The following is a 453,437-nucleotide window of genomic DNA, read 5'->3' on the forward strand; positions in this document are numbered from 1 at the left end:
CGCGGGGCGGAAAAAAAAGAATCTACGGGCCTCCGCCTCAGCCAACCATGCCAGCCGTACGTCACGCCATCGTCGATCTCATCCTTCGGCCGCCGTCTCAGCATTGCCCATATTGCCGAAGGCAAATCCGTGAAAAACAGCGGCGAAAACACAATCTGCCAAAGTAGTGCTAGTGCGTCACCAGCGGGCATGCGCTGTCCGAGAGTTTACCAAAGGCCTGATCACCTGACATCGTGTGGACGAGCCGGTAATAATCCCACGGGTACTTAGATTCCTCAGGCTTTTTGACCTGCATGATGTACATGTCGTGCTCCATCAGGCCGTCGGGCCGGATCACGCCGTTGGCAGTGAACATATCATTGATCTTTGCTTTACGAAGCTGGGCCATGACTTTGTCAGAATCGGTCGATCCAACCGATTTAACGGCGTTGAGATAAGTCAACGTGGCCGAGTAATAGCGGCTTGTGTCATGGTTGGCTCACGGCCAGTGCGTTCGAGGAACCGCTTGGCGAAGGCGCGGGTCTTTTCATTCAGATCCCAGTACCAGCCGGTTGTAAGATATAGTCCTTGTGCTGTGTTCAGTCCAAGCGCGTGAATGTCTGTGATGAAGGCCAGGAGAGCCGCGGGCTTCATTGTTCTGGCAATTCCGAACTCATTGGCAGCCTTGATAGAGTTAGTAAAATCGTCGCCCGCATTGGCCAGACCGAGGACCTGTGCTCCCGAACTCTGCGCCTGGAGCAAGTAGCTCGAGAAATCCGAGGTCGCCAAGGGCACCCGGACCGACCCGATCACTTTTCCTCCGCTTGCCTCAACCACCTTCGAGGCTGCGTCCTGGAGCTGCGTGCCAAAAGCATAATCGGCCGTGACAAAGAACCAAGATTTGCCGCCCTGCTTGACGACTGTGCTGGCCGTCCCGTTCGCCAGCGCGGTGGTGTCGTAGGCGTAATGTACCGTGTATGGTGTGCAGTCCTTTCCAGTAAGAGAAGCACCAGCCGCTCCGATTGAGAAGAAAGGTGTCTTCTTCTCCTTGGCAATGTTCGCCATAGCCAAATTTACGCCGGTGTTTGACCCGCCAAGCACCATCGTAACGTTCTCTCTATCAACGAACTCACGGAATTTCTGTGATCCGAGGTCGGGCTTGTTTTGATGATCGGAGACAAGCAGATCCACCTTCTTGCCCAGTACACTGCCTCCGAAGTCGTCGATCGCCAACCTAGCCGCGGTCTCTCCGCCCGGCCCAATGATGTCAGCATAAACGCCTGACATGTCGTCTATGTCACCGATGACGACTTTGTCGGTTGCAGCGCCAGCCATGCCCGGCGCCATAAACAGTATCAGGGTTGCACAGACAGTGACGGTATGACCGCGCATCATTTCGCGTCTCCTTTGTCGGGCGTGCCTCCTAACGCCGAACTTTAGGATCTCGATTTTGCGGCACCATTGGCATTTCGGCTAACATTACCGCTGACGGTACGAAAACGTACGTGCGCTTTAGCGAGCCGAGCTGCACAGTGGCGCGTCCCGAGCCTGGTCGGAACGTGGCTTCCATCCAACCGGATCCAGCGGCCGCCCCTGGCGCTTTCAATCCACAGGATGCATCAGCGTCTCTGCCGGCGTTTTGCTGCAGCTCATGAAGTTGATGGAACGACCTCGGAAGCGACGTGGGCCAGTCGTCAAGCAGCGAGAAGCGTTTAGCAATCTTTCTGAGCGGGCAAGAGCGAGGCTGCGGGCGGCTCTATGTACGCGAACGTACGAGCTTTTGCTTCTTGCCGCGCCGAACATTCGCCTAATGACCAATCCACTTTCGTTTCCAGCGAATTATTACTCAGATCAAGACATCGCCTTGTCGGCGCTGACTTTTGGCCAGGTGGTCGTCGGCTCACCCCGATGGGACGTCCTCTGACGGCTAATACGGCCGAAACAACGCAGCGATCTTGGCCATTGGAGCACCGTCCAGAACGACGATAGCACTGTTCGGCTGCTCTCTCAAATTCCCTATTCGAATTCGAGGAAGAGCCCAAATGAATAGGAACAACAGAATGCGTATTGGAAGGCGCCGCTTTCTAAAGCAGGCAGGTCTTACCCTCATTGCGGCTGGGTCGGCCCCGATGCTTTCTACTCCATTCGTGTCCCGCGCAATGGCGGACACGAAGACACTGTCGATCGTCCAATGGAGCCATTTCGTTCCAGAGTACGACAAATGGTTCGATCAGTTCGCAAAGGACTGGGGCACAAAAAACAACGTCGAAGTCGCCGTCGACCACATCCCGGTCGCCAACGTCGCTGCGCGGGCGGCCGCGGAAGCCTCGGCCCAATCAGGTCACGATCTGTTCGGCTGGAATGGCGCAGGCGGGGCGCATCTTTACCGCAGATTCCTCGTCGACGTGACGAGCCTCGTCGAGGCGACCGAGAAGAAATACGGCAAGGTCAGCACGATCGGCCGGCAGATCGGCTATAACCAAGACGACAAGACCTGGTCTGCATTTCCCGATTTCTACATCAGTTTCCCGGCCATGTATCGCAAGAGCATGTGGGACGAGATCGGGATGAAGCCGGACACGTGGGACAATGTTCGCGTCGGCGGCGCCAAGCTGAAAGCCAAAGGCCACCCGGTTGGCATTTCACTTGGACACAGCAACGACCCCAACACGACCTGGCGCGGGCTGCTGTGGAGCTTTGGCGGTGCCCTTCAGGACGCCGAAGGCAAGAACGTCGTGCTCAACAGCAAGGAAACGGTCGAAGCCGTTAAATACGTAACTGCGCTGTACAAGGAGGCGATGACGTCGGAAGTGCTGTCGTGGGACGACTCCAGCAATAATCGCTACCTTGTTTCGGGCATCGGCTCTCTGATCGTCAATCCGATCTCCGCTTATAGGACGTTCCAGAAGGCAAACACGAAGGGGGCCGACGACACGTTCGTGATTGCTCCGCCAAAGGGACCGGTCCGCCAGATCATGGGTGGGGCTTCCGAATTCTACGGCATCTGGAAGTTCGCCAAGAACAAGGAGGGCGCGATCGAGTTCCTCAAATATTACGCTGATCATTGGCCGGAGGCATTCAAGGCTAGCGAAGGTTACAATAACCCCTGCTTCGCAAACCTCGTGCCGAAGCCGATGCCGATCCTCTCGAACGATCCGACTTCGACACCATCAGACAAACTTACGGTGCTGCAGGATTCGGAGCAATGGTCGGCCTCCCCGGGATATCCCGGCCCATCCTGGCCTGCCGTCGACGAGGTCTACAACGACTTCGTCATCTGCGACATGATGGCTAAGGCGGCGAGCGGCCAGATGTCCGCGGAGGACTCGGTGAAATGGGCACACCAACAGTCTGACGCCATCTTCAAGAAATGGCACGAGAAGGCCTGAGACGGCGTCCGGACGGAGCCTCACTTTGCGCTCCGGGACCCGGCCGCTGTTGCAGTTCATTGGCAAACACGACTGACGCGCCCTGTCCCAGCGACGGATCGCGGGGCGCAATGCATGAACTTCGGGAGGATCGATGGCAGCCGTACTGACCAGGGATATCGTCAAGACCTTCGACGAAATCAACGCCGTCAACGGCATCTCGCTGAGGGTGCCGGACGGCGAGTTCATGGTGTTGCTCGGCCCCTCGGGCTGCGGCAAGACGACGCTCTTGCGCATCATCTGCGGCCTCGAGCAACAGACCAGCGGCGATCTTCTGATCGGCGGCAATATCGTCAACGACATCCCGCCCCGCGCCCGCGGCATTGCGATGATGTTCCAAAGCTACGGCCTCTATCCGCACTATACAGTCCGCAACAACATTGCCTTCCCGCTGCGCACGCAGCGCATGCCCTCCCAGGACATCCAGAAGAAGGTCGGGTGGGCCGCGCAGTTGCTCGGCATCGGCCATCTTCTCGACCGGCGGCCACGCCAGCTTTCCGGCGGCGAGCGTCAGCGAGTGGCGCTCGCGCGCGCGCTCGTTCGCGAACCGACCGCGCTTCTGCTCGACGAGCCACTGTCCAATCTCGACGCCAAACTGCGCACCTCGGCTCGCCAGGAGATCAAGAATTTTCAGCAGCGCGTCGGCCTCACCACCATTTACGTGACCCACGACCAGGTCGAAGCGATGGGTATGGGCGACCGCATCGCGGTCATCGACCATGGAAGGGTTCGGCAGGTTGGAACGCCAATCGAGATCTATCAGGATCCCGCCGATCTTTTTGTCGCAACCTTTTTCGGCGCACCGCCGATGAACATCGTCACCTGCAATGGCGGCGGCTATCTAGGCTTCCGGCCGGAGAATTTCCTGCCCAGGGACATGATCGGAGACGACGGGGTGACCGAGTTTTCCTTTCGGGTCGACCGCTCCGAATATCTCGGGTCCGAGCGCATCGTTTACGGCGTGATGGATGGTTTCGATTCGAAGCAGCCGATCACGGCGAAGTTGCCGCCGGCCCACGTCGCCGAAGGAAGCGTTCGCCCCGGCGAGTGGCATCGCTTTGCCGTGAAAAACAGCGAGCTGCGCCGCTTCGAGGCCAGCGGCAATCGTAGCACTCGTCACTGAGGGCCGGAAGTCACTGATGGCTGTCATCGCAGAACCTGTTGCCAAGCCGATCTCACGATTTCGCTTTGTCCTGGATCGACGCGATGTGCTCGAAACGGTCATGGTCGCGCCGGCGATCCTCTACGTCCTGCTATTGGTCGGGCTGCCGCTCCTCCTCGCGGTCTTTTACTCGCTCAGCGCCTACACGATTTACAACCCAACCTGGAAGTTTGTCGGCCTGGCCAATTTCGAGCAGATCCTGCAGAATCCAACTTTCCTCGACACGCTGCGCAACACCTTCGTCTTTACGTTCGGCTCGCAGCTGCTCGGCCTCGTGCTCGGAAAGTTCGGGGCCTTCCTGCTGTTGCAACCCTTCCCCGGCCGCAAGATCGTGCGAGCGCTGATCATCCTGCCTTTTGCGGTGCCGGTCGCGCTGGCTACCATTGCCTGGCAATGGATGTTCGATTCGCTTTACAGCGTGATCAACTGGACCATGATTGCGGCCGGTCTCGTGACGCGCGAGGAGGCGCCGAACTGGCTCGGCAATCCATACCTCGCGATGTTGTGCATTATCATCATCAACGCCTGGCGCTTCTTTCCCTTCGCCATCGTGATCTTTCTCGCCGGCATCACCGCGGTTCCGCAGGACGTGATCGACGCCGCCACAGTCGACGGTGCGGGTTTCTGGCGTCGCAACTACCAGATCATCCTGCCGATGATCCTGCCGATGGTGGCCATCGGCCTGATCTTCGGCATCGTATTCACCTTCACTGACCTTTCCATCGTCTTCCTGCTGACCATGGGCGGCCCCGGCGGCGCGACCTCGGTGCTGGGCTTTGAAGGTTTTCAGACCGGTATCGTTTCCGGCGACGTGGCGCACGGCGCGGCGATTTCGCTGTTCATGCTGCCGGTGCTGCTGGTCGTGGTGATCTTCACGCTGCGTTTTATCCGTCGCCGGGAGATCTGACATGCCCGAGCCTCTTGCCCGCTCGCTCCGCGTAACCGGGTTTTCTCTCGGCGTCGCGTTCTTCGTGATCCTGGCCGCGTTTCCGTTCTACTGGATGGCGATCACGGCGTTCAAACAGAACAGCGACCTTTACGACATCACCAACATTCCGTTCTGGTTTAATGAGCCACCGACGCTCGAACACATCCGGTACTTGTTCAAGGAGACCCTGTTCGCGCGCTGGCTGTCAAATTCGCTAATCATCGGCGTCTGCGTCACCGCAATCACGCTCGTGACCGCGGTTCCGGCCGGTTACAGCCTGGCCCGCATGACCAGCCGCAAGGGCGAAGCGCTCGGGATCGCGATCTTCCTGACCTACCTGGTGCCGCCGACGCTGTTGTTCCTGCCACTGTCCCGGATCGTCACGGAGCTCGGCCTGCAAAACTCGATGTGGTCGCTGGTGCTGGTCTACCCGACCTTCACTATCCCATTCTGCTCCTGGCTGCTGATGGGCTTCTTCAAGGCGCTGCCGATCGAGATCGAGGAAGCCGCCATTGTCGACGGCTGCAGCGTGTTTGGCGCTTTCATCAAGATGGCGGTCCCCCTGTCGCTCCCCGCGATCCTGACGGTGGTGATCTTCACGTTCACCCTGACCCTGCAGGAGTTCGTTTACGCCCTGACATTCATCTCGTCGTCCGACCAAAAGCCGATCACGCTGGGCGTATCGACCGACCTGATCCGCGGCGACGTGTTCTTCTGGGGTGAGATCATGGCCGGAGCCTTGATCGCGGCCGTTCCAGTGGCGATCGCCTATAATCTCTTCCTTGATCGCTTCATCGCTGGCATCACCGGAGGCGCCGTCAAATAGCTAAACCACGTGATTGCAGGGCGGCTTCCACCGATGCCTTGCGCTACCGGCCTTAGATCGCAGCCGCCGCCAACCCTCCTCCTTATGGACAAGGGGCAATGCATCCGGAACAGCGAGTTGAAAAGGCCCTGCAGGGCGCTTGAGCATCCTGGCCCGATGCGCCGGTGCCCGGCTGCACATTTGCGAGATCAAACTTTGACTTAAGGACCGACGACGAACCGGTCGCCGAGAATAGGCGCTATGGAGAGGCCGCTTAAGCGGTTGTAATACCCTCATCCGGATTCAACTGTCTTCGATATTCCCTCGCGATCGTGTCAAAACACGTGCAGGAGACTTGCCGCAGCGCGTGAAAGTTGAGGATGCACACAAGCCCGCGCGAACTGCGGATCAACCCATCTTTCTCGAGCGCCTCAAGGCACTCCGTCACGCTGGCCCGTCGAACCCCAAGAAGATGACCTAAGACTTCGTGGGTGAGCGGCAACTTGTCTTCCTCGAGAGCGCTGCTGGCCACAAGAAGCCATCGCGCCAACCGCTGCTTGACGGGGTGCACGGCATTGCAAACGCCCGATTGCGAGGTCTGCAGCAACACCACGTCAATATATCTGAGAAGAACCCTCCTTAGGGTGGGGAGCTGTGGCAAAATGGAAAGAAATTCACGTGCCGACATCCGTATGGCGGTTCCGGCAACTTGCACGACTCTGCGGTGGGGAGGGGTTTGATCAATCTCGGTCAAAACCAGAGGGGCGCCGATCATCCCCTCCGAGCCGATCAGCCAAGCCTCGATGAAACGATCCTGATCTACCCGTGCGGAAACCGAGACCAATCCGTGCTCTACAAAATAGACGTAATCCATCGGCAACCGCCAATGATGCAGGATCTGGCGGGGCAAGATCCGCACCGAGTCTGATCTGGTCAGCACTTCCGACAGCTCGTGATTTGGAATGAGCCGTAGAAGCCGATTGCGGACCGCGCCCCCCCGAATTGAACTTTGAGTATCGCCAATCATCTCCCCTGTTCCACGACCAGGTCGGGAATCCAAACAGAACGGGATGCAGCAAGTTCCAATGTCGGCCGAGATAGCACGCGTCGGCCGGTGCTCCCGGCGAGAGGTGAAGGAGCCATAGGGTGAAGCTTGGTCGATTAAGTTTGGTCGGTGTCCTGCTGGGCTTGTTATCCCGCCGCTCCCTGATGGGCCGTAGCCGCGATGTCGTGCCCCTCTCCCCGATCGGAGGCTTGTTCGTCGAAGCGGAGGGCCGTACGCACGAGCGCGAGATGGCTGAGCCCCTGGGGGAAGTTGCCGGCAAGCCGTCCCGCATGCACATCGTATTCCTCTGACAGCAAGCCGAGATCGTTCGCTGCATCGAGAAGGCGTTGAAAAGTCCTCTCGGCCTCGGCCCTCCTGCCCTGCATCAGTTGGCAATCGGCGAGCCAGCCACTGCAAGCGAGGAAGGCGGCTTCCCTAACCTCGTCCTTCGGCCCCCAGCGGTGCACATAGCCGTCCTGAACCAGCTCGCGCTCGATCGTCGCGATGGTCTCGCGGACGCGTTCATCCGTCACCGGCAGAAAGCCGACAAGGGGAAGATTCAGTAGGCTCGCGTCGACCTTCTCGCTGCCGTAGAACGCGACAAACGTGCCGAGTGAGGGGTCGAAGGCCCGATCGCAGATATCCCGATGCATTCTGTCCCTCAGCGCGCGCATCCGATCGAGCTGACCTGCGTCCAAAAGAGAATGGAGGTCTGGCCGCCTAACGAAGCGATCGACGGCGGCCCATGCGGAGACCTTCGAATAGGTGTAGTGACGCGGTCTTCCCCTGAGCTCCCATAGCCCGTGGTCCGGAAGCTCCCAAACCCGCTCCACGTGTTCGACGACAGAAGTGATCAGCGCGACCTCCCGCTCGGACGGGCTGATCCCTGCCTTCGCAGCCGCGGAAACGGAATCCACCAGCTCTCCATAGACGTCGACCTGGAACTGAGAGGCGGCAGCGTTGCCAATACGGACCGGTTCAGCCCAGTTGCATCCCGGCAGCCACGATGCAACCCATTCTTCGAGGCGTCTTGAACCGTCGACGCGATACATGATCCGCATCTTGTCCGGCTCGCCGCCGACCGCTCTGAGAAGCCAATCCCGAAAGGATTTGGCTTCCTCATGATAGCCGGCGTCCAGAAGCGCACTCAAAGTGAAGGTCGCGTCGCGAAGCCAGCAATAGCGGTAGTCCCAATTCATATCGCCAGCCAGGGCCTCCGGAAGAGAAGTCGTCGGCGCGGCGATGATGCCCCCCGACCGGCGAAAGATCATAGCCTTCAAGGTCAGCAGAGATCGGCGGACTGCATCCGGCCATTTCGTCTGAACCCGGAATTGCTGGATCCAGGAGCGCCAGTATTGCTGAGTTGACGACAAGCTGCTTTTCGCCCCCAATGGGGGCGGCGGATCAGTCCTGGAGGGACCATATCTCAGGCAAAAATCGACCTGCTGTCCCTCGTTCACCTCCAGCTCGGTCACAACGCTGGAGTTCTCGCGTCGGAGCGGGGTCGGTGAATGCAGGACGACCAGGTCCGGTCCGACGAACGCGACCGCTCGCGCGTCTTCGACCTCGAGCGCGGGCCGCAACGATCCGTAGTCGAAGCGAAGATCCAGCTCGCTTCGGACTTGCACCTTCCCTCGAAGGCCCTGCACCACTCTTATGACGGCGCAAGCCCCATCGTGGACAGGCATGAAGTCCACCAGCCTGATGCATCCCGAAGACGTATCGAGTTCGGTCTCAAGGATGAGGGTATCGGCCTGATAGCGGCGACAGCTACAGCGATACGACGTGCATGGCGCCACCTTCCAGCGACCATTCGCGGAGGTACCCAACAGTGAAGCAAAACAAGCATCGGAATCGAATCGAGGCCAGCACAACCAATCTATCGAACCTTTGCGATCGACGAGCGCGGCGGTCTGGCCATCTCCGATCATCCCGTAGTCTTCGATCAATCTGGGCACGATCAGCGCGCCTCCAGCCCGTTGCTGCGCCGCTGTTGCAAACGAGCTGCGCTCGGGCCGCTGAGCTTCGTTCTCCAGACCAACAGCCCCCCAAGCAGTGTTCCTGCCAACAACGTGGCCGCGTACGGCACCCATCGATCGAGCGTGCCGAAGGACATTGTGGCAGAGGACGCGGATTCAGCGCTGAAGCTTCCGCGCGTGCGGTGAAGCGAATGCACTGGCTCGTAGAGATTGTCGGCGCGATCGGGACCGATAGGATCGTCGGTTTGCTGGCCATCGACACAAACCTTGGCCAGATATCGATCCAGCAACCCCGGCACGAGCATATTGCCGAGAATGACCTTCAGGGTGCTCAAGCCGATCCAATACTCGCGGGCCGGCTTGCAAGCCGCCCGGAAGACGGCCTCCGCGATGGTTTCCGGCTCGATCACCGGGGCGACAGGCCTTGGAGCTCGCGCTATGTGCGCTCTCGCCCAGTCGAACTGGGGGGTGTTGACGGCGGGGAGCTGCAGCATTGTGAGCGTGATCCGGCTTCGTTCGTGGATCAGTTCGGCACGAAGCGAATCCGTGAAGCCTCTGATTGCATGCTTTGCTCCACAGTAAGCGGACTGCAGCGGGATGCCGCGATACGACAGCGCCGATCCGATCTGGATGATCGATCCTCGATTGGCCGGCCGCATGTGGCGGAGCGCCGCCATCGTGCCGTGAACGAAGCCGAGGTAAGTGACCTCCGTCACTCGTCGGAATTCTTCCGGCGTCATCTTCCACGTCGGCGAAAAGACGGTCACCATTGCGTCGTTCACCCACACGTCGATATGTCCGAAAATCCCGGCCACGCGGTCGGCAGCGGCAAACACCGAACACGCATCGGCCACATCAAGGGCGAGTACGATTGCCGTCCCTCCGAGCTTTTCGACCTCGTCTCGCACCTCCTCGAGAGCCCCCGCGTCGCGGGCGATGAGCCCCATGGAGAAGCCTGCCTGCGCGAATCGATGGGCGACCGCACGGCCAACACCTGCGGACGCTCCGGTGATCACGACCACCTTGGTCGGCTTGACCGGCAAGTCATTCATGCCTGGGCTCCCTCTGTGCTGGTCGATGTCTGGGCGGCAGGAAATGCGATGGTCGTAAGCAGCGCCATCGCGGGCTGGCGGGAATCGAGCCTCGTATGTTGAACGACCACGGGCGCGCTCGCCTCGATGAGGGAAGCATAGCTCGTGTCGCGCGGCACTGGCGCCGGATCAGTCAGATCGTTGAAACGCATGTGGAGAGTGCGTTTGGCAGGTACCGTGACCAGATATGGACCGACCGGCTCGCGCGCCTCGAAGAACAAGGTGATCTTCACCTCGACGTCCCGGTCCCCCGGGTTCAGGAAGCACGCCGCTTCGTGGGAGACGAGATCATGCGCGTCGCTGACGCTGCTGCCGGGAATGTAGCCTTCCGGGATGGCCCAGACCGTGCAGCCAATCTTTCGCATCTTACTTCTCCAGCCTGATCAGGGCTAATCCGCTCTCTAGATCGTGCCTCTTTCGCAGATGTGTCGGACTTTCCTCCATGATGATCTCGAGCGTCGGGCGCACCACGCCCGACCCCAAATGTCCGGCAAGTGCAGTCCCGTCACGCCTGCCGACCACCAGATGAACGTGAACGGAAGGCTCGCCCGAGGGATCAAGGGCGACATCGCCGATTAGAGAAGCGACCTCAACCTGTTCGCCCACACGGTTGTCCAAGTACTCCTTCCTTTCCCAGTCGAAGTACTTCAGGACGACCTCGCTGAAGGCTCCGATTCCGGTGATCTGTGCCGCCGCTATCCGTTGCTCCATCGCGAAGGACGACAGGCAGCTCATCGCTTCTTCGCCGGTCTCGAGCACCAAGGCCAAGGTCCGCTGGGCTCCGTTCTTGCTCAGAACTTTGTGTCTCATTTTCATCCTCTTTGCATTGAAAGGATATTCGCACGCCGCATCGATCCTTGACGCGCGAGCGCACGGATGCGATCAGCCGTGCGGCAGGCGATCGCCTGGATCGTCAACGAGGGGTTGGCGCCCCCCACGGTTGGAAAGACCGAGCCATCGCAGATCCATAAGTTTGGAATATCCCAGCTGCGGCAGTCCACATCGACGACGCTGGTGTGGGCATCGCTGCCCATGCGCGCGGTGCCGTTGAGATGACAGGTGTCATCGTCTTGGATCCAGATATCGGTTGCGTCCACCGCCTCGAGCGCACGCCTCATGAATTTGAGGGAGTGATCGATCAGACGTTTGTCGTTGTCGCACCAGGAATAGGTAACCCGTGGAATCCGCAGTCCATATTGGTCGACCTCGTCAGCCAGGGTCACCCGGTTGGATTCCTGCGGCAGCATCTCGCCGACGATCTTGAGACCGACGACGTGATTGTAGTCTTTCATGGCTTCGACGAGTCTGTCGCCCCACAGGCCGCGAGCGCTGAACAGCGTATTCGCCCAGAGCTGCGGCAACGGACCCTGGCTCATGTAGGAATAGCCGCCGAAGAAATCCTTGCCTTTGTCTTCGTAGTTCCAATGCTCGGTGATGGCGAGCGACGGCGGCCCCTTGTAGGAGCGCACCTCGTGCTCCAGCCGGCCCCACACCGCCTGATTGGACTGCGCCATCAGGTTCTTCCCGACCAAGCCCGAGCTGTTGGCGAGGCCGTCCGGAAAGCGAGGTGTCGCGGAGTTCAGGAGAAGTCGGGGCGTTTCGATGGCATAGCCCGCGACGACGACGTTACGCGCCCGCTGAAAGCGCCATGCGCCGTCCCGATGATAATGAACCCCCGATACCAGCCCCGACGGCTCAACCTCGATGCGACCGACCATCGCGAGATCGCGGATCTCCGCACCTGCGGCGATCGCGCGCGGAATCCAGGTAACCAGCGCGCTCTGCTTGGCGTTGGTCGAACAGCCGGTGACGCAGAAACCGCGATAGACGCAAGGATGGGCCAGACCTCGGGGCGCCGATAGGGTCGCAAGCGGCGTCTCGGTCCATTTGATCCCCAACGCCTCGCAACCTTTCGCCAGCGCTCGCGCCGCGCCATTCAAAGGATGGGCGCGATACGGGTATCGCGGACGCGGCGGGCCCCAGGGATAGATCACCGGACCCGATATCTTCAGAGCCTGCTCGACTTCGGTGTAATAGTCCCACATCTCGCGCCAATCGAGCGGCCAGTCGGCGCCATAACCGAGCATGGTGCGCGACTTGAACCATTCGGGACGGAAGCGCAGCGAGACCATTGCGAAGTGCACCGTCGAGCCGCCCACGGCCTTGCCGCTGTTGTTGCTGCCGAGTTGCAGCGGATTGGCGCCGTCGACGATACGGTCGTCGGTCCAATAGAGCTTGGTCTGCTCGGATTCATCGGAGGCGAAATCCTCCAGCGGCCTGAAATAGGGGCCCGCATCGAACGCAACGATCGAAAAGCCGTATTCGGCGAGCTTGCAGGCGAGCGTGCCGCCGCCCGCGCCCGTCCCGACGATGGCGAAATCGACCGGCTCGTTCTCGCGATATTGCCGCATCTGGACCCAGCCGCCCGGACGGAACACGTCCGGCGCCCGGCCGTCACACGCTCGCGGCACATGGAGGGGATCATCGGACACGGCGATTGCTCCGACGCGCTGCAGCATCATGGCCGTCCTTCGTCTCGGCCGCCTCCCAGGGATCGCGCTCGTCGAGATCGAGACGCACATAGCCGCGCGGACTTGCCGGACCGCCCCAGCCGATCTCGCTCCACGCTGTCGGGTGTGCGTAATAGGCGAGCACGATGTCCCGTCCCATGCGATGTTTGAAGAAGTCCTTGCAGCGCAACTCGCCCCATTCGGCCGCTTTCAATTCGCCATGCTCGGCGGCACGAAGCAGCTTGTCCTGCAAGCCCTCCGGCAACGCTGCAAAGCGCTGGCCGTACGCGGCCGAGGCCTCGGCATTCAGCGCCTTAAGCCCCAGCCGCCAGGCATCCGCATCTCGGGGCACGCCCGGCCTGCGAAAGCCGTCCATGATCAGATCGTCCAGCTTGCGATCGACCAGCGCGGCGATCGGCACCGGCGGACGGTCCCGCGGTTGCGGAACGATGCGGTTCGCGATCGCCACGACGGTCTCGTATTCCTCCCGCGTGAAGTAACGCGGCTCGGGCGCTATCGACAGCCGCCGTGCGATGACCTCGCGCGTTTTGTCGTTCCAGGATGGACCCGACCATTTGGCGAGAACGTCATATTCGGGATAGCGGTCGCGACTTTCATGCATCGGGATGCGCCCTCATGAGACCGAGTGCAGCAAGGCCGGCAAGTGCGAGGCCGGCAAAGCTGGGCGGCGCGGGGATCGGCGGTCCATTCAGGATGTTCTGGCTCCAGTTGCGCCAGCCACCCATGTTTCGCGATACGCCGTAGGCGTGGAAGCCGACACCGGCCAGACCCATGGCCGTCAGCAGACGCATCCACGAGCGGGCGACGCGATGCGTCCTGCCGGAACGGTGCCCGGCTGCCGAGAGCAGCAGCGCTGCGCCGATCGGTGGCAGCGTCACCGGCAGAAGCATGAAGGGATTATGATAGGCGCCGCGGAAATGCAGCAGGCCCGCCTCGCCGGTCGTGCCGAGCAGACCTGCGCCCGCGACCGCGGCGATCGCACGTCCCGCCGGGAGACCGAAGATGCGCGGACGCGTTCGCCCCGCTTCACGCACCCGTTCCGAACAGAAGCCGAGCAGGCCCGACAGCAGGATCGCCATCGGCGCTCCGAGCGGCGCTCCGTAGAATAGATTTTGCCAGCTGAAGCCACCCACGCGCTTGCCGACGTTGTAGAGATGGAATCCCGAACCGACCAGGCCCGTCGCCGCGGCCAGCAGGTAAGTGGCATCGCGCGCTTTGTGCGCGAACGGGCGCATGTCAGCGGTCCCATGCAGGCTCGTCGCCATCGTCAGCGCAGAAACAAGCAGCGGCGTGTACATGGCCTTGTTCTTGAACGAGCCGCGGTAATGCTCGACGCTGGAGTCGGCGAGCACCGAGGCTGCGAGCATTCCTGCAGCCCGGTTGAGCTTTCGCGCCGTTTCGACGGTTTGCGCTTGGCTGGAGCGATTGCGACGGGGCGCGAGACGGGTGTCGGATCTGGCAGCCGGCGCGGATGCGGCCGATAACATTGAGACAAGGGCCATGCTGAATCCCGCGATTCCGGCCATCACGATCAGGTCGCGTTCTCCCGGCAGCCTCATGCGGCCTCCGATACGGCGTAAGCAGCGGCATCGGCGCGCTTGAAGATCAGCCCGTTCCCCGGCACCGTCAGATCGGGGCTAATTCGGCCGTCACGGGGCTGCGGCGCGCCATCGAAAAGCATGTGCTCGATGCGGACGTGATCGTGAAACCATTCGAGATGACGGATGCGGGGCGCGGCACAGGCGACAGCCATATGCAGCGCCGGCGCACAGTGAGCAGAAAGGTCGACGTGAAAGGCATTGCACAACGCCGCGATTTCGAGAAAGCCGGTGAAACCGCCGCATCGCGTCGCATCCGCCTGCTGCACATCCACCGCGCCACTGGCAAGCATGGTGCGCACATAGTCGACGGTGTAGGCGTACTCGCCGGCGGCCACGTCCATTCCGCAAGGTGCATGTTGCCGCACCATCACCAGTCCAGGCAGGTCGTCGGACGATACCGGCTCCTCGAACCATCTGACGTCCCGCTCGGCGAAGATGTTCGCCAACCGGATCGCCTGCCTAGGGGTGCAGGCGCCGTTGGCGTCCACGAACAACAGCGCATCGCCAATCGCGCGCTTAGCCACCGCAACGCGATGGGGATCCCGCCCAGGCTCAGACCCGATCTTCATCTTGACGAATGCGCAGCCGTCCTTCGCAACCCAACCTCCGAGCTGCTGCTCCAGCTCGGCGTCGGAATAAGTGGTGAAGCCGCCGCTACCATAGATCGGTATAGAGGTGCGGCGCGCACCGAGAAGCACGACGAGCGGCTGATCGAACAGACGCGCCTTGAGGTCATGCAGCGCGGTATCGACCGCGGAGATCGCGGTTGCCGCGAGGCCCTCGCGGCCAAGGTTGCGGACCGCCCTCTGCATGGCCCCAAAACAGGACGCGGGTGCCAGGGCATCCTGACCCGCGATCACAGCAGCGAGCTTGTCCCGAATCAACCCGACGATACAGGCGCTTGCATAGGTGTAACCGAGGCCGACCCGTCCTCCACCCTCGACCTCGACGAGCACGATGGTGGTGGAGTTCCAGGAGATGGTGCCGTCCGCTTCAGGACGATCGGTCGGCACCCTATAGGCCTCGGCGCGCACGCTACGGATTGGGACCTCGGACCGCATCAGTCTGTTCCGGGTAGAACACTCGTCAGCAATTCCTTCGCGCTGTTCTTGAGCACGCTTCCCAGCTCCGGCTCCGAGGGGATCATGCTGACGAAATTCTTGGCATCCTTCAGCGTGATGTGCGGCGGCAGCGGCGGCACGTTGGCATCGGTATAGGCCTCGAGGAGGACAGGGCGATCCGCTGCAAGCGCCTCGTCCCATGCCGCGCCGACCCGATCAGGATTGTCGACGAAGATGCCCTGCAGGCCGAGCAGCTCGGCGTAGCGATGATAGGAGAAATCCGGAATGCTTTGAGTCGACTCGGTCTTCCCGGCGCCGAGCATGATGCGCTCTTCCCAGGTCACCTGATTGAGATCGCGGTTGTTGAGCACCAGCACAACGAGTCGCGGGTTCGACCAGCGCTTCCAGTACTTGGAAATGGTGATCATGACGTTGAGACCATTCATCTGCATCGCGCCGTCGCCCATGCAGGCGATGACGGTGCGATCGGGATAGGCCATCTTGCCTGCAAGCGCGTAAGGCGTCCCGGCGCCGAGCGACGCAAGACCACCCGAGAGCGACGCCTTCATGCCGCGCCGCATCCGGAGATCGCGCGCGTACCAATTGGCTACCGAGCCGGAATCCGCGGTGATGATGGCGTTGTCTGGCAGACGAGGCGACAACTCCCAGAACACCCGCTGCGGATTGAGCGGTTCGGCGGAATTCATCGCTCGTTCCTTCAGCGTGTCCCACCAATCGGCCATGCCTTTCTTGATGTCGCGGCGCCAGGACGACTCCTTCTTCTGCGAGAGCAGCGGCAAGAGGGCGCGCAGCGTCGTCGCGCTGTCTCCAACCATATTGACTTCCATAGGATAGCGCAGGCTCAGTCGGCTGCCGTCGATGTCGATTTGCACGCCGCGCGCGTCCCCTGGCTTCGGCAGAAACTCACTGTAGGGAAACGCGGAGCCTACCATCAGGAACGTGTCGCAGTTCTTCATGAGATCCCAGCTTGGCCGCGTCCCCAACAGCCCGATCGAACCGGTGACGAACGGCAGGTCGTCCGGCACCGCCGCTTTGCCGAGCAGGGCCTTGGCGACTCCGGCCTGCAGGCGCTGGGCGACTTCGATTACCTCGTCCGTTGCCTCCAACGCGCCGGCGCCAACGAGTATGGCGACCTTGCTGCCTGCGTTGAGAACTTCGGCGGCGTCACGAAGCAAGGCCTCATCCGGCAGTTTGGCTGGACCGGCATACCCGACGCCGGTGTGGGTGGCGCCATGCGCCACGGGGGGGTCCTGATAGTCGAGCTCCTGGACGTCCTTTGGCAGGATCACGCAAGTGACGGCGCGCTTGGTGTGCGCGATACGCACCGCGCGGTCGACGAGATGACGGACCTGTTCGGGAACGCTCGCCATCGCGACATATTCGGTCACGCCCTGGAACAGGGTCTGGAGATCGACCTCCTGCTGATAGCTCGCACCGATCGCGGTGCGTGCCTGCTGACCGACGAGAGCCAGGACCGGGACATGGTCCATCTTGGCGTCGTACAGACCGTTGAGAAGATGGATGGCTCCCGGTCCGGAGGTGGCGTAGCAAAGACCGACCTCGCCGGTGAACTTGGCATGCGCAGAGGCCATGAAAGCGGCCATCTCCTCGTGGCGGACCTGGACGTACTCGATCACGTCTTTGGCGTTCTCAAGCGCCACGTCGAGGCCGCCCACTCCGTCGCCGGGATAACCGTAGACGCGCTTCAAACCCCATTCGGACAGGCGATGCCAAACGAATTCGCTGATGTTCATTGGATTGATCTCGATGACGGGGCGACGAAACTCGCACGAGAAGCCAACGTGCACTCTCCGCAAACGTTGCACCGTTACGACTTATTTAGCTCGCTCAGAGCCAGGAAAACCCGCTGCATTGTACGTTAGCGGACAGAACCAATCGTTCGTAGCGCTAGGACAACTTCGCGCGTCTGGAGAAATCGGACATGCGACGGTCTGACGCTCGTGCTGCGCAACGCGCAATCGGAACGCAACTCCATGACTGCCCGTTTCACCGGCACACCATAGGAGCCATGCATGAGCTTGCGAAGTTCGATTCTGATTCTCACCTCCGTCGCGGCTATCTCGGTCACGTCGGGCTCGGCCGTGCTTGCTGTGCCGATCGTTCCTTCCCCGATCCGCCAGGTCGGCGCATCCGTGCAAACCGTGCAGTACAGGCATTGGCATCACGGGTGGCACCGACCTTACTGGCACCGGGAGTACGCACCGGGCGCCGCAGTCGTCGGCGGTCTAGCCGCTGGAGCTCTCATCGGAAGCGCGATCGCGAACAGTGAGGCAAGGGCAGACGCGGGTGCATACTGCGCGCAGCGCTACAAGTCCTATGACCCCGCATCCGGTACGTATCTCGGCTACGACGGCGTCCGTCATCCCTGTCCATAGGCTGTTCCGCCACTCCCATCCGCGCTTCCGGTGCGCGGCTACACCGAGCCGAGTGGAGGCGCGCGAATGGACAGGGTCGAATTCATGAAGCGGGTCGCGATCGCGGTGGCGATCGCGACCATTCCGTTTTTGTTGTGGTACTTTCGGTCGGTGGTCCTGGTCGCAGTGGGCGCGATGCTGCTGTCGGTGGTGCTGGATTTGATGAGCCAGCCGTTGCGCTGGTGCAGACTTCCCAGGGCAGCCTCCGTCGCTTTAACCCTGGTCCTTCTTTTCGCGTTGATGGGGGCGGCCGGCTACGTATTCGGTACTACACTGTCGAACGAGATGCAGGACGTGGTCGATCGCGCGGATCTCGCTGCCAGGACGATCGCGGGCGACCTGCAAGGATCACGATGGGGTGCCGCCGTCCTGAAGCGCATCGATGCGAGCCAGCTTTCGCTGGCGAGCTGGGCCGGAAACATCGTCAGTGTGAGCAGCAGTCTGTTCGCCTCGATAGTGGTCATGATCGGAATGGGCGGCTATATCGTGGCTCAGCCGGCGCTGTATCGGGCGGAATTCCGCAAGCTGTTGCCAAGGAGAAGTGCCGAGTGGGTGGAGATGACCGCCGGCCACATCGCGGCGTCGCTCAAGCTATGGTGCATCGGACAAGCCATCCAGATGCTGCTCGTCGGCGCGCTTACCACGCTTGCGGTCTGGCTGATCGGCTTGCCATCGCCGGTTGCCCTAGGCGTCATCGCCGGTCTTGCCGAATTCATCCCCTACGTCGGTCCTTTGATAGCGGCACTGCCCGCGCTTCTGGTGGCTACGTCGCAAGGGTGGTCACTCCTGGCTTGGACCGTCGTGGCCTACGTTGCAATCCAGCAGATCGAAGGAAATCTGCTGCTTCCGGTCATCCAGCGGCGGCTGGTCGCCATCCCTCCGGCGACCATGCTGTTCGGAATCCTGGTCGTCGGTGCCTTCTTCGGGTTGCAAGGGGTCGTGTTCGCGGCACCGATCACCGTGATGGTCTATGCCACTATGGAGAACCAAGCGCGTAGCAAAGCAAGAGGTCCTTGCACCTGCGAATGAAGGTATCTCGCCGCACATCTTCTTCCATGCGCGGCGCGCCGGAGAGAGCCTCGATGTCAAGTAGCGCGAATACGATCGAGACCGAGAAACCGTCGATGGTCTTCACGTCCTTACTCGTCCTGATCCCGATCTCGATGGGTCTTAGATACATGCAAGCGCCCGTCCTGACGACATTCGTTGCCAGTGCCGGCTCCATTGCGGTGCTCGCGGAGTGGATCCGCCGTGGAACGGAGCAGCTGGCGAGACACGCGGGTCCGACCATCCGCGGGCTCGTCATGGTGAGCTTCGGTAGCGTGGCCGAACTCGTACTGGCCCTGTTCGTCCTTGCGAATGGTCAGGCTTCCGTCGTCCAGGCGCAGATCACGGGCTCGATTATCGGAACAAGCCTTCTGGGCCTAGGGATCGCCATTCTGGCGGGTGGGCTGTCGCGACGGCGCCAGACGTTCAGCTCCAGCAAGGCCGGCCTTCAGTCGACGCTTTTGATCTTGGCAGTGATCGCGCTGCTTCTACCTGCAATATTCGACTACACTGCCCGGCAAGATCATCTGCATAACGTCCGTCTGACCGACGAAGAGCTGAGCCTTGGCGCATCAATCGTGCTGCTTGTACTCTACGGCGGAAACCTCGCCTATACTCTGATCACCCACCGCGATGCCTTCGCTGACGAGGAGGCTAACGGCGATCGCTCGTGGAGCCTGGGCCTCTCGATCGGCGTCGTCGTGGGCTGCACCGCGGTCATTGCCCTCGAAGCGGAGATCGTCTCGGAGGTGCTGACGCAGACGGCCGAGACCCTGAGAATTTCGACTGTGTTTCTGGGAGTCGTTGTGCTGGCGCTCGTCGGTACATCCGCCGACCTGTTCGCGGCAAGCTGGTTCGCACGCAGCGATCGGATGACGCTGGCATTGAGCATCTGCATCGGATCGGCGATCCAGCTGGTCCTGGTCGTGACCCCGGTTCTGGTCCTGATCTCAGCCTTTATGGATAGTCCGATGAGCCTGGTGTTCGGCAACCCACTCTATCTGTTCGCCATTGCGAGCACGGCATTTATCGTCAGCGCGGTCGCGCGCGACGGCGAGACGACCTGGTTCGAGGGCCTGCTTCTCGTGGGAGTGTACGTTCTGTTCGCGCTCGGCTTCTTCTTCATCGGCCCGGGCTGACGGCCGCACCGCGCCGCGCGTCACGTCCCTTCGGCTTCCGGACAGGGTTGTGGATTCATCGGGTATGGACCGCTTCCGAGCTCCGCTTCTTGTGCTCACTCCGGAGACTCTGTCGGCTGATCTTGCGGTCCCGCTTGAAAGCGCCTTGCGTCGCCTGATAGGCGGCAATCCCGGGCGTCTCCTTCGACTTGTCCGTCGTCCCGTGAGCTGCCGGAGCGAGCACGAAGGCCGCCGCGCATGTCTGCAGTACAAGGCGTTCGAAACGGATCATCTCGTCTCTCCTCTTTCCTGAGCGGAGTCGGCTGCCGTCGAGTGCCGCACGTCGCCAACTTTCGACGCCGAGACCGGAGGCGCCGAATTTCCCCATGCATTCCTGATGTAGGTGGCGAGGTCGGCAATCTGCTGGTCCGAGAGCTTCCATTTGAACGCGGGCATGGAGACCTGCGTAGGCCTTGCATCGGTCGTTGCCGCATGAGCTCCGTTCAGGATCAACCGCACGATGGTGGTTGGATCCCGGTCCTGGACGGCGCTGTCACCCTGGAGGCGGGGAAACATAGCAGGCACGCCCTGACCTTCAGCCTGATGGCAGCCCGAGCAATTGTCCACGTAGAGCGCTTTCCCGACGGTCAGGACCTTGGAATCGGGCTGCGTCTGATCGTCTTTGTGTTCTCCGGCACCTGAAGGCACGTCCTTGAGGTAGGTCGCTATCGCTTTCAGATCGTCGTCTTTCAGCTTCGAAGTCGAGAAGGTGATGACCTCCGACATCGGGCCGTATGCGACCGTGCGGGAATTGCGCCCCGTCTTGAGAAACGCCACGATATCGTCCACTGACCAGTTTCCCAAACCGGACCGCACGTCGGCCGTCAGATTTGGGGCGTACCAATCCTGGAGCTTCCCGCCGCGCAGCGCGGACTGCTTCTCGGAAGCCCCCAGCACGTTGGTGGGCGTGTGGCAGGCTCCGCAATGTCCGAGGCCTTCGACCAAATAGGCCCCCCGATTCCATTCGGGTGATTTCTGATCGTCGGGCTTGAAGGTGCCTTCATGGAAGAACAGCTCGTTCCACCCCTTCATGACGACGCGTTCGTTCAGGGGCCACGCGAGTTGGTTCGGCGGAGGGGAGTTGGCGACGGGATCTAGCGAGCTCAGAAAGGCCTCGAGAGCGTCGGCATCTTCGCGGGTGACTTTGGTATACCAGGGGTAGGGAAACGCAGGATAGAGATAGCTGCCATCGGCCGATATGCCCTGGTGCAGGGCGCGGTAGAACTGATCGTCGGACCAGGCGCCGATCCCGGTCGTTCGGTCGGGCGTGATATTGGCAGAGTAGATTGTTCCGAAGGGCGTCGGAATCGCGCGGCCGCCGGCGAACGGCTTGCCTCCAGGCGCGGTATGGCAGGCCTCGCAGTCGCCGGCAGCCGCGAGATAGCGGCCTCGCTCGACCTGAGCAAAGGACAGTTGCTCGCCCCGGGCGGGGAAAACGCAGAATGTTGCGGCACAGGCGCAGGCCAACGACAACCTGACGAGAGCAAACAACATTGCGCCTCTCCTACGCTTGAACCAGCGGCCCGGGACTTTTCAGATATTGCGTTCTGATGGCGTGAGCGGACCAGAGCGCCAGCGCGGCGACGGTACCTGTCGGGTTGTAGCCCGGGTTCTGCGGGAACGCCGAGGATCCCATCACGAACAGGTTCGAGACGTCCCAGTGCTGCAGATAGCGGTTGATGACGCTTTCTCCCGGATTGGAGCCCATGATCGCGCCGCCGGTGTTATGGGTCGTCTGGTACGGCGTGATGTCATAGTGCCCCTTTCGGGGATTGCTCCTGATCTCACGTGGCTTCATCGCGCGGGCGATCTCTTCGGCCTTTCCCGTCAGGAAATCCGACATCTTGTGCTCGTTGTCGGTGTAGTCGAACGTCATGCGCATCAGCGGGCGACCGAGAAAGTCGCGGTAGGTCGGATCCAAATCAAGGTGGTTTCCCCGGTGGCTCATGACCGCCCCATGCGTAGAGATCGACATCGAGCGCAGATAGTTTTGCACAACCGCTTTCTTCCACTTAGAGCCCCATTTGGGCGTTCCATCCGGAACGAGATGGGTCTCGATCGGACGACCGTTGGTATTCCAGCAGGCTATGTAACCGCCTCCGACGAAGCCCAGATTGGTGTGGTCGAAATTATCTCCGTTGAACTCGTCGACCACGGTCCCTAGCGCGCCGGCGCCGATGAACGGGTTCAGGATCTTGTCGTCGTAGAACACGTCGACGCTCGAGACGATTTGATAGGCATAGTTCTTGCCAAGCGTCCCGGCTCCTGTGTTGGGGTCGTACGGAGTGCCGATTCCTGACAGGAGCAGAAGGTGGACATTGTGCAAAACGAACGCGCTGAGAACGATCAGGTCGGCCGGCTGCTCGTACTCTTCGCCTTGAGTGTCGACGTAGGTGACGCTGACCGCCCTCTTCCCGTCGCTGTCCAGGTTGATCTTGATGACCTCACACTCGGTCTTCAACGTGAAGTTCTTCTTGCGAAGCAGGACCGGGAGGATGGTCGTCTGCGGACTTGCCTTGGAATAGTTACCGCAACCGAATTTCTCGCAGAAGCCGCAATAGGTGCACGGTCCGAGCTGCACGCCGAGCGGGTTGGTGTAAGCGCGAGACATGTTCGCTGATGGCGCGGGGAACGGCTTCAACCCGATATCCCGTGCCGCTTCTGCGAAGAGTGTCGGACCATAGGTCATCGCCATGGGCGGGTTCGGATAGTCTCTGTCTCGGGGACCTTCGAACGGATTTCCTCCGGGTTGGATCTGTCCCCTGATATTGCCGGCCTTGCCCGATATCCCGCAGAGGTATTCCCACTTGTCGTAATAAGGTTCCAGATCGTCATTTGTGATGCCCCAATCCTGGATGGCCATGTCTTGGGGTATCGCCGCTGCGCCATAGCGGTCGCTGTTGTGGCTGCGCGCGACGAAGTCGCTCGGCAGGAAACGCCAGTTCTGTCCATTCCAATGGATTCCCGCTCCGCCGACGCCTGTCCCGGGGAGGAAGGAGCCGAGTTGACGCATCGGCAGAGCGGTTTCGTTTGCGGAGTTTCGGAAGGTCAGCGTCTCGCGTGCGGGCTCCTGGAAGAGCTCATGGCGGTAGTAGTAGCGGAGCTCGTCCTGGATGAACGTGGTGGCGAAATCCGTGGTGGTGTCGCGCCATCCTCCCCGCTCGAGCGCCAGGACATTCAGCCCGGCATCGGTCAGCTCCTGACCCATCAAGGCGCCGGTCCAGCCGAAGCCCACGAGAAGCGCATCGACCGCCGGCAACTTGGTGGCCATATCGATCTCCTATGCCTTCGAGCTCCAGTCGGGCCGACCATAGATCGCGACGGGCGGCAACGGGTAGCGCTTGCCGTGCTGACCGACGAAGTCCCGATAGTCGTACCTCGCACCGGGAAAACCGATCATCTTCCAAGCCGCCATATCCTTGTTGCCGCCGTACATGGGATCGGCGAAGTAGCCTTCCTGGGTGTTGAGGAGGAATTGCTTGAAGAATGCCTTGGCATCCACGTTCTGAAGCTTGGCTTTACCTTCTTCGAGCTCTCCGAGGACCGTGTCCTGCTGCTCGGTGCTGAGTTCAACAAAGGGCTTCCCGCCGAATTTGCCGCGACAATAGACGTCAATCGCCTTGATCGCGGCGCGGTACATCTGCGCCGGCGTCATCCGGGACTGGTAGCCTTGACTATCCGAGCCCTTCGACCATGGTCCCGCCATATACCAGCGCTCAGCTCTGCCGTAGGCTCCAGCGAGCTGGCGATCGATGAACAGTGTGACGCCGAGTTCTCGCGCGCCGGGCCCCATATCATCCTGTGGTATCAGACGCGACACGGCGGCATCGAGCCAAGCCGCTTCGTCCGCTGACAAAAACCGGTAATCGCTCCCGGCGACCGGAGATGGTTTGTTCGCCTCGCCCGGAGCCCAAGGGACTTGCTGCGCGATTGTATCTGCCGCTGCAGGGGCGGTGGGAAGGGCCAAGGATGTACCAGCAGCAAGCCCCGCGGTAAGCAGGTCGCGTCGACTGACTTCCCGCTTCGTCCCTCTCGATGTCGACATGATCGGAACCCCTGTGTGGCCGCATCAACACTCTGGAAAGGCCGACGTTCGCTCGGCTGCCGCGGGTTCTGGGGAAATTCGGTACGCTTCCGGACCGATCCGGCAGCTTATGCTGTCAGTTGCGGCGCACGTCGGCCTCAAGCAGGCCTACGAACTCAAAAACGTTCTGTGCTTGCGCCGCCTTGAGGAGGCAGCGATCCCGTTCTTTGCCAGGGGGCAGCTCTTGCGCTTCCTGCTTGGCTCTTTCGGCGAGTTGCTTCAGCCGCTCGGGAAGCGGCAGCAAGGCTTCGGTGCGGCGGCGACGCCGCCGTTTTGTCCCCTTCCGGCGACCTCGCCATGCCAACCGCTTCATGCCGCTTCCCGATTTGACCAGGCCATCAAAGCACGACGCCTTACTTGGAATTGCCCTGGTGAGGTGAGGTAGAGCCGGTGGTGTTCTGGGATGAGCTACCCGATTGACCACCTTTGCTGTCGACGTTCATGGCTTCGAAGACCGACATCCCGTGGGGACCGATGGTCATCACCACTGGATTTCCATCCTTGCTCTTGGCCTGAACCACGAAGGACTCGGCAACGACATTGACGTCCGTGAAGCCTGCCTTCTGGAGATCTTGCTTTATCTGCTGCGCGGCTGCGAGATTTTGGTTCGAAGTGCCGGGCTGCTGCTGAGAGGAGGTGCTGGGCTGTTGTGATGCGGCTTGAGACCCTTTCGAAGCGTTCTGTGCGAGCGCGGGGCTTGCGAGAGCAAGTACGGCCACGGCCGAGGCAGTCATGAGTGTGCGTGTCATTTGGGCGCCTTTCTAGTGGGAGAACAGATGCCTGAAATAGTGATCGACCTGGCGTTACGTTCCGGCAGCAGGGCTCGGTCGCACGTGATGGTCGGTACGTCAGCGAACAGTGGCGCCCTCGCCGGCGGGCATAACAGAATTGTACGGTAGCGCGCCAAGATTCTGATGCTCGGACCGGGGGCGGTAGGCACGGAGCAGTTTCGAAATCGTTGAGCGTCACCTCGGCTGCGGGGCGCCGCGGCCATCACCCTGGGGTCACCTCATGCCGCTTAAAAGAGCCGTCGTCCAACATCGTCGGCGCAAATGCCATTTCGGCACCATTTGCGCGCAAGGGTCACGGATGCATGCTTCGCCGGTTCGACCTCCCACACCAGCACCTTTCGGCGGCCGAAGATGGACGGACGGGCGTAAGCGACGTTGAGATGTTCCCAGCCGGGCCAGGTGCATGCAGATTTTCCGCCCAGGCGCTGACACGATCGCGAAAGTTCTCCTGGCCTCGTGCGGTGCAGTCCCAATCCTTCTAGTCGGACTCGCCTACAGCATAATGAGTTCGCCCTACGCCACTGGAGAAGATGTGACGCGAAACCAGCCCGTTCCCTTCAGCCATGAACATCATGTTGGCGGTCTAGGTCTCGACTGCAGATATTGCCATACCTCGGTGGAGAAGGCGCGGTTTGCGGGCCTGCCCCCGACCGAGACCTGCATGACCTGTCATTCGCAGCTTTGGACGAACGCCGAGATGCTGGCGCCCGTAAGGGCGAGCCTCGCGCGCAACACCCCGATTGCCTGGCAACGGGTCAACAGACTGCCGGATTACGTCTACTTCGATCACTCGATCCATGTGGCCAAGGGCGTCGGGTGCACCACGTGCCATGGTCCAATCGACCAGATGAGACTGACGCGCCAGGCGGCACCGTTGACGATGCAGTGGTGCATCGATTGTCACCGCTCACCGCAGAAGGCACTGAGGCCGCGAGACGCGGTGTTCGATCCAAAATGGTCACCGCCGCAAAACCAGGAGGCGCTCGGTCGGAAGCTGATGGCAGAGTATCACGTTCGCGTCGATCACCTCACGGACTGCTCGATATGCCACAGGTAGACGAGCTGCCCATAAAAACCGCCTCCTTTTGCAGCCCGAGGATCGACCGTCGGCGCGCCTTGAGCCTCTTGGCTGCCGGGATCGCGGGAGGTCTGAGCGCTTGCAGCCGGCCGGATGAAGAGATCGTGCCCTATGTGACGATGCCGGATCGCCTGGTACCCGGAGAGCCGATGAAGTTCGCGACCACGCTGGCGCTGTCAGGCTACGGCCGCGGCGCGCTGGTCACCTCGGTGGACGGACGGCCGATCAAGATCGAGGGCAACCCGAAGCATCCAGCTAGTCTCGGTGCAACGGACATCTTCATGGAGGCAGCCGTACTCTCTCTTTACGATCCAGATCGGTCGCGGGCTGTACTACACGAGGGGGCCATCGCTGCGGCAGAGGCATTTCGCAGAGCTCTGCTCGAACAGAACCAATTGATGAAGCAGCGCCAGGGCAAGGGACTTCGAATCCTCACAGGTAAGGTCACTTCCCCTACCCTGCTGCGGCAGATCGACGATCTGTTCGCTAGATTTCCCGAGGCTTCTTGGCACGCCTATGATCCGATCGACGGTGCCGGGGCGAGCGCCGGAACCCTCTTCGCTTACGGGCGAGAGCTGGACCTCGTGCCGCATTTGGAGCGCGCGAACATCGTGGTCGCTCTCGATTCGGATCCGATCGGCCATGGTCCCGATCAACTGAGAAACGCCAGGGCTTTCGCGAACGGCCGCAAGCAGCCGGCAGGCGGCTTCTCGCGTTGGTACTGTGTGGAGTCTGCTCCGACGTTGACCGGGGCGAAGGCCGATCATCGGCTTGCCCTTCAGCCTGCCATCATCGAGGAAGTTGCGATCGCGATCGCCGGCGCGCTCGGCTCCCGGGCGCGAGCGCCCGCGATGCCGGAAAACGTGCAGCGCCTCGTGCGGCAAATCAGCTCGGACCTCAGCTCAGCGTCCGGCGGATCCATTGTTATCGCCGGCCGATCCCTTTCAGCCGAAACTCACGCGCTCGTCCATTGGATCAACGCCCGTCTCAAGGCGCCTCTCGATCTCATCGAGCGGATCGATCGCACGCCCTCGGGGCGTCAAGGGAGGACGCTCGCCGAACTTGTTCGCGATCTGGACGACGGCCAGGTCGACCAGCTCGTCATCCTCGGCGTTAACCCGGCTTATGATGCTCCCGCCGACCTTGATTTCGCTCGTGCGGCTCGCAACGCGCCGTTTCGCCTGCACATGGGCTGCTATGCCGACGAGACGGCCGCGATCTCGAACTGGCACCTTCCGCAAACTCATCCGCTCGAAGCCTGGTCGGACCTGCGCAGCCCAGACGGAACTGCCAGTCTCGTCCAGCCGCTGATCCGGCCGCTCTATCATACTAGAACGGATCACGAGCTCCTCGCGCTCCTCGCGGACGGGATCGACGCGAGCCCGCGCGATCTAGTACGTCAGACCTGGCAGCCAAACGCCGGAGCCGATTTCGAGGGCTGGTGGACGCGCGCGCTGCACGACGGAGTGATTTCCGGCAGCGCCAGCCCGCCTGTGACGCCGCATGAGCCCAAAATACCCGAGCTGCCGAGAGCGAGCGCGCCGCCGGGCTTCTCATTGGTGCTGCAGCCCGATCCGGCCGTCTGGGACGGCTCATTCGCGAACAATGCCTGGTTGCAGGAATGTCCGAGACCGCTCACGAAGCAGGTCTGGGGCAACGCTCTGACGATCAATCCTCGCGACGCCGAGCCTTTTGGCGTGTCAGGAGGCGACGTCGTCTCGATCCGGTCCGAGCACGGCACAGTGGAGGCGCCGGTGCTCATCGATCCGGCCGCCGCTGCCGGGGTCGGTAGCCTCACGCTCGGGTATGGCCGGACGCGAGCGGGTGCGATCGGCGACGGAATTGGCGCCGATGCGAACCGGCTGCGCGCCGTCAAAACCCCGTGGCTGTTGGCGGCTGCCTCCATCAGCAAGACGGCTCGAAAACAGGACCCGCTCACCACCCAGAATATCGTGCGCGCCGCGGACTACGTCGCCGAACTCTATCCAATGCGCAAGCTTGCGGAAGCCGCGCGCCCCGTCGGATCTCCGGATCCGGAGAACACTTCCAGCCTGCTGCCTGCGGCTCCGCCCCGAAGCGGCGATGAATATGCATGGGCCATGGTCATCGACACGTCACTGTGCATCGGCTGCAACGCATGCGTCGTTGCCTGCCAGGCCGAGAACAACGTGCCCGTCGTCGGCCCGGAAGAAGTTGCCCGGGGCCGGGACATGCATTGGTTGCGGGTCGATGTCTATGATCACGGAACGGCGCACAGTCCAGCACTCGGTTTCCAGCCTGTCCCGTGCATGCATTGCGAGCACGCCCCCTGCGAACCGGTCTGCCCCGTGGCAGCCTCCGTGCATGATAGCGAAGGCCTGAACGCGCAGGTGTACAACAGATGCATCGGCACGCGCTTCTGCCAGGCCAATTGCCCGTACAAGGTCCGTCGTTTCAATTTCCGCGGTTACGCCGACGGGCAGGAATACGCCAACCTTGGTCTGGAATCCTACCGCGCTCAGAAGAATCCGGAGGTGACGGTCCGCGCCCGCGGCGTAATGGAAAAATGCACCTACTGCGTCCAGCGGATCAGCGGAGCCAGGCGAGCGGCCGAACGTGAGGATCGCCGCATCGGCACCGACGAAGTGCGGACTGCCTGTCAGAGCGCTTGTCCGACGAACGCGATCGAATTCGGCGACCTCAATCAGAGCGGCTCGAAGGTGAATCGAAGTAGGTCTGATCCACGACATTATGCGCTGCTTGCTCATCTCGACACGCGCCCACGCACAACCTACCTCGCCGATGTCCGGAATCCCTCTTCGCGTTCCGACGGAGACGCTGAATGACCGCCGTCCTGGAGCCCGATGAGGCCGCGACCGCGCCTTGGATCTCCGCCTATCGCGCAAGCGACGTGGAGATCACCCAGGCAGTGACTACTCCCCTCTTCAGGAATCCGGGGAAGGTCTGGTGGCTCGCCCTCCTTCTCAGTGCGCCCTTTATGGCTTGGTTCGTGGCGGCCCTCGGCTGGGTCTTTTACCGCGGTATCGGCGTTTGGGGCGTCAACTCGACCATCGTGTGGGGTGTCGCCATCGCTGATTACGTATGGTGGATCGGCATCGGTAACGCCGGGACGCTGATCTCCGCCATGCTGCTGCTCACGCGGCAAAGGTGGCGCGCTTCCATCAATCGCTTCGCGGAGGCGATGACGTTGTTCGCCGTGGCCATCGCTGGGTTGATGCCGATCGTGCATCTAGGCCGTCCCATTTACGCCTACTGGCTCGCTCCTTACCCGAACACCATGTCGCTCTGGCCGCAGTGGCGGAGCGCGCTGGTGTGGGATTTCTGGGCGATCATCAGCTATCTGCTGTTCTCGTTGCTGTTCTGGTACGTCAGCCTCATTCCCGATCTCGCAACGATGCGGGACAGAACGAAATCGCGGACCGGGCAGTTGTTGTACGGCGCGTTCGCGCTCGGCTGGTGCGGCTCGGTGCGGCAGTGGCGCGCCATGAAGATTCTCCATACGACAATGGCCGCTCTCGGCGTGCCCCTTGTCTGCTCGGTGCATTCGATCGTCGGCCTGGACTTTGCGGCCAGCCTCATGCCGGGTTGGCAGGAAAGTATCTTTCCGCCCTACTTCGTGGTCGGCGCCATGTACTCCGGATTCGCAATGGTCGTCGTGCTGGCTCTAGCGATCCGCTGGGGCTTTGACCTTCAGGCGATCATCACACGCGAGCATCTGGACGTGATCGCGCGTGTCCTGCTGATGTCCTCGATCGTGATGGGCTATTCCTACGCCAGCGAATGGTTCATGGGGTGGTACGGTGGGGCGCGCAGCGATCGGAGCCTTGTGGCGTTCGAGTTTGCCGGCACATACGCTCCGCTGTTCTGGGCATTGCTCGGCTGCAATGTCGTCCTGCCCCAGGCGCTCTGGTTGCCGCGCGTACGTGGGTCTCTTGTCGCTTTGTTCGCGATCTCTGTCGCGATCAACGTCGGAATGTGGCTCGAGCGCATCCTGATCGTCTGGAATACGCTTTCGCATGGCTATATGCCGAGCTTGTGGCGAGCCTTTCACTTCACGATCTGGGACTTGGCCTTTGTCATTGCGCCGCTCGGCTTCTTCGCCTTCCTGTTCCTGATGTTCGTGCGGCTCATCCCTGCGGTCTCCATGTTCGACATGCGCGAGCTCGCGCACCGGGAGGATATGGCATGACGTGGCCTCTCCTCGCGGAATTCCAGGATCCGGCCACCCTGATTGCCGCTGCCCGGAGGCTGAAAGGCAGTCCGCGCTTCACCGTGCTCGATGCCTTTACCCCGTTCCCGGTGGACGAACTCCATGAGCTCATCGACGTCGGCCCTCCAAGAATCCGGGTCGCTATGTTCCTGGCGGGTTTCTCTACCGCGGCGTTCGCCTTCGGCCTGCAATGGTACAGCGCGGTGATCGACTATCCGATCAATAGCGGCGGCCGACCTCTGAACTCGTGGCCGGTTTTCCTCCTTGTTCCCTTCGAGGTCGGCATATTCGCCGCGGCGCTCGCCGGATTTATCGCCCTGCTCTGGACGACCGGTCTGCCACAATTGCACCAGCCGCTGTTCGACGTGCCGAGCTTCGAGCGTTCGACACAGGACCACTATTTCCTGCTCGCAAAAGGAGAGAACGAGGAGAGGACGCACGCCCTTCGGCAGCTTCTTCGAACTGCCGGCGCGCTGAGAGTTACCGAGGTACGAGCGCCATGATCGAGCGGCTCGCGATCCCGATCTGCGCCGCATTGCTGCTGTCCGCGTGCGATGACGTCTCGATGACCCAGCAGAACCGCTACCGAACCTTCACGCGTGCCGCGCTGTTCGACAACGGCACTGAAGCACAACTCTTGCCGGATGGGGTGGTCGCCCAAGGCGACCTGATGCGGCAAAGCAGGTCTGTGCAAAGACCGCAGGTCAATGCCGAGCTGCTCAAGCGCGGGCGCGAGCGTTACGACATCTACTGCTCTCCCTGTCATGGTTTGTCAGGGAGCGGTGACGGAGTGGTCGTCCAGCGAGGCTTCCCGGCGCCACCTTCGTATCACGGCAGCCGCCTACGGGCCGCATCCGCCCAACACTTCTTTGATGTGATCACCAACGGTCACGGTGTGATGTTCTCGTATGCCGCTCGCGTTGACCCGAGTGATCGATGGGGCATTGTCGCCTACATCCGGGCGCTCCAGGAGTCTCAGAGAGCAAATGTAGCAGACACTCCCGAACTGCGGACGAGATTGCCATGACGGCGCATGCGAGCGCCTTTCGTTTGCAGAATTTGCGACGGTGGCCGGCGGTGTGCGGAATTCTGCTGCTGGGCGGCGCGGTGATCGCGGCAGCAGCTTGGCAAGGTCCAGCTCTCTCCCGCGCCTGGCTCGTTGCGTTCGGCGTCTGGAGCTGCGTGCCGGTGGGGAGCATGATGCTGCTGCTCATACATTCCCTGACCGGAGGCCGATGGGGCGAGGAGAGCGCAACCATCTTGAGAGCTTCGGCGGCGCTCACATCGGTTGTCGCCATCGCGTTTCTTCCCATACTCGTGAACTTCGGTCAGCTTTACCCATGGGCACATGCCGCCTCATCGCTCGCGCAGGACGTCGCCCAGAGATATCTGAATGGGCAAGGCTATGCCTTCCGCGCCGCCCTCGCGCTGTGCGGATGGTGGATCCTGGGGACGACATTCGCGCTGGGCAAGATGCGTCCCCTGCTGGCCGGCCTGGGGCTTGCCTTCTATGGCGCGATGATCAGTCTCGTGGCCGTCGACTGGTACCTTTCTTTGGAGCCGCGCTATGTCGCCAGCGCATTTCCGGCGACGATTGCCATCCAGCAGCTTGCGGCGGCTCTTGCTTTCGTCGCGGTCTTTGCGGCGCCATCGCTAGACGAATCCGTCGCATCCGACATCGGGGCGCTTCTCCTCGCGGCACTGCTCGGTGTCGTCTACCTGGAATTCATGACTTATCTGGTCGCATGGTATGGGGACCTGCCCGACAAAGCGGCCTGGTATTTGAAGCGGAGCTCATTCGTCTGGACAGCGATCATCGTCCTCGCATTCGTGCTAGGTGCGGTTTTGCCGTTCTGCATCCTTTTGCTGCGCAAAGGACGGCGGAGCCGCCACGGTCTCCAGTCGGCCGGAGCGCTCGTGCTGTTCGGCTCGACCCTCCACTTCGACTGGCTTCTCGTACCCGCATTTGAAGATCAGGTGAACGTTGTGGTGGTGGGCACCGGTGCTCTCGCCATCTTGAGCGTCGGTTCGATGCTCGTCGGGAGCGCCCTGATCCCGGAGGCGAGTCATGTCCGATCGTGAGATGGCGGACCGCGCGCTGCCGCAATCGCCGGACGTTGCCACACGGCGCATTCTCGTCGCCGTCGGAGGCTACCTCGGCTTCGTCGCGCTCGGCATGATCGCCATGTTTTTCTACATCAAGGCGGACGCGCCGACAGCTTTCATGCCTCCAGTCGAACATCGATTTCCGCAACCCTCACTGCAGACATCCCCGCAACAGGATCTGGCCGAGATATTGCTGAAAAAGAGACAGTCTCTGTCGCAGTACGGGTGGATCGACAAAAGCAAGGGCCTCGCGAGAATTCCTATCGACAGGGCGATAGACATCGTGATCGCTCGAGGCGAGCGGGGCTACGACCCTCTCGAAGCTCCTCCCGCACCGGCGGCCCAAACTACTCCGGGAGCGCAACAATGAAGCTTCTTGCGCTCGTTTTTCTTCTGACCACCTGGTCGTCGGCCGCTCTAGCCGGACTGACCGAACAGCAACTCGGCGAGTTGGCACTTGCCCCGGCTCCTCGAGCCCAGGTGCCGATGGAGCTCGGATTCAAGGACATTGAAGGTAACAGTAGGTCGATTGGCGAGGCTGTAGGCGGGAGGCCCGCCTTGTTGCTGCCGGTCGACTTCGCCTGCTCGCAGATCTGCGGGCCTGCGCTAACTATTGTTACGGGCGCACTCCAAGAGACCGGATTGACCGCCGGTCGGGACTATAGCCTGGTGGTGTTCGGGATCGATCCGCGGGATGACGCGATCGCGGCGCGGCGATTCATCGCCGGCCAGGTCAGCGGACCTGGAGTATCCGTTCTGATCGGTAACGAAGCTGCCATCGGCCAACTCACGAGATCCATCGGTTATCACTTTCAGACTGATGGGCAGAACGATGCGATCGCCCATCCCGCAGCGTTCGTCACCCTCACGCGTGACGGTCACGTCTCGCGCGCCTTCTCCAGCCTGGGCCTGCAACCCTTCGATCTCAGGCTGGGTTTGTTGGAAGCTGGACGTGGCACGATTGGGGGCCTTGCGGGGCGCATCGCCCTGCTCTGCTACGGATTCGACGCGGTGCACGGTGTCTATAGCGCGCAGGTAGGGTTCGCGCTGAAGCTCGGTTGCGCCGTCACTCTCGTGTTTTTGGTCGCGGCGATAGCCATGATGTGCCGCCGGTCGGGCAGCGGGGTGGCCCCATGAACGCGATATTCGCGCTACCGGAGGCCAGTACGCAGGCGGTTCGAGTGGATGGCATTCTCGCCGCTCTCGTGATCGTCTCGGCACTCACGCTTGCGCTCGTCTTTGGCCTGCTCGTCTCCTTCGCAATCCGGTACCGGCGCGGCTCGAAGGCCAAACGGGGCCGATTGCCGGAGATCGTCAATCGCGAATTCGAAGTGGGTTGGACGGCCGCGACATTCTTCCTCTTCGCATTCCTGTTCTGGTGGGCCGCCTCGGCCGACGTCGGCGCGTTGACGGCGCCGGCAAACGCGCTGGAAGTGCATGTGCTCGCGAAGCAATGGATGTGGAAGACGCAACACGCGAACGGCGCCCGTGAAATCGACGAACTGCACGTTCCGGTCGGACGGCCCGTTCGGCTCGTCATGACCTCCCAGGACGTCATTCACTCGTTCTTCGTCCCCGCTTTCCGGATCAAGCAGGACGTCCTGCCGGGACGCAACACCGAGACCTGGTTCCAAGCGACCAAGCTCGGGGTCTTCCACCTGCTCTGCGCCGAGTATTGCGGCACCAACCATTCGGCCATGCGCGGTCGGATCACAGTGATGCGCGAGGAAGACTATGCCCGCTGGCTGAGCGCACAGCCGGAAGGCGATGACCTCGCGCATGTCGGCGCGAAACTGTTCGTCTCCCAGGGTTGCTCCGGTTGCCACGCCTCATCTTCAGCCGTGCATGCTCCCAAGCTGGAGGGTCTCTACGGCCGGACCGTGCAGCTGTCGGACGGGCGGCAGGTTAGGGCCGACGACGCCTATATCCGAGATTCAATGCTGCAACCTAAGCGCGACATCGTCGCCGGGTTCGACCCGATCATGCCCAGCTTCGCCGGACTGCTGGATGACGGCGACATACAAAGCCTGACCGCATTCATCCGCTCTCTTGGACAGGAGCACGGCCATGACTGATGCGGCTCTCGCAGGCGAACTGCCGTTTCCGCCCCGCCCCGACTATCTCCGCGCCGGGAGCACCCTTCTGTCCTGGTTGGCCAGCACGGATCACAAGCGCATCGCCATTCTGTATGCGCTGACCATCACGGTGTTCTTCTTCATGGGAGGCGCCGCGATCACGGCTGTCCGCGTTGAGCTGTTCGTTCCGAACGGCTGGTTCCTGACTTCAGATACCTACAATCGGCTGTTCTCGTTCCACGGCATCATCATGGTCTGGTTCTTCCTGGTGCCTTCGATCCCGAATACTTTCGGAAATTTCCTGTTACCTCTGATGATCGGAGCGCCCGATGTGGCGTTTCCGCGGCTCAACCTGTTCAGCTGGTACCTGACCCTGGTCGGCGGGATCTTCGCCGTTTACACGCTCGTCGCCGGAGGCGTGGATACGGGCTGGACGTTCTACACGCCATTCTCAACCATGTTCTCCAACACGCATGTTCTGACCGCCGCCGCGGCCGTCTTTGTCGTCGGTTTCGCGAGCATCGCGACTGGCGTGAACTTCATCGCAACCACGCATATGTTGCGCGCGCCTGGGATGACCTGGTTCAGGCTGCCGATGTTCGTGTGGTCGATCTACGCCACCTCCATTGTGATGGTGCTCTCGACGCCGGTGCTGGCGATCTCCCTGATGCTCGTCATAGCCGAGCGTTGGCTGGGGCTGCCCATCTTCGATCCCGTGCGCGGGGGGGATCCTATCCTGTTCCAGCACCTGTTCTGGTTCTACTCCCATCCCGCAGTATACATCATGGTGCTGCCGGCCATGGGCGTGGTTTCGGAGATCATTCCTTGTTTCGCCCGGCGTCGGCTGTTCGGCTACGACTTCATGGTCTATGCTATCATCGCGATCGCCGGCATCGGCTTTTTCGTCTGGGGACACCATATGTTCGTGTCCGGACAGTCGCCCTACGCTAGTTTAATCTTCTCGTTTCTGTCGTTTGTCATCGCGGTGCCGTCCGCGATCAAGGTGTTCAACTGGACGGCCTCGCTCTACCGCGGACAGATCAGCTTCAACTCGCCTATGATCTACGCCCTTGGCTTCGTCGGATTGTTCACTACCGGTGGGCTCTCCGGTCTGTTTCTGGCGTCCATACCGGTCGACGTGCACGTGACCGACACCTACTTCGTGGTGGCTCATTTCCACTACATCATGGTCGGCGGTTCGGTGTCCGCGTTCTTCGGCGCGCTACACTTCTGGTGGCCGAAGATCACCGGGAAAATGTACCCGGAGTCATGGGCGCAGTTTGCGGCCATCACGATGTATTTCGGTTTCAACATGACCTTTCTGCCGCAGTTCGTGGCCGGCTACCTGGGCATGCCGCGGCGCTACCACACCTATCCGGCCGAGTTCCAGGTTTACAACGTGATGTCGTCGGCCGGTGCGGCCGTGCTCGCAGCTGCGTATCTCCTTCCCCTCGTGTATCTCATGTGGTCGCTTTTTCACGGCGCGCGTGCCTCCAACAATCCTTGGGGCGCGACCGGGTTGGAGTGGACGACGACCTCGCCGCCACCTCCGCACAATTTCGATCTCCAGCCGCTGGTCGACCGAGCTCCTTATCAATACCACGCTGAGGGCGAGTCGGCGGGGAGCGACGCGCCGGAAGTACAGAACGCGAGGTCGCTCCGATGAGTGACGCAACCGCACTGCTTCGAGAACCATGGCAACGCTTGGAGCGCCAGCGGCAGGCCGGGAAGTTCGGAATCTGGATCTTTCTCGCGAGCGAGACCCTGTTCTTCGGCGCGCTTTTGCTCACCTATGCGGTCTGCCGCATCGAGCATCCCGACGCCTTCGCCGCCGCGGGGCGGGAGACCAACATCTGGTTCGGCACGATCAACACCGCGATCCTCCTCACGAGCAGCCTTACCATGGCCGTAGCCTCGCAAGCTGCGGCTCAGAAGGGACGCGTTAGGCAGCTGGTTCTCGCCTGCCTCGGTGCCACGGCTGCGCTGGGCGTGGCTTTCATGATCGTGAAGGGCTTCGAGTACAAGGAAGACATCGAGAAGCATCTCGTGCCCGGAACAGGCTTCGCGCTGTCGCAGCCGTCGGCACAGTTGTTCTACGGCTTGTATTGGCTCGTTACCGGCGTCCACGCCATCCATCTCACGATCGGGATCGCGCTGGTCGTCAGGCTAGTTCTGCTTGGAGCCGCCAGGCGAATTCGACTGCGGGGCAGTCCCGAACTGGAGGTGACGGCTCTCTATTGGCATCTCGTCGACGTGGTCTGGATCTTCCTGTACCCCCTCATCTATCTGCCCGGGAGGGCCTCATGAGCGCGGACCGCGGTCGTCAGGAGGGGTGGCTATTGAGATTGTGGCTCAGGAACGCTTTGGTCTGGGCTGCCCTGCTCGGTTTGCTCGTTCTCAGCATGTTTCTTGCGTACATCCCGATGGGACCGGTTACAGTTACTTCAGGCGTGGCCATCGCCGTCATTAAATCCTCTCTGGTGCTCGTCTTCTTCATGGAGCTGATCCGATCACGTGCGTTGATCAGGCTCGCCGCCCTCGCCGGACTGGTCTTCGTGGGGGTGATGTTCGCGCTTACTCTAGCGGACGTGCTGACCAGAAGCGGGAAGATTTAGGCAAAGGTCGTATGTTCGGTCCTGCACCGTACAAACCGTGCGAACGACCCGTCACCAGCCGCGTTGTGCACGCTAAGGGCTGCTCTCCGACGAAGGGATCGAGCATGAACCTGCGATGGGTGAATGATGCACAATCGCCCGATGCGACGCTCCGGGAGCTCGCCACATTGGGCCAGCTTCGAGGTGCCCTGACCATCGGGGACATTCGGGAGGCGCTTCCGATCGATCGGATGACCCACGATGAAGTTGCGCGGGCGGTCGCTTACCTCGAGGAAAGAGGCATCGAAGTCTTGGTCGACCCGAGCTTGATGGTCGGGCCTGCATCAACGCGGGAGGAGTTGCTCCATCGAACCACTTCCGGCGGTGCTCCGACGACAGCCTTGCCGAGGCCAGAGCTGTCCCACCAGGCCGGAAGCAGAGGGCCCGCGGGCGCGACGCGATTTCCTAGCGAAGACGTCGGCGGCTCGGCGACGGCGACGCTTAGCGTTCTTCTTGCGGGGCTCGTGGTCTGCGCATTGGCTGCGATCCTGTTCTGGACGATTTGGTGAACGTGCCGCGGACGGGCTCGCCGAAGCATTTGGACGATGACGGAGCAGGCAAGTGATGCCGGTGTGGGTAAGTGCTGGCCTCTGGGGTCTGCTTGGAGCTTCCTCGTTGGTGGTCGGGCCGCCGTAGCCTATCTCCCAACGTTGCCCAGGTGGTTGACCGCCAGCATCATGTCGTTCGGCTGCGGCGTTTTGATCTCGGCGGTGGCCTATGGAGGACGGTTACCAAGAAGGGGGAATATTGCCGATAGCCGCCGGCGCTCTCGTCGGCTCGGTCGCCTATGCCTTCACGGATCACGTCGTTTCGAAACGTGGCGCGCATCACCGCAAGCAGTCCGGCAACCGACAGCGCCAGGCGGGCAAGGGCGGAGGAATGGCCATTGCGATCGGATCGCTCTTGGATGGCATACCCGAAAGCGTTGTGCTCGGTCTCTCGTTATTGAGTGGAAAAGGGGTAAGCGTCGCGATGCTCGGCGCGATCTTCCTTTCCAACTTTCCCGAGGGCCTATCTAGTGCGGTCGGCATGCGCAACGCCGGACGGAGTGCGTCCTATGTGTTCGCGCTGTGGATCACGATCGCCGTTCTGTCGGGGCTGAGCTCTCTTTGCGGCGCAGCATTCCTGCAAGGCGCCTCGCCGCAGCTGACTGCGACGGTAAACGCGGTGGCGGCCGGCGCGCTTCTTACGATGGTGGTGAATACGATGATCCCAGAAGCAACCGAGGTGGAGCAAAAGATCACGGGCGTGCTTGTGGTGATCGGGCTTTTGGTTGCTTTTTCGCTTTCCAATCTGGGCCAGTGAAACCGCACATCGACGATCTTTTCGTTGGCGAGGTGGAGAAAGGGCTGATCCGAAAGTTTTCTGGCCTTAAGCGAAGCGGCCGCGACCGAACAGGGTTGGGCGCCGCCGCAGCATCAGGGACTGCTCGGCATCGAAGGCTTTGTCCGTCCCGGCCCCACCAGCGTCGTTGTGGCGCGATTCCTTCTGGTCCGGCATCATTCCGCTGTCGATCGATTAGACCAGATGACCGGCCGCACCTTGCCGCTCAGACGAGAGCCCTAGGCTGAGTCCTTTAGTGAATCGAGACGCTTGCGGAGAAATGCCAGTACCATGATCTCGTCGGAGGTGAGCTTGGCATACTGCCGCTTGAACTTCTGCGCGATTTTGGCTTCGATCATCCTCACCAGGTCGCCGGACATGTAGGCGTTCAAGACTTCAGGGTGCACGTAGCACTTGCGGCAGATTGCGGGCGTGTTGCCGAGCTGCTTGGAGACGCGCTCGATCGCGGCGACGACGTTGCGCTTCGCCTCGGCCTGGCTGTCGTACTTCATGAACTCGGTCAGCGCCAACGCCGCCAGAACCGTCCCGGCCCAAGTCCGGAAATCCTTTGCGCTGAAGTCCTGGCCTGTGATGTCCTTGATGTAGGCATTGACATCGCCTGAATCCACAGTGCGCGGCTGCCCGTCGTCGTCCAGGTACTTGAAGAGCTCATGTCCTGGTATCTCCGCGCAGCGCTTCACGATGGCGGCAATCCGCTTGTCCTCGACGCGGAGTTTCCACTGTTTGCCCGACTTGCCGGTGAAGTCGAACCGAAGGACGCCGCGGCCCACCGCAACGTGCTTTCGTCTCATCGTGGTGAGCCCGTAGGACTTGTTTTTCTCGGCATACTCGGCATTGCCGACCCGGATCAAAGTCTTCTCCAGAAGACTGACGATCGTGGCCAGCACCTTCTCGCGAGGTAGCCCTTCCAGCCTCATGTCGGCCGCGACACGGTCGCGCAGCGCGGGCAGCGCGGGCAGCGCGGCTGCGAACTGGACGATGTGTTCGTACTTGTTCTGGTCGCGCAGCTCACGCCATTTTGCGTGGTAGCGGTACTGCTTGCGCCCCCGAGCATCGAGCCCAGTCGCCTGGATGTGGCCATTCGCCAAAGGGCAGATCCAGACGGATTCATAGGCCGGCGGGATACCGATGGACTTGATGCGCCGGATGACGGCGGCATCGGTAATGCGCTTGCCGTCCTTGTCGTAGTAACTGAAGGTAGTCCCCGTCCGCTTGCGGGTGTAACCGGGCGTGGAGTCGCTGACGTAACGAAGGCCTTCTTCCGCAATGGTCGCCGCGACCTCGGCGGTGCGGTCCAGGATCTGGTCTTCGTTGCTGGTCTGTCGGAGCATGGGCCGGTCCCCTCGGAAGCACTCCGGCATCGAGGCTCCGCTCTTTCACAAGGGATGACGACGCCGGTTGGTTCCGTTTTAGGTCGGTGGAGCGACGTGTAACTCGGTGTCAGCGACGGAAGGCCGGTTCCTTCGGTAAAGCACCCGGTCGGTGAGAGATGGCATGGCTCGACTTCAGACAATCGCCACAAACTTCACCGACATGCGGTCTCAGTCAGTGTGTGCGAGGCCGCTATGTCCCAATATTCGCTCGATGCATTGCGTCAGCGCTATGTCATCGAGAGAAGACCGCTGGAGGCCAACGTCGAGCAGATCTTACGGGCCGACACCCGCGCGGGAGCTCGCGCCATCCTTGCCGCAATCGATAAACGCCGCTTTGAAAATCGCTCCGAAGGGCAGCGCCTCCGCAAGATGCTCCGCTTCGAGACCGCTCTCTGGGAAAGCGGTCATTATGCCGTGGCAGGCGTGGACGAGGCCGGAATGAGCCCTCTCGCCGGGCCGGTCTCCGCCGGTGCCGTGATCCTGAAACCAGGCACACGGATAGTCGGCATCGACGACTCGAAAAAACTCGACGCTGCGGCTCGCGATGAACTCGCCAAGGAGATCAAGGAAAAAGCAGAGAGTTGGTCTGTGGCGTTTGTCGAAGTCGAGGAGATCGACGCGATCAATATCTATTGGGCGGGGATCCAAGCTATGCAGCGTGCGGTCTGGGGACTGGGGTTGACGCCGCAGCACTTGCTGATCGATGCGAAGCGGTTGAAGGAAATCGACATCCCTCAGCAGGCCATCATCAAAGGCGACGCCAAGTCCGCCAGCATCGCCGCCGCCTCTATCCTGGCGAAGGTCGAGCGGGACAGAGTCATGCGGACGCTCGACCTGCGTTACCCCGGCTATGGCTTCGCCGATCACAAGGGCTACCCGGTGCCGGCTCATTACGACGCACTCGCCAGGCTCGGCGCATGCGCCGCTCACCGGCGATCGTTCGGACCTGTACGTAAGGCTCTCGGGCTACCGTCACTGCCGCCGTGGCCTTCGGCATCCGAGCGCACCGCCGGCTGAACTCTCAGTCGTACGCTTCGTCTGGGCGGCATTAATTTCGCGACCGGCTCCTTTCGCGAACGACGTCCTTCGGGTTCTTGTCGGAGCGCAGGACGAGATAGACAGGCTGGCGCAGTTCGCCCTTGCTGGTCCACTCCGCGAACTTCACTTCTGCGACCAACGAAGGACGCACCCAGGTCGTGACCCGCTCGTCCTTTACCTTTGCAGTGAAGGGCGACTTGGCTGTCTGGAGCTTCATGAGTTTGCCGTGAAGCTCTTCGAGAACCTGGTGGCTGAAGCCGGTGCCGACATGGCCGATGTACCGCCATGCATCCCCTTCGCGTACTGCCAGCACGAGCGCGCCGAAGAAAGGCCGGGCTCGCCTCGGGGCGGTGAAGCCGGCGATCACGACCTCCTGCCGCTGCGCGGTCTTTACCTTCAGCCAATCGGCGGTCCGGCGTCCGGACGCGTACGGGCTGTCGGCGCGCTTGGCCATGATGCCTTCGAGATGTCTCTGCTCGGCTTCTGCGAAGAACTTTGTTCCCTTACCTTGCGGTGGTTGCTGAACGCGATCAGCTTGTGGCGCGGCAAGATGGTCTTGAGCCGCTTCTTGCGCTCGAGGAGCGGCAGCGCGCGCAGGTCCTCACCATTTGCGAACATCAGGTCGAACGCGCAGTACAAAAGCTTAGCCTCGTGGCGCAGGGCATTTTGAAGCAACTGGAAATGGGATACGCCGTCCTTCCCGATCGCGACGAGCTCGCCGTCGATCACGGCATCCGCCGTCACGCCCTCAAGGGCTTTCGCGACCTCGACATAGGAGTGGCTGATGATTTTCCCGTTGCGGTTGTAGAGCGCGACCCCGCCACGCCGGATTTCCGCGACCATGCGGAAACCATCGTATTTGTCCTCGAAGACCCCGTTGGGATCGTCGAACGGTGAATCGGTCAGCGTGGCCAGCATGGGCTGCAGGCGGTGAGGCAGGGTCGATTTTCGGGGCATGACCGGATCTTTCTAAAGAGCTGGCAAGGCCCGAAACGAGGAGAGCGGAAGGCGAACCCGCGCGGCATCGCCAGCCACGACCGTCCCGCCGGTCCGTACCACGCCCAACACACCGGATTTGTATGGAGGGCCCCTTTCCGCCGACGAGAGCACCTGCCGCTTAAGGCCGGCTCGGAAGCGGTCGATGAGGACGCAGGGCGTCCGGAGGCCGGTTAGCTCAACGACCGCGGCCGGCCCGAGCTCGATTAGCGTCCCGAGCGGCATCCGTTCTAGGTCCAAGCCGGCGGTGGTGATGTTCTCACCGAGCTCTCCCGCTGCAACTGAGAAGCCGGCACCCGAGAGCGTCGCAAAGAGCTCGGATGGGATCAGGTGAACCTGCCGCAGATTGGGAAGGTGCGGCTGACGACGGGCGAGAGAGCGGTGCCTGACCAACGCGCCGGCGTGGGCGTCCCCTTCGACGCCATAGCCTTCCACCAGAGCTATGCGGTCCTGGATCGGTTTGCTGAAATGGTGCCCACGGTCGGCGGCGACCGCCACGACTGTCCCCTCGAGCGCCATATCGTGCCCGAGCGGCATCAGGCGGCGCGGGCGAGCGAGCGCCGCTTCTGGCGCAGATAGCGCGTGATCTCCGCAAGCGGCATCGCGTTCAGGACCCGTTCGGCAGGGACACCGCCCTTGCGGGCCATCACGACGCCCCAGTGCATGTGGTCGAGCTCGGAGATCGAGTGCGCGTCCGGATTGATGCTCAGCATGCAGCCGAGTTCGAGGGCGGCCTGGTGCCAGCGCCAATCCAGGTCGAGACGCCATGGGTGCGCGTTGATCTCCACGACGACGTCATGCTTGGCGCAGGCCCGCAGCACCTTCTCCACGTCGATTTCGTAGCCCGGCCGTCGCTGCAGCTGTCGCCCGGTCATATGGCCGATGATGGTTGTGTGGGGATTGGAAACGGCCCGAAGCAGTCGCTGCGTCTGGGCCTTCCGATCCAGCTTGAAGCGGCCGTGGATGCTGGCGACGACGAAGTCAAAACGTTCAAGCACCTCGTCTTCGTAGTCGAGCGAGCCGTCCGCCAGAATGTCGGACTCGATGCCTTTCAGGATCCGGAAATCCTTGCCGAACCGCTTGTTCAGGCGGTCGGCTTCCCGGTGCTGCTGCGCGATGCCCTCGACGGAGAGGCCGCCGGCATAGTGGGCGGACTTGGAATGGTCGGCCACGCCGAAATACTCAAAGCCCCGCTGGCGCGTGGCCTTAGCCATGGTCTCGAGCGTCTCGGTGCCGTCGGAGGCATCGGTGTGGCAGTGAAGGATGCCGTGCAGGTCCTTGTCGGTGACGAGCTTCAGCAGCTTGCCCTTCAGAGCCAGCTCGACCTCGCCGCGGCCCTCCCGGAGCTCGGGATCGATGAAGGGCAGTCCGAGAGCCTGGTAGATGTCGGCCTCCTCGCCGGCGACCAGCGTGCGGCCCTTGTGCAGACCGTTAGCGTCCAAGCGAAGGTCCCTCTCTGCTGCCAACGCTTGTAGCTGCTTGATGTGGGCGGGGGAGCCGGTGGCGAAGAGAAGGGTGGCGCCGAAATGCTTGCGGTCGGACACTCGGACTTGCAGCCCTTCGGCCGATGGCATCGCGGTCCTGTCTGACTTGGCAGCCTCCGCAACGATCGCGAGGTCGCCGACGAGCTCGCAGCCCCGACGGAAATCGCCGGCGATCGTCACCCGCTTGAGCTCGGGCCGGGCCTTCCGGATGGATTCCTTCGCGTGTGCCAGCAGGGCTGCGGCACGATGCAGATGCAGGCGGCTTTCTCCGCTTTTGGCGATCGCCAAGTTCTGCAGGATCTTGGTCTGGAGCGCGGCACCGAGTCCTTTGGCCTTTTTGATGCGATCGTCCTTGGCGGCGGCCTCCAAATCCGCGAGCGAGCCGATGCCGAGATCCTTGTACAGGCGCAGCACCTTCTCCGGACGAAGGCCGGGCACGGCGAGCATCTCGAGCACGCCCGCGGGAATCTCCTTCCGCAGCTTTTCGAGGCTGGGATGACTGCCCGTCTTGTGAACCTTGGTGATGATGTCGGCAATAGCATCGCCGACGCCTGGGATCTCAGTAAGTCGATCTTCGGCGACGAGCACGTCAAGAGGAACGGCTAGGGCCGCCAAGCTGTCGGCGGCCCGAGAGTAGGCTTTTGCACGGTAGGGGTTGCCGCCACCCAAGGCGGTGCGCTGCGCATATTCCCGCAGGAGACTTGCTACGGCGCGAGCGTCGAGGGAGGCCACTCAATGAACCTCCTGCTCTGCGCGATGAGGACTCGTTGTGGCAAAGCGAGTTCGAGGGGCCGGCTCATTCGGGCGACCATCCAGAGATCTTTCTAGTTTCTGCGCTGCCCGGAAGTCTTCCAGGTGCTGCGTGTTCGGGCCATACGCCGCCTCCTTCTTGAGGAGGTTATAGATTCGTGCCGCCACCAGTTGCAGGCGCTTCAATTTACCTCGCGGCATCGATCGGGCCTTGCAAAGAGCTCGGATGGCGTAGGCTCGGAAATAGTCGAATGCGTCTGACATGATGTCGGTAAACGCTTGTTCCCGCCGATAGTTCAGCCGCACGGGGCCACCTCAAAGGTCTTCGCGCAGTCCCTTGAACAACGGGTGCCGGACCTTGCCTTCGGCAGACTTCGCCCGGTACTCGATCTCGGCGAGGAGCTTTGGCTCGACCCAGATTCCCTTGTGCGCGATCCGCTTGGCATAGGGCTGCGTCTTCCGGATCAAGGGCTTCAGTCGCTTCTGCAGGTCGGCGGCGGAGACCTTGTCGAAGCCGTGGTCAACCTTGCCCGCGTAGACCAGATCGCCGCCCTTGCGCCGGCCCAGGTAGATGCCGTCCCACTTGCCCTCGTCGAGGGCGAAGCCGGCGATCGCCAGCGTCTCCCGCTGCGTGCACGTCTTCTTGACCCAGGCGTTGCCGCGCCCGCTCGCATAGGCGCTGTCGCGCACCTTCGAGACCACACCTTCGAGGCCGAGCTTGCAGGCGTGCGCGAACATCGCCTTCCCGTCGATTTCAAAGCTTTCGCTGAATTGCACGTCGCTGCCGGCGATGATCTTCCTGAGCTCGGCCTTACGGCGAAGCAGCGGCTCCTTCCGGATGTCGCGGCCGTTCAGGTAGAGAAGATCGAAAGCCACCAGGACGATGCTCTTCGAGGAGCCCTTGAGCTCGTTCTGCAACACGGAGAAGTCGGTGCTGCCGTCCGCCGCCGGCACGACGATCTCGCCGTCGATGATGGCCGATCCGGCCTTGATGTGCCAGGCGTCGTCCGCCGCTTTGCGGAAGCGCTTCGTCCAGTCGTGCCCGCGCCGGGTGAAGATCGTGATCGCCTGATTCGCCAGGTGGACCTGGACGCGGTAGCCGTCGAATTTGATCTCGTGAATCCACCGCGCTCCGGACGGCACCTTCTCGATCGAGGATGCCAAGGCCGGTTCGACGAAGCCGGGGAACGGCGCCTTGACGCCGATCGCCGGTTTTCCTCGCGGCAACGCCACTCACGAGCTCCACACAATACCAACGGTGATTCAAACTGGCACAGAAGCATTCGTTCCGGAACCCGTGAATCCAATGGCGCGTTGGACCTTCATCGATCTACAACGGGAGCATCAGATGGCGACGGCGAAGAAGAAGACGGCGCGCGGGCGCAATCAGGACCGGGCTCGGGTGGCCGGCGGGCAGGATTACGAGGTGCGGTACGAAGCCAAGAAGACGGGTCGCTCCGCTTCGGCGGTGAAGAAGGCCGTAAAGAAGGTCGGAAGCTCCAGGAAGCGCGTCGAGAAGCGTCTGGGTCGCTGAGGTCTATTCAGGCGGGCATTCGGGACAAGTATCGCCAATCGAGTCCAGAACGTCGCGCACCTCCACTAGCACTTCGTCCGGGGAGCCCAGGCGGCGGATCCCGGCGGGCGAGATCGAGCGCGCGCTCGCGGGCGTGCGGGTCTGCGCGGTCCTGCATCCAGCCGTGCTCCGCGCACTCGCAGATCGCGCCGGCCTCCTGCAGCACGGAGATGGCCCAGCGGCGCAGCGTCCGGATCGGCGGTCTCCGCTCCTTGAACATCAGCATCGAATTCTCTCCTGGTGCCCTCGACGAATCCTTGAGGGCGTCGGTGCGTTCCGCGCTGCTACCACAGCCCTGGGATTCGATATCGTGGGGACGCCGCTTTTCCACGTGTTCCCCGCTGTACGGCTTCGGAACAAGCCGCCTGCGCCTTGATTGAATCGAGAAGTGTCAGTTGCGTGGAGTGGGTTTGATGAGCGCCGAGAAGCAGGTACTGGAAGCCGTCGAGCGGGCTCAGGCGATCCTCGGGCGCTACGTGGAACCGGGGGAGCGGGACTGCGAGCGGACCATCAACGATCTTCTGGACGTGCTCGATCGCGACCAGGTGGTCGCCGCGGTCGAGGAGCTCGCGAGAGGCGGAGAGGCTGTCGACGAACTGCGGCGCCTGCTCAAGAGCAGCGCGCCTTCGTGGAGCTCTCCGCCCCGGAATTCGGTCGAACCGGACTTACCGCCGATGCCTCGCGACAAGCGACCGCAGGATCCCGCGATGGACGGAAGCGACATGCGCTTCGAGGGCTATCGTGTCGAGACCCGCGAACACGCCGGCGAATACCCCGACACCATGCCGCAAGTGATCGAGGTGACAGATGTCGAAGGGCGCAAGGCGGCGTACGTGCCGCTTAGCCGCGATGGCAAGGTGGTGGATAGCTCGGCGGTGGTGGAGAAGCTGAAGGACTGCATGACAGCGGCTGAAGCTCAGGCGGCGAGCGCCTTGTCTTCCTTCTCGCCGGTGGCGACGATCTTCAGCGCCGCGTCCGGAAGCGGCCGCTGCAGCGCCTTGGCTTCGTCCCAAGGGGCGCGCATCCAGACGTCGTATTCCTCGGTGGTGGTGAGGATCACCGGCATGGCCTTGGGATGCACACGCTTCACCTCGGCATTGGGCTCGCAGGTCAGGAAGCCGAACGCGTCGCAGGTCACCTCGCCCTCTTTAGCCTTCCGAACGCAGGTCCAGTTGGTCCAGAGCCCTGCGAACGCGAGCAGGGGGCGGCTCTCGTCCGGCGCGAACCAGACCGGCACTTTCTTGCCGTCGATCGTGTCGTACTCGGAAAATGACGTGAATGGCACCAGGCAACGATGCTCCAGCCCGAGCCATCGCTTCCAGTGAGCGCTGCTGACATTCCTGATGTTCGTCGTGCCACCGTCCGGCTCCATCCGGAGCAATTCATTGAAATCGACGGACTTGCCCTTGGCCTGCAATTTCTCAGCCCGCTTCTTCGTCGCGTCCATCAGGGCACGCTGCGAGCTCGGCATGCCCCAGCGTGCCATGACGATCTCGCGTCCCTCGGAACCATTGCGCACGATCGGTGCGGGGTAGTCGGGAAAAATGCCTGGCATCGATGGCAGGTTGCCGACGTGGTTGTTGAGGGCACCGAAAAGACGACGGATCGCGTCGACGTTTTTTGTCATCGAGTAGAGATTGCACACGATCAACTCTCCGGAGCAGCCAGACGGGGGCGCGATATCAATTGCAGCAGCGTCGCAGACGGCCGACGCCCGGCCTTAGCACATTTGCTGCAGCGGAGCCGGCTGGCCAAGTCGTGGACAAATGTGGTCGGCGGATGACGCAGTGCCGCCAAGTCGACGTCCCGTCGGGTCTTACATCGCGGGCATTCGATCTCGAGCGAGGCGAAGCCCCCGTTAATGGCTTGGTCTACCGTCGGTGATGGGTCGATGGGGCCGCCATCGGCCCACATGCGCTCATTCCAGGATTCGCAGAGCAACTTGTCGGCTTGACGGATGAGAGCTTCGCCTTTGGCCCGGGCTTCAGCTGCCTGTCCTGCGAGGATCGTGGTCATCGCACGTGCCCGGCCGAGCTCTTTGGTGAGCGCCTTGCGGTCGCCGCCGCTGACGGGAGTCGGGTGATGTTTCGGTGCCATGGCAGCATCCAGTTCCGGACGCACCGGTGATGACTACTCGAACGCAGGCCAACAGCCGTCTTCCTCATGGCGCCCCGTCCGCTGGGTGCAGGTATTGTCCAACAGCCGCTGTCCGACGTTTTTCCAGAGCGCGTCAGGACCGTAGAGACGGGCGGCATCTGCCTTCTGGATCTCGACGACCCTGGCGCAGCGGCGGCAGCCCACCCTCAGAATATGTTGAGGAATTTGGCTCAAGCGCAGCGTCCCTCCTGAGGGGCTCGCCGGCTTGGCATCGCCGCGGGGGTCAGCCAGAAGGGCCTCCCAGTATTCCGGCGGCAGATCATCGCCCGGAGCCAATCCTCGCTCCCGGGACACGTTTTTGCGGACGAGAGCTGCCATCTTTTCCATTTGCTTGGGGGTCGGCATGCGCCAGCTCGCGGGTCGATCGGTCATGTCCAATTAGAACATAACAAGAACAAAGGAGTCGAGTCCCGGACCGAAAAATTGGGCCTTATGGCGAAGCAGCCGTTGTCGGAACCATGGTCCGCCGTTCGTCTTGAATCCAGGCCGTCTCGAACCGGAGTTCTGCGTACATGGCGCCCCGTGCCAACTGGAAAGGCTTCCTGCGTTTGTCGCTCGTGACGTGCCCGGTGGCGCTCTATCCGGCCACCTCTGAGTCAGAGAAGATCAGCTTCAACCAGCTCAACCGCCAGACCGGCCACCGCATTAAGTACCTGAAGGTCGACGCCGACACCGGCGACGAGGTGCCGAACGAGGACATCGTCAAGGGATACGAATTGGACAAGGGCCAGTACATCGAGGTCACCAAAGATGAGCTCGAGGAGATCGCTCTTGAGTCCACGCGCACCATCGAAATCGACGAGTTCGTCGACAAGCCCGACATCGACCCGCGCTACCTGATCCGCCCGTACTACCTGCGTCCGGACGGAAAGGTGGGTCACGACGCCTTCGCCGTGATTCGCGAGACCATCCGCGAGATGGACAAGGTCGCAATCGGCCGGGTGGTGCTGACCAACCGCGAGCACATCATCGCGCTCGAGCCGCTCGACAAGGGTCTTGTCGGCACGCTGCTGCGCTATCCCTATGAGGTGCGCAGCGAGCAGGAATATTTCGACGAGATCCAGGACGTGAAGGTCACCAAAGACATGCTCGATCTGGCCAGGCACATCGTCAATCAGAAGGCGGGGCGGTTCGAGCCCGAAAAGTTCGAGGACCACTACGAGACCGCGCTGATCGACCTCATCAATCAGAAGCGCGCGGGCAAGCCAATCACGCCGAAAGAGCGCCCCGCATCGACCAACGTCGTTGACCTGATGGAAGCGCTCCGTCGATCCGTCGGCAAAGAGGCCGCGCCGACTAAAGCGGCGGCAAAATCAGGCAAGAAGCCGCGCAAGGCGTCGAGCGGCCAAAAGGAGATGCTGATGCCGATCGAGGGCAAGAAGCCCAAGGAGGCGGCGGCGAAGAAGCCCGCGGCCAAGCCGCAGCGGAAGTCAGCCTGAGGTCGGAATAGGAGGACCGCATGGAGATGAAAGAAGGTTCAGCGATGACAGCATCTGGCTTGGTCGATGATTAGGACGCCATTGGCGCACCGCGGCCGACCGGCCAGACCGAGTCAGCCGAGACCCTAGGTCGCTGCGTCGGCTCTCAAATGATGCGGCGCCGCGCTGGGCCGAACGGCTGCGCAAGGTGACGGTGCAGGCCCCGTTGTCTTCGCTCTTCGTCGCGTTCCTACTCGGCACCTGGGTTGCGCGCTGGCGCTAGGACCAAACCGAGGGGTGCCGACGTCCATGGCGAGGAAGCTCTCACTGGAATTCTACAATCACGCGATTGCGGCGCCGTCGCTGAAGGTGACGCTCGAGGCTTGCGACGTCCAATCGGGATGGATGATTAGCGACCGGGCGCCAGACGCAAGCAAAGGGCTCGTTGCTCGTGTGATCGGAAGTATGGGCCAGGGTATGGGCCGCCAAACAGCTACTTTCGTGAGGTGATGAAATTTAAGGACTTTTCGGGCTGTATGGCGGAGAGTGTCCGCAGAACTATGCCTCGCCGACGTTCGCCTCTCGCCGCCACTGCTTCAAGTTAGGCCGCGAAATAAGGCTCCTCCTCTCACCATTGATCGCAAGTGACCGTACCTGTTCGTCCCAAGCCGTGCTAGGTTTGGGGACCGGTTTGGGGACCACGGGAGGCGGCGATGGCAGGCAATCTGACAGCGCGGAAGGTCGAAACGGCGAAGGCGGGCAAATACAGCGATGGGGGAAACCTCTATCTGATCGTCGGGCCTACGGGCGCTCGCAAATGGGTTCTGCGCTTCACTTGGCGTGGTCGAGCGAAGGAGATGGGGCTTGGCAGCGCCGTGAATGTCCCGCTTGTGGATGCCCGCGAGAAGGCTGCTGATGCGAGAAGGCTGATCGCCAGGGGACTTAACCCGATCGATGAGCGAAAGCGCTCGGATGGCGTCCCCACGTTCGGGGAAATGGCGGATAGCGTCCGCGGGTCGCTGTCGGCGGGCTTCCGCAATGAGAAGCACAAGGCGCAATGGAAGTCGACGCTCGAAACCTACGCGGCATCCTTGCGCGCCAAGCCGGTGGACACCATCAGCACCGACGACGTGCTGGCGGCGTTGAAGCCGATCTGGACCACCAAGGCCGAAACCGCCTCACGAGTGCGGGGTCGCATCGAGAAGGTACTGGATGCGGCCAAAGCAAAGGGCTTCCGCGAAGGTGAGAACCCGGCTCGCTGGCGGGGCCATCTGGACCACCTGTTGCCCAAGCCTTCTAAGCTGGCGCGCGGCCATCACCCGGCAATGGCCTATGAGCAGTTGCCTGCCTTCATCGCCGATCTGAGGCTCCGAGAGGCCACCGCAGCGCTCGCATTGGAATTTTGCATCCTCACTGCTGCCCGTTCGGGCGAGGTCTTGGGAATGCTGTGGTCGGAAATCGACTTCGACAAGAAGACCTGGACGGTGCCGGCGAAACGAATGAAGGCTGGCAGGCAGCATCGCGTCCCCCTTTCCTCGCGCGCCGTGGCAATCCTCCGCCAGCTTGAAAAACTAAAGACCAGCGACTTCGTCTTTGCTGGGCAGAAGCGCAACAGGCCTCTGTCCAACATGGCTATGGACATGATGTTGCGCCGGACGAAGGTCGGGGACGTCACCGTTCACGGTTTCCGTTCGAGCTTTCGGGATTGGGCCGGCAACGTTTCGAGCTTCCCCCGCGAAATCGTGGAAACGGCGCTGGCGCACGTCATCGGCGACAAAGCAGAGCAGGCTTACAGGCGCAGCGACGCTTTGGACAAGCGCCGGAAGCTTATGGAGGCCTGGGCGGCGTATTGTGAGCCAAAAACAGCAGCCAATGCTGTGCCGATACGCAGGCGGAAATCTCATTGAGGCGCTACGTAGGGTACGCACCGATGGACCCGATAACACGACGATGTCCGCTTCGCCCCAAACAGCGGCGCAAAAGCGGACATTGCTGGACTTCCGAGTTGGGCCAATAAGAGACTCATGCACCGCAGCATACGGCGCCTTTATTCGATTACCTCGTCGGCGCGGGCAAGCAGTCCGAGGGGCACCGTGATTCCCAGTGCTTTGGCGGTCTTGAGATTGATGACCAGATCGAACTTGGTCGGCTGTTCGACTGGCAGGTCGGCTGGCTTTGCTCCGCGCAAAATCTTATCAACATAGTCAGCTGCGCGCCGCCATAGATCAGAGAAGCGCGGCGCATAGGACATGAGGCCGCCAACCCGGACGTTCGCATCATTCCCGTACATCGTCGGAAGCCGCGCGGCCTGGGCCAAGGCTCCGATTTGAGGGCCGTTGCTGGTCGTGAGCGGCTCCGGCTGCACATAGAGTGCACTCACGTCGTCCTTGAGACTCGCAAGCACTTGTTGGATATCCTCGGCTCGCCGGATTTCGAGCTTGTCGATCTCTAGGCCGAGCTTTCTGGCAGCGGCTTGAACCTCAGAAACCTCTGCCGGTGTCGAGGGATTATTAACATTGACCATGAACGCAAAGCGCCGAAGGCCAGGTAGAAGCTCGAGCAAAAGTTCGAGCCGCTTACCTGCAAGTTCGGGTGATTGGATCGACAGGCCGGTAGCGTTGCCACCCGGCCGTGCCAGGCTCGCGACGAGGCCATTGGCAACCGGATCGCCCGCCGTGGCGAAGATGATTGGAATGTCTGAGGTTGATCGCTTAGCCGCAAGCACCGCTGAACCCCCGGATGTAACGATGACAGCAACCTTCATCCGAACGAACTCTGCCGCTATTTCGACATAGCGCTCGCTTCGTCCTTCCGCCCAACGAGCTTCGATTGCGACGGTACTTCCCGCGATCCAGCCAAGTTCATGCAGCCGCTCCACGAACGCTTCTGTCCATGAGGCTTGCGTCGATGAACTATTGGCACCGAGCAGCCCGATGATAGGCAGTTCCTGCGCGCGCACAGCAACAGGCCACGTGACCGACGCGCCGCCGATCAATCCGATGAACTCGCGTCGCTTCATGACTATCCCTACTGGGCCGGAGCCGACACCCCAGCGGAAGTCGGCTGGCTCATTCGATCATCTCGTCGGCGCGCAGTAGTACGGCCGGCGATATCTCGAAACCGAGCATCTTCGCGGTCTTCAGGTTGACGACCGTCTTGAGCTTTGTCGGTTGCTCGATCGGGATATCGGCCGGATTAGCGCCTTTCAATATCTTGTCGACGAAAACAGCGCTGCGGCGAAACATTGCGGTGAAGTCCACCCCGTAACCCACCGGGACGGCCCCCCGAGACGCGAGAATTGGCGCGGCAATCGATGGCACACGGCATTTGTCAACGACCGCGGCGACTAAGGAAGAGTTGGTTACAAACACATTGGCTTCCGTAATCAGGAGGCCGTCCATGGAAGTGGAGCCGACGGCCGACAGCGCGCTTTCCAGGGTGCCGGGAACGTCGACCTCGATCGGTCGCAGTTCAACCTTCAACGCCTGCGCTGCAGCCGCAACGGCGCTCATTGCACTATGGTTGAGGGGGTTCCCTCGTTGCAGGAGCACCCCTGCCCGGGTCATCGAGGGGGCCAGACTCGCGAGAATCTCTAAACGTTTGGCAGCTATTTCTGTAACGAATTGAGTTTGTCCCGTTATGTTGCCACCCGGATGAGCCATGCTGGCTGCAAGTCCCAAGGTCACCAGATCTGGACCCACGATCATTACGGTCGGAATCCTTGTGGTCGCCCGGTGAGCAGCAAGAATCCCCGGAGTTGTAGCCGTCACGAGAACGTCGACATCGAGGGCGACCAGTTCAGTCGCCAGCGCGGGCAGCCGGTCGTTATCGCCGTCGGCATCCCGATATTCGACATGAACGTTCTCGCCCTCAACCCAGCCGAGATCGCGAAGCCCCGCGAGGAAAGCTTCTACCTCCAAATTTCGCAGCGGTGGGAGGAAGAGGCCGATCCGAGCGATTCGCTTACCTTGCTGAGCGCGTGCCACCAAAGGCCACGCCAATGCCCCACCAACCAGAATAATGAGTTCCCGTCGTTTCATTGCCAATCTCAATCGCATATCCTCGGGTGGAGAATAGGCAATTTTCGACATAGGTCCAAGGCAGCCATGGCCGTTCCGGGTGACGTGCCGTCCTCCCGGATCGGCTAGCGCCACTGGTGTACCCCCGACAACTGCCCGTTTGCTGCATCATCGCATTTCGGCAGCACCGGGTCAAAACGCGAAGAGCTCAAGTTGAGCAAATCTAGTCCGCCCTGCCGCGATGAGCGGACTTCCGTCGAACGCGGTTTAACTTCGCAGATGGGCCAACAAGAGGCGCTTGAGCTGGGCAAAGCGTCTCTACTCAATTACCTCGTCGGCGCGGGCGAGTAGCGTTGGCGGCAGCGTAAGGCCCATCCTCTTTGCAGTCTTGAGATTAAATACAAGTTGATAGCGCGTCACGAGCTGGACTGGCAGGTCTCCGGCCTTTTCGCCTCGCAGGATACGGTCGACGTAGGTAGCGGACCTGAAGAACAGGTCCGACACATCGTAGCTATACGAGCACAATCCGCCTGAATCTACGTAGGCTCGATAAGGATAGATCGCCGATACGCCAAGACGCGCAGCGGTATCGACAATCGCTTCGCGATGGATCGATGTGAATGGATCAGGAAGCAAGACCAAGCCTCCGCCCGGACGCTCGCCAAACTTGCCAAGGATCTGATTGATTTCCCCTCTATCGCGCACCTCAACCTGCGTTAGAGGGATCCCAAGAGCGTCGGCCGCCGCCTTCCCGTGCACGACATACTGATCATATGGCGTGGTTGTAGGATTGTAGAGGATCCCGATCCTATCGACGTTCGGCGATAGCTCCTTAAGCAATTCGACCCATTTTCCCGCGACCGAAAACTCGAACGCGGCGAACCCGGTTACATTGCCTCCGGGTCGCGTTAGATTTTTCACGAACCCTTGTCCCACCGGATCAGAGACCTGAACAAAAACGATTGGAATGTCTTGCGTTAAGCGCAAAAGAGGAGGGACCGAAGGCGAGCTATGGGCCAGAATGAGATCGGGTCGAGAGTTGACCAAGACGTTCGCGATCTCCGCGATCCGCTGCTTGCTGCCATCTGCCCAATGATACTCGATTTCGAGGTTCTCCCCGTCTGTCCATCCGCGTACGCGTAGCCCTCTATTCAATGCAGCAATCCGATCCTGTGCCTCCGAGCCAATCGTAATCAGAGCGCCGAGACGTGGCCTTCTTTTGCGCTGCTGTGCCTTGGCAAGCGTGGGCAAAATAACTGACGTTGAAAGTCCCAGAACAAACCGCCGCCGCTTCATTGCTCATCCGCGCCTAATGCGTCGATCCAAGCATACGGATTTCTCGGCTCAGCTCCAAGGCGCGCGATGTCCTCTCCGGGCCTAAATCAGAAGTAGAGTTGATCGAATGCCTGCGGTCAGCTAAGCTTTATATGATTTATCTTTGATTGCCATGACAACAAGACGGATTGCAGACCTGCCAAATTTTGCGGATATGTGGGAGGCCCGGATGGACCGCCGAACTTTGCTCATTTCTTCACTCGGGGTTTTGGTTGCTTCCCGTGCGACTGCAGAGCAGCTTTCGCTACGCTCTCGACTGATCGGAATGTGGTCACTCACCGAGGCGGTAACGGTGAAGGGAAACGAGACTGTTCCTTGGTTTGGCAGGCATCCTCCCATCAAGGGGATGATCAATTACAACGAAAACGGCTGGATGAGCGTGCAGATAGCAGGTGCGCCAGCGGGTGAGATTTCTCACGCCGACTTCTATAAGCTTTCGGCCGCAGATCGTGCGGTTTGGTTTGATGAATACTATGCCTATTATGGCACGTTTGAAGTAGACGAAGCAGCACGTGTCGTCACACATCGCGTTGTCAATTCGCTCCTCCCCTACGAAACGGGGACCATTCTCAAGCGAGATGTCTCTATAAATGAAGACACGTTGTCACTGGTGACTCCGCCTAGAGACGATGGCAGCGGCAAAACAACTTTCAACCGATTGGTTTGGAAAAAGGCGATCTGAGACAAAAGATTCAATTCAGCTCGGAAAGACGAAGTCCGCTCTGGGTCTTGGTCGGGCATGCACTGGGCCTTGATTGAACAGTTATTACAGGCGTTGGTCCAGTAGCGCCGCAGCATCTTGTCGGCTTCTTCGTTTGTGTAGCGATACGGCAATCGCTCCCCGGCTGGACAAAGATAGATGTCTTCCTCAGGCAAATAGCCGAATCCTGCTTGCCGAAGCGTCCTCCGACTTGGCGCCCGAAGTCATTGGCTCGGGCAGAGTTACCGTGACGCCTGGTGGCAGGCCAGGATGTCCGGGCTGCTGAAGTAGCCGCGATCGGCGACGGCCTTGAGCGTCTCAGTTTTCAGAACAGCCTCGCCTGCATAGCCATATTGGCAAGTTGTGCCCGATCTGAGCCGCTGTTCGTCACCTCATCGTCCTTGCGAAGTCGCAATCGTCTTGTGGTCGCGAGCAAGCCGACCCAGCAGCCCTCGACATGGCGCCCGGCCTCGCGTTCCAGCCGCCGGCTCGACTGCACTCGGTTCAGATAGCCTGAAATGTAAAGCTTAAGGAGAACCGAGGGATGGTACGATGGCCGACCGGTCGCCGCCGGCTCCGCACCGGCAAAGCCCATCTCAGCCAAACTGAGCGCATCGACAAATACGTCGATCACGCAAACTTGGTTACTCGCCAATGAAGTCATCGAGGCATTAAGGCAACAGCGTCCGCTGCCCACGATCCGCCTCTTCAACGAAGCGCCAAATCAATTCCTCCAAAAAGAAGAACAGGGAATCATAACAGCCGCTCGCCGTTTCACACAGCGAGGGTCAATTGCTGCCGTGAGTGGGGACTATTCGATCACCTCATCGGCGCGGGCAAGAAATTGTGGAGGAAACTCGATCTCGAGCGTCTTCGCGGTTTTGAGATTTAGAAGGAGCTTGAATTTTTCTGGCTGCTGGACGGGTAAGTCGCCTGGTTTGGCGCCACGCAGTATCCGGTCCACGTACTCGGCGCCGTTCCGATAGACCTCATTGAAGTCGGGCCCATAGGACATGAGGCCGCCGCTATTTGCGTACCCGGCCGATTGAGAAACCAACGGCAGCTTCAAGCCCAACGCAATCTGGACCACCGCTTCTACGCGGCTCTGCATTACCGGATCATCAATAACTACGACGGCGGCCGCGTGCGTGCTGACCGCTTTGCGTAGAGCACCGTCAATTTCCGAAGCGCTATCAATACCGATGTCCTGAATTTCGATGCCCAACTGAACGCCTGCTGTGAAAATCTCGTCACGGACCAATACAGCACCCTTGCTCGGCTTGTTCCAAAGGACCGACAAAAGCTTGGTGCTGGGGAGTGCCTCCTTGATCAACGCCAGCCGCTTGCCGGCGATGTCAGGAGCGAAAACGCTCATTCCGGTTACGTTGGCATCGGGACGCGCCAAATTGGTGACAATGCGAGATTGCACCGGATCCGCTACCTGCAAAAACACGATAGGGATATTTGAAGTCGCTTGTTTGGCCGCAAGCGTGGGTTCGGTCGGCGCTGTCACGATCAATTCGACAGGAGTTTCCACAAGTTCACGAGCAAGGCGCGGCAAGGGCTCAGTACTTCCTTCGGAGAATCGCCACTCGATGCTCAGATTGCGACCCACTTCCCAGCCTTTTTGCTGCAGTCTCTCGAGAAACGCTCGAAACGGCGGAGTTGGATGGGTATGGGCTGATCCTTGTGAGAGCACACCAATCAGGCGCTGTTGCGCGCTCTGCTGCGCACGCGTCGTGATCGGCCAAATGGCCGCACCGCCCAAAATCCCCAGCAGATGGCGTCGTCTCATGTCCTTCATCCTAAGGCCTCATCGTACTGGAGAAGCCCTACTAAACGGTAGGGGCCTCGAAGGCGCTGGATATCCGCCTCCCGCGTGGCGTTCCTCGGATAAACGACCGTCCTGCCCCAAATGGCATCTTCTGTGTCTTGCGCTTCGTGCTTTGACGACATTACTCGAACACTTCGTTGGCCAGCGCCAGCACGCTTGGTGGAATGGTGAGATTCAAGACCTTGGCTGTCGCTAAATTCAAAACCAGCTCAATTTTGGTCGGCTGCTCGACTGGAATATCTGCCGGCTTGGTGCCCTTGAGTATCTTGTCGACATAGTCGCCAGCCCGGCGGAACAAGTCGGCCTCGTCTGCGCCGTAGGAAATGAACCCGTCTGCCTTGCAGAATGCCCTCGCACCCCACATCGTAGCTATTCCAGACTCCCGCGCCAGGCCGTTGATGCGGACCAGATTGGCAACGACGAAAGAGTCCTGGCAAACGTAGAGCGCCTTGGTCTTGTCCCTCATCGCTTCAATCGCTGGAGCAAGATCACCTGCGGATCTGATATCTAGGATATCAACTTCGAGTCCAAGCTGGCGCGCAGCCGCTTCAGCCGTAGCAGTCTCATGCGCTGCACTGAGGTATCCCCCATTGGCCAGCCGCAAGAGAAGGGATGATCTCACGAAGGAGCCCAACACGCTTGGAAACCATCTCATTTGACTGTAGCGACAATCCCGTAACATTTCCTCCAGGTCGTGACAGACTCGCAACAAAGCCGCTTGCCAAGGGATCCACGGCAACTGCAAATACGATCGGGATCTTCGAGGTCGTCTGCTTGAGCGCCGGAATAGCGCTTCCCGCGGTCAAGATAACGTCAACATTTGCCTGGGCGAACTCGGCCGCGATCTCCGCGTACCGATCACTTCTTCCCTCGGCCCACCTTATGACGATGGTCACCGTGCGGCCGTCGATCCAGCCCAACTCGCCGAGGCGCTGACGGAACGCGGACATCGAAGCCGCCCAGGATTTCTCGGCGCCAGCGCCCAAAACCCCAATGACGGGCAACTTGGCCTGCTCTGCATGCGCATCGAGGGCACGCGACAGTGCCGCGCCGACAAAGGCGATGAAATCGCGTCGCTTCATGGCAAGCCTCATTCCACTAACTCGTCTGCGGTCGCGAGCAACGTCGGCGGCACTTCCAGGCCGATTGTCTTGGCGGTCCTGAGGTTGATGACCAGTTCGAACTTGACCGGCTGCACGACCGGAAGCTCGGCGGGCTTGGCTCCTTTGAGGATCTTGCCGACATACAGGCCACCATTGCGATAGCCATCGGCAAAATCAGGACCATAGCTGATCAGGCCACCGCCGAGAATATATTCACGCTGCGGATAGATCGTGGGAATTGAATGTTGTGCAGCGAGCGCAACTAGCCGTCCGCTATGACTGTTGAAGAAGGGATCTGATGCGACCAGAATCGCGCCCGCGCCTTGCTGTTTGGCGCTGGCAAACGCGGCGGCAAGTTCATCTTCGTCGCTTGCGGAAAGCAGAATGGCTTTCAGTCCGAGACTGCTGCCAGTCTCCTGGATTTCTTCAATCTGGCCTTTAACGCCGGGATATTTCGGGTTGGTCAGTCCGGCAATCACCGACGCCTTGGGCACCAGTTCGTGCAGAAGCCCGAGCTTCTTCGCGTCGAGCGCTGAGGCGATCAGGCTAACGCCGGTCACGTTGGCGCCCGGACGGTTGAGGCTGGCAACGAGACCGGTCTGCACCGGATCAGCCGCACTAACAAAGACAATTGGAATCGTCGATGTGGCCGCCCTAGCCGCACGCGCCGGATCGGTTCCCCCCATCGCCATGATCACCGCCACCTGACGGTTGACCAGATCCGCCGCCAACGCCGATAATCGATCATAATGCCCTTCCGCCCAGCGATATTCGATCGCCACGTTCTGTCCCTCGACAAATCCTGCTTCGCCTAAGCCTGCGCGAAGCGCATCGAGAAATTGTTCGAGGTAGCTGCGCGACGCTCCGTGGAGAAACCCGACCACCGGCATTGCTGGCTGCTGCGCGCCGGTTGCAGACGACCATGCCAACATCCCACCACTGACAACACCGACGAAGTCGCGTCGCCTCATTTCGTTCCCCTATGCCTATCTTCTGATAGACTAACATCCCGCCGCATCATTCGATCACCTCGTCGGCACGAGCGAGAAGCGTCGGTAGCAGCGTAACGCCGAGTGCCCTGGCGGTCTTTATGTTGACGACGAGTTGGAACTTGGTTGGAAATTCAACCGGCAGGTCGGAGGGCTTGCCGCCCTTTACGATTTTGTGGACGAAGATCGCGGCCTTGCGATAGACGGACATGATATCGGCCGAATAGGACAAGAGGCCGCCGGCGCGCGTAAATTCATCGCTCGGTGCGAACAGCGGCAGGTGGCTCTTGAGCGCCGCCTCGGCGGCCGGCTGGCGCGGCAAGCTTGGCTGAACGATCAACGCTCCAGCGCCGCTCGTCACCATTTGTCCAAAAGCTGTTGCGAATTCGTCGCTGCCTCGCACCAGAACAGGCTTGATCTCGAACTGAAGTGCCCGCGCGGCCAACGCGATGCTTTCCAGGAATGGCTGGTGAAATGGATCGATGGCATTGCCGAGCACGGCAACCTTGCGCACCGTCGGCAATATCTCGCGGATAAAATCCAGATTCTTGCCGGCTACCTCGCCTGTCGCGGATGCCACGCCGGTGATGTTGCCGCCCGGGCGCGAAAAACTGGCGACAAAACCGGTCGCGATCGGATCGGCCGCGGGGCTCATGACGATCGGGATTTTGGTAGTGGCCTGCTTTGCTGCCGCAACGGATGGGGTTTGATAGCCAACAATCACATCCACGTTCAGGTCCACCAATTCGCGGGCAAGCGAAGGGAGACGCTCGGGGAAGCCACCCGCAGATCGAGACTCCAACGTCAGGTTCTGGCCTTCGAGATAGCCCAGCTTCTGCAGCTCTTCACGGAATGTACCCAGAAAGAATGCTGGATCGGGATTACCGAGCATCAGCACGCCGACGCGCGGTGACTTCGCTTGTTGCGCTCGTGCTGTCGGAGGCCAAGCAGCCGTAGCGCCCAAAAGCGCGATGAATTTCCGCCGCTTCATTCGATCACCTCGTCGGCGCGCGCGAGGAGCGTCGGCGGCAGTTCAATACCAAGCGCCTTGGCGGTCTTGAGATTGACGACCAAATCGAACTTTGTCGGCTGTTCGACCGGCAGGTCGCCGGGCTTCGCCCCCCGCAAGATCTTATTGACATAATCGGCCGCACGCCGCCACAGATCCGAGAAGCGCGGCGCATACGACATGAGGCCGCCAACCCGAATGTTCGCCTCATTGCCGAACATCGTCGGCAGTCGGGCGGCACGCGACAACGCCGCGATCTGGCTGCCGTTGCTGGTCGTCAATGGCTCCGCCAAGACATACAGCGCGCCAACATCGTCCTTGAGCGACGCAAATGCCAGGGCAATATCCTCAGGGCGCCGAATCTCCAACCTGTCAACTTCAAGACCAAGCGCGCTGGCCGCAGCTTTGACTCCGCCATCCTCCGGCAATGCGACGGGACTATCGACATTGATCATGAACGCCAACCTGCGGAGACCAGGGATAACCTCCCGCAACAGTTCGAGCCGCTTGCCAGCGAGTTCCGGCGACTGAATCGAAAGGCCCGTGGCGTTGCCGCCGGGCCGCGCCAGGCTCGCGACGAGACCGTTGACGACCGGATCTCCCGCCGTGGCAAAGACGATCGGTATATCCGTGGTCGACCGCTTGGCCGCCATCACCGCCGAGCCTCCCGACGTCACGATGATACTGACCTTCATTCGGACGAACTCTGCGGCAATCTCGGCATAGCGCTCGCTTTGGCCTTCCGCCCAACGCGCATGGATTGCGACGGTGCTTCCCTCAATCCATCCTACTTCGCGCAGCCGCTGCACGAACGCTTCGGTCCATTTGCCCTGCGACGATGAACTGTTGGCGCCGAGCAGGCCGATGATCGGCACCTGCTGCGCATGCGCGGCCAGAGGCCGGACAAGAGGCCAAGTGACCGACGCACCGCCAATCAAACCAATGAACTCGCGCCTCTTCATTCGATCACCTGGTCAGCACGGGCGAGCAGCGAGATCGGAACGTCGATACCCAGCGCTTTGGCGGTTCTGAGGTTCACGATCAACTCGACTTTGGTGCCCTGAATCACCGGCAGCTCGCCGGGCTTCTCGCCTTTCAATATCCGTCCCACATAACCGCCTGCGAGATAGTGTGTTTCGATGATGGTCCCGCTATAGCTCATTAACCCGCCGAGTGCGGTAAATTGCGGGTTCACGAAGATCGACGGCAGGGCGGCTTTCAGCGCCTGGTCCGCGATATCCTTGATACGGCTGTTGGCAAAAGGATCGGCCGCAATGACCAAGGCGCTAACGCGCATCTCCTTTGCTTTCACGAATGCCGCTTCGAGTTCGCGATCATTACTCGCCCGCAGAATGACAAGTTGAAGTCCGAGTTGAAGAGCGGTTGCCTGCAAGTCCTTAACCTGCCTTCCAACCACCTCGCCCGCAGCCGGATTCACCAGCACGGCAATCAGTTCGGCCGACGGCAGCAACTCATGAAGGATCGCGAGCCGCTTGGGACCGGTCTCAAACGTCAGGGCCGCAACGCCGGTAATATTGCCGCCGGGGTGCCTCAGGTTTGTCACGATACCGGCTTCGACCGGATCAGCACCTGTCTCAAAGACGATGGGGATCGTTGTGGTCGCCGCCTTGGCGGCAAGTGCGGCTGGCGCACTGCCCGGCGTGACAAGTACCGCGACGTTGCGCCCAACGAGTTCGTTCGCAAGTTGCGGCAATCGATCGATATTGCCCTCTGCCCACCGATATTCGACTGCAATATTGCGTCCGTCGTCGAAGCCGGCTTCGCTCAGTCCTTGATTGAAGGCCTTCAGCCGTGCCGCCCAAGCCATTGGTGATGCGCTGCCGAGATAGCCCACCACCAGCACCGGCTGTTGCGCCCGCGCCTTCGGCGGCCATGCAGCCGCCGTCGCCCCAAAAAGCGCGATGAACGCCCGCCGCCTCATTCGATCACCTCGTCGGCGCGCAGCAACACCGCCGGCGGGATCTCGAAGCCGAGCGACTTCGCGGTCTTCAGGTTGATGACGGTCTTGAGCGCCGTCGGTTGCTCGATCGGGATGTCGGCCGGATTTTCGCCCTTCAATATCTTGTTGACGAAAACAGCGCTGCGGCGAAACATGGCGGTGAAGTCCACACCGTAGCCCACCGGCACGGCGCCGCGGGTGGCTAGAACGGGTGCGCCAATCGACGGCACGCGGCATTTGTCGACAATCGCAGCAATCAGGGAAGCGTTGGTGACAAACGCATTGGCCTCCGTGATCGCGAGGCCGTCTATAGGAGTGGAGCTCACGGCTGACAACGCGCTTTCGATGTCGCCGGGGATGGCAACCTCGATCGGTCGCAGCTCTATCTTCATCGCCTGCGCTGCGGTTGTCATCGCGCTCATTGTACTTTCGTTCAGGGGGTTCCCTCGTTGCAAAAGCACCCCTGCGCGGGTCATCGAGGGCGCAAGGCTCGCAAGAATCTCCAAACGCTTGGCAGCCAGTTCTGTCACGAAGAAGGTTTGTCCCGTTATGTTGCCCCCGGGATGAGCCATGCTAGCTGCAAGGCCCAAGGTCACCAGATCGGGGCCCGTGATCATCACAGTGGGAATCTTTGCCGTCGCACGGTGAGCGGCAAGAATCCCCTGAAAGGTAGCTGTCACGAGAACGTCGACATCGAGGGCGACCAGTTCAGCCGCCAGCGCCGGCAGACGGTCGTTATCACCGCCGGCATCTCGATATTCGACATGAATGTTATCGCCCTCAACCCAACCGAGATCACGAAGTCCGGCGAGAAAGGCTTCTACCTCCAAATTTCGCGGCGGGACGAGGAAAAGGCCGATGCGGGCGATTCGCTTCGCTGGCTGCGCGCGTGCCGCCAAAGGCCACGCCAATGCCCCACCGGCCAGAGAAAGGAATTCGCGTCGCTTCATTGCCACTCTCCATTTCCGTCTTGCATCCACGTCAGCTTCGATTGTCGTGTCGGCCGCTAGTTTTTTCGGGCGCTTGTAAGGTTGCCCGCCCGCGGCAGCACAATCGTGAACTCGGTGAATTGTCCAGGCTGCGTATCCACCTCGATCCGTCCGCCGTGTTGTTTCACGATGATGTCGTGGCTCATCGATAGACCAAGTCCGGTGCCCTCCCCAGCCGGCTTGGTCGTGAAGAACGGATTGAACATTTTTTCCTTCACCTCCGGCGGAATGCCGGTGCCATTGTCGCGGATGCGTATCTCGATGTGGTTGCCTAGATTTCTGGTGCCAGCACTGAGCACAGGCTCGAAATTCGCATCGCCAATATCGGCCCGACGCTTGCTCGCGGCATAAAACCCGTTCGAGATCAGGTTGAGTAAAGCGCGGGTGATTTCCTGCGGGAACAGCTCGATCACGCCGGCGTCCGGATCGAGGTCGCGCTGCAACGTGATATTGAAATCCGGTTTCTCGGCGCGTGCGCCGTGATAGGCGAGATTGAGGCTCTCGTCCAACAGCGCGTTTATATCCACCATCCGCTGCTCGCCCGAACCTTCCCGGGAATGCTGCAGCATGTTCTTGAGGATTGAATCGGCGCGCTTGCCGTGCTGAACGACCTTTTCCAGGTTGCTCTTCAGCAGTTCGCGGATCTCATCCAGCTCCTTCCACCTGCCGGCCTCGTCGAGCGTCGGGTTCTCGAACACGTCGTTCATCTCTTCGATGAGCTCGGCCGACAACGCCGAGAAGTTATTGATGAAATTGAGCGGATTCTTGATCTCGTGCGCGATACCGGCGGTGAGCTGACCGAGCGAGGCCAGCTTCTCGGTCTGCACCAGGCGGTCCTGCGCGGTGCGAAGCTCGTCGAGCGAAGCGGCGAGCTCCTTAGTGCGCTGCTGCACCTCGTCGAACAGGCGGGCATTCTCGATCGCGATCACAGCCTGGTCGGCAAACGTTTCGATCAGTTTGATCTGTCGTGGCGTGAACGGTCCGGCGACAGGGCGGGCGAGATCGAGAACGCCGAGCACTTCGCCATCGCGAAGCAGCGGGACGCCGATGATCGACCGCCAGCCGCCAAGCTTGATCGACTGGGGAAGCCCGTATTCGGTATCCGCGCCGATGTCGGGGATGTGGACCGTACGGCGCTCGACCGCGGTACGTCCGGCGACCGTTGTGCGATCGAGACGATGCGGATGGGTCGACAGGTATTCGACAAATTCCGGCGTGCCGCCGTAACTCGCGCCGACATGGAGGAGATCCCCCTGCGACTGGAACAGAATGCAGATCGAGGCATCGCAGAGACCGGCGGCGGATTCGAGCAACGTCCGCAGCACTGTCTTCAGATCGAAGACCGACCGGCTAATCACCTGCAGAACCTCCGACGTCGCGGTCTGCTGTTGCAGCGACTCTTCGAGGTCGCGGGTCCGCTCCTGCACCTGTTTGAACAAGTTCACATTGGAAATGGCAATCACCGCTTGGTCGGCGAAGGTTTGCAGCAAGGTGACCTGCTTGTCGCTGAACGGATTCACTTCTGTACGGCGCAACAGGATTGTTCCGATGCTCTCGCCCTCGCGCAACAACGGCACACCCAACATGGTTCGAACGCCGATACGGCGAGCCGCCCGTTGTCCTTCCGGAAACTGGTTACCCTCCTCAGAAAGCATATCGTGGATATGCACTGGCGCCCGGTCTAGGAAGGTCCGCCCGGCGACGGTCGCACGATCGATCGGCCACTTCTCGACCGTGAACTCGAGCGGACCGTGCTGGGCGTTGAAGCGAAGATCGTTGCCGTCCCGCAAATAGACAATTGCATCCTTGGCTTCGCAAAGCTCGCAGGCGCTCTCGACAATGGCTTGGAGAACGGGCGCCACATCGGTCGGCGACGATGCGATGACCCTCAGGATGTTGCTGCTGCCGGTCTGATAGGTCAGCGCTTCCGTCAACTCGCGCGTTCGCGCCTGCACCTCGTCGAACAGGCGGACATTTTCGATCGCGATCAGGGCCTGATCGCAAAAGGACTCGGCCAGAGCGACCTCACGTTCGCCGAGGAAATTGCTGCGCTTGCCCGCCAGCACTAGCAGGCCGATGCACTCGCCCGCCCGCAATAGCGGCACGTAGAGCGACGATACGATACCGAAGGTCTCGTGGATCCAAAGCTCGAACTTGGGCAGGTCGATCAACGACCAGTCCGGCAGGTGCAGCGTTTTCTTGCCGATGATGGCGCGTGACGGGAAATTGCCATCGGGATCGATTTGCTCGGGAGGCCTGGTGACGGTAGTCAGTCCTTCCGGCGTGGCCCTCGCCACCTGCACGTAGCTGGCGCCGTCGCAGCGCAGGAAGAACCCGAGGTCACATCGCGTCAGCCGTACCGCGGTCTGGACGATGCTGTCGAACACCGGCTGGGCGTCGGTCGGCGATTGACTGATAACGCGCAGGATTTCCGACGTCGCGGTCTGGCGTTCCAGCGCCTGTTGGGTGTCGTTGAACAGTTGTGCATTCTGGATCGCGATCATTGCCTGGTCGGCGAAGCTTTGCAGCAGCGCCAGTTCATCAACGGTGAACGGCAGGAGCCTGTCACGGAAAACGATCAGGGCGCCGACGGCCTTGTCGTTGCGTCGCAATGGCGTGCCGCAAACGGTACGCGCGCCACCGGCCCGCGCATGGGGCAGACCGGGAAAGTCGGACATCGAGGGATCCAGGTGGTCGAGGTCCGGAATGTGGATCTGCCTGGACTCGGCCACCACCGTGCCGGGCAGGTTTCGGCCGCCGACCTTGATATTGGACCGCGGATAGGCCGAGCCGACGCGCTTGGCGATGGTTCCAACGCGGTACTCTTGCGTGAACTCGCGCCCTTCGGCGAGTTGAAGCGAGACGCTGGATGCCTTGAACAGACGCGCGGTCGTCTCGGTGATCAACTGCAACGGGCCCGCCGCATCCCCCGATGCGTTGGCGATCGCGCGCAGGATTTCGGCGCCGGCCTCCTCTCGCATCCGCGCAGCTTTCAACTGGCGTTTCAGCAGTGCGGTCTCGGGATGGAGGGATGGCTTGGCCTTGCGGGCATCGGTCTTGGTGAGAGGCTTTCCAGCCTTCTTCCGTGTCCCGGCATCGCTGGTCTGTTTCTTGCCGGACTTGGCACGAGCAGACTTGGCACCGGACTTTGCTCGAGACCTGGCATCGCGCGCCCTCATTCGATCACCTCGTCGGCCACCGTCAGCAGGCGGTCGGCCGCCGCTAAGCCGAGCGATTTCGCTGTCTTGAGGTTGAGCACAAGCACGAACTTGCTGGCTTGTTCAATGGGCAGGTCCGCCGGTTTTTCGCCACCGAGAATCTTGGCGGCGTAGATGCCGGCGCGGCGGAAGTCGTCGATCAGATCGGCCGAATAGGACATCAGAAGGCCCGCCCGGCCCCAGTCCGGATAGGTGCCAACCGTCGGCTTTCCCGGCGCCATGACCAAGGGCAAGACCCGGGGCATGTTGTTGTAGAGAAGCGGCTCGCCGGAGACGTAAAGAGCGCCAACGCCATCGCGGATGCTCGCCGAAACCGCGCCCTCTATCTCGTCGAGCCGCCCAAGCGGATGACGCACGACAACAAAGCCGAACTGACCGGCGACGCTTTGCAATGCGTTGAGCTCGGCTGTGGCAAGCAGTGAGGATGTACCGATGAAGCCGATCGCCTTCAGGTCAGGCACCAGCTCCTTGAACAAGTTCATGCGCTTTTGGGTCAGCGCCTCCTCGCCCCCAACCGCATTCATCACGTTGCCGGTCGCATGGCCGCCCGGATGGATATAGCTTTCCGCAAACCCTGCCTTGATGGGATCGGCGGCATAGGACGTGAAGACCAACGGCAACTCGGGCAGGACTTTGTGCGCGACCGGTGCCGCCGCGGCCGAAGCAATGATGACGCGGGGCTTGAGAGCAGCGAGTTCAAGGGCCAGCGCGGGCAATCGATCGAAAAAACCGTCGGCATAACGCAAAGCGAACGTAAAGTTCACGCCCTCGGTAAGGCCCGCCTCCCGCATGCCTTGGCGAATCGCCGCCAGTCGATTCTCGGCATTTTTTGCCGGCCCCGGCACCAGCACGGCAACAACGGGCAGATCTTTCTCGGCGCGCGCAGCAACAGGTACAGCTGCCGCGCCAGCTAAAATACCGAGAAGTTCGCGCCGCCGCAGGTCCCGGAGCTTCATTCGATCACCTGATCGGTCTGCACCAGGACGGTCGGAGGGATCGTCAACCCGAGCGCCCGCGCGGTCTTGAGATTGACGACCATTTCGAACTTGGTCGGCAACTGGATCGGCATCTCCGACGGCTTTTGACCCTTGATGATCTGGTCGGCATAGCCTGCGGCACGGCGCGAGAGGTCGACGATGTCGGCGCCATAACTAAATAAAGCGCCGGCTTGCGCAAACTCAGCCTGCTCGCCGACCACGGCTACCTGCATTTCAACTCCAATGCGGCAGATGTCCTTGATCGCCGCGGCGGTCATGTAGTCGCGAATAACGATCATGGCCGTACCACCGGCCTCGGCAAGCTTCCCGATCTGCTCCGTCACCTGCGATGGCGTCGGCGCCGTGAGGCCGGCACGAATCGGCTCGATGCCGAGCTTGCCGGTATCCGCCATGGTCTGCGCGCCCCACGCGCTGAAGGTCGGGTCGGTTGCGTTGTGCATCACGCCGAGCTTAATCAGGCCCGGCAAAATTTCCTTCAGCACCGCGATACGCTTGGCCGACATCTCCTCGCCGAACGCCGAGAAGCCGGTCACGGTGCCACCGGGCCGGGCGAGGCTCTGGAACAGTTCGGGGTCGCTCTGCACGGCCGGCAGCGCGATCGCGACGACCGGGATTTTCGTCTTGCGCGCCGCGGCCCGCGCGGCGGCGGGGCCAGGTGCGAACAGCACGTCCACTTGCATCGCGACAAACTCGTCGATGATCGCGTGCCCGCGTTCGACATCTCCGTCGGCGTTGCGGATTTCGACGGTGATATTGCGCCCTTCGACATATCCGATTTCGGCCAGAGTCTTGCGGAACGGCTGCACAATCGTGACGTCGGCGGCGGCGCTGGCAAATCCGATAAAGCCGATGGTCGGCATGCGATGAGACCCATCCTGCTGCGCCAGTGCTGCAAGCGGCCAGCTCGCCGCGCCTCCCACCGCCAAACCAATAAACTCACGCCTTCGCACGGTCGCCCCCAAGGCTGGAATGTGGCAGTGTAACTGTTCAAACCCAACATCTGAAAGGTGCCCTTGACCGATCCGACAAAATCTTCTTGGGGTTGTGCTCCCCCTCCAAGAACCTCCGGGCCCGCAGCAATCTGCGCAAAGTTTTCCGTAAATCACCCCGCTGTCGCAGCCCGCTGGGTGATAACTTGACGCATTCAATCTCGCGAATTTACGCAGGCTTGGAGCTTCGCTTGCTCTTACTGGTTGCACCGCACCACGGCATCCCGGCGGCTAAGATCGGCGCCGGAAGGGGCAGAAACTGATATCGAGAGCACCGCAGTCGGCAACGCCCATGTCTCAGTTGGTCATCCACAGGGAGACAGCGCCAAGTCTTCTTGATAACTTGGCCGGGATGAGCATTTCCCTGCATTCGGACACGTCCCAAGGACGACCGCTGGCGGCGTCGTCTGCGGCGGATGCACCGGCCGTGCAGGCCGCCCCGGCGCCGAAGGTCCGGGCCCGTTTGTTTGCCAAATATGTCGCGCTGTTCGTGGCCGTGGTGAGCGTGGCGCTGCTTTCCAACGGGATTTTCGAGGTTTTCTTCTATTATCGCGAGCATAAGGCGTCCCTGATCCGGATTCAGCGCGAACAGGCCGAAGCCGCCGCCGCCAAGATCAGCCAGTTCATCAAAGAAATCGAGAGTCAGCTCGGCTGGACCACCCAATTGCCGTGGTCGGCCGGCTCGTTGCAGGACCGCCGTTTCGATGCGCTCCGGCTGCTGCGGCAGGTGCCGGCCATCACCGAGCTGTCCCAGATCGATTCGACCGGCAAGGAGCGGCTGCGGGTATCGCGGCTGGCTATGGACGTGGTCGATTCGGGTCTCGACCTTTCCAAGGACTCGAAATTCAGCGAGGCGGTCGCCAACAAGGTCTATTACGGTCCGGTCTATTTCCGCCGCGAGTCCGAGCCCTACATGACGCTGTCGCTAGCCGGGACCCGCAAGGACGCCGGCGTCAGCATCGCCGAGGTCAATCTGAAGCTGATCTGGGACGTGGTCTCGCAGATCAAGGTCGGCGAGCGTGGCCATGCCTATGTGGTCGGTTCGGGCGGCCGGCTGATCGCTCATCCCGACATCAGCCTCGTGCTGCGCAACACCGACATGTCCAAGCTAGTGCAGGTGCAGGCCGCGCGCGCCGGCAACGCCAACGACGCCAACGCGCTGCAAGGCTCTCTCAACATTCAGGGCCAGAAAGTGCTGACGGCTTCCGCACCGATCTCCCCGCTCGGCTGGACCATGTTCGTCGAACTGCCGGAAACGGAGGCTTATGCGTCGCTGTATCAGGCGTTGCAGCGCCTTTCGATCGTGCTGCTGGCGGCCTCGATCTTCGCCGTCCTCGCGGGAATCTTCCTCGCCCGGCGCATGGTCGGCCCGATCCGGGCGCTGAGCGCCGGCGCCGCGCGGCTCGGCGGCGGCGATTTCACCCAGCGCATCTCGATCAAGACGGGCGACGAGCTCGAAGGGCTTGCCAACCAGTTCAACGACATGGGTGCACGGCTGCAGGAGTCATATGCCGACCTCGAGAACAAGGTCGAGCAGCGTACAGCCGAACTGAGTGAATCGCTACAGCAGCAGACGGCGACCGCGGACGTACTCAAGGTGATCAGCCGCTCGACATTCGACTTGCAGACCGTGCTGGACACGCTCGTGGAGTCGGCGGGTCGTCTGTGCGAAGCGGACGAGGGGATCATTCTCCAGCCCAGGGATGGCGCCTATCGGCTGGCCGCCAGTTTCGGGCTCTCTCCCAAAAAACAGCAATTTCTCAGGGATTTTATCTTCAAGCCGGGAGGGACGACAGCGGTTGGACGCGCCTTGTCCGAAGGCAGGTCGATCATCCTCGTCGATGGTCAGTCGCCTCTGCCGGGAGATCCGAATCCGGCGCAGAGCAGGATCGCAATTCCCTTGTTGCGCGAGGGTGTGCCGATGGGCGTATTCGTGTTGACTCGCAGGGAAAGGCGAGCTTTTAGCGACAAGCAGATTGAGCTGGTCACCACCTTCGCCGACCAAGCAGTCATCGCCATCGAGAACCTCCGCCTCTTTGATGAAGTTCAGGCACGGACCAAGGAACTTGCGACTTCATTGGAAGAGCTGCGCACCGCACAGGATCGCCTAGTACAGACCGAAAAACTGGCCTCGCTCGGCCAGCTCACTGCCGGCATCGCCCACGAAATCAAGAACCCGCTCAACTTCGTCAACAATTTCTCGTCGTTGTCGGCCGAATTGATCGACGAACTCAACGACGTGCTGAGACCGGCGGCGCTGGACGCCAAGACCCGCGAAGAGATAGACGAGCTCACCCACATGCTGAAGGGCAACCTCGAAAAGGTCGTACAGCACGGCAAGCGGGCGGATTCGATCGTCAAGAACATGCTGCTGCATTCGCGCGAGGGCGCGGGCGAGCACCGGCCAGCCGACATCAACGCCATCGTCGAGGAAAGCCTCAACCTCGCCTATCACGGCGCGCGGGCTGAAAAGCCCGGCTTCAACATCACTCTGAAGCGCGACTTCGATCCGGCCGCGGGACAGGTCAGCTTGTATCCGCAAGAGATCACCCGCGTCTTCCTCAACCTGATCTCGAACGGGTTCTATGCCGCGGCCAAGCGCAAGGAGGCCGGCGACGAGGACTTTGAACCGATCCTGAGCGCGGCCACCAGGAGCCTGGGCAACAAGGTGGAAATCCGGATCCGCGATAACGGCACCGGGATTCCGCCCGAGGTGAAGGAGAAGATGTTCAATCCCTTCTTCACTACCAAGCCGGCGGGCGAAGGGACGGGTCTTGGATTGTCGATGAGCCACGACATCATCGTGAAGCAACACGCCGGTACGATTGACGTCGTGACCGAGCCCGGCGCTTTTACCGAATTCATCATTACGCTGCCCAGAACCGGGGCGGCACAGTCGATTACCGGAGGCAGGAATTGAGCGTTTACATACTCGTGGTGGATGACGAGCCCGATGTCGAAGCCTTGTTTCGTCAGCAGTTTCGCCGCGACCTGAAATCAGGCCGCTTCATGATGGAATTCGCCCCATCGGCGCCGGCGGCGCTTCAGCGTGCGGCGGATATCAAGGATCCTTCGCTGATCCTGATCCTCTCCGACATCAACATGCCAGGGATGACCGGGCTCGAAATGCTGCCGAAGGTGCGCGCCGAGCGCCCCGACGTTCCCGTGATCATGATTACGGCCTATGGCGATGCCGAAACGCGTCGTAAGGCGATCGAGAACGGGGCCGTCGGCCTTTTGACCAAACCGATCGATTTCGCGCTGCTACGTCTCGAGATCGATAACCGCCTCGGTCAGGCCGCATGACCGCGACCATCCTTGTCGTCGATGATGAGCCCGATCTCGAGGCGCTCGTGCTGCAGAAATTCCGGCGGAAAATCCGCGACGGCACGGTAGCGTTCGTATTCGCCCATGACGGTATCGAGGCGCTCGCTTCGATCGAGCAGCACCCCCATGTCGACATGGTCGTATCAGACATCAACATGCCCCGGATGGACGGGCTGTCGCTGCTCGCCAAGCTGCAGGAAGCCGAGGACAAGAAGTCGACCGTCATCGTCTCGGCCTATGGCGACATGAGCAACATCCGCACCGCCATGAACCGTGGCGCGTTCGATTTCCTGACCAAGCCGATCGATTTCGGCGATCTCGAAATGACGATCGACAAGACCATCCGCCACGTCGAGGCAATGCGGGAGGCCCGACGCCGCCAGCTTGAGGCCGAGCGCGCGCACGCCTCGCTGTCGCGGTATTTTTCGCCGCAGATTGCCAGCCGCCTCGCCGCGGTCGGCGACAGCGACGGCATGCAGGTACATTGGCGCGAGATCGCGACGATCTTCACCGACATCAGTAGCTTTACGTCCCTGGTGGAAACGGTAGCGCCCGATGTGCTCGGCGCACTGCTCAACGAATACGTGGGCGGCATGACCGACGTCGTATTTGCCCATGAGGGTACGGTCGCCAAGATCATCGGCGATGCGATTCAGGTGCTGTTCAACGCGCCTGGCGACCAGCCGGACTATGCCAGACGCGCCATTGCCTGCTCCCATAACCTCGACATCTGGGCCCAGGCGTTCCGCGACCGGTGGAAGGACAAAGGCGTCAGTTTCGGTGCGACGCGGATCGGCGTTCATGCCGGGCCGGCGCTGGTCGGCAATTTCGGCGGCAGCCGTTTCTTCGACTACACCGCATACGGCGACACCATCAACACGGCTGCGCGGCTCGAGGCCGCCAACAAGCATCTCGGCACCCGCATCTGCGTCAGCGCCGCGGCAGCCGACCGCGCCGGCAATTTTCAGGGGCGACCCGTCGGCGATATCCTGCTTCGCGGCCGCAGCGAACCGCTTCGCGCGTTCGAACCACTGCAAGACGTTCCGTTCAAGGCGACGGCCAACGCGCAATATGGGGAAGCGTTCGCCAAGCTCGAGGCTGGCGACGTCGGAGCAATGCCAGCTTTCGCGGCGCTGGTCGGCGCCCACGCCGACGACGCGCTGGCTGGATTTCACCTGAAGCGGTTGCTCAATGGTGCCAAAGGCGCCCGAATTCAATTAGACTAGGCCGCCGGCAGTCTAGCCACATGCCTGATTAGTTTTCATCCTCTGAAATCTCTTAGGAATGTTGGCCAAGTTGCCGGTTTGCGCCTCGGAGACTTTCTGGCCTTTTCGTAATCCAAATCCAGCGCCGGGAGACGCGTATTTTCCACAGAGACGGTCGTAGCACGCGATAGAAGGCACAGGCGTCAGTCTGCTTCCGCATCAAAGCTGCCATGCTCGCTATTCAAAACTTGATCACGCGCGCAAGAAACGCGGCTTGCACTTGCAAGCCCGCGCAGTTTTCATCGTCACATCGGCGGACTGAAGCGACTGAATTAATAAGGTCGTATGGCTACCGTTGAGAGCGTCCCCGATATCCGTTGCGGGTCAAAAACGTTCCTCGCGGCGCCGGCGCGCGACTTCCGGTCTGCCCCGAATATCGTTATCAACGAACCAGCCCGATTGGTCCGTTTAGGGCCAATGTCTGTGGTGAGCAGCTGCAACAAGCTGATAACTATTCGATCACCTCGTCCGCAAGCGCAAGCAAAGTTGGGGCTATGGCGAGCCCTAATGCTTTGGCGGCTTTAAGATTGACGATCAGATTGAATCGTGTCGGTTGCTCGACAGGAATTTCCGCTGGTTTCTCACCCTTCAAAATCTTGTCGGCAAGCTCCGCTGCGCGTCGATAAAGCTGTCGGGCATCGGGGCCGTACGAAAGAAAGCCGCCCATGTCGACAAAGTCGCGAACACTATAGATGGCTGGCATCCTAAGCGCAGCCGCAGCGTCAACGATCAGCTCACGTAAACCAATCAACACTGGAGTTTCCAGAACTACGAGGCCCCCGGCGCCCGCGTTGGCTGCTGCCGCGAGGCTGCTTTCAACGTCAGCTGCGCTTCTAATGTCACAAAGTGCAAGCTGCTGGCCTTTCGCCTTGGCAGCCTCCCGTAGCCGCGGCAGGGCGGCGATCGTGAATGGTGCAGCTGGCTCCTCAAGCACCGCTACGGTGCTGATGTTCGGAACGAACTGGCTCAGCAATTCTAATCTTTTGCCGCCGAGCTCGGCGGCTTGCCCTGCCAGTCCTGTAAGGTTAGCGCCAGGGCGGCTTAAACTTTGGACCACATTAGATCCAATTGGATCCCCGACATTGCTGAACACGACGGGAATAGTTGAAGTGGCAGCTTGGGCTGCTTTGGCAGTCGCCGTTCCAAAACCGGTAATTATCACATCCGGATCGGCCTTGATCAGCTCGGATGCCTGAGTGCCGAGCGTTTCGAGTATTCCGTTGGCGGAGCGAATGTCGAAAATGAGGTTTTTGCCTTCGGCGTATCCAAGTTGTTTAAGTCGTTCCTTTACGAAGATTGCATCGTCTGCACCCGCCAAAGCCAAGTAACCGACGCGGAACGTTCGCGACGCCTGCTGCGCCGTCGCTGCGAGCGGCCACGCCGCCGCAGCGCCCCCCAAAACACCTAGAAACTCGCGCCGCCGCATGTCCGACCCCAAGCTCAATGGGTGATATCTTAGCGAACCAATCAAGCATCCCGAAAGCGTCAATTTGGCTCGCGCTCGCGCGGGCGTCCATGTCCGAGTTGGGTCAACACCGGAAGTCTGGCAAACTATTCAATCACTTCGTCGGCTAGGGCGAGCATGGTCGGCGGAATCTGCAGGCCCATGCTGCCGGCTGTTTTAAGATTTAAAAAAAAGGGATACCGGGTAGGCTGCTCGAAGGGCAAATCGGCCGGCTTTGCACCTTCGAAGACTCGGGCAACCAGGGCAGCTGTACGTTCGAATGATTCTGTCAGATCTGGCCCGTATGACATCAGGCCGCCATCACGAACAATGAAGTCGTATTCATAAATAGCCGGCAATTTCATGGCGATCGCGAACTCAAAGACACGCTTGCGGTTCAGATTGGTCAACGCGTCGGCGACCATTAATATCGCATCCGGCATATCGCTGTTCATGAGCTCGAACGCATCCTTGAAATCATCCCGTTCGCGGACACCCACAGGCTGCACTGAAATTCCAAGCGACAGCGCAACTTTGGCAGAGGCCCCGTAGCGCAGCGTCATGCCAAGATCGTCCTTGTTCCAGAGCATCGCTACTTTTCGGAGATTTGGCGACAGTTCCTTTAACAAGGATAGGCGCTTGGTCGTGAGTGCCGAGGCCACGTCGGAGATACCGGTAATATTGCCGCCAGGATGAGCCAGACTATCGATCAATCTCGTTTCGACCGGATCACCGAGACCCAGCGCGCCGATTATCGGGACGCCTAACGACTTCGCAGCCAGTGCCGAGGGGAAACCAACAACAACGATTGCATCGACGCCACTGGCTTTCAATTCTCGTAGTAATTCGGGAATTCTAGTGTTGTCGCCCATCGAACTACGCGCGAGGTAGGTCAGGTTTTGTCCTACGACATAACCGCGTTGGGCCAGTCCTCTCAGCAGGATCTTTCCAAGACCACTGGTATCGGTCATCGGCGCTACTGGATGAAGTGTAGCGAAACAGTAATTCCTACCAGACGTCTGCGCGCGAGCGGATCGCGAATATATCAGTGCTGCGGAGCCGAGCGTTGCCAAAAACTTGCGACGTTCCATGTAAGAACACTTCGAGTCATCTTAGCTGGCGCAAGATGGCGCGCGTTGCTTTGGAGCGGCAGGGTATCCCATGTATGTTATAGAGCAAAATCCGGTTGTCGACTGCGCCCGCGCCGCCATCGGCCGCGCTGCCGTGCCACCAAGAGCTCCCAGAACGTCGCGCAGCCGCAAACCGCCCCAAGCTCTTTGCGGGGACAGCTACCGAATTACCGACGACTTGATCCGCTCTAGAGCCCACATCCGTTGTGGGTCATCGGCAGCCCTAGCGGCCCGGAAATGCGACTTCCAGTCTTCCTCGAACAACGGACATAGTCAGACTGAGCTGGCATATTCAGACTGGCAGTAGCGAAAATCCCCCGACGTCATTCGATCGTCTCGTCCGCCGTCGCCGCGATCGACGGCGGCACCTCGATCCCAAGCTGCCCGGCGGTCTTTAGGTTGATAACGAGTTCGTAGCGGTCTGGCCCCTCGATCGGTATATCACCTGGTCTGGTACCCTTGAGGATTGTATCGGCCATTGTCATGGCGCGAGGGAAATAGGGCCCTAGCACGGGGCCGTAGGTGAGAAGGCCACCTGCTTTTGCGTTAGGCTTCCAGATTGAGATGCTGGGCAATCTGAATTCAAGAGCGGCAGCGGCAAAAAGGCCGGGGTTTGCCGTCAACGTCGGAGAAATCAAAAGCAATACGCCGCTCGTGCTTTCCAGCTTTGCGAAGGCGTCGCGAAATTCCTCCGGCTTGCTCAACGTCAGCGTCTGGGTCTCGAGGCCGGCAGCACCGGCCGCGATTCTGGCTGCTTCCAATTGGTCCGGCCGTGTGCTCGGATCCCAAACAATGGCAAGCTTCCTCAAGCCGGGCACCACTTCCCCCATCAGGGTGACTAACTTGCCCGTCAAGCTGGTCTGATCGAGGAACAGTCCGGTCAAATTGCGCCCGGGCTTTGCCCAACTGTCGATGAAGCCTGCCTTGATCGGATCCGTCTCAAGATCAATTGCCACGACCGGTAAGTCGGGAGCCGCGGAGAGTGCGGCTGTTGTTGCCGGCAGACCGACCACGATGAGCACCCCGACGCCAAGATCAACGAGTTCTCGAGCGAGGTCCGGCAGCCGTGAAAGGTCCCCTTGCGCAGATCGTAACAGGATCGTCTCACCCTCTATATAGCCTAGCTCACGGCCGCGCTTCAGCAACCCCGTCAAAATCACAAGACGCGGGTCGATCGTAAAGGGATGCAGGTAACCGATCTTTCGCGGTTGGCCCGTGGCTTGAGATCTGGCTAATCGTGCTGCCCAAGCAGCAACCGAGATGCCTGCCAAGCCAATGAATTTGCGCCGTCTCATACTCTGACGCCCCTGCCCAGATGAAAACATATTATCCGGTTGAATCGGTAAAGCGGAAGCTATCTGGCAGACTTTCCCGTAGTCCGCTGTGGGTCAAAGGCTGCCCTCGGTAGCCAGCATGCCCTTGGTCGGGTCATCTGTTGTCAGCCACGGGCCTTGGCTGTGTGAACCCGCCACACCAATGTGGTAGCTCTGCGCAAGAGCTAAGCCTTATGCATACATGAGTGGGACGATTTCGCCTGCGAAATCGTCCGGTGTCTTAGCGTTTCAAGCTCTTCACCACTTGAGCGAGAACGCTTCTGCCTCACCATTCGTGCAGTCGCGCGATGACAGCTCGCTTCGAAGAAACGGGTGCTACTCTAGCTGACCCCGCTGCCGCGCCGGGATGCCTTGGACAATCGATGCGGGCTCTTGGAGGCGCGATCGGGGCAATGTTGTGCAAATCCACAAGCGCTATGAGGCTAATCGTCGCCGTTCGGCTATGTTCGTGCCGGTTCACTGTCGATTTCAGGAACGGGCGATGCCAAAAAAGCCGGAGACTCCCTCCTCCCGTTTGGCCCATTGGAAAAAAGTCAGCCAAACACCATTTCCTTTTCGACGCGATTACAGCAATCAGGCCGACTGGTTGGCTGCAGCGCAGGATGCACTTGATTTAGAGTCTCCCTTCATCAGCAGCTGGGATAGATCGCCGCGAGGCGCGTTCAAAGCTTTCAATCTGGATCCTCGCGACCCCTTCAGTTGGCGAATATTGCTTGGCTATTACACACAATCTCATATCGGTCGTGGTCGACCAGCAAAGTGGGATGGCGAGAGCCTTTGCAACCTACTGCGCCATATCAGTAAAGCTCGCCAGAATAAGCCATCTGCAAAGCAAAGTGAAATCTACCAATCTCTTATCAAGCGAAAAGCCCCGTACCATGGAAAGACTGAGAGCTATCTAAAGCACGGTCACCGCTTAGCTCTCGATTTGGACCGAAATGACATTCTGCGCGCGCGTCGAGACCTCGTAGCACAGGGGTATCTGGAAGCTGTGCGTGTGGGTTACGTAGAAAGAGGATCGGAGCTAACCGCCTCTGACGAGCGGCGGATCAAGAATTCAACTTTGGTATTGGATGAGGCCCTGGAATTGATAGGGGCGCCTAACAGCCGTTGGGCAAAAAAGAACAGGTAATTACGGCCGAATAGTTTAATCGCCGCCTTTTTTCGCCGAGGGTGGTCGCTAGGTTGGTCGTCATGAACCTGCATGGACGCAGGTGCGGTCGCTGGGACCGTCCCGGCTGTGATGGCGAGACAACAATGCAGACCCCATTGGTCCTAAAAATAAGTGAGGCGTGCGCCGCTTCGCGTATCGGAAGAACCAAACTTTACGATGCGATCAAACGCGGCGAACTGCGCGCTCGCAAGAACGGCAAGTCCACCTTAATTCTGCAGGCCGACTTGGTTGAATGGCTCAATGGGCTGCCGCCCGCTTTACCGAAATCAACACAAGCGAAATGAAAGCGCCTCGGCAGCAGTCTTGACCACCGCGCCGAGGCATTTGTTCACCCACATTTCCATGAAGTTGAACAAGATGAAATTACACCATCCGAAACCACGATACCAGCATCCTGATCTATTCGATTGGGCATCCGACCAAGAACGTCGCGGTGCCGATCCTCGCGTTCGTTGGATTGCGCGTCGCTGCCGTGTGTCACTCGCCACAGCCGCAACTCTGCTGGTTAATGCAGGGTTCTCGCGCAGGGAGGACCGCTAGTGAGCGAAGTCCTTTCGATTAAAGCAGTCATCAATGGCGTGGATATCGTGACGATTCGCGGTCGGGCTGCATGGGCACTCTTGAAGCTGATTGAAAGCGGCGAAGGCGGCTGCTCCTACGTTGACTGTCCCGCCCCGCATTGGGGTGGATACATCCACAAACTGCGCAAGCTTGGCATCCGAATCGACACCACCCGGGAGGCTCACGGACGCCCCTTTGCGGGTCGTCACGCTCGATATTTTCTGCGGGGCAGGATTTTGCTCGTCGATATGATCGGCACCAACGGCGAACCGGTAGACGCCCCTTACGCATCCCGCGCCAGCGTACCTCAGTTTTGATGCGCCCGGTCGTTGGTGCCGATGGAGCGCCGGTATCAGCCAAACCGGGAGGCTTTCATGCAGCCAAAGAGCAGTGGCTAATGATCCTTGCCTCCTATCCCATCCTTTCGGCCGCTGATTACGCCGTGGCAATTGTTAAATGCAGTCGCGGCATAGAACATGGAAGCCGTTCATGTCGCCGGAAGCGCGGCACTCTACAGCGCCTGCGAGAGCGCAGGCCTCCGCCGCGTGATCCTGTTCTCGGCCATCGGCAGCAATGTCGATGCCCCTAGCGATTTTTCGCGTACCAAGCGGGAGGGCGAAGCCGCCTTGATGGCGCGCGACCTCGATTGGGTCATCCTGCGACCCTCCGTCGTGATCGGCCGCGCCGCCTATGGCGGCAGCGCGCTGCTGCGAGGGCTGGCGGCCCTGCCGGTTCTGCCGGTCATGCCCGACACGGCGGCTATTCAACCGGTGCATCTCGACGACGTCGTTGAGACCGTGCTGTTCTTCCTGCAGCCGGGCGCGCCTTCCCGCATCGCCATCGATCTGGCCGGCCCACGGCAAATCGCGTTCAGCGACGCGGTCGCGCTGTTTCGGGGCTGGCTGCGCTGGAGGCCGGCCTACCGCCTGCAGCTGCCATCCTGGGTGGCTTCGGTTGCTTACCGCGCGGGAGACGTCGCGCAGATGCTGGGATGGCGGACGCCCATCAACACGACGGCACAGGCGGAAATGCGCCGCGGAGCGACCGGCGATCCCGAGCCCTGGCGCCAGTTGACCGGCACTGCACCGCGCGATCTCGAAGCCGCACTCGCCGGCGAGCCTGCCTCGGTGCAGGAACGCTGGTTTGCACGGCTGTATGCGCTCAAGCCGCTGATCTTCGACGTCTTCGGCCTGTTCTGGATCGCCACAGGCATCATCTCGCTGAGTGCGGGCTGGAACATCGGGATGTCGTTGCTGCTTGAAGGCGGGTTGCAAGGGAACGTCGCGGCGCTCGTCGTCACCGCCGGCGCGCTCGCCGACATCGTCATTGGCCTTGCCATTCTCTGGCGGCCGTTGTGCCGCTACGGACTCTGGGCAGCACTGATCATCTCGCTCACCTATGCCGTGATCGGCACCGTCCTGGTGCCGCGACTGTGGGCCGACCCGCTCGGACCAATGCTGAAGATATGGCCGGTGATCATGCTCAACCTGGTCGCGATGGCGATCCGGGAGGATCGCTGATGCTCTACTTCCTCGTGAAGATGGCGCACATCATTGGCGCTGCGGTGCTGCTCGGCACCGGGGCCGGCATCGCCTTCTTCATGCTGGTGGCACATCTGCGCGGCGACCCGCGCGAAATCGCCGGCGTTGCGCGGACGGTCGTGCTGGCCGACTTCCTGTTCACGGCGAGTGCCGTGATCCTACAGCCGATCACCGGCACATGGCTCGCCTGGTCGAGCGGGTATTCCCTCGGCGACGGCTGGGTGGCGGCGTCCATCGCACTCTACGTGGTGACAGGCGCCTTCTGGCTCCCGGTGGTGTGGATGCAAATGCGAATGCGCAACCTTGCCGTTCGCGCCATCGAGACCGACTCCAAGCTGCCTGCCGAGTATTACCGTCTCTTCTGGTGGTGGTTCACCTTCGGATTTCCGGCGTTCGCAGCCGTGCTGGCTATCTTCTGGCTGATGATCGCCCGCCCGGCTATCCCGTACTGGGACTAACATGAAGTCGTTTGGCGGATCGTCCCGGCTCTAAGAGACGCCGCCCTGCCCTGACGCCCACTTCGCGTCGCAAGGACCACTGCGTCTACGGGTTCCCGCCTGTGTCTTTGTCAATAGGAACTCAGAAATTGACAGCACGTTTCAAACAGAGGACATCTGAGATGACCAACTATTTGAAGCTGCCTACCTGGGCCGACAAAGAGAATATTTTGACAGTGGTTGAAACTCCTCGCGGGAGTTGCTGCAAATTGGAATTCGATCGCGAGCTGCGGGTGTTTACGCTTTCGAAGGCGTTGATGGCTGGCCTAACTTATCCTTACGATTGGGGATTTATCCCGTCGACTCTGGCAGATGATGGTGATCCCTTGGACGTGTTGGTGATGCACGATGGCGCCACGTACCGAGGTACCGTCCTTCGGTGCAGGCCCATTGGCGTTCTCAAGGTCCTTCAGGTGACCGAACGCAAAAGAAAAAGAAACGACCGAGTTGTTGCGGTGCCTCAGCACTCCTTCTTTGCTGCTGATTTGCCTGACGTTCGTAACCTACCGGCGACAGCGACCGAAGCAATTGGAAAAGTTCTTCGATGCTACGAACGCTCTCAAAAGCAAAAAGCTCGAATTTCTTGGCTGGTGCGGCCCGGGCCGAGCCATCAAGCTCATAAATCGGTGTCGCCTATAGCGCAGGGTTTCTCTTAGGACCTCAATTTCTCACTTGCCGACGTCACCAGATCAAGCAGCAGTGGTGGGGTTGGGCCAATGCTGACTTTGGCCCACATCGACAGCCGAGAGCCTTACCGCGGAGGCTCCGCCGGTGATGGTCGGCGCATTTGCAGAGAATAGTGTTCAGAAACTACTCAATTTGATACTTACGGCGTACTCCCTGGGAGAAGGCTGATCTCTGCCTGAGACTGGATGGCGCCTAGAGGAGCCGATCAAGGGTTCGGAGTTCCGAAGTTATCAGCGGGCATGAATGCGATGATCACGCCTTCGTTGCCCCGGAGCAGGATGGACGCATCCGGCACCGGCTCGGCCGGCCGATCCAAATGCGTCGACATCAACAGGCTGCCGCGTCCTTGCCAGTGGAATTTCCGCGGGTCAGCCGCGATGTTGAGCGCGACCAGAATCTCGTGATGGCCAGCCTTCCGCTTGTAGGCCAGAACGTCGTTCTGCGACCGCAGCGGTTCGTATTCGCCGCGTTGCAGGCCGGCATGCTCGCGCCGCAGTGTCATCAGCGCACGAAACAGCGCCAGGATCGAACGCTCGTCGCGCTGCTGCCCGGCGACGTTGGCCGCTCCATCGGGCGGCTCCAGCGGCAGCCATGGACGGCCCGTGGTGAAGCCGCCGTCGGGACTGTCGTCCCAGCGCATCGGTGCGCGTTCGGGATCGCGGCACAAACCGTACCCGGACACGAGCTTCTCGAAGGGATCGTGAACGCAGTCGGGCGGGATCGGCACGCGCTTGCGGCCGATCTCGTCGCCCATGAAGAAGAACGGCGTTCCCCGCAGCGTCATCAGCAGCATCGCGAGCACGCGCATCTGCGCCTCGCCGATCTTGCTCGCGATCCGCTGCTTGTCATGGCCGCCGATGACCCACACCGGCCACCCATCGTCGGGGATGGCATTGAAATAGGCGTCGATCGTGGCCTGCAGCGAGAGGGCGTCCCATTTGGAATCGAGCAGGGCGAAGTTGAGCGGCAGATGCAGACGCGGCCGGTCATTGCCGTAGAAATGGCCGATGCGATCGGTCTTGCCCTGGACCTCGCCGCACAGCATCCGCCCGGGATAAGTATCGATCACCTCCCGGATGAACTCGATGCAATCCATGGTCTCGGGCCGGTCGTCGGTAAACACAGTCGTGTGCCGCTGCGGCGGCGGCTTGCCCTCGGCGTTGGGATTCGGCGGGTTGTCGCGCAACAGCTGGTCCTTGATCAGGACCGCGCTGGCGTCGACGCGAAAGCCGTCGACGCCGCGGTCGAGCCAGAACCGCATGGAATCGGCGATCGCGGCGCGCACTTGCGGGTTGCGCCAGTTCAGGTCGGGCTGCTCCACCAGGAAGGAGTGATAGTAATATTGCCGCCGCGCCTCGCACCATTCCCAGCCGCTGCCGCCGAACCGGCTCAGCCAGTTGTTGGGCGGCCCGCCGTTCTCGGCCGCGTCGGCCCAGATGTACCAGTCGGCCTTGGCGCTGTTGCGCGAACTCGCGCTCTCGACGAACCAAGCATGATCGTTCGCGGTGTGATTGGGGACGAGGTCGAGAATGAGGCGGATGTCCGCGGCGTGCAGTGCCTCGAGCAGGCGATCGAACTCCTCGAGGCTGCCGAAGGCGGGATCGATCGAGCAATAGTCGGAGATGTCATAGCCGAGGTCGCGGAAGGGGCTCTTGTAGATCGGCGTCAGCCACACTGCGTCGACGCCGAGCCACTTCAGATAATCAATGCGCGACATCAAACCGGCAAGGTCGCCCTTGCCGTCGCCGTTCGAGTCCTGAAAGGAGATCAGCGCGATCTCGTAGATGACGGCGGATTTCCACCATGAATGTTCGCGATAGCGGTCGACCGTCATTGCCTCTGTTGACCTCTACTCTAAAGTTTTCGTCGGCCGTCTGAGCCGTTCCAAAGGATTTCTCGGTTTCAAAGCGTATGAAGCGATTGCTAATGCTGCCGTAGCTCTTCGTCTGTTATCGGTAGGGGTTCTCCATCCGAAAGGATATGGAGGCAGGTACCCGTTCGAGACAACTGCCGAAATTGGACGGGGTGCTGAAAGTCATCTCCGTGCAGTGGGATGGACAATGCAGCGGGTGAGATCTGCTGCTGAGGCGGGGCGGAGATGACGAGATCTCGATCGGCGCAAGGTAAACGGGCGATCTCACCGCTGCCGTGCTGCTATGCGGCCTGCCGCTGATGCGCCAGAAACTCCATCGTCACCTTTTCGACGTTTGAGTCGATCCAAGCAGCCATACGCTGCTCTTCCTTCAAAGATGCCTCCAGTTCCGCCTTGGCCTCGGTGACTCCGGCGGCGCCGCACAGCGCAATGAGCGACTTGTAAGCCGCGATCTCGAAGTTCTCGAATGCATTGTTGGCGAAGGTGTTCTTGAGGATCTCGTCATTGGCGGCCGAGTGCGCCATCGCTTGCATGTTGGCCATGACGGACTGCGCGGTGTCCTTGAGGCTGGAGGTGCTCTCGCCACAGGATTGGAGGCACCGCTCGAGCCGTTTCAGCTGCTCGTTGGTCTCCTGAAGGTGAGCTGCAACCTTCGCCTTGACCTCCGGATACTCGTCCAGCCGCTCCGACTGCCGTTCCATCAGCTCCCTCGCCTGCACCTCCATCGCATGTGCATTGCGTAGTCCAACCACGAATGTGTCGCGTGCGGCGTTCGCCATGGGCAATCCTCCTTTTGACTGGCTTCCTTGCCGCAACCGCGGCCCGCAGCGATCGTTCCAAAGCCGCATTCGCTCCCTGATCTGCCCGTTAGCCTCCGCGTTCTGAAGCAGGACCCGGCGGTTAACCTGCGATAGCCGAACATCAAACACATTGGCGGATGCAGGAACCCCCCTGCGGAACGCCTGTTTTCCGCAGCGTGACTTGCGTTTGGCGCCGACTGCCTGCCGAGGGCCCAATGAGTGACACTCCTCCGCAGACCGATATTCGCCACGATCTGAGGCGACCTGGCGACGGGTCGCCAGCGAACGCGTCCGATCCGTACTTCATGCAAATTCGTGACGATCTCGCCGACAAGGGTTTTTTCACGGCCACAGCAGAGGAACTGATTACTTGGGCCCGCACGGGTTCGCTGATGTGGATGACGTTCGGACTCGCCTGCTGCGCCGTTGAGATGATGCAGATGTCGATGCCGCGATATGACGCGGAACGATTTGGCTTCGCGCCACGCGCCTCGCCGCGACAATCGGACGTGATCATCGTCGCCGGCACATTGACCAACAAGATGGCCCCGGCGTTCCGCAAGATCTATGACCAGATGCCGGAGCCTCGCTACGTGATCTCGATGGGGTCCTGCGCCAATGGCGGCGGCTACTACCATTACTCCTATTCCGTCGTACGCGGCTGTGACCGCGTCGTTCCCGTCGACATCTACGTCCCCGGCTGCCCGCCGACGGCCGAAGCACTGCTCTATGGCGTCCTGCTGCTTCAGAAGAAAATCCGGCGGATGGGTACCATCGAGCGATAAAACGATCCACAGCAGGTTGGCAAGAAATGACGCAAATTCCCTTACCGTCCGAGGCAAGCGCCGAGCACCCAAAATTCGATCTGGACCGCGACGACAATACGCGTCAGATCGTCGCCGACATCGCCTACAAACAGCTTGCCATCGTCAATGTGATTTTCGTCGGCTGTGAAAATGCCGGGGACGGCAAATGGGTGCTGGTGGATGCGGGTATCCGGGGCTCGGCCCAGGCGATCCGCTCCGCGGCAAGCGCACGTTTTGGTGGCAGCGGCAGGCCCGCCTGCATCGTCATGACGCATGGTCACTTCGACCACGTCGGCGCGCTCGAGACGCTTGCGAGCGAATGGGACGTGCCGGTCTACGCGCATGGAGCCGAACATCCCTATCTCGATGGCAGTCGCTCGCATCCGCGGGCAAATCCGGGTGTCGGTGGCGGGTTGCTCGCGCTGATCTCGCCGCTGTTTCCGACCAGGCCAGTCAACGTCGCATCGCACCTGTATGATCTTCCCGGCGATCAAAGCGTGCCATTCATGCAAGGCTGGCGATGGATCCACACGCCCGGCCATACGCCGGGACACGTCTCGCTCTGGCGAGATCGCGATCGTGTGCTAATCGCGGGCGACGCGTTCATCACCACGCGCCAGGAGTCCGTTTACTCGGCGGTGACGCAAGCGCCGGAGATGCACGGGCCTCCTATGTATTTCACGCCGGATTGGACCAGCGCGAAGGCCTCGGTGTGTAAACTGGCCGCGCTCGCGCCGGACATCGTCATCACGGGACATGGCGCTGCGATGCAGGGGCCTGAGATGCGGGGCGCGCTGGAGACGCTTGCCGCGCGTTTTGACGATGTCGCCGTTCCCCACAACATTGCCGCTGATGATGCAACCGCGAGGAAGGGTGAAGGCCACAGGTAATTGGTCCGAGCCGAACCTCGGGAGAGCGACATGCGTAAGACAAGTCTGGTAGTCCTCATGGCGAAAACGGCCCCACCATAGAATGGCAACCTCCCGCGGCACTAAAGACGTCAACGCGCGCCTCGGGCCGTTTCCTTCCAGACGTGCGCGCGAGCGGCCCCGGCGAGACCCTCCCTTGCGCCGGGGCCGCATTCGTTTCTGCAAAATGCTTCTCCGCAAATTAGAATGCATCTACGCCAGCGACAATCTTGTGGTCGACATGTACGGCAACGTCGCACTCGAATCCACCGGACGCACGGTATCCGTACGTCTCTACAACTCGACGAGAGACCGGGCATGCAGGACATGCTCAGCTACCTTATCGCACGCGACACCATGGCATCAGCAGCAATGGCTCGCCGTGATTGAGGAGCTGCGAGCCGAGGCGTCGCTGCCGATCCCGAACAGCTTCGATCGCAGCAAGGAAGCGACCGAGTTCAGCTAACATTGTTTATGGCGGCCTCTCGCTGCAGACGGGTCGCTACTGCGAAGGACCTTCCCTCGACGGCAAGGGGACGTTCACGCTCCGCGGCGGGTTCGAGCCGCTGGGCCAGGAGCCGGTGCTTGGACCCGCACGGCCAGACAGCGGCGCTCAGGTGGAGCAGATGAACGAGCCGCCCGTGACGAATGCGCTGAGCTGAAGTCCAATAGCGGGCCGCTGATCTGCTTCAACTTAAACACTAGCAAAAGGCCTCCGGGCTCGGACCGGAGGCCTTCTGGCTCACTGGCGTACATCCGCCCGAGTGAACTTCAGTGCGGCTGCCGGAGCTGCCGCTCTATGTCCAAAGCCTGCTCTGCGTTGCGGACCTTCTTGAGAAGTTCGTTCTTCTCAGCGCCGATCGGCTTGTCGTCGGCTCGCTTCCTCATGTGCTCCGCGAATTGAGCCAAGCGATCTTCCAGAGAGGTTGTGTGCTTGATCCGCCTGCGCTTCAATCCCATCGCGTTTTCCTTTTCTTGATCAGATGAAAATATGCAATTGGGCAGGAGGCGCCCACAACAAAGGTTAATCTCGCACGATTGATGAATCGGCAGACGACTCGCGAGGACTGTCGGTCATCTTGGGCGTGTTCAGTTGCTTACTCAGCCTGCTCCGACGAGCTGGCCCCGTCTTTGGAGTCCTTGAGCGTACCTCGGCTTTGCCCGAACATCCGCTTCATAACAAAAGTTAACGTCGTGACAGAGCAATAGACTTGAGCAGAGCAACCATTCTGCCCAATTGCTGTTTTATCAAGCACAGACACACGAATAGAAGCAGCCGAAGCAATTGCACGAGCCCCGCTCCAGAATTGATCCGTACGATCCCGTTGCCTGCAGCCGCTGGGCACTTCGATTAGGGACAAACGTCAAAGAGCTCAAGGCGGCGATTCATCAATTCGGCAGCGCGGCGGATGCCGTGGCGTACGGCCTGCAGCAGTGGCGGCGCAGCGCCTCGCGCGGGCAGTGGCAAGGCCGCAGCGGCGCACCGCAGGTAGGCATTCTCTCCGATTCCATGGTCGCGCGCGGCGAGCAGCTCGCCTCGGTCTCGATGGTCTGCGTCAACGCGATCGGCCTCGTCGCCGGCGCCGTGCCGCGCATCCTGCCCGCAGCGCCCGAGGCTGATATCGATGCCTACCTGGACGGGCTCGACGGCCTCTTTGTCGGCGGCGGACAGACCAACGTCCATCCGTCCCGCTATGGACAAACGGTCGACGAGAAGCGCGATGGCCCGTTCGATGAATTCCGCGACGAGGTCGCGCTGCGCCTGATCCCGCCGGCGCTGGCGCGCGGCATCCCCGCTCTTTTCGTCTGCCGCGGCTTCCAGGAGCTGAACGTCGCTTTCGGTGGCACGCTGGCGAAGGAGCCGGATGATTTGCCGGAGGACCGGCGCCATGGCACGCCCAAGGCAGACAACGAGGACGCCCGCTACCGTCTGCGGCAGAAGGTGACCTTGCGCAAGGGCGGCGTGCTGCAACAGATCTGCGGCGCGGACTCCATCACCGTGAATTCGCTGCACAGCTTCCTGATCGCCGATCTCGCGCCGGGGCTGATCGCCGAAGCCGTGGCCGAGGACGGCTCGATCGAGGCCGCCAGCGTCGAGGGCGCGAGCGCGTTTGCGCTCGGCACGCTTTTTCATCCGGACTATTGGGCAAGCTCCGACCACGCATCGGCGCGGATTTTGTCGGCCTTTGGCGACGCGGTTCGCCACCACGCCAAGGCGCAACGGGCGGCATAGGCATGCATCGCTACCGCTTCGGGATCGAAGAAGAATATTTTCTGGTCAACCGCCAGTCCGCGGCGCCGCGATCCGAGCTGCCCAAGCCCTACATGGCGGCGGCGCAGAAGCGGCTCGGCGAACGCCTGACCACCGAGATCCTGCAATCGCAGATCGAGGTGGCAACCCCGCCGCTGACGTCTTCAGCCGATGCGCTGGCCGAGCTCGCGCGCTACCGTTCGGTTCTCACCGAGGTCGGCAGGGACCACGGCGTCGGCATCATCGCGGCCGGCACACACCCGCTGGCGCAGCCGCAGCAGCAGCGCATGACGCGCAAGCGCCGCTACAGCAAGGTCATCAGCGACCTCGGCATGGTCGGCCTCGGCAATCCGATCAGCGGACTGCACGTCCATGTCGAGGTGCCCGAGCCCGATTTGCGCGTCGAGATCATGCACCGCCTGGTGCCGTTCCTGCCGCTGCTGCTGGCGCTCTCGACCTCGTCGCCGTTCTGGTGCGGCTACCCGACGGGATTGCTCGGCTACCGCAATGCCGCCAACGACGCCCTGCCCCGAACGGGCTTTCCCGAAATGTTTCGGAACCTTTCCGAATACGAGACCTATGTGAAGACGTTGGTCGATGCCGGAATTGTCCCCAACGCCACCTATGTCTGGTGGGCGCTGCGGCCCTCGCTACAGCATCCGACGCTCGAGCTGCGCATCACCGATTGCTGCACGGCGATTGCGGATTCGGTGGCGATCGCGGCGCTGTTCCGCGCGCTGGTCCGCCACGCCATCCACCATCCTGAGCTGAACGCCACCTATTCGGCCGTGCACCGCGCCCTGGTCGAGGAGAACCGCTGGCGCGCCCAGCGCTACGGAACCGACGGCACCTATATCGATCTGGTGTCGTTCGAGCCGGTCTCATTCAGAAGCTGGCTCGATTCGGTGATCGCCATGGTGGCACCCCACGTCGATCATCTCGGCATCGAGGACGACATCCAGCATCTGATGTCGATCCCCAAGCGCGGCACGTCGGCACACCTTCAGCTCGAATATTTCCGCGGCTTGCGCAAGTTCGGCCGCTCGCCGCGGGAAGCGATCGGCGACGTGACGAAATGGCTAAGGACTTCGACAGAGACCGGCGACTTCACTGCTCGGAACAACGAGCCGAAGAAGGTTCGGGAGCCTTTCGCAACACGAGAATCCTTTGGATCGGAATTGGCTCAAAGTGATGTCGTATCCAAGTGAAGGCCAAAGCGATATCTATTCGACAAGGCACTGGCTCAAGACGTTCGTTCTAATGCAACACGATCTCTTAACGATCTACCTCGCCAACACGATGTCCAAGGAGCCCAGAATGGCCGAGACGTCCGCCAGCAAATGTCCTTTGCAGAGGAAATCCATCGCTTGCAGATGGGCGAAACCGGGCGACCTGATCTTGCACTTGTAGGCCGTGTTGGTCCCATCTGCGACGAGAAACACGCCGAATTCACCCTTCGGCGCCTCGACCGCGACGTAGATCTCGCCGGCAGGAACATGGAAGCCCTCGGTGTAGAGCTTGAAGTGATGGATCAGCGCTTCCATCGAGCGCTTCATCTCACCACGCCGAGGCGGCGCGACCTTGTTGTCCTGTACGAGCACCGGGCCTCCGCCGTCAGGCGCCTTCAGCTTGTCGATGCACTGCCTCATGATCCGGACGGACTGTCTCATCTCTTCCATGCGAATGAGATAACGGTCGTAGCAGTCGCCGTTCTTGCCGATGGGAATGTCGAAGTCCATTTCCGCATAGCAATCATAGCGCTGCGCCTTGCGCAAATCCCAGGCGGCCCCCGAGCCGCGCACCATCACGCCCGAAAATCCCCAGGCCCAGGCCTGCTCGAGCGTCACCCTGCCGATGTCCACGTTACGCGCCTTGAAGATCCGGTTGAGAGAGAGCAAACGGTCGAGATCGTCAACGACTTTCAGAAACGGTTCGCACCAGGCTTCGATGTCATCGATCAGCTTGGGTGGCAGATCCTGGTGCACGCCGCCGGGCCGGAAGTAATTGGCATGCATCCGGCTGCCCGAGGCACGCTCATAGAACACCATGAGCTTCTCGCGCTCTTCGAAGCCCCACAGGGGCGGGGTCAAGGCGCCGACATCCATGGCCTGAGTGGTGACGTTTAGAAGGTGCGAGAGGATGCGGCTGATCTCGTGATAGAGCACCCTGATGAGTTGGCCGCGCCGTGGCACCTCGATTCCCATGAGACGTTCGATGGCGAGGCAGAAGGCATGTTCCTGCGTCAGCGGGGCGACGTAGTCGAGCCGGTCAAAATAGGGAATGGCCTGGAGATAGGTCTTGGCCTCGATCAGCTTCTCGGTGCCGCGGTGCAGAAGGCCGATATGCGGATCGACGCGCTCGACGACCTCGCCGTCCAGCTCAAGCACCAGCCGCAGCACGCCGTGCGCGGCGGGATGTTGAGGACCGAAATTGATGGTGAAGTTTCTGAGGCTCGGAATTGTTCTGGCATCCTGCTTCCGATCGAAGATGGCGCAGCCCTCAGCTTAGCCGCGATGCGCGGCAGCCGGCTTCACACAGGTTAACGGCTCGCCGCAAAGGCGAAAATGCGTGCCGCCTCAGCCCTTGGAACACCCGCATTGAGAGCCGATTTCAATGTCGAAATTGGAGATTTAAGAGGAGATATCGATTGCTCACAGCTACCGCCGCTCTCGTGGTCAATCTCCGCTGCCGCTATGCACACCAACACAGGGATTACCGGTGCACCCGGACCTCCAGACTGGCAACCGGCGCCCATCTTGGCTGACCGTGCAGTTGGACCGGGCGGCACGAGCGCAGCCGACCGCCCTCTCACCGCTATCGCGTTCTCCGGCGGTGTTGGCCTCGGCCTATCATGGCGGTGTTCGAAGCACTCACCTCTCTTCTGCTGCCGATCGACTGGGTGACCGGTTCGTCGAGGAGCCATCACCGCCGCGCTGATCGCGGGGGAGCCCGCGTGACGATCGTGTGGAATCTGCGCAGCTATTGGCATGCGCCAAGCAATCCCGCCGACGTGCCGCACGCGGGCGGCCATGCGTTCGCCTTTCGACGTGCAATATGCCGCAAGCCTCACACCAGACCCGAACGACATCTACAGCGTGGCGATTAGAATGAGTCGTCATCGCGCTTTAGGTATTGTTTCAGCATGATCTTTTCGGAAAACCGCTACACACTTTTCCGGATCATGCTCTGGCAACGTCTCTTGGTGTCAGGACCCGAGCTGCGCGTTGTCCTGCCGCCGAGCCGCTCGCGAATGTCGCGCAGCAGCCGCCTGAGACCGTCATCGGCAGCCATGACGTCAGGCGGGGCGATGGTCGTGATGCCCCAGTTCGCGAGTACGGCCTCCTGCACCGGGTTGCGCTGCGCGACGAACACGAAGGATCTCGGCCGGTCCTGGCTGTGCCCGGACTCGTCCCAGATCTGCCAGATCCGGTGCAGCAGCAGCCGGATGTTCGGATCGGACATGCTGTATCCGACGAACAGGAGCGTGCTTCCCAGCGCATCGGCGCGAAACCGGATGTCGAGCGGGGAATTGAAGGCGAGCCGGTTGAGAAAGTCGGTCTCGGTCAGAACCAGCGAGGCATCGTCGTCGAAGTCGCCGTGGAATTTGATGATGTGGGTGACACCGGCACGCGCACTCGCGATCTCCTTCGCGTTGCTGATCTTCGCAAAAGGCTTTTTCAGCACGTCGAACGCGGTTTCCAGGTTGCGGTCGTAATTGGTGGTGTAGATGACCGGAAAATCCAGCTCGACGATCATCCGGTGCAGCTCTGAAGCGGCGATCTTCTCGGGGTCGACACGCCAATTTCGGTCGAGCCAGCTGCGCAGCGGGCCGATTCCGCCGCGCTTGATCCGATAATATTCCGCGAGCATCTGATAGCCGCCGTGCATTCCGTCGATGACGTTGCGTTCGAGGCCGAGATCGTCCAGGAGATGATCGATCAGGGACTGCCAGGACGGCAAGCCGACCGCCATCGAGACGCCGGCGCCCACGAAAAGGACCGCGCGGCGTCGCTCGATCGCCGCTGCGAGGACTTCATGAGGCGGCCGCTCCTCGGATATGAGCCCTGTCGTTTGTTGGTCCATCAGGCTTGAATGACCGGGCGCGCGAGGCGTTCCTAAAGCTGGGCCGCCCGCTCACCTGCCCAGCGGGGAGGATGCGTCTCGCACCGCCTGCGCCGCGAAGCGGGCGATCAGGCGCCGGAGCTGCGCCTTGTGCACCAGGCGCGCCGCCGTCTTGGGCGAGACCCAGATGGCTTCGCGCTCTCCCTTCTCGGGCCACCAGCGCTCGCGCCCGTGCACCTTCATGGGGAAGACGGCAACGTTCATGGTCCGCTTGCGATCGCCTTTTCGCTTGCGGTGCTTGAAGCTGCCCAAGGCGCGCGTTGCCACGACACCGACCAAGGCCGCCTCCTCATAGGCCTCGAGCGCTGCCGTCAAATGCGGCTCCCTGTTGCGCATCGGCGATCCCTTGGGGACGCTCCACCTGCGCTTGCGCCTGGTCGTGATCAGCATCACCCGCAGCTCGGACTTGTCCAGACGAAACGGCAGAGCGGCAAATTGCTTCTTTCCCATCAAACGCCTCCAACGCGCGTTTGATAAGCGAGCGCCGCAGCCATGGTTCCTGTTTGCGACTTGGCGCCTTACCCACGATCAGAACTTCCGCTGGACCATCTTGAGCCGCAGGGCCGAAATGGCTTCTCCGGGATTGAGGCCTTTTGGACATGCCTTCGCGCAATTCAGAATGGTGTGGCAGCGATAGATCCTGAAGGGATCCTCCAGCATGTCGAGGCGTTCGCCCGTGGCTTCGTCCCGGCTGTCATTGATCCAGCGAGCCGCCTGGATCAGAGCTGCCGGCCCGAGGAAACGCTCGGAATTCCACCAATAGCTCGGGCACGACGTCGAGCAGCACGCGCAGAGGATACACTCGTACAATCCGTCGAGCTTGGCCCGGTCCTCGTGACTTTGCCGCCATTCCGTCTGCGGCGTGGGCGACGTGGTCTGCAGCCACGGCTCGATCAGCGCGAGCTGCGCGTAGAAGTTCGTCAGATCCGGCACCAAATCCTTCACCACCGGCTGATGCGGCAAGGGAAGCACGCGCAGCGGCTCGCCTTCCGGAACGTCCTCGTTCATCGACTTGGTGCAGGCCAGCGTGTTCTGGCCGGCGATGTTCATCGAGCAGGAGCCGCAAACGCCTTCCCGGCAGGACCGCCTGAAGGTCAGGGTTGAGTCGACGTTGTTCTTGATCCAGATCAGCCCGTCCAGCACCATTGGCCCGCAATTGTTCTGGTCCACGAAATAGGTGTCCAGCCTGGGATTGCGGCCATCCTCAGGATTCCAGCGATATACCTGAAATTCGCGCAAGCTCTCGCCGGTCGGCTTTGGCCAGACGGTCCCCTGCTCGATGCGGGAGTTTATTGGAAGCCTGAACTCGACCATGATTACCTCTGCTGTCGGACCGGCGAAAAGCAGCGCAGCTGCAAAAGATCATCGACCGAGACGCCGAAAAGGACTGGTCGAAACGCCGGTGCCGTCGCGAGCACGAGCAGCAGCAGAAAGATCGCGTAGACCAGAGGCGGCGGCGTCTTTCTAACGAACCTGTAGACTGCCTTTCGCATGCACTCCCTCCTGCGCGCCCGCCCGTGCCATGGCAACGCCCATGACGATCATCGCTGCTCCCCACAGCAGGAAGCCGATATCCCAGAAGATGCGCTGGCTGTCGGGCACGGTCTCGTTCACCTGATGCAATCTCAGGATCTGGTGATCGACCACGCCTTCGACGAGATTGAAGATGCCCCATCCGATCAGGATGGTCCCGAGACACTGCGAGCGAGACCATCGCATCTCGCTTCGGCGCGCCCACTGCCACAACACATAAAACCCGGCGAGCACGAGGACGTAGGCGACGCTGTGAAAGATGCCGTCCCAGGTCGTGTTGAGGGTGATGTTGTCGATGGAATTGAGGGGATACCAGCCGCTTAACATATGATGCCATTGCAGCAGCTGATGAAAGACGATGCCATCGAAGAACGCGCCGAGGCCAAGCCCGAGAAGGACGCCTGCGGATGTGGGAAAGTTGGCGGGTCTGCTTTGTAGCATCTGAACTCGTGTGTGGCGCGATATGAAAACGAGACAAGGCGTTTTGCAGTCCGCCGTTCCTATGGCGAGCCACTTGCGTCCCGCAGACGATTGGATGCGTTTAATTGAGGGGTGTTCCGCGCTCAGGGCCAACGCCGCGCCTTCAACTTGATCGATCGATAGGAACGTTCAACGCAGCGAAGCGTCGGTCGCTCACAGTTGGAGATGCACATGCTGAGAAGATCATTCTTGCTTGCCCTCGGAGGGCTTGGGCTTTCGACCTTAGCCGTTCAGGCCCGGACAAATTCGCAGAGGGATTTCAGGACGGCCGACCTCATGGGCGGCGCATTCGCGATGCGGACCAGTCAGCTCGCGCTCACCCGCACCGGCAATCCTGACGTGGTAAATTTCGCGAACGCCGAGATCGCCGAACAGGTGCAGGTGGCAAGTGCGCTCGGTGCCGCTCCAGGCTCGGTACCCCTGCGGCCAGACCATGCGACGATGCTGCAACGGCTTCAGGTCACGCCCTCGGGCCCCTTCGACAGGATGTATGTGCAAGGACAGATTCGGGGCCATCGCGAATTGCTGGCGCTAAACAATTCCTACCTGCGGACGGGCGGTAACCCGCAGGAGCAGCAGGTCGCGCAGATGTCTCTTCCGGTCATCCAGCGACATCTCGCCATCCTGAGCAATCTCAGGGAAATGGCGTAACGGGCACGTACAACCGAGGCGCAACTTCACCGACGCGCCAGTGGTCTGATGGCCGACCGGTCGCCGCCGGTTCCATCGTTCAAAGTTCAGCCAAATCGAGCGCATCGACAAACACGTCGATCACGCGAACAGGGTTGCTCTCGTTAATAGAATCGTCGAGGCATTCGGGCAATAACGGTCGACTGTCCACGATCCGCCTCCGTAACGGAGCGCTTCATCCAAGCCCCCCGCAAATCGTGCGGGAATCATATCGCGCGAATCACATCGGGCGCAGCGTTTTCACACAGCCAGGGAAAAGCGTTAGTCCGACCCCATCAAACCGGCGTCCGGCTTGCCCCTCATTGTCGAGGTCAAGGCACTGGACCAGATTTGTCCGGATGGGTCACTAGGAGACATCCCAAAGTAAGACAGCTTGCGGTCAGCAAATCAAACCAGCCGCAGCGCCAAGCTCCAGGTTTAGCGGATCGCGTTCGCCACGCAGTTTCAAATAAAACAGGTTGCGAGCGACCTGGAGCCGATTTCGATGCGTGCGCATTGGGATTGGAAGCGAATCCACGACGAGATCGTAAATCGCTCCTAGCAGCGACAGGTCCTCAGGTGAAAATACCTTTGATCCGAGCATCTCGTTTCCATGCGTTTGAAGTGATGCCCTTCTTTCAATCACACCGCCGGAATGTGCGCCTTATCCTTTGCAAAGATTCGTCAGCATTTCGCACATCTCACTCCAGCCCGCACAGGAGCGAGAGCACTCTTGGGAAGGCATGCGCCATCTGACATCGCCCAACATCGGCACGCCCGCGCATCCACGTATGTTGGGTACATGACCGACAGCAGCTCGGTTTGCCGATAACTAATCGCGCATGAACCACTTTCTTTACTGGTGCCGAAAATTCGCACGGCTGATCAAGCCTGAAGACCAATTGCAGCTTGAACCGGCGGAAGAGCGATCATCTTGGATTGAGCGGGAGAAAGCATGGATCAATTCGGACCTAGAGCCGCCGAAAGAGTCCTAAATGAAACGCCACGGCTTCGCCGTTTGCAAATGCATTGCATCATGGCCGCAGAGCGAAACGGGGATCCGTTGCCGAAGTCATCATGGCTCGCCGCGGCAACGGCTTACGACGTCCTGCGATCGTCGCTCGAGCACCTCAAGTCGGCTCCAGCAAGCGTGCGTATTGGTCCGTGATGAGGCGGTAGCAGGGGCATGCCGCAGCTTCGAGACCGGGCCGGTCGATGACTTCGATATGGTCCCGACTATACCGGATGAGGCCGGCCTGCTGGAGCATGCGCGCAGCGATCGTTACAGTTGGACGGTGCACTCCCAGCATCTGGCTCAGGAACTCTTGCGTCGGCATGAAGCTCTCGCCATTGACCTGTCGTGAGTGTGCAGGAGCCACCGGGCGCAAGGCTCCTGCACTTCGTGCAGGCGATTGCATGAGGTCCCCTGCGCGATCTGGTTGAGCAACGCCATGACGTAGCGCATCAGCCGGCCATGGAACGTCGGTGTCTGTCTCAGGACTTCGAGCATGTCTTTCGCAGCAGCGCGGAAACCCGCACCTTCGACCTGGACGAAAACGCGGCTTGGCATAGTCAACGCGCCAAGCAGAAGGGGAACGCCAACCATTCCCTCATTCCCAACCGTGGCAAACTCGACGATGTCCCCGTCTTCCGGCTCATTCACCATCGAGAGCACCCCTCCGGTGGGGAAATACATGTGGGTGATAGGCTCGTCGGGCTCCGCCAGTACCTGCGTGTAACGCAACTCGACGGCTTGCAGATGAGGCTGAACGAGCTTCAGTTCCCGGGCGGGCAGCTTCGCGAGGAGCCTGTTATCCATTGCGAACTCCTCGGGCTCGGGACTAAAGGTAGGTCATCTGTGACATATGGTCTCTGTCCCAATCAGCGCAGTCGGTGGTGGTTCCTGTCTCGGAGCGGTCGCCATCGTGGCCTCCGCAGGGGGCATTCCGGCACTCATTGACATCGTTCGGAGGCTGGAACCGGATTTTCCATTTCCGATATTCGTCGCGCAGCACCTGCCGCGCATCCCGCTTTCCCTCGACCAAACTCTGTCTTGGCACGGCAGACTTCCCGTGAGAGGTGCGCTACCGCCCTTACCCACACCAACCAAACCTACGAGCTTGCACATAGGGCATTTCGTGAGGCTTGGGCGAGCGGAGCTTTACGCTCGCACATGGGTATGTTGAAAGACTCGCGCTACAGGTCGAGCGAAAGCGACTTCTGTCGCAGAAAATCGAAAGCGAGCGCAATTATTCGGTGCCGCCGTCCCGGGTTGAGGGCCATGTCCGTGGTCAGAAGCTGCCCAACCTATGCCGTTTTGCTGCTTCGCGTCACGATTGGCGGGCTTTTCATTGCTCGGGACGCTCCTTCGGCAGGCAAGCGAGACCTCGTCCCCGACATCCACGTCTTCGATATCCTCAGGCAATTCAGCGCCTCCTTCGTCGGCAAAGGTCCTGGAATACACCAGATCGAAATGATAGCGCGGCACGTCCATTCCTCAAGTTTCTGCTTGGGAACGCGCGGTTGAGAAGCTTCGTTCCGTTGCGCGGAGGTCGCTCGGCCCGCCATGCAGGAACATCCCGTTGGCGGAAACATTGCAGGCATAAGTGTTCATCTCGGAGCCAGACATGCACGAAGACCTGCGTGCGATTGCCCAGCCCGGAGCGATCGTGGCCGTCCTCATCGTCCTGCTGCTGATGGCTGCCGGGGATGTCGCGATCCTGATCGCCACCAAGGGCTGGCCGTTCTAGTCGCCGTCCATGGTCGACGTCGGACATATCATCTTCCAGGGTTGGGCGCCGCTGCTCCGCACCGCGATCGGCACCACCATCACCTATATCGCGCTGGTCGTCCTGCTCCGCCTCGCAGGTCCTCGAACCCTCGCAAAGTGGTACGCCTTCGACCTGATCGTCACCGTCGCCCTCGGCTCGACCTTCGCCAACAGCGTCCTGTCGGGCGACATCAGCGTGGCACAGTCCCTGGTGGGCTTCGTGATCCTGATCGGGCTACAATTCATCATCGCCTTTGCCGTGGCGCACTGGAGCCCGCTCCGCATCATCGTCAATCCGCAGCCGACGCTGTTGGTTCATCAGGGCAAACTCGTTCGCGACGCGATGCGCAGCCAGAGGGTCGCCGAGGCGGATGTCCGCGCCGCCGTGCGCCAGCACGGTATCGATCGTCTGGAGGATGTCGGCGCCGTGGTCCTCGAGGCCGACGGTACCTTCAGCGTCATCAGGCAGCTTGGATCCGAGGCTTCGGCGCTCGCCGACATCCCGGAGCTTGGCGGATCGAACGCGGCCAACCGCTCCGATTAGCGGATAGGAACCTTTGTAGAATTGGCCGGTTCCGCCTTTGAAGGGGAGCACGGCGAAGCGTCATGCCAGTCTGGGTTCGAAGAGTTCTGGTGCTGTGCACGAGCTGGCTGTTGACCGCGTGCGCCGGCCGTCAATCGGTGCTCGATCCGCAGGGCCTTCAGTCCGAGCAGATCCGCTGGACGCTGTTCGTCTTCCTCGCTGTCGCCGCCATCGTCTGGATCGCCGTCGTCCTCGTGCTCGGCATCGGAATGTTGCGCTCAAAACGCGCGGCCGACCGGCCGCTCGACCTGCATGACGGGTTCGAAGACCGCAGCGGGCGCGTCATCCTCATCCTGGGCATCGCGACCACGATCATCGTGCTCGGGCTCTCCCTCGTCAGCTATGCCGGACAGCGCACCGTCTTCGCCAAGGACGAGCACGCCCTCACGCTGAAGATCATCGGACATCAATGGTGGTGGGAGGTGCGTTATGAGGCGGACAGCCCCGACCAGAGCTTCGTGACGGCGAACGAGATCCGCATTCCGACCGGCCAGCCGGTGAAGCTCGAGCTGGAATCCGCCGATGTGATCCACAGCTTCTGGGTGCCGAGCCTGACCGGCAAGATGGACCTCATCACCGGACAGAAGAACGAGCTGCAATTCACGGCGAAGAATGCCGGGATCTATCGCGGGCAATGCGCCGAGTTCTGCGGGCTCCAGCACGCCCACATGGCCTTCGCGGTAATCGCGCTGGCGCCGGACGAATTCGGCCGCTGGCGCGACCATGAAAACCAGAGCGCAGCGAGCCCGACCGATCCGCTCGGCAAGCAAGGCGAGGCGCTGTTCCGCTCGCGCGGCTGCGCCCTGTGCCACAACATCAGCGGCACACTCGCCGGCGGACAGCTCGGCCCGGATCTGACCCATATCGGCAGCCGCACCATGATCGCGGCCGGAACGTTGCCGAACACACCGGCAACGCTAGGCGCCTGGATCTCCGATCCCCAGCACATCAAGCCCGGCAATCTGATGCCGAAGATGCCGCTGCAATCGGACGAGATGATCGCGATCCTTCATTACCTGGAGCAGCTCAAGTGAGCCTGGCCGCGGAACAGCGCGAATTGCGCGACGACGTCCTCAATGGCTTTCAGCTGTCCAGGCAGCTTGAGAGCGTCTGGCGCACACCCTCCGGTTTCCTCGGCGCGCTGATGTCGGTCGACCACAAGATCATCGGCCGCCGTTACATCATCACCGCATTCGCCTTCCTGCTGCTCGGCGGCGTTCTTGCGGTGCTGATGCGCATTCAGCTTGCGCAGCCCGAGAGCACGTTCCTCTCGGCAGACAAGTACAACCAGATCTTCACGATGCACGGCTCGACCATGATGTTCCTGTTCGCCGTGCCGGTGATGGAGGCGTTCGCGGTCTACCTCGTGCCGCTAATGGTCGGCACGCGCAACATCGCCTTCCCGCGCCTGAACGCCTTCAGCTATTGGATGTTTCTGTTCGGCGGCTGCTTCCTCTGGATCTCATTCGCCGTCAATGTGGGGCCTGACGTCGGCTGGTTCGCCTATGTGCCGCTGTCCTCGCTGCAATACACGCCGACCAAACGCCCCGATGTCTGGGCGCAGATGATCACCTTCACCGAGGTCGCCGCCCTCGCCGTATCGGTGGAGGTCGTCGTGACCGTGTTCAAGTTGCGCGCGCCGGGCATGACGCTCGATCGCATTCCGCTGTTCGTCTGGGCGATGCTGGTCACGAGCTTCCTCGTCATGTTCGCGATGCCCTCGATCATGGTGGCCTCGACCTCGCTGATCCTGGACCGGCTCGTCAACACGCGCTTCTACGACCCGTCGTCGGGCGGACATCCCCTGCTCTGGCAGCACCTGTTCTGGTTCTTCGGCCATCCCGAGGTCTACATCATCTTCATTCCCGGCACCGGCATGGTCTCGGCGATCCTCGGCACGTTCGCGCGGCGGCCGGTGATCGGCTATCCCATCGTCATCCTCTCGCTGATCGCGACGGGGCTGCTGTCGTTCGGCCTCTGGGTCCACCACATGTTCGTCACCGGCCTGCCGCAGCTCGGCGCCGGCCTGTTCACGGCCTCCAGCATGCTGATCGCGGTGCCGAGCGGACTGCAGATCTTCTGCTGGATCGCGACGCTGTGGGACGGGCGGCCGGTGTACCGCACGCCGCTGTTGTTCGTGATCGGCTTCATCGTGATCTTCGTGATCGGCGGCCTCTCCGGCGTCATGGTGGCCTCGGTGCCGATCGACACCCAGGTGCACGACACCTATTTCGTCGTCGCGCACTTCCACTACGTGCTGATCGGCGGCGCGGTTTTCCCGCTGATCGGCGCCGTCTATTACTGGTTTCCCAAGATCACGGGGCGCATGCTGAGCGAAAAGCTGGGGCGCTGGAATTTCTGGCTCGCCTTCATCGGCTTCAACGTCGCGTTCTTCCCGATGCATATCCTCGGGCTGATCGGCATGCCGCGGCGGGTCTACACCTACACTGCCGACATGGACTGGGCGCATCTGAATCTGCTGTCCAGCGCCGGCGCGCTGGTGTTCGCGCTCAGCTTCGCGCTGCTCCTGGTCAATGCGATCTATAGCCTGCGCAAGGGCGCACTCGCCGGGGACAATCCCTGGGACGCCTCGACGCTGGAATGGGCGACCACTTCTCCGCCGCCGCCGCAGAACTTCGACCGTATTCCCGTCGTCAAGCACCGCGATCCGCTGTGGGCCGACAACGAGAGCCTGCCCGTCGTCGGCGGCCTCAGCGCTGACAAGCGCGAGGTGCTGCTGACCTCGCTGGCCGAGGCCGAGCCGCAAATCCGCGAGGCTTCGCCCGAGCCTAGCCTCTGGCCGCTGCTCACCGCGATCGCGACCACAATCTTCTTCATCGGCTCGATCTTTACGCCCTGGGCGGTGCTCTGGGGCACGCCGCCGATGGCAGTGACCCTGATCGGCTGGTTCTGGCCCTCCGGCGCCAAGGAGGACGAAGAGTGAGACAGACCATCGTCCGCGACGTCTCGGACCTGCCGACCTACGGCTATGGTCCGCGCAGCGGCCCCTGGTGGGGCGCCATGGGATTCATGGCGCTGGAAGGCATGGGCTTTGCCATCGCCATCGGCGCCTATCTCTATCTCTATGCCGTCAACCCGACCTGGCCGATCAGCGCGGCGCCACCCGATCTCTGGCCCGGCACGGTCGAGACCGTGCTCTATCTGCTCAGCGTCATCCCGAATGAATATACCAGCCGCGTGGCGCACCGGCAGGACCTCCGGAAGACCCGCCTCATGCTGATCGTAATGGCGTTGATCGGCATCGCTCTGTTGATCTTGCGCGGCTTCGAGTTCGCTCATCTCAACACGCGCTGGGACAATTCCGCCTACGGCTCGATCGTATGGCTGATCCTCGGGCTCCACACCACCCACCTTGCCACCGATGTCGGCGACACCGTCGTGCTGGCGGTGTTGATGTTCACGCGCCATGCCAAGCCGCGGCGTTTCAGCGACGTCACCGACAACGTGTTCTATTGGAATTTCGTCGTGCTGGCCTGGCTGCCGCTCTATGTCCTGCTCGATTGGGTGCCACGGCTATGACCGAAGCTGCCGAACGTTCACGACTCCTGTATTGGGCCGGTGTCGCGCTCGGTCCAATCGCGTGGGGCCTCAATTTGCAAGGCGTGTACGTGCTCGCGCATTTCTCCTGCGAAGGGACCAGGATGAGCGGGGCGATCCTGAGCGGCGTCCTGGCAATAGTCGCCCTCGTCGGCACCTTCATCTCGGCGCGCGCGGTGCGGCGCAGCGCCGGGGCGGAATGGAGCGACGCCCGAGGCGGCGGGCCCCGCTCCTTCATGGCCTGGATAGGCGTCCGCATGGGCGTGCTGTTCGCGCTCGTGATCGCCAACCAGCTTGCCGCCTCGCTGTTAATCAGCCCATGCCTGCGCTGAGCTTCGCAGCGCTTCTCCTTGTGCTGCTGACGCAGCCTGCCTTCGCGCACGGGCTTTCCGATGTCGATGCCCGATCGCTCTGGAGCTACGATCCCTGGCTGCTGACCCCGCTCTATCTCGTCGGTATCGGCTTCTATATCGGCACACAGCGGCTGTGGCGGCACGCCGGCGGTGGCCGCGGCGTCAGCTTCGGCCAGGTCGCGGCGTTCTGGACCGGCTGGCTGATCACGGCGCTGGCGGTGACATCGCCGCTGCACTGGCTCGGCGAGCGGCTGTTCACCGCGCATATGACCGAGCACGAGCTGCTGATGGTGGTCGCCGCGCCACTGATGGCCTATGCGCGGATCAACGGTCCGATGCTGTGGAGCCTGCCGGCGTCGCTGCGCCCGGCGGCCGGACGCTTGCTCAATCTGCCGCCGGTGGCGGGCGCCTGGGGCTTCATCAGCCATCCCGTGAGCGCGACCGCGCTGCATGGCGCAGCGCTCTGGGCCTGGCACGCGCCGCCGCTCTATGCATGGGCGCTGGCGAACCCTGCGGTGCACCGGCTCCAGCACATCAGCTTCTTCGCGACCGCCCTTTTGTTCTGGTGGGTGCTGCTGCATGGCCGCGGACAGGGCCGCAGCAGCCGCGTGCGCGACGGCATCGCCATTGCGTGCCTGTTCATCACGATCCTGCATTCCGGCGTGCTCGGCGCGCTGCTGACGATATCGCCGCGGCTTTGGATTCCCGGCCAGGGCGCGCTCGCCGGCGAACTCGGCCTCACTCCGCTCGAAGACCAGCAGCTCGCGGGCGTCTTGATGTGGGTGCCTATGGGCATCCTCTATACCGGCGCGGCGCTGGTCTTCGCGCATCGCTGGCTGACCGTGAACGAAAGCGAGGCGCCGCTCGCGCCGGTCAGGCATCCGGGATGAGCGCCTTCGCATAGGAACTGCAACTTCCGTTCGAACGTTCGCCTGCAGGCGCGAGACCGAAGGGAGATCACATGGGCGAGCGAATTGTCATCGTGACAGCTGCGATCCTGGCTGCACTGTCAATGCCTCAGGCGCTGAACGCGCAGGACCGGCCGCGTCCCGCGATGTCATGTCCGGTCGACCATGATCAGCTTGCCGATATCCTGAAGAAGAGCGTCAAGCCGGGCGGCGGCCCGAGCAATGGCGGGCTCGACAACAATGAATGGGCCGCGGTCGTGAACCGACAAGGCGTCGTCTGCGCCGTCGCCTACAGCGGCAGCAAGGCAGACGATCAATGGCCGGGCAGCCGGGCGATCGCGGCGGAGAAGGCCAACACCGCGAACGCGTTCAGCCTGAAGGACAAGGCGATGGCGTCAGCCAATCTCTACGCGGGCGCGCAGCCCGGCGGATTCCTGTTCGGCGCGGCGCTCAGCAATCCGCCCTCGCCCGAAACGCTCTACGCCGGCAGCCCCGACGATTTCGGCACGTCTCATGATCCGATGGTCGGCAAGCCCGTCGGCGGCGTGATCGTGTTCGGCGGCGGACTGGCGCTCTACGATGGCAACGGCATTGCGGGTGCGCTCGGCGTCAGCGGCGACAGCTCCTGCGCCGATCACAATGTTGCCTGGCGCGTGCGCCACCAGCTCGGGCTCGATCGCGTGCCCGCCGGCGTCAGCCCCAACATGAAGGACGCGATCATCTACGACATCGGTCCCGACGGCAAAAGCCCGTCCGGTTTCGGCCATCCCAAGTGCAACGGCAAGGAGGACCAGATCGCGGTCGATCTCGGCGCCGGCGTGTCCGGGAACGTCGTGAGATAGCTCGGCAATCGGTTTTGGAACCAAGCCGAAGCGCAAGGTTTGTACGTGCACGTTCCGGCCTGCAACGCGGCACGGCCTCGTCATCGCCATGGAGATCTTGATCTATGTTAGTGCGTGGTTTCACGCTGGTAGCGAGCGTGCTTTGTGCGGTCGTTGCGCCGCTCGCAACCGCTTCGGCACAGATCGATCTCGCCAGCCGCATGAAGGACCCCGGCCAATGGCCGATGGCAGCGCGCGATTACGCCAACACGCGCTATAGCGAGCTCGACCAGATCAACGCCGGCAATGCCTCGCGCCTGCAGCTGGCATGGACGTTCTCGATCGGCGCCGATCGCGGCCAGGAGGCGGCGCCGCTGGTGGTAGACGGCACCATGTATGTGGTCGGTCCCTATGCCGGCCCCTACCCCAACCGCGTGTTCGCGCTCGATGCGACCAGCGGCGAACTGAAATGGTCCTACGCGCCAAAGCCGGAGCCGGCGGCCGCCGGCGTCGCCTGCTGCGACGTCGTCAACCGCGGCCTCGGCTTCGACAACGGCAAGGTCTTCCTCAACACGCTCGACAATCACACCGTCGCGCTCGATGCCAAGACCGGCAAGGAGCTCTGGCACACAAAACTCGGCGAGATCAACAAGGGCGAGACCATCACCATGGCGCCAGTCGTGGTGAAGGGCAAGATTCTGGTCGGCAACAGCGGCGGCGAGATGGGCGTGCGCGGCTGGGTCACCGCGCTGGACGAGAACACCGGCGCGATCGCCTGGCGCGCATATTCGACCGGGCCCGACAAGGACGTCTTGATCGGTGACGACTTCAAGCCGTTCTACGACAGTCTGAAAGGCAAGGATCTCGGCGTGAAGACCTGGCCGGCCGACCGCTGGCAGGTCGGCGGCGCCACCATGTGGGGCTGGATCTCCTACGATCCCGACCTCAACCTGATCTATTACGGCACCGCCAATCCCAGTCCGTGGAATGCGAACCAGCGCAGCGGCGATAATCTCTGGAGCACCACGATCTTCGCGCGCGACCCCGACACCGGTCGCGCCAAATGGGCCTACCAAGTCAATCCGCACGACCTGTTCGACCATGACGAGATCAACGAGAACTTGCTGGTCGATCTCGAGCTCAATGGTCAGACGCGCAAGGTGCTGATCCATCCCGGCCGCAACGGCTACATGTACGTGATGGACCGCGCCACCGGCGAGGTGATCTCGGCGGACGCCTATGAGTTCGTGAACAGCTACAAGGGCGTCGATCTCAAGACCGGCAAGATCATCCCGAACGAGGAGAAGACGCCGCTGGTCGGCAAGACCGTGGAGAATATCTGCCCGAGCGCGCCCGGCGCCAAGGACTGGCAACCGAGCGCGTGGTCACCGCGCACCAAGCTGCTCTACGTGCCGCATCAGCATCTCTGCATGGACTTCAAGGCCTCGCAGGTCGGCTATGTCGCCGGCACGCCTTACGTTGGCGCCGATGTCGACATGTATGCCGGCCCCGGCGGCCATCGCGGCGAGTTCATGGCCTGGGATCCGGTCGCGCGCAAGAAGGTGTGGGAGATCCACGAGAAGCTGCCGGTCTGGAGCGGTGCGCTGGTCACCGCCGGGGACGTCGCGTTCTACGGCACCATGGATCGCCTGTTCAAGGCGGTCGACGCCAAGGACGGACGTGTGCTCTGGCAATTCCGCGCCGGCTCCGGCTTCATCGGCCAGCCGGTCTCCTATGGCGGCGCCGATGGACAGCAATACATCGCGATCCTCTCGGGCGTCGGCGGCTGGCCCGGCGTCGTCGCCAATGCCGAGGTCGATCAACGCGTACGCAATGCCGCGCTCGGCTTTACCGGCGCGACGCAGGATCTGCCGTTCTATACGGCCGGCGGAAGCGAGCTGCTGGTGTTCAAGCTCGGCGGAGCCAATGGTGAGGACACCAGCCATGCGCCTTCGAAATAGCGCAATCGCGGTTGCCCTCGTGATCGGGCTCGCGTCCACCGCAGCGGCCGCATCGGACGGCGCGCTGCGCGTCTGCGCCGATCCGAACAACCTGCCGTTCTCGAACAGCGCCGAAGCCGGATTCGAGAACAGGCTCGCCGCCATGGTCGCCGAGCATTTCGGCGAGACCATCGCCTACACCTGGTGGGCGCAGCGCCGCGGCTTCATCCGGAGCACGCTGAAAGCAGGCCAATGCGATGTGGTGATGGGCGTGCCCAAAGGCTATGATCTCGTCGAGACCACAAAGCCCTATTACCGCTCGACCTACGTTTTCGTCAGCCGGCAGGACCGCAAGCTCGATTTGTCGTCGCTGCGCGATCCGCGCCTGCATCATCTTGCGATCGGCGTGCATCTGATCGGCGATGACGGCAACAATCCGCCGCCGGCCCAGGCGCTTGGCGAGGAGGGCATCGTCGACAACGTCCGTGGCTATTCGATCTACGGTGATTATCGCCAGGCCAATCCACCGGCCCGCCTGATCGAGGCGGTCGCGAGCGGCGAGATCGACGTTGCCGCCGCGTGGGGACCGCTGGCCGGCTATTTCGCCCAGCGCTCGGCGGTGCCGCTGACGGTCACGTCGATCACGGACACCGAGGCCTTCGCGCCCCAGCAATTCCAATTCGCCATCGCGATGGGCGTGCGCAAGGGTGACCACGCCTTGCGCGACCGGCTGAACGCGTTCATCGACGGGCATCGATCCGAAATAGGGTCACTGCTGCGCAGCTATGGCGTGCCGCTGGTCGAGCAGCCCGTCACCGCATCGGGAGGACATGAGTGATGTCAGCTCCAATATTGCGCGCGAGCGCCCTATCATTGCTACTGGCGATAGCGCCGCAAAGTGCCGTGCTTGCCCAGCAGAGCCTGCCGCAATCGCAGGAGGCACAGATGCCGACGCTGTCGCCGCGGCCGAATTTCGGCGGCAGCGTCGGCAACGGCCGGCCCGGCGTGTTCATGCAGGTTCCAGTCAGTCCTCTGCACCCGGGCGCGCAGCCCGACCCGCCGCAGATCAAGAATCCCGTGCAGGGCGATCCCAACGCGGAGCAGCGGGGGATGACGTATTACGTCAATTTCAACTGCGTCGGCTGTCACGCGCCGAATGGTGGCGGCGGCATGGGACCGGCGCTGAGCAACAGCACCTTCATCTACGGCTCGCAGCCCGAGAACATCTTCCTCTCGATCTACCAGGGACGGCCGAACGGCATGCCGGCCTGGGGCGGCGTGCTGCCCGACAGCGTGATCTGGGACCTCGTCACCTATATCGGCAAGATCAGCAACGAGCCGAGCCACCAATGGGGCCGCACCTTCTCGGCGAACCCGCTGTCGCCGGAGGTCGAGCAGGTCCCGACCGAGCAAGTGTCGACCACCGATCCGTGGTCGGCGACCAAAAAATTCAATTTTGGCCAGAAGCCTTGAGCGGAGCGGCGAATGGACGCCCATCCTGCCGCACGGTTGCTGATCGCCTCGTTGTTGGGGTTGGCTGTGATTGGCTGCAGCGACGCAAACGCTGCGGGCCCCGACAATTTCAACGGCGACGCCACGCGGGGCGCCGACCTCGTCAAAAACTACCATTGCGGCGGCTGTCACGACATTCCCGGCATCGCCGGCGCCGAAGGCAATGTCGGACCGCCCCTGCATCGGATCGGCACGCGCACCTACATCGCCGGCTACATCCAAAATTCGCCCGACAATATGGCGGCGTGGATCGAAGATCCACAGAAGGCGTTACCGGGTAACGCCATGCCCACAATAGGCATCCCGCAGAAGGACGCGCGCGACATCGCGGCGTTTCTCTATACGCTGAAGTAATCCCATGAGACCGATATCTAGCCTGGGGACCTTGTTCCGCGCCGCGCCGCTGCTGGTCATCACCATCCTGATTGTTGCCATCATGGGATTGGGCCTCACCGCCGGAGGCATCTGGCTCGCTGTGCTCGGCGGGTCCTTCTATTACCTGATTTCCGGCCTCGCGCTGCTGCTCACCAGCTGGCTCCTGGCACGACGCCGCGCCGAGGCACTGTGGATCTACGCTGCGCTGCTGCTCGGCACGATGATTTGGGCGGTCTGGGAAGTCGGGCTCGATTTCTGGTCGCTGGCGCCGCGCGGCGACGTGCTCGTTCCGCTGGGCGTCTGGCTGTTGCTGCCGTTCATCGCATCGCGCCTCGTGCCGGGCTTGCGGGCCGCACGATGGGCGCTGGGGCTCGTGCTTGCCATCGCCGCCGGCGTGCTCGCCGTCTCGCTGTCGCGCGATCGCCACGACCTCGCCGGCACGCTGCCGGAGAGCGGGACGACGCGCGCCGCCGCGGCTGCCGCATCGATGGTGCCTGGGGCCGGAGAGGACTGGACCGCGTATGGCGGCAGCGGCTTCGGCACGCGCTATTCCTCGCTCAACCAGATCACCCCGGACAATGTGAAGGATCTCAAGCTCGCGTGGGAATTCCGCACGGGCGACCACAAGGGCCCTGACGATCCCGACGAGATCACCAACCAGGCGACGCCGCTCAAGGTCGGCGACCTGCTCTACACCTGTTCGCAGCACCAGATCGTGTTCGCGCTGGAGGCCCCAACGGGTAAACTGCGCTGGAAATTCGACCCGCAGGTCCAGCACAACAAGAACTTCCAGCACATGACCTGCCGCGGCGTAGCCTATCACGTCACCAAGCCTGGTGGCGTGACCGCCGACGGCGCGCGCGCTCCCGCTGAGTGTCCGGCACGCGTCTTCATCCCGACCAATGACGGACGCATGTTTGCGCTGGATGCGCAGAGCGGCACCCCCTGCGAAGGCTTTGGCGATCACGGCCAGATCGACCTCAAGCAAGGCACCGAGATCCAAACGCCCGGTTTCTACGAGGGCACCTCGCCGCCGGTCGTGACCGAGAAGATCCTGATCGTTGGCGGCGCGGTGATCGACAATTACTCCGATCGCGTGCCCTCGGGCGTGATCCGCGGCTTCGACATCTACTCCGGCAAATTGATCTGGGCGTTCGATGCCGGCAATCCCGATCCGAACGAGATGCCCTCGGCCTCGCATCATTTCACTGCGGGCTCGCCCAATTCCTGGAGCATCTCCGCGGTCGACGAGAATCTCGGGCTCGTCTATGTCCCGCTCGGATCGAGCTCTCCCGATATCTGGGGCGGTGGCCGCTCGTCCGAGAAGGAGCGCTACGATTCCGCGCTGGTCGCGCTCGACATCAACACCGGGAAGCTGCGCTGGTCCTTCCAGAACGTGCATCACGACCTCTGGGACATGGACATGCCCTCGCAGCCCAGCCTTGTCGACCTGCGCACGAATGACGGCGTAACGCCGGCGATCTACATCCCCGCCAAAACCGGCGACATCTTCGTGCTCGACCGCCGCGACGGGCATCAGCTGGTGCCCGCGCCGGAGAAGCCGGTGCCGCAAGGGCCTGCGCCCGGCGACCGCCTCTCCGCGACCCAGCCCTTCTCGCAACTGAGCTTCCGGCCGCCGGGCATGCTGACGGGTGCGCAGATGTGGGGCAGCACGATGTTCGACCAGCTCGCCTGCCGCATCAAGTTCAAGCGCCTGCGCTATGAGGGGCCGTTCACGCCGCCTTCGGAACAGGGCACGCTGGTGTTTCCCGGCGATTTCGGCATGTTTGAGTGGGGCGGCATCGCCGTCGATCCTAAGCGCCAGATCGCGATTGCGAATCCGCAATCGATTCCGTTCGTCTCGCGCCTGGTGCCGCGCGGCAAGGACAATCCGGCAGCGCCGAACGCGGCGCATCCGCCCGGCACCGAGCTCGGCGTGCAGCCGATGTACGGCGCCCCCTACGGCGTCGATCTCGGCATTTTCCTGTCGCCGCTCGGCATTCCCTGCCTGGCCCCACCCTGGGGCAACATCGCAGCGATTGATCTCAAGTCTCACAAGATTGTCTGGCAGCATCGCATCGGCACGATCCGCGACGAGGCCCCGATCCCGCTGCCGTTCAAGCTGGGCGTGCCCATGCTGGGCGGACCGATCGTCACGGCAGGCGGCGTCGCCTTCATTACGGGAACGATGGATTATTACATCAGGGCTTTCGACGTGCGCGACGGCAAAGAGCTCTGGCAGAACCGGCTTCCGGCTGGCGGTCAATCGACACCAATGACCTATGAGGTCGGAGGCAAGCAATATGTGGTCACGGTCGACGGCGGCCACGGCTCGTTCGGCACCAAGCTCGGCGACTACGTCCGCGCCTACGCCCTGCCGGAGCGGCGGTCGTAGCGTAGCCGGCGCGCAGGCGGTCGTGATGCGCCGGCGGTGGAGACGACGAGCGCCACACAAGTCGCGATGCCGAGCAGCCCCTGCTGGTCAGGCCGGCCGACGGAGCATCTACTCGTCCTGCCGACCGAACCAGTTGAGGACGCGCGGTGGGGCGAAGCAGCTTTCAAAAAGCCGAACAGCACCTTGCGCCGGCTCGGGGTCTCTCGCCTGGTCCTTTGAGCCTGCCTGCATGGTCCGCCAACAACATCAGCACCAGGGCACGCGACAGCTCAAACGAAGCGGCGCATAAGTCCTCAAGGAATGCAAGCGCGCCTTCGAACGGGTCGCGGTGGATTTCGAAGGATTTTTTCGCTCCCAAAGATAGGTGGCGGAGAGAGTGTCCGCCAATTTGATCAATTTTTACGACAAAAAATAGGGGATTCTAGAAGCGTATCGGTTTTACATACACTCCTACATACACCGTACCGGCCGTACTATTCTTGAGTTAGCCGATCATTGAAGCGCGGCAGCCCAGCGGAGTTTGCGACCATCCGCGACCTAGGGACCGCGACCATCGTGCATGCGAGCCCGAGCCACCGAGCGGGGCCGGAACCAAGGCCAATGCCGAGGATGCGAAACGCTAATCCTTCCGTCTGGGCTTGTGTAGTTCTCGCAGCGGGACAGTGGGAATCACGCAATCCCCTTCCGGCGTCGGGACTTCATCGTTAGCATAGTCCTGAGGGCTGCTAAGGATCGGCACCGGATCACCGACCCAACCGCATTTATCGCAGGTCGGCCGCTCCCATTCCAGTTCGGGAGCACTAGAGTGATAACCGCGTTGCGGCGAGAGCCGATAAGAGCCGCAAGCAGGGCAGCTTTCAGGTGCGGCCCGGATGTGTCGAATGACCTGAGACGCCGCTAAGCCAAGCGCGTGCTCAACCGTCGTAGTCGCGGCTTCTGCATCGTACCATGTGGAGGCTTTGGCGTGTGTAAGCCAGTTGGCAAAACGCCACGCTTCATCAAGCAGCGTCTTGAGCAGATGGCGACGGTGCTCATGCGTGTGACCGGCAAGACTCGTGAGACATACATGATCCACCCAAGCCTTGAAGTCGGCCTGCTTCGGCTTGTTCGCCAGGTCCACTGCCCACGGCATCACGGTCTGCGCTGCGCTGGTGAAGGCGAGTAGCGCCTCACGGCAGCGGACGCCGACCGTTTGGAAGTCGCTGACCTCCTGCGCGCTCGCCAACGCGTCCGAGGCATCGGACATATGGCGAAAGCAAGCGGCAAGCGGCTCCACCGGAAGTTCTGACAGCCTTGCTCTCTGGCCACGCGGCACACGAAGGCACAGACCGACGTGAAAGGTGACTGCCAAATCCATGTTTGGGAATTGGACCTGGGAGTACAGGTTGGTCGGATTAGTTATCACCCACCAACGGTCAACGTTGGTGTGAACGTCCCACACGACATGCTGCTGGTTCAGGATGGTTTCGGCATAGACTTTCTGCAAGAACTCGACGGTTAGGTCGGGTGCTTGCCAGTTCATGTAGTCCACAATCGCCTGTGTCTCTTCGGGTGTGGATGGCAGCATGGCACCCGCTAAATGTTCGGATTGATCTTGGCTTGGTGACTGGGCTTGATGATCCCCAGGTCTTAGGCGTAGGGGTTGGGGCTGGTCATCCAGTAGTTCTATGACATCAATACATCTTGCGCGTGCTCCCGGCTTCGGTTTCAATGGCTGCCCTGCGGGGCCACGTGAAACTCGTTTCCCTTGGGCATTTCGGGGCTTGGGCCTGCTCGGTAGGCTGCTAGAGCGCAGTCGCTTGGCGGCGGCCTGAAGCGATGATCGAGCGGCATAGGGCGGGCAGGCTTCTCGCAGATGAAAAGGTTAGCAGAGTTATGGCTTTTGCGGAATTGCAAGAACTGGTGGACACCCCGAACGAAACGCTTGGGGTCGAATATAAGTCTTGGCTGGACCTGAATAGTCATGAGGCGCGAGCGGACATAGCACGGCATATTGCTGCTATCGCAAACCACGGCGGTGGCTGTATCGTGTTTGGGTTTGACGACACGACCCTTCAATACGTCCCCAGTCCATATGCCGATAAGATCGACCGAGATGTCATCTCGTCAATCGTGAAAAAATACTTGGAGCCTACATTTCAATGTGATGTTTCATTCGTCCGGTCCAGCGCTGGGAATGAACACCCTATTGTAATCGTTCCTGCTCATGGAGCTTCACCTATCTGCGCCAAAGTAAACGGGCCAATGGATGGCAAAAAAATTCAAGGGATAGTTCAAGGTCAGTACTACCTGCGTAAGACGGGTCCAGAAAGCGCGTCCATCCTGACAGCAGCCGAATGGGCTCCGGTTATACGACGATGTGCCATGCACGAAAGGGCATCTATTCTTGGTGCATTGGACGCCGCACTACGTGGCGCGCAACCCGCTCCATCTAACACCCAAGATGCAATAAGAAGGTGGCACGACGCTGCCCACGTTGCGTTTCTCAAAGAGATTTCTAATCGTGACGGCTGCGAGGAAGTCGCTCAATCGCATTGGCAATTGAGCTATTCAATTGATCGCTCCGACGAGCAGCAACTGTCGCGCCAAAATCTGTTGCAGACATTGCGTGAAATCAATTCCGAGGTCCGTGATCTCGTCAAAACGGGATGGAGCATGTTTTATATTTTCGACGTGCCAGAGATTAGGCCTTCGTGGCACACGGATGCAGCGAGCGGATTGGAGGAGAACGATTTCCTCGAATGCACGTTACTGAGAGATACGCGAGATCGTGATTTTAGACCGTTGTTTCCAGACCTTTGGCGGGAAACGCAACCCTCATCCGCAACTATTGGGAAGATGGTGCTGATTGGAATAAGTCCTTGGGACGGCAAAGCGGAACGTGGCTCAGTCCGAATTTGCTTACCAGGGCTCTAGCCGAATTCGTGCGCCACGCACGTGGAATGGCCGAGCGGTTTGACAGTCCAACCACTGTAACCTTTCGCGTCGAGTGGCATGGTCTAAAGGATCGAACTGTTCGAGACCCCTTTGGGCTTTGGATGAATAATTGGACTTCACACAGCAGTCACCGGGTTGCGACTGGATCATGGCCAGTGACAAGCCTGACCGATGCATGGCCAGAGATTGTTGCAGAACTAGCCGCGCCGGTTATGCGGTCATTTACGACAGAGTTTGTTTTGTCAGCCGATTGGATCCGCGGACAGGCACCAAAGTGGCTCCGAGCATGAGACATACCTGCGTGGCTTCCACTTGAAGGCCGCCCTATCCATACAAGCGCAGCCATCTGGTTGCGCTGCGGCCGACGAAGATTTCGGCGAGCGATCCGCCATCAACGTGGTGGCCGGGGGAGCGATAACGAATGCGAGTAATGTTACGGGCGGCTAAAATCGCACTGGAAAGTCTCGAGACAGCCAAGGCAGCTATCGAAGGGCTGGGCGGCACCATCGTCTACCAACGCCAGGATTCTCTAACGGGAGGCGGCGTGATCGCCCACCTCGTTGTTGAAGGTGAGCGCGCGGCGATCGTCGGGATGTTAGAACTCACTGAAGTTGGTCCCGTCGCCACAATGGCGATTGGAAATATGGCCTATCGAGTTGCTGCTCCTGGCGATGAGGTCGGCATTCTCTTGGTTTTCGCGGAGGTCGCACCTGAGGTCCCAACAAGAGTTTATCCCGAAACCTTGGGAAGGATAGAAGGCTCAGTCGCGACGGGTCTGTCTTGGGTAGCGGTAGATGCTGACGACCAGATCGTGGGCTACGCGCTCGCTTATGGCCACGACAGCACGATCTATCTAGACTATCTGGGCGTTTCCAAAACGGCGCGGAATCAGCACATCTCTAGAGTTCTTGTCTCGAAGCTAAAAGAAAGCGGCATGCCGATTGAGACGAACGTCCGGCCAGACAACAAAAGTTCGAAGGCTGAGCGTTTTGCATGTTTCGGCTTTGTCGAAATACCCAATCACTTCGATGGCAAGAAGCTGCGCTGGGAACCTGAGGGGAGATGACGTAATCCGCACGAAACCCCAAAAAGCGGCTGCACAAATTCAATTGTCTGGTCGTGCTGCGACAGACGAAGATTTCGGCGGCTTTGCCGAGTACGCGCCGGAGCCGAACCCGGAGACGAAGAAGAAGGACGTGGTCTGGTTTGCCCTCAACGATGAGAGGCCGCTGATAGCGTTCGCTGGCATCTGGACAACGTTCAACGGGGATCGCGGCACAAAGTCCAAGCCGGTGCCGGGACCGCATCAGGTCTATGGCTTTCTGACGACCACACCGAATGCCGTGGTCGAGCCGATCCACCCCGAAGGCAATGCCCGTGATCCTGCTGACCGACGAAGAGCGGGACGTGTGGATGCGTGCGCCGTGGGACGAGGCCAAGGCGTTGCAACGACCGTTGGCAGACGATGCCCTACAGATAGTTGCGCGCGGGGCGGACAAAGAGGACCGGATCGCCGCCTGATCGGTCGCTGGTCCGGCTCCCGGAGCCCCATCTCAAGTTTGCGTCCAGTAATCCGACGGAAGGGGTTGACCAACAGTTCTCTGTTGCAGTTGATGCAACCAACAGGACATGCGCCGATCAATTTCACAGCGATTGGTGTGGGCGGGGTATGAATGAGAACCGAAGCATCTGTGGAGGATCGAGTAATTTCTCTCGGTCCAGGTTTGGCGGCAATTCCAGAAAGGCTAATGCTGGCGCACGCGCGTGGGGAAGTACTGTTTGTTTGCGGCGCTGGCATCTCGCGGCCCGCAAACCTGCCGGACTTTCGAGAACTAGTGATCGACGTCTATAAAGTCCTCGATGCAGCGGTTCATGCTGTTCTAAAGGATTTGCCTTCATCGGCGTGCAATCAATGGGCGGCTGACTGCAAGGAGTTGAGCGAGCGGCAGGCTGCGGAAGTAAAGCGGTTTATCGCAGGTGACTACGACCTCGTTCTCGGAATGCTTGAACGACGTTTGGACAATCAGACCCGAGGCGATAGCCACGTTCGACGAGAAGTCGCCAAGCGCCTGCGCCAAGGGGATAGTCGTCCGGCATCTATTCATCGTACGCTAATGCGTCTCGCAGATCGAGGTGGAATGACCACGATCGTCACCACCAATTTCGATCTGCTCCTTGAAATGGCTGTCAAGAAACTACGTCCTAGCACCTACTCGCTCGGGTCGATCCCTCGGCCAAGTAGACAAAGTGAATTTTCGGGTGTCCTGCACATTCATGGAGCGCTCGACCGCAGCCCGGAACGCTTTTCCGAACTTGTCTTATCGGGTCGAGACTTTGGCGAATACTATCTTAGGCGGCGCGTGGTACCCGATTTCATTTATGATGCGGCTCGCTTGTTTCACTTGGTGCTAGTCGGTTACAGCGCGAATGATCCGCCAATGCGATATCTCTTGAACGCAGTAGCGGCCGACGGCTCGCGTTTCGATGATCTAAAGGAGCGGTTCACATTCTTCGGCACCAACGCGCCCGATCCGGTGGCGTTGGAAGATTGGAACGCCCGTGGGATCACTCCTATTCACTACGATGCGAATGGAGGACATAGTGCGCTGCGAATGACGCTAGAGAGATGGGCGGATCTCTCGGCAATCAATGGCAATAGAAAAACGATTGATGCGGCGATCCGGCGGATCGTAAAGAGAGGGAGAGCCGTAGCCTCGGATGAGGATCGCGATTTATTTGACCATTTGATCAGAAGGAGCAACGCCAGCGAACGCGTCCGGCTTGCTGGGCTGGCTTCTGCTGCAAGCGCCGACCTCGGTTGGCTAGACGCGATAATGAAGATTGGCACCGAAAGAGAACGGGTCCACCGCACATGATCCCCTCATGGGCATATCTCGACGAGAACGATCGATCGGTGTTCCGAGCGGCTCTCGCATTCCTAGACAATCGTCTCGCAGAGCCAAGCACTATCGACTGGGCTGTGCGGTTGGGGCGCGATAGGCGGATCGAGCGTGCTGTGATCGAGAACCTGTTGAGTAGTCAACGTGCCGACGTGGCTAATGAACCGTGGGCGACGACCTGGCGTTTGATTGAAGAGAGTTGGTCGGAGAGACCTGTTGAGAGCGGTGCTTCAACCGCAATCTACGAAATCCAGAGACGACTGCGCTCCGGCGATCGCTCCGGCGCAATCGTTTCGGCGATTGTCGATTTGGTTGCTCCACGCCTGAAAGTTGAGGCCCTAACTTCCTCCTTCAGGCAGTTCGCCAAGGTGCCCCGACGACCAAAGACTTTCCGGCAATTGGTTTCAGCAGGATTGACGAGCGGCGAGGTTGTGGACTTGGACGTTCTCGAGCTAGAAAAACTCGACGATGTTCCATTTCTAACAGCGTTGGCCAATGCTTTAGACCGGGCAGTTGATCATGGTCTTGATATCGGACGTCGCATCGGTTGGGACGGACAACATCGCCTCTGGCAATTGGGCGATTTGAGCCGTGTCAATTACGTTGTTCGCAGCCGAAGAACGGTCGATGGACAGGACGACCCCGATGCTTACCATCATGGCATCGCACCTGCAGTCAAGCTCCTATACGAGGTCGTCACTAGGATTGGTGAACTGATCCGCGAGCAGGAGTTGTCTTTTGTTCGACGGTGGAAGTTGACGAACACGCCGGTTCACATTCGACTTTGGGCCGCCGCCGCACGCAATCCTAAGGTGGCATCTGCTGCGGAATTTAGTGCGTTCATGCTTGCGCTTGATGATAGCAGATTTTGGGATTTGCATGGGTACCCTGAAATCGCCGAGCTTAGAGCAGCGCGATTTGGCGAACTCGGTGCGGAGGCGCAAGCAACACTAACTGCTCGTCTCCGGAAAGGTCCACCCCGGAGTTTTTGGCCAAAGAAGGCAGAACCGGAAAAGGTCAAGATTGGCCGGCTGTATTGGGCGCTTCGAGAATTGAAGCGCATTGATCTGGCCAATGGCAACCTGCCACAAAATGTTAAGGCATGGCTTGATGCTGAGATCGGAAAATTCCCTGACTTGATAGGTATGAGTGCCGACGAGGGCCTTCCGGAGGGAGTGACGGTCAAAGATGTCGTTTCTAGCCCAGATGATCGATATGACGCTCTGGAAGGCCTAGCGCGGCTGCGAGCGCTCGAAACTGCTCTTGCAAGTGCTGGCGAGAGATGGAGCGACGATCCCGCAGGACGTGCGGATGATTGGCTTAGGCAGCCCACGAAGGTCGCGCTGATACTAAATGACCTGGAGCAGGCGGAACGTGGCGGAGACGAATTCCCAAGAGTATGGAACCGTTTCGGATGGGCACACTCGCCCACGCGGCCGGAACCGGTAGATGCTTCCGCACAGGACTTTCAAAATGAAGCCGATCGCGTATTGGCGCTGCTTGCGCAGCTATCCGAGAGGACCCTATCGATCGCCATTGAGGGCATTAGCAGTTGGTTAGACCATTGGCGAAAGCATGTGGTGGTCTCCGCAGATGGGCTTGCTGTATGGCTGAAGGTTTGGCCGTTGGCTGTAACGGCCACAAACAACCAGGCCGAGAGTGAAGACGGTGCCAATCTTAGCGTGGCAGCTACGATTGTGGACAATGATCGAGAGCCAACGGACATTGATACGCTCAACACGCCAGTCGGCAAACTCGTCGGTGTTTTCCTCGCTGCTTGTCCTTCACTCAACCAAGTTCCGAGTCCGTTCGAGGCTGGAGCAGCCGCACGCCAGATGAGGGATGTCCTTATCACCGCTGATGGCCTTAGCGGATTGATCACCCGGCACCGTCTTATCGAAGGGCTACCCTACTTCCTGCGTGCAGATCGCGCTTGGACGGAGGAGAACCTCGTCACGCCTCTCCAAAAGGGAGATGGAGCCTCGCTCACCCTTTGGCGCGCTGTTGCGCGGGCAACTCGTTTCACCGATGTGCTCAAGTTCATCGGCAACGCGATGGCAGAAAAAGCAACAGATCGAAGGTTAGGAAGAGAAGTGCGCGGACGTTTGGTGTTTAGCCTCATTGTTGAAGCACTCCACGCGCTTCGCGAGAACCGCGAACCTGCTGTTCCAAATGCGCGCGTTCAGCAGATGGTGCGAACTTTGGACGACGAAGTCCGGGCAACCGCTGCAAACGCCGTTCAGCAGTTTGTCAAAGACCTTTCCTCACAGGCCCCACGGGGTGGTGAGCCGCCTTCTGCTGCTGCTCTGTTCCGAACCGCCGCAATGCCATTTTTTCGCGGTGTGTGGCCGCAGGAGCGTTCGCTCGCGACGCCCGGCGTGAGCAAGGCTCTCGCCGATCTTCCAGCTACGTCACGTGAGGCGTTCGCCGACGCAGTTGAAGTGATTGAACGATTTTTGGTGCCCTTCGAATGTTGGTCGATGCTCGACTACGGCCTTTATGGTGATGAGGGGGAAAGTAAGAAGCTTTCAATGATCGATGATGAGGTCAAGGCAAACGCTTTGCTGCGGTTGCTGGACCATACTATTGGAACGTCGGAGGGCGCAGTCATTCCCTACGACTTGACGGATGCTCTGGATCAAATTCGAACGGTCGCACCGCATCTCGTGGACAGTGTCGGTTATCGTCGTCTGTCAACGGCGGCGCGGCGCGTTTGATGCGGCAAACAAAAGTTCGATACCTCCGAGGTCGACGCCGACATGTCACAAAAACAGATCAAGGAGGCCCTTGCTCTTATCTTTTCGAGGCACGTCGGCGATATCGCTTTGTCATTGTGACCAGAATAAGCATTTGTAATGTTCACGCGCTGGAACACTTAACCGTGCGGTCTGAAGCTCACCGTTCACGGCCATGGCGGGATGTCGCTCGGCTTGATCGTCAAGGACGCTCCAGCATCGACAGCATCGATGCCATCCTTCCAAAATTGAATGAAAGGCGCCGCGTGTTCGGTGAGGAAATGGCCGAGGATAGCGTGTTCGTGTTCGTCTTGTTCAGTCCTGAACTCGGGCGGCAGCACGTCACCGCCCAACTTGCCGAGCAACACTCCGCACCGGCTGAATGCCCGGTCGAGCGCGATCAGCTTGCACCGCATGAGCTTCCACTTGCCGGGTGATCCAGCGCGCGTGCCCGTCGTGTACTGAGTCACCGCCTGCGTAAACTCGCGATGGGCCGCCATAAGGTGAACCCAATTGCGCGTGTATTCCGCGCTGAACGTGCGTTGCTCGACAGGAGTGTTGAGCGGTATTTTCATCTGTTTGAGAGCGCGAGCGTGCTCCAGCTTGGTCACCATCGTCGTCCTCCCGCGTTGCGAACAATCTTCTTATCCTGACCTCTTCAGATGCAATGCGCGCCCCGCAAACATTGCGGGGCGCGCATTCGGTTGACGCTCGCTTTACACTGGCCTTGCAGACGCTGGCCGTTATGGACGAGCGTGACGCCCGTCAAGTGATGGCACTGGTCTATATCGGCGCTGGATGGTGCGAGAAACCCACTCGATCAACCTGAGCGAATGATAGGCTCAAAGCACCGCACTCGTCGATCAATCGAAGAGCGAGCTACCCTGCGAACGCCGCGTGTAAGTAGGGCTTTACCGATGCAACCGATTGATCTCGGCGACTAAAAGTTTTTGAAAGAGGATCGACTGCTACGCTCACTAAACATCAACTCAGATCGATTACGTTGCCAACCAACGTCAGATTGATGTTTCCTGTTGCTAGGCAACCGTTGGCTGATGTTGGTTAGCCGGCAACGAACTGACAGCTCAAGTTTGTTGGTAGGCAAGCATTGATGATTTCGACTTGCGCGGAGCCGGCCTCAACAGCGCGCTGCCACCGCTTCCGGCGTGCGCGCTCCATCGTTAACGCCTTGTGTGTCTCCACGCCCAAGATAATCTGATCGATCTCTGCGACCATCCAGGGTACGCTTAAATGCGCGACACGGTGGACAGCGTCATGGCGACATCGTAGTACACGGCATCGATATATCGCGTGAAGGGCCGGAGAACATCACGTGGCAAAAAAGACGAAGAGCAAGCGCAAAGAGTACACCAAAGACGACGTGAAGCTGCTCAAGGCGCATTCCAAGGCCCGCACCCCCGTTGCCAAACTCTCGAAGCTGATGAAGCGCTCCGAGGGCTCGTTGAGGCAGAAGGCTCTCAGCCTTGGAATTGGTTTGGGCCATCAGCGCTAGGCGGGAGCCGCGCGCCCATAGACTGTCAAAAGAAATGCCCCGGCGTGCTCACTCCGCCGGGGCCTTTCAAGATCATCAGGCCGGTTACATCCCCCGTGCCTTACGATCGTTGACGTCGTCGATTACCGTAGAGCCATGATCGGCGAGTTAGTGCAAGATCGCGGACGGCCGCTCCATCATCGCCCAAGCTTTGCTCCAACTCGCCGGCGTATCTCGCCTGGCGCGCGCGGTGTTCCCGCATGCGCTGGGCGGCGGCCAATCGGTGAAAGCCCCTTCGCCGCGGTTTCCATGGTGGACCTCCTGGGCTAAACGTCGTCAAAATGCGCAACCCCCTTTTAGGAATTTAATCCCATTGCGTACGACCGGCCGGTGCGGTCGCGGGGGCCGCCGCGGCGCAACATTTTTGCTCCCCCCCCGCGTGCGGCTTGCGCTCCGCCATTGCGGCGTCGGTTGGCTTGGCGTGCGGCGTGTGCGCTCCGCCCTTGTCGCGTCGGTTTCCTTTCCGTTTGGGTCATTGGGTATTAGGGATCGGCCAGACATCAGACCTGTTCTGATGACTGCGCGGAGCGAGTTTGGCCCGATCACCCGACTTCTTACGCAGAACCGCCACGCAGTTCCCGTCCCCCAAGACCGGGCTGATTGACCTGATTAACAAGAGGCGAGCACCGAACGCACCCGGATCGAGGGACGCCTGGGCGAGATCGAGCGCGAGATCAAGCGCATCGTGGATTTCATCGTGAAAGGGATGGCTACCGACGCGCTCATCCCGCGAATGAATGAACTGGAGGCCGATCGCAAGGCGCTCGCCGCGCAACTTGAGGAGACCAACGAAGCCGACAACGTCATCACGCTTCATCCTAAGGCTCTCGACCGCTACAAACGCGCAGTCCGGGAGTTGGCCGAAGAGTTCAAGCGTGGCAGCGCAACCGAGTTTGCAACGATCCGTGAACTGGTGACCGCGATCATCGTGCATGCCAGTCCGAGCCGGCCGGGGGGCGCAGGGTCCAAGGCCAGCGTTGAGGATGATCGTCGCGTTCGCATCGACGTCAAGGGCCGACTGGCCGCTCTGTGCGACAATCCGGCCCTGTTTCCGAATATGGCTATGTCGGGGGTGAGCGGCCCGAGACATAGGTGACAGAACGTACCGGGCACATGGGTTACACTTTCCGCTTTTGTTCTGCGGGAGGTGTGGATGCCGTGGAAAGCGAGTTCGGTAATGGAGGAGCGCCTTCGCTTTGTCGCCCGCCTGTTGGACGGGGAAGCCATGACGGATGTCTGCCGGGAGTTCGGCATCTCCCGTAAGACCGGCTACAAGATTTTCGATCGCTACAAGGAACATGGCCTGGAGGCGCTGAGCGACCGCTCCAGGCGGCCGGTTCGCTACGCCAATCAACTGCCGGCCCAGATCGAGACGCTGATTGTCCAGCTCAAGGCCGAGAAGCCGCATTGGGGGGCCCGCAAGATCCGCGAACTCCTGGTGCGACGGCTCGACGGCGATGTCCGGGTGCCGGCCAAAAGCACCATTCATGCGGTGCTCGATCGCCACGGCCTGGTCAGGCGGGGCGGCGGGCCGCGCCATCGCGCGCGCGGCACGTCGCTATCGCAAGGGACTGCCCCGAACGATGTCTGGTGCGCCGACTTCAAAGGCGAGTTCAAGCTTGGCAACAGCCATTACTGCTTCCCGCTGACCGTCAGCGATCATGCCGCGCGCTTCCTGCTGCTGTGCGAGGCGCTCGACTCCACGCGCGAGGAGCCTGCCATGACCGCCTTCGAGCGCCTGTTCCGCGAGCGCGGCCTGCCGCTTGCCATTCGGTCCGACAATGGCGTGCCGTTTGCCAGTCCCAATGCCTTGTTCAATCTTTCCAAGCTCTCGGTATGGTGGCTCCGCCTCGGTATCGCCATCGAGCGCATCAAGCCAGGTCATCCGCAACAAAATGGCCGGCACGAGCGCATGCACCTCACCCTCAAGAAGGAGGCCACCAGGCCGCCTGGCTTCAACAGCCTGCAACAGCAGGAGCGCTTCGATGCCTTCGTGCACGAGTTCAATACCGAGCGCCCCCACGAGGCGCTCGGCATGAAGTGCCCTGCCGAGGTCTACACGGCCTCAGCGCGGGCCTATGCCGGCCTGCCGGAGTTGAGCTATCCCTTCCACGACCGCGACGTCGTCGTCACTGCCTGCGGCCGCCTCTGCCTGCATCGCAAGAGGATCAACATCTCAACCGTCCTGGCTGGCCAGAAGCTCGGCATCAAGGAGGTCGACGAGGGCATCTGGCTCGTCAGCTTCATGCATTACGATCTCGGCTATTTCGATCTCGAACAGAAGACCTTGCAACCTCTCGACAACCCGTTCGGTCCGAGGCCCATCACCGATGTCCCCGCCACGACCACGGCGCCCTGACGGAGACGCGCTCTTGTGCATTCTTGGCATGGAAGGCCACTTGCTTGGCTCCGCTGTCGCGGTCAACCCCCGAAGCCCGAAGGGGCGCGGCACGTGCGGGGTTGACGGCGATAGCGCGAGCCGAGCAAAAATAGCCGTGCCATGAATGCGTCACGCTGAAATGCAGCAGATTGCAGGCCATCTCAATTTGAAGCGAACTTGGAGCAGATGACTTTGAAACCCCGCGACAACCCGATCGGCACGAGGTTGTCACCCATCTCTTAGGTACGTTTCGTTACCCATGTCTCCGGGCCGGACACGGTTTTCTTGGTAGCGGGGGAGGGACTCGAACCCCCGACCCCAGGATTATGATCCCCGTGCTCTAACCAGCGGCTTTTTAGCACGCGATGGCTGGGAGAACGGCGCGACCTGCATGCTTTCGACCCACGGTATCAAGTTCACGGCCTGCGGTTCGAGATGGTCGGTGACCACGTCGAGTTTCATGATGAACTCGAACAGGGTGTCGAGCTCATGGGGCTCGCAGTAGCGCTCGCTGGTCTCGCTGTCGCCGCCATGCCCGAGAAGGTCCGCGCGGTCCTCCTTTGACAGCAGCTTCTTCTTCAGCTGCGCGCCGAAGAGATGGCGCACGGCATGCGCGCCCAGCCCCTCTTCGGTGATTTTAGCTGCCGTGAGGATCGGCTTGAACAGCTTGTAGAAGCGATTGCCGAGTGGCGACCGGGTGCTGGGAGAGTATAGATCGGGGAAGAGGAGCTTGTATCCGAGCGCCCTGATCTTCCTGACATAATCGAGGAAGCCCAACCGGATCAGCTCCGGATGGAGGGGGATGTTTCGCTTCGATTGGGCGTTCTTGATGCGCCGCTGCTCATTGGCCCCGATGTGGATGTACGGTATGCACCCCTCGCGATCGAAGATGATGTCGTCCACCATCGCACCGCAAAGCTCCTCGCGCCGCGCACCGGAGTAGTAGATGAGGATCGGAACGAAGTAGAGCGCGCAATGGAAGATCAGAGCCCCACCCTGCTCGCCCCACTTCCCGAGATCGTCCCAGCCGGCGCAGTTGATGAACGGCGGCGTCTGAAAGATCGCCTTCGCGCTGTCGATGGGGAGCTTGCGCCTCTCGTCGCGGGCGCGCTTGTTCTTGCTGCGGCTCTTTGCGCGCAGTTTGGTCAGATCGATGCTTTCCAGGCTCTTCACACCGCGCGCGATGGCGTGGTCGAAGATCTGGCCGAGGAAGGTCGCATGGCGATTGAGCGTGCCGCCACCGATCCCACGCTTGGCCTGCACGACGGATCGCCCCTTCTCGCGAAGCTGCTCGATCGTCAGTTGCTCGTCCCGCGTCGACTTGCCGTAGTGCTTGTAGATGTCGAAACGCAAGAAATCGACGAACTTGCCGACGTGTTGCTGACGCAGCAGGCCGAGATCGAGAATGCGCTGATCCTGGACCATGAACTTGACGAACAGGTTTGCGATGCTCTTCGCCTGCCGCTGGGTTTTTTCGTCCCAGTGCTCGTCCGCGTCATTCTGCTGGACGACGCGGTCAGCAAATTGGGCAAAGTCGGCCATCGGAATGAACTGCGGGATCGTGGGAGCGTCGACCTTCGGTGGATCGGCGGGGCGATCCACCGAACGATTCACAATCGATGAAGCCGGCTTCGGTGGATCGCTCTCGGCGAGCATCATGCGATCCACCAGCCCGTCGTCCTCGATCCTCGCTCCACCGTAGCGCCGGTCGGACTGGGCCAGCGCCAGCTTCATCCCGCGAAGATAGGTCCCCTGGGCCACGGCGAGATTCATGGCGGTCGGCTTTGCCGCGACGCCCTCGATCATGCCCCGCAGGATGTAGTGCTTCGTCGGGACGAGTTCGTTGACGCGGAGCATGGCCAGGTGGTCCTGGACCGCCTCGATGTCGAGCTCGGAGAGCCCGTCGGCGGCCATGCGCTCGCGATCCTCGTCGCGTACGACGGCCGTGACGCCCTGGGCGTCCAACAGCGCATAAGCCCAATAAGCCCTTTTGTCGTAGGCTTTCGCCTGGGCGACGTCGAAGCCGGGCCCGCTCTTGGCTGCAAGGGCCACCCGGTCGAGCTTGGCCAGATGCCGGTCGACGACGGCATGGAGCATTGTCTCGATTTGAGATCGCGTCAGATGCGGGTCGGCGCCGTCGGCAAACATCGCGATGTCGTCCAAGGTCAGGTTGAGTTGGGTGGCCAGGCGACGGGCGGCAAGGCGGCTCGTCGTCCGAAGGCTCATGGAAACATGCGGGCGGCCGAAGCGAATGGCAAGCGCACGAGGGGTCCGGCGCCGCCAGTAGTAGACCGCTTCGCGGCGAAAGATGTGGAAAGCCATGGTTCGAGCGACACCCTGTGCAGCAGGAATGTGTCGCAGAGCTGTGCCTCAGCTCCCCAGCCAGGCCGAATTCATCAGGATTTTCAGGCGCGGAGGGCTCTCTGGCTGGGGCGGGAGGGATCGAACCTCCGAATGGCGGAATCAAAATCCGCTGCCTTACCGCTTGGCTACGCCCCAACAGACGGCGAACGGGGTAGAACCGGCTACCGCAGATTCCCGTCGGTCGCAGCCGGTCTATAGGGAGCGGCGCGTCATTTCAACCGTCTGGAGGGGCAAAATACCCCTGGCCCAGTCCGCTGGCGGCCCACACACTATTCCGAGCCCAACGGCCGCCCCGTTCCGGCCCAGCCATCCCGACGTCCACCCAGTTGAGACCGCCCCCGTTTCATGGGAATACGGCGCCAACAATTGTCCTCGGGAGTGAGCCATGACCTACCGCGCGCCGATTTCTGACATGCTGCTGTCGCTCAACCATGGCGCGGGCCTCAAGGCCGCCGTGGAGGCCGGCCATTATGGCGATTTCGACGCCGACCTCGCGGCCGCCGTGCTTGAGGAAGCCGGCAAGTTCGCATCCGACGTCCTGGCGCCGCTCAACAAGGTCGGCGACGAGCACGGCATCAAGCTCGAGGGCGGCAAGGTGACGACCGCGCCGGGCTGGCCTGACGCCTACAAGCGCTGGACCGAGGGCCGCTGGAACGCGGTGTCCGGCCCCGAAGATTTCGGCGGCCAGGGCCTGCCGCTCGCGATCAACGCCGCCTGCACCGAGATCTGGAGCGCGGCCAATGTCGCCTTCGGGCTCTGCCCGCTGCTGACGGCATCGGCGATCGAGGCGCTGGACGCGCATGGCAGCGACGAGCTGAAGAAGATCTATCTCGAAAAGCTCGTCTCCGGCGAATGGACCGGCACGATGCAGCTGACCGAGCCGCAGGCCGGCTCCGACGTCGGCGCGCTGCGCACCCGCGCCGAAAAGCAGCCCGACGGCACCTATCGCATCAAGGGGACGAAGATCTTCATCACCTATGGCGAGCACGACATGACCGACAACATCGTGCATTTCGTGCTGGCGCGTCTGCCCGATGCGCCCGCCGGCACCAAGGGCATCTCGCTGTTCCTCGTGCCCAAGTTCATGGTCAACAAGGACGGCTCGCTCGGGCAGCGCAACGACATCTATGCGAGCGGTGTCGAGCACAAGCTGGGCATGCATGCTTCGCCGACCTGCACCATGACCATGGGCGATCATGGCGGCGCCATCGGCTTCCTGATCGGCGAAGAGAACCAGGGCATGCGCTGCATGTTCACGATGATGAACCAGGCCCGCCTCGGCGTCGGCCTGGAAGGCGTCGGCGTTGCCGACCGCGCTTACCAGCAGGCGTTGTCGTATGCGCAGGAGCGCAAGCAGGGCCGCGCGGTCGGCAAGACGGGCGACGGCTCTGATGCGATCTTCGTGCATCCCGACGTCAAACGCATGCTGATGCGGATGCGGGCGCAGACTGCGGCCGCGCGCACCATCTGCTATGCGACCGCAGTCGCCATCGACGTCTCGACGCGCGCCGAGGACGCGAAGGTGCGCGCCGATGCGGCGGCACGCGCGGCGCTGCTGACGCCGATGGCCAAGGCCTATTCCACCGATATCGGCAACGAGGTCGCCTATCTCGGCGTGCAGGTGCATGGCGGCATGGGCTTCATCGAGGAGACCGGCGCGGCCCAGCACTACCGCGATGCCCGGATCACCGCGATCTACGAGGGCACCAACGGCATCCAGGCGATCGATCTCGTCACGCGCAAGCTCGCGGCCAATGGCGGCGCGGCGGTGTGGGCGCTGCTCGACGAGCTCTCCGCGACCGTCAAGCAGGTCGAGGCCTCCAACGATCCCGGTTTCGGCACCACGGGTGCGAAGCTGCGCGAGGCGCTGGAGGCAGTCACGCGCACCAGCAAATGGCTGCTGGAGCGCGTTGCCTCCGCACCAAACGAGGCGCTTGCGGGTGCGACGCCCTACTTGCAACAGTTCGGCGCGACACTCGGCGGCTGCCTGCTCGCCTCCGAGGCGCTCGCCGCCAAGGCCGAAGCCAATACGGACGCTGCGCGCTACGTCGCGCTCGCGCGCTTCTTTGCCGAGAACATCGCGGTGCAGGCGGGAGCGCTCGAGCGCACCGTGACGGAGAGCGCGGAGTCGGTCGCAGCGGCGGACGCGGTGCTGCTGGGGTAAGTGGGCGCGTCGCTCTTGATCCTTCATCCTGAGGTGCGAGGCTCGGGATGCGAACGCATCGCGAGCCTCGAAGGATGAACGGCCGGGATGCAGCCGGGCATCGCCCTTCGAGGGCCGCAAGAAGCGGCCACCTCAGGGCGACGTTGATAAATTTGGCGTTTCCTCCACCCTTCTCCCCGGCCGCCACAGCACGACTCCGGCCGCCACGAGATCGAGCACGACGCACATCGCAAACGCCGTCGTGTAATTGCCCGTGAGGCTGCGCACGAGACCGATGATGCCAGGGCCGAAGGCGCTGACGATGCCGCTGATCGAGGTGCCCAGTCCCATTGCGGCGGCGAAGGCGGCAGCGCCGATCTCGCGCTGGATGATCAAGGGCGGGAACGTGATCATGTTGCCGATTGAAAAGCCGTAAACGGCACAGCAGGCCAGCAGAACGGTCGGACTCGTGCTTTGGAGAAGCACGAACAGTGCCGCCGCCTGGCTCGTCATCGACGCCGCACAGGCGAGCCGCGGATCGAGCCGGTCGACGAACAGGCAAGCGACAGGCGGCCGACGATCGCCATCGCCGCCATGATGGTCACGGCAAGGCCGGCACTGGCGCGCCCGATCAACGGCTCCAGAAAGGTCACCTGGTGGATGATGAATCCCATCTGCGCCAGCAGCGCGATCGCGATCGGCAGCACCATGGTCCAGAACGCCGCATTGGCGAGCAACGCTTTGCGGGGATGGCTTGGTGCGGCCGCACCGCCGGCGCGCGGACGCCCGCCCGATGCCAGCGACATCCCGGTGGGCCAGCCGATGCAGGTCACGACCACCGGCAGCACCAGCACCATCATCGCGAGCGTGGCCGCCAGCATCGCGGAACGGAAGCCGATGCTGCCGGTCAGCGACAGCAGCAGCGGCGCGAGGATGATGCCGCCGCAGGTCGCGCCGTTGAAGGCGAGGCTGAGCGCGAGCCCGCGGCGGCGCTCGAACCAGGAATTCAGCAGGATCGCAATCACAACGGTGCCCATACCGGTCCAACCGACCGACATCAGCGCATAAGCGAGATAGAGCTGCCATGGCGTCTGCATCAGCGCCAGCAGCACCGTCGAGGCGCCGAGCGCCACCAGGCCGCACAGGATCAGCGAGCGCAACCCGATTCGCTCGAGCAGACCATCGGTGAAGACGACCAGCACGGAGGTCAGGAGAAACGAGAAGGTGCTGGCCGCGGAAACCAGCGTGCCCGGCCAGCCATGGGCACGCTGCAGCTCGGCGAGATAGACCCCCTGGCCGTAGAGCCCGAAACCGAACATGAAGAAGGCCATCAGGAAGCAGGCCAGCACGACGCGCCAGCCGCGGTAGTGCAGCGAGGATTCGTCAATATGGGTTGCCGCAATCGTCAAATCGGGCAGTCCATCGAATGGAACGGGCGCCGGATCGTGCCCCACAACCACCGGTTTTTCAAATGAAACATTGTAGCCAATTGTTGCGAGACGCGACGGCGGCAGGTGCCATGCATCAAACTTATGGGAATTCGCCGCCGAAAGATTGAGCGAGCGCATTGGCACGCCTGTGAGATGATGTAGGCTGTTGCTTCGCGACACTCGCGAGCGGCAAGCGCCGCGGCGCGCAGGGGGGCTCTCATGCCGAATGGCAACATCATCGTCACCGAAGAGCGCGGAACGCGCGTGATCACCCTGCGCCGTCCGGGCAAGAAGAACGCGATCACCCAGGACATGTACCGGGAGATGAGCCGCGCGATCGACACCGCCCAGAACAATCCGGACATCCGCTGCATGATCATCACCGGCGGCTCCGGCGTCTTCACCGCCGGGGACGACATCGACGATTTTCTCCACGCCGACGCATCGCGCCCCGAGATGCTGTCGAACGGCGCCAAATTCCTCTATTCCCTCGCCCTCAATGCCAAGCCGATCATCGCAGCCGTCGACGGCGCCTCGATCGGGATGGGCACCGTGATGTTGTTCCACTGCGACTATGTGCTGGCCTCGAACGCTGCGACCTTCTCCGCACCTTACATCCATCTCGGGCTCGTGCCGGTCGGTGCCGCCAGCCTCGTGATGCCGAGCACGATGGGCTACCAGCGCGCCTTCGCGCTGCTGGTGATGGGCCGGACCTTCACCGCCGCGGAGGCGCAGGCCGCAGGCTTCGTCAACACCGTGGTCTCGCCGGGACACACCGAGGTCGAGGCGCGCAAGGTGGCGCGCGAGATCTGCCGGCTGCCGGCCGAGGCCGTCGCAACCTCGCGCAAGCTGCTGCGCGCCCCGCCAGAGGAGTTGACCCGCCGCATCGACCAGGAAGGTCATCTGTTCGGCGAGCGACTGAAGTCGGATGAGGCGATTGCCGCGTTCAACGCATTCGCGAACAGGAAGAAGCGGTAGGCCCCTCCTCCCTCTCTCCTTGTGGGCTAGCGGCGAGACGGGTGAGCGAACGATGCCGCATCGAGGGCTCGGAGGAGGCCCCTCATCCGTCGCGGACTTCGTCCGCGCCACCTTTTCCCACAAGGGGAGAAGGAAGAAAGTGCGGCACGTTCACGACAATGCTTCGTGAAATCTTCGCGCGGACCGACTAGTGTCGGTTCCATGCGATACCGATCCATTCTCGCCGCACTCGCGCTGACCTGCGTCCTTCCCGCCTCTGCCCAGACCGCGGCCCCCGTCGAGCTGCGCATTCTCGCGATCAACGATTTCCACGGCAATCTGCGGCCGCCGCCGGGCGGCATCCGCATCAATGACCCTGAGGACAAGACCAAGAAAGTGATGGTGGCGGCCGGCGGCGCCGAGTACATGGCGACACTGGTGAAGCAGCTGCGCGAAGGGCGCAAGAACACCATCTTCGTCGCGGCCGGCGATCTGATCGGCGCGAGCCCGTTCCTGTCGGCGATGTTCCACGACGAGCCCTCGATCGAGTCGCTCTCGATGATGGGCCTTGCGATCAGCTCGGTCGGCAATCACGAATTCGACGAGGGCAAGGCCGAACTCTTGCGGATGCAGAACGGCGGCTGCCATCCGGTCGACGGCTGCCAGGGACCGCATCCCTTCACGGGCGCCAGATTCCGTTACCTCGCGGCGTCCACCGTCGAGACCGCGACCGGCAAGAGCGTGCTGCCGCCCTACGAGATCAGGGAGTTCGACGGCATCCCCGTCGCCTTCATCGGGCTGACGTTGAAGGAAACCGCCGGCATCGTCTCGCCAGCGGGCATTGCCGGGCTCGAATTCCGCGACGAGGCCGAGACGGTGAACGCGCTCGTGCCGCAGCTGAAGGCGCGCGGCGTCGAAGCGATCGTGGTGCTGATCCATCAGGGCGGCGAACCCGCCGGCGACTACAATGAATGCCCTGCCATCACGGGTCCGATCGTCGATATCGTCAAGAAGTTCGACCGCGCCGTCGACGTCGTCGTCAGCGGCCACACCCACCGCGCCTATGTCTGCGATATCGACGGACGGCTCGTCACCAGCGGCGACAAATTCGGCACGCTGGTCACCGCGATCGACCTCAAGCTCGATCCCACAACGCGCGACATCGTCGGCGCCAGGGCCGAGAATGTCATCGTCGCCAACGCTTCGCTGGCCAAGGATCCCGAGCAGACCGCATTGATCGACGCCTACGACAAGCTCTCTGCGCCGATCGCCAACCGGCCGGCTGGTTCGGCGACGCAGACGCTGTCGCGCGTGCCGAACGAGGCCGGCGAAAGCGCGCTTGGCGATATCATTGCCGACGCGCAATTGCTCGCAACTCGCGATGCGAAGGATGGCAGCGCTGTCATCGCGCTCACCAATCCCGGCGGCATCCGCACCGACATCGTTCCGAAGGAGAATGGCGCGATCACGTTCGGCGATGTCTTTGCCAGCCAGCCGTTCCGCAACCGCCTCGTTACCATGACGCTGACGGGCAGCCAGCTCAAGGACATGCTCGAGCAGCAATGGCTGGACCCGAAGCGGCCGCGGATTCTCCAGGTGTCGAACGGGTTCAGCTATACCTGGGATGCATCAAAGCCATTCGGCGAGCGCGTCAGCCTCGAGAACATGACGCTCAACGGCAGGCCGATCGAAGCTGGAAGCGGCTACCGCGTCACGCTCAACGATTACCTCGCCGTCGGCGGAGACGGGTTTACCGTCGCCAAGCAGGGCACGGCGCCGCAATATGGCGGCTACGACGCGGACGCGCTGTTCGCGTTTTTCCGGGCGCACGGGCCGATCGGCCCGCTACCGCCCACCCGCATCCTGCGCGTGAATTGATCCGGATCAAACGGGCGGCCCTTTGCCATTCCCGGCCAAGCGCTTAGATTGGGTTTTGCATTGCGTTTTGGCGCCCGATGCGCCAACCACGTCAAAAGCCCGCATCCCATGAGGCCGACCTGATGAGCACGCTTCTCCTTTCCCACAAGGCCTGCCTCGACCATGTCACGCCGCCGGGACACCCCGAGAGGCCGGATCGTCTGCGCGCGGTGGAAGAAGCTTTGTCGCACGAGCGCTTCCAGTTCCTGGCGCGCGAGGAAGCGCCGGAGGGCGATCTCGATCTCGTCACGCTCTGCCACAACGAGCATTACGTCACCGAGCTGCGCCACATCGCCCCGACGAGCGGGCAGGTCTATATCGACGGCGACACCTCGATGTCGCCGGGCACCTGGGAGGCGGTGATGCGCGGCGTCGGCGGTGCGGTGGCGGCGACCGAAGCGGTGATGGCGGGCCAGCATCGCAACGCATTCGTCGCGGTGCGCCCGCCCGGCCATCATGCCGAGATCGGCAAGCCGATGGGCTTCTGCTTCTTCGACAACGTCGCCATCGCCGCGCGCCATGCCCAGCGCAAATACGGCATCAAGCGGGCGGCCATCGTCGATTTCGACGTGCATCACGGCAACGGCACGCAGGACATCTTCTGGTCGGACCCGACCGTGATGTACTGCTCGACGCACCAGATGCCGCTGTTTCCAGGGACCGGCGCGAAGAGCGAGCGCGGCGACCACGACACCATCGTCAATGCGCCGCTCGCCTCCGAGGACGGCGGCCCGGAATTCCGCTCCGCGTTCGAGAATCTGATCCTGCCGCACCTCGAAAAATTCAGCCCCGAGCTCCTGATCATCTCCGCGGGCTTCGACGCACACTATCGCGATCCGCTGGCTTCGCTGAACCTGCGCGCGGAGGATTATGCCTGGGTGACGCGCAAGCTGATGGATCTCGCCGACAAGACCGCCGGAGGCCGCATTGTTTCGGTGCTCGAGGGCGGCTATGACCTGCAAGGACTGAAAGAATCTGTTACGGCGCATGTCGGCGCCCTGATGGGCGCTTGACGCACCCGCCACATTACGCCCGCAAAACTCTGCTTTCTCCAAGGTGAAGGCGAATCGGGCAATCGGAAACGGATATGGCCGAAAATACTCAAATCGACGTCTCCAGGCTCACCTTCGAGCGCGCGATCGAGGAACTCGAAACGATCGTGAAGCGGCTCGAAGAGGGCAAGGTGCCGCTTGAGGAATCCGTGACGATCTACGAGCGCGGCGAGGCCCTGAAGCGGCGCTGCGAGGAATTGCTGCGCCAAGCCGAGGCGCGCGTCGACAAGATCACCACCGATGCCAGCGGCCAGGCCACGGGCACTGCTCCGCTCGACGTCCAGTAATCGTCCGGAGTGAAGCCTAGACTTTCCCGCTCAGTCGCCTGACGACGCAGGCCCCCCCCCGCGAGACGCCTTCACGGGCGCGTGGACGCCGCTTCGTTTTCAGGATTGCACGGCGCCGTTCTCGAAAAGCATCGCGGTTTCCGTGCCGGCGGATCGATGCCGTCCCCCTTCTAGAATCGGCCGTTGAGGGCGAAAAAGCTCTCATTCAGGCCAAAAAAGCCTGCCAGGGAACGAGCAGGGCCGGAGCCACTTATCCCGGGCTACGGTTAACCAATGTGGCCCGCCAGTTACACCTGCATACCCACAATCGGTCCGGCGGGTTGGCTTTGGCCCAAGCTTTGGTGTAAAGCTGCGCGGAGTGTGGCTTTTTGCAAGCCTTGCGTGGGCACCGATCACCGACGGCAAGCGCTTCAAATTGCTAATGAAATTGGCTTGGGACGGACGAAGCCGATCTGAGTGACAGGGATCACAGAGACTGAACCGGAGCGCACCTAAGCTTACCTAAGCTTGAAGACGGGGCATTCCCCGTGCAGGTGGCTCCGACGGTTTGAGGACTCGCGCTGCGCCGATATTGTGCAAACCCATCGCGCACCGGAATGACCTTCCGGCGCTGACAAATTGGAAATCGCCGTGAACGCATACAGTAAGACGCCGCTTCTCGACACCATCCGGACGCCGGAAGACCTGCGCAAGCTCAAGGTCGAGCAGATTCGCCAGGTGGCCGACGAGCTGCGGCAGGAGACCATCGATGCAGTCTCGGTGACCGGCGGTCACTTCGGCGCAGGCCTCGGCGTGGTCGAGCTCACAACGGCGATCCACTACGTCTTTGACACGCCGCGCGATCGGCTGATCTGGGACGTCGGCCACCAGGCCTATCCGCACAAGATCCTCACCGGCCGGCGCGACCGCATTCGCACGCTGCGCACCGGCGGCGGCCTGTCCGGCTTCACCAAGCGCAGCGAGAGCGACTACGATCCGTTCGGCGCGGCGCATTCCTCGACCTCGATCTCCGCCGGCCTCGGCATGGCCGTGGCGCGCGACCTCTCCGGCGGCAAGAACAACGTCATCGCCGTGATCGGTGACGGCGCGATGTCGGCCGGCATGGCCTATGAGGCCATGAACAATGCCGGTGCGATGAACTCGCGCCTGATCGTCATCCTCAACGACAACGACATGTCGATCGCGCCGCCGGTCGGCGCCATGAGCGCCTATCTGTCGCGGCTCTACTCGGGCAAGACCTATCGCACGCTGCGCGATGCCGCCAAGCAGATCAACAAGCGCCTGCCCAAGATACTCGCCAACCGCGCCAATCGCGTCGAAGAATATTCCCGCGGCTTCATGATGGACGGCGGCACGCTGTTCGAGGAGCTCGGCTTCTACTATGTCGGCCCGATCGATGGCCACAATCTCGACCATCTGCTGCCCGTGCTGAAGAACGTCCGCGACATGGAGACCGGCCCGATCCTGGTCCATGTCGTGACGCAGAAGGGCAAGGGCTACGGCCCGGCGGAAGCGTCCGCGGACAAGTACCATGCCGTCGTCAAGTTCGACGTTGCGACCGGCACCCAGGCCAAGGCCAAGCCGAACGCGCCGGCCTATCAGAACGTATTCGGCCAGAGCCTCGTCAAGGAAGCGCAGAAGGACGACAAGATCGTCGCCATCACCGCGGCGATGCCGTCGGGCACCGGCGTCGACATCTTCAACAAGGCCTTCCCCGACCGCACCTTCGACGTCGGCATCGCCGAGCAGCACGCGGTGACGTTCGCCGCCGGTCTTGCGACCGAAGGCTACAAGCCGTTCTGCGCGATCTACTCGACCTTCCTGCAGCGCGGCTACGATCAGATCGTGCATGACGTCGCGATCCAGAGTCTGCCTGTCCGCTTCGCGATCGACCGCGCGGGCCTCGTCGGCGCCGACGGCGCGACCCATGCCGGCTCGTTCGACAACGCCTATCTCGGCTGCCTGCCGAACATGGTGATCATGGCGGCGGCGGATGAGGCCGAGCTCGTGCACATGGTGGCGACCCAGGTCGCGATCAACGACCGTCCGAGCTCGCTGCGCTATCCGCGCGGCGAAGGTCGCGGCGTCGAGATGCCCGAGGTCGGCATTCCGCTCGAGATCGGCAAGGGCCGCATGATCCGCCAGGGCAGCAAGATCGCCCTGCTCTCCTTCGGCACCCGCCTCGCCGAATGCGAGAAGGCCGCTGATGAGCTTGCCGCCCACGGCCTGTCGACCACGATCGCCGATGCGCGCTTCATGAAGCCGCTCGACACCGAGCTGGTGCTCAAGCTCGCGCGCGACCACGAGATCCTGATCACGATCGAAGAAGGCTCGATCGGCGGCTTCGGCTCGCATGTCGCGCAGTTCCTGACGGACCAGGGCGTGCTCGATACGGGCATGGTCAAGTTCCGCTCGATGGTGCTGCCCGACGTGTTCCAGGACCACGACACGCCGGCGGCGATGTACGCCCGCGCCGGCCTCGACGCCAAGGGCATCGTCGCCAAGGTGTTCGAGGCGCTCGGCAAGGATGTGAAGACCGAGACGGTCAAGCTGGCCTGATGGTTTCACCTCTTTCGCTTTTCTTGCGGGAGAGGTGACGCTCAGCTTCGGGTGGGGCTTTCTCCTGTAGAAAGTTCTTCCTCGCGGAGACACCCTCTCCCTGAGCCTTCCCCGCAAGCGAGGGAGGGAGCAGAGCATGCGCCGTGGCGCAGATCTCGATCCCAGCACTTCTCGCTTCATGAAAATGTCGGCCGTGTCAGCCAACCGCTGGTGGTGCCGGTCATGATGCGTCCATCGATGTCCAGCACGATCTGCCGAGTTCGAGGCTTGAGTCCGGATGGCGGCCGCGCGATTGATCGCTACATTAAAGCGCGATGAGATTTGGATGAATCGTCATCGCGCTTTAGCTTGTTGTTTACGCATGATCTTTCCGGAAAACCGCTTCGCACTTTTCCGGATCATGCTTTAGCGTTTCACCGCCCCGGAGATCCGATGCCCCGTCCCCGCAAGCGCGCTGATACATTGCTGGTCGAGCGCGGCCTGTTCGAGAGCCGGGCGCGTGCACGCGCGGCGATCGAAGCCGGGCTCGTCACGGCTGACGACAAGCAGGTTTCGAAACCGTCGGAGACGATCGCTGAGGACGCGGTGATCCAGGCCGAGCCCGCGCACCCCTACGTCTCCCGCGGCGGCCTCAAGCTCGCCGGAGCGCTGGAGCGCTACCCGATTGATATCGAGGACCACGTCTGCCTCGACGTCGGCGCCTCCACCGGAGGCTTCACCGAGGTGCTGCTGGCGAACGGCGCCAGCCTGGTGTTCGCAATCGATGTCGGCAGCAGCCAGCTGCATCCCTCGCTGCGCGATCATCCCAAGATCGTCTCGATGGAGGAGACCGACATCCGCAGTTACGAGGGCAAGCGCCTGCCGGCGCGGCCCGATGTGGTCGTCATCGATGTCAGCTTCATCTCGCTGAAGGCGGTGCTGCCGGTGGCACTGTCGCTGGCGGCCGCGCCGATGAGCCTGTTGGCGCTGATCAAGCCGCAATTCGAGGCGGACCGGAAGCACAACAAGAAGGGCATCATCCGCAACGCCGCCGTGCACCAGGAGATCTGCGACGACATCGCGGCCTTTGCCGCTTCGCTCGGCTGCACAGACATCGAGGTGTTCCCCTCCTCGATCACCGGCGGTGACGGCAATATCGAATTCTTTCTGGGCGCGCGCCGTGGTTGAACGGCTGACCATCGATCATGTCGGCCATCGCGGCGACGGCGTCTGCCTCGATGCCGGCGAAGCAATCTACGTGCCCTACACGCTCGGCGGTGAGACTGTCGAAGTCGATCACGTCGTGGGCCACCATCCCGACCGCCGCAAGCTGCTCGCGGTGGAGATCGCAAGTCCCGAACGCATTGCGCCATTCTGTCCGCATTTCGGAGTCTGTGGCGGCTGCGCCATCCAGCATTGGGCGGCCGAGCCGTATCGCGCTTGGAAACGCGATATCGTGGTGGACACGCTGGCGCAGGCCGGCGTCGATTGCGAGGTGGCGCCGCTGGTCGATGCCCACGGCGCCGGACGCCGCCGCATCACGCTGCACGGCCGGTTCGGCACGCATGACATCCTCAAGGTCGGCTTCTCCGCAACGAGCTCGCATGACGTCATTCCGATTCATCGCTGTCCCATCCTCGATCCCACACTCGAGGGCGCGCTCGATGCCGCCTGGGCACTGGCCGAGCCGCTGACCTCCAAGATGCCGGTGACGAAGCCGCTCGACATCCAGGTCACTGCGACCGCCAACGGCCTCGACGTCGACGTGCGCGGCTCCGGCCCGCTGCCGACGCCGCTGGTCGCGGCGCTGTCGCGTGTCGCCGAGCAGCATCGCCTGGCGCGACTGACGCGGCACGGCGAGCTGGTGCTGCAGCGCCTGCCACCGACGGTGAAGATGGGCCGCGCGGAGGTGACGCTGCCGCCAGGTTCATTCCTGCAGGCGACGGTGGCGGGCGAGGAGACGCTTGCGGCGCTCGTCACTGAGCGCATCGGCAAAGCCAAGGAGGTCGCCGATCTCTTCTGCGGCGTCGGCCCGTTCGCTCTGCGGCTCGCCGAGAAGGCCCGCGTCACCGCCTATGACAGCGACGCCGGTGCCATCGCGGCCCTCACGAAAGCCGCGCGCACACCGGGCCTGAAGCCGATCAGGTGCGAGCCGCGCGATCTGTTCCGCCGCCCCCTGGTGCCGCAGGAGCTGCGCGACTTCGACGCCGTGGTGTTCGACCCGCCGCGCCAGGGCGCGCAGGCGCAGGCGCTCAAGCTCGCCGCGAGCAAGGTGCGCGTCGTGGTCGCGGTGTCCTGCAACGCCGCAACCTTTGCCCGCGACGCGCGGCTGCTGATGGACGGAGGCTATCGGCTGGAAACGGTGGTGCCGGTCGATCAGTTCCGCCACACGCCGCACGTGGAGCTGGTGGCACGGTTCAGCCGATGACGCCGGACTCTACTGTTCGAGTATGATCTTTCCGGAAAACCGCTGCGCACTTTTCGGGACCGTGCTCTACGCCGACGGCTCGAATTGCGGCTGCCATCGCAACAGGTAGGACTGCAGCGAGCGCACCGCAATCGCCAACAGGATCCCGACGAACATCATGACGAAGATGGCGACCATCATCTCGCTGGCATTGGCGCGGGCCTCGGCCTCGATGATGAGCTTGCCGAGCCCGCGTTCGGCGCCGATGAATTCTCCGACGATGACGCCGATCAGCGCAAACGACACCGCCGGCAGCAGCGACGCAAACACCCAGGCGAGCGCGGAGGGAATCACGACCGTGCGCAGCACCGTGAATTCGCTGGCGCCGAGCAGACGGGCGGCGGCGATCTGATCGCGGTCGACCCCACGCGTTCCCTCGAAGGTGTTGAAGAACACCACGAAGAACACGACGAGCCATGCCGTCGCGATCTTGGAGAGATCGCCGAGGCCGAAGATCAGGATGACGAGGGGCACCAGCGCGATGCGCGGTATCGAGTTGAGCGCCACGATGTAGGGTCCGAACACGCGGGCAAGGAAGTCCGAACGGCCGAGGACCAGGCCGGCTGCGATGCCGCTCGCCGAGCCGAACAGAAAGCCCCACCAGGTGTTCTTCAGGGTGACGAGCGTCGCAAGCCACAGATTGTTGTCGCTGCCCGTGATGCAGGCGGAAAAGCCGGCCGCGTCGGAGAAGCAGCCAAGCCGCAGAAAACTTTGCCAGATCAGCGATGGCCTGGCGACGAAATAGGGATCGAGGATCTTCGGCACGTAGGCTTTCGGCAGCAGCGCCCTGCTCCATTCGAAGCCCCACTGCCAGATGACGAGAATGGCTGCGAGAATGGCCAGTTGCCAGAGCAGGATGACGGTGCGGCTGTTGGACATGATCAGTCGGCCCTGGTGCGGCGGAATTCTTCGCCGAGGGAATGCCAGATGTGGGAATAGAGGCGGCCGAACTCGGCGGTCTCGCGCACGGCCACGGGATCGCGCGGGCGCGGGATGGCGACGTCGAAATCTTCCTTGAGACGCCCGGGCCGCGCCGACAGCAGGATGATGCGGCTCGCCAGCGTCAACGCTTCGCCGAGATCGTGCGTCACGAACAGCACGGTCTGCCGCTCGCGCTCCCAGATCTCCAGCAGCGTCTTGTGCATCTCGAGCTTGGTGTGGGTATCGAGCGCACCGAACGGCTCGTCCATGAGCAGGATCTCGGGCTCCAGGATCAGCGTGCGCATCAAGGCGACGCGCTGGCGCATGCCGCCGGACAGCATGCGCGGAAAGCTCTGCGCAAAGCCCGAGAGGCCGGCCTTCTCGACGGCCGAAGCAACGCGGCCCGCGCGCTCGGTCTTCGGCAATCCCGCGATCTCCAGCCCATAGCCGATGTTCTGCTCCACGGTTCGCCACGGGAACAGCGTATCGCGCTGGAAGACATAACCCACCCTGGGGTTGACCTTGCCGGTCTCCACCGTGTCCTCGTCGATCAGGATGCGCCCGCCCGAGCGCGGCAGCAGCCCCGCGACCATGTTGAGCATGGTGCTCTTGCCGCAGCCGGATGGACCGAGCAGCGCGACGAATTCGCCCTGCTTGACCTCGAAGGACACGTCATCCACCGCGACGAACTCGCGTCCGGACGCGTTGAAGCGCTTGGCAAGCCCCTGCACGGCAATGCGCGTGCGCGCCGCCGCTGCTGGAACGTCGCCGCGCGCGAGCGCGAGGCCCTGGCCTGGCGGGGCGATCATTTGTATTTCGCCCTGGCCGTCTGAAGGAAGCTCATGTCGACGACATCCTCGTATCTGGTCTCGGGAATGTCGGTCCCCTTGCGGTACCAGGGCTTGGCGCCGCGTTCGAACGAAGCCCTGTCGATGACGCCGTCATAGGCCCAGGTCGACTTGTCGAATCCGAGCTCGGCGCTGACCGCGTCCGGATCTATCCCTGAGAAATATTTCGGCGTGACCAGCGCCTGCACCTCCGCGAGCGGCGTTGCCTTCACAAAGGCCATGGCGCGATAGATCGCGTTGACATAGGCCTGCACCATCGCCTTGTCCTGCTCGACCGTGTCCTGGAGCGTGTAGATCACCAGCACGGGCAGCGTCCCGCCGAAATCCTTTTCAAACACACCCAGCTTGGACGTGTCGTAGATCGTTTTGCCAAGGCCCTTTTTCTCGACCTCGACGATCCAGCTCGGCGGCGCCATGATGGCGTCGAACTGCTTGGTCTGCAGCGAAGGGAACATCGTGTTGGGCCCGCCGCCTGCGACCCAGTTCACCTTGCTGCTCAGCCCGCGCGCCTCGAACACATAAGTGCCGAACACCCAGGTGCCGGATCCGATGGCGGTCGCGGCGACGATCGGCTTGGCGCCATCCGCGCGCTTATAGTCCGCGAGCTTCTCGACCGAATTGATGCCGCTGTCATAGAGGTCCTGCCGGACCATGATGTTGGCGTAGGAGCATACCATCTCGGTCGCGAGCAGGATCTTGCACGGCTTCCCGCGCGCACCGAGCTGAAGTGGATGGCTGGCGTCACCGTGGGCGAACAGCGCCTGCCCTGCCGCCAACGTCTGGCGGCCGAATGTGCCGGCATTGCCGGTAACGAGCTTGGAATCGAGCCCTTCGTCCTTGAAGTACCCCTTCAGCTCCGCGATCATGCCGATGGCGTAGACCGGCGACACCGGCCCGAAGGCGAGCGAGACCTGCTTGGCCTCGGCGCGCAGCTGCCCCGGCAGCAGCGATGCGCCGGCCCATGCTGAGCCCGCGATCAGCGCCTGGCGCCTTGTCATGTTCATGTGCTCCTCCTCCCTTGGTTCTGCTCGATCGCGCCGATCGGTCAGGGCGGCGCGACCTTGACCGTCCCTGCTTGTCGCAGTGCTTCGATCTCATTCGGCGACATGCCGATCTCGCTCAGGATCTCACCGCTATGTTCGCCGATCCCGGGAGGATCGTAGCGGTTGGGCAGGCGCCTTCCATCCATGGAAATCGGCAATAGCGGCGTCTTGGCCTCGCGACCGTCGGGAAGCCGAATGTCGGTCAGGCCACCCGAACGGTTGAGATGCGGATCCTCGAAGAGATCGCCGGGCTTGTTCACCGGTGCATAAGGCAGATCGAGCTGCTCGAGGCGCGTGGCGAGATCGGCCTTGTCCCATTGCTCGAAAATCTTCGCGATCTCGGGGATCAGCCAGCTGCGATGATCGACGCGGTCGTTGCTCGTCGCAAAGCGCGGATCAGCGAGCCAGGCTTCGCGATCGAAGGCGCGGCAGAACGCTTCCCATTGCTCTTCACCGACGATGGTGACGAACAGTTTAGAGCCGTCCCGGGTGTCGAAGAGATCGTAGACCGGCCACGGGCTATCCTTGATCGAATACGGGATCGAGGGCTGACCGCTGACCACCTCGCACATCATGGCCTGCGCCATCAGGAACACGTTGTTCTCGTACAGCGCACTCTGGATGTAGCGGCCGCGGCCGGTGCGCTGCCGCTCGGCCAGCGCGGCCTGGATCGCGATCACGCCGAACATTCCGCCCATGACATCGTTGACCGAGGCGCCGGCGCGCATGGGACGGTCGGGCAAGCCGGTCATATAGGCGAGGCCGCCCATCATCTGCACGACTTCGTCGAGCGCCAGGCGGTTCTCGTACGGGCCGGGCAGATAGCCCTTGAGCGAGCAATAGATCAGGCGTGGTGCAAAGGCCGCGACACTCTCGTAGTCGAGGCCGATCCGCTTCAACAGGCCCGGCCGGAAGTTCTCGATCAGGACGTCGCTGTTCTCGATCAGCCTGCGCGCCACGTCCTGACCTTCCGCAGTCGACGTATCCAGCGCGATGCTGCGCTTGTTGCGGCTGTAGGTTGCAAAGAAGCCGGCGGCGGGCCCTTTGAAGGTGCGGGTGCGGTCCCCCTTGGGCGGCTCGACCTTGATCACGTCGGCGCCGAGATCGGCGAGGATCAGGCCGCAGCTCGGCCCCATCACCATCTGGCTGAACTCGATCACCCGAATGCCCGCCAGCGGACGAAGCTCCGATGCGGTCTCACGCGCAGCCATGGTCATGCCGCGCTCCGCAGAACCTTGGGAACACCGGCCTCGTGCAGATGCCCGGTCAAATGTTTTGCCGGGATATGGCGGGCGAGAATCTCGCGCGTCTGCATCAGGCGATCGATGTCGATGCCGGTCGAAAGTCCCATGCGCTCCAGCATGAACACCAGATCCTCGGTGACGATGTTGCCGCGCGCGCCGGGAGCAAAGGGACAGCCACCGAGGCCGGACACTGCGGCATCGAAGCGGCGAATGCCCGCTTCGAGGCCGGCGACGGCATTGGCAAGGCCGGCCCCGAGCGTATCGTGCAGATGCAGCCGCAGCGTCATTTGTGACCCGACCTCGCGCTGCACGCCAGCAACGATCTGCCGGACCGATTTCGGCGTCGCATAGCCGACTGTGTCGGCAAGCCCGATCTCATCGGCTTGGGCTTCAGCAAAACCGCGTGCCACACGGCATACGGCCGATTCGCTCACCTCACCTTCCAGCGAGCAACCGAAGGAGGTGGAGATCGCGCCCATCAAGAACGGCCGCTGATCCGCTGGCCGGGCGTCGATCGCGGCGCGGACCGCGCGAAATCCCTCGATCTGCTCTTCTATCGTGCGGCGCACGTTGGCGCGATTGTGCGTTTCGCTCGCCGAGATGACGAAATAGACGGCGTTGACGCCGGCCGCGATGGCGCGCTCGGCGCCCTTCTGGTTCGGCACCAGCGCGCCGATGGTCGCCGATTTGTGCGTGAGCGCATGCGCCATCACCACGTCGACGTCGGCGAATTGCGGCACGACCTTCGCCGGGACAAAGGAGCCGGCATCGATCTCGCGTACGCCCGCAGCGGCGATCGTGTCGATCAGCGCGCATTTGGCTTCGGTCGGAACGAAGGTGTCCAGGTTCTGGAGACCATCGCGGGGAGCGACCTCGCAAATGTGGACATCGGGCGTGCTCGCCATCTGAGCTCTCCCCTGACAGATTGTATATTATTGCATAAAAGAACAATCTGTGAGACAGTCTGTCAAGCCCTAAAGCTTGCGTGCACTGCAATGATCGCATCCGACAGTTCCCGACAGCGCAACGAGAAGAACGGTTCCGAGCGCGCCGAACATCTCGCCGGCCTGATCATGGCGCTCGCCCGCCGCGAGGGCATGAAAGCCGGCGACCGCCTGATCGAACAACGGCTTGCGGACGCGCTGGACCTTTCACGCGCGCCGATCCGGCTCGGCCTGAAGGCCCTGGAAGCGGCGGGGCTGGCGCGCGGCGAACCGCATCGCGGCTTCGTGCTGGCCAAGAATCCCACCAGCGGCGCCGCCCAACCGGCGCTCGCGGCCGTCAGGCGCAACGAGCAGGTATATGCGACCATTGCAGGCGATGTGCTCGCGAGCCGGCTCACAGCCAACGTCACGGAGGCTGAGCTGATGCGCCGCTACGGTCTGAGCCGGGCCGAGCTGCAGCGGCTGCTCGACCGAATCGCCGTCGAGGGCTGGATCGCACGCCTGCCCGGCTACGGCTGGCGCTTCGCGGAGACGGTCTCGAGTCCCGAAGCTCAAGCGCAGGCCAAGGCCTTTCGCGCGGTGATCGAGCCGGCGGCGATCTTGCAGCCCGGCTTTGCGCTGCCGCAGGAGGTGATCATTCGCTTGCGCGAACGCCAACAGCGCGTCTTCGACGGCGAACTCGAGAAGATGACGATCGGCGAGATCTTTCACTCCGGCTGCGAATTCCATGAAGAGATCGTCCGTGGCGCCGGCAATCCATTCTTCCTCGAAGCGCTCAAGCGCGTGAACTCGATCAGGCGCCTGTTCGCCTATCGCAGCTTCGCCGATCGCGACGGCATGCGGCGCCATGTGCGCGAGCATCTGCGCCTGCTCGACGTTCTGGAAACCCGACGCTACGCCGAGGCGGCGGACCTGATGGCCAGGCACTTGCAACGCCCGCTGGTGGCGGGCGTGTCGTGATGCTCAAACCGAAATTGCCCGGCACGCTGTCATGAGCCGAACGTCGCGGCGATCCTGACAACCGAACGCGCCGCGATCGCTGGGGTCGCCAACTATGTGCTCGAAGGCAACTCGGCGCAAATGCGCGACAAAGCATTCATGCGCGAGCTCGTCAGCTGGATCCGCTTCAACGAGGCGGAGGCGCTCGCGCGCGCTCTAGTTCTTTTTCGGAGCACGACCTTTTTGGAAAACTGTTTCACACTTTCCGGATCATGCTCTAGCGCCGCAAGCCGCCCAGCGCCGGAGACTCGCCGGGCAGCATCGAGGAGTTGATGTCGCTGTCCATGCGGCCCGATTGCTGCTGGGTATAGCCGACCCCGAACGACAGGCTGAGGTTGGAGGTCGGCTTGAATTCGACACCCGCAAAGCCGCCATAGCCGGGCGAAGCGCTGGAGGTGAGCGGCGCCAGTGAGCTGCCGATGCCGTTGCCGAACTTCAGTGTCTCGAAACCGGCGAAGAACGTGACGGGCATGCCGCCGGCCGTCTTGATGTTGTAGCCGAACTGCGTGCTGTCATAGGACAGCGCGCTGAAATTGCCGGCCGAACCGGCCTGATTGAAGCCGCTCGAGCCAAAATTGCCGCGCTCGCTGCCGACGAAGAAACCGTTCGCATAGCTGGTACGCCAAGCCGCATCGCCGGCGTTGAAGCTCGGAAAATTGCCGTAGTGGAAATCGGAGCTCTGGCCGGCGCCTCCACCGAGGCCGAAGGGCCCGCCGGGTATCCAATATCTCAGCGGCGCGACTTGCGCATGAACCGGCTCTCCGCCGAGACAGAGCACCGCGAGAGCTGCAAGGAGAGATGAACGTGCAAGGTTGAACATTCAGATAACCGTCGAGAATTTCGCAAATTATACTCCTCGACCATCATCAAAGCCAGCAGAGTGACCGTGCCGGCGTCGCAGCCGCAGGTCTTCCGGGGAACCGCATCTGATGCCGCCTGATCCCTTGCTCACCCGCCTGACATTCGCTCTTGCCGACGTACCGGGCGTTCAGGCTGTCGTGCTCGGCGGCTCGCGCGCGCGGGGCAGTGCACACGCGGCGTCGGACTACGATATCGGCCTCTATTTCAAGACGGCGATTCCGCTGGACACCGAACGGGTGCTGGCCGCCGCGAAGGACATTGCTGACGATCCCGCCACTACGACCGTGACGCCGGTCGGAGAATGGGGTCAGTGGATCGTCGGCGGCGCCTGGCTTTCGGTGGAGGGCCGCAAGGTCGACCTGCTCTACCGTGACGCCGACGCGGTCGAGGCCGTCATGGAATCCTGCTGCGCCGGGGTGGTCACCATGGACTACCAGCCCGGCCATCCGCACGGCTTCTGCTCGGCGATCTGGATGGGCGAGATCGCGTATTGTCAGCCTCTGCACGATCCGAACGGCGTGATCGCTCGGCTCAAATCAATCGCGCTGCCCTATCCGCCGGCGCTGCGTGCGGCGTTGATCCGGCGCTTCCAGTGGGAAATCTCGTTCGGTGTCGAGAATGCGGAGCTTGCGGCGGCGCGCGGCGAGCAGACTCATGTCGTGGGATGCCTCTACAGGTCGCTCGCCTGCATCGCACAGGTCCTGTTCGCACTAAACCAACGCTATCTCATCAACGAAAAGGGCGCGCTTCAGGAGGCCGCCCGCCTGCCGTTGACGATCCCGCATCTGGCACAGCAGACCAACGAGGTCTGGCGGCTGATCGGCACCGGCGCCTTGGCGCCGGCCTGCGAGATCTTGCGCAGGATCGACCGGCAGTTGAAGCTGCTGACATCTTGAAAGCATGGAGAACCCGGCGACATCCGATAGTCCCCGTCACTTACGAGTGCGCAGGCAACATCGCCCGCGTCATCCCGGCGATCCACTATGCGCATCTGCCCCGCATCGTCGGACGTCACCGCGCCTTCGAGCTGCTGTTCACCGGCCGCGTCTTCAGCGCCATGGAAGCGCGCGAGCTCGGCGTGGTGAACCGCGTCGTCGGCGATGCGGAGCTCGAGCCCGAGGTGGTGAAGCTCGCCGCACAGTTCGCAGAAAAATCGGCCGCCGTGCTGCGGATGGGCCGGGCCGCCTTCATGCGCCAGATCGATCTCGATTACCGGCGCAGCATTGCAAGCGCGGTGGATGATTTCTGCAATGTCGCGACGTCGGACGAGGCGCAGGAGGGCCTGAAGGCGTTCGTGGAGAAGCGGCCGCCGAAATGGTGAGGACGGCAGCCTCAGGCGGTCTTGTCGACGGAGGACGACGAATCCGCCGGCGGATATTTCGTCACCGGGACCATGAATGATTTCGAGCCGACCTGATAGATGACCTTGCCGTTCTGTCCGTCGTCGGTCGCGATCTGCGTCTGCCCGAACATGATGACGTTCTTGTAGACGATGCCGGTGCCCTGGCGGGTGACACCGTCGGTGGTGACGCTGACCTGCGCTTCCTTGCCGTTGACCGAGAGCACCTTGAAGCTGGCGCTCTTGCCGTTGTCGGGGGAATAGCCGCCCCAGCTTCCCATGAGGCGGCTGTCAGAAGCCGGCGGGTCCTGCTTCTCGAGATTGGCGGCCTGCTTGCCAGCGCCCCCGAACGAGAACAGCAGCACCATGTTCTTGCCGTCCTTGGTGCCGACCGTGACCCCGCCAAAGGTGATGAGCGTCCCCTTGACCTCGCCAAAGCCGCGTTCGGTGTGGCCGTTATGGGTGTACTCGACCTGCGCCCGGGACCCGCGGATGTTCACGACCTTGAAGCCGACGGGCTGGTTGTTGCCCACCCAATTGCCCTTCCAGTCACCGATCAGCGCGCTCTGGTGATACAGCCGCTCGTTGGCGGGAGAAATCTGGCTGGTGCTCGACGTGACGATGGCCATTGGATTGCTCGGTGGACGGGTGCGATGACCCCGCTCTCATTCGCGCGTCCGACAGCAAAGTCAAAACAGCGATCGGAAACGAACTGAATCGACCGGATTAGGGCCATGTACCGGTTAACGAGCGGTTAAATTCAACCGCCGGGCGAGATGAGGCGAAACGTCCCAACGGGTTGCGCTAACGTCCCCAGCGATCCGACCAGATCTTCTCGCCAATCAGGCAGTTGACGCGCGGCTCCTTGTCGGCAACGCGCATCACGGGACGCTCCGGCGTGCGGCCGGCGACTTCCATCAGCAGCTTGGTGCGGATCGCTTCCTTGAACTTGTCGCGGTCCTTGATCGGGATGACAAAGGAGCCGGGACCTCCGATGACGCAGTCTTCGTAATAGAAATCGAGATTGTCGATATCCATCGTCGAATAGGACGGTTCCTTGACCATGATCGGCAGGCCGTTGATGATAATGCCCTTCTCGAGCGCGGCATCGCGCGCCACGGTGACCGGACCGCCATTGTTGTTGGGACCGTCGCCGGAAATGTCGATGACACGGCGCAAGCCCCGATAGGGATCTTCGTCGAAGAGCGGCATCGCGAAGGTGATTGCGCCGGAGATCGAGGTGCGCGAAGCGCGCCGGATCGGCGTCTTCATGATCTCGGCGGCGACCGCATCCGCCGTCTCAGGTCCGTCGATCAGCCGCCAGGGAATGATGACTTTCTGGTCGCTGGAGGCGGCCCACTCGAAATAGGTCACCGCGATGCGGCCGTTCGGGCCGAGCTTCAGCGCCTGCAGGAACTCCTTCGACTGGATTGCCTGCGCATAGCCCTCGCGCTGGATCGCGAGCTCGTCCATGTCCATGGAGTAGGACACATCGACCGCGAGGATCAGCTCGATATCGACCGTCTGCGCGTCCTTGTCAGCCGCAAGCCGCTGCGGTTGATTCTTGGACGATTCGAATTTGGGTCCTGGTGCCGCGATGCCCGCGACGTCCCCCCCGGCTATGATGCCGGCCACCAGCACAGCCCCGATCGAGAACAGCAAACGCATCGCAGTCTCCCGTCGTATGACGCGATGGTGACATGCAATCGGCTTGCCGCAAAGGCCGAAGATCGCTTCCGCTTCACATTCGAGTTAAGGAATTGGCGCGACGTCACGCAAAGCTGCCGCCATGTTGCCGCGCTTGCGTCACCGGAACACGCGCGATCTCGCGGGCTGTCATTCCTGGACTCGCAAAGCGAGAACCCGCAATGACGGTGCCAGTGGAGACACGCACCCCGCCCACTTGTCCGGCACGATTTCCATGCTAGGGTTGGCTGCACAGATGGGGATGGAGTCCCCCGACAACCGCCCGGCGGTCGATGACCTCGTGGGCTGATGACTCCTGCTTGAGGAGAGGTAATCTTTGGGCCTCTGCCTTTGGCGGGAGCATGGACATACCCGCCGATGGCGGGTTTTTTGTTGCCTGGTGGCGAGGGCCAGGAGAGGGAGAAGGCAAAGACGTGACGATGACGACATCGAAGGCTGCACGCGCCACGCTGCCCAGGGGGATTTGGGTGCTCGGCTTCGTCTCGATGCTGATGGACATCTCCTCCGAGATGATCCACGCGCTGCTGCCGGTCTATCTCGTCACCGTGCTTGGTGCTTCCACGCTCACCGTCGGCTTCATCGAGGGCATCGCGGAGGCGACCGCCTCGATCACGAAAATCTTCTCCGGTGCATTGTCGGACTGGCTCGGACGCCGCAAGCTGCTCGCCGCGCTCGGCTATGGGCTTGCCGCCTTCACCAAGCCGCTGTTCCCACTCGCGCCCAGCGTCGGATGGCTGGTCGCGGCGCGCTTCATCGATCGTGTCGGCAAGGGCATTCGCGGCGCGCCGCGCGATGCGCTGATCGCCGATATCGCCCCCGTCGGCCTGCGCGGCGCGAGCTTTGGCCTTCGGCAATCGCTCGACACCATCGGCGCGTTCGTCGGACCGCTCGTGGCGATCAGCCTGATGTGGTGGACGGCTGACAATTTTGCCCTCGTGTTCTGGGTGGCGGTGCTGCCGGCATTCCTGTCCTTTGGCTTGATCGCGTTCGCGGTGGACGAGCCGGAGCCGGATCCGAGCCGGAAACCTGCAGAAAACCCGCTCAATCTCGCCGCGATGCAGCAGCTCGGAGGGGTCTATTGGCGTGTCGTGGCGGTCGGAATCGTCTTCACGCTCGCACGCTTCAGCGAGGCCTTCTTGATCCTGCGCGCACAGAACATCGGGCTCAATGCGATGTGGGTCCCGGCGGTACTGGTGCTGATGAACATCGTCTATGCCCTGTCGGCTTATCCGGCCGGCGTGCTGTCGGACCGGATCAACCGGACCGGCCTGCTCGCGTTCGGCCTCGTTTTCCTCGCCGGCGCCGACCTTGCGCTGGCGCTGCTGCCGAATTTGGCTGGCCTTGCGCTCGGCATCGTGCTGTGGGGCCTGCATATGGGATTGACGCAAGGGCTGCTCTCCGCCCTCGTCGCGGATGCGGCACCGCCGGATCTGCGCGGCACCGCGTTCGGCTATTTCAACCTGTTCACCGGGCTCGCCTTGCTGGCCGCGAGCGTGATCGCAGGCGCCTTGTGGGACGCCTATGGTCCGGTAGGAACGTTCCTTGCGGGGCTCGGCTTCGCGCTGGTCTCGCTGGTGGGGCTGCTCGCCGTCGGCAAGGATCTGGCAGTAGGGGAGAAGTGATGACGGGGGGCTGTTCATCTTGCTGAGCGGAGCAATTGCGATCGTGATCGGCAGCGCGCTGGGCGGCTGCGCGCGCTATTTCGTCTCCGGTGCGATCGCGCGGCGGCTGGGCGAAACGTTTCCGTGGGGCACCATGACCATCAACGTCACCGGCGCCTTCCTGATCGGTATTTTTGGCGCACTGGCGGCGCATCCGGGCTCGGTCTTCGCATCACCCACACCATGGCTGTTCGCGGTAACAGGGTTTCTCGGCTGCTACACCACGGTGTCCTCGTTCAGCTTGCAAACGCTGACGCTCGCGCGTGGCGGCGAGCCGCTCTCGGCGCTCGGCAATGTCGCCGCCTCGGTGGGGCTGTGCCTCGCCGCCGTCAGCTGCGGCTTCCTCCTTGCGGATCGTCTGGGAGGCTAGAGGCTGATGAGCCCCCCTTCCCCTTTTGCCGAACGCTGGCGCAGCTTCGTGCTCTATGCCTGGGTTGCTGCCGGCAGCATCGTCGGCGGGGTGACGCGCTATCTTGTGGGGCTCGCGCTCGATACCGGCCCCGGCTTTCCCTTCGCGACGCTCTTCATCAACGCGACGGGATCACTGATCATCGGCTTCTACGCCACGCTGACCGGCCCCGACGGACGCGTGCTGGCGCGGCCTGAGCACCGGCAGTTCGTCATGACCGGCTTTTGCGGCGGCTACACCACGTTTTCGACCTTCAGCCTGGAAACTTTCCGCCTGTTTCACGCCGGCATGAAATGGACGGCGCTCTCTTACATCACGGCGTCCGTCATCTGCTGGCTGGTATCGGTCTGGGCAGGCCATATGATGGCAAGACGCTATAGCCGCTTGGCAAGGAGCTGACCATGCAAATCCCCGATCAGGCTGTTTTATTGCGCATCTTCATCGGCGAGAGCGATCATTTCGACGGCAAGCCGCTGCATGAAGCGATCGTGATGACCGCGCGCGAACGGCACCTCGCCGGCGCCACCGTGCTGCGTGGTCCCATGGGCTTCGGCAAGTCCAGCCGGCTGCACACCTCGAAGATCCTGCGGCTGTCGGAAGACCTGCCGCTGTTGATCGAGATCGTCGACAGCGAGGATAACATCAACGCATTCCTGCCCATCCTGGACGGCATGATGTCGAGCGGGCTGATCACCTTGGAGAAGGTGCAGGTCCTGCAATATGGTGCGAAAGCCGCCGGCTGATCGCCCGGCAGGGAACCCAAGCCGCCGTGTCCAGGAGGCGGAATGAACGACGCCGTCACCAAGCCGAAAACCAGGACGAAGACCAAGGTCGAGCGGCCGCGGCTGCACAAGGTCATCCTGATCAACGACGACTACACCCCGCGCGAATTCGTCACCATGGTGTTGAAGGCCGAATTCCGCATGACCGAGGATCAGGCCTACAAGGTGATGATTACCGCCCACAAGCTTGGCGCCTGCGTCGTCGCCGTGTTCACCAAGGACGTCGCCGAGACCAAGGCCACGCGCGCCACCGACGCCGGCCGCGCCAAGGGCTATCCGCTGCTGTTCACGACGGAGCCGGAAGAGTAGCGCTTCGTCTTGCGACAATGAACGACATTCAGCTCATTGCACGTCACGCCATCACCACCGGCGTTTCCTCGGCGAGCCCATAAACGCGCTGCGCCTTGGAAAATCCCGCGATCGGAAATTCGCCGAGCTCGCGCCAGTCGTGGCGGCAGACATTGGCAAAACCTTCCGAGGCGACGACAGTCCGCCCCAGGCGACCCGTGATCTTCTCCAGCCGTGCCGCGAGATTGACGGCGGGGCCGATGCAGGTGAAATCGAGACGGTTGCCGCCGCCGATATTGCCATAGAGAATGTTGCCGACATGCAGTGCGACGCCGAAGCGGAAGCGCTCGACGACCTCGCCGACAGGAAAGGCGAGCGCCTCGACGCTGGCGCGGGACTCGCGCGCTGCCTCCAGCACCCGCGCGCAGACATGCGCGGCATCGCCGACATATTCGTCGATCGGAAACACCGCGAGCAGGCCGTCGCCCATGAATTTCAGCACCTCACCGCCATGGCCGCGGATCGCGGTGACCTGGCAATCGAAATATTGGTTGAGGATCTCGACCACGGTCTCGGCCGGCAGCCGGTCCGACAGTGCGGTGAAGCCGCGCAGATCCGAAAGCCAGATCACCGCCTGCATGGTGTCAGTGTGACCGCGGCGGATCTGGCCGCCGAGAATGCGCGCGCCGGCGCGGTTGCCGACATAGGTGTCGAGCAGCATCTCGGCGGTACGGCGCAGGCTGATGATCTCGCTGACGCGCGCGAGCGGCGCTATGATGCTTCGGATCGCCGCGATGTCATCGTCGCTGAATCCGCCGGGATCCTGCGTGACCCAGCTCGTCGCGTGGATGGAGCCATCGAGAAAAGGCACCGGCACGGCAACATAGTCAGTCGCGCCTTCGGCGCGCATGTCCTCGATGAACGGGAATCGCTTGCTGTCGGGATCGTTCACCCGTCCCCTGACCTCCAGCCCCTGCTGAAACACGATGCGGAGCGGACTGCGGGCGAATTCGGGGGCATCCAGAATGTCGAAATCGACACTGCCGATTTCGACCTCCTCACCCTGCCGCCAGATGAAGTTGCGGCCGAAGATCTCCGGATGCAGCGTGCGGATGAAGATGCCGAACCGCCACAGCGGCAGGCCGGCGGCGACCATACGTTCGCAGAAATCTGCGATCATCGCGGCCGGCTCCACCGACGACCGGGCGCCGTCGATCAGCCACTTGGAGATGCGCTGGAGCTCGGAACTTTCCATGAGCCCATTTGCCGACGGACGACGGGCCGCGTCAAGCCGATCTCGCCGCGCGGCTGTCCGTGCCGATGCGAGTGATGACAAGCCATGCGAACAGCAGCACGCTCAATCCAACGACAATGGATGCGGCGCCGAGTACGGGCTCGGCGGCCTTGATGCCCCAGAGTTTGAGCAGCAGCGCGCCGAGCATCACGGGAACACCGACATTGTGCATCCAGAATTGCGCGCCGGCGGCGCGTCCCGTCGCGACCGAGGGATAGGCCTTGGCTGTCAGCCCGAATAACGCCATCGAGACCCACCCGAGCAGGTTGATATGGGCGTGGAGCGGGAACAGCGAATGGTCGCCGGACGCGCCCATCACGACGCCGAGGATGACCCCGGCGGCGAAATAGATGGCCGCCAGCCGGAGCCAGGCGCGGGCACACGGATTGTCGGTCATGATGTCCTCCTCGATGATCGATCTCCTGCTCATGCGGCCTGCGGTGCGTTGAGCTGGTTGAGGATCGCCGCGAAGTCTAGCCAGACGTTTTCGCGCTTGATCTGCCCGTCGGGCGCCATGTCGAACACGTGCAGCAGGCGAAAGCTCAGCTTGCGTCCGTGGCCAGGAATCCCGAACGGCGCGCCGGGCGCCGTTCCTTCCCACAGGCTCTCGTCGACCACGAAATCCGGCCCGTAGTAACGTCGCAGCGTGGTGACCTTTTCGCCGGAAAGGTCGGCGAACAAAGCGTCGTAGAAGCCGCGCGCCGCGGTCTTTCCGTGGACCGGGCCGGTGGGATATCCGACGACGTCATGCTCGACGTCATCGACCATCGTGCTCAACACGCCATCAACGTCGTCTTCGGCCTCAAAATGAAAGTGGCGGTCGATCATGCGATCAAAGGTTTTCTTCAATTCGTCGTTCATCGGTTTCCCTTTGCTGGGACAATTCGCTATAGTGAGACAAAGTCCCTTAATAAGACACGTGTCTCACATATGCCCGACAGGAAGTCAAGCCGGAGCGCGCATCGGACTCAGATCGAGACCGATAGCCGCGCAAACCAGAAGCGCCGCACGCGCCAGGCCCTGATCGACGCCGCGATGGCGTTTCGCGACGAAGGACGCAACCCGACATTTGCCGAAGTGGCAGAGCGCGCGCTGGTCTCGCGCGCCACCGCCTATCGTTATTTCTCTTCGCTCGAAGCCCTGATCAGCGAGACGGCAACAGAACGCGGGCTTGTGGCCCTGGAGCGCATCTGGCGGCCCGGCGATGATCCGATTGACGGCATCTCGCGTGCATCACGCGAGATGATGAAGCTGATGTTGAGCGACGAAGTCGGTCTGCATGTGATGGAGCGCTCGTTCATGGCCGTGTGGCTCGACAACGATCCGGGCGCACGGCCGCCACGGCCCGGCCGGCGGATGAAATTCATCCTGCCAATCGTCGAGTCGCTGAAGGGGGAACTGTCATCCGCCGCACGCCGAAGCCTCGCCCACGCGCTATCGATGGTGATGGGCAGCGAGGCCGCTCTGGCGATACGCGACATCGGCGGCGCCAGCGTCGAAGAGGCACTCGCTGCCGCCGCCTGGGCGGCACAGGCGCTTGTCAATCAGGCCCGGATCGATGCTGCGGAAGCGCGACGCAAATAGGAGCGCGTATTTCCAGGGAGCGCTCTAGATCAGCGCCCGACCTGCCCGCGGTCGCGCAGGAAATGATCCGCCAGCACGCAGGCCATCATGGCTTCACCGACGGGGACGGCACGGATGCCGACGCAGGGGTCATGGCGGCCCTTGGTGAAGATTTCGGTATCGGTGCCCTGCCGATCGACGGTGAGACGCGGCTGCAGGATCGACGAGGTCGGCTTCACCGCGAAACGCACCACCACCGGCTGTCCGGTGGAGATACCGCCAAGGACTCCGCCGGCATGGTTGGACAGAAAGCGCGTGCCGTCATTGCCGGTGCGCATCTCGTCGGCGTTCTCCTCGCCGGTGAGCTCGGCGGCGCCGAAGCCGGCGCCGATCTCGACGCCCTTGACGGCGTTGATGGTCATCATCGCAGCCGCGAGATCGGAATCGAGCTTGGCGTAGATCGGCGCGCCAAGACCTGCCGGCACGCCTTCGGCGACGACCTCGATCACGGCACCGATCGAGGAGCCGCTCTTGCGGATGCCGTCGAGATACGTCTCGAAGAACGCGGCCTTGTCCTTGTCGGGACAGAAGAACGGATTCTTGGCGATCTCGTCCCAGTCCCACTTGTCGCGGTCGATCTTGTGCGGGCCGATCTGCACCAGCGCGCCCCGCACCTTCACGTCGGGCAGCACTTTTCGCGCGATCGCGCCGGCGGCAACGCGCATCGCGGTCTCGCGCGCGGAGGAGCGCCCGCCGCCGCGATAGTCGCGCAGGCCGTATTTGGCCTCATAGGTGAAGTCGGCATGACCGGGACGAAACTTGTCCTTGATCTCGGAATAGTCCTTCGAGCGCTGGTCGGTGTTCTCGATCAGGAGCCCGATCGGGGTCCCCGTCGTCACCTGCACGCCGGTCTCCGGATGCGCCATGACGCCGGACAGGATTTTCACCTGGTCCGGCTCCTGGCGCTGGGTGGTGAAGCGCGACTGTCCGGGCCGGCGGCGGTCGAGGTCCTTCTGGATGTCGGCCTCGGTGAGCGGAATCATGGGCGGGCAGCCGTCGACCACGCAGCCGATCGCCACCCCGTGGCTCTCGCCGAAGGTGGTGACGCGGAACATATGGCCGAAGGTGTTGAAGGACATTCGAACTGCCGCCTCGCGTTGACGTTTTAAATAAACGTTGCTTGTCGACGTTCGTAGCCCTGAGGGGCATGGCGTTCAACCCCGTTCCCGTCATTCCGGGGCGCCCGAAGGGCGAACCCGGAATGACGAAAAACTCAGGCTTAACTAAACTTCTCCAGCCTCCGGTCGCGGAACACGTAGACGGCGCCCTGCTCGATATAGAGCTCGGCGGCGCTGGCGGGGGTCTCGATGCCCAAGGCCACCATCAGGGCGCGGCAGGTACCGCCATGGGCGACCGCGACGGTATCGACCAGAAGCGAGTCGTACCAGTCGAGCATGCGGAGCTGCACGGCCGCATAGGTCTCGCCGCCGCTTGGCGCCACCGTCCACTTGTCAGCAAGGCGCCTTGCATAGACATCGGGATCTGAGGCCTCGCTTTCCGCCAGCGTCAGCCCCTCCCAGACACCATAACCGATCTCGCGCAGGCGGTCGTCGAGGGAATAATCGGCGGCCGGTAGCGCGAGCTTTCCGCGCAAAAGCTCCATGGTCTGACGCGCACGTCCGAGCGGGCTCGACACATAGGGCAGGGCCGCTCTATCCTTGCCCTCGCGCTTGAACAGATCGGCCAGAACGCCGGCAGCATGCACCGCCTGACCGCGGCCGCGTGCGTTCAGCGGGACGTCCCTGGTGCCCTGGAGCCGGCCGAGCGCGTTCCATTCGGTCTCGCCGTGGCGAAGGAAGTAGATCGTGGGCACCGGCATGTCGGCTGAACGTTAATCCTTGCCACCCAGCGCGATATCGGGTGCGTCCGGGCGCTTCATGCCCAGCACATGATAGCCGGAATCGACATGATGCACCTCGCCGGTGACGCCGCGCGAGAGGTCGGAGAGGAAATACAGCGCGCTGCCGCCGACGTCCTCGGTCGAGACGTTGCGCCGCATCGGCGCGTTATATTCGTTCCACTTCAGGATGTAGCGGAAATCGCCGATGCCGGAGGCGGCGAGCGTCTTGATGGGGCCTGCCGAGATCGCGTTGACGCGGATGTTCTTCTCGCCGAGATCGGCGGCGAGATAACGCACGCTGGCTTCCAGCGCCGCCTTGGCCACGCCCATCACGTTGTAATGCGGCATCCATTTCTCGGCGCCGTAATAGGAGAGCGTGATCAGCGAGCCGCCATCCGTCATCAGCTTCTCGGCGCGCTGCGCCACGGCGGTGAACGAATAGCAGGAGATCAGCATCGACTTCGAAAAGTTCTCCTGAGTGGTGTCGACGTAGCGGCCGTCGAGCTGCTCGCCATAGGCGATCGCATGCACCAGGAAATCGATCTTGCCCCACTTCTCCTTCAGCACCGCGAAGGCGGCATCGATGGTCGCGGCATCCGTGACGTCGCAATGGCCGAGCACGAGACCACCGATCTCGGCGGCAAGCGGCTCGACGCGCTTCTTCAGCGCATCGCCCTGATAGGTGAAGGCGAGTTCGGCACCGGCGGCGTGGCATGCCTTGGCGATGCCCCAGGCGATCGAGCGGTTGTTGGCAACGCCGAGGATCACCCCGCGCTTGCCTTGCATCAGACCTGAATTCTGCGCCATTTTTGAACGTCCCGTCGAGCTCTCGTTGAGGTCTGGAGGTACACCAGCCCTCCCCTGCGGTACAGCCCTAATCCGCGGCGTTAACGCTGTTTCGAGTGCCGGAATAGCCGTTCCGCTCGGGTGTTATGATGGTTGAGGCGCTCGCGCCGAACGCCAGGAACGTCAAGACCTCAATGAATGCGTTTCGCCAGAGTGTGGAAGCCATGATCCCGGCGTTGCGCCGCTATGCCCGTGCGCTGACGCGCGATGCGGATGCGGCCGACGATCTGGTGCAGGACACATTGGTACGGGCGCTGCGTTCCGAGCGGCTGTTTCTCGGGGGCGACGTCAGGAGCTGGCTCTATACGATCCTGACCAACCTCAACAAGAACCGGCGGCGCTCGCTGGCAAGGCGCCCGCAATTCATGCCGCTGACGGAGAACAATCCGGATGCCAGCGGGACCGAGGCCGAAGGACGCGACATCGAGAAGGCGCTGGCGACGCTCGTCGAGGAACAGCGTTCGGTGCTGCTGCTGGTGATGCTGGAAGGCATGAGCTATCGCGAGGTCGCCGACATCCAGGGCGTGCCGATCGGCACCGTGATGTCGCGCCTGGCGCGCGCCAGGGCCCACGTCAAAGCCTCGCTGGAGGGCGAGCGCCCGGCGCTCAGGCGGGTGAAATGAGGACAGGGTGATGCATCGCGTTTCGCGCGCCCGCAGACTGCAGAGGACGCGAGCGAAGTTGAGCCACGAACGATTTTTTGGGCCGCAGAGCCAGAGACGACCGATATGAACGACCGCAAAATCCCAGTGACCGAGGACGAACTGCACGCCTATGTCGATGGCGAGCTGCCGGCCGAGCGCCGCGCCGACGTCGAGGCCTTTCTTGCCGCCCATCCCGACGAGGCCGAGCGCGTGCAGTCCTGGCGTGCCATGGCTGAGATGCTGCACGCCCGCTACGATTCCGTCGCCCAGGAACCAGTGCCGGCGCGGCTGGAATTGGAGCGGCTGGAGCGCCGCCCGCGGCAATGGCTCTATGGCGCCGCCGCGGCCGTGCTGGTTGCTTTCGTCGCCGGCGGCACGGCCGGGTGGGTCGCGCATGGTGCTGCCAATGCGCCCTCAACCTTCCAGAGCTTTACGGCGGACGCGCTCGACGCCCATCGGCTCTATGTCGTCGAGGTCCGCCACCCCGTCGAGGTCGGCGGCAACGAGCGCGACCACTTGCAGGCCTGGCTGACCCGGCGTTGCGGCTGGACCGTGTTCGCTCCGAATTTGGAGGCGAGCGGGCTGAAGCTGGTTGGCGGCCGGCTCTTGCCGGGACCGAACGGCCCGGCGTCGTTCCTGATGTATGAGGGTGCCTCGGGCGAGCGGTACACGATCTACTCCGCCAAGACCGAGAATGGTGCAACGCAAATGCGCTACGCCAAAACGGACAAGGACGGCGCGCTGTTCTGGGCCGACCGCGGCGTCGGCTACGTCGTCAGCGGCAGCAGTGACCGCGACCGGCTGACCAGGGTGGCGCAGGCCGTCTACGACCAGGCGGAGAAAAACGGCACCTGAGCAACCGCATGAGCATGGTGCCCAGATTCCGTCATCGAAAATTTGGAATCAGGACATCGACGCGTCTCATTATCGCACCGGGTGTTCACGCGATTATGAGTGGCGTTCGATCCGCCGATCGACGCAGGCGGCCTCGATTGGGGTTTTTGGTACCGCGCTGGTCCCCCTCTCGAGGCCGCACCTTTGTCGGCTGCCCCGCCGGACAGCCGACACGTCTCAAATGTCCGCGTCGAAGCGCAATGCGCGCTTCAGCCGTATGTTGAGCATCATCCTTTAAGAGAATGCTCCGATCGTCGAGGTGGCCTCGGAATGGCGCCTTCTTGTTGTTTGCGCATGACCTCTTCGGAAGACCGCTGCGCACTTTCGCGCTAGCGCGGCCCTCCGGGTCCGGATCATGCTTAGCCGAGCCCACTCCGCGGATTGTAGGGATGTTGGTCCCGCCACCTCTCCATCAATGCCTCGAGCTCGGCGTCGTTCCCGTCTGGTAGCATAATCCTGATGGTCACCAAGAGATCCCCGGTTCCACCGGCTTTCGGCAGGCCCTTGCCCTTGAGGCGAAAGGTCCGGCCGCTGGAGGTGTTCTTGGGGACCGAGAGCTCGACGGCATTGCCGAGGGTGGGCACGCGGACCTTGCCGCCGAGCACCGCCTCGTAAAGCGTGACCGGCAGGTCGATCTTGAGGTCGGCACCCTCGACCTTGAAGAACGGGTGCGGCGCGATGTTGATCGTGATCAGGAGATCGCCGGGCGGATGGCCTGGCGCGCTCTCGCCCTGTCCCCGGAGCCGAATCTGCTGGCCTTCGGCGACGCCAGCGGGAATCTTGACGTTGAGCTCCTTGCCCGTCGGCAACCGGATGCGCTTCTCGCCACCCTTGGCCGACTCCTCCAACGAGACGGACATGGCCACGTTGACATCGAGATCGAGCCCGATGCCGCCGGTGTCGAACTCGAACTGTGCGCCGCCGCCGGCCCCCGGCCGCGCGCCCCGCATCCCGCCGCCGAACATGCTGTTGAGAATATCCTCGAACGCGCCGCCGCCCGGGCCGCCCGCACCGCCGCTCCGGAACGTATAGCTCTCGAACCCGCCGGGGCCCGCGCGGCCGCGTGGGCCGCCGCCACCCGGAAAGCCCTGGAAGCGCGGCTTGCCCTCGGCGTCGATTTCACCGCGATCGAACTGCTTGCGCTTGTCCTCGTCGCCGAGGATCTCGTTGGCCGAGTTGATCTCGGCAAAGCGCTCGGCGGCCTTCGGGTCACCCTTGTTGCTGTCGGGATGGTGCTTCTTGGCCAGCTTGCGATAGGCGCTCTTGATGGCGGCAGCGTTGGCGCTCCGCGGCACCCCCAAGACCTCGTAGGGGTCGCGCATTCGTCACGTCTCCTTCAAGAAATCGAATTGTTAAGGGCTCCCCACCCCACCTGCCGTTCATGTGGGAAGAGAGTGGCATTTTTGCAACTAGGAGCTTGCGCTGAACCTAGTTCCGCCACGGCTTTAGCGTACGAATCTCCCAACGGCCACGGCTGCTTTGGCAACCGGCGCCCTGGAGCCAGCTTTCAGTGCGGCCATTGACGTAGCTTGCCAGGAAATCGCGGCATTTGCGGCCGTCCTCGGCGGCATAGGACTGCGCGATCGGTGTCACCGAGCCGCGGGCGCCGGTCTCCGGATTCTCCCAGTGCTGGCTGGAATCCTTGTCGCCCTTGCTCAGGACGTCGGAGGCTGCGTTGCGGGTGAAGGCGAGATCGGTCTCGGTCGGCGGGGCATCCTTCGCCGGCCGCGCGATCGAGCCGGTGAGATCGCCGTCATCGGCTTTGGCATAGGCGCTGCTGTCGTTGCGGGAAAAGCTGCAGCCGCCGGTGCCAACCCCGATCAGAATCATCGTCATGACGAAGCCGGACGGCCGGATCGCCGATAGGCCAACGCGTCCCCATGCCCTATATAGGGCGGTAGCGGACAACAACGCGTTTTGGGCCGCGGGACGCAACTCGGACTCCAGACATGACCGACACGACCTCGATGAAACACCAGACACCCTTAACATCCGGTGATTTCACCGCTGCCGATGAGCCATTTGCGCTGTTCGAGGCTTGGCTGAACGAGGCGATCAAGAGCGAGCCGAACGATCCGAACGCCATGGCGCTCGCAACCGTCGACCCTGACGGACTGCCTGATGTGCGCATGGTGCTGATGAAGGGCTTCGATGCCGATGGTTTCGTCTTCTACAGCCACATCGCCAGCCAGAAGGGCCGCGAGCTCGCCGCAAATCCTAAGGCAGCATTACTTTTTCACTGGAAGTCGCTGCGCCGTCAGGTCCGCATCCGCGGCAACGTGACGCCGGTGACCGACGCGGAGGCCGACGCCTATTTCGCGACGCGCCCCAAGCAGGCGCAGATCGGCGCCTGGGCGAGCAAGCAGTCGCAAGAGCTGGAGAGCCGCTTCGCCTTCGAACAAGCCATCGCCAAGGTTGCGGCCAAATACGTCATCGGCGAAGTGCCGCGGCCGCCGGGCTGGAGCGGCTGGCGCATCACGCCCTTGCGTATCGAGTTCTGGCACGACCGCCCGTTTCGGCTCCACGACCGCATCGAATTTCGCCGTGACGCCGCCGGTCAGAAATGGTCCAAGACGCGGATGTATCCTTGAGCCTCATCTTGAATCTTGTCTCGAGCTTTGGGCCAACCTGAAAGATGTCCATGCCGCATTCGTCCAATGCACCGCGTCGTACGCTGCTTCTGACCGGAGCCAGCCGCGGCATCGGCCACGCCACGGTGATCCGCTTTTCCTCGGCGGGCTGGCGCGTCATCACCTGCTCGCGGCATCCTTTCCCGGAGGACTGTCCGTGGGACGCCGGCCCTGAGGACCACATCCAGGTCGACCTCGGCGACCCCGCGGACACCTTGCGCGCAATCAGCGAAATCCGCCGCCGGCTCGAAGGTGGCACGCTGCATGCGCTGGTCAATAACGCCGCGATCTCGCCCAAGGGCCCCGGTGGCTCCCGACTCGGCTCGGTCGACACCGATCTCGACACCTGGACGCATGTCTTCCACGTCAACTTCTTCGCGCCGATCATGATGGCGCGCGGGCTGATCGAGGAATTGAAGGCGGCAAAGGGCTCGGTGGTGAACGTCACCTCGATCGCGGGCTCGCGCGTGCACCCCTTCGCCGGCGCCGCCTATGCCACCTCGAAGGCGGCACTCGCCGCGCTGACGCGCGAGATGGCCTCCGACTTCGGCCGCGTCGGCGTGCGTGTCAACGCGATCGCGCCGGGCGAGATCGACACCTCGATCCTGTCGCCGGGCACCGAGAAGATCGTCGAGCAGCAGATCCCGATGCACCGCCTCGGCACGCCCGACGAGGTCGCAAAAATCATCTACGTGCTGTGCACGGATACTTCGTCCTACGTCAACGGCGCCGAGATCCACATCAACGGCGGCCAGCACGTGTGACGGTGAGCGTCGTTCCGGGGCAGTGCGAAGCATCGAACCCGGAATGACGGATGAATTGATCAACTGATTTCGCCGTAGCTTGAATTGGGAAGCAAGGCGATCCAGACAACGCCGCCGCAAGATCTGGATCGCCTGCCCTTGTCTTCCGTTCCTCAATCGATTCGAATCCGACGTGACCGATCGCGCAGCCTGGGAGCTGCGGCATTGAATGCAGTCGAGCAGTCGTCGTCGTTCTCACCATCGAGCAGCGGAGCACCACAGTGCCGGCACATGCGTGCCGACATCGACGGCGCCTTGCCGCTCGCCAGGACCTGACGATAGTTCGCCAGATCGATGACGTTGCGGGGCGACGTTATGTGTTTTTCAACCATGGCTGTTCCTCGCGGCTACGCACTGCTTATCGCAGACAAGTTTCGCGCAAACGTTCAGCCCACCGCTCAAATTTTACCGGAGGAATTGCGGCACGACGCACACATCACCGCGTCGCCGCAATCCCGATCTATTCTGCGACACGATTCACCGTGTCTCAGCGAGCGGCGTAAGGTCTCGGTAGGTATCTTTGCTCGAGCCCGGCAACCTACAGCCACTTCTTCCACTTGAAGATCCAGTACGGAACGATGGCGGCGAGCAGCATCATCACCAGCGCCATCGGATAGCCGTGCACCCATTCGAGTTCCGGCATCACCTTGAAATTCATGCCGTAGATCGAGGCGATCAGCGTCGGCGGCATCAGGACAACTGCCATGACCGAAAACAGCTTGATGATGTTGTTCTGCTCGAGATTGACGACGCCGAGCATGGCATCGAGCACGAAGGTGATCTTGTTGGACAGATAGGAGGCGTGGTCGGTCAGCGAGGCGACGTCGCGCTGCATGGTCTTGAGCTGCTCGCGCATGTCCTTCGACCATTTCACGCCCTCGACGACCGCGGACAGGAACGTCACGACGCGGCCGATCGACACCAGACTCTCGCGAACCTTCGAGGTCAAGTCGCCCTTGCGGCCGATCGAGATCAAGATCTGGGAATATCGCTTTGCCTGCCCATGGCGCTCGCTCTCGGGCTCGAAGATGTCGTGCGAGACCTGATCGATCTCGGTGCCGCAACGCTCCAGAATGTCGGCGCAGCGGTCGATCACGGCGTCCAGCAGTTCCATCAGCACCATCTCGCCGGTGATGGAAGGCGTGCAGGAGCGAGCCAGCTTGGCCTCGACCAGGGCGAACGGCTTCGGCAGGTCGTAGCGCACCGTCACCAGGCGGTGGTCGCCGAGGATGAAGGTCACCGCCGTGGTCCGGGGCATGTCGGTATCGGAGTGGCACATCAGGGTCGCTGTCATGTAGCGCGCGCCGTTCTCCATATAGAGGCGGCTGGAGATCTCGATCTCCTGCATGTCTTCCCGGGTCGGGATGGCGATGCCCGCGAGCCGCTCCACCGCCTTGTCCTCGGCCGCGCTCGGATTGACGAGGTCGATCCAGACGGCGTTCTCCGGCACCGCCGCAAGATCCTCGATGACAGCCTTCTTGAGGGCGGACTCGGAGGGAACAAACACCGCAAACATCAAAAGCTCCAGAGAACCTGCGACAGAATGACAGCCCTTAGCGCGATTCTGACAGGTTCACGATGACAACAACATTAACGGAGCGTTTGCATTTGTGGCGACCCCGGGGCTCAACTGTGGCACGGAATCGACAGCCTGGCGCGTCTGGCCAAAAAACCTTCACAACACCCCCAAATTTGCGGCAGAAAAGCCACAGCTGAGGTCTTGCAGCGCGGGAAAAAGGCTTCAGCGCTGGAATTGTGGCAGATTTCGACGATAATGAGATTAACGGAGTCGAGGAACTTGGGCGCTAAGCTCAGGCCTTCCGCACGGTATTGTTTTGATCGGAACCAAACCATGTCGTCGCTGAAAGTTAAGTTGGGGATTTTGGCCGCTGGCCTGATGCTGTCGGGCTGCATGCAGGCCACGCACTATGAAGCGACCGACACCAAGGCCTTTAAGCCAAAGGACAAGGAACTCCTGGCCAAGGTCCGGTACGAAAACACCCCCGTCGCAGAGCCGTTCCGCCGCGCCATCGTAGAATACCACCGCAAGGAAGCCCCGGGCTCGATCGTGGTCGATTCCGACAATCACTACCTCTATTACGTGCTGGAGGGCGGCAAAGCGATCCGTTACGGCATCACGGTCGGCGAAGAGGCCATGGCTTGGTCAGGCATCGCCAAGGTTGGCAGCATGACCGAATGGCCGGCCTGGCATCCGACGCCCGGTGAGATTGCACGCTTGGGCGTGCCGACCTATGTCGCCCCGGGTCCGGACAATCCGATGGGGTCCCGCGCGATGTATCTCTATTCGGGCGGCAAGGACACGCTGTTCCGCATCCACGGCACCAACCAGCCGGAATACATCGGCGCCTCGATCTCGTCAGGCTGCATCCGCCTGACCAATGAGGACGCAATCGACCTCTATAACCGGGTCAAGGTCGGCACCATCGTCGTGGTGCTCGAGCCCAAGCATGGCGACTCGCCGTACAACTCGCGGCTGGCGCTCGGCACCAGCCAAACCGGCCAAGCGGGCAGCTACTGATCGCCTCCGAGCCCTAAAGCATGATCCGGAAAAGTGCGAAGCGGTTTTCCGGAAAGATCATGCGTAAACAACAAGCTAAAGCGCGATGACGATTCATCCAAATCTCATCGCGCTTTAGACATCCAGAGCGCCGGTTTCACCGGCGCTTTTTTGTTGCCGGCTTGTTTGCTGCCGGCTTGTTTGTTGCCGATTTGGACGATTGAGCCTTCTGCTTGGGCGCCGGCTTGTCCTCAGGCGGAGAGGATCTCTCCGCCGCCTCATCATCAGCACCTTCCTTTGCCTCGGGCTTCGCCGCCACCTCGCGCGGCGGCGCCTCCTCAGGGCGCTCCGCCGGCAAGAGCGGAGCAACCTGTGGCAGCGGGTCCCACACGTTCCACTGACAGATCCGGTAGTCGTTGCGGCGCTGCGCCAGGTCGAGATGGATGTGGTCCTCGTGGTACCAGTCCGAGCCCGGGCCGAGTACGGTGGAGAAGCGCGCGCACACCGAGTGCAGCACGCGCTCACGCACCTCGCGCGATATGGCCCGGTCGGTGAGGCCGATCGACTGCCCATTGGCGAGCTTGATGGCGCGGATGTCGATGGCATTGGCCTTGCCGTGCTCGGACAGCATCGCGCCAGCGACGCGGTTGCGGCCGCGGCATTCGAAGGAATCGAAATTGTCGAGGTCGCTGATGGGCGAGCCGAAGCTCGCGGCCAGCGGCACCATGTCCTTGCGCACCCAGTCGGCGATTGCGGATGCCATGGTGCAGCGCAGGATCGCCGCCGGCTTGACCGTCACCTTGTGCTTGTCCGGCAGCACGATGGCTTCCAGCCGCACCAGATCCTCGCCGCCGCAGCCGCCGGGGCCGCGGATATCCGGAATTGAGGGCGCGATCGCAATCTCCTCGGTCAGCGCGAGGCGGCAGGCTGAGGCTTGTTTCTTGGGTGGCGAGGCTGCCTCGGCAGGCTTATCGGCGCTCGGCTGGTCGGACGGCTTTCCCTCCGCTTCCGGTGGGGCCTCGTCCGGTGCCCCTTCCAGCGCCTTGGGAGCCTCCGCGGGGCGCGGTTTTGGCAGCGGAATCCTGGCGGCATGAACGGCCGCGCGCGGCCGTGGTGTGCCAAGGCCGAAGACATCGAGTGGTACAGGATATTTCCGCGCCTCTGCCCTCTCGGCAGGCACGAGCAACAGCCCGAGCGCAGCGGTAACCATTGCCGCGCCAGCGGACATATAGCCGCGACAAGACCATTTGCGGCGAAAGTCCGGCAGGCTAAAAGTCATGACAATTCTTTGGCCCAACGCTGAGAGCGACAAAGCGCCCAGCGACTTCTCGGAGGAACGTCGGAATGCTTGGTTTGATGCAAGATTGGCCCCTGCTCTGCCACCGGATCATCGAACACGCCGCCAGGATTCATGGCAAGCAGGAGGTGGTCACACGCTCGGTCGAGGGACCGATCCATCGCACCAACTACGCCGAGATCCACAAGCGCGCGCTCAAGGTTTCCCAGATGCTGGAGCGCGACGGCATCAAGCTCGGCGACCGCGTCGCAACGATCGCCTGGAACACCTGGCGCCATCTCGAGGCGTGGTACGGCATCATGGGGATCGGCGCCATCTGCCATACCGTCAATCCCCGGCTTTTCCCCGAGCAGATCGCCTGGATCATCAACCATGCACAGGACCGCATCGTGATGACCGACATCACTTTCGTTCCGATCCTGGAGAAGATCGCCGACAAGCTGGCAAGCGTGGAGCGCTACATCGTGCTCACCGATAAGGCGCATATGCCCGAGACCACGCTGAAGAATGCGGTCGCCTACGAGGACTGGATTGCGCAGGCCGACGGCAAATTCAAATGGAAGGACTTTGACGAGAACACGGCGGCCGCGATGTGCTACACGTCGGGCACCACGGGCGACCCGAAGGGCGTGCTGTACTCGCATCGCTCCAACGTGCTGCACGCGCTGATGGCCAACAATGTCGACGCGCTCGGCACCAGCGCCGCCGAGACGATGCTGCCGGTGGTTCCGCTGTTCCACGCCAACAGCTGGGGCATTGCCTTCTCCGCGCCCTCGCAGGGCACCAAGCTGGTGATGCCCGGCGCCAAGCTCGACGGCGCCTCGGTCTATGAGCTGCTCTCGACCGAGAAGGTGACGCACACCGCCGGCGTGCCCACGGTTTGGCTGATGCTGCTGCAGCACATGGCCGCCAACAATCTCAAGCTGCCGGATCTGAAGATGGTGATCTGCGGCGGCTCAGCGATGCCGCGCTCGATGATCAAGGCCTTCCTCGACATGGGCTCGAACGTGCGTCACGCCTGGGGCATGACCGAAATGAGCCCGATCGGCAGCGTCGCGGCGCTGAAGCCGCCGTTCCAGAATGCAACGGGCGATGCCAAACTCGACGTACTCCAGATGCAGGGCTATGCGCCCTTCGGCGTGCAGATGAAGATCACCGACGACGCCGGCAAGGAACTGCCCTGGGACGGCAAGACCTTCGGCCGCCTCAAGGTCTCCGGGCCCGCCGTCGCCAAGGCCTATTACCACGTCGACACCAACATCCTCGACGAGGAAGGCTTCTTCGACACCGGCGATGTCTCGACCATCGACGAGGACGGCTACATGCGGATCACCGACCGCTCCAAGGACGTGATCAAGTCCGGCGGCGAGTGGATATCCTCGATCGACCTCGAAAACCTCGCGGTCGGTCATCCGGCCGTCGCGGAAGCCGCCGTGATCGGCGTGTTCCACCCCAAATGGGATGAGAGGCCGCTGCTGATCGTACAACTCAAGCAGGGCCAGCAGGCCAGCCGCGAGGACATCCTCAAATACATGGATGGCAAGATCGCCAAATGGTGGATGCCCGACGATGTCGTCTTCGTCGACGGCATCCCGCATACCGCGACGGGCAAGATCCTGAAGACGGCACTGCGCGACCAATTCAAGGATTATCGCTTCCCGAACGCGGCGGCGTAGCGCACGAGGGCACGCACTGTCATTCCGGATGGTCCGAAGGACCAGACCCGGAATCTCGAGATTCCCAGGTGCGCAAGGGCGCACCGGGGTTCGATACCATTGGCATCGCCCCGGAATGACGGTCCAGAGTCCGCCCTCCCTTGAATTTGCCTCCGGGCCGTGGTCTCAACGGCGCATCGTCGCGCCAGATCGGCCGGCGCCGCCCTCAACATCCGGCAGAGCTCACCCGATGGTCCGCAGGTTTTCCGCTCCCTACCAGTCGGAGCCCGTGTCCAGCCTCGCGAGCTGGGCGCGCAATCTGGCCGTGTTCGCGGTCGCGGCGGTGGTGGTGTCGATCATCATCGTGCGCTTCGATTTCCTGGAGCCGAAGCCGGCGCTTGTGACTTTCTTCGGCGGGCTCGCGATCGCCGGCCTCTCGATCTTGTTCGGGCTCGCCGGCTTTGCTGCGATCTGGCAGAACGGCTCGCGTGGCATGGCGCGCATCCTGCTCGCCTTCCTGATCGACGGGGCGATCCTCGCCTACCCCGCCTATCTGGCCTTTCAATATCGCAAGCTGCCGCCGATCTACGACATCACCACCGACCCGATCGATCCGCCGCGCTTCGACGCGCTGGCGCGCCTGCGCACCGGCGAGGGCACCAACACCGCGGTCTACGCCGGCCTCTATTCGGCGGAGCAGCAGCGCCACTTCTATCCCGACATCGAGCCCGTCGAGCTGGAGATTTCGGCCGACCGCGCCTATGCAATCGCGCTCCAGCTCGTGCACAAGCGCAAATGGATCGTGATCGATGAGCGCGCACCGCAGCCACCGCGCCGCATCGGCCGCATTGAAGCGGTCGCGCGCACGCCGATCATGGGTTTTCGCGAGGACGTTTCGATAAGGGTCGTGCCGGACGGCGATGATTCCCGCGTCGATATCCGTTCTGCTTCGCGCAACTTCGACAGTGATCTCGGCAGCAACGCCGCGCGCGTCAAAAAATTCATCGACGATCTCAACACCGCCGCCGATGCCGACGCGCTCAAGCCGGTGAAGAAGACGCCGGTCGCGCCGCCCAAGGCGCCGGCGAAGACGGTGAAGAAATAGTCTCATTCCGGGGCGCGCGATAGCGCGAGCCCGGAACCCATCGAGCTGCAGATTTGGTGGATGAATGGATTCCGGGCTCGATGCCTCGCATCGCCCCGGAATGACGAGGGATTAGCTCGCCATCCTGTAGGTCCCGCCAATTACGGGGTCGCCATCGGTTGCCACCACGCCGCGGGCGACGAGGTCTTCCAGATGCGCCAGCACGGAATAGCCGGCGGCCGTCGTCAGCCTCGGATCGATACCGATATAGATCGCGCGGACCATCGTCGGGATGTCGGTCTCGCCCTTGGCAAGGCGGTGCAGGATCGAGGCCTCACGCGCCTTGCGGTGACGGATCAGGAACCGCGCAAAGCGCGGCCCCTCGGGGATCTCGGGGCCGTGGCCTGAGAAATAGAGATCCTCCTCACGTGCCGCGAGCCGGTCCAGCGAGTCCATGTAGTCGGTCATCGAGCCGTCGGGCGGCGCCACGATCGAGGTCGACCAGCCCATCACGTGATCGCCGACGAAGTTGAACTTTCGTTCGGGCCAGGCGAATGCCAGATGATTGGCCGTGTGGCCGGGCGTCGCCACGGCCTCGAGCCGCCAACCGCCGCCTTCCACGACGTCGCCGTGTGCGAGGTTGACATCCGGCGCAAAATCGCGGTCGGCGCCGGACTCCGGATTGTGCTTCTCGCTCTCGAAACGCGGGCGGGAGGCGCGATGCGGGCCTTCGGCGTAAACCGGCGCACCCGTCGCCTGCTTGATCCGCGCGGTGTTCGGCGAATGGTCACGATGGGTGTGGGTGACGAAAATGTGCGTCACCGTCTCGCCGTGCACGGCATCGAGCAGCGCTGCCGCATGCGCCTCGTCATCCGGGCCGGGATCGATGATAGCGACATTGCCGCGGCCCACGATGTAGCTGACGGTGCCGGTGAAGGTGAACGGGCTCGGATTGTTGCAGAGCACGCGCCGCACGCCGGGGCGGACCTCCTCGACGATTCCCGGCTTCAGCGGAAAGTTGCGGTTGAACGGGATGTCGTCATTGTCGGACATGGCTGCTCGTACCTTACTGACTTCGTCATGCCCGGCCTCTGCCGGCATCCACGTTCTTCTCGCGGCCTGAGACGTGGATGGCCGGGACAAGTAGCGCGAAGACGCGCTTTGCGCTTTTGCCCGGCCGTGACGGAGAAGAGTTTCCTCGCCTCGCCCCTCAGACGCTCAGAAAAACGCCTGAATGCCCGTGATCGCGCGACCGAGGATCAGGGCGTGGACGTCGTGGGTGCCCTCGTAGGTGTTGACCGTCTCCAGATTATGGACGTGGCGCATTACGTGATACTCGATCGAGATGCCGTTGCCGCCGTGCATGTCGCGGGCGGTGCGGGCGATATCGAGGGCCTTGCCGCAATTGTTGCGCTTGACGATCGAGATCATCTCGGGCGCGAACTTGCCCTCGTCCATCAGGCGGCCGACGCGCAACGAGGCTTGCAAGCCCAGCGCGATCTCGGTTTCCATGTCCGCGAGCTTCTTCTGCACCAGCTGGGTCGCGGCGAGAGGCTTGCCGAACTGCTTGCGGTCGAGCGTGTACTGGCGGGCGCGATGCATGCAGTCCTCGGCGGCCCCGAGCGCACCCCAGGAGATGCCGTAACGGGCGCGGTTGAGGCAGCCGAACGGACCCTTGAGGCCGGAGACGTTGGGCAGCAGGGCGTCTTCCGGAACCACGACGCCGTCCATCACGACCTCACCGGTGATGGAGGCGCGAAGCGAGAGCTTGCCGCCGATCTTCGGCGCGGAGAGGCCCTTCATGCCCTTCTCCAGCACGAAGCCGCGGATCTGGTTGTCGTGCGCGGCCGACTTGGCCCAGACCACGAACACGTCGGCGATCGGCGCGTTCGAGATCCACATCTTGCTGCCGGTGAGGCGATAGCCGTCCGAGACCTTCTCGGCACGGGTCTTCATGCCGGCCGGGTCGGAGCCGGCGTCGGGCTCCGTCAGGCCGAAGCAGCCGACCCACTCGCCGCTGGCGAGCTTCGGCAGGTACTTCTTGCGCTGGTTCTCGTCGCCATAGGCGTAAATCGGGTACATCACCAGCGAGGACTGCACCGAATTCATCGAGCGATAGCCGGAATCGACCCGCTCGATCTCGCGCGCGACGAGGCCATAGGCGACGTAGCTCGCATTGGCACAGCCATACTCTTCCGGCAGCGTGATGCCGATCAGGCCGAGCTCGCCCATCTCGTTGAAGATCTCGCGGTCCGTCTTCTCTTCGAGATAGGCCTTGGAGACGCGCGGCAGCAGCTTGTCCTGGGCGTAGGCGCGCGCAGTGTCGCGCACCATGCGCTCGTCTTCGGTGAGCTGCTCGTCGAGCAGGAACGGATCGTCCCATTGGAAAGAAGCCGCAGCCGGCTTGTCCTTGGCCTGAGGGCGCACGCTCATGAAACGTCCTTTCGCGTCTGGTTCCGTCGATAATTGCCCGACAAATTAAAGCGCCGCGGCAACAAGTTCAATTGCATCCTGGTTTCGATCGTTCCGGGGCGGCGCAGCGGCGCGCACCTCGTAGCGGTGGTCAGCTTTCGAGCTGCTCGTTGGCGACGATCTCGATGCCGAAGCCCGACAGACCCTTGTAGTCATGCACCGAGGAGGTGAGATGCCGGATCGAGGTGACGCCGAGATCGCGCAGGATCTGCGCGCCGACGCCGACCTCGCGCCACTGCCGGTTGCGGTCGGCCTCGGTCGACGACTCGTCCGGCAGCGGGGCCACGGGGACGCCGGCCGCGCCGTCGCGCAAGTAAACCAGCACGCCACGGCCTGCTTTCTTGAAATGCTCGAGCACGACCGCCATGCGCTTGTGGCCGGTGAAGGTGTCCTTGACGATGTTCGGCTTGTGGAAGCGCGTCAGCACGTTCTTGCCGTCGCCGACACCATTATAGACGAAGGCAACGTGGGCGATGGAATCGAACGGCGAGCGGTAGGCATAGCCCTGCAAGGGACCGATCGGGCTCTCGGTGACGAAGGTCGAAACCCGCTCGATCAGTTTCTCGCGCGCCTGGCGGTAGGCGATCATGTCCGCGATGGTGACGTGCTTGAGCCTGTGCTCGGCGGCGAAGCGGGCCACCTGCTCACCCTTCATCACGCTTCCGTCGTCGTTCATCAACTCGCTGATGACGCCGACCGGCGGCAGGCCGGAGAGCTTGCAGAGATCGACGGCCGCTTCGGTGTGACCGGAGCGCAAGAGCACGCCGCCGTCCTTGGCGATCAGGGGGAAGATGTGGCCCGGCCGGGCGAAATCGTGGGCGCCGACATTGGGATTGGCGAGCGCGCGGCAGCACGAAGCTCGCTCCTCGGCGGAGATGCCGGTGCCGCCATCGGGCTTGTAGTCGATCGAGACCGTGAACGCGGTGGTGTGCGCGGAATCGTTGTGGGCGACCATCGGATCGAGCCGCAGGCGGCGCGCGTCCTCGGTGGTCACGGGCGCGCAGACGATGCCGGAGGTGTGGCGGATGATGAACGCCATCTTCTCGGCGGTGCAGAGCGAGGCGGCAACGATCAGATCGCCCTCGCCCTCACGGTCCTCGTCGTCGGTGACGACCACGAGCTCACCCCGGGCAAAGGCCTGCAAGACTTCCTGAACGCTATCGGGCATTTCCCAATCTCTATCGGTTATGGCCGGGAGGCTTAGCCGGACTTGGGTCGGGGCGCTAGTCTCCCCAGCGCAACCACATATGCCAGACGGCAGGCCTGCCGATGGGTTTCAGGCTTGCACCGGGCATACCAGCGATATAGGCGCAGATTGCCCGCAAGGAAGCCGGCCGGACGCCGTCAGGGCAGCACCTCGCGGCGCTCGCCGAGCCGCTGGTCGAGTTCGGCGCGCTTGTCCTCGAGCAAACCGGCCTGGGCGGCTTCGATCACGGTAAACAGCTCATGTGCATCGCTGAGCCGGCTCACCGTGACGTAGCTGGCGCCGGCCTCGTAGAGAGCACCGACGTCGGCCAACAGGTCGGCCGTAGCCACGATCAGGGCGGTCGGATTGAGCGCGCGGACGTGGCGGACCAGCTTCTCGTTGGTAGCGCCCTTCAGCAGCGAATCCGGCACGCTGAGGATGATCATCTCGGACTTGCCAATGCCGGCGTGAATCAGCGTATCGACATTGCTGATGTCGCCATAGATCACGTGCAAACCGCGCGAGAGCAGGGTCTGGTACACATTGGGGTTGAAATCGACGACGGTGATCTGCTCGAGCAGCACCGGCGTCTGCCGTTCTATCTCGGCTAGAAGCGCGCTCGCCGCACGGAAAAAGCCGAGGATGACGATGCGGCGAGCCTCGCCGTGGCCGCCCCCGTGTCCCTCCTCGGCATGGCCGTTGCCATGATCGAGATCGCGCAGGCCGACCCGCTTCAAGGGCCCGATCGCCCAACGGGTGATCTCGTCGCTGCGGGTCATCACGAAGGTCGAGAGCACCGCCAGCACCACGAAGGCGAAGGAGGCGGCATTCGCCGTCTCGGCTGCGATGTGATGGTCGGTGACGCCGGTCTGGATCACCACCAGCGAGAATTCCGAGATCTGCGCGAGGTTGAGCGCGGGCAACAGGCTGGCGCGCAGGCCCTGCTTCATCAGGTAGAGCGGCGTGAACGTCGTGACGAGGCGGCTCGCCACCGTGAACGCCGCGATCATCAAGGCAAGGCCGATCACCGAGAGGCCGGGCACGGGAATGGTCATGCCGAGCGCGACGAAGAACAGCGTGATGAAGAAGTCGCGCAGTGTGGTGACCTTGGCGGTGACGTCGAGCGCGTAAGGGAAGGTCGAGAGCGAGACGCCGGCGATCAGCGCGCCCATCTCGCGGGACAGCGAGAGCCGCTCGGCGGTCTCGGCGACGAGGAAGCACCACGCGAGCGCACCGAGCAGGATCAGCTCGGGCCGCCGGGCAATCTGATGGAACAGGCGCGGCAGCACATAGCGGCTGACCAGCAGCGCGGCCGCGACCAGCACCGCGACGCGGCCGATCGAGAGCAGGATGACGCTGACCTGCAGATTGGCCAGGCTCGGCTGCACCGCCAGGAACAGGATGGCGAAGATGTCCTGGAGCACCAGGATGCCGAGGGTGATCCGACCCGGCAGCGTATCGAGCTCGCGCTTTTCGTAGAGCACCTTGACGATGATGACGGTGCTCGAGAGCGCGCAGGCGACGCAGAGATAGACCGCATCGAAATGCCCGCCGCCGAGCGACAGGCCGATGCCGACGAAGAACAGAACCCCGAGCAAACAGCCGCCGAGGAGCTGCCCGCCCGCCGCGAACAGGATCACCTTGCCCGCCCGCACGATCTTCTTCAGGTCGATCTCGAGCCCAATCATGAACAGCATGAAGATCAGGCCAAGCTCGGAGATGACGCTGATCGATTCCTGCGACTTGACCCAGCCGGCGCCGAATGGACCTATGCAAAAGCCGGCGATAAGGTAGGCCAGGATCAAGGGTTGTCGGGAGAAATGGGCGAGCAGACCCAGCATCCAGGCAAACAGGATACAGAGAGTGATGTCGCGAATGAGCTCGTGCATGCCAAATTGGTCCGTTTTGCCGCACCCTAGAGACGGGTTGCGGCGCGACAAGCGAGCAATTCGTCACATGCGGAATGGGATCGTCGCAGCCATGCTGCTAGCTCCCCTCGCCTTTGCCGTGCCCGCCGCCGCGCAATCCAAGGTCAATATCGAACAAAACTTTGCCGATTCGCTCATCCCGCTGCCGAAGGAGGACCTCGCCGTCTCCGGCGGATTCTACGTGCCCGCCTATTCCAGCGTCGCGATGAGCCAGGGCAAGCTGCGCGTCGACTTCTCGGTGACATTGAGCGTGCACAACGCCTCCGAGACCCAGCCGCTGGTCATCAAACGCATCGCCTATTTCGACACCGCAGGCAAGCAGGTCGAGAGCTATCTGAAGACGCCGGTGGCGTTGAGGCCGCTCGCCACCGTCTCGATCTTCATTCCGACCGACGACGTGCGCGGCGGGACCGGAGCCAATTTTCTCGTCGACTGGGCCGCCACGGGCGAGATCGCCGAGCCGGTGGTCGAAGCGCTGATGGTTGGCGGCATCGCCAACGCGCATTACGCTTTCATCAGCCAAGGCCGTCCGACCAGGACGGCCACAAAGAAGTGAGGCCGCCCGACCAGGACGGCCGGCAAGAAGTAAGGCGGCCGGTGCAAAGCCCGACGCTCAACAACAACAAAACGAGGAATGCTCCCATGACGTCCAGCTTCGATTTCGCGCCCCTGTTTCCCGCAGGGCTGCCGGCCCCTTCTGCGCGCTGGACGGGCCTTGCCAAATACAACTTCGTCGGCGGCAACAACGATTCCGAGCAGGTGCCGCTCGACGAGCTGATCGAGGCGACCAACACGGTGCTGCGACGCGAGGGCCGCTCGCTCGCCACTTACGGGCTGGCGCATGGCCCGCAGGGCTACCTGCCCTTGCGCGAATTCCTGGTGACGAAGCTCGGGCGCGATGCCGGCATCAGCTGTACCGTCGACGATCTCCTGATCGTATCCGGCTCGCTCCAGGCACTCGATCTCGTCAACGCGACGCTGCTGGCGCGCGGCGATACCGTGATTTTCGAGCAGGAGAGCTATCAGGGCTCACTGACCCGCCTGGCGCGGCTCGGTGTCAAAGTGGTCGGCATTCCCCTCGACAAGGACGGCATGCGCATGGACGTGCTGGCGACGACGCTGGCCGACCTAAGGAGCCGCGGCATCCGCCCAAAATACATCTACACCATTCCGACGGTGCAGAACCCGACCGGCAGCATCATGCCCGAGAGCCGGCGCGCCGAACTGGTGCGGCTCGCGACCGAATACGGGGTGCCCATCTTCGAGGACGATTGTTATGCCGACCTCGTCTGGTCGGGGCAGCGGCCGCCCGCCATCTACGCGATGAGCCCGAATGGCGGCGTGATCCATATCGGCTCGTTCTCCAAGTCGATCGCGCCGGCCCTGCGCGTCGGCTTCGTCGTGGCGCCCTGGGAGGTGATGTCGCGGATGCTGGCGCTGAAGACAGATGCGGGCTCCGGTGCACTGGAGCAGATGGTGCTCGCGACCTATTGCAAGCCGCATTTCGCAAGCCATGTCCCGGCCCTGACCAAGGCGCTGCGCACCAAGCTCGACACGCTGATGGAAGCGCTCGACGAACAGTTCGGGACGGCTGCCGAATTCGATGAGCCGAAGGGCGGCATCTTCCTCTGGGTGAAGCTACCCGATCAGGTCGATACGCTGAGACTCTATCAGGCCGCGCTCGCCGCCGGCGTCTCGATCAATCCGGGGCCGGAATGGTCGACCAGCAAGGAACATTCCAGCTCGCGGCTGCGGCTGTGCTTTGCCAGCCTCACGCATCAGCAGATCCGCGAAGGCGTCGCGGTGCTGGCCGAAGTCTGCCGCAAGGAATTCGGCGTGCCCGCCCGGAGCGCCAATGTGGAGACGCGAGCCTGATATCAGGCCGCCTGGGGCTGGCTGCCGTGGATCGCGGAGGCCAGCCGCAGCAACAAGACGATGGAGACGTTGCCCTTACCGGCCTCGATCTGGGCGATGTAGCGCTCGGAAATCCCGGAGCGGCGGGCAAGCTCCCGGCGCGACAGGTCGCAGCGCATGCGCGAGGACCGTAAACGATCGCCCAGCTCGGTCAGAAACGCGGCCTCGGAATAAGGCGGTACGGCGCAGCTCCCCGGCAGCACTTCGCCCGCAAAATCCATCACTTGATTCAGCATTGGTCTATCCACGTTCGCCTTCGGGAAATGCAATCTTACCCTCGAAACGCCCAGCTTCATTGATGCGGATCAAATTCGCGAGCGATCGGCGGCTGACGTTGGAACGGCCGCGAGCGTGATGCTACACTTTGGAATTCTTCGAGGCGGGGTCTTTCAGGACATGATGCGTCGTTTTGGCTGCTGGATCGCGGCTGCGGTGCTGTGGGTCGCGTTCACCTCCCTGGCCGGCGCCGAGACGCTGGCTGCGACCGTGGAGCAATGGGGCCTGTTCGGCTCGTGGGCGGTCGACTGCGCGGCCCAGCCCGACCGCGACAGGGGCGCGTTCCTGACTTACGAAATCCGGAAAGACGGCCGGGTGATGTACCGCCGCGATTTCGGCGAGGCCAGGGACGAAAACGAAGTGGTGTCCGCCACAGTGAACGCCGAGGGCCTGCTCAATGTGATGGTGTACTTCCCATCGTTGCACCAGACGCGTGAATTCGGACTCCTGTTGCAGAAGGACGGCAGCCTGCGCGCGATCTACAATCGCAGCGAGCGCGGCGAGTACACGATCAGGGACGGCAAGTACGTCACCACCGGCGCACCAACGCCGGCGCAGCAGCGCTGCGATTAGCTGTCATTCCCTTTCCCACAAGGGGAAGGGAGAACGCCGGCCTAATCCCATGCCGGCGCGAAGCCGGGATTGACGCAGCGCTTGTCCTTCGCCAGCCCAGCGATCTTCTTGCGATCGGCATCGTCGAGCGTGATCTTCAACGCATCGAGATTGGCCTGCTGGCTCTCGCGGCGCGAGGCCTTCGGGATCGCGGCAACGCCGTCCTGGTCGAGCAGCCATTTCAACGCGACCTGCGCGGCGGTCGCGTCGTGCCTGGCGCCGATTTCGGCCAGCACCGGATCGGTCGCGAAACGTCCTTGCGCCAGCGGACAATAGGCAACCAGCGGGATCGACTTGGCCCGGAGATAGGCCAGCAGCTTCGATTGATCGAGCATGGCGTGATATTCGACCTGATTGCAGGCGATCGGTGCCTTGATCTCCTCGACCGCGACCTTGAGCAGCGCAGTGGTGAAATTGGCAACGCCGATGGCCCGCGTGCGTCCCTCCTCCTTCAGCTTCATCAGGGTCTCGAACACCGCGCCCCAGTTCGCAGCCCCCGACGGCCAATGCACGAGATAGAGATCGACATGATCGAGCCGGAGCTTTTGCAGGCTGGCGTCGAAAGCGCGGCGGATCGCGTCCGGGGCGAGGTTCTCATGCCAGACTTTTGTGGTGACGTGCAGCTCGCCGCGCGGCACGCGGGACGATGCGATGGCAGAGCCGATCGGCTCCTCATTGGCATACATCTCGGCCGTATCGATGTGGCGATAGCCGAGCGCAAGCGCGCTCTCGACCGCGGCGCGGCAGGCATCGCCCTGCATGCGGAAGGTGCCGAGGCCGAGCTTGGGCATGCTGATGCCCTGTGTTTTCAGATGATCCATGAAACAGGCTCCTGGTATTTCAGCCCACCGGATGCGCGCGGCGACGCCGCGTGAGCAGACTTTTCGGTGATGGAAGAGAAGTGGCGGGAAGCCTCACCCTAGCGCGGGAGGAGCGCGGCGGCCAATCAAGATCGGGTTAACAGCCTACGAATGCTGCGCCACTACGGACCGAGGCACCTGCGGCTGCGGCACGATGTCGACCGACCAGAGGTCGCGGTTGTCGACGTCCTTTAGGGTCACCCTCATCACACCGGTCGCACCATCGATGCCGACACGGCCGAAGAACTGCAGGCCGAAGCACGGGGCCAGATTGTCGCCCTGCGCGGGGTTACAGCCACGCTGGTACATCGCGACCGGGCCAAAGGTGTCGTCGAGTTCGCCAGGCCCCCAGGTGCCGGCATGCAGCGGGCCGGAGACGAATTCCCAGAATGGGTCGAAATCCTGAAATTGCGCCTTGTTCGGATCGTAGTAGTGCGCGGCGGTGTAGTGCATGTCGGCAGTGAGCCAGACGATGTTGCGGATACCGGCGCGCTTGATGGAGGAGAGCAGATCGGCGATCTCGTGCTCGCGCCGGTCGGGCGGCCCATCGCCGAGCGCAATGGCATCCAGGCTGATCAGGCCGATCGGCAGATCGGCCGCGATCACTTTCCAGGTCGCGCGCGAGGCAGCGAGCTCGCGCTTCAGCCAGGCGAGCTGCTCGGCGCCGAGGATCCAGCCGCGGTGATCATCGCTCTTGTTCCAGCTCTCATCGCGGTAGCTGCGCATGTCGATCATGAAGACATCCAGCAGCGGGCCGTAGGCGATCTTGCGATAGACGCGTCCTTTTCGCGCGCCGATGTCCCGGATCGGTATGAAGTCGAAAAAGGCGCGACGCGCACGCGCGACCAGGCGGGGCGTGCCGTCATTCTCATAGCCGGCCTCGTCATAACTACCGATCGGTGACCAGTCATTGGTCACCTCGTGATCGTCCCATTGCGCGAACATCGGCACCTCCGCGTGAAAGGCGCGGAAGTGCTCGTCGAGATGGTTGTATCTGTAGTTGCCGCGGAACTGCGCCAGCGTGTGCGCGACCTCGGATTTCTCCTCGGTGACGATGTTGCGCCATGTCTCGCCGTTCGGCAGCTTTTGTTCGGCGGGAATCGCGCAATCTGCGTAGATGTGATCGCCGGAGTGAATGAAGAAATCTGGACGGTTATCGAGCATGGTCCGATAGCTGCGATAGCCCCCGCGGGAGACGTCGATGCCCCAGCCCTGCCCCGCCGTGTCGCCGGACCACAGGAACGAGATCGACTGGCCAGCTGCCGGCGCGGTACGGAAATGACCGACGCGGCTTTCGCCGGCAAGACCGGTGGCAATGTCGTCGAAGCGGACACGGTAGAAGATGTCCTGCCCGAGAGGCAGATCGTTCAGCAGTAGTTTTGAGGTGAGATCGGCGTCGGGCAGTGCATCGCCCGACGCTGACGCGATGATCGTTTTGAAACTTTCGACGGTCGAGCATTCCACCTGCATCCGAGCAGGCCGGTCGGCGCGCGCCCAAATCACGGCGGAGCCGTCGGAGATGTCGCCGGACTGGATGCCGCCTGCGATCTGCGGGCGATCGGCGGCGCGGCTCAGGTGGGGCTTCGCAAGGGAGGCGATGGTGAGGCTGGAGACGGAGCGGACCAGGAACTGCCGCCGGGTCCATGCGCGCGAGCCGCGGAGCGTTGCCATTCAGGAGACCTTCGTCGAATCGCGACGGAAGGTGCCTGCGCTCCTTGACTCCCAGCTTACGGTTTCTTGACGCCGCGCCTACGGTTTTAAGACACGGGGGTGACGCCTGTGAGCTAGCGCTTCCAGTTGCAGATGCCACCGGAGCGACAGGGCCAGGTCTGAATGCGCGTGTCCATCGCCTGTGCATCGAGCGGATTGCCACGGCGATGCGACAGCCTGGTGCGTGCTGCGCCACGCGGCTGGTTGCTCTTCGCGTGCGCGACCTCCGGCGCGGCCACACGGACCCGTTCAGCGGCGACCTTCTTCGGCACGTCGATGGGCTCGGCGCGCGCCTGCGCCTCGTTGCCGCCGCGCGCTTCGAGCGCGACGGGTGCGAAGTGCGTCTCCGGCCCAAGACGCTTCGGCGACAGCACGGACTTGGAGAGATCGAGGCCGAGATATTCGTCGGGCTTGTAGTCGTCAGCGCGCGCGATACCGCTCCCTGCGACCCCGAGGGCAAAGGCAATTGCGAAGGGAACGCTTTTCAGGACCACGGACGCCTCCTGAAATTGATTCATTAAAGGGGTAATTTACCCCTTATTTAGGAGGCGTCGCGGGCAATTCCAGCGGCCAAATGCGGCCGTGGTTAAGAAGTTTGACGTGTCAGGCGACCTTTCGCGTCGCTTCCGTTCCGTCCAGGAACCCCATCAGGCGGCTGCGGATGATGGTTTCCGCCTCGCCCATGATGCGATCAACGAGCTCCTTGCAGGATGGGATGTCGTGGATCAGGCCCGCGACCATGCCGCAGCTCCAGGCACCGGCATCCATCTGGCCGTCCAGCATGATCCTGGGATACACGCCCGCGACCTGCTCGTGGATATCGCCGATCGTGAGCTTGTCGCCCTTCTCGCGCTCGATCTCGAGCAGGCGGTCGACATTGGCGTTCTTGAGAACGCGCTCGGTATTGCGCAGCGCCCGCATGATCAGGCGGGTGTCGAGCTCGGTGGCAGCGACCAGCGCGTTCTTGACGTTCTGGTGCACCGGCGCCTCCTTGGTGGCGATGAAGCGCGTGCCCATGTTCATGCCCGCCGCACCCAGCGACAGCGCCGCGACCAGGCTGCGTCCATCGGCCATGCCGCCGGAGGCGACGAAGGGGATCTTCAACTCCTCGGCCGCGCGCGGCAGCAGGATCATGTTGGGAATGTCGTCCTCGCCCGGATGTCCGCCACATTCAAAACCGTCCACGCTGACGGCGTCGCAGCCGATGCGCTCCGCCTTCAACGAGTGGCGCACCGACGTGCATTTGTGAATGACCTTGATGCCGGCGGCCTTCAGCGCCGGCATGTAGGCTTCCGGGCTGCGGCCTGCTGTCTCCACCGCCTTGATGCCACCTTCGACGATGGCGGCAATGTATTCGGGATAGGGCGGCGCCGAGAAGGTCGGCAGGAAGGTGAGGTTCACACCAAACGGCTTGTCGGTCATGTCGCGGCAGCGCGCGATCTCCTTCGCGAGCAATTCCGGCGTCTTCTGCGTGAGACCGGTGATGATGCCGAGCCCGCCGGCATTGGAGACGGCAGCAGCCAGCTCGGCAAAGCCGACGAAATGCATGCCGCCCTGAATGATGGGGTGCTCGATGCCGTATAGTTCGGTGATCGCGGTCTTCACTTAGCTACCTCCCGGAAATTTGCTTGATGTTGAGATCAGTCTAGCCGGACTTTTGCGCCGCGGTCACTATTTCTCTCCGAACGGGCGGATCTCCATCTCGAAGGTCCAGGCACTCTTCGGCTGCTGATAAAGCTGCCAATAGGCATTGGCGACCGACGACGGCGGCATCAGCAGATCGGGATTATCAAGCGCATTCGGCCCGAGCGCTTCGAGCCGGCGCTGACGCACCCATTCCGTATCGACCCCGGAATCGATGATGAGATGAGCGACGTGGATATTCTTCGGCCCGAGCTCGCGCGCCATCGCCTGTGCCACCGCGCGCAGGCCGAACTTGGCGCTGGCAAAGGCGGCAAAGCCGCTGCCGCCGCGTAAGGAGGCCGTGGCACCAGTAAAGAAGATATTGCCGCCGCCGCGCGGCAGCATCAGCCGCGCCGCCTCTCGTCCTGCAAGGAAACCGGAATAGCAGGCCATCTCCCACACTTTCCGGAACACGCGCTCGGTGGTGTCGAGGATCGGGAAATTGACGTTGGCACCGACATTGAAAATGCAGACCTCCAGCGGCGCGTGCTTGTCGGCGTCATTGAGGAAGGCGATGACTTCGTCCTCCTTCCGTGCATCGAGCGAGCGCGCGTGGATCTCGCCACCTGCGGCCTCGATGTCTTTCACTAGCGGCGCGAGCTTGTCGCCGTTGCGGCGGCCGGCGAAGATCGAGAACCCTTCGGCGGCAAACTTCTTGGCGATCTCGGAGCCGATGAAATCGCCGGCCCCGATGACGGCCGCAGTGGCGTTTCGCTTGGACAAGATCGCCTCCTCCGGTGAGCCGCACTATGGGCGTGCGGTGTGCAATGTGCCGGAGGCTATAGTTCTAAAATAGAAGTGGCAACCGAATGCCAAGTTTACGTGAAAGTATCCCTGACAGCTCAAGTTAGTTCCTTTTTTCAGACTGACTACTTGCGAGAACCCCATCATGAAATGGGACACGCTGGACGAAGAGCCCCGCTCGCTCTCCCGCACCGTCGCCGTGGTCGGCGACCGCTGGACAAGAGCTGCGGCAAGCTGTTCGATCCCGTGATGGTGTGCTCGGAATGCGGAGGTGCTGCATGCCAAGCAGGTGCACGTGCATGCGGGGCCGGGGCGGAGGGAAGCAGGTCTTGGAACGACCTAGTGCCCTCGCACTGGCGCCCTCAGATCGATCGGGCGCAACACCGCCGCCGTGGGAATCATCAGTACAGCGACGATCGCGAGCGTCCAGAACACGTCGACATAGGCGAGCAGATCGACCTGCTGCTGCAAGGTGCGCCCGACCCAGGCGATCGCCTGTGACGCCGCATCGCTCGCATTGGAGCCCTGGGCCTGGAAGTAGCGCGTCATTGCGTCGATGGTCTGCTGATAGCCGAGATCCGAAGGCGCGGCGTGCTCGATCAGGCGGCTCTGATGGAATTGCTGGCGCTGAGCTAGGAGCGTCTGCGCCAGCGCAACCCCCATCGAGCCGCCGATATTGCGCGCGACATTGATTAGGGCGGAGGCCTGGTTGGTCTTCTCGGGTGGCAAGCCGTCATAGGATGCCGTCGTCACCGGAAGGAACAGGAACGGAAGAGCGACCGCGAGATAGATTCGCGCCAACGCGGCATAGCCGTAGGTGATCTCCCCGGTAAGCCCGGTCAGATGCCACATGGAAAGTGCGGCAGTCGCAGCGCCGAACATGATCAGATATTTGGGCTGCACTATCGTGACTAGTCGTCCCGCCACCGGCATCAACATCATCGTCACGACGCCGCTCGGCGACAGCACCAATCCTGCAAGCATGGCTGTATAGCCCAGCTCCGTCTGCAAAAGCTGCGGCAATAGCTGCGTCGTTGAGATCAGCACCGCAAATGTGCCGAGCATGACCAGGAAACAGGACCCGAACTGGCGCCTGCCGATCAGGCGGATGTCGACGATCGGATCATCCCGCATCAACTCCCACGGGATCAATGCGAGCAGGCAGAAGGCGGCAAGAAGGGCAAAGAACAGGATCATGTTCGATCCGAACCAATCATTGCGCTGACCTTCGTCAAGCACGAATTCGAGCGCGCCGAGCCCGATCGCGACCAGCAGGAAGCCGATGTAGTCGACGCGCAGGCCTCTGCTCAGCAGCTCCGCCCTCTCCTCTTCCGCGCCCGACGGCTCCTTGACCAGCGTGCCGACGAGGAACAGCGAGATCAGACCCATCGGCACGTTGATCAGGAACACCCAATGCCAGGAATAGGTGTCGGTGATCCAGCCGCCGAGCGTCGGGCCGATCACTGGGGCGACCACGACGGCGACGCCATAGATCGCAAACGCCTGGCCGCGTTTTTGCGGCGGAAACGAGTCGGCAAGGATCGCCTGCTCGCTGGTGGCCATGCCGCCGCCGCCGAGGCCTTGAAGGATGCGAAACAGCACCAGCGACTGCAAACTCCAGGCAAGTCCGCACAACAGCGAGGCCACCGAGAAGGTCGCGACGCAGATCATGTAGAAGCGCTTGCGCCCCATCACGGTCGACAGCCAACCCGAGATTGAGAGCACGACGGCATTGGCAACGAGATAGCTGGTGATGACATAGGTGCTCTCGTCGATCCCGACCGCGAGGCCGCCGGCGATGTGGCGCAATGCGACGTTGGCGATGGTGGTGTCAAGCACCTCCATGAAGGTCGCGATCGAGACCACGAAGGCGATCAGATAGGGATTGTGCCCACCGGCCGCCGAGCGCTCCGGCGACCAGCCGGCGGTCCCGACTTGCGTAACATCCGTCATCGCACCCTGGTCCAGGGCACGACCGACATGCCGGGACCAACGGGCAGATCGGCCGGCCAGTTGTCGACCACGATCTTCACAGGCACGCGCTGCACCACCTTGACGTAATTGCCGGTGGCGTTCTCCGCCGGCAGCAGGCTGAACGCGGTGCCCGAGCCCGGTTGCACGGAATCGACGTGGCCGGTCAGCTTGCGGCCGGGATAGGCATCGATGCGGATCTCGACCGGCTGGCCCGGACGCATGTCGTTGAGCTGCGTCTCCTTGTAGTTGGCGACGACCCAGACCTCGTCGGGCACGAACATCATCAGGCTCTGGCCGGCCGTGACGAATGTGCCCTTGGCGCCCGACAGCTTCACCACGCGGCCGGACTGGGCCGCGACGACGCTGGTGTATTGCAGATTCAGCTTCGCCTGATCGAGCTGCGCCTGCGACTGTTCGAGCTGCGCCTTGGCGCCTTCGAGCTGGGCCTGCAGCGTCTTGATTCCGACCTGCGCAGTCGTTACCGCGGTCTTGGCGCGCTCGGTGTTGGCCTGCTGCGCCTGAAGGTCTGAGCGGGTCTGCTGCTGGCGCTGCACGGTGCCGGCCCCCTTCTCGACGAGATCTTCTGCGCGGTTGAACTCCTCTTGCGCGAACTGGAGCTGGGCCTGCGCCTGCTCGAGCTGCGCCTGGGCCTGCTTGATCTGCTCCTCCTGGGAGACGATCTGCGCCTCGACGTTGGCGATGTTTGCCTTGGAGACTTCAACCTGCGCAGTGGCCTGATCGACCGCGATCCGGTAGTCGCGATCGTCGATCTTCGCCAGCAGATCGCCGCCATTGACATGCTGGTTGTCGGTGACCGGCACGTCGATCACGTAGCCGCCGACCTTCGAGGCCACGGAAAAGCTGCGCGCCGCGACGAAGGCGTCGTCGGTGGACTCGTAGTGGCGGACCTCGAGCCAATAGAGCAGGCCGCCGACCAGGGCCGCGACCAGCACGACGGTGCCGACGGTCGCCAGCAGCCAGTGCTCACGAGGCCGATCGCGCAGCGACGGTGTCTTCGCCGGCTTCTGGCCGTCGGCGTCGCGGGACTGATCGGGGGAGGCTTTTGGCGCTTCGTTCGCCCTCTGCGGCTGCTCCGCGAACGGATCACGCTGCCGTGTCTGAGCATCCACGATGAACACCTTTCTTTCGGACTAAACCGGCGGGAGAGCAGAGAAGAGCAGCTCGCGCGCCGCGAGCTCAACCGCGGCGCCGAGGCATGGTTCCGGCTTTGAAGAAGCTCACCACCATTCGTGATTGCACCGCTCAAAACACAAGCGCGGCACTCTCCGCGCCGCGCTTGCCTGAAGTGTCAATGTGGCGCACTCGGCTCAGTGCGTCTTGGTCTTGTGCCACTTCTCGAGATCGGGCTTCACATCGTCGGAGCCCTGCTCCTTCTCGGGATTGCCCTTCCAGGGCTTGTCCGTCTGCCGGTGCGAGCCCCAGTCGTTCTGCTGCCGGGGATCGTCATTGGGCCGTTCCTTGCTCATCGATCTCCCTTTCCCTCAAATCTCAAACGAAGGGAACGCCGTAGTAGGAGTTGATGCCGCGTACCGCGGCGTCGTCACTCCAGTTCCAATCGCTTCGCGCGCCGTATTTCGGCGCCCCCTCCAACTCCTTGGTGGTGATGCCGGTGACATAACCGCCAAGCTCGGTGTCGTATTTCAACGACTGCCAAGGCAATGGGTAATGGTCGTTGCCGAGTCCCAGGAATCCACCAAAGCCGAGCACGGCGTATGACACCTGGCCACTGATCTTGTCGATCATCACGCGTTCGATTGAACCGATCCGGTTGCGATCGGCGCCATAGACCGATGTTCCCTCGACCTTGTCGCTGCCGATCAAACGGCCCGTCTCACTGCGCTCCAGTTCGTTTTGTTTCAGCATCGAAAATTCTCCACTCAGCCACGTGCAAAACCAACCGGAGAGGCACGCGATCGTTCCGGTGCATGTTCCCTAAGCGGGTCAGGAACATCGCACGAAACGAGCGGTTCTCTGAGTTTCATGCACCCGCGAACCAAGGGCCACACGCAATGTCCCAGACCGTCTCCGACTTCATCGTCCAGCGTCTGCATCAATGGGGCGTACGCCACATCTTTGGCTATCCCGGCGACGGCATCAACGGCGTGTTCGGTGCAATGAACCGGGCCGAAGGCAGGATCGGGTTCGTGCAGGCGCGGCATGAGGAGATGGCGGCATTCATGGCGACCGCTTACGCAAAGTTCTCGGGCGAGCTCGGCGTCTGCATTGCGACCTCCGGCCCCGGCGCCTCCCATCTCGTCACCGGGCTCTACGATGCGCTGCTCGATCACCAGCCGGTGCTGGCGATTGTCGGCCAGCAGTCGCGCAACGCCCTCGGCGGGCACTATCAGCAGGAACTCGATCTTCTCTCGATGTTCAAGGACGTCGCCGGTGCGTACGTCATGCAGGCATCCTCGCCCGCGCAAGTGCGACACCTGATCGATCGTGCGGTGCGCATTGCGCTGGCGCGGCGGACCCCGACCGTGATCATCCTGCCCAACGACCTGCAGGAAGAGGCTTACGAGAATCCACCCCGCGCACACGGCACGCTGCATTCCGGCATCGGCTATAGCGCACCCAGCATCACGCCGCATGAGGCGGATCTCGACCGCGCCGCGCAGGTGCTCAACTCCGGCAAGAAGGTCGCGATGCTCGTCGGCGCGGGCGCGCTTCACGCGACCGACGAAGTCATCGCGGTCGCCGACCGGCTGTCGGCCGGCTGCGCCAAGGCACTGCTCGGCAAGGCCGCGCTGCCCGACGACCTGCCATGGGTCACCGGCTCGATCGGCCTGCTCGGCACCGAGCCCAGCTACAACATGATGATGGAATGCGATACGCTGCTGATGGTGGGCTCGGCCTTTCCTTACGCCGAATTCCTGCCCAAGGAAGGAGCGGCGCGCGGCGTGCAGATCGACATCGATGCCAGCATGATGTCGATCCGCTTTCCCATGGAGGTCGGCCTCGTCGGAGACGCCGCCGAGACGCTGCGCGCATTGTTGCCGCGACTCCAGCCCAAAGCCGACGACGGCTGGCGCAGAGCTATCGAAGAGGACGTTGCGAGATGGTGGAAGACCTTGGGTGACCGCGCGCATCAGCACGCGGCGCCGGTCAATCCACAGCTCGTCGCCTGGGAATTGTCGCCCCGCCTGCCCGACCACGCCATCATCACCAGCGATTCCGGCTCCTGCGCCAACTGGTTCGCACGGGACCTCAAGATGCGGCGCGGCATGGCGGCCTCGCTCTCCGGCGGCCTCGCCTCGATGGGCGCTGCGGTGCCTTACGCGCTCGCGGCCAAATACGCCCGTCCGGATCGTCCCGTGATTGCACTCGTCGGCGACGGCGCCATGCAGATGAACAACATGGCCGAGCTGATCACCGCTGCCAAGTACTGGCGCGATTGGAAGGACCCGCGCTTCATCGTCTGCGTCTTCAACAACGAGGACCTCAATCAGGTCACTTGGGAGCAGCGCATCATCAACGGTGATCCCAAGTTCGAGGCTTCGCAGCGCATTCCTGACGTCTCCTATTCGCGCTTCGCCGATCTGATCGGCCTGCGCGGCATCTTCGTCGATAGCCCACAGCTGCTCGGCTCAGCCTGGGAGCAAGCGCTGTCGAGCGAGATCCCCGTCGTGCTGGAAGTGAAAACCGATCCCGAGGTGCCGCCGCTGCCGCCGCATATCACGCTCCAGCAAGCAAGGAATTTTTCACTCGCCCTGATGAAGGGCGATCCGAACGAAAGCGGGATGATCAAGGGAGCAGCGCGGCAGGTGCTCGAATCGATCCTGCCGGGAAAGCAATGAGGCGAACCATGAGTGACTTCCGCGATATCCAGCACGGCGTCAACGACCCCGTCGACGGCGTCGACGTGAAGTGGCATTTCAACGACAACCGGACGCCGCATGAGCGGGCGCAGCGTCATGCCGACGTACGGGCCGACGCAACCGCCACGCCGGCCGAGCCGTTTCTGCCCGAGCGGCTTCGACGCAAGCCGACAGATCCCATCAATCCGCGGACCGGCCGGAATCCCACGGACTAGTCCGTTAGGAACCTCGGCCTTCGCGACGTGTTGATCGGCGCAACATGACGCGGCAAGTGGCCGCACGACCAATTGGAGGGATCGGATCATGAAACGAACCGCCGTTGCCGTTGCTTGCGTGCTTCTGGCAAGCCCCGCATTGGCCCAATCGCTGGGCGAGAAGACCGGCGTCAACTCGGCGTTCGGGGTCGCGCCGACCACAACCGACTTCGTCAAGGAGGTCGCCATCAGCGACATGTTCGAGATCGAGTCGAGCAAGCTCGCCGAGCAGAAGGGCAATGCGCAGGAGAAATCCTTCGCGCAGCAGATGGTGACCGATCACACCAAGACCAGCGGCGAGCTGAAGGGACTGGTCGGCAACGGCAAGGTCCAGGCGACGCTGCCGACGGCACTCGACAGCTCGCACCAAAGCAAGCTCGACAAGCTCAAAGGCGCGACCGGCAAGGATTTCAGCTCGGACTACAACTCCTACCAGGTCAGCGCCCATGAAGACGCCGTGTCGCTGTTCGAACGCTACGCCAAGGGCGGCGACAATGCTGCGCTGAAGGATTGGGCCGGCAAGACCCTGCCGGCACTCAAGCACCATCTCGACATGGCCAAGGAGCTCGGCAAGGCGCCGAGCGTCGGTCAATCCAAATAGGCTCCTCAGTCGCTATCCAACGAGGACGCCGGCCCGGCCGGCGTCCTTCGTCGTGCGAGACCAGCTACAAGGGCTCCAGCTGCCGGCCGCAAGGCGCTGATCACCGGCGGGGATTTCGGGCATGGGCCGCGCCGCCGCGATCGCCTATGCGCGCGAAGGCGCCCATGTCGGCATCAACTATCTGCCGGCTGAGGAGCCGGATGCGCAGGAGGTGATCGCGTTGATCAGAAGGACAGGACGCACCGGTGGGCCGATGCCCGCGGTCGGAACTCAGGAACCTTCTTTATCTACGGGCTTTACAAAATCGTCATGGAGGACATCTCGCCGGCGGACCGATGGCGCTCGTAACAGTCAAACCCACCCGGATCGATACGGCGGTCGCGAACGAGATCGCACAGAACACCAATTCAGACCTCGAGCACGCCGCCCAAGCAATGACCTGGGGCGCCGACGAGCACGTGCTGGTCGCGCTCGCTGCGGCGGGATGGCTCTACACCCGCCTCCGGCATCCGCAGCAGCGTCCCGTTGCCGATCACGTCCTGATGGTTTCGCTGGTGACGGCCGTATTACCGCATGTCTTGAAAACCTTGTTCGATCAGACGAGGCCGGACCGGCTGACGGTGAGCGGCCACTGGCGCGGTGTTCCTTATTCGGGGCGTCCCCGCGACGCGTTTCCCTCAGGTCACGCTGTGCATATGGGTGCCCTTGCCTCAGCCGCCGGCCTGTTGCCTCCGGCCTCCCGCCGCTTGGCACGTTCGCTGGCCGTAGCGCTGTCGTTGACGCGCGTGGCGCTGCTCGCGCACTGGACCAGCGACGTGGTGGCAGGATTCACGCTCGGCATCGTCGTGGAGCGACTGTTCAGGCCGTTCACGCTGGCGAAGTCACGGCAGCAGCCGTCCGAAGCCTCGCGGGGACGGCCATGACGGAATATCTCGTGCGCTTCGTTGCCGGCGGTCTGATCGTATCCGTCTTCGCAATCTTCGGCGACATGCTGCGGCCAAAAAGCTTTGCCGGGCTGCTCGGCGCGGCGCCGTCGGTCGCGCTGGCCACCCTCGGCATCGCCGTGGTCCAGCACGGCCCGCAATATGCCGCCGCCGAGAGCTGGACGATGATCTATGGCGCCATCGCGCTCGCCTGCTACAGCCTCGTCGTCTGCCACCTGTTGATGAGGTTCCGTCTCGGCGCGCTCCCCGCCACGATCCTCGCTTTCGTCGTATGGCTCGTGGTCGCCTTCGGTCTGCTCGCCGGCTTGGGAGGTGCCGCCTGATGCTGGTTAAGCTGTCGTCATCGGCGCTGAAAGAGACGCGATGGTACGAATACGCCATTCGCTTCGTGCTCGGCGGCTGCGCGACGGTGCTCGCCGGAGCCATCGGCTCGCAATTCGGTGTTTCTGTCGGCGGGCTCTTTCTTGCACTTCCGGCAATCTTCTGTGCCAGCGCGACGCTGATCGAAAGCCACGAGCGTCACGCCAAGGAGAAGGCCGGCCTGAGCGGACGGCGCCGCGGACAGAAGGCCGCGGCGCTCGATGCCGCAGGTGCGGCGCTCGGCAGCATCGGCCTCGCGGCGTTCGCCGCCATCTTCCATGCCACCGTCGGCGCAAGCATCGCATTCGCTTTCATTGCGGCGTTGGGGGTTTGGGCAAGCGTTTCCGTGTCGGCTTGGTGGGTCAGGCGTAAGCTTCGTGTCACGCGCAGGTCGCACCGACCAGCCCGCTCACCATCGGCAAAGCGCTCTCGCTTCGTGAAGCCTTAGCTCGCTTTCGGCTCCTTCGAACTCTGCGATTGCGGCGGCTGGAGCCCCGGGCTGTTGGCCCAGCGCTCGACCTGATCGATGACCTTCTGATGGCTTGGCCGCACCGGCTCGGATGCTTCGGGCTCTTCGGAAAGCTTGCGAGGTAGCCTGACTTCATCCGTCATGGCCTCTCTCCCTTTTGGGAAGAATGCGGTATGGCAAAATAGGTTTCAAACACAACTCATTGATTTGCAACGCATTTCTACTCAGTTGGAGACATTTCTGGCTCTAGAGGAACCCCCTCCAAGTTGGTTCGTTGAGTAAACTACTCAACCTACTCAATTTGCGTGATCGCCATGAACGACCTTCGCGCCGAGCGCCTTCAGGTCATGCTATCGCCGGAAGAGTTGGCCGCCATCGACGATTTCCGGTTCAAACACCGCATGCCGACGCGGGCGGCAGCGGTCCGCGAACTCCTCAAGTTCGGACTGGCCGCTGCGGGCGTTGATGCCGCCGCCGGTGTGAAGTCAAGCAGCTTCGGCGTGTTCGGCCGCGGGCCTGACGGACATACTCAGGGGGATCCAGAGAGCGGCAGCTGACTCGGTCCATAAGCAAACGGCCCCGGCACGGGAGTGCCAGGACCGTCCTTGGAGATTGCTTCCGGCGCACCGGGGGCATGACAACCGGAAGCAATCCGTCGACTCTTCCCGCGGGAATTCGTTCCGGTGGGAACTAGCCTGTCGCGTCGCTGGAGCCGTCCGGCATCACGCCGGATCCTGGCGTCTTGCTATCGTCGTTCAGCTTGGGATCGCGCGTCGCTTCACGCGAGGGCGAACCTTTCGGATCCGTCTTGTGCACGGACTGTGCACGCCGCTTGTCACGCGGCTGCTCCTCCGCACGCTTGTCCTTGACGATGCCATGGTCGGAATGGGCCATGATGGGCTCTCGCTTCTCCTGGTGTCTCAGAGCGCTTACGCACTGCGGCGTCGAATGTTCCGATACAAAATTAGCTGCGCGTCGCGTGAACGGTAGTGGATGCGTTCTCGAGATGCACCTGCCGTAGCGTCGTCACCGTCGCGAAGGCGACCGAGACGCCAAAGGCGAGAATGAGGGAAAGAAGAGCCAGATGTGGAGCCATCGTCAAAACCTCCTTCTGAAAACTGGAAATCGACGCGATCGACAGTTCCCGGATCATCCCAAATCAGTTGCTTGCCTTCCGTGAGCGATCTCACATGCAGATTTCACACGTCTTGCTTCGGAGCAGCAGTGTGGAGCGGAAGGGGCGGAATCTCGCCGTCGAGCCAATCCTGCTCGTTCGCGAGCGCCGTCCAGGCCTCGGCCATGCGCGAATAGCGCTTATGGGCGGGCTTCCCCTCGGCTCGCTCGGCAAGCTGAAGACAGTTATCGGCGTTATCCCTGAAGATGTCAGACTGTTTCATGTGAACGACGTGGGGACGGAACTCTCGCATCGCAACCCGGTTACCGGATCGTAATACTCAGGGAACTCGGCGCGCCGCTCGTCATTAACATCGATGCGAGTCGTTACCGCGATCATCCTTGCATTCATCAGCACCGCGGCACTTGGCGACAGTACCGGCGAGCGAAAGCCTGGCGAACGGCAGCCGACCGCCGTCGAGGTTATCAGCGGCGTCTACAATTTCAGCCGATTTCAACAGGGTCTGCTTGAGAACACCGACCTCAAGGGCAATGCGGAGGTCAAGAATCTCGCCGCCCTGCGCGCCGAGGAAGCGGCCAAGCGCGACAAGAGTCTGAAGGAGATCCAGGAGGCAATCGGCGCGGAGCCGCACATCGGCAGGGCGACATCCTCGACCGCGAGCCTCGTCGAGCCCGAAATGTCGGATGGTCCAACCTACGTCAGAAGCTTCTATGCCGCGCAGATTCCCGAGTACGAATCGATCATCAGCCTGCTTGAACGCTATCTGAAGGCGCCCGACAATGCGGCGCTCGCAGCGTTCGCGCGCGAACAGCTCCCGATGCTGCGTTCGCAGGTCAGGGACGCGGAGCGCACCATGGCGGACAAATAGCCGCCGCTACTTGTCGTTCGGATGATGTTGCTGGCTCTGCTGTCGCACGGTGCGGTCGCTCTCGGGCATCTTGTCCAAACCCGCATCGCCATTGTCGTCCTTGCCGCCCGAAGATGACGTGCCGCTGCCGCTCGGATTCGACCGGCCGGCCGTCCCGGTGGTCGGCGTTTCCGCCCGCGGGTTGGCGGAGCTTGCGGCGGGGTCGCCGGTCGCGGCTCCGCGCCCGCTGGGCGCACCGCCCTGCGCCAAAGCCGATCCCGCGGCAAACACGATGACAGCGATGGCGGCAAATCCTGCTTTCATTTCTGTTCTCCTGGTCGTTGTGAGCTAACCGTGGGGCGCGGCGCTCCGTTCCGAACAGGGAATGCCGAATGGTCCAGCAGAGCGACGGGCGCCCGACGCATTTTCCTTCCAAGTGGTGTGGAACCAATTCGGATGATCATCGTTATCTTGGCCGGGCTGAGCAAAGCGGGTTCCATTTCCTAGCGCCGCACCTTGGTGCTTGATTTCGAATTTGGCTGACGCTCTATTTTCATTTCGACCAGACGCGTCTTGCCGCGGATTCGGCCGACGCCTGCGGGGGAATCATATGAGCGACCTCGATCCCGGAACTGCATCACGCTCCGGTCGTCGCGTCCCAAAGCCAAGAACCAACGGTACGTCGGAGCCGGATTCCCGGGCGGAGCTGTTGCTCGCCTTGCAGGCGATGCGCAGCGGTGACTTTTCGGTGCGGATGAGCGGCGACTATCTCGGCATCGACGGCAAGATTGCCGACACTCTCAACGAAATCATCGCCGCCAACCAGCGCATGGCGCAGCAGCTCGAGCTGGTCGGCCAGGTGGTGGGGCGCGAAGGCAAGACCCGCCAGCGCGTGAAGTTCGGCCTCGCCTCAGGCTCGTGGGCCGACATGGAAGGTTCGGTCAACACGCTGATCGACGACCTCTTGTGGCCAACGCGCGAGGTGACTCGCGCGGTCGCCGCCGTCGCACAAGGTGACCTACTCCAGACCGTCAAGCTCGACGTCGATGGCCGTCCGCTCGGCGGCGAGTTTTTGCAGTCGGCGACCATCGTCAACACCATGATCAAGCAGCTCGGCGTGTTCACCTCCGAGGTGACGCGCGTCGCGCGCGAGGTCGGCACCGAGGGCAAGCTCGGCGGTCAGGCCCAGGTGCCCGAGGTGACCGGCGTCTGGAAGGACCTGACCGAAAGCGTCAACTCGATGGCGAACAACCTGACCAACCAGGTTCGCAACATCGCCGAGGTGACGATTGCGGTCGCGAACGGCGACCTTTCCAAGAAGATCACGGTCGACGTCCGCGGCGAGATCCTTCAGCTCAAGGAAGCCATCAACACGATGGTGGACCAGCTCCGCTCGTTCGCCTCCGAAGTGACGCGCGTGGCGCGTGAGGTCGGCACCGACGGCAAGCTCGGCGGCCAGGCGATCGTGCCCGGCGTCGCCGGCACATGGAAGGACCTCACCGACTCCGTCAACGCGATGTGCGGCAATCTGACCGCGCAGGTGCGCAACATCGCCAACGTCACCACCGCCGTGGCGCGCGGCGACCTGTCACGCAAGATCACGGTGGATGTGCGCGGCGAGATCCTGGAGCTGAAGGACACCATCAACACGATGGTGGACCAGCTCAACTCGTTCGCCTCGGAAGTGACGCGCGTGGCGCGCGAGGTCGGCACTGAAGGCAAGCTCGGCGGCCAGGCCCAGGTGCCGGGCGTCGCCGGCACCTGGAAGGACCTCACCGACAACGTCAATTTCATGGCCTCGAACCTGACCGCGCAGGTCCGCAACATCGCCGACGTCGCCACCGCCATCGCAAGCGGCGACCTCTCGAAGAAGATCACGGTGAACGTGTCGGGCGAGATCCTTCAGCTGAAGGAGACGCTCAACACCATGGTCGACCAGCTCAACGCCTTCGCCGGCGAAGTGACGCGCGTCGCCCGCGAGGTCGGTACCGAGGGCCGGCTCGGCGGCCAGGCCAACGTGCTCGGCGTTGCCGGCACCTGGAAGGACCTGACCGAGAGCGTCAACTCGATGGCCTCGAACCTGACCGCGCAGGTCCGCAACATCGCGGAGGTGACGACGGCGGTCGCCGGCGGCGACCTGTCGAAGAAGATCACCGTGGACGTGCGCGGCGAAATTCTGGAGCTGAAAGACACCATCAACACCATGGTGGACCAGCTCAACGCCTTCGCCGGCGAAGTCACGCGCGTCGCCCGCGAGGTCGGCACCGAAGGCAAGCTCGGCGGCCAGGCCGTCGTGCGCGGCGTCGGCGGCACCTGGAAGGACCTCACCGACAGCGTCAACTCGATGGCCTCCAACCTGACCGGTCAGGTCCGCAACATTGCCGAGGTCGCGACGGCGGTGGCGAAGGGCGACTTGTCCAAGAAGATCACGGTGAACGTGTCGGGCGAGATCCTTCAGCTGAAGGAAACGCTCAACACCATGGTCGACCAGCTCAACGCCTTCGCCGGCGAAGTCACGCGCGTCGCCCGCGAGGTCGGCACCGACGGCAAGCTCGGCGGCCAGGCCGACGTGCCCGGCGTCGCCGGCACATGGAAGGATTTGACCGACTCCGTGAACTCGATGGCGGGCAATCTGACCGCCCAGGTGCGCAACATCGCCGAAGTCGCGACCGCGATCGCCGGTGGTGACCTGTCCCGCAAGATCACTGTGGACGTGCGCGGCGAGATCCTTCAGCTCAAGGACACGCTGAACACGATGGTCGACCAGCTCAACCGCTTCGCGGGCGAGGTCACGCGTGTCGCGCGCGAGGTCGGCACCGAAGGCCGTCTCGGCGGTCAGGCCAACGTGCCCGGCGTCGCCGGCACATGGAAGGACCTCACCGACAGCGTGAACTCGATGGCGGGCAACCTCACCGCCCAGGTCCGCAACATCGCCGAAGTGACGACCGCCGTGGCGCGCGGCGACTTGTCCCGCAAGATCACCGTCGACGTGAAGGGGGAAATCCTCGAACTGAAGAACACCATCAACACAATGGTGGACCAGCTCAACGGCTTCGCCGGTGAAGTCACGCGTGTCGCCCGCGAGGTCGGCACCGAAGGCAAGCTCGGCGGTCAGGCCGAGGTGCCCGGCGTTGCCGGCACCTGGAAGGACCTCACCGACAACGTCAACTTCATGGCCTCCAACCTGACGGCCCAGGTCCGCAACATCGCCGAGGTCGCGACCGCCATCGCCGGCGGCGACCTCTCGAAGAAGATCACGGTGGACGTGCGCGGCGAGATCCTTCTCTTGAAGGACACGCTGAACACGATGGTCGAGCAGCTCCGCTCCTTCGCCGCCGAAGTCACGCGTGTCGCGCGCGAGGTCGGCACCGAGGGACGGCTCGGCGGTCAGGCCGTCGTGCCCGGCGTCGGCGGCACCTGGAAGGACCTCACCGACAACGTCAACCTCCTGGCTGCGAACCTCACCACGCAGGTCCGCAACATCGCCGAAGTGACCACGGCGGTCGCGCGCGGCGACCTCTCCCGCAAGATCACCGTCGACGTGAAGGGCGAGATCCTCGAGCTGAAGAACACCATCAACACCATGGTGGACCAGCTCAACGCCTTCGCCGGCGAAGTGACGCGCGTGGCCCGCGAGGTCGGCACCGAGGGCAAGCTGGGCGGCCAGGCACAGGTGCCCGGCGTCGCCGGCACATGGAAGGATCTCACCGACACCGTCAACTTCATGGCGGCGAACCTGACCGAGCAGGTGCGCGGCATCGTCAAGGTGGTGACCGCCGTCGCCAACGGCGACCTCAAGCAGAACCTCACTGTGAAATCGAAGGGCGAGGTCGCGGCGCTCGCCGAGACCATCAACAACATGACCGAGACGCTCGCGACCTTCGCCGATCAGGTGACGTCGGTGGCGCGCGAGGTCGGCGTCGAAGGCCGGCTCGGCGGCCAGGCCAACGTGCCCGGCGCAGCCGGCACCTGGAAGGATCTCACCGGCAACGTGAACCTTCTGGCGGCCAACCTCACCTCACAGGTGCGCGCCATCGCGGAAGTGGCCACCGCCGTGACCAAGGGCGACCTGACGCGCTCGATCCAGGTCGATGCCCGCGGCGAGGTCGCGGAGCTCAAGGACAACATCAACACGATGATCACCAACCTGCGGCTCACGACCGAGCTGAACACCGAGCAGGATTGGCTGAAGACGAACCTGGCGAAATTCACCAACATGCTCCAGGGCCAGCGCGACCTCACCACCGTCGGCCGTCTGCTGCTTACCGAATTGTCGCCGCTGGTGAACGCGCATACCGGCGTGATCTACCAGGTCGAGAACGAGAACAACCCGCAGCTCCTGCTGCTCGCCTCTTACGCCAGCGACGGCGTCTTTCCCTATCAACGCGTGCTGCAGTTCGGCGAGGGCCTGATCGGCCAGTGCGCGCTCGACAGGCGCCCGCGGGTCGTTGCGGACATTCCGACGGACGTGGTGCCGATCAATTCCGCATTGTTCCGTGTCGCCCCGAAGAACCTCGTCGTGCTGCCGGTTCTGTTCGAAGGCCAGGTCAAGGCCGTGATCGAGCTCGCCTCGCTCACCTCCTTCACGACCTCGCAAATGACGTTCCTGGAGCAGCTCACCGACTCCATCGGCATCGTGCTCAATTCGATCGAAGCGACGATGCAGACGGAAGGTCTGCTGAAGCAGTCGCAGCAGCTCGCCGGCGAGTTGCAGACCCAGCAGCGCGAATTGCAGCAGACCAACGACCAGCTCGAGCAGAAGGCGCAGCAGCTCGCCGAGCGCAATGTCGAGGTCGAACGCAAGAACCAGGAGATCGAGCAGGCCCGCCGCGCGCTCGAGGAGAAGGCGACCGAGCTCGCGCTGACCTCGAAATACAAGTCCGAATTCCTCGCCAATATGAGCCACGAGCTGCGCACACCGCTGAATTCGATCCTGATCCTCGGACAGCAGCTGAGCGACAACCCCGACGGCAACCTCTCTGCCAAACAGGTCGAATTCGCCCGCACCATCCATGGCGCCGGCACCGACCTGCTCAACCTCATCAGCGACATTCTCGATCTCTCCAAGATCGAGTCCGGCACGGTGACGGTCGACGCCGAGGAGATCCTGACCGCGAACCTGCTCGAGACCGTCGGCCGGCCGTTCCGGCACGAGGCAGACAACCGCAATCTGTCGTTCAAGATCGATGTCGATCCGAACCTGCCACGCAGCATCGTCACCGATTCCAAGCGCCTGCAGCAGGTCCTGAAGAACCTGCTCTCCAACGCCTTCAAGTTCACCGCCGAAGGCGAAGTGCGCCTGAAGGTCGCCGGCGCGGTCGGCGGCTGGGGGATCGACCACCCGGTGCTGAACTCCGCGCCGGCCGTGATCGCCTTCGAAGTGTCCGATACCGGCATCGGCATTCCCCTGGAGAAGCAGAAGCTGATCTTCGAGGCATTCCAGCAGGCGGACGCCGGCACCAGCCGAAAATATGGCGGCACCGGACTCGGGCTCGCGATCAGCCGCGAGCTCGCGAGCCTGCTCGGAGGCGAGATCCACCTGCGCAGCGCGCCGGGCAAGGGCTCGTCTTTCACGCTGTATCTGCCGTTGAAATATTCCGGCCCGACGCTCGCGTCGCGAGCCGCGCCGGCGTCACAGCAATACAGCCAGCCGCCGGCACTACAGCCGGCCGTGCCTGACCAGCAGCGCGTCATCGAGCAGCTTCCCGACGACCGGCTTAACCTCGAGCCTGGCGACACCATCCTCCTGATCGTCGAGGACGACCCGCATTATGCCCGTGTGCTGGTCGATCTGGCCCGTGACAAGGGCTTCAAGGTCTTGGTCGCTGCCCGGGGCGCCGAGGCCCTGGATCTGGCCAAGCAGTACCAGCCGACGGCCGTCTCGCTCGACGTGTTCCTGCCCGACATGCTCGGCTGGACCGTGCTGAGCCAGCTCAAGCACAATCCGCTCACCCGCCACATCCCCGTGCAGATCATTACGCTCGACGAGGACCGCCAGCATGCGCTGGCACGCGGCGCGTTCTCATTCGTCAACAAGCCGACGACCACCGAGGGCGTATCGGCCGCACTGACGCAGATCAAGGAATATGCGCGGCCGCGGCGCAAGCGGCTGCTGATAGTCGAGGACAACGAGGCCGAGCAGCTCTCGATCCGCGAGCTCCTGCACCACGACGACATCGAGATCCTGGCCGCGGATACCGGGGCCGGCGCGCTCTCGACGCTGCGCGAGCAGCCCTGCGATTGCGTGGTGCTCGACCTGCGGCTGCCCGACATGAGCGGATTCGAGGTGCTTGATCAGATCCGCAATGACGAGACGCTGTCGAACATTCCGGTCGTGGTGTTCACCGGACGCGAGCTGTCGGCGGAAGAGGATGCCGAGCTCCACACCATGGCACGCAGCATCGTGGTCAAGGGGGTGGAGTCGCCGGAACGCCTGCTCGACGAGACCGCGCTGTTCCTGCACCGCGTGATCACGGAACTGCCGATCGAGAAGCAGCGTATGCTGGAGAAGCTGAACAGTTCCGACGAGGACCTGATCGGCAAGACCGCACTGCTCGTCGACGACGACGCCCGCAACATCTTCGCCCTGTCGAGCGTGCTGGAACGACGCGGCATGAAGGTCCTGACGGCGACGACCGGCAGCGAGGCGGTAACACTGGTCGAATCCAATCCGGAGATCGCGATCGTGCTGATGGACATCATGATGCCGCAGATGGATGGCTATCAGACCATCGGCGTGATCCGCGAGAACCCGGCCTTCGCCCGTGTTCCGATCATCGCATTGACCGCCAAGGCGATGAAGGGCGACCGCGAGAAGTGCCTCGAAGCCGGCGCGTCCGACTACCTCGCCAAGCCCGTCAACACCGACCAATTGCTGCTTGCGATCCGCATGTGGCTGCACCGCTGAGTTGGATCCGCGAATGGACCACGAAAAGGTCAACATCCTCCTCGTCGACGATCAGCCCGCCAAGCTGCTCGCCTATGAGGTGATTCTGAAGGATCTCGGCGAGAACCTCGTGATCGCCTCCTCGGGGCGCGAGGCGCTGGAGGTTCTGCTCAAGACCGAGATCGCGGTGATCCTGGTCGACGTCTGCATGCCCGAGCTCGATGGCTTCGAGCTCGCCGCGATGATCCGCGAGCATCCGCGCTTCCAGAAGACCGCGATGATCTTCATCTCGGCCATCCAGGTCAGCGACATCGACCGGTTGCGCGGCTACGAGATGGGCGCGGTCGATTACGTCCCGGTACCGGTCGTGCCGGAAGTGCTGCGCGCCAAGATCAAGGTGTTTGCCGAGCTCTACCGCAAGACGCGCGAGCTCGAACGGCTGAATCATGAGCTGGAGGACCGCGTCCGCGCACGCACCGCGGAACTGGAGAGCTCCACCGCGAAGCTGCGCGAGAGTGAGCAGCGGCGCAGCATGGCGATCGCTGCCGGCAAGATGGGGTCCTGGGACTGGGACTGGATCAGCGGCGACTGGATGTGGGACGAGGGGCAATACCGCATCTTCGGCGTCAGCCCGGAGAGCTTCGAGGTCAATCCGGCCAACGTTCAGGCGCTGTTGCACCCCGATGACGTCGATCAATTGCGCAAAGCGATCGCCGAATTCAACAAGGGCACGCGCGCCTATGAAACAGAGTTCCGCATCGTGCGGCCCGACGGCGAGGTGCGCTGGTGCGTCGGCACGGCGGCCGCGACGGTCGACGAGAGCGGGCGCGTGGTGCGCGTCAGCGGCGTCACCGTCGACATCACAGAACGCAAGCGCGCCGAAGAGCGGCAGAACCTCCTCGCGCGGGAAGTCGATCACCGCGCCAAGAATGCGCTGGCGCTGGCGCAGTCGATCGTGCGCCTCACGCGGGCCGACGAGGTCAAGGCCTATGTCAACGCGGTGGAGGGGCGCATCAATGCACTGGCGCGCGTGCATACCATCCTGTCGCTGTCGAGTTGGCAGGGCGCTGAGCTCTCCAAGTTGATCGACGAGGAGCTTGCGCCCTATTCGCTCGGCGACCAGATCAGATTGGCAGGTCCCGAAGTTCAGTTGATGCCGGCAACGGCCCAGACGCTGGCACTCGCACTGCATGAGCTCTTCACCAACTCGGCAAAGTATGGCGCGCTCTCGACCCGATCGGGACGGCTCGCGATCGATTGGCAGGTCGAGGACGAACTGCTCACGCTGTGTTGGGAGGAGTCGGGCGGTCCGCTGGTCATGACACCGAAATCGCGCGGCTTCGGCACGCGGAGCCTGCTTGCGAGCATCGAGTCCCAGCTTGGCGGACAGGCGCAGTTCGATTGGCGAGCCGAAGGCCTGTTGTGCCGCCTGGAGGTGCCGTTGACACGCAAGACGGCGACCAGCGCACCCGGCAAATTCGATACCGCTGGCTCCGCCGAATTGCAGCGCGCATCCGGCTAACCGGACGCTGCGCTCGTCACCCGCCGGGCCATCCGCGGTTCGCGCGCGACCCGTCCTTCCAGCCAGGCCTCCGTTCGGGCGAGATCGCGCAACGCCCTGGCGTAGCGGCGTGCCGCATTTCGCTCTGCTCCGCGCGGCAGCCTGCGGGCTTTGCGCAAGATGTCCACGGCCGCGCTACGATAGGCCAGCGAGCGGTAAAGAAAGACTACCTTACCCATATCGATATTCCCGTTTTGATGACACCCATCCTCGCAAGCCCGGCATGAACGTCGGATGAAGCGAGTGACGACAAATTCGTTCGATCGGCTGGAACCCGGGAATTGCGCGTGCGTTGGCATGCCAGTTCGGGATTCAGTCCCATGCGCACCAAGAAGTCGTCTGAGCTGATCTCTGCCAGCGGCCTTATCAAGCTGATGACGCATGCGATGATGGGCGCAGCCCTCGGCCTCATCTTCAGCCTCGCGCTCGTCCTGTCCAATCGGGCCGTGGCCAACCTGCTCAATAACGGCGGAAGCCAAGCCGTTGTGGTCTTCGTCCTCACCTTGGTGACGACGTTCGCGATCGGCGCAACGCTCACTGGCGTCGTGTTCATCCTCGCAGAGGACAAGCAATCTTGAAGCGTGCGTGACGCGTGGAAATGCTTTGTTGGGAACTCCTGCGGCGAATAGCGGTTGGCTGCCTGCGTCAATTCAACTCAGGGAGTTTCCCGCATGAAGACGACCAAGCTCGCTCTCGCCGTAATGTTGGCAACCGGCCTAGCCGCCGCGCCGTTCGCCGCCCAGGCGAAGTCGCATAAGGCCAAGCACGGATCCTCGATGTCATCGTCGCAGACCACCGGCGCCAATACCAAGTCTACCCGGGGCGCGGATCCTTCCGGCCAAGGCGGCTCTGGTCCCGGGTCCGATCAGGGCGGCACCATGACGAACAAAGGCGGCATGACCAACACCAAATAGGCGCTCCCCGTAATCCATGGAGGGCTCCGCCACTGCGGGGCCCTTGCTCGACGCTCCGAGCTGTCAGGATCCGGCATCCACGCGCTTCCGGCACCCGGGACGCACGCTCAACGCCATCGCGGTTCGACGGGCAGTTGCGAGATCCGGTATGGGTCCTGCTCTTCCTCCGCCATACGCTTCCAAAGATCTCAGCGGCGTCCGATTGCGTGGACGGGATTGCCGACTGGCTTCACGGGACGAAGGCGCACCCGGTCGCGGACATCGGGCAGAACGTCGCTGCCACCAGCCGCCCTCCATTCGTCGATCAGGAGGTTGATTTTCCGGCGCAGATCCATCTGCGCCAGGGCCCTTTCTGTGCAGTCGTGATCGCGCTCGACGAGGTCGCGCACCGACGCCTCGACGTCGGCCATCTCAAGCCTCAAGGCTCTGATTTTACGTCGAATTTCATTAATTCTGTTGTCCATGCCTTGTTAGAACAAAATAAGAACATATAGTCACGTCACGATTTCTGGACGGAGGCGAGAGGAGGAGAGACATGCAGGTTCAAGGTCAATACGATGCCAGGGCTTTCCTGAGCGAGCAGATGACGCGAGCGCAGGGCCTCAGGCTGAAACGGCTGAGTGAAGAGGCCTATCAACCCGCCCAATACGCACGGGATCTGTCCTTTAGCGAGGCCGCACGGCGCATCCAGGCCCTCGAAGCGGAGATAGAGCTGGCGAATTCCTTCTAGGCAGCGGTTCGCGTTTGGAACATTGCATAGGCGCTCCCGGAACCATGGCCGTGCCGAATGGTTTTTCTTCGGCCAAGGGAGAACATGCATGGCACGCAAGGCAAAGAAACGCCGTTACTCACGCAGCGCCGGCGGCGATGTCGAAAGCGAGATGCGGCGCTACAAGAAGGGCACCGCGAAGAGCGGCCGTGGGGGACGCGGCGGCCGCGTGAAGAGCCGCAAGCAAGCGATCGCAATCGGACTGTCGAAGGCACGCAAGAAGGGCAAGAAGGTCCCGAAGAAGGCGTCGAAGCGCAAGAGCGCCAAGAAGACCTCCAGGACGTCGTCGAAGAAGTCGTCGAAGCGCAAATCCAGCAAGCGCTGACGCTGATCAGTCTCAGATCATGCTCCCCGGCATGAAGCAGCGGATCGAAATCCCGAACGCAGTCTTCACCGGCCACACCATGGTGCGGCCTGCACGGTTCGGCTCGGTGATGACGGCTTCGTCCGGCACCTCGATCCACTGTCCATCGAGACGCACCCGGTAACGCCCGTTGTGCGACTCCCAGTCTGGATCGGCAACGGCGACCCCATCCGCATCCGAGCAGCACGGACCCAGATGGCTGCGCAGGCTGTCGAACCAGGGCTTGAGGGGCGAGTCGGCGTAGCGGCCGTCGTCGCGCCCGAGCGCGTTTCCGTGCCAGAGCACCAATGGCGCCAGGAGCAGCGCACTCCTCAGCGAGAGCTTCAATCGATCCATGTCGGCACCGATCAAATGTGAACCACCGGCCAGTTCCACAAGGCGCCGGGAAGGTTCGAAGTTCCAGGCTTGCAACTGGGCCCCGCGGCTACGTCGCAGCAGAGCACAGAGGCACCGAGGAACTGTGACCAGTGAACACGGCTTTTTCGGACGCACCGGGTCATCGTCCCTGCCGTTAACGAGAATGTTATCGGGCCTTGGCGAGCTTGATTGCGTATGCGAAAGGCGGCCCGAGGGCCGCCTTTCTGGACTTGCGCCGGTCGAGCTTCGCCTTACGCGAGCGGCACCGCGACGAAGCGGGTGGCATCCGCGCTTCTGACCTGCAACAGAACGCTGCGCTTGCCCGACGCTTTGGCCTGCGCCAGCTCCGAACGCATCTCGCCGACATTGCTGACCGCCTTGCCGCCGACATTGAGGATGACGTCACCGGTCTGGATGCCGCGCTGCGCCGCCGGCCCTTGCGGGTCAACCTCGGTGACGACGAGGCCCTTCTGGCCGGCGCCCTGCACCTCGCCGGCTGGAGCCAGACCAAGCCCGAGGCGCGGCGTACCGGCGCTCGGCTGCATCTTGCCGTCATCGGCCTTGTTCGCGGCCTGCTGTTCGTTCGGCAGCTCGCCGAGCGTCAGGGTCACCGTTTTGCTGTCGCCCTTGCGGAAGATATCGAGCTTCACGGACGTGCCCGGCGCCAAGGTGGCGATGGTGCGGGCGAGATCGCGGGAGTCCTTGATCGTGGTGCCATTGACGGCGGTGATGACGTCGCCCGCTTCGATGCCGGCCTTGGCCGCCGGGCTGCCGTCCTGCGGATTGTCGACGATGGCGCCGCGCGCCTGCTTCAGGCCGAGGCTGTCGGCGATCTCGGCCGTCACCGGCTGCACCTGAACGCCGAGCCAGCCGCGCGTCACCGCGCCCTTCTCCTTCAACTGCGCGACGACGAGCTTGGCGGTCGAAGCCGGAATGTCAAAGCCGATACCGACCGAGCCGCCCGAGGGCGAGAAGATCGCAGTGTTCACGCCGATGACGTTGCCGTTCATGTCGAAAGCCGGCCCGCCGGAATTGCCCTTGTTGATGGGCGCATCGATCTGGATGAAGTCGTCATAGGGACCGTTGCCGATATCCCGGCCGCTGGCCGAGACGATGCCGGCGGTCACAGTGCCGCCAAGACCGAAGGGGTTGCCGACCGCGACCACCCAGTCGCCGATGCGCGGCTTCTGGTCGGAGAACTTGACGAACGGAAAGTCCTTCTTGCCGTCGACCTTGATCAGGGCAAGGTCGGTCTTCGGATCGGTGCCGACCACTTTTGCGGTGTAGATGGTGCCGTCATCGGTCGTCACCTGGACGGACTCGGCATGGTCGACGACGTGGTTGTTGGTCACGGCATAGCCGTCAGCGGAGATGAAGAAGCCGGAGCCTTCGCCGGTGATGACCTGGTGGCGGTGCGGCACGCCGTTCGTGCCACCCGGGAAGCGGAAGCCGAACTCCCGCGAGAACTGGTCGAACGGAGAAGCCTCGTCCTGGTCCATCCGGTTCTGCTGCAGCATCGCGCTCTTGTCGTTGTCCCGGTCGATCTTGACCCGCACCGAGATCACCGCGGGTTTGACCTTGCTGACCAGATCGCCGAAGCCCGGCGGTGTTGCGACGGCTTCCGCAGCTTGAGCCGGCGCAATGAAGGAGTTCATCCCGAACGGCGAAGTGCCTGGGGCAACTGACAGGGCGGCCACGCCGAGCGCGGCCACGGTGCCGAGCAGCACGAGCCGGCGCGGCCGCAAGATCTTGCGAGACGTGGTAATGTTGGAATTGATGCGATCGTTCATGTCGAAATGTCCATGTTGAGCTGGTGTCGCCTTGCCCTCAACATGGTCGTTGCTACCTTACGGCGTCCCGTCCACCCGATTAAATCTCGGCAAAGAATGGGGGAGCAGGCGCAGCAAGCAGCCGTTTGATGCAGCTCAACACGGGTCCTTCGCGCAGTGAAAAACTGCAACCACCGGATGATGTCCACTGGAGGCGCGCCATGTACAAAGACATTCTCGTCCACATTCCCACCGAACGTCCCATGCGTTCGGCGATCGACGGCTCGATCTCGCTCGCGGCGAAACTCAACGCGCATCTCGACGCGGTCGCGGTCGGCTATGTCGCAACCAGTGCAGCTTACGTGATGGAAGGCGGCGCCGCGGTGGCGGCCGTGTTCGAACTGGAACGCGAGCGCGCCGTGGAGCGGGCCGAGGCCGCGCTCGCGGTGTTCAAGAGCGAGGCGGCGAACGCCGGCATCTCCTACGCCAGCCACGCACTCGGCGCGATCCCGGCGGATGCAGCCGGCTCGCTCGGCGAGATGGCGCGACTGCACGACCTCAGCGTCGTGCTTCAGCCTGATCCGACGCAAGGCTCGTTCGACAACGACATGCCACGCGAGATCCTGTTCCAGGCGGGCGGCCCGGTCCTGTTCCTGCCCTACACCTTCCGTGGAGCCTTCAAGGCAAACCGGATCGGCATCTGCTGGGATGGCAGCCGCCTCGCTGCCCGCGCGGTGCGCGACGCAGCACCGTTCCTGGCGCGCGCCGCAGAAATCGTGATCATCACCATCAACGAGACCGACGCCGCCTCCAACGAAGCGTCAGCGAACAGTCTGACAAAACATCTCCGCCGGCGCGGACTGTCGACCCGCACGGTCGCCCTCTCGGCAACGCGCGCCGACATTCAACCGACCATCCTGTCACTGGCGGCGGACGAGAGTCTCGATCTCCTGGTGATGGGCGGGTACGGCCACTCGCGGTTGCAGGAGCGCGTTCTCGGCGGCGTCACCCGCGCCATGCTGGATGCCATGACGGTCCCGACGCTGATGTCGCATTGAGCCGTGCCGGATGGCGCCATCACGCCGCGACGGGAGTTTCCCATGTCGTGGGCGCGGCGGCGTCCTTGTCGCGTTGCACATTGCAGGCGTCGAAATGCGCCTTCAGCTCGATTTCGGCGAGATGTTCGAAATGTTCGGCTCGGCCGAGCAGTTCCCAATTCTGGAGCGGCCGATAGGCCGCCTGCTGGCGACAGAGGGACGCCAGCGCCCGGTAGCGACGTACGTTCTCCATGAGACCCTCCCTCGCTTGCTAGGGTTATTGCCCTGATTTGCGTCAGGTCGATGGCGGTTGTGCAAAAGATTTGCTGCGCCCCCGCACTTGAACTTGGTCGTCAGGCCCAAGTTCCAAATAGCGCTGGCGGACGCCTGGAACCTCGAGCTTGATCTTGTCGAACGGGAACGACTGCAGAACGCGATGCCGATGCTGAGGCCTACGTTGGAGAGATAGTCGTCGACCTCCAGCTCCCTGCCGATCGTCTCGACCAGGCGTTCAGCCAGCACCAGAACGTCCTCACGGCGCGCGTCCTCGGGCATCAAGACCACGAACTCGTCGCCGCCGATGCGGGCGACGAAGGCGCCTTCGGCTTCCGTGGCAAGTCGGTCAGCCGCCGCTCGCATCAGCAGGTCGCCGACGGGGTGACCGAACACGTCGTTGACCTCCTTGAAGCGGTCGAGATCGAGGCTCAGCACGGCAAAACTGGTCGCCGCCTCCCCCGCCCGCTTCAACCGCTCGGCGAGCGCCGCATTGGAGGCGCTGCGGTTCGGCAGGTCAGTCAGCACGTCATGATGCGCGAGATGGCTGATGCGCTGCCGGGTGGTGACGCGCTCCGTGACGTCCTCGATCACGCCAACCAAGTATTGCGGATTCCCGTCGCCATCCGCGATCAGCATTTTGCGTGAATTGACGACGCGGTCGCGGCCTTCGCCGACTTCGAGCAGATGCTCCTCGAGGAACATCGGCATGCCGCTCGCGATAACCCGGCGGTCCTGCTCGGTGACCATGCGGGCCACGTCCGCCGGGAAAGATTTCCTCAGAGCAGAGCGGCGCTGAGGCCGCGTGTCATCCGTAGTCTACCGGATACGCGCAGACTCCCTGGCACGTGTCGGCTGCGCGGAAATGTCGTGCAATCCTGCAACCCGCGCCGTCTTGGCCGCGAGGCGGATGGCCGCAATGTTGGCGGCGTATTCAGTGCCATCCCTGCCACGAAACACCGCGGATCCCGCCACCAGCGTGTCGGCGCCCGCTCCGGCAACGGCAGCGGCATTGTCGCGCGTGATGCCGCCATCGACCTCGAGCCGGATCGGCCGGTCGCCGATCATTGTTCGAATTCGTCTGATCTTCTCGATCTGGGACTCGAGGAAGGACTGACCGCCGAAGCCAGGATTGACCGTCATGACCAGCACGAGATCGATACGGTCGAGTACGTATTGGATCGCGCTTTCCGGCGTCGCGGGGCACAGGCCGACGCCCGCTTTCTTGCCGAGTGCGCGGATCGCCTGGAGCGAGCGGTCGAGATGCGGTCCCGCTTCTGCATGGACCGTGATGACGTCAGCGCCTGCCTTCGCGAACGCCTCGAGGTAGGGATCAATCGGCGCGATCATGAGATGCACGTCGAAAACCTTCTTCGTCAGCGGCCGTATCGCTTTGATCACATCGGCGCCGAAACTGATGTTCGGGACGAAATGTCCGTCCATCACATCACAATGGATCCAATCGGCGCCGGCGGCATCGATGGCCGCGATCTCCTCACCGAGACGCGCGAAGTCGGCGGCCAGGATCGAGGGGGCAACAAGGATCTCGCTGCTCATGCCCTCACGCTCCTTTCCGCAACCGGACCACCGCTGAAGACGCGGCTTGCGAGGACATCCGCCGGGTCGATGGTTTCGAGGTCGGCGACATCGAGCATGCGGTCGAGATCGGACACCAGGCGATCGGCCTGCCGCAGGCGGATGCGATCGACCGCGTTGCGGACCGAGCGCGCGTTGGAGAAGAACGGTTGGGTCCGGCGCAGCGCGATGTATTTCTCGAACGCCTCGCGTGCCGCTGCCGAGAAGCGATAACCCCGCTCCTTCAGCATCAGCTCGGCGATGACGAGCAGCTCGGCTTCCGAATAATCCGGAAATTCGATGTGGTGGGCGATCCGCGAGCGGAAGCCGGGATTCGAGGCGAAGAAGCTCGTCATCCGCTCGCCATAGCCGGCGAGGATCACGACGAGGTCCTCGCGCTGGTTCTCCATCACCTGGAGCAGGATCTCGATCGATTCCTGGCCATAGTCGCGCTCGTTGTCGGGACGATGCAGGTAATAGGCCTCATCGATGAACAGCACGCCGCCCATCGCCTTTTTCAAGATCTCCTTGGTCTTCGGCGCGGTGTGACCGATATACTGACCGACGAGGTCGTCGCGCGTCACCGAAATCACCTGCCCGCGGCGCACGAAGCCGAGGCCGTGCAGGATCTTGGCCATGCGCAGCGCGACGGTCGTCTTGCCTGTGCCGGGATTGCCCGTGAACGACATGTGCAGCGTCGGCGGTGCGGCGGCAAGGCCCGCGCGCTGCCGGATGCGCTCGATCAGCAGCAACGAGGCGATCTGGCGCACGCGGTTCTTCACCGGCTTGAGCCCGATCAGCTCCTGATCGAGCTGTTGCAGCGTATCGGTGATCCCAGCCGCTTCAGCCTCCTTGCGGAGATCGAATTGGGTCTCGCTGTGTTCGGTCGTGGTTGCGTGGGGCACATCGAGCATCGGCACCTCGAATAAAAGGGCTTCGCCGCAGGGGAGCGACGAAGCAGTGGTCCGCCAAGGATGCGGAGCAGGGAGAGCTCCGCGCGGAAGCGAAAGACTCAAGCTGACGCGTGCGCGGCCGGCCGGCGCACCGTGGTGTAGCGAATTGCGCGGCCCCCCACCTCCTGCCGCACGAGCTCGAACTCCGCCTCTTGCTTCGGCCGGTTGACGAGGAAGGAGATCCGCACCGATTCCCAGCCGTGGCTGGAATCGAAGCCGCTGATGCGGATGTAGCGGTCGCCGTAGACCCTGCGGCACTCGGCGAGCTCCATCATCACGCCGGCGGCATCCTGGAGATCGAACATCGGCAGGCCCCACATCTCCCAATAGGTATTGCGGGGATGCGGATCATCGGTGAACTCGATATTCACCGCCCAGCCATTGGCGAGACAGTATTGCACCTGCTTGGAGATCTGGTCATCGGTCAGATCGGGCAGATACGAGAAGCAGCCCTGGGTGATCTTCATCTCCATTCTCCTCAGACGGTTTCCAGCGCGGTCGGCACGAAGTCCGGCGTGTCGGTGGATTGATAGTTGAAAGTCACGTCCTTCCAGACCTCGAGCGCGGCCTTCAGCGGCGTGCAGGTCTGGGCCGCCTTGGCGAGGATCTCCGGCCCTTGGTGGACATAGTCGCGGCCCTCATTGCGGGCGAGGATCATCGCTTCCAGCGCCACGCGATTGGCGGTCGCACCAGCCGCAATGCCCATGGGATGGCCGATGGTGCCGCCGCCGAACTGCAGCACGACGTCCTCCCCGAGCAGGTCGAGCAGCTGGTGCATCTGGCCGGCATGGATACCGCCGGAAGCGACCGGCATCATCTTGTTGAGGCTCGCCCAGTGCTGGTCGAAGAACAGGCCGTGCTCGAGCTTGGTCGGGTTGAAGTCCTCGCGGCAGACATCGTAGTAGCCGCGCGTGGTGTTGGGATCGCCTTCGAGCTTTCCGACCACTGTGCCGGCATGGATGTGGTCGACACCGGCGAGGCGCATCCATTTGGCGATGACGCGAAACGACACGCCATGGCTCTTCTGCCGCGTATAGGTCGAATGGCCGGCGCGGTGCAGATGCAGGATCATGTCGTTGCGCCGGGCCCATTTGGCCATGGACTGGATCGCGGTGTAGCCGATCACGAGGTCGATCATGACGATGACCGAGCCGAGCTCCTTGGCGAACTCCGCGCGCTCGTACATGTCCTCCATGGTGCCCGCGGTGATGTTCAGATAGGTGCCCTTCACCTCGCCCGAGGCAGCCTGCGCGCGGTTGACCGCCTCCATGCAGTAGAGGAAACGGTCGCGCCAATGCATGAAGGGCTGCGAGTTGATGTTCTCGTCGTCCTTTGTGAAATCGAGCCCGCCCTTCAGCGCCTCGTAGACCACGCGGCCGTAGTTGCGGCCGGACAGACCAAGCTTCGGCTTCACCGTCGCGCCCAGCAGTGGCCGGCCGAACTTGTCGAGCCGCTCGCGCTCGACCACGATGCCGGTCGCCGGTCCCTGGAACGTCTTCACATAGGCGACCGGAAAGCGCATGTCTTCGAGGCGCAGCGCCTTGAGCGGCTTGAAGCCGAACACGTTGCCGATGATCGAAGCCGAAAGATTGGCGATGGAACCCGGCTCGAACAGGTCGAGATCGTAGGCGATGTAGGCGAAATACGAGCCGGGCGAGCCCGGGAGGGGATCGACGCGGTAGCACTTGGCGCGATATTTCTCGGCCGCTGTCAGGCGATCGGTCCACACCACCGTCCAGGTCGCGGTTGAGGATTCGCCGGCAACGGCAGCCGACGCCTCGATGGGGTCGACGCCCTCCTGCGGCGTGACGCGGAACAGCGCGATCACGTCCGTGTCCTTCGGCGTGTAATCGGGCTCCCAATAGCCCATGCGCTTGTATTCCATCACGCCGGAGCGATAGCGCTCTTTGCCGCGGACCGTGCCTGCATGTGCGTTCATGGCTCTCTCCTGCTCTTCTCTCTCTGAATGACTAGGCTGCGACCGGTTCGCGGGCGTCGATGCGCGGATCAAGCTCGCCGGCGCGATAGCGCCGCGCCATCTCGCTCATCGGGACCACTTTGATCTTGCTCGCATGGCCCGCCGTGCCGAACTGCTCGAACCGCTCGCGGCACAGCTCTCGCATCGCGTCCATCGCGGGCTTGAGGAACTTGCGCGGGTCGAACTCGGAGCGCGCCTGGGCCGCCACTTTCCGGAACACGGCGGTCATCGCCAGCCGGCAATCGGTGTCGATATTGACCTTGCGCACGCCGCTCTTGATGCCGCGGACGATCTCCTCGACCGGCACACCCCAGGTCTGCGGCATCTCGCCGCCAAACTCGTTGAACATGTCCTGCAGCGGCTGCGGCACCGACGAAGAGCCATGCATGACGAGATGTGTATTCGGCAGCCGGCGATGGATCTCCTCGACCACTCGCATTGCCAGGATGTCACCATCGGGCTTGCGGCTGAACTTGTAGGCGCCATGCGAGGTGCCCATCGCGATCGCCAAGGCGTCGACCTTCGTCGCACCGACGAAGTCGACGGCCTGGTCCGGATCGGTCAACAGCTGGTCGTGGCTGACCTTGCCCTCGACACCATGACCGTCCTCCTGCTCGCCACCGCCGTGTTCCAGCGAGCCGAGCACGCCGAGTTCGCCTTCGACCGAAGCGCCGACCCAATGGGCGAGATCGACGACGCGGCGGGTGATCGCGACATTGTAGTCATAGTCGGCCGCCGTCTTTGCATCGGCCTTGAGCGAGCCGTCCATCATCACCGAGGTGAAGCCATGGGCGATGGCGGAGGCGCAGGTCGCCTCGTCATTGCCGTGGTCCTGATGCATGCAGAGCGGGATATCGGGATAGGTCCGCTCCAGCGCGTCGATCATATGCGAGAGCATGAGATCGCCAGCATAGCTGCGCGCGCCGCGCGAAGCCTGGATGATCACGGGCGCGTCGACCTCGGCCGCCGCCTGCATGATCGCAATGCCCTGCTCCATGTTGTTGATGTTGAACGCCGGCACGGCATAGCCGTGACTCGCGGCGTGATCGAGCAATTGGCGAAGGGTGATACGGGCCAAAGGGTCGTCCTCCTTATTGGCTCTTGCGGGCGATCGCCCGGCGGGCGGCTTTCGCAATGCTCTGCGGCGTGATTCCAAATTCGCGATACAGCACGGGCGCGGGCGCTGAGGCGCCGAAGCCGCGCATGCCGACGAATTCGCCGTCCATCCCGATCCAGCGCGACCAGTCGCTCTGCACGGCCGCCTCGATGCCGACGCGCGGCGCAGTGCCGAGCACGGAGGCGCGGTAATCTTCCGGCTGCTGCTCGAACAGTGCGAAGCAAGGTGCAGAGACCACAGCGGCGCGAATGTGCTCGGTCGCGAGCAGACGCGCGGCTTCCATTGCAATCGACACTTCGGAGCCGGTTGCGATGAGCGTCACATCGCGGCCGCCGTCCGGGGAGACAACGAGGTAAGCACCGCGCGCGACGCGGTTTTTGCCGCGCGCATCGCTGCGGAAGGTCGGCAGGGCCTGCCGCGACAGGCACAACACGGATGGACGGTGCTCCGCCATAAGCGCGCAATCCCAGGCCTCCAGCGTCTCCACGGCATCAGCCGGCCGGAACACGAGCAGGTTCGGAATGACGCGCAGCGCCGCGAGATGCTCGACCGGCTGATGCGTCGGCCCGTCCTCCCCGAGACCGATGGAGTCGTGCGTCATCACATGGATCACGCGCAGCCGCATCAAGGCCGCAAGGCGGATCGCGGGCCGGCTGTAATCGGAGAACGCGAGGAACGTGCCGCCGTAGGGGATGAAGCCGCCATGCAGCGCGAGGCCGTTCATCGCGGCGGCCATGCCGTGCTCGCGGATGCCGTAATGGATGTAGTCGCCGGCGAACGCACCGCTCTTGACCGGAGCCTGCGCCTTGGCATGCGTCAGGTTCGAATGCGTCAGGTCCGCGGAGCCGCCGACCAGGCCGGGAATCGTCCCGGCGATGGCATCGAGCACCTGTTGCGAGGCCTGCCGCGTCGCGAGCTTTGGCCGCTCGCTGGCGAAGCGTTCGCGCAATTTCGCCGCGGCGAGCGCGTAGGCGGCGGGCAGAGTCACGGCCTTGCCCTCGACGAACAGATCGCGCTGCTCTGGCGTCGCACCTTCGTAGCGATCGAGCCAGGCGAGGCGATCGACCTGCCCACGCTGCCCGATCATCCGCCACGCCTTGAGCACCGGGATCGGCACCACGAAGGGCTGATAGTCCCAACCAAGCGTCCGCCGCGCCGCTGCCGTCTGCTCGGTGCCGAGCGGCGCGCCATGCGCCTTCTCGGTGCCCTGTCTACCAGGCGCGCCATAGCCGATGGTGGTGCGGCAGGCGATCAGCGAGGGTTTTGCGGTTTCGCGCTCTTCAGCAATCGCCTGCGCAACGGCTTCGGGATCGTGCCCATCGACCCGGCGCGCCGACCAGCCAGAGGCGGCGAAGCGCGCGAGCTGGTCGTCCGACGTTGCGAGCGAGGTCGGGCCGTCAATGGAGATGCCATTATCATCGAACAGCACGATCAGCCGGCCGAGCCCGAGATGGCCGGCAAGCGAGATCGCCTCCTGGCTGATGCCTTCCATCAGGCAGCCATCGCCCGCGATGACATAGGTGTAGTGATCGACAAGCCCGTCACCATGCCGCGCATTGGCCATGCGCTCGGCGAGCGCCATGCCGACCGCGGTCGCGATCCCCTGCCCCAATGGGCCCGTCGTGGTCTCGACGCCCGGCGTATGACCATATTCGGGGTGCCCGGGCGTCTTCGAGCCCCATTGCCTGAAGGCCTTGATGTCGTCGAGGCTGACATCGCCGCCGGTCAGGTGCAGCAGCGCATAGAGCAGCATCGAGCCGTGGCCCGCCGACAGCACGAAGCGGTCGCGGTCCGGCCAGTTGGGATGCGCCGAGTCGAATTTCAGGAAGCGCGAGAACAGCACGGTTGCGACATCGGCCATGCCCATGGGCAGGCCGGGATGGCCCGACTGCGATGTCTCGATGGCATCGACCGCGAGGAAGCGGACAGCGTTGGCGAGATCGTTGTGCGTGACGGCCGTGAGGTCGGCTTCAGCATGGACGGAGATGTTCATCGGATCCTCTCCCTGTTCACTTCAAGCTGCGCTTGCGCTCGATCAGCTGCATGATCAGCGGCGTCAGGATCAGTTGCATCGCGAGATCGAGCTTGGCGCCGGGGCAGACGATCGAATTGGCGCGAGACATCCAGCTCTGCGGCAGCATCGAGAGCAGATAAGGGAAGTCGATGCCGCGCGGATTCTTGAAGCGGATCACGACCATCGATTCGTCCGGCGTCGGGATCCAGCGCGCGATGAACGGATTGGAGGTATCCACCGTCGGCACGCGCTGGAAATTGATGTCGGTCTCGGTGAATTGCGGGCAGATGTAGTGGATGTAGTCGGGCATCCGCCGCAGGATCGTGTCAGTGACGGCCTCGGTCGAATAGCCGCGCGCGCTGCGGTCGCGGTGCAGCTTCTGGATCCATTCGAGATTGATGACGGGCACGACGCCGATCTTGAGGTCGGCATAGCGCGCGACATTCACCTTATCCGTGACCACGGCGCCGTGCAGTCCCTCGTAGAACAGCAGGTCGGAGTTCTCCGGCAGCTGCTTCCAGTCGGTGAAGGTGCCGGGCGCGGCGCCATGCAGCGCCGATTCCTCGGCGTCGTGAACGTAATGCCGCGTCACCGCCGTGCCGGTCTCGCCGTAGTCGCGGAAGGCGCGCTCCAGCTCCTCGAACAGGTTGGTCTCGGGGCTGAAATGGCTGAAGTGCTTGTTGCCGCGCTCGGCCTCCTTCGCCATCTGCGCGCGCATCTCGGCGCGGTCGTAGCGATGGAAGGCGTCGCCCTCGATGTAGACGGCGTTGACCTTCTCGCGGAAAAATATCTGCTCGAACGTCTTCTTGACCGAGGTGGTGCCGGCGCCGGACGAGCCGGTGATGGAGATGATCGGATGCTTCCTTGACATGCTCGTCCTCCTACAGCCGGAAGAATCCACGCCGCGCGAACAGCGGCGCTGAAACGCTGGCGACCAGCAGCGGATCGCAATGCAGCTCCTCGACGCGCCGCACCTCGTTGCTGGAGCCCATGATCAGCGGCACGCGCTGGTGCAGGCTCTGCGCGGACAGATCGAGGATGCGCTCGCGCCCGGTCGAGGCCGAGCCGCCGGCGTGCTCGATGATCATCGCCATCGGATGCGCCTCATAGGTGAGGCGCAGGCGGCCGTCGCCGTAGCCGGGGCGCGCGTCCGAGGGATAAAGGAACACGCCGCCGCGGGTGAGGATGCGATAGGCTTCCGCGACCAGCGAGCCGATCCAGCGCATGTTGAAATCGTGGTTGGCGGGCCCCTCGACGCCGGCGAGGCATTCATCGATGAAGGCGCGCACCGGCGGGTCCCAATGCCGGCGGTTCGACGCATTGATCGCGAACTCCTCGCAGGTCTCGGAAATCTGCGCACCGCTGCGCGCGAGGCGGAAGCAGCCGGCCTTGCGGTCGAGCGTGAAGATGTCGACGCCGACGCCGAGCGTCAGCACCAGCGAGGTCTGCGGGCCGTAGGTGACGAAGCCCGCGGCGAGCTGTGCCGAGCCGCGCTGATGGAAGGCCAGCGAGAGATCATCAGGCGCCGGCAGGATCGAGAAGATCGTGCCGACGGTCATGTTGATGTCGATGTTGGAGGAGCCGTCGAGCGGATCGATCGCGATGCAGATGCGGCCCTCGCGGTCGACGATCTGGGCCTCGCGCATTTCTTCGGACGCCAGCGCCGCGATCGGCAGCCGACCGAGGCAGCGGCGCAGGATCGCGTCGGCCTGGACGTCGAGATCCCGTTGGACATCGCCGTCGCTGTTGCGGCCCCTGGTCAGACCGGAGCCGGCGGCGAGATCGCCGGAGGCGATGAGGTCGGCAATCTCGATCGCGGCCGCTGCGATGGCATCGACGGCGCCCGCCACCGCGAGCGCGTGAGGTGCGGTCTCGGAATACCGTTGAAGATGGTCGTCCAGCCTGAGTCGCCCGGTCATCTGCGTCCATCCCTGTGCCGGCGCCGCATCCAGTTTCCCTCCCCTCTGGAGGTTGGCGCGGTCGGTCCCGGCATCAGGAGATTGACAGGGGCAGCCTAATAAGGAAAATTTCTAATCATAATGAGCCTCAAAGAATTTTCTTATAATGGCCCCGGCCATGCGGCGACCCAGCTTCGGCATCTGACGATCCGGCAGCTGCGCTCGCTTGCGGCGCTGTCGGCCAAGGGCAGCGTCACGGCGGCCTCCAGCCATCTCGGGCTGACGCAGCCGGCCGTGACCCAGCAGCTCCGGCAGCTTCAGGATCTTGCCGGCCTGCCGCTGGTGCAGCGGACCGGCGACGGCATGCTGCTGACGGAGGCGGGCAAGGAGGTGCTGGCGCTGGCCGAGCGGGTCGAGGCCGCCATCACGGATTGCCAGGGCGCACTGGACCTGCTGGCGGGCCGGACCGGCGGCACGGTGCAGCTTGGCGCGGTGTCGACCGCGAAATATTTCGTGCCGCACGCGATCGCGGCGTTCTCCAAGCGCTATCCCAAGATCGAGATCAAGCTGACCATCGGCAATCGCGAGGAGATCCGCGAGGCCATGCACGGCTACGACCTCGATTTCGCGGTGATGGGTCGGCCACCGGCCGACGTCAGCGTCGACGTCCGTCAGCTCGGACGCAATCCGCACATCATCGTCGCGCGCAAGGGCCACTGGCTGGAGAAGGATTCCGGCCTCAACCTCACCGACCTCGTGCACGAGACCTTCCTCACGCGCGAGCCCGGCTCGGGCACGCGGACACTGATGGAGGGCATGTTCCAGAAGTCGGATCTCGAGCCGATCATCGGCATGGAGATGAGCAGCAACGAGACCATCAAGCAGGCCGTCATCGCCGGGCTCGGCATCGCCTTCATCTCGGCCCACACGGTGGCGCATGAGCTTGCCGAGGGCCGGCTCGTCGTGCTCGACGTTGCAGGGCTGCCGATCGTACGGCAATGGTACGTGATCCGCCGCAGCGATAAGGTGTTGCTGCCGCCGGCGCAGGCGATGTTCGATTTCCTGGGCTCGGAAGGATCGAATTATCTGCCTGATGTGCCCGAACTCGGCGGGCAGTAGCCGGCCGGCGCTCAGCTCATCAGCTTCATGGCGACGGTTGCCGCCAGTATCACGATGATCTGAAGCAGACGCTCCGTCGTGAAGATGCGGTTGAAGGTGCTCATCGCGTGCCCCGGCCGACGTGAAAAATGTCTCGATCGGCCCGTTGCTAGCACACAAGAGTGCGGGGCAACTCCGTAATTGCCCCGTGGGCGGTCGCGCCGTCGGCGAGCCGGTTCACGTCCACGCCGACGGCCGGCGATCAGGCCGCGAGCGGGGCGTTGCAGTCGGTGCGCGTGGCGAAATAGGCCTCCAGCTCCGACAGCGCCCGCGCTTCCCAATCCCTCGCCTGCTCCAGCAGCGACCAGCTCTGGCCCGGGCGGAATGCTGCGGTCTGGCGATAGAGCGATGCAATGCCGCGGTAGCGGCGCACGTTCTCCAAGATGGCGTGACCGTTCATGTCCGAAAACTCCCTCGTCATTCCCGCGGGAGAAACTGCGGCCAAATCTTTTTCGAAAAGTTAGCGGCGCGCGGCAAGTTCGCGGATGGTTGCCGGACTGTTGCGCGAGCGCAACGTGCGCGGCGCGATCTATTGCGAATTCGTTGCCGCGCTCTCGCCCGAAGGTTTCAGCCCGCCGCTTCTGATGATCGTCATCGTCTCGCGGCAGAGATCGGCAAGGCCGATCAGGAGCACGGCCAGGAGGCAGAACAGGTTGATGGAATCGGCATTTGCGCTGGTCAGCGAGTTGAACTGGAAGGCGGGCGGTATGAACGCCCACCACACCAGCGGAACAGTGAGCAGCGCGGCAAATACCGCCGCCGGCGCGCCGGCAACGAATGCAAGCACGAACAGGCTGGGCAGGAACACCACGAAATAGAGCTTTGCCCCGAGCGCGACGCAGATGCCCTGAAGCGCGGCCGACATTGCGACGACGATCAGCCCGAGCAAAAACGCCTGCCACGACCACGGCCGTACCCGCGGTACGCCAAACAGCCCCGTACGTCTCATGAGCCTCCCCCTGCCACCCGTTAACCAGGTGCGTTTGCGACCAAAGTACTACAGCGACGCCGGGACTGCGAGACGGAAAGTGCGTCCTCGCGGGGTTGGTAAACGGGCCGCATCGCACAATTCCGCCCATGCCGGCGGCTATTCGGTCGCCGCATAGAGCAGGCCCGCGATGGGCAGAGCGCCGCCAATGGCCGATGCGAGCACCCAGCCGCCTTGCGCGAAGGCGAAGGCTCCGACCGCGGAGCCGGCCGCACCGGCGGCGAAGAACGTCGCCATGTAGAGACCGTTGAGGCGGCTGCGGTGCTCGTGGCCGAGCACGAATATGGCGCGGAAGCCGAGCACGACATTGCCCTGGACACCGATATCGATGGCAATCGCGGCCACCACCAGACAGGCGAGATTCAGCATCGAGCCGGGCGTGCCGATATAGGTCACGAGGAATCCGGCGGCCGCGAGCAGCATCGCGACCAGCGTCGCGATGCGGCTATGGCCGCGATCGGCGAGGCGTCCTGCGATCGGCGCCGCGAACACGCCGGCAACCCCGGCCAGTGCGAACAGCGCGATGCCACGCTGGGAGAAGCCGAACTCGGCGGCGAGTTGGAGCGGCGCCACCGTCCAGAACAGGGTGAAGGCGCCGAACAGGCTCGCCTGGTAGAGTGCACGGCGCCGCAGCAGCGGCGTGGCCCGCACCAGATGCGGCATCGACAGCAACAATTCGCCGTAGTGCATGCGCGTGACAGGCTTGCGCCTCGGCAGCGTCATCCAGAGCACGGCCGTGAGCACGATCATCAGCGCGGCGGAGCAGAAGAACACTGCATGCCACGACAGCACGGCCGTGACGAAGCTCGATACCGGACGTGCCAGCATGATGCCGAGCATCAGACCGGTCGAGACGTTGCCGACGACGCGGCCGCGGATGGCTTCAGGCGCCAGATGTGCCGCATAGGGGATGATGATCTGCACCGCGACCGAGCCGAGCCCGATGAACAGCGCGGCGATCAGGAACGGCAGCGCGTGGGTCGCGAAGGCGGCGGCGAGCAGCGCCGCGGCGCCAAGCGTGATCACCGAGCAGATCAGCGCGCGATTCTCAACGAGATCGCCGAGCGGCACGATCAGCAGCAGCCCGGTGCCGTAGCCGATCTGCGTCATGGTGACGATCAGTCCCGCCGCTGCATGCGACAGGCCGAGCGCGGCGCTGATCGGGGCGATCAACGGCTGGGCATAGTAGATGTTGGCGGCGACCATGCCACAGGCCGCGGCAAGCACGAAGGTCAGGCGCTGCGACACCGCATCCGGCCCGGGCGCGGTCTCGATCGTGGCATTCATCGTCATTCACATGGACTCCAGGTAAAAGATAGGGAATGATGATTCCCTTTTGTGACAAAAAACTCAGGCGAGCAGTTTCATCGCGACGCCGACGAGGCGCTCCCCGTCGAGCGGCAGGCGGGCCTTGCCAAGGACGCGCAGACCTTGCGTGATGCAGATCATCAGCCGCGCGGTGTCATCGGCATCGACATGGCGGGGAATCGAGCCATCGGCCTGCCCCTCGCGGATGAGGCCGGCAATGAAGCTTTCGTTGCTCTTGAGCTGCGCATTGACGCGGGCGCCAACGACTGGATCGAGCGCGGACAGCTCGACCGCGCCGCCGACGACGAGGCAGCCGCGCCGCCCCTCGCTGCCCTGGGAATGCTCGACATAGGACAGCAACACGTGACGGATTCGCTCGCGGCCGTTTGCGCCGCGCGAGGCCGCGTTACGGGTCTGCTCCTGGCGCAGCACCGTATAGCGCTCGAAGGCGGCGAGAAACACCGCATGCTTGTCGCGAAACGCCTTGTAGATGCTTCCCGTAGCGAGCCGCATCGCCGCGGTGAGGTCGCCGATCGAGGTGGCATGGTAGCCGCGCTCGCGAAACACCCGCACGGCCCTGTCGAGGGCGGTGTCCATGTCGAATTCCCGGGGACGGCCGGGCGGACGGGCAGACGGAGATCGGCGGGCGGTCTTTTGCATTGCGGCATAATAGGGAATGATTGTTCCCGAATAAAGACACGTGGTTGTGAACGGGTGGTTGATGACGGCGTCGCACTTTCGCGTCCCGGAACCAGTTGCAAGCCGCGAAGCGTTGGGGGGCAGAGCCGGGACCCGAGCAACACGGCACGGTGCGGCGACGGGGCACGAGAGAGGCGTGTGGTACACGCTCTCTCCTCCTCGTCATTGCGAGGAGCCCTTGCGACGAAGCAATCCAGAATCCCGCCTCGGAAAGATTCTGGATTGCTTCGCTGCGCTCGCAATGACGGAGTGTGAGGTGACAGCGTGGTGCTCCAAGTGACGCTGTCATTCCCCCTTGTGCGCATTCGCGCACTGGGGCGGGGAATCCAGTACGCCGCGGCCTCTCGATTGAACCACTGCCGTCTCGGCGTACTGGATCGCCCGCCTTCGCGGGCGATGACGGCGAATGCGTGGCTGCAGACATGCCTTCGCGTCCTCGCGGCGCAACTCGCCCGAGCTTTGCGTCATCTCTCGCCGCTCTTGTCCAAAGGCGCAGGGAAGACCGCATAGGCGTTAAGGTAGCGCGAGCATCGATTGATACGGACGTTTTCGAGGAGGCTCGCGCAGGTGCCGCCCAAGCGCTCGCTTTCTGCGGCGAAAGCAACGGATGGTTGGTTGTGGAATGATCGCTTGTAGCAAGGATGCAACGAGTTGTTGCAAAACACGCCAAGCGCCAGGTGCCGTCAGGCGGCCTGCGTCCAGCGGGGAGAGTCCTCGAAGTCGCGGGCAAGCGGCTCGAGCAGCAGGATGATCAAGAGGTGTGCCAGCAAGTAGGGCTTGGCGGAGCGCGGATCGGTTCCAGGTGGCGTCTTGAGACCAATCAGACTCTTCAGTCGCTTGAAGCCAAGTTCGATGCGCCATCGCAGTCGATAGAGCGCGAGTACATCCTTGGTGGAGAACTCGTCCGGCGCGAGCGACGTGATCAGAATGACCCAATCCGCGGCTTCCAGAGTTTCTTTGGAGATGACGCGGTTTTCGTCTTGTGCGTCGCGCCGGGCTTTACGGCGCGAAGCCGCGACTGCACCGGCGGGCTTCTTGACTGCGACCAGACGCATAGCCAGAGGCGCACCGTCCTTGCGTTTGATCCAAATCCTCCGATCGATCAGTCCGTGCGCCTTCGCCGCACGCAATTGGGCCATCAGATCGAACGCAAGGCCTTTGGCATCAAGCCAACGTGCGTTCTTCCAGCCCGCTCGGATCAAAACGTCTGCCCCGGCGTCGCGCACAGCGGCGATGCGGTCAGGTTGTAGATAAGCGCGGTCAGCAATGCGGATCTCGTTCTTGACCACCGGTATCCGGTCAAACGTTTCGCCTTCTTGCTGATCTGTCAGCTCGAAGTGACCAAAGCGCTCATATGGCAGATCGAATGCACTATGAACGCGCCAAAGCTCACTGTTCCTGCGCGCAGCCGGTCCTGCCTGAGGCACTGTCGTCGCATCGATAATGCGGATCAGGCGGCCTCGGCTCGCTTTCGGGGCTGCCGCAGCGAGCAAGCCCTCCACCAGCACTGCAAACCAATCGCCACATTGACGCAGGCGATAGAACAACGCCACGCTGCTGAGGTCGGCAAGGCCAACAGAAGCGGCCCACGCGGCTGTCGACCTCAACCCTCTTTCACCCAGACAATAGGCCAGCATCAGCCGAAGTAACGACACCGCATCTGGAATTTGGCGCCGCCGCACGAAAGCCTTCGTCTGGCGCGCACTTATTTCAAGCTGCGCAGCCCCGCCGAGCTGCGTAACCACTCTCGTCCAGTCCTCGTTCAGAAGCGATTCGTCTGCCATCCCGCCTTGGAATCACGTGTGATTCCAACACTCAAGAACAAACTTAACGCCTATGGGGAAGACCGGGTGCTGACCTCGCACCCGCGGTCTGCTGCGCGAAAGGATCGCGCAAAAAGACCGCACAGCAGCATACAGGTGGTGCCAATCACTCGGCCTTCCCTGCGCGATGGTCGGACGGCTTATGCCGCGCTCTCCCGGGAGCCGAATTCCTTCTGGCCTCCCTCGCGCTCGCGGAATTCACCGGCAGCCGCGCCGGTTGACGCGACTGCCGCATTCGCAAGCGCTTGACCGTAGCAACGACGGCCAGGACCACACGGTTTTGCCGTACGCACGGTTCGCCATTTCGCCGCAGGGTCCGATGGCGTTGTGCACGTTGCCATCGAAGTATGACGAGACGAACCTGACAGCGCCGTTCGTCCGCACGATGCCTTAGGGCTCACGGAGAGCAATCCGCCCTGCCCCTGGCTGTTCGCGCCCGACGCTGCTGCGTCCACCGCAAGCCCGGCTCGCGACAATGACGACCTCATGATCGCCCCTCGAGAATGAGCCGGGATGCGCGACACATACGACAAATCCGAATTTCGGTAAAGTGGAATATTTTCGCGCCGGTGGGTTGACAGAGAAGCGAAACAGGCCCGGACCTGTAGCCCGGATCGAGCGCAGCGCAATCCGGGAAGTGCAAGATGCCGCGAGCGGCCCCGGATTTCGCTTTCCGCTCCATTCCGGGCTACGGGAGCATCAACCCCTTCGACAGCACCGGCGTCCCATCCGCCATCGTCGTCACGCCTTTCCGCTCGACGATCATCCCGTAAGCCCGCGGCTGGCGGTGGACGTCGAAATTGAAGGTGGTGCGCTTGTAGGAATTGCAGAGATCGAGGTCGCAGCGCGCCAGCGCGATCTCGTCGCCCTTGGTGGTGCAGGCCGCGATGATCTCGCCCGAGGGCGCGATGATGCAGCTGCCGCCGATCTGATCGACGCCCTCCTCGCGGCCGGCCTTGGCGACCCCGACGACGAAAGTGCCGTTCTGATAGGCGCCGGCCTGGATCACCAGACCATTGTGAAACAGCGAGAGATCGTCATGCTCGGGTGCGGGCGGATTGTGCACCGGCGTGTTGTAGCCGATCAGCACCATCTCGACGCCCTGCAGGCCCATCACCCGATAGGTCTCGCTCCAGCGGCGGTCGTTGCAGATCGCCATGCCAATGACGCCACCGAAGGCATCGACCACGCCGAAGCCGCTGCCCGGCTCGAAGTAGCGCTTTTCCAGATGCTGGAATTCGCGCCACGGCTCGTGCTCGGCATGACCGGGCAGATGGACCTTGCGATACTTCAGGACGATCGCGCCGCTCTTGTCGACGAGAATGGACGTGTTGTAGCGCCTGACGATTCCGGCCTCGACCGCGAGCTCGGCATAGCCAAGGCAAAAGCCGATCCCGAGTTCGCGCGCGAGATCGAACAGCGGCTGCGTCTCAGGGCCCGGCATCTCGCGCTCGAAAAAGCTGTCGATCTCGGCCTGGTCCTCGAAGAACCAGCGCGGAAAGAACGTGGTCAGCGCCAGCTCGGGATAGACGATCAGGTCGCAGCCGCAAGCGCGCGCCTCGCGCATCAACGCCATCAGCCGCGCCACGACCGCGGTCCTGGTCTCGCTCCTCGCAATCGGGCCGAGCTGGCCGGCTGCGATGGTCACAAATCTCGCCACGACTCATTCCCTTACGTTTCTGATTGCGTCGGACCTGGAGCTACCCAGCCACTGCGCGCAGCCGCCTCGGTCTTCCGCCGATGGCGCAATCAAATCCCATGCCTGGCGGGACCATCGTGCGACGGCTCGCCGACAATACCGGAACTTCGTTGCCGATCTGCAACGGTTCCACACAGTCTGAAGCCGGACAAAACAAACTCCCATTCCGGCCACGAACCGCTCTCACAAGGCCGTGAGACTACCAGGGGAATGACGATGCGTGCACAACGTGTTTGGAAAGTGAATGGGGCCGCCAGCATCGGGCAGCTTCAATCGAGACTGGACGATCTGAACAAGCGTCTGGGTCAGCTCGAAAACCAGCATCCTGACAGCTGGAAGCTCGAAGAGCTGAGGGCGAGCGTGCTGAGCCTGTCGCGCGAGATCGACGACATCCGCTGCGCCGAGGCGACAGCAGCCTTGAGCGAGCTGCTGCGGAAGTAGCCGGCGCCCGCTGATTCGGATCGCGCGCAAGGAACCAAGCTCCACGGCGGCCATTTTCATACAGAGCATGGAGCAAGATCATGAGCAGGCACCTGACGCGAGCCCATCTCGCGCGTGGCGTGGCCGGCGCGGTATCCACGCTGGTCCTATGCGCGGCGGCGGTCTTCACCATCGCGCGCCACTTTGCGTTATGAAGAATTCGGCGCTGTGAGGGATTTCGCATGACATCCGACCCCGAGGAGTCGGTGCGGCTGCAAGGCTACGGCGAGATGACGCTGCGCACGGCCGTCGAGACCTTGATGCGGCTCGCGCCGCGCAAACGAACGGACGCCGCCGTCTTCCGCGTCCGTGACGGCGTGCGCCTCGCGCAAAGCGAGATCGCCGAGCTTGCCTCAAGCTGGGGCATCGAGCCGGCGCCCCACGTACGATCGCCGAGACTGGTGCCGGAGCAGCACTGGCAAGACATCGTCCGCGGCATGGTGCGCGAAGCCCCGCTGCCGTCGCTGCTGGTGGCGTTTCTGCTGGGGGCGCTGGTGGCGCGAAGGTAGGCGCGCCGGAGCCGCTTGCAACAGCACTACTTCTGTTCGCTTGCCCGCATCTGGTCGGCGAACGGACGCAGGGCCTCCGACATGTCGTCGAGGCGCTTCTGCCACTCTGCACCAGGCAGGAAGGCGATCACCGGCTCATCCCCCGGAGAACCCGTCAGGTACTCTGGATTGCGCAGGCCCTCGGCGATCCCGGCTTCCAGCTTCTTGACGAGGTCGTCCGGAACGCCCTTGGGGACCGCGAAGCCACGCTCGGCCGTCGTCACCACTGGAAAGCCCACCTCCTCTGCCGTCGGAACGTCGGGCAGCGATGGAAAGCGCTTTTTCGACAGGATCGCGATGACGCGAAGCGGCCCCTTGTTGGCGCCATGCAGTTCGGGAATCTCGCTGAGAGTGACCATCCCGACATCCAGATGCCCGCCTAAAAGGTCAGTCCGCTGCGCCGCCGTTCCTCGGTAGGAGATCTCGTTGGGCTCGACCTTCGCGACGGAAGCGAGCATGCGAATGGCCAGATGACCGTTGGTGCCGGCGCCGTTGTGACCAAAGGTCACCGAGCCGGGCTTGCTGCGCAATGCCACAACGACATCCGGCAGATTCTTGAATCGGCTGTCCGCAGGCACCACGACGACGGTCGGATCCTCGACGACCCGTGCGACCAGCCGGATTTCATCCGTGGTGTATTGGGTTTTGCGGGTCATCGGCAGGAAGTTGTAGCCCGGCACGTTGACGACGCCGATGGAATAAGCGTCGGGCGCGGCGCGCGCAATCGCGGCAAACGCGATCTCCCCACCGGCGCCGGGCTTGTTCAGGACGACAAACTTCGCCTTGCCGCCCAGCGCGCGCTCGACAAAGGGAAGAAGCTTGCGGGCCATGACATCGGTGCCGCCGCCGGGCGCGAAGCCGACGACGACTTCGATCGGCTTCTCGTCTGGCCACGCGGCCCATGCCGGGCCGCAAGCAGCAAAACCAAACGTTGCAACGAGCGCGACGATAGTCTTGTTCATGGTTTCCAACCCTGTTCTCCTTCTCGGCGAATCACGCTCTCGAACGCGCGACCGACTATGCGCTCATCTAGCCGCCGGCCCGACCGAATGGCAACTGGTTGCCGAACGAAGCGATTTGATCGCGCGCAGGGGCTTCGGCGGTCAAGCCTGCACGCAGATGCTCCGTCGTCGAATTCCCGATAGCTTGCGCGACACATTTGCGTGCGAGAGATGTTCCATGGCGAAGGCAAACATTGGCGATCTGGAAGGTGGCGCAGCGCTGTGTGCCTGGTGCGAGGGCGTACCTTCATTCCACGATGCGACGTTGCGGGAGCTGGAGCTTCGCCAGGGCGCACCAAGCCGGCTGGTCGCCCACGCCTTCCAGATGACCCCGAAGGTCGATGCACGCGGCTATTTCGTGCTGACCAAGCATGTGGACGTCACCTTCACGATCTTCGAGCCGATCGAGGTCCAGCTGTTCGACTTCACGGAAGCGGGAATCATCTTCTCGCTCGGCATCGAAATCGATCCCGACGGCACAATACTGAGCTTCGAATCCAGCTATGGGGTGCACGGCCGGATCAAGGCCAGGCGGGTCGCGGTCTCGTTCGAGCCCCGGGCGGCCGGGTCATCCTGAAGCTGGCAAGCCATGCCACCGCAACAAGCCGCCCTGCGAGGGCCAAATCGGCCGTGGACCCGCCCCGAAAATCGTTGCAAAAAAGGCGCTCCCGAGGCGCCGGCGACCGGTCCGCCAAGCCTTCAGGAGAACGTCGACTTTTGGAAGAATGGTCGGAGTGGCAGGATTCGAACCTGCGACCCCTGCGTCCCGAACGCAGTGCTCTACCGGGCTGAGCCACACTCCGACAAGAAGGCGGCTTATAGCGTCGGGTTTGACGCACTGCAAGCGGCCGAGATGAGGAATTTTATCCCTGTGAAAACGTGTCTTGAAACGCTGATTTTGCCGGCCGGCGAGGCCGGCGCGGAAGCCGCCGCCCGGACCCTGGCGGCCGGCGGGCTGGTCGCGTTTCCGACCGAGACGGTCTACGGGCTTGGGGCGGATGCGGCCAACGCTGCGGCGATCGCCCATCTCTACGCCGCCAAGGGCCGGCCGGCGTTCAATCCGCTGATCGCGCATGTCGCTGATATCGCGGCCGCGCGGCGGATCGGGCGCTTCGACGCGCGCGCGTTGAAGCTTGCAGAGGCGTTCTGGCCGGGGCCGCTGACGCTGGTGGTGCCGAAGACCGAGGACTGCCCGGTGGCGGATCTCGCCACCGCCGGCCTCGACACGGTCGCGATCCGCATTCCCGCCCATCCGGTGGCGCAGGCGATCCTGCGCGCCTTTGGCGGGGCGGTGGTGGCGCCGTCCGCCAACATCTCCGGCCACGTCTCGCCGACGCTGGCCGGCCATGTCGAGAGCGACCTTGCGGGGCGGATCGACCTGATCGTCGATGGCGGGCCGGTCGAGGTCGGCGTCGAATCGACCATCGTCGGCTGCTTCGAGATGCCGATGCTGCTCCGTCCCGGCGGACTGTCGCGCGAGCGGATCGAGGCGGTGCTGGGCGCCCCACTCGCGCGACCCGCTATGGAAGCCGAAAGCGACGACAGCCAGCCGCTTGCGCCGGGCATGCTGGCCTCGCATTACGCGCCGCGCGCCAATGTGCGGCTCAATGCGCATGATGTCGCGCCGGACGAGGCGCTGCTGGCGTTCGGGCCGTCGCGCCTGCCCGGCATTGATGCTGCCGCGGCCGTCATGAATTTGTCGCCCACCGGTGATCTCGATGAAGCCGCGGCCAATCTGTTCGGTTATCTTCGCAGCCTCGATGCGAGAGCGCCGCGGGCGATCGCGGTGATGGCGATCCCCGAAGAAGGACTTGGCGAAGCGATCAACGACCGGCTGCGCCGGGCGGCAGTTGCCCGATAAGAAGCTTGAGAAGAGATACGAGAATGAACGTCAATAAGTCCGCCGCCCCGCCGCTTGCGCCCGAGCTGATCGACCAATTCCGCAAGATCGTCGGCGAGCGCCATGCGATCACCGATGCGACCGATATCGAGCCCTACGTCACCGAGGAGCGCAACCTGTTCCACGGCCGCTCGCCGCTGGTGCTGCGCCCGGGCTCGACCGCGGAAGTCTCCGCGATCTGCAAGCTCGCCTCGGCGCACAACATCGCCCTGGTGCCGCAGGGCGGCAACACCGGGCTCGTCGGCGGGCAGACGCCGCACAATGGCGAGGTGGTGGTGTCGCTGCGCCGGCTCGACAAGATCCGCGAGGTCGACACCGCCTCCAACACCATGACCTGCGAGGCCGGCGTGGTGCTGCAGGTCGCGCAAACGAAGGCGGCGGAGGTGGACCGGCTGTTTCCGCTGTCGCTGGGCGCGGAAGGCAGCTGCACCATCGGCGGCAATCTCTCGACCAATGCCGGCGGCACCGCCGCGCTCGCCTATGGCGTCGCGCGCGAGATGGCGCTGGGGCTCGAGGTCGTGCTCGCCGACGGGCGTGTGCTGAACGCGCTGTCGAAGCTGAAGAAGGACAACACCGGCTACAACCTGCACAACCTCTTCATCGGCGCAGAAGGCACGCTCGGCATCATCACCGCGGCAACGCTGAAACTGTTTCCCAAGCCGCGGGCGATCGAGACGGCCTTCGTCGGGCTGAAGTCGCCGGCAGCGGCGCTCAAGCTGCTCACGATCGCGCAAGGCGAAGCCGCCAATGCGCTGACGAGCTTCGAGCTGCTGTCGGAGATGGCGGTCGACTTCTCGATCCGTCACGGCATCGACGTGCGCGACCCGCTCGCACAGAAGCATCCCTGGTACGTGCTGATGGAATTGTCCTCACCCAGCGAGGATGCCCGCACGCCGCTGGAGACGATCCTCGCCCGCGCCATGGAGGAGGAGATCGTCGACGACGCCGTGATCGCGGCGAGCCTCGCCCAGCGCGGCGCGTTCTGGAAGCTGCGCGACGAGATGTCGGCGGCGCAGAAACCGGAAGGCGGCTCGATCAAGCACGACATCTCCGTGCCCGTCGCTGCGGTGCCTGCCTTCATCGCCGAGGCCGATGCCGCGGTGGTGAAGCTGATCCCGGGCGCACGGCCGGTGCCGTTCGGCCATCTCGGCGACGGCAATCTGCACTACAATGTCAGCCAGCCGATCGGCGCCGACACCGCGGATTTTCTGGCGCGCTGGCACGAGATGAACGCGGTCGTGTTCGAGATCGTGCTGCGCATGGGCGGCTCGATCTCGGCCGAGCACGGCATCGGCGTGCTCAAGCGCGACGAGCTTCCCGAGGTGAAGGACAAGACCGCGATCGAGCTGATGCGGTCGATCAAGACGATGCTCGATCCGCTGGGAATCATGAATCCGGGGAAGGTGCTGTGACCGCGCCTGCGATTGACGCCATCAGAGATGCCGACGTCGAGGGCGTCGTCGCGCTGTGGCAGCGCTGCGGCCTGACGCGGCCCTGGAACGACCCGCATGCCGACATCGCGCTGGCGCGGCGGCGCGACAATTCCACCGTGCTGGTCGGCCGCGACAACGGCGCGATCGTCGCCACCGTCATGGTCGGCCATGACGGCCATCGCGGCTGGGTCTATTACGTCGCGGTCGATCCCGGTTGTCAGAAGCGCGGCTTCGGTCGCGCCATCATGGCGGCGGCGGAGGACTGGCTGCGGAGCGCCGGCATTCCGAAGCTGCAGCTCCTCGTCCGGCGCGAGAATGCAGAGGCCAATGCGTTCTATGGCTCGCTGGGCTTCGAGCTGTCGACGTCCGTGATGTTCCAGAAGTGGCTCGACGGCCGCGCGACCACGCCAAGCAACTGAGATCGAGCCATGACCATTTCCGACCGCGTCCGCATCAGGGACGTCCGCGTGCTCTCCGACAATTGGACGCCCCTGAAGGAGACGACGTTCGACTACCGCCGCGCCAATGGCGAGTGGCAGACGCAGCACCGCGAGACCTATGAGCGCGACAACGCCGCAGCCGTGCTGCCCTACAATCTTGCCCGGCGCACGGTGATCCTGGTGCGCCAGTTCCGCCTGCCGGCGTTCATCCGCGGCTACGACGATCTCTTGATCGAAGCGGCCGCCGGCGTGCTGGACAATGCCTCGCCCGAGGAGCGCATCCGCGCCGAGGCCGAGGAGGAAACCGGCTATCGCCTGCATCACGTCCACAAGGTGTTCGAGGCGTTCATGAGCCCGGGCGCCAACACCGAGAAGCTGCATTTCTTCGTCGCCGAATACGAGCCTGAGATGCGGGTGAGCGACGGCGGCGGCCTCGAGCACGAAGGCGAGGACATCGAGGTGCTGGAGCTTCCCATCGACGAGGCATTGGCGATGATCGCCGACGGCCGCATCATCGACGCCAAGGCGATCATGCTGCTGCAATACGTGGCGCTGCATGTGTTCAGGTAAGGAACCTATTCGCACGCAAGGTGCAGACCCTTCTGCCCTCGTGGGAGAGGGTCAGCAATACCGATGCCGACCAACTTCATCTGCAATTCTGTCCTGCGTCAGCTCGCCCCCCGTTGAGCAACGCCAAAACTACCTCTAGTCTGGCGCCAACCAAGAACCAGGAGACGCGCCATGTCCGCTCCGCGCGACGACGAATTCGGCTTTGCGCCCGACCACGACTCCCCTGTTCCCTACATGCAGCGCACCCGCGACTATTACGCAGCGATCGGCTACACCACGCCATATCGCTGGGCGCATTACACGGAGGCGCCGTTCCAGCCGCTGAAGAAGCCGCTGGCCAAGTCACGTGTCACCATCATCACGACGGCCGCGCCTTACGATCCGGCCAAGGGCGACCAGGGGCCGGGCGCGGCGTATAATGGCAGCGCGAAGTTCTATCAGGTCTATGACGGCGACACGTCCAGGCAGCACGACCTGCGCATCTCCCACATCGGCTACGACCGCAAGCACACGTCGGCGACCGACAGCGGGACCTGGTTTCCGCTGCCGCAGCTTTTGAAAGCATCCGCAGCAGGCCGCATCGGCGAAGTCGCGCCGCGCTTCTTCGGCGCGCCGACCAACCGCAGCCATCGCGTCACGCTCGACACCGACGCGCCGGAGATTCTGTCGCGCTGCCTGGCCGACAAGGTCGATGTCGCGGTGCTGGTGCCGAACTGCCCGGTCTGCCACCAGACCACGGCGCTGGTGGCGCGGCATCTGGAGCGCAACGGCATTGCGACCGTGATCATGGGCTGCGCCAAGGACATCATCGAGCACGCGGCGGTACCGCGCTTCCTGTTCAGCGACTTCCCGCTCGGCAATTCTGCCGGCAAGCCGCACGACGTCGCCTCGCAGGCGCAGACGCTCGAGCTCGCGCTGAGACTGCTGGAGAGCGCCAGCGGCCCACAGACCACGATGCAATCGCCGCTGCGCTGGAGCGAGGACGCCTCCTGGAAGCTCGACTACAACAATGTCGCGCAGCTCTCGCCCGAGGAGCTGGCGCGCCGCCGCGCCGAATTCGACAAGCAGAAGGAGATCGCGCGCGGCAACCGCGCCGCCTGACGTCGTCCAACAACAATAATCGAGGGAGAGCGAGGTGACGCGACCGTTCGAGGGCGTGAAGATCCTGGACTTCACGCAAGTGCTGGCCGGCCCCTATGCGAGCTATCAGCTCGCGCTCTTGGGTGCAGACGTCATCAAGGTCGAGCGGCGCGAGGGCGAGGACATGCGCCGCACGCCGCTCTCTCGCGAATGGGCCGAGCGCGGGCTGGCACCGGCGTTCCAGGCCATCAACGGCAACAAGCGCAGCCTGACGCTCGATTTGCAGAAGCCGGAGGCGATCGCGATCGTGAAGAAGCTCGCGAGCCAGGTCGACGTCGTCATGGAAAATTTTCGCCCGGGCGTGATGGACAAGCTCGGCATCGGCTACGAGGCACTGTCGGCGATCAATCCAAAGCTGATCTATTGCGCGGTCTCCGGCTTCGGCCAGACCGGTCCGGACCGCCTGCGGCCCGGCTACGACGGCAAGATGCAGGCGCTGTCGGGCATCATGGCCATCACCGGCCATCCCGAGACCGGGCCGACCCGCGCGGGCTTTGCGGTCTGCGACGTGCTTTCGGGCGCCACGGCGGCGTTCGGCGTGTCGAGCGCGCTCTACCAGCGCGACCGCACCGGCAAGGGGCAGCTCATCGACGTCTCGATGCTGGAGGCGACGCTGGCATTTCTCTCGGGCCAGATCGCGGACTGGTCGGTTGCCGGCCATCGTCAGCAGCTTTCCGGCAATCAAGCGGTGAGCCGCAAGACCACCGCGAACCTGTTCAAGGCCGGCGACGGCCACATCCTGCTCGCGGTCAACAACGAGAAGCAGTACCGCGCGCTGATGTCCGCGCTCGGCCGCGAGGACACGCTGAGCGACCCGCGCTTTGCCGACTGGTTTTCGCGTAACGAGAACGAGGGCGCGCTGCGCGCCATCATTGAGGAGGCGCTCGCGAAGAAGCCTGCACGCGAATGGGAGACGATTCTGGAAGACGCCGGCGCGCCCTGCGCCAGCATCTGGAAGGTCGAGGAGGTCATCGACCATCCGCAAATCAAGGCGCGCGGCGCGATCCAGGAGCTCGACACGCAATACGGCCGCCTGCGCTTTGCCGGCAGCGGGTTCAAACTCGCCCATGGCGGCGGCAGGCTGGACCGGATGGCGCCGGAGCTGGGCGCGGATACGGATGCGGTGCTGGGCGAGCTCGGATTTGACGCGGCGGAGATTGCGGCGCTGCGGGCGCGCGAGATCGTCTGAGGACTAATTTAGATTGCCTTCGCCGCGACCTTCGCGGCGGCGAGGATCTCGCGCCTGACGGCGTCATCCTTCACCGCGCGCGCCATGTCGGCCGCGCCTGTCAGGATCGCAAGCAGCGCGATCGCCCGCTGCCGCGCATGCGTGCCGCGAAAACCCTGCGCGACGAGGTCCGCCAGACGCTCCAGCTCTCCCTGATAGACGGCGCGCGTTGCGGCGTCCGAGCGCGCAACGTCAGAGGAAAAGCTGGGGAGTGCGCAGGCCTCATCGAGGCCGACCTCCATCCGCTCACCCAGATAGAAATCGACGAACGGATCGCGCCAACCGCTGCCGTGCTGCGCCTGAAATTGCGCGATGCCGCCGCGCAGGAAGGCGAGCCCGTCCGCTACCGCAAGCCGGAACGCATCCGCCTTGGATTCGAAATGGGCGTAGAACGCCCCCGACGTGAGGCCCGCACCCTTGGCGAGCGCGTCCACGCCGGCGCCGCCGAATCCACCGGTGCGGAAGCCGCGCCCGACCGCATCCGCCAGCCGCGCGCGCGCGTCACCGTCGCTCTTCTTCGGTCGTGCCATCGGTCACCTCTCGATAGCGATCGTTATATTACGCTTGACGGGATAACGATCGTTATGTTTTATATAACGACCGTTATGTTACGGTTCAAAGGGAAACCTCTCTATGCCCATCCAGATCATCGTTCCCGAAGGCGCGCTGACGCCGGCCGCAGAAGCCGAGGCGTTCGGCAAGCTGACCGAGCTGCTGCTGCGTTTGCACGGCCTCACCGGCAACCGCTTCATGACGCCGAACGTCATCGGCGAGGTGACCGTGGTGCCGAAGCGGCGCACCTATTCCGGCGGCAAGCCCGCCGACATCGCCGTGTTCGAGCTCAGGGTGCCGTCATTCGTGCTGCCGACGCAGGAGATGAAGGACGCCTGGATCTCCGAGGGCACGACCATCCTCGAGAAGGCCGCCGAGGGACGCATCAAGCGCGAGCACATTTTTGCAAATGTCAGCTACGCCGTCGATGGCGGCTGGGGCATTGGAGGCGAGGCCTATAGCAACGCAGCGCTCGGATCGGCCGTCGCAGCGGCTTGCGTCAAATAATTGGACGGACGGTGGGCGCGGCGTGTTGCGCGCCATTGCCCACCGGCATCGCTGTTCAGAACAACGACCCTTGCCCGTCGTCTGATGACGCAGCAGCAACTTTCCTCGCCACCTTCTTGGGCTTGGCAGCTTCTGCCTCCGCCTCCATCTGCTCCGCGCTGATCGGCAAGAGCAGCTGCTCGTCGTCGTTGGCGACGCGGTTGACGCGGCTGGAGACCGGGTGCCAGGCGAATTCGCCGATACGCGGGGCGCTCATCAGCGGCAGGATCGCATCGACCTCGTCGCCGCTGACGTCGAGCCAGCGCTCGAAATCGCGCGGGCTGATGGTGACGGGCACGCGGTCATGAAGCGCGGCGAGATCCTCGCCCGCCGCCGCCGTGACGATCGCGACCGTATCGAGCTCCTCGCCGTTCGGCCCGAGCCAGGTTTCGAACACAGCGGCAAAGCCGAGCGGCGCGCCGTCAGCACGGTGGATGAAGAAGGGCTGCTTGCGGCCGCCCTCCGACTTCCACTCGTAATAGCCGTCGGCCGGGATCAGGCCGCGCCGGCGACGAATCGCGTTCTTGAAGGCGGGCTTCTCCAGCACCGTCTCGGAGCGGGCGTTGATCAGGAGCGTAAAGCCGCGGGGATCCTTGACCCAGCCCGGCAGCAGGCCCCAACGCATCAGGCGGAAATGGCGCGCCCCGTTCTCGGCCAATACGACCGGAATCGGCTCTGTCGGGGCGACATTGTATCGGGGCGGGAAATTCGGCTGCTCGACATAGCCGAACAGTTGCCGCAAAGCCGCGGGGGCCGAAGTTATGACGAAGCGTCCACACATACCAGGGTATCTATATAGGGTCCGTTCAGGTCCTTTTAACCCCAAAAGCTAACACTGCGGCAGATGAGCTCAACGGCCTCCAAACCCGCGCGCACGCATGTACAGACGGGCCCTGAGGTCGAGGCCTGGGCCGAACGGCTGCGCGTGGCCAACATCAACCCGCGGACCGGGCTTGCCACCGACTATCTCAACCATTTCAATGAAGCCGTGATGCTGCTCGAAATGGTCCCTGATATGCCCGAATGCGCCGAAGACTTCCTGACCTGGACGCCGCTGTCCTATGCCGAGCATTTCACGGCCTCGAATTTCAAGGCGCGGGACCTCGCCATCGAGGCCTATGAGAAGGCCGATCCCGACGTCCGGGCCCAGTTCGACCACATTACGGATACCATGACCTCGATCCTGACCGCGGTGGGTTCGGCCATGCGCGAGGTCGAGAAGGACACGACCCGCGTCCGCCTCGCCGAGCAGGCCGCGCTCTGGGTCAAGCCGCTGATTGCGGCCTGCGGCGGCATCATCAATGGCGGGGCGGAAGCCGACGTCGACACCATCATGGCGAATTCGGCCGGATAGGTGACGAGATTGGCCGCGGTCGTCCAGCCCACCCATCCCCAGCTTGCGGTCAGCGCGGCCATCTTCCGCGACGGCAAGGTGCTGCTGGTCCGCCGCGCCCGCTCGCCGGCCAAGGGATTCTATTCGCTTCCGGGCGGCCGGGTCGAGTTCGGCGAATCGTTGCATCAGGCCTTGAGCCGCGAGGTCGACGAGGAAACCGGGCTCGAGATCGAGATCATCGGCCTCGCCGGCTGGCGCGAAGTGCTGCCGGCCGCAGCCGGCGCCGGCCATTACCTGATCATGTCTTTTGCCGCCCGCTGGACGGCGAAGGAACCGGCCTTGAACGACGAGCTCGACGATTACCGCTGGATCGTGCCGGATGCTCTTGGCAGTCTCTGCGACCTCAAGCTGACCGGGGGGCTGGAGGAAGTTATCCTGTCCGCTCACCGGCTGCTTGGCGCCTGACGGCCCGCCTTGCGCCAGCCATCCCAAGGGGGCATACAGCCGCCGATGTCGACGCGACCTCTGGCCATTTTTGCCCTGATTGTTGCCTGCGCCGCCGGGCCCGCCGGGGCCCAGGACGTGGCGGCGCCGTTTGACGCCGATTTGCAGCGGCTGGCCGAGATCCTGGGCGGGCTGCACTATCTGCGCGGCATCTGCGGGACCAATGAGGGCAACAAATGGCGCAACGAGATGCAGGCGCTGATCGATGCCGAAACTCCCTCCGGGGAGCGCCGCACCCGCATGATCGCCGGCTTCAACCGCGGCTACAACGGTTTTCAGCAGACCTACCGCAGCTGCACGCCGGCCGCGACGGTGGCGATCCGCCGCTACATCGAGGAAGGCTCGAAGATCTCGCGGGATCTCACGGCGCGCTACGCGAACTGAGCTCTCTCTACTCGTCATTCCGGGTTCGCGCGGCGCACGCCGCGGAATCACGCAGTGCGGGAACCCTGTCATCGATTTTGTTCATAGCCGTTAACCGTTCTTAAAGATGTGGCCTAGCCGTCGTTAACGACCGTGCTACACCTCTCGCACAGCGCATCGCCGTGGATCGCGCCCCAGCCCTGATCGAGTTTCATGAGCCAGCCGATTTCCTACGCCCCCGCCCGCGCGCCGCTGCCCGATCACGAGCAGAAAAAGGCTGCCCTGAACTATCTCAACGAGGCCTGGGCCGAGGCTCGCCATGACGGCATCGATGGTGATTGCCTGGCGCAGGCGAGCCTGTTCGCGGCATTGGCCGAGCTCGTCGGCACCTATGGCGAGGACGCGGTGGCGAAGTTCGTCGAGGGCTTTCCCGGCCGCATTCGCAACGGCGAATTCTCGGTCGGCATCTCCAGGCAGTAAGTCTGTCGAAAATCCCCGCCACGTGGGCGGGGCCAGTTGGCGGATGAATGACTTTGCGAAAGTCGTCGCGAAGTCTGCCGCGATTTATCGCATGAAAGCCGTTCCCCGCGGACAAGCATTAGTCTTGCAATGAGCGGGAAATGTTCTTGATACGATCAGGAATTCCCCCTTCCATCACGGTGCGATCCTTGAGCGTCGCCTTCATGTTGAAATGAAATTCGGCCGTTGTGGATACAGCGCGTTCAGCGATGCATTCTTTCTGGCTGAACCGACTTGCATACGCTACCATAAGTTTTTCATCGAATTTTTTCCCGACGAGCTGAGTCCATGATCAAGCGTCTATTCTTGTCTTATGCCTCGGACGACAAGGACCTGGCTCGCGATCTTGAGCGCAGCCTGAAGGCCCACAAATTGCCGGTGTGGCGGGATGAACACAGCATCAGCCCAGGCGCGAAATGGTTTGACGACATTGAAGACGGTATTCGCGATTCCCGTGGTGTCGTCGTTCTCGTCACCGAGGCCAGCAGACGTTCGGAATGGGTCACCTACGAATATTCGCTTGCAAGGGGCGCCGGCATCCCGGTGATTGCAATCCTCGTGGAAGGCACAGCAATTCCGACTCCGTTGCGATCATTTCACGCCGTGAAGCACGAAAATCCCGACAAGGTCGCGGAGAAGATCAAGAAGGCACTTAGAGACCAATCACGCGCCATCGGACGAGACCGCGCATCATCCGCCCCCGTCCTTATGGCGAAATTTCAAGAGGAGAATGGCGACCCCATCCGCGCGACCAAGGGCAAAACACCTGAACTCTGTATGGAGATGTGGTTGGAGCAGGTCCCCAAAGAAACGAAAAGCGTCGCATTCGAGATTCCGGATGACGGGATCGGGGACAACAAATGGATCGCAAAGCGCGCATCGACCCGGCCTACGGCACGGGAAAGAGCATTTCTGTGCGATGACATTCAGCTCTATGGCGACGTCGAAGTATGGGCCAGCGGAATTGGCAAGGGACCGGGAAAATGGTCCGGCTCCTGGCGCCTCTACGAAGCCTTGATGCACTACTATCGCAGCCGATCGTACAGTCCCGGCGTTCGCGCAGCGCTCAAGCAAATCCGGCTGAACTAAAGCGCGATGAGATTTGGATGAATCGTCATCGCGCTTTAGCTTGTTGTTTACGCATGATCTTTCCGGAAAACCGCTTCGCACTTTTCCGAATCATGCTTTAGCGCATCACCCGGACAAGCATTTGTCTCGCGATCGCCGGGAGATGTTCCCGCTGCAATCGCGAACGCGCTCCTTTCCTCCTCAAGGCTCGACCTTGAGCATCGCTTTCATGTTGGGATGATAGCGGCAGTAATATTCGACCGTTCCAGCCTTCTTCAGAACCGACGCCGCCGATTTGTTCGGCGGCAGCGTCACGTCGAAATCGCCGTTCCTCGCGGTCGCGGTATGAGCGAAGACGTCCTTGTTGACCCATTGAATGGTATCGCCCACCTTCGCCGATATTTCGGCCGGCGAGATCACGAGATTCTCCATCGTGATCTCTATGGTCGCGGCGTCTGCCGGGACGACCATCGTCAGGAAGACGACTGCAAGCGCGGTTGAAGCGAGACGTCCCGGCATCATCCCATCTCCTATTTCAGCTCGGCCGCGACATGTTCGGCGTGCTGCTCATGTCCCTGGAAGATCTTCAGGCCGGTCTGCAGCAGGTTCTTCAGCTCGGCATTGCTGGCGGACGGAATGAGCTGGGTTTCGAGGGCGCCGTTGACCGTCTTGTGGTAGGCGACTTCGTTCGCGACATAGGCCTTGTCAAAGGCCGCGCCGCTCAGCTTGTCGAGCTCGGCTAGCTTCTCGCTGGCCTGCTTCGACAGCGCCTTGCTGGTGTCGTTGTCTTCAGGCGTGACGTTCAGCTTCTTGACCAGCGCGAGCGCCTGCTTGTTCACGGCCTCGTGGTCGCGCACCATGTCCTCGGCAAACGCCTTCACATCCTTGTTCTTGGCTTTCTTCATCGCCTGCTTCGCCGCGTTGATGTCGATCACGCCGGCGGTGTAGGCGATATGCGCGATCTGCGGATCGGTGAGCTTATCGGCCGCACGAGCGCCCTGTGGCAGCACGGGACTCGACAGCAGAACGGCGGCGGCGATTGCCGCGCTCGATCGGATGAACATGGCTTGATCCTCCTGTGGTGCCGGACGTTTGGCCGGCACGTTGCTTCACAGGAGTTGGATGGACATTTCGCGCAAACGTTCCCGAAAACTTCAGGCTCCGAACCCGAGCCGCTTCAGCACAGCCTCGGTCAAGTGCTCACATCGTCGCCCGGCGAAGGGGAACGCATCCATAACCACCGGGCCGATCTCCTTCTCGACGTTCTCGCGCAGCATGGTGCGAGCGCGGTGCAGCCGCGTCTTCACCGTTTCGGGCTTCACACCGAGCAGATCGGCGGTCTCATCGACCGTCATCCCCTCCATGACCCGGGCGACGAAGACCATGCGGAAGACATCCGGCAATTCGTCGATGGCGCGTTCGACCACACGCTGGATTTCACGCTGGGCCATGGTCCTTTCCGGATCGCCTGGAGGAGAAACAGGGAATTTGATGATCTGCGCCTCGAGCGCCTGTTCCGGCACCGCGCCGAGCTCGACATGCGGTCTGGCGCTGCGTGCCCGGCCAAGTGCCTCGTTGATGGCAATGCGCGACAGCCAGGTCGACAGTCCGGACTCGCCGCGAAAGCCGTCGAGATGGGTGAATGCGCGGACATAGGTTTCCTGCACCACATCCTCGGCCTCGCTGTCGCTGCGCAGGATGCCTCGCGCGAGGCGGTAGAGCCTGCGGTTATTGGCCTGCATGATCTCGCGCAAGGCGGTCTCGTCCCGGCGCCGCGCCCGGTCGACCAGCGCGGCTTCCGAAGTCCTGGCGCCCGCCGACAGGCCGGCTGCGGTCCCTGGCATGGCGGTTTCCTCGTCTCCATTGGTTCCGGCCATTGGATGCAGGGCCAGGGGAAAGGTTCCCGATTTTGTTTACTCGTGGCTCTTACCCTCCCCGGAGGCCAAGAGCCGCCCCCTCAATCCGTCTCGATCGGCAGCGCCGGGTCCCTTGCCCATTCGCCCATCGAGGCATCGTACAGCGTCAGCTTGTCGTAGCCGAGTTGCGTCAGCAAGAAGAGGTCGATCGTGGCCGAGATGCCGCCTCCGCAATAGAGAATCACCGTCTTGTCGCGCGTGATCCCCCGGGCCGCGAACTTCGCTTGCGCATCTGCAAGGCTCGTCAGCGTCTTGTCGGCATTCACGAGCATGGCTGCAGGAACGTTGACGCTGCCGGGAACGCGGCCCGGCCGGCCGTAGCGGCTCGGATCGAGGCCGCGATGAAACTGGGGCCCGAGCGCGTTGACGATGACAGTCGAGGGATCGCCGATCCGCCCCTTCACGACATTCCTGTCGACGAAAAAGCCCGCGCGCGGCGCCGCCTTGAAGGTCGTGGCTGGATAGCCCCTCGGTGCGCCCGTCTCAATCGGCCGCCCCTCCTCCTTCCATTTATCGAAGCCTCCGTCGAGCACACGGGCATCGACGCCGAGCGAGCGCAGCATCCACCAGAACCGCGTTGCCCACATCATGGTCCCGATGCTGTAGAGCACGATGGTCTTGCCCGCATCGAGGCCATGGCGGCCGAAGGCAGCCTCCAGCTGGGCCACATCGGGCATCATGAAGAAGTGTCGCGACGAGGTGTCGGAGAACTCACCTTGCAGGTCGAGGAAATCGGCGCCGGGGATGTGGCCAGCCGCGAACGTCTTGTCGCCGGGCACCGCACGATAGGGCACGTCGCTGCCCGGCGGGACTGGTTCGTTGTACGTCGTGCAGTCGTAGAGGCGGAGATCGGGATCGTCGAGCATCGCGGCGAGTTGCTCGGTGGTGATGAGGGCGGCTGGCTGGGACATTGTCGCCTCGCGTTACAAAGCCGTAGCCCGGGTGAGCGTAGCGAAACTCGGGGACGTCTCAAGCAGAATCACGCCAAGGCGACGTCCCGCATATCGCTGCGCTCGTGCGGGCTACGGGTCTCTCCCCTCATTGCGAGCGCAGCGAAGCATCCAGAATCTTTCCGCGGCGGGTTTCTGGATTGCTTCGTCGCAAGGGCTCCTCGCAATGACGGGATAGTGCGTCGTCCCCCGCCAGAAGCTTACTGCTTCAGCGTCTCCAAAAACCGCACCGGCTCGCCCTGCGAGGGCGTCACCAGCTCGCCCTGCCACATCACGCGGCGGCCGCGGATGAAGGTGCCGACGGGCCATCCCGTGACGCGGACGCCGTCATAGGGAGTCCAGCCGGCTTTGGACGCGACCCATTCGTTGGTGATGGTCTCGCTACGCTTCAGGTCGACGATGGTGAAGTCGGCATCGTAGCCGGCAGCGATGCGGCCCTTGCAGGCCATGTTGTAGAGGCGTGCCGGACCGGCGCTGGTGAGATCGACGAATCTTGCCAGCGACAGGCGTCCGGCGTTGACGTGATCGAGCATGATCGGCACCAGCGTCTGCACGCCGGTCATGCCCGAAGGCGAGCCCGGATAGGTCTTCTGCTTCTCTTCCAGCGTATGCGGGGCATGGTCTGAGCCGAGCACATCGATGATGCCCTGCTCTATGCCGCGCCAGATGCCGGCGCGATGATCGGCCCCACGTACCGGCGGGTTCATCTGCGCGAGCGTACCGAGCCGCTCGTAGCATTCGGGCGCGACCAGCGTGAGATGGTGCGGCGTCGCCTCGCAGGAGGCGACGTCCTTGTGGTCGCGCAGGAACTCGATCTCTTCCTTGGTCGAGATGTGCAGCACGTGGATGCGCTTGCCCGTCTCGTGCGCGAGCTTGACCAGGCGCTGCGTCGCCATCAGCGCCGCGCTCTCGTCGCGCCAGACCGGATGCGAACGCGCATCGCCCTCGATGCGCTGCGATTTGCGCTCGTTGAGGCGGTACTCGTCCTCGGCGTGGAAGGCGGCACGGCGGCGGATCACCTGGAAGATGCGGCGCAGGCTCTCGTCGTCCTCGACCAGCAGCGCGCCGGTGGACGAGCCGATGAAGACCTTGACGCCGGCGCAGCCCGGTGCGCGCTCGAGCACCGGCAGGTCCTGCACGTTCTCGCGGGTGCCGCCGATGAAGAAGGCGAAATCGCAATGCATGCGGTGATGGGCCCGCTTCACCTTGTCGGTGAATTCGGCCTCCGTCACCGTCAGCGGCGCGGTGTTCGGCATTTCGAACACCGCGGTGACGCCGCCCAGCACGGCGCTGCGCGAGCCGGTCTCGAGGTCTTCCTTGTGCGTCAGCCCGGGCTCGCGGAAATGCACCTGCGTGTCCATCACACCGGGCAGGATGTGCAGGCCCTTGCAGTCGATCACCTCGGCGGCTGAGCCTTGCGACAGCGGGCCCAGCTCGGCGATGCGACCGCCCGCGATTCCGATGTCGCGAACACCCTCGCCGTCCTGGTTGACCACGGTGCCGCCCTTGAGAATCACATCGAAACGCTGGCTCATGGCTGAAGGCCTCTCTCATCCCCAAGCGCAGGGCTCGAGGTCTTGTCGTTTATGCGTTGCGGGCTTACGTTCCGGAGCAACATGTCGCAAGAGATTTTCGCATGAAATCGGCGTTTCTTCCCGACCGGGGCGTGGTCAAGGTCGCGGGCGAGGATGCGCGCAACTTCCTCAACGGCCTGGTCACGACCGACGTCGACAGGCTGAAGCCCGGCCTGGGGCGATTCGGCGCGCTGCTGACGCCGCAGGGCAAGATCATCGTTGACTTCCTGATCACGGAGGCGCCCGCCGGTCACGGCGGCGGGTTCCTGATCGACTGCCCGAAAGCGCTGGCGGACACCCTCGCCACCAAGCTCAAATTCTACAAATTGCGCGCCAAGGTCACGGTGGACAACCTTTCCGACGATCTCGGTGTGCTCGCGGCCTGGGACGGCCGCCCCGCGGTCCAGCCCGATCTTGCCTTCGCCGATCCGCGGAACGACGGGCTCGGCACCCGCATCCTGATCCCGGAACATCTCAAGCAGAAGCTGTCCGACCTCATCGGCGCCGAGCTGGTCGATGGGGCCGAATACGAGGCGCACCGTATCGCGCTCGGCGTGCCGCGCGGCGGGCTCGATTTCATGTATAGCGATGCGTTCCCGCACGAGACCAACATGGATCGACTCGCCGGCGTCGATTTCGACAAGGGCTGCTATGTCGGCCAGGAGGTCGTCTCGCGGATGCAGCATCGCGGCACCGCGCGCACCCGCAGCGTCAAGGTGCTGCTCGACGGTCCTTCCCCCGAAATCGGCGCGACCATTCTCGCCGGCGACAAGCCTGTCGGCACGATCGGCTCGACGGCCGGCGGCAAGGGCATTGCCTTGGTGCGGATCGACCGCGTTGCCGATGCGCTCGACGCGGGTCAGCCGCTCACCGCTGGGGGGCTGAGTTTGACGCTCGCTGAACCGGACACCGTTCGAATTCCAGCCAAGCAGCCCATCGCATGAGCCGCGCTCCCCGTCTGCATCCGGATGGTCTGACCCGCTGCCCCTGGCCGGGCGAAGATCCGCTTTATGTCGCCTATCACGACACCGAATGGGGCGTGCCGGAATATGACGATCGCGCGCTGTACGAGAAGCTGATCCTCGACGGCTTCCAGGCCGGCCTGTCCTGGATCACGATCCTGCGCAAGCGCGACAATTTCCGCAAAGCCTTCGACGATTTCCAGCCGGAGAAGATCGCGCGTTACAATTCCAAGAAGATTCACGCGCTGATGAACGATGCCGGCATCGTGCGCAACAAGGCCAAGATCGAAGGCGCGATCCTGAGCGCGAAGTCGTATCTCGACATCATGGAGAAAGGCCCGGGCTTCTCGAAACTGCTGTGGGACTTCATGGACGGACAGCCCAAGGTCAACCATTTCAAGACCAGTGCAAGCGTGCCGGCCTCGACGCCGCTGTCGGTGCAGATCTCCAAGGAGCTGTCCTCGCGCGGCTTCAAATTCGTCGGCCCGACCATCGTCTACGCCTTCATGCAGGCGACCGGCATGGTCAACGACCACCTGGTCGACTGCCACTGTCACGCGACCTGCGGCAAGACGCAGCGCAAGCCCCGCCTCAAGGCCAGATGACGGCGAAGAAAGCGGCGCGCGACGAGGAGGCCCGCGCCTGGCAGCGCATGCTGTCGGGCCGGCGGCTCGATCTGCTCGATCCCTCTCCGCTCGACATCGAGATCGCCGACATCGCCCATGGGTTGGCGCGGGTGGCGCGCTGGAACGGGCAGACCCTTGGCGCGCACATCTTTTCGGTCGCGCAGCACACGTTGCTGGTGGAGACCGTGCTGCGGCACGAGATGCCACGTGTCGATCAGCGCGTGCGGCTCGCAGCCCTGCTGCACGATGCGCCCGAATATGTGATCGGCGACATGATCTCGCCCTTCAAGGCCGTACTCGACGGTCATTACAAGGCGGTCGAGAAGCGACTTCTCGGCGCCATCCATATCCGGTTCGGGCTACCGCCCGTGCTGCCGGAGGAGATCACGCAATCGATCAAGGCTGCCGATCGCGGCGCCGCCTACCTCGAAGCAACCGAGCTCGCCGGTTTCAGCGAGAGCGAGGCGCGGCGCCTGTTCGGCAAGGATCCCGGCCTACCCGACAGCGTCCGGCGCGACTATCTCACGCCCTGGACCGCGGCGCGGGCCGAGAAGCAGTTTCTGGAGCGCTTTGGCGCGGTGCTCGCGTAGCATCATCCCTTCCTGGAGGGGGCAAAGCGGAAGCGTGCCCACCAAACTAGATGCGCGCGACTGCGACATGGTGGGCATGGCGCGATGCGCCTTTGCCCACTCTACAAGCGCTCGCTATAATCGCCGGCAAAAAGGTCCGCCATGATCCACGTCTGTTCCCTCGCCGCGCTTCCCGAGACTGTCCGCACCACAGGCGCCAGCCATGTGCTGACCGTGATGGCCAATGTCGAGCAGGTCGCGCGCCCGGTGTCGGTGCTCCCCGCCAACCACCTCAAAGTGTCGATGGACGACATCACCGAGGAGATGGACGGCTTCATCGCGCCATCGGAGACGCATATTGAGCAGGTGCTGAACTTCGTGCGCGGCTGGGACCGCAGCGCGCCGCTGGTGGTGCATTGCTATGCCGGCATCAGCCGCTCCACCGCGAGCGCGTTTGCGGCCGTGTGCGCGCTCAATCCCAATCGCGACGAGATCGAGATCGCCAGGAAGATCCGCGCGGCCTCGCCGATCGCCTCACCCAACCGGCGCATCGTCAGCCTCGCCGATCGTGCACTCGGGCGCAACGGCCGCATGCTGCGCGCGCTCGACGAGATGGGCCCCGCTGCGATGATGGTGGAGGGACGCCCCTTCGTGATCGAGCTCGAATGAGGCGGGAGTCGAATAGCAGCCGCGACGGAACTGCGCGCGTTCTGATGCGCAGATGCATCCACATCGTCATGGCCGGGCTTGTCCCGATCATCCACGAGCTTTCCCGCGGCCCGAAGAACGTGGATGCCCGGGACAATCCAGGACATGACGTGGCAACACCTGCAAGCCTAACCGCATGAGCGACACGCAGCTGACGCCGATCGAGATTGGCCTCACCGCCGCGATCGTCGCGATCGAGGATCACGAGCCGCTGATCCTCACCGCGCGCGGTGCTGACGGGCTTGCCGGCCTGCCGTTCGGTCCGTTCGACGCAGTGAGCCATCGCACCTTCGAGATGGGCCTGCGCGCCTGGGTCGAGCAACAGGCGGGCCTGCGGCTCGGCTATGTCGAGCAGCTCTACACCTTCGGCGACCGCGGCCGTCATGCCGAAGCCGGCGACACCGGCGCGCACATGGTGTCGATCGGCTATCTCGCGCTGACGCGCCCCGTGGACGGCGAACTCGCAGCAAACGCGGCGAGCTTCGCGCCATGGTACCGCTTCTTCCCCTGGGAAGACTGGCGCGAGCAGCCGCCAGAGATCATCGCCCGCGACATCATCCCGGCGCTGACCAAGTGGGCCGAGGAGGAGACGCCGGAGACGACACGCGCGCTGCCGAGGAAGGACCGCGTGAGGTTCTATTTCGGTCTCGACGGCGCGCCTTGGGACGAGGAGCGCGTGCTCGACCGCTACGAGCTCTTGTACGAGGCTGGGCTGATCGAGGAGGCGCGGCGGGACGGCCGTCCTGCGGCATTAGCGCGCAAGTCGCTTCCTCCGCTCGGGACCTCGATGCGGTTCGATCACCGCCGGATTCTCGCCACGGCGATCGCGCGGCTGCGTGCAAAACTGAAGTATCGTCCTGTCGTCTTTGAACTTTTGCCAGCTGAATTCACACTTACCGAATTGCAACACACGGTGGAGGCGATCTCCGGCCGGCATCTGCACAAGCAGAATTTCCGCCGCCTGGTCGAAATGGAAGCCTTGGTCGAACCGACCGGGGTGATGTCGACACAGACGGGCGGACGGCCGGCGGCGCTCTACCGCTTCCGCCGCGAGGTGCTCCAGGAGCGGCCCGCACCGGGCTTGCGCGTACGCTCCCGGCGCTAGATCCTGATATTTGTGGTACCGGCCCCTGCCCGCCGGTTACCTGGAGGCTTCATGTTCGACGGCCCGTTCGACGTCTTGGCGCTGATCATTGCGATCATCGCCTTCCTGATCGCGATCAAGGCGTCCAGCCAGGCGACCGAGCTGCGCCGCCGGCTGAACTTGCTCGAAGAGAAGTTTCACGCGCTGCGGCCTGTGCAACCGCCGCCGCTGATGCCTGCGCAGGTGCAGGCTGAAGCGCCCGCGACGACCACAGCCGCTGAGCCGCCGCCGCTTGCGCCGGAAGCCGAAACGGCACCGCCTGCGCCCATCACCGAAGATGTATCACCGCCTCCGCTTGAACCGGGCACGGGCGCCGACGCGCCGCCTCGCGTAACGGAAGCGGCGCCAGGGTTCGAGGAACGCCTCGGCACCCGCTGGGTGGTGTGGATCGGCGGACTTGCGCTCGCGCTCGGCGGCTTCTTCATGGTGCGCTATTCGATCGAGGCCGGGCTCCTCGGCCCCGGCGTGCGCGTGCTCCTCGGCGGCCTGTTCGCGGCTGCACTGCTGGGCGCCGGCGAATGGACGCGGCGCAAGGAGAGCATCTCCACCGTCCAGGCGCTGCCGATCGCCAATATCCCCGCGATCCTCACCGCAGCCGGCACGGCAGTGGCGTTCGCGACCATCTACGCGGCCTACGCGCTCTACGGCTTGCTCGTGCCGGCGACGGCTTTCGTGTTGCTCGGCATCGTTGCGATGGGCACGCTGGCCGCAGCGCTGCTGCATGGGCCCGCGCTGGCCGGCCTTGGCGTGGTCGGCGCCTTCGTGACGCCGATCCTCGTCTCCAGCGGCAAGCCGGATTATTGGGCGCTCTATATTTATCTTGCGATTGTGACCGCCGCGAGTTTTGGTCTCGCCCGCATCCGGCTCTGGCGCTGGCTTGCGGTCACGACCATTGCCTTCGCTGTGCTCTGGATCTTCCCGGGTCTCGATACGGAAGAGTTACAGGTCGCGCCACACGCCTTCCATGTGATCGCGGGCTTCGTACTCGCCGCACTGCTCGTGGTGTGTGGCTTCATGTTCGGACCCAGCTTCGAGGACGGCGAGATCGAGCCGGTCTCGTCGGGCGCGTTCGGCGCTTATCTGTTCGCTGCGATGCTGGTCGTGCTATCGAGCGCACATGCGGATCTCGCGCTGATCGCCTTCACGCTTCTCGTCGCGGGCACGCTGTTCGTCGCCTGGCGTGCGCCAGCGGCCACGGGCGCCCTCGGCGCCGCCGCGGCGACCGTCTTCATCGTGTTCGCCGAATGGGCGGTGCGCGCCAATCCCGACATGCTGGTGCTGCCGGGCGGCGCCATGCCCGGCATCGGACCGACCGCGATCGACAGCGCGGTGACGCTGCATCTGGTGGCGGCCGCGATCTTCGCCGCCGGCTTCGGCATCGCCGGCTTCCTGGCGCAAGGCCGCTCGAACTCGGCGATCATTCCGGTCGTGTGGTCCGCATCTGCAGTCGCGACGCCGATTGCGATCCTGGTGGCGCTCTACGCGCGTATCGCTCATCTCGACCGCTCGATCCCGTTTGCAATTCTCGCGGTACTGCTCGCCGCTGCCTTCGGCGCGGCGACCGAAGCGCTCACGCGCCGCGAGACCCGCCCGGGTATGGCGATCTCCACGGCCCTGTTCGCGACCGGCACGCTCGGCGCAATGGCGCTGGCGCTGACCTTCGCGCTGGAGAAGGGCTGGCTGACGATCGCACTGGCGCTGATGTCGCTCGGCACCGCCTGGATCTCGTTGCAGCGGCCGATTCCGTTCCTGCGCTGGCTCGCCGCCATCTTCGCCGGCCTCGTCACCGCGCGCATCGCCTACGATCCCCGCATCGTCGGCGATGCCGTCGGCACCACGCCAATCTTCAATTGGCTGCTGTGGGGCTACGGCCTGCCGGCGGCATCGTTCTGGGCCGCGAGCATCTTCCTGCGCCGCCGCGCCGACGATGCGCCGCTGCGCATGGTCGAGACCGCCGCCATCCTGTTCACTGCACTGCTTGCTTTCATGGAGATCCGGCACTTTGCGACCGGTGGCCGCATGACGGTGGCGCCCTCGCTGCTCGAGTTCGCGCTGCAAGCCTGCGTCACGCTGGCGATGGCGATCGGGCTGGAGCGCCTGCGGCTGCGCAGCCGCAGCATCGTGCACAATGTCGGCGCGGTCGTGCTGACGGCGATCGCCGGACTCGTCAGCGTGTTCGGCCTCTTGATCCTTGAAAATCCGCTGCTGTGGCGCACCGACGTCGGCGGCGCGGTGTTCAATCTGCTGCTGCTCGGCTACGCGCTGCCGGCGGTGCTGCTGCTGCTGCTGTCCTATGCCGTGGTAGAACAGCGTGGCAAGGTCTACGCCAATACGATTGCTGGTTGCGCGCTCGTGTTCGCGCTCGCTTATGTCACACTGGAGATCCGCCGCTTCTATCACGGCTCGATCCTGTCTACCGGACCGACCACGGGTGCCGAGCAATACACCTATTCGATCGGCTGGCTCGCTTTCGGCGTGGTGCTGCTCGGCGTCGGCATCCTCGTCAATTCGGAACGGGCGCGGCTGGCATCGGCCGCGGTCATTGCGCTGACGATCCTGAAGGCCTTCGTCATCGATATGTCGACGCTGACCGGCGTCTATCGTGCGCTTTCGTTCATGTGCCTCGGCGTCGTGCTGGTCGCGATCGGCTGGCTCTACCAGCGCATCCTGTTCCGGCGACAGGTCGCACCGCCGGCTCCGCAGACGGGATCGTAAACGTCAGGCGAGATGCTCACCTCTTCACGCGGTCTGCTCGGCCAGTGCCTTGACTTCGGAGGCGACGACGGCAAAGCCGCGGCCGGCTTCGCCTGCGCCCGCCGCCTCGATCGTCGCGTTCAGCGCGAGGAGGTTGGTCTGGCCCGCGATGGTGTTGATGAGCTCGACGACGTGCACCTGTGCCGACGCAGCTCCGGTCTCGCCGGCGCCGCGCTGGATTTCGCTGATGTTCGCCGAGACTTCGGAGGTGCCTTGCGCGGCGTGCTGGATGTTGCGAGAGATCTCCTGAGTCGCCGCCCCCTGCTCCTCCACGGCCGCGGTGCGCGAAGGGAAATGATCTCGTCATCGTTGTAAATTGCAGCTTCAAGTCGGATCTAGGATGCCTTGCATCCGACCGCCTCACCGACGAGGCTGATTCGAAAGACCGGCTTCTTGTTCTCGTCGAGCAGCTCCATGCACCACGCGGCGTTCGGCTTCAGGCTGCGCGCGATGCCGCCGAGCAGATTGGCGCACACCTCGGTCATCTCGGTCCAGGCGGCTGCGCGATCCTCGAACTCGTACGGCAGGTCGGCGGCGCCGGAATAGCGGCCGGTGCTGATGCGGAAGAAATAGAGCGACATCGTTGAACCCTTGCGTGGGACCGCCCCCCGGCCGCACGCAAACTGAAGCGCGAAGAGCTACCAACGCATGAAGGCCGCCGTCCGTATGACTACGGCACGGCGGCTTCGTCGATGGACGTCTTCGACGACAAAGTGCGCGGATTGTTCCGCGCAGGCCAGCTCACTGGGTCGACCGACGCAGCTCCAGCGGGCCCTCGTTCTTCGCTGGCTCGGACTTGGCTTCGGACCTCACCGGCTCGAGCCGGCTGCTCTCGACACGCGGCGTCTCGACGCGTGCGGCGACTTCGGTGTTCGAGGCGGCGACCGAGCCGGTGTGCTCTGCGGAGCGCAGCGAGCGTGGCCGCGCCGCAGCCCGCGCCATCAGCATCTGATTGCCGCCCTGGTGATGGAAGTCGCAATAGGCGAAGCCCATGCCCGACACCGAGCCGCGGAAGCTGCGCTCGTCGGTCTTTTCCAGGTTGAAGCAGGGCTCGAACGGTATGCCCTTGATCGAGGCGCAGACGTTCTGGCCGCGGATTTGGAGGGTATTGCCGGGGAGTCGGAGATGCTTCACCGGGCCTGAGCCCGAGAACTGCACTGCACCGGCGGCGCCGAGATCGTCGAGGATGCGGCCTGCACCGCGGGTGCCGTCGAAACAGGTGAAGGCAAACACCTTGCCGGCCACGAAGCGGCGCGCCTCGTCGGCGTTCATGCTTCCGGCAATGGCCGGCGCGAACGTCGCTGCCGCCGTGACAGCCCCCAACACAATACGCGCAAGCATGCTCAACTCCGAACCAACCCCCGCAGCGGGCGATGCCTTATCTCTTTACCCGCTGCTTACCATACTAACCAAGGCAACATTGAAGCAGCTTGGTTGGTAAAGTCTGAACGCCGTTAGACAATTTTTACCACGACGCGGCCGCGGACCTGGCCGGCGAGGATTTTGGCGCCCCATCCGGGGACCTCGTCGAGCGAAATTTCCTGAGTGATTTCAGAGAGTTTCGTCCGATCCAGATCGGAGGCCAAACGCTGCCAGGCGGCTTTCCTGGGCGGAAGCGGGCACATCACGGAATCGATGCCGAGAAGGCACACTCCGCGCAAAATGAAAGGCGCGACAGAGGACGGCAGGTCCATGCCCGCCGCCAGGCCACAGGCGGCGATCGCGCCACCGTATTTCGTCATCGACAGGAGATTCGCCAGCGTGGTCGAGCCGACGCTGTCGACACCGCCGGCCCAGCGCTCCTTGGCGAGGGGTTTTGCCGGTGCCGACAATTCGTTGCGGTCGATGACCTCGGCAGCACCGAGGTGCTTGAGGTAGTCGGCTTCGGCCGCGCGGCCGGTCGAGGCGATGACGTGGTAGCCCAGCTTGGACAACACGGCGGTGGCGACCGAGCCGACGCCGCCGGCCGCGCCCGTTACCACCACGGGGCCGCTCTTTGGCGAGAGACCGTGCTTCTCCAGCGCCAGCACCGAGAGCATCGCGGTGAAGCCGGCGGTGCCGATCGCCATGGCGTCGCGCGCCGACAGGCCCTGCGGCAAGGCGACCAGCCAGTCGCCCTTCACCCGCGCCTTCTCGGCATAAGCGCCGAGATGGGTCTCGCCCATGCCCCAGCCGGTGCAGACGACCTTGTCGCCCGCCTTCCACTGCGGATGCGAGGACGCTTCGACCGTGCCGGCAAAGTCGATGCCGGCGATCATGGGGAAGCGGCGCACCACCGGCGCCTTGCCGGTCAGTGCAAGGCCATCCTTGTAGTTCAACGTCGACCATTCGACGCGGACCGTGACGTCGCCCTCCATCAGTTCGGCTTCGTCGAACTGCGCGAGCTGCGCGGTGGTGCCCTTGTCCGCCTTGTCGATCCGGATCGCCTTGAATGTGGCCACGATTACGCTCCCTGACTTTGTTTGTCGGGATTGTTTAACCGATCAGGCCGGCTGCGCAACTGGCGCTCCAATTCCGAAGTTCGCAAACCTCGTCGGCGCCACGCGAGCGAACTTCGGAATTAAGAGGAGCGCCAGCAAACACATTATATCCTAGTGCCGGTTATCGATTTGAAGTTCCTGAACGATTTCGCGGCTTGCTCTGCAGGAACTTCAAATCGCCGGCACTAGCCGTGCGACGGGTTTCTCCACGATCGGAAGGTTGATCAGCGCCGAGAGCACGCCGAACAGGATCGAGAGCCACCAGATCGGCGTGTAGGAACCGAAGCGCTCGAACACGATGCCCCCGAGCCAGACGCCGAGGAAGCCGCCGACCTGATGGCTGACGAAGGCAAAGCCGTAGAGCGTCGCAAGCCAGCGCGTACCGAACATCAGCGCCACCAGCGCGGAGGTCGGCGGCACCGTCGACAGCCAGGTCAAGCCGGAAATCGCGCCGAATGCGATTGCCGAGAACGGTGTGATCGGGAACGAGATGAAGGCGAGCGTCGCAAGCGCGCGCGTGAAGTAGATGGCCGAGAGGATGTAGCGCTTGGGCAGATAGTTTTGCAGATAGCCGACGCTGAGCGAGCCGATGATGTTGAACAGGCCGATCGCGGCGATCACCCAGCCGCCGGTTTGCGTCGAGACACCGCGGTCGACCAGAAAGGCCGGCAGATGCACGGTGATGAAGGCGAGCTGGAAGCCGCAGGTGAAGAAGCCGAGCACCAGGAGCACGTAGGAGCGGTGGCCGAAGGCTTCGGCCAGCGCCCTGGTGAAGGTCTGCTCATCCGCCGGCGTCGCGTTTGCCGTATTCGCGACCGGAGGCGTCGAGAGCGCCAGCGACAGCGGAATGATCAGCAGCATCAGGAAGCCGAATACGGAGAGCGCCTGCTGCCAGCCGAAATTATCGATCAACGCAACGCCGATCGGCGCGAACAGGAACTGCCCGAACGATCCCGCCGCCGTGCCGGCACCGAGGGCAAGGCCGCGCTTCTCGGCCGGCAAGAGCTTGCTGAACGCCGACAGCACGAGATTGAACGAGCAGCCGGCGAGGCCAAAGCCGACCATCACGCCGGCGCCGATGTCGAGCGACAGCGGCGTCGAGGAGTAGCGCATCAAGAGCAGGCCGCCGGCATAGAGCAAAGCGCCGACGCACATCACCCGGAACAGGCCGAAGCGATCCGCGACCGCACCGGCGAACGGCTGGCCCAGCCCCCACAACAGATTCTGCACGGCGATGGCGAGGCCAAACACGTCGCGGCCCCAGCTGAATTCGTGGCTCATCGGCTGCACGAAGAAGCCGAGCGCCGAGCGTGGTCCGAAGCCGAGCATGCCGATCGCGCAACCGCAAAGGATGATGACGGCCGGGCTACGCCAGTTGGAGGAACGTGAGGCCGGAGCGAGCTCGCCGATCTGTGTCGACATGGTTGTCCTCGTCTGTCATTCGCGGATCCGCAACTCAGCAGCCGCGGGAGAGCCCGTTTAATGCATCTGCATGAAAATCCCAAGTCAAAAACGGTTGCATTCCACGAGGAGCTGACGCGGGAGCATTGCGTTTCAATGCGCCCTCGCCTGGCGCATCAGCCGCGAATTGACGGGAATGTGTGCGGCAGGACCTAGCGGCACGCGGCGGCGCGTGCTATCTTGGATTTACTCATATTGAGCATATTAGGTCCCAACGACGTTTGACCGGCCTCTCGGCCGGATTTCTCGGACCCCATATATCCTCAATATGAGCATAACAACCATGCTTGGGAGGCTTCAATGCCGATCACTGGAATTTACGGTCCCGACGACTTTGCCAACCGGCCGCAGGGCCAGCCCGACACCTCCCGCCGCGCGGCGCCCGTGCCCGCGGGATCGACATTGCCGATGCCCTCGCTGGAATGGACACCGGCGGTCGAACGCGCCACCGCGCCGCTCTACGACCGCGTGAAGCACGTGATCCCGCCGATCGAATGGCCGCTGATGGCACCGACGATTCACGCGATCAACGAGCTGAAGCGCGCGCGGGGCGCGGTCATCCTCGCCCACAACTACCAAGCCCCGGAGATCTTCCACTGCGTCGCCGATATCGGCGGCGACTCGCTCCAGCTCGCGGTCGAAGCCACCAAGGTGAAGGCCGACGTCATCGTCCAGTGCGGCGTGCACTTCATGGCGGAGACCTCGAAGCTGCTCAATCCGGACAAGACCGTCTTGATCCCGGATTCGCGCGCGGGCTGCTCACTTGCCGCGAGCATCACCGGTGCGGACGTGCGGCTGCTCCGCGAGAAATTTCCCGGCGTGCCCGTCGTTGCCTATGTCAACACTTCGGCAGAGGTGAAGGCGGAAGTCGATATCTGCTGCACGTCCTCGAACGCGGTGCAGGTGGTCGAGAGTCTGAACGCGCCGAGCGTGATTTTCCTGCCCGACCGATACCTCGCCACTTACGTGGCTTCGAAGACCGACGTGAAGATCATCGCCTGGAAAGGCGCCTGCGAAGTGCATGAGCGCTTCACGGGCGAGGAGCTGCGGAGCTTTCGCGAGGCCGATCCGTCCGTCCAGATCATCGCGCATCCGGAGTGCCCGCCGGACGTGCTGGCGGAAGCCGACTTCACCGGTTCGACCGCGCACATGATCAACTGGGTGCGCGCGAAGCGGCCGCGCCGGCTCGTCATGATCACCGAATGCTCGATGGCCGACAATGTGCGGGCCGAGCTGCCTGACGTCGAGATGCTCCGCCCCTGCAATCTCTGCCCACACATGAAGCGCATCACGCTCGCGAACATTCTGCAGAGCCTGTTGACGCTTCGCGAGGAGGTGACGATCGATCCCGCGCTTGCACAACGCGCGCGGCACTCGGTCGAGCGCATGATCAATCTCAGGAATTGAGACGCAGCCACAAACGCAGCTGTGGTCCCGGACAAGCGCGCAGATCCGGGCCCCATAACCACAGGAAGATGTTTGGCGAAGAACAACGAGCTTCGCCCAGCAACTTCTGGCGCGAGGTATCGGCCCCTGCTTTCGCAGGGACCACAGCGGAGTGACTGGAGAAAACCATGGCAACAAGCAACATCCACAACCTCATCCGCAGCAGCGACGACGTCGTCATCGTCGGCGGTGGCCTTGCCGGACTGTTCTGCGCGCTGAAGCTCGCGCCGCGGCCGGTGACCTTGATCTCGGCGGCACCGCTCGGACAGGGCGCATCCTCCGCATGGGCACAAGGCGGCATCGCGGCAGCAGTGGCCGAAGGCGATACGCCGGAGGCGCACGCCGCCGATACAATCGCGGTCGGCGGCGGACTTGTCGATGAAGCCGTCGCACTCGGGATCGCGCGCGAGGCTGCATCGCGCATCCATGATCTTCTCGCCTATGGTGTGCCGTTCGATCGCGATCTCGACGGCAGGCTTGCCGTCGGACGCGAAGCTGCGCATTCGGCCCGTCGCATCGTGCATGTGCGCGGCGATGGGGCGGGCGCCGCGATCATCGCGGTTCTGAGCGAGGCGGTGCGTCGCACGCCCTCGATCCGCCTGATGGAAGGTTTTGTCGCCGAGGCACTGTTGACCCAGGACGGCGCGGTCACCGGCCTCCAATTGCGCGAGGCCGGCAAGCCCGCTGCAGCCCCGGTCGTGCTCGCCTCACGTACGGTCGTGCTGGCGACCGGCGGTCTCGGCCATCTCTACGCCGTCACCACCAACCCGCCGGAAGCGGGCGGCTCGGGCCTTGCGATCGCAGCGCGCGCCGGCGCCGTGATCGCCGACCCTGAATTCGTGCAGTTCCACCCCACCGCCATCATGGTCGGCCGCGACCCGGCACCGCTCGCCACCGAAGCGCTGCGCGGCGAAGGCGCGACGCTGATCGACGGCAATGGCGAGCGATTCATGAGAGCGCGCCACCCCCTCGCCGAGCTCGCACCGCGCGATATCGTGGCCCGTGGCGTGTTCGCCGAGATCGCGGCCGGACGCGGCGCCTTCCTCGATGCGCGGCAGGCGCTGGGCGCGCGCTTCGTGACGAAGTTTCCGACCGTGCATGCGAGCTGCATCGCAGCCGGCATCGATCCCGCGACGCACCCGATTCCGATTGCGCCCGCCGCGCACTACCACATGGGCGGCATCGCCGTGGACGCGCGCGGCCGCAGCTCGATCGACGGGCTCTGGGCCGCCGGCGAAGTGTCCTCGACCGGGGCGCATGGCGCCAACCGGCTCGCCTCGAATTCGCTGCTCGAAGCCGTCGTCTATGCCGCCCGCATTGCCGACGACATCGCGGGCCGCACGGTGCCCTCGCCCGCCCGCCTACCAGAGGCATGGGTGACGCCGCGCTCTGGCACGCTGGATGCTGCAGCGGTGAAGCGGCTGCGCACGATGATGAGCGCGCATGTCGGCGTGATCCGCGACCGTGACGGGCTTGCGCAAGCGGTGCGCCACTTCGCCACGCTCGAGCACGAAGCCGGCAACGTCGCTGTCCGCAACATGGCGACATCCGCCCTGCTCGTCGCCGCTGCGGCCTGGACGCGGCACGAGAGCCGCGGTGCACATTTCCGTTCGGATCATCCGGCCGATAACTCTGCGCTGGCGCAGAGAACGATGACCACGCTCGCCGCGGCGCGCGAGGTCGCGGAGAGCCTGAACGAGCATTCGCTGCCACGCATTGCGCAATCCGTGATCGCCTGAGGAGACTCCATGATCACCCCGAGCTCACTACTCAATTCCGATGCCTTTCTCTCTCCGCTCGCGACCGATGCGGCCGTCCAGCGCGCGCTCGACGAGGACCTCGGCCGCGCCGGCGACATCACCTCGCTTGCGACGATTCCGGAAACGACCAGGGCACAAGCGATCCTCGTCGCGCGCCAGTCCGGCGTGATCGCCGGGCTGCCGCTGGCGCTCGCAACCTTGCAGAAGCTGTCGCCTGACATCGAGGTGCGCGCAGATGTCCGCGATGCCGCGCGGGTCGCTCGCGGCCAGCATGTGCTGACGATCTCGGGTCCCGCGCGCGCCATTCTCACGGCGGAGCGGACCGCGCTGAACTTCGTCGGCCGCTTGTCTGGCATAGCCACGCTCACGGCGGACTATGTCGCACGCACCGAAGGCACCAGGATGCGCATCTGCTGCACGCGAAAAACCACGCCGGGATTGCGCGCGCTGGAGAAATACGCGGTGCGCTGCGGCGGCGGCTTCAACCATCGCTTCGGGCTCGACGATGCCATCCTGATCAAGGACAACCACATCGCGGTCGCCGGCGGTATCCGTCCCGTGCTGGAGCGCGCCCGCGCTCACGCCGGCCACCTCGTCAAGATCGAGATCGAGGTGGATACGCTGGCGCAGCTGCGCGAGGTGCTGGACACTGGAATGGCTGACGCCGTGCTGCTGGACAACATGGATCTTGCGATGTTGCGCGAGGCGGTCAGGATCAACGAGGGCCGTCTCAAGCTGGAAGCGTCCGGCGGCGTCACGCTGGAGTCGATCGCGACCATCGCGGCGACTGGGGTCGATTACGCATCGGCGGGTGCGCTGACGCATTCGGCGCCGAACTTCGACTGCGCGTTGGACATCGAGGCGTGATGTGTTTGCCACGCCCCGCAAGCGGAGCATGGGAGCGCAGCTGCGCATGCGGCAGCAGGCCGTAGGCTACCGCCGCTCGCCCATTTCGGCCGAGCTCTTGGCTTCCTGCGCGAGTTCGGCCGAGAGTGCGGCGGTCTGGGCCGGGGTGCCCCAGCTTGGTTCCTCGCTGCCGTCGCCCCAGTTGCGCGGCCGATAGAAGGTGTGCACGCCGGTCTTGTACATCTTCTTCATCTCGGCGACCCAGGACGGGCGCACCCAATAGGCGTGGTAATGCGTCGACTTGCCGACCTCGGGCAGCCAGATCTGGCCATCCAGCATCGCCTTCGAGATCTTCTTGGCGCGCTCCCACATTTCGGGCTCGCGGATCACGTCCGGATTGTTGTCGCAGGCGAAGGTGAACTGGCAGGCGAAATGGCGGTACTTGTTCTGGTAGACCACGCCGCACACGGTCTCGGGATATTTGCCGGAGAACACGCGGTTCATCACCACCTGCGCCACCGCGATCTGGCCGCGCACGGCCTCGCCGCGAGATTCGAAGTAGACGGCTTCGGCGAGGCACTTCTCCGCCTTCGCGCGCGACTTGTCGTCGAGCGCGAGCCGCTCCGCCGGCGATCTGCTGCGCTGGTTGTCGACGTTGACCTCGCCCTTCGGAGCAACGCTCTCGCCGCTCTCGATGTCCTTGGCGATCTCCGCCGTCGGCGGTGTCAACGAGGCCGTCACCTTCATGTCGGGGTCGGGAGTCACGATCAGCGGCTCAGCCCCGGGCTGCCAGCTCTCAATGGTCTCGAGATTGCCGCCAAGCGAGGAGCTGCCGAAGAACAGGCTCGAGGTCTTGACGCTGAAGGGATCGCGCGCGGGCGCGACCGGCGTCGTGGCCCGCTTCAGCGCTTCCAGCGGCTGCACTGCGAACGCGGGCGCCGCATCGCTGGCCTGCGGCGGGTTGGAATATTGCGGCAGCGGCGGTGCGCGCAGCGCTTCCTGGAGCTCGGGGTCGAGCGCGGCCGCCGATTCCGGCGACATCGCCCGAGGTGATGCCGCGGTCTTGGCGCCGAACACCGAGCTGTTCGACGTCGCGGGATCTTCCTTGGCGGGCGCCGCAGCTGGCGCGACCGTCTCGGGAGATTGCGTCGGCGTGACGATTGCGAGGCGATCACCTTTCAGGGAGCGATCGACCTTGGGAAAGTCGGACGACTGGTAGCGCGCCGGCGCTTGAAGTGCAGGATTGCGGCTGATCGCGCCGGTGACGTCGCGGCCGTCGAGGCTCGCGAGCCGAACCATCGCGCTCTGCGGAGCGGAGGTGCCAATGGGGCGCGAAAAGCTGTAGGTGGCGAGCTGGATCGAGGACGCCGCGGAGAACACCTGCTTCTGCCAACGCTCGGCGACGCCGGGTTGGCGCGCCAGCAGAGAGGCAATGTCCTGATAGCCGGTCTCTCTCGGCATCAATGCGAAGATGCAGAGACCGATACCGAAGGACGCGAACCGCGCGCCCTTCGGATGGTTACGCAACACTGACATCGATACGCTCACGCTACGCTTACGCTCGTCCGATCGAACTCAGTACATCCGTGCAATTCGATCTTTATCGTCAGTAATCAATTTAGGTTGCCGGGGCGTTAATCCGCGTTGCGCGAGCGGCACACGCAAGCGAAGACAGGTGTTTTCACGGGGCGATGTGGCGCATTGGTAAATGCGGCCCCACGTGAAGCGGTAAACATCTGGTCAACGCGAATGGTGAAGGAACCCTTGCGCGCACGTATCATCACGGGACGGGGGATGGGTTCCCGGCGTTGGCGTTCGCGCAAAGCGCTTCCTCATCACCGGTATCATTCCCCGCGACCCGGCTACGCCGAGGCTTCGCCGAGGTGAAGGCCCAAAGGCGCCGTCCCACGAACTCGTCATTGCGAGCGCAGCGAAGCAAATCCAAAGTCTTTTCGTCGAGGGATTCTGGATTGCTTCGTCGCGAGGGCTCCTCGCAATTGTCGATGTTCAATAATTCGCTGATTGGATTGCGGTGGTCTTGGAAGCGGCGAAAGCCTTGGGAGTTTGTCCTGCCAAGGCCTGATGGGGTCTGTGGTTGTTGTAGTAGACGAGGTACTCGAACAGTTCATTGGCGAAGTGGTCCAGGTTGTCGAAGGTCGTACCCTCGATGACGTCGTCATCGAGGGTACGCCAGAAGCGTTCGACCTTGCCGTTGGTCTGCGGCCGATAGGGCCTGGTGTAGCGGTGCTTGATGCCGAGCTCGAGCAGCATGGCCTCGAATGGATGCTCGGCCGGCTTGGTGCGGGCGGCGAACTCGGCGCCGTTGTCGGACAGGATTTCCTGGAAGACGAGCCCATAGGTGACGTTGAGGGTGTTGATCATCTTCAGGGTCTTGAACATGACCGGCAGCGCCTTCTTGGATGTCAGGACCTCGGCCCAGGCCAGACGCGAGCAGCTGTCGATCAGGCTGATGATGTAGGCCGTGACCGGGGGTGGCGCGAGGAACATATCGCGCGGCAATTGATGCAGATCGACGTGGCCCAGCTCCCCGAGCTTGTCCTTGATAATACGGCGTTTCTCCTCGCGCATCGCCGGCGTGCGGCGGTTCAGGCGGTGGCGCTTCAGCACCCGGTAGATCGTGATCGGCGAAGGTACCGTGTCGCGCGTTTCGCGCAAGACGGCATGAATCTCATAACGGTTCATCCCCCGCTTGCGATGGGCGACGATCTCCGCCTCGATCCCTTCCGGCTCGCGCCGTTCCCGCCACTTCGGGCCGCGCCGCCGCGGCAGCAGATCCGCGTCCTCGCCGCTCTGCAGATAGCGATTGTAATACTTGCGGAACGTCTGCGAGCAGGTCCCGTGGTGCCGGTAGAAGTCGCCGACCCGCTTGAACAGCGGCGATCGGCCAGCCTTCACCGCCTCATACTCCGAAATCAGAAAACGCCACTTCTGCAGATAGTTGCGTTCAACCGTTCGGTCATAGCTGTTGTCTCGCATCGGATCGTTCCTCCGCTGGAGCGATCCAATCAGCGAATTATTGAACATGCACAGCAATGACGGTGTGGAGAGAGCGTTGCGTAGAATGAGAGAGGCGGGGTTTTGGCCCCGCCTCTCTCGCATTCAAATTGTGCGTTGCTCACGCCTGGCTCGCGATCTCCTTCCCGAGCGCGGCTTGCGCCGCGGCGAGGCGGGCGATCGGCACGCGGTAGGGCGAGCAGGAGACGTAGTCGAGACCGATATGGTGACAGAAGGCGACGGAGGCGGGATCGCCGCCGTGCTCGCCGCAGATGCCGACCTTGAGCGAGGCGCGGGTCTTGCGGCCGCGGGCGACACCGATCTTGACGAGCTCGCCGACGCCTTCCTGATCCAAAGATATGAAGGGATCGACCGAGAGGATGCCCTTCGCGACGTACGGACCGAGGAAGCTCGCCGCGTCGTCGCGGCTGATGCCGTAGGTCGTCTGCGTCAGGTCGTTGGTGCCGAACGAGAAGAACTCGGCGCTTTCCGCGATCTCCGCCGCGAGCAGACAGGCGCGCGGCAGCTCGATCATGGTGCCGACCTGATAGGCCAGCTTGGTGTTGGTTTCGCGCATCACGGCCTGCGCGGTGGCATCGATCCGCGCCTTGACGAGATCGAGCTCGGCCTTGGTCGCGATCAGCGGTACCATCACCTCGAGGCCGACGGCCTTGCCGGTACGCTTCTGCGCCTCGACCGCCGCCTCGAAGATCGCGCGCGCCTGCATCTCGGCGATCTCCGGATAGGCGATCGCGATACGGCAGCCGCGGAAGCCGAGCATCGGATTGAACTCCGAGAGCTCGCGGGCGCGGTCGGCGAGACGCCGCGGGTCGGTGTTCATGGCGCGCGCCACTTCCTCGACCTCGGCATGGGTGTGCGGCAGGAACTCGTGCAGCGGCGGGTCGAGCAGGCGGATCGTGACGGGCAGGCCCTTCATGATCTCGAACAGCTCGACGAAGTCGGCGCGCTGCATCGGCAGCAGCTTTGCGAGCGCTGCGCGGCGCGACTGCTCGTCCTCGGAGAGGATCATTTCGCGCACCGTGCGGATGCGCGTCTCTTCGAAGAACATGTGCTCGGTGCGGCAGAGGCCGATGCCTTCGGCGCCGAACTTGATCGCGGTGCGCGCGTCATCAGGCGTGTCGCCATTGACGCGGACGCCGATCTTGCGGACCTGGTCGGCCCAATTCATCAGCGTGCCGAATTCGCCGGACAGCTCCGGCTCGATCATCGGCATCCGGCCGGCGAGCACCTGGCCGAGCGAGCCGTCGATGGTGATGACATCTCCGGTCTTGAAGGTGCGCGAGCCGATGCTCATGGTGCCGCGGCCGTAATCGACACGGATGGTGCCGCAGCCGGAGACACAAGGCTTGCCCATGCCGCGCGCGACCACCGCCGCGTGCGAGGTCATGCCGCCGCGGGTGGTCAAAATGCCTTCGGCGGCATGCATGCCGTGGATGTCTTCGGGGCTGGTCTCGATGCGGACCAGAATGACCTTGCGCCCGTCGCCTTGAAGCTTGGCGGCCTCGTCCGAGGAGAACACGATCTCGCCGGAGGCAGCACCCGGGGACGCCGGCAAGCCGGTCGCGATCACGTCGCGCTTGGCGTTGGGATCGATGGTCGGATGCAGGAGCTGGTCGAGCGAAGCGGGATCGATCCGCGTCACCGCTTCCTTCTTCGAGATCAGGCCCTCATTGGCGAGCTCGACCGCGATGCGCAGCGCCGCCTTGGCGGTACGCTTGCCGCCGCGGGTCTGGAGCATCCAGAGCTTGCCCTGCTCGACCGTGAACTCCATGTCCTGCATGTCGCGGTAGTGCTTCTCGAGCAGCGTGTAGATCCGCGTCAACTCCTTGAAAGCCTCCGGCATCGCCGATTCCATCGACGCCTTGTCGGAGCCCGACTCCTTGCGCGCCTCCTCGGTGATGTCCTGCGGCGTGCGGATGCCCGCCACCACGTCCTCGCCTTGCGCGTTGATCAGGAACTCGCCGTAGAGCTTGCTCTCGCCGGTCGAGGGATTGCGGGTGAAGGCAACGCCGGTCGCCGACGTCTCGCCCATGTTGCCGAACACCATGGCCTGTACGTTGACCGCGGTGCCCCAGGATTCCGGAATGTCGTGCAGCTTGCGGTAGGTCACCGCGCGAGCGTTCATCCAGGATGAGAACACGGCGCCAATCGCGCCCCAGAGTTGGTCGTGCGGATCCTGCGGGAATTCCCTGCCGGTCTCGCGCGCGACCGCGTCCTTGTACTTACCGACCAATTCGACCCAGTCCTCGGCGGACAGATCGGTGTCGAGCGTGTAGCCCTGGCTATCCTTGAAGGTATCGAGGATTTCCTCGAAGTGATGATGCTCGAAGCCGAGCACCACGTCGGAATACATGGTGATGAAGCGGCGATAGCTGTCATAGGCGAAGCGGCGGTCGCCAGACAATTCCGCCAGCGCTTCCACGGTCTGGTCGTTGAGGCCGAGATTGAGCACGGTGTCCATCATGCCCGGCATCGAGGCGCGCGCGCCGGAACGCACCGAGACGAGCAGCGGGTTCTTGGTGTCGCCGAACACCTTGCCGGTCAACTTGCCGACATAGTCCAGCGCCTTCTCAACCTGCGGCTTCAGCTCCTTCGGATAGGTCTTATCGTGCTCGTAAAAATAGGTGCAGACCGAGGTCGGGATGGTGAAGCCGGGAGGCACCGGCAGGCCGAGATTGGCCATCTCGGCGAGGTTGGCGCCCTTGCCGCCGAGCAGGTCGCGCATCTCCGAGCGGCCCTCGGCCTTGCCGTCGCCGAACGTGTAGACCCATTTGCCGGTCTTCGCCGCGGCCGGCGCCGCCTTGGCGGGCGCTGCCTTCTTCGGTGCAGGCTTCGCAGCGACCTTCGGCGCAGCCGCCTTCCTCACGGCCTTTGCCGCCGGCTTAGCAGCGGGCTTGGCAACAGATTTGGCGACCGGCTTCGGCGCGCTCTTGGCCAGCGCCTTGCGGGCCGGCGGCGCGGCTTTCGCGACGGAGGAGGACTTTGATTTCGCTGGCATTTTCGCTGGGATTTTCTTGGGCTTCGAGGCGGCTTTGGCCATAGCTTGCACACAACCTGCGAGAGGAATGGGAAATCGCGGGCCTTACACCATTTTGGGCGCGCCCGCGCAAGTCGGACAGTTCCGAAAAGTGAACGCCTAGAAGCGCAGCCACTTCAGGAGCCCGAGCCCGATCGCGCCGTTGACGATGAGGAAGATCGCGACAACGAGATTGAGCAGCCGCGGCATGATCAGGATGAGCACGCCCGCAATCAACGACAGGATCGGCGAAATGTGGGCGACGGTGATGTGCATGAACAATCTTTCTGTGGAGGTGAGGCGAATCGCGCGCGGATCATAGCCGGCCAGGTTCCGGGAGTAGAGATGCGCAAGACGCGCCGCGAGTTCCCGGCACTCACGAAAACTGCCCGAAATTGCCGCGAATGCGGCAGGTCTTTCCCGGAACATTGGCTTAAGGCCCGCATTGGCAAGCAGTCGCGCCACTGGCGCGTCCCGCAGAATCACGTCGAAGGAGTTATCCATGCGGAACAGGATTCTTGCTCTTGCAGCGCTCGCGGCCGCGATCGGCTCGCCCCTTGCGGCGCAGGCGCAAAGCGATGTCACCATTGGACGCGCACCCGCCGTGGTCGACAGCGCCCCGACGATTGCCGTCGAACAGCGGCCGGCCTTCCGCGAATACGTCATCGAACAACGCGTGCCAGCCTTCCGCACTCCGGATCGCGTGGTGGTCGGCGCCATCCTCCCCGAGAGCGGCATCACCTATTATGACGTGCCGCAACGCTTCGGCGCCACGACCTATCGCTATACCGTCGTGAATGGCGAAACCGTGCTGGTCGAGCCGCGCTCGCGCCGCATCGTCGAGGTGCTGGACTAAAACGCTGCCGCTCCATTCGATGTCCGGCGCGTCACATCAGGCTGGCGCGAGCAGTGTTTAATCGGACATCAGGCCCCGCCCGGTCCTCCCCCCGCCGGGCGGGGCTTTTTTTGTGCTTCGGAGCACCGTCGTTCCGGGGCGGTCCGCAGGACCGAACCCGGAACCTCGAGATTCTCAGGTGCGCAATTGCGCACCATGGTTCGCGCTTCGCGCACGGTGGTGCTTATTGCGCGGCCTCGCCTCGCCTCAATCCTGGATCTTCGAGAAGTCCGCCACCGCCCGCGTGGCGCTGCGGATCTCGTTCAGCAGCTTCAGACGGTTCTCGCGCACCTTCGGATCTTCGTCGTTGACGCGGACCTTGTCGAAGAACGCATCCACCGGCGGGCGCAGCTTTGCCATCGCGCTCATGGCGGCAGCAAAGTCTTCCCTGGCGACGGCGGCGCCGGCTCCCGCCTTCACCTCGCCAATCGCCTTGGCAAGCGCCTTTTCCTCAGCGAGGCTGTAAAGCGCAGCATCCGGCGCACCGTCGAAGGTCCGCTTGTCCTTCTTTTCCTCGATCGAAAGGATGTTGCTGGCCCGCTTGGTGCCGGCGAGCAGGTTCTTTCCGTCGTCAGTGTCGAGGAATTTTCCGAGCGCCTCGACGCGGCGCACGATCATCAAGAGATCGTCCTGGCCGCCGAGGGCGAACACGGCGTCGACGAGATCGTGCCGCGCGCCCTGCTCGCGAAGCTGGACTTTCAGACGGTCGGCGAAGAAGGCGAGCAGGTCGCTCGGAAGCTTCTGCGCATCGGCGGACTTCACCGAGAGGCCGGCGAACGCGGACTCCGCCACCTTCATCAACGACAGACGAAGCGCGTTCTCGGCAATCAGCCTGATCACGCCCAGCGCCGCTCTCCGCAGCGCATAGGGGTCCTTGCTGCCCGTCGGCTTTTCGTCGATCGCCCAGAAGCCGACCAGCGTATCGAGCTTGTCAGCAAGCGCGACCGCAACGCTGACCGGATCAGTCGGGACGCGATCGGCAGGGCCTTGCGGCTTGTAATGCTCTTCGCACGCAGCGGCGACGGAGGCGTCCTCGCGCTGCGCCAAGGCGTAGTACTTGCCCATCAGGCCCTGGACCTCGGGGAATTCGCCGACGACCTCGGTCAGCAGATCGGCCTTGGCCAGATGCGCAGCACGCGTCGCCTTGGCGACATCGGCGCCAACCAAAGGCGCGATCTCGGCGGCGAGACGCTCGATGCGCTTGATGCGCGCGGCCTGGGTGCCGAGCTTCTCATGGAACACGATCTGCTCGAACTTCGGCAGACGATCCTCAAGCTTGGTCTTGAGGTCCGTCTCGTAGAAGAACTTCGCGTCCGACAGGCGCGCGCGGATGACGCGCTCATTGCCGGCGACGATGGTCTTGCCGCCGTCAGTCGCCTCGATATTGGCGACCAGGATGAACTTGCTCGCGAGCTTGCCCGTCTTGGGATCGCTGACGACAAAGCACTTCTGGTTATTGCGGATGGTGGCGCGGATCACCTCCCCGGGCGTTGTCAGGAATTCCGGCTCGAACGAGCCCATCAGCACGACCGGCCATTCGACCAGGCCCGCGACCTCATCGAGCAGGGTCTGGTCCTCCACGAGCTCGAAACCTTGCGCAAAGGCAAGCTGCTTGGCGTCGGTGAGGATGGCGTCCTTGCGGCGCTCGGGGTCGAGCACGACCTTGGCATCGAGTAGCTTTGCCTCATAGTCCTCGAAGCGGCGCACCTGAATTGGCGCCGGCGCGAGGAAGCGGTGGCCGTAGGTGGTTTGGCCGGTCTCGATGCCGTCCACCGCAAACTTCACGACATCCGGCTCTTCGGTCTCGAGCCCGAAGGTCGCGGTGATCGCGTGCAGCGGACGCACCCAGTTCAGCGAGCCGGGTTTTCCGGAACGCGCGCCCCAGCGCATCGATTTCGGCCAGGGGAAGGTGCGGATGATGACGGGCAGGAATTCGGCGAGCACGTCGATCGCGTCGCGGCCGGGCTTTTCGATCAAGCCGATGTAGAAATCACCCTTGGGGTCGCGCTGGATCTTGGCCTCGTCCAGCGACTTCAATCCTGTCGCTTTGAGAAAGCCCAGCACGGCCGCGTCGGGCGCGCCGACTTTGGGGCCGCGGCGCTCGGTCTTCAGATCAGGCTGGCGCGCAGGAATGCCGTGCACGGTGAGCGCAAGACGGCGCGGCGTCGCGAAGGCTTTCGCGCCCTCGTAGACCAGGCCTTCGGCAACCAGCTTGTCGGTGACCATGCGGCGCAGATCGTCGGCCGCCTTGGCCTGCATGCGCGCGGGAATTTCTTCCGAGAAGAGTTCAAGCAAAAGATCGGGCATCAGGCCGCTCCGCCCGCTTCAGTGTGGATCCAGGCCTCGCCGCAAGCCTTGGCCAGCTCACGCACGCGCAGAATGTAGCTCTGCCGCTCGGTCACGGAGATCACGCCGCGGGCATCGAGCAGATTGAAGACATGGCTCGCCTTGATGCACTGGTCATAGGCCGGCAGCGCCATCAGATGCTGCTTGCTGTTGCCGCCTTCGCGCCAGCCGGCGTCGAGGTATTTCTTGCAGGCAGCCTCCGCCATCTTGAACTGCTCGAACAGCATCGCGGTGTCGGCATATTCAAAGTTGTGCCGCGAATATTCCTGCTCCGCTTGCAGAAAGACGTCTCCATAAGTGACCTTGGAGTCGCCATCACGGCCGTTGAAGTTGAGGTCGTAGACGCGGTCGACGCCCTGCACGTACATCGCGAGGCGCTCGAGGCCATAGGTGAGCTCGCCCGCAACCGGCGCGCATTCGAAGCCCGCGACCTGCTGGAAATAGGTGAACTGGCTGACCTCCATACCGTCGCACCAGCACTCCCACCCCAGGCCCCAGGCGCCCAGCGTCGGGCTCTCCCAATCGTCCTCGACAAAGCGGATGTCGTGCACGGCGGAATCGATGCCGATCGCCGCGAGCGACTTCAGGTACAGCTCCTGAAGGTTCGGCGGCGACGGCTTCATGATCACCTGGAACTGGTAGTAGTGCTGCATCCGGTTGGGGTTCTCGCCGTAGCGGCCGTCCTTGGGCCGACGCGAGGGCTGCACATAGGCTGCGTTCCATGGCTTTGGCCCGAGCGCGCGCAGGGTGGTCGCCGGATGGAAGGTGCCCGCGCCCATTTCCATGTCGTAAGGCTGCAAGATCACGCAGCCCTGCTCGGCCCAGAACCGCTGGAGCGCGAGGATGAAGCCCTGGAACGAGCGTTCCGGGCGCATATGGGCGGGCAATGAGGCGTCCATCGTCAGATCAGGCTCTCGCGGGGGGTTTTGAATCGCGCGGGACCGTATCGACGGCGGGGATGGGAATCAAGGCAAAGGGGGCGGAAATGGCTGTCATTCCGGGACGATGCGACGGGACGCCCGGAGCATCGGACCCGGAATCTCGAGATTCTCAGGTGCACAATCGCGCACCGGGGTTCGGTCCCGCCGACCGCCCCCGGAATGACGGTGTGCGAAAAGAGCGCCGGCTACCCCGGCCGGTAAGCTCCGGTCACGGGATCACGCTTCAGCGTCTGGATATCCCCCATACGGGCGGCTTCAGCGACGCGCGACAGGCGCATCTCCTCCAGCTCCTGGTTGATCCGGACAGCGGTCTTGTAGGCCCAGCGGACCACGGCAAGCCCGCCCAGGACGCCCGCGAAAGCGACGAACGGCGGCATCGGTCGATCCTTATTCAATGCTCAGCCCCCACGCACATTGTCGCGCAGATGGACCTGCGCCGCAATTGGCTCACCTCGGGCCAAATGGCGCGGGAGGGCCCGAGCCTAGAACCCGAATTTCGCCCAAATCGCCCGCGTCTCCACCGCAGAGATCAGTTCGTCCGGCAGGCCGGCCATTGATTCCAGGGCCGAAAGCTGCCCCGCGCCGGGCGCTTTTCGCCCCAAGAGGCCGGAGAGCAGCCCAGTCGGCTGCACGATCACGGGCGTGAGAACCTTCTCGCCATAGCGGGCACGAAGAGTTGAGCGGAGATCGCCGATGCCGTCGGCGAGCCCCAGCGCGATGGCGCTCTCGCCGGCCCAGTATTCGCCCGTGAACAGCGCGTCGTCCGCTCCCTTCAGCCGCGCGCCGCGACTCTCCTTGACCAGCGAGATGAAGATCTGGTGGATCTCGCGCTGGATCGCCTTCAATCTGACGACGTCATCGGGGTTTTCCGGGAGGAACGGGTCGAGCATCGCCTTGTGTTCGCCTGCGGTGTAGAGGCGCCGCTCGATGCCGAGCCGCTTGATTGCCTCCTGAAAACCGAAACTGCCGCCGACAACACCGATCGAACCGAGGATCGAAGAGGGATCGCAGATGATCTCGTCGCCGGCGCAGGCGATCATGTAGCCGCCGGAGGCCGCGACGTCTTCGACGAACACGAGCACCGGCAGCTTCTTCTCCGCCGCCAGCTGCTTGATCCGCAAGTAGATCTGGCGCGACTGCACCGGCGAGCCGCCGGGCGAATTGATCACCAACGCCACGGCCTTGGCGTGCCGATAGGAAAACGCGCGCTCGAGCACCCGCGCGACGCCAGCAAGCGTCAAGCCGGGACGCAGTGGCGTCACCGCACCAATCACGCCGGACAGCCGCACCACCGGCACCACCGCCGCACCGGGGCGGAAGCGCGCCGGCAGATATTGCATGAGCTTGTCGGCCAGGCCGGAACTCTCTCGATCGTTCGAATGTTCGGCCATGCCGTTACCTCTGATTAACCATTTCTTATCACGCGAGTGTCATTGGAAGTGCCTGGAACGTGTTTTGCAGATCTCCCGTTGGGAAGCTGCAATAGGCAGCGGAGGAAACGCCATGAAGATTTATCTGCTGATGCTGCTGATCGGTGCGCTTTTCACGGCGATTCGCTTCACCTCTCCGCAAGAGCAGCAGTCGGAATCGCTTCCGCAGTAAGCCTCACGGCTCCGCCAGCGTCACCTCCGCCTTTCCTTCCAGAATATCCCTTACCTCTTTTTTAGGCACGTTTGACTCTTCGTTGAGCATGAGGCCCGGCAGCAACCGTGTCGGAGCCCGGCCGCCTTTGACTGCGCGGACCAGAACACGGATCGCGGGCTTTCCCGCTTCGCCATGGACCGGCAGGATCGCGAGGCTGCCGAAGCCGCGTGACAGCGCTGCCATGACGTCCGCGATTCCGTCCGCGCGCCAGATCAGAGTCAGCGCACCGCTCGATCGGAGGATACGCCGCGCTGCATGCACCCACGCATGCAGGGTCTCCCCCGTCGCCACATGGGCGGCGTGACGTGCCTGATCCGGCGAGCCGCGATGGCGTGCGGGATCGTTGAAGGGCGGGTTCATCAGCACTGCGTCGACACTGTCAGGCGGAAGTCCGTTTGCTGCAAACGCCTGCGCATCCGCGGTGACGTCGAGCACGATGGTCTCGGCGGCGATCGCGTTCGCCGCGGCATTGGCCCGCGCGAGCTCCGCCAGTTCCGGATCGATCTCGACCAGGCTGAGCCTGATCCCCTCTACGCGCCGAGCGAGCGCGAGCCCCGCCGTGCCGACGCCGGCGCCGAAATCGACCACGCGGTCTCCGGCCTGGGCGCCGGTCGCCGCCGCAAGCAGGATGGCGTCATGCCCGGCGCGATGGCCGGATCGCTTCTGCCGCAAGCGCAACTGCCCGCCGAGAAAGGCGTCCTCGGTAATATCTGTGGCCTCAATCATCGCTGCGCAATTCGTGGCTGAGGCCGGCTTCGGTGAGGAGCTCCCTAGCCTCCTGGGCGTCGTCCTCATGAACCAGGATCCGCCGCGGCAAAATACCGAGCGAGCCCTCGATGATGCTCATGTTCTGGTCAAGCACCAGATGATGGATGTTGGCGCCGTCGAGCAGCGCACCAATCGCCGATACCAGCACCATATCGTTGGTCCGAACCAGTTCGCGCAAAACGCAGGTCTCCTGCCTGAAGGTCGCTAAAGCGGCAAATGTCAATGGTTCCGCGGGCCTTGCCGCATCCGCCGCCAGTTTCTATTGTATTTCCATCAGAATAGCCCTTTCGGGGCAAATATTGGAGACCGGCGTGGCCGTCATCGTACCTTTCGAAACTCCTGGCGCGTCGATCGAAGAGCTGGTTGCCCTTGTCGCCCCCGATATGGAGCGCGTCAACGCCACGATCCTGTCGCGGACCGGTTCGGATGTGACCATGATCCCGGAAGTGGCCAACCACCTGATCTCCTCCGGGGGCAAACGCCTGCGCCCGATGCTGACGCTCGCCATGGCCAATCTCGCCGGCTACACCGGCGATGGCCATATCAAGCTGGCTGCCTCCGTCGAGTTCATGCATACCGCCACCCTGCTCCACGACGACGTCGTCGACGAGAGCGAGATGCGCCGCGGCAAGCTGTCGGCGCGCATGCTCTGGGGCAACGAGGCGAGCGTGCTGGTCGGTGACTTCCTGCTGGGACAGGCCTTTCGCATGATGGTCGAGGTCGGCTCGCTGCGCGCGCTCGACATCCTCTCCGCGGCCGCCGCCACCATCGCCGAGGGCGAGGTGATGCAGCTGGCCGCAGCCAAGAACACCGCGACCACCGAGGACGAATATCTCGCCGTGATCCGCGGCAAGACCGCCGAATTGTTCGCAGCCGCCTGCGAGGTCGGCCCTGTCATCGCCAACCGCCCCAAGGCGGAGCAGACCGCGTGCCGCTCGGTCGGCATGAATCTCGGCATCGCCTTCCAGCTCGTCGATGACGTGCTCGACTATGGCGGCAAGAGCGCCAAGCTCGGCAAGAACACCGGCGACGATTTCCGCGAGGGCAAGATCACCCTGCCCGTCGTGCTCGCCTTCCGCCGCGGCAACGACACCGAGCGCGCGTTCTGGATCCGGGCGCTTGAGCGCGGCGAGATCGGCGATGGCGACCTCGATCACGCCATCGGCCTGATGAACAAGCACCGCGCGCTCGAGGATACGCTGAGCCGCGCCCAGCACTACGGCGACATGGCCGTCGATGCACTCGCGCTGTTCCCGCCCTCACCGATGAAGAGCGCGCTGGAGCAGGTCGTGGCGTTCTGTTTGGCGCGGTCGCATTAGGCGACGGCGCTTACTCTTTATCGATCGACGCGCGATTGTTAGCCTATCCCTCGAGGCTCGCCGAAGAGGCGAGCACCTCAGGGTGACGGTGATGGATATGTGTGCGCTGTCTCCACAGCGTCATTGCGAGCGCAGCGAAGATTCCATGGGGAGTGGATAGCGACCAGGTCTGAGGCCAGACTGAGGGTTGCTGAATCCATTCAACCTGGAGACGACGATGTTGCTCGATCATCCTTCCGACGGACTGGCCGCTATCCGCACGCAGTTTGGCGCAATTTTTGTGTCATTGGAACTGAGCCGTTCGACATGGCTGGTCACTTCGCTGTCGCCCTGCAAGGGCGAGAAGATGTCCAAACGCAGCATGAAGGCCGGCGAGCTTTCGGAACTGTTGAAGCTGTTTGCGGAGCTGAAGCGCAAGGCGCAGGCGCGAACGGGTGAGAGCTATCCGCTCATCGCGATCCAGGAGGCGGGGCTGGACGGGTTCTGGCTTCACCGCGCCCTGCAGCAGGAAGGCATCGAGAGCCACGTAGTCGATCCGGCCTCGATTGCGACGCCGCGCCGGCGCCGGCGGGCCAAGACGGACCGGCTGGATGGCGAGACGCTGTTGCGGACGCTGCTGGCCTACAAGCGCGGCGAGGTACGGGTCTGCGCCATGGTCGTTGCGCCCTCTCCGGCAGAGGAGGACCGCCGTAGGCTGTGCCGCGAGCGAGAGACCTTGATCGCGGAGCGGATCGAGCATGTGAACCGGATCAAGGGTCTTCTGTTCGCGCAAGGGATCTTCGACTACGCGCCGCTGCGGCGAGACCGGCGGAAGCGGCTGGAGGCCTTGCGGACGGGCGACGGGCGCGCCTTGCTGGCGCATCTGAAGGCGCAGATCAGCCGCGAACTCGACCGGCTCGAACTGCTGCTCGACCAGATCACGGCGGTGGAGCGCGAGCAGGATGCGTTGCTGGCCGCGAGCAAGGCGGCGGGGGAGAAGACCGTATCGAACCCGGTGGCAATGCTGCTCGAACTGAAGAGCCTGGGCCCGAACTTCACGGCCGTTCTCTGGTCGGAGGCCTTTTACCGGCAGTTCGCCAACCGCCGCCAGATTGCATCCTATGCCGGCCTTGCAGCCACGCCATGGCGCAGTGGCGGCATCGAGCGCGAGCAAGGCGTGTCGAAGGCTGGCAATCCGCGCCTGAGAACCACGATGATCCAGCTCGCCTGGCTCTGGGTACGCCACCAGCCTCAATCGGCTTTGACCCAGTGGTTCAAGGTGCACAGCCAACGCGGCCGCAAGCGCGCGATCGTGGCGCTCGCGCGCAAGCTGCTCGTGGCCCTCTGGAAGTACGTGACCGCGGGCGTGGTGATCGAGGGAGCCGAGATAAAGGCCGCCGCCTGACACCACGCTCCTCAGCCTCAAAGCCAATCCGCCGAGATTGATCAGCCTCGGCCGATCCGGGTGGACGAACCGATGGATTGCATGGCTTCAAACGCCGTAACGAAGAATGGTCTCGTCCTCTCGAGCCTGCCCGCCGCAAGCGGAATGTTGGTGCAGCCGCCGCCGCGCGGCGACCGAATGTGAGTTTGATCTGGCAAGCAAACCAGATTGCAAAAACCGGCTCGACCCTTGGATCGCCTGACGAAAAGGAGTTATCCGCCCGCTGCCCCGACTGCCAAAGCCTGATGGCGTGCTCGCTCGAGTCAAGGCCAAGTCGCTTCGCGACGGCCCTACGGGCCGACCTTGACTCGATCTGCGCGCGCCATCCTACGTGCTCCACGGTCGGGACGAAGAGCTGGCCTGCAATCGAACAAAGAGCTGAACAAACCGCCTTGACACACCAAATCCCCATGTGAGCAATCCAGAATCCCGTCGCGGAGACGGCCTGGATTGCTTCGCTACGTTCGCAATGACGGAGTGTGGCGCGTCCGGCACCGCTCGCTCTCGTGTCCCCGACCCGCTGCAGCGTGAAACGCTGCTGCGCAGAGCCGGGCCCCATGCGACATCCAGCGATCAGCAGTATGGGCCCCGGCTTTGCAGCAACTGCGCTTTGTCTCACCAGCAGAACCCAGCCTCATTCGCTCCGCATCCTAGCACACCCAGTCACTTGCATTTTGCAAGTAACCCCCATACTTTCCCGCCATGCAGCCAAAATCCCCCTCGATCCTGGAATGCCCCGTCGGCCGCGCCGTGGAAACGGTCGGCGAATGGTGGAGCATCCTGATCCTGCGCGATGCATTTCAGGGGGCGACGAGGTTCGATGAGTTCTCGCAAAACCTCGGCATTGCACCGAACATCCTATCGCGGCGGCTCGCCCATCTCACCGAGAGCGGCATGTTCACGCGCCGCCGCTATCAAGATCGGCCGCCACGCTACGAATATGTGCTGACGGACAAGGCGCGGGATTTCTTTCCCGTGATCGCTACGCTGCTCGCCTGGGGCAACAAGCATCTCGCGCCCAAAGGCGAATCCATCCTGCTGGCGAACCGGAACAGCGCACGCCCGTTCGATCCGGTCGTGGTCGACGCGGCCAACATGCAGCCTATCACGCTCGCCAATACCATCGCCATTCCCGGGCCACGCGCCAGCCGCGGCATGCGCAAGCACCTCGCTTCACTCAAGGCAATGAACCCGGCCGTCGCGCCGGCCGGAGACTGACATGCGTCGTATCGTCGTGACGGGAATGGGCGCAGTGTCGCCGCTCGGCTACGGTGTCGAATTGTCGTGGCGGCGGTTGCTCGCCGGGCAAAGCGGGCTGCGGCCGCTGCCCGAATGGGCGCAGGCGCTGCCGGCGCGCATTGCCGGGCTCGTGCCCGACAAGGCCGATGATGCCGAAGGCGGCTTCGATCCGGCGCAGGCCGCGGCGCCCAAAGACCAACGCAAGATGGACCGCTTCATTCTGTTCGCACTGCTCGCCACGGCAGAAGCGGTCGCGCAAGCCCGATGGACGCCGCAGGACGCAGCCGCGCTGGAGCGCACCGCGACGATCATCGCTTCCGGCGTCGGCGGCTTTCCCGCAATGGCGGAGGCCGTGCGCACCACCGAGCAGCGCGGCGCGCGGCGGCTGTCGCCGTTCACGATTCCCTCCTTCCTCGCCAATCTCGCCGCCGGCCACGTCTCGATCAAATACGGCTACAAGGGCGCGCTGGGCACGCCGGTCACGGCCTGCGCGGCCGGCGTGCAGGCGATCGGCGATGCCGCACGCATGATCCGCCTCGGCGAGGCCGATGTCGCGATCTGCGGCGGCGCCGAGGCCTGCATCGATATCGTCAGCCTCGGCGGCTTTGCGGCGGCGCGAGCCCTGTCGAGCGGCTTCAACGACGAACCCGCACGCGCCTCGCGGCCGTTCGATCGCGACCGCGACGGCTTTGTCATGGGCGAAGGTGCAGGCATCCTGGTGGTCGAGGCGCTGGAGCATGCGCTCGCGCGCGGTGCGAAGCCGATCGCGGAGATCGTCGGCTACGGCACGACGGCGGACGCCTATCACATGACATCGGGTCCACCGGATGGCGACGGCGCCCGCCGCGCCATGGAGATCGCGCTACGGCAGGCGAAGCTCGCGCCCCCGGATGTGCAGCACCTGAACGCGCACGCGACGTCGACTCCGGCCGGCGACGAGAGCGAGCTCGGCGCCATCGCCACGCTGTTCGGCCGCAATCGGGGCATTGCGGTGAGCGCGACCAAATCGGCCACCGGCCATCTGCTCGGCGCGGCCGGTGGGCTGGAAGCAATCTTCGCCGTGCTCGCTCTGCGCGATCAGATCGCGCCGCCGACGCTCAATCTCGAAAACCCGGATCCTGGCGCTGACGGCATCGACATTGTCGCCGGTGCCGCACGGCCGATGCCGATGCAGCATGCGATCTCCAACGGGTTCGGCTTCGGCGGCGTCAATGCGAGCGTGATCTTCCGCCGGATGGGCTAAGCGAGAGGCCTTGCAATCGCCGCTCGCTCAGCTACGAAAACAGGATGACCGAAACCAATTTCTGGCTGTTCCTGGCCGCAGCATTCCTAATTGCGGCGATTCCCGGCCCCGGCATTTTTTACGTCGCGGCGCGAACACTTTCGGACGGCCGCGCGAGCGGCTTTGCCTCGACCGCGGGCACGGCGCTGGGCGGCATGGTCCATGTCGTGGCCGGCAGTCTTGGCATCTCCGCGATCATCCTGGCCAGCGCGGAACTGTTTGCCGCCGTGAAATTCGTCGGCGCGCTCTATCTGGTCTGGCTCGGCATCAGGACGTTTCGCGGCGCCGTGCGTGCGCAGTCGCTCGAGAGCGAAGCCGTCGGCGACAAGCGCGCGTTCCGCGACGGCGTGCTGGTCGAGGCGCTGAATCCGAAGACTGCGGCGTTCTTTCTCGCCTTCATTCCGCAGTTTCTCGATCCCGCGGGATCGAACCCGACGCTGCAATTCATCCTGCTCGGTGCGATCTCGGTGGCACTGAACACACTCGCCGACGTCGTGGTGGTGCTGATGGCCTCGGCAACGCGCGCGCAGCTGATCGGACGGCCGCAGCTGATGCGGCGCCTCACGCAAGGCTCCGGCGTCTTCATCGCGGGCCTCGGCCTCTCGCTTGCCTTGGCGCGGCGGCCGGCAAATGGCTAGCACCCCGCAAAGCCGCTTCTATGAATCGCACGGCCTGCGGCTGCATTACGCCGACTGGGGCAACGAGGGCGCGCCCGCTCTGATCCTGGTCCATGGGGGCCGCGATCATTGCCGCAGCTGGGATCACATCGCCCGATCGTTGCAGCCGCATTTTCACGTGCTCGCACCCGACCTGCGCGGTCACGGCGATTCCGATTGGACGAGGGGCGGCAGCTACGCGCTGACCGAATATGTCTACGATCTTACCCAGCTCGTCCGCACCATTGCAGCGCCTCAAGTCGGTCTCATCGGCCATTCGATGGGCGGCATGGTGAGCCTGATCTTTTCAGGTTCATTCCCCGAGCAGGTCACGAAGCTGGTCGTCCTCGACGGCGTGACCATGTTGCCAGATGCACCAAAGCCGCCGGTGCATGAGCGCATCGGCAAATGGGTGGCCCAACTCGACAAGCTGCACGACCGGACGCCGCGTCGATATTCGACTCTAGCGGACGCGGCCGCGCAGATGGTGCTTCACAACAGGCGGCTGTCGCGCGACCTCGCGCTGCATCTCGCCACGCATGGCGCGCGACGGAACGAGGACGGCACCTATAGCTGGAAGTTCGATCCCTACCAACGTGCCAGCGCGCCGCACCGGCTCTGGCCCGACGATCACGTCGCCTTGTGGTCACGCATCGCCTGCCCGACGCTGCTGCTCAATGCCGGCAAAAGTTTTCTGGCCGGCGCAAAGGCCGCAGGCCTGGAGCGCTATTTCCAGAACGCGCGCATCAAGACCATCGCCGGGGCGGGACACTGGCTGCAGCATGACAAGCCGCAGGAGGTGTTGGACGAGATCCGGCGGTTTCTGGAATTGGCCGAGGATGGCTTAGGCTAGCTCGACTATATCCACGTCATTGCGAGCGTAGCGAAGATTCCATGGGGAGTGGATAGCGACCAGGTCTGAGGCCAGACTGAGGGTTGCTGAATCCATTCAACCTGGAGACGACGATGTTGCTCGATCATCCTTCCGACGGACTGGCCGCTATCCGCACGCAGTTTGGCGCAATTTTTGTGTCATTGGAACTGAGCCGTTCGACATGGCTGGTCACTTCGCTGTCGCCCTGCAAGGGCGAGAAGATGTCCAAACGCAGCATGAAGGCCGGCGAGCTTTCGGAACTGTTGAAGCTGTTTGCGGAGCTGAAGCGCAAGGCGCAGGCGCGAACGGGTGAGAGCTATCCGCTCATCACGATCCAGGAGGCGGGGCTGGACGGGTTCTGGCTTCACCGCGCCCTGCAGCAGGAAGGCATCGAGAGCCACGTAGTCGATCCGGCCTCGATTGCGACGCCGCGCCGGCGCCGGCGGGCCAAGACGGACCGGCTGGATGGCGAGACGCTGTTGCGGACGCTGCTGGCCTACAAGCGCGGCGAGGTACGGGTCTGCGCCATGGTCGTTGCGCCCTCTCCGGCAGAGGAGGACCGCCGTAGGCTGTGCCGCGAGCGAGAGACCTTGATCGCGGAGCGGATCGAGCATGTGAACCGGATCAAGGGTCTTCTGTTCGCGCAAGGGATCTTCGACTACGCGCCGCTGCGGCGAGACCGGCGGAAGCGGCTGGAGGCCTTGCGGACGGGCGACGGGCGCGCCTTGCTGGCGCATCTGAAGGCGCAGATCAGCCGCGAACTCGACCGGCTCGAACTGCTGCTCGACCAGATCACGGCGGTGGAGCGCGAGCAGGATGCGTTGCTGGCCGCGAGCAAGGCGGCGGGGAGAAGACCGTATCGAACCCGGTGGCAATGCTGCTCGAACTGAAGAGCCTGGGCCCGAACTTCACGGCCGTTCTCTGGTCGGAGGCCTTTTACCGGCAGTTCGCCAACCGCCGCCAGATTGCATCCTATGCCGGCCTTGCAGCCACGCCATGGCGCAGTGGCGGCATCGAGCGCGAGCAAGGCGTGTCGAAGGCTGGCAATCCGCGCCTGAGAACCACGATGATCCAGCTCGCCTGGCTCTGGGTACGCCACCAGCCTCAATCGGCTTTGACCCAGTGGTTCAAGGTGCACAGCCAACGCGGCCGCAAGCGCGCGATCGTGGCGCTCGCGCGCAAGCTGCTCGTGGCCCTCTGGAAGTACGTGACCGCGGGCGTGGTGATCGAGGGAGCCGAGATAAAGGCCGCCGCCTGACACCACGCTCCTCAGCCTCAAAGCCAATCCGCCGAGATTGATCAGCCTCGGCCGATCCGGGTGGACGAACCGATGGATTGCATGGCTTCAAACGCCGTAACGAAGAATGGTCTCGTCCTCTCGAGCCTGCCCGCCGCAAGCGGAATGTTGGTGCAGCCGCCGCCGCGCAGCGACCGAATGTGAGTTTGATCTGGCAAGCAAACCAGATTGCAAAAACCGGCTCGACCCTTGGATCGCCTGACGAAAAGGAGTTATCCGCCCGCTGCCCCGACTGCCAAAGCCTGATGGCGTGCTCGCTCGAGTCAAGGCCAAGTCGCTTCGCGACGGCCCTACGGGCCGACCTTGACTCGATCTGCGCGCGCCATCCTACGTGCTCCACGGTCGGGACGAAGAGCTGGCCTGCAATCGAACAAAGAGCTGAACAAACCGCCTTGACACACCAAATCCCCATGTGAGCAATCCAGACTGTCACCGCTGAGAGATTTGGATTGCTTCGCTACGCTCGCTATGACGAACAGAGCTAGCTCAACGTCCCCGCATGCACCCACCAGCCGGGGTGATCGCGGCGGATCTTTTCGGCGGCGGCGTGCGTCTCGACCGGTGCGCCGTAGATCGCAAAGCACGTCGCGCCGGAGCCGGACATCCGGGCGAGCTTGACGCCGGCGGACGTACGCAAGGCGTCCAGCACCTCGCCGATGACAGGCTCGATGCGCATCGCCGGCGCTTCGAGGTCATTGGCGACCGTTTCGAGAACCTCGACCCAATCGGCGATCGAGGCCCCCTCCTCCGGCCACGCCGGCGCTTCGAGGACCGAGGTAGCGCCAACCAGAAGCTCGCCGTTGCGCAGGCCCAGCGCCTGGAACACGTCCTTGGTGGCAACCGGCACGCGCGGATTGACCAAGACGCAGGGCATGCTCGGCAGCGCGAGCGGCAACAGCTGCTCGCCGACGCCGGTCATGTCGCAGGCGCGCGAGAGGAGGCACACCGGCACGTCGGCGCCGGTCGCGAGCGCGACTTTCTGAACGCGGGGATCATCGAGCGATAGATCATTGAGACGCGCGAGGAGCCGCAGCGCCGCTGCGGCATCCGCTGAGCCGCCGCCGATGCCGGCGGCAACCGGAAGCACCTTGTCGAGCGAGAAGGCGCCGAGCTTCAGGCCAGGGACAGCCTCGGCCAGAAGCTTGGCGGCCTTGAGCACGAGATTGTCAGCAGTGTCGCCGCAAGCCGCAGCCAGCGGCCCGGTGGTGGTGAGCTTCAGCTCGCCGTCGGGCTCCAGCGTGAGCCTGTCGGCACAGTCGGCGAACGCAACCACGCTTTCGAGATCATGATAGCCGTCGGCACGACGGCCGATGACGCGAAGGCTCAAATTGACCTTCGCCCGCCCTTCTTCAATCAACGCCGGCATCGGCGACAGCCCCCAACTTGCCCCAGATCTCAGCCGCCCTTGCCGTCGTCCTTCTTCTTCTCGGCCTGCGCCGCGGAAGAGTTGGAATTATCCTCGGTGAGGCCATTGGCGATCTTGGCCTCGATCTTCGGCAGCTCTTCCGGCTCGGGCTTGAGATCGCGCGCATGCGACCACTGGAACTTGGCTTCCAGCGTGCGGCCGACGCGCCAATAGGCATCGCCGAGGTGGTCGTTGATGGTGGGATCCTCGGGCTTGAGATCGATCGCGCGCTCGAGGTTCTTCACCGCCTCCTCATAATTGCCGATGCGGTAATAGGCCCAGCCGAGCGAATCGACGATATAGCCGTCGTCGGGACGCTGCTCGACGGCGCGCTTGATCATCTTCATGCCCTCGTCGAGATTGATGCCCTGGTCGATCCAGGAATAGCCAAGATAGTTGAGCACGTGCGGCTGGTCGGGCTGCAGCTCGAGCGCCTTCTTCATGTCGGCTTCGGCCTTGGCCCACTGCTTGGAGCGCTCCTCGCAGATGCCGCGATAGTAGTACCAGACGCTGTTGGCCTTGTCGTTGCCGGCCGGCAGCACGTCGATGCCTTGCGAGTAGGTCGCGCCGCAGTCGCCGAACTTCTTGCGGCCGCGCTCGATGTTGCCGAGCGCCATGATGGCTTCGAGGTCCTTGGGATCCTCCGTAGTGACGCCCTTGAGGATCTTGATCGCCTCGTCGGTGCGGTCGGCGGAGTCGAGATCGATGGCGAGCTGAATCTGGGCGTTGCGCTTGAGCGGCGAGGACGCGGGCACGCGCTCATAGACCTTGATCGCCATCTGCGGCCGCTTCACCGATTCGTAGAGATCGGCGAGCGAGAGCAGTGCCAGCGGATGGCTCGGCTGCAGGTAGAGCGAGAGCTGGAGATAGACCAGCGCCAGATCCTCGCCGCCGCGGCGGGTCAGCGTCGCGCCGATGCCATAGAGCGCTTCGGCGGCGCCGGCCTGCGCGGAATCCACGAGCGGCGGCATCTTCTTGCCGGCCTTGGTCTCGCGCAGACCTTCCTGGATCAGCGGATGACGCGCGAGCTTCTTGTCGAAGGCCTGGTAGACATTGGTCGCGGCGGCGGAATCCTTGTTGCGCGACAGCCAGCGCGCATAGGCCTCGGTCACGCGCAGCATGGAATCATCGAGCTTGTAGGCGCGCTCGAAGCGGGTGCCGGCGTCCTTCTCCTTGCCGGAGAGCTCCAGGATCATGCCCGCATGAAGGTCCTTGAACAGCGGATACCATTCCGGACCTGCCAGCTTGTCGATGGCGGCGACACCACCCTTGGCATCGCCCGCACCATAGGCGGCCCAGCCCGACAGCAGCGTGGCGACGAGATCGGTGATCGGACCGCGGATCGACTGGTTGATATTGGTCTGCGCAGCCGCGTACTTCTTCAGCTTGAGATCATGCACGCCGACGACGAGACGCGCGACACGGTTGGTCTTGTCGATGGTGAGGATGCGCTCGGCGAGCTTGACCGCCTCGTCGATGTCGCCGTCCGCGACCGAGGAGATGAAGGCACGGTCGAGCAGCTCGTTGTTCTTCGGATCGGTGCGGAGCGCCGAACGATAGAATGCGGCGGCGGACGCCGCGTCACGCTCGACGCTGGCGTGGCGCGCGGCGAGATAGCTGCCGGCACCGGTCAGCGACTTCAGATCGTTTCGGGTCGGAAACTGCGCCGCCGTGCTCTCCGGATGATCCGGCGTCTGCGCCAGCACCGCGCCGGGGACCGTCGTGATCGCGGTGAGGACGATGGCGGCAGCAGTCCAGCGGTTGAAACGATTTGAAAACATCAGGGCTCGCCTTGAGTTGGTATTGCCTGGGTTTGCAGCAGAAGGCCGTATCGCATGCGAACGCGGCCGGTGGCATCGGGACCCGGAACCGTCAGGCCGACAATGCCGCTTTTGGCGCTTCGCCGCAAGGATTCGGACCGGACGATCGCCTCCGCACGCCCCAAACCGGCCACCCGCGCCCCAAGACGCCGCTACTATGGCCTTATCGTGGCCGCGGCGGGTGGCCGCGGCCGGGTTCTCACGCGAACGTGCGTCAGATCACCAGTGAGCCCGCCCTTACATCGCCTCGTAGTTCGGGCCGCCGCCGCCCTCCGGGGGAACCCAGGTGATGTTGCCGTTGGGATCCTTCACGTCGCAGGTTTTGCAGTGGACGCAGTTCTGGGCATTGATCTGGAAGCGCGGGCCCGCCCCCTCCTCGATCCATTCATAGACGCCGGCCGGGCAGTAGCGATTCGAGGGGCCGGCGAAGACGTCATGCTCGGAGGCCTTCTGGAGGTTCATGTCCGCCACCTTCAGATGGATCGGCTGGTCCTCCTCGTGATTGGTGTTGGACAAAAACACCGAGGACAGCTTGTCGAAGGTGATCTTGCCATCGGGCTTCGGGTAATTCCTCGGCGCGTGGCTCTTGGCAGGATCGAGCGTGGCGCGGTCGGGCTTGAGGTGCGACTGGGTGCCGAACAGCGAGCCGCCGAACAGCGTGTTGCACCACATGTCGAAGCCGCCCAGCGCGACGCCGAGCACGGTGCCGAACTTCGACCACAGCGGCTTGACGTTGCGGACCAGGAACAAATCCTTGCCGACCGACGACGTGCGCCAGGCATTCTCGTATTCGACGAGTTCGTCATTGGCGCGATCGGCGGCAATCGCGGCTGCGACGTGCTCGGCGGCGAGCATGCCGGTGCCCATCGCGTTGTGCACGCCCTTGATGCGCGGCACGTTGACGAACCCGGCCGCGCAACCGATCAGCGCGCCCCCGGGGAAGCTCAGCTTCGGCACCGACTGATAGCCGCCCTCGGTGATGGCGCGCGCGCCATAAGCGAGCCGCTTGGCGCCTTCGAAGGTGCCGCGGATCGAGGGATGGGTCTTGAAGCGCTGGAATTCGTCGAACGGGGACAGATAGGGATCGTCGTAATTGAGGTGCACGACGAAGCCAACAGCGACGAGATTGTCGTCGTAATGGTACAGGAACGAGCCGCCGCCGGTCTTCATGTCGAGCGGCCAGCCGAACGAATGCTGGATCAAGCCCTTCTGGTGCTTGGCGGGATCGATCTGCCAAACCTCCTTGAGGCCGATGCCGAATTTTGGCGGCTCAGCCTTGGCGTCGAGTGCGAATTTGTTGATGAGCTGCTTGGTCAGGCTGCCTCGGGCGCCTTCGGCAAACAGCGTGTACTTGCCGAGCAATTCCATACCGCGGGTAAAGGAATCCTTCGGCTTGCCGTCGCGGCCGATTCCCATGTCGCCGGTGGCGATGCCCCTGACCTTGCCCCCCTCGTCGTAGAGCACCTCGGCCGCGGCAAAGCCCGGATAGATCTCGACGCCGAGCGCCTCGGCCTTGCGCGCCAGCCAGCGGCAGACATTGCCGAGCGAGCCGATATAGCAGTGATGATTGTCCATCAGCGGCGGCATCATGAAATTCGGCAGCTTGATCGCGCCGCCGCCCGTCATCCAGTAGAAGCGGTCGTCCTTGACCTGCGTCTTCAGCGGGCAGTCGGCATCCTCCCGCCAGTCCGGAATGAGCTTGTCGAGTCCGGCCGGGTCGATCACCGCGCCCGAGAGAATATGTGCGCCGACCTCGGAGCCCTTCTCCACCACGACCACATTGAGATCGGCATTGAGTTGCTTCAGCCGGATCGCGGCCGACAGACCCGAGGGGCCGGCGCCGACAATGACGACGTCGAATTCCATGGATTCGCGCGGGGGAAGTTCTTCGGTGCTCATCTGATCTCAGCCCTTGAGACGGTCCTCGGTCGTTTGCGCCCTCTTGTTTCCGATTTTTCCGGGTAGGACAACCTCGGAATCGCGTTCCGCCGGGATGCAAGGCCATCCAAGGTGATATAAAAGTCAGACTTTCCCATGATCCCCGAACCCGCACCCACCGTCCGAGAGCTGCTCGCCTTCTATCTGGAGGCCGGTGTCGACTGCGCGCTTGCGGAGGAACCGATAGACCGCCTGGCGGAAATCGACGCTCCGCCACCTTCCGCGCGCACGGCACCGCTCGAGGCGCCGCGGCCGGTCGCCGCGCCCGCGGTCATACGTGGTGAAGCCGCGCCTGCACCGGACGTCGCCATCGCCTCGGCGCGTGAGGCCGCGCGCACCGCCCCGACGCTGGAGGCATTGCGCGAGTTGATGCAAACTTTCGAGGGCTGCGCGCTGAAGCACACCGCGACACGGCTGGTGTTCGCCGACGGCAATCCCAAGGCGCGCATTATGTTCGTCGGCGAGGCGCCAGGGCGCGACGAGGACATCGAGGGACTGCCCTTCGTCGGGCGCAGCGGCAAGCTGCTCGATCTGATGATGGGGGCCATAGGGCTCAACCGCACCACAGCCTACATCGCCAACGTCATTCCCTGGCGGCCGCCCGGCAACCGCACGCCGACGCCGCAGGAGACGCAGATCTGCCTGCCCTTCATCCAGCGCCAGATCGAGCTGGTGAACCCGGATGTGCTGGTGACGCTCGGCAATCCCTCGACCCAGACGCTGCTGGGAACGCGCGAAGGCATCATGCGCACCCGCGGGCGCTGGTTCGATTATGACACCGGCGCACGCACCATCCGCGCGCTGCCGACCTTCCATCCGGCCTATCTGTTGCGCTCGCCGTCATACAAGCGGCTGGCCTGGCAGGATTTGCGCGCAGTCGCGAAGGTGCTGTCGGGATAGCGAGGGGCAGAACGCTCTCTCCCCGTCATTGCGAGCGCAGCGAAGCAAATCCAGAATCTTTCCGGAGAGAGACTCTGGATTGCTCACATGGGGATTTGGTGTGTCAAGGCGGTTTGTTCAGCTCTTTGTTCGATTGCAGGCCAGCTCTTCGTCCCGACCGTGGAGCACGTAGGATGGCGCGCGCAGATCGAGTCAAGGTCGGCCCGTAGGGCCGTCGCGAAGCGACTTGGCCTTGACTCGAGCGAGCACGCCATCAGGCTTTGGCAGTCGGGGCAGCGGGCGGATAACTCCTTTTCGTCAGGCGATCCAAGGGTCGAGCCGGTTTTTGCAATCTGGTTTGCTTGCCAGATCAAACTCACATTCGGTCGCCGCGCGGCGGCGGCTGCACCAACATTCCGCTTGCGGCGGGCAGGCTCGAGAGGACGAGACCATTCTTCGTTACGGCGTTTGAAGCCATGCAATCCATCGGTTCGTCCACCCGGATCGGCCGAGGCTGATCAATCTCGGCGGATTGGCTTTGAGGCTGAGGAGCGTGGTGTCAGGCGGCGGCCTTTATCTCGGCTCCCTCGATCACCACGCCCGCGGTCACGTACTTCCAGAGGGCCACGAGCAGCTTGCGCGCGAGCGCCACGATCGCGCGCTTGCGGCCGCGTTGGCTGTGCACCTTGAACCACTGGGTCAAAGCCGATTGAGGCTGGTGGCGTACCCAGAGCCAGGCGAGCTGGATCATCGTGGTTCTCAGGCGCGGATTGCCAGCCTTCGACACGCCTTGCTCGCGCTCGATGCCGCCACTGCGCCATGGCGTGGCTGCAAGGCCGGCATAGGATGCAATCTGGCGGCGGTTGGCGAACTGCCGGTAAAAGGCCTCCGACCAGAGAACGGCCGTGAAGTTCGGGCCCAGGCTCTTCAGTTCGAGCAGCATTGCCACCGGGTTCGATACGGTCTTCTCCCCCGCCGCCTTGCTCGCGGCCAGCAACGCATCCTGCTCGCGCTCCACCGCCGTGATCTGGTCGAGCAGCAGTTCGAGCCGGTCGAGTTCGCGGCTGATCTGCGCCTTCAGATGCGCCAGCAAGGCGCGCCCGTCGCCCGTCCGCAAGGCCTCCAGCCGCTTCCGCCGGTCTCGCCGCAGCGGCGCGTAGTCGAAGATCCCTTGCGCGAACAGAAGACCCTTGATCCGGTTCACATGCTCGATCCGCTCCGCGATCAAGGTCTCTCGCTCGCGGCACAGCCTACGGCGGTCCTCCTCTGCCGGAGAGGGCGCAACGACCATGGCGCAGACCCGTACCTCGCCGCGCTTGTAGGCCAGCAGCGTCCGCAACAGCGTCTCGCCATCCAGCCGGTCCGTCTTGGCCCGCCGGCGCCGGCGCGGCGTCGCAATCGAGGCCGGATCGACTACGTGGCTCTCGATGCCTTCCTGCTGCAGGGCGCGGTGAAGCCAGAACCCGTCCAGCCCCGCCTCCTGGATCGTGATGATCGGATAGCTCTCACCCGTTCGCGCCTGCGCCTTGCGCTTCAGCTCCGCAAACAGCTTCAACAGTTCCGAAAGGTCGCCGGCCTTCATGCTGCGTTTGGACATCTTCTCGCCCTTGCAGGGCGACAGCGAAGTGACCAGCCATGTCGAACGGCTCAGTTCCAATGACACAAAAATTGCGCCAAACTGCGTGCGGATAGCGGCCAGTCCGTCGGAAGGATGATCGAGCAACATCGTCGTCTCCAGGTTGAATGGATTCAGCAACCCTCAGTCTGGCCTCAGACCTGGTCGCTATCCACTCCCCATGGAATCTTCGTCGCAAGGGCTCCGCGCAATGACGGCGGAGAGAGCACCTCACGTCCCCTTCGGCCGCACGATGGCCCAGCCGATGCGCAGCAGCGGCTGGCGGCCCGTCACCAGCCATTCGAAGGCGCGCGGGACTTCAGGCACGATGCCGGGGAAGCGCTTGAGGATGTCCGGCGGCGGGGTTCCGGCGGTATCGGAGGCGCGCCAGACCACGACGCCGCCAGTTTCGCTGAACTTGGACCGATTCATCCACGGCGTGCGTGCCGGATCGGCGTCGATGAAGAGATGCGGCCGGCCGGAATGCAGTGCGATCAGGCTGGCGAGCTGGGGCTCGCCGGCGACGGCACGCAAGCGATGGTTGGTGCGGCGGGCAAAGCTCTCGTCGAAGAAGTCTGAGATCGCACGCGCCGGCATCGAGGTCGCAATCTCGTTGGCACCGGTCCAGGGCACGAACAGCACGGCGAGCACCACACCGGCGGCGGGTGCGACGACGGCGGCAGCCCAGACCATGCGCAGCATCCGCGCGCGGCGCATCGCGATGAGATCGCCGGCCGCGACGACCGCGGCGAGCCCCGACATGACCAGCACGACACCGGCGCCGCCGACGACGGAGTCGAGCCCCATCAAGCCGGAGATCAGCACCGCGCCGAGTGGCAGAGCCAGCGCGAAGAAGTAGACGAAGCTGCGCGCGAGCGGCTCGACCGGTGGGCGATAGATGATCGGCGGCTCCTCGCCCTTGTCGGCGAACAGCCCGGTATTGAGAAAGGTCAGCGCCGGAATCGTCGCCGCCCCGAGCACCAATCCTCCGAGCAGCCAGGCCACATGCAGGGCGCGGGCGTTGAGCTCGGTGACTTGCGGCAAGGCCGGCAGCGTCAACGTCTCGGCGCGCATCAGCCAGACCGCATAGGGTAGCGCCAGCACGGCGACGACGATCAGTGCAAACAGCGGATCGAGCCCGCGCAGCGTCCTGCGCCCGGCTGCGGTCGAGATCGCGAAGATGATGATCAGCAGGAGGAGAAAGATCGCCGCAGGCGTCGTCAGCAGCAAGAGTCCCGCTTCGATCGACCAGGCGAACCAGGCATTGCCGCGGCGCTGGCCGATGATCTGCCAGGAGTGCAGCAGCAATAGCGCCCAGAGCGGCCGCGCCAGGACCAGCGGCCCGAAGTCGAGCGCGGACGAGGAGAACGCCAGCGCGGTCATGGTCAGGAGCACGGCGAGCACCGCGTGCTGGGAGCCGACCACGGCGCGAGACAGATGAAAGAGCGCGATGAAGGTCGCGATCTCGCACACCTCGGCAAGCACATAGACGCCGAACATATGACCGCCGGCCGCGCGATAGGCGATGTCGGCGAGCCAGACCGGCAGCGGCGGGCCGAGGTCGGTGCCGACCTGGTACTCGCGGCCGAAGGCCAGCAGCGTCGCAAGAGTGCCGGGCGGGCTGCGGTAGAACACCAGCGCCACGAACAGCCACATCGCCGCCTGAAGCAGCACGGCGATCCATACGATCAGCCGCGGCCGGGCGCGAATGAGCTCGATGACCAGGGAGGTAAACCGCATGCAACGTCCGAATGATGCAGCCAGTCCAGCCGGCCCTATTCGCTCACATTCGATTTGATAATGGGCGCTGCGCGTCGTGGCAACTTTGGTGTGCTCGTCATGCCCGGGCTTATCCCGCCTGCGCGGTCGAAGCCGGCGCGGCGAAGGCCCGAAGATCCACACGCGGATGGCCGGATCAAGCCGGGCCATGACGGATGAGGGTGCGGCGGGGCCGTCGTCCTAGAGAGTTGCCGATCCGTCGATCTCAATTTGCGCGTCCATCTGTACCTCGACCTCGGTCACCGAGAACAAGTCCCGCTCCGGCGCGACGGTCCAAGGCATGTGCTTGGCGCGGGCGGCGGCGACGGGGGCGAAGAAGCTGCGGTGATGGATGGACGGGCCGAAACGGTCGAGCGCCTCGAGATGTTCGGGGACGGCATAGCCCTTGTGCTGCTCGAAGCCGTAGCCGGGGCAGTCCTGCGCCAGCGCGCACATCAGCCGGTCGCGGGTAACCTTGGCGACAATGGATGCCGCGGCGATCGACAGCACGATGCCGTCGCCGCCGATCACCGCCTCGCAATCGCATTCCGTGTCGAGCCGGTCGCGGCCGTCGACGAAGACGTGCCTGGGCGTCTCGGGCAGTGCCACCACGGCGCGCTTCAGCGCCCATAACGAGGCGCGCAGGATGTTGTCGCGGTCGATGCGCGCGGGCGAGGCGACGACAACCGAGACCTGCGCGGTGGCGCAGATCTTGTCGAACAGTTTTTCGCGCTCCTCGGCGGTCAGGCGCTTGGAATCATCGATGCCGCGCGGAATGCGGTCGGGATCGAGAATCACCGCCGCCGCCACCACGGGGCCGGCGAGCGGGCCGCGGCCGGCCTCGTCGCAACCGGCGACCGGCCAGACGCCGCGCTTGATCAACGCGCGCTCGCGACGAAAGCTGGGGGGAGCAATGGCAATGATACCTTTCTTGCCGGCAGCAACCTGCGGAGCGCCAGCCGCAGGCGTCTTGACCGCCTTGTCAGGCGCGGCCTTCTTCGCGGCCTGCTTCTTGGGCGCGTCTTTGGCTGGATTCTTGGCGGACTTGTCCCGAATCATGGCCGGGATCGTGCGCAAGGGGCTTCGCCAGCGCAACCTGGAACCCAGGATAATTCCCGTTATTCAGGCTGGCCGCCCCTATTCCGCCAGATGCACCCGTCGGTCCTCGCCCACCTCGATGCCAGGCGCGACCACGACCTCCCAGACATGGCCGTCGGGATCAGCAAAATAGCCGCAATAGCCACCGTAATCGGTCTCGTGCGCCGCCTTCAGCAAGGCGGCTCCCTTCCCGATGGCGAAGGCCAGCACCTGATCGACCTCCCCGCGCGTCGCGCAATTCCAGGCGAGCGTGGTGCCACGAAAGGTCGTGGGCCTCGGCCGGTCAGGCACCGATGCGTCGGCCGCGAGCCGATCCCAATGATAAAGCGCGAGCACCGGACCTCCGGTGTCGTAGAAGGCGACCGCCTCGCCGGTCGCCTTCAGGCGGCGCGAGAAGCCGAGTGCGTCGTAAAACGCGATACTCGCGCGGATGTCGCTGACACCCAACGTAATGACGGTCAGTCGTGGCACCGGCACGGCGAGTTCCTTAACCACGCTATGCCTCTTCCGTTTGTCCGGTCAGAACAGGCTGAGCTGGTCGCCGTTCCGCTTCGGCCGCGCAAAGTGGTCCGTCGTCAGCTTGGAGCGCCGCTTGTTGAGGCCGAGTCTGTCGCAGGCGATCTCGAAGCGGCGGCCGATGGTCCAGGCCATCGGGCCGGTGCCCTTCATCCGCTCGCCCCATTTCGCATCGTAGTCGCGTCCGCCGCGCATGTCGCGGATCAGGGTGAAGACGTGGCGGTAGCGGTCCGGATAGTTCGCCATCAGCCATTCGCGGAAGAGATCGCGGACCTCCAGCGGCAACCGCAGCAGCACGTACGAGGCCTCCTTGACGCCGGCGTGGGCGGCGGCATCGAGGATTCGTTCGATCTCGGAATCGTTCAGCGCCGGAATCACGGGCGCAACCATCACCGTGGTGGGAATGCCGGCATCAGAGAGCTGCTTCAGCGCCTCCAGCCGCCTCGGTGGTGTCGAGGCCCGCGGCTCCATGGTGCGCGCCAGCTTCGGGTCGAGCGAGGTGACGGATATCGCGACCTTGGCGAGGTTGCGCTTGGCCATCCGCGCGAGAATGTCGATGTCGCGCACGACCAGCGCCGACTTGGTGACGATGCCGACCGGATGGCTAGCGCGTTCCAGCACCTCGAGGATGCCGCGCATGATCTTTCGCTCGCGTTCGATCGGCTGATAGGGATCGGTGTTGGTGCCGATCGCGATCATCCGCGGCTCGTAGCCGGGTGCGGCGAGCTCCTTCTCCAGCAGCGAAGGTGCCTCAGGCTTCGCGAACAGTTTTGACTCGAAGTCCAGCCCCGGCGAGAGGCCGAGATAGGCATGTGTCGGCCTCGCGAAGCAATAGACACAGCCATGCTCGCAGCCGCGATACGGATTGATCGAGCGGTCGAAGCCGATGTCGGGGGAGTCGTTCCGGGTGATGACCTTGCGCGAGGTGTCGACACCGACCGTGGTCCTGAACGGCGGCAGCTCTTCCAGGCTCTGCCAGCCGTCATCGAAAGCGACGCGCGCCTCGGCCTCGTAGCGGCCGGTGGCATTGGATTGTGCTCCCCGCCCTCGCCGGCGCGCGCGGTCGATGGCGACGCCAAGCTCGGGGAAATCTGAAGGCGCACCCGCCGGCTCGGAGGGCGCCGCGACCGGCGGGTGCTTGAGGGCACGAGAGGATGCTCGACTCATGAGCCCAACATAGCACGCAAACGGAACAAATCAAGAACAAGAACAAAAAACGCGAAAACAACCCCCGCCACCCAAATTTCGGGCGCGCGCCTTTGACATCACGCAACACGCCGGTCGCGACGATTTCGTTTGATCCCGCACAGGGATCGATCGCGCCGGAACAAAGTTGGTGACGATCGCTGGGTGAAAGCCGACAGGAACATGACAATTCAACAAAAAACGGCCGCCGCGAGCGGCGACCTCGGTCTGCTCGATCGCTATTGGCGCGCCGCCAACTACCTCTCCGTCGGGCAGATCTACCTGCTCGATAATCCGCTGCTGCGCGAGCCGTTACGACCCGAGCACATCAAGCCGCGTTTGCTCGGCCATTGGGGCACGACGCCCGGCCTGAACTTCATCTACGCCCATCTCAACCGCGTCATCCGCGCGCTGGACCTCAACGTGATCTATGTCTGCGGTCCCGGCCATGGTGGACCGGGCATGGTCGCCAACACCTACCTCGAAGGCAGCTACAGCGAGATCTATCCCGACATCGCGCGTGACACCGACGGATTGCGCAAGCTGTTCAGGCAGTTCTCCTTCCCCGGCGGCATTCCGAGCCATGCGGCGCCGGAGACGCCGGGCTCGATCCACGAAGGCGGCGAACTCGGCTACGCGCTGGTGCACGCCTATGGCGCGGCATTCGACAACCCTGACTTGATCGTCGCCTGCGTCGTCGGCGACGGCGAGGCGGAAACCGGCCCGTTAGCTGCGTCCTGGCATTCGAACAAGTTCCTGAACCCGGCCCATGACGGCGCGGTGCTGCCGATCCTGCATCTCAACGGCTACAAGATCGCAAATCCGACCGTGCTCGGGCGGATGCAAGATGGGGAGATCCGCGATCTCTTCCATGGGTTCGGCCATGAGCCGCTGTTCGTTGCGGGCGATGATCCCAAATTGATGCACCACGCCATGGCGGATGCGCTCGATGTCGCGCTCGCCAGTATCCGCTCGATCCAGCAGCACGCCCGTGACGGGCGCACGAGCGTCGGGCGGCCGCGCTGGCCGATGATCGTGCTGCGCAGCCCGAAAGGCTGGACTGGCCCGAAGGAAGTCGACGGCAAGAAGGTCGAGGGTTTTTGGCGCGCGCATCAAGTGCCCGTCGCGAGCTGCCGCGAGAACCCGGCGCACCTCAAGCTGCTCGAACACTGGATGCGCAGCTATGAGCCCGAAAAGCTGTTCGACGCGAACGGCGCGCTCATTCCCGAGCTCCAGGCGCTCGCGCCCGAAGGCGTCAGGCGCATGGGCGCCAATCCACATGCCAATGGCGGCCTCCTGAAGAAAGAGCTGAAGCTGCCCGACTTTCGCAGCTTCGCAATCGAGGTGCCGCAGCCCGGCGGCACCGTGGCGGAAGCGACGCGCGAGCTCGGCAAATTCCTGCGCGACGTCATTCGCCTCAATGCGCAACAACGCAATTTCCGCATCGCGGGCCCGGACGAGACGGCGTCGAACCGGTTAGACGCCGTGTTCGAAGCGACCGAACGCGTCTGGATGGAACCGATCGAGCCTTACGACGTGCATCTCGCGCAGGATGGGCGCGTGATGGAAGTCTTGAGCGAGCATCTCTGCCAGGGCTGGCTGGAAGGCTATCTGCTGACCGGACGGCACGGCTTCTTCTCCTGCTACGAAGCCTTCATCCACATCGTGGATTCCATGTTCAACCAGCATGCCAAATGGCTGAAGGTTACGCGCGACCTGCCGTGGCGGCGCCCGATCGCCTCGCTCAACTATCTTCTGACCTCGCATGTCTGGCGGCAGGACCATAACGGCTTCAGCCATCAGGACCCCGGTTTCGTCGACCTTGTCGCCAACAAGAAGTCCGACATCGTCCGCATCTACTTCCCGCCGGATGCCAACACGCTGCTGTGGATCGCCGACCATTGCCTGCGCACCTACAACCGCATCAACGTGATCGTCGCCGGCAAGCAGCCGGCGCCGCAATGGCTGTCGATGCAGGACGCGGCGACACACTGCGATGCCGGCATCGGCATCTGGACCTGGGCCGGAACGGAGGACGAAAAGGAGGAGCCCGACGTGGTGATGGCCTGCGCCGGCGACGTGCCGACATTGGAGACGCTCGCCGCCGTCGATCTCTTGCGCAAGGCACTGCCGGATCTGAAGATCCGCGTCGTCAACGTCGTCGACCTCATGACGCTGCAACCCAAGGAGCAGCATCCGCACGGCCTGTCCGACCGCGACTTCGACAGCCTGTTCACGCGCGACAAGCCGGTGATCTTCGCCTATCACGGCTACCCTCATCTCATTCACCGGCTGACCTATAACCGCACCAATCATGCCGGCATGCATGTGCGCGGCTTTGCCGAGGAAGGCACCACGACGACGCCCTTCGATATGGTCGTTCTCAACGAGCTCGATCGCTACCACCTCGCCATCGAGGCGATCGAGCGCGTGCCCGGGCTCGCGACCAGGGCCGCACAAGTGAAGCAGCGATTCCGCGACAGACTGATCGAGCACTCCCGCTACATCCGCGAGCATGGCGAGGATATGCCTGAGATCCGCGACTGGGTCTGGCCGAACAGCGCCGGCGGCAACACGCCGGCCGAAGCCGGCGACTAGCCATGTCGAACACGGTCCTCGCCCTCAATTCGGGATCGTCGAGCATCAAGTTCGGCCTGTTCGAGATTGCGGCGGCCGATCCCATCCTGCTGTGCAAGGGCCAGCTCGACGAACACGAGGCAAAACCCCGGCTCATCGTGAGGAGCGCCGCGGGGGAGGACCTGGTCGAGACGCGGAGAGACGCATCGGATGCCGAGGACGGTCATCTGTTCGCCGACGTGCTCGCCTTCGTCGAGGACCGGTTCGGCGAACGCAGCCTCCGTGCCGTCGGCCATCGCATCGTTCACGGCGGGCCGGATTCAGGCCCTGTCGTCCTGACGGACGATCTCACCGCGAAGCTGCAGGCGTTGACACCGCTGGCCCCGCTGCACCAGCCGCGCTGCCTTGCGCCAGTCCGCACGCTCGCGGCGCTCCGGCCCGGGCTGACGCAGATCGCGTGTTTCGATACCGCCTTCCACCACGGCCTCGCGCCGCCGGCGAGCCGCTTCGCCATTCCCAGGCGCTTCGAGGCGCGTGGCGTCAGGCGTTACGGCTTCCACGGCCTGTCTTTCGAATATGTCGCAGGACGCCTGGCCGAGATCGCGCCGGAGCTCACGGCGAGGCGCATCGTCATCGCGCATCTCGGCAACGGCGCCAGCCTCTGCGCATTGCGCAATGGCCGCAGCGTCGACACCACGATGGGGCTGACGCCGCTCGACGGCCTCGTGATGGGCACGCGCTGCGGCACGATCGATCCCGGCGTGCTGCTCTATCTGCAGCAACACGAGAACATGTCGGTCGAGGAGGTCCAACACCTGCTCTATCACGAGTCAGGCCTCTTCGGCGTCTCCGGCACCTCCGCGGACATGCGCACGCTGCTGGCGAGCGGCGAGGCTGCGGCGCGAGAGGCGGTCGATCTCTTCGTCTTCCGTGCGGCGCAGGGGATTGCGATGATGTCGACCACGCTCGAAGGGCTGGACGGTCTGATCTTCACCGGCGGCATCGGCGAGCATGCCAAGGAGATCCGCGGCGCGATCGGCGAGTGTCTCGCCTGGATGGGCGTGCGCATCGATGCTGCTGCGAATGATGCCGCACGCGAGTGCATCAGCCGGGGCGATGGCAGCGTCGAGGTGTTCGTCGTTCCAACGAATGAGGAACTGACGATCGCACGGCACTGCGCAAGGGTGCTGCGAGCGATGGCGACTCCAGGTGGGCGAAGCGTTCTGTCCGCGTTCGCATAAGCAATGAGTTCGCGGAGCCAGACCCCTCACCCCGAACGAATTTGTGTCTCCTGGTATCGCTGCCCTCTCCCACAAGGGGCGAGGGCACAGTCACGCGCATCTCGCTCGCGGATAAATTCATCGAGCACTAATGAGTCCCCGACCATATCTGAAAACACCCGATCGCGACCTCGATCACGATCAGGACCACGACCGCGATCTCCAGGCGGAGCGAGCGCTGGGTGTCGATGATGTCGGTCAGTGCGTTGGCGGTCTCCGACACCGCGGTGAGCTTGCGCTCGAGCGTGTCGAGGCGCTCCTTCAACTCGTACTCGTCCTCGAGACGGGAATAGAGCCGATCGAGCTCTGGCTTCTCCCAGAGGACGTCGGGCTTCTCGGCGACCGCGACGCGGCCCGCGACGCGCTGCTGCACCAGCAGTGCATTACCGATCAATTGCAGAATGCCCTTGCGCCGGCGCGGCGTGCGGCCGCCTTCGGCGAGCTCCCGTGCGAACGGCTCGATCACGTCGAAGACCGCGGCGACGCGGCGCTCGTCGCGCGCCAGCGACGTGCTCTTGGCGAGCGCATCCGCGACCAGCAGCAGCCGGTCGTCGGAGAATTTGGCGAGGCAGATCGGCCCGCCCGGCTGGATCGTCTCGGCGGCCTCATCGTTGCAGAGCTGCACCTGTGCGATCTCCTCCTCGTACGGGCTGAGCTCTCCGGTCACACGCGACTTCAGATTATCGACGAGGACCTTCTCCTCGGACGGAAGCAGCCCGATCAGCACCACGACGCCGTAGCGGAAGATTGCGGCAAGGCCGGCATGGACGCGGAAAGCGGCCGGCGTCGAGGACACCAGCGTGCCGATCTCCAGGCTGGAAGCATTGATGCGCTCGCCGAGCATCAGCGCGCGGATCCGCAAGGTCGGCGCAGTCCCCTGCTTCGGCGACGTTGGCACCATGCTGACGGCGGGTTGATCGGCGTTCATGTGAGGCCTCTCCCGGGACCGAGATCGCACATCTTCATTCGCCCTTTCTTGCAAGCTGAAGTCTCCTCTGAGAGGGACCGACTGCCCGCGCGCAGCGAATCTCGCCATGAAGCTTCGGTTTAATACCGCCGGAATCAGCTTGTGCCGAAACATTCGGCAATATTTCCACCCCGCACATGACACATTTGGCTGCGATGACTGGCTGCGGGTTTACCATCGCATGCCGAAGCGCCGCCGGAAAGTTGCACTCGGCAACGCTACGGGTTTATGACAACATCATTAGAACGCTACGCTTCTCCCGAAGTGCCGACCCTGAAGCCTCAATCATGCTGAGCGTCATCATTCCGACCGACGGTGTCGAGCAGACGGCGGTCGCAACCCTGGCCGCGCTGGTCCCCGGCGCCGCCGCCGGTGTCATCCGTGAGGTTCTGCTGGTCGACGGCACTCGCAACGGTGTCATCGAGCGCGTTGCCGACGTGGCGGGCTGCCGTTTCATCGGGTTCGAGGGATCTTCGCAAGGCGCCGCGCTCGCCGCCGGCGCACGGCAGGCCCGATCGCCATGGCTCATGTTCCTGCCTGCAGGCGCCGTGCTGGAAACCGGCTGGATCGAGGAGACCACCCAGTTCATCCAGGCCGTCGCCACCAGCGGCCGGGATCGGGCGGCGGTGTTCCGCTATGCGCGTTCGCCCTACGCAAATACCGCATTGCGCGACATTCTCTGGGCCGTGGCGCGCAAGCTCGTCGGTCCACTCGGCGATCAAGGGCTGTTGATCGCGCGTGAGCATTACGACCGGATCGGCGGCTACCCGCCCCACGCCCGCCATTCCGAAGCGCGGCTGCTCCGGCGGCTCGGCCGGTCGTCCCGGACCATGCTGCGCAGTCGGATCGTCATGGTCGGCTGAGATACTTGCCAACGTCAAATAATTAATTGACAATGGCAAATATCGAGGTGATCCCATGCTGTCCAAATCGACCGAACAGGTCTCCGACGACCACATCGCAGCGGTCCGCGCCTTCAACCGCTTCTATACCCGCAAGCTCGGCGTGCTCGACCAGCACCTTGGCAAGACCCCGTTTTCGCTCAGCGAGGCGCGCGTTCTTTATGAACTGGCGCATCGCGACGACCTTGCGGCAAAAGAAATCGGAAACGAGCTTGGTCTCGACCCCGGCTATCTCAGCCGCATCGTCCAGAGCTTTGACGAAAAAGGGCTGATCACGCGAACACCCCTGGCCGCGGATCGTAGGCAATACCAGCTCAGCCTCACCGCCAAGGGCCGCCAGGCTTTCGCCAAGCTGAACCTGAGCTCGCAAAACGAGGTCGCTGCGATGCTGGCTCAGCTTTCGGCCGACGATGCAACGCGGCTCACGCAGGCCATGGCAACCATCGAGGCGGTGCTGGGGCAGCGTCGAAGCCGGCCCGCGGCTTTCGTGCTGCGCAGCCATCGCGTCGGCGACATGGGCTGGGTCATCTCACGGCAAGGCGCCGCCTATGCCGCGGACTACAACTGGGACATCAGCTACGAGGCGCTGGTCGCCGAGATCTGCGCACAGTTCATCAAGAACTACGACGCCGCGCGCGAGCACTGCTGGATCGCGGAAATGGAAGGCGAGCCGATCGGCTCGATCTTTCTGGTCAAGGCCACGGACGAGATTGCGAAGCTGCGCCTGTTGCAGGTGGAGAAGAAAGCACGCGGACTCGGTGTCGGCCGCGCACTGGTCGAGCAATGCATCCAGGGCGCCCGCGAGAGGGGCTACAGCAAGATGACTCTGTGGACGCAGAGCATCCTGGTCGCCGCGCGCGGGATCTACAAGAGTGCGGGATTCAACCTGGTCGCGACCGAGCCGCATCACAGCTTCGGGCAAGATTTGATTGGGGAAACGTGGGAACGGGATCTCTGACGATCTCGCAGCGAGCGAGATGCGCGTTGCTGTGCCCTCTTCCCCTTGCGGGAGAGGGCATGTCAACTCGCAAACACAAGCTCGCTCGGGTGAGGGATATCTCACCGATGCGGATGGATACCCCTCATCCGGCGCTTCGCGCCACCTTCTCCCACAAGCGCAGAAGGGAAGCGGTCCGCACCTAAAGCGCGATGAGATTTGGATGAATCGTCATCGCGCTCCAGGGTTATTGTTTGCGCGTGATCTTTCCGAAAAACCGCTTCGCACTTTTCCGGATCATGCTTTAGCTCAGCATTCAAGCAACAATCATCACACCGTCGCGCCTTGCGCCTTCGGGCGGCGCAAATGCTCGTCCAGCCGCGGCATGATCTCGACGAAATTGCAGGGGCGCGTGCGGTAGTCGAGCTGGGCTGCGAGGATGCCGTCCCAGCCGTCGCGGCAGGCGCCGGGCGAACCCGGCAGGCAGAAGATGTAGGTCGCGCCCGCAACGCCGGCGGTGGCACGGCTCTGGATCGTCGACGTCCCGATCTTGGCGTGGCTCAGCATGTGGAACGCGATCGAGAAACCGTCCATGCGCTTCTCGAACAGCGGCTCGATCGCCTCCGGCGTCACGTCGCGTCCCGTAAAGCCGGTGCCGCCGGTGGTGATGACGACGTCAATGCCGCTATCGGCAATCCAGCGGCGGATGACGGCACGGATCGCCTCGACGTCGTCGGTGACGATCTCGCGCGCGGCGAGATGATGGCCCGCAGCCAGGAGACGGTCGACCAGGGTCTGGCCGGACTTGTCATCCGCAAGCGCGCGCGTGTCGGACACGGTGAGCACCGCGATATTCAGCGGGATGAACTGCTTTGTTTCGTCGATGGAGGTCATGTTGCGTCTTTCGTGTCCCGGACAAGGTGCGGCGCATCAGCGCCGCGCCGCAGAGCCGGGGCCCAGTTCGGAGACTTGGGAGACCGGCATTGTGGGCCCCCGGCTCTGCAGCGCACCGCTGAAGAAGCGCTGCGCTGCGTCCGGGGCAAGGTGTCGAGAATTACAACGCTCCCGCACCGAATGTGTTGCAAGCCTGGACCGTGCCCTGCTGGTAGCCGGTCATGAACCACTGCTTGCGCTGCGCCGCCGAGCCGTGGGTGAAGGAGTCAGGCACGACGCGGCCCGTGGCCTGGCGCTGCAGCGTGTCGTCGCCGATCGCGCTCGCCGTGGTCAGCGCGGCGTCGATGTCGCCGGGCTCGAGGAAGTTCGGACGCTTCTTCGCCTCGCGATTGACCCACACGCCGGAGAGACAATCCGCCTGCAACTCGACCTTCACCTGAAGCGCATTCGCCTCGGCCTTCGAGCCGGCCTGCTGCTGCAGCCGCGTCACGCGCGGAATGATGCCGAGCAGGTTCTGGATGTGATGGCCGGCCTCATGGGCGATGATGTAGGCGGTGGTGAAATTGCACGCCGACTTGCCGGAGCAGCCGCGGAAGCGCGTCTCGACCTCGCGGAAGAACGAAGTGTCGAGGAAGATGGTGCGATCAGGTGGACAGTAGAACGGCCCCATCGCCGACTGCGCCATGCCGCAGCGGCCACCATTGGTGGCGTTGCGGAACAGCACGATCTTCGGACCGGTATAGGACTGACCGCTGGCCTGGAAGATCTCGCTCCAGCGGTCGTCGATCTCGCCGAGGATGCCGGAGATCATGCTGCCCATCTCGTCGGTCGGCGCGCCGCGCTTGCCCGAGGACGCCTGACGGTCGGTCTGGTAGGTCGGCGCATGGCCGCCGCCGCTGAGGATCTCGGCGCCGCCGATCAGGATGCGCGGGTCGATGCCGAAGGCATAGCCGATCAGGCCGAGCACGATGATGGTGCCGATGCCGAGCCCGCCGCCGCCCATCGGCAGACCGAACCCGCCTCCTCCACCGCCGCCAAAGCCACCACCCTCATCGCGACGATCCTCGATGTCGTCGCTGCGGCGGAAGTCATCGTAGCGCATGGCGGCCTTTCCTCTGGGGTCCCTGATTCAGTTTCGACGGCGCACAATGGTGCGAAAGCTCAACGCGCCACACACGTAAAATTTCCGTTGCGTTTATCAATATCGTGGCCGGCAAAAATTGCCTAGTGCGACAGCATGTCGGTGCCAGCAATTTTTTCCGAGGGTCGAGCAATTTTTTCCGAGGGAAATTTGCGGCCGCGAGCCGAGCAAACGCGAAATACACTGTAAAACAAGGCGCATGCGCGCGACAACACGCGCACAAGCGGCGATGCACGGCCTGCTCACAAAAGTAGCGGGTTAAGTCGATTTTTACTTTGCCGCTTCAATGTAGCGGTCAGTCGGTTGTTTGGTCCCGCGTCGCCGACAGCGTCGCCTGAGTCAGAGTTCTTGAGTCATGGTAGAGTCGCGTCGCGGGGCGTCTGCAAGGGCGCCCCGCACAAATTTCGAGTCTCCGTCGCATCGCATCATCGTCGGCGATTGCGTCGCCGAGATGTCGAAGCTTCAGGCAGGCAGCGTCGACCTGGTGTTCGCCGACCCGCCCTACAATCTCCAGCTCAAGGGCGATCTCAAGCGCCCCGACGAATCCCATGTCGATGCCGTCAATGACGACTGGGACAAGTTCGATTCGTTTGCTGCGTATGACAATTTCACCCGCGCCTGGCTGCTTGCCGCCCGCCGCGCGATGAAGCCATCCGCGACGATCTGGGTGATCGGCTCCTATCACAACATCTTCCGCGTCGGCGCGATCATGCAGGATCTCGGCTTCTGGCTCCTGAATGACATCGTCTGGCGCAAGACCAATCCGATGCCGAACTTCCGCGGCCGCCGTTTCACCAACGCGCACGAAACGATGATCTGGGCCGCGCGTGACGAGAAGGCCAAGGGCTACACGTTCAACTACGAGGCGCTGAAGGCCGCCAACGAGGACGTGCAGGCGCGGTCCGACTGGCTGATCCCGCTCTGCACCGGCGAGGAGCGCCTCAAGGGCGCCGACGGCAAGAAGGTGCATCCGACGCAGAAGCCCGAAGGGCTGCTCGCACGCGTGCTGCTGTCGTCATCGAAGCCAGGCGATCTCGTGATCGATCCCTTCAACGGCACCGGCACCACCGGCGCTGTCGCCAAGCGCCTCGGCCGCTCCTATATCGGCTTCGAGCGCGACAAGACCTATGCGAAAGCCGCGGAAGCACGCATCGCCGCGGTGGAGCCGCTGCCTGAGGCAAGCCTTGCCCCGTTCATGACAGCGCGCGAGGCACCGCGCGTCGCGTTCTCCGAGCTGATCGAGCGCGGCATGATCATGCCCGGCACGAAACTATTCGACGCCAAGAAGAAGCTGGGCGCGCTGGTGCGCGCCGACGGTGCCATCATGCTCGGCGACAAGGTCGGCTCGATCCACCGCATCGGGGCGGTCGCGCAAGGCGCGCAGGCCTGCAACGGCTGGACCTTCTGGCACGTCGAAACCAAGAAGGGTCTCAAGCTGATCGACGAGCTGCGTGCCGAGATCCGCGCCGGCATGGCGGCGGAGTAGCCCTCCCTCCGTCATTCCGGGGCGCGCAAAACGCGAACCCGGAATCCATCCTGCTACAGCACATCCGGCCCAATGGATCCCGGCTCGCGCCAAGAGGCGCGGCCCGGAATGACGGCGGCGGATGGTTGAAAGCCGCCCCTGCCAGGACTAGATTCGCCCGATCAGCCCCGTCCTGACCGGTTGGGCTCCATGCGACGACAGTCCGAGACATTGCTGCTGGTGCCGCTGCTGCCGATCTTCCTGGTCGGCATGTTTCCGATGTTCCTGATCGCGCTTCTCGGTTTCTTCGGTCTGGCGCTGTTCGGCGTGCTCGTGATCTGCGTCGGGCTCGCCAGCAGCAACGAGGCGCACGACAATTTCAACCATGACGTCATCGTTCACGGCTACGCGCGCGGATCGGAGCGCGCGGCGCGGGCCTCCGACATGCATCTCGCCGCGCGGCTCGGCCTGCGGCTGGAGGCCGTGGGCACGGCCATGGTCATTACGGCGGCAATCGGCCTCTGTTACGCCGCCTGATCTGCGCCACGCGCAGACACCGCCCGGCAAACTCGCCGGTTGCTCTCCCGCAACGGGCTCAGGCATGACAAGGCCCGCCCAACGACGCCTCGTGCGCACGCGGCAACAGACACCGAGGAGATGTGTGATGCTCAAATTCTATTTCAACGGATCGCCGAACCCGACCAAGGTCGCGCTCTATCTGGAAGAGTCCGGCCTGCCGTTTCAGCCGGTCGCGGTCGACACCCGCAAGGGCGAGCAGTTCACGCCGGAGTTCCTCAAGATCAACCCGAACGGCAAGGTGCCGGCGATCGACGATGGCGGCACCATCGTGTTCGACTCGAACGCCATCCTGCTTTATCTCGCCGAGAAGACCGGCAAGTTCCTGCCCACGAACCGCGCCGAATTGCTGTCCTGGCTGATGTTCATCGCCACCGGCGTCGGGCCCTATTCGGGCCAGGCCGTGCACTTCAAGCATTTTGCGCCGAAGGACCAGAACCACGATTACGCCCATAACCGCTACCAGTACGAGACCGATCGCCATTACAAGATTCTCGACGGTCACCTCAAAGACCGCCGCTACATGGTGGGCGACAGCTATTCGATCGTCGATATGGCATTGTGGGGCTGGGCGCGGATGGTGCCGTTCAAGCTCGGCGACGACGCCTTTGCGCGATACCCGAATGTGAAGCGGCTCGTCGACGAGATTTCGGCACGCCCGGCGGCGGCACGCGCCATCGCCCTGAAGGACAAGTTCACCTTCAAGGCCGAGATGGACGACGAAGCGCGCAGCAACATGTTCAAGCACATGACGACCAAGGTGGCTTGAGCGCGCCGCTCTTCGAGGCCACGCGCATGCGCGTGGCCTCTTGCGTTTGAGACTTCAGGCGGAGTGGACCGAACTCAGGAACTTGGCCACTTCCAGCTTGAGGCGGTTGCTGTCGGCCGAGAGCGAGCGCGCCGCCGACAGCACCTGCGAGGAGGCCGAGCCGGTCTCGGAGGCGCCGCGCTGCACGTCGCTGATGTTGGACGATACGAGCTGCGTGCCTTGGGCCGCCTGCTGGACGTTGCGGGAGATCTCCTGCGTCGCCGCGCCCTGCTGCTCCACGGCGGCGGCGACCGTGGACGAAATCTCCGACAGCCGCTCGATGGTGCCGCTGATCTCCCTGATCGAGCCGACCGACTCCTCCGTCGCGGCCTGGATGCTGGAGACCTGCTGGGCGATCTCGCCGGTGGCCTTCGCAGTCTGCTCAGCGAGCGCCTTGACCTCGGAAGCGACCACCGCAAAGCCGCGGCCGGCTTCGCCCGCACGCGCCGCCTCGATCGTGGCGTTCAGCGCCAAGAGGTTGGTCTGGCCGGCGATGGTGCTGATGAGCTCGACCACGTCACCGATCCGGGCGGCGGCCTTGGAGAGCGCGCCGACGCGCTCGTTGGTCCTGCTCGCCTGACCGACGGCCTCGGTGGCGATGCGGGCGGATTCCTGCACCTGACGGGCAATCTCGGATACCGAGGAGGAGAGCTCCTCGGTCGCCGAGGCGACCGCCTGCACATTGGCCGAAGCCTCCTGCGACGCGCTGGCGACCTCCGTCGAGAGGTCCTGGGCCCGCGCGGCGGTCGTGGTCAAGGTGCCTGCGGAGGCTTCGAGCTCGCTCGATGCCGACGATACCGTGTTCACGATCTCACCGACCGCCTGCTCGAACTGATCGGCAAGCCGGACCATGTCTTTCTTGCGACTCTCGGCCTGCAGCGCCTCGAGCTCGGCCTGCTCGGCGCGCATGCGCTCGGTCTCGATCATGTTGTCCTTGAACACCTGGATCGCCTTGGCCATGTCGCCGACCTCGTCAGCCCTGCCGCGGCCGGGAATCTCGGCCTCGAGATTGCCGCCGGCAAGCCGCCCCATCGCGTGCGTCATCGAGGTCAGGGGACCGACGATGCTGCGGCCGATCAGGAAGGCGACGATGCCACCGAACAAGATGGCGAGCCCGCCGGCGATCTCCTGAACGGTCGTCGTGCTGGCGATCACGGCTTCGGCATTGTTGCGCGAGTCCCGGTAGTCCTTCTTCAGGGTCGTTTCCGCGGCCTTGAGCTTGCCGATACTGTCGACGATGAGGGGCGCGAGGTTCTTGTGGTAGATCTCGTCGGCTTGAAGCATCGCGGCGGACGTCGTCTCGAATGCCGATTTGTAGATTCCGAGCGAGGTCTTCACCGGCGTGAGCGTGGCGCGCAACTCCGCCGCCTGCGGGCTCTTTTCGATGGCCGCGAGCCGTTGCGCTGCCCTGTCCACACTCGCCCTGAAATTCGCAGGCCCCTGGACATCACGCACGGCCAGGAAACGCCAGGTTGCGACCCGAACGAGAAGGATTCTGGATTCGAGGTCGGCGACCAGGGCCGCCGTGTCTTCATCGACGGCAGCCCGCGCCGCGTCGACCAGCTTGCCCATCTTGACGGCCAGCTCCTCTCCACTGGGGAGCAGCGTCGCCTTGCCGGTTCTCACCTCGTTGACGGCGTCCCCGAGATTGTCACGCAGGCGTCGCATCTTGGCGATGTCGTCGATCAGGCCGTTGTAGAGCGCTCGCCGCTCCTCGGAGAGCGTCCCCTGCGCGCCCACCCGCAGCAGCTCGGTCGCCGCGGTTTCCCGCTCTTGCGCCTCCTTCATTGCAGGCTCGTTGGCGTCGTAGACGTAGCGCAGGTTGGCCCGTTGGATCGCCTGCAAATGGGCTGATATTTCCAGCACCCGTGCCGTGCTGTCGGAGAGGGCGGATTGTCTTGCGACCTGATCCTGCACGTACCGCAAATTCCAGACGGCAACCACTGCCATCACGAGACCGACCGCCACCAGGGCCATGAAGCCTGCGTACAGGCGTCCCCTGATCCGCAAACGAAATTTCGGCATTCCCACTGTCCACCCAGATGCATTTGAATTCGAGGGGTCGGACAGCTCCGGCGATCGTCACGGCCACTCCGGCAGCCGCACGCCGCGCCCTGGCGACCCACGCTGCACCGCGACACAATGGGGGACACTTCTTAATTGAACCTTCAAATTCTTCGCGGGCATGCGCATCAGCGCACGATAATTTGCTGATTTTATCGGCAGTTGAGCAAGGCTTTCGCGCAGACCAGCAACCGCATGCAGTGTGGTGCATGCATTTGCCAGGATGAGTACCGATCGGGCGCCCATAAATAGAGGCTGCATCTTGGATCTCTCTATTTCCGCCGGACAGGCTTTTTCAGCTCGTACGCAATCTCCGACCGCGTCATCCCGAAATCCAGAAGCTCACGCTCGCTCATGGCGGCGAGCTGGCAGTGCATCCGCGCGCGCTCTCGCCGCAGCCGGATGATCTCCGCCAGCTTGCGCCAGACCGATACGGCCCTCGCAGGCCGTAACAAATGGCGCCGGCCGGCAGACCAGATCGGGCTCAAGCCGTCAGCCCGCGGCTCTCGCGGCCGTTTGTGGAAAAGGGCCGAGCGCCTTCTCGGTCAGAACCGAGTCGCAGTACTCGCGGATCTCCTTGATCTTGCCGTCCTCGAGGCGAAACACCAGACAATAATCGTTGTCGTAACGCACGCCTTCGGCTGTGACGTTGTCACCCTTGGCTTCGACGACGACGACGTCGCCATCGGCAATGAAGCGATGGGCGATTGTACGCGTGCGGTCGCGCAGGCGCGTGCGCACATAGCCGTGCAGATCGTTGAGGATCGCCTCCTTGCCCGAAAAGGTGCGGGACCAGGAATATTGCCCGGTCACGATCCATTTGGCGTCGTCGGCAAGGCTGGCGCTGAACAGCGCGCGATCGCGCGCGGCCGGATCGGAATCGGCGGCAGCGGCAAAGATATCCTGCATCAGTTTCTTGTTGGCGGTCGCGTTCATGGCGGCATCTCCGTGGTGTGACATCGCGAAGATCATCGCCGGTCGATCAGAATTCTTCAAATCGATAGTAGATATGATATATATTCACACCATGAATTTGAATTCGCTTGACCTCAATCTGTTGACCGCCCTCGACGCATTGCTGCGCGAGGCCAATGTCAGCCGCGCGGCGTTACGGCTCGGGCTGTCGCAGCCGGCGGCGAGCCATGCGCTCCAGCGCGTGCGCGACATCTTCGGCGATCCGCTCCTGGTACGCACCGGCGCGCGGATGGAGCTGACGCCGCGGGCGCAAGCCCTGCGCGCGCCGCTGGCGCAGGCGCTCGACCAGGTGCGCGGGCTGTTCGTGCCTGACGAATTCGATGCCGCTCGCAGCGAGCGGCAGTTCCGTCTGATGATGCCGGACCTCGCGGTCGAGCTGCTGATGCCTCCGCTGATGGAGAAGGTGACGCAGGCTGCACCGAACGTCCGCATCGACGTCGTGCCCTGGCGGGGATCGGCGATCTTCCACGCCGAATTCGCCCGCACCATCGACCTCGTGATCTCGATCGGCAACGCCTTCAAGGGTTTTCACCGCCAGCTGCTCTACACTGACAGCGACGCGCTGGCGGTGCGGCGCGGCCATCCCGTTGGAGCGAAGCTGAAACGGCGCGAGGCGTTCCTGGCCGCGCGCCATGTCGGCGTGATCATCCGCGGCAGCGCTGAGGACCTGATCGACACCTGGCTGCGCAGCAAAGGCATCGAGCGACACATCTCGCTGGTGGTGGCGGGCTATCTCGAAGCCTTGCACGTCGCCGCGCGCACCGACCTCGTCGCTTTCGTGCCGCGCCGGCTGATCGCGGCGCTGTCGAAGCAGCTCGGCCTCGTCACGGTGACGCCGCCGCTCGACCCCGGGATCGACGAGCAGTTCATGTTCCACCCGACGCGGGCCCAGATGGACCCGGGCTCGATCTGGCTGCGGCGGCTGATGCTGGAGACCGGACGGGAGCTAGCGAAGAAGGAGCGGCGCGTTGGGTAGCTCTCGTAAGGGGTGGGCAAAGCGAAGCCTGCCCACCATCTGTTGTCGCCGGACGAAGATGGTGGGCACGGCGCTTTGCGTCTTTGCCCGAGAGCCGCGCTGCCTTCACGCCTTCTGCGCGTCCATCACCTTGCGGATCGCCGGGCGATCCGACATGCGCTTGAAGTGATCAGCGATCCTCGGCGTCGCATTGATGTCGACGCTGTCGCCTTCGAGCCAGGTCGAAAGCGTGTAGAGATAGGGATCGCAGACCGTGTACTGCTCGCCCATCACCCAGGGCCCCCGAAACATCTTCTGCTCGATGAGCTTGAAGCAGGCCGCCATGGTCTTCGGCACCATAGCCTTCATGTCGGCGAACGAGCTCTCCTCCGTCGCCCAGCGCGCGCCGCGCATCTTGTGGGCGTGGTTGATGTGCACGGTCGAGCAGAGATAGGAGTTGAACGACTGCACCTGGGCGAACTCGAAGGGATCGTCGAGCGGCGCGAGCTTCGCCTTGGGGAACACTTGCGCGATGTAAGCCAGCATCGCCGGCGTTTCGGTCAGGACGCCGCGATCGGTGACGAGCGCGGGCACGCGGCCCTTCGGGTTGATGGCGAGATAGTCCGGGCTGTTCTGCTGGTTGTCCTTGAAGCTCAGCCGTTCGGCCGTGTAGTCGGCGCCGGCCTCTTCCAAGGTGATGTAGGTGGCGAGCGCGCAGGTGCCGGTGGCGTAGTAGAGCTTGAGCATGTCGGACCTCATGAGAAAGCTGGAAAATAACGGCTGTCGACCCCAAGGTCCATAGCACAACATCCTCTTCGCAGTTGCCCACCTCCGCCCGGCTGTGCCAAGACGCCTGCAACTGGAGAGTTTTCTCATGACGATACTCGTCGCCGGTGGCGGCATCGGCGGGCTGACCCTTGCGCTCAGCCTGCATCAAATCGGCGTTCCCGTGAAAGTGTTCGAGAGCGTCGCGGAGCTGAAGCCGCTCGGCGTCGGCATCAACGTACTGCCGCATGCGGTGCGCGAGCTGATCGAACTCGGCCTGATGGATAAGCTCGACGCCAGCGGCGTGCGCACCCGCGAGCTCGCCTATTTCTCCAAGCACGGCAAGCCGATCTGGAGCGAGCCGCGCGGACTGGACGCCGGTTACAAATGGCCGCAATTCTCGATCCACCGCGGCACGCTGCAGCAGCTCCTGCTCGACACCGCGGTCGAGCGGCTCGGCCGCGAGAACATCCTCACCAGCCATCATCTGACCGGCTGGACCGAGACGGCGGACGGCGTGCGCGCCGACTTCATCGACAAGGCGACCGGCAAGGCCGCCGGCACTTTCGAGGGCGCGATCCTGATCGCCGCCGACGGCATCCATTCCGCCGCGCGAGAAAAGCTGTATCCCAATGAAGGCCCGCCGATCTGGAACGGCCGCATCCTCTGGCGCGGCGTCACGCCGGCAAACGCCTTCCTGACCGGCCGCACAATGATCATGGCCGGCCACGAGATCCTGAAATTCGTCTGCTATCCGATCTCGAAAGAGCCCGACGCAAACGGCAACCACCTCATCAACTGGGTCGCGGAGCGTCACATGCCACCGACCTATCAGTGGCGCCGCGAAGACTATAACCGCACGGCACGGCGCGAAGAATTCCTGCCCTGGTTCGAGAGCTGGCAGTTCGACTGGCTCGACGTGCCCGGCCTGATCAGGAACTGCCCGCACGCCTATGAATATCCGCTGGTCGACCGCGATCCAGTCTCGCAATGGACCTTCGGCCGCGTCACGCTGATGGGCGATGCCGCGCATCCGATGTACCCGATCGGTTCGAACGGCGCCTCGCAGGCGATCCTCGATGCCCGCGTCATCACGCGCGAGATTCTGGCGCATGGCCCGACGCAAGCAGCGCTGCTCGCCTATGAAGCCGAGCGCCGGCCCGCAACCGCCGACCTCGTCCTGCTCAACCGCAAGAACGGCCCCGAGCAGGTGATGCAGCTGGTCGAGGAGCGCGCGCCCGACGGCTTTGAGGTCGTTACCGATGTGCTCTCGCAAAAAGAGCTGGAGGACATTGCCGCCAACTACAAGCGCGTCGCCGGCTTCCAGGTGGAAGCGCTGAATGCGAAGCCGCCGATCGTGAGCAAGAATGCGAGGCGGGTGGGTTTCTAGAGACGCAGCTCCAGCAACGGGCGAGATGCGCATCGATGTGCCCTCGCCCCTTGCGGGAGAGGGCAGCGACGCAGGGAGATGCGGACTCACTCGGGTGAGGGGTCCGTCTCCGCATACATCCCTTGCAATTGAATTCGCCGAGGCAACCCCTCATCCGGCGCTTCGCGCCACCTGCTCCCACAAGGGTAGAAGGAAGATGGAGTGCGCGGCTAGACCGGTGGTCGCCTCACTTCACCACCCTCGCCGCTTCCAGCAACCGCTCGCTCGCGCTTGCCGTCGCGAACACCGTGCCGTCTTCCGCCATCAGCTTGCCCTCGACGAACGCGATCGTCCTGCCGAGCTGCGTCACCCTGGCCTCGCCGACGATCGGGCCAGGCTTGGCGGGCGCCAAAAAATTCACGGTCATGCTGATGGTGGTGGTGTAGAGCCGCCCCTCGCTCATCACCAGCACGGCGGGACCCATGGTGTCATCGAGCATCGCCGAAAGCATGCCGCCCTGGATGAAACCTGCGGGGTTGCAGAATTCAGGTTTGGCCTCGAAGCCCAGTCTGATCCAGCCCTCCTCCGGGCGGGCATCGAGCAGGCGCCATCCGAGCAACTCGGCGCAGGGCGGCCTTGGAAAATCGTCGAGCGCGGTCTTGACCATGCGAGGCTCCATCGCGCCGTGATAGCGCAGCGCTGCTGCCAGCGTGCTGTCAGGAGCACGGGCCGATCAAACATCCAGTGCGTGCGCAATCACCTTGCGCATGACGTTGGGCAGCGCTTCGTCCGCGAGGGTCGCGATCAGCACCCAGCGCATGCCCTCAGGGGCGCGGGTGCGGGCTTCCACCTGCGCCGTGTAGACCACCAGCTCCAGGGGAAAATGCGTGAAGACATGGGTGACCACGCCCACCTTGCGCTGCCAGCGCGACAACCCCTTCAGCTCCGGCGCCTGCTGCTTCGCCGCCGCGTCCTCTTGGCCGGCCAGCCAGTCCGAGCCCGGCACTTCCGTCATGCCGCCCAGCAGGCCCTTCTCGGGCCGCGAGCGGACGAGCAGTTCGTCGCCACGCGTGATCACAAAGGCGGCGCCGCGCCTGAGCGTCCCGCTCTTCTTCGGCGCCTTGCGCGGGAACGTCTCCTGGGAGCCTTGCGCGCGCGCCGTGCAGTCCTCGTTCAGCGGGCACAGCGAGCAGGCCGGCTTCTTCGGCGTGCAGATCGAGGCGCCCAAATCCATCAACGCCTGTGCGCTGTCACCGGCGCGGGAATCCGCCAGCAACGTCGCCGCCAGTTTCTGGATCAAAGGTTTTGCCTGTGGCAGCTCGTCCTCGACCGCGAACAGGCGCGATACCACGCGCTCGATATTGCCGTCGACCGGCATGGTGCGCCGATCGAAGGCGATCGCCGCGATCGCCGCCGCCGTGTAGGGCCCGATCCCCGGCAGCGCGCGTAGCCCTTCCTCAGTGTCGGGAAAGACGCCGCCGTGCTCGCGCGCCACCGCCACCGCGCAGGCGTGGAGATTGCGTGCGCGCGAATAGTAGCCGAGCCCGGCCCACATCCGCAGCACGTCGTCGAGGGAGGCCCGCCCTAGCGCCGTAACGTCGGGCCAGCGTGCGACGAATTTTTCGAAATAGGGCCCGACCGCCTTCACCGTGGTCTGCTGCAGCATGATCTCCGATAACCAGACGCGGTAGGGATCGGACGCCTCGCCGGGCGCGGCGCGCCAGGGCAGTCGGCGGCGATGACGATCGTACCATTGCAGGAGCGCGAGCGGGCGCGATGAGGTCTCCGGCTGAGAAGATTCCGGCTTCGGCTTGCGTACGGATCTGGGGCTCATTCCTCACTTGTAGCGGCAATGCACTGGCCTCTCCACGTCATGCCCGCGCTCGTCGCGGGCATCCACGTCTTTCTTCGCAGGAAGAACGTGGATGGCCGGGACAAGCCCGGCCATGACGAATCTCGGGGTCTGTGGCCCGACATCCAAGGTGCTATAAAGCCCGCCATGTCCAAATCCGGCCCCATCTTCAAGCCCGGTCCCATCAGCGCAAAACCGCTCGGGATCCTGCTCAATGACGTCTTTGCCGAGGCCTATGCCAAGCAGGGCTTCGCCGCACGCGAACTGGTGACGCGGTGGGCGCAGATTGCGGGGCCCGAGATCGCGGCCCATGCCGAGCCACTCAAGATGCAATGGCCACGCCCGGTCGAGGGTCAGCCGCAGGAGCCGGCAACCCTGGTGCTGCGGGTCGAGGGGCCGATGGCGCTGGAGATCCAGCACTCGGCCGACGTGATCCTGGAACGGGTCAACCGCTTCTTCGGCTGGAGCGCGGTCGGCAAGCTGGCCTTCCGCCAGGCCCCCCTGTCGCGGCCGAGGGGCCGGAAGCGGCCCGGCCCGCCAGACCCCAAGGCGGTCGCCAAGGTGGCGGAGAGCCTCACCGACATCGAAGATGAGCAATTGAAGACGGCGCTGGCGCGGCTCGGGGCCGCCATCAAGCGAAATTGAGCCTCATTCCGCGCCCAAACTGGACCCGTGCCTGCGGCCTGCCATTGCCTCAGGCGACGTTTCAAGCTAGCGACAGGCCGCTCGAAGGGGAACCTCGGGCGAACCTTGCCAATCCCGGGAGCCGACCTTGATCATCACCCGCCGCGCCTTCACCACGATGCTGTCGCTGACCGGGCTTGCCGCGCTCGCCGGGATCTCGCCGCTGCGGTTCATTTCCGACGCGATGGCGCAGTCCGCCGCCGATGTGGCCAAGCCGGTGTCGCTGCCCGACATGGCGCTCGGCCCGAAGGACGCCGCCGTCACCATCACCGAATACGCCTCGATGACCTGCCCGCACTGCGCCGCCTTCAACGAGCAGGTGTTCCCGAAGATCAAGAAGGAATACATCGACACCGGCAAGGTGCGTTACATCTTCCGCGAGTTCCCGCTCGACATCAAAGCCGCCGCCGGCTCCATGCTGTCGCGCTGCATCGCCAAGGACGACGCGCCGAAATACTTCGCGGTCACCGACATGCTGTTCCGCCAGCAGAACGACTGGGTGGTGAAGAACACCACCGAGACCCTGACGCGGATCGGCAAGCAGGCCGGCCTCACCCAGCCGCAGGTCGAGTCCTGCCTGAAGGACCAGGCGCTGCTCGACAAGATCGCCGCCGACCAGAAATATGCCAGCGACGTGTTGAAGGTGGATTCGACACCGACCTTCTTCATCAACGGCGAGAAGATCAAGGGCGAAGCCTCGTTCGAGGAGTTCGCCAAGAAGATCAATCCGCTCCTGAAGAGCTGATTCGCTCGTCAAGATCCTGATTCGCATCTCGAAAGCCGTATCTTTCCCGGCATAAATCCCTTGGGAAAAGCGGCTTTCGCCGGTTGCCCTCGCGGCGCACCGCGGCCATTGTCCAGCCGCATGAGGCGCCTCGCGCGACTCGCCCGGATAGCGACATTGCCTTCCATGGTATTGTCCCGGCAGGGGGATTCGTGCCTGCCAACAGAGATGCGTGCTTATGAAAATCACCCGCCTGCGCCTTCACGGTTTCAAGTCCTTCGTTGAGCCTACGGACTTCGTCATCGAGCCCGGTCTGACCGGCGTGGTCGGTCCCAACGGCTGCGGCAAGTCGAATCTCGTCGAAGCGCTGCGCTGGGCGATGGGTGAGACCTCGTACAAGTCGCTGCGCGCCGCCGACATGGACGCGGTGATCTTCGCCGGCTCCGGCAACCGTCCGGCGCGCAACCATGCCGAAGTGACGATGACGATCGACAATGCCGATCGCACCGCGCCTGCGGCGATGAACGACAGCCAGATTCTCGAGATCTCCCGTCGCATCGAGCGCGAGGCTGGCTCGGTCTATCGCATCAACGGCCGCGACGTGCGCGCGCGCGACGTGCAGATCCTGTTCGCGGACGCAGCCACCGGCGCGCGTTCGCCGGCCCTCGTCCACCAGGGCAAGATCGGCGAGATCATCCAGGCCAAGCCCGAGCAGCGCCGCCGCGTGCTGGAAGATGCTGCCGGCGTCGCCGGCCTGCACGCCCGCCGTCACGAGGCCGAGCTGCGGCTGAAGGCGGCCGAGACCAACCTCACCCGCGTCGAGGACGTGATCGGCCAGCTCTCCGGGCAGATGGAAGGCCTGAAGAAGCAGGCCCGCCAGGCCGTGCGCTACCGCGAGGTCGCGGCCAAGGTTCGCAAGGCCGAGGCCACCCTGTTCCATCTGCGCTGGATCGGCGCCCATGCCGACGTCAACGAATCCGGCCAGACCCATGATCTCGCCGTCCGCGAGATGGCCGAGCGCACCCAGCACCAGGCCGAAGCCGCCCGCATTCAGGCGATCCGCGCCGCCGAGATGCCGGCGCTGCGCGATGCCGAAGCGCGCGCCGCCGCCGGACTGCAACGCCTCACCAATGCCCGCGAACAGCTCGACCGCGAGGAAGAGCGCGCCAAGGAGCGCGTCGCCGAGCTCGAGCGCCGCCTCGCCCAGTTCGAAGGCGACATCTCGCGCGCCCAGCAGCAGACCATGGATGCCGACGTCGCGCTGCAGCGGCTCGACACCGAAGACGCCGAGCTGAAGGAAGAGATCAAGTCGCGCGTCGAGAAGCGCTCCGGCGTCGACGAGCGCGTCGCCGAAGCCGAGGCGGTGCTGACCGAAACCGAGCAGCGCTTCGCCGAGCTGACCACCGCGCTCGCCGACCTCACCGCCAAGCGCAACCAGTTGGAAGCCAACGTCCGCACCCACCGCGACAAGCTCGCCCGGCTCGACCAGGAGATCGCGAACGTCGCCGCGGAAGAGCAGAAGCTCACTGAGGCGACCGGCGGCTTCGGCGATCTCGATGAGCTGACCGCACTGGTCGAGACCGCGGAGCAGACGCTGGCAGCTTCCGAAGCCGCGGCGCAGGCGAGCGAAGCCGCGCACGTTGCCGCGCGTCAGACGCTGGAATCCTCGCGCGCGCCGCTGGTCGAAGCCGACAAGCGCGTGCAGCGGCTCGAGACCGAAGCGCGCACCATCTCCAAGATCGTCAACGGCGAGACCAAGAACCTGTGGCCGCCGATCATCGACGGCATCACCGTCGACAAGGGATTTGAAAAGGCGATCGGCGCCGCGCTCGGCGACGATCTCGACGCGCCGATCGATCCGTCGGCGCCGATGCGCTGGACCAATGTCGGACACACCGAGGGCGATCCGGAGCTGCCCGAGGGCGCCGTGCCGCTTTCCAATCACGTGCAGGCGCCGGCCGAGCTGGCGCGCCGCCTGGCCCAGATCGGCGTGGTGCCGCGCGAGCGCGGCGCCGAGCTGGTCTCGCAGCTCAAGACTGGCCAGCGGCTGGTCTCACCCGAAGGCGACGTCTGGCGCTGGGACGGCTTTGTCGCCGCGGCGCACGCCCCGACCGGCGCCGCACGGCGTCTTGCCGAGCGCGCCCGCCTCGTTGATATCGAGAACGAGCTGGAGCAGGCCCGCATCGACGCGCAGATCAAGCGCCAGGCGCTGGAAAACGCCGAGTCCGAGCTGCAGATGGCCGCGAGCACCGAAGGTGCCAGCCGCGAAGCCTGGCGCGCCGCGCAGCGCGAGCTCAACGTCGCGCGCGAGCGCCACGCCAATGCCGAGCGCGAGATCAGCCGCCACGCCGCCCGCAAGGCGACGCTGTCGGAAGCGCACAGCCGTCTCGCCGCCGATCGCGCCGAGGCCGAGGCCGCCTACGAAAATGCCGCGGCCGGGATCTCAGAGCTGCCGTCGAGCGAGGACACCGAGACCCAGCTCGCCGCCGTCCGCAGCGACATCGAGGGCCACCGCCGCATGGCCGCCCAGGTCCGCGCCGAGGCGCAGGCGCTGGCACGCGAGGCCGAGCTCGCCGACAGGCGCGTGCAGGCGATCCTCGCCGAACGCACCGAGTGGCAGAACCGCAAGGAGAGCGCGGCCTCCCACATCGACACCATCCAGGCCCGTATCGCCGAACTCACGATCGAGCGCAGCGAACTCGAAAACGCGCCGCAAGTGTTCGCCGAGAAGCGCAGCGCGCTGATCACCGAGATCGAATACGCCGAGAACGACCGCCGCATGGCCGCCGACGCGCTCGCCACCGCGGAAAGCGCGATGGCGGAGACCGATCGCGTCGCCAAGCTGACGCTCGAAGCGCTCTCCAGCGCTCGCGAGGCCACCGCGCGCGCCGAGGAGCGCATGGAAGGCGCGCGGCGCCGGCTCGAGGACATCGAGCGCGAGATCCGCGACATGCTCGAAGTCGAGCCCCAGGCCGTCGCCGGCCTTGCCGAGATCGAGCCGGGCGCGGAGCTGCCGCCGCTGCACGACATCGAGGAAGACCTCGAAAAGATGCGCCGCGACCGCGAGCGCCTCGGCGCGGTCAATTTGCGCGCCGAGGAAGAGCTGCGCGAGGTCGAGACCCAGCACACCGGCCTCGTCACCGAGCGCGACGACCTGGTCGAAGCCATCAAGCGGCTGCGCCAGGGTATCCAGAGCCTGAACAAGGAAGCGCGGGAGCGGCTCCTGACCTCGTTCGACGTCGTCAACAACCATTTCAAGCGCCTGTTCGTCGAGCTGTTCGGCGGCGGCGAGGCCGCGCTGCATTTGATCGAGAGCGACGACCCGCTGGAAGCCGGTCTCGAGATCATCGCCAAGCCGCCGGGCAAGAAACCGCAGACGCTGTCGCTGCTCTCGGGCGGCGAGCAGGCGCTGACCGCGATGGCGCTGATCTTCGCGGTGTTCCTCACCAATCCCTCGCCGATCTGCGTGCTGGACGAAGTCGACGCACCGCTCGACGACCACAACGTCGAACGGTACTGCAACCTCTTGCATGAGATGACCGGCTCGACCGACACGCGCTTCATCATCATCACGCACAACCCGATCACGATGGCGCGGATGAACAGGCTGTTCGGCGTCACCATGGCCGAGCGCGGCGTCTCGCAGCTCGTCTCGGTGAGCCTGCAAGAGGCCGTGGAGATCCTCGACCAGAACGTGGCGTGATATCTCCGGCGTCATTCCGGGGCTCGCGAGGCGAGAGTCCGGAATCTCGCGCTACAATCTCGAACTTCCGGGTTCGCGCTGCGCGCGCCCCGGAATGACGGTGGGCAAACATGATCTCGCCCATTCTCCCCGCTGAACTCAAGGCCGCCCTCGACGGGAAGCTCCAGGGCTTCTCGCGGACCGACGCCGCACAGCGATCGCAAAAGATCTCGACCGCCTATCGCGCCGGCGGCGGCTCCGGCACCATCAAATCGGAGGCCGATGCGCTCGCCTATGCGCTGGCGCGGATGCCGGCGACCTACGCGGCCGTGGCCGCCAGCCTGAATGCGCTGACCGAAATCGCGCCTGGCCTTGCGCCTGAAACGCTGCTCGACGTCGGCGCAGGTCCGGGCACCGCGAGCTGGGCCGCCGCGGAAGCCTTTCCGTCGCTGCGGGATTTCACCCTGCTCGACGCCAACGCCACGCTGAGCCGGCTCGCGCTGGAACTGGCGCGCAACAGCACGCGCCTCGCAGAGTGTCGCCATCTTCCCGGCGATGCCGGCGGCAACCTCGTCGAGGTCTCGCAAGCCGACCTCGTCGTCGCCAGCTACGTCATTGGCGAGCTCAACGAAGGCGACCAGCGCAAGCTTGCGGAAGCGATGTGGGCGAAAGCGCGCCATGCGTTGGTCGTGATCGAGCCCGGCACGCCCGCGGGCTATGCCCGCATCCTCACGCTCCGGCAACAACTGATCTCGGCCGGAGCCCACGTCGCCGCCCCCTGCCCTCACGACAGACCCTGCCCGCTCATCCCGCCCGACTGGTGCCATTTCTCCCAACGCCTGCCGCGCTCCCAGGCGCATCGCCAGATCAAGGGCGCCGAGGTGCCGTTCGAGGACGAGCGCTTCATCTACGTCGCCCTGACACGCGCGCCGCCGGCGACGCGCGCCGCGCGCGTGCTGGCGCCGCCGGATGTCGGCAAGGCCGAGATCGCGGCCAAGCTCTGCACCGAGGCTGGGGTCGCGCTGACGAAAGTCCCGCGGCGCGACAAGACGGCCTATGCCGACGCCCGGCGCTGGCGCTGGGGCGATGCGATCATGTCCGAAAGTTAATTCCGCCGGCCGTGCTTCCCTTGAACTCGGACGGTTCCTCGTCCGACCAAGCCTTACCTTCCCTCCATGCCGGGGCTCTCGCCCTGCGCCAATTTGGTCTACCCTAGCGCCTGCCTTCTTCCCGCTTCAGGAGTTCTTCATGTCGACCGGCTGGATCGTTCTCGGCGTCATCGTCGTCCTCGTGCTGTTCGCCTTCAGCGCCTACAACCGCCTGGTGGCGCTGAGCCAACGCGTCGGCCAGGCCTTTGCCGATATCGACGTGCAGCTCAAGCAGCGCCACGACCTGGTCCCGAACCTGGTCGAGACCGTGAAGGGCTATGCCTCGCACGAGCGCGGCACGCTCGACGACGTCATCAAGGCGCGCAATTCGGCGATGGCGGCGCAGGGACCGGCTCAGGTGTCCGCGGCGGAGAACCAGCTCTCCGGCGCACTCGGCCGGCTGATCGCGCTGTCGGAAGCCTATCCCGACCTCAAGGCCAATGCCAATTTCCAGCAGCTCGCATCCGAGCTCTCCGATCTCGAGAACAAGATCGCGGCCAGCCGTCGCTTCTTCAACAACGCGGTCCAGGAATACAACACCGGCATCCAGCAGATGCCCGCCGCCCTGTTCGCCGGCATGTTCGGCTTCACCAGGAAGGACTTCTTCGATCTCGGCACGAGCCGCACCGAGGTCGAGGCGGCGCCGCAGGTGAAGTTCTGATTGCAACATGACCCCTCACCTTCGTCGTTCCGGGGCGCGTCGAAGACGCGAACCCGGAATCTCGAGCGAGACACTAAGCTCTGGATTCCGGGTTCACGCCGTTGGCGTGTCCCGGAATGACGGAAGCCAACGGAAGCAGCCATGGCCGCGTATGGTCTCTACACGCACATCGCCTCGAACAAGTTTCGTTCGATGCTGCTGCTCGCCGGCCTGTTCGTGCTGGTCTATGTGCTGGTCTATGCCGGCGCGCTGGTCGCCGAGGTCGTCATCAACGGCAACGAGACTGTCGCCTATTATTTGAAACGCGCCTTCCACGACCTGATCGTCGCGGCGCCCGTTGCGACGATCGTGACGGCCGCCTGGGTCGTGATCGCCTATTTCTTCCACCAGTCGATGATCGACGCCGTGACCGGCGGCCACGACGTGACCCGGCAGGAACAGCCGCGGCTCTACAATCTGCTCGAAAACCTCTGCATCTCGCGCGGCATCACCATGCCGAAGCTGAAGATCATGGAGAGCCCGGCGCTGAACGCGTTCGCGACGGGCCTCAATCCGCGGCAATATTCGATCACCGTCACCACCGGTCTCCTCGATGCGCTGAACGACAAGGAGATCGAGGCGGTGCTGGCCCACGAGCTGACCCACATCAAGAACGGCGACGTGCAGCTCATGGTGGTCGCCGTCATCATCGCCGGTGTGGTCGGCTTCTTCGGCGAATTGTTCTTCCGCCTGTTCACGAGCTTCGACTGGAGCCCGAGCTCCGGCGGCTCGTGGTCCTCGGGCTCCTCCTCGTCGTCGCGGTCGTCCTCGTCGTCGAGCGACAGCAAGAGCTCCGGCGGCGGCGCGATCATCGTCATCATCATCGCGGTCGTGCTGATCGTTCTGGCCTGGCTGCTGTCGCAGGTGGTGAAGCTCGCGCTATCGCGGTCGCGCGAATATCTCGCCGATGCCGGCTCGGTCGAGCTGACGAAAGACCCTGACGCCATGATCTCGGCGCTGCGCAAGATCGAGGGCCGCGGCGAACTGCCCGGCGCGACCTCGGCCGTGATGGAGCTCTGCGTCGACAATCCGCGCGAAGGCTTTGCCGATTTGTTCGCCACCCACCCTTCCGTGCAGTCCCGGGTCGATGCGCTGGTCAAGTTCGCCGGCGGCCGTGACCCTGGTCCCCTGCCAGGCCCCACTGAAGAGACTGATCAACCCGAGATGGAACAGCCCGGAGCGCAGGATACCCCACCGCCGCTGTCGCACGGGCGATGGGGCGATGCAGCCGCTCCGGCCAATCCGCCGCCCGTTCCCACACCAAGCCCCTCAGGCGTCCTTCCAGCCAATCCGATGGGACCATGGGGCCGCCACTGAGCCACGCGATCGGGCGCCGTTCGTGGCAGGTTTGACACCGATAGGGAAAAACCTCGGGAATTGCCGCAACTGGGGCGCAAGGAATTGAATTCTCCCTTGTTTCTGCCATGTTCGCGCCCAACAGCAGACTTGGGACGTCTTTTGGGACATCGATTTGGGGCCTGGCCGATTGCGACCTCGCGATCGGAGGCGCGTTAGGGGACAGCAATGGCAAAGCCGGCAGTGGTTGTGGTGGGCGCGGACAAGGGCGGGGTCGGCAAGACCACGGTGTCGCGTACCTTGCTCGATTATTTCTCAGCCAACAACGTGCCGACGCGCGCGTTCGACACGGAGTCTCCGCGCGGAACCCTGAAGCGCTTCCACCCCGACATCACCGAGATCGTCGACATGACGACCACGGCCGACCAGATGAAGATCTTCGACACGCTCAATACCGTGAGCCCGTCGGTGACCGTGATCGACGTCCGCGCCGGCCTGCTCTCGCCGGCGCTGGCCTCGCTGCGCGACATCGGGTTCCTCGACGCCGCCAAGGCCGGCCAGATCACCTTTGCCGTGTTCCACATCCTGGGACCCTCGATCGCCTCGCTGGAGGAGATCGCCGAGACCGCCGGCTTCATGGGCGGCGCAAAATACTTCCTGGTGAAGAACTTCATCAATGACACCCAGTTCTTCCAGTGGGACCAGGCGACTTACAATTCGTATTTCCACCGCATCAAGGACGCGACCGAGCTGACCATCCCCAAGCTCAACGAAATGGCCTATGAGCAGGTCGAGGTGTCTTCCGTCCCGTTCCTGAAATTCGTCGCCAACAAGGGCATCAACGACGATGCCGCCAACTATTCGTTCGTGCTGCGCGGCTATGTCCGGCACTGGCTGGCGAACGTCTGGAGCGAGTTCGATCGCATCCGCCTGACCGACATCGTCGGTTCGAAGCCGGTGACCCGCAACAGCGAAAAATAGTTGCGGCCATTGGGCGGATACGGCTGGATTGGGCGACGAGTTCGCTCAAATAATAGTCCATAATGCCCGCAACGCCCGTCTACATCATCTGCTCGCCCCGCCCGCAGGTCGGTAAGACCCTGCTGGCGCGGCTGCTCGCCGAATTCCTGCTGCTCAAGAACGGCAATGTCGCGGCCTTCGACGTCAACCTGAAGGAGCCGTCGCTGCTGGACTACCTGCCTGGCATCACCGAGACCGCCGACGTGACCGACACCTACGGCAAGATGCAGCTGATGGACCGCGTCATCGTCGATGACGGCCTCGCCAAGGTGATCGATCTCGGCTTCCATGCCTTCGACGAATTCTTCAAGATGACCGAGGAGATCGGCCTTCTGAAGGAAGCCGCACGCCGCCACGTCGCGCCGCAGATCCTGTTCGTCGCGGACACAGACCGCGTCTCGGCCCGCGCCCACGAGATGCTGCGCGGGCAGATCCCGCGGATGAATCTGATCACGGTCGACAACGAATATGTCGTGCGCGGCGAATTGCCGGCCGCGATGGAAGGCGGCCGGCTGTTCCGCTTACCGGCGCTGCCCGGCTTCCTCAAAACCTATATCGACCGGCTGACCTTCTCCTTCACCGGCTATCTGCGCCAGGAGAAGGACTCTTCCACCGAGCTGCACCAATGGACCCGGCGGAATTACATCGCCTTCCGGGAGCTCGAGCTCAGCCTGATCCTGCAACGATCGTAGGCTTCTTGGGCCGCCGACTTGGTGCCCACCTTTCCCGACCACGGTCGACCACGGGGAGAGGTGAACCGAGGCCGCAGCCAATGGCGTTATAAGACGGACTGTATTTCTTGTCCGCTCAATGCCCCTCGAACGTCATCAGCGTGCGCACCGGCACGTCCATGGCGCGCAGCTTGGTGGCGCCGCCGAGCTCGGGCAGGTCGATGATGAAGCAGGCGGCGACGACGTTGGCGCCGATCTGGCGCAGCAGCTTCACCGCGCCTTCGGCGGTGCCGCCGGTGGCGATGAGGTCGTCGACCAGGATCACGCGCTCGCCGGGCTGGATGGCGTCGACATGCATCTCCATCTCGTCGATGCCGTATTCGAGAGAATAGGCGATGCGCACGGTGGTGTGCGGCAGCTTGCCTTTCTTGCGGATCGGCACGAAGCCGGCCGAGAGCTGGTGCGCCACCGCCCCGCCGATGATGAAGCCGCGGGCTTCCATGCCGGCGACCTTGTCGATCTTGTTGCCGGCCCAGGGATTGACGAGCTCGTCCACGGCGCGGCGGAACGCGCGGGCATCCGCAAGCAGGGTCGTGATATCGCGGAACATGATCCCGGGCTTCGGATAGTCCGGGATGGTGCGGACGCTCGCCTTGATGTCGTGGTCAAAGGTCATGGTTATCTCGCTCTGGCTTCTCCACCGTCATTGCGAGCGAAGCGAAGCAATCCAGTTCTTCTCCGCGGCAGCAGTCTGGATTGCTTCGTCGCCAGCGCAAAATTGCTTCGCAATTTTGTCGCGGGCTCCTCGCAATGACGACACTCATTCAATTCGTCCCAGCATCCAGCCGGAACGCATTCTCGACAATACGCAAGCCCACCTCGTTGCCCAGCGACATCAGCGATTCCGGATGGAATTGCACGCCGGCGACCGGCAGGGTCTTGTGCTCGAGCGCCATGGCGACGCCGTCTTCGGTGCTGGCGGTGACGGACAACACCTCCGGCATGCTATCGCGCTCGACGAAGAGCGAGTGATAACGGCCGATGACGATCTCGTTCGGCAGGTTGCGCATCAGGCGCCCGCCGCGCACCTGGACCCGCGAGGGCCGGCCGTGGGCGGGATGGCTGAGTTGGCCGAGCTCGCCGCCGAAATATTCGCCGATGGCCTGCACGCCGAGGCAGACGCCGAACACCGGCAGCTTCTGCTCCAGCGCCGCATCGATGGTCTTCTTGATCCCGAAGTCCTCAGGACGTCCGGGGCCGGGCGAGAGCACCAGCAAATCCCACCTCTTCTGCTTGAGCATGTCGAGCGCATGCACATAGCGGACCACAGTGACGCTGGCGCCGACCTGGCGGAAATAGTCGGCGAGCATATGGACAAAGCTGTCGTCGTGATCGATCAGCAGCACCTGCTTGCCCGAACCGGTGGCATCGGGCGCGAAGGTCGACAGCGGCTTCGGCGGATCGCCGCGCAGCGCCTGGAACAGTGCAGCCGCCTTGACCTGGCACTCGCGGTCTTCCGCGGCGGGATCGGAGTCGAACAGGCAGGTGGCGCCGACGCGCACCTCTGCGAGGCCATCCTTCATGCGGATGGTGCGGATGGTGAGGCCGGTGTTGATGCTGCCGTCGAAATTCACCGCGCCGATCGCACCGGCATACCAACGACGCGGCGAGCGTTCGTGATCCTCGACAAACTGCATTGCCCAGAGCTTCGGCGCGCCGGTCACGGTCACCGCCCAGGCATGGGTGAGGAAGGCGTCGAGCGCGTCGAAGCCGGGACGCAACATGCCTTCGACGTGATCGACGGTGTGAAAGAGCTTTGAGTAGGTCTCGATCTGGCGGCGCGCCAGCACCTTGATGGTGCCGGGCACGCAAACGCGTGCCTTGTCGTTGCGGTCGACGTCGGTGCACATGTTGAGCTCGAACTCGTCCTTCTCCGAGTTCAGGAGCTGGCGGATCTGCTCGGCATCGCCGATCGCATCGGTGCCGCGTGCGATCGTGCCCGAGATCGGGCAGGTCTCTACGCGGCGGCCGTCCGAGCGCACGAACATCTCGGGCGAAGCCGAGACGAGAAACTCGCCCTCGCCGAGATTCATCAGCGCGCCATAGGGCGACGGATTGATGACGCAGAGGCGCTGGAACACTTCGGCCGGCGAGCGGTCGCAGGGCTCGGCGAACAGCTGGCCCGGCACCGCCTCGAACAGATCGCCCCGCGCGAAGGCTGCGCGCGCGGTCTCGACGGTGGCCTGATATTCGCCGGGGGCGTGATCGGCAAAGCCCTGGCGCGGTGTCTTCAGATATGGGCTGTCGGCGGTCTCGCGCGGCAGGCCTTCCGTCGATTTGCCCTTCCAGGCGAAGTCGTAGGAGAGCACCACGCCACGGCCGGTGGCGCGGTCATAGGCAAGCAGGCGGTCGGGCACGTACAGCACGATGTCGCGCTGGTCGGCCTCGCGCGGGCGCTTCTGCACGAGGTCCTCGATCTGGAACACGAGGTCGTAGGCGAAGGCACCGAACAGGCCGAGCAGACCATCATCATTGGCGGAGAAGGCGGCGACGAGGTCGCGCACCAGCGACATCACGCTGGCGCGGCGGGTGCGCTGGTCCTCCTCGACCGGGGCATCGCCGCGGATGATGTGACCGGCAAGGCGCGTCGCCGACTTCTCGGAGATCACCACGCACGGCTCGCGCAGGACGTCGGCGAGGAAGGCGATCAGCACCTGCCCGCGTGCGTTCAGCGCTTCCAGCTTGAAATTGACCCCAGCGGTCTCGAGCCTGAGGGGTGGATCGGAGAAGCCGAGGTCAAAACTTTCGTAGCGGCCAGGCACGGTCGTGCCCGAGGACAGCACCACGCCGCGGCGGCGGTCGAGCAGGCTGACGAGATCGTCGAGCCTGTTGGCGCCGCCGGTGAATTGCTCGGCCACGCGCGTGATCGCAAGACCCGCGCGGGTCGCGTACTCACTTCTGGCCGGAAGGGCAAAGACGGTCCTGTTCATGTGATCCTCTTGGGGTCCTCTTACGAGACTTGCCGAGGGAACGCCACACAGGACAAACGATCAGGCCGCCGCGCTGTGCTGGCGACCTTCGACGATCTTGGGAAAAGAAATCGCACCGGCCACCTCGTCAGGAGGTGCGCCACCAAAGACGGGCTGGGCGGACGGCGGTGCTCATGGGGCGGATACTCACCATGGCGCGGGGGCGGCGTCAAGGGTGAGGCACGATGGAGCGCAGCGTAATCCGGGGCTCGCGCCCAATTGGAAAGTCCCCGGATTGCGCTGCGCTCCGTCCGCGCTACGAGCGATTACCCCAGATGCTTCCGGAAAAACTCCGTCGCCCGGCCCCAGGCGAGCTCGGCGGCTTCGCGATCGTGCACGGCCTGGCGCTGCTCGTTGACGAAGGCGTGCTCGGCATCATAGCGGAACAGCTCCAGCGACTTGCCGGCAGCCTTCATGGCCTTCTCGAAGCCGCTGACCAGCTCCGGCGTGCACCAATCGTCCTTATTGGCGAAATGGGCCTGGAGCGGAATCTTGACGTCCGCAGGCTTGGCCGCCTGCTCCGGCGGAATGCCGTAGAACACGACGCCGGCCGCGAGCTCCGGGATCTTGGTCGCACCGATGATGGTCACGGCGCCGCCGAGGCAGAACCCGGTCAGCCCGACCTTGGCGCCATTGCGTGACAGATATTGCGTGGCACCGCGCACGGTTTGCGTGGTCGCGTCCATGAAGTCGAGCGAGTTCATCTCCTTGTTGGCGCTCTCCGTGTCGTGATAGGGCACCACCTTGCCCTTGTAGAGATCGGGCGCCAGCGCATCGAAACCCGCGAGCGCAAAGCGGTCGCACAGGCCCTTGATCTGGTCCGACAGGCCCCACCATTCCTGGATCACGACCACGCCCGGCGCATTGCCGCGCGCGGCATTGGCGAGATAGCCCGAGGCGTCCTTGCCGTCCGGGCGCTTGAAGGTGATGGTGGTTCCCATGGTGTCCTCCGGTGAGATTTGGGGGAGCGGTTGAGGTTATTGTGGCGGCTAGGCGGGCGCGACGCAATCCACACTCCCGTCATTCCGGAGCGGTGCGCAGCACCGAACCCGGAATCTCGAGATTCTCAGGTGCACAATCGCGCACCATAGTTCGCGCTTTCGCGCGCCCCGGAATGACGGCGAGTTGCGTCAACAAAAAAGCCCCCTGCGGGGGCTTTTTCATTCATCGAGTCTCGCGCCGCTCAGTGCGAGGCGGCCCAGACCTTCTTCTTGGTGAAGTACATCAGGCCCGCGAAGATGATCAGGAACACGAACACCTGGAAACCGAGGCGCTTGCGCGCTTCCATGTGCGGTTCGGCGGTCCACATCAGGAACGTGGTGACGTCCTTGGCGTACTGCGCGACCGTGGTCGGTGAGCCATCGTCATAGGTCACCTGGCCATCGCTGAGCGGCTTCGGCATCTTGATGGCATGGCCCGGGAAGTACTTGTTGTAGTACGAGCCCTCCGGGATGGTGACGCCCTCCGGCACCTTCTCCTCGAAGCCCTGAAGCACCGCCGCGACGTAGTCCGGGCCCTGCTCCTGGTACTGGGTGAAGAAGTCGAAGACGAACCAGGGGAAGCCGCGCTTATAGGAGCGCGCCTTGGTGATCAGGGACAGGTCGGGCGGCGCCGCACCGCCGTTCGCGGCGCGCGCAGCCTGTTCGTTCGGGAACGGCGAGGGGAAATAGTCCGCCGGCCGGCCCGGACGCTCGAACATGTCGCCCGCATCGTTCGGACCGTCCTTGATCTTGTAGTCCGATGCGAAGGCCGTCGCCTGCGCCACCGAATAGCCGGGCCCGCCGGGCTCGGCGAGGTTGCGGAAGGCGACATAGGACAGGCCGTGGCAGCTGGCGCAGACCTCCTTATAGACCTTCAGGCCGCGCTGCAGCGCGCCGCGATCAAACTTACCGAAAGGGCCCGAGAACGACCATTTGTTGGCCGGCGGGTTGTCGCCGCCTTCAGACGCCTTCGCGCTGTCGATCGAGCCCGCGAACAATGATCCTGCGAGCGCGAGCACGATCGCGGTCGAGACCATCGGTGTCGATCGGCTGCCGGTCTTGGCGAGCACCGCATCAGAGATCGAGTTCGGCACCGGCCGCGGCTTCTCGATGCGCGCGAGCAGCGGCAGCACGATCAGGAAGTAGGCGAAGTAGCAGACCGTCAGGACCCGGCCGGCGACGACGTAGATGCCTTCCGGCGGCTGGGCGCCGAGATAGCCGAGCAGGATGCAGACCACGACGAAGATCCAGAAGAACTGCTTGGCGAGCGGACGGTACTTCGACGATCTAGTCCTGGCGCTGTCGAGCCAAGGCAGGAAGCACAGGATGATGATCGCCCCGAACATCGCGACGACGCCCGCGAGCTTGTTCGGGATCGAGCGCAGGATCGCGTAGAACGGCAGGTAATACCATTCCGGCACGATGTGCGGCGGCGTCACGCCCGGGTTCGCCGGAATGTAGTTGTCGGCGTCGCCGAGATAGTTCGGCATGTAGAAGATGAACCAGGCGTACAGCAGCATGAAGCAGGCGACGCCGAACATGTCCTTGATGGTCGCGTGCGGCGTGAACGGCACCGTGTCCTTTTCCGTCTTCGGCTCGACGCCGTCCGGATTGTTCTGGCCGGCGACGTGCAGCGCCCAGACGTGCAGCACGACCACGCCCGCGATCACGAACGGCAGGAGATAGTGCAGCGAGAAGAAGCGGTTCAGCGTCGGGTTGCCGACCGAATAGCCGCCCCACAGCAGCGTCACGATGCTCTCGCCGACATAGGGAATGGCGGAGAACAGGTTGGTGATGACGGTGGCGCCCCAGAAGCTCATCTGACCCCACGGCAGCACGTAGCCCATGAAGCCGGTCGCCATCATCAGGAGGTAGATGATGACGCCGAGGATCCACAACACTTCCCGCGGCTCCTTGTACGACCCGTAGTAAAGACCGCGGAACATGTGGACGTAGACGGCGACGAAGAACATCGAGGCGCCAACCGCGTGCATGTTGCGCAGCAGCCAGCCGTAGTTCACGTCACGAACGATCAGCTCGACCGACTTGAAGGCGAGATCGGCTTGCGGCGTGTAGTGCATCGCCAGGACCACGCCGGTCAGGATCTGCATCGCCAGCATGAAGGAGAGGATGGCGCCGAAGGTCCACCAATAGTTCAGGTTGCGCGGGGTGGGATAGGCGACGAAGGAGGAGTGGATGAGACCAAAGATCGGCAGACGCCGCTCGATCCATTGCAGGGCCGGATTGCTCGGCTGGTAGTCGGATGGTCCGCTCATGATGCGATCCTGAGGAAATAAAACGACGAGACGGCGCGAAGCTTCGGACGATAGTCCGAGGCTCAGCCGATCTGGATTTTGGTATCGGAAACGAACTGGTACGGCGGGACCGGCAGGTTCGCGGGCGCAGGCCCCTGGCGGATGCGGCCGGACGAATCGTACTGCGAACCATGGCAGGGGCAGAAGAACCCGTCGTAATTGCCCTCGTGAGCGATCGGGATGCAGCCGAGATGGGTGCAGATGCCGATCACGACCAGCCACTGCTCGTGGCCGGACTTGACCCGGGCCTCGTCGGACTGCGGATCGGGCAGGCTCGCCACGTTGACGGCGCGCGCCTCGTCGATCTGCTTCTTGGTGCGGTGGCTGATGTAGATCGGCTTGCCGCGCCAGAACACCTTGATGTCCTGGCCTTCCGCAATCGGGCTGAGATCGACCTCGATCGGCGCGCCGGCGGCGATGGTCGAGGCATCAGGATTCATTTGGGAGATGAAGGGCCAGAGCGCAGCCGCGCCCCCTACTGCTGCAGCTGCCCCCGTTGCAACGAATAAGAAATCACGGCGTGTCGGATGGTCCGCCGAAGACGCTGTCGTCACGATTCCAACCCTTTCTTCTTATGCGACCGGTGGAACCGCTCCGGGGGGCGCCCATGAGGTCCCCGGAAAGGCTGCCGGCGCCCGCGGCCCCCCGCGGCGGCAGAACTTTGCTTGCTCACGCCCAAACGGGGAAAACAGCAGTCCAGAATCGTTCTATTGGCACCCTTGCCGGGCGAGCGCAAGCCCGCTATCGGCGCGGGAGCGTGCAATGCACGAATTCCCGGGGGTGCGATGTTTCATTGAGACATTTTGCGCCCGCAACCAGCCCGCCGCCGCCCATGCAGATAGCGCTTTTCCAGCCTGACATTCCCCAGAACACCGGCACGATTCTCAGGCTCTGCGCCTGCTTGGGGTTCGCCGCCCATATCATCGAGCCCGCCGGCTTCCCCTTCTCCGACCGCTTGTTCCGCCGGGCGGGAATGGATTACCTCGACCACGTCAGCGTGACCCGTCACGACTCCTGGTCGAAATTCGAGGACTGGCGCGCAGGCCAGGGCTCCCGGCTGCTGCTGTTCACGACCAAGGCCGCCACCGACTACCGCGATTTTCGTTACCAGAACTCGGACATCCTGCTATTCGGGCGCGAGAGCGCCGGCGTCACCGACGCGGTGGTCGAGGCCGCCGATGCGCGCCTGGTGATCCCGATCAAGGCGGGGCTGCGCTCGCTCAATGTGGCGATGGCAGCCGCCATGGCCGCAGGCGAGGCGCTGCGGCAGATCCGGAACGCCGAAGAAGGACTGAGGAGAGAGATTTGAGTTACGCGGTCAAGGAAATCTTCCTGACCCTGCAAGGCGAAGGCGCCCATGCCGGGCGCGCGTCCGTGTTCTGCCGTTTTGCCGGCTGCAACCTCTGGAGCGGCCGCGAGGCCGACCGCGGGGAAGCGACCTGCAAGTTCTGCGATACGGATTTCGTCGGAACCGATGGTACCCTCGGCGGCCGCTACGGCTCGGCTGCGGAACTCGCCGACACCATCGCCGCGCAATGGACGGCATCCGCCGCCAACCGCTACGTGGTTCTGACCGGCGGCGAGCCGCTGCTCCAGGTCGACGCCGCGCTGGTCGACGCGCTGCACGCGAGAGGTTTCGAGATCGGCGTCGAGACCAACGGCACGATCGCGGCTCCTGAGGGGCTCGACTGGATCTGCGTCAGCCCCAAGGGCGGCAGCGAGCTGGTCCTGCGGCGCGGCCACGAGCTGAAGCTGGTCTATCCCCAGGCGCTGGCGATGCCCGAAGCATTTGAGGACCTCGCCTTCGAACGCTTCTCGCTGCAGCCGATGGACGGGCCCGAGGTCGTCGAGAACACCGCGCGCGCGATCGACTATTGCTTGCGCCATCCGCAATGGCGGCTGAGCGTGCAGACGCACAAATCGCTCGGCATCAGATAGGACGCGACCGGCAAATGAATATGGACGCCTCGACAATCGAAGACCGCAAGGCCCGCGCCCGCGCCTGGTTCGAGCGCTTGCGCGACGACATCTGCGCGAGCTTCGAGCGGCTCGAGGATGACGCACCGCAAAGCCTCTATCCGGGCGAAGCCGGCCGCTTCAAGCGCACGCCCTGGCAGCGCACCGACCACTCTGGCGCGCCCGGCGGCGGCGGGGTGATGTCGATGATGCATGGCCGCCTGTTCGAGAAGGTCGGCGTGCACTGCTCGACGGTGCAAGGCGAATTCGCGCCCGAGTTTCGCGCCCAGATTCCGGGCGCCGGGGAGCATCCGAAATTCTGGGCCTCCGGCATCTCGCTGATCGCGCACATGCGCAATCCGAACGTGCCCGCGGTGCACATGAACACGCGCTTCGTCGTCACCACGAAAGCCTGGTTCGGCGGCGGCGCCGACCTCACGCCGGTGCTGGAGCGAAGGCGGACGCAGGACGATGCCGACAGCATCGCGTTCCACGCCGCGATGAAACAGGCCTGCAACCAGCACAGCGGCGTTGCCGAATACGACAAGTACAAGAAATGGTGCGACGAGTATTTCTACCTGCCGCACCGGAAAGAGGCGCGCGGCATCGGCGGCATCTTCTACGACTGGCACGACAGCGGCGACTGGGATGCCGACCTCGCCTTCACCCAGGACGTCGGCCGCGCCTTCCTGAAGATCTATCCCGAGATCGTGCGGCGCAATTTCGCGAGCGCCTGGACCGCGGCAGACCGCGAGGAGCAACTGATCCGGCGCGGCCGCTATGTCGAGTTCAACCTGCTCTACGACCGCGGCACCATCTTCGGACTCAAGACCGGCGGCAATGTGGACTCGATCCTGTCGTCGCTGCCGCCGGAGGTGAAGTGGCCGTGACCGCGATGAAGCCCGCCGCAAAGCCGCTCCCGCGCGCCATGCTGATCGACATGGACGACACCATCCTGTCGGCCTATGGCCGGCCCGAGATCGCCTGGAACACGATCACGGCCGAGTTCGCCGAGGAACTGGCGCCGCTGCCGCCGCCGATGGTCGCAACGGCCGTGCTCGCGTTCGCGCGAAACTTCTGGGCCAATGCGGAGCCGGCGTGGCGAATGAAGCTCGCCGAGGCCCGTCACCTCACGGTCAAGGGCGGTTTTGCCGCGCTCGCGGCCGCCGGCCATCGCGCCCTGCCCGACGATCTCGCCATTCGCCTCGCGGACCGCTTCACCGCCTATCGCGAGGAGGAGATGTTCGTCTTCCCCGGCGCGCATGAGGCGATCGACCAGTTCAAGGCGCTCGGCATCAAGCTCGCACTGGTCACCAACGGCGCCGCGGACATGCAGCGCGCCAAGGTCGAGCGCTTCGAGCTGGCGCACCGCTTCCATCACATCCAGATCGAAGGCGAGCACGGCTTCGGCAAGCCCGAGGAGCGCGCCTATCTGCACGCGATGGAGGCGCTCGGCGTCACCGCTGAGGATACCTGGATGATCGGCGACAATCTGGAATGGGAGGTCGTGACGCCGCAGCGCCTCGGCATCTATTCGATCTGGATGGACGTGCATGGCGACGGCCTGCCCGAGGGATCGACGGTCAAGCCCGACCGCATCATCCGCTCGCTGACTGAGCTCGTGCCGGACCAGCCGTAACCGGGCAGGACAACAAAAACTGCGAAAACAACCCCATGCACAGTAGGGCGCTGCTGCAAAATCAAAGGCTTACGGATTTTACGAATCGCCTTTGACCCGTCGGGCAAAACAGGGGCATAATGCCATCGTCGCAATGCATGCGATGGGCAGGGCTTCCGCGCGAGCTGCGCCCGTTCGCCAAAGCGGATGAGTTTTGGTTGAATCGATGCGCGCTCGGGACTCGGGGTCACCTCTCCCGCAGGGTCCCGCAGGGAGAGGTGCCGCGCGGCACCGGCGCGCTTTGCCGGCATGCGCCTCGCGTGATCGGCGTGTCATGACCGCCTGCTAGCCTCCCCCGCGTCGATCAACCCGAAAGGACAATCCATGGATCTGAAAGCCGGCGATGTCGTGATGCTGAAATCCGGCGGCCAGCCGCTGACCGTCGCGGAGGTGAAGGAAAACGAGGCGCTCTGCCTCTGGATGGGCATGGAAGGCGACCTGTTCCGCGAGACGCTGCCGCTCGCCGTGCTGATGCAGGTCGAGGAAGATGAGGAAGAGGACGACGAAGACGAGAATGAGGACGAGGAGTAGGCGCATCCACGTCGGGCCGGAGCTTTCCGCTCCGGTGCTCCCGATGTCCGCTTTTGCCAATAGCGGACATCGCTGGATGTCGTGCAGCGGCCAGGAGGGGGAACGGCTTCTCAATTAACTTCAATTCCTGCCGAGCGGATGACGCGGGCGTACTTCTCAGTCTCTTGGGCGATGAACTCGGAGAATTGTGTGGATGAACCGAGGATGCTCGTTCCCCCGAGTTCTGCAATCCTGGTCTTCATGGCGGCGTTCTCGAGCGCGGCGTTAACCTCCCGGTTGAGCCTTTCGACAATGTCTGTCGGCGTCATTCTGGGAGCACCTATGCCGAACCATGAACCGGCCTCGTAGCCAGGGACAGTCTCGGCGGCACTCGGCACGTCGGGCAGACTCGCAGACCTGTTCGAAGTTGTCACCGCAATCGGAATGAGCTCGCCTCGCCTGATGTGCGCAATCGACGAGGGCATGGGGTCGAACATTGCGTCAATGCTTCCTGCCAACAGTGCGGCGACCGCGGGCGTTGAACCGAGATATGGCACCAGCGCAACATCGATGCCGGTCATCGTCCTGAACAGTTCGATGCCGATGTGCTGAGGCGTACCGTGACCCGCGAATCCGATCTTGAGCTTTCCCGGGTTGGCCTTGGCGTGGGCGATAAATTCCGTGACCGTCCGGACTGGAACTGAGGGATGCACCTCGATCACCAGCGGGACCCGATACAAGAACGCAACGGGCGCGATATCACGGGCGAAATCGAAATCGAGCCCTTTGAAAAGGGTCGAGTTGATAGTGTTCACCGGTCCACAAACGAGAAGCGTGTGACCGTCAGGGTCTGACTTGACCACCGATCTCGTCGCCACATTCCCGCTCTGCCCCGGCTGGTTTTCGATGACGAACTCCTGACCGAGTCTCTCGGAAAGCCATGGGGCGATCAAGCGACCGGCGATGTCGACCGGCCCTCCGGCGGGAAATCCGACAACAAGCCGTACGCTTCGCGCCGGGTAGCCTTCGGCCAAGGCGATCCGAGGCAGAACTGATGTCCCTATCGTCGCCAACGCGGCGTTCACAAAATCGCGCCTGCGCAGTTGCATGTCGCCCTCCTTGCTGCCGGCCGTACAACTAACGTTTGGACCATCATTCCGCTATGATATGCTTAGGCCGATCTTGATACTTTCAGGGTATGCCGTGGACCTACGTCGCCTCAGATATTTCGTTGCGGTTGCCGAGGAAGGACATATCACCCGCGCAGCGGAGCGCCTTGATATCCAGCAGCCGCCTCTCAGCCGACAGATCAGCCTGATGGAACGAGATCTGGGCGTTCAACTCTTCCGTCGCACGCCTCGCGGCGTCGAAATGACCGTCGCGGGTCAAGTCCTGTTAAGCGAAGCCAAGGCGGTCCTTGCACAGTTCGATCGCGCGATTGATGCGACCCGGCGTGCGGCACGCGGCGAACAGGGCACTCTGTGTATCGGAATTGCGCCAACAGCGCCCTTTAACCCGTTCGTTCCAGACTCGATTCGATGCTTCAGGGAAGCCAATCCGCGGGTCTGCCTCGTGTTGCATGAGGGGCTGAGCAATGACATCGTTGCGCAATTCAACAACGACCAGATGGACGTTGCCTTCGTGCGCGCGCCCCAGATCCATGCAGACGGAGTCATCGTCGCCCCTCTTCAAGAGGAGCCTTTGGTCGTCGCCTTGCCAAGCCATCACCGCGCGGCAAGAACCAAATCCAAGGCAGTTTCCCTGAAGAGCCTTGCAAACGAACAGTTCATCATGATCGGGCCGGCCGGAACCGGTTTGCACGACGAGACGATCGCAGCTTGCCATAGAGCTGCATTTGCACCTCGTCTTGGCCAGCCGGCCCCTAGAATCACATCGGCACTCGGCCTGGTGGCGGCCGGACTGGGCATCGCGCTGGTGCCTTCAACGATGCAGAGCGCGCGCATGAAAGGGGTCGCTTATCTTCCTCTTGCAGATGCCTCGGCAAAGGCCCTTCTTGGTTTGGCCTGGCGGCGAGACGATCCGTCGCCGGTCCTCAAGAAATTCTTGAGCCTGGTTCGGGCGATGGCAAAGAAAAGGCCCACGATCTGACGTCCCGGAACTCCCGAGGTCGCGGAGTGATCATTTCAGATCATCTGGATCGTTGCTCTCCAGTTTCTTCCGAAGAGCCGTGACCACACGATGAACGGCTTGCAGATCCTTGATCGCGAGCCCTTCCGAAAGGCCGTTGACCCAAGGCGCCTGCAAAGCCATGGCGGCATCGAAAGCGCGCCGTCCCTTCTCGGTCAAGACGACAAGTTGGGCACGCCGATGGTGCGGGTTGGCCTCGAACGCCACAAGCCCTTCCGCGTGCAGGTCGTTGACGATCCGCTGCACGTTCTGACGATTGGCACCGAGATCGCGGGCAAGCCATGCGACCGGCTGGGATCGCTCGGCATGAACAATTGCGCCGAGGATTTGCCAGCGCGCGCTCGTCAGCCCAAGCCGCGCCACCAAGCGGTCGCCTGCGGTCAAGAGCAGACTGTTGAGCCGGAACAAGTCGAGCATGAGGTCGGTCAAAGCATCGCCGGCCGGCGTTCGTTGGGATTTCAGCATCTGTCACCATAAAGTTATATTGACATCATTATGTCAATTTAGTATTTGACCTATCGTACCATATTGACATCATGCAACCAAATATCGGGGGTTTCATGCCATTCCTGCGTCCTCTCGACCCCACCTTTCCGATCGATCGCCAACTCGGCATCGACGCCGGTCCCGTTGTGCTGGTGAATGTCTTCACGCTCGACAATGCCGACGAGCAGAGCTTCCTCCAGGTCTGGCAGGACGATGCTGCCTTCATGAAGCGGCAACCCGGCTTCATCTCCACCCAGCTTCACCGCGCGATCGGCGATCGCCCGACCTACCTGAACTATGCCGTCTGGGAATCGAGCGCCCATTTCCGCGCCGCGTTCACGCACCCTGAGTTCAGATCGAAGATCTCGGCCTATCCCTCTTCCGCCGTCGCTTCCCCTCACCTGTTCCAAAAGGTCGCGATGCCCGACATCTGCGTCGCGTGATCGCCCGGCACGAGCTAGAGTTGGCCAAGATTCTTCATCCGATAGCCGGCGCGGCGGCACTGGTGACGATTGCAACGTTCTGAATCTCCGCGGTTCTCATTGAAGTGCTTGCGTCACACGCGAGCGTAATGCCGTTGGGCTTCCCGCTATTGGTCCCGGCGCTGGCGGTGACGCGAGGCTCGGGGTCCTTCCTCGCCAATGAATGGCGCGCCGCGCGATCTTCGCCTTTGGTCACAAGCCGAAATGAACACGGTGTGGGAATACAATTGCCGATTTTCTGGGCGGGACGCCAAAGTCGTTGCTGATATCGCCTGAACTAGAGAACGGAATTGTCCGCTGAGCAGCCTAAAGTTGCGGGAGCGCGAAGGCGGGCAAGCGATGAACGGTATCCGAACGGGATTTTTGGACTCCATCGGCAATACGCCATTGATCAGGCTGCGAATGGCGTCGGAGACCACAGGCTGCGAGATCTACGGCAAGGCCGAGTTTCTCAATCCTGGTGGATCGATAAAGGATCGCGCGGCCTCGCCATAGTCAACGATGCTGAGCGAAGTGGCAAGCTCAGGCCGGGCGGCGTCATCGTCGAAGGCACGGCGGGAAATGTCGGCATCGGCATTACGCTCGTCGGGAATGCACGCGGCTATCGGAGCGTGATCGTGATGCCCGATACGCAGAGTCAGGAAAAGAAGGATATGCTGCGGTTGTGCGGCGCGGACCTGCGACTGGTCCCCGCCGTTCCCTATTCAGATCCGGGTCATTACGCCCGCTATTCCGGTCAGCTCGCCGAGGAACTCGGTGCATTCTGGGCTAACCAGTTCGACAACGTTGCCAATCGTGAGGGCCATTACCGCACGACCGGGCCGGAGATTTGGGAACAAACGGGCGGAAAGATTGATGGCTTTACCTGTGCTGTCGGCAGCGGCGGGACTTTGGGCGGGGTTGCGCGAGCCCTCAAGGAGCGCAATCCGGCCATCAGGATCGCGCTCAGCGATCCCATGGGGGCCGCGCTCTACAACTGGTTCACCAAGGGAGAGCTCACGACCGAAGGAGACTCGATCACTGAGGGGATCGGGCAAGTCCGTGTGACCAGGAACCTGGAAGGCACGCCGATTGATGCAGCGTATCAGATCACGGACGAGGAGGCGTTGCCCATTCTATTCGATATGATCGAGCACGAAGGGCTTGTGCTCGGTGGATCGAGCGCCATCAACATTGTTGGAGCGATGCGACTAGCGCGCGACCTCGGTCCGGGCAAAACCATCGTGACCATCCTTGCGGATGGCGGACAACGCTATCAATCCAAGCTGTTCAACCCGGAATTTCTGCGCAAGAAGAATCTGCCCACCCCGCATTGGATGCGATAGCAACCGGCATCGAGAGTCTCAGCAGCACATGTTGGACCTGATGGGGTCAGACTCAAGGCGGCAATATGGGTCGTGACGGCTCAAGTTCGTTCCGACCTGTAGACTCGGCATCGAGCCAATCGCGGCGAGCCGGCCCCGGCTCCGCAAATGTCCCATCCCGTCTCCATTGATGGCTTGCGGGCATTCGCCGCAATCTTCGCCTTCGGGCCGACAACGGAAGTCATGCCGGCCCGAGCTTGCCGTTCTCGTCTATGACACCACAGGCTAGGAACGTCGCACTTCGAAGTAGGTTTTTTCCCCACGATCGAACCCGGCGCTCTCGTAGAACCGTAACGTCGTCTCTCGCTTCGAACCGGTCGCCAAATGGACTTTGTAGCAATCGGCGCGCGCGGCAACATCAAGCGCGTATGCAAGAACCCGCCGGCCAAGCCCCAGGTTGCGGTACTGAGCGTGAGTCACCACGTTTTCAATGACCCCGTATGATCGAGCGCCCCGAGAAAGGTTCGGCACAACCGCGAGAGTGCACGAGGATACAAGCAGTTCTGCTGTTTGCGCCACGATCACGGTCATGAAGTCGGAAGTAAGCAAGGTCTCCCAAACGCGCTCAGCCTTCATCGTTTCCAGCGGAGGCTCATGCGGATGAAGGTGTTGGTAGAGGTTCAACACTCCGGCCAGATCGAGTTGAGTGGCAGAGCGGACAATGGCTTCGTGCATTTCGTAGATCTCACAAAAATGGGGACAATGTCTCACCGGTCACGGTCAGATAGGATAATCACTAGAGGCCGGGAGCTTTCTAACTGACTGGCCCCGCTGTTGTTGAATGCGATCAAAGATCTGAGGATTGAATCCCGTGCACTGGGCTCGGGAGTGTCGGGTCATCGTAAGCTTAGGTTGTATTGCCCTCAATGCCGGAAAATCGATCTCAATCAGACACCATAACCTGCGCGCTGGCACATTGGCGCGGCAGATAACAGGCAACGCCCGAAAAATGCGTTTCAACTCAGATGGCAGCTCCGGCCAGCAAGAAAGCGCCGCCGAGCGCGACCATCGCAACTCCAGGCCAGTTCGATTTGATGCCGAAGCCGCTGCCTGGCCTTTCAGGCTCCAGCGTGTCACGCCCGGAGCGAAGCCACCTTCCGCCGCTGAATCGGCCTCGCCAGATGGGTTGAAACGCCATTTGGAGAACGCCGCCGAAAACGAGGAGCACGCCAAGCCATATGAGAGTCATGCTCACCTCCTCTACCCGCGAACGCCGACGCACTGCTGCGCCGAGAAGCTTGGTGCAGCTAGCGCCTGCCCGCTGCTCTCGGAATCAGATCGACTTGACGATCGCCGGACGCGCCAGCGCGCCGCACGCAAGCCGGGGATCGCAGCCACCGAAGCTCAGGTTACGTCCAAACGTCCCGCCTAGTCCTCGTCCGGCTCGCGCACGACCGGCGGTTCGTCGGTCTGGTCCTCATCGTCCTGCTCTTCCTCTTCATCGTCTTCATCGTCATCAGGATCTCGAGGCGGCATCGTGTTGGGCATGATCGCGAAGACATGCCGGTCGATCCTGGCGGGAACCAGCTCGGGGAGTTGGATCATGGTGCTGCTCCTCGGATGTGACCCTGGGACACTCTACTCCTTTTCGGCGGGGCAGACACGAAATTGGCGGCCGGCGCGGACAAGGTCCGGCCTCTGTCGAACGAGTGTCCGAGTTCGTCGCATTCGATCGTACCCTGAAACGAGGCGAACGGACCATCCGGAGCGCTTGCGTTGCCACAAGCGGCTCGGTTTCAGCCCAGCCTCATGCATAGCGCCCCAATTATTCACGACAGCATAGCAAAGCCCGCGCGGCCGGTGCAGCGCGGGCTGTTTCGATTTTGCCGATTTTGCTCTTTTACGATTTGCTCGATGTGTCAAATCTTGTGACGAAGCCACCAAATTTGGCAGCCTCGGCACACGTCCTGACGCAAGACGTCAGTTCTTGAACCCGAGACTGGAGCAATACCATCACATGTCATTGCCTCTCGACTTCGGTTGGAAGCGAACGGTGTCCGACAAGTCCGCCGTCTCAGCGCATTCCAAGGGACAAGCACTGCTCAGTCGCGTTTGGACTTCCGCGCTTTCGGTAGAGCGTGGCGCCACGCTGTCTCAAGTGCCGACTTCAGCTCGCCCGGTGTCAGCTTCGCCAGTGTTGCCGTGGTCCAGCCTTGCTTGCCCCAAGCGTTCGGTACCGGAGCGAACGCCTCCGGCGCCACGACGCATTTGAGCTCCTGCTCGTCCGGCGTGAACTTGAAGTTGGCCGTCTTGCCGTCGGCGGCGAGGGTCACGTAGATCCGGGCCACCTTGAAAGCGGCGCGATCAAAGTGGGGGGCCTCCGTGGTCTCGGACAGCGACAGGGCTATGCGGCGAAGGTCTGCGCCCGTGGCCATCGGCACCTCGTGAAAGAACAGCTCCCCGATATTCTAGCCGAGTCGTGGCTTTTCACACGGGGTCAAAAGCCGTCCTGCGCGCATGAGCCGAAGATGTCCGCCACCGAGGCTAGAGCCGACCACTCTTCACTTGCAAACGTCAATCTAAGCGATCAGCTGCCTCGCCGCCGCCGAGATCATCACCAGCCCTCCCGTGATCACCGCGACGTCGAGGATAGCGGTGTGGATATGCACCGGCATCCGCTGCACGAAAGCCTTGGCGAGGAACGCGCCGGGGATCGCAATTCCGCCGATCAGCAGCGCGAAGGCGAGCACCTGCGCCGTCACGGCGCCGGCGAGGCCAAACACCGAGATCTTGATCAGGCCGGTGCCGAGCGAGATCATCGCGTCGGTCGCGATCACGGCGGCACCTTCGAGGCCGGCCGCCATCAGGAGCGAGAGCAGGATCACGCCTGAACCCGAGGTGCCGCCGACCAGCACACCATAACCGACCGAGCCGGCGGCGAGGCCGCCGTCGCCGATCTTGACCTGGCGGCGGCGGAGCACGCGGCGCAGCGGCACGCTCAGGATCAGCATGGTGCCGATCACGAGCGCCGCACCGGCATTGGTGAGGCGCGTGTAGCCATAGGCGCCGAGCGCGGTGGTCAGCGTCGCGCAGGCCAGCACGATCAGCACGCGACGGCGGTCGGCATAGCGGACATAGGCAACAGCGCGGCTCGCATTGGTCAGCATCGCGGAGATCGCGATGATCGGCACCACGGGCTCGGCGCCGACCAGCGGCACCAGCACCAGCGGCATCAGGGCGCCGGTGCCGTAGCCGGCGAGACCACCGATGATCGAAGCAAACAACGCCACCGTTGCGACCAGCAGGAGCTGGAAAATCGAGATGTCGGCGAAGCCCGAGACGATGGTCACGTTCTCTCATCGCGGCTGATGCGAGCCGCAGCTTGATCGGCGATGGCAGCGAGTGCGGCTTGCTCTAGTGGAAAATCCGCCGCAAGCCAAGCGTCCTCGGCGAGTGTCAACACATGCCCGAGCGCGGGTCCTTCGGTCAGACCGCGCGCGATGAAGTCGGCGGCCTTCAGCGGAAATTTCGGCGCAGTCCAGCGCTGCGGCAGCTCGGCCAGCGCGCGCCAGCGCGGCGAACGCACCTCGCCGGCGGCGCGCGCCCAGCCGAGCAAGACGCGATCGTGGTAGCGCTCCGCACCGAGCCGATAGAGCAAACGCCGTGCATCGGCCTCGTCCTTGGCGGCCAATCGCCACCAGCGGTGGCCCATCGAATCCAGCGCCTTGGTTTCCGCGTTGGTGAGCCGCAAGCGCGCGGCGACGCGCTTGGCATCTTCGGTGACGGCGACCGTCAGCGCGGCCAGCCGCCGCGTGCTGCTTGCCGGCAGGCCGAGCTCGCGCTCGATCGCGATCATCGTCGCCAGGGGGCCGGTGTAGACCACGCCGCCGGTCAACGCCTGCAGCAATCCGCCCTCGGCCATGGCCAGCACGGCCGCGGCTGCACCGCCGGCCACCAGCAGCTTCAGCATCTCCATGCGCACCCGCTCGGCCGAGAGATTCGCAAGGCCCGCGCGTCGGCGGATGCAGGCGAGATAGCCGTCGCGGTCGGGCTCGCCGGCGCCGAAGGCGGCGTGGATGCGGAAGAAACGCAGGATGCGCAAATAATCCTCGGCGATGCGCTGATCGGGATCGCCGATGAAGCGCACGCGACGGGCTTTGGCATCCGCGATGCCGCCGACATAGTCGTAGACGAGACCGCTCGCATCGACCGATAGGCCGTTCATGGTGAAGTCGCGCCGCTCGGCATCCTTCACCCAGTCGCGGCCGAAGGCGACCTTGGCCTTGCGGCCGAAGGTCTCGGTGTCCTCGCGCAGCGTCGTGACTTCATAGGGGTGCCCGTCGATGACGAGCGTGACGGTGCCGTGGTCGATGCCGGTCGGCACGCCCTTGATGCCGGCGGCCTTGGCGCGCCGCATCACCTCCTCCGGCAGTGCCGTGGTCGCGATGTCGATGTCACCAGGCTGAAGGCCGAGCAGTGCATTGCGCACGGCGCCGCCGACCACCCGCGCCTCCTCGCCATCGGTGCCGAGCAGCGCCAGGACACGCGCGGTCCCGCCTGCGGTCAGCCAGGGCGCATGGGCAAGTAAAGGCTCCGCGCTCATCAATCGGTCCCTATTGTTCCACGCCCGGCACGAGCTTGCCGTGCTCGATATGGGCGGGGATGTAGGTCGAATCCGGCGGCGCGCCGGAGAAATGCGCAAGGCCGATCAGGCCGGCGATGACCAGCACGATCGCCGCCAGCGCAAGACGCGCGACGATCGCGACCGGCCATGACGTTTGCACGAACAGGCCGGAGCGCGTGGCGGCCAGGAACAGCGCATAGACGGCAAAGGGGATGAGGAAGATTCCGATCTCGGTCAGAACCGTCCGGATCATGATGAATAGATCCGCTCATACAGCACACGCAGCATTCCCGCCGTCGCCCCCCAGATGTAGCGCTCCGCGAACGGCATCGCGTAGTAGGACCGCGCCATGCCGCGGAATTCCTTGCTGTGCACCTGGTGGTTCACAGGGTTCATCAGGAAGGATAGCGGCACCTCGAACGCATCATCAACCTCGGAATGGTTGATGGTGAGCGAAAAGCCGGGCCTGACCCTCGCCACCGTCGGCAGGATGCGGAAGCCGAAGGCGGTGCCGTAGAGATCGAGATAGCCGAGCGGCTCGACGAAGTCTCTGGACAGCCCGACCTCCTCCTCGGCCTCGCGCAGCGCCGCATCGAGCGGCGAGGCATCGGTGGCGTCGATCTTGCCGCCGGGAAACGCGATCTGGCCGGCATGGTCGTTGAGATGCGCCGATCGCTGCGTCAAGAGGATGGTGGGCTCGGGATGGTCGACCACCGCGATCAGCACCGCTGCGGGGCGCACCGGCTGCTCGCGCGCGATGATCTCGAGCATCTTGTCGGTGCCGGGATCGCCCGAGGTGGGGATGATGTTTGGATCGTAGAGGCCGGGCGGCACGTCGAAGCCGAGCCGCGCCCTGGAGCGCGCGAAGAAATCCGCCGCGCCCAAGGTGGCGGGATCACCCTCAGCCTCGCTCTCAACCTCACTCTTGGGGATAGGCTTGTTCAAAGCGCGGCCCTCACCTGCTCCGCATCGGCCATGGCGAAGAATTCGCCGGCCGACTCGACACCGAACATCGGCTGGCCATCGACCATCCGCTCCTCGCCCATGTCAACCAGATCGTAATAGAGCGCGCGCGTGACCTTGGCCCAGAGATCGGCGCGGACGTGCAAGTAGGGCGTCAGCCCGCCATCCTGCGCCTGCTCGAAGCGCAGTTGGTGCGCGGCATCGCAGGTGACCCAGTCATCGACATTGGTGCGGAAGCGCAGCACATGATGATGGCCCTCGCCGTCCTTCTGCATCTCGACCGCCATGAACGGCGCATCATCGACGCGGATGCCGACCTTCTCGACCGGCGTGACCAGGAAATGCTTGTCGCCCTCGCGCTTGAGGATGGTCGAGAACAACCGGACCAAGGCAGGACGGCCGATTGGCGTCCCCAGATAGAACCAAGTACCATCGGACGCGATTCGGATGTCGAGATCGCCGCAAAACGGCGGATTCCACAGATGCACCGGCGGCAGGCCCTTTTTGGCGCCTTCCGCATTGGCAGCGCTTTTGGCGGCGGCAGTCAGCCCCTCAAGACCGCGATCGGCGCTCTGCCCTTGGTTCGCCATGGTTTGCCTTGACCTTGTGATTGGCACGATTGGTGCAGATCTACGTTGAACTCGGGTGTGCGGTTCCATCCGGAATAGCCCGGTGTGGAGGTCGCCACTTCGTGATGCCGTACATACCCCGAAGCCGATAATGTGGGGATAGGTTAATTCAACGAATACATGGCCTTCCTGCAAGTCTAGCATAGGGCCCATGACCTGACGTGATGACCTGACGTGACGTGCTGACCTGACGATGCAAGCAAGCCGCGTGGCAGGCTGAAGGAGCGAACGAATGGCGGAGAGTGTCGAGAAACTCGAGGACGGGATCGTCCGTTCGGCCGAGCAGGTGTCGAGCCAGATTCGCGCGGCCAAGGACGCGATCGCCTCCGTCATCTTCGGTCAGGATCGCGTGATCGAGAACACGCTGGTCACCATCCTCTCCGGCGGCCATGCGCTCTTGATCGGCGTGCCGGGTCTCGCCAAGACCAAGCTGGTCGAGACGCTCGGCGTCACGCTCGGTCTCGATGCCAAGCGCATCCAGTTCACGCCCGACCTGATGCCGTCGGACATCCTCGGCGCCGAGGTGCTGGACGAGAGCACCACGGGCAAGCGCGCCTTCCGCTTCATTGCCGGTCCCGTGTTCGCGCAGCTGCTGATGGCCGACGAGATCAACCGCGCGAGCCCGCGCACGCAATCGGCGCTCTTGCAGGCGATGCAGGAGCAGCACATCACCGTCGCCGGTGCGCGCCACGATCTGCCGAAGCCGTTCCACGTGCTCGCGACGCAAAACCCGCTGGAGCAGGAAGGCACCTATCCGCTGCCGGAAGCGCAGCTCGACCGCTTCCTGATGGAGATCGACGTCGACTATCCCGATCGCGATGCCGAACGCCGCATCCTGTTCGAGACCACCGGCGCCGAGGAGACGCTGGCCAGGGGTGCGATGACGCCCGATGCGCTGATCACCGCGCAGCGGCTGATCCGTCGCCTCCCGGTCGGCGATTCCGTCGTGGAGGCGATCCTGTCGCTGGTGCGCTCGGCCCGCCCGGGTCCGGACGCCGGCGAAGCCGGCAAGTTCATCGCCTGGGGACCCGGCCCGCGCGCCAGCCAATCCCTGATGCTGGCGGTACGCGCGCGTGCGCTGATCGACGGACGCCTCGCGCCGTCGGTCGACGACGTGCTCGACCTCGCCGAACCCGTGCTGAAGCACCGCATGGCGTTGACGTTCCAGGCGCGCGCCGAAGGCCGCACGATTCCGGACGTGATCCGGCAATTGAAGACACGGATCGGTTGATGGCAGCAGAGAACGGGCACGCAGCGAAGGAGACACTGGCGATCCGACGTGCCGATGGCGAAAGCCGCACGCTCGCCGCTTCGCTGCCGCGCCTGGTGCTCGAGGCCCGCCGCGTCGCCGCCAACGTCATCCACGGCCTGCATGGACGGCGCCGCGCCGGGTCCGGCGAAAATTTCTGGCAGTACCGCCGCTTCGTCTCGGGCGAGCCGGCGCAGAACGTCGACTGGCGCCGCTCGGCGCGCGACGATCATCTCTATGTCCGCGAGCTCGAATGGGAAGCCTCGCACACGGTCTGGATCTGGCCGGACCGCTCGCCCTCGATGGCCTTCGCCTCGAAGAGCGCGCGCGAATCCAAGCTCGAGCGGACGCTGATCGTCGCCTTCGCGCTGGCCGAGCTGCTCGTCGCCGGCGGCGAGCGCGTCGGCATTCCCGGGTTGATGGCGCCGACCGCGAGCCGCACCGTCATCGACAAGATGGCGCAGGCGATGCTGCATGACGATGCCGACCGGCTGAGCCTGCCGCCGTCCTTCGTTCCGGCCGCGCTGGCCGAGATCATCGTGCTGTCGGATTTCTGGTCGCCGATCTCCGAGATCAGGACGATGCTCGCAGGGCTCTCCGGCTCCGGCGCGCATGGCACGATTGTGCAGGTCGTCGATCCCGCCGAGGAATCGTTCCCCTATTCCGGCCGCGTCGAGTTCGTCGAGCCCGAAGGCTTCGGCGTGATCACCGCCGGCCGCGCCGAGAGCTGGGTTCAGGACTACACCGCGCGGCTCGCGCTGCATCGCGACCAGATCCGTGCCGAGACCAACAAGCTCGACTGGCTGTTCACGACGCACGCGACCGACCGCTCGGCCGCCGAACTGCTGTTGTTCCTCCATGCGGGCATGCAGGTGAGCAAGTCGGGCGCCCGCACCACGACGATCAAGGCGGGGCCGGCCGCATGATGGGATTGCCGCTCGCCTTCACTCAACCGCTGCTCCTGATCGGCCTCGTCAGCCTGCCCGTGCTGTGGTGGCTGCTCCGCGTGATGCCGCCGCGGCCGCGCCGCATCGAGTTTCCGCCGACGCGGCTGTTGTTCGACATCGCGCCAAGGGAAGAAACGCCATCGCGGACGCCGTGGTGGCTGACCGCGCTTCGCCTCTTGGCCGCCGCGCTGGTGATCTTCGCCGCCGCCGGCCCGATCTGGAATCCGCAAACCGGCCTCGCCGGCAGCAAGGCGCCGCTGATGATCATGCTCGACGACGGCTGGAGCGCCGCCTCGCACTGGGACGTCAGGATCAGGACCGCCGACGAGCTGATCGCCAATGCCGACAACGACCGCCGCGCCATTGCGCTGGTGCCGCTGTCCGAGCCGAACCGCGACATCACCCTGATGCCGGCGGGGGCGGCGCGCGTCGCGCTGCGGCAACTCGCGCCGAAGCCCTATTCGATCGATCGCATCGAGACGCTGGCTGCGGTCGAGCGTTTCCTCAAGGTCACCGGCGACTGCGAGATCGCCTGGCTGTCCGACGGCGTCGACACCGGCCGTGGCGAGGACTTCGTGGCTGGCCTCGGCAAGACCATCGGCGATCGCAGCCTGACCGTGTTCGAAGGCGGCACCTCCTCGCCGCTGGCCCTGGTCGCCGCCGAGAACGCCGCGGCGAAGATGACGGTGAAGGTGCTGCGCACCGACAGCGGCATCGCCGTCGGCACCGTGCGCGCACTGGACCAGAAGGCCTCGCCGATCGGCGAAGCCCGCTATTCGTTCGGTCCGCAGGACATGGAGACCGAAGCTTCGTTCGATCTGCCGGTCGAGCTGCGCAACGACATCACGCGGCTCGAGATCTCGGGCGAGCGCTCCGCCGGCGCGGTGCAGCTGCTCGACAAACGCTGGCGCCGCCGCGCCGTCGGCATCGTCTCGGGCTCGACCAGCGAGACCGCGCAGCCGCTGCTGGCGCCGACCTTCTATCTCACTCGCGCGCTGGCGCCGTTCGCCGACGTCAGGCTCGCCGACAAGGGCTCGCCGCAGCAGGGCATCACGCAATTTTTGGACCAGAAGCTGCCGATGATCATCCTCGCCGATGTCGGCACGATCGCGCCTGAGCTGCGCGAGCGCCTCAATGCCTGGATCGACCAGGGCGGCGTGCTGGTGCGGTTTGCAGGGCCAAGGCTGGCGCAGGCCGAGGACGATCTGGTGCCGGTCAAGCTGCGCAAGGGCGGCCGCACGCTCGGCGGCAGCCTGACCTGGGAGAAGCCGCAGCATCTCGCCGCCTTCGCGGGCGATGGCCCGTTTGCGGGCGTCGCGGTGCCCAAGGACGTCACGGTGAGCCGGCAGGTGCTGGCCGAGCCCGACGCCGTGCTCGCCACCAAGAGCTGGGCCTCGCTGGAAGACGGCACGCCGCTCGTCACCGGCGAGCATCGCGGCAAGGGCATCGTCGGCCTGTTCCACGTCAGCGCGGACATGCGCTGGTCGGATCTGCCGATGTCGGGCATCTTCGTCGAAATGCTGAGGCGTGTGGTCGACATGTCCGGCTACACCACCAAGCCCGGCGCCGGCGTTGCCAGCGAAGCGACCACCGAGACGGTGGCGCCGCTGCACATCCTCGACGGTTTCGGCGCCTTCGGCCCGCCGCCTGCGACTGCAAAGCCGCTGGCCGCGGATTATCGCGACCGCGCCACCTCAGATCATCCGCCCGGCTTCTATGGTCCGGCAGAAGGACCGCTCGCCGTGAACACGCTTGCTAGCGCCGACCGCATCGCGGCCCTGAACACCGCGGGCCTCCGCGCCCGGCACGCCACCTACACCAATGCCGAGCCGCGCGACTTGCGCGGCTGGCTGCTGTCGACCTCGCTTGCACTGTTCCTGATCGACACCATCATCGTCGCGGTGATCGGCGGCGGGATTGCCGCGCTGCTGCGCCGCCGCGCCGCACCCGCCATGATCGTGCTCACCTTGCTCGCGGGGTTTGCATCGCTCGCGCCGACGCCGTCGCGCGCCGACGGCGTATCCGACGAGTTCGCGATGAAAGCGGTGTCGCAGACCCGCCTCGCCTATGTCGTGACGGGCAATGCCGACGTCGATTCCATCGTCAAGGCGGGGATGAACGGGCTGACGCTGTTCCTGGCCCAGCGCACGGCGCTCGAGGCCGGCGACCCCGTCGGCGTCGATCCCGCGCGCGACGAGCTCGCCTTCTTCCCGCTGATCTACTGGCCGATCGTGCCGGGCGCACCGAAGCCGCCGCATGAAGCCATCAACAAGATCGACGCCTACATGAAGCAGGGCGGCACCGTGCTGTTCGACACCCGCGACGCGATCGAGGCGCCGCCCGGCGCGAACGGCGCGTCGCAGACCCCGGGCATGCAGACCCTGCGCGAGATCCTGTCGTCGCTCGACGTGCCCGAGCTCGAGCCGGTGCCGCGCGAGCACGTGCTGACCAAGACCTTCTATCTGCTGCGCGACTTCCCCGGCCGCTTCACCGCCGGCCAGACCTGGGTCGAGACGTTGCCGCGCGAAGACGATGAGGACAGCGCGCAGCGGCCGGCGCGCGGCGGCGACGGCGTCTCGCCGATCATCATCACCTCGAACGATCTTGCCGGCGCCTGGGCCGTGCGGCCCGACGGACAGGCCATGCTGCCGGTGACCGGAGGCGACAGCCGTCAGCGCGAATTCGCCTACCGCGCCGGCGCCAACATCGTGATGTACACGCTGACCGGCAACTACAAGGCCGACCAGGTGCACGCACCGGCCCTGATCGAACGGCTGGGGCAATAGGATCGACATGAATTACGGCATCGCATTCACGCCGCTCGTTCCCGCGATCGTCCTGTGGCTCGCGCTGGCCGCGATCGTCGTGATCGCGCTTCTTCTGCTGGTGGCGCGGGCGCGCGGCGCTGCGGTGCGCGTGGCCGCGCTGGCGCTGTTCCTGCTGGCGCTCGCCAATCCCTCCTTCACACGCGAGGACCGCGATCCCCTCACCTCGGTCGCCGCAATCGTCGTCGACAAGAGCCCGAGCCAGAACTTCGGCAACCGCAATCGCGAGGCCGCAGCTGCGCAGGAAGCGCTGGTCGATGCCTTGAAGAAGATCAAAGGCCTTGAAGTGCGCGTCGTCGATGCCGGACAGGCCGACGGCGAGACCGACGGCACAAAGCTGTTCGGCGCGCTCGCCTCGGCTTTGTCGGACGTGCCGGTCGACCGCGTCGCCGGCGCGTTCCTGATCACCGACGGCCGCGTCCACGACATTCCCGCGAACGTTGCCGCGCTCGGTTTCCAGGCGCCGGTGCACGCGCTGATCACCGGACAGAAGGACGAGCGCGACCGCCGCATTGCGATCACCGCCGCACCGCGCTTCGGCATCGTCGGCCAGACCCAGACCATCAGCTACCGCCTCGATGACCAGGGCGTCACGGGCGAGCGCGCCAGGGTCACGGTCCGCCGCGACGGCGAGGTCATCAACGAGCGCACGCTCTCGAGCGGCCAGGCCGCCAGCGTCGACGTCGACATCAAGCATGCCGGCCCGAACATCGTCGAGATCGAGGCCTCGCCGCTCGAACGCGAATTGACGCCGGTGAACAACCGCGCCGTGGTCGCGATCGACGGCGTGCGCGACAAGCTGCGCGTGCTCTTGGTCTCGGGCGAGCCGCATTCCGGCGAGCGCACCTGGCGCAATCTGCTCAAATCCGACGCCAGCGTCGATCTCGTGCACTTCACCATTCTGCGTCCGCCGGAAAAGCAGGACGGCACGCCGATCAACGAATTGTCGCTGATCGCGTTTCCGACCCGCGAATTGTTCCAGCAGAAGATCAACGAATTCCAGCTGATCATCTTCGACCGCTACGCCCGCCAAGGCGTGCTGCCGATCGCCTATTTCGACAACATCGCGCGTTACGTGCGCGCGGGCGGCGCGGTGCTGGTCTCGGCGGGCCCCGATTATGCCTCCAACACCAGCATCTGGCGCACGCCACTGGATTCGGTGCTGCCCGCCGAGCCGGTCGGCGTGACCGAGAAGCCGTTCTATGCGCATCTCTCCGACATCGGCAAACGCCATCCCGTCACGCGCGGCCTCGAGGGCTCCGCCAGCGAGCCGCCGCGCTGGAGCCGCTTCTTCCGCACCGTCGATACCCGCAATGCCGTCAACCCGCCGGTCATGACCGGCGTCGATGGCAAGCCGCTGCTGTTCCTGTCGCGGTTCGGCGAGGGACGCGTGGCGCTTCTGCTCTCCGACCACATCTGGCTGTGGGCGCGCGGCTATGAAGGCGGCGGGCCGCATCTCGATCTCTTGCGGCGGATGTCGCACTGGCTGATGAAGCAGCCGGACCTCGATGAAGAAGCGCTGCGCCTCCAGGCGCAGGGCAAAGATCTCGTCGTGGTGCGCCAGACCATGGCGGACAGCGTCCAGCCGGTGAGCGTGACCTCGCCGTCGGGCGTGTCGCACGATTTGACGCTGAGCCCCGGCGATCCCGGCGAGTGGCGCGCCAGCCTGCCGGCGAACGAGCTCGGCCTGTGGCAGGCCACCGACGGCACGCTGAAGGCGCTGATCAATGTCGGCCCGACCAATCCGAAGGAGTTTTCGGAAGTCACCTCCACCGTCGATACCTTGAAGCCGCTGACACAGGCAACGGGCGGCAACGCCGTGCGCGTCGCCAGTGGCTCCAGCGTCGAGCTGCCGCGCATCCTGCCCGTGCGTTCGGCCAGCGTCTTTGCCGGCGACGGCTGGATGGGCGTGCGGATACGCGACGCCAGCGTCGTCAAGGGCGTCGGCGTGCTGCCGATCTTCGCCGGCCTGATCGGCCTTCTGCTGCTGCTCGGCGCCTTCGCCGCGACCTGGGTCCGCGAGGGGCGGTGAACAAGGCGGATGAGACTCGCCTCGCGAGGACAATCGCATATGACCTTTGGCAACGCCTCACCGCACGCCTCGTCCTTCGAGACGACCGCTTCCAGCGGCCTCCTCACGAGGCCAAGCAACACTGCGCCCTGTTGAAGCAGTCGCCATCCACTCCGCCTCATCCTGCGGAACCCGTCTAAAGCGGTCGTCTCGAAGGATGGCTGCAGGCGTTAGTTGCCCGAATGACACATCGCGAGGCTGGCCCACGTCAGTGAGCCCGCCCACCGTTGACATCCCTTAGCCGATCGCGCGATGTTATATTGTAACGTCGCGACGTCAGGGTTTGGCGCCTCGCGATGTGGGGTGGCGTTTGCAGATGAAGTGGGCCCGGTCGCATATCAGGCACGGTGCCCGGCTCGCGTTGTTCGCGATGCTGGTGCAATTCGCGCTGACCTTCGGCCATAGCCACTGGTTCGCACAGGCTGCCCCCCTCACCTCGCTCCAGCAGACGGACGGCGCCAAGTCGGTCGCCTCGGTCGAGCGTGCGGCGGTCCAGAAGCGATCGCCCTCTGCCCCCGACCGTGAGCAGCCGGTCGACGACAATTGTGCCATCTGCGCCGTCGTCGCGATGGCGGGCACGGTCCTGTTCGCGACGCCGCCGCTTCTGCAGCTGCCGCAGGCGATCGAGCTGCTCTACCGCACCACGGACGCCGAATTCATCCATCTGAAATCGGCCGGCATGGCGTTCCAGCCGCGCGCCCCTCCTGCATCCTGACTCCCAGCATCACGTGATCACGCCCGAGTTCGCCGTTTCAGGCGATCGTCCGGGAAAAGTTGAAGTCGAATTCCGTCGCGCTGCGACGGCAGGCCGCCTCCGATCAGCAGAGCATCATCCGGACGGCGCCTGACTGGAATCAGGACCATGTCATTTCAATTGCGACGCGCGCAGCGCCTTGGCGGAGCCAGCCTGCTCCTGCTCGGCGCCGCCGCCACACCTGCGCTTGCCCAAGACTCGGCGCAGGACAAATCCTCGACCGAGATCCCGGCCGTCACCGTGACGGCGCCGAGCCCGATCGTGCGTAGGGTCGTGCCGACCCGCAGCCCGGTCCGTGTCGCGCGCACCGGGCGGTCGCGCAGCCAGCAGCGCACCGCGGAAGCAACGCCGGCACCGACGGCCGCGCCCGCGACGGCCGCGCCTCAGCAAGGCGTGCTGCCAATCGTGACCAACCAGTTCGCCACCGTCACCGTGGTGCCGAACGAGGAGATCCGCCGCGAGGGCGGCGGCCAGCTCGGCGATCTCCTGTTCTCAAAGCCCGGCATCACCGGCTCGAGCTTTGCGCCCGGCGCCTCCAGCCGGCCGATCATCCGGGGTCTCGACGTCAACCGCGTCGGCATCGTCGAGAACGGCACCAATTCCGGCGGCGCCTCCGATCTCGGCGAGGATCATTTCGTCCCGATCGATCCGCTCGCCACCAACCAGGTCGAAGTGGTACGCGGGCCGGCGGCGCTGCGCTACGGCTCGACCTCGATCGGCGGCGTCGTGAGCGCCACCAACAACCGCATTCCGGATGCGCTGCCCTCCTGCGCGCCGTCTTTCCAAACCTATGGCCTGCCGACCAAGGCGCCCCTCGCGAGCGCCGCGACCTCGCCTTGCGTCACCGCCGAGACGCGCACCGCGTTCAGCTCGGTCGATCGCGGCGTCGAAAGCGGCGTGCTGCTCGATACCGGCGGCGGCAATTTTGCGTTCCACGCCGACGCCTATGGGCGAACGACGTCCGACTATTACATTCCGAGCTATCCATACTTGTTCGACCAGACGCGGCCAGTCGGCAATCGCCAGCCGAACTCGGCGACGCGCTCGGATGGCGCCTCGATCGGCGGGTCCTACATTTTCACGGGCGGCTTCATCGGCGCGTCGATCACGCAGAACGATTCGCTCTATCATATCCCCGGCATCGATGGCGCCGATCACCAGACCCGCATCGATGCGCATCAAACCAAGATCAACGTCAAGGGCGAATATCGCCCGGATGGCGCCGCGATCGACACGATCCGCTTCTGGGCCGGCGCCACCAACTACCGTCACAACGAGCTGGGTCTCGCCGATCCCACCGATCCGACGACCGATGGCGTCCGGCAGACCTTCACCAATCGGGAAGAGGAGATCCGCGTCGAGACGCAGCTGATGCCGTTCAATGCACGCTTTGCCGAGGTGACGACTGCGTTCGGCTTTCAGGCAGGCCATCAGGAGCTGACGGCGCCGAGTCCGGACGATCCAGGCTCGCTGTTCAACGGATTGTGGGACCCGAACCGCAACTACCGCATTGCCGGCTACGCCTTCAACGAGTTCAAGTTCAGTGAACAGACGAGAGCGCAGATCGCCGGCCGCATCGAGCATGTCGAGCTGCACGGGTCGACGCCGGATTTCCCGGCGGATTTCCTGCCCGACGGCAGCCCTCAAACCAGCATCGTCCGCAATCCGTCCTTCACGCCCAAGAGCGGCAGCATCGGCCTGTTGCAGGATCTGCCCGGCGGCATGGTCGGGAGCATCACCGCGCAATATGTCGAGCGCGCACCGAAACCGGCCGAGTTGTTCTCGCGCGGCGGCCACGATGCGACCGCGACCTTCGACATCGGCAATCCGAACCTCACGATAGAGACCGCCAAGTCCGTCGAACTCGGCGTGCGCAAGGCGACGGGACCGCTCCGCTTCGAAGCGACCGTCTACTACACGCATTTCGACAATTTCATCTATCGCCGCCTCACCGGGGTGATGTGCGATGGCGACTTCGCCTCATGCGGCAGTCCGGGCGCCGAGTTGAACCAGGCGGTCTATTCGCAACGCAATGCCAATTTCCGCGGCGGCGAATTCCAATCGCAGCTCGATATCGGTGCGTTCCAGGGCGGCATCTGGGGCATCGAGAACCAGCTCGACGTGGTCCGCGCCACCTTCAGCGACGGCACCAACGTGCCGCGGATTCCGCCGGTGCGCATGGGTGGCGGGGTGTTCTGGCGCGACGACAACTGGCTGATGCGGATCAACCTGTTGCACGCCTTTGCGCAGAACAACGTCGCCGTGATCGCGGAGACGCCGACGGCTGGCTACAATTTGCTGAAGGCGGAGGTAAGCTACAAGACCAAGCTCAACCCCAACGCCTTCGGCGCGCGCGAGATGCAGGTCGGCCTCGTCGGCAACAATCTCCTCAACGAGAACATCCGCAACTCGGTGTCCTACACCAAGGACCAGGTGCTGATGCCCGGCATCGGCGTCAGGGCGTTCGCGAACTTCAAGTTCTGAGCATTGCTTATGCCGGGGCCTAAATAGCTCCGGCATACACCGTCATTGCGAGGAGCTCTTGCGACGAAGCAAGCCGGACCGCCTCTGCGGAACGATTCTGGATTGCTTCGCTACGCTCGCAATGACGGAGGATGAGGCGCCGCCGTGCTTCCAATCCACGGCCTGATCGATCCTCCGGGTGAGTTGGTGGTCGTAGGCTCAACTCACCCCTGACCACCCGTCACCGATAGGATCTACGGACTTAGCAGCTACCCTCGCGCCTTGCTCCAATCGGGGCCGACCGGGCCTGACACGCCCTCGAAGGCGCCGTCGACGAGCTCGAACACCAGGATGCGGGCGGCGTCGACGGGGCCGGGCATGGTGACGCGGCCCTTGGGGACCGGCTTGAAGCCGACGCGGCTGTAATAGGGCTCGTCGCCGACCAAGAGCACGAGGCGATGACCTTTTTCCCTGGCGTCCTTCAGCGCGCGCTCCATCAACAGACGGCCAATGCCGCGGTCGCGGAACGGCGGCTCGACGGTGAGCGGCCCGAGCAACAGCGCGGGCGTGTCGCCGATCAGGATCGGCAATTGCCTGACCGAACCGACCAGCAGCGTGCCGATGCGGGCGGTGAAGGACAGTTCGAGCAGATGATCGACGTGCTCGCGAATCCGATAGGCGCTCAGCACGAAGCGGCCGGGACCGAAGGTACGTTCGTGCAGCCGCTCGATCGCCTGGGCGTCGCCGGCGGCTTCGGGAAGGATGGTCACTGAGAGATCGTTCATGTCAATTCGCGGAGTAGCACTTGCGCATGCGAAGGTCCATGGGCGGTGTCAGTGCCTGGCTTCACAGCTCCCAGCGGGCGAGCTGCAGGCTTGCTCAACCTGCATCCCGTTTCAATGCCGGCTGGGACAGGTAGGCCAGCATCTTCATCTCGCGCCGCCCTCGCGTGACCGTGTCGAGCACGAGCCCCGACGACGCCGACAGCAGGGCCATGATCATCAGGCCCATCGACAGCACGGCGGTCGGCAGTCGCGGCACGAGGCCGGTTTCGATGAAAGTGATCACGATCGGGATCGCGAGAATGATCGAAGCCAGCGCCAACAGGATCCCGATCACCGTGAAGAAGCGCAACGGCCGCTCCGAACGGTAGAGCTTCAGCATGGTACCGAGGATGCGAAATCCGTCACGCCAGGTGTTGAGCTTCGAGAACGAGCCTTCAGGGCGTGCATAGTAGGGCGTCTCGACCTCGGCGACCGGCAGCGACAGTTCCAGCGCATAGACCGCGAGCTCGGTCTCGATCTCGAAACCGTCGGAAAGGACGGGAAAGGATTTGACGAAGCGGCGCGAGAACACCCGATAGCCGGACAGGATGTCCTTGAAAGCGTAACCGAAGGTCGACGACAGGAAGCCGGTGAGCATGCGGTTGCCGGTGCGGTGGCCGAGCCGGTAAGCGGCCTGGACCTGATCGACGCGAAGGCCGACCACCATGTCGAGATGATCGTCGAGCAGCCTGTCGATCATGCGCGGCGCGCTCGGCGCATCGTAGGTGGCATCGCCGTCGACCAGTACATAGACGTCGGCCTCGATGTCCGCGAACATGCGGCGCACGACGTGGCCCTTGCCCTGCCGGCGCTCGCTGCGCACGATCGCGCCGGCTTCGCGCGCAACCGCGGCGGTCCGGTCGCGCGAATTGTTGTCGTAGACGTAGATCTCCGCCGAGGGCAGCGCCTTGCGGAAATCGGCAACGACGGTCGCGACCCCGCCTCCTCGTTGTAGCAGGGCACCAGCACGGCGATGCGAAGTTGCGTTGAGGTCATCGCGACGGCACTCCGAGGCTTGTCGGCTCGCGCCCGAGCGGCGCAGCCTGCCGTGCCTGTTCCTGCTGCATCAGCCAGGCGAACGCGGTGCTCCACAGGGAAAGCATCGCGATGGGCACGATGCAACAGGGCGTGAAGATCGGATGGCTCAAGAAGGAGCCGAGGTTGACGATGGAATTCATCCAGTATCCGAAGGGCCTTTGGGGCGCGTTACTCGAGCCGCGGATTCAGTCCACCTCTCCCCGCCGGGGAGAGGTGCCTTGAATTCCTGGCTCGCATCGAGTGAACCAAATCTCGGTCTATGCGCGATGAGATTTGGATGAATCGTCATCGCGCTTTAGCTTGTTGTCTACGCATGATCTTTCCGGAAAACCGCTTCGCACTTTTCCGGATCATGCTTTAGCACAGGCCGCCCTCAGCGCCACGTCGCAATCAGGGGCTTGCCATCCAGCACTTCCGCGATCCGCAGCCGCGTGCCGGGCGTGGTGCCCTCGGGCAGCGCGGTGATGGCGAAGAAGCCGCATTCGACGATCTCGCGGTTGGGCTCGGGCGGGCGATCCTGCCTGAACTGCCTCACCACGTAGACTGCGACGTGGTCGCGGCGGGAGACGTGGCTGTTGAGGAAGATGCCGTGCAGGACCGCCTCGCCGGTGAGATCGATATCGCCCTCCTCCTTGAGCTCACGCCGCAGCGCCTCTTCCATGGCCTCGCCGAAATCGACGCCGCCGCCCGGCAGATACCAGCCGCTGACGTAGCTGTGCCTGACCAGGAACACGCGGTTGTCGGCATCCAGCACCACGGCGCGGACACCGAGCGTCATGCCGCGGACGAGCAGGAAATAGACGTGGAAGATCCGCCGCAGCAACGGCTCGAACTTCCGTCGGACCCGGTTCAGACGTTCTCCCATCAGGCTTCCTTGCCGCCCCATTTCAGGCCCTGCTTGCGCGTTCCTCGCGACCTTGCCATTACAGCGGAGCAATAGCGAGGCAATCGCGCGTCATGGCCCCCTTCACGCTCGCCCATCTGTCCGACCCGCATCTGGCGCCTTTGCCGAAGCCGCGGCTGATCGAGCTCGCCGGCAAGCGCGCGCTCGGCTATGTCAACTGGACGCGCAACCGCCACAAGTACCAGCGCCGCGAGGTTCTCGACGCGCTCGTCGCCGACATGAAGGCGCAGGCGCCCGACCACATCGCGGTGACGGGCGATCTCGTCAACCTCGCGCTGGAGGCGGAATTCGCGCCGGCGCTGGCCTGGCTCGAGAGCGTCGGCCCGCCCGACCGCGTCACCGCGATTCCCGGCAATCACGACGCCTATGTCAGCGCGACGCGTCATCGCTTCGGCGAGACGTTCCTGCACTACATCGCCGCGGATACACCCGGCGCCGCGGCCTTCCCCGCGGTGCGCCGGCGCGGGCCGCTCGCGCTGATCAGCCTGTCCACGGCGGTGCCGACCCTGCCGCTGATGGCGACAGGCACGCTCGGCCGCGATCAGCTCGCCTCGCTCGCGGACGTCCTCGAACGGCTCGCGACGGAGGACGTCTTCCGCGTGCTGCTGGTGCATCATCCGCTGAAGTCCAGCGCACGCCAGAAGCGGATGACGGACGCGCCGGAATTGCTGGCGCTGTTGAAGCGTCATGGCGTCGAGCTGGTCCTGCACGGGCACGACCACGTTCATTCGACGATATGGGTCGAAGGCCCCAACGGCAATATTCCAGCGCTCGGCGTGCCCTCGGCCTCCGCGCTCGCGCACGGACGCTATCCGGCGGCGGCGTATAATCTGTTCAGAATCGAGAAGGACAATGCCGGCTGGCGCTGCGAGCAGACGGTGCGGAGCCTCGGGGCTGGATTCCAGATCGGACAGATCAAGCACACACGGTTGATTTGATTTGCCGGCATTGCGAGCGCAGCGAAGCAATCCAGGAATCTCTCCGCGGAGGCAGTCTGGCTTGCTTCGTCGCAAGGGCTCCTCGCAATGACGACGGTGAGCGCCTCACCAGTTCCGCAAGACCGCAAGCACGGCGACCCCGAACAAGGCGGCAGCGCCGAGCACGAAGCCGAACACGAAGGGCCAGAAGCGTGAGCGGCGCGGCGGCTCGGCGGCCGCTGCTTGCGGTTCGGGCAGGACCGCCATCGCATGCTCGCGCTCGATCATGCGGCGCGCGACGTAGTCGGTAACGGCATCGACGATCACAGCGGTGTCGTGTGATTCGGCGAGCACGATGCGGCCGAAGCGGGTGTCCTGGACGAAGCGGTACATCCGCTTGTCGCGCCCCATCACGATATGGGCGACGACGTCGATCCACAGTCGCGGCGTATCGCCCTGGCTGATGCCGCGGTCGAACAGGTCGATCTTGTCCGGCACCTGCGCGAACAAGGGATCGAGCGCATCGTTGAGGATCTCGAGCCGCGCCACCTCGGCGTCCCTAAGATCGACGACGACGCCGGTCCGGTCGGCGGCCTCGATCCGCGCGCGCAGCAGCGCATCGCGCAGCCGCACCGGGCGTGGCTGGCCGGGATGGGTCCCGCTGGTCTCGGGCTCTGACATTGTCGGCCTCGTCCTCGACTGTCCGTCATTAACCTATCAGCAACCACCCCCTCCGCAAAGGCCCACAATTCCAGATACTTACGGCGCCCACAACGTTTACCTATGCCAAAAACAGACGATCCCACCCAGGCTAGGCCTGGATGGGACCATCCGTCCTTGGACGTCTTCTTAAGGTAAGCTCGGCAGCCGCCTGATCAGGCGGCCGGGGCGCGCTGCGGCTCTTCCACGATCGAGAAGCGGACGCCGGCCTTGTGGCGGCTCTCTTCCGAGACCTCGCGCCAGCAGTCCTCGGCTTCCTTGCGGGTCTTGAAGGGACCTTTGACCTGGGCCGAGCCTTCGACGAGCTTGTGGAAGTTCATCGAACCGAACTCGCCGCCGATCACCCAGAAATTGCTGCCTTTGGTCATTGTCAGTCTCCTGTCGAGAGTAGCGTGATTCGTTAGCCGAACTGGTTCATGGTGTTGTGGACGCCGCCCGCCTTCAGGGCAGCTTCGCCGGCGAAGTACTCCTTGTGATCGTCGCCGATATCGGAGCCGGCCATGTTCTGGTGCTTCACGCAGGCGATGCCCTGACGGATCTCGGCGCGCTGGACGTTCTTGACGTAGCCCAGCATGCCCTGCTCGCCGAAATACTCGCGGGCGAGATTGTCGGTGGACAGCGCCGCCGTGTGATAGGTCGGCAGCGTGATCAGGTGGTGGAAGATGCCGGCACGCTTGGCCGAATCCGCCTGGAAGGTGCGGATGCGCTCGTCGGCTTCCTGCGCCAGCGGAGTTTCGTCGTACTCCGCCTTCATCAGCTCGGCACGGTTGTACTTGCTGACGTCCTTGCCCGCTTCCTTCCAGGCGTCGTAGACCTGCCAACGGAAGTTGAGGGTCCAGTTGAACGACGGCGAGTTGTTGTAGGCGAGCTTGGCGTTCGGCACGACCTTGCGGATGCGATCGACCATGCTGGCGATCTGCTCGATATGCGGCTTCTCGGTCTCGATCCAGAGCAGGTCGGCGCCGTTCTGGAGCGAGGTGATGCAATCGAGCACGCAGCGGTCCGCACCGGTGCCGGGACGGAACTGGTAGAGGTTGGAGGGCAGCCGCTTCGGACGCATCATCTTGCCGTTACGGTTGATGATGACGTCGCCATTACGGGCGTTCTCCGGCGTCACCTCCTCGCAATCGAGGAAGCTGTTGTACTGGTCGCCGATGTCGCCGGGCTTGTGGCTGACGGCGATCTGCTGCGTCAGGCCGGCGCCGAGCGAGTCGGTGCGGGTCACGACGATGCCGTCTTCGACGCCGAGCTCGAGGAAGGCGTGGCGGCAGGCGCGGATCTTCGCCAGGAAGACCTCATGCGGCACGGTGACCTTGCCGTCCTGGTGGCCGCACTGCTTCTCGTCCGAGACCTGGTTCTCGATCTGCAGCGCGCAGGCGCCCGCCTCGATCATCTTCTTGGCGAGCAGATAGGTCGCCTCGGCGTTGCCGAAGCCGGCATCGATGTCGGCGATGACGGGGACGACATGGGTCTGGAAGTTGTCGATCTTCTCGATCAGCTCCTTCTCACGGATCTTGTCGCCTTCCTTGCGCGCCTTGTCGAGGCTGCGGAAGATGTCGTTGAGCTCGCGCGCATCGGCCTGACGCAGGAAGGTGTAGAGCTCTTCGATCAGGGCCGGCACCGAGGTCTTCTCGTGCATCGACTGATCGGGCAGCGGACCGAACTCGGAGCGCAGCGCCGCGATCATCCAGCCCGAGAGATAGAGGTAGGTGCGATCGGTCTTGCCGAAATGCTTCTTGACCGAGATCAGCTTCTGCTGGGCGATGAAGCCGTGCCAGCACCCCAGTGACTGCGTGTACTTGGTGGGGTCGTTGTCATAGGCGGCCATGTCGGCCCGCATCAGCGCCGCGGTGTAGCGGGCGACGTCGAGGCCGGTCTTGAAGCGGTTCTGCAGGCGCATGCGGGCGACGGCCTCGGCCGTCACGCCGTTCCAGGTCGGCTTGGTCTCGAGAAGCGCCTGGGCCGCCTCGATCTCGCTCTGATACGAGGCCGGGCGCTGGAGCGCGTTGATGCCGCGGAGCTGGTAGTTCATGTGCCTGATCCTTTCACTGGCGATGGCTTGCCATCGACATTCTTGACAGTGCATTGCGAAATGCGTGTCAGGAGCTAAACGTGAAAACAGAAATTTCGTATAGAGGCCTTGTTTTTTATTGGTGATGTCATGTAACATCAGAACATGTAGCAGATGTTATTTTGTAAAGTTTGTAACAATTGGTCAGTAGAGCTGGCCCTCGAAGCGTCGGAGATCTGAGAAATGCCCGCCGATTCCGGCAAGAAACTCTTTGTCGGCCCGCGGTTCCGGCGGATCCGGCAGCAATTGGGGCTGTCGCAAACCCAGATTGCCGAGGGGCTCGGGATATCGCCGAGCTATGTCAACCTGATCGAGCGCAACCAACGACCGGTTACGGCGCAGATCCTGCTGCGGCTGGCCGAGACCTATGATCTCGATTTGCGCGACCTCGCCACCGCGGACGAGGACCGCTTCTTTGCCGAGCTCAACGAGGTCTTCTCCGATCCCTTGTTCCGTCAGATCGACGTGCCCAAGCAGGAGCTGCGCGACCTCGCCGAGCTCTGCCCCGGCGTCACCCACGCGCTGCAGCGGCTCTACGCCGCCTATACCGAGGCCCGCCAGGGCGAGACGCTGGCCGCCGCGCAGATGGCCGACCGCGACGTCGGCACGCGCTACGAGGCCAATCCGGTCGAGCGCGTACGCGAGCTGATCGAGGCCAACCGCAACTATTTTCCGGAGCTGGAGCAGGCCGCGGAAAATCTGCGCGACGAGCTGAACGTGCCGGCCGAAGGGCTGTACGCGGCGCTGGTCGCGCGCTTGCGCGAAAAGCATTCGATCCAGACCCGCATCATGCCGGTCGATGTGATGCGCGAGACGCTCCGGCGCTTTGATCGCCATCGCCGCCAGCTCCTGATCTCCGAGCTGGTCGACCCGCCCGGCCGCGCGTTCCAGCTCGCCTTCCAGCTCGGGCTCGGCGAATGTGCGCAGCATCTGGAGACCATCATCGGCCGCGCAGGACCGCTCGACGACGCGCCGCGGCGGCTGTTCCGCATCACACTCGGCAACTACTTCGCGGCCGCCGTGATGATGCCCTACCCGGCCTTCCTCGCCGCCGCCGAAGCACTCAACTACGACATCCACGTGCTGGCGCAGCGCTTCAATGCCGGCTTCGAGCAGGTCTGCCACCGCCTCACCACCCTGCAGCGGCCGAATGCGCGCGGCATTCCGTTCTTCCTGCTCCGCGTCGACAATGCCGGCAACGTCTCAAAGCGCTTCTCCTCCGGCACCTTCCCGTTCTCGAAATTCGGCGGCACCTGCCCGCTGTGGAACGTGCACTCGACCTTCGACACGCCGGACCGCCTGCTCAAGCAGGTGATCGAACTGCCCGACGGTACGCGCTATTTCTCGATCGCGCAGATGGTGCGCCGCCCCGTCGCGCCGCATCCGCTGCCGCAGCCGCGCTTTGCCATCGGCCTCGGCTGCGAGATCCGCCACGCCGCGCGCCTGACCTACGCCGCCGGCATGGATCTGGAGAAGACAGAGGGCACACCGATCGGCGTCAACTGCCGCCTCTGCGAGCGCGAAAACTGCGCCCAGCGCGCCGAGCCGCCGATCACGCGCACGCTGATCCTGGACGAGACGACGCGGCGGGTGTCGAGCTTCGCCTTCTCGAATGCACGGGAGTTGTGACGGTATTCAGCTCTCGTGCCCCGGACGCGCAGCAGCGCTCTTGTGCTGCTGCGCTGCGTCCGGGGCACGAGACTGCCGCACTTCACGCCAGCGTATGCACGATCACCGGCCCGGCCGCCGCGCTCGCATGTCCTGCGAGCAGCGGGCCGAGATCCTTCTCGATCCAGGCGATGGCGCGCCTGTTCGCTTCCTCCGCCTGCTCGAACTTGTCGAAGATCGAGATCGCGGTCACCGTGTCGTCGCCGGCATAGACGACATAATAGGCGCGGAAGCCGTCGACGTCGCTGATGATCGGAACGGCACCGTCCTTGATGCGGCGCGCCAGCTCTTCCGCGCTCCCGCTTTTCGCCTTGGCCTGACGGATGGCGGCATACATGGCATCCTCCTTCCGGCTATCTGAAGCTTGGTGCTGTGAGCTTACACCTGACAGCAAACCCCGTCATCCTGAGGCGCTCACTATGGCGGCGCCGAGCGCCCCATAATGAGCCTCGAAGGATGGAGGGCCCGGATGCAGCATCCCGGCCTTGCATCCTTCGAGGCTCGGCTGACGATGCATCCGCATCGCCAGCCTCACACCTCGGGATGACGGGGAAGCAGTTTGCTGGCCTCGCCAATGGCCACTTCGAGCCGGCTCTCCTTGGTTAACCCGGCCCTAATCCGCCTTCGCGATCTGCAACCAAGGATTAAGCACGCCTCAACATCGGTGCCTTAGTCTCGCCGCACTCACTTTTCGCAAACAACGGCAGCCTATTGTGCTGGGCGAAGTGACATCAGGGGGTTCATCATGCGCATTGCGTTGCTGCTGACCGCAACCATCGTCGGCGCGCTCTTTGCCAATCCATCCAGGGCCGGGGCGCTCGATGCGACCGCTGAGGCAGCGCAGGCGCTGCCGCCGGGCTTCCAGAGCTACCGCGGCTACATGTTCGACATCTCCGAGAACCGCGACCGCAAGGATGTTGCCAAGCTCACCGAGAACCTGAAGAGCCAGATCGACGTCGTCGAAGGCGTCGGCCTGTCCCCGCGCGTGCTGCGCTTCTTCCACACCGTTCCGATCGTCGCGAGCGAGCTCGCCTGCCTCGACGAAGGCGCCGCCACCGCCTGCTACGGCCGGGTCACGCCGGACATCCAACGCACCGCGCCCCGGACCCTTACGGTCTGGGACCACGACAAGCAGCGCTGGACCAATCCGAACGCCGTCGATCTCGCGGTCGATTCGGGGCTCGGCGTGATCATGCTGCGGCCGGACATGATGCGCTACGAAAAGGAGGCCGTGCTGCTGCACGAGCTCCTGCACGCCTATCACGCGCGGCTGCTGCCGGACGGCTACGCCAACAAGGGCGTGATCGGCTACTATGCCCTCGCCAAGTCCAAGGACCAGCTGCCCAAGGAATCCTATGCGATGAAGAACCCCATGGAGTTCTTCGCCGTGACCGCCAGCATCTTTCTCTCCGGAAAGAGCGAATTCCACGATCCGAAGTCGCGCGAGGCGCTCAAGGAGAAGATGCCGGACTATTACAAATACCTGGTCGGTGTGTTCGGCTTCGATCCCGAGCCGGCGGCCTCGAACGGCCCGGTCGCCTCGCTGAAGTGAGGCAGACCTGGCGTTCTCAAGCCAGACCACCCAAAAGCCGCGCGGAATGCGCGGCTTTTTTGTTTTGTCAGCCGGAAGCTGCGGATGACGCGCCGGCGGGAATTGCCAAGGCGGGGCCCGATCTGCATAGTCCCGCCGCATCGATATCGTTTTTCGAAGGGGATAAGAGAACATGGCGGAAGCCGACCTGGATGTCGTGATCCGGCAACTGGCCAGACAGCTGCATACGGGCCTGATGACCCGCGCCAAGGAGCGGCGGGATCGCTTCAACGGCCTTGCGGCCAAGGCCAAGGGCAAGGAGACCGGCGAGCGCTTCAAGATGCTGGCCAAGGCCACCATGGAGCAGGCCACCGCCGCCGCCAAGCGCCTGCAGATGTCCGCAGACAACGTCGCCGACAGCTACGCCCGATCGATGCGCCTGGCCGCCAGCACGCCGGTTGCGGTGAAGGAGAAGACGGTGAAGGAGAAGCCGGCGAAGGAGAAGCCGGCAAAGGCAATGGCGAAGAAGGCCAAGAAGGCGAAGTAGTGGATGCTTTCTTTCTTCTCCCCCTGCGGGAGAAGGTGGCATAGGCGGCCTTCAGCCGCCGTTCTTAGGAACGCCGAAACGAAGCTTCGGCTATGGCGCCGGATGAGGGTTCTTTCCGCTCGCCAGACTGTTCGTGAGGATAGAAACTCTCACCCGGCTTCGCTTGCAGCGGCGAATGCCGCTTTAGGTATCTCTCACCGCCTTGGCACGGCGAGCGGCTCGGCGCTGGCGAGCTCGGCGAGCCTGGCGCGTGCGGCCTCGCGGGCGCGGACGTCTTTGCCGGCCGGCAGCGTCAGGGCGGCTTCAAAATCGGCGCGCGCGTCGTCGATCTGACCTCGGGCGAGGAATGCCAGACCCCGATCAAGGCGGGCTTGTGCGTCCGAGGGATCGAGGCGAACCGCCGTGTTGTAGCTCAGGATGGCGCGATCGAGATCGCCCGTGGCGGCAAGCGCGAGACCGCGTTGGTGATAGGGTGCGGCGAGCTTGGGATCATGCGCGATCGCCTCGTCGTAATCCGCAATGGCAAGCTCGAGATCGCCGTTCTGCCGGCGCGCCAGCGCCCGGTCGCGATAGAGCGAGGCGCGGTTGGGATTGAGATGGATGGCCTCGTCGAAATCGGCGATGGCGCGCTTGAAATCGCCGTGGCGCAGCGCGATCCGCCCGCGCCCCTCATAGGCGAAGGCGATCAGCGAGCCCCGCAGCGGCGAGAAGCCGATCACGGCCGAGCAGATGTCGGGATCGTCTTCGTCGCCGCAATTGACGACCATGTGCGTGGACAGGCCGACGAGCACGCAAAGGACGATCAGGAATGGTACGGCAGCTCTGGTCATCTTCGACGGCGGCCGGCAGAGGGCCGGCCGCGCATCCCCTTTCGAAGGAATGGTCACGCCGAACTTTTAACACCGGCGGGGACGACCCCATGTGCGCCAGGTCACAAAGCCGGACGCAAATCCCTACCGGTTCCGTTAGCCCCAAGGCCCGCGTGAGGGGCCAGGCGAGGACGAGTGGCCCCAGGGACCGCGCGGCGGGTAGTTCTCGTTGGCACCGACCGACGGTGCCGCGCGCGTGCCGAGCTCGGCCGCGAGTTGGTGGAGGGCGGCAACGCGGTTCTGCGTCGAGGGATGGGTGGCGAACAGATTGTCCACGCCGTGGCCCGACAGCGGATTGATGATGAACATGTGCGCGGTCGCGGGATTTCGCTCGGCCTCGAAATTCGCGACCTGGTGGGCGGCACCCTCGATCTTCACCAGCGCGGAGGCCAGCCACATCGGCTGTCCGACGATGCGCGCACCGAGATTGTCCGCGGCATATTCGCGGGTGCGGCTGATCGCCATCTGGACCAGCATGGCACCGAGCGGGGCGAGGATCATCAACAGGATCGAGCCGACGATACCCGGACCGCTGTTGTTGTCACGGTGGCCGCCGAAGAACATGCCGAACTGCGCGAGCATGGAGATGGCGCCGGCGATCGTCGCGGTGATGGTCATCAAGAGCGTGTCGTGATGCTTGATGTGCGCGAGCTCGTGCGCGATCACGCCGGCGAGCTCATCGCGGCTGAGCTGGCGCACAAGACCGGTGGTGACGGCGACCGCGGCGTTTTCAGGATTGCGGCCGGTCGCGAATGCATTGGGCTGCATCTCGTCCATCAGGAACACGCGCGGCATCGGCAAGCCTGCACGGCCCGCGAGCTCGGCGACGAGGCCGACCAGCTCCGGCGCGGTCGAACGGTCGACCTCATGAGCCCCATACATCGAGAGCACCATGCGGTCGGAGTTCCAATAGGTGAAGAGATTGGTCGCGGCGGCAATGACGAGCGCGATCATGGCGCCGGAGGCGCCACCGATCAGATAGCCGACGCCCATGAACAGGGCGGTCAGGCCTGCAAGCAGCATTGCGGTACGAAGATAGTTCATGGCCGTCCCTCCTGGCCGGCCGCGGCCGCTGGAACGCCTGCAGGCCGGCACATATCAGGTGGGGATGACCCCGGCCCGGGTGCAAGGTTTCCGGGTGCGTCGCGGAGCCGCGGCACTTGACCCGGGCAGGAACGGCCGGGCACGATCGCGGCCATGCAATTCGAAATTCTCGGCGAGATTACCGACGTCGAAACTTTCGCCAGTGGCTCGGGTATCGCGAAATTGCCCGGCTGCGGCGAATCTAGGGGAGGGACGCTGGCGAAAGCGCAAGGGTATTGCCCAAGTCCGATTATGCGATGGCTCTACCCATCTCGCTGAGATACATTGGTGAGATACATTGGTATGAAGCTGGCGGTATCGGCCGCAAGGAATTCAAGATCAAGAACATGTTCCGAGGATCATGACGAAGTCGCGAAGCAAGCAACTGGTAATCTGTGTGGCGAGGATTACCTTTATCCGAAAACCCTCTTTCGCGACACAGCCCTTCCCCTCGCGGTGAAACGCGCCGTATTGGCCGCCTAGCGGCTTCCCTTGACAGCACCAGAGATATTGATGCCGCTGAACTGCTTTGGTTCTCGCCTTGCGATCGCAACGATCGCGGTCTCGCTTGCCCTCGCCCTACCCGCCTCCGCCCAGTTCGCGCCGCCGTCCCCCAGGCCCGTCGCGCCAAAAGCAACGGTCCCCTCGCCGCGCGCGGCCTCGTGCCATAACGGCGCGAGCTTCGATCGCTTCCTGGCCGACGTGAAGCAACAGGCGGCGGCCGCCGGCGTGTCGCAGCGCGCAATCGCGGAGGCTTCGCCCTATCTCGTCTACGACCAGGGCATCGTCAATCGCGACCGCGGCCAGCGCGTGTTCGGCCAGCTCTTCACTGAATTTGCCGGACGCATGGCCGCGCCCTATCGCATGCAGAACGGACAGCAGCACATCAAGCAATACGCTGCCGCGTTCGCGCGCGCCGAGAAGGAGTATGGCGTACCGCCGGCCGTGATCGCCGCCTTCTGGGGCCTCGAGAGCGACTTCGGCGCCAACATGGGCAACCTGCCGACGCTGAAATCACTGGTGTCGCTCGCCTATGATTGCCGCCGCTCCGAGATGTTCGTGAACGAGACCATCGCCGCGCTGAAGATCATCGACCGCGGCGATCTGCATCCCGACGAGATGATCGGCTCCTGGGCCGGCGAGCTCGGGCAGACCCAATTCCTGCCCGTGCATTACGTCAACTACGCCGTCGATTATGACGGCGACGGGCGGCGCGACCTGTTGCACTCTGGGGCTGATGTAATCGGCTCGACCGCGAACTACATCGCAAACGGATTGAAGTGGCGGCGCGGCGAGCCATGGCTGGAAGAGATCAAGGTGCCGCCAAACCTGCCGTGGGAGAAGACCGATCTCACGGTGCGGGAGCCGCGCTCGACATGGGCGCAGTTGGGCGTGACCTATCCCGACGGACGACCGCTGCCGAGCGACAACCTGCCGGCCTCCGTGCTGCTGCCGATGGGACGGACCGGTCCTGCCTTCATGGCATACGCGAATTTCGCGGCCTACACGGAGTGGAATAATTCGCTGATCTATTCGACCACGGCTGGCTATCTCGCCTCGCGCATCGCGGGCGCGCCGCCGATGCGCAAACCTGCCGCGCCGGTCGCGCAGCTGCCGTTCAATGAACTCAAGCAATTGCAGCAGCTCCTCGTCCAAGCCGGCTTCAATGTCGGCAAGATCGACGGCGTGCTCGGCCAGCAGAGCCGCGCGGCCGTGAAGGCAATGCAGATCAAGTACGGCCTGCCGGCGGATTCCTGGCCGACGGCAGAGCTGCTCGCCCGCATGCGCGGCAGCACGGCGCAGGCGCAACCGGCGGGCGTGGTGCGCTAAAGCATGATCGGGAAAAGTGCGAAGCGGTTTTCCGGAAAGATCATGCGTAAACAACAAGCTAAAGCGCGATGACGATTCATCCAAATCTCATCGCGCTTTAAGCCCTCCTCTCATGCCCCGCGACCCGGCTACGCCAAGGCTTCGCCGGGGTGAAGGTCCAGGGGCGCCGAAGCTTTAGCGAAGGCGGCCGGCGGGGCATCCAGTACGCCGCGGCCTCTCGGTCAATCACTGCCGTCTCGGCTTACTGGATCGCCCGTGTTCGCGGGCGATGACACCTGGAGAGAATTTTCGCATTGCACAAGCCGCTTCTCGCGATTGTATTTTTCCATGACATTCCCATGTGAGTAACTCAGGTTTTCTCCTGAGATTTTCCTTCATCGAAGCGAGCATCACATGTCCTTCCACGACGCCGTCGTTCCCGCCTATTTGCAAATGCTGAACAGCCTGACCGGCCTGCTCACCAAGGCCGAGGCGCATTGCGCAGCGAAAAAGATCGACCCGGGCGTGTTGCTCGGCTCCCGCCTCTTCCCGGACATGCTGCCGCTGTCGAAGCAGATCCAGCTCGTCAGCGATTTCGCCACCAAGGGCTGCGCGCGGCTGACCCACAGCGAGGTGCCGTCGACGCCCGACACGGAGACCAGTTTCGCGGAATTGAAGCAGCGGCTGGCGAAGACGATCGACTATGTGAAGTCGTTCAAGCCCGAGCAGTTCGAAGGCGCCGATGTCAGGGACGTCACCTTCCCGGCCGGCCCCGACAAATCCATCACCATGAAGGGCCAGCAATTCCTGAGCTCGTTCTCGCTGCCGAACTTCTATTTCCACGCCGCGATCGCCCACGGTATTTTGCGCCACAACGGCGTCGAGATCGGCAAACGCGATTTCCTGGGTGCAAACTGATTGCGATTGCACGGCCACGACAGCCGTATTCCACTGTCGTGGCCAAAATGGCGTATGAATTGTGCTACGCGGGCGTTGACGCGTAGCTCGCCTGCACTTTCCGTATGGCTCATCCCTTGCGCCTGATGTCGCGATGCACAAGTGTTCAAGACCTCTCACCGCCTGGAAACATTTCCCATGAGCCGTTCGACCAAATTGCTTGAGACCTACAAGCTCGGCCCGATCACGCTGGCCAACCGCCTGGTCATGGCGCCGCTGACGCGCAACCGCGCCGTTCCCGGCACGTTCGTGCCCGGCGCACTCGCCGCCGACTATTACGCCCAGCGCGCCTCCGCAGGCCTCCTGATCACTGAAGCGAGCCAGATTTCGCAACAGGGCCAAGGCTATCAAGACACGCCCGGCATCTACTCGAAGGATCAGGTCGCCGGCTGGCGCAAGGTCACCGACCGCGTCCACGAGCGCGGTGGCAAGATCTTCATCCAGCTCTGGCATGTCGGCCGCATCTCGCATGTCGATCTCCAGGCGAATGGCGCAGCTCCGGTGGCGCCAAGCGCGATCCGCGCCAAGGGCAAGACCTTCGTCAACGGCGGCTTCGCCGACGTCTCCGAGCCGCGCGCACTCGAGCTTTCCGAAATTCCCGGCATTATCGACGACTTCAAGCGTGCGACGACGAACGCGCTGGAAGCCGGCTTCGACGGCGTCGAGATCCACGGCGCCAACGGCTATCTGCTCGACCAGTTCGCACGGGACGGCGCCAACAAGCGCACCGATGCCTATGGCGGCTCGATCGAGAACCGCGCGCGGCTGATGCTGGAAGTCGCCGGGGCTGTTGCCACTGAGGTCGGCAGCGACCGCACCGGCATCCGCATCTCGCCGGTGACGCCGGCGAACGATCTCTCCGACAGCAACCCGCAACCGCTTTTCGACCACATCGTCGACGGCCTCAGCGCGCTCAAGCTCGCCTATCTCCACGTCGTCGAGGGCGCCACCGGCGGCCCGCGCGACATCGCGCCGTTCGACTATGCCTCCTTGCGCAAGCGGTTCTCCGGCGCCTACGTCGCCAACAACGGCTACGATTTCGACCTCGCCACCAAGATGCTGGAGGCGAACGCGGCCGATCTCATCGCCTTCGGCAAGCCGTTCATCTCCAACCCCGACCTGGTCGAGCGGCTGAAGCAGGGCGCAGGCCTGAACGACTGGGACAAGACCACGTTCTACGGCGGCGGCGCCAAGGGGTATACGGACTACCCGACGCTGGCGGCCGAGCCGGCGGAGTAGCCGCCCGTCGTCACTCCATCCTCCGTCATTGCGAGGAGGTAGTGACAAAATTGCGAAGCAATTTTGCACTGATGCGACGAAGATTCCATGGGGAGTGGATAGCGACCAGGTCTGAGGCCAGACTGAGGGTTGCTGAATCCATTCAACCTGGAGACGACGATGTTGCTCGATCATCCTTCCGACGGAGTGGCCGCTATCCGCACGCAGTTTGGCGCAATTTTTGTGTCATTGGAACTGAGCCGTTCGACATGGCTGGTCACTTCGCTGTCGCCCTGCAAGGGCGAGAAGATGTCCAAACGCAGCATGAAGGCCGGCGACCTTTCGGAACTGTTGAAGCTGTTTGCGGAGCTGAAGCGCAAGGCGCAGGCGCGAACGGGTGAGAGCTATCCGATCATCGCGATCCAGGAGGCGGGGCTGGACGGGTTCTGGCTTCACCGCGCCCTGCAGCAGGAAGGCATCGAGAGCCACGTAGTCGATCCGGCCTCGATTGCGACGCCGCGCCGGCGCCGGCGGGCCAAGACGGACCGGCTGGATGGCGAGACGCTGTTGCGGACGCTGCTGGCCTACAAGCGCGGCGAGGTACGGGTCTGCGCCATGGTCGTTGCGCCCTCTCCGGCAGAGGAGGACCGCCGTAGGCTGTGCCGCGAGCGAGAGACCTTGATCGCGGAGCGGATCGAGCATGTGAACCGGATCAAGGGTCTTCTGTTCGCGCAAGGGATCTTCGACTACGCGCCGCTGCGGCGAGACCGGCGGAAGCGGCTGGAGGCCTTGCGGACGGGCGACGGGCGCGCCTTGCTGGCGCATCTGAAGGCGCAGATCAGCCGCGAACTCGACCGGCTCGAACTGCTGCTCGACCAGATCACGGCGGTGGAGCGCGAGCAGGATGCGTTGCTGGCCGCGAGCAAGGCGGCGGGGGAGAAGACCGTATCGAACCCGGTGGCAATGCTGCTCGAACTGAAGAGCCTGGGCCCGAACTTCACGGCCGTTCTCTGGTCGGAGGCCTTTTACCGGCAGTTCGCCAACCGCCGCCAGATTGCATCCTATGCCGGCCTTGCAGCCACGCCATGGCGCAGTGGCGGCATCGAGCGCGAGCAAGGCGTGTCGAAGGCTGGCAATCCGCGCCTGAGAACCACGATGATCCAGCTCGCCTGGCTCTGGGTACGCCACCAGCCTCAATCGGCTTTGACCCAGTGGTTCAAGGTGCACAGCCAACGCGGCCGCAAGCGCGCGATCGTGGCGCTCGCGCGCAAGCTGCTCGTGGCCCTCTGGAAGTACGTGACCGCGGGCGTGGTGATCGAGGGAGCCGAGATAAAGGCCGCCGCCTGACACCACGCTCCTCAGCCTCAAAGCCAATCCGCCGAGATTGATCAGCCTCGGCCGATCCGGGTGGACGAACCGATGGATTGCATGGCTTCAAACGCCGTAACGAAGAATGGTCTCGTCCTCTCGAGCCTGCCCGCCGCAAGCGGAATGTTGGTGCAGCCGCCGCCGCGCGGCGACCGAATGTGAGTTTGATCTGGCAAGCAAACCAGATTGCAAAAACCGGCTCGACCCTTGGATCGCCTGACGAAAAGGAGTTATCCGCCCGCTGCCCCGACTGCCAAAGCCTGATGGCGTGCTCGCTCGAGTCAAGGCCAAGTCGCTTCGCGACGGCCCTACGGGCCGACCTTGACTCGATCTGCGCGCGCCATCCTACGTGCTCCACGGTCGGGACGAAGAGCTGGCCTGCAATCGAACAAAGAGCTGAACAAACCGCCTTGACACACCAAATCCCCATGACTGTGCGGCAACAGGATCCGCTCACCGCTCGAGAAGGCCGGGGCCGCTGCCGGCCTGTGCCTGCCGGCAGGCTCACGCCAATGCGCGCGTCTCGCTCTCCGCAGCCACCATGCGTTCCACGATGCGACGCATGCGCTGCGGGGCGGCATCGATGGCGAGACGGATTGTCTTGGCATTGGGGCGGGCCTGCGCGACCTTCTCGATTCGCTCCAGAATCTCCTTGTCCTCGTTAAAGGCGATACGGAAATCGGCGTGCAGGCGCTGATCGACGTCGCCGTCGTCAAGCGCAAAATTGCGCACATGGAGCCAGTGATCGATGCAGATGTGGTCGTCGACCGGCGTGATGAAGTGGCATGCGAAGATGCGCAGTCCCCTGTCCCGGTCAATGGGATCTGCGATCTTGCCGGCATCCGCGCTGCCGAAATCGATTACCGCGATACAGGGCGCGATATAGTCATAGTAATGCCAGCGATCGACGTTGCCGGCGAAATTGCCGTACTTGGCGAACAGCGGGATCGGCGGCGCGTTCCTGATCCACCGCCACACCAGCACGCCATCCTCGGAAAAGGTGTGCTCCACCGGAATGTCTTCGCTGGCCGAATTGCCGAGCGTCGACAGGTGGACGAAGCTGACATGCGCGGGATCGCAGAGATTGTCGGCAAGGTTGAGATAGTTGGTTTCGATTCGAAGAGCGTCTCCTTCCGCCGCATGCCAGTCGTTCTGACCATATTGCGGCAGATCATAGATCCGCGAGGGGTCGGCGAGTGCGGGATCGCCGGGCCAGATCCAGACCAGCCCCATCTTCTCCCTGAGCGGATAGGACGACACACGTGCATTCGGCGGGATCATCGGCTGCCCCGGAATCCGGACACAGCGTCCGTCGGCCCCGAACGTCATGCCGTGATAGCCGCACTCGATCGCATCGCCCTTGAGCTTGCCCATCGACAGCGGCGCCAACCGGTGTGGACATGCGTCGTCGAGCGCAACGACGCCACCCCCTTCGCTGCGATAGACGACAAGGTCCATGCCGAGGATGCGGTGGCGCGACAGCGAGCGCGTGACGTTGCGAGACCACGTCAGCGGGTACCAGGTATTGCGGGGAGCGAACAGGTTCATGCGGCACCTCTAGTTCTTGAGCTTGGCCATGACCTCGGCGTCGGCGGGCTGGTAATCGGCACCGTCGACATAGCGCCAGTCGGTCATTATGCCCTGGCCGTCTCGCACTGCGAGCTTGCCGACGTAGACGCCCATGGTGGATTGATGATCGATCGCACGGAACGCGATCGGCCCCACCGGCGTGTCGACCTTCAGGTGTTCCATCGCCTTGATCAGATCGTCGGACTTGGTCGAGCCGGCGGTCTCGATCGCCTTCGCGAGGACCAGCGTGTTGGTGTAGCCGATGAGCGCGCCGATGTTGGGCGGCTCCTTGAATCGGGCGATATAGGCCTTCAAGAACGAGTCATGCTGAGGTGTCTTGATCTCGCTCCAGGGATATCCGGTCACGATCCAGCCGGGCGGCGCCTCATCTTTCAGCGGTGCCAGATATTCCGGCTCGCCGGAGAGAATGCTTACCACGGCGCGGTTCGCGAAGGCATTTCGCGTCGATCCCTCGCGCACGAGCTTGACAAGATCCGATCCGAACGTCGCATTGAAGATGGCATCCGGGTTCTCCCCCGCCATTGCCTGCACGACTGCACCGGCATCGATCTTGCCGAGCGGCGGCCACTGCTCGGAGACGAATTCGACGTCGGGCTTCAATCGCTTCAGTTCGCGCTTGAAGCTCGCCACCGCCGCCTGACCGAACTCGTAGTTCGGTGCAATCGTCGCCCAGCGCCGCACGGGGAACTTGGCCGCCTCCTTTGCCAGGATGGAGGCCTGGGTATACGTGCTCGGCCGCAGCCTGAACGTATAGCGATTGCCCTTCTCCCAGATGAGAGCATCGGTCAGGGGCTGCGAGGCGAGGAAGAATGTCCGCTTCTGCTTGGCGAAATCGGCGACGGCAAGGCCAACATGGGAGAGGATCGTGCCCGTCAGGAGCTCGACCTGCTCACCGTCGACGAGCTGACCGGCTGCGGTGATGGCCACGTCCGGCTTGCCGGCGTCGTCGCGGGCAATGATCTCGAGCTTGCGGCCGAGCACGCCCCCTTTCCCGTTGATCTCGTCGCGCGCGAGCTCCCAGCCCTGGCGATAACCGCGGGTCCCCAGCGGGAGGGCCGAATAGCTTGAGATCTCGCCGATCTTGATCGGCGGTGGCTCTGCGGCCCGGCCTGGGGCGCAGGCCACCGCCAGGATAAGTCCGACGAACTTCGCAGCAGCCGAAATGCGCATATCAGCCTCCCGCCATTGGGACTCGCGTATGTATGTAGTACTTACTACATAGCGAATACCACGAGCTGATGGTTGTCAATGGCGAAGAATCGGCGGGGCTTGCCAAAAAAATGGCAGGCCCCATCCTGCTGGCTGTGATTCCCTGGGATACGCAATGGCCAACGATACAGAGCTGCCAGCCCGCACACTGGCCGGCCCGCGCCTCAAGCGGGCGGCCAAGCGGAAAAGGGCCTCAACGGTTCGACGGACGCGAGCGCCCGATCAGACCCGTGAAGCCATTCTGCGTGCGGCCGTCGCCGAGTTTGCCCGCGAAGGCTACGGCGGCGCGCGGGTCGATCGCATCAGCAAGGCCGCCAAGAGCAACGACCGGATGCTCTATTATTACTTCAAGAGCAAGGAGAAGCTCTTTCATCAGGTCATCGAGCATTGCTATGCCGATCTGGTCGCGTCGGAAGAGGCGCTCGACCTCGATTTTTCCAGCCCGCGCCAGTCGCTGGCGGCGCTGGTTGCCTTCAACTGGAACTATTATTGGGCCCATCCGGAGCTATTGAGCATTCTCGCCACGGAAAATCTCTTCAAGGGCCGTCACGTCAAGAACAATATCCGTCGCAGCTTTGCCAATACGCAGCTCGGCATGCTTGAGCGCGTGCTCCAGAGCGGGGTCGAACGGGGCGAGTTCAGGGCGGGCTGCGACCGCTTCCATCTTTATCTGTCGATCCTCTCGCTCACCTACTTCTACCGCGCCAACCTCTACACGTTGTCGAGTTACACGCAGATCGATCTTGCGGACCAGGCGATGCGGAACGCCTGGCTGGCACACGTGCAGAAGATGATCGAAGATTCTGTGAAGCGGAAGGAGTAAGGTCGGCGAAGTGAATGCGGCATGAAAGAAAAAGGCCGGGATCGCTCCCGGCCTTTCATTTTGATGACGCTGCGCGCCGCTTACTTCGCTTCCGCGCGCTTCGGCGGGGTCGCCGGCCACGACTTGATCAGCGTGTCGTAGTCGACCGTCTCGCCCTTCGGCTTCTCGTTGGCGAGCTTGCGCTGGGGCGCGATGGTGCCGTCCTTCTCGGCCTTGGCGAACCAGTACTCCGGCTTCTCCTTCTTGTGCAGCTTCGGACCGCAGGCGCCCTGCACGCCGGACTTCTCCAGACGTTCCATCACGGAGTCCTGGGCAGCCGCAAGGGCATCCATCGCGGCTTGCGGCGTCTTCGCACCGGACGACGCATCGCCGATGTTCTGCCACCACAGCTGCGCGAGCTTCGGATAGTCGGGCACGTTGTTGCCGGTCGGGGTCCACTGCACGCGGGCGGGCGAGCGGTAGAACTCGATCAGGCCGCCGAGCTTCGGCGCACGCTCGGTGAACGACTTGTCCCAGATGTCGGATTCACGGATGAAGGTGAGACCGACATGGCTCTTCTTCAAGCTCACCGACTTGGAGACGATGAACTGGAGATAGAGCCAGGCTGCCTTGCGGCGGTCCGGCGGGGTCGACTTCAGCAGCGTCGCGGAGCCGGCGTCCTGGTAGCCGAGCTTCATGCCTTCCTTCCAGTACGCACCGTGGGGCGAGGGCGCCATACGCCACTTCGGCGTACCGTCCGCGTTCATCACGGCGATGCCCGGCTTCACCATGTCGGCGGTGAAGGCGGTGTACCAGAACATCTGCTGGGCGATGTTGCCCTGCGCCGGAACGGGGCCGGCTTCAGAGAAGGTCATGCCCTGCGCCTGCGGCGGCGCATACTTCTTCAGCCACTCGAGATATTTGGTGATCGAATAGACCGCGGCCGGACCGTTGGTGTCGCCACCGCGTTCCACCGATGAGCCGACCGGGCGGCAGCCTTCCATGCGGATGCCCCATTCGTCGACCGGCAGGCCGTTCGGAATGCCCTTGTCACCGTTGCCGGCCATCGACAGCCAGGCGTCGGTGAAACGCCATCCGAGCGAGGGGTCCTTCTTGCCATAGTCCATATGGCCGTAGACCTTGACGCCGTTGATCTCCTTGATGTCGTTGGTGAAGAACTCGGCGATGTCCTCATAGGCGGACCAGTTCACGGGCACGCCGAGCTCGTAGCCATACTTGGCCTTGAACTTGGCCTTGTAGTCCGGATTGGTGAACCAGTCGTAGCGGAACCAATAGAGGTTGGCGAACTGCTGGTCGGGCAGCTGGTAGAGCTTGCCGTCTGGAGCCGTCGTGAAAGACTTGCCGATGAAGTCGTTGACGTCGAGCATGGGATCGGTGACGTCCTTGCCCTCGCCGGTCATGTAATCCGACAGCACCACGGTCTGGCCGTAGCGGAAATGCGTGCCGATCAGGTCGCTGTCGTTGATCCAGCCGTCATAGACGTTCTTGCCCGACTGCATCTGCGTCTGCAGCTTCTCGACGACGTCACCTTCCTGGATGAGGTCGTGCTTGAGCTTGATGCCGGTGATCTCGGAGAACGCCTTGGCCAGCGTCTGCGACTCGTATTCGTGGGTCGTGATGGTCTCGGAGACGACGTTGATCTCCATGCCCTTGAACGGCTCGGCGGCCTTGGCGAACCACTCCAGCTCCTTCTTCTGATCTTCCTTCGACAGCGTCGAGGGCTGGAATTCCGCGATCCACTTCTGGATCACGGCGTCGTCGGCGGCGCGAACCGGCGCCGAGACGGCGAACGACACTGCTACGATCGCAGCGGCGCTGGACATGGTCAGAAAACTATTCTTGGTCAATGGACCTTTCCTTCTCCTAAACTGTCGCATGTTGTTCCTCCGTTGCAGCGACAAACTTTTATACAGGCCCGGGTTGCCCCCCGGATCTGGCCGTCCCTTCGCGAGCTTCAGACCGTGCGAAAAACAAGCACTGCCGTGGCCAGCGAAATTCCACTTGCGAGCCACAGGCTCGAAATTTCAAACTCCTCCTCGCCGATCGGCAGCGTGGCGATCGGATCGGTCCCGACGAGGCCGATCCACACGAGATGGATGACGGCGGCCGCGATCAGCGAGATGAACAGACGGTCGCCGCGCGTGGTCGGAATACTGAGAACGCCGATGCGCTCGGCCTCCGGATAGACCGCAGCGAGCCACGTCATCACCGCGAGCGTGCAGGCCAGCCCGGCGAAGAAGATCGCGGTCGGCAGCGTCCAGGCCATCCATGCAATAGACTCCATGATCGCCCCCCTTATACGCGGCCGAGCGCGAAGCCGCGCGCGATGTAGTTGCGGACGAACCAGATCACCAGCGCGCCCGGGATGATGGTGAGCACGCCGGCAGCCGCGAGCAGGCCCCAGTCCATGCCGGCGGCCGAGACCGTGCGCGTCATGATCGCGGCGATCGGCTTGGCCTGCACCGAGGTCAGCGTGCGCGCCAGCAGAAGCTCGACCCAGGAGAACATGAAGCAGAAGAAGGCGGCGACGCCGATGCCGCTCGCAATCAGCGGCACCAGGATCTTGATGAAGAAGCGCGGAAAGGAATAGCCGTCGAGGAAGGCGGTCTCGTCGATCTCGCGCGGCACGCCGGAGACGAAGCCTTCGAGGATCCAGACCGCCAGCGGCACGTTGAAGATGCAGTGCGCGAGCGCGACGGCCCAGGGCGTGTCGAACAGCCCGATTGCCGAATAGAGGTTGAAGAACGGCAGCGCATAGACCGCGGCCGGCGCCATGCGGTTCGACAGCAGCCAGAAGAACAGGTGCTTGTCGCCGAGGAAGCGGTAGCGCGAGAACGCATAGGCCGCAGGCAGCGCCACAGCGATCGAGATGATGGTGTTGAGGACGACGTATTCGAGCGAATTGATGTAGCCGGAATACCAGCTCTCGTCGGTGAAGATGCGCTTGTAGTGCTGCAGCGTCGGGGTGTGCGGCCATAGCGTCATCGTCGAGACGATCTCGCTGTTGGTCTTGAAGCTCATGTTGACGAGCCAATAGATCGGCAGCAGCAGGAAGATCAGGAACAGCCCCATGACGAGGCGGCGGCCGGGAATCGAATGCATCAGGCCACTCCTTCCTTTGGCTTGAGCGCGGGCACGGGTTTGAGCGCGGCCGAAGGCTTCGGCTCCATCGCCTCCTCGCTCGAAGCCTGGACTTTGCGTTCGACGCCGGCATTGGTCATGACGGTGTAGAAGATCCAGCAGACGATCAGGATGATCAGGTTGTAGACCAGCGACAGCGCCGCGGCCTTGCCGAGGTCGAACTGGCCGAGCGCGATCTTGACGAGCTCGATCGACACGAACGTCGTGGAGTTGCCGGGCCCGCCGCCGGTGACGACGAAGGGCTCGGTGTAGATCATGAAGCTGTCCATGAAGCGCAGCAGCACGGCGATCAGCAGCACGCGATTCATCTTGGGCAGCTGGATCGCCTTGAACACCGCCCAGCGCGAGGCGCCGTCGATCTGCGCGGCCTGGTAATAGGCTTCGGGAATCGACTTCAGGCCAGCGTAGCAGAGCAGCGCGACGAGGCTGGTCCAGTGCCAGACGTCCATCACGATGACGGTGACCCAGGCATCGATGTCGTTGGAGACGTAGTTATAGTCGAAGCCGGCAGCGTTGAGCACATAGCCGAGCAGGCCGATGTCCGGACGGCCAAAGATCTGCCAGATCGTTCCGACCACGTTCCACGGAATCAAGAGCGGAAGCGCGAGAATCACGAGGCAGGCCGCGACCGTCCAGCCCTCGCGCGGCATCGACAGCGCGACGACGATGCCGAGCGGCACCTCGATGGCGAGGATCACCAGCGAGAAAAACAGGTTACGCCCGAGCGAGGCGAGGAAGCGGCCGCCGAGATCGGTCGAGGGATCGAGCAGTTCCTTGAACCAGCCGACGCCGTTCCAGAAGAACTGGTTATTGCCGAACGTATCCTGCATCGAATAGTTCACCACCGTCATCAGCGGCAGCACCGCCGAGAAGGCGACGACCAGGAATACCGGCAGCACCAGAAACCAGGCTTTTTGGTTGACGGTCTTGTCCATCAGGCGGCTCCCTCCACCAGAAGGCTGTCGGCATAGACGTGCACATGCGACGGGTCGAATTTCAGCCCGGCGGTGCCGTCCGGACTGGTGAAGCCGCCAGGGGCGCGCGCCGCGAGCTTTGCGTCCCCAAGGCGCGCACGCGCGAAACGGATGCGGCCGAGATCGTCGATGCGCTCGATCTTCGCGGTGAGCAGGCCCGGCGCGGGCGTGACCACCTCGACGAATTCGGGACGGACGCCGATCTCGATCTTCGCTCCCGCAGGCAGGTTGTCGTAGCTGCGGTTGAGCGCGATGACGTGGCCGTCGAGCCTGGCCTCGCGTCCCCGCACCTCCGCTGGCAGGATGTTCATGCCGGGCGAGCCGATGAAATAGCCGACGAAGGTATGCGCCGGCTTGTCGAACAGCTCGGCCGGCGTGCCGCTCTGCACCACGCGGCCGTCATGCATGACGACGACGGTGTCGGCGAAAGTCAGCGCCTCGGTCTGGTCGTGGGTCACGTAAATCATCGTGAGGTCGAGCTCGCGATGCAGCGCCTTCAGCTTGGAGCGAAGCTGCCACTTCAGCTCGGGATCGATCACCGTCAGCGGCTCGTCGAACAGCACAGCGGCGACGTCGGAGCGGACGAGGCCGCGGCCGAGCGAGATCTTCTGCTTGGCATCCGCCGTGAGCCGAGTTGCTTTGCGATTGAGATAGGGTTCGAGATCGAGCAGGCGGCCGATCTCGGCGACGCGCCGGTCGATCTCGGCCTTCGGCACGCCGCGGTTCTTCAGCGGGAACGCCAGATTCTGCCCGACCGTCATGGTGTCGTAAATCACCGGAAACTGGAACACTTGGGCGATGTTCCGCTTCTGGGTTGACAGCGGTGTGATGTCCACACCATCGAACATGATTTTTCCGCGCGACGGCGTGATGATGCCGGAAATGACGTTGAGCAGCGTGGTCTTGCCGCAGCCGCTCGGGCCGAGCAGCGCATAGGCGCCGCCCTGCCGCCAAGTCATGGTGACGGGCTTGAGCGCAAAGCTCTCCGGCGCGGCACCGTTGCCGCCGTAGGAGTGGGCGAGATCGACGAGGTCAATGCGGGCCATGACGCACCTCCTCAGGAGCTCGGTGCTGCGACGAGGCGATCAGCCGCGTCGAACACAAAAACATCATTGGGATCGAGCACGGCATGGATGGTCTGGCCGGGCTCGAATTCGTGCACGCCGTGCAGCACCGCCACCCAGTTCGAACCATCGCGGGTCAGATGCACGAAACTCTCCGAACCGGTGATCTCGGTCACCGTGACAGTGGCGTGGAAGGCGTGGCGATCGGCCTGGCCACTGGCGAGCCCGAGCTGATGGGCACGGAAGCCGATGCGGTAGAAGCCGTCGGGCAGACCGGCATAAAGCCCGGACGCGGGCGCTGCACTCCCGCCGGCGTATTGGACCATGCCATTCCCCTTCTCGAGGCCGACGAGATTGAGCGGCGGATCCGAAAACACCTGCGCGACGCGCAAGGTCTGCGGCCGGCGGTAAACGTTAGAGGTCTCGCCCATCTGCAGCGCCTGCCCCTCCCACATGCACACCGTGTTGCCGCCGAGCAGCAGCGCCTCGCTCGGCTCGGTGGTGGCATAGACGAAGATCGCGCCGGAGGCCTCGAAGATGCGCGGCAGCTCGGCGCGCAGCTCCTCACGCAGCTTGTAGTCGAGATTGGCGAGCGGCTCGTCGAGCAGCACGAGATCGGCGCCCTTGACCAGCGCGCGGGCGATCGCGGTGCGCTGCTGCTGGCCGCCGGAGAGCTGGAGCGGCGTGCGCTTCAGGAATGGCTCGAGCCGCAGCAGCTTTGCCGCCTCCGCCACGCGCGCCTCGATCTCATCGCGCGGCTTGCCCTGCACGCGCAAGGGCGAAGCGATGTTCTCGTAGACCGTCAGCGAGGGGTAGTTGATGAACTGCTGATAGACCATCGCGACCGAACGCTGGCGCACGTCGGCGCCGGTGACGTCCTTGCCATTGACCAGCACCTTGCCTGATGTCGGCTTGTCGAGGCCTGCGAGCAATCGCATGATCGAGGTCTTGCCCGACAGCGTCGGCCCGAGCAGGACGTTGAGCGTGCCGCTCTCCAGCGTCAGCGAGACGTCCCGAATGTGCGGCACGCCGTCTAAGGTCCGGGTCACGTGATCGAGTGTCACGGTCATGAGCGTCCTCCCGCTTCCAGCAGAGGACTTTGCGGCACGGCGTGGGTCCTGATCCAGCCGTCAAGCGCCGCGATCTCGTCGGCGGTTAGTCGCAGGCCGAGCTTGGAACGACGCCAGACGATGTCCTCGGCGGTGACGGCCCATTCATTGGCCATGAGATAGCGGACCTCGCGCTCGGTCAGGGTCGCACCGAAGGCCTCGCCGAGATCGGCGGCGGATTTCGCATCGCCGAGCAGCTTGATGGCACGGGTGCCATAGGCGCGCGCGAGGCGCCGGGCATGCTCATGGCTGAGGAACGGATAGCCGCGCTGCAATTCCGCAATCAGGCCATCGACGGCGGAGACGTCCATATCTCCGCCGGGTAGCGGCCATTTGCCGGTCCACCCTTCGCGCGCCTTGGCACAGCGAAGATAGGGCGCGAGCCGCTCCAGCGCCTCCTCGGCGAGCCGGCGATAGGTCGTGATCTTGCCGCCATAGATCGACAGCAGCGGCGTCCCGCCGGGCGTGTCGAGCTCGAACACGTAGTCGCGGGTTGCGGCCTTGGCCTCGCTGGCGCCGTCGTCGTAGAGGGGACGCACGCCGGAATAGGTCCAAACCACATCCTCGGGCGTCACGGGCTTGGCCAGATATTCGCTTGCCGCCTTGCAGAGATATTCGATCTCCTCAGCCGTCGCCTTCACCTTGGCGGGATCGCCGTCATAGTCGCGATCGGTGGTGCCGATCAGCGTGAAATCGTCCTGGTACGGGATCACGAAGATGATGCGGCCGTCGGCGTTCTGGAACATGTAGGCGCGGTCGTGGTCGTAGAGCTTTTTCACGACGATGTGCGAGCCCTGCACCAGGCGGACTTTTGCCTTGGCATTGACGCCGGCACCGCGGCCGAGCACGTCCTCGACCCAGGGACCGCCGGCATTGACCAGCGCACGCGCCCGGACCTGCGAGCGCTCGCCGGTCAGCATGTTGACCATGTTGACGGTCCAGAGGCCGTCGGCCTGGCGGATCTCGGTGGCGCGGGTGCGAGTGCGGATCTCCGCACCCTTGTCGGCAGCATCGCGCGCGTTGAGCACGACGAGGCGGGCGTCATCGACGAAGCAGTCCGAATATTCGAAGGCGCGGCTGTAGCGGTTCGGGATCAGCGGCTTGCCGACCTCATCGCGCTTGAGATCGACCGAGCGCGTGGCGGGCAGCAGATGGCGGCCGCCGATGTGATCATAAAGGAAGAGGCCGAGGCGCAGCAGCCAGGCGGGGCGGAGCCCTGCATGATGCGGCAGAACGAAACGCAGGGGGCGGATGATGTGGGGCGCGATGCCCCAGAGGATCTCGCGCTCGATCAGCGCCTCGCGCACCAGCCGAAACTCGTAATATTCGAGGTAGCGCAGGCCGCCATGCACCAGCTTGGTCGACCAGGACGAGGTTCCGCTCGCCAGATCGTTCATTTCGCACAGGAAAACCGTGTTGCCGCGGCCCACCGCGTCGCGCGCGATGCCGCAACCGTTAACACCGCCTCCGATGATGGCGAGATCGAAAATACGCTCCAACAGACGCATCCCCCGGCGACCGCCCGTTCCTCGAGCGGTTACTTTCGTTTTTGATTAGATCACACCGGAAAACGAAAGCAAGACGAAAGAGAGGCGGAAGGAAGTGAAAGAGGAACTTTTTCAACGGCAATGAGACAGCGAAATCAGCAGCCGGGCGGGCAGATTTAGGGGCAAACAGCTTGATTGAACGGCAGGCTGATGCGGGCCCGTCAACCGACCTGCTCGCGGACTTGAATGTAGCAACATCTCTACGTAGATTCCGCAGGCGGAGCATAGCCACGGCTTGGAGGCTCAAACGATGGTGACCACCCTGACCAGCCGACAATTCAATCAAGATACCAGCGGCGCCAAGAAAGCCGCATCGCAGGGTCCCGTCTTTATTACCGACCGCGGTCGCCCGGCCCATGTCCTATTGAGGATCGAGGATTATTTGCGCCTGAGCGGCGGGCATATGAGCCTTGCCGAAGCTCTGGCACAGGCGAACGCGGACTTCGATTTCGAACCGCCTCGCGTGACCGGCGGCATTTCCAGGCCCGCTGATCTCGACTGATGTTTCTGCTCGACACCAATGTCATTTCCGAACTGAGGCGGCCGGACAAGGCCAATCGCAATGTCCTCGCTTGGGCCAATGCTGTGCCTGCGGCGAATTTTTTCATGTCCGCCATCTCGATTCTTGAGATTGAACTTGGTGCGCGCCTGATCGAGCGCAAAGACGCGGCGCAAGGTGCTGTCCTGCGTGCCTGGATCAACGATCACATTCTGGCCCGCTTCGAAGGAAGGATTCTGGCGATCGACACCGCCGTGGCGCAGCGTTGCGCCCAGCTGCATGTTCCCAACCCGTGGGCCGAACGCGACGCCCTTATCGCTGCGACCGCGCTTGTTCACGGCTTGACGGTCGTTACGCGCAATGTGGGGGATTTCGACCCTACGGGCGTGACGCTGCTGAATCCGTGGAGCGGCACCTAAATTTAGCGCAGCCGCACGACCGGCGCGACTTCCGGTGCCGCATCCTGAGCATCGGCCGCATCGTCGATATCCGCCCCCTTCGGCAGCGCCTCCACCACCTCGATGCCCTTGCTGTGGCAGATCGTGGCGAGGCGCTCGGGCAGCTCCTGGTCGGTCACGAAGGTCTGGATCTGGGTGATGTGGGCGATGCGCACCGGCGCGCTGCGGCGCAGCTTGGTGGAATCGGCGACCAGCATGACGCTGCGGGCATTGGCGATGATGGCCTGCGCCACCTGAACCTCGCGATAGTCGAAGTCGAGCAGCGCGCCCTCCTCGTCGATCGCGGACGCCCCGATGATGGCATAGTCGACCTTGAACTGGCCGATCAGCTGCGTCGCGGTCGAGCCGACCACCGCACCGTCGGCGCGCCGCACCGTGCCGCCGGCCACCACCACCTCGATGCGGGGATGGCGGTAGAGCAGCATCGCGACATTGAGATTGTTGGTGATGACGAGGAGGTCCTCGTGCGAGGTCAGCGCGCTCGCGACCTCCTCCGTCGTGGTGCCGATGTTGATGAACAGCGAGCAACCGTTCGGGATCAGCGAGGCGGCTGCAGCGCCAATCGCCTTCTTCTCGTCGGCGGCGACGAAACGGCGCGCCTCATAGGCGAGATTCTCCACGCCGGAGGCGATAATGGCGCCGCCATGAATGCGGGTCAGCGATCTCCGTTCGCAGAGATCGTTGAGATCCTTGCGGATGGTCTGCGCGGAGACTTCGAACCGGCGCGCCAGCTCGTCGACCATGACGCGGCCGGAGGCGCGCGCGATGTTGAGGATTTCGGCTTGGCGATGGGTCAGTCCGGTCACGGCAACGGCCTCAAATCAGGATGATGCATGGTGCGGCGGTTCGCGCTTCCGGTCAATGCCGGAACCCACCGGCTAGCCGACCAGGAATCTCACCACGCCATTGCCGTGGCAACACGCGCGAGCAGGTCAGGATCGTCATAGGCGCTCGCGGACGCAATAGCGCCGGCTGCAACGAGATCGGCATGGCCGAGCGTGGTGCGCATCCCGATGGTCGGGATTCCGGCCGCGGCGGCCGATTGCACGCCGGAGCGGGAGTCCTCGAACGCGATGGAGCCCGCCGCGCTGGCGCCGACGAAGCGCAGCCCTTCCTGATAGGGCAGCGGATGCGGCTTTCCGTGCGGCAGCTCGTCGCCGATCACGATCGCCTTGAACCGCTCGGTGATGCCAAGCCCCGACAGCAGCAGCTCCGCGTTGAGACGCGGCGCGTTGGTCACCGCGACCATGGGGATGCCGGCGGCGTCCGCCCGGTCGAGCAGCGCCATCAGGCCCGGCAGCGGCGCGATCTGGCCCGCCACGAGGCCGCGAAAAATCGCCTCCTTCTCGTCGAGGATGGCGATCCGTCGTTCCGGCGTTTCGTCCGGCAGAAATCGCTCCCCGATCGACACGTTGGAAAAGCCCTGGAGCTCGCGCTTGAAGCGCTCGTCATCTACGACATGGCCGCGCGGGCCGAACACGCGATTGAAGGCCTCGCGATGAAGGGCATCGGTGTCGGCCAGTGTGCCGTCGATATCGAACAGCAATGCCCGCCCCATTGCTCGCTCTTTCGCCTCGATCATTTCCGCACTTTTCCGAATACCCAACGTATCAATACAGAAGGGGTATCAATATTGCCTCTGTCGCGCAATCATGCGCGTGCATGACGATGCCGCGACACTCGACAAAGCCGCGCGCGGCTGCAACACTCTGGCCAAGATCAAAAAGGAGGAAACGATGACGATCAACCGACGCGATCTGGCTCTCTCGACTCTCGCCGTCTCGGCGCTCGCGTTCGCCATGCCGGCGCTCGCCGCTTCAGCGGAAGAGGAAGCCGTGGCGAAGCAGGTCGAGGCCTTCCGCCTTGCCCAGATCGCGGCCGATCCGAAAGCGCTGGGCGCGCTGTGCGCGGAGGAGCTGAGCTACAGCCATTCCAGCGGCAAGGTCGAGGACAAGGCGACGTTCATCGCCAATGCCACGGACGGCAAATCGAAATTCCTGTCGATCGAATATAAGGATCCCACCATCAAGGTCGTCGGCCCTGCAGCGATCGTGCGTTTCCACTGGCTGGGCGAGCAGGAGATGGCCGCCGATGGGAAGAAAGTATCGACCAACCTTCACATCCTGATGAACTGGCAGAAGCAGGGCGACGAGTGGAAGCTCTTGTCGCGCGCAGCGACGAAGCTGTGACCGCGCTTCTGACCCTCTCCCCCTGTGGGGCCCCTTGTGGGAGAGGGCGGCTCGCCGCATAGCGGCGAGTCGGGTGAGGGGTATACTTCCGCGGGGCAACCTGCCTTTGAGGCAGCCGATAGAACCCCTCATCCGGCGCTTCGCGCCACCTTCTCCCACAAGGGGAGAAGGGCAGCGGCGTGCGCGGCAAAAAATTCCGACCACGCTTCGCGCATCAAAATCACCAGCGGAAGGCGCTTACGCCGCCTCCTTTACATCGCCATTCACCAGCCTGCGTGCGGCGCGTTCTGCTTCGCGCGCGTTGCGGAAGAGCTGGCCTTCGAGACGGTTGAAGCGGTCGGATGACGCGAAAAAGCGATAGCCTCCAGAAGAACGAACGACGATACCCGCGGTCTGCGAATCGACTTCGATGATGTAGCTGTCCGGCATGGTCCGTGGATTCCTCAGTGCGGGCAAATAACGGTGCTCCTGCCCAAAGGTTCCCAGGCATTTGAGGCCGTTTCCACCCCGAATCGACACCCAATTGAGTACGCCGGTACCTCATCCGTTTTATGACTGGTTCTTGGCGAAGCCGCGACGGGCATGACGCACGGGCGCCGCGTTTGGCAGCGCTTGCCGCGTCGTCGTGAGATGAGGCAGAGCGTCGCGCGCGACTACGTCGCGCTCGGCGGATCGTTTCGCTCGATCGGCTGTGGGCGGCCGTGATCGTCGATCGAGACGTAGGTGAAATTGCCGTCGGTGACGAGGAACGGATGCAGCTCCTTGCGCCGCAATGCCCAGGCCTCGAGATGCACGGTCAGCGAGGTGCGCCCGACGCGCACGAGATTGGCATAGACCGAGACGAGATCGCCGACATAGACCGCTTTGCGAAAATTCATCGCCTCGATCGCGACCGTCACGGTGCGCGACCGCGCGACCTTCGAGGCGAACACGCCGCCGCCGACATCCATTTGGCTCAGCAGCCAGCCGCCGAAGATGTCACCGTTGGCATTGGTGTCGGCGGGCATCGCCAGCGTGCGGATGCAGAGATCACCGCTCGGCCCGGTCGTGGCTTGTTCGTTCATGCCTCTCTCGCTCGAGATTGCTCAATTGAAATTGTCCCAGCCCGGATCGGGCGCGAAGCGCTCGCCGAATCGCTCCGCCAGCGCACGCAGGGTGGATACAATGTTTTCCGCGCCGCGCGTGCGGGCATAGTTCAGCGGACCGCCACGGAACGGTGCATAGCCGGTCCCGAAGATCATGGCGCCGTCGACCGCATCGGGATCATCGACGATGCCTTCGCGCAAGCACGCGATGCAGACATTGGACATCGGCAGCACCAGGCGATCGATCATCTGGTCGGTGACGCGCGGGCCGGTCTCCGGCAGCGGCGCCTTCACGGCCTTGCCGTCCCTCCAGGTGTAAAAACCCTTGCCGGCTTTGCGACCGAGCTCGCCCTTGGCGACCTTCTCGCGCAGCCAGGCCGGCGTCGGCGGCAGGAGATCGCCGAACTTGGTGCGCAGCATGTCGCCGACGTCGAGGCAGATGTCGAGCCCGACCTGATCGGCGAGTTCGATCGGCCCCATCGGCATGCCGAACTGCTCGGCCGCGGCGTCGATCAGGCGCTGGTCGATCTTCTCGTCCAGCATCACCATCGCTTCCAGCATGTACGGCGTCAGCGCGCGGTTGACGAGGAAGCCGGGTGAGGTCCTCACCGCGAGCGGCAGTCGGTCGATCGCGCCGACGAAGGCGAGCGCCTCCTTCAGCGCCTCAGGGGGGGTGCCGTCATGGCTGACGACCTCGACCAGCTGCAGCCGCGATACCGGATTGAAGAAGTGAAGGCCGACCAGCCGCTCCGGCCGCGCCAGCGTGGTGCGCAGATCCTGAAGCGGAATGCTCGAGGTATTGGTGGCGAGGATCGCACCGGGCTTCATCCGTGGTTCGAGGCCGGCATAGACCTTCTGCTTCAGCTCCAGCTTCTCCGGCACTGCCTCGATGATGAGATCGGCGTTACGGACACCCTCACCGTCCATGTCGGGGATAAGGCGGTCGAGCGCGTCGCGCACCTCCGTGGGCTTGCGGATGATCTTGCCGTAGAGCTCGGCCGCGCGCTTGACCGCGCCCGCGATCGGCTCCGGCTTCATGTCGGCGAGCGAGACGCGCAGCCCCTGCCCCGCACACCAGGCCGCGATGTCCCCGCCCATGGCGCCGGCGCCGATGACGTGGACGTGCTTCACCGTGCTGCCGGAGCCTGCGGCCTTCTTCATTTGCTCGCGCAGGAAGAACACGCGGATCAAATTCTGCGCGGTCGGCGTCACCATCAGCTTGGCGAAGGACGCCTGCTCGGCCTTCAGCATCGCGGCCTTGCTGCCGCCATGGGTCTCCCAGAGATCGATCAGCGCGTAAGGCGCGGGATAATGTTCGCGGGATGCGGCCTTTGCCGCCTCCGCACGCATGCGCTTGGCCAGCAGGCCACGTATCGCTCCGAGATTGGCCGCACGCGCGAGCAGACCGGGCTTGGACCGCTTGAGCCGGCCGAACAGCGCATCCCTCACGGCGCCCTGGACGTGCCGCTCCTGCGTCACGGCATCGACGAGGCCGAGTGATTTGGCCCGGCGCGCGTCGATGGTGCGGCCGGTCAGCATGAGCGCCATCGACTGGGTCGGATTGACCAGCGCGGTGAACCGCGCGGTACCGCCGAGGCCGGGATGCAGGCCGAGCATCACCTCCGGGAAGCCGAAGCGCGCGCCGTCGATGGCGATGCGCGCCTGACAGGCCAGCGCCACCTCGAGCCCGCCGCCGAGGCAGAAGCCGTGGATGACCGCGACCGTCGGCAGCCTCAAGGCTTCCAGATGGTCGACCACCGCATGCGCGGCGCGGATGCGCGTCTCCACCATTCCAGGGTCGGACGCACCGCGGAATTCGTTGACATCGGCGCCCGCAATGAAGCCGGAGGGCTTTGCCGAGCGGATGACGAGGCCGGCGGGACGCTCGGTCTCGATCGCTGCAAGCACGGCGTCGAACTCCTCCATCACGTCGGAGGACAGCGAGTTGGCGCTCGTCTCGGCGCGATCGAACAGCAGCCAGGCGACGCCGTCGGCATCGCGCGTCAACTTGAAATGCTTGTAGCGACTGTCTGCCGCCGGCTTGGGCCCGAGCTCCAGCAGCCGGTCGCCAAGCGCAGTCATGATCTTGGAATCCATGGTCACACCGCCTCGATCAGCATGGCGCCGCCGAGCCCGCCGCCGATGCATTCGGTGGCAACGCCGCGCCGCGTGCCGAGCCGCTTCATCGCGTTGACGAGATGCAGCACGATGCGGTTGCCGGAGGTGCCGACGGGATGGCCGAGCGAGATGGCGCCGCCGTCGACATTGAGCCTATCGCGGTCGATCTCACCGGCCGCGCCGTCGAGCCCGAGAATCTCTCGGCAAAACTTGTCGTCGTTCCACGCGGCGAGACAGCCGAGCACCTGGGTGGCGAAAGCCTCGTTCAGCTCCCAGGTCTCGACGTCCTTGATGGTGAGGTCGTTGCGCGTGAGCAGCGGCGTTACGGACATCACCGGACCGAGCCCCATGATGCTGGGGTCGAGCGCAGCCCAATGGCTGTCGACGATGACGGCCTTCGGCGTCAGCTTGTGCTTGGCCACCGCCGCGTCGGAAGCCAGAATGATCCAGGACGCGCCGTCGGTGATCTGCGAGGAATTGCCGGCGGTGACCTGCCCCCAGGGGCGTTCGAACACCGGCCTCAGCTTTGCCAGAGACTCGGGCGTCGAGTCCGGCCGCACGCCGTCATCGTGGTCGAAGAACTTGCCGTCGCGTGAGAAGGCGGTCTCGACCTCGCCCTTGAGAAAACCCGCGCCTTGCGCATGCGCGAGGCGGCGATGGCTCTCGGCGGCATAGGCATCGGACTGCGCGCGCGTGATGCCGAAGAGATGGCCGACGACCTCGGCGGTCTGGCCCATGTTCAGGTCGGTGACGGGATCGGTCAGGCCGCGCTCGAGACCGATGATCGGCTTGAGATAGCGCGGCCGCAGCTTGAACGCCGAGGCGATCTTCGCGGCAACGCCCTTGGCGGTGGCAAGGCCGGCAAACCAGCGCACGCCCGCGTTTGGCCAAACCAGCGGCGCGTGGCTGAGCGCCTCGGTGCCGCCGGCGAGGATCATGTCGGCATGGCCTTCGCGGATGTAGCGGTAGGCGGTGTCGATCGACTGCATGCCGGAGCCGCAATTGATCTGCACGGTGAAGGCGACCATGTCCTCGCCCATGCCGAGCCGGAGCGCGGCAACGCGGGCGGGATTCATCTCGTCCGCGATCACGTTGACGCAGCCGAGGATGACTTGATCGAAGCTGTCAGGGGCGAACGGCTGGCGCGCCAGGAGGGGCCGGCCGCACTGCACGGCGAGATCAACCGGCGTAAACGGACCTGGCCCCGAACGCGCCTTCAAGAACGGGGTCCGACTGCCGTCGACGATGAATACCGGTCGCGCCATCAGCTCGCCGCCCTCTGTTCACCGAGTTCCTGGAAGAACTGATGCACGTTGACGGTTTTCTTGTAAATCGGCGACAGTACATCCGGCGCAAAATCGTCGACCTCGATCACTTTTGCGACGGCTTCGCGGGCAGCGGCGAGTTGCTCGCCCTCGGCTTGCGTGATCACGCCTTTTGTGACCGCCTCCTTCCAGTCGCGGACGCGCGCGGCACGCAGGCGCTTGGCGATGGCGTCCGTGCTCGCGACCAGCTTGAACGCGCGTTCCAGCCGGGCAAAGCCGCCGTCGTCATCGACATGGGCCAGATCCGGCGTGAGGCGCTCGCGTGCCGCCGATGGCTCCAGCGCCAGGCTCGCGCATCGGTGCACGACGCGGTCGGAAGGGCCGAGCACACGGGCGCCGAAAGGCTGGACCACGACCTTGAGGAAGCCGGCGACGAACCGGTTGGGCAGATTGGCGAGGATTTCGGCAAGCCGGCTCTCGATGGTTTTGAAGCCGGTCGCCATGCACCATTCCAACGCGGCAAAATCTTCCTTCTGGCGGCCTTCATCTTGCCAGCGCTTCAGCGCGGCCGAGAGCAGATAAAGTTCGGACAGGATGTCGCCGAAGCGGGCCGACAGCATCTCCTTGCGTTTGAGCGCGCCGCCGAGCGTCAGCAGCGTCAGGTCGGCGCAGAGCGCAAAGGCCGCCGAATAGCGCGAGAGCTGGCGGTAGAATGGCGTAGCATCGCCCGCATCGGGCGCCGGCGCGAATGCGCCAAAGGTCCAGCTGCGGCCCAAGGCGCGAAACAGAGTCCGGAAACTGTGGCCGGCGTGCTTCCAGAACGCCTTGTCGAACGCGGTGAGCCCGCGCTCGCGATCGGCATCCGCCAGCGCATTCATTTCGTCGAGCAGATAGGGATGGGCGCGGATGGCGCCCTGCCCGAACACGATGAGATTGCGGGTCAGGATGTTGGCGCCTTCCACCGTGATGCCGACCGGCACGGCGCGATGGAGATTGCCGAGATAGTTTTGCGGACCGTCGATCACGGCCTTGCCGCCATGGATGTCCATGGCGTCGTCGATCGCAACCCGCATCCGCTCGGTCGCGTGCAGCTTCATGATGCCGGAGATGACGGCGGGATGAACGCCGGCATTCAGCGCCGCGCAGGTCAGCCGGCGCGCCGCATCGAGTTGGTAGGCCGTCGCGACAATGCGCGCGAGCGGCTCCTCGACGCCTTCGAACTTGGAGATCGAGATGCCGAACTGCTCGCGGATGCGGGCATAGGCGCCGGTGGTGCGCGCGGCATAGGCGGCACCCGCAGCAGAGAGCGACGGCAGCGAGATGCCGCGGCCGGCGGCGAGCGCGGTCATCAGCATCTTCCAGCCTTGTCCGAGCCGCTCCTTGCCGCCGATGACATAGTCGAGCGGGATGAACACGTCGCGGCCCCGATTCGGGCCGTTCTGAAATACCTGCATCGAGGGCAGATGGCGCTGCCCGATCTCGACGCCGGGCAGGTTGGTCGGGATCAGCGCCACGGTGATGCCGTGCTCTTCCTGATCGCCGACGAGGCGATCGGGATCATAAGCCTTGAAGGCGAGGCCGAGCAGCGTCGCGACCGGACCGAGCGTGATGTAGCGTTTGTGCCAGTTCAACCTGAGGCCGACGACCTCGCGCCCCTCGAAGTCGCCCTTGCAGATGATGCCGGTGTCGACCATGGAGGCGGCGTCGGAGCCGGCTTCCGGGCTGGTGAGGCCGAAGCAGGGAATGTCGCGGCCGTCGGCGAGGCGCGGCAGCCAGCGCTGCTGCTGCTCCCTGGTGCCGAACCGCATCAGGAGCTCGCCGGGACCGAGCGAGTTCGGCACCATCACGGTAACGGCCGCGGCGATCGAGCGGGTCGAGATCTTGCGCACCACTTCCGAATGCGCGTAGGGCGAGAAGCCGAGCCCGCCGAACTCCTTCGGAATGATCATGCCGAAGAACTTTTCGCGCTTGACGAAGTGCCAGACGTCCTGCGGCAGATCGCGCAATTCCCAGAAGATCTTCCACTCGTCGAGCATGGCGCAGAGCTCGTCGACGGGACCATCGAGGAAGGCCCGTTCCTCGTCCGTTAGCGTCGGCTGCCGGACCTTCAGCAGCTTCGACCAATCAGGGTTGCCGGTGAAAAGATCGGCATCCCACCAGACGTCGCCCGCCTCCAGTGCCTCGCGCTCGGTATCGGACATCGCGGGCAACACGCCGCGCGCCCAGGAGAAGATCGGCTTTGTCAGGGTGTCGCGGCGGAAGCTCATGGCGGACCTCATGCATCGGCGCGGGTGTCGGGCATTTTAGCGGAAATTGGCTGGCCGCGGTGGAGCGTTCGCCTGCAAAATTGACGCGGCCTGGCGGCCCCGAACCATAACGGCGAGGGTGCGGCGGCAGTTCCGGGAGAAGAAATGCGGTCGATCTCTCGCCGTCATTCCGGAGCGCGCGAAGCGTGAACTCTGGTGCGCAATTGCGCACCTGAATCCATCGTGCGGCAGCGCGGGTCGAGAATGGATTCCGGGTTCGCGCCTGACGGCGCGCCCCGGAATGACGTGTGGAGAGAAAAGCCGGCCTAATCCGGCCGCACCATCTCGAACATGTTTTCCGGCTTGATCTCGAAATAGTCGCCGCGGCGGCCGGCGCGAACGATGGGGCGGGCGGCGGCGGTCTGGTAGACGCCATCTTTGATCAAGGCCTTGTCGATGTGGACGGCGACGACCTCGCCGAGGGTCAGCCACGCGTCGGCCTCCCTGCCGTCGGCACCCTTGAGGCGGACGATATCGGACACCTTGCACTCGAAGGCGACGGGGCTCTCAGCCACGCGCGGCACGTTGACGAGCTTGCCGGGTACAGCGGTGAGGCCCGCGACCTCGAACTCGTCGACCTCGGGGGCGACATGGGCCGCAGTCGCATTCATGTGCTTCGCCAGGTCCATCGTGGCCAGATTCCAGACGAACTCGCCGGTCTGCTGCATGTTCTCGACCGTGTCCTTCCAGTTGGTGGAGGAGAAGCCGATGATCGGCGGCACGTAGCAGAACGCGTTGAAGAAGCTGTAGGGCGCGAGATTGACGTGGCCCCTGGCGTCGCGTGAAGAGATCCAGCCGATCGGCCGCGGCGCGATGATGGCGTTGAAGGGGTCGTGCTTGAGGCCGTGGCCCTTGGAGGGCTCGTAGAAGTGGAGGTCTTTGTCGGTCACGCTGGCTTTCCCCTGCTCGTCATTGCGAGCGCAGCGAAGCAAGCCGGAATCCGTCCGCGGAGACAGCCTCGATTGCTTCGCTACGCTCGCAATGACGGAGTTTGATGATCCGTCCCGGACCGCCACGCGGCCGTCAGCCGGGAGCGGTCGGCCTGCTTATAGGAAGAAACGGCCCCGCCCGTCAGTGGCGCGGGGACAGACCCGCGATGACGAAATCGATCATCTGGTCGATGTTCGGGCCCGGCTTGGTGGCGCACTGGGCGATCATCTGCGGGTGGAAGAAGCGCATCATCGCGGTGCAGGAACAGAGCGCAGCCAGTTGCACGTCGGGAGCCTCGAACTCGCCGGAGGCCACGCCTTGCGCGATCATCTGCCCAATCAATCCGGCGATACATTCCATGTGGGAGGCGCAGACGTCCCAGTCCTCCTGCATGGCGATCTCGACCATCTCATGCAGCTTGTTGTCGCCGACATAGCGCTCGGTGTTCATGCGGTGGATGGTGGTGAGCAACTCGCGGAAGCGCTCCTTGACCGGACCGGGCCTCGCCACGATCCGCTGGGCCTCGAGCTCGACCTCCCCCATCAGCGACCGGGCCACCGCCTGGTGGATCGCCTTCTTCGATTCGAAGAAGCGATAGACGTTGGCGGGGCTCATCCGGAGTTCCTTGGCGATGTCGCCGACCGTGGTCTTCTGGTAACCGATCTGGCGGAACAGCCGCTCAGCCACCTCGAGAATACGATCCCGGGTGTCGCCTTCGATATGTTCCGCAACCAGTGTCATCTCTCAGGACTCGTTCCTCAATACTTCATCTCACTTATTCAGCCGCCTCAGCAAGTGGAATTGCGCGCCGGTCATCGCTCCCATGCTGCGGCGCGGCAGGCTGTTCGGCGGTGCCGGCCTCGTCCAGGCTCTTCCTGAACCACAGGGCGTAAAGACCCGGCAGGTACAGGAGCGTCAGGAAGGTCGCGACGAACAAGCCGCCCATGATGGTGATCGCCATCGGGCCCCAGAAGGCCGAGCGCGACAGCGGGATCATGGCGAGGATGGCGGCCAGCGCCGTCAACACCACCGGACGGGCGCGGCGGACGGTCGCTTCCACGATCGCCTCGCGCCGGGTCAGGCCGTGGGAGACGTCGGTCTCGATCTGGTCGACCAGGATCACGGTGTTGCGCATGATCATGCCGGCGAGCGCGATCAGGCCGAGCAGGGCCACGAAGCCGAACGGGGCATTGGCAACGTTGAGGCCGAGCGAGGCACCGACGATGCCGAGCGGCGCGGTCAGGAACACCAGGATCAAGCGCGAGAAGCTCTGCAGCTGGATCATCAGCAGCGTCAGCATCACCATGACCATCACCGGGAAGAGGATGAAGATCGAGGCATTGCCCTTGGCAGACTCTTCGAACGCCCCGCCCGGCTCGATCCGGTAGGCCGGCTCGAGATGATCCTTGATCGCCTTCAGCTTCGGCGTGATCTGGTTGGTGACATCCGGCGCCTGCACGCCGTCGACGACGTCGGAGCGCACCGTGATCGCCATGTCGCGATTGCGCCGCCACATGATCGGCTCCTCGTGGGAATACTCGATTCTGGCGATCTGCTGCAGCGGCACAGCGACGCCATTGCGCGAGGTGATGGTGAGATCACCGACACCGCCGAGATCGAGGCGTTCGGAGGGAATCGCACGGGCGACCACGCCGACCTTCTCGATGCCGTCGCGCACGGTGGTGACCTGCGCGCCCGAGATCAGCATCGCGAGTGCCTGCGAGACGTCCTGCGGGGTCAGTCCCATGGCGCGGGCACGATCCTGGTCGACGACGAGCTTGAGATAGGGAGACTGCTCGTTCCAGTCGAGCTGGACGTCCTTGACGCTCTTGTTCTGCCGCATGACATCGCGGACCTGATAGGCGATCTCGCGCACCTTGTTGGCGTCGGGGCCGATCACGCGGAACTGGACGGGGAAGCCGACCGGCGGACCGAAGTTGAAGCGGTCGACGCGCACGCGCGCCTCGGAGAGGAAACCGTCAGCTGCCGCGTTCTCGATCTTGGCCTTGACGCGCTCGCGCGCTTCGACGCCCTTGGCGACGATGACGATCTCGGCAAAGGCCTCGTTCGGCAGCTGCGGGTTGAGGCCGAGCCAAAAGCGCGGCGAGCCTTGGCCGACATAGGCGGTGTAGGTCTCGATGTCCTTGTCATCCTTGAGCAGCGTCTCGGCCTCCTTCACCGCCTTCTCGGTGACGTTGAAGGCGGTACCCTCGGGCAGGCGCAGCTGCAGGAACAGCTCGGGCCGCTCCGACAGCGGGAAGAACTGCTGCTGGACATGGCCGAAGCCGACGATCGAAGCAATGAAGACGCCGACGGTCGCGGCCACCACGGTGATGCGATGGTTGACGCACCATTGCACGATGGCGCGCAGGCCCCGGTACATCCGGGTCTCGTAGACCGCGTGCGGATCATGGTGGTGGTGGGCCTTCATGTCGGGCAGCAGCTTGACGCCGATATAGGGCGTGAAGATCACCGCCACGAACCAGGAGGCGACCAGCGCGATCGCCACGATCCAGAAGATGCTGCCCGCATATTCGCCGACCGCGGAATTGGCAAAGCCGATGGGGAGGAAGCCAGCGGCCGTGACCAGCGTCCCCGTGAGCATCGGAAACGCAGTGGATTCCCAGGCAAAGGACGCCGCGCGCATGCGATCCCAGCCCTGCTCCATCTTCACCACCATCATCTCGACCGCGATGATGGCGTCGTCGACGAGCAGGCCGAGCGCGATGATCAGCGCGCCGAGCGTGATGCGATGCAGGTCGAGCGACATCGTGTTCATGACGATGAAGACAATGCCGAGCACCAAGGGCACCGACAGCGCGACCACGATGCCGGTGCGCCAGCCGAGCGCCAGGAACGAGACGAACAGCACGATGACGAGCGCCTCCATGAAGGAGTGAACGAACTCGCCGACGGCGTGCTCGACCACCTTGGGCTGGTCGGCGATCAGCTTGACGTCGATGCCTTGCGGCACGGCCTTCATGAACTCGGCGGTCGCCTTCTCGACCTCCTTGCCGAGATCGAGGATGTTGGCGCCCTTGGCGGTGACGATGCCGATGCCGATCGCGGGCTTGCCTTCCTGGCGCACGACGAAGCTCGGCGGATCGACGAAGCCATGGGTGACGGTGGCGATATCGCCGAGACGGAACACGCGGCCGTTGCTCTCGACCGGGGTCTCGGCGACGGCCTTGGCGCCGTCGAGCGCGCCGGTGACGCGCAGCGGCACGCGTTGCGACGAAGTCTCGACCGTACCGGCCGGCGTCACGTTGTTCTGCTTGGCAAGGGAATCGAACAGTGCCTGCGGCGTGATGCCGAGCGTGGCGAGCTTGGCGTGGCTGAACTCGACGAAGATGCGCTCGTCCTGGTTGCCATAGACGTCGACCTTGGTCACGCCAGGCACCTTCAACAGGCGCTGACGGAATCCTTCCGAGACCTTCTTGAGCTGGGCATAGTCGGCGCCGTCGCCGGTCATCATGTACAGGATGGAATCGACGTCGGAGAACTCGTCGTTGACGACGGGTCCGAGAATGCCGGAGGGCAGCTGGCCCTGCACGTCGACCAGCTTCTTGCGCAGCAGGTAGAAGAGGTAGGGCACGTCCTTCGGCGGCGTGTTGTCGCGGAAGGTGACCTGGAGCGCGGTGAAGGCGGGCTTGGAATAGGTTTGCACCTTCTCGAAATAGGGCAGCTCCTGGATCTTCTTCTCGATGGGATCGGCGACCTGCGTCTGCATCTCCTGCGCGGTTGCGCCGGGCCAGATCACGGACACGTTGACCACCTTCACCGTGAAGAACGGATCCTCGGCACGGCCGAGCTTCTCATAGGAGAAGAAGCCGGCAACGCCGAGCACGACCATCAGGAAGAGAACCAGCGTCGGATGGCTGACGGCCCAGGCCGAAAGGTTGAAGCGCTTCATCGCACTCTCCGAAAGACGATCCAGTTGCAAACAACCACAGCCGCTCTGTTCGAACCGTCGTCGCGAGGCAGCGAAGCAATCCAGGGGGCTGGGCAGGTTCTGGATCGCTTCGCCGCTTCAGCCTTTGCTTAGGGACAAAGGCCGAAACTCACCTCACACGACGGAATTCAATTTCCTTGTCATTCCGGGATAGCCGAAGGACCGGACCCGGAATCTCGAGATTCTCAGGTGCGCAATTGCGCACCGTAGTTCGCGCTACGCGCGCCCCGGAATGACGGAAACTAGAAACTCAGGGACGACACGATCCGCACCCGCTGGCTCGGATCGAGCTTCTGCACGCCGAGGGCGACAATCTTGGCGCCCTCTTCGACACCGCCGGTGATGAGCACGTCGTTGCTCTCGTAGGACTTCACTGCGACCGGCCTCAAGGTGACGGAGCCATTGTCGTCGACAACGAAGAAGGACGGCTTGCCGCCTTCGTTGAACAGCGCCGACAGGGGCAGCCGGGCGACGCGCTCGGTTGCGGCGTCAGACAGCGTCAGCGTCGCGGTCATGCCGAGCGCGACCTTGTCGTCCGCCTCGGGCAGCGAGAACTTTGCCAGATAGGTGCGCGTGGCCGGGTCGGCGGCCGGCGCGATCTCGCGCAGCTTGGCCGCATATTTCTTATCCGGCTCGGACCAAAGAGTGACGCTGGCGACGCCCGACTTGGCGCGTCCAACCAGCGTCTCAGGGATCGCGACGACCGCTTCCTTCTCGGCAAAACGGGCGACACGGATCGAAGCCTGGCCCGCGGCGACCACCTGGCCGGGCTCGATCAGCGTTGCGGTGACGACGCCGCGGGCGTCGGCAACAAGCGTCGCGTAGGAAAGGGAATTCTTGGTCAGCTCGACCGAGCGAACGGCGCGATCGAGGCGTGCGCGGGCCTCGTCGGCGGCCGCACGGCTCGAATCCAGCTGCGCATCCGTGGTCCAGCCCTTCGCCTTCAGATCCTTGGCGCGCTGCTCGGCGGCAGCGGCCTGGGCCAGCACGCCGGTTGCGGCGGTCTGCTCCGCCACCGCCTGCTCGGCCTGGAGCTTCAGGTCGACCTCGTCGAGGGTGGCCAGCGGCTGGCCGACCTCGACCGTCTGGCCGACTTCGACCAGGCGCTTTGCCACCTTGCCGGCGACGCGGAAGCCGAGATCGCTTTCGATCCGCGGCTTGATGGTCCCGACGAAGCTGCGCTCCGGAGTTTCGGCATCATAATGCGCGGTCGCGACCAAGACCGGCCGTGGGGGCTCGGCCTTCTCGGCGACGGTATCATTGCATCCGGCGAGGCTGGCGGCCATCAGGGCCAGCGACACACCTGCCAACAGCCTGGAATAGCTCGACAAAACGGACCGGACGAACATCGAAGGACACTCCTAGCATTTCGAATGAGAGGAATGTCGACTAATCACTGATAAAAGTCAATAATCGTCAGTCATCAGGAAACCGTGATCGTCAAAGCTGGTGAGCGTTTCAGAGGACCGTTGCCAGGCGGGTGCCCGGATGGCGCCTAGACCACCCGTCACCCATAGGATCTACGCAGCGGTGGGTTTCGCCCTCACCGCTTCTGTTCGCTGAACTCGTGCTTGCTGTCGTGGCCGCCGGCGAAGACGAGGATCCCGGCGATCAACGGCAGCACCGCGAGCACCAGGAGGCCGGTCGAGGTCTGGCCGGTGGCCTCCTTGACCCAGCCGATCAGATAGGGACCGCCGAAGCCGGCGAGATTGCCGATCGAGTTGATCAGGGCGATGGCGCCGGCCGCCGCCGTGCCGGAGAGCCAGGAGGTCGGCAGGGTCCAGAACACGCCGAAGCAGCAGAACACGCCGACCGCGGCCACCGTCAGCACCACCGTCGTGAGGGTGGGATCGGTGAGATAGGAGGAGACGCCGAGCGCGACGGCGGTGAGCAGCAGCGGGGCGCCGACATGCATGACGCGCTCGCGGCTCGCATCCGAATGCCGCGCCCACAGGATCATGGCGATGGTGCCGAACAGATAGGGAATCGCGGTGACGAAGCCGGTCTGCGCGTTGGTGAGGCCGAACGCCTTGACGATCTGCGGCAGCCAGAACTGCATGCCATAGAGCGCACCGACAAAGCCGAAATAGATCAGGCTGAGCGCGATCACCTTCGGCGAGGACAAGGCTTCGCCCAGCGAGGGATGCTTCACGGCCTGCTTGATGGCGATCTCGGCATCGAGCTTCGCCTTGAGCCAGGCCTTCTGCTCGGAAGAGAGCCAGTCCGCCTTCTCCGGCTTGTCGGTGAGATAGAACCAGGTGACGATGCCGAGCAACACCGAGGGGATGCCCTCGATGATGAACAGCCACTGCCAGCCCTTCAGCCCCATCATGCCGTCGAGCCCGAGCAAGAGGCCCGAGATCGGCGCGCCGATCACGGTCGAGACCGGCACCGCGATGGCGAAGGCCGCGAGGAAGCGGGCGCGATATTCGGCCGGGTACCAATAAGTGAGATAGAGGATGATGCCGGGGAAGAAGCCGGCCTCGGCGACGCCGAGCAGGAAGCGCAGCACGTAGAAGCTGGTGACGCCGCTCACCACCGCCATCAGCGCCGAGATGATGCCCCAGGTCACCATGATGCGGGCGATCCAGCGGCTCGCGCCGAATCTTTCCAGCGCGAGGTTGCTCGGCACCTCGAAGATGAAATAGCCGATGAAGAAGATGCCGGCGCCCCAGGAGAAGATCAGCGGCGTGAATTTCAGCTCGGCGTTCATGGTCAGCGCGGCGAAGCCGAGATTGACGCGGTCGAGATAGGAGAAGAAGTAGGCCAGCACCAGGAACGGAATCAGGCGCCAGGAGATGGCGCGGATGGTCGAGGTTTCGATGTCGCTCTTGCTGGCGCTCTTGCTGGCGCTCTTGGCGCCGCCGGCGGAACCGGCATAGGTGGTCTGGCTCATGGCTTCCCCCGGGGTTGTTGCTTTTGTGGGCCGAGTGGGCGGTTTTGAGCATCGCGGGCAAAGAGTCAATGGAGCGAGCAATGCACGGGGCGCAGCCGGATCAAGCCATTGCGCCGACGCAGAAGGCGTCTCACTCCGCCAATTGAAACCGCTCGAAGCGATCGAGCTCGTCCTCGATCTTGCGCTCGAGCTCCTTTCGTCCCGCCGTCTTCTTGCCCTGCCCGACCCAGGTCCATTTCTGCATCAACAGCTTCTTCGCCTGCCGATCGGTCTTGAGATCGAGCGCGGCGACGATCTCGTCGCCGACCAGCACGGGCAGCGCGAAGTAGCCGAATTTGCGCTTGGCCTTCGGCACATAGGCTTCGAACAGGTGGTTGTAGCCGAAGATCAGATTGGTGCGCTTGCGCTGGATGATCAGGGGATCGAACGGCGAAAGAATGTGGACGAGATCGGGCGATACCTCATGCGGCTCCAACGCTGCGGGCGAGGCCCAATGCTCCTGCTTGCCGGCGCCCTCGATCGTAACAGGCAGGAGCTCGCCGCGGCGGACGCGCGAGGCGATCAGGCGCGCGACCGCCTTCTTGCGCGGCGCGTCGAGATGGCAGATCGAATCGAGGCTGACCACGCCCTGCGAGCGCAGCGCGCGGTCGAGCAGATAGGCCGTGATCTCCCCAGCCGACGCCGCCTTCGGCAGCTTGTCCCAGCCGAAATGGCGCGTCATCAGCTCGTACGTCTTGAGCATGCCCTGGCGCTCACTGATGGTCACGGCGCCGGTATAGAAGGCGAGCTGCAACGCCCGCTTCGACGGCTTGCGGCTCTGCCACAGATGCTCCTTCTCGACCAGCACGTCGTCATCGATGTCGCGGATCGTCAGCGGACCGGCGCGCAGCAGCCGCATCACCTTGCGCGTGTCGGCCGGTTTCACCGAAGCAAACCATTTGTGCCCCTCGCGCCGATGCTCGCGCATCGCCGGCAGGAAGAAGCGGAAATCGCTCGCCGGGACGTAGGACAACGCATGCGTCCAGTATTCGAACACGCTCTTGTCGGTGCTCTGGGCTTGGCCCAGATCGGCGCGACGATAGGACGGAATGCGGCTGAACAGGATGTGGTGATGACACCGCTCGATGACGTTGATGGTGTCGATCTGCACATAGCCGAGATGGGCGACCGCGTCCGCCACGGCCTGCGCTCCGTCACCGAACGGGATGCGCTCGTCCAACCGCTGGGCATGCAGCCAGATCCGCCGGGCCTGTGTCGTGGTGAGTGGAAGCGGTTTGGGCGTACGGGACATTGCAGCAGGCAATGTAGCGGGATTCGCGCCAACAAGAAGGAGGAAAGAGGACCGCGGGAGCGGCCAAAGAAAAACCGCGCTGCCACCTGCTGACAGCGCGGCGGATGACGCGCCGAAGCCTACTTGCCATCATTGCTTTCTGCGATTTCATGTAGTGCATGCAGGCACGCTTTATCTTGCCATTGCTCATATCGGTGCTGCCATGGCCATTTCCTTTTTGGACGTCATCTTGGCCGAGGTATCTGGCGTACTGCCCATCGCGGCGGCGGACTTCATCATGTTGTCCTTGGGCCATCATCGCTGCGGATGCGGGTGACAGCGAAAGTGTGGACGCTACACAATTATCTTGCTGCGCTGCGAACACAGGATCAGCGGCCGTCCTTCGGCGCCTTCGACCGGTCACCGAGGCTTCCGGTCGCGACATCCGGCTCGCACACGGCCTTGCCGCGTGCCTCCGCCTGGCAGCGATAAACGCTGCCGGTGAGGCGGTCGACCAGCCACATGTTCTCGTCGGTCGGCCCTTCGAGCCCGATATAGCGGGAGGTCAGCCCCGAGATCAGCGTCGACAGCAGGATTGCCACTGCGATCATCGCTGCGCCGATATAAATGGGCGTTGAGCTCAGGGACAGTGTCCGATCCGGAGGGCCGCTGCGATAGAACTGATAGTCACGCTGATGGTCAATTGGCCTCGGCACTGGACGGAACTCGGCTCCTGTCGCGGAGGGGACAAATTGTCGAATGATTGACGCGTGCTAGGCGGGCTTCTGGACGAATTCTTGTTCGCGGGCGGGCCGCGACGCGACGCCTTTGCGACGATCGGTGAAAGCGCATTTCCGGGAACCCGCTCGGGAGCAGTTCGAAGCAAACCGCGAACAAGCCAGCCCGACCAAGAGTGAGCTCGGCTCGCACTTTCGAATGTGACCAAGATCACGTCAGTGCCGTTGAACCTGCCCTAGGCTCGCGGCATCAAATCGCCATCGGGCGTGACAGCGAGGATACGACAATGACCCGTTTTGATAAGTTCTTTGGACTGAAGGCGATAACCCTCTCCGCAGCTCTGTCGATGACGGCGAGCCTTGCGCTGGCCGGCGACAACAACATCTCCGCCAGCCAGATCGTCGATGCGCTGAAGCCGAAGCCGGTGACCCGCGGCCTCTCCGTCGGTCCGCAGGCCGACACGACCGCGCAGGCCAGGGAAGCCGCCTTCCTCAACACCGTGCGCAACCGATCGACCAGGTCGCTCTCGACGGGCGAACGCGAGCAGATCGCCGAGCTCGCTGCGACCAAGCCGAAGATCGATCTGGAGATCCAGTTCGACTACAACTCGGCCGATATCGCCAAGACGTCGGTGGCCTCGGTGCAGGCGCTCGGCAAGGCTCTGTCCGATCCGGCGCTCAAGGGCTCGACCTTCGTGGTCGCCGGCCACACCGACGCGATCGGCAGCGAAGAGTACAATCAAGGGCTCTCCGAACGGCGCGCCGACACTATCAAGAAGTACCTGGTGCAGAACTACGGTCTCAACGGCAATGATCTGGTCACCGTCGGCTACGGCAAGACCAAGCTGAAGGATGCCGCCAACGGCGCCGACCCGATCAACCGCCGCGTCCAGGTCGTGAACATGGACACCAAGACGGCGGCGAAGTAACTCGCGACCGTCGGGCAAAACACGCAGCTTGCCGCAGCCCGGCAGGCGGCGATGTCATATCCAGCTTTGGAACAGCATCAGCCGGTTGAAGCCCTTCATCGAGGTGCCGATGAAGGCCGCGGAAATCGGCAGCATGATTGCAAAGGCGGCCGCGGCGACGCCGACATAAGCCCACAGCAGCCAGCGCGGCAGCCCCTCCCGGCGCAGCACGTAGACCAGCGCCAGCGACGCTGCGGTTGCAGCCGGCAGGTAGTAATAGATGAAACCCAGGGTGCGCGGCAGCAACGCCCAGGCGAGCCAGGGACCGAAATAAAATGCCGCGATCAGGAACGCGTCCCAGCGCCGCGCCACGATGAAATCGCGCAGCACCACGACGAGCGCGAGCAGCGCCGGCCACGCTACCAGCGGATTGCCGAGGAAGACGATTGCGGCGACGTGGTCCTCCGCCGTCTTGTCGAACAGGAACCACACCGGCCGCGCGAGCAACGGCCAGGACGGCCATGCGCTCATATAGGTGTGGCCGGCGATGGCCGTCGTGGTGTTGTCGGCAAAGATCCGCCGCTGCGCCTCGATCAAATCCGGCAGCGACAATCCATAGAGCGGAACGAAGGCGGCAAGATAGGCCACCGTCGGCAAGACCGCGAAGCAGAGCGCGATATGATGCAGCTTCAGGCTTGGCCAAAGCTCCGGCCGATACCAATCGTCCGGCTTCGGTTCGGCGAACAGCGTGCGCCAGCCCTGCATCAAGCGGATCACCGCAACGATGACGATACACACGCCAAGCGGAAACAGGCCGCTCCACTTGCAGGCCGCCGCACAGCCGAACAGGCACCCCGCGAACGCAAACATCGCCTGGGGCCGCTCTCTGCGAAACCCATGCATGAAGGCCGCGGTCGCGAGCAGGCCAAAACCGAGCGCAAAAATGTCCAGCATTGCGATGCGCGCCTGCACGTACAGCATCTGGTTGAGGCCGGCGATCAGGGCCGCGGCGATCGCGGGCCCCTGCGCGGAAAACAGCGCAAGACCGCACAGGTAGATCGCGACGATCGCGAGCGCGCCGAACAATGTCGCGGGATAACGCCAGCCAAGCGCGTTGTCGCCGAAAGTTGCGATCGATGCCGCGATCAGCTCCTTGGCCAGCGGCGGATGCATCGGATTGAGCATCGGCTGCGACATCACGGGCGCCAGCATCTGGCGCGCCGCCGGCACGTAATGCACCTCGTCGAAGACGAATTTTTCCGGCGTGGTGAGACCGATCAGCAGCGCCAGATGCGCAACCAGGAAAATCGCGACAGCAATCACTGCGCTCCGCGACACCTCTGGAACCGCGGGCGATTCGAGCATTTTTTGTGGGGCCGTCTTGCGTGGCAAATCTGCTTCACCGCTGAGAAAAAGAGAGTGGTTCTCGTCATTGAACGCATTCTGCCGCAGCTGTCACTAAGCATGACGCACGTCCCGCGCCGCTTGTGATAATTCCGCCACATCAGAAGCGCGCGCGATCCGGTACGATCAGGGGCACATCGATCGGTTGCGAAATGAATTTGCGTTTTTGGCTTTTCCCGATATTGCTCACGGCCGCAATCTGCGCGGCGTCCGGCGCCCAGGCGCAGACGCGCGTCGGCGAGGCCGTCGTGATCCAGAACGAGGTGGTGCGCGTCGCCGCGACCACGACGCCGATCAATGTCGGCGACAGCATGCTGCGCGACGAGACCGTGCGGACCGGCGCCGACAGCGCGGCGCGTTTCGTGATGGCCGACAGCACCAATCTGTCGCTCGGGCCGAGCGCCACGCTGAAGCTCGACCGCACCGTCTTCAACGACGAGCACAGCTATCGCGACGTCGCGATCCGCATGACCACCGGCGCCTTCCGCTTCGTCACCGGGCACTCCGAAAAGGCCGCTTACAAGATCACGACGCCGCTCGCGACCATCGGCGTGCGCGGCACCACACTCGACATTCTCTCGCAACGCGGGCGCTCCGTGGTCGTGCTTCAGGACGGCGCAGCCAGCGTCTGCACGAAAAGCTCTCAGTGCGTGCAACTCACCCAGCCCGGCGACACCGCGATCATCACATCGACCGGCGGCAAGGTGAGCATCACCAAGACCAACACGCCGCCCTGGACCTTCGCCGCCAACTGCGCCGCGAGCGCCGGGTTGTGCGCGATCAACCAGTACGCCGGCGCCCCGCCGACCATCACGCCCGCCGTCCAGGACGACGGCATGCTGTGCGGGCGTTGACGATGGCGAAGCTCCCGTTGAAGCGCCTCATCCTCGCCGGCTTGCTTTCCGCCGTGGCGGCGCTTGCGCTTGTCGCGTTCGATGTTCTTCCGGCGGCAGCCCAGGCGACCTGCGAGATCGAATGCAGCGAGCCGTCGCCTACGCCGACCTATTCACCGTCCCCGACGCCCTCCCCTTCGCCTAGTCCCTATCCCTCGCCGTCGCCGTCGCCATATCCGTCTCCTAGCCCGACGCCGACCGGTGCGGATTCCAGCGGCAACTCGATCGGCGGCCTCGCCAATCAGCGCTTCAACCAGATGATCACCAACCGGGTGCTCGGCACGGTGCTGCTCGGTGTCAACGAGCAGATCAATTGCAGCGATTGCATCAGCGCGTTCGGCTCGGCCGGCTCGTTCTCGGCCGGCATCCACGGCCGCAAGGAGCTGACCAACAATCTGTCGCTGCTCGCCGGCATCGCCTACACGCAATACAGCGAAGGCGGCTACAAGATCACGAGCGCGCCGATCGGCGCCTTCGCGCTACGCTATGACTTCACCGACTGGGGCTCGTCGCGCCCGTTCTTCGATGTCGGCACCATTCTGACGCCATGGGAGAAGGCACGCTACACGCGCAGCTACGACACCAGCCTCGGCCCGGTCAGCGTGACGAGCTCGACCAACGCATCGAACTACGCCGTCTACGGCCGTGCCGGCTGGATCAGCCGCCTCTCGCCGCGCGACGAGGTCGCGGCCTCGATCGAAGTCTGGCAGCTCTGGCAACGTGTGTCGGGCTACACCGACAGCGCAGTGGCGTTCAATCCATTCGACGCCAGCATCGCGACCGGCACCGACCGCACCAGCCTCATCAAGATCGGCGGCCAGTGGACGCATCTGTTCGGCAGCAACATCGAGACCAACATCAATGGCGGCTGGGTGCAGTCGTTCGCCAGCCATAGCGGCATCGTCGCCACGGTGACCGGCAACGGCGTGGTGGTGCCGACCATGGGCAACCAGGGCTGGTTCGAATATGGCGGCCGCCTCGGCTTCCGCGTGCAGAAGGGCTGGATCGTGGACCTGTTCGCCAACGGCACACTGGGCCCGCAGCCGGTGGGCAATACGATCCACGGCGGCGTGGGGCTGAGGATCAACTATTAGCGGCGGCCCGCGGCCACAAACTCTGCTGTCATTCCCCGCGCAAAGCGGGGAATGTGTCGGCTATGTCCCCGAACACCCGTCGGTCATGTCCCCGGGCTGAACATCAAGCCGGGCGATGACACCGATCTCATGACGAGAGCATTCCGACCTTCACGCTGCCGACTTGCCCTCGAACGCGCGGCGCAAGGCTTCCACGTCCAGCTTCACCATCTTCATCATGGCCTGCATCGCACGCGCGGCCGCGGCCTTATCGGGGCTCGACAGGAACTCGAAGATCACCTTCGGCACCACCTGCCAGGCCACGCCCCAGCGATCCCTCAGCCAGCCGCACTGCTCCTCCCTGCCGCCATGGGCGAGGAACGCGTTCCAGACGCTGTCGACCTGGGCCTGGTCGTCGCAATGGATCATCAGCGAGATCGCGTGGGTGTATTCCATCTTCATGCCGCCGTTGAGCGCGACCAGCGGCTGTCCGGCCACGGTGAACTCGACCACGAGCACGGAGCCTTCCTTGCCGGAGGGCCCGTCCGAAACGTTGCGCTGGACGTGCGTGATCTCTGAGTTCGGGACCAGCGAGACGTAGAATTTTGCGGCGTCCTCGGCATCGCCGTTGAACCACATGCAGGGCACGAGCTTGGACATCGTGAATGCTCCTCTTCAGGTCTTGATGGGCTTGAATCAGGCGTTCGCCACGTCGGGCTGCAGGGGGGCGGCCGCGAGGTCCATCCAGTTCACGCCCCACATATGACCATCGGGATCCTCGAAGCTGCGGCCGTACATGAAGCTGTATTCGTCTTTCGGGCTGGGATCGGGCATCCCGCCCGCAGCCTCGGGCTTTGCGACGATATCGTCGACATCGCTGCGGCTGTCCGCGGACAGGCAGAGCAGCACCTGGTTCGAAGTCCTGGCGTCCGCGATCGGCTTCGGCGTGAACTGGCGGAATTTGTCGTGGGTTAGCAGCATGACGAAAATGGTCTCGGAAAAGACCATGCAGCTCGCGGTCTCGTCGCTGAATTGCGGGTTCTTGACCGCGCCGACCGCCTCGTAGAAGGCGGTCGCGAGCTTGAGGTCGGTCACCGGCAGGCTGACGAAGATCATCTTGGGCATTGGAAGCTCCTTGGGCGGGGTTCTGCCCAAGGACGGACGACCAGGCCGCCATCCGACACCGCTTCCGACGATTTTTTGAATCCCGGTCTGCGGGGTTCTGTCGCGCCGCGCCCGCGCCCCTGAAGAGTCTTACTTCTTCTCGTTGGGATCCCGGTGCACCGGGTCGATCCACAGCACGGTCTCGGGCTTCTCGACTGGCTCGATGTCGAGGTTGATCGCCACCGCCTCGCCGTCGCTGCGCACCAGAACGCATTCCAGCACCTCGTCCGCGCTGGCATTGATCTCCTGGTGCGGCACATAGGGCGGGACGAAAATGAAGTCGCCGGGACCGGCTTCCGCCGTGAATTGCAGGCTCTCGCCCCAGCGCATCCGCGCCTTCCCCTTCACCACATAGATGACGCTTTCGAGATGGCCGTGATGATGCGCGCCGGTCTTGGCATCCGGCTTGATGCTGACCGTACCCGCCCACAATTTCTGCGCCCCGACGCGGGCGAAATTGATGGCGGCTGCGCGGTCCATGCCTGGCGTCGACGGCACATTGGTATCGAGCTGGTTGCCGGGAATGACGCGCACGCCGTCATGTTTCCAGCGATCGTCGTGATCGTGGTCATGGTGGGAATGCGAGTGGTCATGGCCGGTCATTGGACTTGCTTTCTGTTGGTTCCGTGCGCGGCAAAACTAACCCAAAGGCGCAGCCGCAAGCCATACCAAAATCGGAACGCTGCCAGCTGCCGAGCGTTGTCGCACCGAGCAAGATGGAAGGAGCGTTTCATGGGTAGCACGAGCGACAAGATCAAGGGCAACGCCAACGAGGCGATCGGCAAGGCCAAGCAGGGCGTCGGCGAGGCCACCGGATCCGACCGCATGAAGGGCGAAGGCGCGGTGCAGGAGGTCAAGGGCAAGGGTCAGCAGGCCATGGGCGATGCCAAGGACGCCGCCAAGGATGCGATGGATCGCGCCGCCGCGGCGGCACGTCGCGCGGCAGAGTAATGCGCGTAAGATCGAAAATGAACAAGACCGGCCAGCAGGCCGGTCTTGTTGTTTGAGCCGTCACTTCACCGCGAGCAATTCCACGTCGAACATCAGCGTCGCATTCGGCGGGATCACGCCGCCGGCACCGCGTGCGCCATAGCCGAGCTGCGGCGGGATGATCAGCGTGCGCTTGCCGCCGACCTTCATCGAGGCCACGCCTTCGTCCCAGCCGGCGATGACGCGGCCCTTGCCAATGGGGAATTCGAACGGCTCCTTGCGATCGAGCGAGGAGTCGAATTTCTTGCCCTTCTGGCCGTTCTCATAGAGCCAGCCGGTATAGTGCATCACGCAGATCTGACCGGGCTGCGGCGAAGCACCGGTGCCGACGGTGGAGTCGATGATCTGCAAGCCTGAAGCTGTGGTCATGGTCTTTCCTGCGGTCTGGGCCGAGGCCGTGGTGGAAGCAAAATGCGACACGCCCGCGATCACGGTGATCGCGAGTGCGGACATCAGGGCGAGGAGCACGCGCCGGAAACGCTGCATAAGGCACCTTCCGTTTGAGGCGGGAGGTGTCTAACCCAACGCCGTCGCCGTTTCCACCCCTTAGATCTCGATATTTTCCAGCCGCACCGGCAGCTTGCGGATACGCTGACCGGTGGCGTGATAGAGCGCGTTGCAGACCGCAGCATTGGTGCCGACATTGGCAAGCTCGCCAAGGCCCTTTGCGCCCACCAGGTTGATATGGTCGTCCTGCTCGGAAAGCATGATCACCTCGACGCCGGGCACATCGGCATTCACGGGCACGAGGTAGTCGGCAAGATTGTCGTTGACGTAGCGCGCATTGCGCTCGTCGATCTCGGTGGCCTCCAGCAGCGCCGAGGACATGCCCCAGATCAGACCTCCCATGAGCTGGCTGCGCGCGGTGCGCGGATTCATGATTCTGCCCGCCGCGAACGCGCCGACCAGGCGGGGACAGCGGATTTCGTGTGTGAAGCGGTTGACGCGGACCTCGACGAACTCCGCCCCGAAGGCGTAGGCGATCTGGTCTTTCATGGCGTGACCGCCGATCAACCGCACGTGACCCGTGTGCATGGCCTGGAAGGAATCCAGCGGCGCGCCCTCCGGCTTCCACTCGCCATACTCTTCGACCACGCCGACGCCGAGCGCATCGAAGGCCTTGTCGAGATCGAGGGAGCGATCGCCTCTCGCCGCCTGGGTCGAAGGCGCCGGGCTGATGCCGACGGTCTCCTTGGCCTTGTCGGCGAGGCTGTCGCTCGGCATCACCGCCTTGAACAGGCGCTGGCGGATCTGGTCGCACACCATCATCACCGCAGAACAGGTGCTGGCGGTCGAGTTCGAACCGCCCGCCACCGGCGCCGGCGGCAGGTCGCTGTTACCGATGAAGACTGCGACCTTCTCGAGCGGTACGCCGAGCCGCTCAGCCGCGGTCTGGGCGATGACGGTATAAGCACCGGTGCCGATCTCGTGCCCGGCGATCTCGACGCGGGTGCGGCCGTCGCGCTGCAGGCGCACGCGCGCGGCGGACGGCGCCATCTGCGTCGGATAGCAGGTCGCGGCGCAGCCGTAGCCGATCAACCAGTCGCCGTCCGACATCGATTTCGGCTGAGGCGAGCGTTGCGCCCAGCCGAACGCTTTTGCGGCTTCGTCGAAACAGGCCATGAGCGAGCGCGACGTGTAGGGCTTGCCGTTGATCGGCTCGTTCGTGGTGTCGTTGATGCGGCGAAGCTCGATCGGGTCCATGTCGAGCTTGACCGCAAGCTCGTCCAGCGCGCTCTCCAGCGCGAACAAATACGGCATCTCGGGGGGCGATCGCATGAAGCCGGGCGTATTGCGATCGGCGCGCACGATCGAGACCAGGCTGTCCACATTCGGGCAAGCATAGAGCCGCGTCGTCGTCTTGGTGCCGCCGACGCAATAGGCGTCGGGGCGCGAGGAGACTTCGGCCCCCTCATGCCTCAAAGCGACCAGCCTTCCGTCCCGGTTCGCACCGAGCTTGATCTCATGCCGCGTCTCGGCGCGATAGGTCGCAATGGTAAAGCCCTGGTCGCGGGTCGGGACCAGCTTGATCGGGCGGTTCAGGCGCTTGGCAATGCCGGCGATGATGGCAGTCCGGGGCGTCATCGAGCCGCGCGAACCAAAACCGCCGCCGACATATGGATTGACCACACGCACCTTGTCGGCGTCGATGCCGAGCTGCTCGGCCACGCCGTTCTTCAGGCCATAGACGTACTGACTGCCCTCGTAGATGACGAGATTGTCGCCCATCCAAACGCAGCTGGTCGTGAACAGCTCCATCGGATTGTGATGCTGCGTCGGCGTATCATAGGAAGCGGTGAGCTTGACCTCGGCCGTCTCGAACGCCTTGGCGAAGTCGCCGACCGCGGGGTCTTCCTTGAACTGCGCGTTCTGTCCCTTGGCGGCTGCCATGGTTGTCCCCGGCGAGTCGAAGCTCGCGCTCGGCGCCGCCGCGGTGTAGCTGACCTTGACGCGATTGGCCGCCTCGCGCGCCGCCTCATAGCTCTCCGCGATGACCACGGCGATGATCTGGCCGTCATGCGCGATTTCGGCCGACTTCAGCGGCTGGATCGTGGTGCCGGCATAGCCGCCGTTGCTGAAGAGTTTCGATTCCTTCAGCTTCGGAGCGTTCTCGTGCGCGACGATGTCGATCACGCCGCGGACGCGCCCGGCATCGTCGAGATCGAAGCGGTCGATACGACCCTTGGCGATGGCGCTGGTGACCAGGAATGCGTAGGCCGGATTGTCCAGCGGCATGTCCGAGGCATAGGTCGCCCGCCCCGTGACCTTTGCGGCCGCATCATAGCGCGGCACGGATTGGCCCATATTCGCCTTGGGCTCGGGAGCTGCAGCGGTCATGGTCAGATCTCCATCGTTACGGCCTGCTGAAGCGCACGAGCCACCACACGCTTGCCGAGCGCGATCTTGAAGCTGTTGTGCCGACGGCCGCGGGCGTCCGCAAAGGCGGCCTCGGCGATGCGCTGTCCCAGCGCTTCATCGAACTTCTGCCCCTTCAATAGCGCCTCCGCCTCGCGCGCCCGCCACGGCACGGTGGCGACGCCGCCGAGCGCGACGCGCGCGTCCCTGATCGTGCCGTCCTGCACATCGAGCGCGATCGCGGCCGATGAGAGTGCGAATTCGTAAGATTGTCGGTCGCGTGCCTTGAGATACACCGAGCGCGGCCAGCGTCCGGAAATGGAGAACGCCGAGATCAGCTCGCCAGGCTGAAGCGTGGTCTCAATCTCAGGCGTGTCGCCGGGGGCCTTGTGCAACTGGGCAAAGGGCATCGTGCGCGTACCGGCCTTGCCCGTGATCTCGACCGTAGCATCCAGCGCGATCAGCGCCTGGGCAAAATCACCAGGATAGGTCGCGATGCACTGATCGGAGGTACCGAGCACCGCATGCATGCGATTGACGCCGTCCATTGCGGCGCAGCCAGACCCGGGATTGCGCTTGTTGCAGTTTTCATAGGAGACATCGCGGAAGTAATTGCAACGCGTCCGCTGCATCACATTGCCGCCGAGCGTCGCCATGTTGCGCAGCTGGGCGCTGGCGGCGAGCTTCAGCGAATCCGCGATCACCGGATAGCTGCGCTGAATCTCGGCGTGGGCGGCCACGTCGGACATCTTTGCGAGCGCGCCGAGCCGCAAGCCATCACTGCCTGGCTCGATCGCCGACCAGGCGCGCGCCAGCGGATTGATATCGACGATCGTGGCGGGCCGCATCACATCGAGCTTCATCAAATCGATCAGTGTGGTGCCGCCGGCAAGCGGTTGCGCCGTCGCTTTCGTCAATGGATTGTTGGCGGCCGCTGCGGCGCCGAGCGCCTGCACGGCCATATTCGAGTCTGATGCTCTCTGATACAAGAACGGTCGCATGCGCCTAGCCTTTCATGATCTCGGGCGCGGCCTGCTTCACGGCGGCGACGATGTTGGGGTAGGCGGCGCAGCGGCAGATGTTGCCGCTCATATATTCGCGGATGTCGGCCTCGTTTCCCGCATGCCCCTCCTTCACGCACGCCACGGCGGACATGATCTGGCCAGGCGTGCAGTAGCCGCACTGGAATGCGTCGTTGTCGATGAAGGCCTGCTGCATCGGATGCAGGCGGTCGTCGGTGGCGAGGCCCTCGATCGTCGTGATCTCCTGCCCTTCGGCGGCGACCGCCAGCGTCAGGCACGATACCACCCGGCGATCATCGATCAGCACCGTGCACGCGCCGCACTGGCCGTGGTCGCAACCCTTCTTGCTGCCGGTGAGCTTGAGATGTTCACGCAGCGCATCGAGCACCGTGGTGCGTGCGTCGAGGCTCAGGTGCTTGTCCTCGCCGTTCACCCGCAGCGTGACCTCAACGGGAAGCGACGGATCCTGCGCGAGGGGCGCATTTGCATCCTGCGCGGCCGCGCGCGCCGTCATCGGAACCAGCACACTTCCGGCGGCACCGGCCATGAAGGCGCGCCGATCGAATCCAGATGGTCGGGAACTTGATTTGTCGGACATGGGCCAGCCTCCGCCGCTATCGAGAAAAGCAGCGCACGCCTGCACCGCTCATCGCCGCATAACTTGGAGCAATGAGTGCAGTTCCGAACGAGAAAGGGCGGCGCTGCAAATGCCGCGCCGCCCCTCGTCAACTTTTCCTGATCGCGCGTCCTGATCTCGTGCGCGGAACCCCGCGCGAGCTCAATAGCCGAGCGCGCAGCCGTCCTTGCGCGGATCGGAGCCGCCGGTGAGCGTGCCCTTGTCCCAGTCGATCCAGATCGCCTGGGCGCCGCCGAGCGGGCCGACAACGCTGGTGGTCTTGTGGCCGAGCTTCTTCAAACCTTCGACAATCGCAGCCGGCACGCTGTCCTCAAGCTGGTATTGCCCCTCGTAGTGCAGGCCGCGCGGCATGTCGATCGCCTCCTGCACGTCGCAGCCGTAATCGAGCATGTTGGTCAGCAGATGAGTCTGGCCGGTCGGCTGGTACTGGCCGCCCATCACTGCGAAGGACATGGTGGAACGGCCACCCTTGGTGAGCAGGCCCGGCATGATCGTGTGCAGCGGGCGCTTGCCACCTTCGATGCAGTTGGGATGACCGGGCTGGATGCGGAAACCGCCGGCGCGGTTCTGGAACAAGACGCCGGTCTTGTTCGAGACGATCGCCGAGCCGAAGGAATGCGCGACCGAGTTGATGAACGAGCAGACGTTGCGGTCCTTGTCCACCACCGTGATGTAGATGGTCGAGGGGTTCATCGGCGGCGCGACGTTCGGCAGGTCGAGCATGCCGTCCATGCGGATCTTGCTGATGTACTCGTTGGCAAAGCCCTTCTCGAGCATCTCGGCGACATTGATCTTCATGTGCTCGGGAGAAGCGACGTGCATCTCGCGGTTCATGTAGGCGATGCGCGCGGCTTCCGCCTCGAGATGGAAGCGCTCGACGCTGACGGGCGCGTACTTGGTCAGGTCGAAGCGCGACAGGATGTTGAGCATCAAGAGCGCGGTGACGCCCGGGCCGTTCGGCGGGCACTGCCAGACGTCGTAGCCCTTGTACATGGTGCCGATCGGCGTGGTCACTTCGGTCGTGTGCGCGGCGAAATCGTCGAGCGTGTGCAGGCCGCCGATGCCGCGCAGCGTCTCGACCATATCCTCCGCGATCTCACCCTTGTAGAAGGCGTCGCGGCCGTTCTTGGCGATCGCGCGCAGCGTCTTGCCGAGTTCGATCTGGCGGATGATGTCGCCGGCCACCGGCGGCTTGCCGCCGGGCAGCAGGTAGCGCACGGTGTTGGTGCCGTTCTTCAGCTTCTCGAACTGGTTCTTCCAGTCGAAGGCGATGCGGGGCGCGACGACATAGCCCTCCTCGGCCGCCTTGATCGCGGGCTGGAGCAGGCGGTCGAAACCGAACTTGCCGTGGTCGCGCAGCACGGTCGCGAAGGCGTCGATCACACCGGGGATCGAGACCGCATGCGCCGAGGTCAGCGGCACGGATTTGATCTTGCGCTCGAGATACCAGTCGGCATTCGCCGCCTTGGGCGCGCGGCCGGAGCCGTTATAGGCGACGATCTTGCCCTCGCCGCGCGGCTGGATCAGCGCAAAGCAGTCGCCGCCGATGCCAGTCGATTGCGGCTCGATCACGCCAAGCAGGGCCGAGCCCGCGACAGCCGCGTCCACCGCCGTGCCGCCCTCACGGAGCACCTCGATCGCGGCGAGCGACGCCTGCGGATGCGAGGTCGCCACCATCGCGTTGGTGGCATGGACCGTGGACCTGCCGGGGAAATGAAAGTTTCTCATCGAATGTCTTGCTCTCTTGGCCGTCGGCGCGGGTGCGCGCCATCTCGAAAACCGCGTCTACATGACACATTCCCGCCCGGCGGGGCAATGCTGGCATACCAGGCAAATGGCTGCCATCCGCTGGGCGTATGGATTTTCGAGGCAAACCGCCGTGCGGGTTTTCCGGAGGGCCGCCGCCTGCTAAACGAGCCGCCATGTCTGATCGGAATTCGACAACCAGGGTCGCGGCCTTCTATCAATTCGTCGCCCTCCCCGATTACCGCGAGCTGCGCGAGCTGCTGCGCGCGTTCTGCGCTGGCCTTCATCTGAAGGGCAGCGTGTTGCTGGCGCAGGAGGGCATCAACGGCACGGTCTCCGGTGCGCCGGAGGCGATCGACGCCTTCGCCAGCGAGCTCGCACACGGCAACATGTTCGGCGGCCGGCTCGACAATCTCGAATTGAAATTCTCGACTGCGGAAGCGATGCCGTTCGGGCGCCTCAAGGTGCGGCTCAAGAAGGAGATCGTCACGCTCGGCGACGAGACTGCCGACCCGGCCCGCCAAGTGGGCACCTATGTCGATGCCGCCGAGTGGAACGCGCTGATTGCGACGCCCGACACGCTGCTGCTCGACACCCGCAACGCCTTCGAGGTGGCCATGGGGACATTCGAGGGCGCGGTCGACCCCGGCATCAAGAGCTTTGGCCAGTTCAAGGATTTTGCCGCAGCCAGCCTCGATCCGGCGCGGCACCGCAGGATCGCGATGTTCTGCACCGGCGGCATCCGCTGCGAGAAGGCGAGCGCGCATCTGCTCGCCCGCGGTTTTGCCGAGGTCTATCACCTCAAGGGCGGCATCCTCAAATATCTCGAGGAGGTGCCGGAGGCGGAGAGCCGCTGGCGCGGCGAATGCTTCGTGTTCGACGAGCGCGTGGCGCTCGGCCACGGCTTGCTCGAACGGGGCCTGCGCGAACAGGAATTGGGGCACGGCCGTGACCGATGAGATCAAGACGCTGAGCGAGCGCATCGACACGCTGGAGACGCGCCTCGCCTACCAGGACGACACGATCGAGACGTTGAACCAGACCATCACCGCACAATGGAAGCAGATCGACGCGTTGACGCGGCAGATCGCTCAGCTCAATGAGCGGCTCCAGGAGGCCGAGGCAAACGCGCCCGGACCTGCCAACGAGCGTCCACCGCATTATTGAGATCTCGTGCCCCGGGCACGCAGCGTCGCGTCCGGGACTCATCGCGGCTTATTGACCAGACGCCTTGAGCATCACGCTGGCCACCTCACCCGACATCACCAGGCGGTCGCGGCCTGCGTCCTTGGCGGCGTAGAGCGCCCGGTCGGCAGCTTCGACCAGCGAGGCCACCCCCGCCGTGCGCTCCAGCACCGGCCGGCAGGTCGCACCGCCGATCGAGGCGGTGACGCATCCGGCCGCCAGATTGGTGCGATGAACGAGGCCGGCATCGTGAATCGCGCTGCGGATCCGCTCGCCGACCCCTGCGCAGCTGGCGGCATCGATGTTCGGCAGCAGCACGGCGAATTCCTCGCCGCCATAGCGCGCCGCCAGATCGCCGGCGCGCTGCGTTTCGGCCGCGATGATTTTTGCGATCCGGCGCAGGCAGGCATCGCCGGCGGGATGGCCGTATTCATCGTTGTAGGCCTTGAAGTGGTCCACATCGATCATCAGCAAAGCAAGGCTGGAGCGGTCGCGATAGGCGCGGGCCCATTCCTCCTTCAGCCGCTCATCGAAGCGGCGGCGATTGGCGAGGCCGGTGAGGCTGTCCTCGATCGCAAGCATCTCGAGCCTGGTTTCCAGCTTCTTATGCTCGGTGACGTCGCGGGAGATCGCGACCACGCCGTCGATGCGGCCATTGTCCTTGCGTGTGACCTGCATGGTCGATTCCAGCCAGATTTCGCCGTTCTGCCGGTGCGAGTTGCGATAGGTGAGACGCGCCTCCTCCTTCTCGCCACGCTTCATGGCGTCGACGATCGCCTGGACCTCCGGCAGATCCTCCGGATTGATGCCTGCAAGAGCCGGCGTACCGATCAACTGATCGGGACGCCAGCCGACGATGCGGACCGAGGAGGGCGAGACGTAGCGCAGCCGCTCGTCGAGCCCGATGCGCGTCACCATGTCGCTGGAGCCTTCGGCGAGCAGGCGGAAATGCGCCTCCTTCTCGGCCAGCGCGACGGCCATGCGCTGGCCCCGCTGCAACTGCCGCACCAGCACGCCGCCGATGACCGCGATCAGCATGACCAGCGCGAGCACGTAGAGCATGCGGGAGATTGCCGCGGCGCGCCAGGGCGCGAGCAACTCGTCCTTGTCGACGGTGGCGAGCAGCAGGAGCGGGAAGCGGCTGCTGCGATTGAAGAAGCTGACGCGCTCGGCACCGTCCAGCGACGACTTGAAATGATAGGCACCCTTGGGCCGTTGCAGATCCGGCTCGCGGAACAACGGCTTGTCGGAGACGCTGCGTCCGACGAATGTCTCGTTGCTGGGATTGCGCGCGATGATCAGGCCGTCGCCGTGCATCAGCGCCACAGCGCTGTTGCGGCCGATCTCGAACTGCTCGTAGAAATGCGAAAGATAACCGGAGCTGGTGGTCGCGAGCACCACGCCGCCGAAGCTGCCGTCCTGCTTGTTGAAGCGGCGCGACAGGGTGATGACCCACTCGCCGTCCAGGAGGCTCTTCACGGGACGGCCGACATGGGCCTCGCGCTTCGGCGAGAGCTGGTGATATCGGAAGAACGCATCGTCGCTGAAGGTCGAGCCGATCGTACCGGGCGAGGTCAGCGAGTTGCCCTGATCGTCGATGATGGCGAGGCTGTGGATGCGCGCGATCGCCTTCTTGCGCGCTTCGAGGAGGTTGCCGAGCTTGGCGATCGTGGCCGGTCCAGTGCCATCCATCTCCAACCGGCTGACCACGCCGACGACGCCGGAGTCCAGGAGATCGAGGCTGTCCTCGGCATGCTGTGTCAGCGAACGGGCGACGTTCGCCATCTCCGCCTCGGCGGCCTTGAGGACCGCGTCGCGTGCCGCCCATTCGCGCCAACCGCTGACGCCGAGGATGGTCGTGCAGGTCAGCACGACGAAAGCCGCCGCGCGCAGCGGCAGACGGCTCCATCCGGCTCGTTGGGTAACAGCGCTCATGCGGCAGGGTTCTCCGATCGACGGGAGACTCTGCCGCTTGTGTTATTGAAGTCTGAAATCAGTACCGGAATACGCGGCGACTCCCCCGTTTCCAGTAGTCTTACGGACGCAAATCCAGGCATCGCTAACAAGACATTAGCACGCCTATCGGAGTCCGGCGCGCGGTGCTGCTAGCTGAAGATGGCCTTAACCTTGTCCCAGAATGAGGAGTGCTCGGCATCCGCATCGGCCTTCGAAGGCGTCGGCTGTGCGGCGCTTACGGGATCTGAAGCCGGGAACGTATCCTTCAGCCCGGCGTCGAGCTTGGCATTGCGATCGGCAGCGAGGGCCTCGCGCAGATCTTCGGCGTGCTTGTCGTGCGGGGCGGGATTGAATGTCTGAGCCATGAGATCCTCCTCCATTCGCCGGTCAACGCGGCGCATTTGCCTCGGTTCCCCTGTTCCGCTCGGGCCTTTGGCGGTGTATCAGGAACCTCAAATCTGCATCAGGACAGTTCGTGCCCCAGTCTGCAAAAAAGCCTTTCATCGACGTGCTCTCCGGCCAGCGCCAGACCGTCCCGCCGACATGGATGATGCGTCAGGCCGGGCGCTACTTGCCGGAATATCGCGAAGTGCGCGCCAAGGCCGGCGGCTTCCTCGATCTCTGCTTCAATCCAGAGCTTGCCGCCGAGGTCACGCTGCAACCGGTCCGCAGATTCGGCTTCGACGCGGCGATCATCTTCTCGGACATCCTCGTGATCCCCTACGCGCTCGGACGCTCGGTGCGGTTCGAGGTCGGCGAGGGCCCGCGGCTCGAGCCGCTCGACGATCCGTCAAAGGTCGCGACGCTGGCGCCGCGCGCTGATCTCGGCAAGCTTCAACCGGTGTTCGACGCACTGAAGATCGTGCGCGACGCGCTAGATCCCAGGATCGCGCTGATCGGCTTCTGCGGGGCGCCGTGGACGGTGGCGACCTACATGGTCGCCGGCCACGGCACGCCGGACCAGGCGCCGGCCCGGATGATGGCGTACCGCCATCCCGAGGCATTCTCCAAAATCATCGACGTGCTGGTCGACAGCTCGATCGAATATCTGCTGGCGCAGCTCGCCGCCGGTGCCGACGCGTTACAGATCTTCGACACCTGGGCCGGCGTGTTGCCGCCAACCGAGTTCGCGCGCTGGTCGAGCGAACCGACGCGGCGCATCGTGGCGGGCGTGCGTGCGAAGGTGCCGGATGCGAAGATCATCGGCTTTCCGCGCGGGGCCGGCGCGCTGCTGCCCGCTTACGTCGAGGCAACCGGCGTCAACGGCGTCAGCATCGACTGGACCGCGGAGCCAGCCTTCATCCGCGAGCGCGTGCAGAGCAAGGTCGCGGTGCAGGGCAATCTCGATCCGCTGGTGCTGATCACAGGCGGCGCCGCGCTCGACCGCGCGGTCGACGACGTGCTGGCCAATTTTGCGCAAGGGCGGCTGATCTTCAATCTCGGCCATGGCATCCAGCCGGAGACGCCGATCGCTCATGTCGAGCAGATGATCAAGCGGGTGCGGGGATGATCTTTCCGCCTCTCGGGAGGCGCAAACAAAAAAGTGCGAAAACAACCCCATGCACAGTAGAGAGACCACGCCCGATCAATGACTTAGCGCGCGCTGAAATCAGATGAGACGTCATCGCACCAGATCGCGCCGAGGTTTGACTCGTCGGGCAAAACAGGAGCAGGCTTCGAGAAGGCCAGCGTGCCAACCGGCTCTTGGTGCAGCGGGTTAGACGACGGCTCCTCATCACACCCGTCATTGCGAGCCAGCGGGTCCGCGCGAAGCGCGGCCCGATGACAGGCTCAGCGAAGCAATCCAGAATCTTTCCGTAACAGTCTGGATTTGCTTCGCTGCGCTCGCAATGACGACGGCGGTCGCGGAAAGCGCGTCAGCGCGGGCGGCTGCGCTCGATGATCTCCGCCGCACCCTTCGCCAGCAGATCGAGCCCTACCGCACGGCCGAGCTCGCGCGGGCGATTGGCCGGGCCCGTGCACGATGCTTCGATGATGGTGTTGCCGGAGAGGTCGAGCACCGAGGCGGTGAGCGACATCTGATCGCCTGATATGGTCGAGAAGCCCGCCACCGGCGAATTGCAATGACCGTTGAGCACCCACAGCACCTCGCGCTCGGCATCGGCTGAGGCGTGGGCCAAGGGATCGTCGATCGATGACAGAATTTGTCGCGTCTGCCAGTCCCGCGCCGCGCATTCGACCGCGACGATGCCCTGCCCCGCCGCCGGCAGCATCTCCGCCGCGGTGAATTCGTGCGCGATGCGGCTCGACAGACCGACGCGATCGAGGCCCGAACGCGCCATGATCAGCGCATCTGCCGGCCCCACCGCACCGCCATCCGGCAGGCGCTGCTTCTCGCCGTTGTCGAGTTTTCGCACGCGGGTGTCGGCGGCGCCACGGAAATGGATCACTTCCACCTCCGGGAACAACCGCCGTGCATAAGCCGCCCGGCGCACGGCGTTGGTGCCGATCTTAAAACCCTTGCCGCGCGACTGACGCAGCGCCTCCAGCGTTACGCCATCGCGCAGCACCAGCGCGTCGCTCGGCGGATCGCGCGACAGCGTGGCGCCGATGACGAGGCCGGGCGTGTCCTCGTTGCCCGGCATGTCCTTCAGCGAATGCATCGCCGCCTGCAATTCGCCCGAGAGCACGGCGGCGCGGATCTGCGCCACGAAAGCGCCGCCCTTGCCGCCATGTGGCAGCAGCTTGCTGGTCTGGTCCAGATCGCCCGTGGTGTCGAACTTGACGATCTCGACGTCGAGACCCGGCACGGCGGCGGTCAGGCGGCGCGCGATCTCGTCCGTCTGTGCCAGCGCCATGGCGCTCTTGCGGGTGCCGATCTTCAGTCGCGTAGCCAAGCCGCTGTCCTTTCTAGCCGCAAATCAACGCGCCTCCTCTAATAACATGTCGGAGGCCTTTTCAGCGATCATGATGATCGGCGCGTTGGTGTTCCCCGACACGAGGTCCGGCATGATCGAGCCGTCGACGACACGAAGGCCGTCGAGCCCCCTCACCTTCAGCCGCTGATCGACCACGGCAAGCGCGTCATTGCCCATACGACAGGTCGAGGTCGGATGGTAGATGGTGCTGCCGCGTTCACGGCAGAAATCGAGCAGCTCGGCATCCGTGGATACCTTTGGCCCGGGATCGTACTCGCTGACCACGAACGGCTTCAGCGCCGGCGCGTTCAGGATCTTGCGCAGGATTTTCAGACCCTCCACGTTGGTGGTTCGATCGGTCTCGGTCGACATGTAGTTGATGCGGATCTCCGGCGGCACGGTCGGGTCCGCGCTCTTGATGCGCAGGGAGCCGCGGCTTTCGGGACGTAGCTGGCACACCGAGGCGGTGAAGCCGGAGAAATCATGCAGCTTCTCGCCCATCTTGTCGGTCGAGAACGGCAGGAAGTGCACCTGGATGTCTGGCGAAGCCAGCCGCGGACTGGTCTTGAAGAAGGCTCCGGCCGTGCCCGCCGCGATCGTCAGCCAGCCCTTGCGGAACAGCGCATAGCGCGCGCCCGCCATGGTGCGACGAAGCGGATGGTTGATGGTGTCGTTGAGCGTGATCTTCTGCGAGCAGCGCATCACGATGCGGACTTGCATGTGGTCCTGAAGGTCGTGACCGACGCCCGGTGCGTCCAGCACCACCTCGATGCCGTGCTTGCGCAGGAGATCGCCAGGGCCGACGCCGGAGAGCTGGAGCAGTTGCGGCGAGTTGTAGGCCCCGCTCGACAGCACGACCTCCTTGCGCGCCCGTGCGCGGCGCAAGGCAGCGCCTTGGCGGTACTCGACACCGACGGCGCGGCGTCCCTCGAACAGGATGCGCTGGGCGAGCGCGCCCGTCTCGATCTTGAGGTTGCCGCGGGCCTTGGCAGGGCCGAGATAGGCCACCGCCGTGGAGGCGCGGCGACCGTTGCGCGTCGTGGTCTGGAACAGGCCGACGCCTTCCTGCGTCGCGCCGTTGAAATCAGGGTTGTAGGGCAGACCGGTCTCGACGGCAGCATCGATGAAAGCCTTCGACAGCGGATCGGTCACGATCATGTTGGAGACCGGCAGCGGTCCGCCCTTGCCGTGATAGTGATCGGCGCCGCGCGATTGGTCCTCGGCCTTCTTGAAATAGGGCAGCACGTCGTCATACCCCCATCCCGTGTTGCCGAGCTGGCGCCAGCGGTCATAGTCCTCGTGCTGACCACGGACATAGAGCAGGCCGTTGATCGAGCTCGAGCCGCCCAGTGTCTTGCCGCGAGGCTGGAACACCTGGCGGCCCTTCAACTCGGGCTCCGGCTCGGTCTGGTACATCCAGTTGACGCTCTTCTCCTTGAACAGCTTGCCGTAGCCGAGCGGGACGTGGATCCAGATGTTGGAGTCCTTCGGGCCGGCCTCGAGCAGCAGCACGCTGTGCTTGCCGTTCGCAGAGAGCCTATTGGCCAGCACGCAGCCGGCAGAGCCAGCGCCGACGATGACGTAATCGAATTCGGGATCGTTGAGTGCGAGAGAGGAATTTGCGTTCATGCGCTACTGTTCTTTTTTTGTTGGTATGGCGTTTCCAGTTCGTCACTTCACCTCTCCCAGCGGAGAGAGGTCGGATTGCGCACGGCAATGCGCAGCATCGTCCGTAGCAATCCGGGTGAGGAGCCGCAATGGCAAGTGAGACCGTACCCCCTCACCCGGATCGCATCTACGACGCTATCCGACCTCTCCCTACGGGAGAGGTGACCGAGTGCGGCGTCAACACCATCCACATCACTCGCTCCGCATTAACACAATCATGCGCGCACGCGCAGTGCCTCGACCAGCGACTTGAACGCACGGGCATATTCCGCGCCTGCCCTTGCGTTATCGGCACGGCCGGCGCAGGCGACCGCGGCCTCCGTCACGGCGCCGAGCAGCAGCCGCGCTAAGGGCTCGACCGGCTGCCGCGCGATCAGGCCGGCCTCCATCGCTGCGGAAAGCGCACGCGGCATCTTGCCGCCGAAGTGCTGCGCGTCGATCTCGCGCCAGCGTTCCCAGCCGAGCACGGCGGGACCGTCGCGCAGGATGATCTGGCCGGTCGGGCCCTTGGCGGTCGCGGCAAAGTAATGCTGGGTGCCGGCGACCATCGCGGCGAGCACGTCCTTCTCTGCCCGCGCCGTGCGGTCGATCTCGGCAACGAGGTCGCGCGAGACCTGATCGAACACGGCTTCGAACACCGCCTCCTTGGTCTTGAAGTGATGATAGACCGCGCCCTTGGCGACGGAGGCGCCTTCGGCGATCTCGTCCATGGTAGTGGCGGCAAAGCCTTGCGTGCCGAACAAGCGGCGCGCCGCCGTCAGGATCGCTTCCGTCGTCGCCGCCCGCCGCTCCGCCTGTTTCGCCATGGCTCTCGTCTTGCGTCCACCTCTCCCCGACGGGGAGAGGTGTTCCGAGTTCTTGGCTCGCATCGATTCAAACTCACTCCCCCTCTAATCGAATTCAGCGCGGACGGCCAGTTGACTTTTCGACCATCGGTCGGTATTTACCGACTATCAGTCGGTTTTAATCGTGAGGTCGCCATGCCGAGCCGTGACATCGTCGAAGCCTTTGCGAAACTGCTGGAGGACGGGGACTTCGTCGGCGCGATCGAGCAATTCTATGCGCCCGATGCTGCCACCTACGAGAACAACGCCGAGCCGACGATGGGACGCGACAAGCTGGCGGCAAAGGAGCGCGGCGTGCTGGCCGCTTTCAAGGAGGTCAAGGCCGTCCGCGTCGGCCCGAGCCTGATCGAGGGCGACCACGTCGCCACGCGCTGGGTTTTCAGCTTCACCAATGCCGAAGGCGTCGTCCGAACGCTGGACGAGATCGCGTGGCAGGCCTGGCGGGGCGATGAGCTGATCGAGGAACGGTTCTATTACGACCCGAAGCAGCTGGGGCGGTGACGCCCCGAGCTGCTGTCATCGCCCGGCTTGACCGGCGATCCAGTACTCCGAGACAGCTGTGATTGAGGACAGCTGTGATTGAGCCGAGAAGCCGCGGCGTACTGCCCCGGTCAAGCCGGGGCATGACAGCGGAACTGCTCGCTAACATGCTCCTTCCGTTACATCCGTAACGCAAGGCGTCGCATTTGTATCGATTTGTTATCGATACCTTGCTTTGAACACGCAGGAGTGGTCGCAGGCAAGCTGGCTAGCGTGGAAAATTCATAGTTCGTCAAAGGTTTGTAGCGAATTCTCCGGATCGAGCTGGACGAACGGCCCTGCTGCTAGGCTCTGGGATGCGGACTCAAACGACCAACTATGTCGCACGGTTGTTCGCCGGCGATCTGTCGGCCTTTGGCGGTCCCGCAACCGACGAGGCGATGGCCGGCCATATCCGCGCCGAACAGATGTCGCTGGTGCTCGGCTATTCGGTCGGCATCATGCTCGCCAATGCCTGCAACGCCATCGTACTCGCCATCGCGCTGTGGCAGTCGCCGGACTGGATGTTCGCCCTGATCTGGGCGGTCGCGGTCGCCGCCGCCGCGATCGGATTTTGCCTGCAATCCTACGCCGCGCGCCGCATCACCAAGCCGCAATTCGTCTCGCGCCGCGCCATGTACCGGCTGGTGCGCAATGCCCTCATTCTTGGCTCCGCCTGGGGCATCGTCCCGGTCGCGTTCTTCGCCGGCGCCTCGACCGGCGGACAGCTCGTCATCACCTGCCTGTGCTCGGGCATGCTGGCCGGAGGCGCGCTGGCCTTCGCCACGATCCCGATCGCGGCCATCGCGTTCACGGCGCCCATCTTCCTCGGCATCGCGATCTGCCTCAGCAGGAACGGCGACCTGGCCTTCCTGCTGATGGCCTTCCTCGTCGTGGTCTATGGCAGCGTGCTGCTGCGCAACGTGTTCGTCAATTCGTTCTCGTTCGCGCGGCGCGTGATACGGCAGATCGAGGCGGAGCGCACGGTGCGCCAGGACTCGCTGACGCAGCTGCCCAATCGCTTCGCCTTCAACGAGACGCTCGATGCCGCGCTGAAGCGACTGGCCCTTTCCGGCGAGGAGTTCGCGGTGCTGCTGCTCGATCTCGATCGCTTCAAGGAGGTCAACGACAAGTTCGGCCATCCCGCCGGCGATGACTTCCTGGTGCAGGTCGCAGGCCGCCTGCAGCGCTGCACCCGCACGGCCGAGCACATAGCGCGCATCGGCGGCGATGAGTTCGCACTGGTGATGGCCAATCTGGCGCGGCCCGAGGATGCGCTCGAAATCGCCGAGCGCTTCGTCGCGGCGTTCGACGAACCGTTCCAGATCGAAGACCGCCAGATCATCGGCGCGACCAGCGTCGGCATCGTGCTGGCCCCTCGCGACGGCAACACGGCGCTCGACGTCATGAAGAACGCCGATGCGGCGCTCTACCGTGCCAAGAAGGCGGGGCCGGGCACGGTCTGCTTCTTCGAACAAGCGGACGACAGGCTATCTCGCGACCGCAAGGCGCTGCAGTCGGACCTCGAAGGCGCGATCGCGCGAAACGAGCTGTTCCTGGTGTTCCAGCCTTTCCTCGATATCCGCGACAACCGGATCACCGGCTTCGAGGCGCTGTTGCGCTGGCGGCATCCTTCGCGCGGGCTGGTGCCGCCGAGTGAATTCATACCAATCGCGGAAGAGACCGGGCTGATCCACGCGATCGGCGAATGGGTGATCCGCCGCGCCTGCGCCACCGTGGCGCAATGGCCGGAAGAGATCAGGGTCGCCGTGAACTTCTCCGCGGCGCAGTTCCACAATACAGGCATTCTTCAGATCATCGTGCAGGCGCTCGCCGACGCCAAGATTGCCCCGCACCGGCTCGAGATCGAGATCACGGAATCGATGCTGCTGTCGAAATACGGCTCGGCCGCGACGGTCCTGAACGCATTGCTGGAGCTCGGAGTCACCGTGGCGCTCGACGACTTCGGCACCGGCTTCTCGTCGCTGACATACCTGCGCAAGCTGCCGTTCAGCCGCATCAAGATCGACCAGTCCTTCATCCGCGACATGCTGGTGCAGCCGGACTGCGCCGCGATCGTGAAGTCGGTGATTTCGCTGGCACGCGACCTCGACATCGGCGTGGTGGCGGAGGGAGTCGAGACCGCCGACCAGCTCGAATATCTGCGCCAGATCAGTTGCGACGAGGTGCAGGGGTATCTCATCAGCCGGCCTGTTTCGGCCGATGGCGTGCTGGCGCTGCTCGATACGAAGAAGCTTCGGGCGATTTACGCGGCGTAGGTGCCAGCGCTTCCAACCGCGTCATGGCCTGGCTCGTACCGCCCATCCACGCGTCGGCTCCGAGCATGAAGAACGTGGATGGCCGGGACAAGCCCGGGCATGGCGACCTCTCCTAGAGCATGATCCGGAAAAGTGTGCAGCGGTTTTCCGAAAAGATCATGCTCAAACAATAACCTGAAGCGCGATGGCGATTCATCCCGATCCCATCGCGCTTTAGTGTCAGATCGCATCCGCCCGCAGCAGGGTGTCCACCGTGATGGTGCCGCGCGCGCGAGAGACGCAGGCGCAGATCTTCCGGTTGCTCTGTTTCTGATGATCGCTGAAGAAGACGTCGCGATGATCGATCTCGCCGTCGACCGCGACCACGTCGATGGCGCAGAGGCCGCATTCGCCGCGCTTGCAGTCGTACATCACGTCGTGGCCGCTGGCGTTGAGCACGTCCAGCATCGAGCGCTCGCGCGGGATCTCGAGCTCGACGTTCGAGTCCTTCAATCGCACGCGAAAAGTTTCGGTCGGCAGCGTGCCGCTGGAGCCGAAGGTCTCGCAGCGGAGATCGGGCAGCGGGTGGCCGGCCCCGATCCAGGCATGGCGCGCGGCGTCCAGCATCCGCATCGGGCCGCAGAACAGGGCCAGCGTACTTTGCGGCAACGAGGCGAACAGCGCGTCGAGATCGAGCCGCCGGCCCTCGTCGCTGGCGTGAACAACCAGACGGTCCCCGAGCATCGCGGCGAGATCGTCGAGATAGGCGGCCTCACGGCGCGAGCGCACGGCGTAATGCAGCGCGACGTTTGCCTCGCGCCGCGCCAGTGCCTGCGCCGCGCCGAGGATCGGGGTGATGCCGATGCCGCCGGCGATCAGGCAGTAGTTTTCGCGAGCCCAGTCAACCGCAAGGAGCGAAGCGGGCCGGGTGATGTCGAGGCGCGCGCCGGGTGCGAGCTGCCACATGTAGCGCGAGCCGCCGCGGGAATCCTCAGCGCGGCGCACCGCTATTCTGAAGCCATGCGAAGAGGCTTCGCCGACCAGCGAATAGGATCGCGTCTCCGGCAGGCCGTCGATGGTGACGCTGACATTGATGTGGCTGCCGACCGGATAGGACGTGACGTCGAACTGATCCGGCCTGATCAGAAATTCGCGGATGCCGGGCGCGAGATCGCGCGTCGAGACGAGTGTCGCCGGAATCCGGGTTTCGACGAAGCGCATTGTGACTGCCCTCAATCGGTTGCGGTCTTGATCAGCGCGAGCGCCGGCAAGAGGTCGAGATGGGTGCGGTTGCGCAGCGCGAGCCGCAGGTTTCGCACCGCGAGCCGGGCATGCTCGCGCATGATGGCCTCGGCGCGCGCGCCCTCGCGGTTCTCGATGGCGTCGATCACGACGCGATGGTGCTCCTGGGCGATGATCAGGATCTGCTGCGCCTCGGGCAGCGCCGACTGCGCCATCACGAAGCCGCTTGGCGATGCGAACGGCAGCGCTGAGGCGCGGTCGATCTGCCGGATCAGGGGCTGGCTGCGGGACAGTTCCGTGAGCAGCGCGTGGAAACGCGCATTCAGCGTGACATAGGACGAGAAGGCATCGACCGAGATCGGCACCTGGCGGAGCAATTCGTCGATTGCGGAAAGGCACTCCTTCAACGATTCGAGCTCGCGCGCGGAGACGCCGCGCTCGGCGGCAAAGCGCGCAGCCAAACCTTCCAGCGTGCCGCGCAGTTCGATGGAATCGGAGATGTCGCGCTCGGAGAACGCCTTCACCATGAAGCCGCCCGAGGGGATCGCCTCCAGCAGGCCCTCCTCCTCCAGCCGCACCAGCGCCATGCGCACCGGCGTGCGCGAGGCGCCGGTGGTCTCCACCGCCTGCAGCTCGGAGATGCGCTCGCCGGGGCGTAAAGACCCCGACAGAATCTGATCGCGCAGCGCGAGCTGCGCCTTCACGGTCTGCGAGACGGAGCGGTCGACCTCACGCTCGGCCATGATCTACTCCGCGGCCTGGAGGTGCGTTGGCGCGTTTTCCTTCGCCACCATCCGGTCGATCAGCTTGCGCGACCACATCGCGCCGGCGTCGATGTTGAGGTTATAGAAGATGCGGTCGGGGTTCTCGTCCATCGCGCGCTGCTGCGCTTCGAGGATCAGCTCGTCCTCGCGGAAGATGCCGGAGACGCCCTCGCGGATCTCGGTGGTGATGCGCTGCTCGCTGATGCGATAATTGCGCACGAAGGCCCAGAAGTAATGGCAGGTCTTCTCCGTCTCCGGCGTGATGGTGTTGAGCACGAAGCCGTTGACGCCCTGCGAGCGGTCGCCTTCCGGCGCGCCGGTGCCCGTCGGCGCCACGCCGACGTCGATGGCGATGGTGCACGGCGCCTCGAAACGGATGATCTGCCAGCGATCGACGAGGCCGGGCTTGCCGAGCTGCTTGCCCCAGAACGGCGGCGGCTCGATGCCGCGCATCCAGCGCGTCACCGTCACCGTCTTCTCGCCATGGGTGACGTCGAACGGCGCTTCCGCCACCGCGTCATTTCCAATCGACGAGCCGTGCACGAAGGTCTCGTGGGTGAGATCCATGAGATTGTCGAGCACGAGACGGTAGTCGCAATTGACATGGATTGTCTTGCCATCGCCGGCCCAGGCGGGATCGTCGTTCCAGTGCATGTCGGGCACGAGCGCGGGATCGGCGAGTGCAGGATCGCCCATCCAGAGCCAGATGTAGCGATGGCGCTCGACGACGGGATAGGCGCGCACGCAGGCCGAGGGGTTGATGGTCTCCTGCGAGGGCATGAAGGCGCAGCGGCCCTGCGCATTGTATTTCAGGCCATGATAGCCGCAGACGACGGTGTCGCCCTCCAGCCGCCCCTTGGACAGCGGCACCAAGCGATGCCAGCAGGCGTCCTCCAGCGCGGCCACCGAGCCGTCAGCTTTCCGATACATCACGACATGCTTGCCGCAGATCGTCCGCGGCAGCAGCGCCGGCTTCACCTCGGCGTCCCAGGCGGCGGCGTACCAGGCGTTCATGGGGAAGGGTTTCGTCATCGGTCTCACTCCCACGGCTTATGAATACGTTATGTATACAATAGCGGGGGTACGGAAACGTTCAAGGCCAAAAATGCCGTATTATATTACCTTCATATTTCATTATGTATACATACCATCCGCTGTCATTCCCCGCGAAGGCGGGGAATCCAGTACTCCGCGGCAGACATTGGTTCACACAAACTTCAGGCGCGGCGTACTGGATCGCCCGCCTTCGCGGGCGATGACACCGGAAAAATGTGGCGGCCCTCTCGGAGGGCGAGAGAAAGGCGTGCCGGCTGCAGAACACCTTACGCCGCGAACACCTTCGCCAGGCCGGCCTGCGCTTCCTCCTGAATCCGCGTCAGGTGCTCGGCGCTGCGGAAGCTTTCGGCGTAGATCTTGTAGACATCCTCCGTCCCCGACGGCCTTGCGGCGAACCAGCCGAAATCGGTTTCGACCTTGATGCCGCCGAAGGGCTGGCCGTTGCCGGGCGCCTTGCTCAGCGTTGAGCGCACCGGATCGCCGGCGAGCTCCTCGAGGCCGAGCTGCTCGGGCGTGACGGACTTCAGGATGTTCTTTTGCGGCCCGGTCGCGGCAACGTCGATGCGCGCGTAATGGGGCATGCCGAACTCGGCGGTGAGATCGTCAAAGAGCTGGCTGGGATCGCGACCGGTCTTGGCCATGATCTCGGCAGCCAACAGGCCGAGGATGATGCCGTCCTTGTCGGTGGTCCACACCATGCCGTCGCGGCGCAGGAACGAGGCCCCTGCACTCTCCTCGCCGCCGAAGCCGAAGCTGCCGGTGAGAAGGCCGTCGACGAACCATTTGAACCCGACCGGCGTCTCGACCAGCCTACGACCGAGCTTCTTGGCGACGCGGTCAATGATCGAGCTCGACACCACGGTCTTGCCGATCGCAGCACTCTTGCCCCAGTTCGGGCGATGCGCGAAGAGGTAGGAGATCGCGGTCGCCAGATAATGGTTCGGATTCATCAGGCCGCCGGTGCGGGTGACGATGCCGTGGCGGTCGGCGTCGGTGTCGTTGGCAAAGGCGACGTCGAAGCGGTCGCGCATGCCGATCAGGCTCGCCATCGCGTAAGGCGAGGAGCAGTCCATGCGGATCTTGCCGTCCCAGTCGACCGTCATGAAGCGGAAGGTCGGATCGATCGCCTGGTTCACGACGGTGGCGTTGAGGCCATGGCGCTCGATGATCGGATGCCAGTACTGCACGGCGGCACCTCCGAGAGGATCGATGCCGATATTGACGCCGGCGGATTTGACGAGATCGAGATCGACGACATTGCCGAGATCGGCGACGTAGGGGGTGACGAAGTCGTAGGCGTGGACGTTCGCCGCCTTGCGCGCCTTGGCATAGTCGATGCGCTTCACGTCCTCGAGATCGCCGGCGAGATAGGCGTTGGCGCGCTTCTCGACGACGCCGGTCACATCCGTATCGGCCGGGCCGCCATGCGGCGGATTGTATTTGTAGCCGCCGTCTTCCGGCGGATTGTGGGAGGGCGTGATGACGACGCCGTCGGCGAGGCCGCTGGTGCGGGCCTTGTTGTAGGTGAGGATGGCGTGTGAGATGACAGGCGTCGGCGTGTAGCCGCCGTCCTTGTCGATCATGATGTCGACGCCGTTGGCGGCGAACACTTCGATGGCGCTGACCAGCGCCGGCTCAGCCAGCGCGTGGGTATCGATGCCGATGAAGAGCGGACCTGTCAGGCCCTTTTCTCTTCTGTAATCACAAATGGCTTGCGTGGTCGCGAGGATGTGGCCTTCGTTGAACGTGTTCTTGTACGAGGTGCCGCGATGGCCCGACGTGCCGAACGCCACGCGCTGCGCCGGATCGGACGCATCCGGCTTGCCGGCGAAATAGGCCGTCACCAGCCGCGGAATATTGGTGAGCGCGTCCGGCGAAGCCTGCTTGCCCGCCGCGGGATGAACATCAGCCACTGAAATATCCTCGTTCTGTCGTGAGTGCGGGACACCATAGCATCGGCCGTGCCCCCGCCAAGGGCACAACACGCGCGAGGGGGAAGGCGTTCCTTGGGTTGTGGTTCGCATGACATGCGGGACAACCGCTCCGGATCTCAGCCACGGCATTCTGAGCCCGCCAGATCCGCTGCCGCCACCGCACCAGCTCAATGAGGCCGCGCGGGCCGAGTTCGCGCGCTATCTCGCAAGCATGCTGCCGCACAAGGCTTTTGCCGTGTCGCCGAACGGCGGCTACGGCTGGCGCGCGGGTCGCGCCTCAGCCGACGACGCCGGGCGCGACTCGCTGGCGGCCTGCATGAAATGGTCGCCCGTCTGCACGCTCTATGCGGTCGATGACCAGCTGACGGAGCCTTCGCAAGCAAGGTCCACTGATCAGAGCGCCCGCGCGCGCCAGTGACCTCGCGCCAGAGGCCGGTTTGTTAACTCCGGAGCGCTATGACAAACCCATGCTGTGGGATCGGGCACGCTTCATACTCGGCGCGATGTGGAGACACCTCGCGGTCGGCCTGCTCTTGTCGGCCCCGATCGGTGCACATGCCGGCGACGGCGATATCGACGGGCCGCACACGACCTCGACGATCGCGAACGCCAACACGGAGCTCGGTGCCGGCGAAACGCCGTCATCGCGGGCCATGATCCGGAAGATCATCGAGAGAGAAACCAAAAGCACCGATTTACCGGCCGATATCGCCGAAGCGGTCGTCTTCGTCGAAAGCGGCTATAACCCGGCGATCATCGGCAGTGCGGGCGAAATCGGCCTGATGCAGGTGCGCCCCGAGACGGCGGCGATGCTGGGCTTCCGCGGGAGCAATGCGGAATTGGCCGAGCCTGATATCAACATCCATTACGGGGTGCTTTATCTCAGCCGGGCTTGGCAGCTGGAGGGCGGCGACCTCTGCCGCGCCCTGATGAAATACCGGGCAGGTCATGGCGAAGAGGAGATGACCGCGCGGTCGCAGGTCTATTGCAACCGGGCCCGCAACCGTCTCGTTGCCATGAACGCCTCGTCGGCAGGGACCGAAGCTGCGGCTGCTCCGGATCCGCCGCCCCCGGTCGCTGCTCCGGCTCCGGCAAAACCGGCGAGCCGCCCGAAGATCGCGGTGCAGCCCAAAGCGGTCTATGCCCGCTACCGTCAAGGCACCGCGACCGCCAGCCGCGCCTATTGGGCCGCACACGAGGCCCGCATCAGCCAGATCAAGGCACGCATCGAAGCACGATGGAAGCGCGTCGCATCGCGCTGACGATGATGTCCTACAACCGCTCACTGAGCGCGAACTCTGCGCGCGCGAGCAGATCGCTCAAGTTGATCGGCTTGGTGACGTAGTGGTCGCCGGCGACCTCGAGCCCGAGGCTGCGATCCATGCCACCGGCAGCCCGCCGCGGCTTGCTCGGCCGCACGCTTCGCATCTACTGTGCTCCAAAGCCTGCACTTGGAGGTGGCGTCATGGAGGTCATACTGCTCGGCACCGGCGGTCCGCGCCCGGACCCGCGCCGCATGGCGACCACCACGCTGATCAGGCTCGGCGACGAGAATATCCTGTTCGACGCAGGCCGCGGCGTCGTGGTGCAGCTCAGCAAGGCCGGCGTGCCGCTCGGCGCCATCAACACGGTCTTTCTCACGCATCACCATTTCGACCACATCGGCGACCTCTACGACGTGATGCTGAATTCATGGATGGACGGGCGCAAGGACGAGCTGCGCGTCTATGGACCGCCGGATACCGAGCGGCTCGTCAGCACGCTGATCACGCAGGTCTACGACAAGGACATCGCGTGGCGGGATAAGGGCGAACCCAGCTTCGGCGGCTGGAAGCCTGTCGTCGCAATGGACATCGTGCCGGGTCCTGTTCTCGACACCGGGCGCTGGAAGATCAGCGCCGAGCTGGTCTCGCATGGCGATGGCCTCGACATGCCGCCGGCCTTCCTCGCGCGCTGGATGTGTCTCGGCTACCGCTTCGAAGCGCAGGGCAAGATCATCGCAATTTCCGGCGACACCGTGCCCTGCCCCGGGCTCGAGCGGCTGGCTGAGGGAGCCGACCTGCTGGTCCAGTGCTGCTTTCTCGCCACGCCGGAGATCAACAACGAGCATTTGCGCCGGCTTGCGAAATACACGATCGCCTGTGGCGACACGGTCGGCAAGATCGCGGCCAAGGCCGGCGTCAAGAAGCTCGCGCTGACCCATCACCGGCCGCGCACCGATGATGCCATGTTGAACGCGCTGCTCGAGGATGTCAGGCAGGACTATGCGGGGCCGGTCGTGCTCGGCGAGGATCTCACGCGTATCGAGGTCTGAGCATCATCGAAGCACGCGCGCCGCAAACATGCGTGCGGAATCTGTTCGGCGTCAGGACGATCCGACCTCGATCCGGTAGGACAACTCTTCTTCAGCGCCCGGCGCGATGTGCATCAGGCCCGGCTTGTCGGTGAACTCGCCGTCGAAGCCGGCGGGACTGGCATAGCCGCGCCAGGGCTCGATGCAGAGGAACGGCGCACCTGACGGTTTCGACCAGACGCCGAGTTCGCGAAAGCCGCGCCAGGACATTTTCAGCCAGGGCCCCATCGATGCCCCCTGCCCCGCGGCATAGCGGACCGAAGTGCTCTCGATCCGGTCGAAGATGATGGCGTCGTCGGCGAACAGGGATTCGGACAAGGGCAGCGCGGCACCTTTGACCGGGCTCGGCTGCACTGCCGGGCGCAGCAGTCCACCATCGAGACGGCGGACGGGAGACGACTCTGCGCGCGCGAAGGTCAGCGCATAGTCCTGCTTTGCCGCGTCGGACTGCAGCGGCCAGTTGAAGGCGGGATGGCCGCCGATCGAAGCCGGCAATGTCTCCTTGCCGGTGTTGGCGATCGTGAGCGTCAGATCGAGACCGGAATCATCGATCGCATAGGCGGCCGTGAGCCGGAACGGGAACGGATAGAGCGCGCGCGTCGCCTCATTGTCATGGAGCACCAGGGTGCAGCGGCTCTCGCCGCGCTCTGCCCACACAAAGCGGCTGTCGCGGGCAAAGCCGTGCTGGGTCATCTGATACGATTTGCCCTGGTGCAGCAATTCGTCATTCGCAAGACGCCCGACGATGGGAAACAGCAGCGGCGCGTGACGCGGCCATTCCGGCCCCGCCTGCCAAAGGAATTCGATGCCGCCGTCCTTCAGCGAGCACAGCTCGGCGCCGTGCGCCTTGATGGTTGCGGTGAGGGAGCCGCTGCGAAGGGAGTGGGTGTCGTCGGTCATTGCCGACCTCTACACCGCGGACTCAGACGCAGCAAGGCAGCGCCGGCCATGCAGGCGGCGCCTCGGAGCCATGCCGAGCTGCGTCATATTTCTGTACCTAACGATTGCTCACTTGCGGTTCCTCCACCGCGAGCTCCCCGGGACCCCGGCCGGGACTCCATGAACCATCGTGGTAGCCAATTGAAATTCTTCATCAACGGCCGCTTTCTGTCGCAAAAGCTCACGGGCGTTCAGCGCTATGCCGCTGAAGTGGTCAAGGCCATCGACGTGCTGCTGGCGTCTGAGCAGACTCCAGCCTCGCTGCGCAATGCGGACTGGCAGTTGCTGACGCCTGCGGATGCAAGCGAGAGCCTTGATCTCGAGCGGATCAAGATCCGCGCAGTCGGCCGGTTGCATGGACATGCGTGGGATCAAATCGATCTCGCGCGCGCCGCCGCCGGAGGCCGCCTGATCAGTCTGGCCAATTCCGGTCCCGTCTTCCATCGCGACCACCTCGTCGTGATCCACGACGCCCAGGTCTTTCGCCGGCCCGACTTCTTCAACTGGCGCTATCTGGCAGTTCACCGAACCATGGGCCGGCTGCTCGCCCGGCGCGCAAGCATCGCAACCGTATCGGCTTTTTCGCGCGGAGAGCTCGCCGAGGTGTTGAATCTATCGGCAACAGAGATCCCGGTCTTCCCCAACAGCGCAGAGCACTTCGCCAAGACGAAACCAGATCCCGGCATCATTGCCCGGCTCGGCCTTCAACCGCAGAAATTCTTCCTTTATGTGGGCTCGAGGACCAAGAACAAGAATCTTTCCGTCGCGATCCGCGCCATCCAGCTGCTCGATCGGCCCGACGTTCCCCTGGTCATCGTCGGCGGCGATAACAGTAAAGTCTTTCAGGACAATTCGGGCGTAGGGGCTGCAGGCCTGCTGCTTGCTGGCCGTCTGACCGACAGCGAGATTGCAGCTCTCTATGCGCATGCATCGGCATTCGTGTTTCCCTCGCTCTATGAGGGATTCGGCGTGCCGCCGCTCGAAGCCATGATCTTCGGTTGCCCGGTCATCGCTTCGACGGCTGATGCCGTCGTGGAGACGTGCGGTGACGCGGCCGCGTATTTTCGCGCCACCGATGCCGAAGCATTGAAGCAGCTCATGCTCGAAAGATTGGCAGCGGGCGCGATCTCGGACCAGGAACGCATGCGGCAACAGGATCGCGTGACATTCTATTCGTGGAAAAAATCGGCGAAGGCTCTGCTCGATCACCTCGCAGCGCCGGCGAACGTCGCCAGCGCTGCTTGAAATTCGACGCAGCTCGCCTCTCGCGCGCAAGGGTTTTTGCACAAACGATTTGCAACTCGGGGCTCCTTGCATAGTTCCATGAAAATTTCTCGTTCTTGCGGGTGATCGCACGCACGAAGAGCTTGGCGCAACATGACCACATCGCTGCCCCAATATCGCTACGTATTCGAGGAACTGTGTTTCGCAGTAGCGAACTCAGAACAGGGATACACGATGTCCGGCTCTCCAACGCGGCCCTACGCAAGGCAGACGATGAAAGTGCTGCACGTCGCCGAGACGATCCGCGGCGGGATTGCCAGCTATCTGAACGAGTTGCATCCGCAGCAACAGGCGAGCTTCGGCGCCGACAACGTGCACTATGTCGTGCCCTCGGATCATCGTCGCGATCTCGGCGCGATCGATGACAGCCAGATTACGACGTTCGAGCGGACCGGCCGCAGCGTCTCCGGGCTGTTCCAGATGTTGCGCGCAAGCATGCAAGCACTCGACGCCTTCCGGCCGGACGTGGTGCATTTGCATTCCTCCTTTGCAGGCCTCGTGCTCCGGCCCGTGCTGGCGGCCCGCTCGAACGGCCCGCGTGTGGTCTATTGCCCACACGGCTGGGCATTTTCGCGCGAGACCGGTCGTCTCAGCCATCTCATCACGAAGGCAGCAGAAAATCTTCTCGCGCGCACGTCGGACCGGATCATCTGCATCTCCGGTGACGAGTATAATGAGGCGGTCCGCGCGGGAATTCCCGCCGAGCGCCTCACCATCGTCCACAATGGCATCTCGAAGAGCCGCACGCCGCAGCCCGTCGCGGCGGACTGGACAACATCCAAGAAAGTCAAGGTGCTGTTCATTGGACGCCTGGACCGGCAGAAGGGCTTTGATCTCCTGATCGAAGCGGCGCGCTCGCTCGAGGATGTGCTCGACATCCGCATGGTCGGTGCCTCCGTCGTCAACAAGTATGAAGGCCCGACGGTCCCATCCAACGTGAGCCTGCTGGGCTGGCTGGACCGCCCGACCATCGAGACCCAGCTCGAGGCCGCCGACCTCGTCGTGATTCCATCACGATGGGAAGCCTTCGGTCTCGTTGCCCTGGAAGCGATGCGCGCAGCCAAGCCCATCCTGGCGTTCCGTAGCGGCGCATTGCCCGAGATCGTCGTCGATGGCGTCACGGGCGTGCTCTGCGAACCCGTCGCCGTTCAGCCGCTCGTCGACGGGTTCCGGCGAGCGCTCGATCTCGATCTCAAGGTGCTGGGACAGCGCGGCTACGACCGCTTCAAGCAGCTGTATGACGTTCAGAAGACGCATGGAGAATTGCAGCAGGTCTATGTCGAGCTCCTTCAGGACGACCAGACACCGGTCGAAGCGAAAGCGGGACTGCAGTCGGATCTCTCAAAGAATTTCTGATGAGCAAAATGCACGGTTGCCCCTGCAGATGCAGGAGATCGCGATGGCAATGCCCTGGGCCGGGCTTGATGTCACCGCCAGTGCGTCGCGCGTGATCTAGACCATGACACGCCCACGCACCTTGGTCCGCGACAGAGTCCTCCGCCTCGCGGGCCTCATCTCGTCCATTGTTCTGTCGGTCCCTGCCTGCGCTCAGCAGGCTCAACCGCTCGACACGCGATTCCTGCTCGGCGTCGGCACCCATCAGGGGCTGGGCGGGCCGGTGAGCGAGCGCGGATACGTGCCCGCAGAGAACATCGCCCAGATCAAGCAACTCGGCTTCAACGCCTTCCGCGACGATTTTCCCTGGTCCGATTTCGAGGTCGGCGGACGCCGGATGGGCTTCACGCCCAGGCTCGGCAGGCTCGAAGCGCAAGTCAAATCCGGCGTCGCGCGTCCCCTCCTGATCCTCGCCTTCGGCCATCATCTCGTTCCGAATTCCTCGCCGCCAACGACCGATGAGGCGCGGCAGCGGTTCGCGGACTATGCTGCCGCGGCGGCGCAATCGGTCGTGGCGCAGCATCCCCTGTTCGAGCTCTGGAACGAGTGGAACCTGGCGGCGAAGAAGGATGCCGCCTTCTCGCCGGAGAACTATCTGGCGCTTGCCGAGGCCACACGACCGGCGGTCAAGCGGGTGGCGCCGAACGCGCCTTTCCTGGTTGGCGCGCTCGGCGACGATCCGGGCTGGACATGGACGGAGAAGATGCTGCGGACCGGCATTCTGCAATATGCCGACGGCGCGTCGATCCATCTCTACAATTTCTGCATGGGCCCGAGCAAACGCAGCTCGGCCGAAATCATCGAGCGGCTCACGGCGTTTCACCGGCTCGTCGGCCAGGCGAGCGGAAATGCCGACTTCCCGATCTATGTCACCGAGACGGGCTGGACCACGCCCACCAACAAATGCGGCGTCAGCGAACAGGCCCAGGCCGACAATACGGCGCAGCTCATCCTGTGGGCGTCGACCGCGACGCGCTGGCTCAAGGGGATCTGGATTTACGAGCTCAAGGACAGCGGCAAGAATCCATCGGAGCTGGAGCATAACTTTGGCCTTTATCGCTTCGACAATTCGCCAAAGCCCGTCGCCTGTGCAGCCCAGGGCGCCTGGGCCTTCATTCGCTCCAGCCTGAGTGCCGAGCGACGCGAGCTCGCCAGCGGCGTCGTTTCGATCAATGCATCCACGACGTCCGGCGGCAGAGTCGCGGTCTGGTCCGAGGCTCCGGATCGACGTTACGAAATCCGGCTCAAAGGCGATCAGCAGGGCGCTACCTATGCACTGCCGTGCGATGCGGCCGCAACACCTGCATCCGGGGCCTGGATTCCGGTTTCGAGCACACCGGTTCTGATTGCAGCCAAGAACGGTGCCGCTCCCGCCCTGGAGATAAGGCCGGCGCGGTAGGCGCGATTTTTGAAGACATGAGGTTACGTGATGAAAGTTCTTTTGACGTCCACGCTTTATCCGACGCCTCAGGCACCAAAGATCGTTGGCGGTGCAGAGATCTTCGCGCGACGTTTCGCCGAAGGCCTGGTGCAGCGCGGAGACGAGGTGGAGGTGATACGGACCGCATCGTCCCCTGGGCAGGAGCGCGAAAGCTGCAACGGCATCAACGTCTATTCCGCGCCGGTGCGGAACATCTATCTGCCCTTCATGGAGCAGAAGAACGCCGCTTTACGCGGCGTCTGGCACGCGATCGACGACTGGCAGATGCAGGCGCCCCTGATCGCGGAGCGAGTCCGGGCCTTCAAGCCGGACGTGCTGCACTCCAACAATTTGTCGGGTCTCACCACCGCGATCTGGCGCGTTGCCGCCCAGCTCGGCGTGCCGGTGCTGCATACGCTTCACGACTACTATCTGACCTGTCCACGCTGCTCCCGCTTCGACAAGGGACGGTCTTGCGAGCACACCTGCACGAGCTGCGGAATTCTGAGCTTTCATCGCAAGCGGGCCACACATTGGCTGAGCGCCGTGGTCGGCGTGAGCGAGCGTGTGCTGTCGATTCATACCGATATGGGCATGTTCTCGGAGACGCCGATCCGCACCGTGATCCGCAACGCCTCGACCGAGCCGCCGCGCGCGCCCTACCCTCGTTCGATCTGCACCACGGAAGTGACGTTCGGGTTCATTGGCCGCCTCACCGAGGAAAAGGGCATCGACAACCTGATGCGGGCCCTTGCTATGCTGCCCCGTGATCGCATCCGGATGCTGATCGCCGGCCGGGTCAGCGACGAGGAGCAACGACGCCTCAGGGCGCTCGCTCCGGACGCGCGCATCGAGTTCATGGGCTTTGTCTCGCCGGACGATTTCTACAGGCAGGTCGACGTGGTGATAGCCCCGTCGATCTGGCACGACCCCGGTCCACTCGTCGTTGCAGATGCCAAGGCGGCCGGCAGGCCGCTGCTCGGAACGCGCTTTGGCGGCATGCCCGAGGTCATCAAGCACGGCGTGACGGGCTGGCTGACCGACGCAGATCCCAAATCCCTGGCCAGGAGCATGCTCGCAGTCGCGTCGGATCCGCACAAGATCGACGAGATCAGCCGACGCCTGATCGCCGATACCAACAAATGGATATTTGCCGACGTGCTGTCTTCATACAAGAACCTGTATGAGCAATTGCGCGAGCAACGGATGTCGCGCATGCGCGCAGCAATGACTGAAGCGCCACAGGGATCGACCGTCGGCAAGGAGCGCCTCATTCCGAGATGACACGCCTCTTCGCGATGGCGGGCTACGTCTACCAGAGTGCCGCGGCGATCATCCTGATCTTCGCGCTCAGCCATCTGCTGCCCGCCGCCGCCTACACCAGTTTCTCCTTCACCCTGGCCTCTAGCCAGTTGCTCTGCGTCCTCATGTTCGAGTGGCTCCAGCTTGCCGGACTGCGCTTTCTGGCGGCAGCGAGGGAGAAGGAGGCGGCGCGGCTGAGATGGTCGCTCTTTGCCGCAGGCCTGTCGAGTGCGGGCGCGCTCGTCGTGATCGGGAGTTGTGCATCCTTGGCCAGCGCGCTCCCGACAGGGATCATCGCGCTTGGCCTCGGCATATCCGTGCTTCAGGGCCTGACGGATCTCTATTTCCTGTCGGTCCGCCTCTCCGATCGGCTGGGCATCGCGTCCTTTCTTCTTGCGTTCCGGGCCACCGCTCTTCTGGCCGGGGCCGCCGCGGGAGCAGCGATTTCAGGAACGGCCGAAGCGGCGCTGCTCGGCGTTAGCGCCGGCCACGCACTGGGCCTTGTCGCGGCGCTGGCGGCCTATCGCACCCCCCTGGAACGCGTTTCGCTGCAGACGATGCTCGCCGACTGGGGGGATTTCTCCCGTTACGGCATGCTCGCCGCAGCCGCATCCGTCATCCATCTGTCGGTGCCGGTGCTGCTCCGGATCATCGTCATTGGCCGGCTGGGTGCGACGGGGGCTGGCGCCGGCTTCTCGATTGCGCTCGACCTGCTGCAGCGCCCGTTCTGGGTTCTCAATGCGGCGATCCACACCGTGAGCTATCCCGAAGTCGTCAACGATTTCGAGCACGGGACCGGCGCAAAATCAGTGCAATCGGCGCGCCGGATGTTCGAGTTCATGATCTGCACGACCCTCGTGCTGCTCGGCGGGCTGGTCGGCTTCATTCCTGATGCTGCGCGGATCCTGGTGCCGCACGAGAGCCTGGGTGGATTCCTGGAGACGGCGCCGGCGATCGCGGCCTTCTATTTCCTGCATACCCATTTGCAGGCGACGATCGCGGTTGTCCCCCATCTCGAGAAGCTGGCGACCAGGCTGGTGCTGGTCGCGGCCGGCCAGCTCGCCATCGTCGTGGCCCTCTCCCTGGTCGCGGCGTCGGCCGGCCTGTCGCCGCGAGGGGCGGTGAACTGCGCTTCGCTCGCCACCCTCGCAACGATTCTGGTCGCGCTGGGTCCTACGCTGCGGTTTGAGGCATTTCCGCGCGGGTCATTGGTCGCGCAGGCGCTGGTGGCCGCAATCCTGATCGGCTCGCTCGGTTCGATGCCGACGGAGCCTGCGGCATGGCTCGGCGGCAAGATCGTGATCGCCGCGCTCGCGACTGCGATCATCGCATGGCGCGGCGACTTTCTCATGCTCACCCGCCGCAGCTGATTCGCCGTACCCGTGGTTGCGGCACGGAACCAGCCTCGCGTCCCGATTCCCGCTGTGCGTGCGTGCACCATCATGAACGGCACCACAACTGCTGCGTGCAACCCCTATAATTTAACCGCCCGTAGAAACGGCATTTGCAAACGTCCTGTGCAGAAACTATGGACTGCAGGTGAAGATGCCCGTCGGATTGCGGACACGGCAGAGCGCCCTTAGCCGGCATCGAGCACTGCAAGAGTGCCGCGTGTTCCATTGCAAGCTCGTCGTGTTCGTACGGCTTGCGCATACACATTCAGCAGTGCAAAACGCGAAAATCTTGAAAGTGCCTTCCTCGCGCCATCCTGCACCGGCATCGCATCAATATTCTGCTACGACACGAGCAAATCAGTTCCTGCACAAGGAACTTCCTTCGCTCGCGATTTGTAGCTTTCATTTTTATCTGAAATTCACACTCGATAGAGAAGCTTGAACGCAAATCCCTGCGAGCAATTTCGCTCGCGATGAAACTAGAGTGTGCAATGTCCGATCAAACCGTCCTGTCCGCCAGCGGCTTCGTCAACTCCATCGGCGTCAACACGCACGCCGGCTTCGGGTGGACCGACTACAACAATCTCGCACTGATGGTCGACAACCTGAAGTACCTCGGCGTCAGCCATCTCCGCGACGCGATGGGAACCAGCCCGGCTTCACAACCGATGGTTGATGGCTTGGCCGCTGCCGGTTACAAGTTCGACTTCCTGGTATCGTCCGCCCTGCCTCAGACAGGCGCAACCGGGCTGCAGAACTACATCGTCTCGCTCGAGAAGTTCGCGGCGAGCCATCCGGGAAGCATCAGCGCCATCGAAGGTCTCAACGAGGCCAATCACCAGCCCTTCAGCTACAATGGCAGCTCGAGCCTCAGTGCCGCGGCTCAGTTCCAGAGCGCGCTCTATCAGGCCGTCAATTCCAACGCCGCGCTCGCCAACACCCCCGTCTACAATCTGTCGCTGGCCTACAACGATCCGCAAGGCTACAGCCAGCTCGGCAACATGTCGGGCTCGGTCGACTACGCCAACGCGCACGCCTATGTCAGCACCAGCCTGACTCCGAGCAGCTCCATTGCGGCAACGCTGAGCGCCGTCTCGACCGCGGCGCCGGGGAAGCCTGTCGTCATCACGGAAACCGGTTACACCACGCAAGCCAACACGCAGTATCTCGGCGTCGACGAGACGGTGCAGGCAAAGTCGATCCTGAACACGCTGGTCGATGCCTACAAGGCCGGCGTGAGCGCGACCTATCTCTACGAGATGTTCGACCGCGATTCCTCCGCCGCCAATACCGATCCGGAAGCGAACTTCGGGCTGTTCAACTCCGACGGCACGCCGAAGCTAGCCGCGACGGCGATTCACAACCTGACGACCATTCTGGCCGACGACGGCAAGGGCGGACTGCAGCCGACTGATCCATTGAACTACACCCTCAGCAACATGCCGGCCTCGGGCAACAGCATGGTGCTCGGCAAGAGCAACGGCGCCTACGAGCTCGTCGTCTGGGCCGAGCCGAAGCTCTGGAACGATGCGACCGATACCGAGATATCCAATCCGACCCAGACGGTCACGGTGAACCTCGGGGCCGTCCATCACACGGTCAAGGTGTACGACACGCTGACGGGAACCACGGCGATCGCCAGCTATACCGACGTCAGCACGATCACCGTTCCGGTCAGCGATCATCCGCTGGTCATCGAGATCGACGCGCCTGCGACCACCCCGACTCCCCCGGACACCCGGACCAGCGTCAGCGGCACGGCCGCCGAGATCGCGCCGCAACTGTCCGACCTCAGCAAGTCGACGGCGCTGCAGAGCATCACGCTGACCGACTCGCACGTCCTGCCGGTCGCCTCGAAGGCGACGATGGACTACATCATCGCCCATTACGGCAGCGCGCTGTCCAAGATCCAGGGTGGATATTCCTTCTCGGTGACGAACACGGCCGCGACCTGGAGCAACACTCTCACTTACGATTCCACCGGAACGCTTACCGCGAATTCCAATACCGGTCTGGATGACAGCGGCCGCCCCTTCACGACCACCATAGACTATTCCGACGGCTCGCAGGATTCCTTCGGCTATACCAATGGAATCAAGACGGCGCTGATCCATCTTGCAACCGATGGCACGAGAACCACCGATACCTATACAATCGGGGGCGTTCTCGTCAGCGAAGTGGTGCAGAAGGCCAGCGGGGCCTACTCCACGACGCTCTACACCGATGGGGTGAAGACGAGGGCCTACATCCTGAATGCCGATGGCACCCAGGACAACTACGCCTATAACATCACCGGCCAGAGCTACACGACCGAGGTTCAGCACTTGGATGCGGCGGGGCATGTCACGAGTGTGACCCGGACCCATGCGGACGGTACGCTGGAATCGACGCAGCTGTTTAACAGCGACGGCAGCAGCGCGATCACGCTTTACAGCGCCGCCGGCGTCAAGCAGGTCGAGACCGATTATCACGCCGATCACAGCATCGATGTCTGGACCTCCAACATCGTCGGGCAGAGCTATACCTCCGAACACGCCGTCTACGACCGCACCGGCTTTCTCACCTCGTTGCAGCGCAGCCACGCCGACGGCAGCCTGGCGTTCAGCCTGGTCCAGAGCACCGACGGGACCAGGACAACCGACTGGTACGACGCCACCGGACATCTCACGAGTGAAGTGGTCCAGAAGGCCGACGGCTATTATTCGACCGCACTCTTCAGCAACGGGGCCGAAACTGCGGCCTATGTCCGCAACGCGGACGGCAGCCAGGACAATTACAGCTACGGCATAACGGGTCAGAGTTTCACGACGCTGATCCAGCACGTCGATCCTACGGGTAAGGTGACCGCCGTCACCCGGAAGCATGCCGACGGAACGCTCGACTATACCCAGGTGATCAACAACGATGGCAGCAGCGTCGTCGTCAACTACGACAGCACGGGAACGAAGATTAGCGAGACGGATGCACACGCCGACGGCAGCAAAGACCTTTGGCTCTACAACATCACTGGGCAGAACTACACGATCGAGCACGATCATTATGATGCAACGGGCTTTCTGACCTTGCTCGAGCGCAGCCACGCCGACGGCACCCTGGCTTTCACGCTGAAGCAGACCAGTGGCGGCGCCAAGACATCCGACTGGTATGATGGGACGGGCACCCTCACCAGCGAGGTCGTGCAAAACGCCGACGGCTCGAGTTCGACGACCGTCTACGCCAATGGCGTAAAGACGGCCGCCTACATCACCAATGCCGACCAGAGCCACGATAACTACAGCTACAACATCGCGGGCCAGAGTTATACGACCGAGCATCAACACCTCGACGCAGCAGGCCACATCACCGACGTCACCCGAACGCATTCTGACGGCACGCTTGATTACGTCCAGCACATCAATGCCGATGGCAGCAGCTCTGTCAGCAACTACGATGCCAGGGGCAACAAGACGGACGAGACCGATCATCATGCCGACGGGTCGAAGGATGTCTTCCTGTATGATGTCGTCGGTCAGAACTATACCACCGAGCACGACACCTACGATTCGACGGGCTTTCTCACCAACATCGTCCGCACCCACGCCGACAACAGCCTGGCCTTCACGCTGGTGCAGACGTCCGGCGGTACGAAGACCTCCGATTGGTACGACGCGAGCGGAACGCTGACGAGCGAGGTGACGACAAGATCAGACGGTTATAGCTCGACGACGATCTATACCGGCGGCGTGAAAAGCGCCGCTTACATCACTAACCCCGACGGAACCTCGGACAATTGGAGCTACAACATCACCGGTCAAAGCTACACCACCCAGCACCAGCATCTGGATGCTGCCGGGCATGTCGTAGCAATCACCCGGACTCACGCGGACGGCACCCTGGATTACACCCAGGTGCTCAACAACGACGGCAGCACGCTGACCGACATCTATGACAGCAGCGGGACCAAGACCCAGGAGATCGCTCAACATGCCGACGCCAGCAAGGACATCTTTCTCTTCAACTTCAACGGGCAGGCCGGCACGACGCAGCACGAGAAGTACAACTCGGCTGGTGCTCTGCAGTCCTTCGACGACGTGAAGCCGGATGGCACCCACAACGTGACGGCGGTCGCCGCCGGAATCAGCATCCAGGGCGGAAATGGTGACGATCTGTTTTCGTCGGCGCCGAATTCAACCACTATCCTCTACGATCATGGCCATGATCAGATCCTGAACTTCAAGGCAGGCGACACGGCAAATCACGATACGATTGCGATTTCCAAGCTATTGGTGTCCGATTACGGCCACCTCCAAATGTCGCAATGGGGGACGGACGTGGCGATCCAGTTGTCGGCAAACGACTCGATCCTGATCAAGAACAATTACGTCACCAATCTTACCAGCCATGACTTTGCCTTCGTTTGAACCGGCGGACGGCTAATCTTCGGCTTCTCTTTGACGAAGAAGGGTTGGATCGCCGCTTGCGATCCGACCCTTCGATCAACCTTTAGGCCCTTGCCTCGCGTTTGAGCAGGCACAGCCTATTCGACTCTCTGATCGGCGCAATGCTCCGTTGCGTCGCGATGCAACATGGTCCGAACTTGCGTCACAATTTGCATTTACCGTTGCGCTCGGTCTTGAACAGCGCGATGTGGCGACATGGATGGCAATGAACCGCGACGCTTTGTCGTCCTCGACTTCTACAGGTTCGTTGCCGCGCTTGGAGTCTTTGTCTTTCACCTGAAAAACATTGACCCCGGCATTTCTCCGGCCTGGAATGGATCATTCGGCCTGTTCGTCGACATGTTCTTTATCCTCTCAGGCTTCGTCATTTCGTATTCTTATCCGGCCAACTCCGGCGAGGGCCATTCCTATCTCCGCTTCATGCTTCGCCGGATCGCCCGGATCTATCCGCTGCATCTTCTGACACTGCTGGCTTTCGGGGGCGTCGCGTTCATCGGCATTCACGATTCCGCCTCACATACGAGCGTATCGGACTTCATCTACAACCTGTTCCTGGTTCAGGCCTGGGGCGTCACCGATCACCTCAGCTTCAACACGCCCGCATGGTCGATCAGCGCGGAACTGTTCTGCTATCTTTTGTTCCCGCTCCTGATGTATCTCGCAAGGAGCGTATCGCCCGTGCTTCTCGCGCTGATCGTCGCCGCATCGTACGGCATCCTTGCCCATGGCCATTTACCGATTTGGCATGAACGATCGCAGATGTATGGCGCGAACTTCGACTATGGAATGCTGAGGGCGCTGCCTAGCTTCCTGAACGGCATTCTTCTCGCCATTCTGTTCCGCCTATCAGGGACCTACCGCAAGAGAGTCGTCATTTTCCTCGGCGTTGCAGTTTTCGCGATGGCGGTCCTGATCCTCAACATCTTCGCCAAGCCCGATCTTGCGATCATCCTGTTCTCGCTGGCGATCCTGCTGACGGCGGTCGGTGAGAGCGCGCTTGATCGGGTTCCCGGTGCTGCATGGTTGGGCCGTCTCGGCAACACATCCTACTCGGTCTACATGCTGCATGAGCTTCTGATCATTCTCGTTTTCCTTCCAATCTGGCGGCACTTCTCATTGGGCCCAAAGGATTTTCCGCTGTTCGTGCTCGCATGCTGCCTCCTGCTCATGATCACAGCCGATGTCACGTATGCTTATGTTGAAAGGCCGGCACGCGACTGGATCAATCGGTATGGTCGACCGCGTTCGCGGCAGGTCTTGACCACAGCCTCGCTCGATACCGCCGTTGTGGAGTCCGCGAATGCCCGCTGACGGCATTCATGCTTTGACCTCACTCGCCGCGAGCGATTTGCAGAGGCAATCGAATTGATCGAGCTAAATCCACGCTACTCGGAGGAGACCCACGCGAGACGAGTTCGCGCGGGCGCGATGGCCGCCATTGCCACCCAAATCGTGCGCGTGGGAACGCAGGCCGGTTCGGTGATCATCCTCTCGCGGCTGCTTACTCCCGCTGATTTCGGCATTTTCGCCATGGCATCTCCGGTGCTCGCTTTCGCAGTCTTGTTCCAGGACCTCGGGCTTGGACATGCCACCGTTCAGAAGGACTCGCTCAGCCAACGCGACCTGAGTTCGCTGTTTTGGGTCAATTTATCCATCGGAGCGGCACTGGCGCTGACGCTTGTTGTGCTCTCCCCCCTGGTCGGAAAGTTCTATGGCGAGCCCAAGCTGGCGGCGCTCACTGCAAGCATGAGTCTCACCCTCCTGCTCAGCGGTGCAGACGTTCAACACCTGTCGCTCCTCACCAGACAAATGAGGTTCTGGACGCTCGCCGCGATCGAGTCCATGGCGGCTTTGTCCGGACTTGCGGCATCGATCGCCATGGCCCTGATCTACCACAGCTACTGGGCGATCCTCGCCGGCAGCCTGACGTCCGGGGTGGTACTCGCAAGCGGCGCCTGGCTGAGCTCGGGATGGTTGCCGTCGCGGCCAGGGTCCATCGGGCAATCGCGGGGGATGCTGAGCTTTGGCCTCGGCGTAACCGGCTACAACCTCGCTGAGTTCTTCTCCCGCAACATCGACAGCGTCCTGATCGGGCAGGTGTGGGGCGCGGCATCCCTTGGTGTCTATAATCGGGCCTACAGGCTGCTGCTCTTTCCGCTTCAGCAGATCACCAATCCGATGGTCCGGATCATGCTTCCGATCCTGTCCAGCCTGCTCAACGAAACCGAGCGCTACCGTCAGTCGTATCGCCGTGCCGTGTTGCCAGCCTATACGGTGGTCTTGCCGGGGGTCGCCTTCATGATTGCGACCGCCGGCCCTCTGGTTGAGACCTTGCTCGGAGATCGCTGGAAGGAAGTGACTCCGGTCTTTGTAGGGTTGAGCGTCGCCGCACTCCTGCAAGCGACCAATAGCCCGGCGAACTGGCTCTTCCTCAGCCAGGGACGATCGCGTGAATACATGAAGTGGGGGCTCTTCGTCGCAATCACCTCCGTGATCGCATTCGTCTGCGGCTTGCATTACGGGCCGGCGGGCGTGGCGGCGGCATATTCGGTCAGCGAATGCCTGCGAACACCCATTCTGTGGTGGTTCGTCGGACGCAGAGGTCCCGTCGGCCATCGCGATATCGTGCAATCAATCGCGCCACACCTTGCGGGCGCGATCGCATCGATCATCAGCGTTCACCTGCTGCGCGACGCGATGATGGCTCGGCTCTCTGGCGACCTGCCAACTCTGCTGGCCTGCTTTGGCCTATCCTACGCGGTATCGCTGCTTGTCATCGCGATGTTCCCCTCCGCGCGACGTGAGATGTATCGGTACGTCTCGCACGGATGGACCAAGACGAGGGTCAGCATGCGCTTTGCCGATAATTGAACACTGACCTCCCAATCTTGCGGCATCATCAGGCGTTGAGGATCATCTGATCTAGCAAGGTCAGGGACCCAGGAGATCACCGTGCACGGCACTGTTGCCCATCAGAGTCCACGTTTGCGTGTGGCGATCTACGCACCACATTTTGCGGAATATTCCTACCGTCTCGCGTCGGGATTGGCCCGCCATTGCGACGTCCGGCTGGTGCTCAATCGCAAAGACGCCAATCAGCAATGGGAACTGGCCGATATCGCCGTGACGGCTCCGTTTGAGACGAGAATTCGTGACTTGAGCCTGCGCCGCGGCGGCGCGATCGGCATCCCGGCCTCGTTCCTGGACATAATTTCGTTTCGTCCCGACGTGATTCATTGTCACGAAGTTCCGGAGATCTACACGTCCAAGCTGATCCAGTTTCTCCGTCCGCTTGGCATTCCGCTGGTGCTGACGGTTCACGATGCGATTCCGCATTCGGAAGGCGGCTCCGGCACCTCGCCACGTGAAGATGCCTGGCGCGGGCGCATGCGCGCAGCCGCATCGGTCGTCACCACGCATGGCGAGAGCTGTATTGCCGATTTTCGCCGCGCCTCGCCCGACTTCAAAGGCGAAACGGTCTCCAGCATGCACGGCGTGCTCATGGTGCCGCCGGCCGGAGGTGCGGTCACCGCGCCTGAAGCTGCACGCATCCTGTTTTTTGGGCGGATGTGGGCTTACAAGGGTCTCGACGTCTTCATCGATGCGATCGACATGTTGGCCAAGCGCGGTGTCGCCCATGAAGCGATCGTCGCCGGCCGCGGCCCCGAGATGACACGGCTCGGCGCGCGAATGGAGGCGATGCCGACGGTCAAGACCATCAACGCCTATATCTCGCCCGCAGATACCGGACGACTGTTTCAGTCCGCCACAGTTGTTGCCCTGCCCTATAAGGACGCAACGCAGAGCGGCGTGCTTGCTTCCGCCTATGGCAATTCCCGGCCCGTCGTCGCCAGTGCGACCGGCGGCATTCCCGACGTCGTGACGGATGGCGTCAACGGACTGCTGGTTCCGCCCGGCGACGCCACGGCATTGGCCGATGCCCTCGAACGCGTGCTGACCTGCAAGCCTCTAACCGCGACATTGACCGAAGGCGCGCGGCAGACCGCAGCCGGACTCTTGAACTGGGATCGCATCGCCGAGCAGCTACTCGGGTCCTATCACCGGCTCGCTGGCCGCACCGTGAGCTGACCGCGACAGGCGGCCTCTCAAACCGATTGCTCGACCTGCGGTCGAAAGAACATGCTGCGGATCGCACCGTCCAGCAATCGCCTCAGCCTGACCTCGATCAATTCATAGCTGATCGCGCTCGCAACGAGTGACATCACGAGCCCGAGCCCGATGAAGGCGGCCCACAGCAGCCAGCGATCCACGCCGATGGCGACCAGCTTCAGGCCGATCATCTGCAAGGGGAAGAGCACGAAGGGGTGCACGAGATAGAGGCTGTAGCTGATCTTGCCGACATACTGCAGGGCCGGTGTGCTCAGAGCTTTGCCGATGCCGGAGTCCGGAGCAAGCACCATGCCGAACAGCAGAAATCCGGGAATTAGACCGACGAAGGGATGAAACAGCACCAGGCTCGCATACAGCGCCGCTCCGCAGGCAAGGCCGGCGAGCAAGCCGGCACGCCCCGGAATCGAGATGCGGAATCCGGTGGCGCTGAACAGCATGCCGATGCAGAAGAAGGCGGTGATCGGCCAGCGCATCAGGCAGGCGATGCCAAGCAAGAGCAAAGGTGCCGCCAGCAATCTGCCCCCGGTGCGCCAGGTCGAGAACGTCAGCGCAAACCAGATGTAGAACGCCCACTCATAGGTCAACGTCCAGGCATTCTGCTGGGCAATGGGCAGGCCGAGCGCGTCCTGCACGAAGAACAGATTGGCCGCAAAGATTGCGAGATAGCTGCTCAGATCGATGCCGCGGAAGAACTTGTAGGCCACGATCGGACCGATCGCGAACAACGCAAGATGCAGCACGACGAACACCGGCATGATGCGCAGGACGCGATCGAAGAAGAACCGCGACAGCGACCCGTGCCGCACCAGGCTCGCCGGGATCAGGAATCCGCTGATCATGAAGAACAGCTCGACGCCGTGCCCGCCGACATTGATCGCCGATTGCAGCCAGGACCAGAGCGGTGGCAGGAAGCCGGGGTCCGGGATGTCGTACATGCCGCCCTTCGGCATGTCGTAGAAATGATCCATCAGCACGCTCAACGCGGCGATGCCCCGCAGGCCCTGGACCGACGGAACGAACGATCCGTCATAGACGGCGCCCGGCTGGTGCGGTGTCTTGATCACTCCGCGGCACCCTGGGTGCTGAGGGCGGGCTCGAGCACGACCGGCTTCCGTCGCGCCGAGCGGAACCTCTGCCCGAAGGAAATGCAGGGTTTCTCGACGAAGGCGTAAGTCATCCAGCTGACCAGGATCGACAACGCCAGGATCACGGCCAGGAAGAGCGACCATCCCAGCGGCCCGTTGCCGAACCAAACGAGGCGATGGACGGCGACGATCACGAATGGCGACATCAGGTAGACCGAATAGCTGATCACGCCAACGAACGCCATCGGGCGCCACGCCATTCGCTCGCCGAACACGGCAAAGGCGATGAAGACCAGCGCCGCGCAGACATAGGCCGATCCGATCGAATAGCTGTAGAAGAAATTCTCGTGATACACGCCTCCGAACCGCCGATCGGACAGGGTGGCGGCGAAGATCGCATACAGAAGCGTGCAGACGGCCACGTGGGTCCAGCGCAGTTTGCCGCCGACGACGGTGTCGCGGATGATCTTGCCCAGGAACATGGCCGACAGGTTCAACCCGACCTCCATCACCGAGGAGACGGTCCTGTTCTCGATCATGAGCGCGGCGGTGGTTCCGACCAGCGCGGCCGCAACGACGATCGTCACCGCCGTGAAGCGCTGGTTCAGCAACCCCATCGCAAAGAGAATCGTGCACCCGACGTAGAACAGCAGCTCGATCGCCAGCGTCCAGTAGAACACCCAGAGGTTCGGGACATTCACGAAGGTCTGCAACATCGTCACGTTGGCGGCGACCTGCCCCAGCGGATAGACTTTGGACTCCAAGAGCTGCATCGTCATGAGCCCGACCAGGAGCGACGTCCAGTAGGCCGGATAGAGACGGAAGAAGCGGCTGATCGTAAAATCCCGCACGGGCGTGGTGCTGTCCGGAAAGCTGAACGGAATGACGAAGCCGCTGACGAAGAAGAACAACACGACGCCGAACCGGCCAAAGTTCATGTAGTAGCCAAACACGTCGTGGATGGGCCAGTAATAGGCGCCCGTCGGGTGCTTCTCGACGATCAACTCGAACACGTGCTGGACCAGGACCGACAGCACGGCAATGCCGCGCAGCGTGTCGATGAATGCGAGCCGTCTATGCATCGTTCGTTCTCACCTGCTTCCGCTCGCCGCCGGTAGATCCGGGCTGAAGCCATCCAGTGGCCGCATCGGAGGCCGCATGACGATTGGCACGGCGTCGGCCCCACGTGCAGAGGTCGCGCGCCGCGAGAACACTTCGCTGAAACTCAATGCGATGATCAGCAGGCCGGAGGCCGGGCCGTAATTCAAGACCGTGATCGTGAACAGGTTGACGACGAAGAGCAGCGTCAGCTTGTACACGTCGGTCGCACCGAACGTCGCCCGGAACACCATCACCATGAACGCGACGAAGGGGAGACCGAACATCAGGTACGTCCCGATGTAGAAATTGTCGACGGGCACCCAAAACGACGCGAGCGGCGAGAACAGCTGCTGCGGATAGTTGAAGCAGCCCGCACCGCAACCCGTCACCAACCCGATCGGCATCAGCTGAGTCATGTAGACGAAGGGCAATTGCCAGCTGTTGTTGATGCGATCAAGAATGCTGTACAGCGTCGAGTGCGGGACCGCCGGCGTGCCTGACGCGAGCAGGATCATGAAGAGCGGAATCAGGATCGCAGCAAACGACCACAACGCGATGCCCCGAACAGCCAAAAAGCGAGACCGCTCCGGCAACATTCGTACAAGAAGGAGGAGCAACAGATAGAACGACAGGACAATGAATGTCGTCTTGCTGGTGGTCAGCCAAACCACATAAATAGCGATCGATCCGGCCCCAATACACCAGGACGTGCTCTTGCGGACTGACGTGATTGCGAACGATACCAGGATGAAGAAGGCGGCCATGGTGTTGTCGGCCGCAAAGCCCATCAGGCGCTGGTCGTCGCCGCCATAGGCCCACCACAACCGGCCGGCCTCTCGTACCGCGCCGAAGGATTCGTATTTGTAGCCCACCCAAGGCATCGCGTAGAATTTCGTCAGGAAAACGCCGATCACGGACAGATAGAAGGTCACGGCGATGACCGACAGAAGCTTTCGGTATGAGCCCAGACTCGAATCGCAGAAGCAGAATCCGACGAACACCGGCAGCATCATCTTGAAGGACGAGATCGCTGCGTTCATCGTCCCCAGCATGAAATAGCCGAGCACGAGCGACAGCATGATCTGCACGAAGACCAGCAGGGCCAGGGTGCTGCGATTGCGCAGGATGCAATGGACGAAGAACTGGACGAGGCACAGAAGCGCAACGGCGTCCGGCAGATACCACAGCGGATCCATGTGATAGATGCTGGTGTAGTAGCGGATCACGCCGCCAAAGGCGTCGCGGACCAGATAGACGCCGAGCGCGATCGCCTCGATGTTGAGGCTGATCAGCGTGATTCGGGGACGGTTCAGCGTGAGGATGGTCATGTCCGGCTCAGTTCGTCGGCCGCGCCGATGGCGCCGGGGAAGCCGAGAAATCGGACCGGCTGCCAAGAGCGTTCCGCATCAGCCTGCCGCCAGGGATTTCGACGTAGAGATAGGTGAAGTGCGACACCGCCAGCACGGCGGCAAGTGAGACGACGAGATTCAGCGTTGCGGGCAGACCGGCCCAGACCGAATCGAGCGCGGCGATCCGCCCGGCCCCGAGCGCGCGCACGAAATACTCGGCCAGCAGCACCACGAGCGCGTGCACCATGTAGATCGAGTAGGAGCGGCGCCCGAGCCAGACCAGTGGCCCTGCCACCAGCAACCGCGGCACCAGCATCGCATCCGGAAACGCGAGTAAGCTGCCGAGGAAGATCGCGAACGTCACCGGCGCGAGGAAGGTCGCCGCGGGATTGGTCTCCGCCACCGACACAAGGACGATGCTGGCGATCATGGCGACGAACTGCACCATGCCCTGGACCGCAGGGCCCGGCATGGCCGGCAGCCGATCGACGATCCGCACCGTCAGCACGCCCAGAAAGAAGCTCACGAAGCAGCGCAGGATGCCGAAGTCGGTCTGAAGCCCGAGGCTGCTCTTGTCGAGCCCGAAAATGATGAAGACGAGGCTCCCGACCGCAAGCAGCCCGCAGAGACCGCAGAACCACAACAGCGAACGCATGCGCTGGGCAAACAGGACGACAAGGCCGAACACCAGATAGGTGTAGAACTCGACGCTGATGCTCCAACTCGGCGCATTCCAGCTGAGATAATCGATGAACCCCATGGAGTGCAGCAGCAGGACGTTGAGCACGAAGGAATAGGCGTTGTTCACCTCGAAGGCCGCCGGCGCAGCCACCACGACACCCGCCATGACCAGGCCGATGCGCAGGAGGCGGAACAACAGATTGGCCATCAGCATGACGATGTGCAGCGGATAGACCCTTGCCAGGCGCCGCACCATGAACTCGCGCAGCGAGAAGCGCCCGAAGTCGCTCTCGACGTAGCTGAGCGACATGACGATCCCGCTGAGAACGAAGAACAAATCGACCAGCAGCCAGGCGCTTCTGAAGAACGAGCAGTTGATCCACGCATTGTGCGGGAACGCCGCGAGGAAAGTCGGCATCAGCAGAAGGTGGTGAATCACCACCGAAGTCGCGGCGATCCCCCGAATGCTGTCGAGGGGCAGGACATGCGCCTTCTCACGATGAACCAACTCCGTCACATCAACATTCCATAGCTATTGCACCGCAGCAGTGTGGATCAGGTCTCGCGCGTGTTCAATCTCTGCGATTCACGGACTCGCACGCGATGCATGACGACCGACGATACTTTCAATGCTCGTAGATCATTCAGACATGTGAGCGCCAACTTCACGCCACTTTTTGTTTGAGGCGCCGCGTGCTTCGGGCGCAGATTCCATCAGCTGTGATGATTGCGAGTATTTGCGTGGAAAGTGTGCGCGAAATTCGGCGCTGTTGCGGTAGAGGCCATTCCCAAGACATTGGTCTGTCTGCGTATGGATGTCGCAGCAAAAATTCTTTTGTGCGAGGGAACAATACAAGCGCGCCGTGACTTGTGTCGGTTTTGCGACCCGCGGGTCTGCGAGTGCCTGATATGTTTTCAAGTTGCAACATCCATGAGCGCGACGTGCCAAACTCGCAGGCATTGCAAATCATGCTTTTGCAACCGGCGCAAAGTTGAGCAACGTTGTTCGTCGTCGACGATCGTGCATCAGTTTGCGCCGCACAAAAAGATGACACAGTTACCTGCCAAGTTTCGCGTGTTCTCCTATTGCAACAGAAGCAAGGAACACGGATGGGCCGCGGACTAACACGTCGTCATGCACAGCCGCGATGGCTGTCGACTGTTTTGATAGGTTCTGCGCTGATCGTTTCGAGCAGCGATGCTTGCCGCGCCCAGTGCGTCGAATTTTCTGACCGCGCCTCGCAGCTCGAACTAGACACCTTCGTCAAGTCGCCGTCTTCGCTTCTGGAGCGACTGCGCAATGACAAGGAGAAGCTGAGATATCGGCTCTCGGCTCTCATCGCGACCAATCCATCGGTGTTGCCCTCCGTGCAGACGCTCATCTCCGCATCGGCTTCAAGCGATAGGTCGGCCATCGGCGCCGCGCTGCGGATTGCCGAAGAGCGGTGCACGTCGACGAAGCCCGACGCAGCCCGCAAGATCAGGGATTTCGCGCAGCGGATCGGCGATCTCAACGTGCAATCAGGCTATTCCGCAGCGGGAGAGGACAACTCGGGCCCCCAGCAGGCCCAATCGCAGAGCAAGGGTCTTGCGCGGCCGCCGCGAGGCGGAGCGCTGCTCGACGGCGAATGGAAGACCAAGTTGGCCGACCCCTTCAAGCCCGTTCCCCTTCCGAATTGATCAGTGATCGTCAAAGGCAGCGAATTAGCAAATGTACCAGCCTAGAGAACATTTCCAGTCGGGACACCGGTTCGGCATCGAATTCGGCGGGGCCGTGCTCAGCTTCGAGCGCGTGGCCGACGTGCTACGCCGCCAATGGCCAATCATTGCGGCATGCGCCGGCGCTTCGTTGGCGCTGGTGATGGTCTACCTGATCACGGCGCAACCCATGTATACGGCGAATGCCCGCATCATGATGGACACGCGTCAGGCACAGGTGCTGGACAAGGACAGCAACACCAACAGCGCCCTGATCGACACCGGCTATGTCGACAGTCAGGTCGAAATCATCAACTCGGACGACCTGATTCTGTCCGTCGTTCGTCGTCTGAAGCTCACGGAGGATCCGGAGTTCAAAGGTTCCAATCCGGGCCTTCTCTCCCTCATCATCGGCAAGGTGAGTTCGCTGTTTGGCTCCGGTGAACCGCCGACCCAGGAACGAATCGAACATGCCGTGGTCGAGCAGGTTCAGAAGAACCTGCGAACGGAGCGCGTCCTGACGACATATGTTCTCTCGTTGAACTATCGCGCACGGACCCCCGACAAGGCCGCCAAGATCGCCAACGCCATCGCCAATGCCTATCTTGTCGGCGCTCTGGAAGCCAAATATCAGTCCACCAAGCGGGCAACCGAATGGCTTCAGCAGCGCAGCCTCGAGCTGAGCGAGCAGGCAACGGCCAGCGACCGCGCCGTGCAGACCTTCAAGGCCGAGCACAACATCGTCGGAACCAACCGCGGCCTGATGTCCGAGCAGCAATTGTCGGACCTGAATACGCAGCTGGTTCAAGCGCGGGCTGCGACGGCCGAGGCCAAGGCCCGGCTCGACCGGATCGAGGCGATCTCCGACCAGGATCTCGCGCAGCCGACGGTGACGGACGCTCTCAACAATTCGGTCATCACCCGCCTGCGCGCCCAATATCTCGACCTCCAGGCCCAATATGCCGACTGGTCCAGGCGCTATGGCAAGACTCACCTTGCGGCGGTCAATCTGGCCAACAAGATGGACGAGCTGCGCAAGAACATCGCCGACGAGCTGCATCGGATCGGGGATGCTTATCGCAGCGATTATGAGATCGCAAAGAGCCGCGAGGCGTCGCTCGAGAAGAACGTCAAGGACCTCGTTGCCCAGGCCGGTCACACCGGCCAGGCCGAGGTCAAGCTGCGCGATCTCGAAAGCGCCGCCGACACCTATCGCAATCTCTACAACAGCTTCCTCGAAAAGCTGCAAAGCGCGACGCAAAACCAGAGCTTCCCGCTCAGCGAGGCGCGTCTCATCAGCACCGCCACGAATCCGGATCAAAAGAGCTCACCGCGCACGGTCCTGGCGCTCGTTGGCGGCCTGGTGGGCGGCCTCTGTCTCGGCTTCGGTGTCGCATTTGCGCGTGAACTGCTGAGCGACGTGCTCAGGACCCCCGGCGAGGTCGAGGATGAGCTCGGCGTGAAGTGCCTCGGCGTCCTGCCCGATATCGGTCCAGCCGCGAAGACCGGCGCATCCGATATATCTCGCTATGTCGTCGATCATCCGTTCTCGCGGTTTGCCGAGACGTTGCGCAACATCAAG

Annotated in this window: 424 protein-coding genes, 2 tRNA genes, 19 pseudogenes and 1 riboswitch (2 of these 446 cut by a window edge); of the genes and pseudogenes, 210 read left to right on the top strand and 235 right to left on the bottom strand. The window is 63.5% G+C overall.

What is annotated here, in order from left to right; translation table 11 throughout:
• Positions 1-133: pseudogene (locus P6U27_RS26200) on the top strand (transposase); its annotated part reaches 383 nt to the left of the window's first position; the annotation flags it as partial.
• Positions 134-169: 36 nt separating this feature from the next.
• On the opposite strand, the pseudogene P6U27_RS26205 reads toward P6U27_RS26200, so the two are convergent.
• Positions 170-1,371, bottom strand: a pseudogene (locus tag P6U27_RS26205) (ABC transporter substrate-binding protein).
• Positions 1,372-2,138: 767 nt separating this feature from the next.
• Between P6U27_RS26205 and P6U27_RS26210 the strand changes: the two are divergent.
• From P6U27_RS26210 to P6U27_RS26225, 4 genes are all read left to right on the top strand, one after another.
• Positions 2,139-3,368, top strand: coding sequence for an extracellular solute-binding protein (locus tag P6U27_RS26210; protein WP_160118859.1), 1,230 nt, complete (start codon positions 2,139-2,141; stop codon positions 3,366-3,368).
• Positions 3,369-3,501: 133 nt separating this feature from the next.
• Positions 3,502-4,530 (top strand): ABC transporter ATP-binding protein, encoded by a 1,029-nt coding sequence (locus tag P6U27_RS26215; protein ID WP_407192810.1) that lies wholly within the window; start codon positions 3,502-3,504, stop codon positions 4,528-4,530.
• Between the two features lie 16 nt (positions 4,531-4,546).
• A complete protein-coding gene (locus P6U27_RS26220; protein WP_122404572.1) occupies positions 4,547-5,476 on the top strand; it encodes a carbohydrate ABC transporter permease in 930 nt (309 codons plus the stop codon).
• A gap of 1 nt (position 5,477) precedes the next feature.
• Positions 5,478-6,323 carry a carbohydrate ABC transporter permease gene (locus P6U27_RS26225; RefSeq protein WP_122404573.1) on the top strand — a complete coding sequence of 282 codons (846 nt, stop codon included), beginning with the start codon at positions 5,478-5,480 and terminating at the stop codon, positions 6,321-6,323.
• 253 nt (positions 6,324-6,576) lie between these two features.
• Here P6U27_RS26225 and P6U27_RS26230 read toward each other — a convergent pair whose 3' ends face one another.
• The 10 genes from P6U27_RS26230 to P6U27_RS26275 form a co-directional block, all read right to left on the bottom strand.
• On the bottom strand, positions 6,577-7,329 hold the full coding sequence (locus P6U27_RS26230) for a Crp/Fnr family transcriptional regulator (protein ID WP_122404574.1): 753 nt from the start codon (positions 7,327-7,329) through the stop codon (positions 6,577-6,579).
• A 164-nt stretch (positions 7,330-7,493) separates the two neighbouring features.
• Positions 7,494-9,305, bottom strand: a complete 1,812-nt coding sequence (locus P6U27_RS26235; RefSeq protein WP_122404575.1) for a glycoside hydrolase family 15 protein — start codon at positions 9,303-9,305, stop codon at positions 7,494-7,496.
• Positions 9,306-9,307: 2 nt separating this feature from the next.
• Positions 9,308-10,369: an SDR family oxidoreductase gene (locus P6U27_RS26240; protein ID WP_122406796.1), complete on the bottom strand. Its 1,062-nt coding sequence runs from the start codon at positions 10,367-10,369 to the stop codon at positions 9,308-9,310.
• A gap of 5 nt (positions 10,370-10,374) precedes the next feature.
• Positions 10,375-10,782 carry a sensory rhodopsin transducer gene (locus P6U27_RS26245; RefSeq protein WP_122404576.1) on the bottom strand — a complete coding sequence of 136 codons (408 nt, stop codon included), beginning with the start codon at positions 10,780-10,782 and terminating at the stop codon, positions 10,375-10,377.
• A gap of 1 nt (position 10,783) precedes the next feature.
• Positions 10,784-11,227 (bottom strand): PPC domain-containing DNA-binding protein, encoded by a 444-nt coding sequence (locus P6U27_RS26250; protein WP_122404577.1) that lies wholly within the window; start codon positions 11,225-11,227, stop codon positions 10,784-10,786.
• Positions 11,228-11,229: 2 nt separating this feature from the next.
• Positions 11,230-12,909 carry a GMC family oxidoreductase gene (locus P6U27_RS26255; RefSeq protein WP_209296338.1) on the bottom strand — a complete coding sequence of 560 codons (1,680 nt, stop codon included), beginning with the start codon at positions 12,907-12,909 and terminating at the stop codon, positions 11,230-11,232.
• Entirely contained in the window at positions 12,899-13,549 is a 651-nt protein-coding gene (locus P6U27_RS26260; RefSeq protein ID WP_122404578.1) for a gluconate 2-dehydrogenase subunit 3 family protein, read from the bottom strand. The genes P6U27_RS26255 and P6U27_RS26260 overlap by 11 nt, the downstream gene beginning before the upstream one ends.
• Complete coding sequence (locus P6U27_RS26265) at positions 13,542-14,315, bottom strand: hypothetical protein (protein WP_244607720.1); 774 nt, start codon at positions 14,313-14,315, stop codon at positions 13,542-13,544. Before P6U27_RS26265 ends, P6U27_RS26260 begins: the two co-directional genes overlap by 8 nt.
• Positions 14,316-14,503: 188 nt before the next feature.
• Positions 14,504-15,610 carry an enolase C-terminal domain-like protein gene (locus tag P6U27_RS26270; RefSeq protein ID WP_209296337.1) on the bottom strand — a complete coding sequence of 369 codons (1,107 nt, stop codon included), beginning with the start codon at positions 15,608-15,610 and terminating at the stop codon, positions 14,504-14,506.
• Positions 15,610-17,385, bottom strand: a complete 1,776-nt coding sequence (locus P6U27_RS26275; RefSeq protein ID WP_122404580.1) for a thiamine pyrophosphate-requiring protein — start codon at positions 17,383-17,385, stop codon at positions 15,610-15,612. Before P6U27_RS26275 ends, P6U27_RS26270 begins: the two co-directional genes overlap by 1 nt.
• Before the next feature lie 279 nt (positions 17,386-17,664).
• On the opposite strand from P6U27_RS26275, the gene P6U27_RS26280 reads away from it, so the two are divergent.
• The 3 genes from P6U27_RS26280 to cax all read left to right on the top strand — a co-directional run bounded on the left by P6U27_RS26280 (position 17,665) and on the right by cax (position 20,252).
• On the top strand, positions 17,665-18,027 hold the full coding sequence (locus P6U27_RS26280) for a BA14K family protein (RefSeq protein ID WP_407192811.1): 363 nt from the start codon (positions 17,665-17,667) through the stop codon (positions 18,025-18,027).
• Between the two features lie 66 nt (positions 18,028-18,093).
• Positions 18,094-19,095 carry an AI-2E family transporter gene (locus P6U27_RS26285; RefSeq protein ID WP_122404582.1) on the top strand — a complete coding sequence of 334 codons (1,002 nt, stop codon included), beginning with the start codon at positions 18,094-18,096 and terminating at the stop codon, positions 19,093-19,095.
• 53 nt (positions 19,096-19,148) lie between these two features.
• Positions 19,149-20,252: a calcium/proton exchanger gene (gene cax, locus P6U27_RS26290; RefSeq protein ID WP_209296335.1), complete on the top strand. Its 1,104-nt coding sequence runs from the start codon at positions 19,149-19,151 to the stop codon at positions 20,250-20,252.
• A gap of 55 nt (positions 20,253-20,307) precedes the next feature.
• Here cax and P6U27_RS26295 read toward each other — a convergent pair whose 3' ends face one another.
• The 5 genes from P6U27_RS26295 to P6U27_RS26315 all read right to left on the bottom strand — a co-directional run bounded on the left by P6U27_RS26295 (position 20,308) and on the right by P6U27_RS26315 (position 24,688).
• Positions 20,308-20,523 (bottom strand): hypothetical protein, encoded by a 216-nt coding sequence (locus P6U27_RS26295; RefSeq protein WP_209296334.1) that lies wholly within the window; start codon positions 20,521-20,523, stop codon positions 20,308-20,310.
• Positions 20,520-21,785, bottom strand: a complete 1,266-nt coding sequence (locus tag P6U27_RS26300; RefSeq protein WP_209296333.1) for a cytochrome c — start codon at positions 21,783-21,785, stop codon at positions 20,520-20,522. Before P6U27_RS26300 ends, P6U27_RS26295 begins: the two co-directional genes overlap by 4 nt.
• Before the next feature lie 10 nt (positions 21,786-21,795).
• The gene (locus P6U27_RS26305; RefSeq protein WP_407192812.1) at positions 21,796-23,562 is read right to left on the bottom strand and encodes a GMC family oxidoreductase; all 1,767 of its coding nucleotides are present in this window, start codon (positions 23,560-23,562) and stop codon (positions 21,796-21,798) included.
• A gap of 9 nt (positions 23,563-23,571) precedes the next feature.
• Positions 23,572-24,147 (bottom strand): gluconate 2-dehydrogenase subunit 3 family protein, encoded by a 576-nt coding sequence (locus P6U27_RS26310; protein ID WP_407192813.1) that lies wholly within the window; start codon positions 24,145-24,147, stop codon positions 23,572-23,574.
• A 304-nt stretch (positions 24,148-24,451) separates the two neighbouring features.
• A complete protein-coding gene (locus P6U27_RS26315; RefSeq protein ID WP_129145456.1) occupies positions 24,452-24,688 on the bottom strand; it encodes a hypothetical protein in 237 nt (78 codons plus the stop codon).
• A 103-nt stretch (positions 24,689-24,791) separates the two neighbouring features.
• Between P6U27_RS26315 and P6U27_RS26320 the strand changes: the two genes are divergently transcribed.
• The 15 genes from P6U27_RS26320 to P6U27_RS26390 all read left to right on the top strand — a co-directional run bounded on the left by P6U27_RS26320 (position 24,792) and on the right by P6U27_RS26390 (position 38,594).
• Positions 24,792-25,028 carry a hypothetical protein gene (locus P6U27_RS26320; RefSeq protein ID WP_145987033.1) on the top strand — a complete coding sequence of 79 codons (237 nt, stop codon included), beginning with the start codon at positions 24,792-24,794 and terminating at the stop codon, positions 25,026-25,028.
• A gap of 541 nt (positions 25,029-25,569) precedes the next feature.
• Complete coding sequence (locus tag P6U27_RS26325; protein WP_122404589.1) at positions 25,570-26,223, top strand: cytochrome c3 family protein; 654 nt, start codon at positions 25,570-25,572, stop codon at positions 26,221-26,223.
• Positions 26,211-29,069 (top strand): 4Fe-4S dicluster domain-containing protein, encoded by a 2,859-nt coding sequence (locus P6U27_RS26330; protein ID WP_209296332.1) that lies wholly within the window; start codon positions 26,211-26,213, stop codon positions 29,067-29,069. The genes P6U27_RS26325 and P6U27_RS26330 overlap by 13 nt, the downstream gene beginning before the upstream one ends.
• Complete coding sequence (gene nrfD / locus P6U27_RS26335) at positions 29,066-30,433, top strand: NrfD/PsrC family molybdoenzyme membrane anchor subunit (RefSeq protein ID WP_122404591.1); 1,368 nt, start codon at positions 29,066-29,068, stop codon at positions 30,431-30,433. Before P6U27_RS26330 ends, nrfD begins: the two co-directional genes overlap by 4 nt.
• The gene (locus P6U27_RS26340; RefSeq protein ID WP_122404592.1) at positions 30,430-30,957 is read left to right on the top strand and encodes a DUF3341 domain-containing protein; all 528 of its coding nucleotides are present in this window, start codon (positions 30,430-30,432) and stop codon (positions 30,955-30,957) included. Before nrfD ends, P6U27_RS26340 begins: the two co-directional genes overlap by 4 nt.
• Positions 30,954-31,481 (top strand): cytochrome c, encoded by a 528-nt coding sequence (locus P6U27_RS26345; RefSeq protein ID WP_122404593.1) that lies wholly within the window; start codon positions 30,954-30,956, stop codon positions 31,479-31,481. Before P6U27_RS26340 ends, P6U27_RS26345 begins: the two co-directional genes overlap by 4 nt.
• A complete protein-coding gene (locus tag P6U27_RS26350) occupies positions 31,478-32,536 on the top strand; it encodes a hypothetical protein (protein ID WP_244607722.1) in 1,059 nt (352 codons plus the stop codon). The genes P6U27_RS26345 and P6U27_RS26350 overlap by 4 nt, the downstream gene beginning before the upstream one ends.
• The gene (locus P6U27_RS26355) at positions 32,523-32,930 is read left to right on the top strand and encodes a hypothetical protein (protein ID WP_145987034.1); all 408 of its coding nucleotides are present in this window, start codon (positions 32,523-32,525) and stop codon (positions 32,928-32,930) included. The genes P6U27_RS26350 and P6U27_RS26355 overlap by 14 nt, the downstream gene beginning before the upstream one ends.
• Positions 32,927-33,697: an SCO family protein gene (locus P6U27_RS26360; RefSeq protein WP_122404595.1), complete on the top strand. Its 771-nt coding sequence runs from the start codon at positions 32,927-32,929 to the stop codon at positions 33,695-33,697. The genes P6U27_RS26355 and P6U27_RS26360 overlap by 4 nt, the downstream gene beginning before the upstream one ends.
• Positions 33,694-34,635 (top strand): cytochrome c oxidase subunit II, encoded by a 942-nt coding sequence (coxB, locus tag P6U27_RS26365; RefSeq protein ID WP_122404596.1) that lies wholly within the window; start codon positions 33,694-33,696, stop codon positions 34,633-34,635. The genes P6U27_RS26360 and coxB (P6U27_RS26365) overlap by 4 nt, the downstream gene beginning before the upstream one ends.
• On the top strand, positions 34,628-36,301 hold the full coding sequence (locus P6U27_RS26370) for a cbb3-type cytochrome c oxidase subunit I (protein WP_209296331.1): 1,674 nt from the start codon (positions 34,628-34,630) through the stop codon (positions 36,299-36,301). The genes coxB (P6U27_RS26365) and P6U27_RS26370 overlap by 8 nt, the downstream gene beginning before the upstream one ends.
• Positions 36,298-36,942, top strand: a complete 645-nt coding sequence (locus P6U27_RS26375; protein WP_122404597.1) for a cytochrome c oxidase subunit 3 family protein — start codon at positions 36,298-36,300, stop codon at positions 36,940-36,942. Before P6U27_RS26370 ends, P6U27_RS26375 begins: the two co-directional genes overlap by 4 nt.
• Complete coding sequence (locus tag P6U27_RS26380; protein WP_122404598.1) at positions 36,939-37,250, top strand: cytochrome C oxidase subunit IV family protein; 312 nt, start codon at positions 36,939-36,941, stop codon at positions 37,248-37,250. Before P6U27_RS26375 ends, P6U27_RS26380 begins: the two co-directional genes overlap by 4 nt.
• Positions 37,251-37,354: 104 nt before the next feature.
• Positions 37,355-37,798 (top strand): RNA polymerase sigma factor region1.1 domain-containing protein, encoded by a 444-nt coding sequence (locus P6U27_RS26385; protein ID WP_160118861.1) that lies wholly within the window; start codon positions 37,355-37,357, stop codon positions 37,796-37,798.
• 208 nt (positions 37,799-38,006) lie between these two features.
• Positions 38,007-38,594 carry a ZIP family metal transporter gene (locus P6U27_RS26390; RefSeq protein ID WP_244607723.1) on the top strand — a complete coding sequence of 196 codons (588 nt, stop codon included), beginning with the start codon at positions 38,007-38,009 and terminating at the stop codon, positions 38,592-38,594.
• A 257-nt stretch (positions 38,595-38,851) separates the two neighbouring features.
• Here the strand turns inward: P6U27_RS26390 and P6U27_RS26395 are convergent, their stop codons facing one another.
• A complete protein-coding gene (locus tag P6U27_RS26395) occupies positions 38,852-39,964 on the bottom strand; it encodes a DNA topoisomerase IB (protein ID WP_209296328.1) in 1,113 nt (370 codons plus the stop codon).
• A 234-nt stretch (positions 39,965-40,198) separates the two neighbouring features.
• Between P6U27_RS26395 and P6U27_RS26400 the strand changes: the two genes are divergently transcribed.
• Positions 40,199-41,023, top strand: a complete 825-nt coding sequence (locus tag P6U27_RS26400) for a ribonuclease HII (protein WP_122404601.1) — start codon at positions 40,199-40,201, stop codon at positions 41,021-41,023.
• Positions 41,024-41,054: 31 nt separating this feature from the next.
• Here the strand turns inward: P6U27_RS26400 and ligD (P6U27_RS26405) are convergent.
• From ligD (P6U27_RS26405) to ligD (P6U27_RS26425), 5 genes and pseudogenes are all read right to left on the bottom strand, one after another.
• A pseudogene (ligD, locus tag P6U27_RS26405) lies at positions 41,055-42,001 on the bottom strand (non-homologous end-joining DNA ligase).
• Positions 42,002-42,013: 12 nt separating this feature from the next.
• Complete coding sequence (locus P6U27_RS26410) at positions 42,014-42,577, bottom strand: MOSC domain-containing protein (protein ID WP_209296327.1); 564 nt, start codon at positions 42,575-42,577, stop codon at positions 42,014-42,016.
• Positions 42,577-44,256, bottom strand: a complete 1,680-nt coding sequence (locus tag P6U27_RS26415) for a DNA polymerase/3'-5' exonuclease PolX (protein WP_122404603.1) — start codon at positions 44,254-44,256, stop codon at positions 42,577-42,579. The genes P6U27_RS26410 and P6U27_RS26415 overlap by 1 nt, the downstream gene beginning before the upstream one ends.
• Positions 44,257-44,580: a hypothetical protein gene (locus P6U27_RS26420; protein WP_312016224.1), complete on the bottom strand. Its 324-nt coding sequence runs from the start codon at positions 44,578-44,580 to the stop codon at positions 44,257-44,259.
• A 9-nt stretch (positions 44,581-44,589) separates the two neighbouring features.
• Positions 44,590-45,507: a non-homologous end-joining DNA ligase gene (ligD, locus tag P6U27_RS26425; protein WP_122404605.1), complete on the bottom strand. Its 918-nt coding sequence runs from the start codon at positions 45,505-45,507 to the stop codon at positions 44,590-44,592.
• Between the two features lie 115 nt (positions 45,508-45,622).
• Here ligD (P6U27_RS26425) and P6U27_RS26430 point away from each other — a divergent pair, with 115 nt between their 5' ends.
• Positions 45,623-45,808 (top strand): DUF3606 domain-containing protein, encoded by a 186-nt coding sequence (locus tag P6U27_RS26430; RefSeq protein WP_122406800.1) that lies wholly within the window; start codon positions 45,623-45,625, stop codon positions 45,806-45,808.
• Positions 45,809-45,811: 3 nt separating this feature from the next.
• On the opposite strand, the pseudogene P6U27_RS26435 reads toward P6U27_RS26430, so the two are convergent.
• From P6U27_RS26435 to P6U27_RS26450, 4 genes and pseudogenes are all read right to left on the bottom strand, one after another.
• A pseudogene (locus P6U27_RS26435) lies at positions 45,812-46,073 on the bottom strand (hypothetical protein).
• Between the two features lie 690 nt (positions 46,074-46,763).
• On the bottom strand, positions 46,764-47,492 hold the full coding sequence (locus P6U27_RS26440) for an SOS response-associated peptidase (RefSeq protein WP_122406801.1): 729 nt from the start codon (positions 47,490-47,492) through the stop codon (positions 46,764-46,766).
• 2 nt (positions 47,493-47,494) lie between these two features.
• A complete protein-coding gene (locus P6U27_RS26445; protein ID WP_209296325.1) occupies positions 47,495-47,944 on the bottom strand; it encodes a hypothetical protein in 450 nt (149 codons plus the stop codon).
• Between the two features lie 33 nt (positions 47,945-47,977).
• Complete coding sequence (locus P6U27_RS26450) at positions 47,978-48,376, bottom strand: hypothetical protein (RefSeq protein WP_122404607.1); 399 nt, start codon at positions 48,374-48,376, stop codon at positions 47,978-47,980.
• Between the two features lie 140 nt (positions 48,377-48,516).
• On the opposite strand from P6U27_RS26450, the gene P6U27_RS26455 reads away from it, so the two are divergent.
• Both P6U27_RS26455 and P6U27_RS26460 read left to right on the top strand, forming a co-directional pair.
• The gene (locus P6U27_RS26455; RefSeq protein ID WP_122404608.1) at positions 48,517-49,443 is read left to right on the top strand and encodes a Ku protein; all 927 of its coding nucleotides are present in this window, start codon (positions 48,517-48,519) and stop codon (positions 49,441-49,443) included.
• 692 nt (positions 49,444-50,135) lie between these two features.
• Positions 50,136-51,329, top strand: a complete 1,194-nt coding sequence (locus P6U27_RS26460; protein ID WP_209296324.1) for a site-specific integrase — start codon at positions 50,136-50,138, stop codon at positions 51,327-51,329.
• Between the two features lie 140 nt (positions 51,330-51,469).
• Here P6U27_RS26460 and P6U27_RS26465 read toward each other — a convergent pair whose 3' ends face one another.
• The 3 genes from P6U27_RS26465 to P6U27_RS26475 form a co-directional block, all read right to left on the bottom strand.
• Positions 51,470-52,441, bottom strand: coding sequence for an ABC transporter substrate-binding protein (locus P6U27_RS26465; RefSeq protein ID WP_122404611.1), 972 nt, complete (start codon positions 52,439-52,441; stop codon positions 51,470-51,472).
• A 49-nt stretch (positions 52,442-52,490) separates the two neighbouring features.
• A complete protein-coding gene (locus tag P6U27_RS26470; RefSeq protein ID WP_209296323.1) occupies positions 52,491-53,462 on the bottom strand; it encodes an ABC transporter substrate-binding protein in 972 nt (323 codons plus the stop codon).
• A gap of 297 nt (positions 53,463-53,759) precedes the next feature.
• Positions 53,760-54,737: an ABC transporter substrate-binding protein gene (locus P6U27_RS26475; protein WP_209296322.1), complete on the bottom strand. Its 978-nt coding sequence runs from the start codon at positions 54,735-54,737 to the stop codon at positions 53,760-53,762.
• A 208-nt stretch (positions 54,738-54,945) separates the two neighbouring features.
• Between P6U27_RS26475 and P6U27_RS26480 the strand changes: the two genes are divergently transcribed.
• Positions 54,946-55,458, top strand: a complete 513-nt coding sequence (locus P6U27_RS26480) for a lipocalin-like domain-containing protein (RefSeq protein WP_160118862.1) — start codon at positions 54,946-54,948, stop codon at positions 55,456-55,458.
• Between the two features lie 59 nt (positions 55,459-55,517).
• Here P6U27_RS26480 and P6U27_RS26485 read toward each other — a convergent pair.
• From P6U27_RS26485 to P6U27_RS26545, 13 genes and pseudogenes are all read right to left on the bottom strand, one after another.
• Positions 55,518-55,574: pseudogene (locus tag P6U27_RS26485) on the bottom strand (hypothetical protein); the annotation flags it as partial.
• Positions 55,575-55,915: 341 nt separating this feature from the next.
• Positions 55,916-56,201: pseudogene (locus tag P6U27_RS26490) on the bottom strand (transposase); the annotation flags it as partial.
• An 86-nt stretch (positions 56,202-56,287) separates the two neighbouring features.
• Positions 56,288-57,280 (bottom strand): ABC transporter substrate-binding protein, encoded by a 993-nt coding sequence (locus tag P6U27_RS26495; RefSeq protein WP_122404616.1) that lies wholly within the window; start codon positions 57,278-57,280, stop codon positions 56,288-56,290.
• 151 nt (positions 57,281-57,431) lie between these two features.
• The gene (locus P6U27_RS26500; RefSeq protein ID WP_407192814.1) at positions 57,432-57,992 is read right to left on the bottom strand and encodes an ABC transporter substrate binding protein; all 561 of its coding nucleotides are present in this window, start codon (positions 57,990-57,992) and stop codon (positions 57,432-57,434) included.
• Positions 57,874-58,392 carry an ABC transporter substrate binding protein gene (locus P6U27_RS26505; RefSeq protein WP_407192815.1) on the bottom strand — a complete coding sequence of 173 codons (519 nt, stop codon included), beginning with the start codon at positions 58,390-58,392 and terminating at the stop codon, positions 57,874-57,876. Before P6U27_RS26505 ends, P6U27_RS26500 begins: the two co-directional genes overlap by 119 nt.
• 8 nt (positions 58,393-58,400) lie before the next feature.
• Positions 58,401-59,384: an ABC transporter substrate-binding protein gene (locus tag P6U27_RS26510; protein ID WP_122404618.1), complete on the bottom strand. Its 984-nt coding sequence runs from the start codon at positions 59,382-59,384 to the stop codon at positions 58,401-58,403.
• Between the two features lie 46 nt (positions 59,385-59,430).
• Positions 59,431-60,393, bottom strand: a complete 963-nt coding sequence (locus P6U27_RS26515) for an ABC transporter substrate-binding protein (protein WP_209296318.1) — start codon at positions 60,391-60,393, stop codon at positions 59,431-59,433.
• Positions 60,390-61,373 carry an ABC transporter substrate-binding protein gene (locus P6U27_RS26520; protein ID WP_122404620.1) on the bottom strand — a complete coding sequence of 328 codons (984 nt, stop codon included), beginning with the start codon at positions 61,371-61,373 and terminating at the stop codon, positions 60,390-60,392. Before P6U27_RS26520 ends, P6U27_RS26515 begins: the two co-directional genes overlap by 4 nt.
• Positions 61,370-62,353: an ABC transporter substrate-binding protein gene (locus P6U27_RS26525; RefSeq protein ID WP_129144363.1), complete on the bottom strand. Its 984-nt coding sequence runs from the start codon at positions 62,351-62,353 to the stop codon at positions 61,370-61,372. Before P6U27_RS26525 ends, P6U27_RS26520 begins: the two co-directional genes overlap by 4 nt.
• Complete coding sequence (locus P6U27_RS26530) at positions 62,350-63,321, bottom strand: ABC transporter substrate-binding protein (protein WP_122404621.1); 972 nt, start codon at positions 63,319-63,321, stop codon at positions 62,350-62,352. Before P6U27_RS26530 ends, P6U27_RS26525 begins: the two co-directional genes overlap by 4 nt.
• Before the next feature lie 56 nt (positions 63,322-63,377).
• The gene (locus P6U27_RS26535; RefSeq protein WP_245163278.1) at positions 63,378-66,539 is read right to left on the bottom strand and encodes a GAF domain-containing protein; all 3,162 of its coding nucleotides are present in this window, start codon (positions 66,537-66,539) and stop codon (positions 63,378-63,380) included.
• Positions 66,536-67,534, bottom strand: a complete 999-nt coding sequence (locus P6U27_RS26540) for an ABC transporter substrate-binding protein (protein ID WP_122404622.1) — start codon at positions 67,532-67,534, stop codon at positions 66,536-66,538. The genes P6U27_RS26535 and P6U27_RS26540 overlap by 4 nt, the downstream gene beginning before the upstream one ends.
• Positions 67,531-68,682, bottom strand: a complete 1,152-nt coding sequence (locus P6U27_RS26545; protein ID WP_209296317.1) for an ABC transporter substrate-binding protein — start codon at positions 68,680-68,682, stop codon at positions 67,531-67,533. Before P6U27_RS26545 ends, P6U27_RS26540 begins: the two co-directional genes overlap by 4 nt.
• A 235-nt stretch (positions 68,683-68,917) precedes the next feature.
• Between P6U27_RS26545 and P6U27_RS26550 the strand changes: the two genes are divergently transcribed.
• The 3 genes from P6U27_RS26550 to P6U27_RS26560 are packed head-to-tail and all read left to right on the top strand — an operon-like array spanning position 68,918 to position 73,118.
• Complete coding sequence (locus P6U27_RS26550; protein ID WP_122404624.1) at positions 68,918-71,485, top strand: ATP-binding protein; 2,568 nt, start codon at positions 68,918-68,920, stop codon at positions 71,483-71,485.
• Positions 71,482-71,871, top strand: a complete 390-nt coding sequence (locus tag P6U27_RS26555) for a response regulator (RefSeq protein ID WP_122404625.1) — start codon at positions 71,482-71,484, stop codon at positions 71,869-71,871. Before P6U27_RS26550 ends, P6U27_RS26555 begins: the two co-directional genes overlap by 4 nt.
• On the top strand, positions 71,868-73,118 hold the full coding sequence (locus P6U27_RS26560) for an adenylate/guanylate cyclase domain-containing protein (RefSeq protein WP_209296316.1): 1,251 nt from the start codon (positions 71,868-71,870) through the stop codon (positions 73,116-73,118). Before P6U27_RS26555 ends, P6U27_RS26560 begins: the two co-directional genes overlap by 4 nt.
• A 490-nt stretch (positions 73,119-73,608) precedes the next feature.
• Here P6U27_RS26560 and P6U27_RS26565 read toward each other — a convergent pair whose 3' ends face one another.
• The 3 genes from P6U27_RS26565 to P6U27_RS26575 form a co-directional block, all read right to left on the bottom strand.
• The gene (locus P6U27_RS26565) at positions 73,609-74,583 is read right to left on the bottom strand and encodes an ABC transporter substrate-binding protein (protein WP_129144365.1); all 975 of its coding nucleotides are present in this window, start codon (positions 74,581-74,583) and stop codon (positions 73,609-73,611) included.
• A 125-nt stretch (positions 74,584-74,708) separates the two neighbouring features.
• Positions 74,709-75,572 carry an ABC transporter substrate-binding protein gene (locus P6U27_RS26570; RefSeq protein ID WP_160118864.1) on the bottom strand — a complete coding sequence of 288 codons (864 nt, stop codon included), beginning with the start codon at positions 75,570-75,572 and terminating at the stop codon, positions 74,709-74,711.
• Between the two features lie 482 nt (positions 75,573-76,054).
• Complete coding sequence (locus tag P6U27_RS26575; protein ID WP_160118865.1) at positions 76,055-77,026, bottom strand: ABC transporter substrate-binding protein; 972 nt, start codon at positions 77,024-77,026, stop codon at positions 76,055-76,057.
• Between the two features lie 520 nt (positions 77,027-77,546).
• On the opposite strand from P6U27_RS26575, the gene P6U27_RS26580 reads away from it, so the two are divergent.
• From P6U27_RS26580 to P6U27_RS26605, 6 genes are all read left to right on the top strand, one after another.
• Positions 77,547-78,197, top strand: coding sequence for a hypothetical protein (locus P6U27_RS26580; RefSeq protein ID WP_145987037.1), 651 nt, complete (start codon positions 77,547-77,549; stop codon positions 78,195-78,197).
• A gap of 125 nt (positions 78,198-78,322) precedes the next feature.
• On the top strand, positions 78,323-78,523 hold the full coding sequence (locus P6U27_RS26585; RefSeq protein WP_122404630.1) for a helix-turn-helix domain-containing protein: 201 nt from the start codon (positions 78,323-78,325) through the stop codon (positions 78,521-78,523).
• A 255-nt stretch (positions 78,524-78,778) separates the two neighbouring features.
• Positions 78,779-79,117 (top strand): hypothetical protein, encoded by a 339-nt coding sequence (locus tag P6U27_RS26590; protein WP_181956125.1) that lies wholly within the window; start codon positions 78,779-78,781, stop codon positions 79,115-79,117.
• 159 nt (positions 79,118-79,276) lie between these two features.
• Entirely contained in the window at positions 79,277-80,320 is a 1,044-nt protein-coding gene (locus P6U27_RS26595; RefSeq protein ID WP_122404631.1) for an SDR family oxidoreductase, read from the top strand.
• On the top strand, positions 80,320-80,799 hold the full coding sequence (locus P6U27_RS26600; protein WP_122404632.1) for a DUF2269 domain-containing protein: 480 nt from the start codon (positions 80,320-80,322) through the stop codon (positions 80,797-80,799). Before P6U27_RS26595 ends, P6U27_RS26600 begins: the two co-directional genes overlap by 1 nt.
• Positions 80,800-80,960: 161 nt before the next feature.
• Complete coding sequence (locus tag P6U27_RS26605; RefSeq protein ID WP_244607726.1) at positions 80,961-81,494, top strand: inorganic diphosphatase; 534 nt, start codon at positions 80,961-80,963, stop codon at positions 81,492-81,494.
• A 236-nt stretch (positions 81,495-81,730) separates the two neighbouring features.
• On the opposite strand, the gene P6U27_RS26610 is transcribed toward P6U27_RS26605, so the two are convergent.
• A complete protein-coding gene (locus P6U27_RS26610) occupies positions 81,731-83,359 on the bottom strand; it encodes an alpha-amylase family glycosyl hydrolase (RefSeq protein WP_122404633.1) in 1,629 nt (542 codons plus the stop codon).
• A gap of 320 nt (positions 83,360-83,679) precedes the next feature.
• A complete protein-coding gene (locus tag P6U27_RS26615; protein WP_122404634.1) occupies positions 83,680-84,177 on the bottom strand; it encodes a ferritin-like domain-containing protein in 498 nt (165 codons plus the stop codon).
• 236 nt (positions 84,178-84,413) lie between these two features.
• On the opposite strand from P6U27_RS26615, the gene P6U27_RS26620 reads away from it, so the two are divergent.
• The 3 genes from P6U27_RS26620 to P6U27_RS26630 all read left to right on the top strand — a co-directional run bounded on the left by P6U27_RS26620 (position 84,414) and on the right by P6U27_RS26630 (position 86,378).
• Complete coding sequence (locus tag P6U27_RS26620) at positions 84,414-84,983, top strand: NADH-quinone oxidoreductase subunit B family protein (RefSeq protein WP_283809900.1); 570 nt, start codon at positions 84,414-84,416, stop codon at positions 84,981-84,983.
• 26 nt (positions 84,984-85,009) lie between these two features.
• On the top strand, positions 85,010-85,894 hold the full coding sequence (locus P6U27_RS26625; RefSeq protein ID WP_209296314.1) for an MBL fold metallo-hydrolase: 885 nt from the start codon (positions 85,010-85,012) through the stop codon (positions 85,892-85,894).
• 175 nt (positions 85,895-86,069) lie between these two features.
• Positions 86,070-86,378, top strand: coding sequence for a manganese catalase family protein (locus P6U27_RS26630; RefSeq protein WP_407192816.1), 309 nt, complete (start codon positions 86,070-86,072; stop codon positions 86,376-86,378).
• 305 nt (positions 86,379-86,683) lie between these two features.
• Here the strand turns inward: P6U27_RS26630 and P6U27_RS26635 are convergent, their stop codons facing one another.
• On the bottom strand, positions 86,684-86,872 hold the full coding sequence (locus P6U27_RS26635; RefSeq protein ID WP_122404637.1) for a hypothetical protein: 189 nt from the start codon (positions 86,870-86,872) through the stop codon (positions 86,684-86,686).
• 454 nt (positions 86,873-87,326) lie between these two features.
• On the opposite strand from P6U27_RS26635, the gene P6U27_RS26640 reads away from it, so the two are divergent.
• The gene (locus P6U27_RS26640; protein ID WP_244607727.1) at positions 87,327-88,145 is read left to right on the top strand and encodes a gamma-glutamyl-gamma-aminobutyrate hydrolase family protein; all 819 of its coding nucleotides are present in this window, start codon (positions 87,327-87,329) and stop codon (positions 88,143-88,145) included.
• Positions 88,146-88,147: 2 nt separating this feature from the next.
• The gene (locus P6U27_RS26645) at positions 88,148-89,371 is read left to right on the top strand and encodes a carboxylate-amine ligase (protein WP_407192817.1); all 1,224 of its coding nucleotides are present in this window, start codon (positions 88,148-88,150) and stop codon (positions 89,369-89,371) included.
• Between the two features lie 67 nt (positions 89,372-89,438).
• On the opposite strand, the pseudogene P6U27_RS26650 reads toward P6U27_RS26645, so the two are convergent.
• The 5 genes and pseudogenes from P6U27_RS26650 to P6U27_RS26670 form a co-directional block, all read right to left on the bottom strand.
• Positions 89,439-90,622 (bottom strand): annotated as a pseudogene (locus P6U27_RS26650) (NADH-quinone oxidoreductase subunit D).
• A gap of 703 nt (positions 90,623-91,325) precedes the next feature.
• Positions 91,326-92,246: an SIR2 family protein gene (locus P6U27_RS26655; RefSeq protein ID WP_122404641.1), complete on the bottom strand. Its 921-nt coding sequence runs from the start codon at positions 92,244-92,246 to the stop codon at positions 91,326-91,328.
• 51 nt (positions 92,247-92,297) lie between these two features.
• Positions 92,298-92,735, bottom strand: coding sequence for an NUDIX hydrolase (locus P6U27_RS26660; RefSeq protein ID WP_407192818.1), 438 nt, complete (start codon positions 92,733-92,735; stop codon positions 92,298-92,300).
• A 78-nt stretch (positions 92,736-92,813) separates the two neighbouring features.
• On the bottom strand, positions 92,814-93,599 hold the full coding sequence (locus tag P6U27_RS26665; protein WP_122404643.1) for a succinate dehydrogenase iron-sulfur subunit: 786 nt from the start codon (positions 93,597-93,599) through the stop codon (positions 92,814-92,816).
• A gap of 150 nt (positions 93,600-93,749) precedes the next feature.
• Positions 93,750-94,391: a DUF2243 domain-containing protein gene (locus tag P6U27_RS26670; protein ID WP_407192819.1), complete on the bottom strand. Its 642-nt coding sequence runs from the start codon at positions 94,389-94,391 to the stop codon at positions 93,750-93,752.
• 183 nt (positions 94,392-94,574) lie between these two features.
• Here P6U27_RS26670 and P6U27_RS26675 point away from each other — a divergent pair, with 183 nt between their 5' ends.
• Entirely contained in the window at positions 94,575-94,949 is a 375-nt protein-coding gene (locus P6U27_RS26675) for a DUF4142 domain-containing protein (protein ID WP_209296311.1), read from the top strand.
• Between the two features lie 418 nt (positions 94,950-95,367).
• Here the strand turns inward: P6U27_RS26675 and P6U27_RS26680 are convergent, their stop codons facing one another.
• The 3 genes from P6U27_RS26680 to P6U27_RS26690 all read right to left on the bottom strand — a co-directional run bounded on the left by P6U27_RS26680 (position 95,368) and on the right by P6U27_RS26690 (position 96,786).
• Positions 95,368-95,571, bottom strand: a complete 204-nt coding sequence (locus P6U27_RS26680; RefSeq protein ID WP_145987039.1) for a hypothetical protein — start codon at positions 95,569-95,571, stop codon at positions 95,368-95,370.
• A 526-nt stretch (positions 95,572-96,097) separates the two neighbouring features.
• Positions 96,098-96,385 carry a helix-turn-helix domain-containing protein gene (locus P6U27_RS26685; RefSeq protein WP_122404646.1) on the bottom strand — a complete coding sequence of 96 codons (288 nt, stop codon included), beginning with the start codon at positions 96,383-96,385 and terminating at the stop codon, positions 96,098-96,100.
• Positions 96,283-96,786, bottom strand: a complete 504-nt coding sequence (locus P6U27_RS26690) for a Crp/Fnr family transcriptional regulator (RefSeq protein WP_145987040.1) — start codon at positions 96,784-96,786, stop codon at positions 96,283-96,285. Before P6U27_RS26690 ends, P6U27_RS26685 begins: the two co-directional genes overlap by 103 nt.
• Before the next feature lie 46 nt (positions 96,787-96,832).
• Here P6U27_RS26690 and P6U27_RS26695 point away from each other — a divergent pair, with 46 nt between their 5' ends.
• The 14 genes from P6U27_RS26695 (at position 96,833) to P6U27_RS26760 (ending at position 110,182) form a co-directional block, all read left to right on the top strand.
• On the top strand, positions 96,833-97,153 hold the full coding sequence (locus P6U27_RS26695; RefSeq protein ID WP_122404647.1) for a chemotaxis protein CheB: 321 nt from the start codon (positions 96,833-96,835) through the stop codon (positions 97,151-97,153).
• A 441-nt stretch (positions 97,154-97,594) separates the two neighbouring features.
• Positions 97,595-97,717 carry a hypothetical protein gene (locus P6U27_RS26700; RefSeq protein ID WP_283809901.1) on the top strand — a complete coding sequence of 41 codons (123 nt, stop codon included), beginning with the start codon at positions 97,595-97,597 and terminating at the stop codon, positions 97,715-97,717.
• A gap of 9 nt (positions 97,718-97,726) precedes the next feature.
• Positions 97,727-98,281 carry a DUF421 domain-containing protein gene (locus P6U27_RS26705; RefSeq protein ID WP_122404649.1) on the top strand — a complete coding sequence of 185 codons (555 nt, stop codon included), beginning with the start codon at positions 97,727-97,729 and terminating at the stop codon, positions 98,279-98,281.
• A gap of 62 nt (positions 98,282-98,343) precedes the next feature.
• Positions 98,344-99,354 (top strand): cytochrome c oxidase subunit II, encoded by a 1,011-nt coding sequence (gene coxB, locus P6U27_RS26710; protein WP_122404650.1) that lies wholly within the window; start codon positions 98,344-98,346, stop codon positions 99,352-99,354.
• Positions 99,351-101,264 carry a cytochrome c oxidase subunit I gene (ctaD, locus tag P6U27_RS26715; protein WP_122404651.1) on the top strand — a complete coding sequence of 638 codons (1,914 nt, stop codon included), beginning with the start codon at positions 99,351-99,353 and terminating at the stop codon, positions 101,262-101,264. Before coxB (P6U27_RS26710) ends, ctaD begins: the two co-directional genes overlap by 4 nt.
• Positions 101,261-101,860, top strand: a complete 600-nt coding sequence (locus tag P6U27_RS26720; protein ID WP_122404652.1) for a cytochrome c oxidase subunit 3 — start codon at positions 101,261-101,263, stop codon at positions 101,858-101,860. Before ctaD ends, P6U27_RS26720 begins: the two co-directional genes overlap by 4 nt.
• Positions 101,857-102,210, top strand: coding sequence for a hypothetical protein (locus P6U27_RS26725; RefSeq protein ID WP_122404653.1), 354 nt, complete (start codon positions 101,857-101,859; stop codon positions 102,208-102,210). Before P6U27_RS26720 ends, P6U27_RS26725 begins: the two co-directional genes overlap by 4 nt.
• Entirely contained in the window at positions 102,198-103,121 is a 924-nt protein-coding gene (locus P6U27_RS26730) for a cytochrome c oxidase assembly protein (RefSeq protein ID WP_122404654.1), read from the top strand. Before P6U27_RS26725 ends, P6U27_RS26730 begins: the two co-directional genes overlap by 13 nt.
• Positions 103,122-103,192: 71 nt before the next feature.
• Positions 103,193-103,981 (top strand): heme-binding protein, encoded by a 789-nt coding sequence (locus P6U27_RS26735; protein ID WP_245163265.1) that lies wholly within the window; start codon positions 103,193-103,195, stop codon positions 103,979-103,981.
• A 104-nt stretch (positions 103,982-104,085) separates the two neighbouring features.
• Entirely contained in the window at positions 104,086-105,921 is a 1,836-nt protein-coding gene (locus tag P6U27_RS26740) for a methanol/ethanol family PQQ-dependent dehydrogenase (RefSeq protein ID WP_122404655.1), read from the top strand.
• The gene (locus tag P6U27_RS26745; protein WP_376707317.1) at positions 105,890-106,738 is read left to right on the top strand and encodes a substrate-binding domain-containing protein; all 849 of its coding nucleotides are present in this window, start codon (positions 105,890-105,892) and stop codon (positions 106,736-106,738) included. The genes P6U27_RS26740 and P6U27_RS26745 overlap by 32 nt, the downstream gene beginning before the upstream one ends.
• Positions 106,738-107,373, top strand: a complete 636-nt coding sequence (locus P6U27_RS26750) for a cytochrome c (RefSeq protein WP_122404657.1) — start codon at positions 106,738-106,740, stop codon at positions 107,371-107,373. The genes P6U27_RS26745 and P6U27_RS26750 overlap by 1 nt, the downstream gene beginning before the upstream one ends.
• Before the next feature lie 12 nt (positions 107,374-107,385).
• A complete protein-coding gene (locus P6U27_RS26755) occupies positions 107,386-107,766 on the top strand; it encodes a cytochrome c family protein (RefSeq protein WP_122404658.1) in 381 nt (126 codons plus the stop codon).
• 4 nt (positions 107,767-107,770) lie between these two features.
• Positions 107,771-110,182: a glucose/quinate/shikimate family membrane-bound PQQ-dependent dehydrogenase gene (locus P6U27_RS26760; protein ID WP_209296266.1), complete on the top strand. Its 2,412-nt coding sequence runs from the start codon at positions 107,771-107,773 to the stop codon at positions 110,180-110,182.
• A 619-nt stretch (positions 110,183-110,801) separates the two neighbouring features.
• Here P6U27_RS26760 and P6U27_RS26765 read toward each other — a convergent pair.
• The gene (locus tag P6U27_RS26765) at positions 110,802-111,749 is read right to left on the bottom strand and encodes a hypothetical protein (protein WP_209296267.1); all 948 of its coding nucleotides are present in this window, start codon (positions 111,747-111,749) and stop codon (positions 110,802-110,804) included.
• 251 nt (positions 111,750-112,000) lie between these two features.
• Here P6U27_RS26765 and P6U27_RS26770 point away from each other — a divergent pair, with 251 nt between their 5' ends.
• The 5 genes and pseudogenes from P6U27_RS26770 to P6U27_RS26790 all read left to right on the top strand — a co-directional run bounded on the left by P6U27_RS26770 (position 112,001) and on the right by P6U27_RS26790 (position 118,736).
• Entirely contained in the window at positions 112,001-113,098 is a 1,098-nt protein-coding gene (locus P6U27_RS26770) for a helix-turn-helix domain-containing protein (RefSeq protein WP_122404660.1), read from the top strand.
• Positions 113,099-113,540: 442 nt separating this feature from the next.
• Positions 113,541-114,185, top strand: a complete 645-nt coding sequence (locus P6U27_RS26775; RefSeq protein WP_122404661.1) for a GNAT family N-acetyltransferase — start codon at positions 113,541-113,543, stop codon at positions 114,183-114,185.
• A gap of 82 nt (positions 114,186-114,267) precedes the next feature.
• Positions 114,268-114,640 (top strand): annotated as a pseudogene (locus P6U27_RS26780) (SOS response-associated peptidase family protein); the annotation flags it as partial.
• A 152-nt stretch (positions 114,641-114,792) separates the two neighbouring features.
• Complete coding sequence (locus P6U27_RS26785; RefSeq protein ID WP_407192820.1) at positions 114,793-115,995, top strand: SIR2 family protein; 1,203 nt, start codon at positions 114,793-114,795, stop codon at positions 115,993-115,995.
• A 140-nt stretch (positions 115,996-116,135) separates the two neighbouring features.
• On the top strand, positions 116,136-118,736 hold the full coding sequence (locus P6U27_RS26790; protein ID WP_209296268.1) for a hypothetical protein: 2,601 nt from the start codon (positions 116,136-116,138) through the stop codon (positions 118,734-118,736).
• Between the two features lie 185 nt (positions 118,737-118,921).
• Here the strand turns inward: P6U27_RS26790 and P6U27_RS26795 are convergent, their stop codons facing one another.
• Entirely contained in the window at positions 118,922-119,368 is a 447-nt protein-coding gene (locus tag P6U27_RS26795; protein WP_407192821.1) for a hypothetical protein, read from the bottom strand.
• Positions 119,369-120,087: 719 nt separating this feature from the next.
• Between P6U27_RS26795 and P6U27_RS26800 the strand changes: the two genes are divergently transcribed.
• The 3 genes from P6U27_RS26800 (at position 120,088) to P6U27_RS26810 (ending at position 122,665) form a co-directional block, all read left to right on the top strand.
• Positions 120,088-120,267 carry a hypothetical protein gene (locus P6U27_RS26800; protein ID WP_122404665.1) on the top strand — a complete coding sequence of 60 codons (180 nt, stop codon included), beginning with the start codon at positions 120,088-120,090 and terminating at the stop codon, positions 120,265-120,267.
• Between the two features lie 724 nt (positions 120,268-120,991).
• On the top strand, positions 120,992-121,402 hold the full coding sequence (locus tag P6U27_RS26805) for a hypothetical protein (protein WP_181956126.1): 411 nt from the start codon (positions 120,992-120,994) through the stop codon (positions 121,400-121,402).
• A gap of 57 nt (positions 121,403-121,459) precedes the next feature.
• Entirely contained in the window at positions 121,460-122,665 is a 1,206-nt protein-coding gene (locus tag P6U27_RS26810) for an integrase core domain-containing protein (protein ID WP_122400437.1), read from the top strand.
• Positions 122,666-123,010: 345 nt separating this feature from the next.
• On the opposite strand, the gene P6U27_RS26815 is transcribed toward P6U27_RS26810, so the two are convergent.
• Both P6U27_RS26815 and P6U27_RS26820 read right to left on the bottom strand, forming a co-directional pair.
• Positions 123,011-125,008 carry a DUF6538 domain-containing protein gene (locus tag P6U27_RS26815; protein WP_407192822.1) on the bottom strand — a complete coding sequence of 666 codons (1,998 nt, stop codon included), beginning with the start codon at positions 125,006-125,008 and terminating at the stop codon, positions 123,011-123,013.
• A gap of 102 nt (positions 125,009-125,110) precedes the next feature.
• A tRNA-Gln gene (locus P6U27_RS26820) sits at positions 125,111-125,185 on the bottom strand.
• Between the two features lie 250 nt (positions 125,186-125,435).
• Here P6U27_RS26820 and P6U27_RS26825 point away from each other — a divergent pair.
• The gene (locus P6U27_RS26825) at positions 125,436-127,214 is read left to right on the top strand and encodes an acyl-CoA dehydrogenase (RefSeq protein WP_407192823.1); all 1,779 of its coding nucleotides are present in this window, start codon (positions 125,436-125,438) and stop codon (positions 127,212-127,214) included.
• Positions 127,215-127,346: 132 nt separating this feature from the next.
• On the opposite strand, the pseudogene P6U27_RS26830 reads toward P6U27_RS26825, so the two are convergent.
• Positions 127,347-128,596 (bottom strand): annotated as a pseudogene (locus P6U27_RS26830) (MFS transporter).
• A 246-nt stretch (positions 128,597-128,842) separates the two neighbouring features.
• Here P6U27_RS26830 and P6U27_RS26835 point away from each other — a divergent pair.
• The 7 genes from P6U27_RS26835 to P6U27_RS26865 all read left to right on the top strand — a co-directional run bounded on the left by P6U27_RS26835 (position 128,843) and on the right by P6U27_RS26865 (position 137,802).
• Positions 128,843-129,601, top strand: coding sequence for an enoyl-CoA hydratase-related protein (locus P6U27_RS26835; protein ID WP_407192824.1), 759 nt, complete (start codon positions 128,843-128,845; stop codon positions 129,599-129,601).
• Positions 129,602-129,802: 201 nt separating this feature from the next.
• Positions 129,803-131,458, top strand: a complete 1,656-nt coding sequence (locus tag P6U27_RS26840; RefSeq protein ID WP_407192825.1) for a bifunctional metallophosphatase/5'-nucleotidase — start codon at positions 129,803-129,805, stop codon at positions 131,456-131,458.
• 122 nt (positions 131,459-131,580) lie between these two features.
• Entirely contained in the window at positions 131,581-132,510 is a 930-nt protein-coding gene (locus P6U27_RS26845) for a histone deacetylase family protein (RefSeq protein ID WP_129143872.1), read from the top strand.
• Positions 132,511-132,584: 74 nt separating this feature from the next.
• Positions 132,585-132,836 carry an exodeoxyribonuclease VII small subunit gene (locus tag P6U27_RS26850; RefSeq protein WP_122404671.1) on the top strand — a complete coding sequence of 84 codons (252 nt, stop codon included), beginning with the start codon at positions 132,585-132,587 and terminating at the stop codon, positions 132,834-132,836.
• A gap of 630 nt (positions 132,837-133,466) precedes the next feature.
• Positions 133,467-135,395, top strand: a complete 1,929-nt coding sequence (gene dxs / locus P6U27_RS26855) for a 1-deoxy-D-xylulose-5-phosphate synthase (protein ID WP_122406805.1) — start codon at positions 133,467-133,469, stop codon at positions 135,393-135,395.
• A gap of 432 nt (positions 135,396-135,827) precedes the next feature.
• Positions 135,828-136,562, top strand: coding sequence for a TlyA family RNA methyltransferase (locus P6U27_RS26860; protein ID WP_407192826.1), 735 nt, complete (start codon positions 135,828-135,830; stop codon positions 136,560-136,562).
• Entirely contained in the window at positions 136,555-137,802 is a 1,248-nt protein-coding gene (locus P6U27_RS26865; protein WP_407192827.1) for a class I SAM-dependent RNA methyltransferase, read from the top strand. Before P6U27_RS26860 ends, P6U27_RS26865 begins: the two co-directional genes overlap by 8 nt.
• Before the next feature lie 66 nt (positions 137,803-137,868).
• On the opposite strand, the gene P6U27_RS26870 is transcribed toward P6U27_RS26865, so the two are convergent.
• From P6U27_RS26870 to P6U27_RS26890, 5 genes are read right to left on the bottom strand one after another with little or no spacing between them, the layout of a single operon-like run.
• Complete coding sequence (locus tag P6U27_RS26870; RefSeq protein WP_407192828.1) at positions 137,869-138,720, bottom strand: ABC transporter permease; 852 nt, start codon at positions 138,718-138,720, stop codon at positions 137,869-137,871.
• Positions 138,721-138,722: 2 nt separating this feature from the next.
• The gene (locus tag P6U27_RS26875; RefSeq protein ID WP_407192829.1) at positions 138,723-139,571 is read right to left on the bottom strand and encodes an ABC transporter ATP-binding protein; all 849 of its coding nucleotides are present in this window, start codon (positions 139,569-139,571) and stop codon (positions 138,723-138,725) included.
• Positions 139,568-140,614, bottom strand: a complete 1,047-nt coding sequence (locus tag P6U27_RS26880; RefSeq protein ID WP_407192830.1) for an ABC transporter substrate-binding protein — start codon at positions 140,612-140,614, stop codon at positions 139,568-139,570. Before P6U27_RS26880 ends, P6U27_RS26875 begins: the two co-directional genes overlap by 4 nt.
• A gap of 41 nt (positions 140,615-140,655) precedes the next feature.
• Entirely contained in the window at positions 140,656-141,870 is a 1,215-nt protein-coding gene (locus P6U27_RS26885; protein ID WP_407192831.1) for a CaiB/BaiF CoA transferase family protein, read from the bottom strand.
• A complete protein-coding gene (locus P6U27_RS26890; RefSeq protein WP_407192832.1) occupies positions 141,867-142,802 on the bottom strand; it encodes a hydroxymethylglutaryl-CoA lyase in 936 nt (311 codons plus the stop codon). Before P6U27_RS26890 ends, P6U27_RS26885 begins: the two co-directional genes overlap by 4 nt.
• A 462-nt stretch (positions 142,803-143,264) precedes the next feature.
• Here P6U27_RS26890 and P6U27_RS26895 point away from each other — a divergent pair, with 462 nt between their 5' ends.
• Positions 143,265-143,801, top strand: coding sequence for a GntR family transcriptional regulator (locus P6U27_RS26895; RefSeq protein ID WP_407194486.1), 537 nt, complete (start codon positions 143,265-143,267; stop codon positions 143,799-143,801).
• A gap of 256 nt (positions 143,802-144,057) precedes the next feature.
• Here P6U27_RS26895 and P6U27_RS26900 read toward each other — a convergent pair whose 3' ends face one another.
• On the bottom strand, positions 144,058-144,660 hold the full coding sequence (locus P6U27_RS26900) for a hypothetical protein (RefSeq protein WP_407192833.1): 603 nt from the start codon (positions 144,658-144,660) through the stop codon (positions 144,058-144,060).
• Positions 144,661-144,769: 109 nt separating this feature from the next.
• Here P6U27_RS26900 and P6U27_RS26905 point away from each other — a divergent pair, with 109 nt between their 5' ends.
• Together P6U27_RS26905 and P6U27_RS26910 are read left to right on the top strand one after the other, a co-directional pair.
• Positions 144,770-145,597: a nucleotidyltransferase domain-containing protein gene (locus tag P6U27_RS26905; RefSeq protein ID WP_407192834.1), complete on the top strand. Its 828-nt coding sequence runs from the start codon at positions 144,770-144,772 to the stop codon at positions 145,595-145,597.
• A complete protein-coding gene (locus tag P6U27_RS26910; RefSeq protein WP_407192835.1) occupies positions 145,594-146,022 on the top strand; it encodes an enoyl-CoA hydratase/isomerase family protein in 429 nt (142 codons plus the stop codon). The genes P6U27_RS26905 and P6U27_RS26910 overlap by 4 nt, the downstream gene beginning before the upstream one ends.
• 11 nt (positions 146,023-146,033) lie before the next feature.
• Here the strand turns inward: P6U27_RS26910 and P6U27_RS26915 are convergent, their stop codons facing one another.
• On the bottom strand, positions 146,034-146,669 hold the full coding sequence (locus P6U27_RS26915; RefSeq protein WP_129143880.1) for a hypothetical protein: 636 nt from the start codon (positions 146,667-146,669) through the stop codon (positions 146,034-146,036).
• Positions 146,670-146,844: 175 nt separating this feature from the next.
• On the bottom strand, positions 146,845-147,708 hold the full coding sequence (locus P6U27_RS26920) for a DUF1194 domain-containing protein (protein WP_407192836.1): 864 nt from the start codon (positions 147,706-147,708) through the stop codon (positions 146,845-146,847).
• A 267-nt stretch (positions 147,709-147,975) separates the two neighbouring features.
• A riboswitch (Fluoride riboswitch) is annotated at positions 147,976-148,052 on the top strand.
• Between the two features lie 114 nt (positions 148,053-148,166).
• Here P6U27_RS26920 and P6U27_RS26925 point away from each other — a divergent pair.
• Genes P6U27_RS26925 through clpS form a run of 5 tightly spaced genes read left to right on the top strand, consistent with a single transcriptional unit; the run spans position 148,167 to position 150,908 of the window.
• The gene (locus tag P6U27_RS26925; RefSeq protein ID WP_407194487.1) at positions 148,167-149,369 is read left to right on the top strand and encodes an MFS transporter; all 1,203 of its coding nucleotides are present in this window, start codon (positions 148,167-148,169) and stop codon (positions 149,367-149,369) included.
• A 19-nt stretch (positions 149,370-149,388) separates the two neighbouring features.
• Complete coding sequence (gene crcB, locus P6U27_RS26930; protein WP_407192837.1) at positions 149,389-149,778, top strand: fluoride efflux transporter CrcB; 390 nt, start codon at positions 149,389-149,391, stop codon at positions 149,776-149,778.
• A gap of 6 nt (positions 149,779-149,784) precedes the next feature.
• A complete protein-coding gene (gene crcB / locus P6U27_RS26935) occupies positions 149,785-150,216 on the top strand; it encodes a fluoride efflux transporter CrcB (RefSeq protein WP_129143882.1) in 432 nt (143 codons plus the stop codon).
• Between the two features lie 2 nt (positions 150,217-150,218).
• Complete coding sequence (locus P6U27_RS26940) at positions 150,219-150,560, top strand: DUF190 domain-containing protein (protein WP_129143883.1); 342 nt, start codon at positions 150,219-150,221, stop codon at positions 150,558-150,560.
• A gap of 42 nt (positions 150,561-150,602) precedes the next feature.
• The gene (gene clpS, locus P6U27_RS26945; protein WP_122404688.1) at positions 150,603-150,908 is read left to right on the top strand and encodes an ATP-dependent Clp protease adapter ClpS; all 306 of its coding nucleotides are present in this window, start codon (positions 150,603-150,605) and stop codon (positions 150,906-150,908) included.
• Between the two features lie 43 nt (positions 150,909-150,951).
• Here clpS and P6U27_RS26950 read toward each other — a convergent pair whose 3' ends face one another.
• From P6U27_RS26950 to P6U27_RS26960, 3 genes are read right to left on the bottom strand one after another with little or no spacing between them, the layout of a single operon-like run.
• Positions 150,952-152,142: an adenylate/guanylate cyclase domain-containing protein gene (locus P6U27_RS26950; protein WP_129143884.1), complete on the bottom strand. Its 1,191-nt coding sequence runs from the start codon at positions 152,140-152,142 to the stop codon at positions 150,952-150,954.
• A gap of 31 nt (positions 152,143-152,173) precedes the next feature.
• The gene (locus P6U27_RS26955) at positions 152,174-152,578 is read right to left on the bottom strand and encodes a hypothetical protein (RefSeq protein ID WP_122406807.1); all 405 of its coding nucleotides are present in this window, start codon (positions 152,576-152,578) and stop codon (positions 152,174-152,176) included.
• A 29-nt stretch (positions 152,579-152,607) separates the two neighbouring features.
• The gene (locus P6U27_RS26960) at positions 152,608-152,949 is read right to left on the bottom strand and encodes an ester cyclase (RefSeq protein WP_244608033.1); all 342 of its coding nucleotides are present in this window, start codon (positions 152,947-152,949) and stop codon (positions 152,608-152,610) included.
• On the opposite strand from P6U27_RS26960, the gene P6U27_RS26965 reads away from it, so the two are divergent.
• Positions 152,929-153,765, top strand: coding sequence for a TetR/AcrR family transcriptional regulator (locus tag P6U27_RS26965; RefSeq protein WP_407192838.1), 837 nt, complete (start codon positions 152,929-152,931; stop codon positions 153,763-153,765). The two genes, P6U27_RS26960 and P6U27_RS26965, sit on opposite strands and share 21 nt — an antisense overlap.
• A gap of 29 nt (positions 153,766-153,794) precedes the next feature.
• Here the strand turns inward: P6U27_RS26965 and aroC are convergent, their stop codons facing one another.
• From aroC to fabI, 3 genes are all read right to left on the bottom strand, one after another.
• The gene (gene aroC, locus P6U27_RS26970) at positions 153,795-154,883 is read right to left on the bottom strand and encodes a chorismate synthase (protein ID WP_122404692.1); all 1,089 of its coding nucleotides are present in this window, start codon (positions 154,881-154,883) and stop codon (positions 153,795-153,797) included.
• A 140-nt stretch (positions 154,884-155,023) separates the two neighbouring features.
• Complete coding sequence (locus P6U27_RS26975) at positions 155,024-155,623, bottom strand: histidine phosphatase family protein (RefSeq protein WP_122404693.1); 600 nt, start codon at positions 155,621-155,623, stop codon at positions 155,024-155,026.
• 12 nt (positions 155,624-155,635) lie between these two features.
• A complete protein-coding gene (fabI, locus tag P6U27_RS26980; protein WP_027554293.1) occupies positions 155,636-156,451 on the bottom strand; it encodes an enoyl-ACP reductase FabI in 816 nt (271 codons plus the stop codon).
• 173 nt (positions 156,452-156,624) lie between these two features.
• Here fabI and P6U27_RS26985 point away from each other — a divergent pair, with 173 nt between their 5' ends.
• Both P6U27_RS26985 and P6U27_RS26990 read left to right on the top strand, forming a co-directional pair.
• Positions 156,625-157,113, top strand: coding sequence for a sigma-70 family RNA polymerase sigma factor (locus P6U27_RS26985; protein ID WP_027570971.1), 489 nt, complete (start codon positions 156,625-156,627; stop codon positions 157,111-157,113).
• A gap of 105 nt (positions 157,114-157,218) precedes the next feature.
• Entirely contained in the window at positions 157,219-157,989 is a 771-nt protein-coding gene (locus P6U27_RS26990) for an anti-sigma factor (protein WP_122404694.1), read from the top strand.
• 398 nt (positions 157,990-158,387) lie between these two features.
• Here P6U27_RS26990 and P6U27_RS26995 read toward each other — a convergent pair whose 3' ends face one another.
• Both P6U27_RS26995 and P6U27_RS27000 read right to left on the bottom strand, forming a co-directional pair.
• Complete coding sequence (locus tag P6U27_RS26995) at positions 158,388-159,350, bottom strand: DnaJ C-terminal domain-containing protein (protein WP_129143888.1); 963 nt, start codon at positions 159,348-159,350, stop codon at positions 158,388-158,390.
• A gap of 106 nt (positions 159,351-159,456) precedes the next feature.
• Positions 159,457-159,864: an RT0821/Lpp0805 family surface protein gene (locus tag P6U27_RS27000; protein ID WP_162500392.1), complete on the bottom strand. Its 408-nt coding sequence runs from the start codon at positions 159,862-159,864 to the stop codon at positions 159,457-159,459.
• Positions 159,865-159,977: 113 nt separating this feature from the next.
• Between P6U27_RS27000 and pdxH the strand changes: the two genes are divergently transcribed.
• Positions 159,978-160,619, top strand: coding sequence for a pyridoxamine 5'-phosphate oxidase (pdxH, locus tag P6U27_RS27005; protein ID WP_122404696.1), 642 nt, complete (start codon positions 159,978-159,980; stop codon positions 160,617-160,619).
• Between the two features lie 50 nt (positions 160,620-160,669).
• The gene (locus tag P6U27_RS27010) at positions 160,670-161,422 is read left to right on the top strand and encodes an SDR family NAD(P)-dependent oxidoreductase (RefSeq protein WP_407192839.1); all 753 of its coding nucleotides are present in this window, start codon (positions 160,670-160,672) and stop codon (positions 161,420-161,422) included.
• A gap of 152 nt (positions 161,423-161,574) precedes the next feature.
• Here the strand turns inward: P6U27_RS27010 and P6U27_RS27015 are convergent, their stop codons facing one another.
• Together P6U27_RS27015 and P6U27_RS27020 are read right to left on the bottom strand one after the other, a co-directional pair.
• Positions 161,575-161,793 (bottom strand): hypothetical protein, encoded by a 219-nt coding sequence (locus P6U27_RS27015; protein ID WP_122404698.1) that lies wholly within the window; start codon positions 161,791-161,793, stop codon positions 161,575-161,577.
• Positions 161,794-161,999: 206 nt separating this feature from the next.
• Positions 162,000-162,977: a magnesium transporter CorA family protein gene (locus tag P6U27_RS27020; protein WP_122404699.1), complete on the bottom strand. Its 978-nt coding sequence runs from the start codon at positions 162,975-162,977 to the stop codon at positions 162,000-162,002.
• Between the two features lie 336 nt (positions 162,978-163,313).
• Here P6U27_RS27020 and P6U27_RS27025 point away from each other — a divergent pair, with 336 nt between their 5' ends.
• On the top strand, positions 163,314-164,000 hold the full coding sequence (locus P6U27_RS27025) for a L,D-transpeptidase (protein ID WP_122404700.1): 687 nt from the start codon (positions 163,314-163,316) through the stop codon (positions 163,998-164,000).
• 136 nt (positions 164,001-164,136) lie between these two features.
• Here P6U27_RS27025 and P6U27_RS27030 read toward each other — a convergent pair whose 3' ends face one another.
• Positions 164,137-165,258: an extensin family protein gene (locus tag P6U27_RS27030; RefSeq protein WP_407192840.1), complete on the bottom strand. Its 1,122-nt coding sequence runs from the start codon at positions 165,256-165,258 to the stop codon at positions 164,137-164,139.
• A gap of 65 nt (positions 165,259-165,323) precedes the next feature.
• On the opposite strand from P6U27_RS27030, the gene P6U27_RS27035 reads away from it, so the two are divergent.
• Together P6U27_RS27035 and P6U27_RS27040 are read left to right on the top strand one after the other, a co-directional pair.
• On the top strand, positions 165,324-166,952 hold the full coding sequence (locus P6U27_RS27035) for a fatty-acid--CoA ligase (RefSeq protein WP_122404702.1): 1,629 nt from the start codon (positions 165,324-165,326) through the stop codon (positions 166,950-166,952).
• A gap of 229 nt (positions 166,953-167,181) precedes the next feature.
• Positions 167,182-168,036: a DUF1499 domain-containing protein gene (locus P6U27_RS27040; RefSeq protein ID WP_122404703.1), complete on the top strand. Its 855-nt coding sequence runs from the start codon at positions 167,182-167,184 to the stop codon at positions 168,034-168,036.
• A 111-nt stretch (positions 168,037-168,147) separates the two neighbouring features.
• Here the strand turns inward: P6U27_RS27040 and P6U27_RS27045 are convergent, their stop codons facing one another.
• The 4 genes from P6U27_RS27045 to P6U27_RS27060 all read right to left on the bottom strand — a co-directional run bounded on the left by P6U27_RS27045 (position 168,148) and on the right by P6U27_RS27060 (position 173,562).
• A complete protein-coding gene (locus P6U27_RS27045) occupies positions 168,148-169,068 on the bottom strand; it encodes an MBL fold metallo-hydrolase (protein ID WP_122404704.1) in 921 nt (306 codons plus the stop codon).
• Positions 169,069-169,233: 165 nt separating this feature from the next.
• Complete coding sequence (locus P6U27_RS27050) at positions 169,234-170,448, bottom strand: acyl-CoA dehydrogenase (RefSeq protein WP_024340297.1); 1,215 nt, start codon at positions 170,446-170,448, stop codon at positions 169,234-169,236.
• Between the two features lie 130 nt (positions 170,449-170,578).
• Positions 170,579-171,655, bottom strand: coding sequence for a 3,4-dihydroxy-2-butanone-4-phosphate synthase (ribB, locus tag P6U27_RS27055; RefSeq protein WP_129143890.1), 1,077 nt, complete (start codon positions 171,653-171,655; stop codon positions 170,579-170,581).
• Positions 171,656-171,831: 176 nt separating this feature from the next.
• The gene (locus P6U27_RS27060; protein WP_129143891.1) at positions 171,832-173,562 is read right to left on the bottom strand and encodes a cation:proton antiporter; all 1,731 of its coding nucleotides are present in this window, start codon (positions 173,560-173,562) and stop codon (positions 171,832-171,834) included.
• Between the two features lie 67 nt (positions 173,563-173,629).
• On the opposite strand from P6U27_RS27060, the gene P6U27_RS27065 reads away from it, so the two are divergent.
• On the top strand, positions 173,630-174,157 hold the full coding sequence (locus tag P6U27_RS27065; RefSeq protein ID WP_164936951.1) for a DUF3124 domain-containing protein: 528 nt from the start codon (positions 173,630-173,632) through the stop codon (positions 174,155-174,157).
• An 86-nt stretch (positions 174,158-174,243) separates the two neighbouring features.
• Complete coding sequence (locus tag P6U27_RS27070) at positions 174,244-175,476, top strand: PLP-dependent aminotransferase family protein (RefSeq protein ID WP_129143893.1); 1,233 nt, start codon at positions 174,244-174,246, stop codon at positions 175,474-175,476.
• Positions 175,477-175,478: 2 nt separating this feature from the next.
• On the opposite strand, the gene P6U27_RS27075 is transcribed toward P6U27_RS27070, so the two are convergent.
• Positions 175,479-175,751: a helix-turn-helix domain-containing protein gene (locus tag P6U27_RS27075; RefSeq protein ID WP_164936952.1), complete on the bottom strand. Its 273-nt coding sequence runs from the start codon at positions 175,749-175,751 to the stop codon at positions 175,479-175,481.
• A 160-nt stretch (positions 175,752-175,911) separates the two neighbouring features.
• Here P6U27_RS27075 and P6U27_RS27080 point away from each other — a divergent pair, with 160 nt between their 5' ends.
• A complete protein-coding gene (locus tag P6U27_RS27080) occupies positions 175,912-176,364 on the top strand; it encodes a hypothetical protein (protein WP_164936953.1) in 453 nt (150 codons plus the stop codon).
• Between the two features lie 41 nt (positions 176,365-176,405).
• Here the strand turns inward: P6U27_RS27080 and P6U27_RS27085 are convergent, their stop codons facing one another.
• The 5 genes from P6U27_RS27085 to P6U27_RS27105 form a co-directional block, all read right to left on the bottom strand.
• The gene (locus P6U27_RS27085; protein WP_129143895.1) at positions 176,406-177,224 is read right to left on the bottom strand and encodes an aldo/keto reductase; all 819 of its coding nucleotides are present in this window, start codon (positions 177,222-177,224) and stop codon (positions 176,406-176,408) included.
• Between the two features lie 144 nt (positions 177,225-177,368).
• Positions 177,369-178,934: an alkaline phosphatase D family protein gene (locus tag P6U27_RS27090; RefSeq protein ID WP_407192841.1), complete on the bottom strand. Its 1,566-nt coding sequence runs from the start codon at positions 178,932-178,934 to the stop codon at positions 177,369-177,371.
• Positions 178,935-179,047: 113 nt separating this feature from the next.
• On the bottom strand, positions 179,048-179,467 hold the full coding sequence (locus tag P6U27_RS27095; RefSeq protein WP_209294417.1) for a hypothetical protein: 420 nt from the start codon (positions 179,465-179,467) through the stop codon (positions 179,048-179,050).
• 109 nt (positions 179,468-179,576) lie between these two features.
• Complete coding sequence (locus P6U27_RS27100; RefSeq protein ID WP_129143898.1) at positions 179,577-180,578, bottom strand: nitronate monooxygenase family protein; 1,002 nt, start codon at positions 180,576-180,578, stop codon at positions 179,577-179,579.
• A 66-nt stretch (positions 180,579-180,644) separates the two neighbouring features.
• Positions 180,645-181,379, bottom strand: coding sequence for an SDR family oxidoreductase (locus P6U27_RS27105; RefSeq protein ID WP_209294418.1), 735 nt, complete (start codon positions 181,377-181,379; stop codon positions 180,645-180,647).
• A gap of 237 nt (positions 181,380-181,616) precedes the next feature.
• Here P6U27_RS27105 and P6U27_RS27110 point away from each other — a divergent pair.
• A pseudogene (locus P6U27_RS27110) lies at positions 181,617-181,743 on the top strand (transcriptional regulator); the annotation flags it as partial.
• On the opposite strand, the gene P6U27_RS27115 reads toward P6U27_RS27110, so the two are convergent.
• The 4 genes from P6U27_RS27115 to P6U27_RS27130 form a co-directional block, all read right to left on the bottom strand.
• A complete protein-coding gene (locus P6U27_RS27115) occupies positions 181,740-183,353 on the bottom strand; it encodes a DHA2 family efflux MFS transporter permease subunit (protein ID WP_129143899.1) in 1,614 nt (537 codons plus the stop codon). The pseudogene P6U27_RS27110 and the gene P6U27_RS27115 sit on opposite strands and share 4 nt — an antisense overlap.
• Complete coding sequence (locus P6U27_RS27120; RefSeq protein WP_209294419.1) at positions 183,350-184,504, bottom strand: HlyD family secretion protein; 1,155 nt, start codon at positions 184,502-184,504, stop codon at positions 183,350-183,352. The genes P6U27_RS27115 and P6U27_RS27120 overlap by 4 nt, the downstream gene beginning before the upstream one ends.
• Before the next feature lie 198 nt (positions 184,505-184,702).
• Positions 184,703-184,861, bottom strand: coding sequence for a hypothetical protein (locus P6U27_RS27125; RefSeq protein ID WP_164936954.1), 159 nt, complete (start codon positions 184,859-184,861; stop codon positions 184,703-184,705).
• A gap of 22 nt (positions 184,862-184,883) precedes the next feature.
• Complete coding sequence (locus tag P6U27_RS27130; protein ID WP_129143901.1) at positions 184,884-185,258, bottom strand: PRC-barrel domain-containing protein; 375 nt, start codon at positions 185,256-185,258, stop codon at positions 184,884-184,886.
• 146 nt (positions 185,259-185,404) lie between these two features.
• On the opposite strand from P6U27_RS27130, the gene P6U27_RS27135 reads away from it, so the two are divergent.
• The 7 genes and pseudogenes from P6U27_RS27135 (at position 185,405) to P6U27_RS27165 (ending at position 189,820) form a co-directional block, all read left to right on the top strand.
• Positions 185,405-187,192, top strand: coding sequence for a thiamine pyrophosphate-requiring protein (locus P6U27_RS27135; RefSeq protein WP_129143902.1), 1,788 nt, complete (start codon positions 185,405-185,407; stop codon positions 187,190-187,192).
• Between the two features lie 8 nt (positions 187,193-187,200).
• Entirely contained in the window at positions 187,201-187,428 is a 228-nt protein-coding gene (locus P6U27_RS27140) for a hypothetical protein (RefSeq protein ID WP_027570944.1), read from the top strand.
• 88 nt (positions 187,429-187,516) lie between these two features.
• Complete coding sequence (locus tag P6U27_RS27145) at positions 187,517-188,068, top strand: DUF4142 domain-containing protein (protein ID WP_129143903.1); 552 nt, start codon at positions 187,517-187,519, stop codon at positions 188,066-188,068.
• Positions 188,069-188,109: 41 nt separating this feature from the next.
• A pseudogene (locus P6U27_RS27150) lies at positions 188,110-188,327 on the top strand (NAD(P)-dependent oxidoreductase); the annotation flags it as partial.
• Between the two features lie 76 nt (positions 188,328-188,403).
• Positions 188,404-188,991, top strand: a complete 588-nt coding sequence (locus tag P6U27_RS27155) for a phosphatase PAP2 family protein (protein ID WP_129143904.1) — start codon at positions 188,404-188,406, stop codon at positions 188,989-188,991.
• Positions 188,988-189,335: a DUF3147 family protein gene (locus P6U27_RS27160; protein ID WP_129143933.1), complete on the top strand. Its 348-nt coding sequence runs from the start codon at positions 188,988-188,990 to the stop codon at positions 189,333-189,335. Before P6U27_RS27155 ends, P6U27_RS27160 begins: the two co-directional genes overlap by 4 nt.
• Positions 189,335-189,820: a hypothetical protein gene (locus tag P6U27_RS27165; protein ID WP_122404721.1), complete on the top strand. Its 486-nt coding sequence runs from the start codon at positions 189,335-189,337 to the stop codon at positions 189,818-189,820. The genes P6U27_RS27160 and P6U27_RS27165 overlap by 1 nt, the downstream gene beginning before the upstream one ends.
• Here the strand turns inward: P6U27_RS27165 and P6U27_RS27170 are convergent.
• Positions 189,817-189,984, bottom strand: a complete 168-nt coding sequence (locus tag P6U27_RS27170) for a hypothetical protein (RefSeq protein WP_164936955.1) — start codon at positions 189,982-189,984, stop codon at positions 189,817-189,819. The genes P6U27_RS27165 and P6U27_RS27170 overlap by 4 nt on opposite strands.
• Positions 189,985-190,155: 171 nt before the next feature.
• Here P6U27_RS27170 and P6U27_RS27175 point away from each other — a divergent pair, with 171 nt between their 5' ends.
• A complete protein-coding gene (locus P6U27_RS27175) occupies positions 190,156-190,398 on the top strand; it encodes a hypothetical protein (protein WP_160118869.1) in 243 nt (80 codons plus the stop codon).
• A gap of 133 nt (positions 190,399-190,531) precedes the next feature.
• Here the strand turns inward: P6U27_RS27175 and P6U27_RS27180 are convergent, their stop codons facing one another.
• From P6U27_RS27180 to P6U27_RS27190, 3 genes are all read right to left on the bottom strand, one after another.
• Positions 190,532-190,735, bottom strand: a complete 204-nt coding sequence (locus P6U27_RS27180; protein ID WP_091892474.1) for a hypothetical protein — start codon at positions 190,733-190,735, stop codon at positions 190,532-190,534.
• A gap of 70 nt (positions 190,736-190,805) precedes the next feature.
• Entirely contained in the window at positions 190,806-190,994 is a 189-nt protein-coding gene (locus tag P6U27_RS27185; RefSeq protein ID WP_407192842.1) for a hypothetical protein, read from the bottom strand.
• A gap of 46 nt (positions 190,995-191,040) precedes the next feature.
• Positions 191,041-191,238 carry a hypothetical protein gene (locus tag P6U27_RS27190; protein ID WP_122406813.1) on the bottom strand — a complete coding sequence of 66 codons (198 nt, stop codon included), beginning with the start codon at positions 191,236-191,238 and terminating at the stop codon, positions 191,041-191,043.
• 93 nt (positions 191,239-191,331) lie between these two features.
• On the opposite strand from P6U27_RS27190, the gene P6U27_RS27195 reads away from it, so the two are divergent.
• Positions 191,332-191,844, top strand: a complete 513-nt coding sequence (locus tag P6U27_RS27195) for a DUF4142 domain-containing protein (RefSeq protein ID WP_129143906.1) — start codon at positions 191,332-191,334, stop codon at positions 191,842-191,844.
• A gap of 6 nt (positions 191,845-191,850) precedes the next feature.
• Here P6U27_RS27195 and P6U27_RS27200 read toward each other — a convergent pair whose 3' ends face one another.
• Positions 191,851-192,147, bottom strand: a complete 297-nt coding sequence (locus tag P6U27_RS27200) for a hypothetical protein (protein ID WP_122404725.1) — start codon at positions 192,145-192,147, stop codon at positions 191,851-191,853.
• 286 nt (positions 192,148-192,433) lie between these two features.
• Here P6U27_RS27200 and P6U27_RS27205 point away from each other — a divergent pair, with 286 nt between their 5' ends.
• Both P6U27_RS27205 and P6U27_RS27210 read left to right on the top strand, forming a co-directional pair.
• On the top strand, positions 192,434-198,730 hold the full coding sequence (locus P6U27_RS27205) for a HAMP domain-containing protein (RefSeq protein WP_129143907.1): 6,297 nt from the start codon (positions 192,434-192,436) through the stop codon (positions 198,728-198,730).
• A 13-nt stretch (positions 198,731-198,743) separates the two neighbouring features.
• Positions 198,744-200,231 carry an HWE histidine kinase domain-containing protein gene (locus P6U27_RS27210; protein WP_122404727.1) on the top strand — a complete coding sequence of 496 codons (1,488 nt, stop codon included), beginning with the start codon at positions 198,744-198,746 and terminating at the stop codon, positions 200,229-200,231.
• Here the strand turns inward: P6U27_RS27210 and P6U27_RS27215 are convergent.
• Entirely contained in the window at positions 200,228-200,449 is a 222-nt protein-coding gene (locus P6U27_RS27215) for a hypothetical protein (protein WP_122404728.1), read from the bottom strand. The genes P6U27_RS27210 and P6U27_RS27215 overlap by 4 nt on opposite strands.
• A gap of 141 nt (positions 200,450-200,590) precedes the next feature.
• Here P6U27_RS27215 and P6U27_RS27220 point away from each other — a divergent pair, with 141 nt between their 5' ends.
• Together P6U27_RS27220 and P6U27_RS27225 are read left to right on the top strand one after the other, a co-directional pair.
• Positions 200,591-200,848: a hypothetical protein gene (locus P6U27_RS27220; RefSeq protein ID WP_129143908.1), complete on the top strand. Its 258-nt coding sequence runs from the start codon at positions 200,591-200,593 to the stop codon at positions 200,846-200,848.
• A gap of 93 nt (positions 200,849-200,941) precedes the next feature.
• Positions 200,942-201,184 carry a hypothetical protein gene (locus tag P6U27_RS27225; protein WP_122404730.1) on the top strand — a complete coding sequence of 81 codons (243 nt, stop codon included), beginning with the start codon at positions 200,942-200,944 and terminating at the stop codon, positions 201,182-201,184.
• Between the two features lie 188 nt (positions 201,185-201,372).
• Here the strand turns inward: P6U27_RS27225 and P6U27_RS27230 are convergent, their stop codons facing one another.
• Positions 201,373-201,594, bottom strand: a complete 222-nt coding sequence (locus P6U27_RS27230; RefSeq protein ID WP_122404731.1) for a hypothetical protein — start codon at positions 201,592-201,594, stop codon at positions 201,373-201,375.
• Between the two features lie 125 nt (positions 201,595-201,719).
• Between P6U27_RS27230 and P6U27_RS27235 the strand changes: the two genes are divergently transcribed.
• Both P6U27_RS27235 and P6U27_RS27240 read left to right on the top strand, forming a co-directional pair.
• Complete coding sequence (locus tag P6U27_RS27235) at positions 201,720-201,914, top strand: DUF3072 domain-containing protein (RefSeq protein ID WP_122404732.1); 195 nt, start codon at positions 201,720-201,722, stop codon at positions 201,912-201,914.
• An 88-nt stretch (positions 201,915-202,002) separates the two neighbouring features.
• Entirely contained in the window at positions 202,003-202,278 is a 276-nt protein-coding gene (locus tag P6U27_RS27240; protein WP_122404733.1) for a DUF6496 domain-containing protein, read from the top strand.
• A gap of 12 nt (positions 202,279-202,290) precedes the next feature.
• On the opposite strand, the gene P6U27_RS27245 is transcribed toward P6U27_RS27240, so the two are convergent.
• Together P6U27_RS27245 and P6U27_RS27250 are read right to left on the bottom strand one after the other, a co-directional pair.
• Positions 202,291-202,653, bottom strand: a complete 363-nt coding sequence (locus P6U27_RS27245; protein WP_122406814.1) for a hypothetical protein — start codon at positions 202,651-202,653, stop codon at positions 202,291-202,293.
• Between the two features lie 272 nt (positions 202,654-202,925).
• Positions 202,926-204,464, bottom strand: coding sequence for a Do family serine endopeptidase (locus tag P6U27_RS27250; RefSeq protein ID WP_129143909.1), 1,539 nt, complete (start codon positions 204,462-204,464; stop codon positions 202,926-202,928).
• A gap of 200 nt (positions 204,465-204,664) precedes the next feature.
• Between P6U27_RS27250 and P6U27_RS27255 the strand changes: the two genes are divergently transcribed.
• A complete protein-coding gene (locus tag P6U27_RS27255; RefSeq protein WP_162500396.1) occupies positions 204,665-205,501 on the top strand; it encodes a universal stress protein in 837 nt (278 codons plus the stop codon).
• Between the two features lie 19 nt (positions 205,502-205,520).
• Here P6U27_RS27255 and P6U27_RS27260 read toward each other — a convergent pair whose 3' ends face one another.
• From P6U27_RS27260 to P6U27_RS27305, 10 genes and pseudogenes are all read right to left on the bottom strand, one after another.
• Entirely contained in the window at positions 205,521-205,733 is a 213-nt protein-coding gene (locus tag P6U27_RS27260) for a hypothetical protein (protein WP_122404736.1), read from the bottom strand.
• Between the two features lie 218 nt (positions 205,734-205,951).
• Positions 205,952-206,503, bottom strand: a pseudogene (locus P6U27_RS27265) (diguanylate cyclase domain-containing protein); the annotation flags it as partial.
• A 69-nt stretch (positions 206,504-206,572) separates the two neighbouring features.
• A complete protein-coding gene (gene rpe / locus P6U27_RS27270) occupies positions 206,573-207,310 on the bottom strand; it encodes a ribulose-phosphate 3-epimerase (RefSeq protein WP_209294420.1) in 738 nt (245 codons plus the stop codon).
• Entirely contained in the window at positions 207,307-208,242 is a 936-nt protein-coding gene (gene cbbX, locus P6U27_RS27275) for a CbbX protein (protein ID WP_162500397.1), read from the bottom strand. The genes rpe and cbbX overlap by 4 nt, the downstream gene beginning before the upstream one ends.
• Before the next feature lie 98 nt (positions 208,243-208,340).
• Positions 208,341-208,748: a ribulose bisphosphate carboxylase small subunit gene (locus P6U27_RS27280; protein WP_122406815.1), complete on the bottom strand. Its 408-nt coding sequence runs from the start codon at positions 208,746-208,748 to the stop codon at positions 208,341-208,343.
• Between the two features lie 11 nt (positions 208,749-208,759).
• A complete protein-coding gene (locus P6U27_RS27285; protein ID WP_122404739.1) occupies positions 208,760-210,220 on the bottom strand; it encodes a form I ribulose bisphosphate carboxylase large subunit in 1,461 nt (486 codons plus the stop codon).
• Between the two features lie 31 nt (positions 210,221-210,251).
• The gene (gene fba, locus P6U27_RS27290) at positions 210,252-211,337 is read right to left on the bottom strand and encodes a class II fructose-bisphosphate aldolase (protein ID WP_122404740.1); all 1,086 of its coding nucleotides are present in this window, start codon (positions 211,335-211,337) and stop codon (positions 210,252-210,254) included.
• Between the two features lie 13 nt (positions 211,338-211,350).
• The gene (tkt, locus tag P6U27_RS27295; protein WP_209294421.1) at positions 211,351-213,369 is read right to left on the bottom strand and encodes a transketolase; all 2,019 of its coding nucleotides are present in this window, start codon (positions 213,367-213,369) and stop codon (positions 211,351-211,353) included.
• 16 nt (positions 213,370-213,385) lie between these two features.
• A complete protein-coding gene (locus tag P6U27_RS27300; protein WP_027570916.1) occupies positions 213,386-214,261 on the bottom strand; it encodes a phosphoribulokinase in 876 nt (291 codons plus the stop codon).
• Positions 214,262-214,271: 10 nt separating this feature from the next.
• Positions 214,272-215,309: a class 1 fructose-bisphosphatase gene (locus P6U27_RS27305; RefSeq protein ID WP_122404742.1), complete on the bottom strand. Its 1,038-nt coding sequence runs from the start codon at positions 215,307-215,309 to the stop codon at positions 214,272-214,274.
• A gap of 120 nt (positions 215,310-215,429) precedes the next feature.
• Here P6U27_RS27305 and P6U27_RS27310 point away from each other — a divergent pair, with 120 nt between their 5' ends.
• The gene (locus P6U27_RS27310; RefSeq protein WP_122404743.1) at positions 215,430-216,407 is read left to right on the top strand and encodes a LysR family transcriptional regulator; all 978 of its coding nucleotides are present in this window, start codon (positions 215,430-215,432) and stop codon (positions 216,405-216,407) included.
• 241 nt (positions 216,408-216,648) lie between these two features.
• Here P6U27_RS27310 and P6U27_RS27315 read toward each other — a convergent pair whose 3' ends face one another.
• The 6 genes from P6U27_RS27315 to P6U27_RS27340 all read right to left on the bottom strand — a co-directional run bounded on the left by P6U27_RS27315 (position 216,649) and on the right by P6U27_RS27340 (position 222,924).
• Entirely contained in the window at positions 216,649-216,846 is a 198-nt protein-coding gene (locus P6U27_RS27315) for a hypothetical protein (protein ID WP_129143919.1), read from the bottom strand.
• A gap of 129 nt (positions 216,847-216,975) precedes the next feature.
• On the bottom strand, positions 216,976-217,395 hold the full coding sequence (locus P6U27_RS27320; protein ID WP_129143920.1) for a DUF4118 domain-containing protein: 420 nt from the start codon (positions 217,393-217,395) through the stop codon (positions 216,976-216,978).
• Between the two features lie 138 nt (positions 217,396-217,533).
• Positions 217,534-218,727 carry an MFS transporter gene (locus P6U27_RS27325; protein WP_129143921.1) on the bottom strand — a complete coding sequence of 398 codons (1,194 nt, stop codon included), beginning with the start codon at positions 218,725-218,727 and terminating at the stop codon, positions 217,534-217,536.
• A gap of 57 nt (positions 218,728-218,784) precedes the next feature.
• A complete protein-coding gene (locus P6U27_RS27330) occupies positions 218,785-219,402 on the bottom strand; it encodes a TetR/AcrR family transcriptional regulator (protein WP_122404746.1) in 618 nt (205 codons plus the stop codon).
• Between the two features lie 722 nt (positions 219,403-220,124).
• Positions 220,125-221,225, bottom strand: coding sequence for an IS4 family transposase (locus tag P6U27_RS27335; protein WP_407192843.1), 1,101 nt, complete (start codon positions 221,223-221,225; stop codon positions 220,125-220,127).
• Positions 221,226-221,952: 727 nt separating this feature from the next.
• Positions 221,953-222,924 carry an N-carbamoyl-D-amino-acid hydrolase gene (locus tag P6U27_RS27340; protein ID WP_407192844.1) on the bottom strand — a complete coding sequence of 324 codons (972 nt, stop codon included), beginning with the start codon at positions 222,922-222,924 and terminating at the stop codon, positions 221,953-221,955.
• Positions 222,925-223,173: 249 nt separating this feature from the next.
• Here P6U27_RS27340 and P6U27_RS27345 point away from each other — a divergent pair, with 249 nt between their 5' ends.
• On the top strand, positions 223,174-223,404 hold the full coding sequence (locus P6U27_RS27345; protein WP_245162772.1) for a hypothetical protein: 231 nt from the start codon (positions 223,174-223,176) through the stop codon (positions 223,402-223,404).
• A gap of 221 nt (positions 223,405-223,625) precedes the next feature.
• Complete coding sequence (locus tag P6U27_RS27350) at positions 223,626-223,952, top strand: hypothetical protein (RefSeq protein ID WP_129146249.1); 327 nt, start codon at positions 223,626-223,628, stop codon at positions 223,950-223,952.
• A gap of 26 nt (positions 223,953-223,978) precedes the next feature.
• On the opposite strand, the gene P6U27_RS27355 is transcribed toward P6U27_RS27350, so the two are convergent.
• Positions 223,979-224,953, bottom strand: a complete 975-nt coding sequence (locus P6U27_RS27355) for a tripartite tricarboxylate transporter substrate binding protein (protein WP_245162775.1) — start codon at positions 224,951-224,953, stop codon at positions 223,979-223,981.
• 217 nt (positions 224,954-225,170) lie between these two features.
• On the opposite strand from P6U27_RS27355, the gene P6U27_RS27360 reads away from it, so the two are divergent.
• Complete coding sequence (locus P6U27_RS27360) at positions 225,171-225,569, top strand: hypothetical protein (RefSeq protein WP_129146251.1); 399 nt, start codon at positions 225,171-225,173, stop codon at positions 225,567-225,569.
• A 149-nt stretch (positions 225,570-225,718) separates the two neighbouring features.
• On the opposite strand, the gene P6U27_RS27365 is transcribed toward P6U27_RS27360, so the two are convergent.
• A tRNA-Pro gene (locus P6U27_RS27365) sits at positions 225,719-225,795 on the bottom strand.
• A gap of 68 nt (positions 225,796-225,863) precedes the next feature.
• Between P6U27_RS27365 and P6U27_RS27370 the strand changes: the two genes are divergently transcribed.
• From P6U27_RS27370 to P6U27_RS27395, 6 genes are all read left to right on the top strand, one after another.
• Complete coding sequence (locus P6U27_RS27370) at positions 225,864-226,853, top strand: L-threonylcarbamoyladenylate synthase (RefSeq protein WP_129146252.1); 990 nt, start codon at positions 225,864-225,866, stop codon at positions 226,851-226,853.
• A gap of 23 nt (positions 226,854-226,876) precedes the next feature.
• Positions 226,877-228,304: an FAD-binding oxidoreductase gene (locus tag P6U27_RS27375; RefSeq protein WP_129146253.1), complete on the top strand. Its 1,428-nt coding sequence runs from the start codon at positions 226,877-226,879 to the stop codon at positions 228,302-228,304.
• On the top strand, positions 228,301-228,744 hold the full coding sequence (locus tag P6U27_RS27380; protein WP_129146254.1) for a GNAT family acetyltransferase: 444 nt from the start codon (positions 228,301-228,303) through the stop codon (positions 228,742-228,744). Before P6U27_RS27375 ends, P6U27_RS27380 begins: the two co-directional genes overlap by 4 nt.
• 9 nt (positions 228,745-228,753) lie before the next feature.
• On the top strand, positions 228,754-229,335 hold the full coding sequence (locus P6U27_RS27385; RefSeq protein ID WP_129146255.1) for an NUDIX domain-containing protein: 582 nt from the start codon (positions 228,754-228,756) through the stop codon (positions 229,333-229,335).
• A gap of 171 nt (positions 229,336-229,506) precedes the next feature.
• The gene (locus tag P6U27_RS27390; RefSeq protein WP_129146256.1) at positions 229,507-230,436 is read left to right on the top strand and encodes a glycine/sarcosine/betaine reductase selenoprotein B family protein; all 930 of its coding nucleotides are present in this window, start codon (positions 229,507-229,509) and stop codon (positions 230,434-230,436) included.
• 34 nt (positions 230,437-230,470) lie between these two features.
• Complete coding sequence (locus P6U27_RS27395) at positions 230,471-231,664, top strand: CaiB/BaiF CoA-transferase family protein (protein WP_129146257.1); 1,194 nt, start codon at positions 230,471-230,473, stop codon at positions 231,662-231,664.
• Between the two features lie 8 nt (positions 231,665-231,672).
• On the opposite strand, the gene P6U27_RS27400 is transcribed toward P6U27_RS27395, so the two are convergent.
• Entirely contained in the window at positions 231,673-232,233 is a 561-nt protein-coding gene (locus tag P6U27_RS27400) for a TetR family transcriptional regulator (RefSeq protein ID WP_122404758.1), read from the bottom strand.
• Between the two features lie 103 nt (positions 232,234-232,336).
• On the opposite strand from P6U27_RS27400, the gene P6U27_RS27405 reads away from it, so the two are divergent.
• Complete coding sequence (locus P6U27_RS27405) at positions 232,337-232,762, top strand: Tautomerase enzyme (RefSeq protein ID WP_407192845.1); 426 nt, start codon at positions 232,337-232,339, stop codon at positions 232,760-232,762.
• A gap of 55 nt (positions 232,763-232,817) precedes the next feature.
• Here the strand turns inward: P6U27_RS27405 and P6U27_RS27410 are convergent, their stop codons facing one another.
• Positions 232,818-233,582 carry an SOS response-associated peptidase gene (locus tag P6U27_RS27410; RefSeq protein WP_129146259.1) on the bottom strand — a complete coding sequence of 255 codons (765 nt, stop codon included), beginning with the start codon at positions 233,580-233,582 and terminating at the stop codon, positions 232,818-232,820.
• Positions 233,583-233,645: 63 nt separating this feature from the next.
• Here P6U27_RS27410 and P6U27_RS27415 point away from each other — a divergent pair, with 63 nt between their 5' ends.
• From P6U27_RS27415 to P6U27_RS27435, 5 genes are all read left to right on the top strand, one after another.
• On the top strand, positions 233,646-234,155 hold the full coding sequence (locus P6U27_RS27415) for a hypothetical protein (protein WP_129146260.1): 510 nt from the start codon (positions 233,646-233,648) through the stop codon (positions 234,153-234,155).
• A 9-nt stretch (positions 234,156-234,164) separates the two neighbouring features.
• Entirely contained in the window at positions 234,165-234,599 is a 435-nt protein-coding gene (locus tag P6U27_RS27420) for an NUDIX hydrolase (protein WP_129146261.1), read from the top strand.
• A 45-nt stretch (positions 234,600-234,644) separates the two neighbouring features.
• Positions 234,645-235,022: a TIGR02301 family protein gene (locus tag P6U27_RS27425; protein ID WP_129146265.1), complete on the top strand. Its 378-nt coding sequence runs from the start codon at positions 234,645-234,647 to the stop codon at positions 235,020-235,022.
• Between the two features lie 192 nt (positions 235,023-235,214).
• Positions 235,215-235,481 (top strand): hypothetical protein, encoded by a 267-nt coding sequence (locus P6U27_RS27430; protein WP_122404764.1) that lies wholly within the window; start codon positions 235,215-235,217, stop codon positions 235,479-235,481.
• A gap of 327 nt (positions 235,482-235,808) precedes the next feature.
• The gene (locus tag P6U27_RS27435) at positions 235,809-236,609 is read left to right on the top strand and encodes a toll/interleukin-1 receptor domain-containing protein (RefSeq protein WP_129146262.1); all 801 of its coding nucleotides are present in this window, start codon (positions 235,809-235,811) and stop codon (positions 236,607-236,609) included.
• A 180-nt stretch (positions 236,610-236,789) separates the two neighbouring features.
• On the opposite strand, the gene P6U27_RS27440 is transcribed toward P6U27_RS27435, so the two are convergent.
• The 5 genes from P6U27_RS27440 to P6U27_RS27460 form a co-directional block, all read right to left on the bottom strand.
• Complete coding sequence (locus P6U27_RS27440; RefSeq protein WP_122404766.1) at positions 236,790-237,110, bottom strand: cupredoxin family copper-binding protein; 321 nt, start codon at positions 237,108-237,110, stop codon at positions 236,790-236,792.
• 8 nt (positions 237,111-237,118) lie between these two features.
• A complete protein-coding gene (locus P6U27_RS27445; protein ID WP_122404767.1) occupies positions 237,119-237,652 on the bottom strand; it encodes a DUF4142 domain-containing protein in 534 nt (177 codons plus the stop codon).
• Positions 237,653-237,742: 90 nt separating this feature from the next.
• Complete coding sequence (locus tag P6U27_RS27450) at positions 237,743-238,432, bottom strand: RNA polymerase sigma factor (RefSeq protein WP_164937270.1); 690 nt, start codon at positions 238,430-238,432, stop codon at positions 237,743-237,745.
• 113 nt (positions 238,433-238,545) lie between these two features.
• A complete protein-coding gene (locus tag P6U27_RS27455) occupies positions 238,546-239,415 on the bottom strand; it encodes a sulfurtransferase (RefSeq protein WP_129146264.1) in 870 nt (289 codons plus the stop codon).
• Between the two features lie 239 nt (positions 239,416-239,654).
• On the bottom strand, positions 239,655-240,989 hold the full coding sequence (locus P6U27_RS27460; RefSeq protein ID WP_129146269.1) for a dihydroorotase: 1,335 nt from the start codon (positions 240,987-240,989) through the stop codon (positions 239,655-239,657).
• 101 nt (positions 240,990-241,090) lie between these two features.
• On the opposite strand from P6U27_RS27460, the gene P6U27_RS27465 reads away from it, so the two are divergent.
• From P6U27_RS27465 to P6U27_RS27490, 6 genes are all read left to right on the top strand, one after another.
• Positions 241,091-241,972: a folate-binding protein YgfZ gene (locus P6U27_RS27465; protein WP_129146268.1), complete on the top strand. Its 882-nt coding sequence runs from the start codon at positions 241,091-241,093 to the stop codon at positions 241,970-241,972.
• The gene (locus tag P6U27_RS27470; protein ID WP_129146267.1) at positions 241,969-242,595 is read left to right on the top strand and encodes a DNA-3-methyladenine glycosylase I; all 627 of its coding nucleotides are present in this window, start codon (positions 241,969-241,971) and stop codon (positions 242,593-242,595) included. Before P6U27_RS27465 ends, P6U27_RS27470 begins: the two co-directional genes overlap by 4 nt.
• Positions 242,592-243,206 carry a YfbR-like 5'-deoxynucleotidase gene (locus tag P6U27_RS27475; protein WP_122404773.1) on the top strand — a complete coding sequence of 205 codons (615 nt, stop codon included), beginning with the start codon at positions 242,592-242,594 and terminating at the stop codon, positions 243,204-243,206. Before P6U27_RS27470 ends, P6U27_RS27475 begins: the two co-directional genes overlap by 4 nt.
• Positions 243,207-243,347: 141 nt before the next feature.
• A complete protein-coding gene (locus P6U27_RS27480) occupies positions 243,348-243,854 on the top strand; it encodes a tyrosine phosphatase family protein (RefSeq protein WP_122404774.1) in 507 nt (168 codons plus the stop codon).
• 175 nt (positions 243,855-244,029) lie between these two features.
• Positions 244,030-244,998, top strand: a complete 969-nt coding sequence (locus P6U27_RS27485; protein WP_122404775.1) for an NrtR DNA-binding winged helix domain-containing protein — start codon at positions 244,030-244,032, stop codon at positions 244,996-244,998.
• Between the two features lie 51 nt (positions 244,999-245,049).
• The gene (locus tag P6U27_RS27490; protein WP_209294952.1) at positions 245,050-247,752 is read left to right on the top strand and encodes a DUF2339 domain-containing protein; all 2,703 of its coding nucleotides are present in this window, start codon (positions 245,050-245,052) and stop codon (positions 247,750-247,752) included.
• Between the two features lie 27 nt (positions 247,753-247,779).
• Here the strand turns inward: P6U27_RS27490 and P6U27_RS27495 are convergent.
• From P6U27_RS27495 to P6U27_RS27515, 5 genes and pseudogenes are all read right to left on the bottom strand, one after another.
• Positions 247,780-247,926: pseudogene (locus tag P6U27_RS27495) on the bottom strand (methyl-accepting chemotaxis protein); the annotation flags it as partial.
• 200 nt (positions 247,927-248,126) lie between these two features.
• Positions 248,127-248,372 (bottom strand): DUF6894 family protein, encoded by a 246-nt coding sequence (locus tag P6U27_RS27500; RefSeq protein WP_122404778.1) that lies wholly within the window; start codon positions 248,370-248,372, stop codon positions 248,127-248,129.
• Between the two features lie 160 nt (positions 248,373-248,532).
• Positions 248,533-249,132: a hypothetical protein gene (locus P6U27_RS27505; RefSeq protein ID WP_122404779.1), complete on the bottom strand. Its 600-nt coding sequence runs from the start codon at positions 249,130-249,132 to the stop codon at positions 248,533-248,535.
• Positions 249,133-249,245: 113 nt separating this feature from the next.
• Positions 249,246-250,232, bottom strand: coding sequence for an MDR family oxidoreductase (locus P6U27_RS27510; protein WP_122404780.1), 987 nt, complete (start codon positions 250,230-250,232; stop codon positions 249,246-249,248).
• Between the two features lie 210 nt (positions 250,233-250,442).
• Entirely contained in the window at positions 250,443-251,693 is a 1,251-nt protein-coding gene (locus tag P6U27_RS27515) for an MFS transporter (RefSeq protein WP_122404781.1), read from the bottom strand.
• Positions 251,694-252,032: 339 nt separating this feature from the next.
• Here P6U27_RS27515 and nadA point away from each other — a divergent pair, with 339 nt between their 5' ends.
• The 3 genes from nadA (at position 252,033) to nadC (ending at position 255,805) form a co-directional block, all read left to right on the top strand.
• Positions 252,033-253,139, top strand: a complete 1,107-nt coding sequence (gene nadA, locus P6U27_RS27520; RefSeq protein WP_122404782.1) for a quinolinate synthase NadA — start codon at positions 252,033-252,035, stop codon at positions 253,137-253,139.
• 167 nt (positions 253,140-253,306) lie between these two features.
• The gene (locus P6U27_RS27525) at positions 253,307-254,917 is read left to right on the top strand and encodes an L-aspartate oxidase (RefSeq protein ID WP_407192846.1); all 1,611 of its coding nucleotides are present in this window, start codon (positions 253,307-253,309) and stop codon (positions 254,915-254,917) included.
• Positions 254,918-254,926: 9 nt separating this feature from the next.
• Positions 254,927-255,805, top strand: coding sequence for a carboxylating nicotinate-nucleotide diphosphorylase (gene nadC / locus P6U27_RS27530; protein ID WP_122404784.1), 879 nt, complete (start codon positions 254,927-254,929; stop codon positions 255,803-255,805).
• 66 nt (positions 255,806-255,871) lie between these two features.
• Here the strand turns inward: nadC and P6U27_RS27535 are convergent, their stop codons facing one another.
• From P6U27_RS27535 to P6U27_RS27550, 4 genes are all read right to left on the bottom strand, one after another.
• On the bottom strand, positions 255,872-257,320 hold the full coding sequence (locus tag P6U27_RS27535; protein WP_162500399.1) for a cell wall hydrolase: 1,449 nt from the start codon (positions 257,318-257,320) through the stop codon (positions 255,872-255,874).
• Between the two features lie 471 nt (positions 257,321-257,791).
• Positions 257,792-258,781 carry an integrase core domain-containing protein gene (locus P6U27_RS27540; protein WP_160118749.1) on the bottom strand — a complete coding sequence of 330 codons (990 nt, stop codon included), beginning with the start codon at positions 258,779-258,781 and terminating at the stop codon, positions 257,792-257,794.
• Positions 258,782-258,920: 139 nt separating this feature from the next.
• Positions 258,921-261,860 (bottom strand): pyruvate, phosphate dikinase, encoded by a 2,940-nt coding sequence (ppdK, locus tag P6U27_RS27545; protein WP_407121791.1) that lies wholly within the window; start codon positions 261,858-261,860, stop codon positions 258,921-258,923.
• A gap of 96 nt (positions 261,861-261,956) precedes the next feature.
• Positions 261,957-262,112, bottom strand: coding sequence for a DUF3096 domain-containing protein (locus P6U27_RS27550; RefSeq protein ID WP_209294955.1), 156 nt, complete (start codon positions 262,110-262,112; stop codon positions 261,957-261,959).
• Between the two features lie 226 nt (positions 262,113-262,338).
• On the opposite strand from P6U27_RS27550, the gene P6U27_RS27555 reads away from it, so the two are divergent.
• Entirely contained in the window at positions 262,339-262,692 is a 354-nt protein-coding gene (locus P6U27_RS27555) for a DUF1236 domain-containing protein (protein WP_122404787.1), read from the top strand.
• Positions 262,693-262,938: 246 nt separating this feature from the next.
• On the opposite strand, the gene glyS is transcribed toward P6U27_RS27555, so the two are convergent.
• From glyS to P6U27_RS27585, 6 genes are all read right to left on the bottom strand, one after another.
• Positions 262,939-265,038, bottom strand: coding sequence for a glycine--tRNA ligase subunit beta (gene glyS, locus P6U27_RS27560; protein ID WP_122404788.1), 2,100 nt, complete (start codon positions 265,036-265,038; stop codon positions 262,939-262,941).
• A complete protein-coding gene (locus tag P6U27_RS27565) occupies positions 265,038-265,976 on the bottom strand; it encodes a glycine--tRNA ligase subunit alpha (protein ID WP_209294956.1) in 939 nt (312 codons plus the stop codon). Before P6U27_RS27565 ends, glyS begins: the two co-directional genes overlap by 1 nt.
• 227 nt (positions 265,977-266,203) lie before the next feature.
• Positions 266,204-266,395: a hypothetical protein gene (locus tag P6U27_RS27570; protein ID WP_028178670.1), complete on the bottom strand. Its 192-nt coding sequence runs from the start codon at positions 266,393-266,395 to the stop codon at positions 266,204-266,206.
• Between the two features lie 105 nt (positions 266,396-266,500).
• Positions 266,501-267,409: a S49 family peptidase gene (locus P6U27_RS27575; RefSeq protein ID WP_122404790.1), complete on the bottom strand. Its 909-nt coding sequence runs from the start codon at positions 267,407-267,409 to the stop codon at positions 266,501-266,503.
• Positions 267,410-267,623: 214 nt separating this feature from the next.
• The gene (locus P6U27_RS27580) at positions 267,624-268,388 is read right to left on the bottom strand and encodes a tRNA1(Val) (adenine(37)-N6)-methyltransferase (RefSeq protein WP_122404791.1); all 765 of its coding nucleotides are present in this window, start codon (positions 268,386-268,388) and stop codon (positions 267,624-267,626) included.
• Positions 268,381-268,608, bottom strand: a complete 228-nt coding sequence (locus P6U27_RS27585) for a DUF2007 domain-containing protein (RefSeq protein WP_122404792.1) — start codon at positions 268,606-268,608, stop codon at positions 268,381-268,383. Before P6U27_RS27585 ends, P6U27_RS27580 begins: the two co-directional genes overlap by 8 nt.
• A 133-nt stretch (positions 268,609-268,741) precedes the next feature.
• Here P6U27_RS27585 and P6U27_RS27590 point away from each other — a divergent pair, with 133 nt between their 5' ends.
• From P6U27_RS27590 to P6U27_RS27620, 7 genes and pseudogenes are all read left to right on the top strand, one after another.
• Entirely contained in the window at positions 268,742-269,749 is a 1,008-nt protein-coding gene (locus P6U27_RS27590) for a polyprenyl synthetase family protein (RefSeq protein ID WP_122406818.1), read from the top strand.
• Between the two features lie 217 nt (positions 269,750-269,966).
• Positions 269,967-271,133: an IS110 family transposase gene (locus P6U27_RS27595; protein ID WP_122406392.1), complete on the top strand. Its 1,167-nt coding sequence runs from the start codon at positions 269,967-269,969 to the stop codon at positions 271,131-271,133.
• 741 nt (positions 271,134-271,874) lie between these two features.
• Positions 271,875-272,390, top strand: coding sequence for a helix-turn-helix domain-containing protein (locus P6U27_RS27600; RefSeq protein WP_122404793.1), 516 nt, complete (start codon positions 271,875-271,877; stop codon positions 272,388-272,390).
• Between the two features lies 1 nt (position 272,391).
• Entirely contained in the window at positions 272,392-273,654 is a 1,263-nt protein-coding gene (gene fabF / locus P6U27_RS27605) for a beta-ketoacyl-ACP synthase II (RefSeq protein WP_407192847.1), read from the top strand.
• Between the two features lie 44 nt (positions 273,655-273,698).
• Positions 273,699-274,331 (top strand): LysE family translocator, encoded by a 633-nt coding sequence (locus P6U27_RS27610; protein WP_122404795.1) that lies wholly within the window; start codon positions 273,699-273,701, stop codon positions 274,329-274,331.
• Positions 274,324-275,202, top strand: a complete 879-nt coding sequence (locus P6U27_RS27615; RefSeq protein ID WP_122404796.1) for an alpha/beta fold hydrolase — start codon at positions 274,324-274,326, stop codon at positions 275,200-275,202. The genes P6U27_RS27610 and P6U27_RS27615 overlap by 8 nt, the downstream gene beginning before the upstream one ends.
• Positions 275,203-275,315: 113 nt before the next feature.
• Positions 275,316-276,481 (top strand): annotated as a pseudogene (locus tag P6U27_RS27620) (IS110 family transposase).
• A 520-nt stretch (positions 276,482-277,001) separates the two neighbouring features.
• Here the strand turns inward: P6U27_RS27620 and P6U27_RS27625 are convergent.
• The 5 genes and pseudogenes from P6U27_RS27625 to P6U27_RS27645 form a co-directional block, all read right to left on the bottom strand.
• On the bottom strand, positions 277,002-277,886 hold the full coding sequence (locus tag P6U27_RS27625) for a 4-(cytidine 5'-diphospho)-2-C-methyl-D-erythritol kinase (protein ID WP_162500401.1): 885 nt from the start codon (positions 277,884-277,886) through the stop codon (positions 277,002-277,004).
• A gap of 29 nt (positions 277,887-277,915) precedes the next feature.
• Positions 277,916-278,272, bottom strand: a complete 357-nt coding sequence (locus P6U27_RS27630) for a tetratricopeptide repeat protein (RefSeq protein ID WP_407194488.1) — start codon at positions 278,270-278,272, stop codon at positions 277,916-277,918.
• Positions 278,178-278,390 carry a hypothetical protein gene (locus P6U27_RS27635; RefSeq protein ID WP_376707277.1) on the bottom strand — a complete coding sequence of 71 codons (213 nt, stop codon included), beginning with the start codon at positions 278,388-278,390 and terminating at the stop codon, positions 278,178-278,180. Before P6U27_RS27635 ends, P6U27_RS27630 begins: the two co-directional genes overlap by 95 nt.
• Positions 278,381-279,706, bottom strand: a pseudogene (locus P6U27_RS27640) (hypothetical protein); the annotation flags it as partial. The gene P6U27_RS27635 and the pseudogene P6U27_RS27640, both read right to left, overlap by 10 nt.
• 276 nt (positions 279,707-279,982) lie before the next feature.
• Positions 279,983-281,644, bottom strand: coding sequence for an electron transfer flavoprotein-ubiquinone oxidoreductase (locus P6U27_RS27645; protein WP_122404799.1), 1,662 nt, complete (start codon positions 281,642-281,644; stop codon positions 279,983-279,985).
• Between the two features lie 135 nt (positions 281,645-281,779).
• Between P6U27_RS27645 and P6U27_RS27650 the strand changes: the two genes are divergently transcribed.
• On the top strand, positions 281,780-282,583 hold the full coding sequence (locus P6U27_RS27650; protein ID WP_122404800.1) for a uracil-DNA glycosylase family protein: 804 nt from the start codon (positions 281,780-281,782) through the stop codon (positions 282,581-282,583).
• Between the two features lie 538 nt (positions 282,584-283,121).
• On the opposite strand, the gene P6U27_RS27655 is transcribed toward P6U27_RS27650, so the two are convergent.
• From P6U27_RS27655 to P6U27_RS27675, 5 genes are all read right to left on the bottom strand, one after another.
• Entirely contained in the window at positions 283,122-284,288 is a 1,167-nt protein-coding gene (locus P6U27_RS27655; protein ID WP_122406408.1) for an IS110 family transposase, read from the bottom strand.
• Between the two features lie 120 nt (positions 284,289-284,408).
• Positions 284,409-285,917 carry a glycosyltransferase family 39 protein gene (locus P6U27_RS27660; RefSeq protein WP_407192848.1) on the bottom strand — a complete coding sequence of 503 codons (1,509 nt, stop codon included), beginning with the start codon at positions 285,915-285,917 and terminating at the stop codon, positions 284,409-284,411.
• 219 nt (positions 285,918-286,136) lie between these two features.
• Positions 286,137-286,994: a ribonuclease HII gene (locus tag P6U27_RS27665; RefSeq protein ID WP_407192849.1), complete on the bottom strand. Its 858-nt coding sequence runs from the start codon at positions 286,992-286,994 to the stop codon at positions 286,137-286,139.
• Positions 286,995-287,072: 78 nt separating this feature from the next.
• Complete coding sequence (locus P6U27_RS27670; RefSeq protein WP_122404802.1) at positions 287,073-287,528, bottom strand: VOC family protein; 456 nt, start codon at positions 287,526-287,528, stop codon at positions 287,073-287,075.
• A gap of 24 nt (positions 287,529-287,552) precedes the next feature.
• The gene (locus P6U27_RS27675) at positions 287,553-288,716 is read right to left on the bottom strand and encodes a PA0069 family radical SAM protein (protein ID WP_209294944.1); all 1,164 of its coding nucleotides are present in this window, start codon (positions 288,714-288,716) and stop codon (positions 287,553-287,555) included.
• 201 nt (positions 288,717-288,917) lie between these two features.
• On the opposite strand from P6U27_RS27675, the gene P6U27_RS27680 reads away from it, so the two are divergent.
• Both P6U27_RS27680 and P6U27_RS27685 read left to right on the top strand, forming a co-directional pair.
• The gene (locus P6U27_RS27680; protein WP_209294943.1) at positions 288,918-291,332 is read left to right on the top strand and encodes a phosphoketolase; all 2,415 of its coding nucleotides are present in this window, start codon (positions 288,918-288,920) and stop codon (positions 291,330-291,332) included.
• A 2-nt stretch (positions 291,333-291,334) separates the two neighbouring features.
• Positions 291,335-292,552, top strand: coding sequence for an acetate/propionate family kinase (locus P6U27_RS27685; protein ID WP_407192850.1), 1,218 nt, complete (start codon positions 291,335-291,337; stop codon positions 292,550-292,552).
• A 127-nt stretch (positions 292,553-292,679) separates the two neighbouring features.
• Here P6U27_RS27685 and P6U27_RS27690 read toward each other — a convergent pair whose 3' ends face one another.
• Positions 292,680-293,519 (bottom strand): RMD1 family protein, encoded by an 840-nt coding sequence (locus P6U27_RS27690; RefSeq protein ID WP_122404806.1) that lies wholly within the window; start codon positions 293,517-293,519, stop codon positions 292,680-292,682.
• A gap of 326 nt (positions 293,520-293,845) precedes the next feature.
• Here P6U27_RS27690 and P6U27_RS27695 point away from each other — a divergent pair, with 326 nt between their 5' ends.
• Both P6U27_RS27695 and P6U27_RS27700 read left to right on the top strand, forming a co-directional pair.
• A complete protein-coding gene (locus tag P6U27_RS27695; RefSeq protein ID WP_122404807.1) occupies positions 293,846-294,421 on the top strand; it encodes a glycosyl transferase in 576 nt (191 codons plus the stop codon).
• Between the two features lie 55 nt (positions 294,422-294,476).
• Positions 294,477-295,418, top strand: a complete 942-nt coding sequence (locus tag P6U27_RS27700) for a helix-turn-helix domain-containing GNAT family N-acetyltransferase (protein ID WP_122404808.1) — start codon at positions 294,477-294,479, stop codon at positions 295,416-295,418.
• 309 nt (positions 295,419-295,727) lie between these two features.
• On the opposite strand, the gene moaB is transcribed toward P6U27_RS27700, so the two are convergent.
• A complete protein-coding gene (gene moaB / locus P6U27_RS27705) occupies positions 295,728-296,291 on the bottom strand; it encodes a molybdenum cofactor biosynthesis protein B (protein WP_122404809.1) in 564 nt (187 codons plus the stop codon).
• 160 nt (positions 296,292-296,451) lie between these two features.
• Positions 296,452-297,393: a neutral zinc metallopeptidase gene (locus P6U27_RS27710; protein WP_129144645.1), complete on the bottom strand. Its 942-nt coding sequence runs from the start codon at positions 297,391-297,393 to the stop codon at positions 296,452-296,454.
• A gap of 394 nt (positions 297,394-297,787) precedes the next feature.
• Between P6U27_RS27710 and P6U27_RS27715 the strand changes: the two genes are divergently transcribed.
• From P6U27_RS27715 to P6U27_RS27725, 3 genes are all read left to right on the top strand, one after another.
• A complete protein-coding gene (locus P6U27_RS27715) occupies positions 297,788-298,918 on the top strand; it encodes a site-specific DNA-methyltransferase (RefSeq protein ID WP_129144646.1) in 1,131 nt (376 codons plus the stop codon).
• A 189-nt stretch (positions 298,919-299,107) separates the two neighbouring features.
• Positions 299,108-299,434: a hypothetical protein gene (locus tag P6U27_RS27720; RefSeq protein ID WP_122404812.1), complete on the top strand. Its 327-nt coding sequence runs from the start codon at positions 299,108-299,110 to the stop codon at positions 299,432-299,434.
• 127 nt (positions 299,435-299,561) lie between these two features.
• Positions 299,562-300,242, top strand: coding sequence for a glutathione S-transferase family protein (locus tag P6U27_RS27725; RefSeq protein WP_162500403.1), 681 nt, complete (start codon positions 299,562-299,564; stop codon positions 300,240-300,242).
• Positions 300,243-300,296: 54 nt separating this feature from the next.
• Here P6U27_RS27725 and P6U27_RS27730 read toward each other — a convergent pair whose 3' ends face one another.
• The 3 genes from P6U27_RS27730 to P6U27_RS27740 form a co-directional block, all read right to left on the bottom strand.
• Positions 300,297-302,306, bottom strand: coding sequence for a methyl-accepting chemotaxis protein (locus P6U27_RS27730; RefSeq protein WP_407121773.1), 2,010 nt, complete (start codon positions 302,304-302,306; stop codon positions 300,297-300,299).
• 311 nt (positions 302,307-302,617) lie between these two features.
• Positions 302,618-302,833 (bottom strand): DUF1127 domain-containing protein, encoded by a 216-nt coding sequence (locus P6U27_RS27735; RefSeq protein WP_407192851.1) that lies wholly within the window; start codon positions 302,831-302,833, stop codon positions 302,618-302,620.
• A gap of 4 nt (positions 302,834-302,837) precedes the next feature.
• Entirely contained in the window at positions 302,838-303,281 is a 444-nt protein-coding gene (locus P6U27_RS27740) for a nuclear transport factor 2 family protein (RefSeq protein WP_209294941.1), read from the bottom strand.
• A 91-nt stretch (positions 303,282-303,372) separates the two neighbouring features.
• Here P6U27_RS27740 and P6U27_RS27745 point away from each other — a divergent pair, with 91 nt between their 5' ends.
• A complete protein-coding gene (locus P6U27_RS27745; protein ID WP_209294940.1) occupies positions 303,373-304,296 on the top strand; it encodes a LysR family transcriptional regulator in 924 nt (307 codons plus the stop codon).
• 105 nt (positions 304,297-304,401) lie between these two features.
• Here the strand turns inward: P6U27_RS27745 and P6U27_RS27750 are convergent, their stop codons facing one another.
• A complete protein-coding gene (locus P6U27_RS27750; RefSeq protein ID WP_122406824.1) occupies positions 304,402-305,022 on the bottom strand; it encodes a glutathione S-transferase family protein in 621 nt (206 codons plus the stop codon).
• A 127-nt stretch (positions 305,023-305,149) separates the two neighbouring features.
• On the opposite strand from P6U27_RS27750, the gene P6U27_RS27755 reads away from it, so the two are divergent.
• Positions 305,150-306,430, top strand: a complete 1,281-nt coding sequence (locus P6U27_RS27755; RefSeq protein ID WP_209294939.1) for a flavin-dependent oxidoreductase — start codon at positions 305,150-305,152, stop codon at positions 306,428-306,430.
• A gap of 226 nt (positions 306,431-306,656) precedes the next feature.
• On the opposite strand, the gene P6U27_RS27760 is transcribed toward P6U27_RS27755, so the two are convergent.
• The gene (locus P6U27_RS27760; RefSeq protein WP_209294938.1) at positions 306,657-307,076 is read right to left on the bottom strand and encodes a PaaI family thioesterase; all 420 of its coding nucleotides are present in this window, start codon (positions 307,074-307,076) and stop codon (positions 306,657-306,659) included.
• A 66-nt stretch (positions 307,077-307,142) separates the two neighbouring features.
• Positions 307,143-308,243, bottom strand: coding sequence for an A/G-specific adenine glycosylase (mutY, locus tag P6U27_RS27765; protein WP_209294937.1), 1,101 nt, complete (start codon positions 308,241-308,243; stop codon positions 307,143-307,145).
• Between the two features lie 165 nt (positions 308,244-308,408).
• On the opposite strand from mutY, the gene P6U27_RS27770 reads away from it, so the two are divergent.
• The 8 genes from P6U27_RS27770 to P6U27_RS27805 all read left to right on the top strand — a co-directional run bounded on the left by P6U27_RS27770 (position 308,409) and on the right by P6U27_RS27805 (position 318,207).
• Complete coding sequence (locus P6U27_RS27770; protein ID WP_122404818.1) at positions 308,409-308,906, top strand: DUF721 domain-containing protein; 498 nt, start codon at positions 308,409-308,411, stop codon at positions 308,904-308,906.
• A gap of 127 nt (positions 308,907-309,033) precedes the next feature.
• Entirely contained in the window at positions 309,034-309,690 is a 657-nt protein-coding gene (locus tag P6U27_RS27775; protein ID WP_122404819.1) for a DsbA family protein, read from the top strand.
• 217 nt (positions 309,691-309,907) lie between these two features.
• A complete protein-coding gene (gene smc / locus P6U27_RS27780) occupies positions 309,908-313,372 on the top strand; it encodes a chromosome segregation protein SMC (protein WP_209294936.1) in 3,465 nt (1,154 codons plus the stop codon).
• Between the two features lie 110 nt (positions 313,373-313,482).
• Positions 313,483-314,460: a small ribosomal subunit Rsm22 family protein gene (locus tag P6U27_RS27785; protein ID WP_209294935.1), complete on the top strand. Its 978-nt coding sequence runs from the start codon at positions 313,483-313,485 to the stop codon at positions 314,458-314,460.
• 139 nt (positions 314,461-314,599) lie between these two features.
• Entirely contained in the window at positions 314,600-315,160 is a 561-nt protein-coding gene (locus P6U27_RS27790; protein ID WP_122406825.1) for a LemA family protein, read from the top strand.
• Between the two features lie 141 nt (positions 315,161-315,301).
• The gene (locus P6U27_RS27795) at positions 315,302-316,516 is read left to right on the top strand and encodes a M48 family metallopeptidase (protein ID WP_209294934.1); all 1,215 of its coding nucleotides are present in this window, start codon (positions 315,302-315,304) and stop codon (positions 316,514-316,516) included.
• Between the two features lie 207 nt (positions 316,517-316,723).
• Positions 316,724-317,476 carry a hypothetical protein gene (locus P6U27_RS27800; protein ID WP_122404823.1) on the top strand — a complete coding sequence of 251 codons (753 nt, stop codon included), beginning with the start codon at positions 316,724-316,726 and terminating at the stop codon, positions 317,474-317,476.
• A gap of 62 nt (positions 317,477-317,538) precedes the next feature.
• Positions 317,539-318,207 carry a hypothetical protein gene (locus P6U27_RS27805; RefSeq protein WP_162500405.1) on the top strand — a complete coding sequence of 223 codons (669 nt, stop codon included), beginning with the start codon at positions 317,539-317,541 and terminating at the stop codon, positions 318,205-318,207.
• Between the two features lie 115 nt (positions 318,208-318,322).
• Here the strand turns inward: P6U27_RS27805 and P6U27_RS27810 are convergent, their stop codons facing one another.
• From P6U27_RS27810 to petA, 6 genes are all read right to left on the bottom strand, one after another.
• On the bottom strand, positions 318,323-318,862 hold the full coding sequence (locus P6U27_RS27810) for an adenine phosphoribosyltransferase (protein ID WP_122404825.1): 540 nt from the start codon (positions 318,860-318,862) through the stop codon (positions 318,323-318,325).
• A gap of 148 nt (positions 318,863-319,010) precedes the next feature.
• The gene (locus P6U27_RS27815; protein WP_122404826.1) at positions 319,011-321,176 is read right to left on the bottom strand and encodes an anthranilate synthase component I; all 2,166 of its coding nucleotides are present in this window, start codon (positions 321,174-321,176) and stop codon (positions 319,011-319,013) included.
• Between the two features lie 305 nt (positions 321,177-321,481).
• Positions 321,482-322,156, bottom strand: coding sequence for a dienelactone hydrolase family protein (locus P6U27_RS27820; protein ID WP_122404827.1), 675 nt, complete (start codon positions 322,154-322,156; stop codon positions 321,482-321,484).
• 79 nt (positions 322,157-322,235) lie between these two features.
• On the bottom strand, positions 322,236-322,379 hold the full coding sequence (locus P6U27_RS27825) for a hypothetical protein (protein ID WP_160118872.1): 144 nt from the start codon (positions 322,377-322,379) through the stop codon (positions 322,236-322,238).
• 19 nt (positions 322,380-322,398) lie between these two features.
• Positions 322,399-324,471, bottom strand: coding sequence for a cytochrome b/c1 (gene fbcH, locus P6U27_RS27830; protein WP_122404828.1), 2,073 nt, complete (start codon positions 324,469-324,471; stop codon positions 322,399-322,401).
• A 62-nt stretch (positions 324,472-324,533) separates the two neighbouring features.
• On the bottom strand, positions 324,534-325,064 hold the full coding sequence (gene petA, locus P6U27_RS27835) for a ubiquinol-cytochrome c reductase iron-sulfur subunit (protein WP_011085272.1): 531 nt from the start codon (positions 325,062-325,064) through the stop codon (positions 324,534-324,536).
• 278 nt (positions 325,065-325,342) lie between these two features.
• Here petA and P6U27_RS27840 point away from each other — a divergent pair, with 278 nt between their 5' ends.
• The 5 genes from P6U27_RS27840 to P6U27_RS27860 all read left to right on the top strand — a co-directional run bounded on the left by P6U27_RS27840 (position 325,343) and on the right by P6U27_RS27860 (position 328,675).
• Positions 325,343-325,819, top strand: a complete 477-nt coding sequence (locus tag P6U27_RS27840; RefSeq protein WP_122404829.1) for a tRNA (cytidine(34)-2'-O)-methyltransferase — start codon at positions 325,343-325,345, stop codon at positions 325,817-325,819.
• Entirely contained in the window at positions 325,816-326,448 is a 633-nt protein-coding gene (gene queE, locus P6U27_RS27845) for a 7-carboxy-7-deazaguanine synthase (protein WP_122404830.1), read from the top strand. The genes P6U27_RS27840 and queE overlap by 4 nt, the downstream gene beginning before the upstream one ends.
• Before the next feature lie 20 nt (positions 326,449-326,468).
• Complete coding sequence (gene hemF / locus P6U27_RS27850; protein ID WP_209294933.1) at positions 326,469-327,356, top strand: oxygen-dependent coproporphyrinogen oxidase; 888 nt, start codon at positions 326,469-326,471, stop codon at positions 327,354-327,356.
• A 5-nt stretch (positions 327,357-327,361) separates the two neighbouring features.
• Positions 327,362-328,105 (top strand): HAD family hydrolase, encoded by a 744-nt coding sequence (locus tag P6U27_RS27855; protein ID WP_209294947.1) that lies wholly within the window; start codon positions 327,362-327,364, stop codon positions 328,103-328,105.
• A 363-nt stretch (positions 328,106-328,468) separates the two neighbouring features.
• A complete protein-coding gene (locus P6U27_RS27860) occupies positions 328,469-328,675 on the top strand; it encodes a DUF2158 domain-containing protein (RefSeq protein WP_122404833.1) in 207 nt (68 codons plus the stop codon).
• A gap of 110 nt (positions 328,676-328,785) precedes the next feature.
• On the opposite strand, the gene P6U27_RS27865 is transcribed toward P6U27_RS27860, so the two are convergent.
• Positions 328,786-329,763: a tripartite tricarboxylate transporter substrate binding protein gene (locus P6U27_RS27865; protein ID WP_122404834.1), complete on the bottom strand. Its 978-nt coding sequence runs from the start codon at positions 329,761-329,763 to the stop codon at positions 328,786-328,788.
• A 94-nt stretch (positions 329,764-329,857) separates the two neighbouring features.
• Between P6U27_RS27865 and P6U27_RS27870 the strand changes: the two genes are divergently transcribed.
• The gene (locus P6U27_RS27870) at positions 329,858-330,763 is read left to right on the top strand and encodes a LysR substrate-binding domain-containing protein (protein WP_209294932.1); all 906 of its coding nucleotides are present in this window, start codon (positions 329,858-329,860) and stop codon (positions 330,761-330,763) included.
• 30 nt (positions 330,764-330,793) lie between these two features.
• On the opposite strand, the gene P6U27_RS27875 is transcribed toward P6U27_RS27870, so the two are convergent.
• A complete protein-coding gene (locus P6U27_RS27875) occupies positions 330,794-331,267 on the bottom strand; it encodes a MarR family winged helix-turn-helix transcriptional regulator (RefSeq protein WP_209294931.1) in 474 nt (157 codons plus the stop codon).
• Positions 331,268-331,362: 95 nt separating this feature from the next.
• Between P6U27_RS27875 and P6U27_RS27880 the strand changes: the two genes are divergently transcribed.
• Positions 331,363-331,731 carry an antibiotic biosynthesis monooxygenase gene (locus tag P6U27_RS27880; RefSeq protein ID WP_209294930.1) on the top strand — a complete coding sequence of 123 codons (369 nt, stop codon included), beginning with the start codon at positions 331,363-331,365 and terminating at the stop codon, positions 331,729-331,731.
• Positions 331,732-332,109: 378 nt separating this feature from the next.
• Positions 332,110-333,095, top strand: a pseudogene (locus P6U27_RS27885) (cysteine synthase A).
• Positions 333,096-333,359: 264 nt separating this feature from the next.
• Here the strand turns inward: P6U27_RS27885 and P6U27_RS27890 are convergent.
• Entirely contained in the window at positions 333,360-333,809 is a 450-nt protein-coding gene (locus P6U27_RS27890; protein WP_209294929.1) for a GNAT family N-acetyltransferase, read from the bottom strand.
• Positions 333,810-333,936: 127 nt separating this feature from the next.
• Here P6U27_RS27890 and P6U27_RS27895 point away from each other — a divergent pair, with 127 nt between their 5' ends.
• Positions 333,937-334,506, top strand: coding sequence for a hypothetical protein (locus P6U27_RS27895; RefSeq protein WP_209294928.1), 570 nt, complete (start codon positions 333,937-333,939; stop codon positions 334,504-334,506).
• On the opposite strand, the gene P6U27_RS27900 is transcribed toward P6U27_RS27895, so the two are convergent.
• The 7 genes from P6U27_RS27900 to P6U27_RS27930 form a co-directional block, all read right to left on the bottom strand.
• Positions 334,503-334,679, bottom strand: coding sequence for a hypothetical protein (locus P6U27_RS27900; RefSeq protein WP_160118873.1), 177 nt, complete (start codon positions 334,677-334,679; stop codon positions 334,503-334,505). The two genes, P6U27_RS27895 and P6U27_RS27900, sit on opposite strands and share 4 nt — an antisense overlap.
• A gap of 497 nt (positions 334,680-335,176) precedes the next feature.
• Positions 335,177-335,509 (bottom strand): MmcQ/YjbR family DNA-binding protein, encoded by a 333-nt coding sequence (locus P6U27_RS27905; protein ID WP_122404839.1) that lies wholly within the window; start codon positions 335,507-335,509, stop codon positions 335,177-335,179.
• 144 nt (positions 335,510-335,653) lie between these two features.
• The gene (locus P6U27_RS27910; protein ID WP_122404840.1) at positions 335,654-336,424 is read right to left on the bottom strand and encodes a sulfite exporter TauE/SafE family protein; all 771 of its coding nucleotides are present in this window, start codon (positions 336,422-336,424) and stop codon (positions 335,654-335,656) included.
• Entirely contained in the window at positions 336,421-337,677 is a 1,257-nt protein-coding gene (locus P6U27_RS27915; protein WP_122404841.1) for a CCA tRNA nucleotidyltransferase, read from the bottom strand. The genes P6U27_RS27910 and P6U27_RS27915 overlap by 4 nt, the downstream gene beginning before the upstream one ends.
• Before the next feature lie 10 nt (positions 337,678-337,687).
• On the bottom strand, positions 337,688-337,951 hold the full coding sequence (locus tag P6U27_RS27920; RefSeq protein ID WP_209294927.1) for a DUF6111 family protein: 264 nt from the start codon (positions 337,949-337,951) through the stop codon (positions 337,688-337,690).
• A complete protein-coding gene (locus P6U27_RS27925) occupies positions 337,948-338,643 on the bottom strand; it encodes a CoA pyrophosphatase (protein ID WP_407192852.1) in 696 nt (231 codons plus the stop codon). Before P6U27_RS27925 ends, P6U27_RS27920 begins: the two co-directional genes overlap by 4 nt.
• Positions 338,640-339,251, bottom strand: coding sequence for a DUF1285 domain-containing protein (locus P6U27_RS27930; protein ID WP_209294926.1), 612 nt, complete (start codon positions 339,249-339,251; stop codon positions 338,640-338,642). Before P6U27_RS27930 ends, P6U27_RS27925 begins: the two co-directional genes overlap by 4 nt.
• A 271-nt stretch (positions 339,252-339,522) precedes the next feature.
• Here P6U27_RS27930 and P6U27_RS27935 point away from each other — a divergent pair, with 271 nt between their 5' ends.
• The 6 genes from P6U27_RS27935 (at position 339,523) to P6U27_RS27960 (ending at position 349,620) form a co-directional block, all read left to right on the top strand.
• A complete protein-coding gene (locus tag P6U27_RS27935) occupies positions 339,523-340,521 on the top strand; it encodes a MoxR family ATPase (protein WP_122404845.1) in 999 nt (332 codons plus the stop codon).
• The gene (locus P6U27_RS27940) at positions 340,521-341,465 is read left to right on the top strand and encodes a DUF58 domain-containing protein (protein WP_122404846.1); all 945 of its coding nucleotides are present in this window, start codon (positions 340,521-340,523) and stop codon (positions 341,463-341,465) included. Before P6U27_RS27935 ends, P6U27_RS27940 begins: the two co-directional genes overlap by 1 nt.
• A complete protein-coding gene (locus P6U27_RS27945) occupies positions 341,462-344,272 on the top strand; it encodes a DUF4159 domain-containing protein (RefSeq protein WP_209294925.1) in 2,811 nt (936 codons plus the stop codon). Before P6U27_RS27940 ends, P6U27_RS27945 begins: the two co-directional genes overlap by 4 nt.
• 7 nt (positions 344,273-344,279) lie before the next feature.
• Positions 344,280-346,343 carry a hypothetical protein gene (locus P6U27_RS27950; protein WP_122404848.1) on the top strand — a complete coding sequence of 688 codons (2,064 nt, stop codon included), beginning with the start codon at positions 344,280-344,282 and terminating at the stop codon, positions 346,341-346,343.
• A 355-nt stretch (positions 346,344-346,698) separates the two neighbouring features.
• On the top strand, positions 346,699-347,097 hold the full coding sequence (locus tag P6U27_RS27955; RefSeq protein WP_209294924.1) for a DUF2946 family protein: 399 nt from the start codon (positions 346,699-346,701) through the stop codon (positions 347,095-347,097).
• Between the two features lie 147 nt (positions 347,098-347,244).
• A complete protein-coding gene (locus P6U27_RS27960; RefSeq protein ID WP_209294923.1) occupies positions 347,245-349,620 on the top strand; it encodes a TonB-dependent receptor in 2,376 nt (791 codons plus the stop codon).
• Between the two features lie 248 nt (positions 349,621-349,868).
• On the opposite strand, the gene P6U27_RS27965 is transcribed toward P6U27_RS27960, so the two are convergent.
• The 4 genes and pseudogenes from P6U27_RS27965 to P6U27_RS27980 all read right to left on the bottom strand — a co-directional run bounded on the left by P6U27_RS27965 (position 349,869) and on the right by P6U27_RS27980 (position 352,326).
• Positions 349,869-350,384: a GNAT family N-acetyltransferase gene (locus tag P6U27_RS27965; protein ID WP_122404851.1), complete on the bottom strand. Its 516-nt coding sequence runs from the start codon at positions 350,382-350,384 to the stop codon at positions 349,869-349,871.
• A gap of 94 nt (positions 350,385-350,478) precedes the next feature.
• Positions 350,479-351,419, bottom strand: a pseudogene (locus P6U27_RS27970) (glycosyltransferase family 2 protein).
• Positions 351,416-351,601, bottom strand: coding sequence for a hypothetical protein (locus tag P6U27_RS27975; RefSeq protein WP_407192853.1), 186 nt, complete (start codon positions 351,599-351,601; stop codon positions 351,416-351,418). Before P6U27_RS27975 ends, P6U27_RS27970 begins: the two are co-directional and overlap by 4 nt.
• 233 nt (positions 351,602-351,834) lie before the next feature.
• Positions 351,835-352,326 carry an NUDIX domain-containing protein gene (locus P6U27_RS27980; protein ID WP_122404854.1) on the bottom strand — a complete coding sequence of 164 codons (492 nt, stop codon included), beginning with the start codon at positions 352,324-352,326 and terminating at the stop codon, positions 351,835-351,837.
• 92 nt (positions 352,327-352,418) lie between these two features.
• Between P6U27_RS27980 and P6U27_RS27985 the strand changes: the two genes are divergently transcribed.
• Positions 352,419-353,303 (top strand): metallophosphoesterase, encoded by an 885-nt coding sequence (locus P6U27_RS27985; protein WP_209296397.1) that lies wholly within the window; start codon positions 352,419-352,421, stop codon positions 353,301-353,303.
• Between the two features lie 105 nt (positions 353,304-353,408).
• On the opposite strand, the gene P6U27_RS27990 is transcribed toward P6U27_RS27985, so the two are convergent.
• From P6U27_RS27990 to P6U27_RS28000, 3 genes are all read right to left on the bottom strand, one after another.
• Positions 353,409-353,963 (bottom strand): hypothetical protein, encoded by a 555-nt coding sequence (locus P6U27_RS27990; protein ID WP_122404856.1) that lies wholly within the window; start codon positions 353,961-353,963, stop codon positions 353,409-353,411.
• Positions 353,964-354,157: 194 nt separating this feature from the next.
• On the bottom strand, positions 354,158-354,370 hold the full coding sequence (locus tag P6U27_RS27995; RefSeq protein WP_024341447.1) for a hypothetical protein: 213 nt from the start codon (positions 354,368-354,370) through the stop codon (positions 354,158-354,160).
• 32 nt (positions 354,371-354,402) lie between these two features.
• Positions 354,403-356,034 (bottom strand): isocitrate lyase, encoded by a 1,632-nt coding sequence (locus P6U27_RS28000; RefSeq protein WP_122404857.1) that lies wholly within the window; start codon positions 356,032-356,034, stop codon positions 354,403-354,405.
• 222 nt (positions 356,035-356,256) lie between these two features.
• On the opposite strand from P6U27_RS28000, the gene P6U27_RS28005 reads away from it, so the two are divergent.
• Positions 356,257-357,702, top strand: a complete 1,446-nt coding sequence (locus tag P6U27_RS28005) for a short-chain fatty acyl-CoA regulator family protein (protein ID WP_122404858.1) — start codon at positions 356,257-356,259, stop codon at positions 357,700-357,702.
• An 82-nt stretch (positions 357,703-357,784) separates the two neighbouring features.
• On the opposite strand, the gene P6U27_RS28010 is transcribed toward P6U27_RS28005, so the two are convergent.
• Positions 357,785-358,078, bottom strand: a complete 294-nt coding sequence (locus P6U27_RS28010) for an antibiotic biosynthesis monooxygenase (RefSeq protein WP_014497428.1) — start codon at positions 358,076-358,078, stop codon at positions 357,785-357,787.
• 408 nt (positions 358,079-358,486) lie between these two features.
• Here P6U27_RS28010 and P6U27_RS28015 point away from each other — a divergent pair, with 408 nt between their 5' ends.
• Both P6U27_RS28015 and P6U27_RS28020 read left to right on the top strand, forming a co-directional pair.
• The gene (locus P6U27_RS28015) at positions 358,487-359,293 is read left to right on the top strand and encodes a hypothetical protein (RefSeq protein WP_122404859.1); all 807 of its coding nucleotides are present in this window, start codon (positions 358,487-358,489) and stop codon (positions 359,291-359,293) included.
• Between the two features lie 172 nt (positions 359,294-359,465).
• Positions 359,466-359,819 (top strand): hypothetical protein, encoded by a 354-nt coding sequence (locus P6U27_RS28020; RefSeq protein WP_122404860.1) that lies wholly within the window; start codon positions 359,466-359,468, stop codon positions 359,817-359,819.
• Between the two features lie 194 nt (positions 359,820-360,013).
• Here the strand turns inward: P6U27_RS28020 and P6U27_RS28025 are convergent, their stop codons facing one another.
• Together P6U27_RS28025 and htpX are read right to left on the bottom strand one after the other, a co-directional pair.
• Positions 360,014-360,649, bottom strand: a complete 636-nt coding sequence (locus tag P6U27_RS28025) for a tetratricopeptide repeat protein (RefSeq protein WP_162500407.1) — start codon at positions 360,647-360,649, stop codon at positions 360,014-360,016.
• Positions 360,650-360,784: 135 nt separating this feature from the next.
• Positions 360,785-361,732, bottom strand: a complete 948-nt coding sequence (gene htpX, locus P6U27_RS28030) for a zinc metalloprotease HtpX (protein ID WP_122404862.1) — start codon at positions 361,730-361,732, stop codon at positions 360,785-360,787.
• A gap of 552 nt (positions 361,733-362,284) precedes the next feature.
• Between htpX and P6U27_RS28035 the strand changes: the two genes are divergently transcribed.
• The 4 genes from P6U27_RS28035 to P6U27_RS28050 all read left to right on the top strand — a co-directional run bounded on the left by P6U27_RS28035 (position 362,285) and on the right by P6U27_RS28050 (position 367,102).
• A complete protein-coding gene (locus P6U27_RS28035; protein WP_407192854.1) occupies positions 362,285-363,601 on the top strand; it encodes a lytic murein transglycosylase in 1,317 nt (438 codons plus the stop codon).
• A 393-nt stretch (positions 363,602-363,994) separates the two neighbouring features.
• On the top strand, positions 363,995-364,498 hold the full coding sequence (locus P6U27_RS28040; RefSeq protein WP_122404864.1) for a DUF1993 family protein: 504 nt from the start codon (positions 363,995-363,997) through the stop codon (positions 364,496-364,498).
• Between the two features lie 177 nt (positions 364,499-364,675).
• A complete protein-coding gene (locus P6U27_RS28045) occupies positions 364,676-365,776 on the top strand; it encodes an alkene reductase (protein WP_122404865.1) in 1,101 nt (366 codons plus the stop codon).
• Positions 365,777-365,935: 159 nt separating this feature from the next.
• On the top strand, positions 365,936-367,102 hold the full coding sequence (locus P6U27_RS28050) for an IS110 family transposase (RefSeq protein WP_407194489.1): 1,167 nt from the start codon (positions 365,936-365,938) through the stop codon (positions 367,100-367,102).
• A gap of 525 nt (positions 367,103-367,627) precedes the next feature.
• Here the strand turns inward: P6U27_RS28050 and P6U27_RS28055 are convergent.
• Together P6U27_RS28055 and P6U27_RS28060 are read right to left on the bottom strand one after the other, a co-directional pair.
• Positions 367,628-368,671: an aromatic ring-hydroxylating dioxygenase subunit alpha gene (locus tag P6U27_RS28055; RefSeq protein WP_122404866.1), complete on the bottom strand. Its 1,044-nt coding sequence runs from the start codon at positions 368,669-368,671 to the stop codon at positions 367,628-367,630.
• 9 nt (positions 368,672-368,680) lie between these two features.
• Positions 368,681-369,877, bottom strand: coding sequence for an ABC transporter substrate-binding protein (locus tag P6U27_RS28060; protein ID WP_376707333.1), 1,197 nt, complete (start codon positions 369,875-369,877; stop codon positions 368,681-368,683).
• Positions 369,878-370,037: 160 nt separating this feature from the next.
• On the opposite strand from P6U27_RS28060, the gene P6U27_RS28065 reads away from it, so the two are divergent.
• The gene (locus P6U27_RS28065) at positions 370,038-370,745 is read left to right on the top strand and encodes a TetR/AcrR family transcriptional regulator (protein ID WP_122404868.1); all 708 of its coding nucleotides are present in this window, start codon (positions 370,038-370,040) and stop codon (positions 370,743-370,745) included.
• Between the two features lie 80 nt (positions 370,746-370,825).
• Here P6U27_RS28065 and P6U27_RS28070 read toward each other — a convergent pair whose 3' ends face one another.
• The 7 genes from P6U27_RS28070 to glpD all read right to left on the bottom strand — a co-directional run bounded on the left by P6U27_RS28070 (position 370,826) and on the right by glpD (position 378,541).
• Positions 370,826-372,568: an ABC transporter substrate-binding protein gene (locus P6U27_RS28070; protein WP_162500628.1), complete on the bottom strand. Its 1,743-nt coding sequence runs from the start codon at positions 372,566-372,568 to the stop codon at positions 370,826-370,828.
• Positions 372,569-372,699: 131 nt separating this feature from the next.
• On the bottom strand, positions 372,700-373,029 hold the full coding sequence (locus P6U27_RS28075; protein ID WP_122404870.1) for a DUF2160 domain-containing protein: 330 nt from the start codon (positions 373,027-373,029) through the stop codon (positions 372,700-372,702).
• Between the two features lie 11 nt (positions 373,030-373,040).
• Positions 373,041-373,847, bottom strand: coding sequence for a carbohydrate ABC transporter permease (locus P6U27_RS28080; RefSeq protein ID WP_091898072.1), 807 nt, complete (start codon positions 373,845-373,847; stop codon positions 373,041-373,043).
• Positions 373,847-374,821: a carbohydrate ABC transporter permease gene (locus P6U27_RS28085; protein ID WP_122404871.1), complete on the bottom strand. Its 975-nt coding sequence runs from the start codon at positions 374,819-374,821 to the stop codon at positions 373,847-373,849. Before P6U27_RS28085 ends, P6U27_RS28080 begins: the two co-directional genes overlap by 1 nt.
• Positions 374,821-375,906, bottom strand: a complete 1,086-nt coding sequence (locus P6U27_RS28090) for an ABC transporter ATP-binding protein (RefSeq protein WP_122404872.1) — start codon at positions 375,904-375,906, stop codon at positions 374,821-374,823. Before P6U27_RS28090 ends, P6U27_RS28085 begins: the two co-directional genes overlap by 1 nt.
• Before the next feature lie 11 nt (positions 375,907-375,917).
• A complete protein-coding gene (locus P6U27_RS28095) occupies positions 375,918-376,994 on the bottom strand; it encodes an ABC transporter ATP-binding protein (protein ID WP_122404873.1) in 1,077 nt (358 codons plus the stop codon).
• Entirely contained in the window at positions 376,991-378,541 is a 1,551-nt protein-coding gene (gene glpD / locus P6U27_RS28100; protein WP_209296705.1) for a glycerol-3-phosphate dehydrogenase, read from the bottom strand. Before glpD ends, P6U27_RS28095 begins: the two co-directional genes overlap by 4 nt.
• A 289-nt stretch (positions 378,542-378,830) precedes the next feature.
• Between glpD and P6U27_RS28105 the strand changes: the two genes are divergently transcribed.
• Entirely contained in the window at positions 378,831-379,082 is a 252-nt protein-coding gene (locus P6U27_RS28105; RefSeq protein ID WP_122406828.1) for a type II toxin-antitoxin system Phd/YefM family antitoxin, read from the top strand.
• A complete protein-coding gene (locus P6U27_RS28110) occupies positions 379,082-379,498 on the top strand; it encodes a type II toxin-antitoxin system VapC family toxin (RefSeq protein ID WP_122404875.1) in 417 nt (138 codons plus the stop codon). Before P6U27_RS28105 ends, P6U27_RS28110 begins: the two co-directional genes overlap by 1 nt.
• Positions 379,499-379,500: 2 nt before the next feature.
• Here the strand turns inward: P6U27_RS28110 and P6U27_RS28115 are convergent, their stop codons facing one another.
• Both P6U27_RS28115 and P6U27_RS28120 read right to left on the bottom strand, forming a co-directional pair.
• A complete protein-coding gene (locus tag P6U27_RS28115) occupies positions 379,501-380,343 on the bottom strand; it encodes a DeoR/GlpR family DNA-binding transcription regulator (RefSeq protein WP_122404876.1) in 843 nt (280 codons plus the stop codon).
• Positions 380,344-380,432: 89 nt separating this feature from the next.
• Positions 380,433-381,119, bottom strand: a complete 687-nt coding sequence (locus tag P6U27_RS28120) for an HAD family phosphatase (RefSeq protein WP_122404877.1) — start codon at positions 381,117-381,119, stop codon at positions 380,433-380,435.
• A gap of 154 nt (positions 381,120-381,273) precedes the next feature.
• Here P6U27_RS28120 and P6U27_RS28125 point away from each other — a divergent pair, with 154 nt between their 5' ends.
• Positions 381,274-381,726, top strand: coding sequence for a nuclear transport factor 2 family protein (locus tag P6U27_RS28125; RefSeq protein ID WP_122406829.1), 453 nt, complete (start codon positions 381,274-381,276; stop codon positions 381,724-381,726).
• Between the two features lie 237 nt (positions 381,727-381,963).
• On the opposite strand, the gene P6U27_RS28130 is transcribed toward P6U27_RS28125, so the two are convergent.
• From P6U27_RS28130 to P6U27_RS28185, 12 genes are all read right to left on the bottom strand, one after another.
• Positions 381,964-382,155: a hypothetical protein gene (locus P6U27_RS28130; RefSeq protein WP_122404878.1), complete on the bottom strand. Its 192-nt coding sequence runs from the start codon at positions 382,153-382,155 to the stop codon at positions 381,964-381,966.
• Between the two features lie 224 nt (positions 382,156-382,379).
• Positions 382,380-382,790 (bottom strand): acyl-CoA thioesterase, encoded by a 411-nt coding sequence (locus P6U27_RS28135; protein ID WP_407192855.1) that lies wholly within the window; start codon positions 382,788-382,790, stop codon positions 382,380-382,382.
• A gap of 21 nt (positions 382,791-382,811) precedes the next feature.
• Positions 382,812-384,908, bottom strand: a complete 2,097-nt coding sequence (locus tag P6U27_RS28140) for a 3-hydroxyacyl-CoA dehydrogenase NAD-binding domain-containing protein (protein ID WP_407192856.1) — start codon at positions 384,906-384,908, stop codon at positions 382,812-382,814.
• A gap of 2 nt (positions 384,909-384,910) precedes the next feature.
• On the bottom strand, positions 384,911-386,194 hold the full coding sequence (locus tag P6U27_RS28145) for an acetyl-CoA C-acetyltransferase (protein ID WP_209296703.1): 1,284 nt from the start codon (positions 386,192-386,194) through the stop codon (positions 384,911-384,913).
• On the bottom strand, positions 386,194-388,461 hold the full coding sequence (locus tag P6U27_RS28150) for an acyl-CoA dehydrogenase (protein ID WP_209296702.1): 2,268 nt from the start codon (positions 388,459-388,461) through the stop codon (positions 386,194-386,196). The genes P6U27_RS28145 and P6U27_RS28150 overlap by 1 nt, the downstream gene beginning before the upstream one ends.
• 305 nt (positions 388,462-388,766) lie before the next feature.
• Entirely contained in the window at positions 388,767-389,390 is a 624-nt protein-coding gene (locus tag P6U27_RS28155) for a flavin reductase family protein (protein ID WP_164937221.1), read from the bottom strand.
• A gap of 181 nt (positions 389,391-389,571) precedes the next feature.
• Positions 389,572-390,171, bottom strand: a complete 600-nt coding sequence (locus P6U27_RS28160; protein WP_407192857.1) for a TetR family transcriptional regulator — start codon at positions 390,169-390,171, stop codon at positions 389,572-389,574.
• Between the two features lie 34 nt (positions 390,172-390,205).
• Positions 390,206-393,343: an efflux RND transporter permease subunit gene (locus tag P6U27_RS28165; RefSeq protein WP_209296700.1), complete on the bottom strand. Its 3,138-nt coding sequence runs from the start codon at positions 393,341-393,343 to the stop codon at positions 390,206-390,208.
• Positions 393,344-393,624: 281 nt separating this feature from the next.
• Complete coding sequence (locus P6U27_RS28170; protein WP_122404885.1) at positions 393,625-394,731, bottom strand: efflux RND transporter periplasmic adaptor subunit; 1,107 nt, start codon at positions 394,729-394,731, stop codon at positions 393,625-393,627.
• A 194-nt stretch (positions 394,732-394,925) separates the two neighbouring features.
• On the bottom strand, positions 394,926-396,278 hold the full coding sequence (locus P6U27_RS28175; protein WP_407192858.1) for an MFS transporter: 1,353 nt from the start codon (positions 396,276-396,278) through the stop codon (positions 394,926-394,928).
• Between the two features lie 130 nt (positions 396,279-396,408).
• Positions 396,409-397,569: a winged helix-turn-helix domain-containing protein gene (locus P6U27_RS28180; protein WP_407192859.1), complete on the bottom strand. Its 1,161-nt coding sequence runs from the start codon at positions 397,567-397,569 to the stop codon at positions 396,409-396,411.
• Between the two features lie 368 nt (positions 397,570-397,937).
• Positions 397,938-398,159 carry a hypothetical protein gene (locus tag P6U27_RS28185; protein ID WP_122404888.1) on the bottom strand — a complete coding sequence of 74 codons (222 nt, stop codon included), beginning with the start codon at positions 398,157-398,159 and terminating at the stop codon, positions 397,938-397,940.
• A 413-nt stretch (positions 398,160-398,572) separates the two neighbouring features.
• Here P6U27_RS28185 and P6U27_RS28190 point away from each other — a divergent pair, with 413 nt between their 5' ends.
• Positions 398,573-399,214 carry an OmpA family protein gene (locus tag P6U27_RS28190; RefSeq protein WP_407192860.1) on the top strand — a complete coding sequence of 214 codons (642 nt, stop codon included), beginning with the start codon at positions 398,573-398,575 and terminating at the stop codon, positions 399,212-399,214.
• 54 nt (positions 399,215-399,268) lie between these two features.
• Here P6U27_RS28190 and P6U27_RS28195 read toward each other — a convergent pair whose 3' ends face one another.
• On the bottom strand, positions 399,269-400,558 hold the full coding sequence (locus P6U27_RS28195) for a phospholipid carrier-dependent glycosyltransferase (RefSeq protein WP_407192861.1): 1,290 nt from the start codon (positions 400,556-400,558) through the stop codon (positions 399,269-399,271).
• Between the two features lie 191 nt (positions 400,559-400,749).
• Between P6U27_RS28195 and P6U27_RS28200 the strand changes: the two genes are divergently transcribed.
• Positions 400,750-401,451, top strand: a complete 702-nt coding sequence (locus P6U27_RS28200; protein WP_407192862.1) for a FecR domain-containing protein — start codon at positions 400,750-400,752, stop codon at positions 401,449-401,451.
• A gap of 2 nt (positions 401,452-401,453) precedes the next feature.
• Entirely contained in the window at positions 401,454-402,584 is a 1,131-nt protein-coding gene (locus P6U27_RS28205) for a hypothetical protein (protein ID WP_407192863.1), read from the top strand.
• A 150-nt stretch (positions 402,585-402,734) separates the two neighbouring features.
• Here the strand turns inward: P6U27_RS28205 and P6U27_RS28210 are convergent, their stop codons facing one another.
• The 3 genes from P6U27_RS28210 to P6U27_RS28220 all read right to left on the bottom strand — a co-directional run bounded on the left by P6U27_RS28210 (position 402,735) and on the right by P6U27_RS28220 (position 404,330).
• Entirely contained in the window at positions 402,735-403,223 is a 489-nt protein-coding gene (locus P6U27_RS28210) for a VOC family protein (RefSeq protein WP_122404893.1), read from the bottom strand.
• Positions 403,224-403,259: 36 nt separating this feature from the next.
• The gene (locus P6U27_RS28215) at positions 403,260-403,688 is read right to left on the bottom strand and encodes a VOC family protein (protein ID WP_407192864.1); all 429 of its coding nucleotides are present in this window, start codon (positions 403,686-403,688) and stop codon (positions 403,260-403,262) included.
• A 129-nt stretch (positions 403,689-403,817) separates the two neighbouring features.
• The gene (locus P6U27_RS28220; RefSeq protein ID WP_129144981.1) at positions 403,818-404,330 is read right to left on the bottom strand and encodes a cupin domain-containing protein; all 513 of its coding nucleotides are present in this window, start codon (positions 404,328-404,330) and stop codon (positions 403,818-403,820) included.
• A gap of 129 nt (positions 404,331-404,459) precedes the next feature.
• Between P6U27_RS28220 and P6U27_RS28225 the strand changes: the two genes are divergently transcribed.
• The gene (locus tag P6U27_RS28225; protein ID WP_122404896.1) at positions 404,460-404,678 is read left to right on the top strand and encodes a CsbD family protein; all 219 of its coding nucleotides are present in this window, start codon (positions 404,460-404,462) and stop codon (positions 404,676-404,678) included.
• 60 nt (positions 404,679-404,738) lie between these two features.
• On the opposite strand, the gene P6U27_RS28230 is transcribed toward P6U27_RS28225, so the two are convergent.
• The 5 genes from P6U27_RS28230 to ggt form a co-directional block, all read right to left on the bottom strand.
• A complete protein-coding gene (locus P6U27_RS28230; protein WP_122404897.1) occupies positions 404,739-405,203 on the bottom strand; it encodes an FKBP-type peptidyl-prolyl cis-trans isomerase in 465 nt (154 codons plus the stop codon).
• A 60-nt stretch (positions 405,204-405,263) separates the two neighbouring features.
• Positions 405,264-407,555, bottom strand: a complete 2,292-nt coding sequence (locus P6U27_RS28235; protein WP_407192865.1) for a xanthine dehydrogenase family protein molybdopterin-binding subunit — start codon at positions 407,553-407,555, stop codon at positions 405,264-405,266.
• A gap of 2 nt (positions 407,556-407,557) precedes the next feature.
• The gene (locus tag P6U27_RS28240) at positions 407,558-408,535 is read right to left on the bottom strand and encodes an FAD binding domain-containing protein (protein ID WP_407192866.1); all 978 of its coding nucleotides are present in this window, start codon (positions 408,533-408,535) and stop codon (positions 407,558-407,560) included.
• A 43-nt stretch (positions 408,536-408,578) separates the two neighbouring features.
• Positions 408,579-409,193, bottom strand: coding sequence for a (2Fe-2S)-binding protein (locus P6U27_RS28245; protein WP_129144977.1), 615 nt, complete (start codon positions 409,191-409,193; stop codon positions 408,579-408,581).
• Positions 409,194-409,373: 180 nt separating this feature from the next.
• Positions 409,374-410,960 carry a gamma-glutamyltransferase gene (gene ggt / locus P6U27_RS28250; RefSeq protein WP_407192867.1) on the bottom strand — a complete coding sequence of 529 codons (1,587 nt, stop codon included), beginning with the start codon at positions 410,958-410,960 and terminating at the stop codon, positions 409,374-409,376.
• A gap of 194 nt (positions 410,961-411,154) precedes the next feature.
• Here ggt and P6U27_RS28255 point away from each other — a divergent pair, with 194 nt between their 5' ends.
• Complete coding sequence (locus P6U27_RS28255; protein ID WP_407192868.1) at positions 411,155-411,937, top strand: rhodanese-related sulfurtransferase; 783 nt, start codon at positions 411,155-411,157, stop codon at positions 411,935-411,937.
• A complete protein-coding gene (locus P6U27_RS28260) occupies positions 411,927-412,145 on the top strand; it encodes a SlyX family protein (RefSeq protein WP_407121724.1) in 219 nt (72 codons plus the stop codon). The genes P6U27_RS28255 and P6U27_RS28260 overlap by 11 nt, the downstream gene beginning before the upstream one ends.
• 48 nt (positions 412,146-412,193) lie before the next feature.
• On the opposite strand, the gene P6U27_RS28265 is transcribed toward P6U27_RS28260, so the two are convergent.
• Positions 412,194-414,098, bottom strand: a complete 1,905-nt coding sequence (locus P6U27_RS28265; protein ID WP_407192869.1) for a diguanylate cyclase — start codon at positions 414,096-414,098, stop codon at positions 412,194-412,196.
• 170 nt (positions 414,099-414,268) lie between these two features.
• A complete protein-coding gene (locus P6U27_RS28270) occupies positions 414,269-414,484 on the bottom strand; it encodes a hypothetical protein (RefSeq protein ID WP_122406831.1) in 216 nt (71 codons plus the stop codon).
• 110 nt (positions 414,485-414,594) lie between these two features.
• On the opposite strand from P6U27_RS28270, the gene hemE reads away from it, so the two are divergent.
• Positions 414,595-415,629, top strand: a complete 1,035-nt coding sequence (gene hemE / locus P6U27_RS28275) for a uroporphyrinogen decarboxylase (protein WP_407192870.1) — start codon at positions 414,595-414,597, stop codon at positions 415,627-415,629.
• 367 nt (positions 415,630-415,996) lie between these two features.
• Here the strand turns inward: hemE and hemC are convergent, their stop codons facing one another.
• The 3 genes from hemC to P6U27_RS28290 form a co-directional block, all read right to left on the bottom strand.
• On the bottom strand, positions 415,997-416,977 hold the full coding sequence (hemC, locus tag P6U27_RS28280; protein WP_407192871.1) for a hydroxymethylbilane synthase: 981 nt from the start codon (positions 416,975-416,977) through the stop codon (positions 415,997-415,999).
• A gap of 24 nt (positions 416,978-417,001) precedes the next feature.
• On the bottom strand, positions 417,002-418,627 hold the full coding sequence (locus tag P6U27_RS28285; RefSeq protein ID WP_407192872.1) for a GMC family oxidoreductase: 1,626 nt from the start codon (positions 418,625-418,627) through the stop codon (positions 417,002-417,004).
• A gap of 254 nt (positions 418,628-418,881) precedes the next feature.
• A complete protein-coding gene (locus tag P6U27_RS28290; RefSeq protein ID WP_407192873.1) occupies positions 418,882-419,472 on the bottom strand; it encodes a TetR/AcrR family transcriptional regulator in 591 nt (196 codons plus the stop codon).
• A 174-nt stretch (positions 419,473-419,646) separates the two neighbouring features.
• On the opposite strand from P6U27_RS28290, the gene P6U27_RS28295 reads away from it, so the two are divergent.
• Both P6U27_RS28295 and P6U27_RS28300 read left to right on the top strand, forming a co-directional pair.
• The gene (locus P6U27_RS28295; RefSeq protein WP_407192874.1) at positions 419,647-420,012 is read left to right on the top strand and encodes a nuclear transport factor 2 family protein; all 366 of its coding nucleotides are present in this window, start codon (positions 419,647-419,649) and stop codon (positions 420,010-420,012) included.
• Between the two features lie 335 nt (positions 420,013-420,347).
• Positions 420,348-422,309 (top strand): putative bifunctional diguanylate cyclase/phosphodiesterase, encoded by a 1,962-nt coding sequence (locus P6U27_RS28300; RefSeq protein WP_407192875.1) that lies wholly within the window; start codon positions 420,348-420,350, stop codon positions 422,307-422,309.
• A 219-nt stretch (positions 422,310-422,528) separates the two neighbouring features.
• Here P6U27_RS28300 and P6U27_RS28305 read toward each other — a convergent pair whose 3' ends face one another.
• The 4 genes from P6U27_RS28305 to pgm form a co-directional block, all read right to left on the bottom strand.
• Positions 422,529-423,509 (bottom strand): PDR/VanB family oxidoreductase, encoded by a 981-nt coding sequence (locus P6U27_RS28305; protein WP_407192876.1) that lies wholly within the window; start codon positions 423,507-423,509, stop codon positions 422,529-422,531.
• An 11-nt stretch (positions 423,510-423,520) separates the two neighbouring features.
• Positions 423,521-424,273, bottom strand: coding sequence for a GntR family transcriptional regulator (locus tag P6U27_RS28310; RefSeq protein ID WP_122404911.1), 753 nt, complete (start codon positions 424,271-424,273; stop codon positions 423,521-423,523).
• Between the two features lie 3 nt (positions 424,274-424,276).
• Positions 424,277-425,326 carry a Rieske 2Fe-2S domain-containing protein gene (locus P6U27_RS28315; RefSeq protein ID WP_407192877.1) on the bottom strand — a complete coding sequence of 350 codons (1,050 nt, stop codon included), beginning with the start codon at positions 425,324-425,326 and terminating at the stop codon, positions 424,277-424,279.
• A 290-nt stretch (positions 425,327-425,616) separates the two neighbouring features.
• Positions 425,617-427,263 (bottom strand): phosphoglucomutase (alpha-D-glucose-1,6-bisphosphate-dependent), encoded by a 1,647-nt coding sequence (pgm, locus tag P6U27_RS28320; protein WP_407192878.1) that lies wholly within the window; start codon positions 427,261-427,263, stop codon positions 425,617-425,619.
• Between the two features lie 136 nt (positions 427,264-427,399).
• Between pgm and P6U27_RS28325 the strand changes: the two are divergent.
• Positions 427,400-427,702 (top strand): annotated as a pseudogene (locus tag P6U27_RS28325) (dienelactone hydrolase); the annotation flags it as partial.
• 49 nt (positions 427,703-427,751) lie between these two features.
• Complete coding sequence (locus tag P6U27_RS28330; protein ID WP_407192879.1) at positions 427,752-428,546, top strand: transglycosylase SLT domain-containing protein; 795 nt, start codon at positions 427,752-427,754, stop codon at positions 428,544-428,546.
• Between the two features lie 16 nt (positions 428,547-428,562).
• Here the strand turns inward: P6U27_RS28330 and P6U27_RS28335 are convergent.
• A pseudogene (locus P6U27_RS28335) lies at positions 428,563-428,667 on the bottom strand (DNA-binding response regulator); the annotation flags it as partial.
• A gap of 82 nt (positions 428,668-428,749) precedes the next feature.
• Between P6U27_RS28335 and P6U27_RS28340 the strand changes: the two are divergent.
• A complete protein-coding gene (locus P6U27_RS28340; RefSeq protein ID WP_407192880.1) occupies positions 428,750-429,598 on the top strand; it encodes an MBL fold metallo-hydrolase in 849 nt (282 codons plus the stop codon).
• A gap of 51 nt (positions 429,599-429,649) precedes the next feature.
• Here the strand turns inward: P6U27_RS28340 and P6U27_RS28345 are convergent, their stop codons facing one another.
• On the bottom strand, positions 429,650-430,537 hold the full coding sequence (locus P6U27_RS28345; RefSeq protein WP_407192881.1) for an aldose 1-epimerase family protein: 888 nt from the start codon (positions 430,535-430,537) through the stop codon (positions 429,650-429,652).
• A 180-nt stretch (positions 430,538-430,717) separates the two neighbouring features.
• Here P6U27_RS28345 and P6U27_RS28350 point away from each other — a divergent pair, with 180 nt between their 5' ends.
• The 9 genes from P6U27_RS28350 (at position 430,718) to P6U27_RS28390 (ending at position 445,899) form a co-directional block, all read left to right on the top strand.
• Positions 430,718-431,821, top strand: a complete 1,104-nt coding sequence (locus tag P6U27_RS28350) for a glycosyltransferase family 4 protein (protein ID WP_407194490.1) — start codon at positions 430,718-430,720, stop codon at positions 431,819-431,821.
• A 213-nt stretch (positions 431,822-432,034) separates the two neighbouring features.
• On the top strand, positions 432,035-433,216 hold the full coding sequence (locus P6U27_RS28355; RefSeq protein WP_245509610.1) for a glycosyltransferase: 1,182 nt from the start codon (positions 432,035-432,037) through the stop codon (positions 433,214-433,216).
• 103 nt (positions 433,217-433,319) lie between these two features.
• Positions 433,320-434,654, top strand: coding sequence for a hypothetical protein (locus P6U27_RS28360; RefSeq protein WP_407192882.1), 1,335 nt, complete (start codon positions 433,320-433,322; stop codon positions 434,652-434,654).
• A 30-nt stretch (positions 434,655-434,684) separates the two neighbouring features.
• Entirely contained in the window at positions 434,685-435,959 is a 1,275-nt protein-coding gene (locus P6U27_RS28365; RefSeq protein WP_407192883.1) for a glycosyltransferase family 4 protein, read from the top strand.
• Entirely contained in the window at positions 435,956-437,347 is a 1,392-nt protein-coding gene (locus P6U27_RS28370) for a hypothetical protein (protein WP_209296469.1), read from the top strand. The genes P6U27_RS28365 and P6U27_RS28370 overlap by 4 nt, the downstream gene beginning before the upstream one ends.
• Positions 437,348-437,862: 515 nt before the next feature.
• A complete protein-coding gene (locus tag P6U27_RS28375; RefSeq protein ID WP_407192884.1) occupies positions 437,863-441,771 on the top strand; it encodes an RHS repeat protein in 3,909 nt (1,302 codons plus the stop codon).
• A 234-nt stretch (positions 441,772-442,005) separates the two neighbouring features.
• Entirely contained in the window at positions 442,006-443,121 is a 1,116-nt protein-coding gene (locus P6U27_RS28380) for an acyltransferase family protein (protein ID WP_407192885.1), read from the top strand.
• Positions 443,122-443,238: 117 nt separating this feature from the next.
• Positions 443,239-444,681: a lipopolysaccharide biosynthesis protein gene (locus P6U27_RS28385; protein ID WP_407192886.1), complete on the top strand. Its 1,443-nt coding sequence runs from the start codon at positions 443,239-443,241 to the stop codon at positions 444,679-444,681.
• A gap of 81 nt (positions 444,682-444,762) precedes the next feature.
• The gene (locus tag P6U27_RS28390; RefSeq protein ID WP_407192887.1) at positions 444,763-445,899 is read left to right on the top strand and encodes a glycosyltransferase family 4 protein; all 1,137 of its coding nucleotides are present in this window, start codon (positions 444,763-444,765) and stop codon (positions 445,897-445,899) included.
• A 17-nt stretch (positions 445,900-445,916) separates the two neighbouring features.
• Here the strand turns inward: P6U27_RS28390 and P6U27_RS28395 are convergent, their stop codons facing one another.
• Genes P6U27_RS28395 through P6U27_RS28410 form a run of 4 tightly spaced genes read right to left on the bottom strand, consistent with a single transcriptional unit; the run spans position 445,917 to position 450,674 of the window.
• Positions 445,917-447,005, bottom strand: a complete 1,089-nt coding sequence (locus P6U27_RS28395) for an acyltransferase family protein (RefSeq protein WP_407192888.1) — start codon at positions 447,003-447,005, stop codon at positions 445,917-445,919.
• Entirely contained in the window at positions 447,002-448,108 is a 1,107-nt protein-coding gene (locus P6U27_RS28400; RefSeq protein WP_407192889.1) for an acyltransferase family protein, read from the bottom strand. Before P6U27_RS28400 ends, P6U27_RS28395 begins: the two co-directional genes overlap by 4 nt.
• Positions 448,109-448,117: 9 nt before the next feature.
• Entirely contained in the window at positions 448,118-449,455 is a 1,338-nt protein-coding gene (locus P6U27_RS28405; protein WP_407192890.1) for a hypothetical protein, read from the bottom strand.
• A 7-nt stretch (positions 449,456-449,462) separates the two neighbouring features.
• Positions 449,463-450,674: an acyltransferase family protein gene (locus P6U27_RS28410; protein ID WP_407192891.1), complete on the bottom strand. Its 1,212-nt coding sequence runs from the start codon at positions 450,672-450,674 to the stop codon at positions 449,463-449,465.
• A gap of 485 nt (positions 450,675-451,159) precedes the next feature.
• Here P6U27_RS28410 and P6U27_RS28415 point away from each other — a divergent pair, with 485 nt between their 5' ends.
• Both P6U27_RS28415 and P6U27_RS28420 read left to right on the top strand, forming a co-directional pair.
• Positions 451,160-451,837, top strand: a complete 678-nt coding sequence (locus P6U27_RS28415; protein WP_244607740.1) for a hypothetical protein — start codon at positions 451,160-451,162, stop codon at positions 451,835-451,837.
• A gap of 31 nt (positions 451,838-451,868) precedes the next feature.
• Positions 451,869-453,437 carry the 5' portion of a Wzz/FepE/Etk N-terminal domain-containing protein gene (locus tag P6U27_RS28420; RefSeq protein WP_407192892.1) on the top strand. The gene runs 633 nt beyond the window's last position, so 1,569 of the gene's 2,202 nt are visible here — the first part of the coding sequence; it begins with the start codon at positions 451,869-451,871; its stop codon lies off the right edge, out of view.

Source organism: Bradyrhizobium sp. STM 3566 (genome assembly GCF_045571445.1).
GTDB lineage: Bacteria > Pseudomonadota > Alphaproteobacteria > Rhizobiales > Xanthobacteraceae > Bradyrhizobium > Bradyrhizobium vignae.

Coding starts and splice junctions, on each gene's coding strand:
- P6U27_RS28130 (WP_122404878.1), bottom strand. CDS start 382,155: ATGCCGGACAGCTACATCATCGAAGTCGATTCGCAGACCGCGGGTATC.
- P6U27_RS28120 (WP_122404877.1), bottom strand. CDS start 381,119: ATGATCGAGGCGAAAGAGCGAGCAATGGGGCGGGCATTGCTGTTCGAT.
- hemF (WP_209294933.1), top strand. CDS start 326,469: ATGGACGCCTCGACAATCGAAGACCGCAAGGCCCGCGCCCGCGCCTGG.
- P6U27_RS27500 (WP_122404778.1), bottom strand. CDS start 248,372: ATGTCGCTCTATTTCTTCCGCATCAGCACCGGCCGCTATTCCGGCGCC.
- P6U27_RS26775 (WP_122404661.1), top strand. CDS start 113,541: ATGCGAGTAATGTTACGGGCGGCTAAAATCGCACTGGAAAGTCTCGAG.
- P6U27_RS26250 (WP_122404577.1), bottom strand. CDS start 11,227: ATGAGACACAAAGTTCTGAGCAAGAACGGAGCCCAGCGGACCTTGGCC.
- P6U27_RS28015 (WP_122404859.1), top strand. CDS start 358,487: ATGCGCATTGCGTTGCTGCTGACCGCAACCATCGTCGGCGCGCTCTTT.
- P6U27_RS27940 (WP_122404846.1), top strand. CDS start 340,521: ATGGCAGCAGAGAACGGGCACGCAGCGAAGGAGACACTGGCGATCCGA.
- P6U27_RS26510 (WP_122404618.1), bottom strand. CDS start 59,384: ATGAGGCGACGCGACTTCGTCGGTGTTGTCAGTGGTGGGATGTTGGCA.
- P6U27_RS27230 (WP_122404731.1), bottom strand. CDS start 201,594: ATGGCCGACGTCGAGGCGTCGGTGCGCGACCTCGTCGAGCGCGATCAC.
- P6U27_RS26835 (WP_407192824.1), top strand. CDS start 128,843: ATGCCGAATGGCAACATCATCGTCACCGAAGAGCGCGGAACGCGCGTG.
- P6U27_RS27905 (WP_122404839.1), bottom strand. CDS start 335,509: ATGGCCACGGGCGCAGACCTTCGCCGCATAGCCCTGTCGCTGTCCGAG.
- P6U27_RS26750 (WP_122404657.1), top strand. CDS start 106,738: ATGTCAGCTCCAATATTGCGCGCGAGCGCCCTATCATTGCTACTGGCG.
- P6U27_RS27305 (WP_122404742.1), bottom strand. CDS start 215,309: ATGACCGGGCGACTCAGGCTGGACGACCATCTTCAACGGTATTCCGAG.
- P6U27_RS26355 (WP_145987034.1), top strand. CDS start 32,523: ATGTCCGATCGTGAGATGGCGGACCGCGCGCTGCCGCAATCGCCGGAC.
- P6U27_RS27260 (WP_122404736.1), bottom strand. CDS start 205,733: ATGGAGAACGTACGTCGCTACCGGGCGCTGGCGTCCCTCTGTCGCCAG.
- P6U27_RS26410 (WP_209296327.1), bottom strand. CDS start 42,577: ATGCCGCTCGGGCACGATATGGCGCTCGAGGGGACAGTCGTGGCGGTC.
- P6U27_RS27995 (WP_024341447.1), bottom strand. CDS start 354,370: ATGACCAAAGGCAGCAATTTCTGGGTGATCGGCGGCGAGTTCGGTTCG.
- P6U27_RS28200 (WP_407192862.1), top strand. CDS start 400,750: ATGAATTTGCGTTTTTGGCTTTTCCCGATATTGCTCACGGCCGCAATC.
- P6U27_RS26450 (WP_122404607.1), bottom strand. CDS start 48,376: ATGACCGATCGACCCGCGAGCTGGCGCATGCCGACCCCCAAGCAAATG.
- P6U27_RS27745 (WP_209294940.1), top strand. CDS start 303,373: ATGAATTTGAATTCGCTTGACCTCAATCTGTTGACCGCCCTCGACGCA.
- P6U27_RS27920 (WP_209294927.1), bottom strand. CDS start 337,951: ATGATCCGGACGGTTCTGACCGAGATCGGAATCTTCCTCATCCCCTTT.
- P6U27_RS28290 (WP_407192873.1), bottom strand. CDS start 419,472: ATGGCGAAACAGGCGGAGCGGCGGGCGGCGACGACGGAAGCGATCCTG.
- P6U27_RS27800 (WP_122404823.1), top strand. CDS start 316,724: ATGGCAAAGCCGGCAGTGGTTGTGGTGGGCGCGGACAAGGGCGGGGTC.
- P6U27_RS26430 (WP_122406800.1), top strand. CDS start 45,623: ATGGCGACGGCGAAGAAGAAGACGGCGCGCGGGCGCAATCAGGACCGG.
- P6U27_RS27375 (WP_129146253.1), top strand. CDS start 226,877: ATGAACGTCAATAAGTCCGCCGCCCCGCCGCTTGCGCCCGAGCTGATC.
- P6U27_RS28090 (WP_122404872.1), bottom strand. CDS start 375,906: ATGGCCCGCATTGACCTCGTCGATCTCGCCCACTCCTACGGCGGCAAC.
- P6U27_RS26345 (WP_122404593.1), top strand. CDS start 30,954: ATGATCGAGCGGCTCGCGATCCCGATCTGCGCCGCATTGCTGCTGTCC.
- P6U27_RS26940 (WP_129143883.1), top strand. CDS start 150,219: ATGCAAATCCCCGATCAGGCTGTTTTATTGCGCATCTTCATCGGCGAG.
- P6U27_RS26870 (WP_407192828.1), bottom strand. CDS start 138,720: ATGTCCAACAGCCGCACCGTCATCCTGCTCTGGCAACTGGCCATTCTC.
- P6U27_RS28185 (WP_122404888.1), bottom strand. CDS start 398,159: ATGATCGCAGTGGCAATCCTGCTGTCGACGCTGATCTCGGGGCTGACC.
- P6U27_RS27165 (WP_122404721.1), top strand. CDS start 189,335: ATGCTGGTTAAGCTGTCGTCATCGGCGCTGAAAGAGACGCGATGGTAC.
- P6U27_RS26620 (WP_283809900.1), top strand. CDS start 84,414: ATGAGTGACACTCCTCCGCAGACCGATATTCGCCACGATCTGAGGCGA.
- P6U27_RS27425 (WP_129146265.1), top strand. CDS start 234,645: ATGTCGACGCGACCTCTGGCCATTTTTGCCCTGATTGTTGCCTGCGCC.
- P6U27_RS27080 (WP_164936953.1), top strand. CDS start 175,912: ATGATGCGTCGTTTTGGCTGCTGGATCGCGGCTGCGGTGCTGTGGGTC.
- P6U27_RS27820 (WP_122404827.1), bottom strand. CDS start 322,156: ATGGGAACCACCATCACCTTCAAGCGCCCGGACGGCAAGGACGCCTCG.
- P6U27_RS27180 (WP_091892474.1), bottom strand. CDS start 190,735: ATGGCCCATTCCGACCATGGCATCGTCAAGGACAAGCGTGCGGAGGAG.
- P6U27_RS28095 (WP_122404873.1), bottom strand. CDS start 376,994: ATGACCGTGACACTCGATCACGTGACCCGGACCTTAGACGGCGTGCCG.
- P6U27_RS26740 (WP_122404655.1), top strand. CDS start 104,086: ATGTTAGTGCGTGGTTTCACGCTGGTAGCGAGCGTGCTTTGTGCGGTC.
- P6U27_RS26520 (WP_122404620.1), bottom strand. CDS start 61,373: ATGAAGAGGCGCGAGTTCATTGGTTTGATTGGCGGTGCGTCGGTCACT.
- P6U27_RS26905 (WP_407192834.1), top strand. CDS start 144,770: ATGCCGCCTGATCCCTTGCTCACCCGCCTGACATTCGCTCTTGCCGAC.
- P6U27_RS27335 (WP_407192843.1), bottom strand. CDS start 221,225: ATGGCAGACGAATCGCTTCTGAACGAGGACTGGACGAGAGTGGTTACG.
- P6U27_RS26380 (WP_122404598.1), top strand. CDS start 36,939: ATGAGCGCGGACCGCGGTCGTCAGGAGGGGTGGCTATTGAGATTGTGG.
- P6U27_RS28075 (WP_122404870.1), bottom strand. CDS start 373,029: ATGGAGTCTATTGCATGGATGGCCTGGACGCTGCCGACCGCGATCTTC.
- P6U27_RS27190 (WP_122406813.1), bottom strand. CDS start 191,238: ATGAAACAGTCTGACATCTTCAGGGATAACGCCGATAACTGTCTTCAG.
- P6U27_RS27075 (WP_164936952.1), bottom strand. CDS start 175,751: ATGCTGAATCAAGTGATGGATTTTGCGGGCGAAGTGCTGCCGGGGAGC.
- P6U27_RS27440 (WP_122404766.1), bottom strand. CDS start 237,110: ATGATGCCGGGACGTCTCGCTTCAACCGCGCTTGCAGTCGTCTTCCTG.
- P6U27_RS26615 (WP_122404634.1), bottom strand. CDS start 84,177: ATGGCGAACGCCGCACGCGACACATTCGTGGTTGGACTACGCAATGCA.
- P6U27_RS26695 (WP_122404647.1), top strand. CDS start 96,833: ATGGTCTCTGTCCCAATCAGCGCAGTCGGTGGTGGTTCCTGTCTCGGA.
- cbbX (WP_162500397.1), bottom strand. CDS start 208,242: ATGCTCGATGTGCCCCACGCAACCACGACCGAACACAGCGAGACCCAA.
- P6U27_RS26585 (WP_122404630.1), top strand. CDS start 78,323: ATGCAGACCCCATTGGTCCTAAAAATAAGTGAGGCGTGCGCCGCTTCG.
- P6U27_RS26445 (WP_209296325.1), bottom strand. CDS start 47,944: ATGGCACCGAAACATCACCCGACTCCCGTCAGCGGCGGCGACCGCAAG.
- P6U27_RS27815 (WP_122404826.1), bottom strand. CDS start 321,176: ATGAACAGGACCGTCTTTGCCCTTCCGGCCAGAAGTGAGTACGCGACC.
- P6U27_RS26815 (WP_407192822.1), bottom strand. CDS start 125,008: ATGGCTTTCCACATCTTTCGCCGCGAAGCGGTCTACTACTGGCGGCGC.
- P6U27_RS28165 (WP_209296700.1), bottom strand. CDS start 393,343: ATGAAGCGCTTCAACCTTTCGGCCTGGGCCGTCAGCCATCCGACGCTG.
- moaB (WP_122404809.1), bottom strand. CDS start 296,291: ATGACCTCCATCGACGAAACAAAGCAGTTCATCCCGCTGAATATCGCG.
- P6U27_RS27145 (WP_129143903.1), top strand. CDS start 187,517: ATGAAACGAACCGCCGTTGCCGTTGCTTGCGTGCTTCTGGCAAGCCCC.
- P6U27_RS27485 (WP_122404775.1), top strand. CDS start 244,030: ATGAGCGACACGCAGCTGACGCCGATCGAGATTGGCCTCACCGCCGCG.
- P6U27_RS26605 (WP_244607726.1), top strand. CDS start 80,961: ATGACCAACTATTTGAAGCTGCCTACCTGGGCCGACAAAGAGAATATT.
- P6U27_RS27685 (WP_407192850.1), top strand. CDS start 291,335: ATGTCGAACACGGTCCTCGCCCTCAATTCGGGATCGTCGAGCATCAAG.
- P6U27_RS27975 (WP_407192853.1), bottom strand. CDS start 351,601: ATGAATTCCATCGTCAACCTCGGCTCCTTCTTGAGCCATCCGATCTTC.
- P6U27_RS26860 (WP_407192826.1), top strand. CDS start 135,828: ATGCCCCGTCCCCGCAAGCGCGCTGATACATTGCTGGTCGAGCGCGGC.
- P6U27_RS26465 (WP_122404611.1), bottom strand. CDS start 52,441: ATGAAGCGACGCGAGTTCATCGGATTGATCGGCGGCGCGTCGGTCACG.
- P6U27_RS27195 (WP_129143906.1), top strand. CDS start 191,332: ATGCGAGTCGTTACCGCGATCATCCTTGCATTCATCAGCACCGCGGCA.
- crcB (WP_129143882.1), top strand. CDS start 149,785: ATGAGCCCCCCTTCCCCTTTTGCCGAACGCTGGCGCAGCTTCGTGCTC.
- P6U27_RS26525 (WP_129144363.1), bottom strand. CDS start 62,353: ATGAGGCGGCGGGCGTTCATCGCGCTTTTTGGGGCGACGGCGGCTGCA.
- P6U27_RS26875 (WP_407192829.1), bottom strand. CDS start 139,571: ATGATCGCCCCGCCAGGCCAGGGCCTCGCGCTCGCGCGCGGCGACGTT.
- P6U27_RS28225 (WP_122404896.1), top strand. CDS start 404,460: ATGGGTAGCACGAGCGACAAGATCAAGGGCAACGCCAACGAGGCGATC.
- P6U27_RS26625 (WP_209296314.1), top strand. CDS start 85,010: ATGACGCAAATTCCCTTACCGTCCGAGGCAAGCGCCGAGCACCCAAAA.
- P6U27_RS27320 (WP_129143920.1), bottom strand. CDS start 217,395: ATGAGACGTACGGGGCTGTTTGGCGTACCGCGGGTACGGCCGTGGTCG.
- P6U27_RS27040 (WP_122404703.1), top strand. CDS start 167,182: ATGGTCCGCAGGTTTTCCGCTCCCTACCAGTCGGAGCCCGTGTCCAGC.
- P6U27_RS26700 (WP_283809901.1), top strand. CDS start 97,595: ATGCACGAAGACCTGCGTGCGATTGCCCAGCCCGGAGCGATCGTGGCC.
- ppdK (WP_407121791.1), bottom strand. CDS start 261,860: ATGGCCAAAGCCGCCTCGAAGCCCAAGAAAATCCCAGCGAAAATGCCA.
- pdxH (WP_122404696.1), top strand. CDS start 159,978: ATGACCGACACGACCTCGATGAAACACCAGACACCCTTAACATCCGGT.
- P6U27_RS26560 (WP_209296316.1), top strand. CDS start 71,868: ATGACCGCGACCATCCTTGTCGTCGATGATGAGCCCGATCTCGAGGCG.
- P6U27_RS26395 (WP_209296328.1), bottom strand. CDS start 39,964: ATGCTCCGACAGACCAGCAACGAAGACCAGATCCTGGACCGCACCGCC.
- P6U27_RS28345 (WP_407192881.1), bottom strand. CDS start 430,537: ATGACCGACGACACCCACTCCCTTCGCAGCGGCTCCCTCACCGCAACC.
- P6U27_RS27460 (WP_129146269.1), bottom strand. CDS start 240,989: ATGAGCCAGCGTTTCGATGTGATTCTCAAGGGCGGCACCGTGGTCAAC.
- P6U27_RS27450 (WP_164937270.1), bottom strand. CDS start 238,432: ATGCCAGGGACCGCAGCCGGCCTGTCGGCGGGCGCCAGGACTTCGGAA.
- P6U27_RS28360 (WP_407192882.1), top strand. CDS start 433,320: ATGACACGCCCACGCACCTTGGTCCGCGACAGAGTCCTCCGCCTCGCG.
- P6U27_RS27435 (WP_129146262.1), top strand. CDS start 235,809: ATGATCAAGCGTCTATTCTTGTCTTATGCCTCGGACGACAAGGACCTG.
- P6U27_RS28140 (WP_407192856.1), bottom strand. CDS start 384,908: ATGGATTCCAAGATCATGACTGCGCTTGGCGACCGGCTGCTGGAGCTC.
- P6U27_RS27245 (WP_122406814.1), bottom strand. CDS start 202,653: ATGGATCGATTGAAGCTCTCGCTGAGGAGTGCGCTGCTCCTGGCGCCA.
- P6U27_RS26495 (WP_122404616.1), bottom strand. CDS start 57,280: ATGAAGGACATGAGACGACGCCATCTGCTGGGGATTTTGGGCGGTGCG.
- P6U27_RS28295 (WP_407192874.1), top strand. CDS start 419,647: ATGCCGAGCCGTGACATCGTCGAAGCCTTTGCGAAACTGCTGGAGGAC.
- P6U27_RS28010 (WP_014497428.1), bottom strand. CDS start 358,078: ATGTATGCCGCCATCCGTCAGGCCAAGGCGAAAAGCGGGAGCGCGGAA.
- P6U27_RS28180 (WP_407192859.1), bottom strand. CDS start 397,569: ATGTCCCGTACGCCCAAACCGCTTCCACTCACCACGACACAGGCCCGG.
- P6U27_RS28270 (WP_122406831.1), bottom strand. CDS start 414,484: ATGGCTCAGACATTCAATCCCGCCCCGCACGACAAGCACGCCGAAGAT.
- P6U27_RS27160 (WP_129143933.1), top strand. CDS start 188,988: ATGACGGAATATCTCGTGCGCTTCGTTGCCGGCGGTCTGATCGTATCC.
- P6U27_RS28105 (WP_122406828.1), top strand. CDS start 378,831: ATGGTGACCACCCTGACCAGCCGACAATTCAATCAAGATACCAGCGGC.
- mutY (WP_209294937.1), bottom strand. CDS start 308,243: ATGAGCCCCAGATCCGTACGCAAGCCGAAGCCGGAATCTTCTCAGCCG.
- P6U27_RS28065 (WP_122404868.1), top strand. CDS start 370,038: ATGGCCAACGATACAGAGCTGCCAGCCCGCACACTGGCCGGCCCGCGC.
- P6U27_RS26540 (WP_122404622.1), bottom strand. CDS start 67,534: ATGAAGCTCCGGGACCTGCGGCGGCGCGAACTTCTCGGTATTTTAGCT.
- P6U27_RS27700 (WP_122404808.1), top strand. CDS start 294,477: ATGCTGTCCAAATCGACCGAACAGGTCTCCGACGACCACATCGCAGCG.
- P6U27_RS28050 (WP_407194489.1), top strand. CDS start 365,936: ATGTTGCTCGATCATCCTTCCGACGGAGTGGCCGCTATCCGCACGCAG.
- P6U27_RS26400 (WP_122404601.1), top strand. CDS start 40,199: ATGTCCCAATATTCGCTCGATGCATTGCGTCAGCGCTATGTCATCGAG.
- P6U27_RS26730 (WP_122404654.1), top strand. CDS start 102,198: ATGCCTGCGCTGAGCTTCGCAGCGCTTCTCCTTGTGCTGCTGACGCAG.
- P6U27_RS26475 (WP_209296322.1), bottom strand. CDS start 54,737: ATGAAGCGGCGGCGGTTTGTTCTGGGACTTTCAACGTCAGTTATTTTG.
- P6U27_RS27965 (WP_122404851.1), bottom strand. CDS start 350,384: ATGAACGATCTCTCAGTGACCATCCTTCCCGAAGCCGCCGGCGACGCC.
- P6U27_RS27475 (WP_122404773.1), top strand. CDS start 242,592: ATGACGGCGAAGAAAGCGGCGCGCGACGAGGAGGCCCGCGCCTGGCAG.
- nadC (WP_122404784.1), top strand. CDS start 254,927: ATGATCACCCCGAGCTCACTACTCAATTCCGATGCCTTTCTCTCTCCG.
- rpe (WP_209294420.1), bottom strand. CDS start 207,310: ATGAGCAGCGAGATCCTTGTTGCCCCCTCGATCCTGGCCGCCGACTTC.
- P6U27_RS27645 (WP_122404799.1), bottom strand. CDS start 281,644: ATGAGCACCGAAGAACTTCCCCCGCGCGAATCCATGGAATTCGACGTC.
- P6U27_RS26920 (WP_407192836.1), bottom strand. CDS start 147,708: ATGCGTTTGCTGTTCTCGATCGGGGCTGTGCTGGTGGCCGGCATCATA.
- P6U27_RS27840 (WP_122404829.1), top strand. CDS start 325,343: ATGCAGATAGCGCTTTTCCAGCCTGACATTCCCCAGAACACCGGCACG.
- P6U27_RS26575 (WP_160118865.1), bottom strand. CDS start 77,026: ATGAGACGGCGCAAATTCATTGGCTTGGCAGGCATCTCGGTTGCTGCT.
- P6U27_RS27710 (WP_129144645.1), bottom strand. CDS start 297,393: ATGCGCTACGATGACTTCCGCCGCAGCGACGACATCGAGGATCGTCGC.
- P6U27_RS27580 (WP_122404791.1), bottom strand. CDS start 268,388: ATGATTGAGGCCACAGATATTACCGAGGACGCCTTTCTCGGCGGGCAG.
- P6U27_RS28205 (WP_407192863.1), top strand. CDS start 401,454: ATGGCGAAGCTCCCGTTGAAGCGCCTCATCCTCGCCGGCTTGCTTTCC.
- P6U27_RS28385 (WP_407192886.1), top strand. CDS start 443,239: ATGGCCGCCATTGCCACCCAAATCGTGCGCGTGGGAACGCAGGCCGGT.
- P6U27_RS27300 (WP_027570916.1), bottom strand. CDS start 214,261: ATGTCAAGGAAGCATCCGATCATCTCCATCACCGGCTCGTCCGGCGCC.
- P6U27_RS26690 (WP_145987040.1), bottom strand. CDS start 96,786: ATGGATAACAGGCTCCTCGCGAAGCTGCCCGCCCGGGAACTGAAGCTC.
- P6U27_RS28190 (WP_407192860.1), top strand. CDS start 398,573: ATGACCCGTTTTGATAAGTTCTTTGGACTGAAGGCGATAACCCTCTCC.
- P6U27_RS28110 (WP_122404875.1), top strand. CDS start 379,082: ATGTTTCTGCTCGACACCAATGTCATTTCCGAACTGAGGCGGCCGGAC.
- P6U27_RS27960 (WP_209294923.1), top strand. CDS start 347,245: ATGTCATTTCAATTGCGACGCGCGCAGCGCCTTGGCGGAGCCAGCCTG.
- P6U27_RS27535 (WP_162500399.1), bottom strand. CDS start 257,320: ATGTCAGTGTTGCGTAACCATCCGAAGGGCGCGCGGTTCGCGTCCTTC.
- P6U27_RS27175 (WP_160118869.1), top strand. CDS start 190,156: ATGAACGACCTTCGCGCCGAGCGCCTTCAGGTCATGCTATCGCCGGAA.
- P6U27_RS26210 (WP_160118859.1), top strand. CDS start 2,139: ATGGCGGACACGAAGACACTGTCGATCGTCCAATGGAGCCATTTCGTT.
- P6U27_RS27915 (WP_122404841.1), bottom strand. CDS start 337,677: ATGAGCGCGGAGCCTTTACTTGCCCATGCGCCCTGGCTGACCGCAGGC.
- P6U27_RS28125 (WP_122406829.1), top strand. CDS start 381,274: ATGACGATCAACCGACGCGATCTGGCTCTCTCGACTCTCGCCGTCTCG.
- P6U27_RS26965 (WP_407192838.1), top strand. CDS start 152,929: ATGCTCGACGTCATCGACCATCGTGCTCAACACGCCATCAACGTCGTC.
- P6U27_RS26300 (WP_209296333.1), bottom strand. CDS start 21,785: ATGTTGTTTGCTCTCGTCAGGTTGTCGTTGGCCTGCGCCTGTGCCGCA.
- P6U27_RS28000 (WP_122404857.1), bottom strand. CDS start 356,034: ATGAACTACCAGCTCCGCGGCATCAACGCGCTCCAGCGCCCGGCCTCG.
- P6U27_RS28175 (WP_407192858.1), bottom strand. CDS start 396,278: ATGAGCCAGACCACCTATGCCGGTTCCGCCGGCGGCGCCAAGAGCGCC.
- P6U27_RS27470 (WP_129146267.1), top strand. CDS start 241,969: ATGAGCCGCGCTCCCCGTCTGCATCCGGATGGTCTGACCCGCTGCCCC.
- P6U27_RS28340 (WP_407192880.1), top strand. CDS start 428,750: ATGGAGGTCATACTGCTCGGCACCGGCGGTCCGCGCCCGGACCCGCGC.
- P6U27_RS27615 (WP_122404796.1), top strand. CDS start 274,324: ATGGCTAGCACCCCGCAAAGCCGCTTCTATGAATCGCACGGCCTGCGG.
- P6U27_RS27025 (WP_122404700.1), top strand. CDS start 163,314: ATGTCGTCGCTGAAAGTTAAGTTGGGGATTTTGGCCGCTGGCCTGATG.
- P6U27_RS28330 (WP_407192879.1), top strand. CDS start 427,752: ATGCTGTGGGATCGGGCACGCTTCATACTCGGCGCGATGTGGAGACAC.
- P6U27_RS26610 (WP_122404633.1), bottom strand. CDS start 83,359: ATGACGGTCGACCGCTATCGCGAACATTCATGGTGGAAATCCGCCGTC.
- P6U27_RS27525 (WP_407192846.1), top strand. CDS start 253,307: ATGGCAACAAGCAACATCCACAACCTCATCCGCAGCAGCGACGACGTC.
- fabI (WP_027554293.1), bottom strand. CDS start 156,451: ATGGCGCAGAATTCAGGTCTGATGCAAGGCAAGCGCGGGGTGATCCTC.
- P6U27_RS27400 (WP_122404758.1), bottom strand. CDS start 232,233: ATGGCACGACCGAAGAAGAGCGACGGTGACGCGCGCGCGCGGCTGGCG.
- tkt (WP_209294421.1), bottom strand. CDS start 213,369: ATGAACATCTCCGTCCATGCTGAAGCCGACCTCACGGCCGTCACGCAC.
- fabF (WP_407192847.1), top strand. CDS start 272,392: ATGCGTCGTATCGTCGTGACGGGAATGGGCGCAGTGTCGCCGCTCGGC.
- P6U27_RS28230 (WP_122404897.1), bottom strand. CDS start 405,203: ATGCAGCGTTTCCGGCGCGTGCTCCTCGCCCTGATGTCCGCACTCGCG.
- P6U27_RS27140 (WP_027570944.1), top strand. CDS start 187,201: ATGAGTGACTTCCGCGATATCCAGCACGGCGTCAACGACCCCGTCGAC.
- P6U27_RS26770 (WP_122404660.1), top strand. CDS start 112,001: ATGATCGAGCGGCATAGGGCGGGCAGGCTTCTCGCAGATGAAAAGGTT.
- P6U27_RS27805 (WP_162500405.1), top strand. CDS start 317,539: ATGCCCGCAACGCCCGTCTACATCATCTGCTCGCCCCGCCCGCAGGTC.
- P6U27_RS26915 (WP_129143880.1), bottom strand. CDS start 146,669: ATGGCCATCGTCACGTCGAGCACCAGCCAGATTTCTCCCGCCAACGAG.
- P6U27_RS27170 (WP_164936955.1), bottom strand. CDS start 189,984: ATGACGGATGAAGTCAGGCTACCTCGCAAGCTTTCCGAAGAGCCCGAA.
- P6U27_RS26260 (WP_122404578.1), bottom strand. CDS start 13,549: ATGCATGAAAGTCGCGACCGCTATCCCGAATATGACGTTCTCGCCAAA.
- P6U27_RS28210 (WP_122404893.1), bottom strand. CDS start 403,223: ATGTCCAAGCTCGTGCCCTGCATGTGGTTCAACGGCGATGCCGAGGAC.
- P6U27_RS28170 (WP_122404885.1), bottom strand. CDS start 394,731: ATGTTCGTCCGGTCCGTTTTGTCGAGCTATTCCAGGCTGTTGGCAGGT.
- P6U27_RS26285 (WP_122404582.1), top strand. CDS start 18,094: ATGGACAGGGTCGAATTCATGAAGCGGGTCGCGATCGCGGTGGCGATC.
- P6U27_RS26840 (WP_407192825.1), top strand. CDS start 129,803: ATGCGATACCGATCCATTCTCGCCGCACTCGCGCTGACCTGCGTCCTT.
- P6U27_RS26275 (WP_122404580.1), bottom strand. CDS start 17,385: ATGAACATCAGCGAATTCGTTTGGCATCGCCTGTCCGAATGGGGTTTG.
- P6U27_RS27200 (WP_122404725.1), bottom strand. CDS start 192,147: ATGAAAGCAGGATTTGCCGCCATCGCTGTCATCGTGTTTGCCGCGGGA.
- P6U27_RS27770 (WP_122404818.1), top strand. CDS start 308,409: ATGTCCAAATCCGGCCCCATCTTCAAGCCCGGTCCCATCAGCGCAAAA.
- P6U27_RS26280 (WP_407192811.1), top strand. CDS start 17,665: ATGAGCTTGCGAAGTTCGATTCTGATTCTCACCTCCGTCGCGGCTATC.
- P6U27_RS26900 (WP_407192833.1), bottom strand. CDS start 144,660: ATGTTCAACCTTGCACGTTCATCTCTCCTTGCAGCTCTCGCGGTGCTC.
- P6U27_RS26680 (WP_145987039.1), bottom strand. CDS start 95,571: ATGCTCGGATCAAAGGTATTTTCACCTGAGGACCTGTCGCTGCTAGGA.
- P6U27_RS28355 (WP_245509610.1), top strand. CDS start 432,035: ATGTCCGGCTCTCCAACGCGGCCCTACGCAAGGCAGACGATGAAAGTG.
- htpX (WP_122404862.1), bottom strand. CDS start 361,732: ATGAACTATCTTCGTACCGCAATGCTGCTTGCAGGCCTGACCGCCCTG.
- P6U27_RS28085 (WP_122404871.1), bottom strand. CDS start 374,821: ATGGACAAGACCGTCAACCAAAAAGCCTGGTTTCTGGTGCTGCCGGTA.
- P6U27_RS26570 (WP_160118864.1), bottom strand. CDS start 75,572: ATGACCGATACCAGTGGTCTTGGAAAGATCCTGCTGAGAGGACTGGCC.
- P6U27_RS27225 (WP_122404730.1), top strand. CDS start 200,942: ATGAAGACGACCAAGCTCGCTCTCGCCGTAATGTTGGCAACCGGCCTA.
- P6U27_RS27285 (WP_122404739.1), bottom strand. CDS start 210,220: ATGAACGCACATGCAGGCACGGTCCGCGGCAAAGAGCGCTATCGCTCC.
- P6U27_RS28400 (WP_407192889.1), bottom strand. CDS start 448,108: ATGCATAGACGGCTCGCATTCATCGACACGCTGCGCGGCATTGCCGTG.
- P6U27_RS26880 (WP_407192830.1), bottom strand. CDS start 140,614: ATGAACATGACAAGGCGCCAGGCGCTGATCGCGGGCTCAGCATGGGCC.
- P6U27_RS28145 (WP_209296703.1), bottom strand. CDS start 386,194: ATGGCGCGACCGGTATTCATCGTCGACGGCAGTCGGACCCCGTTCTTG.
- P6U27_RS27310 (WP_122404743.1), top strand. CDS start 215,430: ATGAGCCTCAAAGAATTTTCTTATAATGGCCCCGGCCATGCGGCGACC.
- P6U27_RS28150 (WP_209296702.1), bottom strand. CDS start 388,461: ATGAGCTTCCGCCGCGACACCCTGACAAAGCCGATCTTCTCCTGGGCG.
- P6U27_RS27035 (WP_122404702.1), top strand. CDS start 165,324: ATGCTTGGTTTGATGCAAGATTGGCCCCTGCTCTGCCACCGGATCATC.
- P6U27_RS27390 (WP_129146256.1), top strand. CDS start 229,507: ATGTCCGCTCCGCGCGACGACGAATTCGGCTTTGCGCCCGACCACGAC.
- P6U27_RS27610 (WP_122404795.1), top strand. CDS start 273,699: ATGACCGAAACCAATTTCTGGCTGTTCCTGGCCGCAGCATTCCTAATT.
- P6U27_RS26895 (WP_407194486.1), top strand. CDS start 143,265: ATGCGCCGCTACGGTCTGAGCCGGGCCGAGCTGCAGCGGCTGCTCGAC.
- P6U27_RS26480 (WP_160118862.1), top strand. CDS start 54,946: ATGGACCGCCGAACTTTGCTCATTTCTTCACTCGGGGTTTTGGTTGCT.
- P6U27_RS28080 (WP_091898072.1), bottom strand. CDS start 373,847: ATGCATTCGATTCCCGGCCGCCGCCTCGTCATGGGGCTGTTCCTGATC.
- P6U27_RS27155 (WP_129143904.1), top strand. CDS start 188,404: ATGGCGCTCGTAACAGTCAAACCCACCCGGATCGATACGGCGGTCGCG.
- P6U27_RS26565 (WP_129144365.1), bottom strand. CDS start 74,583: ATGCGGCGGCGCGAGTTTCTAGGTGTTTTGGGGGGCGCTGCGGCGGCG.
- P6U27_RS26215 (WP_407192810.1), top strand. CDS start 3,502: ATGGCAGCCGTACTGACCAGGGATATCGTCAAGACCTTCGACGAAATC.
- P6U27_RS27600 (WP_122404793.1), top strand. CDS start 271,875: ATGCAGCCAAAATCCCCCTCGATCCTGGAATGCCCCGTCGGCCGCGCC.
- P6U27_RS27655 (WP_122406408.1), bottom strand. CDS start 284,288: ATGTTGCTCGATCATCCTTCCGACGGACTGGCCGCTATCCGCACGCAG.
- P6U27_RS27345 (WP_245162772.1), top strand. CDS start 223,174: ATGACGATGCGTGCACAACGTGTTTGGAAAGTGAATGGGGCCGCCAGC.
- fbcH (WP_122404828.1), bottom strand. CDS start 324,471: ATGAGCGGACCATCCGACTACCAGCCGAGCAATCCGGCCCTGCAATGG.
- P6U27_RS27680 (WP_209294943.1), top strand. CDS start 288,918: ATGACAATTCAACAAAAAACGGCCGCCGCGAGCGGCGACCTCGGTCTG.
- P6U27_RS28305 (WP_407192876.1), bottom strand. CDS start 423,509: ATGCGCTTCGTCGAAACCCGGATTCCGGCGACACTCGTCTCGACGCGC.
- P6U27_RS27065 (WP_164936951.1), top strand. CDS start 173,630: ATGCGGAATGGGATCGTCGCAGCCATGCTGCTAGCTCCCCTCGCCTTT.
- P6U27_RS27480 (WP_122404774.1), top strand. CDS start 243,348: ATGATCCACGTCTGTTCCCTCGCCGCGCTTCCCGAGACTGTCCGCACC.
- P6U27_RS27235 (WP_122404732.1), top strand. CDS start 201,720: ATGCAGGTTCAAGGTCAATACGATGCCAGGGCTTTCCTGAGCGAGCAG.
- P6U27_RS28055 (WP_122404866.1), bottom strand. CDS start 368,671: ATGAACCTGTTCGCTCCCCGCAATACCTGGTACCCGCTGACGTGGTCT.
- P6U27_RS27865 (WP_122404834.1), bottom strand. CDS start 329,763: ATGCAACTGCGCAGGCGCGATTTTGTGAACGCCGCGTTGGCGACGATA.
- P6U27_RS27575 (WP_122404790.1), bottom strand. CDS start 267,409: ATGGCCGAACATTCGAACGATCGAGAGAGTTCCGGCCTGGCCGACAAG.
- P6U27_RS27125 (WP_164936954.1), bottom strand. CDS start 184,861: ATGAGCAAGGAACGGCCCAATGACGATCCCCGGCAGCAGAACGACTGG.
- P6U27_RS27330 (WP_122404746.1), bottom strand. CDS start 219,402: ATGCAAAAGACCGCCCGCCGATCTCCGTCTGCCCGTCCGCCCGGCCGT.
- P6U27_RS26455 (WP_122404608.1), top strand. CDS start 48,517: ATGGCGCCCCGTGCCAACTGGAAAGGCTTCCTGCGTTTGTCGCTCGTG.
- P6U27_RS26375 (WP_122404597.1), top strand. CDS start 36,298: ATGAGTGACGCAACCGCACTGCTTCGAGAACCATGGCAACGCTTGGAG.
- P6U27_RS27675 (WP_209294944.1), bottom strand. CDS start 288,716: ATGAGTCGAGCATCCTCTCGTGCCCTCAAGCACCCGCCGGTCGCGGCG.
- P6U27_RS27445 (WP_122404767.1), bottom strand. CDS start 237,652: ATGTTCATCCGATCGAGCGCGGCAATCGCCGCCGCCGTTCTGCTGTCG.
- clpS (WP_122404688.1), top strand. CDS start 150,603: ATGAACGACGCCGTCACCAAGCCGAAAACCAGGACGAAGACCAAGGTC.
- P6U27_RS27505 (WP_122404779.1), bottom strand. CDS start 249,132: ATGCTTGCGCGTATTGTGTTGGGGGCTGTCACGGCGGCAGCGACGTTC.
- P6U27_RS27625 (WP_162500401.1), bottom strand. CDS start 277,886: ATGCCGGCGTTGATTGAAGAAGGGCGGGCGAAGGTCAATTTGAGCCTT.
- P6U27_RS27430 (WP_122404764.1), top strand. CDS start 235,215: ATGAGCCAGCCGATTTCCTACGCCCCCGCCCGCGCGCCGCTGCCCGAT.
- P6U27_RS27935 (WP_122404845.1), top strand. CDS start 339,523: ATGGCGGAGAGTGTCGAGAAACTCGAGGACGGGATCGTCCGTTCGGCC.
- P6U27_RS28380 (WP_407192885.1), top strand. CDS start 442,006: ATGGATGGCAATGAACCGCGACGCTTTGTCGTCCTCGACTTCTACAGG.
- nadA (WP_122404782.1), top strand. CDS start 252,033: ATGCCGATCACTGGAATTTACGGTCCCGACGACTTTGCCAACCGGCCG.
- P6U27_RS28365 (WP_407192883.1), top strand. CDS start 434,685: ATGAAAGTTCTTTTGACGTCCACGCTTTATCCGACGCCTCAGGCACCA.
- P6U27_RS28285 (WP_407192872.1), bottom strand. CDS start 418,627: ATGAACGCAAATTCCTCTCTCGCACTCAACGATCCCGAATTCGATTAC.
- P6U27_RS27555 (WP_122404787.1), top strand. CDS start 262,339: ATGCGGAACAGGATTCTTGCTCTTGCAGCGCTCGCGGCCGCGATCGGC.
- P6U27_RS27550 (WP_209294955.1), bottom strand. CDS start 262,112: ATGCACATCACCGTCGCCCACATTTCGCCGATCCTGTCGTTGATTGCG.
- P6U27_RS28025 (WP_162500407.1), bottom strand. CDS start 360,649: ATGACCAGAGCTGCCGTACCATTCCTGATCGTCCTTTGCGTGCTCGTC.
- P6U27_RS27890 (WP_209294929.1), bottom strand. CDS start 333,809: ATGCACGAAGCCATTGTCCGCTCTGCCACTCAACTCGATCTGGCCGGA.
- P6U27_RS27490 (WP_209294952.1), top strand. CDS start 245,050: ATGTTCGACGGCCCGTTCGACGTCTTGGCGCTGATCATTGCGATCATC.
- P6U27_RS27115 (WP_129143899.1), bottom strand. CDS start 183,353: ATGACGGATGTTACGCAAGTCGGGACCGCCGGCTGGTCGCCGGAGCGC.
- P6U27_RS27810 (WP_122404825.1), bottom strand. CDS start 318,862: ATGACCTTTGACCACGACATCAAGGCGAGCGTCCGCACCATCCCGGAC.
- P6U27_RS26265 (WP_244607720.1), bottom strand. CDS start 14,315: ATGCTCGCAGCCTCGGTGCTCGCCGACTCCAGCGTCGAGCATTACCGC.
- P6U27_RS26340 (WP_122404592.1), top strand. CDS start 30,430: ATGACGTGGCCTCTCCTCGCGGAATTCCAGGATCCGGCCACCCTGATT.
- P6U27_RS28195 (WP_407192861.1), bottom strand. CDS start 400,558: ATGCTCGAATCGCCCGCGGTTCCAGAGGTGTCGCGGAGCGCAGTGATT.
- coxB (WP_122404596.1), top strand. CDS start 33,694: ATGAACGCGATATTCGCGCTACCGGAGGCCAGTACGCAGGCGGTTCGA.
- P6U27_RS27020 (WP_122404699.1), bottom strand. CDS start 162,977: ATGTTTGCGGTGTTTGTTCCCTCCGAGTCCGCCCTCAAGAAGGCTGTC.
- P6U27_RS26955 (WP_122406807.1), bottom strand. CDS start 152,578: ATGACCGACAATCCGTGTGCCCGCGCCTGGCTCCGGCTGGCGGCCATC.
- P6U27_RS27315 (WP_129143919.1), bottom strand. CDS start 216,846: ATGAACGGTCACGCCATCTTGGAGAACGTGCGCCGCTACCGCGGCATT.
- P6U27_RS28375 (WP_407192884.1), top strand. CDS start 437,863: ATGTCCGATCAAACCGTCCTGTCCGCCAGCGGCTTCGTCAACTCCATC.
- cax (WP_209296335.1), top strand. CDS start 19,149: ATGTCAAGTAGCGCGAATACGATCGAGACCGAGAAACCGTCGATGGTC.
- P6U27_RS27215 (WP_122404728.1), bottom strand. CDS start 200,449: ATGGGTAAGGTAGTCTTTCTTTACCGCTCGCTGGCCTATCGTAGCGCG.
- P6U27_RS27695 (WP_122404807.1), top strand. CDS start 293,846: ATGCTGAGCGTCATCATTCCGACCGACGGTGTCGAGCAGACGGCGGTC.
- P6U27_RS26655 (WP_122404641.1), bottom strand. CDS start 92,246: ATGGACCAACAAACGACAGGGCTCATATCCGAGGAGCGGCCGCCTCAT.
- P6U27_RS27725 (WP_162500403.1), top strand. CDS start 299,562: ATGCTCAAATTCTATTTCAACGGATCGCCGAACCCGACCAAGGTCGCG.
- P6U27_RS26765 (WP_209296267.1), bottom strand. CDS start 111,749: ATGCTGCCATCCACACCCGAAGAGACACAGGCGATTGTGGACTACATG.
- P6U27_RS27985 (WP_209296397.1), top strand. CDS start 352,419: ATGGCCCCCTTCACGCTCGCCCATCTGTCCGACCCGCATCTGGCGCCT.
- P6U27_RS26385 (WP_160118861.1), top strand. CDS start 37,355: ATGAACCTGCGATGGGTGAATGATGCACAATCGCCCGATGCGACGCTC.
- P6U27_RS26660 (WP_407192818.1), bottom strand. CDS start 92,735: ATGGGAAAGAAGCAATTTGCCGCTCTGCCGTTTCGTCTGGACAAGTCC.
- P6U27_RS26785 (WP_407192820.1), top strand. CDS start 114,793: ATGAGAACCGAAGCATCTGTGGAGGATCGAGTAATTTCTCTCGGTCCA.
- P6U27_RS26315 (WP_129145456.1), bottom strand. CDS start 24,688: ATGAAGCGGTTGGCATGGCGAGGTCGCCGGAAGGGGACAAAACGGCGG.
- P6U27_RS27690 (WP_122404806.1), bottom strand. CDS start 293,519: ATGAACGCCGATCAACCCGCCGTCAGCATGGTGCCAACGTCGCCGAAG.
- P6U27_RS27740 (WP_209294941.1), bottom strand. CDS start 303,281: ATGAACGCGACCGCCAACAAGAAACTGATGCAGGATATCTTTGCCGCT.
- P6U27_RS27660 (WP_407192848.1), bottom strand. CDS start 285,917: ATGCGGTTTACCTCCCTGGTCATCGAGCTCATTCGCGCCCGGCCGCGG.
- P6U27_RS26225 (WP_122404573.1), top strand. CDS start 5,478: ATGCCCGAGCCTCTTGCCCGCTCGCTCCGCGTAACCGGGTTTTCTCTC.
- P6U27_RS27720 (WP_122404812.1), top strand. CDS start 299,108: ATGCGACGACAGTCCGAGACATTGCTGCTGGTGCCGCTGCTGCCGATC.
- glyS (WP_122404788.1), bottom strand. CDS start 265,038: ATGCCCGATCTTTTGCTTGAACTCTTCTCGGAAGAAATTCCCGCGCGC.
- P6U27_RS28070 (WP_162500628.1), bottom strand. CDS start 372,568: ATGTCCAGCGCCGCTGCGATCGTAGCAGTGTCGTTCGCCGTCTCGGCG.
- P6U27_RS28255 (WP_407192868.1), top strand. CDS start 411,155: ATGTCTGATCGGAATTCGACAACCAGGGTCGCGGCCTTCTATCAATTC.
- P6U27_RS26305 (WP_407192812.1), bottom strand. CDS start 23,562: ATGGCCACCAAGTTGCCGGCGGTCGATGCGCTTCTCGTGGGCTTCGGC.
- P6U27_RS27045 (WP_122404704.1), bottom strand. CDS start 169,068: ATGTCCGACAATGACGACATCCCGTTCAACCGCAACTTTCCGCTGAAG.
- P6U27_RS26810 (WP_122400437.1), top strand. CDS start 121,460: ATGCCGTGGAAAGCGAGTTCGGTAATGGAGGAGCGCCTTCGCTTTGTC.
- P6U27_RS27015 (WP_122404698.1), bottom strand. CDS start 161,793: ATGGTTGAAAAACACATAACGTCGCCCCGCAACGTCATCGATCTGGCG.
- P6U27_RS26885 (WP_407192831.1), bottom strand. CDS start 141,870: ATGACCATGGCTGCGCGTGAGACCGCATCGGAGCTTCGTCCGCTGGCG.
- P6U27_RS28315 (WP_407192877.1), bottom strand. CDS start 425,326: ATGACGAAACCCTTCCCCATGAACGCCTGGTACGCCGCCGCCTGGGAC.
- P6U27_RS28310 (WP_122404911.1), bottom strand. CDS start 424,273: ATGGCCGAGCGTGAGGTCGACCGCTCCGTCTCGCAGACCGTGAAGGCG.
- P6U27_RS27185 (WP_407192842.1), bottom strand. CDS start 190,994: ATGATCCGGGAACTGTCGATCGCGTCGATTTCCAGTTTTCAGAAGGAG.
- P6U27_RS26360 (WP_122404595.1), top strand. CDS start 32,927: ATGAAGCTTCTTGCGCTCGTTTTTCTTCTGACCACCTGGTCGTCGGCC.
- nrfD (WP_122404591.1), top strand. CDS start 29,066: ATGACCGCCGTCCTGGAGCCCGATGAGGCCGCGACCGCGCCTTGGATC.
- P6U27_RS26760 (WP_209296266.1), top strand. CDS start 107,771: ATGAGACCGATATCTAGCCTGGGGACCTTGTTCCGCGCCGCGCCGCTG.
- P6U27_RS27760 (WP_209294938.1), bottom strand. CDS start 307,076: ATGGTCAAGACCGCGCTCGACGATTTTCCAAGGCCGCCCTGCGCCGAG.
- P6U27_RS27350 (WP_129146249.1), top strand. CDS start 223,626: ATGACATCCGACCCCGAGGAGTCGGTGCGGCTGCAAGGCTACGGCGAG.
- P6U27_RS27650 (WP_122404800.1), top strand. CDS start 281,780: ATGATCCCCGAACCCGCACCCACCGTCCGAGAGCTGCTCGCCTTCTAT.
- P6U27_RS27855 (WP_209294947.1), top strand. CDS start 327,362: ATGAAGCCCGCCGCAAAGCCGCTCCCGCGCGCCATGCTGATCGACATG.
- P6U27_RS27325 (WP_129143921.1), bottom strand. CDS start 218,727: ATGACGATGAATGCCACGATCGAGACCGCGCCCGGGCCGGATGCGGTG.
- P6U27_RS27930 (WP_209294926.1), bottom strand. CDS start 339,251: ATGGCGAACCAAGGGCAGAGCGCCGATCGCGGTCTTGAGGGGCTGACT.
- P6U27_RS26645 (WP_407192817.1), top strand. CDS start 88,148: ATGCATCGCTACCGCTTCGGGATCGAAGAAGAATATTTTCTGGTCAAC.
- P6U27_RS26950 (WP_129143884.1), bottom strand. CDS start 152,142: ATGGAAAGTTCCGAGCTCCAGCGCATCTCCAAGTGGCTGATCGACGGC.
- P6U27_RS26530 (WP_122404621.1), bottom strand. CDS start 63,321: ATGAAGCGACGCGAATTCCTTTCTCTGGCCGGTGGGGCATTGGCGTGG.
- aroC (WP_122404692.1), bottom strand. CDS start 154,883: ATGTCCTTCAACACCTTCGGCCATATGTTCCGCGTCACCACCTTCGGC.
- P6U27_RS26245 (WP_122404576.1), bottom strand. CDS start 10,782: ATGCGAAAGATTGGCTGCACGGTCTGGGCCATCCCGGAAGGCTACATT.
- P6U27_RS27090 (WP_407192841.1), bottom strand. CDS start 178,934: ATGGCAACGCTCCGCGGCTCGCGCGCATGGACCCGGCGGCAGTTCCTG.
- P6U27_RS27515 (WP_122404781.1), bottom strand. CDS start 251,693: ATGTCGACACAGATCGGCGAGCTCGCTCCGGCCTCACGTTCCTCCAAC.
- P6U27_RS26270 (WP_209296337.1), bottom strand. CDS start 15,610: ATGCGGTCCGAGGTCCCAATCCGTAGCGTGCGCGCCGAGGCCTATAGG.
- P6U27_RS27085 (WP_129143895.1), bottom strand. CDS start 177,224: ATGGATCATCTGAAAACACAGGGCATCAGCATGCCCAAGCTCGGCCTC.
- P6U27_RS26390 (WP_244607723.1), top strand. CDS start 38,007: ATGGAGGACGGTTACCAAGAAGGGGGAATATTGCCGATAGCCGCCGGC.
- P6U27_RS27240 (WP_122404733.1), top strand. CDS start 202,003: ATGGCACGCAAGGCAAAGAAACGCCGTTACTCACGCAGCGCCGGCGGC.
- P6U27_RS26975 (WP_122404693.1), bottom strand. CDS start 155,623: ATGCCGGTGCCCACGATCTACTTCCTTCGCCACGGCGAGACCGAATGG.
- P6U27_RS28040 (WP_122404864.1), top strand. CDS start 363,995: ATGTCCTTCCACGACGCCGTCGTTCCCGCCTATTTGCAAATGCTGAAC.
- P6U27_RS26550 (WP_122404624.1), top strand. CDS start 68,918: ATGAGCATTTCCCTGCATTCGGACACGTCCCAAGGACGACCGCTGGCG.
- P6U27_RS28265 (WP_407192869.1), bottom strand. CDS start 414,098: ATGAGCGCTGTTACCCAACGAGCCGGATGGAGCCGTCTGCCGCTGCGC.
- P6U27_RS26220 (WP_122404572.1), top strand. CDS start 4,547: ATGGCTGTCATCGCAGAACCTGTTGCCAAGCCGATCTCACGATTTCGC.
- P6U27_RS26850 (WP_122404671.1), top strand. CDS start 132,585: ATGGCCGAAAATACTCAAATCGACGTCTCCAGGCTCACCTTCGAGCGC.
- P6U27_RS27540 (WP_160118749.1), bottom strand. CDS start 258,781: ATGCGAGACAACAGCTATGACCGAACGGTTGAACGCAACTATCTGCAG.
- P6U27_RS27730 (WP_407121773.1), bottom strand. CDS start 302,306: ATGCCGAAATTTCGTTTGCGGATCAGGGGACGCCTGTACGCAGGCTTC.
- P6U27_RS27715 (WP_129144646.1), top strand. CDS start 297,788: ATGGTAGAGTCGCGTCGCGGGGCGTCTGCAAGGGCGCCCCGCACAAAT.
- P6U27_RS26500 (WP_407192814.1), bottom strand. CDS start 57,992: ATGTTACGGGATTGTCGCTACAGTCAAATGAGATGGTTTCCAAGCGTG.
- P6U27_RS28160 (WP_407192857.1), bottom strand. CDS start 390,171: ATGACACTGGTTGCGGAACATATCGAAGGCGACACCCGGGATCGTATT.
- P6U27_RS26890 (WP_407192832.1), bottom strand. CDS start 142,802: ATGGCGAGCACGCCCGATGTCCACATTTGCGAGGTCGCTCCCCGCGAT.
- P6U27_RS26350 (WP_244607722.1), top strand. CDS start 31,478: ATGACGGCGCATGCGAGCGCCTTTCGTTTGCAGAATTTGCGACGGTGG.
- P6U27_RS26330 (WP_209296332.1), top strand. CDS start 26,211: ATGCCACAGGTAGACGAGCTGCCCATAAAAACCGCCTCCTTTTGCAGC.
- P6U27_RS27665 (WP_407192849.1), bottom strand. CDS start 286,994: ATGATTCGGGACAAGTCCGCCAAGAATCCAGCCAAAGACGCGCCCAAG.
- P6U27_RS27570 (WP_028178670.1), bottom strand. CDS start 266,395: ATGCCGCCGTTCGTCGCTTTCGCGGGCGTCCTGGGCGGGCTTGCCGTG.
- P6U27_RS27010 (WP_407192839.1), top strand. CDS start 160,670: ATGCCGCATTCGTCCAATGCACCGCGTCGTACGCTGCTTCTGACCGGA.
- P6U27_RS27565 (WP_209294956.1), bottom strand. CDS start 265,976: ATGGACGCCTCATTGCCCGCCCATATGCGCCCGGAACGCTCGTTCCAG.
- P6U27_RS26960 (WP_244608033.1), bottom strand. CDS start 152,949: ATGGTCGATGACGTCGAGCATGACGTCGTCGGATATCCCACCGGCCCG.
- P6U27_RS26325 (WP_122404589.1), top strand. CDS start 25,570: ATGCAGATTTTCCGCCCAGGCGCTGACACGATCGCGAAAGTTCTCCTG.
- P6U27_RS27355 (WP_245162775.1), bottom strand. CDS start 224,953: ATGAACAAGACTATCGTCGCGCTCGTTGCAACGTTTGGTTTTGCTGCT.
- P6U27_RS26295 (WP_209296334.1), bottom strand. CDS start 20,523: ATGATCCGTTTCGAACGCCTTGTACTGCAGACATGCGCGGCGGCCTTC.
- P6U27_RS26705 (WP_122404649.1), top strand. CDS start 97,727: ATGGTCGACGTCGGACATATCATCTTCCAGGGTTGGGCGCCGCTGCTC.
- P6U27_RS26685 (WP_122404646.1), bottom strand. CDS start 96,385: ATGCAATCGCCTGCACGAAGTGCAGGAGCCTTGCGCCCGGTGGCTCCT.
- P6U27_RS26995 (WP_129143888.1), bottom strand. CDS start 159,350: ATGCGCGACCCCTACGAGGTCTTGGGGGTGCCGCGGAGCGCCAACGCT.
- P6U27_RS27220 (WP_129143908.1), top strand. CDS start 200,591: ATGCGCACCAAGAAGTCGTCTGAGCTGATCTCTGCCAGCGGCCTTATC.
- P6U27_RS27050 (WP_024340297.1), bottom strand. CDS start 170,448: ATGAGCGTGCGCCCTCAGGCCAAGGACAAGCCGGCTGCGGCTTCTTTC.
- P6U27_RS26505 (WP_407192815.1), bottom strand. CDS start 58,392: ATGAAGCGACGCGATTTCATCGCCTTTGTCGGCGCGGCACTGTCGCGT.
- P6U27_RS28405 (WP_407192890.1), bottom strand. CDS start 449,455: ATGACCATCCTCACGCTGAACCGTCCCCGAATCACGCTGATCAGCCTC.
- P6U27_RS26635 (WP_122404637.1), bottom strand. CDS start 86,872: ATGGGATTGAAGCGCAGGCGGATCAAGCACACAACCTCTCTGGAAGAT.
- P6U27_RS26665 (WP_122404643.1), bottom strand. CDS start 93,599: ATGGTCGAGTTCAGGCTTCCAATAAACTCCCGCATCGAGCAGGGGACC.
- P6U27_RS26725 (WP_122404653.1), top strand. CDS start 101,857: ATGACCGAAGCTGCCGAACGTTCACGACTCCTGTATTGGGCCGGTGTC.
- P6U27_RS26990 (WP_122404694.1), top strand. CDS start 157,219: ATGAACGACCGCAAAATCCCAGTGACCGAGGACGAACTGCACGCCTAT.
- P6U27_RS27825 (WP_160118872.1), bottom strand. CDS start 322,379: ATGAAAAAGCCCCCGCAGGGGGCTTTTTTGTTGACGCAACTCGCCGTC.
- P6U27_RS27360 (WP_129146251.1), top strand. CDS start 225,171: ATGGCGAAGGCAAACATTGGCGATCTGGAAGGTGGCGCAGCGCTGTGT.
- P6U27_RS27950 (WP_122404848.1), top strand. CDS start 344,280: ATGAATTACGGCATCGCATTCACGCCGCTCGTTCCCGCGATCGTCCTG.
- P6U27_RS26755 (WP_122404658.1), top strand. CDS start 107,386: ATGGACGCCCATCCTGCCGCACGGTTGCTGATCGCCTCGTTGTTGGGG.
- ribB (WP_129143890.1), bottom strand. CDS start 171,655: ATGCCCGATAGCGTTCAGGAAGTCTTGCAGGCCTTTGCCCGGGGTGAG.
- P6U27_RS26370 (WP_209296331.1), top strand. CDS start 34,628: ATGACTGATGCGGCTCTCGCAGGCGAACTGCCGTTTCCGCCCCGCCCC.
- P6U27_RS26795 (WP_407192821.1), bottom strand. CDS start 119,368: ATGGTGACCAAGCTGGAGCACGCTCGCGCTCTCAAACAGATGAAAATA.
- P6U27_RS27415 (WP_129146260.1), top strand. CDS start 233,646: ATGAGCTCAACGGCCTCCAAACCCGCGCGCACGCATGTACAGACGGGC.
- P6U27_RS27990 (WP_122404856.1), bottom strand. CDS start 353,963: ATGTCAGAGCCCGAGACCAGCGGGACCCATCCCGGCCAGCCACGCCCG.
- P6U27_RS26925 (WP_407194487.1), top strand. CDS start 148,167: ATGACGACATCGAAGGCTGCACGCGCCACGCTGCCCAGGGGGATTTGG.
- P6U27_RS27630 (WP_407194488.1), bottom strand. CDS start 278,272: ATGAAGATGATCAAGCGCGCCGTCGAGCAGCGTCCCGACGACGGCTAT.
- P6U27_RS26985 (WP_027570971.1), top strand. CDS start 156,625: ATGAATGCGTTTCGCCAGAGTGTGGAAGCCATGATCCCGGCGTTGCGC.
- P6U27_RS28235 (WP_407192865.1), bottom strand. CDS start 407,555: ATGACCGCTGCAGCTCCCGAGCCCAAGGCGAATATGGGCCAATCCGTG.
- P6U27_RS27750 (WP_122406824.1), bottom strand. CDS start 305,022: ATGCTCAAGCTCTACTACGCCACCGGCACCTGCGCGCTCGCCACCTAC.
- P6U27_RS28135 (WP_407192855.1), bottom strand. CDS start 382,790: ATGAACGAACAAGCCACGACCGGGCCGAGCGGTGATCTCTGCATCCGC.
- P6U27_RS28300 (WP_407192875.1), top strand. CDS start 420,348: ATGCGGACTCAAACGACCAACTATGTCGCACGGTTGTTCGCCGGCGAT.
- P6U27_RS27790 (WP_122406825.1), top strand. CDS start 314,600: ATGTCGACCGGCTGGATCGTTCTCGGCGTCATCGTCGTCCTCGTGCTG.
- P6U27_RS27280 (WP_122406815.1), bottom strand. CDS start 208,748: ATGAAGATCACCCAGGGCTGCTTCTCGTATCTGCCCGATCTGACCGAT.
- P6U27_RS26675 (WP_209296311.1), top strand. CDS start 94,575: ATGGGCGGCGCATTCGCGATGCGGACCAGTCAGCTCGCGCTCACCCGC.
- P6U27_RS26735 (WP_245163265.1), top strand. CDS start 103,193: ATGGGCGAGCGAATTGTCATCGTGACAGCTGCGATCCTGGCTGCACTG.
- P6U27_RS27980 (WP_122404854.1), bottom strand. CDS start 352,326: ATGGGAGAACGTCTGAACCGGGTCCGACGGAAGTTCGAGCCGTTGCTG.
- P6U27_RS27465 (WP_129146268.1), top strand. CDS start 241,091: ATGAAATCGGCGTTTCTTCCCGACCGGGGCGTGGTCAAGGTCGCGGGC.
- P6U27_RS26460 (WP_209296324.1), top strand. CDS start 50,136: ATGGCAGGCAATCTGACAGCGCGGAAGGTCGAAACGGCGAAGGCGGGC.
- ggt (WP_407192867.1), bottom strand. CDS start 410,960: ATGAGAAACTTTCATTTCCCCGGCAGGTCCACGGTCCATGCCACCAAC.
- P6U27_RS28220 (WP_129144981.1), bottom strand. CDS start 404,330: ATGACCGGCCATGACCACTCGCATTCCCACCATGACCACGATCACGAC.
- P6U27_RS26600 (WP_122404632.1), top strand. CDS start 80,320: ATGCTCTACTTCCTCGTGAAGATGGCGCACATCATTGGCGCTGCGGTG.
- P6U27_RS27135 (WP_129143902.1), top strand. CDS start 185,405: ATGTCCCAGACCGTCTCCGACTTCATCGTCCAGCGTCTGCATCAATGG.
- P6U27_RS28245 (WP_129144977.1), bottom strand. CDS start 409,193: ATGTCCGACAAATCAAGTTCCCGACCATCTGGATTCGATCGGCGCGCC.
- P6U27_RS27000 (WP_162500392.1), bottom strand. CDS start 159,864: ATGACGATGATTCTGATCGGGGTTGGCACCGGCGGCTGCAGCTTTTCC.
- P6U27_RS27410 (WP_129146259.1), bottom strand. CDS start 233,582: ATGTGTGGACGCTTCGTCATAACTTCGGCCCCCGCGGCTTTGCGGCAA.
- P6U27_RS27250 (WP_129143909.1), bottom strand. CDS start 204,464: ATGAACGATCGCATCAATTCCAACATTACCACGTCTCGCAAGATCTTG.
- P6U27_RS27030 (WP_407192840.1), bottom strand. CDS start 165,258: ATGACTTTTAGCCTGCCGGACTTTCGCCGCAAATGGTCTTGTCGCGGC.
- P6U27_RS28035 (WP_407192854.1), top strand. CDS start 362,285: ATGCCGCTGAACTGCTTTGGTTCTCGCCTTGCGATCGCAACGATCGCG.
- P6U27_RS27070 (WP_129143893.1), top strand. CDS start 174,244: ATGACGTCCAGCTTCGATTTCGCGCCCCTGTTTCCCGCAGGGCTGCCG.
- P6U27_RS27955 (WP_209294924.1), top strand. CDS start 346,699: ATGAAGTGGGCCCGGTCGCATATCAGGCACGGTGCCCGGCTCGCGTTG.
- P6U27_RS27060 (WP_129143891.1), bottom strand. CDS start 173,562: ATGCACGAGCTCATTCGCGACATCACTCTCTGTATCCTGTTTGCCTGG.
- P6U27_RS26230 (WP_122404574.1), bottom strand. CDS start 7,329: ATGATTGGCGATACTCAAAGTTCAATTCGGGGGGGCGCGGTCCGCAAT.
- P6U27_RS27785 (WP_209294935.1), top strand. CDS start 313,483: ATGATCTCGCCCATTCTCCCCGCTGAACTCAAGGCCGCCCTCGACGGG.
- P6U27_RS26580 (WP_145987037.1), top strand. CDS start 77,547: ATGCCAAAAAAGCCGGAGACTCCCTCCTCCCGTTTGGCCCATTGGAAA.
- P6U27_RS28370 (WP_209296469.1), top strand. CDS start 435,956: ATGACACGCCTCTTCGCGATGGCGGGCTACGTCTACCAGAGTGCCGCG.
- P6U27_RS27860 (WP_122404833.1), top strand. CDS start 328,469: ATGGATCTGAAAGCCGGCGATGTCGTGATGCTGAAATCCGGCGGCCAG.
- P6U27_RS26845 (WP_129143872.1), top strand. CDS start 131,581: ATGAGCACGCTTCTCCTTTCCCACAAGGCCTGCCTCGACCATGTCACG.
- P6U27_RS26535 (WP_245163278.1), bottom strand. CDS start 66,539: ATGAGGGCGCGCGATGCCAGGTCTCGAGCAAAGTCCGGTGCCAAGTCT.
- P6U27_RS27210 (WP_122404727.1), top strand. CDS start 198,744: ATGGACCACGAAAAGGTCAACATCCTCCTCGTCGACGATCAGCCCGCC.
- P6U27_RS27595 (WP_122406392.1), top strand. CDS start 269,967: ATGTTGCTCGATCATCCTTCCGACGGACTGGCCGCTATCCGCACGCAG.
- P6U27_RS27875 (WP_209294931.1), bottom strand. CDS start 331,267: ATGCTGAAATCCCAACGAACGCCGGCCGGCGATGCTTTGACCGACCTC.
- P6U27_RS28045 (WP_122404865.1), top strand. CDS start 364,676: ATGAGCCGTTCGACCAAATTGCTTGAGACCTACAAGCTCGGCCCGATC.
- P6U27_RS27405 (WP_407192845.1), top strand. CDS start 232,337: ATGCCCATCCAGATCATCGTTCCCGAAGGCGCGCTGACGCCGGCCGCA.
- P6U27_RS28215 (WP_407192864.1), bottom strand. CDS start 403,688: ATGCCCAAGATGATCTTCGTCAGCCTGCCGGTGACCGACCTCAAGCTC.
- P6U27_RS27455 (WP_129146264.1), bottom strand. CDS start 239,415: ATGTCCCAGCCAGCCGCCCTCATCACCACCGAGCAACTCGCCGCGATG.
- P6U27_RS26595 (WP_122404631.1), top strand. CDS start 79,277: ATGGAAGCCGTTCATGTCGCCGGAAGCGCGGCACTCTACAGCGCCTGC.
- P6U27_RS27755 (WP_209294939.1), top strand. CDS start 305,150: ATGACGATACTCGTCGCCGGTGGCGGCATCGGCGGGCTGACCCTTGCG.
- smc (WP_209294936.1), top strand. CDS start 309,908: ATGAAAATCACCCGCCTGCGCCTTCACGGTTTCAAGTCCTTCGTTGAG.
- P6U27_RS27255 (WP_162500396.1), top strand. CDS start 204,665: ATGTACAAAGACATTCTCGTCCACATTCCCACCGAACGTCCCATGCGT.
- P6U27_RS26825 (WP_407192823.1), top strand. CDS start 125,436: ATGACCTACCGCGCGCCGATTTCTGACATGCTGCTGTCGCTCAACCAT.
- coxB (WP_122404650.1), top strand. CDS start 98,344: ATGCCAGTCTGGGTTCGAAGAGTTCTGGTGCTGTGCACGAGCTGGCTG.
- P6U27_RS27945 (WP_209294925.1), top strand. CDS start 341,462: ATGATGGGATTGCCGCTCGCCTTCACTCAACCGCTGCTCCTGATCGGC.
- P6U27_RS28020 (WP_122404860.1), top strand. CDS start 359,466: ATGGCGGAAGCCGACCTGGATGTCGTGATCCGGCAACTGGCCAGACAG.
- P6U27_RS27795 (WP_209294934.1), top strand. CDS start 315,302: ATGGCCGCGTATGGTCTCTACACGCACATCGCCTCGAACAAGTTTCGT.
- P6U27_RS27880 (WP_209294930.1), top strand. CDS start 331,363: ATGCCATTCCTGCGTCCTCTCGACCCCACCTTTCCGATCGATCGCCAA.
- P6U27_RS26470 (WP_209296323.1), bottom strand. CDS start 53,462: ATGAAACGACGGGAACTCATTATTCTGGTTGGTGGGGCATTGGCGTGG.
- P6U27_RS27900 (WP_160118873.1), bottom strand. CDS start 334,679: ATGATCCAACTCCCCGAGCTGGTTCCCGCCAGGATCGACCGGCATGTC.
- glpD (WP_209296705.1), bottom strand. CDS start 378,541: ATGCGTCTGTTGGAGCGTATTTTCGATCTCGCCATCATCGGAGGCGGT.
- P6U27_RS27385 (WP_129146255.1), top strand. CDS start 228,754: ATGACCATTTCCGACCGCGTCCGCATCAGGGACGTCCGCGTGCTCTCC.
- P6U27_RS27205 (WP_129143907.1), top strand. CDS start 192,434: ATGAGCGACCTCGATCCCGGAACTGCATCACGCTCCGGTCGTCGCGTC.
- P6U27_RS26515 (WP_209296318.1), bottom strand. CDS start 60,393: ATGAAGCGGCGGAAATTCATCGCGCTTTTGGGCGCTACGGCTGCTTGG.
- P6U27_RS27130 (WP_129143901.1), bottom strand. CDS start 185,258: ATGCTGAAACAAAACGAACTGGAGCGCAGTGAGACGGGCCGTTTGATC.
- P6U27_RS28240 (WP_407192866.1), bottom strand. CDS start 408,535: ATGGCCGTGCAGGCGCTCGGCGCCGCAGCGGCCGCCAACAATCCATTG.
- P6U27_RS28005 (WP_122404858.1), top strand. CDS start 356,257: ATGCCCGCCGATTCCGGCAAGAAACTCTTTGTCGGCCCGCGGTTCCGG.